Annotated in this window: 413 protein-coding genes, 4 tRNA genes, 1 rRNA gene and 1 pseudogene (1 of these 419 running past the window's edge); 264 read left to right on the top strand and 155 right to left on the bottom strand. The window is 66.2% G+C overall.

Annotation, left to right across the window (positions count from 1 at the left end):
• From rrf to ACFC0O_RS43845, 3 genes are all read left to right on the top strand, one after another.
• A 5S ribosomal RNA gene (gene rrf, locus ACFC0O_RS43855) occupies positions 1-86 on the top strand; the annotation flags it as partial.
• A gap of 82 nt (positions 87-168) precedes the next feature.
• The gene (locus ACFC0O_RS43850; RefSeq protein WP_375968225.1) at positions 169-729 is read left to right on the top strand and encodes a hypothetical protein; all 561 of its coding nucleotides are present in this window, start codon (positions 169-171) and stop codon (positions 727-729) included.
• 38 nt (positions 730-767) lie between these two features.
• Complete coding sequence (locus ACFC0O_RS43845) at positions 768-1,271, top strand: LmeA family phospholipid-binding protein (protein ID WP_375968224.1); 504 nt, start codon at positions 768-770, stop codon at positions 1,269-1,271.
• Positions 1,272-1,282: 11 nt separating this feature from the next.
• Here ACFC0O_RS43845 and ACFC0O_RS43840 read toward each other — a convergent pair whose 3' ends face one another.
• From ACFC0O_RS43840 to ACFC0O_RS43830, 3 genes are read right to left on the bottom strand one after another with little or no spacing between them, the layout of a single operon-like run.
• Positions 1,283-1,840, bottom strand: coding sequence for a DUF3558 family protein (locus tag ACFC0O_RS43840; RefSeq protein WP_375968223.1), 558 nt, complete (start codon positions 1,838-1,840; stop codon positions 1,283-1,285).
• A gap of 14 nt (positions 1,841-1,854) precedes the next feature.
• Positions 1,855-4,257, bottom strand: a complete 2,403-nt coding sequence (locus ACFC0O_RS43835; protein ID WP_375968222.1) for a hypothetical protein — start codon at positions 4,255-4,257, stop codon at positions 1,855-1,857.
• Complete coding sequence (locus tag ACFC0O_RS43830) at positions 4,257-4,571, bottom strand: hypothetical protein (RefSeq protein WP_375968221.1); 315 nt, start codon at positions 4,569-4,571, stop codon at positions 4,257-4,259. Before ACFC0O_RS43830 ends, ACFC0O_RS43835 begins: the two co-directional genes overlap by 1 nt.
• 335 nt (positions 4,572-4,906) lie before the next feature.
• Here ACFC0O_RS43830 and ACFC0O_RS43825 point away from each other — a divergent pair, with 335 nt between their 5' ends.
• The 4 genes from ACFC0O_RS43825 (at position 4,907) to ACFC0O_RS43810 (ending at position 11,964) form a co-directional block, all read left to right on the top strand.
• On the top strand, positions 4,907-6,910 hold the full coding sequence (locus ACFC0O_RS43825) for a hypothetical protein (protein WP_375968220.1): 2,004 nt from the start codon (positions 4,907-4,909) through the stop codon (positions 6,908-6,910).
• Positions 6,882-7,634, top strand: a complete 753-nt coding sequence (locus ACFC0O_RS43820; protein ID WP_375968219.1) for a hypothetical protein — start codon at positions 6,882-6,884, stop codon at positions 7,632-7,634. The genes ACFC0O_RS43825 and ACFC0O_RS43820 overlap by 29 nt, the downstream gene beginning before the upstream one ends.
• Positions 7,635-8,124: 490 nt before the next feature.
• Entirely contained in the window at positions 8,125-9,945 is a 1,821-nt protein-coding gene (locus ACFC0O_RS43815; protein WP_375968218.1) for a DNA/RNA helicase domain-containing protein, read from the top strand.
• 129 nt (positions 9,946-10,074) lie between these two features.
• A complete protein-coding gene (locus tag ACFC0O_RS43810) occupies positions 10,075-11,964 on the top strand; it encodes a DNA/RNA helicase domain-containing protein (protein ID WP_375968217.1) in 1,890 nt (629 codons plus the stop codon).
• A 27-nt stretch (positions 11,965-11,991) separates the two neighbouring features.
• Here the strand turns inward: ACFC0O_RS43810 and ACFC0O_RS43805 are convergent, their stop codons facing one another.
• From ACFC0O_RS43805 to ACFC0O_RS43780, 6 genes are all read right to left on the bottom strand, one after another.
• Positions 11,992-12,345 (bottom strand): nucleotide pyrophosphohydrolase, encoded by a 354-nt coding sequence (locus tag ACFC0O_RS43805; RefSeq protein ID WP_375968216.1) that lies wholly within the window; start codon positions 12,343-12,345, stop codon positions 11,992-11,994.
• Positions 12,346-12,532: 187 nt separating this feature from the next.
• Positions 12,533-13,465 carry an HNH endonuclease gene (locus tag ACFC0O_RS43800; RefSeq protein WP_375968215.1) on the bottom strand — a complete coding sequence of 311 codons (933 nt, stop codon included), beginning with the start codon at positions 13,463-13,465 and terminating at the stop codon, positions 12,533-12,535.
• 98 nt (positions 13,466-13,563) lie between these two features.
• Positions 13,564-14,208, bottom strand: coding sequence for a plasmid pRiA4b ORF-3 family protein (locus ACFC0O_RS43795; RefSeq protein WP_375968214.1), 645 nt, complete (start codon positions 14,206-14,208; stop codon positions 13,564-13,566).
• A 68-nt stretch (positions 14,209-14,276) separates the two neighbouring features.
• Positions 14,277-14,897, bottom strand: a complete 621-nt coding sequence (locus tag ACFC0O_RS43790) for an NERD domain-containing protein (protein ID WP_375968213.1) — start codon at positions 14,895-14,897, stop codon at positions 14,277-14,279.
• Positions 14,898-14,996: 99 nt separating this feature from the next.
• Complete coding sequence (locus ACFC0O_RS43785; protein ID WP_375968212.1) at positions 14,997-15,614, bottom strand: DUF4352 domain-containing protein; 618 nt, start codon at positions 15,612-15,614, stop codon at positions 14,997-14,999.
• Positions 15,615-15,690: 76 nt separating this feature from the next.
• Entirely contained in the window at positions 15,691-16,005 is a 315-nt protein-coding gene (locus ACFC0O_RS43780; RefSeq protein WP_375968211.1) for a hypothetical protein, read from the bottom strand.
• A gap of 165 nt (positions 16,006-16,170) precedes the next feature.
• Between ACFC0O_RS43780 and ACFC0O_RS43775 the strand changes: the two genes are divergently transcribed.
• The 7 genes from ACFC0O_RS43775 (at position 16,171) to ACFC0O_RS43745 (ending at position 24,676) form a co-directional block, all read left to right on the top strand.
• A complete protein-coding gene (locus ACFC0O_RS43775; protein ID WP_375968210.1) occupies positions 16,171-18,195 on the top strand; it encodes an N-6 DNA methylase in 2,025 nt (674 codons plus the stop codon).
• Complete coding sequence (locus ACFC0O_RS43770; protein ID WP_375968209.1) at positions 18,185-19,453, top strand: hypothetical protein; 1,269 nt, start codon at positions 18,185-18,187, stop codon at positions 19,451-19,453. The genes ACFC0O_RS43775 and ACFC0O_RS43770 overlap by 11 nt, the downstream gene beginning before the upstream one ends.
• Before the next feature lie 36 nt (positions 19,454-19,489).
• Positions 19,490-20,929 carry a protein kinase gene (locus tag ACFC0O_RS43765; protein ID WP_375968208.1) on the top strand — a complete coding sequence of 480 codons (1,440 nt, stop codon included), beginning with the start codon at positions 19,490-19,492 and terminating at the stop codon, positions 20,927-20,929.
• 250 nt (positions 20,930-21,179) lie between these two features.
• Complete coding sequence (locus tag ACFC0O_RS43760) at positions 21,180-21,971, top strand: hypothetical protein (RefSeq protein ID WP_375968207.1); 792 nt, start codon at positions 21,180-21,182, stop codon at positions 21,969-21,971.
• Complete coding sequence (locus tag ACFC0O_RS43755) at positions 21,971-23,041, top strand: helix-turn-helix domain-containing protein (protein WP_375968206.1); 1,071 nt, start codon at positions 21,971-21,973, stop codon at positions 23,039-23,041. The genes ACFC0O_RS43760 and ACFC0O_RS43755 overlap by 1 nt, the downstream gene beginning before the upstream one ends.
• Before the next feature lie 115 nt (positions 23,042-23,156).
• Positions 23,157-23,696: a hypothetical protein gene (locus tag ACFC0O_RS43750; RefSeq protein ID WP_375968205.1), complete on the top strand. Its 540-nt coding sequence runs from the start codon at positions 23,157-23,159 to the stop codon at positions 23,694-23,696.
• A gap of 2 nt (positions 23,697-23,698) precedes the next feature.
• On the top strand, positions 23,699-24,676 hold the full coding sequence (locus ACFC0O_RS43745) for an exonuclease domain-containing protein (RefSeq protein WP_375968204.1): 978 nt from the start codon (positions 23,699-23,701) through the stop codon (positions 24,674-24,676).
• A gap of 4 nt (positions 24,677-24,680) precedes the next feature.
• Here the strand turns inward: ACFC0O_RS43745 and ACFC0O_RS43740 are convergent, their stop codons facing one another.
• The 5 genes from ACFC0O_RS43740 to ACFC0O_RS43720 all read right to left on the bottom strand — a co-directional run bounded on the left by ACFC0O_RS43740 (position 24,681) and on the right by ACFC0O_RS43720 (position 27,591).
• Positions 24,681-24,983 carry a hypothetical protein gene (locus tag ACFC0O_RS43740; protein ID WP_375968203.1) on the bottom strand — a complete coding sequence of 101 codons (303 nt, stop codon included), beginning with the start codon at positions 24,981-24,983 and terminating at the stop codon, positions 24,681-24,683.
• Positions 24,984-25,290: 307 nt separating this feature from the next.
• Positions 25,291-25,617, bottom strand: a complete 327-nt coding sequence (locus ACFC0O_RS43735) for a hypothetical protein (RefSeq protein WP_375968202.1) — start codon at positions 25,615-25,617, stop codon at positions 25,291-25,293.
• 14 nt (positions 25,618-25,631) lie between these two features.
• Entirely contained in the window at positions 25,632-25,895 is a 264-nt protein-coding gene (locus ACFC0O_RS43730) for a hypothetical protein (RefSeq protein ID WP_375968201.1), read from the bottom strand.
• Positions 25,892-27,271, bottom strand: a complete 1,380-nt coding sequence (locus ACFC0O_RS43725; protein ID WP_375968200.1) for a hypothetical protein — start codon at positions 27,269-27,271, stop codon at positions 25,892-25,894. Before ACFC0O_RS43725 ends, ACFC0O_RS43730 begins: the two co-directional genes overlap by 4 nt.
• Entirely contained in the window at positions 27,271-27,591 is a 321-nt protein-coding gene (locus ACFC0O_RS43720) for a hypothetical protein (RefSeq protein WP_375968199.1), read from the bottom strand. Before ACFC0O_RS43720 ends, ACFC0O_RS43725 begins: the two co-directional genes overlap by 1 nt.
• A 114-nt stretch (positions 27,592-27,705) precedes the next feature.
• Here ACFC0O_RS43720 and gcvT point away from each other — a divergent pair, with 114 nt between their 5' ends.
• Positions 27,706-28,806: a glycine cleavage system aminomethyltransferase GcvT gene (gene gcvT, locus ACFC0O_RS43715; RefSeq protein ID WP_375968198.1), complete on the top strand. Its 1,101-nt coding sequence runs from the start codon at positions 27,706-27,708 to the stop codon at positions 28,804-28,806.
• A 204-nt stretch (positions 28,807-29,010) separates the two neighbouring features.
• Positions 29,011-30,111, top strand: a complete 1,101-nt coding sequence (locus ACFC0O_RS43710) for a branched-chain amino acid aminotransferase (RefSeq protein WP_375968197.1) — start codon at positions 29,011-29,013, stop codon at positions 30,109-30,111.
• A gap of 84 nt (positions 30,112-30,195) precedes the next feature.
• Here the strand turns inward: ACFC0O_RS43710 and ACFC0O_RS43705 are convergent, their stop codons facing one another.
• The 4 genes from ACFC0O_RS43705 to ACFC0O_RS43690 form a co-directional block, all read right to left on the bottom strand.
• Entirely contained in the window at positions 30,196-30,909 is a 714-nt protein-coding gene (locus ACFC0O_RS43705) for an MBL fold metallo-hydrolase (RefSeq protein ID WP_364644054.1), read from the bottom strand.
• Positions 30,910-31,009: 100 nt separating this feature from the next.
• The gene (locus tag ACFC0O_RS43700) at positions 31,010-32,086 is read right to left on the bottom strand and encodes a homoserine O-succinyltransferase (protein WP_375968196.1); all 1,077 of its coding nucleotides are present in this window, start codon (positions 32,084-32,086) and stop codon (positions 31,010-31,012) included.
• 124 nt (positions 32,087-32,210) lie between these two features.
• Positions 32,211-33,182, bottom strand: a complete 972-nt coding sequence (locus tag ACFC0O_RS43695) for a carbohydrate kinase family protein (RefSeq protein WP_375968195.1) — start codon at positions 33,180-33,182, stop codon at positions 32,211-32,213.
• 203 nt (positions 33,183-33,385) lie between these two features.
• Entirely contained in the window at positions 33,386-33,736 is a 351-nt protein-coding gene (locus ACFC0O_RS43690; RefSeq protein WP_067565240.1) for an iron-sulfur cluster assembly accessory protein, read from the bottom strand.
• A gap of 174 nt (positions 33,737-33,910) precedes the next feature.
• Here ACFC0O_RS43690 and ACFC0O_RS43685 point away from each other — a divergent pair, with 174 nt between their 5' ends.
• On the top strand, positions 33,911-34,588 hold the full coding sequence (locus ACFC0O_RS43685) for a DUF3043 domain-containing protein (RefSeq protein WP_375968194.1): 678 nt from the start codon (positions 33,911-33,913) through the stop codon (positions 34,586-34,588).
• A gap of 43 nt (positions 34,589-34,631) precedes the next feature.
• Here the strand turns inward: ACFC0O_RS43685 and ACFC0O_RS43680 are convergent, their stop codons facing one another.
• From ACFC0O_RS43680 to ACFC0O_RS43670, 3 genes are read right to left on the bottom strand one after another with little or no spacing between them, the layout of a single operon-like run.
• Complete coding sequence (locus ACFC0O_RS43680) at positions 34,632-34,775, bottom strand: hypothetical protein (RefSeq protein ID WP_375968193.1); 144 nt, start codon at positions 34,773-34,775, stop codon at positions 34,632-34,634.
• Entirely contained in the window at positions 34,775-35,011 is a 237-nt protein-coding gene (locus tag ACFC0O_RS43675) for a hypothetical protein (RefSeq protein ID WP_375968192.1), read from the bottom strand. Before ACFC0O_RS43675 ends, ACFC0O_RS43680 begins: the two co-directional genes overlap by 1 nt.
• A complete protein-coding gene (locus ACFC0O_RS43670) occupies positions 35,008-35,130 on the bottom strand; it encodes a hypothetical protein (protein ID WP_364644037.1) in 123 nt (40 codons plus the stop codon). Before ACFC0O_RS43670 ends, ACFC0O_RS43675 begins: the two co-directional genes overlap by 4 nt.
• Positions 35,131-35,216: 86 nt before the next feature.
• Here ACFC0O_RS43670 and ACFC0O_RS43665 point away from each other — a divergent pair, with 86 nt between their 5' ends.
• From ACFC0O_RS43665 to ACFC0O_RS43645, 5 genes are all read left to right on the top strand, one after another.
• On the top strand, positions 35,217-36,185 hold the full coding sequence (locus ACFC0O_RS43665) for a helix-turn-helix domain-containing protein (protein WP_375968191.1): 969 nt from the start codon (positions 35,217-35,219) through the stop codon (positions 36,183-36,185).
• A 105-nt stretch (positions 36,186-36,290) separates the two neighbouring features.
• A complete protein-coding gene (gene cobT, locus ACFC0O_RS43660) occupies positions 36,291-38,288 on the top strand; it encodes a nicotinate-nucleotide--dimethylbenzimidazole phosphoribosyltransferase (protein WP_375968190.1) in 1,998 nt (665 codons plus the stop codon).
• Positions 38,289-38,492: 204 nt separating this feature from the next.
• Positions 38,493-39,236, top strand: coding sequence for an adenosylcobinamide-GDP ribazoletransferase (locus ACFC0O_RS43655; protein WP_375968189.1), 744 nt, complete (start codon positions 38,493-38,495; stop codon positions 39,234-39,236).
• Between the two features lie 133 nt (positions 39,237-39,369).
• Entirely contained in the window at positions 39,370-40,161 is a 792-nt protein-coding gene (locus ACFC0O_RS43650; protein ID WP_375968188.1) for a DUF4239 domain-containing protein, read from the top strand.
• A gap of 13 nt (positions 40,162-40,174) precedes the next feature.
• On the top strand, positions 40,175-41,200 hold the full coding sequence (locus tag ACFC0O_RS43645; RefSeq protein WP_375968187.1) for a hypothetical protein: 1,026 nt from the start codon (positions 40,175-40,177) through the stop codon (positions 41,198-41,200).
• Here the strand turns inward: ACFC0O_RS43645 and ACFC0O_RS43640 are convergent, their stop codons facing one another.
• Positions 41,201-42,064, bottom strand: coding sequence for a MetQ/NlpA family ABC transporter substrate-binding protein (locus ACFC0O_RS43640; protein ID WP_375968186.1), 864 nt, complete (start codon positions 42,062-42,064; stop codon positions 41,201-41,203).
• Positions 42,065-42,194: 130 nt separating this feature from the next.
• On the opposite strand from ACFC0O_RS43640, the gene ACFC0O_RS43635 reads away from it, so the two are divergent.
• From ACFC0O_RS43635 to ACFC0O_RS43625, 3 genes are read left to right on the top strand one after another with little or no spacing between them, the layout of a single operon-like run.
• On the top strand, positions 42,195-43,076 hold the full coding sequence (locus tag ACFC0O_RS43635) for a MetQ/NlpA family ABC transporter substrate-binding protein (RefSeq protein WP_375968185.1): 882 nt from the start codon (positions 42,195-42,197) through the stop codon (positions 43,074-43,076).
• A complete protein-coding gene (locus tag ACFC0O_RS43630) occupies positions 43,073-44,173 on the top strand; it encodes a methionine ABC transporter ATP-binding protein (RefSeq protein WP_375968184.1) in 1,101 nt (366 codons plus the stop codon). The genes ACFC0O_RS43635 and ACFC0O_RS43630 overlap by 4 nt, the downstream gene beginning before the upstream one ends.
• Before the next feature lie 23 nt (positions 44,174-44,196).
• A complete protein-coding gene (locus ACFC0O_RS43625) occupies positions 44,197-44,874 on the top strand; it encodes a methionine ABC transporter permease (protein WP_375968251.1) in 678 nt (225 codons plus the stop codon).
• 49 nt (positions 44,875-44,923) lie between these two features.
• Here the strand turns inward: ACFC0O_RS43625 and ACFC0O_RS43620 are convergent, their stop codons facing one another.
• Together ACFC0O_RS43620 and ACFC0O_RS43615 are read right to left on the bottom strand one after the other, a co-directional pair.
• Positions 44,924-45,664 (bottom strand): hypothetical protein, encoded by a 741-nt coding sequence (locus ACFC0O_RS43620; protein ID WP_375968183.1) that lies wholly within the window; start codon positions 45,662-45,664, stop codon positions 44,924-44,926.
• A 159-nt stretch (positions 45,665-45,823) separates the two neighbouring features.
• Complete coding sequence (locus tag ACFC0O_RS43615; RefSeq protein ID WP_375968182.1) at positions 45,824-47,197, bottom strand: FAD-dependent oxidoreductase; 1,374 nt, start codon at positions 47,195-47,197, stop codon at positions 45,824-45,826.
• 63 nt (positions 47,198-47,260) lie between these two features.
• On the opposite strand from ACFC0O_RS43615, the gene ACFC0O_RS43610 reads away from it, so the two are divergent.
• Complete coding sequence (locus tag ACFC0O_RS43610) at positions 47,261-47,656, top strand: ankyrin repeat domain-containing protein (RefSeq protein ID WP_364644007.1); 396 nt, start codon at positions 47,261-47,263, stop codon at positions 47,654-47,656.
• Positions 47,657-47,704: 48 nt separating this feature from the next.
• On the opposite strand, the gene ACFC0O_RS43605 is transcribed toward ACFC0O_RS43610, so the two are convergent.
• Together ACFC0O_RS43605 and ACFC0O_RS43600 are read right to left on the bottom strand one after the other, a co-directional pair.
• A complete protein-coding gene (locus tag ACFC0O_RS43605) occupies positions 47,705-49,234 on the bottom strand; it encodes an APC family permease (RefSeq protein WP_375968181.1) in 1,530 nt (509 codons plus the stop codon).
• Positions 49,235-49,277: 43 nt separating this feature from the next.
• A complete protein-coding gene (locus tag ACFC0O_RS43600; RefSeq protein ID WP_375968180.1) occupies positions 49,278-50,789 on the bottom strand; it encodes an amidase in 1,512 nt (503 codons plus the stop codon).
• 301 nt (positions 50,790-51,090) lie between these two features.
• Here ACFC0O_RS43600 and ACFC0O_RS43595 point away from each other — a divergent pair, with 301 nt between their 5' ends.
• From ACFC0O_RS43595 to ACFC0O_RS43585, 3 genes are all read left to right on the top strand, one after another.
• The gene (locus ACFC0O_RS43595) at positions 51,091-52,560 is read left to right on the top strand and encodes an APC family permease (RefSeq protein WP_375968179.1); all 1,470 of its coding nucleotides are present in this window, start codon (positions 51,091-51,093) and stop codon (positions 52,558-52,560) included.
• 6 nt (positions 52,561-52,566) lie between these two features.
• Positions 52,567-53,295, top strand: coding sequence for an IclR family transcriptional regulator (locus tag ACFC0O_RS43590; protein ID WP_375968178.1), 729 nt, complete (start codon positions 52,567-52,569; stop codon positions 53,293-53,295).
• Between the two features lie 302 nt (positions 53,296-53,597).
• Positions 53,598-55,442 carry a sigma-54-dependent Fis family transcriptional regulator gene (locus tag ACFC0O_RS43585; RefSeq protein ID WP_375968177.1) on the top strand — a complete coding sequence of 615 codons (1,845 nt, stop codon included), beginning with the start codon at positions 53,598-53,600 and terminating at the stop codon, positions 55,440-55,442.
• Positions 55,443-55,459: 17 nt separating this feature from the next.
• Here the strand turns inward: ACFC0O_RS43585 and asnB are convergent, their stop codons facing one another.
• A complete protein-coding gene (gene asnB, locus ACFC0O_RS43580) occupies positions 55,460-57,421 on the bottom strand; it encodes an asparagine synthase (glutamine-hydrolyzing) (protein WP_364643987.1) in 1,962 nt (653 codons plus the stop codon).
• 419 nt (positions 57,422-57,840) lie between these two features.
• On the opposite strand from asnB, the gene ACFC0O_RS43575 reads away from it, so the two are divergent.
• The 5 genes from ACFC0O_RS43575 to ACFC0O_RS43555 all read left to right on the top strand — a co-directional run bounded on the left by ACFC0O_RS43575 (position 57,841) and on the right by ACFC0O_RS43555 (position 61,989).
• The gene (locus tag ACFC0O_RS43575; protein ID WP_375968176.1) at positions 57,841-58,839 is read left to right on the top strand and encodes a cytochrome c oxidase subunit II; all 999 of its coding nucleotides are present in this window, start codon (positions 57,841-57,843) and stop codon (positions 58,837-58,839) included.
• 13 nt (positions 58,840-58,852) lie between these two features.
• Positions 58,853-59,269 (top strand): cytochrome c oxidase subunit 4, encoded by a 417-nt coding sequence (locus ACFC0O_RS43570; RefSeq protein ID WP_364643981.1) that lies wholly within the window; start codon positions 58,853-58,855, stop codon positions 59,267-59,269.
• A 156-nt stretch (positions 59,270-59,425) separates the two neighbouring features.
• Entirely contained in the window at positions 59,426-60,211 is a 786-nt protein-coding gene (locus tag ACFC0O_RS43565) for a ParA family protein (RefSeq protein ID WP_375968175.1), read from the top strand.
• A gap of 106 nt (positions 60,212-60,317) precedes the next feature.
• Positions 60,318-61,520, top strand: a complete 1,203-nt coding sequence (locus ACFC0O_RS43560; RefSeq protein WP_375968174.1) for a hypothetical protein — start codon at positions 60,318-60,320, stop codon at positions 61,518-61,520.
• A 25-nt stretch (positions 61,521-61,545) separates the two neighbouring features.
• Positions 61,546-61,989, top strand: a complete 444-nt coding sequence (locus ACFC0O_RS43555; RefSeq protein WP_375968173.1) for a pyridoxamine 5'-phosphate oxidase — start codon at positions 61,546-61,548, stop codon at positions 61,987-61,989.
• A gap of 5 nt (positions 61,990-61,994) precedes the next feature.
• Here the strand turns inward: ACFC0O_RS43555 and ACFC0O_RS43550 are convergent, their stop codons facing one another.
• Together ACFC0O_RS43550 and ACFC0O_RS43545 are read right to left on the bottom strand one after the other, a co-directional pair.
• A complete protein-coding gene (locus ACFC0O_RS43550; RefSeq protein WP_375968172.1) occupies positions 61,995-62,840 on the bottom strand; it encodes a hypothetical protein in 846 nt (281 codons plus the stop codon).
• Positions 62,841-62,999: 159 nt separating this feature from the next.
• Complete coding sequence (locus ACFC0O_RS43545) at positions 63,000-63,773, bottom strand: 3-oxoacyl-ACP reductase family protein (RefSeq protein ID WP_375968171.1); 774 nt, start codon at positions 63,771-63,773, stop codon at positions 63,000-63,002.
• A 65-nt stretch (positions 63,774-63,838) separates the two neighbouring features.
• Here ACFC0O_RS43545 and ACFC0O_RS43540 point away from each other — a divergent pair, with 65 nt between their 5' ends.
• Entirely contained in the window at positions 63,839-64,225 is a 387-nt protein-coding gene (locus tag ACFC0O_RS43540) for a MerR family transcriptional regulator (RefSeq protein ID WP_375968170.1), read from the top strand.
• A gap of 56 nt (positions 64,226-64,281) precedes the next feature.
• Here the strand turns inward: ACFC0O_RS43540 and ACFC0O_RS43535 are convergent, their stop codons facing one another.
• The 3 genes from ACFC0O_RS43535 to ACFC0O_RS43525 all read right to left on the bottom strand — a co-directional run bounded on the left by ACFC0O_RS43535 (position 64,282) and on the right by ACFC0O_RS43525 (position 68,070).
• Positions 64,282-65,106 (bottom strand): SDR family NAD(P)-dependent oxidoreductase, encoded by an 825-nt coding sequence (locus ACFC0O_RS43535; protein ID WP_375968169.1) that lies wholly within the window; start codon positions 65,104-65,106, stop codon positions 64,282-64,284.
• A 99-nt stretch (positions 65,107-65,205) separates the two neighbouring features.
• Positions 65,206-66,465, bottom strand: a complete 1,260-nt coding sequence (locus tag ACFC0O_RS43530) for an FAD-dependent oxidoreductase (protein ID WP_375968168.1) — start codon at positions 66,463-66,465, stop codon at positions 65,206-65,208.
• 54 nt (positions 66,466-66,519) lie between these two features.
• Positions 66,520-68,070: an alkaline phosphatase D family protein gene (locus ACFC0O_RS43525; protein ID WP_375968167.1), complete on the bottom strand. Its 1,551-nt coding sequence runs from the start codon at positions 68,068-68,070 to the stop codon at positions 66,520-66,522.
• 137 nt (positions 68,071-68,207) lie between these two features.
• Between ACFC0O_RS43525 and ACFC0O_RS43520 the strand changes: the two genes are divergently transcribed.
• Positions 68,208-69,413, top strand: a complete 1,206-nt coding sequence (locus tag ACFC0O_RS43520; protein WP_375968166.1) for a hypothetical protein — start codon at positions 68,208-68,210, stop codon at positions 69,411-69,413.
• 165 nt (positions 69,414-69,578) lie between these two features.
• Positions 69,579-70,127: an NADAR family protein gene (locus tag ACFC0O_RS43515; RefSeq protein ID WP_375968165.1), complete on the top strand. Its 549-nt coding sequence runs from the start codon at positions 69,579-69,581 to the stop codon at positions 70,125-70,127.
• 36 nt (positions 70,128-70,163) lie between these two features.
• Here ACFC0O_RS43515 and ACFC0O_RS43510 read toward each other — a convergent pair whose 3' ends face one another.
• Entirely contained in the window at positions 70,164-71,330 is a 1,167-nt protein-coding gene (locus tag ACFC0O_RS43510; RefSeq protein WP_375968164.1) for an FAD-dependent oxidoreductase, read from the bottom strand.
• Positions 71,331-71,490: 160 nt separating this feature from the next.
• Between ACFC0O_RS43510 and ACFC0O_RS43505 the strand changes: the two genes are divergently transcribed.
• Complete coding sequence (locus ACFC0O_RS43505) at positions 71,491-72,063, top strand: TetR family transcriptional regulator (RefSeq protein ID WP_375968163.1); 573 nt, start codon at positions 71,491-71,493, stop codon at positions 72,061-72,063.
• A gap of 1 nt (position 72,064) precedes the next feature.
• Here the strand turns inward: ACFC0O_RS43505 and ACFC0O_RS43500 are convergent, their stop codons facing one another.
• Positions 72,065-72,898: a helix-turn-helix transcriptional regulator gene (locus ACFC0O_RS43500; protein ID WP_375968162.1), complete on the bottom strand. Its 834-nt coding sequence runs from the start codon at positions 72,896-72,898 to the stop codon at positions 72,065-72,067.
• A gap of 86 nt (positions 72,899-72,984) precedes the next feature.
• On the opposite strand from ACFC0O_RS43500, the gene ACFC0O_RS43495 reads away from it, so the two are divergent.
• Positions 72,985-73,731 (top strand): SDR family oxidoreductase, encoded by a 747-nt coding sequence (locus ACFC0O_RS43495; protein WP_375968161.1) that lies wholly within the window; start codon positions 72,985-72,987, stop codon positions 73,729-73,731.
• Between the two features lie 55 nt (positions 73,732-73,786).
• On the opposite strand, the gene ACFC0O_RS43490 is transcribed toward ACFC0O_RS43495, so the two are convergent.
• Positions 73,787-74,302 (bottom strand): L,D-transpeptidase, encoded by a 516-nt coding sequence (locus tag ACFC0O_RS43490; RefSeq protein WP_364643941.1) that lies wholly within the window; start codon positions 74,300-74,302, stop codon positions 73,787-73,789.
• A gap of 204 nt (positions 74,303-74,506) precedes the next feature.
• Between ACFC0O_RS43490 and ACFC0O_RS43485 the strand changes: the two genes are divergently transcribed.
• On the top strand, positions 74,507-74,929 hold the full coding sequence (locus ACFC0O_RS43485) for an SRPBCC family protein (RefSeq protein WP_375968160.1): 423 nt from the start codon (positions 74,507-74,509) through the stop codon (positions 74,927-74,929).
• Here the strand turns inward: ACFC0O_RS43485 and ACFC0O_RS43480 are convergent.
• Positions 74,904-75,461, bottom strand: coding sequence for an NUDIX domain-containing protein (locus ACFC0O_RS43480; RefSeq protein ID WP_375968159.1), 558 nt, complete (start codon positions 75,459-75,461; stop codon positions 74,904-74,906). The genes ACFC0O_RS43485 and ACFC0O_RS43480 overlap by 26 nt on opposite strands.
• A gap of 72 nt (positions 75,462-75,533) precedes the next feature.
• On the opposite strand from ACFC0O_RS43480, the gene ACFC0O_RS43475 reads away from it, so the two are divergent.
• Positions 75,534-75,908 (top strand): MerR family DNA-binding transcriptional regulator, encoded by a 375-nt coding sequence (locus ACFC0O_RS43475; protein ID WP_375968158.1) that lies wholly within the window; start codon positions 75,534-75,536, stop codon positions 75,906-75,908.
• Positions 75,909-75,924: 16 nt separating this feature from the next.
• Entirely contained in the window at positions 75,925-76,272 is a 348-nt protein-coding gene (gene trxA, locus ACFC0O_RS43470) for a thioredoxin (RefSeq protein ID WP_375968157.1), read from the top strand.
• Here the strand turns inward: trxA (ACFC0O_RS43470) and ACFC0O_RS43465 are convergent.
• Positions 76,269-77,177 carry an IclR family transcriptional regulator gene (locus tag ACFC0O_RS43465; protein ID WP_375968156.1) on the bottom strand — a complete coding sequence of 303 codons (909 nt, stop codon included), beginning with the start codon at positions 77,175-77,177 and terminating at the stop codon, positions 76,269-76,271. The genes trxA (ACFC0O_RS43470) and ACFC0O_RS43465 overlap by 4 nt on opposite strands.
• A gap of 285 nt (positions 77,178-77,462) precedes the next feature.
• On the opposite strand from ACFC0O_RS43465, the gene cysD reads away from it, so the two are divergent.
• The 6 genes from cysD (at position 77,463) to ACFC0O_RS43435 (ending at position 84,842) form a co-directional block, all read left to right on the top strand.
• On the top strand, positions 77,463-78,368 hold the full coding sequence (gene cysD, locus ACFC0O_RS43460) for a sulfate adenylyltransferase subunit CysD (protein WP_375968250.1): 906 nt from the start codon (positions 77,463-77,465) through the stop codon (positions 78,366-78,368).
• Positions 78,368-80,254 (top strand): adenylyl-sulfate kinase, encoded by a 1,887-nt coding sequence (gene cysC, locus ACFC0O_RS43455; RefSeq protein WP_375968155.1) that lies wholly within the window; start codon positions 78,368-78,370, stop codon positions 80,252-80,254. Before cysD ends, cysC begins: the two co-directional genes overlap by 1 nt.
• Positions 80,255-80,271: 17 nt before the next feature.
• Entirely contained in the window at positions 80,272-81,474 is a 1,203-nt protein-coding gene (locus tag ACFC0O_RS43450) for a hypothetical protein (RefSeq protein WP_375968154.1), read from the top strand.
• Complete coding sequence (locus ACFC0O_RS43445; RefSeq protein ID WP_375968153.1) at positions 81,471-82,265, top strand: SDR family oxidoreductase; 795 nt, start codon at positions 81,471-81,473, stop codon at positions 82,263-82,265. Before ACFC0O_RS43450 ends, ACFC0O_RS43445 begins: the two co-directional genes overlap by 4 nt.
• Positions 82,266-82,285: 20 nt before the next feature.
• A complete protein-coding gene (locus ACFC0O_RS43440) occupies positions 82,286-83,419 on the top strand; it encodes a sulfotransferase (RefSeq protein ID WP_375968152.1) in 1,134 nt (377 codons plus the stop codon).
• 103 nt (positions 83,420-83,522) lie between these two features.
• The gene (locus ACFC0O_RS43435) at positions 83,523-84,842 is read left to right on the top strand and encodes a TIGR03118 family protein (protein ID WP_375968151.1); all 1,320 of its coding nucleotides are present in this window, start codon (positions 83,523-83,525) and stop codon (positions 84,840-84,842) included.
• A 276-nt stretch (positions 84,843-85,118) separates the two neighbouring features.
• Here the strand turns inward: ACFC0O_RS43435 and ACFC0O_RS43430 are convergent, their stop codons facing one another.
• Positions 85,119-86,636 (bottom strand): DUF222 domain-containing protein, encoded by a 1,518-nt coding sequence (locus tag ACFC0O_RS43430; RefSeq protein WP_375968150.1) that lies wholly within the window; start codon positions 86,634-86,636, stop codon positions 85,119-85,121.
• 202 nt (positions 86,637-86,838) lie between these two features.
• Here ACFC0O_RS43430 and ACFC0O_RS43425 point away from each other — a divergent pair, with 202 nt between their 5' ends.
• Genes ACFC0O_RS43425 through ACFC0O_RS43415 form a run of 3 tightly spaced genes read left to right on the top strand, consistent with a single transcriptional unit; the run spans position 86,839 to position 88,870 of the window.
• Positions 86,839-87,321, top strand: coding sequence for a hypothetical protein (locus ACFC0O_RS43425; RefSeq protein WP_375968149.1), 483 nt, complete (start codon positions 86,839-86,841; stop codon positions 87,319-87,321).
• A 17-nt stretch (positions 87,322-87,338) separates the two neighbouring features.
• A complete protein-coding gene (locus tag ACFC0O_RS43420) occupies positions 87,339-88,082 on the top strand; it encodes an ABC transporter ATP-binding protein (RefSeq protein ID WP_375968148.1) in 744 nt (247 codons plus the stop codon).
• A 5-nt stretch (positions 88,083-88,087) separates the two neighbouring features.
• On the top strand, positions 88,088-88,870 hold the full coding sequence (locus tag ACFC0O_RS43415) for an ABC transporter permease (protein ID WP_375968249.1): 783 nt from the start codon (positions 88,088-88,090) through the stop codon (positions 88,868-88,870).
• 7 nt (positions 88,871-88,877) lie between these two features.
• On the opposite strand, the gene ACFC0O_RS43410 is transcribed toward ACFC0O_RS43415, so the two are convergent.
• Together ACFC0O_RS43410 and ACFC0O_RS43405 are read right to left on the bottom strand one after the other, a co-directional pair.
• A complete protein-coding gene (locus tag ACFC0O_RS43410; protein WP_375968147.1) occupies positions 88,878-89,918 on the bottom strand; it encodes an N-acetylmuramoyl-L-alanine amidase in 1,041 nt (346 codons plus the stop codon).
• A 40-nt stretch (positions 89,919-89,958) separates the two neighbouring features.
• The gene (locus tag ACFC0O_RS43405; RefSeq protein ID WP_364643904.1) at positions 89,959-90,591 is read right to left on the bottom strand and encodes a TetR/AcrR family transcriptional regulator C-terminal domain-containing protein; all 633 of its coding nucleotides are present in this window, start codon (positions 90,589-90,591) and stop codon (positions 89,959-89,961) included.
• A 96-nt stretch (positions 90,592-90,687) separates the two neighbouring features.
• On the opposite strand from ACFC0O_RS43405, the gene ACFC0O_RS43400 reads away from it, so the two are divergent.
• Genes ACFC0O_RS43400 through ACFC0O_RS43380 form a run of 5 tightly spaced genes read left to right on the top strand, consistent with a single transcriptional unit; the run spans position 90,688 to position 95,766 of the window.
• Positions 90,688-91,839, top strand: coding sequence for an acyl-CoA dehydrogenase family protein (locus ACFC0O_RS43400; RefSeq protein ID WP_375968146.1), 1,152 nt, complete (start codon positions 90,688-90,690; stop codon positions 91,837-91,839).
• Positions 91,840-91,870: 31 nt separating this feature from the next.
• Positions 91,871-92,623 (top strand): 3-oxoacyl-ACP reductase FabG, encoded by a 753-nt coding sequence (fabG, locus tag ACFC0O_RS43395; RefSeq protein WP_375968145.1) that lies wholly within the window; start codon positions 91,871-91,873, stop codon positions 92,621-92,623.
• Positions 92,624-92,646: 23 nt separating this feature from the next.
• Positions 92,647-93,804 (top strand): acyl-CoA dehydrogenase family protein, encoded by a 1,158-nt coding sequence (locus ACFC0O_RS43390; RefSeq protein WP_375968144.1) that lies wholly within the window; start codon positions 92,647-92,649, stop codon positions 93,802-93,804.
• A 22-nt stretch (positions 93,805-93,826) separates the two neighbouring features.
• The gene (locus ACFC0O_RS43385) at positions 93,827-95,311 is read left to right on the top strand and encodes a long-chain fatty acid--CoA ligase (RefSeq protein WP_375968143.1); all 1,485 of its coding nucleotides are present in this window, start codon (positions 93,827-93,829) and stop codon (positions 95,309-95,311) included.
• Positions 95,308-95,766, top strand: a complete 459-nt coding sequence (locus ACFC0O_RS43380) for a MaoC family dehydratase (RefSeq protein ID WP_375968142.1) — start codon at positions 95,308-95,310, stop codon at positions 95,764-95,766. The genes ACFC0O_RS43385 and ACFC0O_RS43380 overlap by 4 nt, the downstream gene beginning before the upstream one ends.
• A gap of 40 nt (positions 95,767-95,806) precedes the next feature.
• Here the strand turns inward: ACFC0O_RS43380 and ACFC0O_RS43375 are convergent, their stop codons facing one another.
• The gene (locus ACFC0O_RS43375) at positions 95,807-96,271 is read right to left on the bottom strand and encodes a VOC family protein (protein WP_375968141.1); all 465 of its coding nucleotides are present in this window, start codon (positions 96,269-96,271) and stop codon (positions 95,807-95,809) included.
• A gap of 63 nt (positions 96,272-96,334) precedes the next feature.
• Here ACFC0O_RS43375 and ACFC0O_RS43370 point away from each other — a divergent pair, with 63 nt between their 5' ends.
• The gene (locus ACFC0O_RS43370) at positions 96,335-96,979 is read left to right on the top strand and encodes a TetR/AcrR family transcriptional regulator (protein WP_375968140.1); all 645 of its coding nucleotides are present in this window, start codon (positions 96,335-96,337) and stop codon (positions 96,977-96,979) included.
• An 18-nt stretch (positions 96,980-96,997) separates the two neighbouring features.
• On the opposite strand, the gene ACFC0O_RS43365 is transcribed toward ACFC0O_RS43370, so the two are convergent.
• Positions 96,998-97,792 carry a YdcF family protein gene (locus tag ACFC0O_RS43365; protein ID WP_375968139.1) on the bottom strand — a complete coding sequence of 265 codons (795 nt, stop codon included), beginning with the start codon at positions 97,790-97,792 and terminating at the stop codon, positions 96,998-97,000.
• A 124-nt stretch (positions 97,793-97,916) separates the two neighbouring features.
• Positions 97,917-98,768 (bottom strand): SDR family oxidoreductase, encoded by an 852-nt coding sequence (locus ACFC0O_RS43360; RefSeq protein ID WP_375968138.1) that lies wholly within the window; start codon positions 98,766-98,768, stop codon positions 97,917-97,919.
• A gap of 90 nt (positions 98,769-98,858) precedes the next feature.
• Here ACFC0O_RS43360 and ACFC0O_RS43355 point away from each other — a divergent pair, with 90 nt between their 5' ends.
• Both ACFC0O_RS43355 and ACFC0O_RS43350 read left to right on the top strand, forming a co-directional pair.
• Positions 98,859-99,314: a MarR family winged helix-turn-helix transcriptional regulator gene (locus tag ACFC0O_RS43355; RefSeq protein WP_375968137.1), complete on the top strand. Its 456-nt coding sequence runs from the start codon at positions 98,859-98,861 to the stop codon at positions 99,312-99,314.
• A 44-nt stretch (positions 99,315-99,358) separates the two neighbouring features.
• Positions 99,359-99,634, top strand: coding sequence for an Lrp/AsnC ligand binding domain-containing protein (locus ACFC0O_RS43350; protein WP_364643874.1), 276 nt, complete (start codon positions 99,359-99,361; stop codon positions 99,632-99,634).
• Positions 99,635-99,715: 81 nt separating this feature from the next.
• On the opposite strand, the gene ACFC0O_RS43345 is transcribed toward ACFC0O_RS43350, so the two are convergent.
• The 3 genes from ACFC0O_RS43345 to ACFC0O_RS43335 all read right to left on the bottom strand — a co-directional run bounded on the left by ACFC0O_RS43345 (position 99,716) and on the right by ACFC0O_RS43335 (position 101,749).
• The gene (locus tag ACFC0O_RS43345) at positions 99,716-100,066 is read right to left on the bottom strand and encodes a hypothetical protein (protein ID WP_375968136.1); all 351 of its coding nucleotides are present in this window, start codon (positions 100,064-100,066) and stop codon (positions 99,716-99,718) included.
• Positions 100,067-100,205: 139 nt separating this feature from the next.
• Positions 100,206-101,261: an anthranilate phosphoribosyltransferase gene (trpD, locus tag ACFC0O_RS43340; protein WP_375968135.1), complete on the bottom strand. Its 1,056-nt coding sequence runs from the start codon at positions 101,259-101,261 to the stop codon at positions 100,206-100,208.
• A 77-nt stretch (positions 101,262-101,338) separates the two neighbouring features.
• Complete coding sequence (locus ACFC0O_RS43335) at positions 101,339-101,749, bottom strand: hypothetical protein (RefSeq protein ID WP_375968134.1); 411 nt, start codon at positions 101,747-101,749, stop codon at positions 101,339-101,341.
• 177 nt (positions 101,750-101,926) lie between these two features.
• On the opposite strand from ACFC0O_RS43335, the gene ACFC0O_RS43330 reads away from it, so the two are divergent.
• The 4 genes from ACFC0O_RS43330 to ACFC0O_RS43315 all read left to right on the top strand — a co-directional run bounded on the left by ACFC0O_RS43330 (position 101,927) and on the right by ACFC0O_RS43315 (position 106,239).
• Positions 101,927-102,538 carry a heme-copper oxidase subunit III gene (locus tag ACFC0O_RS43330; protein WP_364643862.1) on the top strand — a complete coding sequence of 204 codons (612 nt, stop codon included), beginning with the start codon at positions 101,927-101,929 and terminating at the stop codon, positions 102,536-102,538.
• An 85-nt stretch (positions 102,539-102,623) separates the two neighbouring features.
• Positions 102,624-103,487, top strand: a complete 864-nt coding sequence (locus ACFC0O_RS43325; protein ID WP_375968133.1) for a c-type cytochrome — start codon at positions 102,624-102,626, stop codon at positions 103,485-103,487.
• A complete protein-coding gene (locus tag ACFC0O_RS43320) occupies positions 103,484-104,638 on the top strand; it encodes a ubiquinol-cytochrome c reductase iron-sulfur subunit (protein ID WP_375968132.1) in 1,155 nt (384 codons plus the stop codon). The genes ACFC0O_RS43325 and ACFC0O_RS43320 overlap by 4 nt, the downstream gene beginning before the upstream one ends.
• A complete protein-coding gene (locus tag ACFC0O_RS43315) occupies positions 104,635-106,239 on the top strand; it encodes a cytochrome bc complex cytochrome b subunit (RefSeq protein WP_364643856.1) in 1,605 nt (534 codons plus the stop codon). The genes ACFC0O_RS43320 and ACFC0O_RS43315 overlap by 4 nt, the downstream gene beginning before the upstream one ends.
• A 90-nt stretch (positions 106,240-106,329) precedes the next feature.
• Here the strand turns inward: ACFC0O_RS43315 and ACFC0O_RS43310 are convergent, their stop codons facing one another.
• From ACFC0O_RS43310 to ACFC0O_RS43290, 5 genes are all read right to left on the bottom strand, one after another.
• Positions 106,330-106,929, bottom strand: a complete 600-nt coding sequence (locus ACFC0O_RS43310; protein WP_375968131.1) for a TetR/AcrR family transcriptional regulator — start codon at positions 106,927-106,929, stop codon at positions 106,330-106,332.
• Positions 106,926-107,405, bottom strand: coding sequence for a DUF1772 domain-containing protein (locus ACFC0O_RS43305; RefSeq protein ID WP_375968130.1), 480 nt, complete (start codon positions 107,403-107,405; stop codon positions 106,926-106,928). The genes ACFC0O_RS43310 and ACFC0O_RS43305 overlap by 4 nt, the downstream gene beginning before the upstream one ends.
• Positions 107,406-107,424: 19 nt before the next feature.
• Positions 107,425-107,823: a hypothetical protein gene (locus tag ACFC0O_RS43300; protein WP_364643847.1), complete on the bottom strand. Its 399-nt coding sequence runs from the start codon at positions 107,821-107,823 to the stop codon at positions 107,425-107,427.
• Positions 107,824-107,944: 121 nt separating this feature from the next.
• Entirely contained in the window at positions 107,945-108,715 is a 771-nt protein-coding gene (locus ACFC0O_RS43295) for a BTAD domain-containing putative transcriptional regulator (protein ID WP_375968129.1), read from the bottom strand.
• Positions 108,716-108,894: 179 nt separating this feature from the next.
• Positions 108,895-111,078: an MMPL family transporter gene (locus ACFC0O_RS43290; RefSeq protein ID WP_375968128.1), complete on the bottom strand. Its 2,184-nt coding sequence runs from the start codon at positions 111,076-111,078 to the stop codon at positions 108,895-108,897.
• Between the two features lie 149 nt (positions 111,079-111,227).
• On the opposite strand from ACFC0O_RS43290, the gene ACFC0O_RS43285 reads away from it, so the two are divergent.
• On the top strand, positions 111,228-111,869 hold the full coding sequence (locus tag ACFC0O_RS43285) for a TetR/AcrR family transcriptional regulator (protein ID WP_375968127.1): 642 nt from the start codon (positions 111,228-111,230) through the stop codon (positions 111,867-111,869).
• Positions 111,870-111,879: 10 nt separating this feature from the next.
• Here ACFC0O_RS43285 and ACFC0O_RS43280 read toward each other — a convergent pair whose 3' ends face one another.
• Entirely contained in the window at positions 111,880-112,359 is a 480-nt protein-coding gene (locus ACFC0O_RS43280) for a hypothetical protein (RefSeq protein WP_375968126.1), read from the bottom strand.
• Between the two features lie 135 nt (positions 112,360-112,494).
• Between ACFC0O_RS43280 and ACFC0O_RS43275 the strand changes: the two genes are divergently transcribed.
• From ACFC0O_RS43275 to ACFC0O_RS43265, 3 genes are read left to right on the top strand one after another with little or no spacing between them, the layout of a single operon-like run.
• Positions 112,495-112,956, top strand: coding sequence for an ester cyclase (locus tag ACFC0O_RS43275; RefSeq protein ID WP_375968125.1), 462 nt, complete (start codon positions 112,495-112,497; stop codon positions 112,954-112,956).
• A complete protein-coding gene (locus ACFC0O_RS43270; protein WP_375968124.1) occupies positions 112,953-113,468 on the top strand; it encodes a DUF2505 domain-containing protein in 516 nt (171 codons plus the stop codon). The genes ACFC0O_RS43275 and ACFC0O_RS43270 overlap by 4 nt, the downstream gene beginning before the upstream one ends.
• On the top strand, positions 113,465-114,373 hold the full coding sequence (locus ACFC0O_RS43265; protein ID WP_375968123.1) for an SDR family NAD(P)-dependent oxidoreductase: 909 nt from the start codon (positions 113,465-113,467) through the stop codon (positions 114,371-114,373). Before ACFC0O_RS43270 ends, ACFC0O_RS43265 begins: the two co-directional genes overlap by 4 nt.
• Positions 114,374-114,413: 40 nt before the next feature.
• Here ACFC0O_RS43265 and ubiG read toward each other — a convergent pair whose 3' ends face one another.
• Both ubiG and ACFC0O_RS43255 read right to left on the bottom strand, forming a co-directional pair.
• Complete coding sequence (gene ubiG / locus ACFC0O_RS43260) at positions 114,414-115,118, bottom strand: bifunctional 2-polyprenyl-6-hydroxyphenol methylase/3-demethylubiquinol 3-O-methyltransferase UbiG (protein WP_364643823.1); 705 nt, start codon at positions 115,116-115,118, stop codon at positions 114,414-114,416.
• A 35-nt stretch (positions 115,119-115,153) separates the two neighbouring features.
• The gene (locus ACFC0O_RS43255) at positions 115,154-116,344 is read right to left on the bottom strand and encodes an FAD-dependent monooxygenase (RefSeq protein ID WP_375968122.1); all 1,191 of its coding nucleotides are present in this window, start codon (positions 116,342-116,344) and stop codon (positions 115,154-115,156) included.
• A gap of 209 nt (positions 116,345-116,553) precedes the next feature.
• Here ACFC0O_RS43255 and fabD point away from each other — a divergent pair, with 209 nt between their 5' ends.
• From fabD to ACFC0O_RS43185, 14 genes are all read left to right on the top strand, one after another.
• Complete coding sequence (gene fabD / locus ACFC0O_RS43250) at positions 116,554-117,513, top strand: ACP S-malonyltransferase (protein ID WP_375968121.1); 960 nt, start codon at positions 116,554-116,556, stop codon at positions 117,511-117,513.
• A 48-nt stretch (positions 117,514-117,561) separates the two neighbouring features.
• Positions 117,562-117,963 (top strand): phosphopantetheine-binding protein, encoded by a 402-nt coding sequence (locus ACFC0O_RS43245; RefSeq protein WP_364643814.1) that lies wholly within the window; start codon positions 117,562-117,564, stop codon positions 117,961-117,963.
• Between the two features lies 1 nt (position 117,964).
• Complete coding sequence (gene fabG, locus ACFC0O_RS43240; protein WP_375968120.1) at positions 117,965-118,744, top strand: 3-oxoacyl-ACP reductase FabG; 780 nt, start codon at positions 117,965-117,967, stop codon at positions 118,742-118,744.
• A gap of 7 nt (positions 118,745-118,751) precedes the next feature.
• Positions 118,752-119,198, top strand: a complete 447-nt coding sequence (locus tag ACFC0O_RS43235; protein WP_375968119.1) for a hypothetical protein — start codon at positions 118,752-118,754, stop codon at positions 119,196-119,198.
• Positions 119,195-120,445: a beta-ketoacyl-[acyl-carrier-protein] synthase family protein gene (locus tag ACFC0O_RS43230; protein WP_375968118.1), complete on the top strand. Its 1,251-nt coding sequence runs from the start codon at positions 119,195-119,197 to the stop codon at positions 120,443-120,445. Before ACFC0O_RS43235 ends, ACFC0O_RS43230 begins: the two co-directional genes overlap by 4 nt.
• Positions 120,442-120,831, top strand: a complete 390-nt coding sequence (locus ACFC0O_RS43225) for a 3-hydroxyacyl-ACP dehydratase FabZ family protein (RefSeq protein WP_375968117.1) — start codon at positions 120,442-120,444, stop codon at positions 120,829-120,831. Before ACFC0O_RS43230 ends, ACFC0O_RS43225 begins: the two co-directional genes overlap by 4 nt.
• A complete protein-coding gene (locus ACFC0O_RS43220) occupies positions 120,828-122,105 on the top strand; it encodes a beta-ketoacyl-[acyl-carrier-protein] synthase family protein (RefSeq protein WP_375968116.1) in 1,278 nt (425 codons plus the stop codon). Before ACFC0O_RS43225 ends, ACFC0O_RS43220 begins: the two co-directional genes overlap by 4 nt.
• A gap of 14 nt (positions 122,106-122,119) precedes the next feature.
• Complete coding sequence (locus tag ACFC0O_RS43215) at positions 122,120-124,441, top strand: beta-ketoacyl synthase N-terminal-like domain-containing protein (RefSeq protein WP_375968115.1); 2,322 nt, start codon at positions 122,120-122,122, stop codon at positions 124,439-124,441.
• Positions 124,435-125,511, top strand: coding sequence for a 3-oxoacyl-ACP synthase III family protein (locus tag ACFC0O_RS43210; RefSeq protein WP_375968114.1), 1,077 nt, complete (start codon positions 124,435-124,437; stop codon positions 125,509-125,511). The genes ACFC0O_RS43215 and ACFC0O_RS43210 overlap by 7 nt, the downstream gene beginning before the upstream one ends.
• Entirely contained in the window at positions 125,508-127,058 is a 1,551-nt protein-coding gene (locus ACFC0O_RS43205) for a phytoene desaturase family protein (protein WP_375968113.1), read from the top strand. Before ACFC0O_RS43210 ends, ACFC0O_RS43205 begins: the two co-directional genes overlap by 4 nt.
• A gap of 12 nt (positions 127,059-127,070) precedes the next feature.
• The gene (locus ACFC0O_RS43200) at positions 127,071-128,615 is read left to right on the top strand and encodes an acyl-CoA carboxylase subunit beta (protein WP_375968112.1); all 1,545 of its coding nucleotides are present in this window, start codon (positions 127,071-127,073) and stop codon (positions 128,613-128,615) included.
• Positions 128,616-128,732: 117 nt separating this feature from the next.
• Positions 128,733-129,743 carry an acyl-CoA dehydrogenase gene (locus ACFC0O_RS43195; protein ID WP_375968111.1) on the top strand — a complete coding sequence of 337 codons (1,011 nt, stop codon included), beginning with the start codon at positions 128,733-128,735 and terminating at the stop codon, positions 129,741-129,743.
• A gap of 45 nt (positions 129,744-129,788) precedes the next feature.
• A complete protein-coding gene (locus tag ACFC0O_RS43190) occupies positions 129,789-130,913 on the top strand; it encodes a serine/threonine-protein kinase (protein WP_375968110.1) in 1,125 nt (374 codons plus the stop codon).
• Positions 130,914-131,038: 125 nt separating this feature from the next.
• Complete coding sequence (locus ACFC0O_RS43185; RefSeq protein WP_375968248.1) at positions 131,039-131,422, top strand: nuclear transport factor 2 family protein; 384 nt, start codon at positions 131,039-131,041, stop codon at positions 131,420-131,422.
• A 33-nt stretch (positions 131,423-131,455) separates the two neighbouring features.
• On the opposite strand, the gene ACFC0O_RS43180 is transcribed toward ACFC0O_RS43185, so the two are convergent.
• Entirely contained in the window at positions 131,456-133,186 is a 1,731-nt protein-coding gene (locus ACFC0O_RS43180; RefSeq protein ID WP_375968109.1) for a DEDD exonuclease domain-containing protein, read from the bottom strand.
• Between the two features lie 586 nt (positions 133,187-133,772).
• Here ACFC0O_RS43180 and ACFC0O_RS43175 point away from each other — a divergent pair.
• The 10 genes from ACFC0O_RS43175 (at position 133,773) to ACFC0O_RS43130 (ending at position 142,845) form a co-directional block, all read left to right on the top strand.
• On the top strand, positions 133,773-134,366 hold the full coding sequence (locus tag ACFC0O_RS43175; protein ID WP_364643776.1) for a C40 family peptidase: 594 nt from the start codon (positions 133,773-133,775) through the stop codon (positions 134,364-134,366).
• Positions 134,367-134,603: 237 nt separating this feature from the next.
• Positions 134,604-135,569, top strand: a complete 966-nt coding sequence (locus ACFC0O_RS43170; protein WP_375968108.1) for an NlpC/P60 family protein — start codon at positions 134,604-134,606, stop codon at positions 135,567-135,569.
• Positions 135,570-135,588: 19 nt separating this feature from the next.
• Complete coding sequence (locus ACFC0O_RS43165) at positions 135,589-136,593, top strand: hypothetical protein (protein WP_375968107.1); 1,005 nt, start codon at positions 135,589-135,591, stop codon at positions 136,591-136,593.
• 77 nt (positions 136,594-136,670) lie between these two features.
• Positions 136,671-137,834 carry a glycosyltransferase family 4 protein gene (locus ACFC0O_RS43160; protein ID WP_375968106.1) on the top strand — a complete coding sequence of 388 codons (1,164 nt, stop codon included), beginning with the start codon at positions 136,671-136,673 and terminating at the stop codon, positions 137,832-137,834.
• Positions 137,835-137,900: 66 nt separating this feature from the next.
• Positions 137,901-138,290: a polyketide cyclase / dehydrase and lipid transport gene (locus tag ACFC0O_RS43155; protein WP_364643764.1), complete on the top strand. Its 390-nt coding sequence runs from the start codon at positions 137,901-137,903 to the stop codon at positions 138,288-138,290.
• A gap of 44 nt (positions 138,291-138,334) precedes the next feature.
• A complete protein-coding gene (locus ACFC0O_RS43150) occupies positions 138,335-138,772 on the top strand; it encodes an SRPBCC family protein (protein ID WP_364643761.1) in 438 nt (145 codons plus the stop codon).
• 32 nt (positions 138,773-138,804) lie between these two features.
• Entirely contained in the window at positions 138,805-140,067 is a 1,263-nt protein-coding gene (locus tag ACFC0O_RS43145; protein ID WP_375968105.1) for an ArsA family ATPase, read from the top strand.
• On the top strand, positions 140,064-140,954 hold the full coding sequence (locus ACFC0O_RS43140) for a hypothetical protein (RefSeq protein WP_375968104.1): 891 nt from the start codon (positions 140,064-140,066) through the stop codon (positions 140,952-140,954). The genes ACFC0O_RS43145 and ACFC0O_RS43140 overlap by 4 nt, the downstream gene beginning before the upstream one ends.
• Entirely contained in the window at positions 140,951-141,955 is a 1,005-nt protein-coding gene (locus ACFC0O_RS43135; RefSeq protein WP_364643752.1) for an ROK family protein, read from the top strand. Before ACFC0O_RS43140 ends, ACFC0O_RS43135 begins: the two co-directional genes overlap by 4 nt.
• Positions 141,956-142,119: 164 nt before the next feature.
• A complete protein-coding gene (locus tag ACFC0O_RS43130) occupies positions 142,120-142,845 on the top strand; it encodes a lysophospholipid acyltransferase family protein (RefSeq protein WP_364643749.1) in 726 nt (241 codons plus the stop codon).
• 69 nt (positions 142,846-142,914) lie between these two features.
• Here the strand turns inward: ACFC0O_RS43130 and ACFC0O_RS43125 are convergent, their stop codons facing one another.
• Together ACFC0O_RS43125 and ACFC0O_RS43120 are read right to left on the bottom strand one after the other, a co-directional pair.
• The gene (locus ACFC0O_RS43125; RefSeq protein ID WP_375968103.1) at positions 142,915-143,208 is read right to left on the bottom strand and encodes a hypothetical protein; all 294 of its coding nucleotides are present in this window, start codon (positions 143,206-143,208) and stop codon (positions 142,915-142,917) included.
• A gap of 117 nt (positions 143,209-143,325) precedes the next feature.
• Positions 143,326-143,694, bottom strand: a complete 369-nt coding sequence (locus ACFC0O_RS43120; RefSeq protein ID WP_364643746.1) for an Rv2175c family DNA-binding protein — start codon at positions 143,692-143,694, stop codon at positions 143,326-143,328.
• Between the two features lie 106 nt (positions 143,695-143,800).
• Between ACFC0O_RS43120 and pknB the strand changes: the two genes are divergently transcribed.
• Complete coding sequence (gene pknB, locus ACFC0O_RS43115; protein WP_375968102.1) at positions 143,801-145,810, top strand: Stk1 family PASTA domain-containing Ser/Thr kinase; 2,010 nt, start codon at positions 143,801-143,803, stop codon at positions 145,808-145,810.
• 102 nt (positions 145,811-145,912) lie between these two features.
• Here the strand turns inward: pknB and ACFC0O_RS43110 are convergent, their stop codons facing one another.
• Together ACFC0O_RS43110 and ACFC0O_RS43105 are read right to left on the bottom strand one after the other, a co-directional pair.
• Positions 145,913-147,301 (bottom strand): class II 3-deoxy-7-phosphoheptulonate synthase, encoded by a 1,389-nt coding sequence (locus tag ACFC0O_RS43110; protein WP_364643741.1) that lies wholly within the window; start codon positions 147,299-147,301, stop codon positions 145,913-145,915.
• Positions 147,302-147,545: 244 nt separating this feature from the next.
• On the bottom strand, positions 147,546-147,737 hold the full coding sequence (locus tag ACFC0O_RS43105) for an HNH endonuclease (protein WP_375968101.1): 192 nt from the start codon (positions 147,735-147,737) through the stop codon (positions 147,546-147,548).
• Positions 147,738-148,132: 395 nt separating this feature from the next.
• On the opposite strand from ACFC0O_RS43105, the gene ACFC0O_RS43100 reads away from it, so the two are divergent.
• From ACFC0O_RS43100 to ACFC0O_RS43090, 3 genes are all read left to right on the top strand, one after another.
• On the top strand, positions 148,133-148,645 hold the full coding sequence (locus ACFC0O_RS43100) for a polyadenylate-specific 3'-exoribonuclease AS (RefSeq protein WP_375968100.1): 513 nt from the start codon (positions 148,133-148,135) through the stop codon (positions 148,643-148,645).
• A 111-nt stretch (positions 148,646-148,756) separates the two neighbouring features.
• Complete coding sequence (locus tag ACFC0O_RS43095) at positions 148,757-149,014, top strand: hypothetical protein (RefSeq protein ID WP_375968099.1); 258 nt, start codon at positions 148,757-148,759, stop codon at positions 149,012-149,014.
• A gap of 164 nt (positions 149,015-149,178) precedes the next feature.
• Positions 149,179-149,460, top strand: a complete 282-nt coding sequence (locus ACFC0O_RS43090) for a hypothetical protein (protein WP_375968098.1) — start codon at positions 149,179-149,181, stop codon at positions 149,458-149,460.
• A 21-nt stretch (positions 149,461-149,481) separates the two neighbouring features.
• On the opposite strand, the gene ACFC0O_RS43085 is transcribed toward ACFC0O_RS43090, so the two are convergent.
• The 4 genes from ACFC0O_RS43085 to ACFC0O_RS43070 all read right to left on the bottom strand — a co-directional run bounded on the left by ACFC0O_RS43085 (position 149,482) and on the right by ACFC0O_RS43070 (position 154,837).
• Positions 149,482-150,396 (bottom strand): phytoene/squalene synthase family protein, encoded by a 915-nt coding sequence (locus ACFC0O_RS43085; protein WP_375968097.1) that lies wholly within the window; start codon positions 150,394-150,396, stop codon positions 149,482-149,484.
• A complete protein-coding gene (locus ACFC0O_RS43080) occupies positions 150,393-152,003 on the bottom strand; it encodes an alpha-(1->6)-mannopyranosyltransferase A (protein WP_375968096.1) in 1,611 nt (536 codons plus the stop codon). Before ACFC0O_RS43080 ends, ACFC0O_RS43085 begins: the two co-directional genes overlap by 4 nt.
• A 63-nt stretch (positions 152,004-152,066) precedes the next feature.
• Positions 152,067-153,680: a phytoene desaturase family protein gene (gene crtI / locus ACFC0O_RS43075; protein ID WP_375968095.1), complete on the bottom strand. Its 1,614-nt coding sequence runs from the start codon at positions 153,678-153,680 to the stop codon at positions 152,067-152,069.
• Positions 153,681-153,727: 47 nt separating this feature from the next.
• The gene (locus ACFC0O_RS43070; RefSeq protein WP_375968247.1) at positions 153,728-154,837 is read right to left on the bottom strand and encodes a polyprenyl synthetase family protein; all 1,110 of its coding nucleotides are present in this window, start codon (positions 154,835-154,837) and stop codon (positions 153,728-153,730) included.
• Between the two features lie 391 nt (positions 154,838-155,228).
• Between ACFC0O_RS43070 and ACFC0O_RS43065 the strand changes: the two genes are divergently transcribed.
• Both ACFC0O_RS43065 and ACFC0O_RS43060 read left to right on the top strand, forming a co-directional pair.
• Positions 155,229-156,227 (top strand): methylenetetrahydrofolate reductase, encoded by a 999-nt coding sequence (locus ACFC0O_RS43065; RefSeq protein WP_375968094.1) that lies wholly within the window; start codon positions 155,229-155,231, stop codon positions 156,225-156,227.
• A gap of 89 nt (positions 156,228-156,316) precedes the next feature.
• Positions 156,317-157,204, top strand: coding sequence for a hypothetical protein (locus ACFC0O_RS43060; RefSeq protein WP_375968093.1), 888 nt, complete (start codon positions 156,317-156,319; stop codon positions 157,202-157,204).
• A 23-nt stretch (positions 157,205-157,227) separates the two neighbouring features.
• On the opposite strand, the gene ACFC0O_RS43055 is transcribed toward ACFC0O_RS43060, so the two are convergent.
• From ACFC0O_RS43055 to ACFC0O_RS43035, 5 genes are all read right to left on the bottom strand, one after another.
• Positions 157,228-158,472, bottom strand: a complete 1,245-nt coding sequence (locus ACFC0O_RS43055; RefSeq protein WP_375968092.1) for a glycosyltransferase — start codon at positions 158,470-158,472, stop codon at positions 157,228-157,230.
• Positions 158,469-159,158 (bottom strand): LppM family (lipo)protein, encoded by a 690-nt coding sequence (locus ACFC0O_RS43050; RefSeq protein ID WP_375968246.1) that lies wholly within the window; start codon positions 159,156-159,158, stop codon positions 158,469-158,471. Before ACFC0O_RS43050 ends, ACFC0O_RS43055 begins: the two co-directional genes overlap by 4 nt.
• 87 nt (positions 159,159-159,245) lie before the next feature.
• Positions 159,246-160,145: a carotenoid biosynthesis protein gene (locus tag ACFC0O_RS43045; protein WP_375968091.1), complete on the bottom strand. Its 900-nt coding sequence runs from the start codon at positions 160,143-160,145 to the stop codon at positions 159,246-159,248.
• Between the two features lie 215 nt (positions 160,146-160,360).
• Entirely contained in the window at positions 160,361-161,929 is a 1,569-nt protein-coding gene (locus ACFC0O_RS43040) for a phytoene desaturase family protein (protein ID WP_375968090.1), read from the bottom strand.
• Positions 161,926-162,537, bottom strand: a complete 612-nt coding sequence (locus ACFC0O_RS43035) for a GNAT family N-acetyltransferase (RefSeq protein ID WP_375968089.1) — start codon at positions 162,535-162,537, stop codon at positions 161,926-161,928. The genes ACFC0O_RS43040 and ACFC0O_RS43035 overlap by 4 nt, the downstream gene beginning before the upstream one ends.
• 217 nt (positions 162,538-162,754) lie before the next feature.
• Between ACFC0O_RS43035 and ACFC0O_RS43030 the strand changes: the two genes are divergently transcribed.
• The 24 genes from ACFC0O_RS43030 (at position 162,755) to ACFC0O_RS42915 (ending at position 190,581) form a co-directional block, all read left to right on the top strand.
• Positions 162,755-163,195, top strand: coding sequence for an SAV_6107 family HEPN domain-containing protein (locus ACFC0O_RS43030; protein ID WP_364643709.1), 441 nt, complete (start codon positions 162,755-162,757; stop codon positions 163,193-163,195).
• A 125-nt stretch (positions 163,196-163,320) separates the two neighbouring features.
• Entirely contained in the window at positions 163,321-163,746 is a 426-nt protein-coding gene (locus ACFC0O_RS43025; protein WP_364643707.1) for a DUF3040 domain-containing protein, read from the top strand.
• Between the two features lie 438 nt (positions 163,747-164,184).
• Positions 164,185-164,616 (top strand): division/cell wall cluster transcriptional repressor MraZ, encoded by a 432-nt coding sequence (gene mraZ, locus ACFC0O_RS43020; RefSeq protein WP_364643704.1) that lies wholly within the window; start codon positions 164,185-164,187, stop codon positions 164,614-164,616.
• A gap of 162 nt (positions 164,617-164,778) precedes the next feature.
• Entirely contained in the window at positions 164,779-165,780 is a 1,002-nt protein-coding gene (gene rsmH / locus ACFC0O_RS43015; protein WP_364643701.1) for a 16S rRNA (cytosine(1402)-N(4))-methyltransferase RsmH, read from the top strand.
• Positions 165,781-165,895: 115 nt separating this feature from the next.
• Positions 165,896-166,561 carry a hypothetical protein gene (locus ACFC0O_RS43010; RefSeq protein ID WP_364643698.1) on the top strand — a complete coding sequence of 222 codons (666 nt, stop codon included), beginning with the start codon at positions 165,896-165,898 and terminating at the stop codon, positions 166,559-166,561.
• Positions 166,558-168,492, top strand: a complete 1,935-nt coding sequence (locus ACFC0O_RS43005; RefSeq protein ID WP_375968088.1) for a peptidoglycan D,D-transpeptidase FtsI family protein — start codon at positions 166,558-166,560, stop codon at positions 168,490-168,492. Before ACFC0O_RS43010 ends, ACFC0O_RS43005 begins: the two co-directional genes overlap by 4 nt.
• A gap of 152 nt (positions 168,493-168,644) precedes the next feature.
• Positions 168,645-170,279 (top strand): UDP-N-acetylmuramoyl-L-alanyl-D-glutamate--2,6-diaminopimelate ligase, encoded by a 1,635-nt coding sequence (locus tag ACFC0O_RS43000; RefSeq protein WP_375968087.1) that lies wholly within the window; start codon positions 168,645-168,647, stop codon positions 170,277-170,279.
• Complete coding sequence (gene murF / locus ACFC0O_RS42995) at positions 170,276-171,772, top strand: UDP-N-acetylmuramoyl-tripeptide--D-alanyl-D-alanine ligase (protein WP_375968086.1); 1,497 nt, start codon at positions 170,276-170,278, stop codon at positions 171,770-171,772. Before ACFC0O_RS43000 ends, murF begins: the two co-directional genes overlap by 4 nt.
• Complete coding sequence (gene mraY, locus ACFC0O_RS42990; protein WP_364643688.1) at positions 171,769-172,845, top strand: phospho-N-acetylmuramoyl-pentapeptide-transferase; 1,077 nt, start codon at positions 171,769-171,771, stop codon at positions 172,843-172,845. The genes murF and mraY overlap by 4 nt, the downstream gene beginning before the upstream one ends.
• Positions 172,846-172,894: 49 nt before the next feature.
• The gene (gene murD / locus ACFC0O_RS42985) at positions 172,895-174,337 is read left to right on the top strand and encodes a UDP-N-acetylmuramoyl-L-alanine--D-glutamate ligase (RefSeq protein WP_364643684.1); all 1,443 of its coding nucleotides are present in this window, start codon (positions 172,895-172,897) and stop codon (positions 174,335-174,337) included.
• A 26-nt stretch (positions 174,338-174,363) separates the two neighbouring features.
• Complete coding sequence (gene ftsW / locus ACFC0O_RS42980) at positions 174,364-175,905, top strand: putative lipid II flippase FtsW (protein WP_375968085.1); 1,542 nt, start codon at positions 174,364-174,366, stop codon at positions 175,903-175,905.
• Complete coding sequence (gene murG / locus ACFC0O_RS42975; RefSeq protein WP_375968084.1) at positions 175,902-177,083, top strand: undecaprenyldiphospho-muramoylpentapeptide beta-N-acetylglucosaminyltransferase; 1,182 nt, start codon at positions 175,902-175,904, stop codon at positions 177,081-177,083. Before ftsW ends, murG begins: the two co-directional genes overlap by 4 nt.
• A gap of 79 nt (positions 177,084-177,162) precedes the next feature.
• A complete protein-coding gene (murC, locus tag ACFC0O_RS42970) occupies positions 177,163-178,602 on the top strand; it encodes a UDP-N-acetylmuramate--L-alanine ligase (RefSeq protein WP_375968245.1) in 1,440 nt (479 codons plus the stop codon).
• 6 nt (positions 178,603-178,608) lie between these two features.
• The gene (locus ACFC0O_RS42965; RefSeq protein ID WP_375968083.1) at positions 178,609-179,457 is read left to right on the top strand and encodes a cell division protein FtsQ/DivIB; all 849 of its coding nucleotides are present in this window, start codon (positions 178,609-178,611) and stop codon (positions 179,455-179,457) included.
• 317 nt (positions 179,458-179,774) lie between these two features.
• Positions 179,775-181,046, top strand: coding sequence for a cell division protein FtsZ (ftsZ, locus tag ACFC0O_RS42960; RefSeq protein WP_375968082.1), 1,272 nt, complete (start codon positions 179,775-179,777; stop codon positions 181,044-181,046).
• 190 nt (positions 181,047-181,236) lie between these two features.
• Positions 181,237-181,977 carry a peptidoglycan editing factor PgeF gene (gene pgeF, locus ACFC0O_RS42955; protein WP_375968081.1) on the top strand — a complete coding sequence of 247 codons (741 nt, stop codon included), beginning with the start codon at positions 181,237-181,239 and terminating at the stop codon, positions 181,975-181,977.
• Complete coding sequence (locus ACFC0O_RS42950) at positions 181,974-182,756, top strand: YggS family pyridoxal phosphate-dependent enzyme (RefSeq protein WP_375968080.1); 783 nt, start codon at positions 181,974-181,976, stop codon at positions 182,754-182,756. Before pgeF ends, ACFC0O_RS42950 begins: the two co-directional genes overlap by 4 nt.
• A 104-nt stretch (positions 182,757-182,860) precedes the next feature.
• Complete coding sequence (locus ACFC0O_RS42945; RefSeq protein WP_364643663.1) at positions 182,861-183,655, top strand: cell division protein SepF; 795 nt, start codon at positions 182,861-182,863, stop codon at positions 183,653-183,655.
• 242 nt (positions 183,656-183,897) lie between these two features.
• A complete protein-coding gene (locus ACFC0O_RS42940) occupies positions 183,898-184,200 on the top strand; it encodes a YggT family protein (protein ID WP_364643659.1) in 303 nt (100 codons plus the stop codon).
• Positions 184,201-184,271: 71 nt separating this feature from the next.
• Positions 184,272-185,096, top strand: a complete 825-nt coding sequence (locus ACFC0O_RS42935) for a DivIVA domain-containing protein (RefSeq protein ID WP_375968079.1) — start codon at positions 184,272-184,274, stop codon at positions 185,094-185,096.
• Positions 185,097-185,187: 91 nt separating this feature from the next.
• Complete coding sequence (locus ACFC0O_RS42930) at positions 185,188-185,391, top strand: hypothetical protein (RefSeq protein WP_375968244.1); 204 nt, start codon at positions 185,188-185,190, stop codon at positions 185,389-185,391.
• 285 nt (positions 185,392-185,676) lie between these two features.
• The gene (gene ileS / locus ACFC0O_RS42925; RefSeq protein WP_375968078.1) at positions 185,677-188,832 is read left to right on the top strand and encodes an isoleucine--tRNA ligase; all 3,156 of its coding nucleotides are present in this window, start codon (positions 185,677-185,679) and stop codon (positions 188,830-188,832) included.
• Positions 188,833-189,005: 173 nt separating this feature from the next.
• Positions 189,006-189,812, top strand: coding sequence for a carboxymuconolactone decarboxylase family protein (locus ACFC0O_RS42920; protein ID WP_375968077.1), 807 nt, complete (start codon positions 189,006-189,008; stop codon positions 189,810-189,812).
• A gap of 229 nt (positions 189,813-190,041) precedes the next feature.
• Positions 190,042-190,581 (top strand): NlpC/P60 family protein, encoded by a 540-nt coding sequence (locus ACFC0O_RS42915; protein WP_364643647.1) that lies wholly within the window; start codon positions 190,042-190,044, stop codon positions 190,579-190,581.
• 6 nt (positions 190,582-190,587) lie between these two features.
• Here the strand turns inward: ACFC0O_RS42915 and ACFC0O_RS42910 are convergent, their stop codons facing one another.
• Complete coding sequence (locus ACFC0O_RS42910) at positions 190,588-191,001, bottom strand: organic hydroperoxide resistance protein (protein ID WP_375968076.1); 414 nt, start codon at positions 190,999-191,001, stop codon at positions 190,588-190,590.
• 75 nt (positions 191,002-191,076) lie between these two features.
• Here ACFC0O_RS42910 and ACFC0O_RS42905 point away from each other — a divergent pair, with 75 nt between their 5' ends.
• Positions 191,077-191,619: a TetR/AcrR family transcriptional regulator gene (locus tag ACFC0O_RS42905; protein ID WP_375968075.1), complete on the top strand. Its 543-nt coding sequence runs from the start codon at positions 191,077-191,079 to the stop codon at positions 191,617-191,619.
• A gap of 3 nt (positions 191,620-191,622) precedes the next feature.
• Here the strand turns inward: ACFC0O_RS42905 and ACFC0O_RS42900 are convergent, their stop codons facing one another.
• On the bottom strand, positions 191,623-192,669 hold the full coding sequence (locus ACFC0O_RS42900; protein WP_375968074.1) for a hypothetical protein: 1,047 nt from the start codon (positions 192,667-192,669) through the stop codon (positions 191,623-191,625).
• Between the two features lie 53 nt (positions 192,670-192,722).
• Between ACFC0O_RS42900 and ACFC0O_RS42895 the strand changes: the two genes are divergently transcribed.
• Positions 192,723-193,187, top strand: coding sequence for a MarR family winged helix-turn-helix transcriptional regulator (locus ACFC0O_RS42895; protein WP_375968073.1), 465 nt, complete (start codon positions 192,723-192,725; stop codon positions 193,185-193,187).
• A 148-nt stretch (positions 193,188-193,335) separates the two neighbouring features.
• Positions 193,336-194,298, top strand: a complete 963-nt coding sequence (locus ACFC0O_RS42890; protein WP_375968072.1) for an SMP-30/gluconolactonase/LRE family protein — start codon at positions 193,336-193,338, stop codon at positions 194,296-194,298.
• A 4-nt stretch (positions 194,299-194,302) separates the two neighbouring features.
• Here ACFC0O_RS42890 and ACFC0O_RS42885 read toward each other — a convergent pair whose 3' ends face one another.
• A complete protein-coding gene (locus ACFC0O_RS42885; RefSeq protein WP_375968071.1) occupies positions 194,303-195,355 on the bottom strand; it encodes an alpha/beta hydrolase in 1,053 nt (350 codons plus the stop codon).
• A gap of 131 nt (positions 195,356-195,486) precedes the next feature.
• Complete coding sequence (locus tag ACFC0O_RS42880; protein ID WP_364643625.1) at positions 195,487-196,365, bottom strand: UTP--glucose-1-phosphate uridylyltransferase; 879 nt, start codon at positions 196,363-196,365, stop codon at positions 195,487-195,489.
• A 231-nt stretch (positions 196,366-196,596) separates the two neighbouring features.
• On the opposite strand from ACFC0O_RS42880, the gene ACFC0O_RS42875 reads away from it, so the two are divergent.
• From ACFC0O_RS42875 to ACFC0O_RS42850, 6 genes are all read left to right on the top strand, one after another.
• Complete coding sequence (locus ACFC0O_RS42875) at positions 196,597-197,928, top strand: DNA polymerase IV (RefSeq protein ID WP_375968243.1); 1,332 nt, start codon at positions 196,597-196,599, stop codon at positions 197,926-197,928.
• Positions 197,929-198,131: 203 nt separating this feature from the next.
• The gene (locus tag ACFC0O_RS42870; RefSeq protein WP_375968070.1) at positions 198,132-198,632 is read left to right on the top strand and encodes a hypothetical protein; all 501 of its coding nucleotides are present in this window, start codon (positions 198,132-198,134) and stop codon (positions 198,630-198,632) included.
• A gap of 111 nt (positions 198,633-198,743) precedes the next feature.
• Complete coding sequence (locus ACFC0O_RS42865) at positions 198,744-199,700, top strand: NAD(P)H-dependent flavin oxidoreductase (RefSeq protein ID WP_375968069.1); 957 nt, start codon at positions 198,744-198,746, stop codon at positions 199,698-199,700.
• 130 nt (positions 199,701-199,830) lie between these two features.
• A complete protein-coding gene (locus ACFC0O_RS42860) occupies positions 199,831-200,151 on the top strand; it encodes a hypothetical protein (RefSeq protein ID WP_375968068.1) in 321 nt (106 codons plus the stop codon).
• 5 nt (positions 200,152-200,156) lie between these two features.
• Positions 200,157-202,007 carry a hypothetical protein gene (locus ACFC0O_RS42855; protein ID WP_375968067.1) on the top strand — a complete coding sequence of 617 codons (1,851 nt, stop codon included), beginning with the start codon at positions 200,157-200,159 and terminating at the stop codon, positions 202,005-202,007.
• A gap of 55 nt (positions 202,008-202,062) precedes the next feature.
• Positions 202,063-205,341 carry an arabinosyltransferase domain-containing protein gene (locus tag ACFC0O_RS42850; protein WP_375968242.1) on the top strand — a complete coding sequence of 1,093 codons (3,279 nt, stop codon included), beginning with the start codon at positions 202,063-202,065 and terminating at the stop codon, positions 205,339-205,341.
• Between the two features lie 47 nt (positions 205,342-205,388).
• Here ACFC0O_RS42850 and ACFC0O_RS42845 read toward each other — a convergent pair whose 3' ends face one another.
• Together ACFC0O_RS42845 and ACFC0O_RS42840 are read right to left on the bottom strand one after the other, a co-directional pair.
• Positions 205,389-206,114 carry a hypothetical protein gene (locus ACFC0O_RS42845; RefSeq protein ID WP_375968066.1) on the bottom strand — a complete coding sequence of 242 codons (726 nt, stop codon included), beginning with the start codon at positions 206,112-206,114 and terminating at the stop codon, positions 205,389-205,391.
• Between the two features lie 34 nt (positions 206,115-206,148).
• Complete coding sequence (locus tag ACFC0O_RS42840; protein WP_375968241.1) at positions 206,149-207,039, bottom strand: hypothetical protein; 891 nt, start codon at positions 207,037-207,039, stop codon at positions 206,149-206,151.
• 200 nt (positions 207,040-207,239) lie between these two features.
• On the opposite strand from ACFC0O_RS42840, the gene lspA reads away from it, so the two are divergent.
• The 7 genes from lspA to ACFC0O_RS42805 all read left to right on the top strand — a co-directional run bounded on the left by lspA (position 207,240) and on the right by ACFC0O_RS42805 (position 212,079).
• On the top strand, positions 207,240-207,962 hold the full coding sequence (gene lspA, locus ACFC0O_RS42835; protein WP_375968065.1) for a signal peptidase II: 723 nt from the start codon (positions 207,240-207,242) through the stop codon (positions 207,960-207,962).
• Positions 207,959-208,885 carry an RluA family pseudouridine synthase gene (locus ACFC0O_RS42830; RefSeq protein WP_364643601.1) on the top strand — a complete coding sequence of 309 codons (927 nt, stop codon included), beginning with the start codon at positions 207,959-207,961 and terminating at the stop codon, positions 208,883-208,885. The genes lspA and ACFC0O_RS42830 overlap by 4 nt, the downstream gene beginning before the upstream one ends.
• Positions 208,886-208,908: 23 nt before the next feature.
• Positions 208,909-209,601 carry a hypothetical protein gene (locus ACFC0O_RS42825; protein WP_375968064.1) on the top strand — a complete coding sequence of 231 codons (693 nt, stop codon included), beginning with the start codon at positions 208,909-208,911 and terminating at the stop codon, positions 209,599-209,601.
• Between the two features lie 324 nt (positions 209,602-209,925).
• On the top strand, positions 209,926-210,261 hold the full coding sequence (locus tag ACFC0O_RS42820; protein ID WP_375968063.1) for a hypothetical protein: 336 nt from the start codon (positions 209,926-209,928) through the stop codon (positions 210,259-210,261).
• Complete coding sequence (locus tag ACFC0O_RS42815; protein WP_375968062.1) at positions 210,251-211,138, top strand: hypothetical protein; 888 nt, start codon at positions 210,251-210,253, stop codon at positions 211,136-211,138. The genes ACFC0O_RS42820 and ACFC0O_RS42815 overlap by 11 nt, the downstream gene beginning before the upstream one ends.
• Before the next feature lie 120 nt (positions 211,139-211,258).
• Entirely contained in the window at positions 211,259-211,696 is a 438-nt protein-coding gene (locus ACFC0O_RS42810) for a roadblock/LC7 domain-containing protein (RefSeq protein ID WP_364643589.1), read from the top strand.
• Between the two features lie 11 nt (positions 211,697-211,707).
• The gene (locus tag ACFC0O_RS42805) at positions 211,708-212,079 is read left to right on the top strand and encodes a hypothetical protein (protein ID WP_364643586.1); all 372 of its coding nucleotides are present in this window, start codon (positions 211,708-211,710) and stop codon (positions 212,077-212,079) included.
• 9 nt (positions 212,080-212,088) lie between these two features.
• Here ACFC0O_RS42805 and ACFC0O_RS42800 read toward each other — a convergent pair whose 3' ends face one another.
• On the bottom strand, positions 212,089-212,676 hold the full coding sequence (locus ACFC0O_RS42800; protein ID WP_375968061.1) for a hypothetical protein: 588 nt from the start codon (positions 212,674-212,676) through the stop codon (positions 212,089-212,091).
• Positions 212,677-212,988: 312 nt separating this feature from the next.
• Between ACFC0O_RS42800 and ACFC0O_RS42795 the strand changes: the two genes are divergently transcribed.
• Positions 212,989-213,900, top strand: a complete 912-nt coding sequence (locus tag ACFC0O_RS42795) for an ADP-ribosylglycohydrolase family protein (protein ID WP_375968060.1) — start codon at positions 212,989-212,991, stop codon at positions 213,898-213,900.
• A gap of 36 nt (positions 213,901-213,936) precedes the next feature.
• Here the strand turns inward: ACFC0O_RS42795 and ACFC0O_RS42790 are convergent, their stop codons facing one another.
• Complete coding sequence (locus tag ACFC0O_RS42790) at positions 213,937-214,764, bottom strand: PhzF family phenazine biosynthesis protein (RefSeq protein ID WP_364643577.1); 828 nt, start codon at positions 214,762-214,764, stop codon at positions 213,937-213,939.
• Between the two features lie 147 nt (positions 214,765-214,911).
• Entirely contained in the window at positions 214,912-217,368 is a 2,457-nt protein-coding gene (locus ACFC0O_RS42785; RefSeq protein WP_375968059.1) for an HAD-IC family P-type ATPase, read from the bottom strand.
• Between the two features lie 209 nt (positions 217,369-217,577).
• On the opposite strand from ACFC0O_RS42785, the gene rarD reads away from it, so the two are divergent.
• The gene (gene rarD / locus ACFC0O_RS42780) at positions 217,578-218,438 is read left to right on the top strand and encodes an EamA family transporter RarD (protein WP_375968240.1); all 861 of its coding nucleotides are present in this window, start codon (positions 217,578-217,580) and stop codon (positions 218,436-218,438) included.
• Here the strand turns inward: rarD and ACFC0O_RS42775 are convergent.
• A complete protein-coding gene (locus ACFC0O_RS42775; RefSeq protein WP_375968058.1) occupies positions 218,395-218,865 on the bottom strand; it encodes a GtrA family protein in 471 nt (156 codons plus the stop codon). The two genes, rarD and ACFC0O_RS42775, sit on opposite strands and share 44 nt — an antisense overlap.
• Before the next feature lie 96 nt (positions 218,866-218,961).
• On the opposite strand from ACFC0O_RS42775, the gene ACFC0O_RS42770 reads away from it, so the two are divergent.
• Together ACFC0O_RS42770 and ACFC0O_RS42765 are read left to right on the top strand one after the other, a co-directional pair.
• Positions 218,962-219,618, top strand: a complete 657-nt coding sequence (locus ACFC0O_RS42770; protein ID WP_375968057.1) for an SRPBCC family protein — start codon at positions 218,962-218,964, stop codon at positions 219,616-219,618.
• On the top strand, positions 219,618-220,022 hold the full coding sequence (locus ACFC0O_RS42765; RefSeq protein WP_375968056.1) for an ArsR/SmtB family transcription factor: 405 nt from the start codon (positions 219,618-219,620) through the stop codon (positions 220,020-220,022). The genes ACFC0O_RS42770 and ACFC0O_RS42765 overlap by 1 nt, the downstream gene beginning before the upstream one ends.
• A gap of 87 nt (positions 220,023-220,109) precedes the next feature.
• Here ACFC0O_RS42765 and ACFC0O_RS42760 read toward each other — a convergent pair whose 3' ends face one another.
• From ACFC0O_RS42760 to ACFC0O_RS42750, 3 genes are read right to left on the bottom strand one after another with little or no spacing between them, the layout of a single operon-like run.
• Positions 220,110-221,162, bottom strand: a complete 1,053-nt coding sequence (locus ACFC0O_RS42760; RefSeq protein WP_375968055.1) for an ABC transporter substrate-binding protein — start codon at positions 221,160-221,162, stop codon at positions 220,110-220,112.
• Between the two features lie 2 nt (positions 221,163-221,164).
• On the bottom strand, positions 221,165-222,049 hold the full coding sequence (locus tag ACFC0O_RS42755) for an ABC transporter permease (protein ID WP_364643558.1): 885 nt from the start codon (positions 222,047-222,049) through the stop codon (positions 221,165-221,167).
• A complete protein-coding gene (locus ACFC0O_RS42750) occupies positions 222,039-222,845 on the bottom strand; it encodes an ABC transporter ATP-binding protein (RefSeq protein ID WP_375968054.1) in 807 nt (268 codons plus the stop codon). Before ACFC0O_RS42750 ends, ACFC0O_RS42755 begins: the two co-directional genes overlap by 11 nt.
• Before the next feature lie 162 nt (positions 222,846-223,007).
• Between ACFC0O_RS42750 and ACFC0O_RS42745 the strand changes: the two genes are divergently transcribed.
• The 4 genes from ACFC0O_RS42745 (at position 223,008) to ACFC0O_RS42730 (ending at position 226,345) form a co-directional block, all read left to right on the top strand.
• Positions 223,008-224,843 (top strand): ATP-binding protein, encoded by a 1,836-nt coding sequence (locus tag ACFC0O_RS42745; RefSeq protein WP_375968053.1) that lies wholly within the window; start codon positions 223,008-223,010, stop codon positions 224,841-224,843.
• Positions 224,825-225,502, top strand: a complete 678-nt coding sequence (locus ACFC0O_RS42740; RefSeq protein ID WP_375968052.1) for a response regulator — start codon at positions 224,825-224,827, stop codon at positions 225,500-225,502. Before ACFC0O_RS42745 ends, ACFC0O_RS42740 begins: the two co-directional genes overlap by 19 nt.
• 30 nt (positions 225,503-225,532) lie before the next feature.
• On the top strand, positions 225,533-225,778 hold the full coding sequence (locus tag ACFC0O_RS42735) for a hypothetical protein (RefSeq protein ID WP_375968051.1): 246 nt from the start codon (positions 225,533-225,535) through the stop codon (positions 225,776-225,778).
• A 165-nt stretch (positions 225,779-225,943) separates the two neighbouring features.
• Positions 225,944-226,345 (top strand): VOC family protein, encoded by a 402-nt coding sequence (locus tag ACFC0O_RS42730; RefSeq protein WP_375968239.1) that lies wholly within the window; start codon positions 225,944-225,946, stop codon positions 226,343-226,345.
• Positions 226,346-226,370: 25 nt separating this feature from the next.
• On the opposite strand, the gene ACFC0O_RS42725 is transcribed toward ACFC0O_RS42730, so the two are convergent.
• Complete coding sequence (locus ACFC0O_RS42725; RefSeq protein ID WP_375968050.1) at positions 226,371-226,988, bottom strand: class I SAM-dependent methyltransferase; 618 nt, start codon at positions 226,986-226,988, stop codon at positions 226,371-226,373.
• Positions 226,989-227,028: 40 nt separating this feature from the next.
• Positions 227,029-228,423 carry an alpha/beta hydrolase family protein gene (locus tag ACFC0O_RS42720; protein WP_375968049.1) on the bottom strand — a complete coding sequence of 465 codons (1,395 nt, stop codon included), beginning with the start codon at positions 228,421-228,423 and terminating at the stop codon, positions 227,029-227,031.
• Between the two features lie 129 nt (positions 228,424-228,552).
• On the opposite strand from ACFC0O_RS42720, the gene ACFC0O_RS42715 reads away from it, so the two are divergent.
• Positions 228,553-229,803 carry a serine hydrolase domain-containing protein gene (locus ACFC0O_RS42715; protein ID WP_375968048.1) on the top strand — a complete coding sequence of 417 codons (1,251 nt, stop codon included), beginning with the start codon at positions 228,553-228,555 and terminating at the stop codon, positions 229,801-229,803.
• 23 nt (positions 229,804-229,826) lie between these two features.
• Here the strand turns inward: ACFC0O_RS42715 and ACFC0O_RS42710 are convergent, their stop codons facing one another.
• Positions 229,827-230,348 (bottom strand): STM3941 family protein, encoded by a 522-nt coding sequence (locus ACFC0O_RS42710; RefSeq protein WP_375968047.1) that lies wholly within the window; start codon positions 230,346-230,348, stop codon positions 229,827-229,829.
• A 96-nt stretch (positions 230,349-230,444) separates the two neighbouring features.
• Between ACFC0O_RS42710 and ACFC0O_RS42705 the strand changes: the two genes are divergently transcribed.
• The 3 genes from ACFC0O_RS42705 (at position 230,445) to ACFC0O_RS42695 (ending at position 236,228) form a co-directional block, all read left to right on the top strand.
• A complete protein-coding gene (locus tag ACFC0O_RS42705) occupies positions 230,445-231,326 on the top strand; it encodes a DMT family transporter (RefSeq protein WP_375968046.1) in 882 nt (293 codons plus the stop codon).
• Positions 231,327-231,427: 101 nt separating this feature from the next.
• Complete coding sequence (gene dnaE / locus ACFC0O_RS42700; protein ID WP_375968045.1) at positions 231,428-234,976, top strand: DNA polymerase III subunit alpha; 3,549 nt, start codon at positions 231,428-231,430, stop codon at positions 234,974-234,976.
• Positions 234,977-235,139: 163 nt separating this feature from the next.
• Positions 235,140-236,228: a beta-mannosidase gene (locus ACFC0O_RS42695; RefSeq protein WP_375968238.1), complete on the top strand. Its 1,089-nt coding sequence runs from the start codon at positions 235,140-235,142 to the stop codon at positions 236,226-236,228.
• On the opposite strand, the gene ACFC0O_RS42690 is transcribed toward ACFC0O_RS42695, so the two are convergent.
• From ACFC0O_RS42690 to ACFC0O_RS42665, 6 genes are all read right to left on the bottom strand, one after another.
• Positions 236,229-237,896, bottom strand: a complete 1,668-nt coding sequence (locus tag ACFC0O_RS42690; RefSeq protein WP_375968044.1) for an ArnT family glycosyltransferase — start codon at positions 237,894-237,896, stop codon at positions 236,229-236,231.
• Positions 237,893-239,365, bottom strand: coding sequence for a glycosyltransferase (locus ACFC0O_RS42685; protein WP_375968043.1), 1,473 nt, complete (start codon positions 239,363-239,365; stop codon positions 237,893-237,895). Before ACFC0O_RS42685 ends, ACFC0O_RS42690 begins: the two co-directional genes overlap by 4 nt.
• Positions 239,355-240,866, bottom strand: coding sequence for a hypothetical protein (locus ACFC0O_RS42680; protein ID WP_375968042.1), 1,512 nt, complete (start codon positions 240,864-240,866; stop codon positions 239,355-239,357). The genes ACFC0O_RS42685 and ACFC0O_RS42680 overlap by 11 nt, the downstream gene beginning before the upstream one ends.
• Positions 240,867-240,871: 5 nt before the next feature.
• Positions 240,872-242,806, bottom strand: coding sequence for a hypothetical protein (locus ACFC0O_RS42675; protein WP_375968041.1), 1,935 nt, complete (start codon positions 242,804-242,806; stop codon positions 240,872-240,874).
• Between the two features lie 36 nt (positions 242,807-242,842).
• Complete coding sequence (locus ACFC0O_RS42670) at positions 242,843-243,469, bottom strand: MspA family porin (RefSeq protein WP_364643512.1); 627 nt, start codon at positions 243,467-243,469, stop codon at positions 242,843-242,845.
• A gap of 61 nt (positions 243,470-243,530) precedes the next feature.
• On the bottom strand, positions 243,531-243,770 hold the full coding sequence (locus ACFC0O_RS42665; RefSeq protein WP_375968040.1) for a hypothetical protein: 240 nt from the start codon (positions 243,768-243,770) through the stop codon (positions 243,531-243,533).
• Between the two features lie 86 nt (positions 243,771-243,856).
• On the opposite strand from ACFC0O_RS42665, the gene ACFC0O_RS42660 reads away from it, so the two are divergent.
• Positions 243,857-244,294, top strand: a complete 438-nt coding sequence (locus ACFC0O_RS42660) for a nitroreductase family deazaflavin-dependent oxidoreductase (RefSeq protein ID WP_375968039.1) — start codon at positions 243,857-243,859, stop codon at positions 244,292-244,294.
• A gap of 75 nt (positions 244,295-244,369) precedes the next feature.
• Positions 244,370-245,734: a threonine ammonia-lyase IlvA gene (gene ilvA / locus ACFC0O_RS42655; protein ID WP_375968038.1), complete on the top strand. Its 1,365-nt coding sequence runs from the start codon at positions 244,370-244,372 to the stop codon at positions 245,732-245,734.
• An 84-nt stretch (positions 245,735-245,818) separates the two neighbouring features.
• On the opposite strand, the gene ACFC0O_RS42650 is transcribed toward ilvA, so the two are convergent.
• Positions 245,819-246,496 carry a response regulator transcription factor gene (locus tag ACFC0O_RS42650; protein ID WP_375968037.1) on the bottom strand — a complete coding sequence of 226 codons (678 nt, stop codon included), beginning with the start codon at positions 246,494-246,496 and terminating at the stop codon, positions 245,819-245,821.
• A gap of 147 nt (positions 246,497-246,643) precedes the next feature.
• On the opposite strand from ACFC0O_RS42650, the gene ACFC0O_RS42645 reads away from it, so the two are divergent.
• On the top strand, positions 246,644-247,819 hold the full coding sequence (locus ACFC0O_RS42645) for a DUF2235 domain-containing protein (protein ID WP_375968036.1): 1,176 nt from the start codon (positions 246,644-246,646) through the stop codon (positions 247,817-247,819).
• 97 nt (positions 247,820-247,916) lie between these two features.
• Positions 247,917-248,162, top strand: coding sequence for a hypothetical protein (locus ACFC0O_RS42640; protein WP_375968035.1), 246 nt, complete (start codon positions 247,917-247,919; stop codon positions 248,160-248,162).
• Between the two features lie 35 nt (positions 248,163-248,197).
• Here the strand turns inward: ACFC0O_RS42640 and treY are convergent, their stop codons facing one another.
• Genes treY through ACFC0O_RS42625 form a run of 3 tightly spaced genes read right to left on the bottom strand, consistent with a single transcriptional unit; the run spans position 248,198 to position 253,710 of the window.
• On the bottom strand, positions 248,198-250,606 hold the full coding sequence (gene treY, locus ACFC0O_RS42635) for a malto-oligosyltrehalose synthase (protein ID WP_364643492.1): 2,409 nt from the start codon (positions 250,604-250,606) through the stop codon (positions 248,198-248,200).
• Between the two features lie 11 nt (positions 250,607-250,617).
• Positions 250,618-252,735 (bottom strand): glycogen debranching protein GlgX, encoded by a 2,118-nt coding sequence (gene glgX, locus ACFC0O_RS42630; RefSeq protein ID WP_375968034.1) that lies wholly within the window; start codon positions 252,733-252,735, stop codon positions 250,618-250,620.
• Positions 252,736-252,744: 9 nt separating this feature from the next.
• Positions 252,745-253,710, bottom strand: coding sequence for a GNAT family N-acetyltransferase (locus tag ACFC0O_RS42625; RefSeq protein ID WP_375968033.1), 966 nt, complete (start codon positions 253,708-253,710; stop codon positions 252,745-252,747).
• 107 nt (positions 253,711-253,817) lie between these two features.
• Between ACFC0O_RS42625 and ACFC0O_RS42620 the strand changes: the two genes are divergently transcribed.
• Complete coding sequence (locus ACFC0O_RS42620) at positions 253,818-255,086, top strand: adenosylmethionine--8-amino-7-oxononanoate transaminase (protein ID WP_375968032.1); 1,269 nt, start codon at positions 253,818-253,820, stop codon at positions 255,084-255,086.
• Between the two features lie 4 nt (positions 255,087-255,090).
• Here ACFC0O_RS42620 and ACFC0O_RS42615 read toward each other — a convergent pair whose 3' ends face one another.
• Positions 255,091-255,402, bottom strand: a complete 312-nt coding sequence (locus ACFC0O_RS42615; RefSeq protein WP_364643481.1) for a hypothetical protein — start codon at positions 255,400-255,402, stop codon at positions 255,091-255,093.
• A gap of 75 nt (positions 255,403-255,477) precedes the next feature.
• Between ACFC0O_RS42615 and ACFC0O_RS42610 the strand changes: the two genes are divergently transcribed.
• From ACFC0O_RS42610 to ACFC0O_RS42560, 11 genes are all read left to right on the top strand, one after another.
• The gene (locus ACFC0O_RS42610; protein WP_375968031.1) at positions 255,478-256,632 is read left to right on the top strand and encodes an 8-amino-7-oxononanoate synthase; all 1,155 of its coding nucleotides are present in this window, start codon (positions 255,478-255,480) and stop codon (positions 256,630-256,632) included.
• Complete coding sequence (bioD, locus tag ACFC0O_RS42605) at positions 256,629-257,318, top strand: dethiobiotin synthase (protein WP_375968030.1); 690 nt, start codon at positions 256,629-256,631, stop codon at positions 257,316-257,318. Before ACFC0O_RS42610 ends, bioD begins: the two co-directional genes overlap by 4 nt.
• 82 nt (positions 257,319-257,400) lie before the next feature.
• On the top strand, positions 257,401-258,621 hold the full coding sequence (locus ACFC0O_RS42600) for a DUF1800 family protein (protein ID WP_375968029.1): 1,221 nt from the start codon (positions 257,401-257,403) through the stop codon (positions 258,619-258,621).
• A gap of 32 nt (positions 258,622-258,653) precedes the next feature.
• Complete coding sequence (locus ACFC0O_RS42595) at positions 258,654-259,907, top strand: DUF1501 domain-containing protein (protein WP_375968028.1); 1,254 nt, start codon at positions 258,654-258,656, stop codon at positions 259,905-259,907.
• Positions 259,908-260,034: 127 nt separating this feature from the next.
• Positions 260,035-260,700, top strand: coding sequence for a response regulator transcription factor (locus tag ACFC0O_RS42590; protein ID WP_364643466.1), 666 nt, complete (start codon positions 260,035-260,037; stop codon positions 260,698-260,700).
• Positions 260,697-262,016, top strand: coding sequence for a sensor histidine kinase (locus tag ACFC0O_RS42585; RefSeq protein WP_375968027.1), 1,320 nt, complete (start codon positions 260,697-260,699; stop codon positions 262,014-262,016). The genes ACFC0O_RS42590 and ACFC0O_RS42585 overlap by 4 nt, the downstream gene beginning before the upstream one ends.
• A 62-nt stretch (positions 262,017-262,078) precedes the next feature.
• Positions 262,079-262,558, top strand: coding sequence for an SRPBCC family protein (locus ACFC0O_RS42580; RefSeq protein ID WP_375968026.1), 480 nt, complete (start codon positions 262,079-262,081; stop codon positions 262,556-262,558).
• Positions 262,559-262,614: 56 nt separating this feature from the next.
• Positions 262,615-263,766, top strand: a complete 1,152-nt coding sequence (locus tag ACFC0O_RS42575; protein WP_375968025.1) for a lipase family alpha/beta hydrolase — start codon at positions 262,615-262,617, stop codon at positions 263,764-263,766.
• 60 nt (positions 263,767-263,826) lie between these two features.
• Positions 263,827-264,462: an ArsR/SmtB family transcription factor gene (locus ACFC0O_RS42570; RefSeq protein ID WP_375968024.1), complete on the top strand. Its 636-nt coding sequence runs from the start codon at positions 263,827-263,829 to the stop codon at positions 264,460-264,462.
• 3 nt (positions 264,463-264,465) lie between these two features.
• Positions 264,466-265,200, top strand: a complete 735-nt coding sequence (locus tag ACFC0O_RS42565) for an SRPBCC domain-containing protein (protein WP_375968023.1) — start codon at positions 264,466-264,468, stop codon at positions 265,198-265,200.
• A 36-nt stretch (positions 265,201-265,236) separates the two neighbouring features.
• Positions 265,237-265,809 (top strand): dihydrofolate reductase family protein, encoded by a 573-nt coding sequence (locus ACFC0O_RS42560; protein ID WP_364643449.1) that lies wholly within the window; start codon positions 265,237-265,239, stop codon positions 265,807-265,809.
• On the opposite strand, the gene ACFC0O_RS42555 is transcribed toward ACFC0O_RS42560, so the two are convergent.
• On the bottom strand, positions 265,799-266,515 hold the full coding sequence (locus ACFC0O_RS42555; RefSeq protein WP_375968022.1) for an HAD family hydrolase: 717 nt from the start codon (positions 266,513-266,515) through the stop codon (positions 265,799-265,801). The two genes, ACFC0O_RS42560 and ACFC0O_RS42555, sit on opposite strands and share 11 nt — an antisense overlap.
• 22 nt (positions 266,516-266,537) lie before the next feature.
• The gene (locus tag ACFC0O_RS42550; protein ID WP_375968021.1) at positions 266,538-267,122 is read right to left on the bottom strand and encodes a TetR/AcrR family transcriptional regulator C-terminal domain-containing protein; all 585 of its coding nucleotides are present in this window, start codon (positions 267,120-267,122) and stop codon (positions 266,538-266,540) included.
• 108 nt (positions 267,123-267,230) lie between these two features.
• On the opposite strand from ACFC0O_RS42550, the gene bioB reads away from it, so the two are divergent.
• The 4 genes from bioB to ACFC0O_RS42530 all read left to right on the top strand — a co-directional run bounded on the left by bioB (position 267,231) and on the right by ACFC0O_RS42530 (position 269,544).
• Positions 267,231-268,268: a biotin synthase BioB gene (bioB, locus tag ACFC0O_RS42545; RefSeq protein ID WP_375968020.1), complete on the top strand. Its 1,038-nt coding sequence runs from the start codon at positions 267,231-267,233 to the stop codon at positions 268,266-268,268.
• 76 nt (positions 268,269-268,344) lie between these two features.
• Positions 268,345-268,560, top strand: coding sequence for a hypothetical protein (locus tag ACFC0O_RS42540; RefSeq protein ID WP_364644195.1), 216 nt, complete (start codon positions 268,345-268,347; stop codon positions 268,558-268,560).
• Positions 268,561-268,595: 35 nt separating this feature from the next.
• Positions 268,596-269,276 (top strand): DUF2567 domain-containing protein, encoded by a 681-nt coding sequence (locus ACFC0O_RS42535; protein ID WP_375968019.1) that lies wholly within the window; start codon positions 268,596-268,598, stop codon positions 269,274-269,276.
• Positions 269,277-269,367: 91 nt separating this feature from the next.
• The gene (locus ACFC0O_RS42530; RefSeq protein WP_375968018.1) at positions 269,368-269,544 is read left to right on the top strand and encodes a hypothetical protein; all 177 of its coding nucleotides are present in this window, start codon (positions 269,368-269,370) and stop codon (positions 269,542-269,544) included.
• Between the two features lie 5 nt (positions 269,545-269,549).
• Here the strand turns inward: ACFC0O_RS42530 and ACFC0O_RS42525 are convergent, their stop codons facing one another.
• Positions 269,550-270,977 carry an FAD-dependent monooxygenase gene (locus ACFC0O_RS42525; RefSeq protein WP_375968017.1) on the bottom strand — a complete coding sequence of 476 codons (1,428 nt, stop codon included), beginning with the start codon at positions 270,975-270,977 and terminating at the stop codon, positions 269,550-269,552.
• A 67-nt stretch (positions 270,978-271,044) separates the two neighbouring features.
• On the opposite strand from ACFC0O_RS42525, the gene ACFC0O_RS42520 reads away from it, so the two are divergent.
• Positions 271,045-271,677, top strand: coding sequence for a TetR family transcriptional regulator (locus ACFC0O_RS42520; RefSeq protein ID WP_375968016.1), 633 nt, complete (start codon positions 271,045-271,047; stop codon positions 271,675-271,677).
• A 14-nt stretch (positions 271,678-271,691) separates the two neighbouring features.
• On the opposite strand, the gene acpM is transcribed toward ACFC0O_RS42520, so the two are convergent.
• The gene (gene acpM / locus ACFC0O_RS42515; protein ID WP_375968015.1) at positions 271,692-271,964 is read right to left on the bottom strand and encodes a meromycolate extension acyl carrier protein AcpM; all 273 of its coding nucleotides are present in this window, start codon (positions 271,962-271,964) and stop codon (positions 271,692-271,694) included.
• Positions 271,965-272,008: 44 nt separating this feature from the next.
• Between acpM and ACFC0O_RS42510 the strand changes: the two genes are divergently transcribed.
• The gene (locus tag ACFC0O_RS42510) at positions 272,009-272,941 is read left to right on the top strand and encodes a MerR family transcriptional regulator (RefSeq protein ID WP_375968014.1); all 933 of its coding nucleotides are present in this window, start codon (positions 272,009-272,011) and stop codon (positions 272,939-272,941) included.
• Here ACFC0O_RS42510 and ACFC0O_RS42505 read toward each other — a convergent pair.
• The gene (locus ACFC0O_RS42505; protein ID WP_364643405.1) at positions 272,938-273,687 is read right to left on the bottom strand and encodes an NUDIX domain-containing protein; all 750 of its coding nucleotides are present in this window, start codon (positions 273,685-273,687) and stop codon (positions 272,938-272,940) included. The genes ACFC0O_RS42510 and ACFC0O_RS42505 overlap by 4 nt on opposite strands.
• Before the next feature lie 77 nt (positions 273,688-273,764).
• Between ACFC0O_RS42505 and nadA the strand changes: the two genes are divergently transcribed.
• Genes nadA through nadC form a run of 3 tightly spaced genes read left to right on the top strand, consistent with a single transcriptional unit; the run spans position 273,765 to position 277,350 of the window.
• Positions 273,765-274,802, top strand: coding sequence for a quinolinate synthase NadA (gene nadA / locus ACFC0O_RS42500; protein ID WP_364643403.1), 1,038 nt, complete (start codon positions 273,765-273,767; stop codon positions 274,800-274,802).
• Positions 274,803-274,837: 35 nt separating this feature from the next.
• Positions 274,838-276,493 carry an L-aspartate oxidase gene (locus tag ACFC0O_RS42495; RefSeq protein ID WP_375968013.1) on the top strand — a complete coding sequence of 552 codons (1,656 nt, stop codon included), beginning with the start codon at positions 274,838-274,840 and terminating at the stop codon, positions 276,491-276,493.
• Positions 276,490-277,350 (top strand): carboxylating nicotinate-nucleotide diphosphorylase, encoded by an 861-nt coding sequence (gene nadC, locus ACFC0O_RS42490; RefSeq protein WP_375968012.1) that lies wholly within the window; start codon positions 276,490-276,492, stop codon positions 277,348-277,350. The genes ACFC0O_RS42495 and nadC overlap by 4 nt, the downstream gene beginning before the upstream one ends.
• A 59-nt stretch (positions 277,351-277,409) precedes the next feature.
• Here nadC and ACFC0O_RS42485 read toward each other — a convergent pair whose 3' ends face one another.
• From ACFC0O_RS42485 to ACFC0O_RS42475, 3 genes are all read right to left on the bottom strand, one after another.
• Positions 277,410-277,589 (bottom strand): hypothetical protein, encoded by a 180-nt coding sequence (locus ACFC0O_RS42485; RefSeq protein WP_364643394.1) that lies wholly within the window; start codon positions 277,587-277,589, stop codon positions 277,410-277,412.
• A gap of 83 nt (positions 277,590-277,672) precedes the next feature.
• Complete coding sequence (locus ACFC0O_RS42480; RefSeq protein ID WP_375968011.1) at positions 277,673-278,158, bottom strand: tellurite resistance TerB family protein; 486 nt, start codon at positions 278,156-278,158, stop codon at positions 277,673-277,675.
• A gap of 189 nt (positions 278,159-278,347) precedes the next feature.
• Entirely contained in the window at positions 278,348-279,526 is a 1,179-nt protein-coding gene (locus ACFC0O_RS42475) for a winged helix DNA-binding domain-containing protein (protein WP_375968010.1), read from the bottom strand.
• 109 nt (positions 279,527-279,635) lie between these two features.
• Here ACFC0O_RS42475 and ACFC0O_RS42470 point away from each other — a divergent pair, with 109 nt between their 5' ends.
• Complete coding sequence (locus tag ACFC0O_RS42470; protein ID WP_375968009.1) at positions 279,636-280,598, top strand: alpha/beta hydrolase family protein; 963 nt, start codon at positions 279,636-279,638, stop codon at positions 280,596-280,598.
• Between the two features lie 54 nt (positions 280,599-280,652).
• Here ACFC0O_RS42470 and ACFC0O_RS42465 read toward each other — a convergent pair whose 3' ends face one another.
• Positions 280,653-283,142, bottom strand: a complete 2,490-nt coding sequence (locus ACFC0O_RS42465; protein ID WP_375968008.1) for an ABC transporter permease — start codon at positions 283,140-283,142, stop codon at positions 280,653-280,655.
• 181 nt (positions 283,143-283,323) lie between these two features.
• On the opposite strand from ACFC0O_RS42465, the gene ACFC0O_RS42460 reads away from it, so the two are divergent.
• The 3 genes from ACFC0O_RS42460 to ACFC0O_RS42450 all read left to right on the top strand — a co-directional run bounded on the left by ACFC0O_RS42460 (position 283,324) and on the right by ACFC0O_RS42450 (position 286,875).
• Positions 283,324-284,220: an arylamine N-acetyltransferase gene (locus ACFC0O_RS42460; protein WP_375968007.1), complete on the top strand. Its 897-nt coding sequence runs from the start codon at positions 283,324-283,326 to the stop codon at positions 284,218-284,220.
• Positions 284,221-284,490: 270 nt separating this feature from the next.
• Complete coding sequence (locus ACFC0O_RS42455; protein WP_364643376.1) at positions 284,491-286,101, top strand: protein kinase; 1,611 nt, start codon at positions 284,491-284,493, stop codon at positions 286,099-286,101.
• A 174-nt stretch (positions 286,102-286,275) separates the two neighbouring features.
• A complete protein-coding gene (locus ACFC0O_RS42450) occupies positions 286,276-286,875 on the top strand; it encodes a maleylpyruvate isomerase family mycothiol-dependent enzyme (RefSeq protein WP_375968006.1) in 600 nt (199 codons plus the stop codon).
• Between the two features lie 17 nt (positions 286,876-286,892).
• Here the strand turns inward: ACFC0O_RS42450 and ACFC0O_RS42445 are convergent, their stop codons facing one another.
• Complete coding sequence (locus ACFC0O_RS42445; RefSeq protein WP_375968005.1) at positions 286,893-287,741, bottom strand: helix-turn-helix transcriptional regulator; 849 nt, start codon at positions 287,739-287,741, stop codon at positions 286,893-286,895.
• 120 nt (positions 287,742-287,861) lie between these two features.
• Entirely contained in the window at positions 287,862-289,331 is a 1,470-nt protein-coding gene (locus ACFC0O_RS42440) for an alpha/beta hydrolase (RefSeq protein WP_375968004.1), read from the bottom strand.
• Between the two features lie 183 nt (positions 289,332-289,514).
• Here ACFC0O_RS42440 and ACFC0O_RS42435 point away from each other — a divergent pair, with 183 nt between their 5' ends.
• The 4 genes from ACFC0O_RS42435 to yidC all read left to right on the top strand — a co-directional run bounded on the left by ACFC0O_RS42435 (position 289,515) and on the right by yidC (position 292,079).
• Positions 289,515-290,549 (top strand): aldo/keto reductase, encoded by a 1,035-nt coding sequence (locus ACFC0O_RS42435; protein WP_375968003.1) that lies wholly within the window; start codon positions 289,515-289,517, stop codon positions 290,547-290,549.
• Between the two features lie 28 nt (positions 290,550-290,577).
• A complete protein-coding gene (locus ACFC0O_RS42430) occupies positions 290,578-290,865 on the top strand; it encodes a putative quinol monooxygenase (RefSeq protein ID WP_375968002.1) in 288 nt (95 codons plus the stop codon).
• Between the two features lie 66 nt (positions 290,866-290,931).
• Positions 290,932-291,228, top strand: a complete 297-nt coding sequence (locus ACFC0O_RS42425) for a DUF6412 domain-containing protein (RefSeq protein ID WP_364643359.1) — start codon at positions 290,932-290,934, stop codon at positions 291,226-291,228.
• Between the two features lie 83 nt (positions 291,229-291,311).
• Complete coding sequence (yidC, locus tag ACFC0O_RS42420) at positions 291,312-292,079, top strand: membrane protein insertase YidC (protein WP_375968001.1); 768 nt, start codon at positions 291,312-291,314, stop codon at positions 292,077-292,079.
• Position 292,080: 1 nt separating this feature from the next.
• On the opposite strand, the gene ACFC0O_RS42415 is transcribed toward yidC, so the two are convergent.
• Positions 292,081-292,773: a hypothetical protein gene (locus ACFC0O_RS42415; RefSeq protein WP_375968000.1), complete on the bottom strand. Its 693-nt coding sequence runs from the start codon at positions 292,771-292,773 to the stop codon at positions 292,081-292,083.
• Positions 292,774-292,932: 159 nt separating this feature from the next.
• On the opposite strand from ACFC0O_RS42415, the gene hisD reads away from it, so the two are divergent.
• The 10 genes from hisD (at position 292,933) to hisI (ending at position 302,181) form a co-directional block, all read left to right on the top strand.
• Positions 292,933-294,270 carry a histidinol dehydrogenase gene (gene hisD / locus ACFC0O_RS42410; protein ID WP_375967999.1) on the top strand — a complete coding sequence of 446 codons (1,338 nt, stop codon included), beginning with the start codon at positions 292,933-292,935 and terminating at the stop codon, positions 294,268-294,270.
• The gene (locus ACFC0O_RS42405) at positions 294,267-295,397 is read left to right on the top strand and encodes a histidinol-phosphate transaminase (protein WP_375967998.1); all 1,131 of its coding nucleotides are present in this window, start codon (positions 294,267-294,269) and stop codon (positions 295,395-295,397) included. The genes hisD and ACFC0O_RS42405 overlap by 4 nt, the downstream gene beginning before the upstream one ends.
• On the top strand, positions 295,394-296,026 hold the full coding sequence (hisB, locus tag ACFC0O_RS42400; RefSeq protein ID WP_375967997.1) for an imidazoleglycerol-phosphate dehydratase HisB: 633 nt from the start codon (positions 295,394-295,396) through the stop codon (positions 296,024-296,026). Before ACFC0O_RS42405 ends, hisB begins: the two co-directional genes overlap by 4 nt.
• The gene (hisH, locus tag ACFC0O_RS42395) at positions 296,023-296,655 is read left to right on the top strand and encodes an imidazole glycerol phosphate synthase subunit HisH (RefSeq protein WP_375967996.1); all 633 of its coding nucleotides are present in this window, start codon (positions 296,023-296,025) and stop codon (positions 296,653-296,655) included. Before hisB ends, hisH begins: the two co-directional genes overlap by 4 nt.
• Before the next feature lie 120 nt (positions 296,656-296,775).
• Entirely contained in the window at positions 296,776-297,228 is a 453-nt protein-coding gene (locus tag ACFC0O_RS42390; RefSeq protein WP_375967995.1) for a MarR family winged helix-turn-helix transcriptional regulator, read from the top strand.
• 58 nt (positions 297,229-297,286) lie between these two features.
• A complete protein-coding gene (gene priA / locus ACFC0O_RS42385) occupies positions 297,287-298,018 on the top strand; it encodes a bifunctional 1-(5-phosphoribosyl)-5-((5-phosphoribosylamino)methylideneamino)imidazole-4-carboxamide isomerase/phosphoribosylanthranilate isomerase PriA (protein WP_364643338.1) in 732 nt (243 codons plus the stop codon).
• Between the two features lie 5 nt (positions 298,019-298,023).
• The gene (locus ACFC0O_RS42380; RefSeq protein ID WP_375967994.1) at positions 298,024-298,842 is read left to right on the top strand and encodes an inositol monophosphatase family protein; all 819 of its coding nucleotides are present in this window, start codon (positions 298,024-298,026) and stop codon (positions 298,840-298,842) included.
• Positions 298,843-298,846: 4 nt separating this feature from the next.
• Positions 298,847-299,620, top strand: coding sequence for an imidazole glycerol phosphate synthase subunit HisF (gene hisF, locus ACFC0O_RS42375; protein WP_375967993.1), 774 nt, complete (start codon positions 298,847-298,849; stop codon positions 299,618-299,620).
• A 293-nt stretch (positions 299,621-299,913) separates the two neighbouring features.
• The gene (locus ACFC0O_RS42370) at positions 299,914-301,773 is read left to right on the top strand and encodes a PQQ-binding-like beta-propeller repeat protein (protein ID WP_375967992.1); all 1,860 of its coding nucleotides are present in this window, start codon (positions 299,914-299,916) and stop codon (positions 301,771-301,773) included.
• A gap of 51 nt (positions 301,774-301,824) precedes the next feature.
• A complete protein-coding gene (gene hisI, locus ACFC0O_RS42365; RefSeq protein ID WP_364643326.1) occupies positions 301,825-302,181 on the top strand; it encodes a phosphoribosyl-AMP cyclohydrolase in 357 nt (118 codons plus the stop codon).
• On the opposite strand, the gene ACFC0O_RS42360 is transcribed toward hisI, so the two are convergent.
• From ACFC0O_RS42360 to ACFC0O_RS42345, 4 genes are all read right to left on the bottom strand, one after another.
• Positions 302,178-302,708: a MarR family transcriptional regulator gene (locus ACFC0O_RS42360; RefSeq protein ID WP_364643323.1), complete on the bottom strand. Its 531-nt coding sequence runs from the start codon at positions 302,706-302,708 to the stop codon at positions 302,178-302,180. The two genes, hisI and ACFC0O_RS42360, sit on opposite strands and share 4 nt — an antisense overlap.
• A gap of 136 nt (positions 302,709-302,844) precedes the next feature.
• Entirely contained in the window at positions 302,845-303,441 is a 597-nt protein-coding gene (locus tag ACFC0O_RS42355) for a permease (protein WP_364643321.1), read from the bottom strand.
• Positions 303,442-303,545: 104 nt separating this feature from the next.
• A complete protein-coding gene (locus ACFC0O_RS42350; RefSeq protein WP_364643319.1) occupies positions 303,546-304,004 on the bottom strand; it encodes a peroxiredoxin in 459 nt (152 codons plus the stop codon).
• 107 nt (positions 304,005-304,111) lie between these two features.
• The gene (locus tag ACFC0O_RS42345) at positions 304,112-304,339 is read right to left on the bottom strand and encodes a hypothetical protein (protein WP_375967991.1); all 228 of its coding nucleotides are present in this window, start codon (positions 304,337-304,339) and stop codon (positions 304,112-304,114) included.
• 290 nt (positions 304,340-304,629) lie between these two features.
• On the opposite strand from ACFC0O_RS42345, the gene ACFC0O_RS42340 reads away from it, so the two are divergent.
• The 11 genes from ACFC0O_RS42340 to ACFC0O_RS42290 all read left to right on the top strand — a co-directional run bounded on the left by ACFC0O_RS42340 (position 304,630) and on the right by ACFC0O_RS42290 (position 316,139).
• Entirely contained in the window at positions 304,630-306,177 is a 1,548-nt protein-coding gene (locus tag ACFC0O_RS42340) for an anthranilate synthase component I (protein WP_375967990.1), read from the top strand.
• Complete coding sequence (locus ACFC0O_RS42335; protein ID WP_375967989.1) at positions 306,170-307,069, top strand: TIGR02234 family membrane protein; 900 nt, start codon at positions 306,170-306,172, stop codon at positions 307,067-307,069. The genes ACFC0O_RS42340 and ACFC0O_RS42335 overlap by 8 nt, the downstream gene beginning before the upstream one ends.
• Positions 307,070-307,218: 149 nt before the next feature.
• Entirely contained in the window at positions 307,219-308,037 is an 819-nt protein-coding gene (gene trpC / locus ACFC0O_RS42330) for an indole-3-glycerol phosphate synthase TrpC (RefSeq protein WP_067570623.1), read from the top strand.
• Positions 308,038-308,045: 8 nt separating this feature from the next.
• Entirely contained in the window at positions 308,046-309,332 is a 1,287-nt protein-coding gene (gene trpB / locus ACFC0O_RS42325) for a tryptophan synthase subunit beta (protein WP_375967988.1), read from the top strand.
• Positions 309,329-310,129, top strand: a complete 801-nt coding sequence (gene trpA, locus ACFC0O_RS42320) for a tryptophan synthase subunit alpha (RefSeq protein WP_364643308.1) — start codon at positions 309,329-309,331, stop codon at positions 310,127-310,129. Before trpB ends, trpA begins: the two co-directional genes overlap by 4 nt.
• A 156-nt stretch (positions 310,130-310,285) precedes the next feature.
• Complete coding sequence (gene lgt, locus ACFC0O_RS42315; RefSeq protein WP_375967987.1) at positions 310,286-311,494, top strand: prolipoprotein diacylglyceryl transferase; 1,209 nt, start codon at positions 310,286-310,288, stop codon at positions 311,492-311,494.
• Positions 311,495-311,569: 75 nt separating this feature from the next.
• Positions 311,570-312,055 carry an NINE protein gene (locus ACFC0O_RS42310; RefSeq protein ID WP_375967986.1) on the top strand — a complete coding sequence of 162 codons (486 nt, stop codon included), beginning with the start codon at positions 311,570-311,572 and terminating at the stop codon, positions 312,053-312,055.
• Positions 312,056-312,254: 199 nt separating this feature from the next.
• A complete protein-coding gene (locus ACFC0O_RS42305; protein ID WP_375967985.1) occupies positions 312,255-313,013 on the top strand; it encodes a transporter substrate-binding domain-containing protein in 759 nt (252 codons plus the stop codon).
• 33 nt (positions 313,014-313,046) lie between these two features.
• Positions 313,047-313,715 (top strand): amino acid ABC transporter permease, encoded by a 669-nt coding sequence (locus tag ACFC0O_RS42300; protein ID WP_364643300.1) that lies wholly within the window; start codon positions 313,047-313,049, stop codon positions 313,713-313,715.
• A gap of 90 nt (positions 313,716-313,805) precedes the next feature.
• Complete coding sequence (gene pyk, locus ACFC0O_RS42295; RefSeq protein WP_375967984.1) at positions 313,806-315,227, top strand: pyruvate kinase; 1,422 nt, start codon at positions 313,806-313,808, stop codon at positions 315,225-315,227.
• Entirely contained in the window at positions 315,228-316,139 is a 912-nt protein-coding gene (locus ACFC0O_RS42290) for an acyl-CoA thioesterase (RefSeq protein WP_375967983.1), read from the top strand. It begins immediately after the preceding gene.
• 113 nt (positions 316,140-316,252) lie between these two features.
• On the opposite strand, the gene ACFC0O_RS42285 is transcribed toward ACFC0O_RS42290, so the two are convergent.
• From ACFC0O_RS42285 to bla, 4 genes are all read right to left on the bottom strand, one after another.
• Entirely contained in the window at positions 316,253-316,654 is a 402-nt protein-coding gene (locus tag ACFC0O_RS42285) for a hypothetical protein (RefSeq protein ID WP_364643294.1), read from the bottom strand.
• Between the two features lie 170 nt (positions 316,655-316,824).
• The gene (locus ACFC0O_RS42280; RefSeq protein WP_375967982.1) at positions 316,825-317,508 is read right to left on the bottom strand and encodes a low molecular weight phosphatase family protein; all 684 of its coding nucleotides are present in this window, start codon (positions 317,506-317,508) and stop codon (positions 316,825-316,827) included.
• Positions 317,509-317,559: 51 nt separating this feature from the next.
• Positions 317,560-318,120, bottom strand: a complete 561-nt coding sequence (locus ACFC0O_RS42275; protein ID WP_375967981.1) for a monooxygenase family protein — start codon at positions 318,118-318,120, stop codon at positions 317,560-317,562.
• Between the two features lie 162 nt (positions 318,121-318,282).
• Positions 318,283-319,203, bottom strand: a complete 921-nt coding sequence (bla, locus tag ACFC0O_RS42270; protein ID WP_375967980.1) for a class A beta-lactamase — start codon at positions 319,201-319,203, stop codon at positions 318,283-318,285.
• 174 nt (positions 319,204-319,377) lie between these two features.
• Between bla and ACFC0O_RS42265 the strand changes: the two genes are divergently transcribed.
• Entirely contained in the window at positions 319,378-319,929 is a 552-nt protein-coding gene (locus ACFC0O_RS42265) for a hypothetical protein (RefSeq protein WP_364643287.1), read from the top strand.
• Positions 319,930-320,090: 161 nt separating this feature from the next.
• Here the strand turns inward: ACFC0O_RS42265 and ACFC0O_RS42260 are convergent, their stop codons facing one another.
• Complete coding sequence (locus ACFC0O_RS42260; protein ID WP_375967979.1) at positions 320,091-321,191, bottom strand: FAD-dependent monooxygenase; 1,101 nt, start codon at positions 321,189-321,191, stop codon at positions 320,091-320,093.
• 123 nt (positions 321,192-321,314) lie between these two features.
• On the opposite strand from ACFC0O_RS42260, the gene ACFC0O_RS42255 reads away from it, so the two are divergent.
• The 5 genes from ACFC0O_RS42255 to ACFC0O_RS42235 all read left to right on the top strand — a co-directional run bounded on the left by ACFC0O_RS42255 (position 321,315) and on the right by ACFC0O_RS42235 (position 325,053).
• Positions 321,315-321,869 (top strand): TetR/AcrR family transcriptional regulator, encoded by a 555-nt coding sequence (locus ACFC0O_RS42255; protein ID WP_375967978.1) that lies wholly within the window; start codon positions 321,315-321,317, stop codon positions 321,867-321,869.
• 187 nt (positions 321,870-322,056) lie between these two features.
• Complete coding sequence (locus tag ACFC0O_RS42250) at positions 322,057-323,178, top strand: hypothetical protein (RefSeq protein ID WP_375967977.1); 1,122 nt, start codon at positions 322,057-322,059, stop codon at positions 323,176-323,178.
• Positions 323,179-323,281: 103 nt separating this feature from the next.
• Positions 323,282-323,605, top strand: a complete 324-nt coding sequence (locus ACFC0O_RS42245) for a hypothetical protein (protein WP_375967976.1) — start codon at positions 323,282-323,284, stop codon at positions 323,603-323,605.
• Positions 323,606-323,831: 226 nt separating this feature from the next.
• Positions 323,832-324,197, top strand: a complete 366-nt coding sequence (locus ACFC0O_RS42240) for a hemophore-related protein (protein ID WP_375967975.1) — start codon at positions 323,832-323,834, stop codon at positions 324,195-324,197.
• 229 nt (positions 324,198-324,426) lie between these two features.
• A complete protein-coding gene (locus ACFC0O_RS42235) occupies positions 324,427-325,053 on the top strand; it encodes a hypothetical protein (protein ID WP_375967974.1) in 627 nt (208 codons plus the stop codon).
• 38 nt (positions 325,054-325,091) lie between these two features.
• Here ACFC0O_RS42235 and ACFC0O_RS42230 read toward each other — a convergent pair whose 3' ends face one another.
• Both ACFC0O_RS42230 and ACFC0O_RS42225 read right to left on the bottom strand, forming a co-directional pair.
• Entirely contained in the window at positions 325,092-325,760 is a 669-nt protein-coding gene (locus tag ACFC0O_RS42230; protein ID WP_375967973.1) for a YdcF family protein, read from the bottom strand.
• A gap of 8 nt (positions 325,761-325,768) precedes the next feature.
• Positions 325,769-326,539, bottom strand: a complete 771-nt coding sequence (locus ACFC0O_RS42225; RefSeq protein ID WP_375967972.1) for a GntR family transcriptional regulator — start codon at positions 326,537-326,539, stop codon at positions 325,769-325,771.
• A 491-nt stretch (positions 326,540-327,030) separates the two neighbouring features.
• Here ACFC0O_RS42225 and ACFC0O_RS42220 point away from each other — a divergent pair, with 491 nt between their 5' ends.
• Complete coding sequence (locus ACFC0O_RS42220) at positions 327,031-327,591, top strand: hypothetical protein (RefSeq protein WP_375967971.1); 561 nt, start codon at positions 327,031-327,033, stop codon at positions 327,589-327,591.
• 469 nt (positions 327,592-328,060) lie between these two features.
• Here the strand turns inward: ACFC0O_RS42220 and ACFC0O_RS42215 are convergent, their stop codons facing one another.
• Together ACFC0O_RS42215 and ACFC0O_RS42210 are read right to left on the bottom strand one after the other, a co-directional pair.
• Positions 328,061-328,678, bottom strand: a complete 618-nt coding sequence (locus ACFC0O_RS42215; protein ID WP_375967970.1) for a DUF4145 domain-containing protein — start codon at positions 328,676-328,678, stop codon at positions 328,061-328,063.
• Between the two features lie 1,045 nt (positions 328,679-329,723).
• Positions 329,724-329,990, bottom strand: coding sequence for an NUDIX hydrolase (locus tag ACFC0O_RS42210; protein WP_375968237.1), 267 nt, complete (start codon positions 329,988-329,990; stop codon positions 329,724-329,726).
• Positions 329,991-330,172: 182 nt separating this feature from the next.
• On the opposite strand from ACFC0O_RS42210, the gene ACFC0O_RS42205 reads away from it, so the two are divergent.
• Positions 330,173-330,775: a tyrosine-type recombinase/integrase gene (locus ACFC0O_RS42205; RefSeq protein WP_375967969.1), complete on the top strand. Its 603-nt coding sequence runs from the start codon at positions 330,173-330,175 to the stop codon at positions 330,773-330,775.
• Between the two features lie 42 nt (positions 330,776-330,817).
• On the opposite strand, the gene ACFC0O_RS42200 is transcribed toward ACFC0O_RS42205, so the two are convergent.
• Positions 330,818-330,904: transfer RNA gene (locus tag ACFC0O_RS42200), tRNA-Leu, on the bottom strand.
• 232 nt (positions 330,905-331,136) lie between these two features.
• On the opposite strand from ACFC0O_RS42200, the gene ACFC0O_RS42195 reads away from it, so the two are divergent.
• The 7 genes from ACFC0O_RS42195 (at position 331,137) to ACFC0O_RS42165 (ending at position 338,161) form a co-directional block, all read left to right on the top strand.
• Positions 331,137-331,760, top strand: a complete 624-nt coding sequence (locus tag ACFC0O_RS42195; RefSeq protein WP_364643277.1) for an ANTAR domain-containing response regulator — start codon at positions 331,137-331,139, stop codon at positions 331,758-331,760.
• 249 nt (positions 331,761-332,009) lie between these two features.
• Positions 332,010-333,218 carry a branched-chain amino acid ABC transporter substrate-binding protein gene (locus ACFC0O_RS42190; RefSeq protein WP_364644189.1) on the top strand — a complete coding sequence of 403 codons (1,209 nt, stop codon included), beginning with the start codon at positions 332,010-332,012 and terminating at the stop codon, positions 333,216-333,218.
• An 89-nt stretch (positions 333,219-333,307) separates the two neighbouring features.
• Entirely contained in the window at positions 333,308-334,357 is a 1,050-nt protein-coding gene (locus ACFC0O_RS42185; protein ID WP_375967968.1) for a branched-chain amino acid ABC transporter permease, read from the top strand.
• Positions 334,354-335,625: a branched-chain amino acid ABC transporter permease gene (locus ACFC0O_RS42180; protein WP_375967967.1), complete on the top strand. Its 1,272-nt coding sequence runs from the start codon at positions 334,354-334,356 to the stop codon at positions 335,623-335,625. The genes ACFC0O_RS42185 and ACFC0O_RS42180 overlap by 4 nt, the downstream gene beginning before the upstream one ends.
• Complete coding sequence (locus ACFC0O_RS42175; protein WP_364643271.1) at positions 335,622-336,587, top strand: ABC transporter ATP-binding protein; 966 nt, start codon at positions 335,622-335,624, stop codon at positions 336,585-336,587. Before ACFC0O_RS42180 ends, ACFC0O_RS42175 begins: the two co-directional genes overlap by 4 nt.
• Positions 336,584-337,345, top strand: coding sequence for an ABC transporter ATP-binding protein (locus ACFC0O_RS42170; RefSeq protein WP_375967966.1), 762 nt, complete (start codon positions 336,584-336,586; stop codon positions 337,343-337,345). Before ACFC0O_RS42175 ends, ACFC0O_RS42170 begins: the two co-directional genes overlap by 4 nt.
• 36 nt (positions 337,346-337,381) lie before the next feature.
• Entirely contained in the window at positions 337,382-338,161 is a 780-nt protein-coding gene (locus ACFC0O_RS42165) for an SMP-30/gluconolactonase/LRE family protein (RefSeq protein WP_375967965.1), read from the top strand.
• A 107-nt stretch (positions 338,162-338,268) separates the two neighbouring features.
• Here the strand turns inward: ACFC0O_RS42165 and ACFC0O_RS42160 are convergent.
• Positions 338,269-338,341: transfer RNA gene (locus ACFC0O_RS42160), tRNA-Trp, on the bottom strand.
• Between the two features lie 169 nt (positions 338,342-338,510).
• On the opposite strand from ACFC0O_RS42160, the gene polA reads away from it, so the two are divergent.
• Positions 338,511-341,249 (top strand): DNA polymerase I, encoded by a 2,739-nt coding sequence (polA, locus tag ACFC0O_RS42155; protein ID WP_375967964.1) that lies wholly within the window; start codon positions 338,511-338,513, stop codon positions 341,247-341,249.
• Positions 341,250-341,474: 225 nt separating this feature from the next.
• On the opposite strand, the gene ACFC0O_RS42150 is transcribed toward polA, so the two are convergent.
• Complete coding sequence (locus ACFC0O_RS42150) at positions 341,475-341,807, bottom strand: four-helix bundle copper-binding protein (protein ID WP_375967963.1); 333 nt, start codon at positions 341,805-341,807, stop codon at positions 341,475-341,477.
• Between the two features lie 466 nt (positions 341,808-342,273).
• Between ACFC0O_RS42150 and ACFC0O_RS42145 the strand changes: the two genes are divergently transcribed.
• Positions 342,274-342,696: a 2-keto-3-deoxygluconate kinase gene (locus ACFC0O_RS42145; RefSeq protein ID WP_364643261.1), complete on the top strand. Its 423-nt coding sequence runs from the start codon at positions 342,274-342,276 to the stop codon at positions 342,694-342,696.
• A gap of 160 nt (positions 342,697-342,856) precedes the next feature.
• Here ACFC0O_RS42145 and trxA (ACFC0O_RS42140) read toward each other — a convergent pair whose 3' ends face one another.
• A complete protein-coding gene (gene trxA / locus ACFC0O_RS42140; RefSeq protein WP_375967962.1) occupies positions 342,857-343,240 on the bottom strand; it encodes a thioredoxin in 384 nt (127 codons plus the stop codon).
• Between the two features lie 130 nt (positions 343,241-343,370).
• On the opposite strand from trxA (ACFC0O_RS42140), the gene ACFC0O_RS42135 reads away from it, so the two are divergent.
• The 4 genes from ACFC0O_RS42135 to ACFC0O_RS42120 all read left to right on the top strand — a co-directional run bounded on the left by ACFC0O_RS42135 (position 343,371) and on the right by ACFC0O_RS42120 (position 347,255).
• Positions 343,371-344,456, top strand: coding sequence for an isocitrate/isopropylmalate dehydrogenase family protein (locus ACFC0O_RS42135; protein ID WP_375967961.1), 1,086 nt, complete (start codon positions 343,371-343,373; stop codon positions 344,454-344,456).
• Between the two features lie 152 nt (positions 344,457-344,608).
• A complete protein-coding gene (locus ACFC0O_RS42130) occupies positions 344,609-345,517 on the top strand; it encodes an ABC transporter substrate-binding protein (protein ID WP_375967960.1) in 909 nt (302 codons plus the stop codon).
• 11 nt (positions 345,518-345,528) lie between these two features.
• Positions 345,529-346,479, top strand: a complete 951-nt coding sequence (locus ACFC0O_RS42125) for an amino acid ABC transporter permease (protein WP_375967959.1) — start codon at positions 345,529-345,531, stop codon at positions 346,477-346,479.
• A gap of 23 nt (positions 346,480-346,502) precedes the next feature.
• A complete protein-coding gene (locus ACFC0O_RS42120) occupies positions 346,503-347,255 on the top strand; it encodes an amino acid ABC transporter ATP-binding protein (protein WP_375968236.1) in 753 nt (250 codons plus the stop codon).
• 114 nt (positions 347,256-347,369) lie between these two features.
• Here ACFC0O_RS42120 and ACFC0O_RS42115 read toward each other — a convergent pair whose 3' ends face one another.
• The 3 genes from ACFC0O_RS42115 to ACFC0O_RS42105 all read right to left on the bottom strand — a co-directional run bounded on the left by ACFC0O_RS42115 (position 347,370) and on the right by ACFC0O_RS42105 (position 349,704).
• The gene (locus ACFC0O_RS42115; RefSeq protein WP_375967958.1) at positions 347,370-348,269 is read right to left on the bottom strand and encodes an alpha/beta fold hydrolase; all 900 of its coding nucleotides are present in this window, start codon (positions 348,267-348,269) and stop codon (positions 347,370-347,372) included.
• On the bottom strand, positions 348,266-348,697 hold the full coding sequence (locus tag ACFC0O_RS42110; protein ID WP_364643247.1) for a helix-turn-helix domain-containing protein: 432 nt from the start codon (positions 348,695-348,697) through the stop codon (positions 348,266-348,268). Before ACFC0O_RS42110 ends, ACFC0O_RS42115 begins: the two co-directional genes overlap by 4 nt.
• A gap of 71 nt (positions 348,698-348,768) precedes the next feature.
• Positions 348,769-349,704, bottom strand: a complete 936-nt coding sequence (locus ACFC0O_RS42105) for a LysR family transcriptional regulator (RefSeq protein WP_375967957.1) — start codon at positions 349,702-349,704, stop codon at positions 348,769-348,771.
• Between the two features lie 71 nt (positions 349,705-349,775).
• On the opposite strand from ACFC0O_RS42105, the gene ACFC0O_RS42100 reads away from it, so the two are divergent.
• Positions 349,776-351,140, top strand: coding sequence for an FAD-binding oxidoreductase (locus tag ACFC0O_RS42100; protein WP_375967956.1), 1,365 nt, complete (start codon positions 349,776-349,778; stop codon positions 351,138-351,140).
• Between the two features lie 326 nt (positions 351,141-351,466).
• On the opposite strand, the gene ACFC0O_RS42095 is transcribed toward ACFC0O_RS42100, so the two are convergent.
• Both ACFC0O_RS42095 and ACFC0O_RS42090 read right to left on the bottom strand, forming a co-directional pair.
• A complete protein-coding gene (locus tag ACFC0O_RS42095; protein ID WP_375967955.1) occupies positions 351,467-353,230 on the bottom strand; it encodes an alpha/beta fold hydrolase in 1,764 nt (587 codons plus the stop codon).
• A 96-nt stretch (positions 353,231-353,326) separates the two neighbouring features.
• Complete coding sequence (locus ACFC0O_RS42090; RefSeq protein ID WP_375967954.1) at positions 353,327-353,893, bottom strand: TetR/AcrR family transcriptional regulator; 567 nt, start codon at positions 353,891-353,893, stop codon at positions 353,327-353,329.
• A 114-nt stretch (positions 353,894-354,007) separates the two neighbouring features.
• Here ACFC0O_RS42090 and ACFC0O_RS42085 point away from each other — a divergent pair, with 114 nt between their 5' ends.
• On the top strand, positions 354,008-354,892 hold the full coding sequence (locus ACFC0O_RS42085) for an SPFH domain-containing protein (RefSeq protein WP_375967953.1): 885 nt from the start codon (positions 354,008-354,010) through the stop codon (positions 354,890-354,892).
• Positions 354,892-355,062, top strand: coding sequence for a hypothetical protein (locus ACFC0O_RS42080; RefSeq protein ID WP_375967952.1), 171 nt, complete (start codon positions 354,892-354,894; stop codon positions 355,060-355,062). The genes ACFC0O_RS42085 and ACFC0O_RS42080 overlap by 1 nt, the downstream gene beginning before the upstream one ends.
• A 51-nt stretch (positions 355,063-355,113) precedes the next feature.
• Here the strand turns inward: ACFC0O_RS42080 and ACFC0O_RS42075 are convergent, their stop codons facing one another.
• Both ACFC0O_RS42075 and ACFC0O_RS42070 read right to left on the bottom strand, forming a co-directional pair.
• Entirely contained in the window at positions 355,114-356,676 is a 1,563-nt protein-coding gene (locus tag ACFC0O_RS42075; RefSeq protein WP_375967951.1) for a serine/threonine-protein kinase, read from the bottom strand.
• 38 nt (positions 356,677-356,714) lie between these two features.
• Complete coding sequence (locus ACFC0O_RS42070) at positions 356,715-357,587, bottom strand: class I SAM-dependent methyltransferase (RefSeq protein WP_375967950.1); 873 nt, start codon at positions 357,585-357,587, stop codon at positions 356,715-356,717.
• A gap of 295 nt (positions 357,588-357,882) precedes the next feature.
• Here ACFC0O_RS42070 and rpsA point away from each other — a divergent pair, with 295 nt between their 5' ends.
• Together rpsA and ACFC0O_RS42060 are read left to right on the top strand one after the other, a co-directional pair.
• Positions 357,883-359,364 carry a 30S ribosomal protein S1 gene (rpsA, locus tag ACFC0O_RS42065; RefSeq protein WP_375968235.1) on the top strand — a complete coding sequence of 494 codons (1,482 nt, stop codon included), beginning with the start codon at positions 357,883-357,885 and terminating at the stop codon, positions 359,362-359,364.
• A gap of 143 nt (positions 359,365-359,507) precedes the next feature.
• A complete protein-coding gene (locus ACFC0O_RS42060; protein WP_375967949.1) occupies positions 359,508-360,080 on the top strand; it encodes a TetR/AcrR family transcriptional regulator in 573 nt (190 codons plus the stop codon).
• On the opposite strand, the gene ACFC0O_RS42055 is transcribed toward ACFC0O_RS42060, so the two are convergent.
• Positions 360,026-362,266, bottom strand: a complete 2,241-nt coding sequence (locus tag ACFC0O_RS42055; protein WP_375967948.1) for an MMPL family transporter — start codon at positions 362,264-362,266, stop codon at positions 360,026-360,028. The genes ACFC0O_RS42060 and ACFC0O_RS42055 overlap by 55 nt on opposite strands.
• A gap of 194 nt (positions 362,267-362,460) precedes the next feature.
• Here ACFC0O_RS42055 and ACFC0O_RS42050 point away from each other — a divergent pair, with 194 nt between their 5' ends.
• On the top strand, positions 362,461-363,993 hold the full coding sequence (locus tag ACFC0O_RS42050; protein WP_375967947.1) for a phospholipase C: 1,533 nt from the start codon (positions 362,461-362,463) through the stop codon (positions 363,991-363,993).
• 98 nt (positions 363,994-364,091) lie between these two features.
• Here ACFC0O_RS42050 and ACFC0O_RS42045 read toward each other — a convergent pair whose 3' ends face one another.
• Positions 364,092-364,310 carry a hypothetical protein gene (locus ACFC0O_RS42045; protein WP_364644243.1) on the bottom strand — a complete coding sequence of 73 codons (219 nt, stop codon included), beginning with the start codon at positions 364,308-364,310 and terminating at the stop codon, positions 364,092-364,094.
• A 289-nt stretch (positions 364,311-364,599) separates the two neighbouring features.
• Here ACFC0O_RS42045 and coaE point away from each other — a divergent pair.
• Positions 364,600-365,547: pseudogene (coaE, locus tag ACFC0O_RS42040) on the top strand (dephospho-CoA kinase); the annotation flags it as partial.
• 38 nt (positions 365,548-365,585) lie between these two features.
• Here the strand turns inward: coaE and ACFC0O_RS42035 are convergent.
• Positions 365,586-366,110 carry a DUF402 domain-containing protein gene (locus ACFC0O_RS42035; RefSeq protein WP_375967946.1) on the bottom strand — a complete coding sequence of 175 codons (525 nt, stop codon included), beginning with the start codon at positions 366,108-366,110 and terminating at the stop codon, positions 365,586-365,588.
• Positions 366,111-366,262: 152 nt separating this feature from the next.
• Here ACFC0O_RS42035 and ACFC0O_RS42030 point away from each other — a divergent pair, with 152 nt between their 5' ends.
• Positions 366,263-366,694, top strand: a complete 432-nt coding sequence (locus ACFC0O_RS42030; protein ID WP_375967945.1) for a hypothetical protein — start codon at positions 366,263-366,265, stop codon at positions 366,692-366,694.
• Positions 366,695-366,794: 100 nt separating this feature from the next.
• Here ACFC0O_RS42030 and ACFC0O_RS42025 read toward each other — a convergent pair whose 3' ends face one another.
• Positions 366,795-367,379 carry a DUF402 domain-containing protein gene (locus tag ACFC0O_RS42025; protein WP_375967944.1) on the bottom strand — a complete coding sequence of 195 codons (585 nt, stop codon included), beginning with the start codon at positions 367,377-367,379 and terminating at the stop codon, positions 366,795-366,797.
• Positions 367,380-367,662: 283 nt separating this feature from the next.
• On the opposite strand from ACFC0O_RS42025, the gene uvrB reads away from it, so the two are divergent.
• Entirely contained in the window at positions 367,663-369,828 is a 2,166-nt protein-coding gene (uvrB, locus tag ACFC0O_RS42020) for an excinuclease ABC subunit UvrB (RefSeq protein ID WP_375967943.1), read from the top strand.
• A 5-nt stretch (positions 369,829-369,833) separates the two neighbouring features.
• On the opposite strand, the gene ACFC0O_RS42015 is transcribed toward uvrB, so the two are convergent.
• On the bottom strand, positions 369,834-370,304 hold the full coding sequence (locus ACFC0O_RS42015; protein ID WP_375967942.1) for a VOC family protein: 471 nt from the start codon (positions 370,302-370,304) through the stop codon (positions 369,834-369,836).
• Between the two features lie 55 nt (positions 370,305-370,359).
• Between ACFC0O_RS42015 and ACFC0O_RS42010 the strand changes: the two genes are divergently transcribed.
• The 3 genes from ACFC0O_RS42010 to ACFC0O_RS42000 all read left to right on the top strand — a co-directional run bounded on the left by ACFC0O_RS42010 (position 370,360) and on the right by ACFC0O_RS42000 (position 372,627).
• Entirely contained in the window at positions 370,360-371,223 is an 864-nt protein-coding gene (locus tag ACFC0O_RS42010; protein ID WP_375967941.1) for a DUF6597 domain-containing transcriptional factor, read from the top strand.
• A gap of 83 nt (positions 371,224-371,306) precedes the next feature.
• Entirely contained in the window at positions 371,307-371,723 is a 417-nt protein-coding gene (locus tag ACFC0O_RS42005; protein WP_364643213.1) for a DoxX family membrane protein, read from the top strand.
• 451 nt (positions 371,724-372,174) lie between these two features.
• Complete coding sequence (locus tag ACFC0O_RS42000; protein ID WP_375967940.1) at positions 372,175-372,627, top strand: universal stress protein; 453 nt, start codon at positions 372,175-372,177, stop codon at positions 372,625-372,627.
• Between the two features lie 63 nt (positions 372,628-372,690).
• Here ACFC0O_RS42000 and ACFC0O_RS41995 read toward each other — a convergent pair whose 3' ends face one another.
• Both ACFC0O_RS41995 and ACFC0O_RS41990 read right to left on the bottom strand, forming a co-directional pair.
• Complete coding sequence (locus tag ACFC0O_RS41995) at positions 372,691-375,057, bottom strand: HelD family protein (RefSeq protein WP_375967939.1); 2,367 nt, start codon at positions 375,055-375,057, stop codon at positions 372,691-372,693.
• A 179-nt stretch (positions 375,058-375,236) separates the two neighbouring features.
• Positions 375,237-376,571, bottom strand: coding sequence for a diguanylate cyclase domain-containing protein (locus ACFC0O_RS41990; RefSeq protein WP_375967938.1), 1,335 nt, complete (start codon positions 376,569-376,571; stop codon positions 375,237-375,239).
• 225 nt (positions 376,572-376,796) lie between these two features.
• Between ACFC0O_RS41990 and ACFC0O_RS41985 the strand changes: the two genes are divergently transcribed.
• Complete coding sequence (locus ACFC0O_RS41985; RefSeq protein ID WP_375967937.1) at positions 376,797-377,939, top strand: beta-ketoacyl synthase N-terminal-like domain-containing protein; 1,143 nt, start codon at positions 376,797-376,799, stop codon at positions 377,937-377,939.
• Between the two features lie 41 nt (positions 377,940-377,980).
• Here ACFC0O_RS41985 and ACFC0O_RS41980 read toward each other — a convergent pair whose 3' ends face one another.
• Positions 377,981-379,711 (bottom strand): GAF domain-containing protein, encoded by a 1,731-nt coding sequence (locus ACFC0O_RS41980; RefSeq protein WP_375967936.1) that lies wholly within the window; start codon positions 379,709-379,711, stop codon positions 377,981-377,983.
• Positions 379,712-379,888: 177 nt separating this feature from the next.
• Here ACFC0O_RS41980 and ACFC0O_RS41975 point away from each other — a divergent pair, with 177 nt between their 5' ends.
• Together ACFC0O_RS41975 and uvrA are read left to right on the top strand one after the other, a co-directional pair.
• Positions 379,889-380,719, top strand: coding sequence for a hypothetical protein (locus tag ACFC0O_RS41975; protein ID WP_375967935.1), 831 nt, complete (start codon positions 379,889-379,891; stop codon positions 380,717-380,719).
• 122 nt (positions 380,720-380,841) lie between these two features.
• A complete protein-coding gene (gene uvrA / locus ACFC0O_RS41970; RefSeq protein ID WP_375967934.1) occupies positions 380,842-383,865 on the top strand; it encodes an excinuclease ABC subunit UvrA in 3,024 nt (1,007 codons plus the stop codon).
• 141 nt (positions 383,866-384,006) lie between these two features.
• Here uvrA and ACFC0O_RS41965 read toward each other — a convergent pair whose 3' ends face one another.
• The 6 genes from ACFC0O_RS41965 to ACFC0O_RS41940 form a co-directional block, all read right to left on the bottom strand.
• Positions 384,007-384,798, bottom strand: a complete 792-nt coding sequence (locus ACFC0O_RS41965) for an SDR family NAD(P)-dependent oxidoreductase (protein ID WP_375967933.1) — start codon at positions 384,796-384,798, stop codon at positions 384,007-384,009.
• Between the two features lie 85 nt (positions 384,799-384,883).
• Positions 384,884-385,753 carry a helix-turn-helix transcriptional regulator gene (locus ACFC0O_RS41960; RefSeq protein WP_375967932.1) on the bottom strand — a complete coding sequence of 290 codons (870 nt, stop codon included), beginning with the start codon at positions 385,751-385,753 and terminating at the stop codon, positions 384,884-384,886.
• A gap of 44 nt (positions 385,754-385,797) precedes the next feature.
• Positions 385,798-387,768, bottom strand: coding sequence for an ATP-binding cassette domain-containing protein (locus ACFC0O_RS41955; protein WP_375967931.1), 1,971 nt, complete (start codon positions 387,766-387,768; stop codon positions 385,798-385,800).
• A 36-nt stretch (positions 387,769-387,804) separates the two neighbouring features.
• Positions 387,805-388,965: a 3-oxoacyl-[acyl-carrier-protein] synthase III C-terminal domain-containing protein gene (locus tag ACFC0O_RS41950; RefSeq protein ID WP_364644183.1), complete on the bottom strand. Its 1,161-nt coding sequence runs from the start codon at positions 388,963-388,965 to the stop codon at positions 387,805-387,807.
• A gap of 99 nt (positions 388,966-389,064) precedes the next feature.
• Positions 389,065-390,528 (bottom strand): fatty acid desaturase, encoded by a 1,464-nt coding sequence (locus tag ACFC0O_RS41945; protein WP_364643189.1) that lies wholly within the window; start codon positions 390,526-390,528, stop codon positions 389,065-389,067.
• A 268-nt stretch (positions 390,529-390,796) separates the two neighbouring features.
• Positions 390,797-391,621 carry an LppX_LprAFG lipoprotein gene (locus ACFC0O_RS41940; protein WP_375968234.1) on the bottom strand — a complete coding sequence of 275 codons (825 nt, stop codon included), beginning with the start codon at positions 391,619-391,621 and terminating at the stop codon, positions 390,797-390,799.
• Between the two features lie 392 nt (positions 391,622-392,013).
• On the opposite strand from ACFC0O_RS41940, the gene ACFC0O_RS41935 reads away from it, so the two are divergent.
• Positions 392,014-392,868, top strand: coding sequence for an SGNH/GDSL hydrolase family protein (locus ACFC0O_RS41935; RefSeq protein WP_375967930.1), 855 nt, complete (start codon positions 392,014-392,016; stop codon positions 392,866-392,868).
• 14 nt (positions 392,869-392,882) lie between these two features.
• Here the strand turns inward: ACFC0O_RS41935 and ACFC0O_RS41930 are convergent, their stop codons facing one another.
• Positions 392,883-393,251 carry a DUF1844 domain-containing protein gene (locus ACFC0O_RS41930; RefSeq protein WP_364643183.1) on the bottom strand — a complete coding sequence of 123 codons (369 nt, stop codon included), beginning with the start codon at positions 393,249-393,251 and terminating at the stop codon, positions 392,883-392,885.
• A gap of 341 nt (positions 393,252-393,592) precedes the next feature.
• On the opposite strand from ACFC0O_RS41930, the gene infC reads away from it, so the two are divergent.
• The 5 genes from infC (at position 393,593) to ACFC0O_RS41905 (ending at position 397,485) form a co-directional block, all read left to right on the top strand.
• On the top strand, positions 393,593-394,315 hold the full coding sequence (gene infC, locus ACFC0O_RS41925) for a translation initiation factor IF-3 (protein WP_364644180.1): 723 nt from the start codon (positions 393,593-393,595) through the stop codon (positions 394,313-394,315).
• A 64-nt stretch (positions 394,316-394,379) separates the two neighbouring features.
• Positions 394,380-394,574, top strand: a complete 195-nt coding sequence (rpmI, locus tag ACFC0O_RS41920) for a 50S ribosomal protein L35 (protein WP_330181812.1) — start codon at positions 394,380-394,382, stop codon at positions 394,572-394,574.
• Between the two features lie 91 nt (positions 394,575-394,665).
• On the top strand, positions 394,666-395,046 hold the full coding sequence (rplT, locus tag ACFC0O_RS41915; protein ID WP_043650578.1) for a 50S ribosomal protein L20: 381 nt from the start codon (positions 394,666-394,668) through the stop codon (positions 395,044-395,046).
• A gap of 37 nt (positions 395,047-395,083) precedes the next feature.
• Complete coding sequence (locus ACFC0O_RS41910) at positions 395,084-395,887, top strand: TrmH family RNA methyltransferase (protein ID WP_375967927.1); 804 nt, start codon at positions 395,084-395,086, stop codon at positions 395,885-395,887.
• An 80-nt stretch (positions 395,888-395,967) separates the two neighbouring features.
• The gene (locus tag ACFC0O_RS41905; RefSeq protein WP_375967925.1) at positions 395,968-397,485 is read left to right on the top strand and encodes an APC family permease; all 1,518 of its coding nucleotides are present in this window, start codon (positions 395,968-395,970) and stop codon (positions 397,483-397,485) included.
• A 9-nt stretch (positions 397,486-397,494) separates the two neighbouring features.
• Here the strand turns inward: ACFC0O_RS41905 and ACFC0O_RS41900 are convergent, their stop codons facing one another.
• Positions 397,495-398,064: a TetR/AcrR family transcriptional regulator gene (locus ACFC0O_RS41900; protein ID WP_375967923.1), complete on the bottom strand. Its 570-nt coding sequence runs from the start codon at positions 398,062-398,064 to the stop codon at positions 397,495-397,497.
• A 104-nt stretch (positions 398,065-398,168) separates the two neighbouring features.
• Here ACFC0O_RS41900 and ACFC0O_RS41895 point away from each other — a divergent pair, with 104 nt between their 5' ends.
• Both ACFC0O_RS41895 and ACFC0O_RS41890 read left to right on the top strand, forming a co-directional pair.
• The gene (locus ACFC0O_RS41895; protein ID WP_375967921.1) at positions 398,169-399,620 is read left to right on the top strand and encodes an MFS transporter; all 1,452 of its coding nucleotides are present in this window, start codon (positions 398,169-398,171) and stop codon (positions 399,618-399,620) included.
• Positions 399,621-399,746: 126 nt separating this feature from the next.
• Positions 399,747-400,316, top strand: coding sequence for a hypothetical protein (locus ACFC0O_RS41890; RefSeq protein WP_375967919.1), 570 nt, complete (start codon positions 399,747-399,749; stop codon positions 400,314-400,316).
• On the opposite strand, the gene ACFC0O_RS41885 is transcribed toward ACFC0O_RS41890, so the two are convergent.
• Positions 400,276-400,650, bottom strand: coding sequence for a winged helix-turn-helix transcriptional regulator (locus ACFC0O_RS41885; RefSeq protein ID WP_375968233.1), 375 nt, complete (start codon positions 400,648-400,650; stop codon positions 400,276-400,278). The two genes, ACFC0O_RS41890 and ACFC0O_RS41885, sit on opposite strands and share 41 nt — an antisense overlap.
• Before the next feature lie 75 nt (positions 400,651-400,725).
• Between ACFC0O_RS41885 and ACFC0O_RS41880 the strand changes: the two genes are divergently transcribed.
• The 4 genes from ACFC0O_RS41880 to ACFC0O_RS41865 all read left to right on the top strand — a co-directional run bounded on the left by ACFC0O_RS41880 (position 400,726) and on the right by ACFC0O_RS41865 (position 405,997).
• Entirely contained in the window at positions 400,726-401,370 is a 645-nt protein-coding gene (locus ACFC0O_RS41880) for a nitroreductase family protein (RefSeq protein WP_375967917.1), read from the top strand.
• 151 nt (positions 401,371-401,521) lie between these two features.
• Positions 401,522-402,586 carry a phenylalanine--tRNA ligase subunit alpha gene (gene pheS / locus ACFC0O_RS41875; protein ID WP_375968232.1) on the top strand — a complete coding sequence of 355 codons (1,065 nt, stop codon included), beginning with the start codon at positions 401,522-401,524 and terminating at the stop codon, positions 402,584-402,586.
• A gap of 34 nt (positions 402,587-402,620) precedes the next feature.
• Positions 402,621-405,122 (top strand): phenylalanine--tRNA ligase subunit beta, encoded by a 2,502-nt coding sequence (gene pheT, locus ACFC0O_RS41870; protein WP_375967915.1) that lies wholly within the window; start codon positions 402,621-402,623, stop codon positions 405,120-405,122.
• Between the two features lie 104 nt (positions 405,123-405,226).
• Positions 405,227-405,997 carry an alpha/beta hydrolase gene (locus tag ACFC0O_RS41865; protein ID WP_375967913.1) on the top strand — a complete coding sequence of 257 codons (771 nt, stop codon included), beginning with the start codon at positions 405,227-405,229 and terminating at the stop codon, positions 405,995-405,997.
• 3 nt (positions 405,998-406,000) lie between these two features.
• Here the strand turns inward: ACFC0O_RS41865 and rho are convergent, their stop codons facing one another.
• Both rho and ACFC0O_RS41855 read right to left on the bottom strand, forming a co-directional pair.
• Entirely contained in the window at positions 406,001-407,146 is a 1,146-nt protein-coding gene (rho, locus tag ACFC0O_RS41860) for a transcription termination factor Rho (RefSeq protein WP_375967911.1), read from the bottom strand.
• A 223-nt stretch (positions 407,147-407,369) separates the two neighbouring features.
• Positions 407,370-407,987, bottom strand: a complete 618-nt coding sequence (locus tag ACFC0O_RS41855) for a TetR/AcrR family transcriptional regulator (protein WP_375967909.1) — start codon at positions 407,985-407,987, stop codon at positions 407,370-407,372.
• 99 nt (positions 407,988-408,086) lie between these two features.
• On the opposite strand from ACFC0O_RS41855, the gene ACFC0O_RS41850 reads away from it, so the two are divergent.
• The 9 genes from ACFC0O_RS41850 to ACFC0O_RS41810 all read left to right on the top strand — a co-directional run bounded on the left by ACFC0O_RS41850 (position 408,087) and on the right by ACFC0O_RS41810 (position 415,102).
• Positions 408,087-408,980 carry a metal-dependent hydrolase gene (locus ACFC0O_RS41850; RefSeq protein WP_364643158.1) on the top strand — a complete coding sequence of 298 codons (894 nt, stop codon included), beginning with the start codon at positions 408,087-408,089 and terminating at the stop codon, positions 408,978-408,980.
• A 101-nt stretch (positions 408,981-409,081) separates the two neighbouring features.
• Positions 409,082-410,065, top strand: a complete 984-nt coding sequence (locus ACFC0O_RS41845; protein ID WP_375968231.1) for a PDR/VanB family oxidoreductase — start codon at positions 409,082-409,084, stop codon at positions 410,063-410,065.
• Between the two features lie 20 nt (positions 410,066-410,085).
• Positions 410,086-411,549: a flavin-containing monooxygenase gene (locus ACFC0O_RS41840; RefSeq protein ID WP_375967907.1), complete on the top strand. Its 1,464-nt coding sequence runs from the start codon at positions 410,086-410,088 to the stop codon at positions 411,547-411,549.
• Entirely contained in the window at positions 411,549-412,424 is an 876-nt protein-coding gene (locus ACFC0O_RS41835; RefSeq protein ID WP_375967905.1) for an SDR family oxidoreductase, read from the top strand. The genes ACFC0O_RS41840 and ACFC0O_RS41835 overlap by 1 nt, the downstream gene beginning before the upstream one ends.
• Before the next feature lie 101 nt (positions 412,425-412,525).
• Positions 412,526-413,035: a PspA/IM30 family protein gene (locus ACFC0O_RS41830; RefSeq protein ID WP_375967903.1), complete on the top strand. Its 510-nt coding sequence runs from the start codon at positions 412,526-412,528 to the stop codon at positions 413,033-413,035.
• A gap of 35 nt (positions 413,036-413,070) precedes the next feature.
• On the top strand, positions 413,071-414,114 hold the full coding sequence (locus ACFC0O_RS41825) for a hypothetical protein (RefSeq protein ID WP_375967901.1): 1,044 nt from the start codon (positions 413,071-413,073) through the stop codon (positions 414,112-414,114).
• 19 nt (positions 414,115-414,133) lie between these two features.
• A complete protein-coding gene (locus tag ACFC0O_RS41820; protein ID WP_364643148.1) occupies positions 414,134-414,502 on the top strand; it encodes a DUF6188 family protein in 369 nt (122 codons plus the stop codon).
• Positions 414,503-414,922: 420 nt separating this feature from the next.
• Positions 414,923-415,001 (top strand) — tRNA-OTHER (locus tag ACFC0O_RS41815).
• 25 nt (positions 415,002-415,026) lie between these two features.
• Positions 415,027-415,102, top strand: a tRNA-Glu gene (locus tag ACFC0O_RS41810).
• Between the two features lie 138 nt (positions 415,103-415,240).
• Here ACFC0O_RS41810 and ACFC0O_RS41805 read toward each other — a convergent pair.
• From ACFC0O_RS41805 to ACFC0O_RS41785, 5 genes are all read right to left on the bottom strand, one after another.
• Positions 415,241-415,741 (bottom strand): nitroreductase/quinone reductase family protein, encoded by a 501-nt coding sequence (locus tag ACFC0O_RS41805; protein ID WP_375967899.1) that lies wholly within the window; start codon positions 415,739-415,741, stop codon positions 415,241-415,243.
• A 77-nt stretch (positions 415,742-415,818) separates the two neighbouring features.
• Positions 415,819-417,306 (bottom strand): LCP family protein, encoded by a 1,488-nt coding sequence (locus tag ACFC0O_RS41800; RefSeq protein ID WP_375968230.1) that lies wholly within the window; start codon positions 417,304-417,306, stop codon positions 415,819-415,821.
• A gap of 214 nt (positions 417,307-417,520) precedes the next feature.
• On the bottom strand, positions 417,521-417,928 hold the full coding sequence (locus ACFC0O_RS41795) for a RidA family protein (RefSeq protein ID WP_375967897.1): 408 nt from the start codon (positions 417,926-417,928) through the stop codon (positions 417,521-417,523).
• A 10-nt stretch (positions 417,929-417,938) separates the two neighbouring features.
• The gene (locus tag ACFC0O_RS41790) at positions 417,939-418,694 is read right to left on the bottom strand and encodes an IclR family transcriptional regulator (RefSeq protein ID WP_375967895.1); all 756 of its coding nucleotides are present in this window, start codon (positions 418,692-418,694) and stop codon (positions 417,939-417,941) included.
• Complete coding sequence (locus ACFC0O_RS41785) at positions 418,691-419,725, bottom strand: sugar kinase (RefSeq protein ID WP_375967893.1); 1,035 nt, start codon at positions 419,723-419,725, stop codon at positions 418,691-418,693. Before ACFC0O_RS41785 ends, ACFC0O_RS41790 begins: the two co-directional genes overlap by 4 nt.
• A 139-nt stretch (positions 419,726-419,864) precedes the next feature.
• Between ACFC0O_RS41785 and ACFC0O_RS41780 the strand changes: the two genes are divergently transcribed.
• The 4 genes in view from ACFC0O_RS41780 to ACFC0O_RS41765 are tightly spaced (at most 10 nt apart) and all read left to right on the top strand, a layout consistent with a single transcriptional unit that may run on beyond the window.
• Entirely contained in the window at positions 419,865-421,184 is a 1,320-nt protein-coding gene (locus ACFC0O_RS41780; RefSeq protein WP_375967891.1) for an amino acid deaminase, read from the top strand.
• Positions 421,185-421,194: 10 nt separating this feature from the next.
• Entirely contained in the window at positions 421,195-422,811 is a 1,617-nt protein-coding gene (locus ACFC0O_RS41775) for an amidohydrolase family protein (RefSeq protein ID WP_375967889.1), read from the top strand.
• An 8-nt stretch (positions 422,812-422,819) separates the two neighbouring features.
• Complete coding sequence (locus ACFC0O_RS41770; protein WP_364644171.1) at positions 422,820-423,428, top strand: bifunctional 4-hydroxy-2-oxoglutarate aldolase/2-dehydro-3-deoxy-phosphogluconate aldolase; 609 nt, start codon at positions 422,820-422,822, stop codon at positions 423,426-423,428.
• A gap of 10 nt (positions 423,429-423,438) precedes the next feature.
• A protein-coding gene (locus ACFC0O_RS41765; RefSeq protein ID WP_375967887.1) for a GntP family permease crosses the window boundary here: on the top strand, positions 423,439-423,706 show its beginning. It continues 1,208 nt past the right edge of the window; the window shows 268 of its 1,476 coding nt (coding positions 1-268); its start codon is at positions 423,439-423,441; its stop codon lies beyond the right edge, outside the window.

Raw genomic sequence — 423,706 nt, 5'->3', positions numbered from 1 at the left:
GTCCCATTCCGAACCCGGAAGCTAAGGCCACCTGCGCCGATGGTACTGCACTCGACAGGGTGTGGGAGAGTAGGACACCGCCGGAACATCCTTCGAGAAGACCCCCAGCATTCGCTGGGGGTCTTTTTCGTTTCACCACCAATTCCCTTGCGGCTCCGAATATCAGCCGTGTCTCTCTACCTCTCATATGAAGAAGATCCGCACAGCGGCCGATGGACGGTAACCGGCGAAGACGGCCACCGAACCATCACCATCACCCACGAATCCAAAGAAGTGGCAGCCGACGAAGTCCAAAAGTCCTTCGGCCGCAAAGCTTCCCCGCGGCCGCCGGAACCACCGCCGGGCTACCACCGCTTCACCCTCATAGACAGCCTCATCAATTCGGAGGGTGCGACTCCCGACGACCCCGCCTACACCGCGATCAGGTCATCCCCACCCGAAGGCTGCGTCCCCGAACCCCTGACCCACTGCTTCAGCCTCGAATGCACCCGCCCCGGAACAGATCTCCTCGACGCCATCTCCACTACCTGCGCGCAGATCCACAAGGATCACGGCCTGCTCCTGACCGACATCGGCGTCGAAAAGGTAGACGAATGGGTCACCGACGGCAAAGACGGCTGGGGCGCAAGGATTCTGGCCCAACTACTCCTGATGTCCGTAGAACGCGCCCGCCTCCTCGGCTACACCCCCGACGACCTCACCCGCTTCATCCACCAAGTAACCAAATGACCCCCGGTGCGCACCAACAACCTTGGCATGATGTTGAGGTGCGCACCCTCCTCATCACCCTGATCATCATCGCGGGCTTGGCAGTAGCCGCCGACTTCGGCGCCGCGGCCTACGCCGAAAAAGCCGCAGCCGAATCCATGCGCAACACAGCCAACCTCGGCTCCAACCCCTCGGTAGACATCAAAGGCTTCCCCGTCCTACTCCAAACCGCCCGAGGCAAATACGACGAACTCGTAATCAAGGCAAACCACGTAGGCACCGAAAAATTCGGCTTCGTAGACGTAGAAGCCACCCTCCACGGCGTAGAACTCCCCTTGAGCGACCTGAAAAGCCGCGAACTCCACCGAGTCCCGGTAGACCGCCTCGAAGCCACAGCCCGCTTCAACGCCCTCCGCCCCATGGTCCTCCTCGACGTAGCCGGCCTCCTCCCCTTCGGCGTAGTCCCCACCTCAATCCACATGGACGGCACCACCGTCATAGTCACCGGCACCGGCAAAAACGTCCTGGTAGACATCGACCAACTGAAGGGCAAGAAGTCCTAGGCGATAGGTCCCTACCGCTGCGTGATGCTGACGTAGGGCACGAACGCCCGAGCCAATTCGACGGCACGCTTACAAGCGTCGCCGGCCGGGTCATCCGTGAAGGTTCCATCCATCTTGAACGTCCCCCCGGGAAGGTCTACGAGAACCATGCACACGGTGTCGCGGATCTGATACACGTCCGCACGCTTGCCGTCCAGTGGCTTCCCTTGAACAGATAGATCGGTCTTCACCAACCCCGAATACCCGCCGCGAACCTTGTCGAAATCTCGATTGGTGACCGTCAGCGTGAAGCTGCTTTTCGAGTTGAGTACCTGAACATCACACCCGTTCGACGACGAATCCGGAATCGTGGGGTCATTGTCCGGATACCAAATGCTGGGTTGAGGAGCCAGCCCCTGCTGTGCAAAGAGCTCGCCAGGCACCGAGTCACACGGATTGGCGAGGTTCATGCGGGTATACGGTGCTGTGGTCGAGGTCGGCGTGGATTTTGTTGTTTCCGTTGTGCTGCAAGCGCTTACGGCACCGCAAATCGCCAAGATAACCAGCACGGAGCGAGTCGTGTGATTCATTCTTGCCTTTCGGTCTACTTGGGTGCTCCGACGCCGCCGGTGAGCCAGTACTTTATCTGGTCGGTGTTGGTCAACAAGCTGCTTCCCACCGTGTCGTTGTAGGCGCCACCGTAGTTTCCGATATAGGCCCGCTCGTTTTCCCGGGTTATCGATTGGCCGTTGCGTTGGTTCGCATCTTCGAGGTAGCTCTTGAAGCCCTGATCCGCGATTGATCGGGAGTCGTACAGGTCCGGGTACTGAACACCTTTGAGATCGGGCTCGGGATTCCATGCTTCGATCACCTGGTCGAGGCCTGAATCACGTAGGTCGCCAACGATTCCGTGGACAATCGCCCCACCGGGAACCCGATCGATAGCGATATCGGTGCTCTGCCCGATGAGGTCCTTGACGAATTCGCCCGCCTGTTGTTTGGCTTCGTACTGGTCTTGAACGTGATGGTTGTGTTCGTCGGCTTTCAGTGAGTCCAGATAGATTTTCGCGTTCTGGGCTCCGACGTTCATATGTGCATCAACGTTGGCCAGGTACTTCGCTGTCTCGAGTGGATCAGGATCTCGCCCTTGAACGATTCCCTGGGTCACCTCGGCTTGGTTGAGTTGGCGCGCTGTTTCGAGATACAGGGAGCCGTCGTCGGAAAGGTTGGCCAGGAACAGCATTCGCCTGCCGTCATTGGAGCCGAAGGAAAGCTGTTCACCGTTGACACCGGTCGTGACGGGAGTGACACCTCCGTGTCCGTCGGTTACCGCGCCCGGCAGGTTGAACAGGTCGACGTTGGGGGCCAACGCTTTTGCCAGACCTGTTGCCAACTCCGGATTGTTGGCGAACGACTTGGAAATCTCGTTGAAGGTGGTGACACCGTCCTTCACGTTGTCGGTGATCGGTCGGCCGTCGTCCATCAGCAGTGTCCCGTTGTGATCATGCGGGGCAAAGTAATTCGGAAGGGTCGCGAGTACCTGCCGAGCCTGGTCACCGCTCGTGCCTTGGTCGTGGCTGTGCTCACCCGCCCAATCAAACAGTCCTGCTGCGGCTTTGCCTTGATCCGGCCAGTCGTGGCGGAAGACGGCGTCGGCGAATTCCTTCGGCTTGTAGGCGTCCGGTTTGAAGGTGTCGCCGAGTGCGCCGTGTGACAGGTCGGTGGTGACTCCATCGCCGGTCAGCAGGGCGTAGGCGGATTCGTGGTTGCGGTCCGCGGCGGTCAGGTACTGCTGCGCGGCACTATCCATCAGCGCCCGATCACTGTCCAGGAACGCGGAAGGCAGATTGCCGTTCATGTTCCTGTCGACCTGATTGAGATAGTTCGCGATGCTCGCGCCCTGGCGGCCGAGTTCGATTCCGAACTCCTTGCCCGGCGTGTAACCGGGGTTGGCCTGTCCGAGCAACTCGGCGAACCGGGCCTGTTGGGCGAATCGGTCGCGCACCTGCGCGGGGGAGCCGTAGGCGGCGACCCTGTCCTCGACGCGGCCGGACACCAGTTCGCGGATGTCAGCGGGCAGGTTGGCGTACCCGCCCTGGTTGAGGATCTTCCCGTCGGGTCCGCGACTGACGACCTTGTCATTGCCGACGAGCATGATGCCATTGGCGAGGTTGTCCCGCTGCGCTGCGGCGACGGTATTGCCGCCCTTCTCCTGGCCGGACAGATAGTCGTCCAGTGCCAGCACGCCGTCCTTACCGGCCGCACGATAGAACTCGCGGTAGTAGTCCTGCACGGCCGCGGGGACGGTCGACACTTCCTCGCCGTTCGCGAGGGCCCGCCGCTCCTGGTCATTGAGGACATAGCCGGGCATATTGTCGACGATGCCGGCGAACGCGCCGGTGTCATGATTCTGCGCGGCGAGAACGATCGCCCGGCCGTCTTGCCTGCCTAGTCGCCCACCCTGTGTAGCGGCCTCGTCGACATTGACAGAGGAGCCGAACAAGTCACCCGCGGCCCGAATGAGTTCAGCGTTGGCAGTCAATTTCTGCTTGTGCGTTGCGATTTCGTTCATCAGCTCCGTGAGCGCGCCGCGGACAGCGGCTTGATGATCATCGATGGTCTGCCGCTCGACCCCTTCTTTATCCGGGATCTGCCACGCATCATCGACCCACAGCCCGATTGCGGCCGCGTCGGCGATCTTGTCCAGCACCACCTGCTTGAACGACGACAGACTGCTCCCGGCCTGCTCCAGCATTCCCGGCACATCGTCGACGTCGTAGAAGACCTTCCGCGCCTGCGTGTAGTCCTCATCGACCCGCTCGTAAGCGGCATCATGAGTCACACCCGACCACCCCTGCCCGACATCACCGAAGTGATTGCGCGCCTTATCAATCTGCGTTTTGAATGTCGTATTCCCCGCCCGCACGACCGCCGCCCAATCATTGAGCGCGAAGAAGTTCCACTTCTCCACCTCGCGCGGAGTCGGCGCCCCTTTCGAATTGGGCATCAGCGACCCCCGGACGAGTGGAAGTCGAACTTATCGAGCTCCTTCTTGAAGTTCTCATCGGTCATCGCATAGGCAGCCGCACACTCACGAGCCTTCGCCGCAACCTGCCGCTCCCGCTCAGCCACCCGCAGGTACGCCCCTTCGATGAACTCCCCGCTCTGATCGCACACCTGCACGATGTCGCACGCGACGAGCGCCGCATGCACTGCGGAAAGAGCACTCCGGATATCGACAGCGTCGATGGCATTCCCGGCATTCTCCAACGTCACAGCCAGAGTATTCAGTTGATCGATGTCCGATTTGAACAAAGTCATAGCCCCCACCATCCCGGCTGTGCGAATTTAGACGATCGCATACTACCGACCGGTTTGAATGCATGTGCTGGGCGGGTTTGGGTATGTGGCGTCGATTGAAATGTAGGAATCGGTGTTGTATTCCGAGCGCTGACCATCCCGAAGTCGTCGGAATTCCAATTGGATTGGCACCCCTTTGAATTGGGAAGCCGAACGGGCCTTGGCCTGGCATCTGCCCGGTCGAAGAACGACCAACACGCGAGGCCGGCCGTGTCGCCCGTGTCACATTGATGCGATCGGGGTTGATCCCCACGCCGACGTTGGAAATGATAGCGGTTCACGCGAGACGAGATTTCTTGTCCCGCAAGGGGGTTTGTGTTCACGGGGGTGAATCGATGCAACCGGCATACGACTCGGAAAATCCGGAAGCCACGTCGCCGCCGCAAGCTCGTCCGATGGCGGTCGCGATCTGCCTGCTGCTCGTGCTCGCGAGCCTCACCACGTACGGGTCCATCCGACTGGCGATCAAGACGCTGTCCGACTCCTCCAGCGGAAGTCTCGCCGCGGCAGCCGATCTGCTCGCCGAAGCGCCCGCATTGAGCATGCGAGTGGTCTACTCCGATACCGACGGCCGCCAGGTCGCCGGTGACGTCGTCGTCACCCGGGACCGTGACACCGCAGGTGTCATCACCGATCCGATCGGCGGCCGGGCGGATCTCGTGGCCACTGCGGATCGAACCGCCGTGCGTGGTGACAGTGATTTCTGGGCCCGCCGAGCCCCCAAGAAGACCGGAAAACTACGCGATCAGTGGGTGCAACCCGACCGAGGCGCCGAATTCCCCGTCGACATCCCCAGCACACTCAATCCGACCGCGCTCGCCGCCTTCGTACGTTCGCTCTCGAACGCAGCCACCGCTGACGGCACGGTCGAAGTGATCGGTGGCAAGCGAGTCCGAACGCTGGTGTCGGGCGAGTGGACGGCCGCGATCTCCGTCGCGGACAGTTCGCTGCTCTGGCTGACCGGACCGGTGCGACCGGGCTGGGGTGTTCGCCCCGCAGGTATGCAGACCGACCTCGGCTCCGGCCCGAAACCTGCAGCCCCACACATCGTTCCGATCGACAACGACGCCGACGTGCCGCACATCTCGATCACACCCGCCCCGGCGGAGGCGGGTCCCACCAAAGACAAAGTCGACAAGGTTCTACCGCCCACGGCCTCCACCAGTCCGCAAGCACCGAGCGTCATTCCCAATCAGAACGAACCCGCGCCGTCCATCGACTTCAGCGTAAAAGGGAATACTCCCGACTGCTGGACCCCGACCTGCAGCTGGACGGTGACGGTCACCAATACCGGCAATACCGCTGGTGATGCCACGGTAGTCGCGTCAGCGACACCGGGAATGGCGACTCAGGAGATCTCCCTGGGAGTCATAGCCCCGGGAGCCTCGGCCACCACCCCGCCGATGACGTTCGCCAATCCGACGCCGAAACCCGCACCCGGGCAAACGAATACGATCCGAATCCAGTACTCGGCCGCGATCTTCTCCACCGCACGAGACGGCTCCGACGACGGCGCCTACCGCGACGCCCGCCAGCGCATCCTGGACAAGAACGGCGACCCGAAGCGCCTCCTGGTCGGTGACTCGACCCAAATGCCCGACATCTGGCGCTCCTTCCTCCAGATGACAAACCACGCGCCCACCGACACTGCCGTGCTGGAATCCGCGATCGAAGCAGTCGACACCGCAGCCACCGAACGGCTGCTCCCAGAACTGAAGTCACTCATCGACTCCGGCCGGCTGCAGAACCCGCAAGACCTCGCCAAACAGATCTCCGAGGCCGCGAAGGCAAACAACGACGGCCGGTTGAACGAAATCCAGCGTGCCGTCCGCCTCCTCAATGAAAACCCCACCGCCCGAATCGTTCTCGACGGCTACGTCGAAGCGATAGACCCCGCGACCGGCCGCCAGGAGAAGTTCGGCGCGGACATCCTGGACACGGTGAACAAGGCCGCATACCAACTGAAGCTCGTCACCGGCCCCAGAGTCCCGGCCAACATCAACTCCGCGATCGACCAACTCAACGGCGCGAACGCACGAAACGACCAAACCGGCATCTGGCAAAACGCCCCACCCGGCTACCAGAAGATCGTCGAAATCCTCGTCGACCCAGCCTCCGCCCGATTCAGCAACTCGGACAAGGCATGGATCGAAAACGCCCTCCGCCATGCCCAGAACCTCCAGCTATGCGGCCCGGATGGCGTTGCACGCATAGACCTCCTGGTCATCAAGAACTCCCGTGATACTTTCCAATGGCGGAAGGAGGAGTTCAGTGCCGTCTTCGGAAGCCCGTGTAAATAACTGGAACAGCTGCGAAGACGAGGTATTCGTCTGGCATGCCGACGTCCCCGCGAACAACGATGTGCTGTTGCGATGGCAGCACGCCATCCTCGAAGCGGGGGAGCGCACCGGAATCCTACGCGTACAAGAACTTTCACTGTCGAACGGCCGCTTCCTCTTCAACCGCGACGGCAACATCCTCGATTTCCTCGCCATTCACCCCGACCTGGCCCCGAACGTGGAGCCGGAGGAATCCCGATCCAAAGGCATCTTCACCAAATACCTGGACGCATCCTTCGGCGCAATCCCCGCAACCCGCCTCGAATATTATGGCCACGACGGACACGTGGTGGAGTCCTGGGTATCGGATATGAAATCGATCGCCATCGCCGCCGCCCGCCCGGATTCGTTCCAACAACCGCCGGTCGTCCTGGGCGCGATGGATTCCCTGCCAGGCGAGGAAACACTCACCTTCGAACTGGCAGTCACAACCGACATCTTCTTCCCCTGGAACCCCCCGATTGGGAGGCCAGGAACCCAAGCTCTCGACAACACCCACCTAGCCCAGCTCAACGGCTCCAGGCTGAATACCTTTCTGACAGAACTGAAAACGACCACCCTCGCAGCAGCCGGATCGTGGAACCCGGTCCCGAGCTACAGCCGCAACCGAAATCAAGTCGACGACAACGGCCTCATCATCCTGGATGCTCCGCAGATCTCCTGGCAGCTTCGCTCGCGAAGGTAGGAGGTCGCAGACCTACCGAGCCGCTCGCAGCTTCGAGTCGACAGACCCCGCATCGAACCGCGCGCCGAAGTTGGGGACCGTCAGCCCGGTGCTGATCTTTGATGGTTCAACGTGGGACCGATTCAATGACGCCGTGAAGTCCGGCCGGTTCGACCGTCCTTAAAGGACGTCCGCGCTGACCGAAACCGGTGCAGGCACATGACGTTCGATCAATCCTGCGGCCCGGTCGCATTCCGCCGTAACCGTATTCAGCTCACTGCCGTTTCGCGGGACTTTCACACGGAGCGGCTGAACAGCCGCTGGCGCTTGATGTCTCGCCTCCACTAATCTGATCCCTGCGGCCCGCCGGGCGCCGAAGCATCGCCTCGACGTCGCCCTTACCCGCTCGTCGATTTCGCGTGCGTCGGTGGGGGTGTAAGTGGCTCTGGTGCGGGGGTGTGCCGAGGACCTATGGACTGCTGCGGCCGATTCCGGCAGGTTAGCTAGGTTCATGTCCGAACAGGCTTTGCTGCAGTGGGAGCAGCGAGTCGGGATGAGTGAGCTGGTTTCTTGGCAGCACAGTTTGTTGCAATTCCTGAAGGACCTCGTTGATGGTGGACTCGGTGTAGTCGAGGTGCTTCTCGAGCACCAGCTCCCGAACAGCCCAAAGCGTATGGATGCTGTGCTGTGCGGTGTGCATCCGGGGACCGGAGCCCCCAGTTACGTTGTGGTGGAACTGAAGCAGTGGTCCAGGGTTGAGAACGCGACCGAGAAGCTGGTTCAGATCAGCGGGTATTCGGACGCGATCCTGCATCCGGTCGAGCAGGTCCGGTGGTACTGCCAGTACCTCGTCGATATGACGCCCGAGCTCGCAGAACTTCCGGGTGCCGTGCACGGCATCGCGTATCTCCATAACGCTCGATCCGCGGATGTCCAGGAGCTGAACAAGTTCAATCCGACCGATTTCGGGCGGCTGTTCACCAAAGACAGTCGGTCCGAGATGACTGAATTTTTACGTACCCTGCTCGATGCGGCGGGTAGTCGTGAGCGTTCGTATGAGGCCGCGAACCGACTTCTCACCTTCAAGCACGCACCGACGAAACCGCTGCTCCAGCTAGCTGCCGCGGAGATTCGGGGGCGTCAGCAGTTCATGCTGCTGGACGAGCAACGAGTGGCCTACGAACTGGTGATGAACGCGGTGGAGCGGGCACGCGAGGATAAGGCCAAGACAGTCGTGATCGTGCTGGGCGGTCCTGGTTCTGGGAAGAGTGTGATCGCGCTCAGTGTGCTCGGTGAATTGGCTGGTCGCGAATTGACGGTCAACCACGCCACCGGTTCTCGTGCATTCACCAAAACCATGCGGAAGGTCGCGGGTGCCGGTGATGCTCGCACAGAGTCGATCTTCAAATTCTTCTTCGACTACAAGAAATCCAAGCTGGGTGAGCTCGATGTGCTGATCTGTGACGAGGCGCATCGGATCCGCAATGACAGTGACCTATGGCGACCTGCGCCATCGATGCCTTGGCAATCGCGCCGTCAGATCGAGCAATTGATCGATGTGGCTTGGGTTCCGGTGTTCCTGCTCGACGAGAGGCAGCTCGTGCGCCCCGGGGAGATGGGTTCGCTTGCCGAGATCGAATCAGCCGCCCGAGGTGCGGGGTGCAGAGTGCGCACCGTCCGACTGGACGGCCAGTTCCGTTGTGGTGGTTCGGATCTGTACGAGGTCTGGGTCCAACGACTGCTCCAGCTCGATTCGAACCCTCCCGTGAGTTGGAGTCAGTTGGCCGCTGATCTCGAGGACAATTTCGTTGTCCGCAGCGCGAACACGCCATCCGCCTTGGAATCGTGGCTTGCTCATCAGCATCAGAATGAGTCCGGCACGGCGCGGATGACGGCCGGGTTCTGTTGGCAGTGGAGCGACCCAGTCGGCAAGGGGGACCAGAAGCGCCTTGTCGACGACGTGCGGATAGGAGAATGGAGCCGACCTTGGAATGTCAAGCCGGGCAAGAATGTACCAGGTTTGCCGGACTCCGACTATTGGGCGACCGATGTGCGGGGGTTCGGGCAGGTCGGGTGCATCTATAGCGCTCAGGGGTTCGAATACGACTGGGCCGGAGTAATTTTCGGACCAGATCTCGTTCGACGAGGTGACCGATGGGAGGCGAGACGAGAGCCCTCTTGGGATTCTGTGGTCAAATCCGCTTCCGATTCGGATTTCGGCGACCTGATCCGAAACACCTACAAAGTGTTGCTCACGCGTGGAATGAAGGGCGTATGCGTCTACTCCACGGACCCTGAGACGCAGGCGTTCCTCGAGCAGATGGCGCGGTAGCACTCCGGCCGGTCCAGTTGTCGGCGTCCTTCGCTAATCTGATCTGCGCGGCCCGCCAGGCACCGAAGGACACTTCGTCGCTGCCTCCACCCGCATGTCGATTTCGCGCGCCCAGGTGGGGAAGGCAACGTGGCTCTGATTCGTGGAAGTGCCCGCTATCTGCTGACAGAAGCGCAGGCCGGACGGCTGCATCAGTTGTTGAGCGAGCAGGCTCGGCATCAGTGGGAACATCAGGCGGGTGCCGGCGAAGTACGGTCCTGGATGCGCAGTCTGCCACCGCTATTGGTCGAGCTGGTCGACTCCGGACTCGGTGACGTCGAGGTGTTGATCGAACACAAACTTCCGCACAGTCCCAAGCGCGTGGACGTAATCCTATGCGGTGCACACCCCCGAACCGGCGAGGTCAGTTATGTGCTGGTCGAGCTGAAGCAGTGGTCGAAGGCCGAACTCCTTGCCGCCGATGTTGTTTCGATCGCCGCCTATTCGAATCCGGTACTCCATCCGGTCGCGCAGGTACGTGGCTACTGTCAATATCTCGTGGACTCGACGCCTGCGCTGGCGGATCTTCCGCACGCTGTGCACGGCATCGCATACTTGCACAACGCGACTTCCACCGAGATTCCGTCGCTCATGAAGTATCGACCCGACCGTTTCGGTCGCATGTTCACCGAGGATTTCAAGTCCGAGATGATCGAGCACCTGCGCTCGCTGCTCGATGTCGATGCCGGACGTGATCCGGCCCGCGAGTCCGCGGACCGGTTTCTCCGATTCGCGCATGGACCGAGCAAGCCGCTGTTGAAGTTGGCTGCCAAGGAGATTCAGGATCGCGAGCAGTTCATCCTGCTGGATGAGCAGCGGGTCGCTTATCAACTGGTGGAGCAGGCGGTTGCCACCGCCCGAGCGCAGCGGACCCAGACGGTTGTCGTTGTCATCGGCGGACCAGGCTCCGGCAAGAGCGTGATCGCGCTCAGCTTGCTCGGTGAACTGTCTCGCCAGGGGCGAAAAGTCCATCACGCCACCGGTTCCAGCGCCTTCACGAATACGATGCGCAAGATCGCGGGCAGCCGGAAGCCACGTGTCCAGACGATGTTCAAGTACTTCAACAGCTACATCGCTTCGGAGCCGCGGGAACTCGACGTACTGATCTGCGATGAGGCCCATCGCGTTCGCGAGAACAGCGTGAATCGCTGGACCGGAAAGGAACAGCGCGCACTGGCCCGTCGTCAGATCAACGAGCTGATCGACGTCGCCTGGGTCCCGGTCTTCCTGCTCGATGAGAATCAAATCGTGCGCCCGGGCGAGATGGGCTCGCTCGACGAGATCACCGCCGCGGCACTCGCCGCGGAGTGCAAGGTCGAGGTAGTCCATTTGGACGGCCAATTCCGTTGTGGCGGTTCGGATCTCTTCGACGAATGGGTTCGCCGCCTTCTAGGCTTGGATCCGCTGCCTCCGATCAGCTGGAATCGTTTGATCACCGGCACCGATGACGACTTCCGTGTCACCACCGCCGCGAATCCGACAGCGATGGAAGCCTGGCTGTTGAACGAGCGCGAACAGCACGGTGGCACAGCGCGATTGGCCGCCGGATACTGCTGGCGCTGGAGCGATCCCGTAGAGACGGTCGATGGGAAGCATCTCGTCGATGATGTGGAGATCGGGGACTGGAAGCGACCCTGGAACGCGAAGCCGGGCAAGCGGGTCCCCGAAGCTCCCGAGTCCTACTACTGGGCATCCGATGATCGAGGCTTCGGTCAGGTTGGCTGCATCTACACCGCACAGGGTTTCGAGTACGACTGGTCTGGAGTCATTTTCGGGCCGGACTTCGTGCGCCGAGACGATCGCTGGGTAGCGCGTCGTGAACACTCCCACGACCCGGCCGTCAAGAAGGCGGAGGAGGCGCACTTCGGTGCCCTGATCCGCAACACCTACAAGGTGCTCTTGACCCGCGGCATGGAAGGCACCTGCGTGTACTCGACCGACCCCGAAACCCAAGCGTTCCTGGAGAAAATGGTCGGTTAAGCACAGGCGGGTCGGGTGGCGCTTCGGCTACTTGAGCTCGGAGTACTTCGCCGCCCGCCCCCGCGCGAGCTCGACCGGATACCGCTCTTCGTTCACCAGCAACTTCGTCTGGACAGCAGAGGCGAGGTCAATATCCAACACGGCCGCAAGCCGCAACAGGTACATCATCACGTCCGCGACCTCATGCTCGACCTTGACCCTGCCCAGCTCATCGTCGCAAATCGCCTGACTCTGTTCAGGTGTCAGCCATTGAAAGATCTCGGCCAGCTCACCGACCTCCCCGGTTAGCGCCATCACCAGGTTCTTAGGAGTATGGAAGCGTTCCCAATCTCGCCGCTGGGAGAACAACGTCACCATGTCCCGCAGATCGTCGATGGTCATGGGCCCTGTCTACCAGGTCAGGTTCAGGGCAATCCTGCGGGATCCGCGACTGCAGGGCGCCCATCCAAAACCTCCGTGGCATGCCGACTTTCGTAACGACCCACGCGGATTGTGGCGAGCCTTTGGAGACAACGGATTTGGTGTCCGCTTCACCGCATTCGCACCCAACCCGCCATTGGGTCGTGACTTAGGTGCAGCGATTCTGGCCGTAGAACTGCAGGGCGCGGACTACATCGTGTCTCCCCGCTCGTAGCGGTCCGAGCGGGCACAATCTGACAGCACCAAGCGCTTGAATGTAGTGCGCTCCCATGCCCTCTTCACTGGTGGTGGGGTAGACCTCGGCATACCGGCTCCAGGCTACGACACCGAGGTTGCCATCCACTCGGGCCACATCGATCCGATCGATGAGATCCCATGGCATCCAGGCAGAGTTCTTCGGAAAGAACGTCTGCACGCCGACGGTGCCAACCTCCAGTCGAATGGGCCGCATCGCCAGAGTCCAAAATCCGATGATCAACGGGGTATCAATAGCGATGAAGCCGACGAATGCGATTCGCCATGCCCAGCTGCCTGCGATCGCTCCAGTCGTTGCGAAAACCGCCATGACCAGCAGGATCCCAACCAGTGCCCAGTAGATTCCTTGACGGCCTTCAAATGCCACGTACTGTCCGGTGGGATTGCCTCGCTGTGACTGTTGCGGATCCCAGTCAATCGTTTCCGCGCTCGTTCGGACGATTTCGACTGCTACTTCACCCTTGCTGTTGGATCCGTGTCGGTTGTTGCCGGTGTCAGGGACCTCGAACTTCTCTGCCGCCCATCGCTCATGCGCTGCTTTCAGATTTCGCAGATAATCAGCGTTGAAGAACATGGGCTGGTCATCTATCTGCTTGTGATGGACCTTGCACAATAGGATCAAATTGTCGTATTTATCCAGCTCTGCGGTGGGAATAAGCCCTGCTCGCGGGCCGCCACCCGATTGAGCGACGATGTGTGCCTCGTCGCCGACCACGGACTCGCGATCGGTCGGCGTCGCATCCAAGACCAGTTGTTGCCTGCAGATCGCGCACAAGTTATGGGAGCGCCCCCACAGGATCTTCCGATCCCGAGCTTCGATCGTCATATCTGAAGTCTCGCAGCGAGATCGGAACGGTGTGCGGGTTCTCCGGTCTGATCGCCCATCCGTGAGGGTCTGAATAACGAGATCAACGGGGCGAGCGCCTACTTCGCGTTCCTCCCATACCCGAACACGCTGTTCAGGTGCCAGTTGATCTCTTCGATGACGAAGGGGCTGGGTTCCGCTTCGTAGGAGTCGGAGGTGATGGCTTCCGGGGTGATGTGGTCGAAGGAATCGTCTTCGTCGTTCCAGATGGATCTGCGGGAAGAGTATTCGTATCGGGGGATGCCGCCGGAGGTGTCGGCGGGGCAGTCGCGCATGCCGCCTGTGCAGCGGGCTCGGGGTGTTTTGGCGGTGCGGGGGAGGAGTTCGGTGAGGACCAGGTGGTGGGGCCAGGGGTCTACGAAGTCGTAGAGGTAGTAGAGGGTGTCGCCGGGGGTGGTGAGGAGTTCGTCGAGGCGGACCTGGTTTTCGGGGGTGGCGGGGTCTCCGGCGGCTACCGCTTCGGGGGAGATGTAGCGGTCGGTGGGGGTGTCGATGGTTGGGCCGCAACGGAATTCGTGGTGAGCGCGGTCAACCCGGCCGAAGGATGCGCCGAGTACCTCGTGGAGGTCGTGCAGGAAGAGTTCGGAGGAGACGTCGAGCCAGCGGTAGAGGGGTGGGTCGGTGCCGGCGATTGTGGCGCGCAGGCGGAAGGTGACCGGCTTTTTGCGGCGCGGTCGGCGGTGGGACGGCTGTGTGTCGGCCACAGGGCGAGAGTAGTTGGTGAAGAGCCCGCGGCGGATTGCGACGATGAATGCTGCTGCGGCGTAAGGGGCTAGCTGCCGTCTGCGGGCTCGGTGAAGAGGCGGTTCACGAGGGAGTGCAGGTCGCCGCAGTTGGCGGTTGAGCTGGTGATGCCGGTCAGTTCGAGGGATTCCTCGAGCGCTGCCACGCGGTCCGCGGTCATTATGTCGCGGGCGTTGTGGGTGGGGCGGGACAGCATGCGGATCAGGTCTGGGACCTTGTGAGTGTGGCGGAGGTCGAGGCGGGGGAGGTTTACGCGTAGGGAGTCGTTGGTGAAGCAGATCGAGGGGCGGAAGTAGGGGGATTCGCCTGTAGTCAATAGAAGGTGGCGCAGGGCTGCGCCCTTGTGGATGGCCAGGGTCATCGGGTTGCCGTGCGGGATTCGGGAGCCGTCCTCGGTGTGCTGAACCCAGACGCCGTGCCATTCGTCTATGGCTCCGCGCCAGGATTTGAGTTCTATGAGGTGTACGCCGCTGGGGGCGGCCAGTAGCAGATCTACCTCGAACAATGTGCCGCTGCGGGTGGCGAAGGTGAAGTTGGACCAGGCGCGCCAGGGGGCGCGGTCGGGGAGCGATTCGCGGATTCGGTCCAGGCCGCGGCGTTCGTGTTCGAATGCGGATTCGGTTACTGCGGTCCAGCGGGTGTGATCCATTGGGCGACCTCATGGGGCGAAACGGCTTTCGGTGAACGTAGCTCGATGTACCGACAGAAACGTTGAAACCCCCAGGTGGGCTGGGGGTTTCGGAGTACGTCAGTGCAGTGACACCGTGGTGCCGCCGCTGAACATCGAGTCGTGCAGGACGATGTGGTCGGGGACCGAGTCGGCGGGGAGGTCGTAGACGACCTGGGCGGTGATTTTGTTGCCGGGGTTGACGCTGGCGTAGAGGCTGGTGTCGGACTGGAGGTTGATGGCGGCGGCGGTGTCGTTGCTGAATTTGCGGTTTTTGGCGTCGTAGACGTATTGGTCTGTGGGGGAGAAGGATTGGGGTTTGTCGGAGGTGTTGGTGATGGTTATGGAGATGATGGTGTAAGAGCCCTGGGCCGTCTTCTGGAGGAATTGGTTGTCGCCCACCGTCTTTACGCCGGACTGGACTTCGGTGACTACGAACTCGAATTTGCCGTCGCGGACCGGGGTGTTCAGGCCGGGGAGGGGCTTGCTGGGGTCGACTCCGGGGGTGGATGAGGAGGAGGACGAGGAGCCCTTGGTCATCAGCGCGCCGCCGATGCCGCAGACGGCCACGATCGCCGCGAGAACGATCAGAATCGTTCGGAGCGTGTGGGACTTCTTGGGCGGCGGGCCGGGCTGCTGGTACTGGGGGTAGCCCTGCGGGGGGAGTTGGCCGGGGTAGGGCTGATTCGGGTGGGACATGAGGTTCCTCTGGGCAGGTCTGGGAGGTCCCCGGTCGTTGACCGGGGACCGATTGCGTTGGGGTGGAAGCGGAGGGTTACTCGGCGACCCAGTTGCAGCCGCTGACGTCGACCACGTCGCCGGCGTTGAGCTTCACGAAGGAAGCCCCGGTGTACGACTGGATGTCGATCAGCTCGGAGGACTTCGCGCCCTTGTACGGCAGCCAGGTGATGAAGCAGGAGCCGTAGTCCTGGTCGCGGGGGCCGTCGGTGCGGTAGGTGCCGGGCTGAACGTCCTGGCCCACTACCTGCTGGCCCTCGTGGAGTTGGGTGGCGGCGGCGTTGGCGGTGCCACCCATGGCGAGGGTGGTGATGGCGGTGGCGGCGAGGAGGGCGATGGCGTTGCGGCGCATGGGTTTTCCTTCATTCAGGGGTTGGAGATCGGGTGGCCGGGTTCGGCTCTGTCCCGCTGATGCAAAACCGTAAGAGACGGTGAAAACATTGTCAACACGAAATCTGTGATTGATTTTTGCTCATGTGTCCAGCAGTCTGGGGGGAACGTTTACGAGAGGAGGGGTATGTCGAAGCCCGCTTCAGCGGTCAGTGCCGCGGAGATTTCGCGGTTGGCCGATGTCACGCGTGCCACGGTGAGCAACTGGCGTCGGCGGCATGACGACTTTCCCAAGCCGATTGCCGGGAGTAGTGAGGCTCGGCCGCAGTTCGACCTGCGGGAAGTGCAGGAATGGCTGGTCGAGCACGGGGTTGAGGTTTCCGAGTCGCCGGTTACCGAGTTGCGGACGTTGGTGCGGTCGCACACCACGCCGGATGCCCTCTCTCAGCTGATGGCGGGGCTTCGGGCCTCGAAAAGGACGTGGAGCGCCGACAAGCGAGCCGATGTACACAGTCGGATCGATGTACACGGCGAGACGGATGTAAACAGTGGAGACAGCGTCGCCGAGCTGCTGCTGTTGCTGGGGCGCGCGGCAGCTGCGGACGGTAATCGCGCCGCCCTGGACGTTCTCGCGGAGCGTGCGCTGGAGGACACCGCGGCGACGGGTGTGTACATCACGCCGGAACCGGTCGCGAAACTGATTGCGGCCCTGCTTGATTCGCCCTCCGTGCCGAAATTGCGGAGCGTGCTCGACCCGGCTTGCGGGAGTGGATCGCTCCTGTTGGCGGCGGCCGGTATCGGCGCGGTCGAGCTTTACGGTCAGGACGCGCTGTCCGTGCAGGTTGAGCGCACTCGCTTGCTACTGGAAGCCGAGACCGATCTCGAACCCGTTGTACGCGAAGGTGATTCACTCACCGCCGATGCGTTCGAGGATCTGCGCGTCGACGCTGTGGTCTGCAACCCTCCGTATGGACAACGCGATTGGGGCTCCGGTGAGCTCGCCTTCGACACTCGCTGGGATTACGGCACACCCCCGCGCGGTGAGCCGGAGCTGGCCTGGGTGCAGCACGCCATCGCGCACCTGCGACCCGGCGGCACCGCCCTGCTGCTACTCCCACCTGCGGTGGCGACCCGCCCCTCCGGCCGCAAGATTCGCGCGGGCCTGGTGCGAAAGGGCGCGCTACGCGCGGTCATAGGACTCGCGCCGGGTGCGGCGCAACCGTGGCATGTGGGTCTGCAGATCTGGGTACTGAGGCCGGTGCGGGCGGGTGAGACTGCCTCGGAAACAATGCTTTTCGTCGATACGACGGCACTTCCGGCGGCCACAGAAGGCATCGACTGGGAATCTGTCACAGAGTCGACGCTGAAAGCATGGCGAGCCTTCGACGGCGAGAACTCCAGCACCGCAACAGTTTCCGGTCTCGCCGCCACGGTGCGCCTGGTCGAGGTGCTGGACGATGAAGTCGATCTGACCCCGGCACGATACGTCCGCTCCTCACTGGACTCGGATACGGTCTCGGATCAGGTCGATGACGCGATTCGCCGACTCTCCAGCGTGGCAGCCGAACTGGCCGAGGTGACGGCCGCACTCGGCGGCTGGTCCGGCACCACAGCCAAGTCCTGGCGCTTCGTCTCCATCGCCGATCTGGTGAATTACGGCCAGCTGGAATGGATTCGAGCCTCACCGCCGAGCACCGGCAGGCAAGCGGATGACTCGCGCGCCATCCTCACCGCTCCCGATGTCGCCACCGGGAGCCCGGCCTCGGGTAGCTTCAGCAACTCCGCTCCGGAGACCGAAGTGGAAATCCGAACCGGAGATGTGCTGATCCCAGCGGTCAGAAGCGACCGAACCGGCGGCCGCAGTGCGCGTGTCGCCGGTCCTGAGGATGCGGGGTCGATCCGCGGTCCACACGTGCACCTGTTGCGAGCCGATCGGGATCGGCTCGACCCTTGGTTTCTCGCAGGCTTCCTCACCGGCGCGGAAAACGTCTCCGCCACCAGAACATCCACCATCAGATTCGATCCGAGCCGCCTGCGTGTTCCGGTACTCAGCCTCGCCGAGCAGCAGCGCTACGGCGAAACCTTCCGCCACCTGTTCCTACTGCGCGGCGCGGCCCGCCGAGCCACCTACGCCGCGGAGAGCGTCGCGGAATTGGTGACCACCGGGCTCACCGCCGGAGCGCTCGCACCGGATGAGAAGGATGAGAACTAATGCAGGGGCGTACATCCGCTACTCGCTGCCGAGCGCTGCTACGGTTGCCGATGACCGCAATGGGAGTGCGGGCAGTGAACGCGTGGGGAGGCAGGCCGTGACGGGGGATATCGCCGCTCATCCGGGCTATCGCTCGTTCGCGGAACACGAATTCGATGCCGTCGTCCACGATCCGGCGAACTTCGGGCGTGCGCGCTGGGCCACGGTCGAACGGGCGGCGGTGTGGCTGCGGGAGTGCCTCGGACATGCCGAGACGGGCGGGTTGGTCGCCGTGGCCATGCCGTCGAGTGCGGCGACCGGACCCGACTCGCGTGCGCTGCGAAACATGCTGCTGCGCAACGGAGTGCTGCGCGGCATTATCTCCGGATTGCCCGACGCACCGGATCTGTGGCTGCTTCGGCAGAGTGACACACATCCGAGCCATGTGCTGCTGATGGATGCGCTCGGTGAGCCCGGGCTCGCCTCGAATGCCTGGCGCGGTTTCGAATCGGACCCGGCGCACCCTGACGCCGTGCCCTATGCGGTGCGGGTGGTCGACCTGCTCGATGATCGAATCGATCTGGCTCCGCGCAATCTGATGGGTGATCCGTCGGCCGAGTATTCCGCGCTGCGCACCGCACTGGTGGGACAGCGGATTTGGGAGCTGCCGTCGCTGGAGTCGAATAGTGCTGAGCACAGCGCGATTTCGCTGGAGGAACTCGTCGACGCGGAGGCTGTGACCTGCTTCGAAGCGCCGCCGACCGTCGCCTCGGAATCCGGCGAGACGCCTTTGCTCTCGGCGAAGGATGTCCGCCTGGGCCGCCCTGCCTCACGCTGGGGGAACACGGATGCCAGCGGCGCGATCACCGTCCGCAAAGGCGATGTGGCCGTGGTGATCAGCACCGAACCCGCCGTCCGCGTCTGCGCCGACGACGGTGCGCTACTCGGCTCCGGCATCCAGTTGGTGCGCACCAATGCCAAAGCCGTCGATCCGAATTTCCTCGCCGGTGTCCTGCGCGCCGCCGTGGACGCGGCGGACGGCAATCACGTCGACCTCTACCAGGTCGCGGTGCCCAGAATCCCGCTCGCCGAACAGCGTCGCTACGGTGCCGCCTTCGAACAGCTGACCGAGCTGGAAACCGCCTGGCAGCAACAACGTTCGACCATGGAGCGCCTGGTCCGCACCGGATTCCGCGGCCTCGCGCAGGGCCTGCTGCGGCCACCGGATCAACAGCCGGCACCACCCGCACAGTCCCCACATGGCGGCGGTGGCGAGTAGCGTGTCGGATTTCCTGAATTCACGGAGGTAGGTGCGGTGCAACCGCAGGTCGTCGGCGGCCGGTACGAGCTGATCAGTGAGATCGGCGCGGGCGGCATGGGGCAGGTCTACGACGGCTTCGACCGCCACCTGCGGCGGCAGATCGCCGTGAAGTTCACGCATCCGAGTCTGGACAAGGATCCGGATTGGACCAAGCGCTTCTTCCGCGAGGCGGAGTTCATGGCGCAGATGCGGCATCCGGGGCTGCCGATGATCCATGACGCGGGGATCGAGCCGGGGACGCCCGAACGGCCTTACCTGGTAATGGAATTCGTGAAGGGCGTTACGTTCGATGACCTGCTCGATCGGCGGGGTCCTTTGCCCGTCGGGGTGGTCGCATCGCTGGGGTCGCAGGCGGCAGCGGTGCTCGCGGCCACGCATCGGAATCGCATCTACCACCGGGATTTGAAGCCGTCGAACCTCATGCTGTGCGATGACGGGACCGTGAAGGTGCTCGATTTCGGGCTCGCGGTGTCACTCGACGCGGACAAAACCCGGTACACCAGCACCGGACACACCTTGGGCACACCGGCTTTCATGGCACCGGAGCAGGTTGAAGGCGGAACCGTAGTGCCGCAGACGGATCTGTACGCGCTGGGCCTGGTGCTGCACGAATTGCTCACCGGCGACCGGGTTATGACGGGCAGCTCCCCATATGTGGTGTGGCAGAACCAGGTTCATCAGACTCCGCCCGATATCCGTTATGAGCGGCCGGAAGTCCCTGTCGAGTTGGCGCGGTTGATCATGGCCATGCTGGCCAAATCACCGGATCAGCGGCCCGATGACGCGGCGACGGTGCACTCGGTGCTGCTGCGCTACGCGACGGGAGTGGGGTCGCTGTCCGAGGTCAGTGACCCGCTCAGTCCGGCGCATATGTATGCCCGGGCAGTCGCTGCGGGCGGCTCATCGCGGACCGCTCAGACGGTCGTGTCTCCTACACGCGTATTGCGCAATTTGCCGGAGAAGCCGCGAACCGTCCCTCCCACACCGGTTCCCACCGATTTCAGCCGCGGCGATCTGCAACGCGCCATGCGCCGCGCGCGCGATTTCGCCGATGACTCGCGCTACGACCCCGCCGTGCACGAATTGCAAACCGTGGTGGACAAGGCCCTGCCCCGATTCGGCTCCCGCGACGCCGATGTCGTCGAAGCCCGCCTGCGCCTGGCGGACCTGCGCTTCGAAAGCGTCGACTATGCCGGTGCCGCAGACCTTTACCGCGAACTCATCGACGACCTGACCGCCGAACGTGGCCCCTACGACGACCACGTCATGTACTGCCAGCGCCGTCTCGCGGCCTGCCACGTCCATACCGGCGACGTCAAAGCCGCCCTCACCCGCTTGAAGCGACTGCACAGCCAGATGGCCGTCCGCTACGGCGAACAGGACAGGCGCGTCATCGAATTGGCCGCACAGATCGGTCATATCAAGGCCAACTGACCACAAAGGACCGACTAGTCGTTCTCCTGTGACTGTGAGCGTTTCACATTCCCGCCGGAATCTGTGTCATCGCAGCCGCTCTGCGACGCATACTTGACTGACAGCACGATCGCAGGGGGTGCGATGGGCGGCGTTGGCGAATCGATCTTCTGAGCGTTGCTGGTTGAGGGCAACGCGGCCCAGTTCATTCGACGATCAGGCAGTCGGCGGCCACGAGTTCGAGCGCCGACGAGCTCGGGTTGGAGCGGGGATGACCGAGAAGCAGGAGGTCGTGTCGGCCTTCGAGCGCGATGGCGTAACTGCGGGGATTCGATGGGCCTACCGGTCCGCTATCGCAGAGACGATGGAAATGTACGCGGCGCGCGCGGGTCTCGACGAAACCTGGGTGGGCACCACCAGATACACGTTGCTGCGTGATCGGCTGGACCGAGTTTTCAGCTGTGAGCGCTTCGGTGCCGGAGCGGGCAGCGCTGGGGTCGAGGAAACTCCCGACTCGGCTATCCGTGACCTCGGTGACATGCCCGAACTGGATATCGACCTGGTTGCTCGCGACGGTCTGAACGGAAGCCCCGGATGGGTCCATGGGAAGCGTCGATTCCTGTTGGCCTCCAGCAAGTTCGGGCAGATCAACCATATTCCATGGCCGCAGAAGAGCCGGACGAAACAGGGGGTGGCGCGACAATCCGATCCCGATTCCGGTCAACAGTCGCTCTTCGATCCCTTCGCTCCCGACGAGATCGACGGGTTGGCGGCGGTCTCCGCCGCATTGGCGGAGCGGGAGCTGGATCTGCCGACTTTCGTTGTCGCACACAGTCTTGATCGATTCACCGGCGAGCATGAACTGGTCATCGGCCGTCCGCAATTCAACCTCGGCGGCGGTGATGCCTGGGTGTGGCAGCACAATCTGCTCGATCCGCCGGACAGTGCCGTGGCCGGGCCGAGTGGTCCGCCGCCGATCGGCCCGGATCCCGTCCCCGATGCGCCGGTGCGTTTGCGCGGGCCGGTAGACGACCAGCGAACCGAGCGTGGTACTGCTGGATAGTGACCGTACGGACGCCGAACGTCGAAAGGGCAATGGAGGTTTCGGCCTTCTTCGACGGTGCCAGGTTGACATTGGCGCGGCATTTGTCGGGAATGCGCAAAAGCGAACTCGCGGAATCGCTCGCTCGGAGTGTGAGCGAGGTGTCCGCCTGGGAATCCGGGATGCGGCGTCCGCCGGCGTCCGCGGTGGCCGAGCTGGCGCTCGGCCTGGCGATTCCCGCGGAATTCCTGATGATGCGCCCGGACCCGATACTCAGTACGACACCGCATTTCAGATCGCTCCGGTCCACCACGCAGTTGGACCGTGATCAAGCGTTCGCGTACGGGCGACTCGCGGCCGAGGTGACTTCGACCCTGGAGAGCCGGGTGGAGTTCCCTCGGATCGAGGTTCCGCGAATAACGGTCGCCATCGACGATTTGGACAGTGCCGCGCCTGAACGTGCTGCTCGCTCTGTTCGCGAGGCGTGGGGTCTCGGTAGTGCGCCGATACGTCATGTTGTTCGCTTGGTCGAGAACCATGGTGTGCTCGTCATTTTCGGCTCGGCTCGAACGGCGGCGGTTGCCGCCTACTCTTTCGAGGGTGCGCACCGGCCGATTGTGGTGCTCGATCCGAATGTGGATGATCCGCACGGTCAGCGATTCGATGTCGCACACGAATTGGGGCATCTGGTTATGCATTGTGATGCTGAACCAGGTCATCGGGTGGCTGAACTCCAGGCGGACCGTTTCGCGGCGGAGTTTCTGTTGCCGAGTGCGCAGATCGGGGACTCATTCGCGACCGGCGGTGCTGGCGGCCGACCGGTTGATCGGGAGGTTGGCACGGCGGTTGCGCCTGTGATCGAGCAGCCGTCATTGCTGCCGCGTGCGCTGGAGCTACTGGACGAGATCGGTATCCATAGCCACCACTTGATCGAGGAGTGCCGGGTTTCGGACGCGGATTTTCGTACCGTGACCGCGCGCTATCCGGTTGCGCGGCATGTGAGAACGCCTTCGTTGCGTAATGACTCCAGCTATGCCGATCGGGTGGTCTCGATGGCGGATTGGTCGCACATGAAAAGCGAGTCGACCTGAACCCGCCGGTCGGAAGCTGTTGATCTCGAACACTTTTGAAATAGCCCTCGATGACCTGTCGGACCCATGCCCTATGGTGTCGGATGCAGAGCATCCGCAGCGACCTCGGAGCGTCATGACCAGTGCGACTCAGACCGTTTTGTCCCTTGTGGTGGTGCTCGACAAGGTGGGAGACCGGTTGGTTGTTTGGCATGTGAATGTTGGTCGGGCCATGGGGCTTTCGCGGCTATCGGGCGCTTGGGTTGTCGGGGACGATGAGGGCGCGGCGATCGCTACGCTCACCGGCGGATATGACGCCGTGTGGTGCGATGAGGTTGCCGACGGGGTTGCGACGGGCGGTGTGGTGGACCTCGATGCGACGGTGGCGGCTGCGCGTGCCGAGGTCGATGCGGTGGACGAGCTGTTCACCGAATATCAAGAGACGCAGGGGAATAAGTTGATCCGGCCGGAATGGCCGGAGTTGGTGCACCCGGTGCATGCGCGGCAGTTCTTGTACGGGATGGATGAAACCGTGAGGGAGGCACTGATTTTGGCGCGCGGAATCGCTGATTTGGCCGACTCGTGGGCGGATTTCGAATCATTGCGGGTGGCAAGAGCTTTCCTCGCCGAGCATGGCGGGCCTGCCGCGCGTCCGTTGCCACTCGTGGTGCGGTGACGATGCCGGGACTGTCGTTCGCGGCAATCGACGTCGAGACGGCGAATTCGTCGCGCGGCAGCATTTGCGCTGTAGGCGTGGCGATCGTTCGCGAAGGCGTGCGGCTGGCCACGCATTCCTGGCTGTGCCGTCCACCTCGGTCGGTGGATTTCTTCTCCCACCACAACATTCGCGTCCACGGCATCTCGGCCGGAATGGTCGCGGATCAACCGGTCTTCGCGGCGCGATTCCCCGAGGTGCTCCACGTGGTAGCCGACCTCCCGCTGGTCGCCCACAACGCGGGCTTCGACAGCGGAGCGATCCGCGAAGCCTGCCGCCACAGCGGAATCGACTCCCCGAGTTGGGATTTCAGCTGCAGCCTGGCAATGTCCAGGCGGCACCTCGACCTCGACAGCTACCGCCTCCCCGATGTCGCCGACGCACTGGACATCTCGCTACTGACCCACCACGACGCGGCAGCCGATGCCACAGCCGCCGCAGACATCGTCCTGGCCCTGGCCGCCCGCACCGGAATCAATTCCCTCGGCGATCTCGAACGTCTCGGAACCGATCGCCCCTACCGCCCCCGAGCCACAGCGCGCCGAGCGGAAGCCCGCCGCTCGGAGACTCTCCACACCGAAACCCCTCGCCCCCGCCGATCCTTCTTCGCCCGCGAGGAACTGGTGCTCCCGGAAATAACCGGCACCGACCCCGCCCACCCCCTGTACGGCCAAACCATCGTCTTCACAGGCGATCTCACCACCCTCACCCGCCAGGAAGCCTGGAACATCATCGCCGCCTGCGGCGCCACCCCCGCAAAGAACGTCACCAAACGCACCACATGCCTGGTCATCGGCGACGGCTTCACCGGCACCGACGCCTCCGCCTTCACCACCACCAAGGCCCACCGCGCGGCCTATCTCCGGGCACAGGGGCAGCCCCTCCAGATCTTGGATGAACAGCACTTTCTCGCAGCACTTCAGCCCGTGACGGCGCGCTGAGCAGTCAGAGCAAGTGCTCGCGGAACCAGACTGTGCCCAGCAGCAATCCGATGAACGCCAGCGCGCTGAGGAACGTGACCGCAAGACCCACGGCGACTTGGCGTGGCCTACCGCCGATCCCGTAGAGCACGGCGACAACCAGGAGTTCGACCAGAAAGAACAGCACCAGAAAGAAGTTCGCGAAGCCGAGAGTGAACAACGATGTCACGTTCAGGAAGCCGCCGATCGCCGCGCTGACGAAAGACGCTCTGCCGAATAGAGGCGCACGGGCCGGATGGATCGGCTGACGATCGTCGAACTCGGTCACCATACGATCCCGACTCCGCTGTACAGGAGAACTTCGAATGCCGTTGTGACAAACCATGTTCCGGTGGTCGCGGCTGCGGCCCATACGACGGGCCGTTGAATACCGGGTCCTCGCAGGAATAGCAGCACCGCAACGAATGCGCTGATACCGGTTGTGATTAGAAACGCGCGAAATGGGAGGTCGGGACCGTCCACGTCGATGAGCGCGACGCTCGTCGCGAAGATCGCTGATTGCACGACGAGAAGTATTGCGACACTCAATGTCGCGACTTTCCAGGTTCGCTCTTCCGAGGCTGCTCGCACCGACATCACACTGTGGACCTGCGGCGTACGGCCCACCAGATCGCGGCGACGACCAAAGCGAAGGGGCCGATGATCAGGACCAGGAGGATCGTCGCGTAGGAGCCGATCACCATGAGAACGGGCAGGCCGCCCACCAGTGCGCCCAGTCCGATCTGCCGACATCGGCCAGGGAAGAACAGGAGTCCCGCGCAGATCAGCAGGTAGGCGAGTGACCAGATGGCGTGATCGGTCATCGCGTCTCGGTAGTGGCGGTAGGAGAACAGGCCGATCGCGCAAATCGCCACGGCGGCGATGAAGCCGGCGGGGCCGAACCAGGTGCGTGAATTCGTCACTGCCGGTGCGGTATTCATGCTGCCGCCCAGAAACACACGATCGCGGCGATGATGCCGGGAGCGCAACCTCGGATGGTCGGCGTCGTCGAACGAGAGAACGCGAGGGCGGCACCGAACATGATGACGCTTGCCGCGATCGCCGCCATTGTCACTCGATCCAGGATCGCATCGATCGCGACTACGAGCGCGTACTGCACAACCAGTGCCACCGGCAGCGATAGCGTCGCCGATCGCCAATACCCGGGTCCGGCGGATATTGCGGCGCGCGTTGTGCTCATGCGACCCCCTTCGGAAGTGGAATCTGATGCACCATCGGTGGATTGGAGACCGGTCCGGCGGCGGTGCCCGGGTAGTCACGGGCCGGCGGTAAGTCGCCGCCGGACCACGGGTACTCCATGAACGGCCGGAAGGCGTTCGCACCGAACCCTACGTTGTGGTGGTCGGGCAGATTCGTAGCCGGGCCGAGCGCGTCACCGGTTTTCGCGTTCTCCAGCGCGACGGTGTGCGACGCGCCGTTGGGAGCGTCTTGGTAGACCTCCAGCCACGGATAGTTGGTGCGAATACCGTTCACCGAAACACCGTCCGAACCGGGGGAGAAGACCAGGTCACCGTTGACCGAGTGATCCCAGGGATCGAGGGCATCCGGTGCGGCGAAAGGGTTCTTGCAGCGGTATTGCACCCGCACCGAGCCGTCGCCGGCCTGCCAGACATCTGCCTGTGGCTCGGCCACTTTCGCCTCCGGATCGCCCAAATACGGGTTGGTCACGGAGGGGTTCTGGCGCATGACCACCACGCCGTTCTCGTAGTCGACGTATGTGGTCACACGGGCATGTTCCGGATCGAAATTCATATCGTTGGTGCGGCCGTCACCGCGATCCCAGGAGGGAAAGTTGAATACGTCGCCGCGCTCGATGTACTCGGCCGCCCGGACAACGCCCTGCCCTTGAACGGGGTTGATGCGCACGACTTTGATCTCGGGTCCGATGTTTTGGTATTTGGGGTCGTAGCTCTTCGGGTTCAGTACTTCCGCGGTCGCCCAGTCGGTCGGGCTCGTCGGCGGATGGCCGAACATCTGCTGGAAGGCCGCCGCCGAGGTGCGGATTCGCTCCGGGTCGGCGCGGGTGTCGTTCTTCTTGTCGGCCTGGATGACGGCGTTCGCCGCGGCCAAGGCGGTTGCCGGGGCCATGGCTTCGAGTTCGCCGTTGGCCGCGGCGATCTTCGCGCCCCATTCGGCATCAGCGGCGAAGAGGGTGGAGGCCAAGCCCGCCAAGCGGGAAAGTTGCACGCCCGCTTCGGAATTCCAGTCTTCTACGCCCTCGATGGACCAGTCGTCGCCGATGGAGACCGGTGGGTGGACGTAGTTGAGGATGATGGATTTGATGGTGGCGATGAGGTCGGCCATGGCGTTTGCCGCTCCGGCGCAAGCTGTTGCCAGGTCGTCGTATGCCGTAGCGATGGCGCGCATTTGGGTTTGTTCGGCGTCGGCTTTGGCCTCGGCGGATTGGCGGGCTGCGCCCTGCCAGAGGAGGTCGTGGATGGTGGCGTGCATGGTGCCGGAGGCTTTGACTATGGCGTCGGCGATTTGGGTGGCGTTGGTTGCCGTGGTGGCGTAGCCGGAGATGTCCCAGGTGAGGACTTGGAGTGGGGTGGGCATCAGCGGCCTGCGTGGGGGTCGCCCGAGTTGATGTCGGTGAGGGCGGCGATGCGGGTGGCGGCGTCGGTGTCGGTGCCTCGGTAGGTGTCGGCGGCTACGACGAGGGTGGCGGAGAACTCGTTGAAGCGGGCCTTCAGGAGGTCTTTGGCCTTGCGGCTGAGGTTGTCGGATTGCGACAGGGCGGCTCCTGCCGCTGAGCCTGGCATCTTTGCGGCAACCGGTTCGGCGCCCAGGTGGGGAGCGCGGTCTATATCGCCGGGGAGCAGGGCAAGCGCGCCCGCGGCGGCGCGGAGGCCGTCGGGGTTGACTTCGAATGGCATGGTGCTCCCTCAACTGCAAACTTCCGGCAGACTCTATCGCAGGTTGCTATGACCAGTCTGCCGGGAATTGCCCGGATCACAACCGACGGGTCAGCGGCGGATAAACTCCAGCGCGTGACCGACGAGAAGCTGTTGCAGGGGCCCATCCACAACGTCCACGTTGAGCTCGGGGCGACGTTCGCTCCGTTCGGGGGGTGGGAGATGCCGGTGTCGTATGCGGGGACCGTGGGGGAGCACACCTCGGTTCGGACCGCGGTCGGGCTTTTCGATGTCAGCCACCTCGGGAAGGCGACGGTCGCGGGTCCGGGGGCCGCGGCGTTCGTGAATTCGGCGTTGAGCAATGACCTGAATCGGATTCGGCCCGGAAAGGCGCAGTACACGCTGTGCTGCACGCCCGAGGGCGGCGTGATCGACGATCTGATCGCCTACTACGTCAGCGATGATGAGATCTTCCTCGTGCCGAACGCGGCGAATACCGCTGCGGTGGTTGCCGAATTGCGGAAGCAGGCGCCCGAGGGAATCACCGTCACCGATGAGCATCGTGGCTACGCGGTGTTCGCGGTGCAGGGGCCTAAGTCGGCGGAAGTGCTTGCGGCGCTTGGGTTGCCGACCGATATGGAATACATGGCGTACGCCGACGCCGAGTGGGAAGGCCGCCCGGTGCGCGTGTGCCGGACCGGGTACACCGGCGAGCACGGCTACGAGCTGCTCCCGAAATGGGATGACGCCGAAGCGGTTTTCCGCGCACTGGTCACTCAGGTCCAGGCCGCGGGCGGTCAGGCTGCCGGGCTCGGCGCGCGTGACACGCTGCGCACCGAGATGGGCTACCCGCTGCACGGACATGAACTCTCCGTTGACATTTCGCCGCTGCAGGCGCGCACCGGCTGGGCCGTGGGCTGGAAGAAGCCGGAGTTCTGGGGCAAGGCCGCGCTGGAGCAGGAGAAGGCCGACGGGCCGAAGCGAATCCTGCTGGGGCTCAAGGCACTCGACCGTGGCGTGCTGCGCCAGGGCCAGGCCGTGATGCGTGGTGACGAGCAGGTCGGCGAAACCACCTCCGGCACTTTCTCGCCCACCCTCAAGGTCGGCATCGCCCTCGCCCTGCTCGACACCGCCGCCAAGCTCGAGCCCGGCGATGAGGTCGAGGTCGACGTGCGCGGCCGCCGCCTCATGTGCGAGGTCATCCGCCCGCCCTTCGTCGAGCCGCACACGGCCTGATCGCATCGATCCCAGTGTGGCTCACCGCGCCGCACAGGGACGGATGACGTACCTGCGATTGGTTGGCTGACATCGGTGCTGCGGCTTTCGCCCGCCCTTGTCGGCCCACCTCACACCGGTCGGTTGCTCAGGTGCGACGCGCCCGGGTTAGCGGGTGGGTGGGCGGCGGCGCGTCCTTCTCGGCGGCGAATTAAACTCCCGAGCATGACAGTTGCCGCGCAGTTCACCCGCACCTCGCATCCCGCGCCCACCTCGGCGGAGCGTCGGCAGGAGATTCTCGCGGCGCCCGGGTTCGGGCGGTTCTTCACCGATCACATGGTGTCCATCGACTACATCGATGGGGAATGGGTGAATCCGCAGGTCGAGCCGTATGGGCCGCTGTCGATGGATCCGGCGACCATGGTGTTCCACTACGGGCAGGCGATCTTCGAGGGGCTCAAGGCGTATCGGCAGGCCGATGGCAGCATCGCGACCTTCCGGGTCGATGCCAATGCCGCGCGGTTCCGGCGGTCCGCGGCGCGGATGGCCATGGCGGAGTTGCCGGATGAGCTGTTCATCGAATCCGTGCGGCAGTTGCTCGAGATCGATTCCGAATGGGTGCCGCCCGCCGGGGGCGAGGAGTCGCTGTATCTGCGGCCGTTCATGTTCGCCACCGAGGCGGGGCTGGGCGTGAAGCCCGCGAGTGCCTACAAGTACCTGCTGCTCGGGTCGCCCGCCGGCGCGTATTTCCCGCGCGGTGTGAAGCCGGTGCGGGTGTGGCTGTCCACCGAATACGTGCGCGCGGCTCCCGGTGGCACCGGTGAGGCCAAGGTCGCGGGCAATTACGCGTCATCGCTGCTGGCGCAGCAGCAGGCTTCCGAGCAGGGGTGCGATCAGGTCGTGTGGCTCGATGCCATCGAGCGGGCGTACGTCGAGGAGATGGGCACCAACAACCTGTTCTTCGTGTTCGGCACCGGATCGCAGGCGCGGCTGGTAACGCCGGAACTGTCGGGTTCGCTGCTGCCGGGTATCACCCGTGATTCGCTGCTGACTCTCGCCGCTGATTCGGGGTATCCCGTTGAGGAGCGCAAGATTTCGGTGGAGGAGTGGCGCAAGGGCGCTGAATCCGGCGAGATCTCCGAGGTCTTCGCTTGCGGTACCGCGGCGGTTATTACACCGGTCGGCACGGTGAAGTCCGCCGAGGGCGAATTCACCATCGGCGGAGGCGAACCCGGCGAGGTCACCATGGCGCTGCGGGACACCCTGACCGGTATCCAGCGCGGTACCTTCGCTGACAGCCACGGCTGGATGCGTACCCTGGCCTGAGCCTCAGACGCTGAAAAGCGCCCGCCCCGAATGAGATTCGGGGCGGGCGCTGTGCGTTCGGGGTTGGACTTCGCCGACCAGAAGTCAGCTGGGCATGAAGATCTGCCACTCTTCGAGCGTCTTCGGGCGCATGACGTAGTTCTTCTCGACGATCTTGGTGAGCTCGGCGCTGGGCTCCTCGGAGTACCAGTGGCCCGGGTACACCGTCGGATTGCCTTGCAGCTCAGCGAGATACCGCAGACTGCGGAACATGTCGTCGGAGTTGCCGCCTGGGAAGTCGGTGCGGCCGCAGCCGTCGACGAACAGCGTGTCGCCCGCGATCAGCCGTCCGTCGAACAGGAAGCACTGGCTGCCCGGCGTATGCCCGGGCGTATGCAGCAGTTCGATCTCGAAGCCGCCGACGGCGACCTTGTCACCATGCGCGTGCCCGGTGAGCTCGCTCGGCGCGATGCCGGTGACATTCGCGACCCAAGGCAGCTCTTCGGCATTGACGTGCACCGCCACATCGACCTTCTCGAGCAGCTCCTTGACCCCGCTCAGCGTGAAGCCGAGCATGGTGCCGCCGACGTGATCGGGATGGTGATGGGTGGCCAGCACGCCGGATAGCCGCATACCGTCCGCCTCGGCGATCTCCACCAGATCCGCGGCGGCGTACGCCGGGTCGACGACCACGCAGTCACCGGTATCCCGATCACCGATCAGGTACGCGAAGTTCCGCATCTGGGTGGCGATCGGATCACCGACGGCCCAGTCGCGTCCAGCGAGCAGCTGACGAAAATACAAACGGTCGGAGCCCATGCCGAACACCCTATTGCCTCGGGCACGATCGAATGTGCGGTACCCCCATGGAAGTTGGACTGTCGCCCAGTCGAAATATGACGGACATGTCCGCGCGCGATTACGCGGACAGTGCTTCCGGATCGGAGGATGTCATGCCGAAGGCCGACTCCGTCGCGATCCCGCGCCGATCCCGCACGGCCGCCAGCCAATTGGCGAAGAACACGCGCGAGTACGTGGACCAGTCGTGCGCCACCCGGGTGTGATCCTCGGGGAGGACGAGATCGTCGAGCACCGCCGGATCGCGACTGATCCGGACGAGTTCGGTGAGCGCGACGATCTGCTCGTGCGCTTCGGCGGGGAAATAGTCGACCGGAATCTGCGGGAACGGCAGTGAAGGATCCGCGATCCACCGGCGTAGATCCCGCCGGTACTCACGCGCCATGGTGTCCGGCAGATACTCCGGATGCCCCTGGATGAACACCTGCCGCAACCCCGCGGGCCCGATGGCGAGCTGCCACTCCGCCTCTTCGGAATCGAGCAGCACGGTGAGCCCGGCGGCGCGCAGATCCGCCGAAGCCATGACATTCCACCGCGAATGCGGCACCCGCACCGGCGTGGCAAGCCCGTCGGTCAGCACCGCCTCGGGCCCGGAATACGCTGTGCCCGTACCCATCTCCAGATCGAGCAGCCCCGACGTATGCACGCGATGATCGAACACCCCGTGCTGCCGCCGCGCGAGCCGATGCCGCCGCACCCCATGCAGCAGATACAGCGCGGCATGCGCGGACTGGCAAGAGAACAGCAGCGAACTCCCCGCGCACTCACGCATCAGCCGATCGATGATCGCCAGACACGGCTCATCGGCGATATCCGAAGCGGTCGGCTCACTCCCACTGATGATCAGCCCATCCATCGCCGCGAGCGCCGCCCAATCAACCGCATCCGGCGACCCGAGCGGGTCGATCCCGAAACAGCTCAACTCGATCCCGCCGAGCGAATCATCTTGATTGACAGCGGTTTCCGCCCATTCCACGGGCGTAGGGTCGGCAAACGGCAAATCCGGTATCGCCCAGCCGAGTCGTCCGCTCGCTCCGCGTACCGCCTCGGCGAACACCCGCCGCGTCATGCTGTCCGGCCGTGACGAGATCAGATCCACAATTCCGATCTTCACCACAGTGCCGACCCGTACCACCATCATCAGGTCCTTCGAAAACTGTCCAACAACGAACAAGAGCCGACGACCGGGTCAGGCGTCAGCACAGAAGAAACCGCACGCCGATCGTGAGATCAGCGTGCGGTACAAACAAGTCCAGCAGGTGTCAGCGAAGAATCGCTTCGATTTCGGATGCGGCGTCGGGGCCGTAGGCCTCGCGGAGGCGCTTGAGGGCGACGTCCTTGTCGAGGGTCCATTCCTGGGTGCCGACGGTCTCGAGGATGAGAACGGCGATGAGGGAACCCAATTGGGCCGAGCGCTCCAGGGACAGGCCGGAAGAGTGGCCGGTGAGGAAGCCCGCGCGGAAGCCGTCGCCGACGCCGGTGGGGTCGACCTTGGCGTTGTCGGGGACCACGTCGACGTGGAGTTCGGTGCCGTCGCGGTCGACGATCTTGGCGCCCTTGGAACCGAGGGTGGTGACCCGGATGCCAACGCGCTCACCGATTTCGGCTTCGGTGAGGCCGGTCTTCTGCAGCAGCAGGCCCCACTCGTATTCATTGGTGAACAGGTAGGCCGCGCCGTCGATGAGGGACAGGGCCTGTTCGCCGTCGAGGCGGGCGAGCTGCTGCGACGGGTCGGCGGCGAACGGAATGCCCGCGGCGCGCGCCTGTTCGGTGTGCAGCACCATGGCGTCGGGATCGTTCGCGCCGACCAGGACCAGTTCCAGCTCGCGGCCCGAAGCCAGTTCGCCGATGGAGATTTGGCGGGCTTCGCTCATCGCGCCGGGATAGAAGGACGCGATCTGCGCCATGGTCTCATCGGTGGTGCAGACGAAACGCGCGGTGTGCGCCTCGGTGGAGATGCGCACGGCGGAGCAGTCCACACCGCTGGTCTCGAGCCACTGGCGGTAATCGGAGAAGTCCGGTCCGACCGCGCCGACCAGCAGCGGGGTGCGGCCGAGCAGGCCCATGGCGTAGGCGATATTGCCCGCCACGCCGCCGCGGCGGATGACCAGGTCGTCGACGAGGAAGCTCAGGGATACGTGCTGGAGTTGGTCGGCCAGCAGCGCATCGGAGAATTTCCCCGGAAAGCGCATGAGGTGGTCGGTCGCGATTGATGCGGACACGGCGATGGTCACGGGCGTCGATCCTTCGGTGACGTGCGCTGCGCACACCTATTCGAGACGAGGCAGACGCGGGGCCGGGGGGAGCGAACCGATGGGTCCGCACTTATGAAAATACCCTGTCCGAGACAGGAAACTCCAACTTGCGGGCGGGTTAACCCTGAGCACACAACAGCGCGGAACCTCCGGGAAGGGGGTTCCGCGCTGGTCGAGCTATATCAGTTGAAGCTGTCGCCGCAGGCGCAGGAGCCCGTGGCATTCGGGTTGTCGATGGTGAAGCCCTGCTTCTCGATGGTGTCGACGAAGTCGATCGAGGCGCCCTGGATGTAGGGGGCGCTCATGCGGTCGACGGCCAGCTTGACGCCGCCGAATTCGACGACCAGATCGCCGTCGAGGCTGCGATCGTCGAAGAAGAGCTGGTAGCGCAGGCCGGCACAGCCACCGGGCTGTACGGCGATGCGCAGCGCGAGGTCATCGCGGCCCTCCTGATCGAGCAGCGCCTTCGCCTTGGCGGCAGCGGCGTCCGTCAGAGTCGCACCATGAGTGGTGGTCTCGTTCTGCACAGTCATGAACTCTCCTAAAGGACCTGTTTTCAACCCGTGAGAAGGGGCACGGCTCAACGCCTGTCAACGCCACTTCGCGGGCGACTATTCCCAATCCTACGCGGCGGTCATTCTGCCAGCAGTTGCAGGGATTGAGCGGCCGCGCGCGCAAAACGGGCGGACCAGGTTTTTCCGGCGGGCATGCCATCGAATAGCCTGGTCGCCGTGAAGTTCCTGCGCCGTGGCGAATCCACTCCCACCTCCGACACCCCTGTCGTCGATGCCGGTGGTGCGGCGACGGTCGCGGAGCGCCCGTCCACCCCTGGTAAAGGGCGGCCCACCCCCAAGCGCCGCGAGGCCGAATCCCGGCGTCGCGGGCCGGTCGCGCCCGCGCCTGCCACCTCGAAGGAAGCGCGTGCGCGCCGCAAGGAGCTACGTGGTTCCCGTGCGGATCGCAAGGTCGCCTCGGCCGAGCGCAAGGCGTCGGTGCAGGATCGCCGGGCGCGCATGCTCGCCGGTGAGGAGCAGTACCTGCTGCCGCGCGACAAGGGTCCGGTGAAGGGTTACGTGCGCGACATCGTGGATGCGCGGCGCAATCTGCTCGGCTTGTTCATGCCCCTTGCACTCGTGCTGATCCTGAGCATGATCCTCTCGCCCGCACTGCAGGCGATCGTGACGCTGGCCATGCTGGTGATGATGGTCTTCATGATCATCGAGGGCATCATCCTCGGCCGCATCGTGAATCGCCGGGTGCGCGAGCGCTTCCCGGATGCCACCGAGTCGAGCTTCTCGCTGGGCTGGTACTCGTTCGTGCGCGCCTCGCAGATTCGCCGCATGCGTGCGCCGAAGCCGCGGGTCAGCGCGGGGGACAGCATCTAGATTCTCGCGAAACGACGAGGGCCGCCGAATGATTCGGCGGCCCTCAGTCATTGTCGGGGTCGGTGTCGTGATGACACGGTGGTTCGGGCGGCTGGTACGGGTGTTCGTCGCCGAAGTGCACGGCCGTGGCGTGCGTGCCCCACTGTCGCGGGGCCGGGCCGACGAGCGCCAGGGACAGCCAGCTCATCAGCCGTGCTCGCGCATGCTCGAGATGGCGTGCAGTTCGAGGGCGGCGCGATCGTGATCGCGGTCGATGACGCCGGTGGATCCGCTGTGGCCCCAATCGGATTCGCGATGGAACGGTACGGCGCGGCCGGCGGCGGCGAACAGGGTGAAGAGTCGGCTGAACATGGCCTTCGCCTTGGGTTCGGTCTCGGTCTCGGTGGCGGTGTGCAGGGCGTGGAAGTGGCTGATGGTGGTCATGCGCATGCCTCGTTCTCATCGGTGGATTCGGTGCTGTCCCAGGCCATGGCGGCGTAGGTCAGGTAGCCGAGGGCGCTCATCGCGGTTCCGGCTGCGGTGATTGCGGTAAGGGCTTGCATGGCAGTAAGTTTTCTCTAATGCAGTTACTGCCAACAGTGGCAGTTCTGACATAGTTCGCAAATATCCCGCCAGTTAGGATGGGAACATGCTCTCGAAGGTCGCCGTCGTACTCAACGAACGCCTCGCCATGTTCGAATTCGGCGTCGTCTGTGAGGTTTTCGGGCTGGACCGGACCTCGGACGGGCTGCCGCTGTTCGACTTCCGGGTCTGCGGCGTCGAACCCGGTAAGCCGCTCGGCTCCAGTTCGCCCGGTATCGCGGTGACGCCGCAGTACGGGCTGGAGGAATTGCGGGACGCGGATCTGGTGGCGATTCCGGCGTTCCCGTACTCGGCGGAACATGACATGGACCCGCGGGTGGTGGACGCGGTCCGGGACGCGTCCGAGCGCGGGGCCACCGTGCTGACCGTCTGCTCCGGGGCCTTCCTCGCGGGCGCGGCCGGACTGCTGGACGGGCGCAAATGCACCACGCACTGGCGGTATGTCGAACAACTCGCGCGGATGTATCCGCAGGCCACCGTCGATCCGGATGTGCTGTTCGTGGACGAGGGCAATCTGATCACCAGTGCGGGCACGGCCGCCGGGATCGACGCGTGCCTGCATCTGGTGCGGCGTGAGCTCGGCAGTTCGGTCGCCAATGCCATCGCCCGGCGCATGGTGGTGCCGCCGCAGCGCGACGGCGGGCAGCGGCAGTTCATCGAGCGGCCCGTGGTGGATTGCAGTTCGGACAGTCTCAGCGAGACGCTGCACTGGATGGGCGAGAACCTGGAGCTGCCGCATACGGTGGAATCGCTGTCCGCGCGGTCGAATACGTCCACGCGCACCTTCGCGCGCAAGTTCGCGGCCGAGACCGGGACCACGCCGGTGAAATGGCTGACCGGGCAGCGAATTCTGCTCGCCAAGCAACTGCTGGAAGACACCGACTTGGATTTGGAGAGTCTGGCGAATCGGTGCGGGTTCGGATCGGGGGCGCTGCTGCGGCATCACTTCCAGCGGCAGGTCGGGATCGCGCCCGCCGAATATCGCCGTCGCTTCGGAGGCGTGCGCACCGCTTGATCGTGCGCGGGTGTCCGGACCTGCCGCGTCATGCCACCGCATCGTTTCCGCGCTCGAGTCGTGCCTCATCGGCTGGGGAGCGCGGGGTGTTGATACCGTGCTGACGTGTCGCACAGTGCTCAGTCAACCGATCGACCGCTACGGACGCTGGTGCTCGGTGGAGCCCGGTCCGGTAAGTCGGCTTTCGCGGAACAGTTGGTCGTCTCCGAGGCGGTGCGGTACATCGCCACCGCGGTCCCGGATCCCGAGGATGCGGATTTCGCCGAACGGATTGCGGCACACCGGGTTCGGCGGCCCGGCAACTGGACCGTCGTGGAGGGCGATCCGGTCGACGCGTTGGCCCAGCCCGTCCCGTCGACGCTCATCGACGATCTCGGCACCTGGCTGACGGCCCGCATCGATGCGCGTGGCGCGTGGGAATCCCCGCGCGGGACCATTGCGCCCGATGTCGACGCGCTGGTGGCGGCGGTCGCCGAATACTCCGAACGACTCGTCATCGTGAGCCCCGAGGTGGGCCTGGGCGTCATCCCCGCCACCCACTCCGGCCGTCTCTTCCGCGATGAGCTCGGTGCGCTGAATCAGCGCCTGGCTCAGCTCTGCGATGAGATCTACCTCGTGGTGGCGGGTCAGCCGCTGCGCATCAAGCCCGATCGTGCCTTCGCCTCCGCCGCGGCGCTCACCGATGCGGCCGCGACCGCGGACGCCCAGGCGACCGCGACCGCCAACGCGCAGGTCGCCGCCGTGCTCGCGACCGCGGCGGGAACCGCGGGACAGCATGCCGCACAGCCGGACTCGGCCGCGACGGACCCCAGCGCCGGTGTCGCGAGTTCCGCCACCGGGTCAGCGGGCTCTGCCACCGGGACAGCCGTGGCTTCCGCCGCCGAGACCCACGCGACTTCGGCCGCCGAGACGGTTACGGTTTCCACCGCTGAGACCGTTGTGGTGTCGAGTGCCGTGGCAGCGGCCGCTGCCTCGGATCAGGCTGCCGCGCAGTCGGACCCGAGCGCCGATGGAGGGTTGAAACTCACCAAGCCCGTGCGGATTTCGTTCGGTCCGGTGCCCGGGCCGGATGGCGATTTCCTGGTCGCGGCGAAGGAGCGGCAGCTGGAGCTGACCAAACCGGCTGGGGCGCTGGGACGGTTGGAAGAGCTGGGGAACTGGGTCTCGGCTTGCCAGGGTGTGTGCCCGCCCAAGCAGTTCGAGCGTGCCCGGGTCGTAGTGTTCGCGGGCGATCACGGTGTTGCGGCGCATGGGGTTTCGGCTTACCCCAGTGAAGTGACCGCGCAGATGGTCGCCAATTTCCAGGCGGGCGGGGCGGCGGTCAATGTGCTCGCGCGCTTGGCCGATGCCACCGTGCGGGTGGAAGACATTGCGGTGCAGGGCGATACCGCGCCGGAGATTTCGCGGCACAAGGTACGCAAGTCCAGCGGCTCGATCGACCGCGAGGACGCGCTGACCGAGGCCGAGGTGCAGGCCGCGCTCGCCGCCGGCGCCGCCATCGCCGATGAGGAAATCGATTCCGGCGCAGACCTTCTCATCGCGGGCGATATGGGGATCGGCAACACCACCCCCGCCACCGTATTGATCGCCACCATCACCGACACCGAACCGGTCGTCGCTGTGGGCCGCGGTACCGGCGTCGACGACGCGGGCTGGATCCGCAAAACCGCCGCCATTCGCGATGCCATGTGGCGTGCCCGCCCGGTCGTCAAGGATCCGGTTGCCCTGCTGCGCACCGCGGGTGGCGCTGACCTCGCCGCCATGGCGGGCTTCCTCGCCCGCGCGGCCGCCCGCCGTACCCCGGTGATCCTCGACGGCGTGGTGGTGACCGCCGCCGCTCTCGTCGCCAACCAATTGGCACTCGGCGCGAAGGAATGGTGGGTGGCGGGCCACCGCTCCAGCGAGCCCTCGCACACCGTCGCCCTCGAGCGCCTCCAGCTCGAACCGCTGGTCGAAATGAATATGCGCCTCGGCGAAGGCTCGGGCGCGGTGACCGCCCTCCCGGTCCTGCGCGCCGCCGTGGCCACCCTCGCCGAAATGGCGACCTTCGCCCAGGCCGGGGTCAGCACCGCCGACGCCGCAACCGAATCCGCCGGTGCGTAAAGCCGCGACGATGAAACCCGCTCGGGCGCTTGCGAAAGTGTCCGCCGCGGGAACAACATTCGCTCCGCGACCACAGACGAAATCCACCCGCCCACGAGCGGGTGAGCTCATGCGGCGAGAATCAGCCGCATTCGGATGTGTCCGGCAGTGGCAGCTTGTCCTGGGTGGGCGGTCGCGTGCTGTTAGCGCCGAGGCCCGGCGCTCATGAATGGTGTGCGACTCGCGCTTTCGTGGTTGACGGTGTTGCCCGTGCGCGGACCGGATGACGTGGATCGAAGCGCGGCTGGTCGGGCCATTGGATGGGCACCCGTGGTGGGAACGCTGCTGGGCCTTGGCGCAGCTGGCCTGATGTGGGGGCTCGGCTCGGCAGGGGCGTCGTGGCTGCTGGCCGGATTCGTGGCGGTGGCGGGGCTGGCGCTGATTACGCGGGGGATGCATATCGACGGGCTCGCCGACACTATGGACGGGCTCGGGAGTTACGGGCCGCCGGAGCGTGCGCGCGAGATCATGAAGAGTGGTGGGGCGGGGCCGTTCGGGGTGGCCGCGCTGGTGTTTGTGATTGGGATCCAGGCCGTTTCGTTCGCCGCCTTGGCTGATGCCGGGCGATGGGCGGGGATCGTGGTGGCGGTCGCGGTGGGGCGGGTCGCCGTGGTGCTCGCTTGCCGACGGGGGATCGAGGCCGCACCGGGAGCGGGGTTCGGGGCGCTGGTCGCGGGGACTCAAGGAGCGCTTGTCAGCGCGCTCTGGGCCGCAATCGCGCTGGCGGCAGCGCTATTCGCGGGAAATCAGTGGTGGATCGGGCCGCTGGGGGTGATTGCCGCACTCGGGCTGGCGGTCCTGTTGGTGCGGCACTGCGTGCGCAGATTCGGCGGACTCAACGGCGATGTGCTCGGAGCCGCACTGGAATTCGCCGTCGCGATTGCCGCCGGGGTCTTCACCCTCGGCTGACCGATCCCGTGCTGACCGGGGGATCGTTACCTGCGGTCTTCTATAACGGATTGCTTGCGTCACAATCCGACCGCCCAGTGGCCTCGAATATCTCGTGTTCGATATTGCCCGTGCCTGGGAGGCGGAGCCGAGTATGGCATTGCAGTTGGGTGTGCTCGTCCTGTTCGCGGTGGTCGCCGTAGCCGTCTTCCTGGTCGGTGATCGATTGCGCCCGGATACTTGGCGGCACAGTGATGACGAAGCTTCCAGCACCATGGTGCTGGATCTGGTGAATATGTTCTTCGCGGCCATCGTGGCCTTCATCGTCGTGATTCTGTGGCAGCAGTACGACAATTCGCACGCGCATACCGTGTCCGAGGCGAAGGCGCTGGTCTCGGTGTACGAGGCGGCCAATGATCTGCCGATGCAGGATCGCACGCAGATTCAGGGTCTGGTGCGCGATTACACCGAGCAGGTGGTCGGGTCGGAGTGGTCGGTGATGAGCAAGGACGCCAAGCTCAGCCAGGACACTCAGAACACCCTCGATGAATTGCGGGCGGCGGTGTCCGGGCTGTCCACGGCGGATCCGAACGTCAAGGACATTCAGGACAAAGCGGATTCGGCGCTCGACGCGGTCTCCGACGCGCGCTACGACCGCGGTATGGACGCCGCCTACCGGCTGCCCACCTTCCTCTACGTGGCGCTGTGGTTCGGCACCGGGATGCTGCTGCTCGGCACGGTGTTCTCCGGTGTGGTCGTCACCCGGCGCAGCACCATCATGACCGGCCTGTTCGGCGTGGTGATCGGTGCGGTGATTCTCGCGGTCTACCAACTGGATCGGCCCTTCGCGGGCGGAAACATGGTGTCCAAGGACGCTTTCGAACTGGCGCTGTCCAGGTATGAGCACATCGTCTCCGGCGGCTCCTCGAGCATTCTGCCGCGCTGAAGAGTAGGTAGTCATGAATAAGGGAAAGCGCGGCGGCGCAGGCAGATTCGCGGCAGCTCCGATCGCGGCGGCGTTCCTGGCGGTACATCCCGCCGCGGCCGTCGCAGATCCGGGGCTGCCGTCGATCGGTGAGATCATCTCCGGCAGTGCGGGTTCCGGCGGCGGCGCGGCTCCCATCGACGGGCCCACCGGCAGTTCGCTCGGAGTGGGTTCGGGGAGCAGCGATTCCGGCAGCAATTCCGGTATCGGGCTGGGCGCGTCCGGCAGCAGCTCCGCGAACGGCGGTGCGGCCTCGGGGAGCAGCTCCGGTAGGGACGGCGCGAAATCCGGTAGTTCACTGGGGGTGAACCCGGTCGCGGGCGGTGGTTATCTGAGCACCGGCAGTTCGGCCACCGGCAGCGCGGGCAGCGGCAGCGCCGCCGATCCGGCCGCCGCGGCCATCGCGCTACCCGGGTCCGGTTCGGCCTCGGATGCGTTTCGCGGGCAGGTGGCCGCTCCGAGCACACTCGGTGAGACGCTGGGACTGGAGTCCGGCAGCGTGCTCACCGCCTGCGCCGGCAGCGCCGTATTCGGCAGTGCCGTACTGGGTCTCGGCCTGCTCACCGGCAGCGGATTCGGCTCCGGGTTGATCGGTCCGGGCTTCGTTCCCGGATCCAGTGGTCTGGTGGGACCGGGCTCCTCGGGTGCGGGCAGTGTCATGGTCGGCAGTGCGGCGCTCGGTAGCGCCGCACTCACCTGTCTGCTCCTGCTGCCGGTCGCGCCCGAGATTCCCGGCATCCCGCTGCTCATTCCCTCGGCGATCACACCGCCCGCCGTGGTCGAGCCCGTGGCGGCTCCGGTGGTACCGCCCGTCGAGATCGCGGCGGTGCCGCCCGCACCGCCGGTGATTCCGGTAGTCATACCTCCGCGTCCGGTGGTGCTGGCGGCCCCACCGGCCCCGGAGCCGGTGGACTGGAACACCTTGCAGATGATGACCGTCATGGTCATCACCATTCTCGCCGCCGCCCGGGCGAAGAACGCCCGCAGCCGTCGCGGCTGATCACTTCTTGAACTTGGCTTCGAGTTCGGTTGCCGCGGTCTGCAATTCGGCGGGCGGATTGTTCTTGAAGATGCCCTGATAGCCGGTTTCGGCCTTGATCGCGGCCTCCACCTCGGGATCGTGATAGAGCTTGGTCAGCTGGAGCAGCTTCGGGTTGTCCTTATCGGCGGCCCGGGCGGCGAAGATATTGATGTACTGGGTCAGATCGGGCCGATTGGGGTCGTCGGTGTAGATGACCTGCTGCTGGGTCAGCCCGGCGGGCTGGGCGAAGGTGTCGTCCACGAAGGCCGCGTCGACGCTCTCCAGCGATTGCGCGGTCAGCGTCGGATCGATGGTGGTGAGCCGCACCTTGGAGGCGGCCTTGTCGACGTCCTCGATCTTGGAATCCCAGCTCGCGCCGTTCTTCAGCACGATCAATCCGGCGGCGGCCAGGCTCAATAGCGGCCGCACCTGATTCGCGGGATTGTTGCTCAGGGTGATCTCGCCGCCCTGCGGGACCTCGGACACATTCCTGTGCTTCTTCGAGTACAGCGTCAGCGGGTAGATCTCGGTCGCGCCCAGCGGGATCAGGGTGTCGTTATTGCGGGCGTTGTAGTTGGCCAGATACCGGATGTGCTGGAACTTGTTGAGGTCGACCCGTCCCTGTGACAGTGCGGGATTGGGCTGGTTGTAATCGGAGAAGTTCACGAATTCGACGGTGATGCCCGCGGCGGACGCCTTCTTCTTGAACACGTCCCAGTGCGGCTGTGCGAGATCGTTCACACCGATGCGCACCACACTCTCGTCGTGTTCCCGGCCACAGGCCGCACTCAGGGCCAGGCTCAGCAACAGCGGAATCACCAGGAGACGGCGCAATTTTCGCATTTTGGACAAGCTAGGCGATCGCATCGCGGGTCCGGGAGTGTTTCGATCGCCCCGATCGCAATCATTGCTCGAGGGTTGCCGGAAAGGTTGGCTTACCAGGTTCGATTTTCGACGACATGTGGGAGCACGAGTGAAATTCCAACGGGTACTGGCGATCCCGGTCCTGGTTGCGGCAGTCGCGGGGCTGACCCTCACCGCGACGGCGTGCGGTAAGAACGATGACGCGGCGGGCAATGTGGTGCGCATCGGCACCACCGAGACCGATCCGCAGTGGGATGTGTTCGAAGAGCAGGCGAAGGCGCAGGGGATCACGCTCAAGATCACCCACTACTCCGACTATTCGCAGCCGAACGCCGCGTTGTCGCAGAAGCAGGTGGATGTGAATCTGTTCCAGCACCTGCAGTTCCTCGGGCAGTACAACGTCGCCAACAACGATGATCTGACGCCGATCGGCGCGACCCAGATCGTGCCGCTCGGCCTGTACTCCAAGAAGCACAAGAGCCTGGCCGATATCCCGCAGGGCGGTGAGATCGCCATTCCGAACGATCCGACCAATCAGGCGCGGGCGCTGTTCGTCTTGCAGGCCGCCGGACTGCTGAAGCTGTCCGGTGACGTCAAGCAGCCGACCCCGGCCGATGTCGACAAGGGTGCGTCCAAGGTGAAGGTGACCGCGGTCGACGCCACCCAGACCGCGCTGTCGCTGGCCTCGGTGGACGGTTCGGTCGTGAACAACACCTTCCTGGAGAAGTCCGGCATCGACCCGAATTCGGCGCTGTACAAGGATGATCCGAAGAATCCCGGCGCGGAGCCGTACATCAACGCGTTCGTCACGCGCAGTGCGGACAAGACCAATCCCACCTATCTGAAGCTGGTGGAGATCTGGCACGGGCCCGAGGTGCAGGCGGCGGTCGCCAAGACCTCCAAGGGGACCGCGGTCGAGGTCAAGCGCAGCGGGCCGGAGCTGGAGCAGATTCTGGCGCGGGTGCAGCAGACCATCCGCGAGAAGAAGTGAGCGGCAACGCAACCGAGAGCGCCGCTGTCGAATTCCGTTCGGTCACCAAGGTGTTCAAGGCTGGCAAGCAGTCGCACACCGCCTTGAGCGAGATCGATCTGCGCATCGAGCGCGGGGAGATCTTCGGGGTGATCGGCTACTCCGGTGCGGGCAAGAGCACGCTGGTGCGGCTCATCAACGCCCTGGAGCAGCCGAGTAGCGGGACCGTGCTCATCTCGGGGGATCCGATCACCGGGGTGCCCGAATCCCGGGTGCGGCAGTTGCGGCGCGATATCGGCATGGTGTTCCAGCAGTTCAATCTGTTCCGATCACGCACTGCCGCGGGCAATATCGAGTACCCCTTGAAGGTGGCGGGCTGGCCACGCGCGCGGCGCAAGGCGCGGGTGGCGGAGCTGCTGGAATTCGTGGGGCTCACCGATAAAGCACGCAGTTATCCCGATCAGCTCTCGGGCGGGCAGAAGCAGCGCGTCGGCATCGCCCGCGCACTGGCCACCTCGCCCGCACTACTGCTGGCCGATGAGGCGACTTCGGCGCTGGATCCGGAGACCACCGGTGAGGTGCTGCGCCTGTTGAAGAAGGTGAATCGCGAACTGGGCGTGACGATCGTGGTGATCACCCATGAAATGGATGTCATCCGCGCCGTCGCCGACCGGGTGGCGGTCCTGGCAGAGGGCCGAATCGTGGAGCTGGCGAACACTTTCGATGTTTTCGCCGCCCCGCAGGCCACGCCCACCCGGTCCTTCGTGGAGACGGTGCTGCACAATCGGCCCAATCCCGAAGAGCTGCAACGCCTCGGCGAGAAGCATCCGGGCCGATTGGTCACCGTCGACATCGCCGATGAACGCGGTATCGGCGCGGCCCTGGCCACCGCCGCCAAGGCGGGCGTCACCTTCGAGATCGTGTACGGCGGCGTGAGCACGTTGCAGGACAAGACCTTCGGCAGCCTCACGCTGGCACTGGATGGCACACCCGAGGCCGTGGACCAGGTGGCGCGCGAGCTGGAACGCGATACCGCCCACTCGGCCGGGCCGGGTGCGCGGATCACCGATAAGCCGGACGCGGCTGCGCTCGTGGCGGATGATCGGAGGTCGGCATGAGCTACGCGACCGTACACGCGGATATGAATTACGCTGCGGTGCACACCGATTGGGACAAGCTGCGGCCCGTGCTGACCGAGGCCATCGGCACCACGATCTACCTGGTGCTGCTCACCTTCGTGGTGGGCGGGCTGATCGGATTGGCGCTGGGGACGCTGCTGTACACCACGCGCAAGGGCGGTCTGCTGGCGAACGCGCCGATCAATCTGGTGCTGAATTTCCTGGTGAACGTGGTGCGGCCGATTCCGTTCATCATTCTGCTTGCGGCATTGGGCCCGGTGACGCTGGAGGTGGTCGGCACCACCATCGGCACCGATGCGGCGGCCTTCGTCATGATCGTGGCGGCCTCGTTCGGCATCGCGCGAATCGTCGAGCAGAATCTGGTGACCGTCGATCCCGGCGTGATCGAGGCGGCCCGCTCCATGGGGGCCGGTCCGCTGCGCATCATCACCACCCTGCTGATCCCGGAAGCGCTGGGCCCCTTGGTACTCGGCTATACCTTCGTGGTCATCGCGGTGGTCGATATGTCGGCCATGGCGGGCACCGTGGGTGGCGGCGGCCTGGGTGATTTCGCCCTGGTCTACGGCTATCAGCGCTTCGATTGGCAGGTCACCCTGGTGGCCACGCTGATCATCATCGCGGGGGTGCAAGGCATCCAGTTCTTCGGGAACTGGCTGGCCCGCAGGGTTCTGCGGCGTTGAGGGGGTGGACGGCCCGTCACCTCGTCGGCGGGCCGTCCGCACCGAATCGCTACCGCGACTGCCGGATTCGGCCGGTCCGGCTGCCGCCGAACCGTTCGGCGAGTTCATAGCGCCGGGCGGCCTCGCGCTGTTCGCCGCGCGATGCCGCCAGATCGCCAAGGCGGGAGAACCAGTCGGATCGGCTGGCGGGGCCCAGGGCGTACAGCACCTGCCACAGCGGTGTGGTCCCGCCGGTGAACTCGTATCGTTCGAAGTGCTTGTCCAGCAGGCCGGTCAGATGTTCCCGCGCCAGTTCTCGGAACTCGTCGGATACCTCCTGCACCCCGGCGCGCACCGAATTCGCCAGCCACGCACCGAGTTCGGCATTGTCTTGCAGTAATCCGTTGACCGCGAACCAGGTTCGGGCGAATTCCGCCGCGACCGGCCGCGCGGTCCACACCTCGATCACCTGACGCCCGGCGGCCGGATCGATACCGCAGCGATCGGCGACGTCGCAGAGCAGTCGCAGCGCGGTATCCGGTGCGGTGCGCGCGGCCTCGACCAGTCGTGTCTGCACGTTCGTCCGGTCGCGGGCCAGCTCGGCGTCGTCATCGCGTCCGAGTAGTTCCCGTACCGCCGTCAGTATCAGTCCGGTGCGCGCCTCGTACTCGGGTTCGGTCTCGGCTGCCCGTACGGCGAGTTCGAAAGCCGAAGGCCCCCTGGGTTTCACCGGTGTGCGTGGCGGCTCCGCCGCTTTGCCGGCGGGTTCCGCCGGTGGTTCCCCGCCGCCCTGTGCCCATCGCCATTTCACGCGCAAAACTCCTCCGGGGGGCTCGCCGACAGCTGTCGGAGATCGCTGCCCGGACCCCGCTCCCCTAACAATGCCCGACAATCTCCTTCGCCGAGCTATTCCCGGAAACACGGGTGCGTAACACCTCGCGCACGCGGCTGTGGCGGCCGCGGAATCGCCTCAGCGGTTGCGTTCCACGGTGATGGCGGCCTTGCGGGCGGCGACCAGGATGGGGTCCCAGACGGGGGAGAAGGGGGGTGCGTAGCCGAGGTCGAGGGCGATCATCTGGTCGACGGTCATGCGGGCGGTGAGGGCGACCGCGGCGATGTCGATGCGTTTGGCGGCGCCTTCGCGGCCGACGAGTTGGACGCCGAGCAGGCGGCCGGTGCGGCGTTCGGCGAGCATTTTGACGGTCATGGGGGCGGTGCCGGGGAAGTAGCCGGAGCGGCTGGTGGATTCGATGGTGACGGTCAGGAATTGCAGGCCCGCGGCGTGGGCGTCCTTCTCGCGCAGGCCCGTTCGGGCGACTTCGAGGTCGCAGACCTTGCTGACGGCGGTGCCGACGACGCCAGGGAAGGTGGCGTAGCCGCCGCCGATATTCGCGCCGATGATCTGGCCGTGCTTATTGGCGTGCGTGCCCAGGGCGATATGGCGTTCGGTGCCCGAGACCAGATCCAGCACCTCCACGCAGTCGCCGCCCGCCCAGATGTTCTCGTGGCCGCGCACCCGCATGGACAGATCGGTGAGCAGGCCGTCGTGCAGGCCGAGCGGAAGCCCTGCGGCACGGGCCAATTCGGTGGCCGGGCGCACGCCGATGCCGAGCACCACCACGTCGGCGGGGAATTCGGCATCGGCGGTGGTGACGGCGCGGACGCGGCCGTCGGCATCGAGCAGCACTTCGGTGAGTTCGGCATCGCAGAGCACGCGAATACCCATGTCGTCCATGGCTTTCCGGATGAGTGCGCCCATATCGGGATCCAGGGTGGCCATGGGCTGCTGACCACGATTGATCATGGTGACCTCGTAGCCGCGATTGATCAGGGCCTCGGCCATCTCCACGCCGATATAGCCCGCGCCGACCACCACGGCCCGGCGGCCCGCGGTGGATTCGAGGGTTTCGATGAGCGCCTGGCCGTCGTCCAGGGTCTGCACGCCGTGCACGCCGGGGGCGTCGATGCCCGGAATGGGCGGGCGGATGGGTGTGGCTCCGGTGGCGATGACGAGTTTGTCGTAGTCGACCCAGGTTTCGGTCCCGGCCTCGAGATCGCGCGCCCGCACCCGGCGGCCGGGGACATCGATCTCCAGGACTTCGACGCGCATGCGCAGATCGATCTCGCGGGCCCGATGCTCCTCGGGCGTGCGTGCGATGAGCTCATCGCGGTCGGTCACATCCCCGCCCACCCAGTACGGGATGCCACAGGCGGAGAAGGAGGTGAAATGGCCGCGCTCGAAGACGATGATCTCCAGCTCTTCCGCCGATTTCATGCGCCGCGCCTGCGAGGCCGCCGACATCCCGGCCGCGTCCCCGCCGATGATCACCAGACGTTCAGTCATACCGATGACGTTACGTCGCCGGTCCGCCAGCGGGTGCGACCGCATGGTGGTAGTACTGGACGAATGAGCGCGAACGACCCCGATGCCGACAAGGTCCTCGAGTTGGCCGGTCAGATCTTCGACTTCGCACGCCAGGGTGACGCCGAGAAATTGGGCGCGTACCTGGACGCCGGAGTTCCGGTCAACCTCACCAACGAGAATGGCGACAGCATTCTGATGCTGGCCGCGTACTACGGGAACGAAGCGGCGGTTCTCACGCTGCTCGAGCACGGCGCGGATCCCAATGTGACCAATGACGCGGGCCAAACACCTTTGGCCGGAGCGGTTTTCAAGGGTGAGAGCGGGATTCTGAAGGCGCTGATCGGAGCGGGTGCGGATCCCGATGCCGGAAGTCCCTCGGCGCGCGATACGGCGGCGATGTTCGATCGCACGGCGTTCCTGGAGAGCTTCCTGAACTAATACAAGATGGGCATCCGCCGGATAGCGGATGCCCATCGTGCTTCGTGGTCAGCGTTCGTGCGTCTCCTCCAGGACGGTGCGGCCCAGCAGGGCGTAGCGGTCCGGATCACGGCGCTTGAGGTACTGCGCCGCGCCGATGCCGCCCACCACGATGGCCCCGACGAGCCACGGTGTCGCTCGCAGCACCAGGGAGCCCGATTCGCTGCCCGCCGCGACACCCATATTCACGATCAGCAGGCCGACCACCGCGAGCATGGCCAGCCCGCCCGTCAGCGGGGCCACGAAGGTGCGGAACCAGTGCCGGGTCTCCGGATGGTTCTTACGGAAGTACCACAGCACCGCGAACGAACAGGTGGACTGCACCACCAGGATCGCCATGGTGCCCAGGATGGCCAGCAGCGTGTAGGTGCCCGAGTACGGATCCTTGCCCGCGAGCCCGAAGCCCAGCACCAGCAGCGCCGCGAACACCGTCTGCACCAGACCCGCGATATGCGGAGAGCCGTGACCTGGGTGGGTGCGGCCGATGGTGCGCTGTAGCGCCGGGATGACGCCTTCGCGGCCCAGGGCGTACAGGTAGCGGGCCGCGCAATTGTGGAAGGCCATACCGCAGGCCAGCGATCCGGTCATCATGAGCCACTGCATGGCGATGACGGCCCAGTGCCCGACATAGGCGGTGGTGGGGTTGAAGAACACATCCATCGGGCTGTCCGACCCGGCCAGCTTCGCCGATTCCTCGATACCGTTGCCGGACATGGCCATCCACGACACCAGCACGTAGAACACGCCCACGCCGAGCACCGCGATCATGGTGGCCTTGGGGATGATCTTCTTGGGGTTCTTGGATTCCTCGCCGTACATGGCGGTCGATTCGAATCCGACCCAGGACCAGAAGGCGAAGAACAGGCCGAGCCCCGCCGACGGACCGGCGAAGGCGTTCACCGGGTTCAGCGGTTCGAACGAGAAGCCGTCCGGACCGCCGCCGTGCACGGCCACCGCGATCGCCATGACCGCGAGCACCAGCACCTCGGTGCCGAGCAGGACCACCAGCAGCTTCTCCGCCACCGCGATGCCGAACCAGGTGCCGATGGCATTGACGCCGATCATGATGATCGCGAACACCCACCACGGCACGTGCACACCGAATTGCGCCCCAACGGTATTGGTGCAGAAGCTGGCGAAAATGCCGACCAGCGACGGTTCGAACACCATGTAGGCGAACGCCGCCAGCAGGCCCGACGCCAGGCCGACGGTGCGGCCCAGACCGTAGGAGATGAAGCCGTAGAACGCGCCGGTCGCGGTGATGTGCTTGGACATGGTGGTGAAGCCCACCGAGAAGATGGCCAGCACCACCATGGCGATCAGGAATCCGGCGGGTGTGCCGGTCCCGGTGCCGGAGGAGATCATGAACGGCACATTGCCGGTCATGGCGGTGATCGGGGCGGCGGTGGCGACGGCCATGAAGACCACGCCGAGCAATCCGACGGCATTCGGCTTGAGGCGATGCACACCCGAAGCGCCGCTCGCTGTTTCATCGGGTGCGACCGGGGTTACCGGCGCTGCCTGTATTTGCTGGGTCATGAACTCATCTCTCTACGAACCGGTTTCAGAGCTATTGGGGAATTCAGTGGATCGGGGGCCGCGTACCGGACCAAGGCCGGGCCTGTTCTATCTGCGCGGCCAGCGATATCAAGCGCAATTCACTGTTCGGCGGTCCGATCAATTGCGCCGATAGCGGCAGGCCGCCGCCGGAGAATCCGGTGGGAATGGCGGCGGCCGGATTACCGCACACATTCCAGATATTGGTCCAGCTCGCCGCCGGAAGGGATTTGAGTGCCGCACCGTGGAAATCCATTCCGGTGAGCTGCCCGACCGGCCAGGCCGGACCGGGCGTGGTCGGAGTGATCAGCACATCGGCGGTATGGAAGAACGGCATGACCGCGCCGATCACCGCATCGGTGGCGGCGCGCGCCGCGCCCAGCGCGACCGGATTGTCGAAAGCCATTGCGTAGAGCGCCAATTCCTTGGTGCGCAGCTCCAGCAGCTCCGGACGATCGGCCCGGCGGGATTCGGCGGCGGGGGAGACCAGCCACATCGGCTCGAAGGCCGCGGTGATATCCGGATAGGCGGGTTCACCGTGAAAGACGTGATGGCCCAGCGATTCCAGCAGTCGGCCGAGCGATTCCAGCGCGGCGGCGGTAGCGGGATCCACCGTCGCGGTGAGGCTGGCGGGTTTCGTGGAGATGGCGATGCGCAGCGGGCCGGGCGGGGTCGCGGCGGCCGCGCTGAATGTGCCGTCCAGCGCGCCCGCACTGTAGATGTCCACGCCCGGTGTCGAGCCCTGGGTGATGTCGTAGAACAGCGCCGAATCCCCGACCGATCGGGACAGGCAGCCGATGACGCCCAGGTTGTTCCACAGTTCCCGATTCGGCGCGGCGCTCACCCGCCCCAATTGCGGTTTGAGACCGAACAATCCGCACCATGAGGACGGCAGCCGGATCGAACCGCCGCCGTCACCGCCCACACCGAGCGGGGCCAGACCCGCTGCCACCGCGGCCGCCGTCCCACCGGAGGATCCGGCCGTGGAGCGGGATAGATCCCACGGATTGCGGGTGATGCCGTGCGCATCGGATTCGGTGAACGCCCAGATCCCGAATTCGGGCATGGTGGTCTTGCCCAGGATCACCGCACCGGCCGCGCGCAGGCGGGCCACGACCGCGCTGTCCCGGGCGGCCGGAACCGAGAACGCCCCGCCGCCGTAGGTGGTGACAATGCCTTCGACGTGGTCCTCGTCCTTCACCACGATCGGCACGCCGTGCAGCGGACCGAGTCGCTCACCGCGTGCCTGCCGGGTGTCGAGGTCGGCGGCCTGGGCCAGCGCCTGCTGCCGCATCACCGTGGTGAAGGCATTGAGCGCCGGATTCAGCCGATCGATTCGATCGAGGAACAGGGTGGCGAGTTCGGTCGCAGATATCTGCCCGGCCGCTACCAGGCGGGCCAATTCGGTGGCCGGGGTGAAGGCCAATTCGGCCTCGGCTGGCGCGGCGGTGGCGGGAATCGCACGGGCCACTCCACCGGCCGTCGCGATGGCCGCCGCCGTTTTCAGCGCCAATCCCATTGCGGTGCGCCGCTTCACCGGAAGTCCCCTTCCGTATCGCGATTGGAGCGGCTTTTCTCGGCCACAGCTGATTCCGCCTTCCTGATCCGTGACAGGCACCGGAGTGACATTCGATATTTCGATCTACTCGGTGTTGCTGCGGAACCGTAGTAGGCGGCTGTAACGAGGGCATCGTGTCGCGGTGACCGGGAACGAGAGAATTAGGGCGGGAATTCTCTCACCCCGCGATAAATGGCCGTAACCGGAATTAACCTGCCCGACATCGGGATCGAGCACGCTGTGGGACTTCACGTCACAGCAGTAGAGAGTTGGATACAGAATGCCCGCGCCGACGCCGAGTCCGCCACTGGTGGTGCGGCGCTCCTCGCTGCGCGGGCTCACTCGCCGCAAACTTCCGTTCCTGCCGGTGTTCGCGCAATCGGTGGCGGCCATCGCGCCGTCCGGAACCGCAGCTGTCACACCGCCTTTCGTGATCAGCGCGGTGGGCGGGGGCGCGAGTGTGCTGGCGTTCGTGGCGGCGGGTCTGCTGGCGACCTGTGTGGCGCTGCTGATCCGGCCGATGGCGCAGCGGCTCGCGGTCAGCGGCGGGCTCTATACGTATGTGGCGCAGGGACTCGGGCCCACCGTGGCGATTCCGGTCGGCTGGTCCGCGATCGTCGGATACGGCAGCGTGAGCGTGGCGGGATTGATCGCGGTCGGGACCTATGCGGGACAGTTCGCCGAGACCGCGGGGCTGAGCGGATTCGGTTCCACCGCGGCCATAGTCGCGGTGCTGCTGATCGCGGCGGCCGTGGCGGTGCTGCTCATGGTGCGCGGCATTCGCGTTTCGGCGGGGGCGACGCTGCTGGTCGAATGCGTTTCGGTGGCGGTGGTGCTGGCGCTCATGATCTATCTGCTCACCCGGGGCGGTGGCGGTGCGGGGCTGCCGCACGAGTACACCGAGCGTCCGGGCACCGGCAATCTCGCCATGAGCGCGGTGGTGGCGATCAGCGCGTTCGTCGGATTCGAGAGTGCGACCACGCTGTCCTCGGAGTCGTATCGGCCGTTCCGGTCGGTGCCGCGCACGCTGGTGTGGACGCCGGTCGCGGCGGCGGCCATCTACGTGGTGGCGGTGGTCGCGGAATCGATTGCGCTGGGCGGCGGTTCGGCGTTGAGTGCGGGCACCGAGACACCGGTGACGGATCTGCTGCTGCGGCAGGACGCCCGGGTGCTCGCGGCCGTGGTGGATCTGGGTATCGCCGCCTCGTTCTTCGCCTGCACCATCGCCTCCACCAATGCGCTGGTACGGGTGCTGTTCACCATGGGGCGCGAGCGCATCGCGCCCGCGGTGGTGGGGCGGGCGCACCGGCGGTTCCATACGCCCGCGCACGCCATCGTGCTGGCCATGGGTGTGATCACCGGCTGTGCGGTCGGTGCGCTGCTGGCGGGCACCGAACCGCAGGACGGCATCCGATCGTTCCTGACGCTCAGCGCGCTCGGTTATCTCGGCAGTTATCTGCCCGCCTGTCTGGCCGGGCCCGCGCTGCTCCGGCGGATCCATGAATCCAGCCGGGCGCTGAATGTGCTGGGCGCGGTGACGGCGGTGCTGCTGGCCTTGCTGGTGGGGGCGGCCGCGTTCTCGAATCAGAGCAACAATGCCGAACTGCTGACCGTCTATGCCGCCGTACTGGGCGCATCGCTGGTCTACACCGCCTGGTTGCGGGTGTTCGCGCCGGATCGATTGCGCGGCATCGGTATCTACGATGAGCCGCGGCGCACCGATCTGCTCCAGACCGCGACGTTCCGGTAGTACACGATGAAGGATTCGCGCCGCACGAACGCGGTCTCCAATTCCCTGGCCATTCTCGAGGTGGTCGCCGAATGCGGGGTCGGGGTAACCGCCAAGGAGATCGCGCATCGCCTCGATATGGCACCGGCGACGGCGTATCGGCTGATCAACGCGCTGGTCGCGGACGAATACCTGGTGCGCACAGCGGATTTGCGCGGCTTCGGGCTCGGTGTGCGATTGCGCGGGCTGGCGGGGGCGCTGAACACCCCCGTGGTGCCCGCCGCGGCGCGCGGATGTCTCGACGAGTTCCGCGCGACGACGCGATTCGCGGTGCACCTCATGCATTTCCGCACCGATTCGGTGCAGGTCGCCAATGAGGATCCGGATCATCCGGTGCCGGGGGAGCGCGAACTGGTCCGGCATCCGCATGCCTCGGCCGCCGGGAAACTGCTGCTCTCGACCCGGACCCAGTGGCGGGCAATGATTTCCGATCCGGCGCGGATCACCACGCACACCCATGTGGAGCATGCGGTGCTGGCGGAGGAGATGCGGGTCATTCGTGAGACCGGCTATGCGAGCGCGGTCAATGAACTGGTGCCGGGCATCGCCTGCCTGGCGTATCCGGTGTACAGCGAACACGGCACCGCCGAAGGCGCACTGTGTGTTTCGGGACCGAGCGGCCGGTATGCGGCACTGCTGGAACACGACGGATCGGCTCGTAAGTACGCGAAACTATTGGGCCCGCTGCTGTATTGACGAGTACGGCCGCTTGCCGTGCGTAGCGGGTTGACCTGCGCTGTCTTCAATCAGCGCCGCACCACCAGCCCCGACCCTGACGCGAACCTTGGGCGGTAGGTCACGGGTGACAACACTGGCACCGATGGCCGGGGCGGGCGGGCACTCCAACAGGTGCCACAGCCGAATGGGGCACGTATCCGTCAGCGGCTGTGGTCACAGTCGTTGGTGTCATCAGTTTCAGGTGGAATCACCCGGATACGATGTCCCACTTTGGGACACTTGAAGGTGGAAGGCAGCAAACTACGGCGAGAGGGGCACCCGTGAGTCTGGCCGGCCACAGCATCCCGGTCGTGCGTGCGCGCGAAAGCTTCCTCAGCTCGGGCGATCTCCCCGTGGACGGGGTGTCCGGTCTGGTGTCGGCATCCTGGCGGCGATCGGTCGAGGCGGGCGTCAGCGATCTGTCGAATGTGCTGGATCGTGGCTACGTGGGCGATCTCGATCTACAGAGCCGGTTCGTCCAGTGCGCACTGCCCGTAATCGACCGCCTCGAACTGGAATTGAGCGATCTACCGGTGAGTATCGCGCTCACCGACCGCAATTCGCGCGTGCTGCTGCGGCGCGACAATCAGCGACTGCTGGGCGGGCGGTTCGACACCGTGTTCTTCGCGCCCGGCTTCAATTACAGCGAGGGCGAGGTCGGCACCAATGGGGTCGGCACCGCGCTGGCCTCGGGTAAAGCCGTATTCATTACCGGCCATGAGCATTTCGCGGAGAACATCACCGTCTTCGCCTGCGCGGGCGCGCCGATCCGGGATCCGCTGACCGGGCTGGTGCAGGGCGTGCTCGATCTGAGCTGTCTGGCCACCGACGCCAGTCCGTTCATGCATTCGCTCGCCCAGCAGGCGGCGCGGAATATCGAAATCGAGCTGCGCGCCAGCGGATCCGTACATCAGCAGGCGGTGCTCGAACATTTCCTGCGGGTCAGCCGCACCGCGCGCGGGCCGGTGGTCTCCCTCGGCGGTGACGTGTTCATGAGCGATACCCGCGCCAATCAGCAACTACTGCCGCAGGAGAAGGCGTACATACGCGAAATCGCCTCCGGGCTCAGCGGATTGCGCGACAGCATGGTGCTCGACGTCGAGATGCCCTCGGGCCGTTCCGCCCGGGTGCGACCGGAAACCGTGACCGTCGGCGCGGATATCGCGGGCGTGGTGCTGCGGGTCGATCTCACCGCGCCGGAGCCGAGCGCCCGCCGTGCCCCGGTGAAATCGGTTGGCATGCCCGAGATCCCGGGTGATTCCGCCGCCTGGCGTCGCGTCACCGGCGAGGTGGTCGACGCGGCGCACACCGCCGCACCCGTGGTGCTCACCGGCGAATCCGGCAGCGGCAAACTGGCTTTGCTCACCGCCGCCCACCGCCGCGCCTTCCCCACCCGCCCCCTGGTCGTCATCGACTGCCGCACCGACCCGGTCGCCCAGGTCCTGAAGGGCCTCGAGGCCACCCGCCTGCCCACCCTGGTCCTGGCCCACCTCGACGAATTCCCCGGCGACTACGACGATCTCGATCGCATCCTCGACGAACGCGGTGAACACGGCTGGCTGGCCGCCACCATGGCGCACACGAACACCGAATGCGCGCACGCGGTTTCGGACAAGGTCGCCGAGGACTCAACCCCGTCATCCCGGCGTGCTTGTGGCCGGGATCCACACGCTCAATTGGATTCCGTCCTGCGACATTTCGACATCTCGGTCAGTGTCCCCCCGCTGCGACATCGCATCGATGATCTGCCGCAACTGGTTTCGCATCTGCTCGGCGTGCTCGCTCCGCGCCGGACGGTGGCGTGCACCCCCGCCACCTTGCGGGTGCTGCTCGGCCACGATTGGCCTGGAAATATCGCGGAACTGCGAGAAGCGTTGCGTACGGCGCTGACTCGGCGGCCGGTGGGGGATTTGCGGGCAGAGGATCTGCCCGAGACCTGTTTCGTTTCCGGCGGTCGCAGGCTCACGCCCATCGAGGCGGCCGAGCGCAGCGCCATCGTGCGGGCGCTCATGCAGACCGGCGGGAATCGGCGTGATGCCGCGGTGCTGGTCGGGATCGCCCGGTCCTCGCTCTATCGCAAGATCCAGGCGTACGGAATCCGGGTGGGGCAGAAGCTCACCGGGTGAGCGCCTGCCCCGTCGGCTCAGAGGCTGACCGGGTACACCGGCTCCTGGATCTCCGGCTTGATGCGGTCCTCGACGAAGATGCCGTGCCACACCATGAACACCAGCAGCGTCCACAGTCGCCGCGAATGGTCGATCGGCCCGGTGCGGTGCGCCTCCAGCATGGCCAGGATCGCGGGCTTGTTCAGCAGATGATCGGTGCCGGAGTCGGCGATCTGCTGACGCGCCCAGTCGAACAGTTCCGGACCGCGCAGCCAATGCCGCAGCGGCACCGGGAAACCCAGCTTCGCGCGGTGCAGCACATGCGGCGGGACGATGCCCTCCAGTGCCTGGCGCAGCGCGTATTTGGTGGTCTCCTTGGTGATCTTCTGTTCGAACGGGATCTGCTCGGCGACCTTGAAGACCTCGGAATCGAGGAAGGGGACCCGCAATTCGAGCGAATTGGCCATGGTCATCTTGTCGGCCTTGACCAGGATATCGCCGCGCAACCAGGTGAACAGGTCCAGATGCTGCATGCGCGCGACCGGATCCATGGCGCGGTCCTGCACACCGTAGATGGGGCCGGTGACATCCTGATGCGTCCACTCCGGGCGGAATTCCCGCAGTACCGAACGCAATTGGGCGTCATTGAAGCTGCGGGCATTGCCGTAGTAGCGGTCCTCCAGCTTGAGCGAGCCGCGATGCAGCAGGCTCTTACCGCGGGTGCCCTCCGGAATGCGGTCCGACAGCAGGCCAGCGAGCTTGCGCACGCTCTTGGGCAGATACTCGAACGGCTTGAGCGAGAGCGGTTCCCGGTAAATAGTGTACCCGCCGAACAGTTCGTCCGCGCCTTCGCCGGACAGCACCACCTTGACGTGCTTGCGGGCTTCCTTGGCGACGAAGTACAGCGGCACCAGCGCCGGATCGGCGACGGGTTCGTCCAGGTACCAGACGATCTCGGGGATGGCGTTGGCGAAATCCTCCGGCGTCACCATGCGAATGAAATGCTTCGCGCCGATCGCGGCGGCGGTCTCGGCGGCCACATCGGCCTCGGAGTACCCCTCGCGCTCGAACGCGGAGGTGAAGGTCAGCAGATTCGGGTTGTGCCGAATCGCCAGCGCCGCGATGGCGGTGGAGTCGATACCGCCGGACAGGAACGAGCCGACGGTCACATCGGCGCGCATATGCTTGGCGACCGAATCCTCCAGCGCCGCCGCGATCTCCTTGTACCGGGTGTTCGCGGCACCGAACGGCCGCACCCGGAACTGCGGATTGAAGTAGCGGGTGAAGCGCGGCTTCTGGCCCGGTTCGATCCAGGCGTAGCAACCGGATTCGAGGCGGCGGATGTTCTTGTGCAGCGTCTCGGGCTCGGGCACGTACTGCAGCACCGTGTAGTGCTCGAGCGCGCGCGGATCGAGGTCGTCGGAAAGCTCCAGCGCCGGAAGCAGTTCCAGCAGGCTCTTCTTCTCACTCGCGAACGCGGTGCCGCCCGGCCCGGTGGCCAGGAACAGCGGCTTGATGCCGAACGGGTCGCGCGCGATGAACAGTTTGCCGGTCTCGGTATCCCAGATGGCGAAGGCGAACATGCCGCGCAGGCGTTTGGCGGCCTCGGCTCCCCAGTAGTGGAAGGCCGCGACGATCGCCTCGGAGTCGCCCTCGGTCGCGAACATCGGCTCATCGCCGAATTCGGCCTGGTGCGCGGCCTTCAACTCCTCGCGCAGTTCGAGGTAGTTGTAGATCTCGCCGTTGAAGGTGAGCGCGTATCGCTCCCTGTTCTCCGGCGGGCCCCAGCGCAGCGGCTGATGCGAATGCTCGATATCGATGATGGACAGGCGATTGAAGCCGAAGATCATGCGATCGTCGTTCCAGGTGCCCTTCTCATCGGGGCCGCGATGCCGCTGGCAGTGCAGCGCCTCGTACACCTGCGCCGCCGTGGTCTCGACCGTCCGCCCATCCGGGGTGGTCGCCGTCTGAGCCGTCAGAAATCCGAGCAGTCCACACACTGCGGGCAGAACCTCGTTTCCGGAGTAAAGGAGAGTCACGCGTCGATACGCGAAACGTACTGTCCGAGTATGCCGCACGCGCGTTGATCGCGCCGCCAGAGGCCGTATCCACGGGTTATGAGGTTCTCGGAGTGTCGAAGCCGACCCCATCACAATGGTGTGCCCGGTTTGGTCTACGCTGCGTAGTACTCGGGAACTCCCGGGGCCGATCCTGCGTTGCGCGCGAACGGTCTCAGAGGTTCCCAGCGTGCTGTAGTTGTGTCGCCCGGCGGTAGGGAGCCCGGGCGATGCCAGTCGAATAGACGACCAGGAAGGCGTTGAGCGTGGCGCACAAGGCGAGCGAAGCGATAGGGGCACGACCCGCCCAGGGTCGGCGGGGCCGCATCCTTCGACGGGCCGGGCTGGCGGTGTCCTTGGGGATGACCGCGATGCTCGTCTCCGGATGCTCGATCGACAACCCGTGGCTTCGATTCGGTTGGCCCTCGGGCGTCACGCCGCAGGCCACCCGGATGCGCGAGCTGTGGACTTGGTCCGTCATCGCCGCTCTGGTGATGGGTGTGATCGTGTGGGGTCTGACCTTCTGGACGATCGCGTTCCACCGCAAGAAGGCGGACTCCCCGGAGTTCCCGCGGCAGACCGGTTACAACGTGCCGCTGGAGCTGAGCTACACGGCGGCTCCGTTCGTGATCATCGCGGTGCTGTTCTACTTCACCGTGGTGGTGCAGAACTACGTGCACGAGAAGGTCTCCGATCCGGATGTCGTGGTCGATGTGACCGCGTTCCAGTGGAATTGGAAGTTCGGCTACCAGAAGGTCGACCTCAAGGGCGGTGCTCCGGTGTACGACGGTGTCGATCACGTCCGTCAGGACATGAACCAGCAGATCAAGGACGAGTACGCGGAGCGCACCGAGGACGGTCACCCGCAACCCGGCCCGAACAACGGTCTGCCCGCGAATGACATCTCGTACCTGAACTACGACAAGATCGAGACCGTCGGCACCTCGAACGAGATCCCGGTCCTGGTCCTGCCGACCGGTAAGAACATCGAGTTCCAGCTGGCCGCGGCGGATGTCATCCACTCCTTCTGGGTGCCGGAGTTCCTGTTCAAGCGGGACGTCATGCCGAACCCGAAGCAGAACAACTCGGACAACATCTTCCAGATCACCAAGATCGAGAAGGAAGGCGCGTTCGTCGGCCGTTGCGCCGAGATGTGCGGCACCTTCCACTCCATGATGAACTTCGAGGTTCGCGCGGTTTCGCCGGAGAACTTCCAGAAGTACCTGGATGCGCGCAAGGATGGCAAGACCAACGCGGCGGCGCTGGAGTCCATCGGGCAGTCGCCGCTGGCGACGACCACCAAGCCGTTCAACACCAAGCGCGATGCGCGTGGCAACGAACTCGCCTCCGAAGTCAAGTGAGGGATGAACTGACATGAAGGTCGAAGCTCGCATCTTCGAACTGCTCGCGGTCTTTTTCGCGATCGTGGGCGTCGTCTACGCCTACTTCACCGCCCAGTCGCGCACCGGCGTCGAATGGGCCGGCACCACCGCGATCGTGCTGACGGCGGGTCTGGCGCTGATCGTCGGCACCTACTTCCGCTTCGTCGCCCGTCGACTGGACCTGCGTCCGGAAGACTACGAAGAGGCCGAAATCGTGGACGGCGCAGGCGACCTGGGCTTCTTCTCGCCCGGTTCGTTCTGGCCCATCCTGCTCGCGGGCGCGGGTTCCATCACCGCCCTGGGCTTCGCCTTCTTCCAGTACTGGCTGATCGGCGTCGGCGTGGTCTGCATCCTGGTCGCCGCGGGCGGTCTGGTGTTCGAGTACCACCTCGGCCCCGAAAAGCACTGATTCGGCGGTATCGAGTCGAACTACGAAGCGCCCCACCGGATTCCGGTGGGGCGCTTCGCGTTGTCCGCGTACTCGGCCGGTGCGGGCGGTATTTCGTGAGTAAACACTCACGCGTCGCAGCGCCGGGTCCGGAGCCTGCGGGGCTAGCCTGGCAACATGTTGGCAACCTCTGAAGCGCAGATCGTGGCCCTGTGCAACCAGAAGGGTGGGGTCGGGAAGACGACCTCGACCATCAATCTAGGAGCGGCGCTCGCCGAGACCGGACTGCGCGTGCTGCTGGTCGATCTCGATCCGCAGGGCGCGCTGTCGGCCGGGTTGGGCGTGTACGTCAACGACCTCGAGCTGACCATCTACGACCTGCTCAGCCGGAACGCGCCCTCGGTCGACGAGGTGCTGATGAAGACCGGCGTCGAGAACATGCACCTGCTCCCGAGCAATATCGACCTCTCCGCCGCGGAAATCCAGCTCGTCAACGAGGTCGGCCGCGAACAATGCCTGGCCCGCGTCCTGGACCCCATCCGCGACCGCTACGACTACATCCTCATCGACTGCCAGCCGTCGCTGAGCCTGCTCACCGTCAACGCCCTGGCCTGCGCCGACGGCGTCATCATCCCCATGGAACCGGAATACTTCGCCCTGCGCGGCCTGGCCCTGCTCACCGACACCATGGAAAAAGTCCGCGACCGCCTCAACCCCCGCCTACACCTATCCGGCATCGTCGTCACCATGTTCGACGGCCGCCTCCTGCACTCCCGCCAGGTCCTCACCCGAGTCAAAGAAGTCTTCGGCGACCGCGTCTACGACACCCAGATCTCCCGTACCGTCCGCTTCCCCGACGCCACCCTCGCCGGCGAACCGGTAACCACCTGGGCCCCCAAATCCCAAGGCGCCGAACAATACCGAGCCCTGGCCACTGAACTGATCTCCCGCACCGGGCGGTGAGGCGCAAGCGTCGATCAGACTGGCTTGTTTGGTTTGCCGGGGTTACGCGGCGGGCCGTATAGTCCTCGCGTCTACAGCGCGTGAGTGTGTGTTCGATGGGGTGGGGATGACGGCCGAGACTGCCGCGGCGGAGCCGGTGGGCGATACCACGATTGAGGTCGCGGCGGCCCCGCGCCGCGGGAAGCGCTGGATCCTGCTGATTGTGGCGCTACTTGGTGGTTCCGCGGTATTGGCGTTGGCGGTTTTCGCTCGTGTTCATGTGTCGCCCGAGGACGCCGCGCGTGCGGACTTACGGACGGCACAGCTGGATTTGATCAATGCGCCCGGCGCGCACTACACCGGGGTGCTGAACGGGCCCGGTGGTAAGAGCGCGGGTATAGATCTGCGTGTCACGAACGTCGGCGATATGTCGGGGACTGTGGAAATCGCGCCCGGCCGGAAGCTGAACTATCTGCGAATCGGCACAAAGACTTTCGTGCAGGGTAGTCGTGACGCATGGCTGACCTACGGATTCACCGAGGACGGCGCGACCATCGCGGACGGTCAGCAATTGGAGCAGCCGTCCATGTTCTACGGTATGGACCTGTCCGTGACTCTGACACCGGATTCGCTCGGCATGTTCCTGGGCTCAGCCGCGGAATACGGTCAGTCGGTACGGCCCGGCCGGGTGACCAGCATAGACGGGCACGATTCCACACCGATCACCAGCGGGACAGTAACGACCTACGTGCACGCGGGTCGGGTCGACCGAATTGTGGACGCGAGCTTCGACATTCGCGTCGCGGTAATGACGTCCGATGAGGTGTCGCGCTTCTACACCGACCTCCGGCCGACCGTGTCCGCCCTCGATGTCGCCTCTCAGAAGGATACGAAGGTTACCTCCGTGGGCAGTTGGGACATGTCCTGCGCGCCGACCTGCGCTGCGATCGCAACGCTTACCAGCTCCGCGCGTGGCTTGCTCGACGTCACCATCCCCGGGATCACCCCCCGCTCCACACCCCCGGTGGACAATATTTTTGTCTCCTATCAATTCGTTCTCACCATCAATGACTCAGTCATCCCTCGACCGGACTGCACGGGTGTCGTGGAGATGCCAGGGAATGGATCTACCACTCTCACCTGCTCTTTCATCCCCAACTCCGGTGGGCAGGTCGCGTCGAGACTCATCATCCGACCGATCCTCGGCCGAGCCCTGGCCGATGCGCTGGTCGTCAGCCTCACCGATGACGCAGCCCGCGCTCTCGCCAAATCCGCCTGCCGCGTAACTCGAATCGGGCGTTCGAGCACCACCGCCGAATCCGGCTGTTGAGGTCCGGAGTCCGTAGACTTCGGGAGTGACCGATCTCGCTGAATTCGCGCGGCTGATTGCCGGTGATCATGGGTTGTGTGTGGTTTCGACGTTGCGGGCGGATGGGACCATCCAGTCTTCGCTGATCAATGCGGGGGTGTTGGCGCATCCGGATAGTGGTGAGCCGGTGGTGGGGATGGTTTTGCGGGGTGGGACTCGGAAGTTGGCGAATTTGCGGGTGCGGCCGCGGATGTCGGTGGTGGTTCGGGTGGGGTGGGAGTGGCGCACGGTTGAGGGGAATGTGTGGATTGCGGGGCCGGATGATCCGGTGGTGGGGATCGATGGGGAGCGGTTGCGGGTGTTGCTGCGGGAGGTGTTCACCGCGGCCGGTGGGACACATGATGATTGGGATGAGTACGACCGGGTGATGGCCGAGGATCGGCGCGCGGTGGTGCTGGTGATTCCGGATCGGGTGTACGGGAACGGGTGAGGGGATCACCAGCCGCCGTCGAAGAAGGCGGTCAGGGCGGGTGGGGAGTCCGCGGCTGTGGCCGTGTTGACCACCGCGATGGTGATGGCGGCCAGTGATAACACGGTTGCGAGCGTGGCGAATACGGCCAGGGTGCGCCGGGTTCGTTTGTCGGACCCGGTTGTTCGGGCGAAAGCGCGCCAGCACAATGCGCTCGCCACGATTGCGATGACGCCCGTGGTCGCGGCGATCACGGCCATGGCGGCGTGATATCTGCCGAAGTCGTCGATCATCACGCGCAGGGCGGGAGTGATCTGGTCCTCGGCCAGGTCCTGCCGGATCTGATTCAGGGTGGGCGCGAGATCGCCGCCGGAGTCACCGACCGGCAGCATGGGCAGCAACGATGCGAAAGGCGCTGCCACGCCTTGGATATTCGCCATCACGGTCAGCAACGCGAAGAGCGCCAGCAGGGTCACGAACGTTCCGGCGGTGGCGAGCGCGGCATTGATTCCGGCGCCGAGCTCGGCGGCCCGCAGAAATGCCTTCCAAACCAGAACTGCCAGCGCGACAAGCACTATCAGCAGCAGCCCGGCGATCACGGCCTTGGCAATATGATACCGGAACCAATAGTCGACAGTATGTTGCAGGCTCGCCGGAAAATCCCCGGACCCGGACGCCCAGTACTCGGCAAACGCCTTCCGAAACGCATCCCGCAGGGCATTCTCATCGGAGAAATCCGCCGAGCCACTCGCCGCGAGCGTACGCGGCGCGATGACCAGCGCCAGGCTCAGCGCCACAGCCAGGGCCACGAGCGCGACCAGAAGATGACCGGAGACGCCCGCGGACCGCGACCGGATCACTGTGCTGGACAAGGAGATACCTCCGGCCGGTCGACTGAATGGACGGCGCGCGGATCTGCCGGGCAGGCGCGGCCGGGCACTTCCTTCGCGAGCCTACAGATTCTTCGCGAACCCGGAGATCGGCGGAACGTGCCCGGTCCCGCTGGTTGGCGCGGCCGGGCACGTCGTACCTCAGGCGGTGTAACCGCCGTCCACGGCGAGCGCGGTGCCGGTGATGTACCGGCCGCCGGGCCCCGCCAAATAGGCCACGGCCGAGGCGATGTCCTCGGCCTGCCCGTAATGCCCGAGTGCGGTGAGCGAGCGCTGGAAATCGGCGGTATCACCGTCCGCCGGATTCATATCGGTGTCGATCGGACCCGGATCCACGATGGTGGCGGTGATGCCGCGCGGACCGAGTTCGCGGGCAAGACCTTTGGTCAGCCCGATGAGCGCGGATTTCGCGGTGGCCTGCAGCACGAAGGCCGGACCGGGCACGCGCCCGTTGAAGCAGGACCCGATGCTGATGATCCGCCCGCCCGCGGACATCTGCCGTGCGGCGGCCTGGGCGGCCAGGAACACCGAGCGGATATCGACGGCCAGCACGCGATCCAGCTCCTCGGCCGACACCTCCGCCAGCGGTCCGTAGGTGAGGAAGCCCGCGTTGTTCACCAGAATGTCTATCCCACCCAGCTCCCGCACGGTCTGTTCCACCGCTCGCGCGGCGGCCTCGGGTTGAGTCAGGTCGGCCCGAATGGTCACCGCCCGGCCGCCGGTCGCCTCGATCCGCTTGGCGACCGCAGTGGCCTGATCGGCGGCCTCGACATAGGTGAGTGCGATGTACGCGCCGTCGGCGGCGAGCCGTTCGGCGATCGCCGCCCCGATGCCGCGGCTGCCCCCGGTCACCAGCGCTACTTTGCCGATCAGATCGTCGACGGGACGCTGCGCGATGTTCTCGTTGTTGCTCATACCGGCATCCTGAAACTCTGACACCGGTGTGAGAGTCAAGCCCTACGCGAATCGGAGTGGGACATATGCGAATCGGAGAACTGTCGCGGCGTACCGAAACACCGCCCCGTCTGCTGCGGTATTACGAGGAGCAGGGTTTGATCGCCTCGGATCGGTGCGCGAACGGTTATCGCAGCTATGACGAGGCGAATGTCGATCGCGTCGTGCAGATTCGGGGCTTGCTCGCGGCGGGGCTGCCGGTGCGGATCATCAAGCAGATCCTGCCGTGCTTGAAAGCGCCGCGCGATATCCATTTCGAGAATCCCACCCCGGAGATGCTGGCGACCCTGGAACAGGAGTACGACCGCATGACCGCGCGCATCGCAGCGCTGGAACACAGTCGCGCCGCCGTCGCCGAATATGTCGCGACGGTGCGCCGCAAGGAGTTCGAGCGGTCCCTGCGGGTGGGCTGAAAGGCGGGGTGCCGTACTGCCCGGCACCCCGTCTCCCCTCATCGAGTGGAGCTGGCTCAGATGCCGAGGGCGTGTTTCAACCGGGTGGTGCGGGGTGACATGCCCGCGAGGCCCAAAAGGGCGCGGGGGAAACGGGGTTGGAGCTGGGCGGGCCGGGTGCGGATGGCGGTTTCTATCCAGTGCGCCGCCTCGCTCGCGTCCAGCACCGGCTGTTCGGTGAAGTAGGTCGGCGCGGTGGCGTCGATGCGGAAGGCCGGATAGTGCACGGCGGTGACGTGAATCCCGCGCGGGGAGAGTTCGGCGTCGGCGCACTGCCCGAAGGTGGTCCAGGCCGCCTGCGAGCTGGCATAGGACGCGAAATTCGGTGCGGCGCCGGTGGTCAGGCTCCAGGGGCCGACATTCACCACATGACCGGAACCGCCCGCGAGCATGGCGGGCAGCAGGCCGAGGGTCAGCCGGAGCGGGCCGAAGTAGTTGGCGGCCATGGTGCGCTGGTAATCGCTGAAGCGATCCAGCGATTGCAGGACCGGGCGGCGGGATGGGCGGCCCGCGTTATTGATCAGCACATCGATGCTGTCGAAATCGGTGACCAGCCATTCGACCAGCTGATCCACATCACCGAGTGCTGACAGATCGCAGCGATTCCAGTGCGCGCGCCCACCGGCCTCGATGATATCGGCGCAGTCGGCGGCCAGTTGACTCCCGCGGCGCGCGACGAGGAGCACCTCTGCGCCGTGGGAGGCGAGTAATCGCGCTGTGGCCCGGCCTATTTCGGAGCAGGCGTCGGTGATCACGATGCGTTTGCCCGCGATCGAATCGACGGCGGGACGCGGACGGCGAGCAGTGCGGAATTCCATCATGGACAGGCAACCTTCAGTCATGAATGAGCCGAACCATGCACCGATACCCCGCCGACAGTACCGATACCGTCCGCACCACCCGGCTGCTAGCCGATTGCTGGCGGTGCGGCGGAACACATTCTAATCGGTCGGGTCATAACGCCGGGCGCGTTCGGCCAGGCAGATTTCATCGATCGAGGACACGATGTCCCGCAACAGTTCCGAGGGCAGCGCGGCCGGGCGCAACCGGCAGGTGAAGGTGATGAAGCCATGATCTTCGTTATCGAGTTCGCGCAGGTAGTGCGAGCGCACCCCGTAGGTGAGCGCGGAAATCACGGTGAAGCAACCGGTTTGCTCACGATGTCCGGAGAACAGATCGTGCAGCTTGTGGAAGACCCTGGGGTAGGTCGACATCGGCGCGAACACCGAGATGCGGTATGCCGAACCACGTTCGGAGGAACTGATGACCGTATCGGCCAGGTACTCCGCATCGCGCAGCGTCAGCACCTTCGGAGCGAACATGAGCGCACCCGCGGCGGCATTACGCACCGGCATACCGGCGCGCCCGCCCGCCGATGCGGCGATGGCGCCCAGCGACTTTCGAGCGCGCGAGCCGACCTCGCGCCGCGCGCGCAGCGACAGGTTCGGCGCGGTCGGATGCAGGCTCGACCACTGCCCGAAGCGCACCGTGCCGAGCTGTACGGTGCCGGTGCCGACCGGCCGCGCCACCTTCAGCGGTGCGGTATCCACCCAGCGCCCGACCTGGAGCATGGCCTCACCGGGTGACTGAATCTCCTTGTACGCCTGCTCCACGAAGGTGTCGAAGTCCAGGAAGCGATGCGCGTCCGTGGTGAGCCAGGTGCGGTCCTTGTCCACCTCGGTCACCCCGAGGGTGAGCGCGGTGATGATGCCGGTGCGCCCGCCGCCGCCCAGGATCCGATGGAAGCGCTCGGTGTGGTGATTGCGCCCGCAGGTGCCGAAACGCCCGTCCTGATCGACGTATTCGACCTCGACGACGTTATCGCTGAACATGCCGAAGCGATGCGAGGCGGCGCTGAGCCCGCCGACCGCCGCGAAACCGCCCGCGGTGATATCCCGGTGGTCGCCGACGATGGGCAGGCCCAAACCGTGTGCGCCCAGGGTGCGGTCGATATCGGACAGGCGCGCGCCCGCCTGCACCCGTACGGTGCGGGCGTCGGCGTCCACGACCTGGACCCGGTTCATCTTGCGCAGCGAGAGCACGGTGCCCTGTTCGGGCAGTGCGAGCTCTTCGTCCGGTCGCTCCCCACCGCGGATGATCAGCGGTTTCGTCGATTTGCGCGAATCCCGAACGGTACGAACCACATCCGCGGTGTCGCGCGGCAGGAACTCGGCCGGGAGGGTGGAGAAGGACGTGCTCATGGCGCTACAGCTAACCATAGTCGAGCCCGTCCTGCTCGTACTTGGACCGCCGTCTCAGTGTGCGGGCGTGAGACGCTGTGTGAACAGCACGTTTCCGGTCGCGTCGCACAGATTCACTGTGAGTTCGCGGGACTTGCCGTCAATGCTGACCTCGCCGAAATGCTGGTAGGCGCCGTCCAGCGGGGAGGCGTTCTGCACCGGGGGAGCGTGCACGAAAACGGCTTCCGGACCGAAGGTTCCGTCCAGGGGGTTCGGGCCGAACGCACCGGCGTTCAACGGCCCGGAGACGAATTCCCAGAATTCGTCGAAGTCCTGGAACGCGGCGCGCTCGGGCGAATAGTGGTGCGCGGCGGTGTAATGCACATCCGCGGTGAGCCAGACGACGCCGGAAACCTTGTTGGCCTTGATGGATGAGAGCACCTTGGCGATCTCGGTCTCACGCCCCGAGGGCGCGCCCGGATCATTGTTCGCCGGACCCTCGAAAGCGGTGCGATCGGGCTGTTCACCATCTTTCACGACCACTCCGAGCGGCAGGTCGTTGGCGACGATTTTCCAGGTCGCCTTGGAATCCTTCAAAGCGCCGATGAGCCATTGGGTTTGGGCCGCGCCGAAAATCTTGCCGTCGGGCGAGCGGTTCTCGTCATTGGTGTCCTTGTACGTGCGCATATCCAGTACGAAGACATCCAGCAGCGGTCCGTAGGAGATCTTGCGATACAGCCGCCCGTCCACGGCCTCCTTGGGCTCCACCGGCATCCACTCGTGAAATGCCTGCCAGGACCGGGTGGCGAGCACATCCATACTGCGTTCTGTGTACCCCTTGGTCGGGCCGACCTGTCCGCCCGGATACCAGTTGTTGACCGTCTCGTGGTCGTCCCACTGCACGATCTGCGCCACCGAGGAATTGAAGCGGCGATAGTTCTCGTCGGTGAAGTTGTAGGCGAAATTACCGCGGAACTGATCCAGGGTCTGCGCCACAGCGCTTTTCGCCTCGGAGACGGTATTGCGCCAGATCCGGCCGTCCGGCAGCGTCACCGATTCCTTGAGCGGGCCGTCCGCGTAGATGGAATCGCCGGAATGGATGAACAAATGCGGATCGCGCGCGGCCATGGCGGAGAAGATCTTCATTCCGCCGAGGTCGGGATTGATGCCGTAACCCTGGCCGACCACATCGCCGGACCACAGCAGTTTGATATCCGAGGCACCGGTCGGCACGGTGCGGAAAACGCCGGTGACGGGTTCGGAGGTGGCATCGCCCTCGAGGGTGACGCGATAGTGCACCTGCTGTCCGGCGGGCAGGCCGTTCACCCGCACCCGGCCGGTGCCGTCGGTATCGGGGGTCAGCATGGGGCCTTCGAAACGCTTTGCGTCCTTGAAGGATTCGGTGGCAGCGGTCTCCACGATGAGCTTGGCGGGCTGATCCGAGCGCGCCCAGATGAGTGCGCCGTCCGAGCGGGGGTCACCGACCGCCACCCCGTGCGTCAGCTTCGGTCGCTGCTTGACCAGGGCGGGACCATCATTCGACGAGCACGCCGCGAGCGCCGGAGCGACGATCAGTCCGGCGGCCGAGGTGCGCAGTAGGGTGCGCCGCGAGAGATGTATAGCCATGTGGCCGACCTTTCATCAGCTAGCTCAACATCAGCTGAACTGTGCCGGACCGGTCCGCGAATGCTCGGCTACGGAGCGGCGTGTCGCGGCGTCGCGAGCTGGACCGATTGTCGGTCCCGCTCCGTATAGTCCGGAACATGAGTTTTCTGGGAGGGGTGTTCGGGTCGGCGCGAAATCGGTTCGGGGAGAAGGTGCTTGCGCAAGTCCTCGGCTACGAGGGCATCGATTCCGCCGAGTTCGACGCCGCGGCTTTCGAAGTGCGTTTCCGCTTCCGTGAATCCGGGCACGGCAAGTTGATGCTGGATACGTTGTACAAACGCTGTCAGGGGCAGCCGGACGCCGAACGTCAACGCCGCGTCGACGATTTGATGGGGGAGTACCTCACCGAGAGCGCGCCCGACACCTGGGATGCGGTGGCGGGGCGCTTGCGCCCGGTACTGCGCGGGTCCGAGCGTTCCCGCATCGAATTGGAGGGGTTCGAGGGTCGGGACGTGATGGTGTGGCGGCCCGCGCTGCCGTATCTGATCGAGTTGGTCGTGATCGATATGCCCGCCACCATGCACTTCGTCAATACGCTCGATCTGGAGCGCTGGGGTGTTGACGCCGAACAGGTATTCCGCGCGGCGCATGTGAATATGGCCGGGCTGGCGATGAATACGCTCGCCGCGTTCGAACCCACCACCACTACCCGGGTACTGGAATTCGCCGATGACGACGGTGAGAGCTATGTCGGCTCGCTACCGCTGGTGGCGGGGTGGCTGGCCGGGGTCGCGACCCGCACCGGCACCCGGCCGATCGTGCTGATGCCCGGGCACCTCGGCATGTTCGTGGTGCTGGACCCCTCCGATGAGCAGCTCCCGGCCTTCCTGGAGATGGCCGCGAACAAATACGACGAGGCGCTACGCCCGCTCACCCCGCTGCCGTACACCGTGGACGCCGAGGGCGATCTGGTGCCGCTCCAGGTGCCGCAGGGGCATCCGGCGTGGTCTGCGCTGCGCAGCGCGGAAGCGCAGCTGGCCGCGCACGCGTATCGCATTCAAACCGAATACCTGCGCGCGGACCGCTATCGCGAGGAGGCCGTCAGCGAGGTCATGCATGTGCGCGCGCCCGACGGCACCGAACACACCATGACACCGTGGACCGACGGCGTCCCCACCCTGCTGCCGCACGCGCACTTCGTCTGCCTGGTCACCATGACCGGCGAGGTCTTCCGGGTCGCCTGGGAGGATGTCGCCGCCCACGTATCCCTCACTCCGGCCCCGGGTTTCGATCCGCCGCGCTACCGGGTGGAAGATCATCCGCCCGCCGCGGTCATGGATCGCCTACGCGCGCTGTCATATTGAGACGGTGTGGATCCCGGCCGAAAACGCGCCGGGATGACGGGCGTGGTGTCTGCGGTCCGGAGATGACGAGCGTGTTCGCGATGCGGCGCGGTATAGCGGCGGGTCGGGCGGTGTGGCGAATAATGCATCGGATTGTGTCGCGGGGGTCGGCTAGGGTCGGGTTTTGTGGACAGGGCGCAGCTGACAGCTGAGATGGCGGACGGGGCCATACCCGAGTTTCTCTACTTCTGGGGGCATACCCGCACCCCGGGGCACGAGATCGGCAAGTGGGTGCTCAGCCAGTGGTGGCCGGTGGAATTCACCGTCGACGGCCAGACCTACGGCAGCGCCGAACATTTCATGATGGGCGAGAAGGCCCGGCTGTTCGGTGATGAGGAGATCCGCGCCAAGGTGCTGAACAGCGCCACGCCCGCCGATGCCAAACGGCTGGGTCGCGAGGTACGCGGATTCGATCAGGACACCTGGGTGGCGCACCGCTTCGATATCGTCATGCGCGGCAGTATCGCCAAATTCGGGCAGCACGAGCCCCTGCGGGATTTCCTCATCGCCACCGGCGACAAGATTCTGGTGGAAGCCGCGCCGCGCGACACCATCTGGGGCATCGGCCTGGGTGCCGAAAACCCCGCCGCCGCACACCCTTCCACCTGGCGCGGGGAGAACCTGCTGGGCTTCGCGCTCATGGATGCTCGCGAAGCCCTGGTCTCGGTGGCCTGAATCCACGCGACGGTGCGTCCCGGGGAGGCGCATCGGTCAGCGGTTGTCGAGTTCGGCGATGCGGAAGGCCAGCGTGCGGCGTACCGCCGGGATGCGGGTCACCGTGCTGAGCAACAGGTTTCGCAGGTGCCGGGCGGGAGCCGGACGCAGGGTCGCCATGCGGGTCACCCGATCGGTGAAGGACACGACGCGCAGCGCCACGGGGCGGCGGGTCTGCTCGTAGGTGTCCAGCAGCTTCGGCTCGCCGTGCACGGTGCGGGCCAGCACATCACCGAGGAACGCGGCGTCCTGGATGCCGGTGTTCATGCCCTGACCGCCCGCCGGGCTGTGCACGTGCGCGGCATCACCCGCGAGGAAGACGCGATTGGCGCGGTACTGCTCGGCGACGCGGTGGTGCACGCGGAAGCGTGAGCTCCACAGCACCTCGTGCACCTGGACATTCGAGGCCGGGCGGCGGGCGGTCAGGATCGCCTGGATGTCTTGCAGATCCGGCTTCTCGGGTGCGTCGGCGAGGGTGGCGACGACGCGATAGCGATCGCCGGTCTCATCGGGCAGCGGTGCGATGACGGTGACGCCCTCGGGGGACAGGTGCAGCGCCACTTGGTCGCGGGCGTCCGGCCAGGTCATCCGAACATCGGCCAGTACGAACGATTCCGGATAGCTCGCCCCGGTGAAGGCGATGCCCACGGCGTCACGGACCTTACTGTGCATACCGTCCGCGCCGATCACGTAGTCCGCGTGCAGCGAGCCCGCGCCGTCCGGACCCGTGTAGGTCAGGGTCGCGCCGTTCTCGTCCTGGGTGAGGCCGGTGACCTCGTAGGGGCGATGCACGCTGCCGCCCGCTTTCTCCAAGCGCGCCAACAGGATTGCCTCGGTGGTCTCCTGCCCGAGCATGAGCGTGTACGGGTACGCCGAAGGCAGTTTGTCGAAGGAGATCTCGACAATGGCGCGCTCACCGTCGCGCATGACGAAGTGCGGCACCACGATTCCGCGTTCGCGCATCTCATCGGTGATGCCGAAGCGCTCCAGTACCTCGAGGGTGCGGGCGTGCACGACGGCCGCGCGGGAGGTGTTCGCGCCCTCGGCGAGCCGATCCAGCAGGACCACATCCACGCCCGCGTCGGCGAGTGCGATGCCCGCGGTGAGACCGGCCGGGCCGGCGCCGACGATGGCGACCGTGGTGGTGGCGGGAATGGTGTTCATATCGACTCCTCGATCTTGCCAACATTTGTTGGCCAACATCTGTTGACTAGAACGATATGCCCCGGTCGCGGGTACGTCAACACTTGTTGGCCAACAAATGTTGACCGCACCGACCGGTCCGATCGTGTGCGCCAACGACTGTTGGCCTACAGTTGTTGGCATGACCGCAGCACCCGCCCCGCGCCGCTCCGACGCCACCCGCGCCGCCATCCTGGACGCCGCGCGCCGCAGGTTCGCCGAGGACGGCGTCCGCAAGGCCACCATTCGCGCCATCGCCGCCGACGCGGGCATCGACCCGTCCATGGTCATGCGCTACTACGGCAGTAAGGAGGGCCTGTTCGCCGCCGCCGTGGACGTGCGCCTGGAACTCCCGGATCTCGCGGCGGTGCCCGAGGATTCGCTCGGAGAGCTGCTGGTGCGCCGGTTCCTGGAGATCTGGGAGGTGCCGCCGGGCAACGAGGTCATGCTCACCCTGCTGCGCTCGGCGGTCACCGATGACTCCGTCGCCGAACGGGTGCGGCAGATCTTCGCCGAACAGGTCATGCCCGCCGTACTGCGCCTCGGCGAGCCCGCCGACGCGCCCCGCCGGGCCGGGCTGATCGTCACCCAGATGCTGGGCATCGCCCTATGCCGCTACGTCCTGCGCATCCCTCCGGTGCTGGCGCTCACCCCCGACCAGCTCATCGCCGATATCGGCCCCACCATCCAGCGCTATCTGACCTCTACTCCCTGAGTCACTGACTGGGGCGGGATTCCGTTGCGAGAGCGCGGAATACGGCGGCGGTGCGGGTGCCGGGGGTGGCGCAGTAGACGATGATCCGCTGATCGGTATCGGAGACGTGCAGGACCTGGCATTCGAATTCGAGCAGCCCCAGGTCGGGGTGATCGATGCTCTTGTTGTGCCCGCGCCGCACCTCGACATCGTGTGAGTTCCACATATCGGCGAAACGCGGTGCGGTACCGAGCAATTCGGTGACCAGCCGGGCCAGCGCCGGATTGCCGGGATACCGCGCGTAGGCGGCGCGCAGATCCGCGACGGTGGAGCGGGCGAAGCGCCGGGTGGACTCGTCCGACCATTGCGGATGGTCCCCGGCCTGCAGGAACATCCAGCGCACCATATTGCGCTCATGATCGGGATGGTCGTCCAGATCGCCTATGAACGGTTTCGCGCAGCGATTCCAGGCCAGGATCTCGTAGGTGGCGTCGACCACGTACGCGGGGGAGCCGAGCGTATCGAGCAGGATCCGGACCGACTGCGGCACAGTGCGATTGGGGCCGCCGCTGATCGGCGGATGCTCCCCGGCCAGCCGGAACATGTACTCGCGCTCATCGACGGTCAGCATGAGCGCCCGCGCCAGCGCGGAGAGCACCTGCCGGGACGGTTTCGCCCCGCGCGCCTGCTCCATGCGGATGTAGTAGTCCACCGAGATCCCCGCCAATTGCGCGACCTCCTGGCGGCGCAGTCCGGCCGCGCGCCGGTTCAGGCCGTCGGGCAGGCCGACATCGCTGGGCCGCAGGCGATTCCGCCGCGTCCGCAGGAATTCGGCCAGTGCGCTTCGATCCGCCATAGTCCCGAGTGTCCTCCTTCGCGGGCCGCGCTGGGTGGTACAACTTGGTCCTCCCGCCGCCACCGTCGCGGCACGATGCTTGGTTCATGACCACAGCACTCATCACCGGAGCCAATAAGGGCATCGGATTCGAAACCGCCCGCCAGCTCGCAGCTCGCGGTATCACCGTTCTACTCGGGGCTCGCGATAAGGATCTCGGCCAAGCCGCCGCGGACGCGTTGAAAGCCGAAGGCGCACAAGCGCATTTCGTTCAGCTCGACGTCACCGACGAGGACTCCATCGCCCGCGCCGCCGAATGGATCGATTCCGAATTCGGCAGCCTGGACATCCTGATCAACAATGCCGGGATCACCGGCGGTATGGACCGGGACGGGAAACCGTCCTCCACCTCGCTCGCGAATCTGCGACGCGTCTACGACACCAATGTGTTCGGCGTCGTCGCGGTCATCAACGCGCTGCTCCCGCTGCTGCGCCGGGCCGAGGCCGCGCGCATCGTGAATGTCTCCAGCGAGGTCGGCTCGCTGGACATGATGCTGAATCCCGAGGGCCCGATGTGGCAGATGGCCTCCATTCCGTACCCGTCCTCCAAAACGGCGCTGAATATGGTCACCGCCATGTACGCCAAGGAACTGTGGGAGACCCCCATCAAGGTCAATGCCGCCAACCCGGGCTACTGCGCCACCGATCTGAACCACAACACCGGTTTCCGGTCCGCGGCACAGGGCGCGGAACCGTCTGTGTACCTGGCGACCCTCCCGGCGGATGGCCCGTCGGGCCAGCTCTGGGGCTTTCTGTGGGGTTCGGATGTCGAATACGGCCGACTGCCTTGGTAATCGAAAAAGGCACCCATGGCGGAACTGCCGCCATGGGTGCCCGGTAGAGCCGAAACTAGCGGACGACCTCGATGATGTCGCCATTGGAAACCCAGCGGTACAGGGTTTCCGCGCCCTCGGGAGTCATCCGGATGCATCCGTGCGACTTCTCTTCGATCGGGCCGATATGGGTGGCGATATCACCGTTGAAGAACACGGCCCACTTCATCTCGGCATTGTGCATGGTCGACCAGTGGTATTCCTTCTTGGACGCCACGTGGAAGACGCCGGGGGGAGTCTCGAATCCCGGGCGGCCGTGCGAAATGGGGGTCGGGCCGTAGATGACCTTGCCGTTCTCCATGAGCCAGGCCTCGTTCTCGGACAGGCTCATGCAGACGCGGGCGCCCGCGGTGGTGCAGGGCGCGACCACCGGCGCGGGGGCCGGCGGTTGAATAATGGCGGGGACGCCGGGGACATCGGGGCCGCCGGGCCATAGCGGTTCGGCCTGGGCGGTACCCGACAGGGCGAGACTCGCCGAGGCCAGACCGGTGAGGATCCCGGCCGTGCGATTACGGATTTGCTTGCCGCTCATGACGTTCCAACCTCGCTCATCCAGGGCGCAGCGCTGTACGCCGGTGGTTCGAGACCACCATTTTGGTCATGCACAGGAACTATCAGTGCATCTTATAAGCGCAAAGCGAGGATTCGTGCCGAATCGCCACGCTGGAGAATCGGCGTGTACACCGCAAAACGGATACTGTCCCGCTCGAAGCGGTTCCGAGCACGGGAGATCACCATGTGGGAGTACGAATTCAGCGCCGAGACCACGGTGGACGCGGCGGCGCTGTGGCGCAGCTGGTCGGACCCGAATCGGTGGCCGGAATGGAATCCGGGCATCGAAAGCTTCGAATTGGACGGGCCTTTCGCGGTCGGCACCACATTCCGGATGACCTCGCCGGAGGGTGACACCGTGGAGCTGCGGTTCGTCGAGATCATCGACGGCGAGCTCTGGTCCGACGTCTTCGTCGACGAGGATATCGAGGTCCGCACCGAACACCGGCTCACCGACCTCGGCGACGGCCGCACCCGCGTCACCTACCGCACCGAGATCACCGGCCCCGCCGCCGACACCGCGGGCCCCGAGATCGGCCCGCAGATCACCGCGGATTTCCCGGAGGTCGTCAACGGCCTGATCAAGCACGCGGGGGAGTCGGCGTAGCGTCCTTGCGCTCATGCAGTAAGAGCAGCAGATAGGCCGCCATGCAGTGCGAATCGACGATCACGTTCTCGGCGATCATCGATTCCAGCTCATCGCGGGTGAACCAGGCCGCGCGCATATCCTGTTCGGTCGCCTCGCGTTCGTGCTCGCCCTCGGTCAATCCGGTGGCGAGCACCACGTGGCCGTAGTGGTTGGCGGTCGCGGGCGCGGCCGCGAATCTGCCGAGGAATTCCAGCTTCTCGGCCCGCAATCCCGTCTCCTCGCGCAGTTCCTGGCGCGCCACCGCGATCGGATCGAAGCCGCTCGCATCGGGCACCGAACCGCCCGGAAACTCCCAGCAGCGCTGTCGCAGTGGATATCTGAACTGCTCCACCAGATGGAACCGCGCACCGTCGAACGGGATGATGAGCGCGAAATCGCCCTTGTCGATATGCGAGTAGATCCCCTGCTGCCCGTTGTCATGCCGAACGACGTCCTCGCGCAGCGTCATCCATCGATTCGAGTAGATCTCCCGTGAGCTGATTCCTTCCATGCCTCGATCTTGGCCCATCTCGCGCCGCCGGGGTTGACCTTGCCCCTAGGGGCAGCATTTACATTCGATGGCATGAGGATCGGCGAACTGGCCCGGCTGGCGGAAGTCAGCCCGAAGGCGATCAGGCGATACGAGGCCCTGGGCCTGGTGGCCCCGGCCCGCCAGGCCAACGGCTACCGCGAATACGACGAGGACACCGTCCGCGCCGTCGCCGAGATCCGCAGCCTGAACCTGCTCGGCATTCCGGTGGAGGAGACCCGGCCCTTCCTAGAATGCCTGGCCTCCGGCGGTGAACACGTCGACGACTGCCCGGCCTCGCTGGCCGAATACCGCCGCGCCATCGCGGACCTGACCGCGCAGATCGATGAATTGACCGCGCGCCGCGACGGTCTCGTCAGCCGGTTACAGGACGCCGCCCATCGCAATGCCGACCCCAGCCCGTTCTGAATCGAAGGAAAATCGTATGTCGCAGTCGCACACCGCAACCGGAATCATCGACGTCACCGATAAGACGTTCGAGCATGAGGTGCTCGCCCGGCCGGGGCTGGTACTGGTGGATTTCTGGGCCGAATGGTGCCCGCCGTGCCGGATGATCGCGCCGGTGCTGGACGTCATCGCGCGCGAGCGGGCGGACAGCCTCACGATCTGCAAGCTGAATCATGACGAAAACCTGGGCACCGTACGGGATTACCAGATCATGTCGCTGCCGACGCTGCTGCTGTTCCGGGATGGGGAACTGGTGCGGACCATGATCGGGGCGCAGTCGAAGACCAAATTGCTGGCCGCGATCGACGCCGCCGCCGGTAGTTAGTGGCGTAGGGCGGCTGTGACCGTGTCGGCCGAGGTGATCGCCGCCTCGGCCAAAGCGGTCAATTGCGCGGCGGGGAGTTGGGTGTCGGGGCAGACCACCAGGGAGGCGACCACGTCGCCGTCCGCGCCGAAGATCGGGGCGGCCACCGAGACCACGGCGTTCTGGTCGCCGAGTTCGTCGGGGAGGTAGTCGATGGTGATGAGTTCGGTGATCATATCGCTGAGGCGATGCCGCAGGGGGTCTGTCAGGGGGGAATTGCGCAGGGAGGCAAGGGCTTCCAGCATGGGGGCGGAATCGTCGGCGAGGCGTTCGACCGAATAGCCGCGGGCGCGGATGGCGTCCAGGACGAGTTTCAGGCGTGGCTGGTGGGCCGGTTCGGCGGCCGCCAGCCAGGTCGCGCGTGCGGGGGTGGGGGCCCAGGCGATGAATTCGCGGCAGACCGGCGGGGCGAAGGGGATATGGCGGCCGGCGCGCATCCACGGTACCGAGGGGGTGCCGATGACCTCGGTGATGACGATCGAATCACCTTCGCGCTCGGCCAGGAAGGCGGGCATGCGATGGGTGTCGGCCAGGCGGCGAATCGCTTCCGCCGCCAGTCGCCGCAGCGGGAAGGCCGCCTCCGCGCGGCGTGCCACCGTCATCAATCCCAGACCCAGGCAGTAGTTGCCGTCCGCATCGCGGATGGTCCAGCCATCGGCGGTGAGCTGGGTCAATACCGCGTGCGCGGTGGCCCGGGACATGCCGGTTCCGCGCACGATGCGGGCCAGCGAGAGGTGTTCGGCCGGATGCCGGGACAGTAACTCGATCGTCTGCACCACGCGCCGGGTCGGCGGCGAGGCGCTCACCTCATCGGTGCCGCGGGTACCGGCCTCGGATAGCGCTGTGGTGGAGGCGATTTCAGTCAAGTCGTCCTCGGTGGTCGTCGGGTCGGCCGGGCCGCGTGCAATGAGGCCAATCTATCGCGAGTAGTGCGCGGCGGCGGGGTGTGGATCCGGCCGAAAACATGCCGGGGTGACGGATGGGCCGCTAATCGGGCGCTGGGTATTGACCGGGACTGGTCGGGCGACCTATCGTCGGTGTCACATAATCGAACAATAGCGTCGAATATTCGACACCGCAAGTCTTTCGGGCAGACACGGCCTTCGGGAAGACGCGGTCGCGGAGATCGACGCGGCGAGTGAGTGAAGCGAATGCGCGCGGGATACGAGTTGTCGCACCTGGACGCCCTGGAGGCGGAGTCGGTGCACATCATCAGGGAGGTGGCCGCCACCTTCGAACGACCGGTGCTGCTGTTCTCCGGCGGTAAGGATTCGGCGGTCATGCTGGAGTTGGCGCGGCGGGCGTTCTGGCCCGCGCCGCTGCCGTTCCCGCTGATGCATATCGATACGGGCCGCAATTTCGACGAGGTGATCGACTTCCGCGATCGCACCGTCGAACGCCTGGGCGCACAGCTGCTGGTCGGCAGTGTGCAGGACGATATCGACGCGGGCCGGGTCACCGAGAAGGCGGGCGAATCCCGCAACCGGCTGCAGACCGCGACCCTGCTGCGCAGTATTCGGGAGCACCGTTTCGACGCCGTCTTCGGCGGCGCGCGGCGCGATGAGGAGAAGGCGCGTGCCAAGGAACGCGTCTTCAGCTTCCGCGATGAATACGGCGCATGGGATCCGCGGGCACAGCGGCCCGAAGTCTGGAGCCTCTACAACGGTCAGCACAGCAAGGGCGAGCACATTCGCGTGTTCCCGCTGTCGAATTGGACCGAACTCGATATCTGGGAGTACATCGAGCGCGCCGAGGTGGCGCTGCCGCCGCTGTACTACGCGCACCGCCGCCTGGTGCTCGAGCGCGACGGAATGCTGTTGGCGGACAACAGGTTCATCGCCCGCAAGCCCGAAGAGGAACTCTTCGAGACCAGCGTGCGCTTCCGCACCCTCGGCGATGCCGACTGCACCGGCTGCGTCGAATCCGATGCCGCCACCCCCGGCGCGGTGATCGCCGAAACCGCCGTCACCCGCCTCACCGAACGCGGCGCCACCCGCGCCGACGACCGCATCTCCGAATCCGGCATGGAAGATCGCAAGCGAGAGGGCTACTTCTGATGCGCCGCAACCTTTTACGGCTTGCCACCGCGGGCAGTGTCGACGACGGCAAATCGACCCTCATCGGCCGCCTGCTCTTCGACTCCAAATCGCTGTTCTCCGATCAGCTCGACGCCATCGAACGCGCCAGCCTGGCGCGCGGTAACGGCGGACCGGATCTGTCGCTGGTCACCGACGGTCTGCGCGCCGAACGCGAACAGGGCATCACCATCGATGTCGCGTACCGCTACTTCACCACGCCGCGAAGGAAATTCGTCATCGCGGACACCCCGGGGCATGTGCAGTACACCCGCAATATGGTGACCGGGGCATCCACCGCGGACCTGGCGCTCATCCTGGTGGACGCGCGCAAGGGCGTCTCCGAGCAGACCCGCCGCCACGCCTTCCTGTCCTCGCTGCTGGGTGTGGGCCACCTGGTGCTGTGCGTGAACAAGATGGATCTGGTCGACTGGTCCGAACAGCGATTCGAGGAAATCCGCGAGGAGTTCGCGGATTTCGCCACCAAACTCGATGTCGGCGATCTGAGCTTCCTGCCGCTGTCCGCGCTGCACGGTGACAATGTGGTCGATATGTCCACGCACACACCGTGGTACGCGGGACCGCCGCTGCTGCGTCATCTGGAGGAGGTGCACATCGCCTCCGACCGCAATCTCATTGACGCCAGATTGCCTGTGCAGTATGTGATTCGGCCGCACGGCGAATCCCAGCGCAGTTACGCGGGCACCATCGCGGGCGGCATCTTCAAGCCGGGTGACGAAGTGGTGGCGCTGCCGTCGGGGCGCACCAGTCACGTGACGGAGATCTGGGGTCCGGGCGGCAGCAAGATCGAAGAAGCCTTCGCGGGGATGGCGGTTTCGCTCACCCTCGATGACGAAATCGATATCGGCCGTGGGGATATGCTCGCCCGGCCCGGCAATCAGCCGCATCAGGATCGCGAGCTGGATGCCATGGTCTGCTGGTTCTCCGATACCGGCACGCTGCGCGCCGGGAACGACTACAGCATTCGCACCGCCACCCAGCACACCAAGGTGCGGGTCACCGAGCTGGATTACCGCCTCGATGTGAACACCCTGCATCGGCAGACCGAGGCGGAAGCGCTGGCGCTCAATGACATCGGGCGCGTCACGCTGCACACCCGGCAGCCGATCATGTTCGATCCATACCGGGACAATCGCGCCACGGGCAGTTTCATTCTCGTCGACGACAGCACCAATCAGACGGTCGCGGCGGGCATGATCACCGCCCGCACCCCGGGCATCGCCGAGGCGACCAGCGATCGCGGACACCGCGCCACCGGCCGCCGCCCGCGCGCGAATGTGGTGTGGCACAACTCGGCCGTGGATCGCGGACAGCGGTTGAGCCAGGGTATGACGCTGTGGCTGACCGGGCTGTCCGGCTCCGGAAAGTCCTCCATTGCGGTCGAATTGGAGCGGCAGTTGATCGCCGCCGGTCGCCCGGCCTATCTCCTGGACGGCGATAACCTGCGGCACGGCCTGAACAACAATCTCGGCTTCACCGACGAGGATCGGCGCGAGAATATTCGCCGCGTCGCGGAGGTCGCGTCACTGTTCGCCGATGCGGGCACCATTGCCATCGTCTCGCTGATCAGCCCGTTCCGGGAACAGCGCCGGGATGCGCGAAAGCTGCACGACGACAAGCGATTGCCGTTCAATGAGATCTTCGTTGACACGCCGATCGAGGAGTGCGAGCTTCGGGATCCGAAGGGTTTGTACAAGCGTGCCCGTTCGGGGGAGCTGCCCGAATTCACCGGCATCTCTTCACCTTACGAGCGCCCGGAGTACGCCGAACTCACCATTACTCCCGACCAGGGCAACCCAGCCGAGATAGCCCGTCTTATCCGCCGAGAACTAGGCATTCACTCTTGAAAGAAGGCAGACGCCTGATGGAAACACCCAATATCGAACAGGCCGAACTCCCGCTGACCGAGCCCTTCCTGGCCGCGGTCGCCGAGGCCGAGAAGCTCATCGCCGCAGCGGATTTCATCCGTGACGAGCACGACCTCGCCGAAGGCTACGACTATTTGCAGGGCAGTATCGCCGCGGTCCTGCAACTGTCCCGCGCGCACGGCACCTCGCACCCGTACTTCGTGACCTCCACCGGCCCGTACACCAAGATGGGCCTGGATAACCCGGACACGCTGTACTACCACGCGAATGTGGAGCCGACCGGTGAGTACCTGCTCACCGGCGTGCGCGGCAATACCGTCGACCTGAGTTTCCAGGTGCTCAAGGGCGATTACACCGCCACCGACGTCCCCAATGGCGATGACGCCTTCGACGATCGCCGCCTCGATATCGCCGAGGACGGCAGCTACCAGCTGCGATTCGGCCCGCCCAAGGAGAATCCGGAGCCGAACTACTTCGTGCTCGGCGAGGGCGCGTCCATGCTCGCGGTGCGAGAGGTGTACGGCGACTGGGATACCGAGCGCAAGGGCTCGATTCGCATCGAGCGCGTCGACACCATCGGCACCGCCCCGGCCGAACCCGATGTGGCGGGTCTGCGCAAGCGCTACCGCGCCGCCGGTCGCATGCTGCTGACCCGGGTCAACACCTGGTTCAACTTCCCCAAGTGGTTCTATCTGAACCTGCCGGTCAACACCCTGACCGAACCCCGGCTCACCCCGGGCGGTTTGAGCACCCAGTACTCCTCGGTGGGGCATTTCGATCTCGCCGACGATCAGGCGCTCATCATCACGGTGCCGAAATCCGATGCGCCGTACCAGGGTTTCCAGCTCGGCAGCCGCTGGTACATCTCGCTGGACTACAGCAATCACCAGACCAGCCTGAATCACGCTCAGGCACAGGTGGATCCGGACGGCATGATCCGCATGGTCGTCTCCGCACGCAACCCGGGTGTCACCAACTGGATCGAGACCACCGGCCGCCGCCTGGGCATTCTCCAGTTCCGCTGGCAGCGCGTGGCCCGCCCGATGACCGAGGCGGACGGCCCCGTCATCGAACTGGTGCCCTTCGACAAGGTGGCCGAACGGCTGCCGCACTACGCACACAATCAGATCGACGAGGCGGGCTGGCGCGAACGAATCGCCAACCGTCAGCGCGCTTTCGCGGGAAGGATGCTCGGATGACCCGGCTCAGGACAGGACTGCTCGACGGCAAGGTCGTGGTGATGAGCGGTGTGGGCCCCGGCCTCGGCCGCTCCATCTGCCTCGAGGCCGCGGCGGCCGGTGCCAAGGTCGTGCTCGCGGCGCGTACCGAGTCCCGTTTGAAGGAGGTCGCCGACGAGATCGAGGCCGAGGGCGGCGTAAGCCTCAGCGTGCCAACCGATATCACCGATGAGGAGCAGGTGCGGAACCTGCTGGCGCGCACGGTGGAGACGTTCGGCCAGGTTGACGTGCTGGTGAACAACGCGTTCTCGGTGCCGTCCATGAAACCGCTGGCGCGCACCGACTTTCAGCAGATTCGCGACAGCGTCGAACTCACCGTGCTGGGCGGGCTGCGCATGACGCAGACCTTCACCGACGCCCTCGCCGAAACCAAGGGCAATGTCGTCATGATCAATTCGGCGGTGCTGCGGCACTCCGAACCCCGCTACGGCAGCTACAAGGTCGCCAAATCCGCGCTGCTGGCCATGTCACAGACCCTGGCCACCGAACTCGGTGACAAGGGAATCCGCGTCAACACCGTTGCCCCCGGCTACATTTGGACCGATCAGCTGAAGTGGTACTTCGGCGAGATCGCCAAGAAGTACGGCATCACCGAGGAGCAGGTCTACCAGCAGACAGCGTCCAAAACCGATCTCAAGCGGCTGCCGCTGCCCGATGAGATCGCCCAGACCGTGGTGTTCCTGGCCTCGCCGTTCGCCAATGCCATCACCGGCCAGACCATCGACGTCAACTGCGGCGAATACCACGTTTGATGAGCAAGGAGTTACCACCCATGAGCGCACGCACCTCCGTCGGCACCGTCGAGGATCTGCACGCCTCGGCCACCCGGGTCTGCGGCCTCGAGGACTTCGGCGCGGACGACTACCTGGAGGGTTTGAGCACCCTGCTGGAGTCGTATCAGCGCGATGCCGGACTCACCGAGCTCGGCTCCAAGATGAGCCGGTTCTTCCTGCGCGGGGCGCTGGTCGCCCGCGCGCTCAGCGAAGCGTCCTGGAAGGCCAATCCGGCGTATGCCGAAACCCGGGTTACCAGGCCGATTTTCGTGACCGGACTGCCGCGCACCGGCACCACGGCGCTGCATCGGCTGCTGGCCGCGGATCCGGGGCATCAGGCCCTGGAGATGTGGCTGGCGGACTTCCCGCAGCCGCGCCCGCCGCGCGACAGCTGGGCTGATAATCCGATCTACCAGCGCATCGACGCCGGATTCGCACAGCATCGCATCGAGAATCCGGAATTCATGGGCGTGCACTATATGAGCGCCGCCGATGTGGAGGAGTGCTGGCAACTGCTGCGCCAGACGGCCAAGTCCATCTCGTACGAGTCGCTGGCCCATCTGCCGACCTACTCGCAGTGGTTGCGCAAGCAGGATTGGACCGACGCCTACACCCGGCATCGGAAGAACCTGCAGCTCATCGGGCTCGGCGATGAACGGCGCTGGGTTCTCAAGAATCCGAGCCACCTGTTCGCCCTGGACGCGCTCATGGCGGTGTACCCGGACGCGCTGATCATTCAGACCCATCGTGACCCGGTGACCATCGTCGGATCCTCGTGCAGCCTGTCCGATCAGGCGGCGCGCGGGTGGTCCACCACCTTCGTGGGGGAGACCATCGGCAAGTCGCAGTTGGAGCTGTGGTCGCGCGGGCTGCGCGAATTCAACAGCGCCCGTGCGCGATACAACCCGGAGCAGTTCCTCGATATCGAATTCGATGAATTGCGGGCCGATCCCATGGGCACCGTCGAAAAGATCTACGGCGCTTTCGACATCGATTTCTCGGACTCCGCGCGTACGGCCATGGGCTCCCTCGATGAGGAGAGTAAGAGCGGTGATCGTAAACCCGTTCACCGGTACTCCCTGGCCGATTACGGACTGACCGAAGCGCAGGTCAGGGCGGAGTTCGAAAGCTAGGCGCACCCCTCGTCCTTCCGGATATGGTTAGCATCACCTAAACCAGCTATGGTTAGCGTCGCCTAACCGTGGAAATGCGGTCTGGACTGGAAGGACGAGGGAATTGCGTAAGAATCTGATGCGGATCTCGGCGCTCGGCGCGGCCATACTGGTCGCCGCCGCGTGCTCGAAGTCGGAGCCCGCCGCCGACAACTATCCGGCTGCACTGGACGGTAACCACTACGCCCAGATCAACCTGGCCGCGGACAAGGACTCGTACAAGGCGCAGTTCACCTATCCGGACATGGTCAACGCCTGGGGCCTGGCCGATCGCCCCAAGGGCGCCGGCGGCCACTTCTGGGTCGGCGGCGGCGGATTCTCCTTCCAGTTCGTCGGTGACGTCACCAAATCCTCGGATCCCAAGTTCCAGAAGCTCTTTCAGGATCCGCTGAAGCTCGTCACCGTCCCCGGCGCGGACTCGGACACCTCCGATAAGAGCGTCGGCAAGACCACCGGCGTCATCTTCAACCCCGCGCCCATCACCTCGGACCTGTTCGTGGTGAAGGATCAGCCCGTCAGCTATGACGGCAAGGACGAAAAGCTCACCGGCTCCGCGCGTTTCATCTTCGCCACCGATTCCGGCAAGATCTCCGCCTGGACCGAACAGGGCGCGGGCGGCGCGATCGTGCGCCACGACGGCCCGGCCAACACCGTCTTCGACGGTAAGGACAAGGGGATGCAGTTCTTCGGCATCGCCCTCACCCCGTCCGGTGACAAGCTGCTGGCCGCCGACTTCGGTGAGAACCCGCAGATCCGCACCTTCGACAAGAACTGGCAGCTGATCGGCACCACCGGCTACGCCAACCCCTTCGCCACCGGCGACAACCTCGACCCCGCCGATCCGGCCAAGGGTAAGAAGGTCAAGCCCGGCGATCCGGCTCCGTGGAACGTCACCACCATCGGCCAGCGCGTGTTCGTCTCCTACGCCACCACCAAGCCCGATGAGGTCGACGCCACCAAAATCGATGTAGGCGAAGAGGATTCCCTCGACAAGGCCGCCGATAAGGCCGCCGCGGGCAAGCCCGGCAAGGGTAAGGTCGCCGAATTCGACGCCACCGGCAAACTGGTTCGCACCATCGACGGCGACGACCGCTTCAACGCCCCCTGGGGCGTCACCATCGCCCCCGATTCCTTCGGCCCCCTCGCCGGAAAGATCCTGGTCGGCAACTTCGGCGGCCTCGGCCACATCGTCGCCATCGACGACAAGACCGGCAAGCCCGTCGACTATCTCCGCAACACCTCCGGCGCGCCCATCGAAATCCCCGGCCTCTGGGCGCTGATGTTCGGCAACGGTGAAAGCCTCGGTGACTCCGACGCCCTCTACTTCACCGCGGGCCCCGAGGACGAGAAAGACGGCCTCTTCGGCAGCCTCCGGCTCCAGTAGCAGCCAGCAGTAATGCGAAGGCCCCGAGTCGATTTCGGCTCGGGGCCTTTCGCTTTGTATGAAAAAGATCAAGAACAAAAGAAAAAGACGCCCGGACAAGAAAAGAACAAGAACAAAGATAAAGACCAACAACAAGAACCAAAACACTTGAGCGGCTTGGCTCTTTGGTCTTGGAAGGTGACCACGGCCAGTCACCCCGTCGGGTGCGTGAGGTGCGGACATGCCTGTAGGACCGGCAGGAGGGTTCCTGACGGTTGGATACAGGTGGGGTGGAAACTATTGCCGGGCTGGGCAAGCCGGGCGAGGCAATACCCAGGGTCGCTGACGCATCCGCGTCGGCACACAGGCCCGAGAGGGGCGTGCGGGCAACGGTGGTGCCGCCGGGGCGGTGGCCATCAACTCGTCCGGGTGATGGAGGTGGTTCACCTTCGGTGTGCGAGTCGGGTCGATGTGCGCGGGCGCAATCCAGGCGGTGCGGCCTGCGAAGGCCGAATCCTTACCGAGCTTGATCGTGGTCCACCCCGTCGGGGTGTCGTTCACCAGAGCGTGGCAGTGATCGCAAGCCAGGGTGAGGTTCTCGATGTCGGTCGGGCCGCCCTTGATGTACTCGGTGACATGGTGGACCGCGGCCATGCTCGCGGGTGCGGTGCAGCCGGGTCGAGTGCAACCCCGTTCGGTGGCGATCAACGCCATCCGCTGTGCCGGGTTCGCAAGGCGGGCTTCACCGATGTGCAGGGGCATGTTGTTGCCGTCGGTGACGACCGAAAAGGTCTTGCTTTTGCGTGCAGCCATTTCCAACGCGACCGCGACCGGCACAGTCCCGCCGGTGGCGGTGGTCGCCACTCCGGCGGCGCGCTCTACATCGGCGATGGACATGGTCAGGATCGTGGTGACGGGCAGGCCACGGTGTGAGCCGAGGTGGGCGGGGTTGAAATCCGGGTGCAGGAGCGCGAACAGCGCATCATGCTGACGCTGCACCGTCGTGCGCGTATCCCGTGCGGCCGCAGCCTTCACGACCTCCGGATCGAGCTTGTCATCCACGACGAACGGGCTCTCCGGGTCGGCCGGGTTGCACAGGCCGGGCCGGGCGAGCTTGGCCAGCACTGCGTCCATGGCGGCGCGTGCTTCGGGGGTCAGCACCACGGTCATGGTGGACATCAGGTCGAAGCCCTGTGGGCTCAACCGCATGCTGCGCATGCGAGCGCGGTCGGTGTCGTCGGTGAGGGTGCCATCGGGATCGAGGTGTCCGAGGATGCGGTCGCCGATTTTGGGGAGCTGGTTCGGGTTCAACGCCCGCGCGTGCCGGGCCAGGTGTTCTTCGGCGAGTGCGCGGTCTTCGGCAGTGACTTGGTTGGGCAGGCGGTCCATGACCTGCCGGATCACGCGCACATGGTCAAGTCCGATCGCGCCTTCCTCTTGCGCCAGAGCAGTATTGGGCAGCACCGGGGCAGGGGTCGATACTTCGGCGCTGTCTCCTACGCGCGGCCAGATCGCAGCCTGCTCGGCGCAGTGCCAGCGGTTCAGCGCGTCCCCGTGCGAAATCCGCAGGGTGTCTTGCAGGAACAGTGCCACCGAGCCTGCGCCTGCGCGCTTGGGCAGTGACCGTGAACAGGTCTGCACGACAAGGTCGAGTTTGAGCGCGTCGAGTTTGCGGGTGGCGGTTTCGATCTGCTGCATCAATTCGACAATGTCGTTGTCCGACACCGGAATGAGCGGCTGGGAAACAAGGGAATCGATCGCAGCGGAGAGTGCGTGTGCACTCTCCGCGATTGCGATGTTCTCCCTTGAATTCATACCTCTATTCTACTCCCGAAAACCAAACCCCGAAAGCCGAATTCCATTGTGATACAACAATATTCAGATAAATTCGCATTTCATTTCTCGGCCCTTCTCTTGTTTCGCCCAGGCCCCATCGCCTCCAGGGCATAACTTAGGTTTGACTAACCTAACTTCGGGAAGTAGCGTCCTGAGCACTGACTATCGCGAAGGAAGTGTCATGAAGAAGATCGTGGGCGCGTTCGCCGCCTTGGTTTCTGCTGGGTTGGTCACGGTGGGGCTTGCTGCGCCTGCGGTTGCGGATCGGTCGGTGCGGGATGCGACGGTCGCGGATTTGTATGTGCGGGATGCGGATCCGTCGTTGGACGCGCTGGCGGGGCAGTTCGCGGCGCTGTGGAATCCGAGTTTGCCGATGAGTGCGAAGGCTGAGGTCAGTTATCACGGGGGCTCGGTTGCGCCCGCGTTGCAGGGGATTTTGTCGCAGGGTGGGGTGTATGACTTTCTGTCGATTCAGGAGCGGGCCACTTCCAAGAGCATTACCGGAAACACCATGACCGCAACGCTTTCCGGGGTGATGGCGGGGTTCCCCGCTTCCAGTGGGACGTACAGCTATATCCGTGAGGATGGGCTGTGGAAGGTTGATTGGAAGGCCACCTGTGCCGGTATGGGCGGCTGCTCCGGTAATCCGGACTTCGGGTACTGAGGCGCGCTCGATAGCTGATGATCTCGGTTTCCGGTATTTCCAAGCGCTTCGGTGACAAGGTCGCGGTCGGCGATGTCAGTTTCGAGGCGGCGAGTGGTTCGATCACGTATCTGCTCGGGCCCAATGGGGCGGGCAAATCCACCACCATGCGCATGATCGCGGGGTTGACCACACCCGACGCGGGCACCGTGCGGATCGACGGGCAGTCGCTGCGCGGGATCGCCGAGCCGATGCGCGCCGTCCGGTTCAATCTGAACACCTTCGCGCGCGATCCGCGGCATACCGCGAGGCAGCATTTGAAATGGCAAGCGCGCCTTGGCGGTATCCCGGTGACCGAGGTCGAGCGGGTGCTCGCCCGGGTGGGATTGGCGGAGGTGGCCAATCGGCTCGTGGGGCGGTTCTCGCTCGGTATGTTGCAGCGGCTCGGGATCGCGAGCGCACTGCTGGGTGATCCGCGCACCATCGTGCTCGACGAACCGGATAACGGCCTCGATGTGGACGGCATCCTGTGGCTGCGGGAATTGCTGACCGGGCTCGCTGCACAGGGCCGGACGCTGCTGGTGGCCTCGCACAATCTGACCGAGGTCGAGATCACCGCCGACCGCATAGTGATCATGGGCCGCGGCAAGGTGCTGTCCGATGCGAGCCGGGACGACACCGTGGCGCTCGGCTCCGGCCCGCGACCGCTGGAGGCCGCCTACCTCGCGGTCACCCGCGGCAGTGTCGAATACGACGGCGCGACCGAACAGGTGGAGTCGTGAATTCGATGGTGGCGCTGAACCATTCGGTGCGAAGCGAACTGGTGAAACTCTCCCGGCGCAGCCCACTGTGGTTCGCGATCGTGCCGCTCGCCGTACTGCTGCCGCTCGCCTTGAACGCGGGGCTGGTGATTGCCACGGGCATGAACAAGGTCAACGGCAGCGGTGGCATGGACACCAATAACGCCGGGTATTGGGTGATGATCTTCTCGACCGTCATCCTGATGTCCGCCGGTGTCGCCACGCTGAGCAATGAATTCAAGTACGCCACGGTGGAATTGGTGTACTCCGCACAACCCCGGCGCTGGCTGCTACCGGTCGCGAAGTTGATCGTACTCGGGCTGATCGCCGTGATCGCCACCCTTGTCGCCGTGGTCGTGCTGCTGGTGGCGTTTCCGGCCGTCTTCCCCGATGTGTGGGGCCGCGTCGACGCCACCTCCGCCGCCGGTCTCCGATTGCTGTGGGCCCTGCCGCTTTTCGCCTTCCTCGTCAGTGCCCTGGGCATCGGCATCGCCGGACTGATACCGCGCCCCGGTGTCGTGGTCGGCGCGGTACTGCTCTGGAAGTTCGGCATCGAAGCCTTCTCCGCCCTGCTCCCGGTGAAGATCGGAAACGTGGTGCAGCAGTGGATGCCGTTCAAGAACGGCGAACTGGGCGCGGGCCAGTATCCGACGATTCACCCGATCTTCGGCGGGGCCAACGGTTCTCTCGCCTACTTCGCGGTCATCGCGGCGGTGTTCTTCGCGCTCGGAACCGTGCGCCTGTCCCGGCGCGATCCCACCACCGACTGATTCGGATTCACAACTGCGACAGGGCCGTCAGCAGCGGCAGGATGGTGTGCAGGAAATCGCCGGGGCAGGTGGTCTCCCCGCACACCGATTGCCAATCGCCGTGACCGGCCACGGCGGGTTTGACGGCGGTGACGCCGTTGGCCGGGTTCACGTAGTTGATCTGGGCGAACGGGTTGATGCCGAGCCCGGAGCAGAGGCGGGTCAATACGATGTCGAGGCTGTGGAGTGCGGCTTTGCTGGGCAGGGTGCGGCTGAAATCGCCGATCAAGCAGATGCCGATATTTCCCGAATTCGCCCCGCGCACATGGCCCGCCGTGACCACTTCGGCCCCGGGCTTCAGGTCCGTGCCCGGTTTGAAGATGGGCGCGTCGTCGGTGCCGGGGTGGCGGCCGGAGTAGATGACCCCGTTCGGGTCGATCATCAGGTGATAGCCGAGATCGCCCCAGCCCTGACCGTCCGGATCGGGGAGGGCGTGGAAGCGGTAGACACCGCGAACCGTATCGCGGTAGTCGTCGTATTCCTGGCCGGTCGGGATCTGGGTGTGGTGCACCGTGATCACCTGCGCCGGTGCGTATTCCGGCTCACCCCAGGTCTGCAATGTCTCGTCCGCACCCCAACCGGAGCGGGTGACCGCCGGGAATCCCCAGGCGTAGGAGGTCGTCACCGGAGTTTTGAACGGCTGCGCGGTGACCGGGGCGAAAATGCCCGGGAGCGTGATGTTCTCGGCGATCACGTCGACCTTGTCCGCGCCGGCCGGAATCGGCACGATCTCGGACAGCTTGCCCGGCCGGTCATCGCGGCCGTGCGCGGTGCGGCGCACCGGAATCGGATCGGTCCACTTACCCGCCACCCGGAAGCGCACCGAGGCGGGCTTCGCGTTCGGCTCGGTATCGCGCAGTGCGGTGAAAGCCGCACCCGCGCAATCGGTCCCCTCGGCCGGTGTGGCCCCTGCGCTGCCGCGCGCCCCGAACAGTCCGGCCGCGGTCAGCGCCGCCGTCCCGGTCAACAGTGTGCGGCGATCGATCCGAATATGCTGTGTCACTACCACCCTCGCTCTTTCGCAGATGAATCGTACGAAAGGGCAACGATTATTCCGCGACCCGCGCCGGGAAGCGCGCGGCGAGCCCGTCGACGAACGCGTTCAACGCCAATTCGAAACTCTCCGAATCGATTTCGTCCGCACGTGCGCGCAGCAGATGCGCCTGCTCCAGATGCGGGTAGCGGTCCCGATAGACTTGCACGTCATCGACGAAACCCCGGGAGAACGAGCCGATGGTCGCGCCCATCACCAGGTAGCGGGTGGCGGCTCCGATCATGGTGGCCTCGCGGGGCGGCCAGCCCGCACCGACCAGCCCGCCGTGCACCGCGTCGGCGTGGCGCAGGTTCTCCTCGCGCTTGCCCGGACCCGCGGCCAGGTAGGGCACGAAGTTCGGGTGCGCCACCAGTTCGGCGCGATAGGACCGCGCCCAGGACATGAGCCCGTGCCGCCAATCACCGTGCTCGAATTCGGAGGTGTCGACGCGGCTCATGATGCCCGAGGCGATGTCATCGAGGACATCGTCCTTGGTGGGGTAGTGGCCGTACAGCGACGCGGCCTGCACACCCAGTTCGGCGGCGAGTTTGCGCATGGACAGATCGGCCAGGCCGTCGCGGTCGATCAGGGTCAGCGCGGCCTCGCGAATGCGTTCGCGGCTCAGGAGCGGCACCTTCGGTCTGGCCATAGTCGCAAGTTATCACCCGGGTCTTGAAAAACCGAACACCGTTAGGATAGCTTCGGGGTTATAAACCTAACAACGTTTGGTTAGGAGCTATCACAGATGGACTTCGAGCTCGGCGAGGCACAGCGCGAACTACGCGAGGTCGCCCGCGCCTGGGTGGACAAAGAGGTCGTGCCGTACGCCGCCGCATGGGATCGCGCCGAAGCGGTGGACACCGCCATCGTCGGCAAACTCGGCGATATGGGCTTCCTCGGCATCGAGATTCCCGAGGAGTACGGCGGATCCGGCGGCACCGCCCTGGACTACTGCCTGCTGCTGGAGGAACTCGGCCGCGGCGACAGTTCGGTGCGCGGAATCGTGTCGGTCTCACTGGGTTTGGTCGCCAAATCGATCAAGACCTACGGGAACGAGGAGCAGCGGCGGGAATGGTTGCCGCGCTTGACCTCCGGACAGGGGATCGGCTGCTTCGCGCTCACCGAGCCCGGCACCGGATCCGATGCGGGCAACCTCACCGCCAAAGCCGTTCGGGACGGCGATGATTGGCTCCTCTCCGGCACCAAGATCTTCATCACCAATGGCACCTGGGCCGATGTGGCGATCGTCTTCGCGCGCAGCGGCGGACCGGGCCCCAAGGGCGTGACCGCCTTCCTGGTGCCCACCGACACGCCCGGATTCACCCGCACCGAGATCAAGGGCAAACTCGGATTGCGCGGCCAGGCCACCGCCGAATTCGTGCTCGATCAGGTGCGCGTGCCCGATACCGCCCGACTCGGTGCCGAGGGTCAGGGCTTCAAGATCGCTATGGGTGCGCTCGACAAGGGCCGCATGGGTGTGGCCGCCGGATGTGTCGGCGTCGCGCGCGGCTGCCTGGAAGCCGCGGTGAAATACGCCGGGGAACGCGAACAATTCGGTAAGCCCATCGCCTCCTACCAGCTGGTTCAGGAACTGCTCGCCGATATCGCCGTCGATGTCGAGGCGGCGCGGCTACTCGCCTGGCGGGTCGCCGGCCTGGTGGAGCGCGGGAAGCCGTTCGGCACCGAAGCCTCGGTCGCGAAACTGTTCGCCAGCGAGGCCGCGGTGAAGGCGGCCAACAACGCCATTCAGGTGTTCGGCGGCTACGGCTATATCGACGAATACCCGGTCGCCAAATACCTTCGGGATGCTCGCGTGCTCACGCTGTACGAGGGCACCAGCCAGATTCAGAAGCTGCTCATCGGGCGCGCGCTCACCGGTGTCAACGCCTTCAACTGACCACTCACATTCGCTGACAAGGAGTTTCACCATGACTTCGAAGGTTGCATTCGTCACCGGCGCGGCGCGCGGTATCGGCGCGGCCACCGCGACTCGGCTCGCGGCCGACGGATTCACCGTCGTCATCGCCGATTTGGACGAGGCCGCCTGCAAGACCGCCGTCGACGCCATCGTCGCGGCCGGCGGTAAGGCCATCGCGGTGGCCTGCAATGTCGCCGATGAGGCCTCGGTAGACGCGGCGTTCGAACGCGTTGCGGCCGAACTGGGTTCGGTCGACGTACTGGTCAACAATGCCGGTGTGCTGCGCGACAATCTGCTGTTCAAGATGTCCGTGGAGGACTGGGACACCGTCATGTCGGTGCATCTGCGCGGTGCGTTCCTGTGCAGCCGGGCGGCGCAGCGGTACATGGTGAAGCAGAAGTCCGGGAAGATCGTGAACACCTCCAGCGTGTCCGCGCTCGGCAGCCGGGGGCAGGCCAATTACTCGGCCGCCAAGATGGGGATTCAGGGATTCACCCGGACGCTGGCCATCGAACTCGGCCCGTACGGGATCAATGTCAACGCCGTCGCGCCCGGATTCATCGTCACCGATATGACCGATGCCACCGCCGCGCGCGTGGGTGTCGATCCGGCCGAATTCCGTAAGGCCGCAGCCGATATCACCCCGCTGCGCCGCGTCGGGCAGCCGGAGGATATCGCCAACGTGGTGTCGTTCCTGGCCTCCGCGGATTCGTCCTTCGTGACCGGCCAGACCATCTACGTCGACGGCGGGCGCAAGCTCTAACGACTCTCGAGAGAGAAATCATTATGCAGAGAACAGTTTTCGGCGCCGACCACGAAGCCTTCCGTAAGACGGTGCGCGCCTTCATCGAAGCCGAGGTCGCGCCCGTCTACGACCAATGGTTCGAGGCGGGGATCGCACCGCGCGAGTTCTATTACAAGCTGGCCGAACTCGGCGTCTTCGGTATCGAGGTGCCGGAGGAATTCGGCGGCGCGGGTATCGAATCCTTCAAGTTTCAGAGCATTCTCATCGAAGAGGCCGCCCGCGCGGCGGTCTCCTTCGGCGGCTCCAGCGTGCACGTGGGGCTGTGCCTGCCGTATCTGAAGATGCTGGCCACCCAGGAACAGAAGGAACGGCTGCTACCCGGTTTCGTGAGCGGTGAGATCATGTTCGCCATCGCCATGACCGAACCCGGCACCGGCTCCGACCTCGCCGGAATGCGCACCACCGCAAAGCTTTCCGAAGACGGCACGCATTACGTGCTGAACGGGTCCAAGACCTTCATCACCGGCGGCGTACACGCCGACCGGGTGATCGTGTGCGCCCGCACCGACGCCCCGCGCGCCGATGATCGCCGCCACGGAATCTCACTGTTCCTGGTGGACACCAAGTCCGAGGGCTACACCGTCGGCCGCAAGCTCGACAAGCTGGGCCTGCGGGTGTCCGATACCGCCGAACTCAATTTCACCGATGTGCGGGTGCCGGTCGCGGACCTGCTCGGCGAGGAGAACAAGGGTTTCTCCTACCTCGGCCTGAACCTGCCGCAGGAACGCCTGTCCATCGCCGTCGGCGCGTACGCGCAGGCCAAGGCGGCGGTGCGGTTCGCCAAGGATTACACGCGGCAGCGCAATGTCTTCGGACAGCCGGTCGCCAGCTTCCAGAACACCAAATTCGAGCTCGCCGCCTGCCAGGCCGAAGTGGACGCCGCCGAAGCCGTGGTGGATCGCGGACTCGAGGCCCTGGACGCCGGAACGCTCACCGCCGCCGATGCCGCGTCGGCCAAGCTGTTCTGTACCGAGGTGGCGGCCCGCGTGATCGACCGCTGCCTCCAGCTGCACGGCGGCTACGGCTTCATCAACGAATACCCCATCGCCCGGCTCTACGCCGATAACCGGGTCAACCGGATCTACGGCGGCACCAGCGAAGTCATGAAGATGATCATCGCCAAGGACATGGGTCTGTAACTTCAATCTCTCCGAGGTCTCCATGAACGCGACGCTCTCCCTGGCCAGCATCCTCGCCGAACCCGCGCGGCGACGGCCCGATCACATCGCCCTCATCGAAGGGGCACAACGGATTACGTTCGCCGAGCTGTGGCGGCAGGCGCGGGAGCAGGCCGCCGCGCTCATCGAGCTCGGGGTACGGCCCGGGGATCGGGTCGCGCTCATGGGGCCGAACACCACCGATTTCCCGCGCGCCTACTACGCCATTCTGGCGGCGGGCGCGACCGTGGTGCCGGTACACCTGCTGCTCACCGCCGATGAAGCTCAATACGTACTGACCGACAGCGGGGCTTCGCTGCTCATCTGCCACGAGATGGTCGCACCGGTCGGACAGGTCGCGGCCGAGCGTGCGGGAATTCGGTGTGTCGATCCGAAAAAGCTTGTCGGCGAGCCGATTCAGACTTTCGTCTCGCGCGGCCCGCTCGACACCGCTGTGGTGTTCTACACCAGCGGCACCACCGGGCGGCCCAAGGGCGCGGAACTCAGCCACCTCAATATGGTCATGTGCGCGACGGTGAACGCCTTCGACGCCAACGACGTGCACCGCGATGACATCGCGCTCGGCGCGCTGCCGCTGTTCCACGTCTTCGGTCAGACGGTGTCGATGAACTCGCACTGGCGGGTCGGAGCCACCCTCGTGCTGCTGCCGAGATTCGATGCGGCGGAAGCGATCCGGCTCATGAACGCCGAGAACGTGAACACCTTCCACGGCGTGCCGACCATGTACATCGGCATGCTGGAAGCCGCGAAGGAATTCGAGACCCTGCCGCACCTGCGGCTGTGCATCAGCGGCGGCGCGGCGCTGCCGCCCTCGGTGCTCGAGGAATTCGAGCGTGTCTTCGGCTCGTACATCCTGGAGGGTTACGGACTGTCCGAGACCTCACCGACCGCCTCGGTCAATCAGCCCGAACTCGGTCCGGAGGCGGGCACCGTCGGCCATCCGGTCTGGGGCGTCGAGGTGGAGATCGCCGATCCGGACGTGCGCGACCGCATCGAATTGCTGCCCGCCGGGACCATCGGCGAGGTCGTGGTGCGCGGTCACAATGTGTTCAGCGGCTACACCGGGCGACCCGAGGCGACCGCGGAAGCCGTGGTGGACAACTGGTTCCGCACCGGCGACCTCGGAACCAAGGATGACAAGGGCTATCTGCGCATTGTCGACCGCATCAAGGAGATGATCATTCGCGGCGGGTTCAACGTGTACCCGACCGAGGTCGAGGCCGCCCTGCTGCGACATCCCAAGATCGCCCAGGTCGCCATTATCGGCGTTCCCGATGAGAACTACGGTGAGGAGATCCTGGCCGTGGTCGTGCCCGCCGAACCGGTCACCGCCGATGAGGTGATCGACTATGCCCGTGAGCATGTCGCGCGCTACAAGTATCCGCGCCGGGTCGAATTCCTGGACGCGCTACCGCTCGGCCCCACCCATAAGGTCCTCAAGCGAGAACTGAAGGAGCGCTTCGCATGAGCGTCACCGATTTCGCCGACTTCGATCAACTGCGCGCCGCCGCCGGCACCGAAATCGGTGTCAGCGACTGGTTTCTCATCGATCAGCAGCGCATCGACCGCTTCGCCGAGGCCACCGGCGACCACCAGTGGATTCACGTCGATCCGGAACGGGCGGCGGCCGGACCGTACGGCCGCACCATCGCGCACGGATTCCTGACGCTATCCCTGGTCGTGCCGATGACCGCGCAGGTGATGACCTTCAGTACCGCGCGCATGGCGATCAACTACGGGCTCAACAAGGTTCGCTTCATCACCCCGGTGCCGGTGGGCAGTCGCATTCGCGGCCGCTTCACCCTGAACACCGTCACCGATATCCCCGGCGGCGTGCAGGCCGAGCGCACGGTCACCGTCGAAATCGAGGGTGAGTCCAAACCGGCCTGCGTCGCGGAGAGTATCGCCCGCTACCTGTCCTGAGGTGTGAATCGGTGTGGGAACCCCTCGCTCCCACACCGATTCACCGTGCGGGCAGCCAGGTGTCCGGATCGTCGATCGGGGTGCCGTAGCCGGGGCGGTCGGCGGTATCGGCGGCGTGCTCGGCCCAGGTGTAGATATGCAGTTGCAGGCCGTCGGGATCGTTGAAGACCAGTAGCCAGCCGATACTGGCCTCGATGACGGGGGAGTGCTCGACGCCGTGCGTGTCCAGATGCGTGGCCCAGCGCTCGAGATCGGCGGGACCGCGTGCGCCCAGGCTCACCGGGTCGAAATCCTTGCAGCCCTGTGCGGCGAGGGCGTTCTCGCGCAGACCCAGCATCGACGCGCCGATACCGGGGAGTTCGCCGGCGGTTCCGCGCACCACCCCGTCGTCATCGGTGAACTGCACGGTCGGGCGGAAGCCGAGCACGTCCCGATACCAGCGCACCGAGCGCACCAGATCGGTCACCGGGATCTTGATGTGATGAATGCCTGCCAGTTCGGGCATCGAAGTCACCTTCTCGAATTTCGCCGCAGTGGCACTGCGGTAGATATTGATAGGATGCTCCTCATGAGCCAACCGGTCAAGAGGACCTACCGAGCGGCCAAACGCGCCGAGACCGCCACGGCCACGCGCGCCGCCATCCGGGCGGCGGCCACCGGACTGTTCGTCGAATCCGGCTATGCCGCCACCACCATGCGGGAGATCGCGCGGCGAGCCGGGGTGGGGGAGCGCACCCTCTACGACGCGTTCCCGAACAAGTTCGAGTTGTTCCGGCACACGATCGGGGTGGCGACCGTGGGCGACGAGGAACCCGTCGCGGTGCTCGATCGGCCCGAAGTGGTTGCCGCGCAGACCGATACCGATGCATCCGCTGCTATCGCACGCCTCATCGAGTACACGGCAGGACTTTTCGAGCGCGCGGGTGATCTCATCATGGTCGGCATCGAGGCGGGCGCGGCCGACGCGGCCATGCGCGCGGGCTCCGAGGCCGCCGAGGCGGACACATACCAGACCTGGCTCGGGTTGACCCGCAACCTCTTTCGCGCCGATGCGCTCCGGCCCGAACTCGATGCCGAAGCCGCAGCGGATATCTTCTTCGCGCTCGCCTCACCGCATGTGTTCCGGCTGCTGCGGCGGCAACGAGGCTGGAGTGCGGCGCGATACCGGGAATGGCTCACCGAGGCGGTCACCGCACAACTGCTGCGCGAGTGACCGCCTCGTCCGCCGGGACTACTTGTCCGGGCCGAAAGGCTGTGCGGACAAGGGTGATTCATCCGGGGTCATGGTCGCCACCACCGAGATCCCGGCCGAACGGAAATTGCTGAGCGCGCGGGCGATATGGTCCGCCGAGGTGATCAGGATGGCGGCGTGCGCGCCGATCACCTCCATCAGCCGGGCCGAGAACGCGGCGTTCTGCACCGTCGAATTCGCCTTGGTCTCGGTGTGAATGCGTTCGGGGGAGATGCCGCGCTGGGTCATCCAATCCGCCATGGCCTGCGCCTCGGTGACACCCGCCTGCGGATTGCCGCCGGTGAGGATCACCGGGGCCATCGGGGACAGCAGTGCCGAGACATAGCCCGCGTACAACCGGTTGATCAGCTCCGGGCGCATCTCGCCGTCCGGCATCAGGCCGTAGCCGAGCACCACGATGGCGGTGCTCGGGCTGAACATGGCGGGCAGTTCCAGCCCGGGCAGATCCAGGCCCGGCACCAGCGTGGTGACCGAATTGAGCGCGCTCACAACGTCTTCGGTGATCCCGGCGATCGGCACGGCGGGCATGGTGATGGGCTGAGTGTGCCCCGGGGCGACGGTCGCGCCCGGTGCGGTCACCGTATCGGGACGTGCGGCGGTCACCGCCTCGGACTGCGCCGGAACGGCGACCGCATCGGTATCGGCCTGCGCGGGTGCGGCCCCCGCCGCGACCACCACGACGGTGGCCCCCGCGAGCAGGGTGCGCACGGCGAGCCGCGCGGTATTTCGGGAGATATGACGGAGAACCGGAACGGCCGGTAGCAGATCGAACATCGAAAACCCCCAGGGTAGCCACACTAGTGACTACTAGTCGGTTCACATTTCGATCCATGATCACCCGAATCGGCTGGCCGGGATGGGTTTTCGGAAAATCAAGCCCCGAATTCCGGGTACCGTCTCAGTCAGTGGGACCGAACATTTCACGATGCGCCCGGCACCAGGTCGCGAAATCGCGCGGCGGCCGGCCGAGCAACTCCACGATCGTAGTCGTGCGCAGACCGGCCGTGTCCGAACGCATCTGCTCGAACGACTCCGCGATCGCCGCCGCCAGCGCGGGCGGCGCACCCCGCGGGAAGCGGGCGCGCACGGCTTCTTCGACGGTGGCGGTGGACCGAATCTCCAAGCGGCGCTCCAGGACTCGGGCCAGAATGCCGACCTGCTCGGCGCAGGTGAGGGATTCGTCGCCGGTCAGATCGTAGGCCGCGCCCTTATGACCGTCCTCGGTCAGTGCGAGTAGCGCGACGGCCGCGATATCGACCGGATCGACCGGTGCGAAGCGCCCCGGACCCGTGGGGTCCAGGATCGGCTCACCCGCGCGAATCGCGGGAACCCATTCCAGCGCATTGCTCATCAGCCCGCCCGGTCGCAGGATCGTCGACGCGATCCCGCTGTCCCGCACCAGCCGCTCACGTTCGTGATGCCAGCGACCCATGGCCGGAATCGGATCGCCTACGGCCCAGAACGAGGAGATGAGCACGATCTGCTCGACCCCCGCGGCGCCGGCGGCGGCCACCACATTGCGGGCATGGTCCATCCCGGTCCCGGGGACCAGCAGGAACAGCGCGGTGATCCCGTCGAAGGCGGGCGTGAGCGTGTCCGGATCGTCGAGATCGCCGCGGCACGCCTCGCCGCCGGGCAGGTGCGCGCGGGCCGGATCGCGCACCAATGCCCGGTAAGGCGTTGCGGCGGTGGCCAGTTGGCGGGTGAGTTCGCGGCCGATGTTTCCGGTGGCTCCGGTCAGAAGTATCATGAGAATCCCTAAGTCGTTAGCCGTCTAGTGAATAACGCTAGACGGCTAACGATCGGAGGGCAACGGTTGATTTCCACACCCGGAGGATGGATGCCCGAATTCCTGGACCTGCACGGCAACACGTCGAAGGCATTGCGCGCCTTGGCCGATCGCGATATGCGGCGACACGGATTGCACCTGGGGCAGAACCACGTGCTCGCGGTGCTGTGGGAACACGACGGGCGCACGCCGGGGGAGATGGCGACGGCGCTGCATGTCACCACGCCGACCGTGGTGAAGATGGCGACCCGAATGGCCGCCGCCGGTCTGCTGGTGCGCAAACGCGATGACCGGGACAACCGGCTGGTGCGGCTGTGGCTCACCGATCGGGGGCGCGACCTGCGGCGGCCCGTCGAAGCGGAGCGGAAGGCGCTGGAGGACAGTGTGACCGCGGCGCTCACCGCCACCGAGCGCGCCGACCTCATGAGCGCTCTGGCCAAGATTCACCGGGCCGCCACCGAACTCCTCGGCGGTCCCATTGAGGGGCCGGGTGCGCTGCCCGACTGACGCAACCGGCAACACCGTCCCGGTGATCACCTAGAGTTGGCCCCATGATTACCGCGATCGTGCTGATCCACGCCGAGTCCGACCGCATTCCTGAGACCGCGCAGGAATTGGCGGATATCGACGGTGTGGCCGAGGTGTACTCCTGCGCGGGCGACGTGGATCTGATCGCCGTCGTGCGCGTGCGCGAATACGAGCGCATCGCCGAGGTGGTGACCGGGCGGATCAACAAGACCGCCGGTGTGGTGCGCACCGCGACCCATATCGCCTTCAAGTCCTACAACCGCGCCGATGTCGAAGCGGGCTTCTCCATCGGCGAGTAGCGGATTCAACCCGCGAATCGCTCCGTACGGACCGGATACGTCCGAGCGGAGCGATGCGTCAGCGCTGCGGACCTCGGTACCTCAGCCGGTCTGGATGGATGCCCCGAGCGGGGTGGCGGACCGGCCGGGCTCGACCACGTTGGTGACCCCGCCCTTGCATCCGGGTAGCAGGTACACCCGGACCTCCTGGGCGGTGTGGTTCACCACCGCCAGGCGGCGCGGCACCTTGCGGACGGTGAGGCATCCGGCCGGATCGCCGTAGTCGTGCCCGTCCACGCTCAGCGTGCCGCTTGCGGTCTGCGTCAGAATCGGCGCGACCGGATGCGCCCCGCTCTCGGGCACCACCCCCAGCGCGGCCCCCGCCGCGAGCACCGCCCCGATCGTGAAAAAGCCCCGCCGCCAAGGTATTCCGTCGCGCCCGAACCGCACCATTGCCGCACATCCTCGACTAGGCCAGTATCGCGGTCAGCCGCACCCATCAGCGGGAAACCGCCTGCTCAACGCCAAAACTGTAGCGCCGTCACAAGCATCCCACCGGCAAACACGCCTCCCCGGCAGTGATAAGGGGCGTTCAGTCCGAACCGAGCTGATTGGTGACGGTGACCCAGCGGTCCAGCAGATCCGCGGCCGCGCCGGTGTCGATGGCGGCGGCGACGCGCTCGAGGGCCGCGGCCAATCGCGGGTGCAGATCGTCCGCCGATGTGTCCGGGGTCAGTTCGAAGGCGACCACCGCGGCCGCCGAATTCAGCAGCACCGCATCGCGTACGGGGCCGGGCTCACCGGCGAGCATATTGCGGGCGATCACCGCGTTCATGGCCGCGTCGCCGCCGCGCAGCGCCTCCGGGGCCACCCGGGGAATGCCGAGTTCGGTTGGGTCGATGGTGGTTTCGAAGCTGCGACCGCCCGCCACGACCCAGGCGTCGGTGGTGTCGGCGGTGGTGATCTCGTCCAGGCCGTCATTGCCGCGCACGACCAATGCCGACGCGCCGCGATCGGCGAACACGCCCGCGATGACCGGGAGCAGATCGGCGAAGGCGCAGCCGATCAGGCCCGCGGTCGGCTGGGCCGGATTGGTCAGCGGGCCGAGGATATTGAAGACCGTCGGGATGCCGATCTCACTGCGCGCCGGACCCGCGAAACGCAGGGACGGATGGAAGACGGGGGCGAAACAGAAACCGATGCCCACCTCGTTGACCGAGGTCGCCACCGATTCCGGGCCGAGCGCGATCTTCACCCCGAGCGCCTCGAGCACATCCGCGCCGCCGCTCTTGGACGATGCCGCGCGGTTGCCATGCTTCACCACGGGAATTCCGGTGGCGGCCACCACGATCGAGGACATGGTGGAAATATTCACCGTGCCGGAGCGGTCACCGCCGGTGCCGACGATATCGACCGCCGCACCCTTGTACGGCACCCGGCGCGCGTGCGAGAGCATGCCCTGGGCCAGGCCGCCGAGCTCCTCGGGGGTGGGGCCCTTCATCTTCAGGGCCACGCCGAAGGCGGCGATCTGCGCGGAGGTGGCGCTGTCGGTGAAGATCTCGTTCATGGCCCACGCGGCCTCATCGGTGGACAGATCATTGCCATCGGTGAGGATGCCGAGGATTTCTCGCCAGCTGCGCGCGCTCATTGCTCTTCCGTTCCCCCGGAAGTCCGGAGTGATGTCGGGGCCATCGGTGTTGTCGGAGCAAGCCTAGTGGGCGGGGGCTATTTCTTTTCCTTCGGCGGCACCGGCGACGGTTGCAGCGCATCCCAGCCCAGCGCCTCGCCGTCGTGGCGATGAGCCAGACTCGCCATCCGCGAGCGCTCCTGCGAACAGTGCAGGGCATCGAGCACCTGCACGCGCTGCAAGATCACATTCGACCCGTCCGCGGTATCACCGGGCGCGTAACCGCCCTGTGCGGCGATGGCGAAGATTTCCGCCCGCCGCTCTTCGGGAATCCGCAGGTGATGCCGCAGCAGCACCGGCTGGTCGGGAGTCCAGTTCTCCGCGCGCGCCAAGGCGGCCGAACATGCCTCCGCGTCATCGAAACTCGACGCCACCGAGATGAGATCGGCGCGCCCGGGATCCAGTTCCGTTGTCCCGCCGCGTCGCAGCAGTCGCCGCACCCACTCCATGGTTCGAAAACTCCTCCGAAATAGGGCTCAGGTTTCTCTTACCTGGGCAATCTAGGTTGGTCCGTGACACGCCGAGCGCCCATCGAGAGGCTTGCTCGCCCTGCGGTTTCCGACACGTACGACGAACTTTCGTACCCCGCTATGTCTGTCGTACTACGACAAGTCATACTTACCGGCGTGACGACCGCAGTAGGGACCCCAGGATCGGCCATTACCCAGCGAGTGCATTCGCTGAACCGGCCCAACATGGTCAGCGTCGGTACCATCATCTGGCTGTCGAGCGAGTTGATGTTCTTCGCCGGCCTGTTCGCCATGTACTTTGTCGCTCGCGCGCAGGCCCACGGTAAGTGGCCGATGGAGCCGACCGAGCTGAACCTCAAGCTCGCCGTGCCGGTGACCGCAGTCCTGGTGGCCTCGTCCTTCACCTGCCAGATGGGCGTCTTCGCCGCCGAGCGCGGTGACGTGTTCGGCCTGCGCCGCTGGTACACCATCACGCTGATCATGGGTGCGATGTTCGTGGCCGGTCAGGGCTACGAGTACACGAACCTGGTCAAAGAAGGCACCACGATCTCCAGCACCGTGTACGGCTCGGTGTTCTACATCACCACCGGCTTCCACGGTCTGCACGTCATCGGCGGTCTGATCGCGTTCGTGTTCCTGCTGGTCCGCACCTCGCTCAGCAAGTTCACCCCCGCGCAGGCGACCGCGGCGATCGTTGTCTCCTACTACTGGCACTTCGTCGACATCGTTTGGATCGGGCTCTTCGCCACGATCTACTTCATCCGCTAACCACGCGGATCCAGTACCACGGCACAGCCCGCCGTAGGCACGAAGCTTCTGACAAGTCGGTTCCGTCTACTCCAAAGGGACACAGATGAGTTCATCTCCCCCGTCAGCGCCAGATCCCAGCGAGGGGATCGGCGAGGCCACCAAGACCCGCAAGCAGCGGCGCATGCGCCGCAAGCTCGCCGGCGGTCTGGTTCTCCTGATGGGCCTCGTCGGAGCCGGCTTCGCGGCATCGGCCCTGACCCCGACGGCGCAGGTCGCCACGGCGCACGAGGACCAGTCCGCGCTCATCCGCGAGGGCAAGCAGATCTACGACACCTCGTGTGTCACCTGCCACGGCGCCAACCTGCAGGGTGTGCAGGATCGCGGCCCGAGCCTGATCGGCGTCGGCGAGGCAGCGGTGTACTTCCAGGTTTCCTCCGGTCGTATGCCCGCCGCCCGCAACGAGGCGCAGATCGTGCGCAAGCCCCCGAAGTTCGACGCCGGTCAGACCGACGCCCTGGGCGCCTACATTCAGGCGAACGGCGGCGGCCCGACCGTGCTGCGCGATCCGAACGGTGAGATCGCCCAGGAGTCCATCATCGCCGGAGCCGATCTCGGCCGCGGTGGCGAACTCTTCCGGATGAACTGCGCGTCCTGCCACAACTTCACCGGTAAGGGCGGCGCGCTGTCCTCCGGTAAGTTCGCCCCGCCCCTGGAAGAGGCGAGCGAACAGCAGATCTACCTGGCCATGCTCACCGGCCCGCAGAACATGCCCAAGTTCTCCGACCGGCAGCTGTCGCCGGAGGAGAAGAAGGACATCGTCGCGTACATCAAGGACCGCATGGAGACCAAGTCCGAGGGCGGCTACGGCCTCGGCGGCTTCGGTCCCGCGACCGAGGGTCTGGCGATCTGGATCGTCGGCATCGTGGTTCTGGTCGGATCGGCCATGTGGATCGGATCCCGGTCATGAGCGAACAGGAGCGAAAAGGCATGGGGGACAACCCCAGCGAGAAGGACTTCACCGATGAGCAGCTCGACGCCATGTCGCGCGATGAGCTCGTCGAACTCGGCACCAAGCTCGACGGTGTCGACGTCGCCTACCGCGCACCGCGCTGGCCGGTGCCCGGCACCCGCGCGGAGAAGCGCGCCGAGCGCCAGGTGGCGCTGTGGTTCGCCATCTCCGGCATCTTCGGCGCCGCGCTCGTCGGCATCTACCTGTTCTGGCCCTGGGAGTACAAGGGTCGCGGCGAGGACGGCAATACCGCCTACACGCTGACCACTCCGCTGTACGGCCTCACGCTCGGTATCGCGGTGCTCGCCGTCGGTATCGCCGTGGTGCTCATCCGCAAGAAGTTCATCCCGGCCGAGATCTCCATCCAGGACCGCCACGACGGCCGCTCCTCCGAGGTCAACCGCCGCACGCTGGGTGCACAGCTGCAGGACGCGGTGGAGACCTCCACCCTGGGCCGCCGCAAGCTGATCACCCGCACCGCGGGTGCCGGCGTCGGCGTGCTCGGCATCGGCGCACTGCTGGTGTTCGCGGGCGGCATGATCAAGAACCCGTGGGCCAAGCGCGACAAGTCGCCGCTGTGGGTCTCGGGCTGGACCCCGGATTACGCGGGCCAGACCATCTTCCTGCGTCGCGATACCGGCCGCCCCGAGGACATCGTCCTGGTGCGCCCGGAGGACCTCGACGCCGGCGCCATGGAAACCGTCTTCCCCTGGAAGGAAGAATGGCGTGGCGACGAGCACGAGACCCTGCAGTCGCTGCGTGGAATCCGCAACGCGGTCATGCTGATTCGCCTGCGCACCGCGGATGCCGAAAAGGCCATCAAGCGTAAGGGCCAGGAGAGCTTCAACTACGGCGACTACTTCGCGTACTCGAAGATCTGCACCCATCTCGGTTGCCCGACCTCGCTTTTCGAGCAGCAGACCAACCGGATTCTGTGCCCCTGCCATCAGTCGCAGTTCTCCGCGACCGAGTGGGGTAAGCCGGTCTTCGGTCCCGCCGCTCGCGCGCTGCCGCAGCTGCCGATCACCGTCAATGCCGAGGGCTATCTGGTCGCCGTACACGACTTCCTCGAGCCCCTCGGCCCGGCCTTCTGGGAGCGTCGTTCATGAGCCAGGTCAACGAACTCGACGAGCGGTACCACGCTGCCGCATTCGTGAAGCGGTCGATCAACAAGGTCTTCCCGACCCACTGGTCGTTCCTGCTCGGTGAGATCGCGCTGTACGCGTTCATCATCCTGCTGCTGTCGGGTATCTACCTGACGCTGTACTTCGACCCGTCCATGTCGGAGACCGTCTACAACGGCTCGTACCAGCCGTTGCGCGGTGTCACCATGTCGCGGGCCTACGAGACCGCGCTGAACATCTCGTTCGAGGTGCGCGGCGGTCTGTTCGTGCGCCAGGTGCACCACTGGGCGGCACTGCTTTTCGCGGCGTCGATCATCATCCACCTGTTCCGCATCTTCTTCACCGGCGCGTTCCGCAAGCCGCGTGAGGCCAACTGGGTGATCGGCTCGCTGCTGCTCATCCTGGCGATGTTCGAAGGCTTCTTCGGTTACTCGCTGCCGGACGACCTGCTCTCGGGTACCGGTCTGCGCGCGGCCTTCTCGGGCATCACCATCGGTGTTCCGGTCATCGGCACCTGGCTGCACTGGCTGATTTTCGCGGGCGACTTCCCGGGCGAGATCATCATCCCGCGTCTGTACATCGCGCACGTGCTGCTCATTCCGGGCATCCTGCTGGCCCTGATCGCCGCGCACGTCGCGCTGGTCTGGTACCAGAAGCACACCCAGTTCCCCGGACCGGGCCGCAAGGAAACCAATGTCGTCGGCGCGCGCATCGTGCCGGTGTTCGCCGCCGACCAGGGCGCGTTCTTCGCCTTCACCCTCGGCGTCGTCGCGATCATGGGTGGCGTGCTGCAGATCAACCCGATCTGGAACCTTGGTCCCTACAACCCGTCTCAGGTCTCCGCGGGTTCGCAGCCGGACTTCTACATGATGTGGACCGACGGTATGGCGCGTCTGATGCCGCCGTGGGAGCTCTACTTCTGGGGTCATACGGTTCCGGCCGCCTTCTGGGTCGCGCTGATCATGGGCCTGGTGTTCACCGTGCTGGTGATCTACCCCTGGATCGAGAAGCGCCTCACCGGCGACACCGCGCGGCACAACCTGCTGCAGCGTCCGCGCGATGTGCCGGTGCGTACCGCGATCGGCTCCATGGCCATCGCGTTCTACCTGGTGCTGACCCTGGCGTGTGTCAACGACATCATCTCGCTGAAGTTCGACATCTCGCTGAACGCCACCACCTGGTTCTTCCGCATCGCCCTGCTGACCGTGCCGCCGCTCGCGTACTTCGCGGCGTACCGGTTCTGCCTGGGTCTGCAGCGCAGCGACCGGGCGGTGCTCGAGCACGGTATCGAGACCGGTGTCATCAAGCGCCTGCCGCACGGTGAGTACATCGAGATCCACCAGCCGCTGGGCCCGGTCGACTCGCACGGTCACCCGATCCCGCTGGAGTACCAGGGCGCTCCGGTGCCCAAGAAGATGTCCAAGCTGGGCTCCGCCGGTAAGCCCGGCACCGGCTCCTTCCTGTTCGCCGACCCGGCCCAGCAGCAGCTGGAGAACGTCGAGAACGCGCACAAGGAAGAGCACGACATGCTGGCCGCCCTGGAAGCACACCAGGACACCGCGGACAGCGGTTCGCACGGCCACTGAGGCCGAGCCAAGCTGTAAAGGGAAGGCCCCGAGTCGAATTCGACTCGGGGCCTTCCCCGTTTCCGTGTACCCCCGCGGAGGTCAGCCGGTCTACACCGTGACCTCGGTATCGCGTTGTGGCCGTGCCGCTTCGGCGTTCAGCGTTTCGGTGATCTCCCGCGCCCAGTCGGCGGGCACCGCGCCGGGGCCGATGACCTGCATTGCCGCCATGACGGTGAGCAGCATGCCGGTTTCGAAGAAGCGGGTGACCAGATCCGGTGTGGCACCGGTCAATTGCTTGACCAGGGCGTAGATCTCGCCGTAGCGGGCGCGCACCGCGACGCCGATGGCGGGATGTGAACTCGCCGCCATACCGTGCAGCAGTACGACGACGAGTTCGCGCTCGTCCAGGATCTCGGCGTAGCCCGCGCTGAGCCCGGCGAGCAATTCCACCGGATCCGTTGTGGTGCCCCGGTTTTCGGTGATCGCCCGGAAGATCTCCTCGATGCGGTCGCAGACCCGGTGCACCGCGGCGAGGAAGAGCTGTTCCTTACTGCCGAAGAGGCGGATGACATAGGGCTGGGAGACCCCGGACCGGCGGGCTATGTCATCGGTGGTGGTTCCGGCGTAACCGGATTCGCAGAAGGCCGCCACGGCCGCGGTGAGCACCTGCTCACTGCGCTGGGCGGCGGTCATGCGAACTCTGCTCACGCGGCTTCCCGGATGGCCAGGCACAGGCTCAGCAGTGCGACGGTCTGGAGTCCGGCGCGGGCGTAGATGACGCTGTCCCAGCGCTGCTGGAGGGCGCGCGGGTCCAGGCCCGCGGGGGCGTCGCCCTGGGACGCGGCGGTGAGCTGCTTGTTGATCGGAGCGCTGACGCGGATGTAGATGGCCATCCAGATCGCCAGGAACGCGAAGGCCAGCGCGGCCAGCAGGGTGACCTTCCTATCGCCGTCGATGAGCGAGGTCACCGCCGCCAGCCCGGCGGCGATCCAGCCGATCGCGCCGGGAATCGGCATGCGCGCGTCCGCGATTCGGTGCACATTGCCGATGGTCTGCACCAGTACGTTGTCATCGACCGCCGCGAGGGCGGGGCGCAGCACGATCGCGCAGAATACGTCGGTTCCGTAGACGACGGCGCTGCCGAGCACCGAAACCGTCAGCAGTCCTTCGGTGATGTTTCGCACTGTTCTTCGCTCCAAATCTTCAGTCGTCGAGCAGGCCGGCGACCAGGAGGCCACCGAAAAGACCTGCGGCAGTGAGGAGTTCCCAGGTGTCGGGGGCACCGGAATTGCCGGTGATGCGACGCTTGTTGAGCGTGACCGAGGCGTCGATGAGCTCGAGTCCCACGCTCAGTACGAACCAGTGCCGCACCGGATGACCCCGGTACAGCGAGAACAGGGTGCCGGCGCCGAGCACCAGGTCCCGGGCCCCAAACGCCCGGGACGGCAACGAGGACATCTTCTCGTCGTACTCGCCCGACCACGATTTGACCGTCTCCGCGGGGTTGAGCAGCATGCCGCTGCCGATCGCCACGCGTGCGGCGCCTTGAGCCCAGGCGGTGCTGCGAACCACCTGACGCAAGACTGTTTTCCCGTTGGCCATCCATCCAGCCTTAATCTCGTGTGCGCTGTGGCACGCCGTCGAATATGCGCACCAAGACTGTCACCGATGACTGGCCGGAACACTTGACGGAATCTTGATTCCGATGGCCACGGTTCCGCCCTCAGGAAATTTCGCGCAGATCGAAACTATCCGAGGCCAGCAGGGTGCGATGAATTTCCCGGAGCCGCGGCCCGGGTTCCGCGCCCATCATTTCCACAATGCGACCGCGAGCTGTCCCATACAGTTCGAGCGCTTCCACCGTGCGCCCGGTTTGCATGAGGGCTTGCAAGAGTTTCTCTATCACGAGCTCGGAGTGTGGATTATTCGCCATCTCGCGGCGGAGTTCGGTGATCACCGCACTCGAGTTACCGATCATTATTTCCGTTTCGGCCCAATCGGTCATGGCATCGAGTCGTTCCCGGTCGAGCCATTCCCGGACCCGGGTCGCCCAGCTCCCGGAGATATTCGCGATAGGGCATCCCTGCCACAGATTCAGTGCTGATTTCTGCAGGAAAGCCCTGGTACGAGGGTTGTTCTCCTGCCGGGCCTCACTCATCAGCGCATAAAACCGGTGCAGGTCGATACAGTGCGGAGAGATATCCAGCAGATATCCGCCGTTCTGGCGGACGATTCTGACGTCATTCGCGGAATTACAGCCTTCGTTCGCTTTCTCAAGAATGCGCCGCAGTCGGGTGACATACGTATAGACGACATTGCGAACATCCGAAGGCGGTGATTCATCCCATACCCGTTCGACCAATGTGTCGAAGCCGATCGGTGTATTGGGCTCCAAAAGGAGTGGAAGGAGCACTGCTCGTTGTTTCGGTGGACCGAGGCTAATCGGAGCACGTCCCGCATATAGGTCCAGTGAACCGAGAAGTTGAAATTCCATACTGCCCCCAACATAACAAGCCAATATTGAAGATCCCCCCCAGCGCAGTCGAGTCGCCGCTGATCTCAACCGTTAGCGATCCTATCACTGATAGCCGATCGTGTCCGGTCGTGATCTTGTGCGCTGCGCCGGGAGGGAGCTCGAAATAGCTTGTCTACCTTGGGTTTCAGGTAAACCTGTTAACTTCCCGTCAGTGTTGCCGGGGCGGACGCCGACTCTTCGGGCTGTGCCGCGGGCAACTCGTCCGCATCCGATTCCCGGACGCCGATGCGCTGGTGAAGCCGCTTCAGCGGTCCCGGTGCGTACCAGGCCCGCTCACCCAGCAGCCGGAAGGTGACCGGAACCAGAATTCCGCGCATCACGGTGGCATCGAGCACCACCGCGAGCCCCGCGGCGATGCCGAAGAACTTCGCGAAACTCACCGGACTGAGCGCGAAGGCGAAGAAGCTGATCGCGATCAGCACCGCCGCCGCCGAGATGATGCGGCCGGTGCGCCCGAGTCCCTCGACCACCGCCTCGCGGGTGCTCGCCCCGGCGTCGTGCAGCTCCTTGATGCGGCTGATGAGGAATACCTCATAGTCCATCGAGAGCCCGAATGCTATGCACAGCAACAACACCGGCATCGACATGTCCAGCGGTCGCGGCGTGATGCCGAGCAGTCCGGCGCCGTGGCCCTGCTGGAAGATCAGGATCATCACACCGAAGGTGGCGGACAGTCCGAGCGCGTTCAGCAGCAGCGCCCGCAGTGGCTGAATCACGCTGCCGGTGAACAGGAACAGCACCACGAAGGTGGTCACGACCAGCAGCAGCAGTGCCCACGGCAACCGGGTGCTGATGGCGTGTTTGGTATCGACCAGGGTGGCGGTGGTGCCGCCGACCAGGAAGTGCGCGCCGTCCGGGGTGGAAGTGGCCCGGACAGTTCGCACCAGATCCTGTGCGGTGCCGGATTCGGGGTGGATATCGGCGTTCGGTGTCACGACCACCTGCTGTGCGGTAGGCGTGGCGAGCCGGCGCTGTGCCTGTCCCGCGGGTTGTCCGGAGACGAAAACCCCTGCGGGACTGTCGACTCGGGCCACGCCGGGCAGCAGTGAGAGTTTCCTGGCGTAGTCGTCGATCGCCACCACCGAGACCTGATCGGTGGTGACCGCGTCGATGGTCGCGGTGCTGTCGCCGCCGAACTGGGTGCGCAGCACATCGAGTGCGACGCGGCTGTCGGTGGTGGTGGGCAGTGAGCGATCGTCGACGGTGGCGAATTCGATGCGCAGCACCGGCGCGGCGGCCAGCAGCAGGATCGCCAGCACCGGAATGGCGGTGGCGACCGGACGGCGCATGACGGCCGCGGCCAGCCGGCCCCAGGTCCGCGATTCCTGCGCACTCGCGCTGTGCACGAAGGGAATTCGACCGGCGTCGATACGCGGTCCGAGTACCGCGAGCAGTGCGGGCAGCAGAATCGTGCCCGCCGCGGCCGCGATGACCGTGACCCCGATACCGGCCAGTGCCAGCGAACGCAGGAAGGTGGACTGGAAGACCAGCACCGCGGAGAGCGCGACCGCGACGGTGACCGCGCTGAAAACGATGGTGCGCCCGGCGGTTCGGACGGTATGGACCACCGCGTCCGGTGTGGACGTGCCGCGGGCGAGCTCTTCGCGGAAGCGGCTCACCGTCAGCAGCGCGTAATCGATGGCCAGACCGAGCGCCATGGCGGTGATGAGGTTGGTGGCGAAGATGCTCACCGGTGTCACCTCGGCGAGCAGGGACAGTTCGGCGAAGGTGCCCGCGATGGCCAGCAGTGCGATGAGCAGTGGCAGCACCGCCGACATGACACTGCCGAAGATGGCGAGCAATAGGATGAGAGTCAGTGGCAGCGCGATGGATTCGGCCAGCACCAGGCCCTTCATCACGGCGGTGTTGATGTCGTTGTTGACCGCGAGCGCACCGGCGGCCCGCACCGTCACCGCATCGCCCGCCTTGCCGAGGTCGTCCTTCACCACGGCGGCAACGGTTTTGGCGCTGGCGGTCTCGTCACCGCTGACGAAGGCGGAGATCAGTCCGTAGCGGCCGTCCTGTGATTTGAGCGCCGGAGTGCCGGTTGTCCAGTAGGACACTATGTTTCGCACTTCGGAGCGCTGCTTCAGCGCGGTCGTGACCCGGTCGGCGGCGGCCGCGACGGCGGGATCGTCGACCTTGCCGGATTTGGCCTCGATCAACAGCAGCAGGTTCGGATTGCCGTCCAGGTGCTGATCGATGAGCTGTTGGGCGTGCGTCGATTCCGCGTTGTCGGGGGCGAATCCGCCGGTCTCCAGTTTCGAGAACGCGGTGCTGGCCAGTGCCATTGCGGCCACGGCGATGATCCCGGAAAGCACCAGGACCAACCTCGTTCGCCGAACGATGAAGAGACCTAACCGAGTGAACATGGTGCGCTTCCTGTCGTTCGATCAGTAGTAGCTGAGCTATCGACTATTGAACATCTATCACTGATAGACAGTCAACCGTTGTCAGTATGCTGTTGTCAATGAAAGGAGGATCCGTGGAGCGAGAGGTCAAGGCCCCTGCGAGCAGCCCCAGCGGACGGCGACGCGAACGCGAGCGCGAGTACATGCGAAACCTGTTGCTCGACACGGCCCGCAGCATCGCGGCCGAGCAGGGTTGGCAGGCGGTCACCATCCGGCGCATCGCCGACCGCATCGAATACACCTCGCCGGTCATCTACCAGTACTTCTCCGGTAAGGACGCGCTGGTCTCGGAGGTGATGTGCGTCGGCTTCCGGGATATCGCGGACCGCATCGAGGCGACCATGAGCGAACCCGTCGAACGCCGCCTCACCGCGGTGGGCTCGGCGTTCTGGAATTTCGCGTTCGCCGCGCCCGAGCTGTATCAGGCCATGAACGGACAGGCCGGGGTCTCGTTCGACGGGGCGGAGATGCCGCCGGAGGTGGAGCGCGGGTTCACCGTGTTCCACGCGGTGCTGCAATCCATTGCCACCGATCAGGGCAAACGCCTGCGCGATCCGGCCGCGGCCGTGCACACCATGTGGGCGTATCTGCACGGTTTCGTCTCCTTGACGATGAGCGGCCGGGTGGCCGGCGGTGCGCGGCAGGGCGAGAAGTTCATGCTCGCCTCATTGGCGCCGCTGTTCGACGCGCAACTGTGCTGAGGTTCGGACCTCAGGACATGAAGGTGAAATCCGACGTCGCGGTGAATATCTGCGAGCGCGAATCCGCGCTCGGTTCGGACTTGGCCACCCAGTAGCGGGTGCCGAGCCGATTCCCGAACTCTCCGCCGGTGCCGTTCACGCCCAGCGTGATCGGCACACCCGCGTAGGCGGTGGTCATATTGATCACGCCGAAGGAGTGCAGCGTGCCGCCGTGGAAGCTCATGGTGTCATCGCAGTACGAGTACATCTCCTTGGTGCCCGGATCCTGGAAGAAGACGGTGCAGTATCCGGTGGTCTGCCCGATGACCGGTCCATCCGGGGTGTCGTGGATGGTGTAGGAGTACGTGCCGGTCATCCCGTTGATCTCCAACGAGGTCATCTTCTCGAAGACGTGGACCGTGCGGTCGGGCTCGGCCTGGGCGCTCGGCGCGAGCAGTGCCGGGGTCGCCAGCAGTGCGGCGGCGAGAACTGTGGTGGTGATGCTTCGCATGCGAAAACAATTGCCGCGGTTACTGGTGCGCCGCCTCGAGGTCCACTCGAGTCAAGGTGAGTTCAAGGTTTCGTCCAATGCCGCGGTGTGATCCTCGGGCGCAGGAAACCGATGAACCGCAGTCAGGAGATCTTGATGTCAGAGGCGGACAAGGCGCTGATACGCCGCGTATTCGACGAGATGGCCAGCCAGGGCAAACTCGATGTCGCGTATGAGATCTACTCCCCGAAATACGTTGACCACCAGGCGTTCCCGGGTGCGCCCGAACGCGGGCCGGAGGGTGCGCACGCCTCGATCGGCCTGATGCGGACGGTACTGCCCGATCTCACCGTGCAGACCCATGAGATGAGCGCGCATAATGGCCTCGTCGCGTGCCATAACACTTGGTCCGGAACACATTTGGGGGAGGTCCTCAATATTCCGGCGACCGGGCAGCAGGTCAGCTTCAACGCGCTGGTCGTGTTCCGGGTCGACGCCGGATTGATCACCGAGCGCTGGTCCATCGGCTTCGACGAGAATATGCGCCGCGCGCTCGGCCTGAAATTCAAATGGAGCTCGTCCAAGAGCTCGACTCCGCGGACAGGTGGAACGCTATGACACGCAAGGTGAGTCGCGTCGAGGAGTACGCGCAGTCGGCGGCCGAGGTGCATCGCGCGGTCACCACCCGGCAGTACTGGGTGGACCGGGTCGCCGAATTGGACGGCGCGGGAGCGGAATTGGTGTCCTTCGAGGTGACCGGCGACACCACCAAAATCGTGGTGTCCAAGCCCGCGCCGGTCGGGCGGATGCCCGCGCAGGTCGCCAAGCTGATTCCGGATTCGGTGCGGCTGGAGGTGACCGAGTCCTGGGGACCGCTCGCCGATGGCATCGCGCATGCGGAGATGGTGGCCGATATCGCCGGTATGCCCATCACGCTGGCCGCGAAATTCGTGCTCAAGGACGCCGGTGCGCGATCGACGCTGGATTTCGACGGCACGGTGGATGTGCGGGTTCCGGTGCTGGGCAAGGCGATCGAGGGCAATATCGCCACCGATGTGGGCAATGAGGTGACCCAGATCGCCGAGTACACCGAGACCTGGTTGACCCGCGAGCGGCAGGACAAGGCATGAGCGCGCCGATCGTCATCACCGGGGCGAGTTCGGGACTGGGTCTGGCGACCGCGACAATCCTTGCGGGCAAGGGGATCCCGGTCATTCTCGGCTGCCGGGACGAGGGTCGCGCGGCGGCGGCGAAGCAGCAGATCCTGACCGCCGTGCCCACGGCCGAGGTGGAGATCGTGATCATCGATCTGGCCTCGATCGACTCGGTGCGGCATGCGGCGCGGCAGCTGAAATCTCTGGCGGTGCCGCCCGCGGCGATCATCTGCAATGCCGGATTGCAGATCGTGGACGGAGTGCAGGAATCCGCCGACGGGTATGAGATGACGTTCGCGTCGAACCATCTCGGGCATTTCCAGCTCATCGACGAGGTGATCGGGACGCTGGCATCGGGCGCTCGCATCCTGGTGGTGTCCAGTGACGTGCATCAGGGTCCGGCGAAATCGGGCGGCTTCCCCGCGCCCGAGTGGACCACGCCCGGTGAGCTCGCCGACGTCGAGGTGCAGCGGCGGACCGCGTCGAATCGCGGTGGCCGGGTGCGCTATTCGACCTCCAAGCTGGCCAATGTCTACTTCACCTATGAGCTGGCGCGGCGGGTGGCGGATCGCGGTATCACCGCCAATGCCTTCGATCCGGGGTTGATGCCGGAAACCCGGCTGTCCCGGAACTATCCGATGCTGATGCGCCGGGGCTTCCAGCTGATGACCCCGATCATCCGGCTGATGATGCCGGTCGCCCGTCCGCTCTCGCAGTCCGCGGACGATCTGGCCTGGCTGGCCACCGCCCCCGAAATGGCGGAGGTCACCGGCAGCTACTTCACCGGGCGCGACAAGGTGCCCAGCGCACCCGAATCGCATGACACCGAGAAGGCCCGCGAACTGTGGGAGGTCTCGGAGTCGCTGGTACAGAAAGCCTGAAGTCGTGGGGACGTCCCGTACGGGACGTCCCCACGCGTTTCTACTTCTTGGCGACGTTCATATACGTCGAGGTGCTGTCCAGGCCCTGCCAGGTCATCAGGCTGCCGTCCTTGCGCTGGCCCAGAATGGTGAGCCCGCGCATCTTGTCCAGCTGGGTGAGGCCCGCGCCGGACAGGTAGCCGCGCATCTCGCTCGGCTTGATGAAGTCCTTGTACGCGTGCGCGCCCTTGGGGACGATCTTCATCACGTACTCCGGCATCACGATCATCATGAAGTACGAGACCGGCGTCCGATTGATGGTGTCGTACAAAAAGATTCCGCCGGGAGCCAGCACGCGCGCGATCTCGCGCACGGTCTGCGCCGGATCGGTCACATGCTCGAGCACATCCACGCAGGTGACGATGTCGAACGCCCCGTCCGCGTACGGTAGGTGCTCACCGACGCCGACCTGATAATCGATGGTCTTGCCGGTCTCCTCGGCGTGCGCCCGCGCGACGGCGATGAGATTGGGGGAGGGGTCGATCCCGCTCACCAGAGCGCCACGCGCACTGAGGAATTCGGTGGTGAACCCGCCCGCGCAGCCCACGTCCAGGACCTTCTTACCGGTCCAGCTGTCGACGAACTTGTCGAAGTACGCGAACCGCGGGCCCTGAAAAGAGGCCAGGTTCTTCATATTCGAGTCTTCGCTCCACCATTTGTCGGCGAAGGCGCCGAAGAAATAGGGATCGGTGGCCGGCTCGGTCATGGGGTTTCCTTCCGAATTCACAGGGTGGTTCGCGGTCACGGGGCGGTCGGCACGGTGGCCCACCGTGCGGCATAGGAGATCTGGTCGCGTTCGGCGGCGGTGAACGCGAATTTCGGCCAGGCCAGGCGCATGACGAGCTGGCGCAGTTGGATGAGGGCCGGATTCTCCACCGCGCCCATCTGCCCTATGAGCCAGGCGGTGCGCTGCATTGCGGCGGTGCGCGGGATGCGCTGCTGTTCGTAGAGCCGCAGGGCCGATGGCACATCGGGGGTGGCGGCGAGCTCATCGGCCAGGATCATGGCGTCCTCGAGGGCCTGGCACGCCCCCTGCCCGATATTGAAGGTGATCGGGTGCGCGGCATCGCCGAGCAGGGTCACCCGGTCCCGTCCCCAGCGCTTCTTACTGGGCCGCCGGTCGTAGACATCACTGCGAATGATGTCCGACTCCGGTGTGGCGGCGAGGATTTCGCTCACGGGGTCGACCCAGCCGCGATGGCGTTCGGCGAGCAGCGCCTTCATATCCGGTTCGTTCGCCCCGCCCGCCGGACCATTGGCCACGCTCATCCAGTGCATGACGCCGGGCGCGACGTCGTAGTAGGTGAAGCGGGTGCCTGGCCCGAAGAGCGCGTGGAAGGTGCCCGGGGGAATCAGGTCGTGGGTGAGCGCCGCTTTGCCGCGCCAGGCGATATAGCCGTTGTAGCGCGGCTTTTCGGCACCGTGCAGCCCGATGCGGACCGCGCTGTTGATGCCGTCCGCGCCGATGAGCACATCGCCGGTGTCGGTGCTGCCGTCCGCGAGGCGCACGGTCACGCCGGTATCGTTCTGCTCGAACGACACCACCTCCGCACCGGTTCGAACAACATTGCCGCTCAGCGCCTCTCGCAAGGCTCGGTGCAGGACCGATCGCTCCACGGCGATGGTCGGCCGCCCGTACTTCGCGGTGAACGATCCGACGTCCCAGGCCCCGAACACTTCGCCACGTGACGATGCGAATCGGCAGATCTCCTGTGCCGGAGCGATTTTCAGCACCTCGTCGGCGACGCCCAGCTGGTCGAGGATCAGGGTGCCATTGGTCCAGATATGCAATCCGGCCCCGCCGTCCCGCAGCGTTTCGGAGCGTTCGAACACGATCGGATCGAATCCCCTGTGCTGCAACGCCAGTGCGGCGGCCAGACCGCCGATCCCGCCCCCGGCGATCAGGACTCGGCGGGCCTGTGTCCCTACCATCTGCGCCTCCCGGCAATGTGTAGTGCGATGTCGGGTGCCAGCCTGGCCACCGCAGCTGGCCGGGCATCTCGAGGTTGTCTTGAATTCGGTCACGGTCAGTGGTCCGCCCAGTGAACTGCAAGTGGACCGCCCGGCACGCGATCCAGTGGGCGGCACAGTACTGCCCGGCATGCTCAGTTCCAGGCGCTCTGGAGAGGAGATCACGAGCGATGGGTATTGAGCTCGAGGGCCCGATTCTGGGCATGTTCCCAGGTCAGGGATCGCAGCGGCCGGGGATGGCGACGGCCCTGTGCGCGGATCATCATGAGGCGGCCGCCGTCTTCGCGACGGCGGATGCCGTACTGGGGCAGCCGATCTCGCAGCTGTGCAGTACCGGCAGCGAGGAGGAGTTGCAGCGCACCGATATCACCCAGCCCGCCGTGGTCGCCACCAGCCTGGCCATCTGGGATGTACTGCGCGCCAGGGGCTTCGAGCCCGCGGCGGTGGCCGGGCACAGCCTCGGCGAGTTCGCGGCGCTGGCCGCGGCGGGGGTGCTGACCTATGAGCAGGCACTACTGCTGGTCGCGCGCCGTGGCGAACTCATGGCGCAGGTCGGGGAGAGCGTGCCGGGAGCCATGCTGGCGATCATCGGGTTGTCGGCCGAGCGGGTCGAGGAACTGTGCGAACAGGCCCCGGGCGCGGAGGTCGCGAACTACAACGAGCCCGAACAGACCGTGATCTCCGGTACCGCGACCGCCATCGCCGAGGTCGAGACCGCCGCGCTGGCCGCCGGGGCCGAGAAATGTGTCCGGCTCAAAGTCGGTGCGCCCTTTCACTGTTCGCTGATGGACGCCATCGCCGCCGATTTCGGGGCCGAGCTGGATCGCCAACCCTTCGCCGATCCCCGTATGACGGTCATCAGTTCGGTCACCGCCGCACCGCTGCGCTCGGGCGCGGAGGCGCGAATCCTCTTGCGCCGCCAGCTCAGCGGCAGTGTGCAGTGGGTCGGCACGGTTCGCGCCGCGCTCAACGGCGGCAGCACCACGCTGGTGGAGATCGGCCCGGGCCGCGCGCTCACCGGTTTCGCCAAACGCATTGCGCCCGAAGCCCAAACGCTCGGCACCGGCAATCCCAAGAACCTCGCCGCGGTGCTCGCGGCGCTGGAGAACGCTCGCGCGATCGCCTCCTGAACCACCGCTTCACGAATAACAGTTTCACCACTTCACGAGGAGTCCCTCATGTCCGAAATCAATTCCACCGTTATCGAAGCCGTTGCCGCCGCCCTCGGGCTCGACGACAGCGAGGTAACCCTGGAGTCGACCCTCATCGATGAGCTCGGCGCCGAGTCCATCGACCTGCTCGACATTCTGTTCCGCGTCGAGCGCAAGAGTGGCATCAAGGTGCAGGCCTCCGATATCGGTGACGCCATCCAGGGCGGTATCCCGGATGAGGAATTCGGCGATGAGAACGAGATCGTCACCGCGGCCGGCCTGGCCCAACTGGCCAAGGTGATGCCGCAGATCGATGTCGAGGCGCTGGCCGGCAAGCTGCCCGCCGAGCGGATCATGTCGCTGCTGACCGTGCAGAACCTGGTCGACATTGTGATCGGCAAGGCCAAGGCCGCCGAGAATGCGGCCTGATATGGCTGCCGAACTCGACGGTCAGGTCGCGCTCGTCACCGGTGGGTCGCGGGGGATCGGGCGGGCGGTGGCATTGCGCCTGGCCGCCGCCGGTGCCCGGGTCGCGGTGAACTATCGCTCCGGGAGCGCCCAGGCCGAGGATGTGGTGCGCGAAATCGACGCGCGCGGTGGGAAAGCCATCGCCCTGGGCGCGGATGTCGCCGAGCCGGAGCAGGCGCAGACCCTGGTCGAGCGCACCGTCACCGAACTCGGCGGGCTCGACATTCTGGTGAACAATGCCGGAATCGCCAGGGACGGACTGATTTTCAATCTCGCGGAAGCGGATTGGGTCGAGGTCATGCGCACCAATTTCGGCGGCACCTTCAACTGCACCAAGGCCGCCATGGCGCATTTCATGGGTCAGCGCGCGGGCGCGATCGTGAATGTCTCCTCGGTGATGGGGGAGGCGGGCTGGATCGGCGAATCCAACTATGCCGCCTCCAAGGCCGCCATCAACGCGTTCACCCGGTGCAGCGCACTGGAACTCGCGCGGTTCGGCGTCCGGGTGAACGCGGCCCTGCCGGGTTTCACCCCGACCGAACTGGTCGGCGGGCTGCTGGCCAAGGACGGCGGGCGCTCGATCAAACAGCAGATTCCCGTGCGCGAGTTCGCGAGTCCGGAACAGGTGGCCGAGGTGGTTGCCTTCCTGGCCGGACCGGGTGCGGCGTATATGACCGGTTCGCTGGTGCGAGTCGACGGCGGCGCGGGCGCCGCGCTCGGCCTCGGCCGCCCCAAGCTGTGAGGACTGTATGCGATTCCACCTGGTAGACCGCATCGAATCCTGGACACCGCACACCGAGATCCGGGCGCGCAAACTCACCTCGGCGGCCGAGGAATTCTGGCGCGTGGGACCGGACGGCCCGGTCATGCCGAAACCCCTTGTGCTGGAGGCGCTCTGCCAGGCGGGGACCTGGCTGGTCATGCTCAGCAGCGATTACGCCCGGCGAGCGGCACTGCTGTCCATCGAACACGTCGAATTCGAATCCGAGGTGTACAGCGGCGATGTGCTCACCATCGACGGCACGGTGATCTCGAATTCCGATGAGGTCGCCGTGCTGGACGGCACCGTCACCGTCGGTGAGCGGCGGGTGCTGACCGCGACCGGGGTGATGTGCGTGCTCATCGACACCGGCAAACTCGATGACCCCGAACGGGTTCGCCTGCACGGGGAACAGCTGCTCGGGGGTGCGCTGTGAGGCGGGTCGCGATCACCGGTATCGGCGCGGTGACACCGCTGGGCAATACCGCCGTCGAGACCTGGGCGGGTCTGGCCGCCGGGCGCAGCGGCGTCGGCCCGCTCACCACCTTCGACGCGTCCACCTATCCGGCGCGAATCGGCGGACAGGTCAAGGACTTTCGCTGTACGGACCTGCGGGATCGGCGACTGCCCGACGCGGGACGGTACGGCATCGCCGCCACCCGCGAGGCCCTGGCGCAGGCCGGGATCGGCCCGGGCACCTATGCGCCCGAACGGATCGGCATAGCGGTGGGAGCCAGTGTCGGCCGCCCGGAATTGCAGACCGTCGTGGATGTCGCCTACCTGCGCGATCAGACCGGGGCCACCGAGATCTATCGGCACGCGCCGCGAGATGTGCTGTACCGCAATGCCAATATCACCCTGTCCGCGCTCGCGGTCGCGGCCGATGCGGCCGGGCCGATGATCAGCGTCAGCACCGCCTGCGCGGGATCGGGACACGCCATCGGTGAGGCGTTCCGGGCCATTCAGGACGGTGACGCCCTCGCCATGGTCGCGGGCGGCACCGACACGCTGACCAGCTGGATGGATGTGCTCGGCTTCGGATTGCTGGGCGCACTCACCGTCGACTACAACGATCGGCCCGAAAAAGCTTCCCGCCCTTTCGAAGCCGATCGCTCGGGATTCGTGATCGGTGAGGGCGCGGTCATGGTGGTGCTCGAGGAGTGGGAGGCCGCGCAGGATCGCGGCGCGACCATCCTGGCCGAATTGCGCGGCTACGCCTCGACCTTGAACGCGTACCGCATCACCGATTCGCCACCGGACGGCGGCGGTGCGATCAGCGCCATGACCGGCGCGCTCGACGATGCCGGAATCGCGCCCGCCGATATCGATTACGTGGTCGCGCACGGGACCGGGACACCCGGTAACGATCTCTCCGAAACCATCGCCATCAAATCCGTATTCGGGGACAGTGCCGCGCGGTTGGCGGTCAGTTCGCCGAAATCCATGACCGGGCACCTGACTTCGGCGGCGGCCTCGCTCAATGTGCTGGCCGCGGTCGGCGCGCTGCGCACCTCGATCGTGCCGCCGACCATCAACCTCGATCGGCCCGATCCCAAGCTCGATCTGGACTACGTGCCCAATATCGCCGCCCATCGCGAGGTCGGTGCGGTGCTGGTGAACGCCTTCGCATTCGGCGGCACCAACACCTGCCTGGTCGTCGCCAAGCCACAGGAGCACGAATGAACCCGGCATGGGAACCGATCCTGGACGGGGTGCTGCTCGTCGAACCCGGACAGCGCGCGGTGACGGTCCGCAATATCCCGGCCACCCTGGCCATTTTCGACAGCCACTTTCCGCGCTTCCCGGTGCTGCCGGGGGTGCTGCTGCTGGACAGCATGATCGAAACCGCGAAATACGTTGTCGGCGAACCCGGTCCGGCCTGGCAGGCGAGCGAGGCCGGGGTGGTGCGCTTCCGGCACTTCGTGCAGCCGGGCGATCGCGTCATCATCGAGGCGACGCTGACCGCCGCGCCCGGCACGTTCAAGGTGCAGGCCAAGGTCGGTGATCGGGTGGTCGCCACCTGCCGGTCACTGCGCCTGAGCCCGGTCGAGGCGGTGGTGCCGGTATGAACGGGGTAGTCGTCACCGGTATCGGACTGATCACCGCCCTGGGCGAGGGCCAGGAACCGACCTGGCAGGGACTCATCGAGGGCCGCACCGGGATCGGGCCGATCGCGACCTATGACCCCGCATCACTGCACACGCGCCAGGCCGCGCAGTTGCGGGACTTCGATGTTCGTACTTACCTGGAGCGCAAGGCTCGCCGCTTCATGGCGCCGGTCGATGAAATCGCCGCTGCGGCAGCGTTGCTCGCGCTACGAGACGCGGGACTCGAAGTGGCCGAGCTGGATCCGGCGCGCACCGGGGTTTTCGCGGGCGGCAACAAGGAACTGTGCCGCCCCGAAGGCGTGGTCGAGGGCGCGCTGGCGGTGCGCGGTGCGGACGGCCGGGCCGACTTCCGCAAACTCGGCGAGGTCGCCTCCTCGGTGTTCCCGCCGCTGTTCTACGTCGAGGGTTTGCAGCCCGCCGTGCTGTTCTTCCTGTCCCAGATGTTCGGGGTCCGTGGGCCGAACGCCTATTTCCACGGCACCGCGGAAGCGGGGGCCAATGCCGTCGCCCGGGCCGCGCGGGCACTGCGGCGCGGTGAGGCCGATATCGCGGTCGCGGGCGGATTCGATGATCCGACCTCGTGGTGGCCGATGTCGCATATGGACACCATCGGGGTGCTGTCGGATCGAAATGATCTCGGTCCCTCGGCTTTCCGGCCCTTCGACCGGGATCGTTCCGGTTCGGTGCTCGGCGACGGCGCGGCCTTCCTCATCCTGGAACGCCGGGACGCCGCACTCGCACGGGGGGCGCGCTGCTACGCCGAGATCGCGGGTTCGGGCCTGACCAACGACCGGCAGGCGCTCACCCCCGAACCGCACGGGCGAGCGCTGGCCGCGGCCATCACCCGGGCGCTCGACGATGCCGTCATGCCGGTCGATCAGGTCGGGTACATCGCCGCGCACGGCTGCGCCACCCGGCTCGGCGATGTCACCGAAACCCGGGGCATCCGAACGGCATTGGGGTCCACCGCCGACACCGTGCTGGCCAGCAGCGTGAAACCGCAGACCGGGCATCTGGTCGGCGCGGCCGGTGCGCTCAATATCGCCGTGGCCGCGCTCACCCTGCATCACGCGATCGTGCCGCCGACGCTGCACCTGGAAACCCCGGATCCGGACTGCGATCTGGACTGGGTGCCCAAATCCGCGCGCCCGGCCGCCACGCTCACCGGCGCGCTGGCGCTGGCCCGCGGGCTGGCCGGTCAGCAGGTGGCGCTCGCGCTGCGCCCCATCTCGTAGACCCGGAGGAACTCATGTCGAAAACCATCGACCGCATTGTCGTGAGCGGAATGGGGGCCGTCACCGCCTTCGGCATCGGCCTGCAACCGCTGTGGGAGGGTGCGCGGGCCGGTGCGGTCGCCATTCGCCCGGTGGCCGGACTGCCCATGGCCGGATACCGGACCAAGCTCGCGGGGGAGGTGCCCGAGGAGGTAAAGCCTTCGTACGCCGGGATTTCCGATGTCGTGCGGGAGCCGTCGCTGGATTTCGCGCTGGTCGCCGCCGAGGAGGCGCTGGCCGCCAGCGGACTCGCGAAGCTCGTGCCGCCGCAGCGCTGGGGCGTGGTGTTCGCGACCTGCAACGGTGGATTGGTCAGTGGGGAACAGGCATTGCGCGCCGAGGCGAGCGGGCAGCCCGCACCGTTCGAACAGCTGCTGCTGGTATCACCGCAGACCATCGCCGAGGTGATCGGCGCGGCCTTCGGCTTCGGCGGGCCGGTGCTGTCGGTGAACACCGCCTGCGCCTCCGGTGCGCACGCCATCGCGCACGCGGTGGAACTGCTGCGCGACGGGCACGCCGACGCGCTGCTGGTGGGCGGCAGCGATTCGCTGTCGGGGGTGACGTTCGCGGGATTCAACAGCCTGGAATCGCTGTCGCCCAATCCGGCCGCACCGTACTCGAAAGGGCGCGATGGGCTTTCGCTCGGCGAGGGCAGCGGCATGCTGGTGCTCACCCGGGCGGAGATCGCGGCGGCGCACGATGCGCCGGTACTCGCCGAGGTGCTCGGCTACGGGCTGTCGGCGGACGGATATCACGCCACCGCACCGCATCCCGAAGGCGCGGGGGCGGCGCGCGCCATTGTCGCGGCACTCGCCTCGGGCGGTGTGCGGTCCGAACACGTCGGCTATGTGAACGGGCACGGCACCGGAACGCCCAAGAATGATCCGGCCGAAGTCGCCGCGGTCCGAACGGCTTTCGGCGACGACACCTCGAAAACCCTGTTGAGCAGCACCAAATCGATGATCGGGCATCTGCTCGGCGCGGCGGGCGCGGTCGAGAGCATCGTGACCGTACAGGCCCTGCGCGAGCAAACCGCGCCGCCCACGGCCGGATTCCTGGAGGCCGATCCGCACTGCGCCATCGATGTGGTGCCCGGCGGCTCGCGGCCCCTCGACACCGCGGCCGCGCTGTCCAACAATTTCGCGTTCGCCGGGGCCAACGCCAGCATCCTGTTCGGACTGCCCGGCCGGATCGATATTCCGGCACCGGCCGACGAACCGATCGTCATCACCGGACTGGCCGCGCTCGGCCCGGACTGGAACACCATCGCAGGACTGCACACCGCCTACCGCGACTACTCGGCCGCCGACCGCAGGCCCGAACGGTTCGCGGCACTGCTCGGCAACCCCGAATGGGAACTGCCGCCGCGGGAACGGCGTCGCGTCGACCGGCTCGGCAGGTACGCCATCATGGCCTCCGCCATGGCGCTCGCCGATGCCGGACTGGCCGGGGCGGAGCGACCCGCACCGCGCATCGGCGTGGTGCTCGGCACCGGGCTCGGACCGCTCGCCAGCATCGAGGAATTCGTGGTGCCGCTGGTCGACTCCGGGCCGGAGAGCGCCAATCCGGCGGTGTTCCCGAACACCGTCTACAACGCCGCCGCCGGACAGGTCGCCATGAAACTCGGGCTCACCGGGGTGACCTCCACGCTCACCGCCGCGCACGCCGCGGGTGCGGCCGCGCTGTGCGTGGCGCGCGATCTGCTGCGCCGGGGCACCGCCGACGCCATCGTGGTGCCCGCCGTCGATACCTTCTGCGCCGCGGCGCAAACCGCGTACGGGCGCCTGCCCGCGTTCGCGCGGTCACCCGAATACATTCCCACCGAGGGCGGATACGGCATTGTGCTGGAACCGCTTTCGAAGGCGCTGGCGCGCGGTGCGGTGCCGCGCGCGGAATTCACCGGATTCGGTATGGCCTCCGACGGTCGCGGCATCGGCGAATTCGATACGGACGGCGGCGGTTTCGAACGCGCCATGCGGGCCGCGCTGACACATGCCGGGTTGACCGCGGCGCAGGTCACGCGCATCCAATCCAACGCGGCCGGGATCGAAGCCTTCGACACCGCCGAATTCGCCGCCATCGGACGGGTTTTCGACAGCACCGAGCCGTTCGTCGAGACACCGAAGCGGTGGCTGGGCGAACCGGTCGGCGCGGGCGCGCACCTGGCCATCGCGCTCGCGGCCGAACAGCCGCTCGACAAGCCGGTGCTGATCAACAGTTCCTCGCCGGGCGGCACCCATATCAGCGTGGTGCTGACCCCGGTGCGCACCGCCGACGACAGGAGTACATCGTGGTGACGATCGCCAGCACTGGCGCGTATCTGCCCGGCGCACCGCTCACGAACGACGATATGGCGGGGCTGTGCGGAACCCTGCCGCCCGAGGTACTCGAGGGTTTGCAGGTGCAGCGCAGGCACTGGGCCATCGATCCGATCTCCGGCCGCCATCTGGTCAGCAATGGGGAGATGGCGGAGGCGGCCGCGCGGCAGGCGCTCGACCGCGCCGGGATCGAACCCGGGGAGGTCGAGCTGCTGGTCATGTCGACCTCCAGCCCGGAATACCATCTGCCCGCGCAGGTCACATTCGTGCAGGCGCGGCTCGGGCTGACGCGCTGCGCGGTGGTCGAGGTGCGCTCGGGCTGCGCGGGCGCGGTGCAGGCGCTCGATATCGCCTGGCGCATGCTGGAATCCGGGCGGTACGCCAATGCGGTGGTGATCGGCAGCGAGATCATCTCGCCGCTGCTGTTCCCGTATCTGCGCAGCGGCGATCCCGAGGCGGTGCGGTTGCGGGATCGAATCTCGTTCTACAACTTCGGCGATGGCGCGGGCGCGGTCGTGCTGACATCCGGCGACGGCCCGGATCGATTGCACGGCAGCGTGAATGCCTGCATCGGCGGTGATCGCCAGCCCGGTATGCACATCATCGGCGGCGGTACCCACGCGCCGATCGCCGAACAGCTGGCCGCACGGCAGATGGTGCGATTGAATCTCGATGTCGTGCAGTCCGAGAAATTCGGGCCGACGGTCTTCGTGGAAGCCCTCGACGCCCTGCTGCGGGCGAGCGATCTGACCCTCGACGAGATCACCGGATGCGTACTGCCCGAAGGGAACGCGCCCTACTTCACCGCCGAACTCGAATCCGCGGGCATGTCCGCCGAACAGTGGAAGACCGTGCAATCCAAGATCATGGAGAACCTCTCCGATGTGGGCGCGACCGGATCGGCGGCGGTGCCCATCGCACTCGACGACGCCTGGCAGCACGGGCGCATTCGACCGGGTGACAAGGTGCTGCTGCTCGGAATCGAAACCAGCCGTTGGATTTACGCCGGAATGGCGTTGACCTGGACGGCAGAGAAGAGCCCGCGATGACGATTCTGGTGGATGCCGCACGGGACAGCTATGACGTCGTGGTCATCGGCAGCGGGCTGGGCGGCCTGACCGCCGCGGCGCTGCTCGCGCAGACCGGGCGCAGCGTGCTGGTGGTGGAACGGCACAACCGGCTCGGCGGCTATGCGCACTCGTTCACGCACAAACGGCAGATCTTCGATTCGGCGGTGCATCTGATCGCCGGTGCCGAACACGCCGAGAGCGGATTTCCGAGCATGCTGCCGCTGCTGCTGGACTACCTCGGGGTCGCCGATCGATGCGAGTTTCGGCAGCTGGATTCGCTGTACCGGGCCATGTTTCCCGGCACCAGCGTCGACATCCCCACCGGGCCCGAGTTTCTCGACGTCCACACCCGGCTCTTTCCGGAGGAGAAGCTGGGACTGCGCCGCCTGCAACGGCTTTCGACACAGCTGGCCCGCGAGGTGATGCGGACGCCACCGGATCTGCCGTCCGAGGATCTGCTCGCGGCCGGACTGCCGCTGCTGCACGAATACCGGCATCGGACCGTCGGAGAGGTCTTCGATCAGCATTTGCGCGATCCGAAATTGAAGGCGCTGCTGGGCACGCTGTGGCCGTATCTCGGTGTGCCGCCCAGCTCGGCGGCCTTCGACACCTGGGCTCCGATGCTGATGAACTATGTGGATCTGGGCGTCTACTACTGCGTCGGCAGCTTCCAGAATCTGGTCGACGCCATCGCCTCGAGCCTGACCACCGCCGGTGGTGAGACGCTGCTGAAGACCTCGGTGCGGCGCATCACCGTCGAGAACGAACGCGTCACCGGGGTCGTCCTCGACAATGGGCAGCGCATTCGCGCGCAGACCGTCATCTCCAATGCCGATCCGCTCCAGACCTGCGATGAGCTGATCGGTGAAGCCGTTGTGGGACAGGAATATACGAAGCGACTGCGGGATATGCGCCCGTCGCTCTCGGCGGCGGTGGTGTTCCTGGCCACCGATCTGCCGCTCGAGGAGATGGACGTCGCGCACGAGACCTTCCTGTACGACCACTGGGATCACGACATCGTCTACGACCGCATGAATGCCGGTGAGGTGCCCGCGCTCGCGGTAACCGTTCCGACACTGAGTGATTCATCGCTGCTGCGCGGGCGGGCCAAACACCTGGTGACGCTGTCCACGCTCATCGCCTATGACGCGGTGGACTCGTGGCGGGCGCACAAGCCGCGCTATGAGCAGCTCATGCTGGAGAAACTGGAGCAGGTGATACCCGGGATCGGCGGGCATATCGACTTCGCCGAAGCCGGAACACCGCGAACCATGGAGCGCTACACGCTCAATCAGCAGGGCGCGATCTACGGCTGGGCGCACACCCCGGACCAGAGCTCCACCGATCGGATGCCGCATCGCGGGCCCGTCGACGGGCTCTTCTTCTCCGGGCATTGGACCCAGCCCGGCGGCGGGGTGCTCACCGTGGTCAGCTCCGGCATCCAGACCGCCGAATTGGTCGCGGGCGCACCGGTTTTCGTACCGGCCTTCGATCGCATCGATCGCTTTCAGGCATCCACCAGATAAAAGGGGTATCGAATGCGCAGAGCCACAGCGGAACTGGCCGATATCAAACGACGCGTGCTGGATTGGCCGGATACGGCCGCCACCGCGGCCCAGCACGCCAAAGGTAAGCTCACCGCCCGCGAGCGCATCTCGATCCTGTTGGACGAGGGGTCATTTCACGAGGTCGACGCATTGCGCAAACATCGCGTCACCGGCTTCGGACTGGAGAACCGCAAACCGCATACCGATGGCGTGGTCACCGGCTGGGGCACCGTCTTCGGCCGCACCGTCTTCGTCTACGCGCAGGACTTCCGGATCATGGGCGGGGCGGTCGGCGAGGCGCACGCGCAGAAAATCCACAAGATCATGGATTTGGCGCTGGCCGCCGGTGCGCCCCTGGTCGGACTGAATGACGGTGCGGGAGCACGCATTCAGGAGGGTGTCACCGCGCTCGCCGGATTCGGCGGGATCTTCCAGCGCAATGTCGCGGCCTCCGGGGTGATCCCGCAGATCAGCGTGATCCTGGGGCCGTGCGCGGGCGGCGCGGCCTACAGCCCCGCGCTCACCGATTTCATCTTCATGGTGCGCGAGACCTCGCAGATGTTCATCACCGGACCGGATGTCATCGCCGCCGTCACCGGGGAACAGGTCACCATGAACGGGCTCGGCGGGGCGGATGTGCACGCCGACACCTCCGGGGTCGCGCATTTCGCCTACGACGACGAAGCCGGATGCCTGCACGATGTGCGATACCTGCTGGCCATCCTGCCCGCCAACAATCGCGATCCGGCACCCGTCGCCGACACCCCGGACCAGCCGGATCGGCGCTGCGAACGCGTCTACGACATCGTGCCCGCCGACGGCAACCGGCCCTACGATATGCGCACCGTGGTCGAGGAGATCGTCGACGACGGAGACTTCTTCGAGGTGCACGAGAACTGGGCCGCCAATATCCTGTGCATCTTCGCGCACCTGGACGGGCAGCTCGTGGGGATCGTCGCGAACCAGCCGATCGTGCTGGCGGGCGTGCTCGATATCGCCGCCTCGGAGAAGGCCGCGCGCTTCGTGCAGATGTGCGACGCGTTCAATATCCCGATCGTCACCCTGCTCGATGTGCCCGGATTCCTGCCCGGGGTCGATCAGGAACACCACGGCATCATCCGGCACGGCGCGAAACTGCTGTACGCGTACTGCAATGCGACGGTGCCGCGGATTTCGGTGGTGATGCGCAAGGCGTACGGCGGGGCGTACATCGTCATGGATTCCCGATCCATCGGCTCCGATCTGGCATTGGCGTGGCCGACCAATGAGATCGCGGTGATGGGTGCCGAGGCCACCGCCAATGTGATCTTCCGCCGCGAGATCGCCGCCGCCGACGATCCGGAAGCCCTGCGGCAGCAGCGCGTCAAGGAATATCGCACCGAACTCATGCACCCGTACTACGCCGCTGAACGCGGACTCGTCGACGATGTCATCGATCCCGCCGACACCAGAATCGCCCTCATTCGCGGACTGGCGATGCTGCGGCGCAAGCAAGTCGGACTGCCGATCCGCAAGCATGGGAACCCACCGCAGTAGCTCCGCGCGAGCCGAATCACCCGAAATCGCCCATATCGGCACTGGTAGTCTCCCTGTGCCCGAGGTCGCCATGTCGAATTCACGGTGGGCCTCGATCGGGATCTGGGAGGGAACCGAATGAGTGTGGACTGGGTACGCGCGGCCGAAACACTCGTGCGTGAAGTGCTCGACGATCAGGCCGCGGACGTCGATCGCACCGGCAAGATCCCCGCCGCGCATTTCGACGCTCTCGCCGAACGCGGGTTCTACGGATTCCCGCTCTCCGAGGGCATGTCACCGGACATCCTCATCGACACCGCGGCGACGATCATCAGCGGTTGTCTCGCAACGGGTTTCGTCTGGGCACAACACCTGGGAGCCCTGCGCGCCGTCGCCTTCAGCCCCGACGCAGCGCTGCGCGAGCGCTTCCTGCCCAGCATGCTCGCGGGCACCTACCGCTGTGGTGTCTCCTGGGCGGCGGCCCGCGCCAATCCCACTCTGTTCGCCGAACCCGTCGAGGACGGCTTCCTTCTCACCGGCACCGCCCCCTTCGTCACCGGCTGGGACTACATCGACGCCGTCGCCACCGCCGTCCGCGTCCACGCCAGCGGCACCGAATCCGTTGCCACCCTGCTCATCCCGATCCACGACACCGCCGCCCTCACCGCCACCCGCCTACCTCTGACCGCCGCCGACGCGAGCGCCACCGTAGCCCTCCGCTTCACCGAATCCTTCGTCCCCGACTCCACCCTGATATCCATCAAACCGGTCGACGAATCCGCCCCCAACCCCCTCAGCGACTGGATCAACGGCGCCCTCTCCCTCGGCATCCTCATCCGCATCAACCGCTATCTGGCAACTCAACCGATCGACGCCACCCCCTACGCGGCCCAACTCGCCTCTCTCCGAACCAAATACGCCACCGCCCTCGGCAACCCCGCCCTGACCCACTCCCTCCGAGCCGAAATATCCCAAGCCGCCCTCACCGCAGCCGCAGCCGCCGTGGTAACCACCGGCAGCCGCTCCACCCTCACCCACACCCCCGCCGAACAACTCATGCGCGAAGCAACCTTCGCCCTCGTCTGCACCACCCGCACCCCCATCAAATCCACCCTCCTACAAGCCTTCACACCCACCCCCGAATCCTGACGTAGGGTTCACCGAGGTATCGAGTTGTGGAAGGTGTTGTCAGGGGTGGCATTCGAGCCTGGGACGGTGTTCGCCGGTTACACCATCAGAAAATTGGTCGGCTCCGGCGGAATGGGGCAGGTGTATCTGGCGCAGCATCCGCGGCTGCAGCGGCAGGTGGCGCTCAAGGTCGTCAATTCGGCACTGAGCGCGGATCCGAAGGCGCGGGCGCGTTTCGAGCGTGAAGTCGAAGTGGTGACGCGGCTCGAACACCCCAATATCGTTGCCATACATGACCGCAGCGGTCCCGGAGATCCGGTGCTGTGGCTGGCCATGCGCTACGTATCGGGCGGGGACACCGCCGAATTGATCGCACGCGCTGACGGCCGACTGCCCGCCGATCGCGCGCTGCACCTGATCACGGGAGCCGCACGCGGGCTTGGCTTCGCGCATCGCCAAGGGGTGCTACATCGGGATGTGAAACCGGCCAACCTGCTCATCGAACAGATCGATGATCTCGAGCAGGTGCTGGTCGCCGATTTCGGAATCGCCCGCAGCCTGGACGACACCGCGACACGGTCGACGGTCATGGCCAGCCTCGCCTACGCCGCACCGGAACGATTCGAAGGCGTCCCCGTCGACCTTCGTGCCGACGTCTACTCGCTCGGTGCGACCTTCTACGAAATGCTCACCGGGCAAACACCATTCCCGCGATCGGATCAAGCCGCGGTATTCGCGGCCCACCTCACCGCACCACCGCCACGCCCGACCGCGCTTCGCCCGGACCTGCCCGGCGGCCTGGACGAAGTGATCGCCACCGCGATGGCGAAATCACCCGGCCACCGATTCTCCGACTGCATGGAATTCGCAACCGAGACCGAGCGAGCGCTCACTTCGGCGGATCGCGCCACCATGATCAACCCTCGGCATCTCGTGCCGAAACCGCCGGCTTCAGCGCCGCCGAAGTCCCCGGCGGCCGAACCAGCCGAATCAGGTAGCCCCGTACGAGCGATCGTATTCATCGCGGTATCGCTCCTGATCCTGCTGGCTCTCGTCATCGCTCTGATTCGCGGCGTATCCAGCGCGGGCCACCGGCAGTCGATGGAACCGACCACCGCTGCGGGGGCAGCAATCGCAATGCCGATCAAAATCGCTCCCGTTCAAGGCTTCACGTCCACGGTCGACTTCTGACGAGCGCCGCGGCGGATTACCGCCGGAACCGTGCGACGGGTGCGGCGAGGATCGAGGGATGACCGTCGACTCGCTTGCCGTTTTGCAGAAGTTCTATGACGCCGAGGCTGCCTATGTTCGTGGGGATGCGGGGGTTGAGGGGGATGGTTGCTTATTTGGCGGCTGATGTTGTGATGTCTCAGGCCGGGGTGCTGCCGTATGGAGGGGAGTGGCGGGGGGCTGAGGGGTTCGCTGAGTTCTTGGAGGCTTTCGGGAAGGCTTGGAGTGCGTTGGAATTCCTCGAGCAGCGGTTTGTCGTGGAGGGGGATGTGGTGGTTGTGCACAGTCGGGGGCGATTGACGGCTCGTGCTACGGGGCGGGGGCTGGAGACGGAGTTGGTTCAGTGGATCACTTTTCGGGATGGGCTTATTGCCGGGTTTCGGCCGTTCTATCGGGATACCGCCGCGGTGCTGGACGTTCTCGGGGTGGGTTATGAAGGGGGCGGGGCGGAGTCGGTGAGTTCCTGCTAGGTTTCGGGCCCGCATCGGGGCCTTGCAGGTTCGCTATGACGGCTGTGCGTCGTCGAGTTTGCGTGCGTTTTCCGCGCGCTCCAGCCACTCCAGCCAGAGGCCCGCGCCGAGGCGGGGTTCGGCGTAGCCGTCGGTGGTTCGGACTATTCGGGTGCCGGGTTGTTCGAGCCAGCGGACCAGGAGGCCGACTTCTTCCGGCAGTGCGCCGTGCAGTGGGGGATGGACGGGTGGGTCGGCGGGGGAGTTGAGGCGGGGTGGGATGACGGTTTCGGCGGCGGCCGCGAGCCGGTCGACGGTGAGCATGGGGGAGATGCCGCGGGGCGCGTTGCCCGCCGAGGCGAGGCGGCCGTGGCGGATGATCGCGAACTGCCAGCCACCGGCTCCGTCGGGGTGGGCGGCTATCAGTTCGGGGATGCGGGTGAGGGCGGCGAGGCGCTGGGTGCGGCGCAGGGCCCGGATAACAGTGACCGTGCGGTCCCGCAGACGGGCTGCGGCCTCGAAATGTTCTGCGGTTGAAAGGAATTCGATCTTTTCCTGGATCGCGATCAGGATGGCGTCGCTATCGCCGGAGAAGAGGGCGCGGACCGCTTCCGGGGCGTGCGCGTACTCCTTTATATATAGGGGTCTGTTTTGGGCGCTCGCCGGGCAACCGCCGACCACGGCGGGCGGGCAATCGTGCGCGCCGTCGCGGGGGATGCGGGTGGTGCAGGTGCGCAGGGCGGAATTCTCGGCGATCGTGGTCGCCACCTCCATGGCATCGGCACGGGAGGTGAAGGGGCCGAGGGAGTCTCGGACGGGGGTGCGGGACACCGCGAACCGGGGGAACGATTCGTCGGTGAGATTGAGCCACCACGCGCGCTGCGGAAACTTGGAGCGCCGGTTGTACGGCGGAGTGTGCGCGAGCAACAGCCGGAGTTCGCGCACACCCGCCTCGAGCCCGTGCGCACACTCGACATGATCGACTCGTGTCGCCAGCTGCACCATCTCGCGCATGCGCGGACGGGTGTCCGAACCGGTGAAATAGTTGCGGACACGGCGGCGAAGATTCACCGCGGTTCCTATATATAGGACTTCATCCGACGGACCCCGGAAGAGATAGACCCCGGGGGTGGCCGGAAGGTCCGCCGCGAGAGTCCGTTTCGCGCGCTGGCGGCGCGTCACCTCCGGCAGATAGTCCAGCAGCTCGGTGAGGCTGTGCACGCCCTGATTGCCCACCCGGGCGATGAGCGCGTGCAGCACGTCCACGGTGGCGCGCGCGTCATCGAGCGCGCGGTGCGTGGGACGGGTCTGCGCGCCGAGCAGTTCCGCTATGAAGGACAGCTTCACCGAGGGGGCCTCATCGCGCCCGAGCACCCGCCGCGCCAGCCGCACCGTGCACAGCACTTGGAAAGCGGGCCAGGGCAGTTCGCAGCGCGCGGCCGCGGCGCGCAGGAAGCCGGTGTCGAAAGGCGCGTTGTGTGCGACCAGTACGGCCCCGGCCGCGAACTCCAGAAAACCGGGCAGCACCTGTTCGATGCGCGGCGCGTCGATGACCATCGCGGTGGTGATCCCGGTGATCTGCACGATCTGCGGTGGAATCGCGTACCCGGGGTTTATCAGGGTCGCGAACTCGCCGAGCACCTCACCGCCGCGCACCTTCACCGCGCCGATCTCGGTGATGGCATCGCCTTCGGGACTGGTTCCGGTGGTCTCCAGGTCCACGACCACGAACGTTGTGTCATAGAGCGGTGTTTCGAGCTCATCGAAGGCCAGCTGTTCGGACACGACCCGCAAGCGTAGGCCGGGGGTCCGACAGGTTCGAAGCCGTTACCCCCGGTAACGGCCCGATTTCATCGACCAGGGGAAATGTCGGAATTCGCAATCGAGATTTGCGGGGTGAAATCCCCGATTTGAGCAAATATGCAGAAATGTGGTCAGGGTCACATTGATTCATAATGTGGATCAATCCGAGCGGGTGTGACGCACTGTCCGGGTCAGTGTCCGGCGCGTGCTGGCGCGGTGAGGATCGCCTCAGCACGGTTTGCAAGTCCGCCGGTCAGAGCCTGGTCGGGCAAGGCATCTCCGACCTGCTGTTATTCGGAATCTGTCCTGCAAGGAGGGGTCATCACGACCCCTTCCCTACTGACTGGTAGCTCAGCGGAAGCTCCCGCCGAATTGGTCGCTGTTATCGTTTCGTGATTGCTGTGACTTTTGTCGCACCGAAATGTTGGCTTGTAACTATTTCGAGCCATCGTCCGTTGGGCGCAGCTTTACAAACCACCGTTATCGGCTCGTAATCTTCCTGAGACCTCGCGGAGTCCGACCCACCAAACCGGTGCGGCGTCGCGGGGCAGATTGGAAGTACCTCACCATGGCGACCAAGACCGTCAAGCGGGCCCTCTCGGCCGGTGCCGTCGGCGCTGCCACGCTGAGTGCGCTGCTGCTGCCCGCCACTCCTGCCTCGGCGCAGCCGGTGACCATCCCCGGCGTCGGAACCTTCGACGTCCCGGATCAGATCCAGCTCCCCGCCGGCATCCCCGGTGTCCCGGAATCGCTTCCGGTGCAGTTGCCCGCCATCCCGGGCGTCGAGATCCCGGCCGCCCCGGCCCCCGCTCCCCAGGTGAGCCCGCGCCAGCAGGTCGTGGACGCCGCTATGAGCCGACTGGGCGATCCGTACGTGTACGGCGCCGCGGGCCCGAACGCCTTCGACTGCTCCGGTCTGGTGCAGTGGTCGTACGCGCAGGCCGGAATCAGCCTGCCGCGCACCAGCTATGACCAGCTCAACGCCGGCTACGCCATCTCCGAGGACTCGCTCGAGCCCGGCGATGTGGTGTCGTTCTACGGCGGCAGCCACTCCGGCATCTACGTGGGCGACGGTAATGTCGTGCACGCCTCGACCTCCGGTCAGCCGGTCAAGGTCGCCCCGATCTCGTCCATGCCGTTCGCCGGCGCGCGACGAATCTGAATCGAAGATCCGCAGGTCGGATGACCTGTGAGCGAACGGCGACCGTAATGATTTCGTGTCCTGCTGGACACAAGCGGTCGCCGTTTCGTAATCTATTCGAGACCTTCTTTTCCAGCTCGGGGTAAGAGAACGGGACACGGCACCACGGTGGTAGCGCAACATCGCACGAAGAAACTCGTAGGTGGAGCCCTCACAGCAGGGGTACTCCTGGTCGGAGCCAATGGCATCGGACCCGCGATGGCCGATCCGGTCGCCGCACCGGCATCGGCCGGGGAAGCGGTGCAGCGCCTGATCGATCTGTCACGGCAATCCGAACAGCTCAACCAGCAGGCCCTGAACGCCCAGTCCGATCTCGACACCAAGGTCGCCGCCGCCAAGGACGCCGATTCCAAGGCCGCGGACGCCGCCACCGCATTGGATGCGGCGCGCTCCGAGATTCGCAGATATCAGCCGGTGATCGATCGCGCGGCCAGCTCGGCCCTGCTCGGTTCCCGTACCAACCGGCTCACCTCGCTGCTGGTGAGCTCCTCACCGCAGCAACTGCTCGATCAGATGTCCATCGTGGATTTCGTCGGTGCGCGCACCAATGATCAACTGAGCCAATATCAGAAGGTCAGCGCCACCGCGTCCGCGGCCGAGGCCGTTGCCCGCACCGCCGCCGATGCGGCGCGTGCGGCCAGCGCCCAGGCCGATGCCGTGCGCGTCGATCTGGAGAACAAGCGCTCCTCACTACAGGGCTCCATGGCCGGGGTCATCGCGGCATGGGGTCAGCTCTCCGCGAGTGATCGCTCCGCCCTTGCCGGTTCGATGTTCCCGCCCGGCTTCGACCGGGATTCGCTACTGCGCGGGCTGGTTCCGGGCAGCGGCACCAGCGCATTGGCCGCCGGGCTCACCCGCATCGGCGCGCCGTATGTCTGGGGCGCGGTCGGCCCGGAACAATTCGACTGCTCCGGTCTGGTGCAGTGGGCGTTCCATCAGGTCGGCAAGAATGTGCCGCGCACCAGTCAGCAGCAGGCCTCCTACGGCACACCGGTCGATGAGAAGGATCTGCGGCCCGGCGATGTCGTCTTCTTCTATTCCGATATCTCGCATGTCGGCATCTACGCGGGCAATGGTTTGATGTTGCACGCCTCCACATTCGGAGTGCCCGTCCAGGTGGCACCGATGGGATCGACACCTTTCCACTCGGCGCGACGATTCTGACCAACACCACGAGGTGGCAATGAGCGCACTGCGGCAGGTACGCGGCTGGTTGTCGGCGAAACGACGGTTCCAGTTCTGCCTGACCCTGGTCATGGTGACCGGGTTGACCGCCGCCTGCGGTGCCCTGCTCATGCTGCCCAATTCGGTACTGCCCAAGATTCGCGCGGTGGTGCCCGGCGGCGATGCGCTGGTCGCCACCGATCCGCAGGTATCGGCGCTGCACCGGCTGATGGACTCCTACGGCAAGGTGATTTCCGAACCGGTGGGCACCGGGGCGGGCAAAGTCGGTGTGGTGCTTGGACATCCGGCCCGCAGCGGCGATATGGATGTGCTCGCCGCGGAGTTGAGCGCGGCCACCACGGCGGTCAGCGCGGTCTGGGGTTCGGACTGGTCGCAGGCTCCGGTGGTGGTGGTCGCTTCCAGCCCAGCCGAATTCGCGGCGCTCACCAATGAGACCGGTGCGGTACCCGCCGAAGTCGCCGCGGCCACGGTCGCCGATCCCTTTCATCCGGGTGCGCAACCGACGGGTCAGCGGGTCGTCTTCGGATCCGAAGCCGGGCGGCGGCTCGGCCCGGACGGACTGCGCTCGGTGCTGCGTCATGAGCTCACCCATGTCGCGACGCGTGCGGTGACCGTCGACCGTTCACCGCAGTGGATGCTCGAGGGCTTCGCCGAATATGTCGCGCATCGCGGTATGCGCCAGCCCATCGAAGAGGTCGCTCCCACCCTCACCACGCGGGCGCGGGCGGGTACTCTCCCCGCCGATCTGCCTGCCGACGCGGCCTTCGAACCCGCCAGCGGTGAGGCGGCCGCGGTCTACGAACAGGCCTGGTCCGCCTGCGCTTTTATCGCCGATCAATTCGGCGAGGCCCAATTGGTCTCGCTCTACCGGCAATTGGCGACCGGCCCCAAGGACAACGCGGCCGTGGCGGCGATCGTGCAGAACACCCTGGCCATCGGGTATCCGGACCTGCTGGCGCGCTGGCATTCCTGGATCACCGCCCGCACCACCCCCGGCGCCTGACGCGACACGCCACTCTGCGGGTGCGCGAGGTTTCAGGCCGGGGCGAGTCGCGGCCGCCGGTGCAGTAGGTTGATCGCATGGGGCGAACGCTGCTGGTTACCAATGATTTCCCGCCACGACCGGGAGGTATCCAGTCCTACGTGCACGCGCTGGCCATGCAGCTACCGCCCGATGAACTCGTGGTCTACGCGCCCCGCTGGAAGGGCGACAGCCACTGGAAGTTCGACGCGGAGCAGCCCTTCGAAGTGGTCCGGCATCCCACCACGCTGATGCTGCCCACACCGCTGGTGGCACGCCGCGCGGCGAAATTGCTGCGCGATGAACAGTGCGATCGGGTCTGGTTCGGTGCGGCCGCACCACTGGCCCTGATGTCACCGCTGCTGCGCCGCGCGGGAGCCGAACGCATTCTGGCCTCCACGCACGGGCATGAGGTCGGCTGGTCCATGCTGCCCGGCGCGCGCCAGGCCCTGCGCGCCATCGGCGACAACACCGATGTCATCACCTACGTCAGCAAATACACGCGCCGCCGCTTCTCCGCCGCCTTCGGCGCACAGGCCGCCCTCGAATATCTGCCGCCCGCCGTGGATTCCGAGGTCTTCAAACCCGATCCGGCCGCCCGCGCCGAATTGCGCGAGCGCTACGGCCTGGGCGATCGTCCCACCATCCTGTGCCTGTCCCGGCTGGTCCCGCGCAAGGGCCAGGACGCGTTGATCGTCGCCATGCAGGACATTCGCAAGCAGATCGACGGCGCGGTCCTGGTCATCGCGGGCGGCGGTCCGTACGAACAGAAACTGCACACCCTCGCCGAAACCCTCGGTGTGGCAGACGATGTCGTCTTCACCGGCCGCGTCCCCGCTGCCGAACTGGCAGCTCATCACACCCTCGCCGACGTCTTCGCCATGCCCTGCCGCACCCGCGGCTTCGGCCTCGATGTCGAGGGCCTCGGCATAGTCTTCCTCGAAGCCTCCGCCTCCGGCGTGCCCGTGGTGGCGGGCAACTCGGGCGGCGCTCCCGAAACGGTCCGCGAAGGTGAGACAGGCTACGTCGTCAACGGCCGCTCCACCGCCGCCATCACCAAGGCCATCGTGGATGTCCTCTCCGATCGCGACGCCGCCGCCCGCATGGGCGACGCCGGGCGCGCCTGGGTCCAACAGCAGTGGCGCTGGGATCGCATGGGCGAACGCCTACGCGATCTACTCGACCCGCCGGTGCGCTCGACTCCGGGCATCACCTTGAACTGACCTCGGCCGAGCGGTGTGAGGCGGAGGCGAATCGAGCGTGGGCGGACTCTGGGTTAGGCTCACCGCGTGAGCAGTATCCAGGTTGCCGACCAGACCTTTATCGCCGCGCCCGGCACCGTCGTCGGCGAGATGCTGGCCGATCGCGGCCGGTGGCGGCAGTGGTGGCCGGATCTGCAGTTGCAGGTGCGGGAAGACCGGGCCGACAAGGGGATTCGCTGGACCATCAGCGGGGCGGCCACCGGCACCATGGAGGTGTGGCTGGAACCCATGCTGGACGGGGTGATCCTGCACTACTTCATGCACGCGGAACCGCAGCGCCTCGAAGGTTTGTCGCCGCGGGATCTGCTGGCGCTCAATCGCACCCATCGGGTTGCCGGAAAGAAGATGTCCTTCGAGGTCAAGGCCCGGCTCGAGGCCGGTCGCAAGGCCGGGGTCGCCCCCGCGGCCGCGCAGTAGACCACTCGTAGTTCCGCCCCCTCCGAAAGGAAGCGTTGCCACCCATGGCCGATCGCACTCAACGGTCGATCGTGATCGACGCCCCCACTGATCGGGTGCTGGCCGTCATCGCGGACCTGGAGTCGTATCCGGAATGGGTCGCCGCGGCCCGCTCGGTCGAGGTGCTCGACAAATTCCCGGACGGCCGCGCGCGCACCGCGCGTTTCGTACTGGACGCGGGCGTCGTGAAGGACACCTACACGCTGTCCTACAACTGGCGTCCCGACGGTAAGGCCGTCAGCTGGACCCTGGTCAGCGGTGATCTGCAGAAGGCGCAGGACGGCAGCTACGAGCTGATCACCCTGCCCGAGGGCGGCACCCAGGTGGTGTACGAACTCACCGTGGACCTGAACATTCCGATGATCGGCATGTTCAAACGCAAGGCCGAGAAGGTCATTACCGATACGGCGTTGAAGGAACTCAAGAAACGGGTCGAAGGCTGACCGCGAGCAGGCCCGAGCGACCTGCCACCCGTGTGGAACTGTTCGTCGGCAAGGGTGGGGTGGGAAAGACGACGCTGGCGTGCGCGACCGCACTCGCCTACGCGCGCGCCGGACAGCGAGTGCTGCTGGCCTCCCTCGATCAGGCCCATTCCCTCGGTGACGCACTGGGATTCCGGTTCGCGCACCAGCCGGGCAGTGTGCCCGGGGTGGCGGCCGTGCAGCCGGGCCTGGATGTGATCGAAGTGGATTCCCTTGCGCTGCTGGAGGATCGCTTCCGCACCGTGGTGCTCATGCTGTCCGGATCCGGGCACGATCACGGAATCGATGTCGGCGCACTGGATCCCGCCGAGCTCACCGGCCTGCCCGGCGTGCAGGAACTGCTGGCACTGCTGGAGATCACCGAATTCAGCAAGACCCGGCAGTGGGATGTGATCATCCTGGATTGCCCGCCCTCGGCGGATATGCTGCGCATTCTCACCGCCCCCGACACCCTGCTCGGCTATCTCGAACGGGTCTGGCCAGCGCATTCGCGCACGCTCACCGCGGTCGGCGGGGATCTGCGGCGCGCGGTGCTCGCGGTCACGGTGGAGCAGATCGTGGCGTCGGTGACCGCGGCCCGCGATCTCATCGCCGATCCGGCCCGCACCAATGCCCGCCTGGTCACCGCGCCCGAACAGGTCGCCGTCGCCGAATCCGCGCGGGTGCGCTCGGCCGCCGCCCTGCTCGGCCTGCGCCTGATCGCCGTCCTGGTCAACAAAGTCCTCCCGGAGACCGCCGCGCCCGACTACGGCGCGAATATTCATCCCGCCGTGCAGTGGTATTTCAACCGTCGCGGGGAACAACTGGATGTGATCGCCGATCTACGCAAACGCATGGGTGGCATTCCCGTGCAGGTGGTAACCCACGCCGGATCCGAACCCGTGGGCCTGAGCTCGTTAACGGCACTGTCCTATGCGGTCGATCCGAGTGGTAACTGGGTGGGACCGGGTCCGGTCCCTATGCTTGGCTCAGATGTGGACGGGATGCCGTTCGTTTCGGCCGGGCCGGTAGTGCGGCTGGAAGCGGGAACGGGTGTGCATTCGGTGTTCGCCATGCGCATGCATCTACCCGTGGTCGATCCGTCGACCCTGCAGCTGGGACGAGTGGAGGACGATTTGATCGTGGGAGCGGACGGGGTCAGGCGCCGGCTGCGGCTGGCGCCGGTATTGCGGCGGTGCACGGTCGAGGCCGCCGAACTCGACGGCGATCAACTGGTGATCCGTTTCCGTCCCGACCCCGAGGTCTGGCCGAAATGACCGCGACGCAGGGCCATCCGCGATCCGGCCACCCCGACGACAATTTCAGCGAATTCGCCGAGGAACTCCGGTTGCTCGCCGAGGCCGTCCTCGAACGCGTCGAACCGGTGTTGCGCCGCACCGCCGCCGACGGCCGCACCCAATGGTCCAGCTGCGCCTGGTGCCCGGTCTGCGCGGCGGCGGCCGTGGTGCGCGGGGAACACCATGACGTGGTGGCGGCCATCGCCGATCACGGCACCGCCATCGTGACGGTGCTGCGCGAGGCGCTCGCCGGTGTCCCCGTGGAACCCGTGCTGCCACCGGATCTGGATCCCGAATCACCGGAATACCAAGCCTGGCTACATCATTCCTTCGGTCACGGCGCGGCCCCGGCCGATTCCGGTGCGCGGACCGGCGATGAGGCCGACGGATTCGACCATGCCGCAGGCCATTCCGCCACCGATGAAGCGCCGGATACGGCCGCGGCTCGCGGCCGCGCCGCCGGAACGCATACCGGGGCGAGCGCGGCGCTGGCCGGGCTCATCGCCCGCTTCGCCGCCGGCGCACAGGGGATTCGGTCCGAACACGCACGCGCGCAGGCCGAAAGCGATCGAACGGCGGATCCCGCCGCGGGTCGCGCGGGCGCGGAAGGCGGCCCCGAGAGCGGAGCCCCCGCACCGGGCGCGCCGGACACCGCCGCCCGCCGAGCGGGCGGTGACGCCTCCGGCACGGACGCGCAGAGCGGGGTGAGCGCGGGTCGTCGCGAGCGTGAGACCGCGAGCGGCAGCCGATCTTTCGGACGCGGGCCGGATGCGGCCGGGCGACCGGGGGATGCGAGCGAGCCGGGTCGCGGGCGGGGGGCGACGCGGGCAGGGTATGTCCCCATCGACGTGACCATCAAGGCATGAGGGGCGGTGGACAGGTGCCGCTGACTGTCGGAATCGATGTGGGCGGCACCAATATTCGTGCGTCGGTCGTGGACGGGGCCGGTGAGGTGCTCGATACCGTGACCGCCTCCACACCGCAGTCCGCGCGGGCCCTGGAGGACGGGCTGGCGCGAGTGGTGCGCGAACTGTGCGGCCGCCACGCCATCGGCGCGGTCGGCCTGGCCGTCGCCGGATTCGTCGACGAGGACCGTGCGACAGTGCGTTTCGCACCCCATCTGCCCTGGGAGGACGCCCCGGTCGCGCGGCGGCTCACCGATCGGCTCGGGCTGCCCGTAGTGCTCGAACACGACGCCAATGCCGCGCTGTGGGCCGAATACCGGTTCGGCGCGGCGGCGGGCGGGCGCAATGTGGTGCTGGTGGCCATCGGCACCGGTATAGGAGCCGCGCTGCTCATCGATGGGCGGCTGTATCGCGGAAGCTATGGCGTCGCACCCGAACTCGGGCATCTGCAGGTGGTGCCGAACGGTCGCGCCTGCGCCTGCGGGAAACGCGGCTGCTGGGAAAGGTATTGCAGCGGAACGGCTCTGGTGGACACCGCGCTGGAGATGCTGGCCACCGATCCGGTCCGCTCCACCATGCTGGCGCGCGACGCGGGCCGCGATCCCGGTTCGCTCACCGGTCGCCGGGTGGCGGGCGCGGCACAGGACGGCGATCCGCTGGCCTTGGACGTCATGGCCGATTTCGCGCGCTGGCTGGGCTTGGGGCTGGCGTTCGTGAGTGACATCTTCGATCCGGATCTGATCGTGGTCGCCGGTGGCGTGAGCTCCTCGGCCCCGCTGTTCCTGGACGATGCGCGGGATCATTACGCGGCGTCGATCACCGGTGCCAGGCATCGCCGCCTGGCGCGCATCCGGACCGCGCAACTCGGTGAGGCGGCGGGCATGATCGGTGCGGCCGAACTCGCGCGGGCCGCGCTCGAGGCGCAGCGTGATGCGGTGCCCGCGGGTCCCTCGGGTCGGTGACACTCCCGGGCGAATCGCCGTCCTTGACGTAAATACTCGGTGAACCGGACACATCGGGCAGTGGGCGGTTGGTCACCGGCTTGTCTCGGCGGTAGAGTCGCCAAAGAGAGTGTGGTGCCCGCAACGAGGCCGGTCCCGGGTATCGAAACAGGGGAAAGGACGCAATGTTCTACTGGCTGCTGAAGTTCGTCTTGGTGGGACCATTCATCTCGCTCATCAATCGACCCAAGGTCGAGGGCGTGGAGAATATCCCCCCGGATGGCGCCGCGATTCTGGCCGGTAACCACCTGTCGTTCACCGACTGGCTGTTCACCCCCCTCGCGAGCCCGCGCCGCATCACCTACTTGGCCAAGGCCGAGTACTTCACCACCCCCGGTCTCAAGGGTCGCCTGCAGAAGTTCTTCTTCTCCGGCACCGGGCAGTACCCGATCGACCGCTCCGGCGCCGATGCCGCCGAGTCCGCCCTCAACACCGCGCGCAAGCTGCTCGACGAGGGCCGCCTGGTCGGCCTGTACCCCGAGGGCACCCGCTCCCCGGACGGTCGCCTCTACAAGGGCAAGACCGGTGTCGCGCGCCTCGCCCTGGAAACCGGCGTCCCGGTGATCCCGGTGGCCCTCATCGGCACCGACGAGGTCTGCCCGCCCGGACCGTTCCGCTGGCGTCCCCGCAAGGTCACCGTGAAATTCGGTAAGCCCATCGACTTCTCGCGCTACGAGGGCATGGGCGGCAACCGCTTCGTCGAGCGCGCCGTCACCGACGAGATCATGTACGAACTGATGCGCATGGGCGACCAGGAATACGTGGACGTCTACGCCGCCAGCTTGAAGAAGAACGTCCCCTCGGGCACCCGCCCCGACGCGGACCGCATCCCCCAGACCATGGCGGGCTGAGTCACCTCAGCCAGACACGGGCCCCGAGAGCAACTCTCGGGGCCCGAGCCATATCCGGGGTGCGGACTTCTAACTACCGCTGGTCGGCGGGCGCATCGCGCACGAGTCCGCGAACACGAGCGGGCAGGGCTTCTGCAGGCTGCCCGTGGGCAGATTGAAGAACATGGTCAGCAGGTCGAGCACCGCGCTGCCCGTATCGCTCGTGTACACGAACTGGGCATCAGCCGGACCGGCTGCGACGAGCTGGGCGCTGTCGGCCGGATCGGGTGCGGTCGCGGTGGCGATCGCGGTGCCGCTCGCCACCGCCCCGGCGAGGGCCGTCATGACGACGGCGGTTCTGAAAGCGGGAAGCAGAGCACGCATGAAGCGGGTCCTTTGATCGGGCTGCGATTTCACCCGCGACCTTTTCAGACCCCGATCCCGCTGTGACAGACCGCGTTTCCCCTGCCCCCGACGCCGGGGGCGGGTACTACAGCCGACTCAGAACGGGTCGGCGGCCGCGCGGCGAATGACCTCGCGGGCCAGATCGCCGTGCAGGGCGTCGATGGGACGGCCCGGCAGTGAGGGGTCCTCGGTGTAGATCCACTCGAGGATTTCCTCATTGGTGTATTTGCCGTCGCGCATGACGGTGATCAACCCGGTGAGATGCTTGGCGATTGCTCCGTGGGAGTCGAAGAACTCCTCGGGGACGGCGATAACGCCGTCGCGGCGAACCGCGATCAGCTGATGTTCGCGCAGCATCTGGTGTACGCGGGTGACCGACTCGCCGAGCAGCTCCGCCACGTCAGGGAGGGGGAGCACGGTGACCGATTCCGGCAGGACATCATTGCTGTAGGGGATGGCACTCACGGGGATTACGGTAGTCGGTCGCGCCGCGTCCGCCGCATCACACCCCGACCCGACTACCATCGGGTCACAGTCGCACCGGGCGGCACGGAAGTCGGAAGGGTTGCAGTTGATCGGCCAGATGCTGGAAGGGCGCTACCGCATCGACGCGCCGATCGCGCGCGGCGGTATGTCCATGGTGTTCCGGGGGGTGGACACCCGGCTGGACCGACCGGTCGCCATCAAGGTGATGGACCCCAAGTTCGCCGCCGACCCACAATTCCTCACCCGCTTCGAATTGGAGGCCCGCGCGGTCGCCAAACTCAAGCATCCGGGCCTGGTCGCGGTCTACGACCAGGGTGTGGACGGTGATCATCCGTTCCTGATCATGGAACTCGTCGAGGGCGGCACACTGCGCGAGTTGCTGCGCGAGCGCGGGCCGATGCCCCCGCACGCGGTGCGCGCGGTTGCCGAACCGGTGCTCGCGGCGATCGGCGTCGCGCACGCGGCGGGTTTGGTGCATCGCGATATCAAGCCGGAGAACGTGCTCATCTCCGATTCCGGGGAAGTCAAGATCGCCGACTTCGGTCTGGTGCGCGCGGTCGCGGCCGCGAATATCACCTCCGACAGCGTGATTCTCGGCACGGCGGCGTACCTGTCGCCCGAACAGGTCACCAGCGGCAGCGCCGATTCGCGCAGTGATGTGTACTCCGCGGGCATTCTCATCTTCGAAATGCTCACCGGGCGTACGCCGTTCACCGGCGACACCTCCATTTCGGTTGCGCTGCAACGGGTCGAGAAGGATGTGCCGAGCCCGAGCCGCCTGATCGGCGGGGTGCCACCGGAATTCGACGAACTGGTCGCGCACGCCACCGCGCGCGAACCCGCGCACCGGTTCAGCGATGCCACCGAGATGGCGCGCGAGCTACGCCGGATCGCCCGCGAATTGCAGCTACCGGATTACCGGGTGCCCTCGCCGACCGAATCGGCCGAACACCTCAGCGCGCGATACAAGGTCGCCACCCCGGCGGCGCCCGCGCGGCAGCCGCACACCCCCGTGCCCGCCCGCAACGCACCGTACGGGGCCGCCGATCTCACCACGCGCATCCCGGCCGATCCGCCGACGCAGCACATTCCGCCGCCGCATCAGCAGACCCGGGTCATGACGGCCGCGCGTGAGATTCCACCGGACTACGCGCCGCCGACCACCCAGTACGACACGCGCGAACCCGAGCGCGCCAGACGCTCGGACCTGATCGAGGACCGCGGCAGATCCCGGCGCACCGTGATCATCTGGCTCAGCATCGTGGTCGCCCTGGCCCTGCTCCTCGGTATCGGCGGCTGGTGGGTGGGGGTGGGCAGATACTCGGCGGTGCCGTCGATCGCCGGGCTCGACACCCAGCGGGCGATCACCACGCTCACCGATGCGGGCTTCAAGACCGAGACCAGACAGAAGGCGTCGGACATCATTCCGACGGGCAATGTGGTCGGCACCGATCCGGCCGCCGGAACCAAGGTCACCAAGGGTTCGACGGTCGCGGTGCTGGTCTCCAGCGGTAAACCGAAGGTTCCGGACGTCAAGGCCGGACAGGATGTGAACAGCGTCAAACAGGCGATCAAGGATGCGGGGCTGACACCGGTCGATTCCGGTGAGATCGGCAGTACGGCCCCGAAAGGCTCACTCGCCAAGGTGGATCCGGCCCCCGGGACCGTACTCCCGGCGGGCGCGAACGTGAAGGTCTATCGCAGTAAGGGTTCCGCGCCGATCAAACTGCCCGATGTGAGTGGCAAGACCGAGGATGAGGCCCGGGATGTGCTCACCAAGGCCGGAATCACGGTGCGGGACACCAGATCCGAGTTCAACACCAAGGTCAAGGGCGGTCAGGTGATCGGCACCGATCCCGCCGCCGGGGCCACCGTCGACGCCGGGGACGGGGTCACCCTGATCATCAACAGCGCCGTGGATGTTCCCAGCGTGTTGGGCTCCAATGTCGCCGCCGCCCGGGTCAAACTCGAGGGACTCGGGTTGAAGGTGACGGTGCGGCAGCTGGCTTCCAATGAGAGTTCGATCGTCATCTCGCAGAGCAGTCTGGGCAATGTGGAGGCGGGCTCCACGATCACCCTCGTCGCAATCCCTTAGGCAGATAACGCTGAAAGCGGTCAACCCCTGACGGACGAAAACGCGGTCCGGTCCCTATGGACCGGGCCGCGTTCTATTTCGTCGTGATCCTGAGCGATTCGCTCAGCGCAGCATCTCCGCGACCAGGAAGGCCAGTTCGAGGGACTGCTGGGTGTTCAGGCGCGGATCGCACGCGGTCTCATAGCGATCCACCAGATCCAGATCCGAGATGTCCTGCGCGCCGCCGAGGCATTCGGTGACGTTCTCACCGGTGAGCTCGATGTGCAGGCCGCCCGGATGGGTGCCGAGCGCATGGTGCACCTCGAAGAAGCCCTGCACCTCGTCGACGATGCGGTCGAAGTGGCGGGTCTTGTAACCGTTCGAGGTCTCATGGGTGTTGCCGTGCATGGGATCGCACTGCCAGATCACCTGGTGGCCGGTGGCCTGCACCTTCTCGATGATCGCGGGCAGCACCTCGCGCACCTTCTGATTGCCCATGCGGGCGACCAGGGTCAGGCGGCCGGGCTCATTGTTGGGATCGAGACGCTCGACGTATTCCACGGCCATTTCGGGCGTGGTGGTCGGGCCGATCTTGAGGCCGATCGGGTTGGCGAGCAGTTCGGCGAAGGCGATATGCGCGCCGTCGAGCTGACGGGTGCGCTCACCGATCCACAGGAAGTGCGCGGACAGGTCGTAGAGGGTCGGCTCACCGGTGGTGGGGTGCGCGCTCAGGCGCAGCATGGCGCGCTCGTAATCGAGCACCAGCGCCTCGTGCGAGGCGTACAGGCGGGCCGAGGACAGGTTCGGGTCGTTGACGCGACAGGCCTTCATGAAGGCGAGCGCGCGATCGATTTCGGCGGCGAGGGCTTCGTAGCGGGCGCCGGCCGGGGACTGGGCGACGAATTCGCGGTTCCAGTCGTGCACCTTGTGCAGGTCGGCCATACCGGCGGAGGTGAGGGCGCGCACCAGGTTCATGGCGGCGGAGGCATTGGCGTACGCGCGCACCAGGCGGGACGGATCATGTACGCGCACAGCGGGATCGGCGACCAGGGAGTTCACCATATCGCCGCGGTAGGAGGTCAGGCCGAGGGAATCGGTATCGGAGGAGCGCGGCTTGGCGTACTGGCCCGCGATACGCGCGACCTTCACGACCGGCAGGCTCGCGCCGTAGGTGAGCACCACTGCCATCTGCAGCAGGGTGCGGATATTGCCGCGGATATGCGGTTCGGTGTTGTCCGCGAAGGTCTCCGCGCAGTCACCGCCCTGCATGAGGAAGGCCTCACCGCGCGCCACCTCGGCCAGGCGCGCCTTGAGTTCCTCCACCTCGGCGGGCACGCAGATGGGCGGCACCGACTCCAGCACGGTGCGCATCTTGGCGGCCTGCTCGGGATCCCAGGACGGCTGCTGCAATGCGGTGCGAGCCAGCGCGTCATCGAGTCGCCGGCGTAGCTCGGCGGGCAGCGGCGGAAGTTCCGGCAGGCGATCGATCGGTACGTCGACGGTCCAGTTCACGAGTTCAGAATACGGACCGCGACAAACCGCTCGGACTACACCCAGGGCTGGATTACCCAACACCACGTGAACCGATCTTGACTTGCCTCGGCGCCGGGCCCTGACCCGCCCAGGCGAGCTGGCATCCGGGGAACATAGGCTGACTTGCTGGACGATCCAGTGAAACCGACCGTTAGGCAACCAGTTGATTCGCGCTCACCTCCGGCTCCGGCTCCGGCATCTACTGCCGGAGCCGGTGTTGAGGTCAGCTGGATTCATGAGGGGCATATCGCGCGATAATTTCTCGTGCCCACGCGAGCAGATCGTCAACGCGCTGACCGATCGGCTGTCTGGTCACCCACAATTCCAAATTTTCCGGACGATTGTCGCGTTTGTCACCGTTGAGGTGATGAATGTTCTCGCCCGGAAGGAGTTTCCTACCGAGAACGTCTTCCATGATCCAACGATGTTCCAATACCCAGCCGCCCTCCGGCGGGCGGATCATCCAATATCCGGAAGACGAAAGTCTGCGACCGTCCGCTCTGCTTGTTCTGCGTCGCCCGGGCGAGCCTCTCCCCGGTGCGGCGGCCACCGATCCCCATCGCCGAATCTGCGTCTGATGTGGACGACACACGCCCTTGATCGGCGTGCCTGCACGTGTGCAACCGGTGACAGTGCACGGCGGATATCCGCGCTTGAGTTTTTCGAGGTAATGCCTGTTGCACAATTCTCCGGCAGAGCGCGGGCGGACAGGTTTGAAACATCCTTCCATGGTGCATTCACGTCCCATGCAATACCCCCACAATCGGTCTTATGGACGGATCCAATTCTACTTGAAAGGACACGGATCGCTTGAGGTATTTTTATGATTGCGAATTCATTGAGGACGGGGTCGTTATCGATCTTGTCTCCATTGGAGTCGTGAGCGAGGACGGCCGCGAGTTCTATGCGGTGTCAACCGAATTTGATGCCGAAAAAGCCGGTCCGTTTGTTCGACGGAATGTATTGCCGAAATTGCCGCCACCGTCGTCACCGTTGTGGCGCAGCAGAGAGAAGCTTCGCGAGGACCTCTACCGCTTCCTGATCCCCCGTCCCGGCATCGAGCCGGAGATGTGGGCATGGGTCGGCGCGTATGACCATGTGGCGCTGTGTCAGTTGTGGGGCTCGATGGTTGATCTTCCGAACGCACTCCCTCGATACACGAATGAACTGCGCCAGCACTGGGTGCAGCATGGGCAACCGACACTTCCACCCATCCCGAAGGATGCGCACGACGCACTCGCGGATGCTCGGCACAACCTGGCGAAATTCGAGGCCATCGAGGCGCACCGCAGGCAGACGTCGGACACTCGGCGCGTGCACTGAGGAACTGCCCGTCCCCCGCTTCGGGGGCAAGGTAATCAAGGGCTGCGACGACAGGCTGAAAGCTGAAAACGTCTCGAGGTGAATTGCTTTCCGAGTAGAGGACACACCTTGATGCGTGCACTTGTTCCCGCCCTGCGTTCCGCCGTCGTGCTGACGGCCCTTGTCGGAGCGGTGGCGGGCGGTTCCGCTATCGCCGCCGCCGATGCTCCGGCAGGGGGCGCCGCGCCGGTCGCCAATCCGTACGGCCCCAACACCGGTAGCGCGGCGCTGGATTGGGGGACGATCTTCCTCGGCTTGCCCACCGGAAGCCTGCAACGGCCCTGCGTCCCGACCGGAAAGCCGTTCGGGAATTGCCAGCTGCTGGGCTGACACCGAACTCGGCGGCCTGTCGATCTGCGCCGGGCGGGCCTCCGGCATTCGGCGGTAGTGCCCGCCCCCGGCGTCGGGGGCAGGGGAAACGCGGTCTGTCACAGCGGGATACGGGTCTGAGAACGTCACGGGTGAATTTGCAGCCCGATCAAAGGACCCGCTTCATGCGTGCACTGCTTCCTGCCCTTCGTACCGCCGTCGTGCTGACGGCCCTTACCGGGGCGGTGGCGGGCAGTTCCGCGATCGCCGCCGCGGCTCCCGTCGTCGGCTCTCCCACCGAGGTCGCGGCACCGGCCACGTCGATGCCCGTCGACAATCCATTCCCCGATACGGGTAGCGCGGCGCTCGATTGGGGGACCATCTTCCTCGGCCTGCCCACCGGGAGCCTGCAGAAGCCCTGCGTCCCGACGAGCAAGCCGTTCGGAAATTGCTCACCATTGGGCTGAGCTGAGTGGTGCGCTGGGCTTTCACCGAGTCTCGGCGAACGCGAATTCCCTTGCGGCGACGCGTAGTCGGCGGTGCTGGGGGACCGTGGCGCGGCGGGTGAAGACGGCGTAGTCGGAGCGTTCGATTTCGTCGAGGATCGCGCCGTAGAGGGTGGCGGCGGTGCGGATGGCGGGGCGTACGCGCGGGGTGAGCAGGTCGATTCCGGGGACGGCGCGGCGGTAGATGCCACGGTTCACGGCGATGAGGTGGGCGAGGGCCCGGCGGACTCGGGGGTCGGTGCGGCCGGTGTCGTTGCAGTGCTTCAGCAGTTCTTCGTCCACGCCGAAGGCCGCCAGTTCGTCGGCGGGCAGGTAGATGCGGCCGCGGTCCAGGTCCTCGGCGATATCGCGCAGGAAATTGGTGAGCTGGAAGGCTTCGCCGAGCGCGGCCGCGGCCGGTTCGGCCTCGGCGACGGGAACCACGGTGCCCAGCACGGGGAGCAGTTGCAGGCCGATCGCGGCGGCGGAGCCGCGCATGTACTCGCGCAGGGCGTCCATGGTGGGGTAGCGGTCGCGGTATTGCGGTCCGCCCGGAATATCCATGCGCATGGAGTCCAGGAACACCCAGAAGTGTTCGGGCGCAATGTCATACCGCGCGATGGTGTCGGAGACCGCGAGCAGGATGCGGTCCGCGCCACCGGCTCCCGGTGCGTGCGCGAGTCGTCCGCGTAGCTCGTGCTCGATCCGATCCAGTTGTGCCGCAGAGTGTTCCGCGCGCGTCGCCGCGGTGCCGTCGTCGACGATATCGTCCACCATGCGCGCGAACGCGTACAGCGCGTGCACGGCCGGTCTTCGTTCCGGCTCCAGCAGCCGGGTCGCGAGGAAATAGGTGCGGCCGTGTTCGGCCGCGATGCGGCGGCAATCCCGGTATGCGAGTTGGAGTTCGGCCGAGCTCATGCCGCGCTGGGCGGCGCGCTCACGCTCGCCGGGGGATGGACGTGCGAATTCGCGCTGAGCTTGAGCGGGTCGATGGTGCGCAGCGATACCGCCGCCACCACGGCCGCGAAGGTGGCCAGTGCGACATGCCAGAAGCTGTACAGCCCGATGGAACCGTCCGGCTGGAATACCAGCATCAGCCACGTACACAATCCGACCAGCACCTGAAGTGTGGTGGTGGACAGCGCGAATCCGGCGGCCAGCGCCAGCGGCCACGAGTAGTACCAGGGCAGCGCCGCGGGGGACAGGATCACGATGGCCACGAACGCCACGGTGATGCCGAAGACCGCTTCCCGCTCGGTATGCCGGAACCGCCACCACGCCCACACCAGAATCACGACAAGCGCTATCGCGCACAGGAATCGGGTCACCGACAGCACCGATTCCATCCGCAGCGGCGTCACCCAGGTGGTCATATGCGCCATGATGGTCGGCAGCGACAGCCAGTTGATGATCTTCTTCGAACCGGACAGCGCGGTCAGCCAGCCGATACCGACATCGGCCAGCGCCGACGCGGCGGCGAAGACGAGCCCGAAGACCGCCACACCCAATCCAGCGATCTTGGCGAACATCAGCGCGGGATGCGGCAACTCGCCCTCACCCTGCGCGGCACGCCGCTCACGTTCGTGGATCATCCATATCCACACCAGGAATGGCAGTGCGATACCGGCCGTGGCCTTCACGCCCACACCGACCGCGACGACAACGATTCCGGCCACGTGATGGTGTTCGAGCACCAGCGCGATACCCGCCGCCATCAATCCGACCATGAGCATTTCGTTGTGCACGCCGCCGATGAGATGAATCAGCACCAGCGGATTGAGCACCGCCAGCCACAGCGCGGTGGTCGGCCTGCCGCCGAGATGTTTGGTGAGATGCGGTACCGCCCACATCATCAGCGCCAGCCCGGGCAGCATGACCAGGCGCAGCGCGATCGTCCCCGCCACCACGTTATCGCCGGTGATGGAGGTGATGCCGCGTGCCAGCAGCAGGAAGATCGGCCCGTAGGGGGCGGTGGTGGTGGTCCAGACCGGGCTCACATTGTCCAGCAGCACACCGGGATTCACCACCGGGCCGACCTGGTACGGATTGAAGCCGTCGCGCAGCAGCGCGCCCTGCGCCAGATACGAGTAGGCGTCGCGGGAGAACATGGGCACCGCGAACAGCAGCGGGAAGATCCAGATGCCGACGATGGCGCGCAATTCGTTCAGCGTCACCTTGGCATTGGGGATCGTGCCGAGCGTCGCGCGACCCAGCCGCACCCACGCGGTGATCATGGCCAGCACACCGATCCAGACGAACACCGTCGACAGCGCGTACCCGTGCCCGAAGCGCAGCCACGACAGGTGCGCGGCCTCGAGCAGCGGATCGTTGCGGCGCACACTGCCCGCCCCGAAACCGCCGAAGGTGATCATGACCGCGCCGAAGAAGCCGAGCAGTGCGGCTTTACCTTCGGGACTGCGCACGAAGTCGGCCCAGTTGCGCACCCAGCGATGCTCGGTGTTCGCGATGACGGCGGGTTGCGGGTCGAGAGTGGTAATGGTGACGTCCATATCGGGGGTCGGCATCGGTGGTCGTTCCCCCCGGAAAGGTCAGCGGCGCCCGCCGCAGTGGTTCAGGACGCGGTCAGTCTAGTGCTTGTGCGGCGGTGCCACCGCCCCGGCGGGGGAGGTTCCGGCCCGGGCATGTCGTAGATCACCTGTGATGCGGGTCGCGGCGAGTTTTCCGGACAGCAGCACGGTCGGCACGCCGACGCCGGGAACGGTGCCCGAACCCGCCAGAACGACATTGTCGCGACCCGGAACCAGGTTCCGGGTCCGGAAGGGACCGGTCTGGCGGAACAGGTGCGCGGCGGAGAACGGCGTGCCCGCGAGCATGCCCCTGTTCTTCCAGGTCTGCGGGGTGTCCACGATATCGATGCGGAAGTGCCGCGAAATGCCTTGATAACCGCGCGCTTCCAGGGTTTGCAGCAGTTCGCGCAGGTAATAGGGGGCCAGCTGATCCCAATTCAAGGGTGCGGCATCGAGATTGGGGCAGGGTGCCAGTAGCGACAGCGGCTCGTACCGGGTGGTGTCGGACAGGTGCCCGGCCTGGTCGATATGCGGTTCGACCCGGTCGATGTACAGCGCCGGATCGGTGAGGGCGGGGCGGGTGAGCAGCAGCGAGGGGTCCGTCATCAGCTTGCCCCGGCCCGGGCGGGCGGCGATCTCGGTGAAGGTGCGATCCCATTCCCGGCCGAAATCGATGGTGTGATGCGCCTGAATCGGCCAGGCGGCGGCGATATCGGCGGGAATGGTGCCGTGCGCGACCACGGCGGAGGGGGAGGCGCGCAGACCGCGGCGGCGGCGCAGGCCGAAAGCGGGTAGCGAGCCGATATCCGCGGTGAGTACCACCGCGTCGCACGGGATGGTGCGGCCGTCGGCGATTCGGACGGCTGTCGCGCGTCGGCCTCGATAGTCGATACCGGCGGCCTCGGTATTCAATTCGAGCGTGCCGCCCGCATCGGTGAAGGCTCGTGCGAGTGCGTCGGCGATGGCGCGCATTCCGCCTTCGGGATACGACACGCCCAGGCAGGTGTCCATATAGGGAATCGCGCCGTACACCGCGAGCGCCTGATTCGGTGCGGTGCCCGCGAACAATGCCTGAAAGCTGAACAGTCGCGACAACTGCTCATCACCCATGAGCTTGCGTACGCGCGGCCCGAGCCGTCCGAAAGCGCCCAGCCGCAGCAGCTTCAACAGCGCGCCGCGCTTATCCGGGTACCGCACCATATCGAGCGGTGAATCGAAGTTGGTGTCCATGAAATGCCCGAACTCGGATTCGTACACCCGCCGCAACCAGTCGCGCAGCCGCCGATACCGTTGTCCCGCAGCGGCATCGCGCACCCGGGTGACCTCGGCGGTCATCTCGTCCGGATCCGAATACACCCCGACGCTCGTCCCGTCGGCGAACCGCGCCCGATATGCCGGTGCGAGATCGATGATCCGCAGCCCGACCGACTCGCGGGTCCGGCCGACCGCCGCCAACGCCTCGTCGACCAGTCCGGGTACGGTCAAAATGGTTGCCCCGGAGTCGATCTCATAATCGGGACCGCGATACAACCCGACCCGCCCGCCCGGATGATCGGCCCGCTCCAGCACCGTCACCTGCCGCCCCGCACCCACCAGATGCAGCGCCGCCGCCAGCCCGGAGAGCCCCGCGCCCACCACGACGATCCGATCGGTAGGTCCCGCAACAGTTTTCATATCGGTACTGCTTCCTCGTCGGTATCTCATCCGCGCCAGGGGCAGGATCAGTAAGCCCGGGCCGTCGCCGCCAATGCCATGGATCGCAATTGCCGTTTGGCATCGGCCGTCGCGGTGCTCGCGTCCAGGGCCTCGAGCGCCCGGTCGGTGAGATCGGTGATGCGCGCCTCGACCGCGTCCACCGCGCCGAGATCGGTGAGTATGCCGCGCAATTCGGCGACCTGCTCGGGGGTGACATCGGTGCCGAGGCTGCTGCGCAGCAGTGCGGCGGCAGCGGGTGCGGTGACATCGGCGCGGCTCAGCGCCTCCGCGATGAGGACGGTGCGCTTACCTTCGCGCAGATCGTCGCCGGACGGTTTACCGGTAACGGCCGGATCGCCGAAGACGCCGAGCAGATCATCGCGCAGCTGGAAGGCGATGCCGATATCGGTGCCGAATTCCCGGTACGCGGCGATCAATTCATCGTTCGCGCCCGCGAGCGCCGCACCCAGGTGCAGCGGTCGTTCGATGGTGTACGCGGCGGTCTTGAATCGGTTGATCAGCAGTGCGGCCTCGACGGATTCATCCCCGCCCGCCTCACCGTGGATATCGAGGATCTGCCCGCTGAGCACCTCGGTGCGCATGGCCGACCACACCGGTGCGAACCGATGCTCGGCGTCCGCGTCCAATCCGGCGCTGCGGGTCATGTCATCGGCCCAGGCCAGCGCCAGATCGCCGATGAGCACCGCGATGCTCGCACCGTAGTGCGCGGAATCGCCCGCCCACGCGCCACTCAGATGCCGGGTCTCGTAATCCACGTGCACGGTGGGGAATCCGCGCCGGGTGCGCGAGGAATCGATGATGTCATCGTGAATGAGCGCCGCGGCCTGCACCAATTCCAGTGCGGCACAGGCGGTCAGCACCGCGTCGGCCTGCGGGTCGGTGGCATCGCGCCCCGCGCCCAGCCATCCGGTCCACGCGAACGCGGGCCGGGTGCGCTTCCCGCCGCGCAGTACGAAATCCTCCAGCGCTCGCGCCGTGTCGGCCACCACCGGCCCGAGCGGTGCGATGATCTCCTGCCGGGTGACGAAGAAATGCGCGAGTCGTTCCTCCACGGCGGCGACGAGCGATCCCGCGCCGACCGGCTGACGTGTCGGGGTACCGGGTCCGGCGGACAGAGGATCCTCCTGTGGTGGGGCCGCACCCTCGGCGCGACGCGTGCACGTCCCCGCCCGGGGTTCGGCGACGATTTCCGAGGCGAGCGCGAACGCTCGAACTCAGCTGAGAAGTCGCCGACCACCGACGCCGCGAGACCAACAGTGGCCCGCTCGGGGGTTCGCCCCGACTCTACCGAGCCACCCGGTACGCCGACCCAACCGGTCAGGCGGTCCGAACCGTCCGGGCCGGGGTGTCGCCAACCGCGGCGATGTGGTGCGGGTCGCTTCGGTGCCGGGGCGAGGGCTTTGCGCTGGTCGTATTGTCCGCTTCGGTGCGGGGAATAGGTGTCGTCGCAGCGTGTGAGGCCGGGTCTCGGCAGGCCATCGGCTCGAATGCCCTTAAACTGGGGCCGTGAGTTTCGACAATGTACGGGGATATTCGACCCCTGGCCGAGTTTCCCGCACACCGCAAGGGTCCGGAACTCGCTCGATCATCCAGCAGCTCGGGCCGCGCCCGGACGGGTCGGTGCCGTTCTCCGTCGAATTCAATCCGCCGCGCGACGCGGCCGGTGAGGCGCGGTTGTGGCGGGCGGCACGGGAGTTCGAACGCCTGCACCCGGCCTTCGTGTCCATGACCTACGGTGCGGGCGGATCGACCCGCGATCGCACCATTCGGGTCACCGGTCAGCTGGCGCGCGAGACCACGCTGCTGACCGTCGCGCATCTGACCGCCGTGGATCACAGTGTCGGCGAACTGCGGTCGATCGTCGGGGCGTACGCGGATTCGGGCATTCGGAATCTGCTGGTGCTGCGCGGCGATCCGCCGGGTGATCCGCTGGGGGAGTGGGTCAAGCATCCCGAGGGCGTGGAGTACGCCGAGGAACTGGTGCGCATGGTGCGCGATCTCGGTGACTTCCACGTGGGCGTCGCCTCGTTCCCGCAGGGGCATCCGCGTTCCACCGACCTGGAACAGGACACCGGGCATCTGATCGCGAAACTCCGTGCGGGCGCGGAATATTCGATCACCCAGATGTTCTTCGATCCGGAGCACTACTTCCGGCTGCGCGAACGCGTCGCCAAACTGGATCCGGCCGAGGGCGATAAGCCGATCATTCCCGAGCTCATGCCGATCACCTCGCTGCGCACGGTGGAGCGCGCGGTCGAACTCTCCGGCCGTGAACTTCCCGCCGGGGTTCTCGAGCGCCTCCGCAAGGCCGCAGGTGACGGTCCGGAGGAGAATCGGGCGGCCGTTCGCGCCGCGGGTATCGAGATCGCCACCGAAATGGCCCAGCGGTTGATCGACGAGGGCGCGCCCTGCCTGCACTTCATCACCCTGAACTTCGCCAAAGCCACCAGCGAAGTGCTGGCGAACCTCGGCTACACGGTCACTGCCGCTCCCGTGCACGCCTGATTGTCGCCCGGCATGCCGGGCGAAATGTCGGAATTGCACTGGTCAGACGAGTAGCGTCCACCCTCGACCGCGATGTTGAGGAGCCCGCTATGCCCGTGTCACGCAATCTCGTCCGCATAGCAGGCGCGCTATCTGCCTGTGCACTGCTCGCCGCAGCCGGACCGGCAAACGCTGAGCCACCCCACCCCGTGCACCCACCGGCCACGGCCGACGGCGGTGCGACATCGAACAGCGGTGCGGTCACGGCGAACGGGCAGAGCGGGGTGTCGGCGAGCGGGACCGCCGATCCCAGCGGTGAGGGGCTCGGTGCCGCGCTCGCGCGGGGTGCGGCCGCTGCCATGGCGCACGGACTGAGTCCGCGGGACACCGCCGCGGCGGTGAGCACCATCGCGCGCGCAACCCGGATCGCCGGGCCCTCCGACTGGTTCGCCGCCTACGGCGAAACCCTGGACGGGCTACAGCAATTGGGGGTGCAGCCGTTCCTCTACCCGACCGCGGCCCCCTTCTGTCTCGGCGGGACCGCGCTCGGTATGGCCCCCGCCGTCGCGGGCGCGATCCCCGGCCCGTGGCCCAAATACGCCGTTTCGATTCCCGGTCTTGATCTTTCGGCCGTGAAGGCGGGTCAGACCATGTTCGCCTTCGTCCCCTATGGTCTGAGCCCGGACGGTGCGGACACCTCCGGTATGCAGGTCGTCTGGTTCAATCTCACCTCGGGTAAAAGCGGTTTCGCCCCCATGGGCTCGCTCTCCCATGTCCTCAACGGCATGCTCCCGCCGCAGATCCCGAATGAACTGCGCCCCATGGTGGAACAGGCCGTCCACGACTTCTTCCTCAGCGCCCTTCCGGCGGGCGGCGTCCGCGCCGTCCCCGTCGACACCGGCTCCGGCACCGTCCTGGCCACCATGTTCGGCGTCGTCAACAACGCGGGCCGCTCCTGCTTCTTCCTCCCCACCATCGGCATCACCCCGGTCCCGTAACCCGGGCCGAATACCGCCGTCCGTCAACGGTTGTCGTCGAGCCCCCGGCCCTTCCACACGAGCGCACCGGTCCGGTGTGCCCGATGCGATCGCACCGACAGGACCGCGTAGGCCGCTATCGACAACGGATGTGCCACCGCCGAAACAACATTCGCACCGGTGAGCCGCCCGCCTTCCTCGCCGGAACGGGCCAGCAGCCTTCCGGCGACGGCGGCGGCGTACCCGAGGAGACCTATTCGGCGAACCCGTCCTCGCCCCGTCAACGCGGCCAGGGGAGGTAGCCAGTAGGTGAGAGCGGCGTAGCCGCCGACGGCGATGCTGCCCGCGACTCCGCCGTAGGCCGTCCACAGCCAGCGGCGGTAGCCCTCATCGAGTTCGCTTGCGCCCCGGTACATCCGGGTCGAGGCGATATGGCCGCCCGCCACCAGTGCGGTGCGATGACCGGTGCGGCAGAGTTCGCGTGCGATGGCGAGGTCCTCGGTGATCCGATCGGCCACCGCCGCATGGCCGTCGATCGCACGGTAGGCGGCGGCGTCGAACACCAGGAACTGGCCGCACGCCACCGCCATCGAGGGAAACAGCGTCGCATTGCCCAGTGCGACAGGCAGTGTCGATGCCCAGGACCAGGCCAGCAGGGGCTGCACCAGTCGTTCGGCCGCCGTTTCGGCCTGCTGTGCGGGCCACGGGCAAACCAGACTCGCCCCGGTTCGGCGCAATTCGTGAACGCCCGCAGCGAGTGCGCCGGGGCTCAGCCGCACGTCCGCGTCGAGGAAGATCAGGACTCCGGAATCGGTGCTGTCGTGCCCATTTTCGAGCGGTCGGGGGGTGTACCCGCCCACGGGGCCAGGACCGATCGGGTCGACGACCCCGTCGAGATCGTCCGCGTTGGAAGCCAATAGCGCGCACGCGGCGTTCTTGCCGGTCCAGCCGGGCGGGGGTGGAATATCGTTGCGCAGCAGCGTGAATCGGTGGTCCCCGCCGATGGCGTCGAGCGCCGCACGGTAGGTGTCATCACCGGAATCGTCGTCCAGTATCAGCACCCTGAGCCGTGGAACCCCCTGCTGCGCACGCAGATCCGCGATCAGATCGGGCAGGCGATCGGCCTCGTCGCGGGCGGGGACGCATACCGTGACCGGTTCGGTCACCTCGGCATCCCCATCCCGCAACTGCCGCAGCGTGATTCGGTTCACCAGTGCGGTGCCCGCGCCCAGGACGGCGAGCACCGTCCCGGCCCGCACCGCGAATTCACAGGTGCGGTGGGTGTTCACACCCGCGTATCGCGCTTGGTGCGCAGCCAGCGCGCGGCGCGCACGTACTTCGGCGGATCCGGATTCCGGGTCATGTACGCCAGGACCGCGACGACCGCCGCCACCGCGAGGGTGATACCGCCGACGATTCCGGCCCAACCGGCGAACGAGCGCGTATTCGGGTCGGAATAGCCGACTTCGGCGCGCAGCGTGGACACATCGCCCGCGGGCAGTTTCCACGTCACCACCGAATCACCCTCGCGGGTGCCGTTGGTGGTGGCCACGCGCGCCGGGAACGCCACGGTGAACTGCACATCCGAACCGTGCGGCGGCAGGCTCTTCAAATCCACGCGCCCGGTGAGGGTGACCAGATCGCCGACCCGGTTGAACTGCAGCGTGAACATGCCCTGCGTCTGATCGGACAGCGAGCCCAGCTGCTGCACCTCACCGAAGGTCAGATCGTCGAAATACACCTGGCTGCCGACATACCCGTCCTGCGAGTAGCTGTCGACGCGCACCTTGCTGGACAGTGCGTCGGGCGCTTTGAGCTGCGGCCCTTTGTCCTTGTCGTTCTGCGGTACCGCGGCGGCCACGATGCGCCCGGATACGCGGTCATTAGAGGAGACGCCCATCGACACCTGTACGCGCAGGCATCCGGTCAGCATGACCGCGAGCGCCGCGAACAGCATGACGGCTGATATCCGCATCCATCGGCGCGGTCGCCGAGTCTCCGGTTCCGGCGTCGCGGATTCGAGCGGGTCGTCTGCTGTGGAGGTGATCGGACTCGGCACGGCTCACATCGTGCCATGGCCCAGGGGCCACAGTGTGATTCGACGGGCCATCAGCCCCCGAACCAGCGGAATCCCGAGCACCCCCAGCCCCGCGAACCCGTAAATCGCCGATATCGGCAGTCCCAGGAACACCGCGTGCGCCAGCGTCGACCCGAGCCAGGTCCACAGGAATACCGCCACCGGCACCACCCGCGCCGCACCGGTGTCGATCGCGGTGCGATCCCACACCTCCAGCAGCATCGCCATCAAAGCGGCCACCGCCAGCCAACCCAGATAGTTCGTCAGCGGAATCTGCGCAAGCCCCGGTAACCCGGCCGCCCCGGACTTCCACTCCCACTGCCCATCCGCCACCATCTGCGGATCCAGAAACAGATCCCAACCCACCGCCCCGAGCATCGTGAGCCAAACCCGCGGCATCGGCAGCCGAACTCGTGGCGCCGTGCGCGAAACCCGCTCGCCCACAGCCGAACTCAGCAACCCCGCCACAATCCACACCGGATAGATCCCCCCGGTCCACGCCAGCGGCACCACCAGTGGCACCCCCGCGACCTCCGGTCCCAACCGCCCCACCGCGTACTCGTACGCCCCGAACGGCACCCCCGTAGCCGTCCCCACGATCTCCGCCGCCAGCCCGATCCCCGACACGATCACCAAAAATCCGGCAGCCCACCGCACCCCGCGCGTCAACCCCGCATGCACGAGCGCTGTCAGCGCCGACAACCCGACCACCGCGACGGTCACCCGATCCCGAGCCACCCCGTCCGTCAGCGGATAACTGATCTGCACCAGCACCAGCAGCACGGCGGGCACCGCCGCCACCACGACCGTGCGACTCACCCGTCCGTGCGCGAGCAACTGCCCGTATCGCGCCCCCGCACGTACCGCCTCCCACGGTCGACGCATCCGGTTCCCCGAGCTTCGCCGCGTCGTTCCAGGTTCGGTACCCACGGCGATTCGCCGATCCCGCTCCGCTCCAACCGCTTCGACGTCCGACATCATCATCGAGTAACCGCCGGGCTGGGCAGCCGAGGGGGATCGCCCGTCCGGGACGCCTTCAATTCCCTCGGCATCGGTGGTGGTCCGACTCGATTCCGCGCGTGCCGGGGATAGGTCGCCACTCATCGGCGGGGCAGGCGCAGTCGAGTGGGCCGCAGGTCGCGCTGGATCACGCGGGCGACGCTGCGGCCGCTCGCGCCGGAGACGCCGCCGCCCGGGTGGGTGGACGCGCCGGTGAGATAGAGGCCGGGTGCGCCCGGGACTCTGTGGTGCGAGAGTTCGGGGAGGGGTCGCCACATGAACATCTGGTCGAGGGACATCTCGACGTGCATGACATTGCCGCCGAGCAGGCCCATTTCACGTTCCAGGTCGGCGGGGGTCTGCACGAAGCGGTCGCGGACGGTGGCGGCGAAACCCGGTGCGTGCGCGTCGACTTCGGCGATGATGCGGTCGCCTTCGCGGTCGGCGTGGTCGCTCCAGGAGCTGCCGTCGGCCAAGGCGTAGGGATGCCATTGCGCCCAGAGCGACAGTTGATGTTCCCCGGGTGGGGCGATACTCGGGTCGAGGGCGCTGAAGCTCATGGCGAGCACGACCGGGCGCGGTGGCAGATCACCGGCGAGCGCGGCACCGTGGGCGCGGCGCAGGTGGCGGCGATCGGTCACGAGAAGTTGCAGGCCGTGGGCGGATTCGCCGGTTTTCGCGCCCGGGTACTCGGGTAGTGCGGTGGTGGCGGCACGCACCACCATGCCGATGCCCGGGCCCACCCGGATGCGGCGTCGCCAGTCGTCGAGGGTGTCCGCGTCGAAACCGCCCTGCTCCAACAGTTTCAGCGTGGTGAGAATGTGCGATCCCGCGATCACGGTGTCCGCGTACAGGTTTCGCCCGCTCGCGGTCTCGACCCGCCAGCCTTTCCCGGACCGTGCCAGCGACACCGCGGCATCCCCGGGACTGATCACCCCGCCATCGGCCCGCAATCGCGCCGCGAGCGCGGTCGTCAAGGCCCCACTACCGCCGACCGCCCGTCCGGGCGGCAGCGTATGCATGAGCGCCGCGAATCCGACCATGGGCGCGGAGCCGGGCTCGGACATGGGCGGCCCGGATTGCGCGCCCCACCATGCCAGCGCCGCTTTGAGCCGCTCATCGTCGAAATAACTGTCCAGCAGCGCGTCTCCGCTCTGCAGGAACTCCCGCGACAGCGCGCTCCCGCCGCCTTTCGCGTCCAGCCCCCAGAACGACTTCAATAGTCGCCCCGGAGTGGGCGCACCGGAAAAACTCCGCATGACCCGCGCGGTCCGCGGTCCCCACACCCGGACGAATTCTCGATAGGCGGCGGCATCGCGCGCCCCGCACGCGGCGGCGATGGAGGCGCAGGTCGCCTCCACATCGCGATGGAACACGATCGGCGGCACGTCGACCCCGGGCGGCGCGGGCGCGAAAGCCCAAGGATCACAGTCGATATACCGCAGCCCGAACTTCGCGAGTTCGAGTTCCTCGATGATCCCGGTATGCCGGATCATGATGTGCGCCGACGACCCGCGATCCACCTGATGCCCCGGAAACCGCTCCACCGTCGACACGGCCCCGCCGAGCACGGTATCGCGTTCGAGCACCTCCACCCGATGCCCGTCCCGCGCCAGATAACAGGCCGCGACCAGTGCGTTGTGCCCCGACCCGATGATCAGCACACTCACAGCGGCAGCCGCCGCCCGAGCACCGCGAACTTGCGCGTGTCGCCCGAGAAGATGAAATGCCTGACAACGTCCCCGAATCCCTGCCGGCGATACAGCTTCCACGCCCGGTTCGCCTCGGCGTCGACCTCCGGGGTGGACAGCAGCACCATGCGCTCGGGCCGGTTCTGCAGCAGCCGGGTGAGCAATATCTCCCCGATGCCGCGCCCCTGCGCGGCCGGGTGCACATGCAGTTCGGTCAATTCGAAGTAGTTCGAAAGCAGTTCGCGCGCAGCGTGTTCCGGCCATCCGGTGCGCCGCATACCGCTGTACACCTGCTGATGCCACCACTGGTGCGCGGCACCGTGATACCCGTAGGCGATGGCGACGATCGGCGCGGTGCGCAGGTCCAGGCGCCCGTCGTCATCGGGTAGCACCGCCGCCACGGCCTGCCAGCCGGGCCGGGTGGTGTGCTCGGTCCACATGGGCGCGCGCTGATGTTCGGTACCGCGCGGATAGTCCATCGCCGCGACGTATACCGAGAGGGCGTCATGCAGCCGGACGCGCATGGTCGCCGCCGACAGATCGACGACGACGGGTGCGGGCGTGGTGTTGGGGGTGACGGCGGTCATCGGGCAGGCGCAGCTCTCGTTGGCGCGGACGGATGGTCCGACGATAGCGCCGTTCTCGCCTGGCGTTGCCGCGTGGTCGAGCGCCGGAACTTGTCGGTGGGTGTCTTTAGAGTCAGACTCAATTGAAACCTTCGAATACCTGTTCGATCTTTCTGGAGGCTCTTCTCGCCCTGAGGGGGTCCCGTGGAGTCGGGGTATGCGAGTGGGGAGGTACCCGATGTCCGGTAGAAACCAACGTCCGGCCCATCCCGGGCGCGCCGGTGAACTGCTACGGCGTGCGGACGGCCTGTTGATGCAGGCCGCGGGGGAACAGGATCCGGCCGAGCGCTTCCGAACGGCCTATCTGGCGGCATTGCGCGGGGCGGGCGCGGTGCTGGCGCTCACGGGCGCGGATCGCGCGCCCCGGGCGCGTTCCCGCAATGCCTGGGTCATGATGCAGGCCGCCGCACCGGAATTCGTCATGTGGGCCGACTACTTCAGCGCGCAGTCCGAAACGCGGGCCGCTTTGGAGGCCGGATTGCCCCGTCCGGTCGATGATCGGCGCGCCGACGAGTTCTCTTCGCGGGTAGGCGCATTCCTGCACGATGTGGAAGATCTGCTGGCCCAGGCATCACGATTGGGTCCCGGTACGGGCTGGGTTGCCGGAATGCTGGCATGACTATCGGCGAGTAGGTGGTAGGTACCTGATCGAACTCGTATTATTGGTGGCAGACAGCCGCCAACGCCGGCTATCTGTCGCTTACCCGGAGGCGACCGCCACCACCTAGTGCCGGGGGAGGTACCGTGCCACTCTCCGAGCACGAGCAGCGCATGCTCGAACAAATCGAGAGCGCGCTCTATGCTGAGGACCCCAAGTTCGCCTCGACGGTTCGGGGCGGACGCTTACGATCCGCCACCGGCCGGCGCAGACTTCAGTCGGCGGCTTTGTTCGTCCTTGGTCTGTTCCTGCTCGTGGCAGGCATCGCCGCGCCCATCAAGCTGGGCGACTTCCCGATCATCAGTTTGATCGGATTCATCGTCATGTTCGGCGCGGGTGTGCTGTTGCTGACCGGTGGCCCTGGGATGAAGTCCCAGGGTGGCCGCGGCAGTGATGGTCATCCGTCGTCGGGCAACGGTCCTGGCGGCGGCCAGGGCCGGCCGAAGAAGTCGGGCGGGTTCTCATCTCGTATGGAAGACCGGTTCCGCCGCCGGTTCGAGCAGGACAACTGATCGGTCCGCTCCTTACTACTAGGGGCGGCTGTTCGGCTAACTGAAACAAGAGCGACACGCCGTGGCGCCACACCGATTTGAGGTGTGGCGCCACGGCGTTTCTTGTGGAAGTTGAACGGCGTGTCGATGCCCTCCCGGCCTTCCCCACCTCCCCCCACGGGTTTCCCCCACGCTCACCCACACTCGCCGGAAATGCGCGCTATCTGCGGGTTTGCTGACTGTTGTCGGGTCCTGCCCGCCGCGTGCCGCGCGTGTCGGGGGAACTGCGGGGAAAGTTCCCCACCCGCGTGATAGCTGGTGTGACCTGCGAAGTTCGCCAAGCGGGGACTGAGATCACCCCCGCTTTCGATTGAAAGTGGGGGAAAGTGGGGTAATGTGGAGCGCGCACTACAGGAGGCCGAACAGTCGAGAGGGTGATCCGGTAGGAGGTGCTGGGACTTGTTCCTCGGTACCTATACCCCTCGACTGGACGACAAAGGGCGACTCACGTTGCCTGCGAAGTTCCGGGACGATTTGGCGGGAGGGTTGATGGTCACGAAGGGTCAAGACCACAGCCTTGCCGTGTATCCGAAGGAAGAGTTCACCGCGCTCGCGCGGCGAGCCGCCGCCGCGTCCCGAAGCAATCCGCAGGCCCGCGCGTTCGTCCGGAACCTGGCCGCCTCCTCGGATGAACAGCGTCCGGACGCACAGGGACGCATCATGTTGTCGGCTGAGCATCGTCGCTACGCGAACCTCTCGAAGGATTGCGTGGTGATCGGCTCGGTCGACTTCCTCGAAATTTGGGACAAGACGGCGTGGGAGAGCTACCTCGCCGAGCATGAGGAGGATTACTCGCAGGCCAGAGACGAGTCGCTGGGCGGAATTTTCTAGCCCACAGCGAGGCGAGTGCCCTGCGGCCTCTGCCCGACGCGGACCCTGACGTACTTCCCCAACGCCAGGTGCCGCGCTTCGGTCAGAGACCCTGGGGCATTGGCCATCGATTCAGTGCTTAGTCCGAATCGCAAGCGACCCGTCAGCGGCCGTGCGACGAATGTGAGGTCCGGGAGGTCGAAGGTGCACCCAGGCAATGACGGCCCCCGCCATGTCCCGGTTCTCCTCGATCGCGCCGACGAAATCCTCGGTCCCGCTTTGGGTCTCGACGGAGCCGTCTATGTGGACTGCACGCTGGGCCTCGGTGGTCATGCCGAACACTTCCTGCGCACCTACCCCAATATCCGCCTGGTCGGACTCGACAGAGATACCGAGGCGCTGAAACTGGCGGGGGAGCGACTAAGCCCGTTCCAGGACCGAATCACGCTGGTGCACACCAGGTATGACGGTATCGCCGACGCCCTCGAAGAGGCCGGGCTGCCGCCTACCGGTTCCGTGCGCGCGATTCTCATGGACCTCGGCGTGTCCTCCATGCAATTGGACGAGGCCGATCGCGGTTTCGCCTATTCGATCGACGCCCCGCTGGATATGCGGATGGATTCCAGCACCGGCCCCACCGCGGCCGATGTGCTCAATACCTACAGCCACGGCGATCTGGCCCGGGTGCTGAAGGTCTACGGTGAGGAACGCTTCGCGGGCAAGATCGCCTCGGAAGTGTTGCGCCGCAGGCAGAAAACACCGTTCACCACCAGCGCCCAGCTGGTGGAGGTGCTGTACGCCACCATTCCGGCCGCGGCCCGCCGCACCGGCGGTCATCCCGCCAAGCGCACGTTCCAGGCGTTGCGCGTCGAGGTGAATCGTGAGCTGGAATCCCTCGAAGCCGCGGTGCCCGCCGCGCTGGACGCGCTCGCGCCCGGCGGCCGGATCGTGTTCATGAGCTACCAGTCCCTGGAGGATCGGGTGGTCAAGGCGGAGCTGGCCAAGCGCACGGCTTCGCGCACCCCCATTGACCTGCCGGTCGAATTGCCCGGAATGGGACCGGAATTCAAGCTGCTGACCCGGGGCGCGGAAAAAGCCACCGAGCAGGAGATCGAAGACAATCCGCGGGCCGCTCCGGTGCGCATGCGGGCGGCGGAGCGTATCGCAGGGGAGGTTGCGCAATGAGCGGGCAAGTGCGGAATCGGCGAGCGGACACGGCCGGGGAGTGGCGGGCAACGCCCGTCCGGGAATACCGGACTCGGAGGTGGCACGCACGCCCGTCGTGGAACGGGGCCGCCCTATGACCATCAAGACGCAGAGCACCGGCCGGGGGGCGCGCCGGGCACAGGCCGCCGAACACGTGAAATCGGGTGCGGCACAACGCGCCTATGCCCGCCGTAAGAGCCGGGAGCGCGCGGAATTGCCGCCGGTGCTGCGGCGGATGGGCGGTGCGGACGCACCGCGCGGCCGCATGTCGTTCGTGGCCACCATTATCGCGCTGCTGGGCTGCGGGCTGGCGCTGACGCTGCTGCTCACCACCCGCGCCACCGAGGACAGCTATCAGCTGGGCGCGGCCCGGCGCGGCAATGAGCAACTCTCCGATGAGAAGGCGGCCTTGCAGCGCGAGGTGGAAGCGGCCGATTCGGCCCCCGAATTGGCCCAGCGCGCAGCCGAACTCGGCATGATCCCGGCCAAGGATCCGGCCCGCCTGGTGGTGGGGCCCGATGGTCAGGTCATCGTGATCGGTGAGCCCAAGCCCGCACAGGGCGGTCCGGTGCCGCCGTTGAACACCACGCCCTCGGCCCCGCCCCCGACCGCGCCGCGTGCGGTGCAGACCCAGGGTGAGCGTCCGGTGCCGGTGACCACGACACCGCCGACCACCGCGCCCAATCCGGCTACCGCGCCGCAGAATCCGGCGTCGCAGTCCCCGGCGCTGCAGGCCGCGCCGAATGGAACGCCTCGATGAGTTCTTCCCGCGCGGTGCGCGGCGGTCGTGATTCCGGCCGGGGACGGGCGGCCGCCGCGCGCAGCCGATCCGGCTCCGGCCGTGCGGGTTCCGGACCGGGGCGCAGCGCCAGACCGCGCACCGCCGCGGGTATGGACGGCTCCACGCGGTTCCGGTTCGGGGTGGGCCGGGTGCTCATGCTGCTGGCCCTGCTGGTGACCGCGGGCCAATTGCTCTGGATCCAAAGCTTTTCCGCGCCCATGCTCTCGGCGCAGGCGGCCAGTCAGCGCACCGTGAAGTTGCCGGATCCGGCCAAGCGCGGTCCGATCACCGATCGCTACGGCAATTCGCTCGCCTTCACCATCGCCGCGAAGGCGCTGACCTTCCAGCCGGTGAAGGTGCGCAAGGATCTGGCCGAGGCGCACGACAAGGATCCGAAGAAGCCGGAACCGGATGATCGCCTGCAGGCCATCGCGAAATACATTCACGACAAGCTCGGCAACGCGGCTACGGAGAAGGATCTGCTGACCAAGCTGCGCAGTGATGAGCCGTTCGCGTATCTGGTGCGCAATGTGGATCCGCGCATCGCGGCCGATATCAATCTCCAGTTCCCGGAGGTCGGCACCGAGCGCCAGGATATGCGTGAGTATCCCGGTGGTTCGCTGGCCGCCAATATGATCGGCGCGACCGGCTGGGACGGGCACGGGCAGATCGGCCTGGAATCGGCGATGGACGCGATCCTCGCCGGTTCGGACGGTTCCATGACCTACGACCGCGGTTCGGACGGCGCGGTCATTCCGGGCAGTTGGCGTGATCAGGTGCCCGCGGTGAACGGTTACGGCGTCGAGCTCACCCTGGATCAGGATCTGCAGTACTACGTGCAGCAGCAGGTGCAGCAGGCGAAGGATATGTCGGGCGCGCAGGCGGCGTCGGCGGTGGTGCTGGACGCGCATACCGGTCAGGTGCTGGCGATGGCCAATGACAACACCTTCAATCCCGCGATGGGCCCGCAGTCCTGGGCGCAATCGGATCTGGGCAATCCCTCGGTGGCCGAGGTGTACGAGCCCGGTTCGGTGAACAAGATCGTCACCGCGGCCGCCGCCATCGAATACGGACTCACCAATCCCGATGAGGTGCACGAGGTTCCGGGCGCGATCAGCCTGGGCGGTGTCACCGTGCACGATGCCTGGGAGCACGGGGTGGCCCCGTATACGACGACCGGCATCTTCGGTAAGTCCTCCAATGTGGGCACGCTCATGCTGGCGCAGCGCGTGGGCGAGGACCGCTATTTCGACATGCTCAAGAAGTTCGGCCTCGGTCAGCGCACCGGTGTCGGCCTGCCCGGTGAGAGCGCCGGCGTACTGCCGCCGCGTGATCAGTGGTCCGGTTCGACCTTCGCGAATCTTCCCATCGGCCAGGGTCTTTCGATGACGACGCTGCAGATGACGGCCATGTACCAGGCCATCGCCAATGACGGCGTGCGGATTCCGCCGCGCATCGTCAAGGCCAAGATCGCCCCGGACGGCCGTCGCACCGAGGAGGAGCAACCGGACGGGGTCAAGGTGGTGAGCCCGCAGACCGCGCAGACGCTGCGGCAGATGTTCCAGGCCGTGGTGCAGAAGGATCCGCGCGGAATCCAGTCGGGTACCGGCAGTCCGGCGGCCATCGAGGGCTATCAGGTGGCGGGTAAGACCGGTACCGCGCAGCAGATCGATCAGAAGTGCCGGTGCTATTCCACCGACCGCTACTGGATCACGTTCGCCGGTATGGCCCCCGCCGACAATCCGCGCTATGTGATCGGCATGATGCTCGACGCACCCGTGCGCAGCTCCGACGGCAGCGGTGGCGGATCGGCCGCGCCGCTGTTCCACGCCATCGCGTCCTGGGCTCTGCAGCGCGATCGGGTGCCGCCGTCACCACCGGCCAAACAGCTGATTCTGCAGGCGAGTTAGAGCGGATAGGCGATGGACGTGACGTACACCGCGCCCGGCTCGCGCCGGGGCGGGTGACCGAACTCCGGCGTGCCGATCGCACGGTGACCGAACACAGGTAACCTGACACGTCGATCCGAGTCCGAGTACCGGATTCGCACCTATGACCTTCGATGAACACCGTCCCGGAGAGGAGCTTCGTGCCCGCGCAAGACAGTCCGCAGGTACTTCGGCCCGCCGCACCGCCGGTGACCGCCCTGCGCACGGTCGCCGAGCTCACGAACGCCCGTCCGGCCGGTGCGGCCGGAATTCCGGCGGATGTGCAGATCACCGGTATCGAGCAGCGTTCGAACGCGGTCCGGCCGGGTGATCTGTTCACCGGTCTGGCCGGTGCGCAGGCGCACGGCGCGCGTTTCGCGCACGATGCGGTCGAGCGTGGTGCGGTCGCCGTGTTCACCGATCCGGCGGGCGCGGAACTGATCGGCGAGATCGGCGTGCCGGTGCTGGTGCACGATGCCCCGCGCTCGGTGCTCGGCGAATTGTCCTCGGCCCTTTACGGTGATCCGTCTCGCACGCTGCGCATCATCGGCATCACCGGCACCTCGGGTAAGACCACCACCTCGTATCTGGTGGAGGCGGGACTGGCCGCGGCCGGATTCCGCACCGCGCTGATCGGCACCATCGAAACGCGTATCGGCGGGCAGCGGGTGCCCTCGGCGCTGACCACCCCCGAGGCCCCGCAATTGCACGCCATGTTCGCCGTCATGGTGGAGCAGGGTGTGCAGGCGGTCGTCATGGAGGTCTCCAGTCACGCGCTGGCGCTGGGCCGGGTGGACGGGGTGGCCTTCGCGGTCGGCGCGTTCACCAATCTCTCCCAGGATCACCTCGACTTCCACGCCGATTTCGAGGATTACTTCGCCGCCAAGCGCCGCCTGTTCGTTCCCGGTGATTCGGCCGTCGTACCCGCCGCGACAGCGGTGCTGTGCATCGATGACGAATGGGGCGTCCGGCTGGCCGGTGACGTGACCGTGGCCGCGCTCGCGGACGGCCGCCCGGAACTGGTGACGGTGACGACAACCCCTGGCGTACAAGCGGATTGGGTGGCCGGTGCGGCCGTCCCGGGTGCGGCGAGCCAGCGGTTCGAGGCATCCGGGCCGGGCGTGAAAACCGATGTGAGCCTGCGGCTTCCGGGTGCGTACAACATCGCCAACGGGCTGCTCGCACTCGCCGTCTGCGCCGCCGCCGGAGCCGAAGTCGGCACCGCCGCAGCGGCTTTGGGTGAAGTCGATGTGCCCGGCCGGATGCAGCGGGTGGAGCGCGGACAGGATTTCCTGGCCGTGGTCGACTACGCGCACAAGCCCGCGGCCATCGAATCGGTGGTGGCGACCCTGCGTGCGCTGCTGGCCGAACAGGGGCACGGACGCCTGGCCGTGGTGGTCGGCGCGGGTGGTGATCGCGATGCCGGTAAACGCCCCCTCATGGGTGCGGCCGGAGCGCGCGGCGCCGATCTGCTCATCATCACCGATGACAATCCACGCAGTGAGGAGCCTGCGGCCATCCGCGCCGCGGTCCGTGCCGGAGCCGATGCGGTTGCGCCGGATGAACGCGGAGAGGTCCGGGAGGTCGGGGACCGGGCGCAGGCCATTGCCGCCGCCGTCGACTGGGCGCAACCCGGCGATGTGCTGCTGGTCGCGGGCAAGGGACATGAAACAGGGCAGGAGATTTCGGGAGTGAAGTATCCGTTCGACGACCGCGAGGTGCTCGCGGCGGCCTTGTCGCGAAGGACGAGGGACCTGACACATTCATGATCGAGATGACTTTGCGGGAGATCGCGGACATTGTCGGCGGCACGCTGCACGACGTCCCCGACCCCGATGCGACGGTCACCGGAGCGGTCGAATTCGATTCGCGCCGAATCACTTCCGGTGACCTGTTCCTGGCGCTGCCGGGTGAGAAGGCCGACGGTCACGATTTCGCCGAACGCGCGGTGGCGGCCGGAGCGGTGGCCGTGCTGGCCGCGCGCCCGGTCGGTGTCCCCGCCATCGTGGTGACGCCGCAACCGCATGCCAGCCGCGCCATCGCGCTGGCGTACGACACCGACGGTTCCGGTGCGGCGGTGCTCGGCGCGCTGGCCAAGCTGGCGCGCGCCAGCGTCGATCGGCTCGCGGCGGCGGGCACGCTCACCGTGGTGGGCGTGACCGGTTCGGCGGGCAAGACCTCCACCAAGGATCTGCTGGCGGCCGTGCTGGCCCCGCTCGGCGAGGTCGTCGCCCCGCCCGGATCGTTCAACAATGAGCTCGGCCACCCGTGGACCGCGCTGCGCGCCGACGCGAACACCCGCTATCTGGTGCTGGAGCTCTCCGCGCGCGGACCCGGACATATCAAGGCGCTCACCGAGATCGCGCCGCCCGCGGTCGGCGCGGTGCTCAATGTCGGCACCGCGCACCTGGGCGAATTCGGCAGTCAGGAAGTCATCGCCCAGACCAAAGGCGAACTGGTCGAAGCCCTTCCGGCCGACGGCCTCGCCGTGCTGAACCTCGACGACCACCTCGTCGCCAAGATGGCCGCACGCACACAGGCCCGCGTGGTCACCGTGGGTATGGCCGCGAACGCCGATGTGCGCGCCACCGACGTGCACATGGACGAGCAGGCGCGGGCGCGATTCACGCTGCACCACAACGGCGAATCCATCGAGATCCAACTCGCCGTGCACGGTGAACACCAGGTCGGCAATGCGCTGACCGCCGCCGCGGTGGCCCTGAACCAGGGCGCGTCGCTGGAGACGGTGGCGCAGGCGCTCTCCGGTGCCAGCGCCGCCTCGGCCCGCCGCATGGATGTGCGCACCCGCGCCGACGGTGTGACCGTCATCAACGACTCCTACAACGCCAATCCGGATTCGGTGCGCGCCGCGCTCAAGGCGCTGGTCACCATGTCCCGCGCGGCCGGTGCGGACGGGCAGGGCCGCGAGATCGGCCGCCGCCGCAGCTGGGCCGTCCTCGGCGAAATGGGTGAGCTGGGCGACGATTCGGTGATCGAACACGATCGCATCGGCCGTCTCGTCGTGCGCTTGGACGTGGACCGGCTCATAGTGGTCGGGACCGGGCGGCCCTCGCACGGTATGCATCAGGGGGCGGTGATGGAGGGTTCCTGGGGTGAAGAGTCGATACTGGTGCCCGACCTGCGAGCCGCGATCGAGATTCTCGACGCCGAACTGGAACCGGGTGATGTGGTGCTGGTGAAGGCGTCGAAGTCGGTGGGGCTCTGGACCGTTGCCGAGCATCTGCTGGAGGCCGCGCGATGACTCAGATTCTCTTGTCGGCGGCCATCGCGCTCGCCGTCTCGATTCTGCTCACCCCCGCGGTGATCAGCTGGTTCGCCAAACAGGGCTTCGGCCAGGAGATTCGGGTCGACGGCCCGGAGAGTCACAAGGCCAAGCGCGGCACCCCCACCATGGGCGGCGTGGCGATCCTGGCCGGTATGTGGGCGGGTTACCTTGGCTCACACCTGATTTCGATGAGCTACGGTGAGCCCGGCCCGTCGGCGTCCGGTCTGCTGGTGATGGGCCTGGCCACCGCGCTGGGCGCGGTCGGCTTCCTGGACGACATGATCAAACTGCGCAAGCAGCGCAATCTCGGGCTCACCGCGGCGGGCAAGTACATCGGACAGTTGGCCTCGGCGGTCATCTTCGGTGTGCTGGCACTGCAATTCAAGGGCGCGAACGGGTTGACCCCGGCCAGCAGGCATCTGTCGTACACCCGCGATATCGCCACCGTGTCGATGAGCGTGGTGGTCTTCCTGCTGTTCGTCAGCCTGGTGGTGGTGGCCTGGTCCAACGCGGTCAACCTGACCGACGGCCTGGACGGTCTCGCGGCCGGTTCCATCTCGCTGGTGCTGGGCGCGTACATGATCATCACCTTCTGGCAGTGGCGCAATGCCTGCACCACGCATCCCGAGGCGGGCTGCTACAACGTGCGCGATCCGCTGGATCTGGCGCTGGTCTGCGCCGCGGGCGGTGCCGCGTGCATCGGCTTCCTCTGGTGGAATGCCGCGCCCGCCAAGATCTTCATGGGTGATACCGGTTCGCTCGCGCTGGGCGGTCTGCTCGCGGGCCTATCGGTGACCACCCGCACCGAACTATTGATGATCGTGATCGGCGCGCTCTTCGTCGCCGAGGCCGCCTCGGTGATTCTCCAGGTGGCGGTATTCCGCACCACGCGGAACCGATTGTTCAAGATGGCGCCGTTCCACCACCACTTCGAATTATCAGGGTGGGCGGAAACCACGGTGATCATCCGGTTCTGGTTGCTGGCCGGCATGGCGTCGGCGATCGGTCTGGGCCTGTTCTACAGCGATTACCTCTCCGCGGTCGGGTGAACATCTGATGGTCGAACATTCTCCGAGGGTCCTGCGTTCGCCAGGCCCCATGCTCGAATTCCTGCGCGGTCGTGACGTGCTCGTCGCCGGTTGGGGGGTGTCCGGGCGCTCCCTGGTGGAGCCGCTGCAGGACATCGGCGCCCGCCCGGTGGTGACCGACGGCGGCGGTAAGGCCCTGGCCGAGGCCGCCGAACTGGGCTTGCAGACCGCGACCACCGCGGATCTGCTGGAACCCGATGCGCTGCAACGGTTCGCGCTGGTCATCACCAGCCCGGGCTGGCGGCCCGATTCCCCGATACTGGTCTCGGCTGTCACCGAGGGCATTCCGGTCTGGGGCGATGTCGAATTCGCCTGGTGGGTCGATCAGGCGCGCATCTACGGTCCGGTGCGCAAATGGCTGGTCATCACCGGCACCAACGGCAAGACCACCACCACGCAGATGACGCATTCGATTCTGCGGGCCGCCGGGATTCCCAGCGTGGCCTGCGGCAATATCGGACTGCCGATTCTCGACGCGCTGCGCCGCAATCCGGGACCGCAGGTGCTGGCGGTGGAGCTGTCCTCGTTCCAATTGCATTGGGCCCCTTCGGTGCGACCCGAAGCCGGTGTGGTGCTGAACGTCGCCGAGGATCACCTGGACTGGCACGGCGGGCTCGACGCCTACGCCGCCGCCAAGGCGCGTGCGCTCACCGGCCGCGTCGGTGTGGTCGGCCTGGACGATCAGGTCGCGGCCGCGCTGGCGCGAAAGTCCAAGGCGCGCCGCACCGTCGGCTTCCGCATCGGCGTGCCCGCCGACGGTGAACTCGGTGTGGTGGACGGCAAACTGCTCGATCGCGCCTTCACCAAGGCCGCGATTCTGGCCGAGACGAGCGATATCAGCCCGCAGGGTCCGGCCGGTGTCGCCGATGCGCTCGCCGCCGCCGCGCTCACCCGATCCATCGATGTGGCACCGCAATTCGTGAAAGAGGGATTGCAGGAGCACAAGGTCGGCCCGCATCGCGCCGCGCACGTGCGGGAATTGTGCGGCGTCGATTTCGTGGACGATTCCAAGGCCACCAATCCGCATGCCGCGCGCTCCTCGATCCTGGCGCACCAGTCGGTGATCTGGGTGGCCGGTGGTCAGCTCAAGGGCGCGAGCGTGGAGGATCTGGTCGAAGAGGTCCGCGAACACCTCGTGGCGGCCGTGCTCTTCGGCGTCGACGCCCCGGTGATCGCCGCCGCACTGGCGCGACACGCGCCGGATGTCCCCGTGGTGGAGCTGAATTCGGGGGACGATGCAGGGATGGGTGACCCCTTCACCGAAATCGAACCCGAAGCGGTGATGGCCCGCGCGGTCCGCGTGGCCGCGGGCTATGCCACCCGAGGCGACACCGTGCTGCTGGCTCCGGCCGCGGCATCCCTGGACATGTTCGCCGACTACACCCACCGGGGGCGGAGTTTCGCCACCGCGGTGCAGGCCCTGGACGAGAAGGACATCGGGAGATCGGAATGACGGGGCCGCGCCGCGCCGGAGACAGGATGCCGTCCCGAACGGCGCAGACCCCGGCGCGTGCGGCCACCGATTCCGGTCGCACCGCCAAGGATTCGGCGGCGACCGCGCGGTTCCGCAACACCTGGTTCGCGGCCTGGCTGGCACGGCCGCTGGCCTCGTTCCATCTCGTGGTCGCCATCGCGGTGCTGCTCACCGTGCTCGGCCTGGTGATGGTGCTGTCCGCGTCCAGCGTGGAATCGTATGCCGTTGGCAAATCGGCGTATTCGCTGTTCATCCAGCAGGCCATGATGGCGTTGTTCGGTGCGGTGCTGTTCTATATCGCGCTGCGGATTCCCATGCGCGTGATGCGGCAGCTGTCGTTCCCGGTGTTCGCGCTCTCGGTGGTGCTGCTGGTGCTGGTGCTGATTCCGGGCATCGGCCTGGAGGTGCAGGGTTCGCGGCGCTGGTTCGACCTCGGCTTCGTCTCGGTGCAGCCGTCCGAGATCGCCAAGGTGACCCTGGTGGTGTGGGGCGCGCACCTGCTGGCCTCGCGGCAGACCGAAAGGGCCGGGTACAAGGACATTCTGATGCCGCTGGTGCCCGCCGGGCTGCTGGTGTGCTTCCTGGTCGTGCTCGAACCGAACCTGTCCACCACCATCGCGCTGGGCATCGTGCTGTCCGCGCTGCTGTGGTTCGGCGGGCTGCCGCTGCGCATGTTCGTCACCATCGCGGTATCGGGTGCGGTGGCGGCGGGCATCCTGGCGCTGTCGGCCGGATATCGCTCGGACCGCATGCGCGCGTTCTTCAGCCCCGGCGATGATCCGCAGGGCATCGGCTATCAGGCCCGCCAGGCACTGTATTCGCTTGCGGACGGCGGGATCTGGGGTCGGGGGCTCGGACAGTCCCGGGCCAAGTGGAGCTATCTGCCCAACGCGCACAACGACTTCATCTTCGCCATCATCGGCGAGGAGCTCGGCTTCCTCGGATGTGCTTTGGTGCTGGGGCTTTTCGCGCTGTTCGTGTACACCGGCCTGCGCATCGCCACCCGATCGGTGGATCCGTTCATCCGGCTGCTGACCGCCGCGGCGACCACCTGGATCACCGGGCAGGCGCTCATCAACGTCGGTTACGTGGTGGGACTGCTGCCGGTGACCGGTCTCCAGTTGCCGCTGGTGTCGGCGGGTGGTTCCTCGCTCGCCATCACCCTGCTCATGTTCGGCATCATCGCCAATGCCGCCCGGCACGAACCCGAGGCGGTGGCGGCGCTGCACGCCGGACAGGACGGGCGCTTCAGCCGCCTGCTGCGCCTGCCGGTGCCCGAAATGTATTCGCCCGCACGGGCACAGGCCGCCCGCGCGCGCAGCACCGCCAAAGCCAAGCCCAAGCCGAAATCCGGTGTGAAACCCGCACCGCAGCGCCGCGCGTTACCGCCGTCGGGCCGGGGCCGCTCCGAACCGCCGCGCCGCCGGTCCGTAGATTCCGATACCGCCCGGCGCACCAGCCGCTCCACCGAATCGTGGCGCAGCACCCGGGCCTGGGAACCCAGCTATCCGACGAAACACGATAGGGACAGGGGACATTCGAGGTGACAGTGGAGCGGCCGCTCTCGGTGATCGTGGCGGGCGGTGGCACCGCGGGACATATCGAACCCGCCCTGGCGGTCGCCGACGCGCTGCGCCGCCACGACCCGGCCATCCGGATCACCGCACTGGGCACCCAGCGCGGCCTGGAAACCAAGCTGGTGCCCGAACGCGGATACACCCTCGAGTTGATTCCCCCGGTGCCCCTACCTCGTAAGCCCACCGCGGACCTGCTCCGCCTGCCGGGCCGAGTGCTGGCCTCGATGCGCCGCACCCGCGAAATCATCGACGCGGTCGAGGCCGACGTGATCATCGGCTTCGGCGGCTATGTCGCCCTGCCCGCCTATCTGGCTGCCGGACGCGGACTTTCGCCGTTGGCGTACCTGCCGGGGCGCGGTCGCGCATCGGGCAGTCGAGCACGCGGGCGGCGTCAGGTACCCGTGATCGTGCACGAGGCCAATGCCATGGCCGGTATCTCCAATAAGATCGGCGCGCGCGTGGCCGCCAGAGTGCTGGCCGCGGCGGCGAATTCGGGCGTGCACGCGCGCGGTCGGGGCGATGCGGAGGTTGTCGGTATCCCGGTGCGGTCGGCGATCACCACACTGAACCGTCCCGCGCTGCGGGCGCGGGCGCGCGAGCACTTCGGCCTGCCCGCCGAGGGGCCGGTGCTGCTGGTGTTCGGCGGGTCGCAGGGGGCGCGCAGTCTCAATGAGGCCGTATCGGCCGCAGCGCCGCAGTTGACCGCGGCCGGGATCTCGGTGCTGCACGCACACGGGCCGAAGAACAGCCTCGTCCTGGACGGGCTGCACGAGCCCGCGAAATACATTGCGGTGCCGTATCTATCGCAGATGGCGCTGGCCTATGCCGCCGCCGACGCGGTGGTGTGCCGCTCGGGTGCGATGACCGTCGCCGAGGTGTCGGCGGTGGGACTGCCCGCGTTCTATGTTCCGCTACCGCATGGCAATGGGGAGCAGGAGCTCAACGCGCGGCCCGTTGTCGCCGCCGGCGGTGGCAGAATCGTGGCGGACGCGGAGCTGACTCCGAAATACGTGATCGACGAGGTGATACCGCTGCTCAGGGATATGGATCGGCTGACAGCCATGGGTCGCGCGGCGGCGGACGCCGGACATCGCGACGCCGCGGACGAGGTAGCGCGAATTGTGCTGGAGGTGGCAGGTCGTGACTGAAGCAGCCGATACCCAACAGGCCGTGAATACGCCCGTCGAGCAGCAGACGGACCTACCGGAGCTGCTGCGCCGGGTGCATATGATCGGCATCGGCGGGGCCGGAATGTCGGGTATCGCCCGAATCCTGCTGTCCCGCGGCGGCATGGTGTCCGGCTCCGACGCCAAGGAGAGCCGCGGTGTGCTGGCACTGCGGGCCCGCGGCGCACAGGTGCGCATCGGCCATGACGCGAGCGCCCTGGACCTGCTGCCCGGCGGCCCCACCGCCGTGGTGACCACCTTCGCCGCCATCCCCAAGACCAATCCCGAACTGGTGGAGGCACATCGGCGCGGCCTGCCCGTCCTGCTGCGTCCCGCGGTACTGGCCGAACTCATGCAGGGCCATAAGACATTGCTGGTCTCGGGCACGCACGGTAAGACCTCCACCACCTCCATGCTGGTGGTGGCGCTGCAGCACTGCGGCGCGGATCCGTCCTTCGCGGTCGGCGGTGAGCTCAACGAATCGGGCACCAATGCCCATCACGGCACCGGCGGCATCTTCGTGGCCGAGGCCGATGAGAGCGATGCCTCGCTGCTGCAGTACGCGCCGGATGTGGCCGTGGTGACCAATATCGAATCCGATCACCTGGACTTCTTCGGCACCGATGAGGCGTACACCAAGGTCTTCGACGATTTCGTCGATCGCCTGCAACCCGGCGGCCGCCTGGTGGTGTGCCTGGACGATCCCGGCTCGCTCGGCCTGGCCGAACGCTCGGTGGCCCGGCTCGCCGACGATCCGCGCGGTATCGAGGTAATCGGTTACGGTTCCGGCGATTTCGCGGGTGTGCCGATCGGCGCGCACCTGCTGTCCTGGGAACCCCGCGATGTCGGCGGTGTCGCGATCTTCCAGCTGTCGGAGGAGCCCGCGCCGCGCACCCTGCGGCTCTCGGTGCCCGGCCGCCATATGGCCTTGAACGCGCTCGGCGCACTGCTGGCCGCCCGCGCCGCCGGAGCCGATATGGGCGAAATCATCCAGGGCCTGGAGGGTTTCGGCGGTGTGCACCGCCGCTTCCAGCTCACCGGCCGGGAGAACGGCGTGCGCGTCTTCGACGATTACGCGCACCATCCGACCGAGGTGCGTGCGGTGCTCAGCGCCGCCGCCGAACTGGTGGCGCAGGAGGCCCGCGATGGCGCGCGCTCGCGCCCGGGCCGGGTGATCGTGGTCTTCCAGCCGCATTTGTACAGTCGCACCGCCACTTTCGCGACCGAGTTCGGCACCGCCCTCTCGCTCGCCGACGAGGTCGTGGTGCTGGATGTGTACGGTGCGCGTGAGGAACCGCTGCCCGGGGTGAACGGTGCGCTGGTGGCCAATTCGGTCACCAAACCCGTGCACTATCAGCCGGATATGTCCCGGGTGGGCCGTCAGGTGGCCGCGCTCGCGCGTCCCGGCGATGTGGTGATCACCATGGGCGCGGGCGATGTCACCATGCTGGGCAGCCAGATTCTGGACGGTCTGCGCGCGCGACCCTCGCACGGGCGGTGAGCGGAGATGAGCCCGGGTGGGGGAGCGAAGGACGCGGCTGACGGCTCCGGCCGCAAGCGGGGTGCGGCGGACGCGGCGCACGACGCGGACGACCGGGCGGACGAGCCTGCCGCCGAAGAAGATTCGGCGGTGCGCGCGGCCCGGCGCGCCCGGCTGCGCCGCGGCCGGTCCCGGGAGGATTCGACGCTGCTGAACTCGTGGCGCTCACCGCGAGTGCGAATCGGCGCGGCGATCGGCCTGGTGCTGATCCTGGCGCTCGGGATCGCGGCCTGGTTCACGCCGGTGCTGTCGGTGCGCACCGTGCGCGTCGACGGACTGTCCGTGGTGCCGGAAGAGCAAGTGCTGGACGCACTCCAGGTGCCGGACGGGTTGTCCATGATCCGCCTGGACACCACCGCCATGGCCGAACGGGTGGCGCAGTTACCCAAGGTCCGCAGCGTGCGGGTGCGGCGCGAATTCCCGTCCACCGTGCAGGTGACCGTGGTCGAGCGCACCCCCGTGCTCTACTACGACGCCCCGGACGGCCCGCATCTGCTCGATTGCGACAGCGTGGAATTCGCGATCGAACAGCCCCCGGGCACCGCGCCCAAACTCGTCACCGACCATCCCGGCGGCAATGATCCGGCCACCCGCGCGGCCGTCGCGGTGATGGCGCTGGTGCCGCCGAGCCTGGGCGTGGGAGAGGTTGTGGCCAGATCGGTTTCGGATATTGCTCTCGAGTTGCGAGATGGGCGTACCGTGCTGTGGGGTGGGACCGGTGATTCACAGAAGAAGGCGGCGGTGGTGGGACCTCTACTCACCCAGCCCGGCAAGGTGTTCGACGTTTCGAGTCCGAATCTCGTCACGGTAAAGTGAGCGATACCCATTGGGCCACCGAAAGTTTCGGTGGCCTGCAGGAACGCTCCAGCGCCGTCCCGGCACCGGAGGGCAACCGTCCACGATACGATGCCAGGTGGACCGGACGAGGTGGATCACACAAGATTCTGATTCTCGTCTCGGCGCGCCTGCGCCCGTAACGCGGTGGCTGCGAATACCGTTCCGCACCAGTCGGATACTTGACATAAGGCTAAACCTATGGTTGAGGGTTCATCGAACCGAGACCATCCGGAACTGGCATACGGCGAGCATCCGTTAGACGACAAGCTTTTTGGATCTAAGGAAGGCGAGAGCCCATGACGCCCCCGCACAACTACCTTGCTGTGATCAAGGTCGTCGGCATCGGCGGCGGCGGCGTGAATGCCGTCAACCGGATGATCGAACAGGGACTCAAGGGAGTCGAGTTCATCGCGGTCAACACCGACGCGCAGGCGCTGCTGATGAGTGATGCGGACGTCAAGCTCGATGTCGGTCGTGAATTGACCCGCGGCCTCGGCGCCGGCGCCGATCCGGAAGTCGGCCGCAAGGCCGCCGAGGACCACAAGGACGAGATCGAAGAGGTGCTCAAGGGCGCCGATATGGTCTTCGTGACCGCGGGCGAGGGTGGTGGCACCGGCACCGGTGGCGCCCCGGTCGTGGCCAGCATCGCGCGCAAGCTCGGCGCGCTCACCATCGGCGTTGTGACGCGGCCGTTCTCGTTCGAGGGCAAGCGCCGCAGCAATCAGGCCGAGGCGGGCATCCAGGCGCTGCGCGAATCCTGCGACACCCTCATCGTCATCCCGAACGACCGCCTGCTGCAGCTCGGCGACGCGGCCGTGAGCCTGATGGACGCGTTCCGCTCCGCGGATGAGGTGCTGCTCAACGGTGTTCAGGGCATTACCGATCTGATCACCACCCCGGGTCTGATCAACGTCGACTTCGCGGACGTCAAGTCCGTCATGTCCGGCGCGGGCAGCGCCCTCATGGGCATCGGCTCGGCCCGCGGTGAGGGCCGCTCGGTGAAAGCCGCCGAGTCCGCCATCAATTCACCACTGCTGGAAGCGTCCATGGACGGCGCGCACGGGGTACTGCTCTCGATCGCGGGCGGTTCGGATCTCGGCCTCTTCGAGATCAACGAGGCAGCCTCGCTGGTGCAGGAAGCAGCCCATATCGAAGCGAACATCATCTTCGGTACCGTCATCGACGATTCCCTCGGCGATGAGGTCCGAGTGACGGTGATCGCGGCGGGTTTTGACGGAAGCGGCCCCGCCCGACGCATCGAGCCCGCCGTAGGCCGCACGGGCGCCACCACCACCTCCAGCTTCAATACCGCCCGCGCCGGTGAGGTGGCCCGCACCCCGGACTACACCACCGCCCGCACGCCCGAACCGGCCCCGGTCCGGCAGGAACCCGCCCCGGCCCCGGTGGCGCAGAACCCGCCGCCGTCCTCGGGTCGCGGCCCGGCCCCCTCCTACGAATCCCCGCGCCCGGCAATGGAACCCACCGTGGCGAACAATTCCCGCAGCCATATCCAGCCCCCGGATGCCGACGACGATGACGTCGACGTCCCCTCCTTCATGCGCCGCTGACCCGAGCGCCGCAAGGCGATAACCGCGCCCGCCCCCACTCGGAGGCGGGCGCGTTCGTTTGCCCGGGTGGGCCTGCTCGGTGGCCGAGTACCGGTCTCGGCCGCTCAGATGAGCCGCGGGGCCGCGCGGGTGGTGATGACCACGCCGTCTCCGGATGGGTTGCGGGGAATTGGCCACTACTCTCGGAGGTATGACTTCTGCGGGCACGACGTATCGGACAAGACGAGTTGTCACGGCTCGGGCGGGCGGCTTCTCCCAGGCCCCCTATGACTCGTTCAATCTGGGCGACCACGTCGGGGATGATCCGGAAGCCGTGCGCCGCAATCGGGTTCGGCTCGCCGAGAGCATCGGGCTCGCGCCGGAGCGGCTGGTGTGGATGGAACAGATCCACAGCCGCAATGTGACGGTGGTCGACGGCCCGCGGGCCGAGGCGGTTCCCGCCACCGATGCGCTGGTGACCACTCGGCGCGATCTGGCGCTGGTCACGCTGAGCGCGGACTGTGTGCCGGTGCTGCTCTCCGATGACGAGGCCGGTGTGATCGCGGCCGTGCACGCGGGCCGGATCGGCGCGCGGATCGGGATCGTGCCCAAGGCGATCGAGGCCATGGTCGAGCTCGGCGCGCGGGTGGAGCGGATCGGCGCGTTCCTGGGACCGGCGGCCAGCGGCCGCCAGTACGAGGTGCCCGCCGCCATGCGCGCCGATGTCGAGAAACATCTGCCGGGCAGTGCGACCACCACCGTGCGGGGTACCCCGGGTCTGGATCTGCGCGCGGGCATCCGGCGGCAGCTGGAAACCGCCGGCGTGAGCGCCGTGGCCGTGGACCCGCGCTGCACGATCGAGGACAAAGCGCTCTTCAGTCACCGCCGCGGCGCGCCGACCGGCAGACTCGCCGGTGTGATTTGGATGGCATCGGAGGGAATTGCAGAATGACCGAGAATCCCGCCGCCGCAACCGGTTCCGCAGTGGCGCAGGAGTCGAAGCTCACTTCCGCGCCCGGTCGTGTCGCGCAGTTGTCGGCGGCGCTCGAGGGCCTGACCGAGCGCATCGCCGCAGCGTGCCGGGCCGCGGGCCGTGCATCGGACAGTGTGCGACTACTGCCGGTGACCAAGTTCCACCCGGCCTCGGATATCGAGATCCTCTATGGCCTCGGCCTGCGTGAGTTCGGTGAATCACGCGAGCAGGAGGCATCGGACAAAGTGGCGCAACTGCGCCACCTGTCGCAAATACGCTGGGAATTCATCGGCAGATTGCAGCGCAACAAGGCGAAACATGTTGCACGCTGGGCGGATACCGTCTACTCGGTGGACAGTGACCGGTTGGCGAGCGCCCTGGATTCGGGGGTCCACACGGCCCTGGAAGCGGGGGAGCGGACGACCCCCTTGCGCGTCCTGCTGCAAGTGAGTCTCGATGCCGATCCGGCGCGCGGAGGTGTCTCGGACAATGCCATGCTCACCCTCGCGAATCAGGTCGCCCAATCGGCATCGTTGCAGCTCGCGGGCCTGATGGCGATCCCGCCGCTGGACGCCGACCCAGACGCCGCATTCGAGCGACTCGCCCATATGCACGACTCACTTTTGGCGGAACATCCCCAGGCCAGAGAGCTGTCCGCGGGCATGTCAAGTGATTTGGAGGCCGCGATACGCCACGGATCCACCTGCGTGCGTGTCGGTACCGCTTTGATGGGCGCTCGACCGATAACCTCGGCGTAGCAAAGAAACCTCATCAGTCACATATGAAACATATGCTTGGTGGCAGACGAGGACTGAGCAGGACAACACCCCAGGCCAACCGGGGCCGAAGGAAGGTCGACCAGATGAGCACGCTGCACAAGTTCAAGGCGTACTTCGGCATGGTTCCGCTCGAGGACTACGAAGACGACTATGTCGAGGACCGCGGCCCCCGTCCGGCCGTCGACGAACGTGCCCCGCGCCGGTCCCGGGCCTACACCGAGCGTGACTACGACCGGTATGAGCACGAGCGCTACGACGACGAGCCCGGTTACGCCGAGCCGCCGCCCTACAAGGCGCCCTACAAGCCCGCGTACGGCACTTCGCGCCGCGACGAGTACGCGGACGAATACGCGGATGACCGTGAGCGCGAACGTGATCGCTACGACGCGCCGCGTCGCCCCACCCGTATCGACACCGCCCCGTCCAGCCGTACTCGTTCCATGGGTTCCGGCGGCGCCTCGATGGTGCGCGGCACCACGCGCGGCGCGCTCGCGGTGGACCCGGAGGCCGAGCGGCGCATGGAAGAGTTGCGGATGGAGGAGCGCCGGCTGGAACAGCAGCCGCCGCGCCGTTCCGCGATCTTCGAGGACGGAGGCCCCTTGTCCAAGATCACGACGCTACGCCCGCGCACCTATGCCGAAGCCGCCATCATCGGCGAGCGTTTCCGGGACGGCACCCCGGTGATCATGGATCTGGTCGAGATGAGCAACAGCGATGCCCGCCGCCTGGTGGATTTCGCCGCCGGTCTGGCGTTCGCGCTGCGTGGTTCATTCGACAAGGTCGCCACGAAGGTGTTTCTGCTCTCGCCCGCCGATGTGGATGTCTCCGCCGAGGAGCGCCGCAAGCTGGCCGAGAACGGTTACTACAACCAGAAGTAAGCTGTCGCACCGGCTTTGTGATGATCAGCGCCGGTGTGACAGTCGTTAACGGGGGTTGCGAAGCGGTCGCCAGAGCCCGCCCAGTCCATTCACGGCCTATCCGCGGCCGGTCGGTGACGGGTGTGAGCGTGCGGCCGCGCGCGGGGGAAGATCCGGCGGAACTACGCCGAAAACCACACTGTGACCGGCGCGATCGGTGATCCTATTTTGCGCGGCACTGTTTCTGAGGCAGAGTGAACACTGTGGCCTTGTTCCAGGTGTTGAACCTCCTGCTGTTCCTCTTCTGGCTGCTGCTCATCAGCCGAGTCATCGTCGAGTTCATTCGCAGCTTCGCGCGCGACTGGCGGCCCACCGGGTTCGTCGTGATCATCCTCGAGGCGATCTTCACCATCACGGACCCGCCCGTGAAACTCCTGAGGCGTTTGATACCCCCAGTGAATCTTGGGGGAATTAGGCTGGATCTGTCGATAATGGTCCTGCTTTTCATCGTGTTCATCCTCATGACGATCACGGGCCAGCAGGGGCAGCCGTTAGCTCATGTGTGACAGAATGAGCGGAAAGAATGCTTACCCAGATCTACCGCTAGATCTCCAACGAAGCGTGAAGGGATCGTTCCATGCCGCTGACCCCTGCCGATGTGCACAACGTCGCGTTCAGCAAACCACCGATCGGGAAGCGCGGCTACAACGAGGATGAAGTCGACGCCTTCCTCGACCTGGTCGAGCAGGAGCTCTCACGCCTCATCGAAGAAAACGCAGATCTTCGCCAGCGCGTTGCCGAATTGGACGCGGAACTGGCTGATGCCAAGAAGAATCGCGGTCCTGTCCAGGCTGTGAAGCAGCCGCCCGCGCCGGAGCCCGTCAAGGCCGCTCCGATTCCGCCGCCGGCGCCCATGCCCGTCGCCGCGCCGGTCCCGGTCAAGGCCGAGGCCCCCAGCGCGGACGCGAATCTACAGGCCGCCAAGGTGCTTTCGCTGGCCCAGGAGATGGCCGATCGCCTCACCTCCGATGCCAAGACCGAGGCCGAGCAGCTGCTCGCCAATGCCAGAGCGAACTCCGAGCGACTGGTGGGCGATGCCCGCACCCGTTCCGAGGCGATGATCGCCGATGCCCGTCAGAAGGCCGAGGCCATGCTGTCGGACGCGCAGACCCGCAGCGATTCCCAGCTCCGCCAGGCCAAGGAGAAGGCCGACGCCCTGCAGGCCGATGCCGAGCGCAAGCACACCGAGATCATGGCCACCATCACCCAGCAGCGCAGCGTGCTGGAGAGCCGGATCGAGCAGCTCAAGACCTTCGAGCGTGAGTACCGGGTACGCCTGAAGTCCTACCTGGAATCGCAGCTGGAAGAGCTGGAGAACCGCGGTTCCGCGGTCCCGGTCGACGGCGGCGAGTTCGGCGAGGGCGCCTCGGGCAACGGCGCACTCCTCAAGGGCGGCAAGTAGAGTCGTAATCACGGCCATTGGTGCCGCGCTCCCCGTTCGGTGAAACGGGAGGTGCGGCGCCGCCACCGTTTCCATAAGAGGGGTGGTGACCATGCTCGTGATGACGCTGGCTCTGGCAGCGGTGGGTTTCGGCCTGCTGGTGACAGCCCTGACCACCGGTTCGGTGATCTGGGCCTGGGGCTGCATCATTGTGTGCGTGTTAGGCGCGGTGTTACTGCTGGTCAGTGCGCTGTCGCTACGTGAACCGGAGGAAGATTCGCAGTCGCGCCCAGGCGGGCGGCACGCGAAGCATTAGACGGGCCGGAAATATCCACTGGACCTGCCCGGTTAGAATCGACACAGTATTGCGGCGTTGATCCGGCCATCACCGGGGAGTCTTCGGAAGAACAGCGTGAGCAGCCGTTTCGGGTGCGCGCGCCCAGTAGAACCGAACGGGTGAGCCCGTCACAGCTCATAACGAGAGGTCCGGTCCGCAGCCGGACAAGCGGGGTGGTACCGCGGTATCGGCGCACCGGCGCCGTCATCGTCCCCGTGCCCACCGGGTCCCCGAGACCCACTGGCACGAGGAGCTGACGCCGAGATGTCCGGCGAGACCCCGACCCCCAACGCCTACCCTCGCGTCGAGCTCAGCTCCGTGACCGGGCAGGTATCGTTCCCCGAGCTCGAGCAGCGCGTGCTGGACTACTGGGCCGCCGATGACACCTTCCGCGCCAGCATCGAGAACCGTTCCGATGCAGAGGAATTCGTCTTCTACGACGGTCCGCCCTTCGCCAATGGGTTGCCGCATTACGGTCATCTGCTGACCGGATATGTCAAGGATTTGATCCCACGATTTCAGACGATGCGCGGTAAGAAGGTCGAGCGGCGCTTCGGTTGGGACACTCATGGACTGCCCGCGGAAATCGAAGCGGAGAAGCAGCTCGGTATCACGGACAAATCACAGATCGATGCCATGGGTCTCGCGGAATTCAATGCCGCGTGCAAATCCTCGGTTCTTCGCTACACGAACGAGTGGCGAAACTATGTGACGCGACAGGCACGTTGGGTCGACTTCGACAACGACTACAAAACCCTCGACCTCGACTTCATGGAATCGGTCATGTGGGCGTTCAAGTCGCTCCATGACAAGGGTTTGATCTATCAGGGTTTCCGGGTGCTGCCGTACAGCTGGTACGAGCAGACGCCGCTGTCGAATCAGGAGGCGCGCCTCGATGATTCGTACCGCATGCGCCAGGACCCGGCGGTCACCGTCGATATGGTGCTGTCGGTTCCGGCCGAGCATCCGCTCGCGCAGCTGGACGGCGCGAACGCGCTGATCTGGACCACCACGCCGTGGACCCTGCCCTCCAACCTCGCCATCGCGGTGCATCCCGATGTCACCTACGTGCATGTGCGCGCGCAGGACGGTAAGCGATACCTGCTTGCCGCCGAACGTGTTTCGCACTACACCCGGGAGTTCGGCGAGGAGCCCGAGGTGCTGTCCGAGCACTCCGGCGCGGCGCTGGCCGATCTGCGGTACCAGCCGCCGTTCGACTTCTTCCTCGGTCACCCGAACGCGCATCGCGTGCTCAACGCCGACTACGTGACCACCGACTCCGGTACCGGCATCGTGCATCTCGCGCCCGCCTTCGGTGAGGAGGATATGGATGTCTCCACCGCCAATGGAATCGAGATCGTGCAGCCCCTGGACGCGGGCGGCAAGTTCACCTCGATGGTGCCGCCGTATCAGGGTCTGATGGTGTTCGACGCCAACCCGGTCATCATCAAGGACCTCAAGGCCGCCGGAAAGCTGTTGCGGCACGAGACGATCGAGCACTCGTACCCGCACAGCTGGCGTTCGGGTCAGCCGCTGATCTACATGGCGGTGCCGTCCTGGTTCGTGGCGGTCACCAAGTTCCGCGATCGTGCGCTGGAGTTGAACCAGCAGATCAACTGGACCCCGGAACATCTGCGGGACGGCCAGTTCGGCAAGTGGCTGGAGAACGCGCGCGACTGGAACATCAGCCGTAATCGCTTCTGGGGCGCGCCGATCCCGGTGTGGGTGTCCGACGATCCGCAGTACCCGCGCGTGGATGTCTACGGTTCGCTCGACGCGCTGGAGCAGGACTTCGGCGTGCGCCCGGCCGATCTGCACCGGCCCGGCATCGATGATCTGGTGCGCCCGAATCCCGATGACCCGACCGGCAAGTCGATGATGCGGCGCGTGCCCGAGGTGCTGGACTGCTGGTTCGAATCGGGTTCCATGCCGTACGCGCAGGTGCACTACCCGTTCGAGAACAAGGAGTGGTTCGAGGGCTCCGGCGACCAGGCCGCGCACAGCCCTGGCGATTTCATCGTCGAGTACAACGGCCAGACCAAGGGCTGGTTCTACAACCTGCATGTGCTGTCCACCGCGCTGTTCGATCGCCCGGCGTTCAAATCGGTTGTGGCGCACGGCATCGTACTGGGCGATGACGGCCTCAAGATGTCCAAGTCCAAGGGCAACTACCCGGATGTCTTCGAGGTCTTCGACCGCGACGGCGCCGATGCCATGCGCTGGTTCCTGATGGCCTCGCCCATCCTGCGCGGCGGCAACCTCATCGTCACCGAGCGCGGTATCCGCGAAGGCGTCAGCCACGCGCTGCGCCCGCTGTGGAACGCGTGGACCTTCCTGAACCTGTACGCCTCGACACCCGGTGTGTGGCGCACGGATTCGCAGAACGTGCTGGATCGCTACATCCTGGCCAAGCTGGCCGCGACCCGCGATGTGATGACCGATGCCCTGGAAGGGCTCGATATCGCCACCGCGGCAGAGGAATTGCGGTCCTTCGCCGACGCGCTCACCAATTGGTATGTGCGCCGGTCGCGTTCGCGGTTCTGGGAAGAGGATCGCGATGCCATCGACACCCTGCACACCGTGCTGGAGGTCATCACCCGGCTGGCCGCGCCACTGCTGCCGTTGATCACCGAGGTGATCTGGCGGGGGCTCACCGGCGGTCGCTCGGTGCACCTGACCGATTGGCCGAGCGCGTCCGAGCTGCCCGGCGATCCGGAACTGGTCGCGGCCATGGATGAGGTGCGCGTGGTCTGCTCCACGGTGCTGGGTCAGCGCAAGGCGCAGAATCTGCGTGTGCGCCTGCCGCTTTCGGAGCTCACCGTGGCGGCCGAGGATGCCGAGCGGCTGCGCCCGTTCGCCGATCTCATCGCCGATGAGGTGAACGTCAAGAAGGTCGATCTCACCACCGATGTGGCCTCGCACGGCCGTTTCGAACTGGTGGTGAACGCCCGTGCCGCCGGACCGCGCCTGGGCAAGCAGGTGCAGACGGTGATCAAGGCGGTCAAGGCCGGGGAGTGGAGCGAGGCCGCGGACGGCACCGTCACCGCAGCCGGTATCGCGCTGCTGCCCGAGGAGTACACCCAGCGCCTGGTGGCCGCCGAACCCGAATCCACCGCCGCGCTGCCCGGCAATGCCGGTCTGGTGGTGCTGAATTCGGTTGTCACCGAGGAACTCGAGGCCGAGGGCTGGGCCCGCGACCTCATCCGCGACCTCCAGGAGACCCGCAAGTCCCAGGGCCTGGACGTCTCGGACCGGATCACCGTGATCCTCGAGGTTCCCGCCGACCGCAAGGGCTGGGCCGAAACCCACCGCGACCTCATTGCCGGTGAAATCCTCGCCACCACGCTGACTTTCGGGGACGCGGGCGCGGATGCCGCCGAGATCGTCGGCGGCGTCAAGGTTTCCGTCACCAAGGCCTGACGGCCGGATAGATCGCAAGGGGCGCAGCCATCGCGGCTGCGCCCCTTCGCCATCTCGGGACAGGCCGGAATGTCCCGCGCGGGATGGAGGTTGCGGAGTTGAGGATGGGTTGGGCCGTCGCCCGGCCCCGCGGCGTCAACTCAGGTATGTCACCTCAGGGAAGGAAGTCCCGCATGAGCTCCAGCCCCACCGCCGATGATCGTTTCCAGCGTGGTTTGGAGGTGCTCGACCAGATCGGTGGCCCGAACGGTCGGGCCGTGGTGAACAGCCTGGCCGATATCGCGCCCGACCTGGGCAGGTTCGTGGTCGAGTTCGGGTACGGGGATATCTATTCGCGGCCCGGGCTGACGCTGAAGCAGCGGCAGATCATCACCATCGCGGCGCTCACCGCGCTCGGGCATGCCGCACCGCAGTTGCGCTGGCATATCGACGGCGGGCTCACGGTGGGACTGACTCCGGCCGAGGTGGTCGAGACGATCATCCAGGTCGGGGTGTACGCGGGTTTCCCGGCGGCGCTCAATGCCATCACGGTGGCGCGGGCCGCCTTCGCGGATCGGCCCGAGGCCGGAAATCCGGTGTCGGAGTCCGATATTCGGCCCGAGGAGACCGGGGAGGAGCGCTACCAGCGCGGTCTGGCCAAGCTCGATGAGGTGGATGGCGATGCGGCCGAGCACATTTTCGCCGCGCTCGCGGACACCGCACCCGACCTGGCGCGCTACATAGTCGAATTCGCCTTCGGCGACGTGTATTCGCGCACCGGCCTGGACCTGAAGACGCGGGAGCTGGCGACCGTCGCCGCGTGCACCGCGCTCGGCACCGCCGGTCCGCAGCTGCGCGTGCACCTGCACGGCCTGCTCAATGTCGGCGGCACGCGCGAGGAGGCCATCGAGGCGATCATCCAGCTGGGCGGCTACGCGGGTTTCCCGGCGGCACTCAATGCCATCACCGCCGCTCGGGAGGTGTTCGCCGCCCGCGAGTGAGGTGACTCTCGAGACTCGCCCGCCGGATACCCCTTGTGAAGCATGTGACTGATGAGATAGAACAGCAACTGTAGAGCTAACGTTTAGCTTTATGGTGTTTTCGAGATGTATCGCTAGTTCCAGTCGTAAGCGCTGAATCTCACGTCACACCGGGCAGCGTGGCCCGTTTGCAGGTTGATTGCTTGCTGAGTGTCGTGCCTTCGGCGTGGTTGAGCTGAAGGGCGAGTGCATGACACGAAGACTGCTGTGCCGAACCGCATCGTTTCTGACGACTGCCGCGGCCTTGACTCTCACCGGCGCGCTCTGGGCGGGCGCGGCGCACGCCGATACCGGATCCGCCGCCTCGGGTTCCTCCTCCGGCAGCGGTAGCGGTTCCGCCTCCGGAAGTGCCAGTGGCTCGGCACAATTGCCGATCACCAGCCCGCGCGCCATGATCGCGCTGGGACTGGCGCAGACCCAGACCGGTAAGCCCTACCGCTGGGGTGGGGTGGGCCCGGACGCCTGGGATTGCTCCGGTCTGGTGCAGTGGGCGTTCCGCAGCGTCGGCATCGATATGCCGCGCACCACCTGGCAGCAGGCCGAGGTGGGCCTGGAAGTCCCGGTCGGGGCCGTGCAGCCAGGTGACGTGGTGATTCTGAACGGCGATGCCTCACACGTGGGCATCTATGCCGGCGGCGGGAATGTGCTCAATGCCTATGACTGGGGTGTCCCGGTCGGGTTGAGCCCGCTCTCGCAGTTCGAGATCTACGATATCCGCCGCTTCTACTGAGAGTCGTTACTCCACAACCAGTTCCACCGGAATATTGCCCCGGGTGGCATTGGAGTACGGGCAGACCTGATGGGTGGCCTCGATGAGCGCCTGGCCCTGCTCGTTGTGCAGGTGTTCGGGCAGTTCCACGCGCAGTACGACGGACAGGCCGAAAGCGCCGCCCTCGAGGGCGTTGAGGCCGACCTCGGCGGTGACCGAGGCGTCCTCGGCATCGAGCTTCATGCGCTTGGAGACCAGCTGCAGCGCGCTGGCGAAGCACGCGGAGTAACCGGCCGCGAAGAGCTGCTCGGGATTGGTCCCCGCGCCGTCGCCGCCCATTTCCTTGGGGCGGGCCAGGGTGAGATCGAGAATGCCGTCATCGGTGTACGAGCGGCCGTCGCGACCGACCGAGGTGGCGACTGCGGTGTAGAGGGGTGCCATGACTGCCTCCTAGACAGACTAGTCTGTTCACGTGCTCCTTCAGAGTAGACAGGTCTGTCTGCTATCGTCAAGGGTATGAGTGCAGCCCGCGAGAGATTGTTGGAGACCGCCACCCGGCTCTTCTATGCCGAGGGCATCCACACCGTGGGCATCGACCGCATCATCGCCGAGGCGGGCATTGCCAAGGCCACCTTCTACCGTCACTTCCGGACCAAGGACGACCTGGTCGTGGCCTATCTGGTGCGCGAATACGACCGGCAGCGCGAGGTTTTGGAGTCGGTGCCCGGTGACGGCGCGGACAGTATCGTCACCATTTTCGAGAAGCTCGGCGAACTCAGCTGCGGTCCGGGTTTCCGGGGCTGCCCGTTTCTCAACGCCGCCGTGGAGTTCCCGAATCCGGAGCATGCGGTGCGCGAGGTGGTGCGGGACTATCGCGGCTGGTTCCGCGAACTCATGGCCGAACGGCTGCGCGCCGCCGGTCACCATGAGGTGGACCAGGCGGCGCGCGCATTGCTGTTGACTCGGGACGGCGTGGCCGTCAGCGGGGGAGTGGGCGATACCGAGACCGTGCAGGCCGGGGTGCGAACGGCCTTGGCGCAGCTCGATATTCGCCGCTGAACCTCACACTCCGACGGTTTCCTCCATCTCCTCCTCGGCCTCCTCGGCTTCGGCCGCCGGTTCGGCCACCGCAGCATGCTTGGGAGCCGTTGCCGCCTGGCGCTTTTCGGCATAGGCGGCCGCGATCATCAGCACCAGCCCCGCGCCGAACCAGGCGAACAGGCTCAGCAGTCGCGAGTCGAAACCCGCGCTGTCGAAGTACAGCAGGCTGCGCGCGCCCTCCACGAAACCCGCACCGTTCCAGAAGGAGTGGAGCGCTCCGAAGAAGTCGTTCTGCAACCACGGGGTGTAGACGCCGCCCGAGGTGGTGAAGTTGAGCATCACGAACACCACCATCATGGCGAGTGTGGTCCAGCGCTTCAGGAAGGTGTGCGCACCGATGCCCACGGCGAGAATGCCCGCGGAGTAGAGCCAGGACATGGCCCAGATGGCGGCGCTGTCGTGATCGACCACGTGGAAGACCGGTCCCGCGAGCGCCAGTCCGATCAGGCTCACCAGCAGTGAGGTCACCAGTCCGATAAGACCTTTGATCCACATGGACAGTCCCGCGCCCGCCGCGCCGATGGCCGCGACGCTGCCGTACGAGCCGATGCTCAATGCCACCAGCAGGAAGAAGATGCCCTGGCCGGTGGGATCACCGGAGGCGGCGGTGGTGACATCGGTAATAGTCAGCGGCACACCCTGTTTCGCGGTGACCTGACCGAAGACCGCTTCTGCGGCCATGGCGGTGGTATCGGATCCGGCCTTGGCGACCAGCACTTCGGGATGCTGTGCGTCGGGCACGAACGCGCCGGCCAGATCGCGATTGCGCAGCTGCGCCACCGCATCGTCGCGGCTGGGCACGGTGATGACGTCGAGCGCGCTGCCGCCGGTGTCCTTCAGCGTCTGCGCGAGCACCTTGACCTGTGCGCTGTCGCCGACCACGGCCACGGCGAGGTGATTGGGTTCGGGCTGGTGGAACGCGCCCAGATACGCGAGTCCCATGCCCAGGCACATGAGCAGCGGGGTGAGCAGATGGGTGGCGACGTGCCGGATCTGATGCGTGGCCATGGAATCTCCGAACGGTTGGTAAATGCAACTATATGAGGTTGTACTATACAACTATGCAGACCGAGCCGGAATTCCCGGGTGCCGCGACCGCCGATACCGCCCGTGCGGACGCCATCGAGGTGATCCAGCGCGAACTCACCGCCTTCGCCCGCCGCGCCCGCGGTCGCGCCGCCGAATTGCATCCGGAGCTCTCGCTGGTGGCGTCGAGCATTCTGGATCTGGTGATCGAACGGGACGGCTGCCTGGCCAGTGAGCTGGCCGGACATTTCCATCTCGACAAATCCACCATGAGCCGTCAGGTCGCGACCCTGGAGCGGCTCGGCTATCTGGAGCGGGAGGTGGATCCGGCCAATCGGCGCAACCACATCCTGCACGCGACCCCCGAGGGCCGCCGGGTGGCGACTGCGGCGGCGCGTACCCGCGCTGCGGCATTCGAGGAACGCCTCCGGGATTGGGATGATGCCGACATAGCTCGCATGGCGGACTATCTGGTCCGCTACAACGCCACCGACGAGTAGTTGATGAGTAAACGAAACCGATTGGAGTTCAATTGATTTCGGCTCTCTCGCGGACCCGCGCTGGCTAGACTGACCCCCGTCTCGCCGGTCGGGGCGAGATCTTCCGTCGGAGGGTGGGCTCATGTCCCATGGGTCGAACGGTCTCGCGATGACGAGCGGTCGCAGGGTGGTGACCACCTGCGCCGGGGTACTGCTGCTCATCGCCGCCACCGGCTGCGGCGCATCCGATGACACGGCGGCGGCGCGCACCACCGGCGCGCACACCGCATCCGGTACCGTCGCCAAACCCGGTTCCCTGGAAGGCTTCTCGACGCCCGAGAGCGTGCTGTTCGCCGGGGACCGCTGGTTCATCTCCAATGTCGGAGCGAAGGCGGATGCCACCGGCAAGGACGGCGACGGCTATCTGACCGAACTGAATTCGGCCGGTACCGTGACCGCGCGGCGGGCCATGCCGCGACCCGGCGATCCGCCGCTGAACGCGCCGAAAGGCATGGCGCGCACGGATAATCGGGTATTCGTCGCCGATATCGATCGGGTCGTCGGCTACGACGTCGATACGCACGGGCAGGTGTTCGAGGCCGCGCTCGGCGGCGGGGAACCGGCGCTGCTCAATGATCTGGCGCTGCTGGATTCCCGGACGCTGCTGGTCACCGATACCGTGCGCGGCAGCGTGTTCCGGCTCGACCTGGAGACGAAGCGGTTCGATCCGATCGCCACCGGGCTGCCCGGGGCCAATGGCATCGCCCTCGACGCGACCGGCAAGGCGGCCTATGTGGCCGGTGTCGGCGCGGATTTCGGCGGCGGTGACGTATGGCGTCTGGATCTCGCGCAGAACCCGGTGCTACCGCAGCGCATCGGCGCGATTCACGGGGTGCTGGACGGGCTCGCCGTACTGTCCGACGGCACCCTGGTCGTCTCCGATTGGGTGGTGAGCGGGGGCGATCAGCCCGGCCGGATCACCACCTACCATCCGGACGGCGTCGAGGCCGCCGCGGTGCGACTGCCCGAGAACCTGCACGGCCCAGCCGATTTCACCGTCGACGCGGCGGGCCGGAATCTGTGGGTGCCCGCCATGCCGGACAATCGCGTGGTGATAGTTCCACTGCCGTAGGGATTTACAGCTCCAGGCCCTTGGCCAGCACCGGCCAGGAGGCGCGCAACGCGTCCTCCCAGTAGCCCCACGAGTGCGTGCCCGCCTGGCTGATCTCGAAGGTCGCCGGGATATCCAGTTCATCGAGTTTGACCTGCAGGTTCCGGGCGCACCAGTCGCTGGCCGCCTCCAGAATGCCGCCGACCAGCAGCTGCTGCATGATGCCGCCGTCGGCCGGGCCGAGGCTGCGCACATCGGACAGGTTGTCGTGCCGTCCGGGCAGGCCGCTGCCATTGGAGATGTAGAGCTCGAGTCCGCGCAGATCCTCGGCGTGCACGTACGGATCGTTCTCCGCCCATTCCGGATCGGTATCGGGCCCATACATATTGGCGGGATTGCCGCCGCCGATGGACACCACCAGCTCGGCGAATTTACGCCCGATGGGATCGCTGATCTGCGCGCATCCGCTGTACGCCGCGACCGCGCGATACAGGCCGGGCTTGGCGATCGGCAATTGCAGCACCGAGGTGCCGGACATGGACATGCCGACGATGGCGCGTAAACCGTTGGTGCCCAGGGCCCCGTCGATGAGCGGCGGCAGCTCCTCGGTGAGGAAGGTCTTCCACATATTCACGCCGAGCTTGGGATCGGTTGCGCGCCAGTCGGTGTAGTAGCTGAACGCGCCGCCGATCGGCATCACCACGTTCACGTTCTTATCGGCGAAGAACTGGGTGGAGTCGGTATTGCGCTTCCAATTGGCCGTATCCTGGCCGCCCCCAGCGCCATTGAGCAGGTACAGCACCGGGCGCGGCACCGAGGCGTCGGCGGGACGCTGCACCTCCACCGTGTACTCGGCGTTCATGGCCTCCGAGTACACGTGCAGGGTGAGGTTGTGCGCGTCCCGGATCTCGAAGCGGGTGATGCGCGAGCCGTCCTCGGAAACCGGTGTGGCAGCGAGGGTCGCGTGGCTCGTGATCGGATCCGGTGGGGCCGCGTCAGCCGTTCCCGCGCTGAGCGCGGTGCTGATGACACAGGTCACGGCGGCCAGCGCCGCCATCCGGATACCTGTTCCGAACATGAGCGTACTGCCGCAACGCAAAACCGAACTCCCACACTAGCCCAGCAAGATCCAGTGGGGATGATCGTGGTTTGTTGCCCCTATGTTTCACGTTTTGACCAATTGGACGCTGGCGTGTTTGTGACGCGCGCCTACTCCTTGACGAGCTGACGCAACAGCGGACCGTACTCGGGATGCGCCAGCGCGGAGGCGAATTGGGCCACCAGATAGTCGGCCGGATTGCCGGTGTCATACCAGGTACCGCGAATGACTTGGCCGTACACCGGATTCGAGGCCGCGAAGATATTGATGGCGTCGGTGAGGTAGACCTCGCCGGTGCGGTGCGTGTACCAGTTGTCCACCTGGCGGCGCAGTTCCGCGATGATGCCGGGCGTCACCACGTAACCGCCGATGGCGGCGAAGCCGGATGGTGCGTCCGCGGGCTTGGGCTTCTCGATCAGGCCGCTGATTCGCATGAGCCCGTCGGCCTGGGTCTCCTCCACCACCGGGACGCCGTAGCGTTGTGATTCGGCGGGGTCCATCGGCACCAGCGCCAGTACGGGCGCGCCGGTCTTCTCGTAGGCGTCGATGAGCTGCTGGGCGCGCGGCACCCCGGCGACGAAGACGTCATCGGGCCACAGCACCAGCATGGGTTCATCGCCGAGGGTGCGGGCGGCGTTCAGGACGGGCGTGCCATTGCCGTACGGGCCGTGCTGATCGAGGTAGGTGATGTGGCCCTGGCGGCTCAGCTCGCCGACCTCCTCCACCGCATCGGCGTAGGCGGCCTTTCCGTCGGCGCGCAGCTGTGCCACCAATTGCGGGTTGGGCCGGAAGTGGTCCTGGATCAATGACTTTCCGCTGCTCACCACGATGGTGATATCGGTGATGCCGGAGTCCACCAGCTCACGCACCGTATGTTCGATGACCGGCTTATCGCCGACCGCGAGCATTTCCTTGGGGATCGCCTTGGTCAGGGGCAGCAGGCGGGAGCCGATGCCCGCCGCGGGAATCACGGCCTTGCGAATCGTCATGACATCCATCCTCACACACCGCCTTGGCCGTACCTGTCGGTAGTGGCGCGTAGATTCCCGAGCGTGAACACCTCTGCCCATCCCGCGCCCGAGCGCATCGTGCCTGGTCGTGGCGCGCTCGCCGGTGCGGGCGGGGTCGGCGTACCCGGTGCGGGCGGCCGGGCGGATTCGCAGCAACCCGGGAGCGGCCGCACAGCGAACGATCAGCGCGGGCGGCGCTGGGTGCTGCATATGGATATGGACGCCTTCTTCGCCTCGGTCGAACAGCTGACCAGGCCGACGCTGCGCGGGCGGCCGGTGCTGGTCGGCGGTATGGGCGGGCGCGGTGTGGTGGCGGGCGCGAGCTATGAGGCGCGGGTGTTCGGGGCGCGCTCGGCCATGCCCATGCATCAGGCGCGGCGGCTGGTGGGTGCGAACGCGGTGGTGGTGCCGCCGCGCGGGGCGGTGTACGGGGAGCTCAGCGGGCAGGTGTTCGAAACCATGCGGTCGCGGATTCCGGTGCTGGAGACGCTGTCCTTCGATGAGGCGTTCGGCGAGCCCGCCGAATTGGCCGGGGCCACCGCGGGTGAGGTGCTCGAATTCTGTGAGGAGTTGCGCGCGCTGGTGCGCGAGCGCACCGGTCTGGTGGCGTCGGTGGGCGCGGGCAGCGGTAAGCAGCTGGCCAAGATCGCCTCCGATATGGCCAAACCCGATGGGGTGCGGGTCATTTCGCCGGGGGAGCAGCAGCGCTTCCTGGCCGCGCTGCCGGTGCGCCGACTATGGGGCATCGGTCCGGTCGCCGAAAGTCGTTTGCGCACTTTGGGAATCGAGACCGTGGGCGCGCTGGCGGCGCTGCCGGAGACCGAGGCGTCCTCGATTCTGGGCGGCGCCATGGGAATCGCGCTGCATCGGCTGGCGCGCGGTATCGACGATCGCCCGGTGGCCGAGCGCGCCGAGGCCAAGCAGATCAGCGCAGAGACCACCTATGAGACCGATATCGTCACGCTGCCGCAGCTGCGCCCGGCCATCGACGCCATGGCGGTGTCCGCGCATCGGCGGCTCACCGCGGACGGGCGGGCCGCGCGCACGGTGGTGCTCAAACTCAAGCGCCGGGATATGAGCATTGTGACCCGGTCCTTCACACTGCCGTACGCCACCGAGGATTTGGCCACGCTCACCGCGGCGGCGCAGCGCTCGGCCATCGATCCGGTGGAGTTGGGGCCGATTCGCCTGGTGGGAGTGGGTTTCGCCGGGCTGTCCGAGATTCGGCAGGAATCGCTGTTCCCGGAATTGGATCAGGCCGTGGACAGCGGTGAATCGGTCTCGGAGGAGCCGACTTTGGGCATTGCCGCGGGGCCGGTGCCGGAGGTGCCGCCCGCGACGCGCTCGTACGCCAAGGAGAGCTGGTATCCGGGTTTGGATGTGGCACATCCGGACTTCGGGCACGGCTGGGTGCAGGGTGCGGGCCACGGGGTGGTGACGGTGCGCTTCGAGACCCGGTCCACCGGTCCCGGCGCGGCGCGCACCTTTTCGGCCGAGGACCCGGCGCTGACGCGGGCCGACCCGCTGCGCAGCCTGGAGTGAACGACACTTCCGCTGGTGGGCCGTGTTTAAGGGACGAATGCGCCAATTATGAGGATTCGGACTGAAAGTGCGTCGCAGCGTGTTCGGAGGCCGATTCTCACGGATCGCGTTGGTAGCCTCTGTGTCGTCGTGCAGCGTCGCCGATGGGGTTGCCACGCTGTCACGTAGTCGAACGGACCTACTCGAACGCAAAGGACGAGCAGTTGAAGTTTCAGAAGACTGGACGTATCGCGGTCGCCACCTTGGCTGTCGTGACGGTACTCGGGCTGTCGGCGTGTGGCGACGGTGACAAGAAGGAGTCCACCAAGCCCACCAAGACCTCCACCTCGCAGACCACCGCCGCCCAGAATTACCCGCCCGCTCCCACGGCCGCGGACCTGAACGCCCAGCTGCAGAAGGCCCTGGACCCGGCGATTCCGGATGCCGAGAAGCTGGACATGATGCAGGGCGTGCAGGCCGATCCGAGCCTGCCCTCGCGCATGATCGAGGCGTACAAGCAGAACCAGGCCACCATCACCGTCACCGGTGTGACCGATCTGGGCAATGGCACGCTGACCGCCGACGCGCAGGTCGCCGTCGCCGGTGGTGCGCCGCAGAACGCCGTGGTGCCCTTCGTCGCCGAGGACGGCAAGTGGAAGGTCCAGAAGGAATGGATCTGCAACATGCTGTCGCTGGCCAACCAGACCTCCCCGGCCTGCACGTAGTTCTTCCCGAAGCGAGCCCGTCGTCCCGTCCGGACGGCGGGCTCGTTCGCTGTGCGGGACAGGCGATTCGCGCACTGTTCGCGCCCGGTGCGGGGATGGTAGGACGGACGTATGGTTTCGACATCGCGATTCACCAACCGGGTCACCGAGTTGCTCGGCGTGGATATTCCGATCGTGCAGGCGCCGATGGGCTGGATCGCGCGGTCGCGGCTGGCCAGTGCGGTGAGCAATGCCGGGGCGCTGGGGATCATCGAAACCTCTTCGGGGGAGCTCGATGTCATCCGGCAGGAGATCCTGGCCATGCGGGAGCTCACCGACAAGCCGTTCGGGGTGAATATCGCGCAGGCGTTCGTGCGGGATCCGGGGATCGTGGATTTCGTTGCCGAACAAGGGGTTTCATTCGTCACGACGTCGGCGGGCAGTCCGACGAAATACACGGCGTCGTTGAAGGCCAACGGGCTCACCGTATTTCATGTGGTGCCCAATCTGGAAGGTGCGCTGCGCGCGGTCGACGCCGGGGTGGACGGGCTGGTGGTCGAGGGCGGTGAAGGCGGGGGATTCAAGAGTCCGCAGCCGGTGTCCAGCATGGTGCTGCTGCCGTTGATCGCCTCCAAGGTGGATGTACCCATCATCGCCGCGGGCGGTTTCGTGGACGGCGCGTCCATGGCGGCCGCGTTCGCGCTCGGCGCGGAAGGGGTGCAGATGGGCACCCGCATGGTGTCGGCGGCGGAGAGCCCGATTCACGACAACTGGAAGCAGGCGGTGCTCGCGGCTCGCGAAACCGATACGGTTTTCCTGAATCGTCATGCCAAACCGGCACTTCGGGCGCTGCGCACCGGTCGCACCACCGCGCTGGAGTTCGATACCGATACCAATGCCATGGCGCTGTTCGGCAATGCCATGGAGCTGTACTTCGGCGGCGATATGGAGGCGGCCATCGCCTTGAGCGGGCAGGTCGCGGGCCGCATCGATACCGTCGAACCGGTGGCGGAGATCATCGAGCGGTGTGCGCGTGAATGCCTGGACATCATTGCCGCGCTGGCGCAGCGGTATCCGGGGCGTCAATAACGCGTCAACGCGGGATGCGTTGGGCCGCACAGGATGTCAGGGCGGCGTTAATTCCGGCTCGGATGTCTTTTCGGCCCCGTTCATCTCATGCGATCGTCCTACTCCGGTCGAATGCGGTGGAGGAGAAGCGGTGGCAGCCAAGGTTGGGGCGAGTGCGAGCCGATTGCGCGGGGCCGCGGGGCAGATGGATGAACTGAACCTGCGCGTCACCGGAATCCTGAACAAACTCGAGAACTCGTTGTCCGCCAAGGGTTCCGCGTGGGGGAACGACGGCTACGGTGCCACCTTCGCCGAGGGGGATCAGGGCTACAACGCCGCGCACGCGAACCTGAAATCCGGATTCGCCCAGCTGGCAGGCACATTCAAGTCCTATGCCGACGGACAGCGGGACGCCGCCACCCTGCTGGAGAAGAACGATCATCGCGGTGCCCGCGGTCTCGGCGGGGCGTAGCGGCCTTGGGCTTCGACCTCCCCGATGTACTGGGCTGGGTCGCCGGATCGGACTGGCCCGAAGGCGATGAAGACCGGATGTGGGCCATCGGCTCCGATTGGCGAACCGCCGCAGCGGAAATCCGCGATCTGCTCGATGCGGTGACAACGGCCAAGTACGCCACCCTCGCCGCCTACCCCTGGGGTGAAGGCATCGAGGCGATCGCCAAATCCCTCGACCAGCTCGAACACGGTCCCCGGTCACTCGAGGAATTCGCCGGGATCCTCGACACGGTCGCCGACGGGGCCGATGCCCTCGGCACCGAGATCGAGTACACCAAGATCCTGGTCATCAGCTCCCTGGCCATGCTCGCCATCGAAATCGCCGCCGCGTGGGTGTTCCCGCCCACCGCCCCCGCCGTTGAAGCGGTCGCCATCGCCACCACCCGCGTGGCCATCCGCCGGCTGGCAGGGCGCGCGATCAACGAAATCGCCCGCGAGACACTGAAATTGGCCGTCGCCGCCCTCACCAAATTCACCATGAAACACATAGCGATCAGCACGGCCCTCGGCGCGGGCCAAGACCTGGCGATCCAACTCGGCCAAATGGCCGCCGGTCACCGCAAAGACGTCGACTGGACCCGAGTCGGCGACACCGCCCTCACCGCCGCGGCCGCGGGTGCCATCGGCGGCCCCGCGGGCGACCTGCTCGGCAAGGGCGCAAAACACCTCCCTCTCCCAGACACCCGAATCCCCAATATGTTCCGAGGCGCAGCCGTCGGAGCAGGCGCGGGCATGATCGGCGCGGTAGGCGCCTGGGGCGTAGGCGGCGCCCTCAACGGTTTCACCTGGGATCCCCGCCTCCTCACCAACGGCGCGGCCTTCGGCGCCCTCACCGGCGGCACCAAGGGTTTCCGCCACCCCGCCGCCGGAGCCCATCCGCTCGGCGCTCCCCGGTTCGCGGCCCCGGACACCGCCAATCTCGGCGGCCCCGACGGCTCCACACCCCACCCGGCCCCCGATATCCGCACTCCGCCAGCGGAACACCAATCCCGGCCGGAATCAGCAAAGGAAACCGAACCCGTCCCGAAACCCATCGAACCGGTGAGGGAGCCCGAGCCTGAACGGCTCGGTCTCGATGTCGACGACTCCCATCGATCACCATCACCCGCACCTGTCTCGGCGGCGACGCCCGTTGCTCCGCAATCGGCCGCCGGTGCCTCGCCGCACACTCCGCTCGGGCCGTCCGGTGAATCCCGGCATCAGCCGACTACGCCGAAACCGGTCGAACCGTTGAATTCGCCGCGCTCATCGACTGCCGAAGGGGGATCCCCGCCTCGGCGGTCGCGGGCGGGTATGCCCGATATCCGGTTCGCGCCGAACGGGCATGAGTACGACACGACGTCGAAGATCCCTTATACCCCAAGGTATTTCGGTCTGTCGCCGATCGCGGACTACGCGGCCCCCGATGCTCCCGACCGCAGCTTTTGGGTACCGGGTCCGGGTGCCGAGTCGCCGCCCGAGCCCGTCCCGGTGCCGGACCCCGAGCCCGCTCCGGTCCCCGCACCCCGGCCGGATCCCGGGTTGTCTCGGCTGTGGGATGGGCTCGGGTTCGGTTCGTTGATCGGTGAGCTGGGTGGTGTGGCGGCGGAGGTGTGCCGGGATGGGGAGGGGTTGGTGCTGCGGGTGGGGGATGCGGTGATCGGGTTGGGGGAGGAGGCGGTGGTGGAGTGGGCGCGGGATGGTGGGTTTGTGCGGTTTGCGGTGGTTGTGGCGGGTGTGACTGCGTTCGAGGTGCGGTATCCGGGAGGTGGGGACGGGGTGGATATGGGGTTGTTCGTGCAGGATGTGGTGCGGGTCGCGCGGGGTGCACGGTGACTGTGGAGCGGGTTATCAGGAACGCCCCTTAATATCTGCGATCGTGACCGACGTGATGGAGAAGGCGGGGCAGGATTCCGCCGGTAGTGCTGGACCCGATTCCGATCGACGAAGATACGGGGGTTGGGAACGGCCGGTCGCTCTGATCGCGGGGTTGATCGCCGTGCTGGCCGCCATCGCGGTGCCGGTATTGCCGGTCAAGGTGGATGCCGCGACACTGTCCTGGCCGCAGGGGGATTCGGCCAAGAGTGTGGAAGCGCCGCTCATCTCCTACGCACCCTTGACCTTCGACGCGACCATCCCGTGTTCGGCTGCGGCGCAACTCGGTTCGCAGGGCGGGACCCTGCTCGCCACGGGGCCGAACGGCGCGCCGAATCGCGATCGATACGGGTTCGCGGCGCATGTGACCGCCGCCACCACCGATGCCGAAGGCGTCGTCACACCCGGCAAATTCGAAGCGGTACTGCAGGATCAGACCCTGGTGAGCGTCCCGATGGACCAGCTCCCGGCCAACTGCGTACTGACCGTGCACACCGAAATGACCCGGGCCACCGCGGTTCTCGCGGGCTCGAATGTGTCTCCCGTCACACTCGACGGCGACTATCGCCCGCAGCTGGTCGGCTTCTTCACCGAGTTGCCCGCCCCGGACGGCGTCACCGCCACCGCGAAACTCGACAGCCGCTTCTCCGCGCATCCGACGCTGATCAAGCGCATCGCCCTGTGGACCGCCGTACTGGCGACCCTGCTGGCCCTGTTCGCGCTGCACCGCCTGGATCGCCTGGACGGTCGTCGCGCCCGCCGTTTCCTGCCGCAGCGCTGGTGGTCGTTCTCCGCCGTGGACGCGTTCGTGCTTGGCACGCTGCTGCTGTGGCATTTCATCGGTTCGACGACCTCCGATGACGGCTACCAGTTCGGCATGGGCCGCACCTCGATTCACGCGGGCTATATGGCCAATTACTTCGCGTACTTCGGCGTCCCCGAAAACCCGGTCGGCACACCGTATTACGACCTGATCGGCCGGCTCGCCGAGATCAGCGTGGCGAGCCCGTTCGTGCGCCTGCCCGCGCTGCTGGCCGGTTTCATCTGCTGGCTGGTGATCAGCCGCGAGGTGATTCCGCGCCTGGGCGCGCGGATTCGCCGCAATCGGGTCGCGGTGTGGACCGGTGCGCTGGGTTTCCTGACCATCTGGCTGCCGTACAACAACGGCCTGCGCCCGGAGGCCATGGTGGCGATGGGCGTACTGCTCACCTGGGTGTCGGTGGAGCGCGCCATCGCCACCCGCCGCTTGCTGCCGTACGGCATCGCGATCGCCATCGGCGCGTTCAGCTGTACGGTCGGCCCGTCGGGTGTCATCTGCTTCGCTCCGCTGCTGGCCGGTATCCGCCCGATGTGGCGGGTGCTGGATAACCGCGCCCGGGCGTTGAGCAAGCCGGTTCCGGAGGGTGCGAGCGCGCTGCGGGTCCTGCGCACTCGTTTCGTCGCCTATCTCACCCTGGCGACCCCGCTGGTGGCCGCCGGAACCGTGGTGCTGGTGGCCATGTTCGGCGTGGAAACCCTCGCCGCCATGTTCGAGATGAAGCGCGTGCACAATATCGTCGGCCCGAATGTGAAGTGGCCGGACGAATATCTGCGCTACCAGTACCTTTTCATGGTCTCCATCGACGGTTCGGTGGCGCGCAGGTTCGGCATGTTCATGCTGTGGCTGGGCATGGCCGCGTGCGCGTTCGTGCTGTTGCGCAAGGGCGGCCGGATTCCCACGGTGGCGTCCGGTCCGGCGCGGCGCGTGCTGGGCAGCACCGTCGGCGTGATTCTGCTGATGATGACGACCCCCACCAAGTGGACGCACCACAATGGCGTCTACGCCGGTCTGGCGGGCGTGATCGGGGTGCTCGCGGCGGTTGCGCTGGGCCCCAAGGTAATGCGTTCACCGCGCAACCGGGCACTGTTCGCCTCGGTGGTGGCTTTCGCGCTGGCGCTGACGTTCTCCAGCATGAACGGCTGGTGGTACGTCTCGAATTTCGGCATCCCGTTCAATGACAAGCCGCCGCTGATCGCCGGTATCGGGGTGAACAAGCTGTTCCTGGTGCTCGCGCTGCTGTTCCTGGTGCTGGCCGGATGGTGGCATGTGCGGGCTCCGGAACCCGCTGCCCCGCATCGTATTTCCCCGCGCGCGTGGCGGCTGGCGGCATTGTCGCCGCTGACCATCGCCGCGGCGCTCATGGTGCTGGTCGAGGTGGGCTCGTTCGCGAAGGCGGCGTACTCGCAGTATCCGGCGTTCTCGCTGGCGCGCTCGAATACCGCCGCGGTACTGGGTCAGCCGTGCGGTATGGCGCGAGATGTGCTGGTGGAGACCGATCCCAATGACGGCATGCTGACGCCGGTGAACGGTGACGTCTTCGGCACCTTCACCGCGGATGCCAAGGGCTTCTCACCGTCCGGTGTGGCCTCGGATATGCGCGCCGACGATGAGGTCGACACCAGCGCCATCACCACCACGCTGACCAACAAGTCCAGTGACAGCGAATCCGGAACCACCACCACCGCACTGCCTTTCGGTTTGAATCCGGCCAAGGTGCCGGTGCTGGGCAGCAATGGCACCAGTGAGTCGGTCGCCGAGCTCACCACCGGCTGGTACCGGTTGCCCGCCGCGGCCGATCGCAAGGGCATTGTCGCGATCACGGCGGCCGGGCGAATTCGATCGGTGGATCAGTACGGGGTGGTCACCCCCGGCCAGTCAGTCGAAATCGAGTACGGCACAGCCGATCTGGAGCCGCAGGGCCGGATCACGCCGATCGATATCGGTCCCACGCCGACCTGGCGCAATCTGCGGGTCCCGTTCACCGAGATCCCGTCCGATGCCACGGTGATCCGCATTGTCGCCACCGATCGCGATCGGGACGGCAAGCAGTGGGTCGCGCTCACCCCGCCGCGTGTCCCGCAGACCCGCATCCTGCAGGATCTCATCGGCTCACAGCAGCCCGTACTGCTGGATTGGGCTGTGGGCCTGCAATTCCCGTGCCAGCGCCCGTTCGATCATCACGTCGGCATCGCCGAGGTGCCGGGCTATCGCATCCTGCCCGACCGCGGCGGTGCGCATGACACGAACCTGTGGGAGAACCACGACGGCGGCGGCCCACTGGGCTGGAGCACCATGCTGTTGCGCCCGCACACCCTGGCCACCTACCTGAACCAGGATTGGCGACGCGATTGGGGTGAGCTGCAACAGTTCTCCCGCATCGACGACACCGCGATCACGGGCCGCCCGGTCATCACCCCCGAAACCCATTCGGGACTCTGGACTCCGGGTCCGATCAATGTGAACGGCTGGAAGTAGAACAGTCCGCCCCCGCTGAATCAGCGGGGGCGGAACCGGTTTCGGGGTCAGGGCGCGGGCTGGCCGCGCAGTTTGTTCACCTGGGCCGTGGTCAGCGCGGTGAGCTGTTGCGGGTCCGGCTCTTTCGCACCGGACATGGAGAACTGCACGACGGTCGCGCCGACCAGTGACACGGTCACCGCGGAGTACAGCGTCAGGCCCTGGCTGGTGGTGTGCACCCGGAATGCGAAGGAGGCGTCGCCGGAGGTCGGCTGATCCAGTCCGCCGACCTGGTATTCGACCTTGGTGCCGTCCGGATCGGTGCTGGAGTAGCTGGAGCAGGCCCGCAACAGCGCCTGGACCGAGGAGAATGCCTGCGCCGCTCCGCCGTTCGCGTAGGCCGCGGCGTCGATATCGATGCTCTCGAAATCCGGCCCGCCGTACTGCGCGGCGGCCCGGGTGGCGGCATTGGTGGCCTGTTCGGCGATGGGCGCGAGCACTTTCGCGCACTGCACCGGATTGGTGCCCGCTCCGGCCCCGGTGCTACTGCCGGTCGGCGGATCCCCGAGTGAGGTGTATCCGGACGGCAGCTGCGTGGCGTCCAGCAGCCCGTTGCGCAGTCCCGTCACATCCGGCACCGGTGCGTTGCTGGGCACGGTCGGCTGTACCACCGGGCCGAGCGTGGGCAGTGCGGGCGCGGAATCATGTGAGCCGCAGGCGGACAGCGCCACGGCGCTCACGCCGAGCAGCGCTACCATCGCGGTGCGCCCGCGCGGCCGATTACGGAGGTTCACGCCGCCATCATGCCCGGCCGCCGGCCCGGGCGTGTCAGGCGCCCCACTGCACCTGGGTGCGCAGTGTCTGGCGGAGCGTGACCGAGCTGTGCGGGTCGCGGTAGGCCTGGTTGCCGCCGACTTCGACCGAGCCCGAAACCGGCAGCGGCATACCGAGATCCACGGTGATCACGCCGGTGCCGCGCATGAGGTAGTCGATGATCTCGAGTTGTCCGGCCTCATTGGGCAGATGCCAGACCGTAGATTTCGGCGTCTGCGTCACATCGAGGTGGATGGTGAGCAGACTGCCCTCGCGGTGCGTGAGCGTCGCGGTGGTGACCTGTTCCAGCGGTACACTGCCGGAAACCTGTTGCCGCACCGTCCATACCGCGCCTTCGCCGACGGCATCGTCCGGGAACGCGATGGATTGGTAGACGGCCTGATAGAACGCCTGCTCGAGCGCGGCGCGCGCGGCATCGGAGGTGGCGGCCTTGGGTGCGAGGCGCAGCGCGGTGATCGCGCCGAGTTCGCTCATATCGAGTCCGGCGCGCGAACCGTCAGCGGGCAGTAGCGCTTTGGCGAGCGCGGGATCGGGCGAGGTGACCGTGCCGAGGGTGAGCTCCACCCCGTCGGTCCCGGCCTCGGCGGTGAGCGGAATGGTCACCGCGGGCGGGGAGAAATCGCGCACGGCCTGCGTATCGATCTGCTGTTCGATGTGATGGTCGGTGCGCAGCGTGACCTGCTGGGTGGTGCCCGGCGGCAGCGTGGGCCGCAGCGCCGAGCGCGGTTCGGCGCCGGGATCGAGCACCGTGGTGGTCACCGCCGCGATGGGCATGGTGACCTCCTTACCGATGCCGAGCGGTTCCGCGCTGTCGGATTCGGTGGTGGTCTCGGAGCGGTCGCTGCAGCCGACCCCGAAGGCCGACAGGGTGACCGCGAGCACGATGAGAAGGACGCCGGATCGGGTGGCGCGCTGTCCCGGCCGGGCGCGGCCGGGGGTACGGGTACAGCGTGCGGTGGCGTTCGCCGAACCGGGGGATGAAGACAACACCGTCACGTCGAACAGGTTACGGCCACTTCCTGATAATCAGCTTGGGATGCGGGCGCGCCGTCCGGCCATCGGGCACGGAATGGCCATAGGGAATGATGTCAAGGGTGAGTACCGACCGGCCGCGCGAATCCGGCGCAGACGAACCAGACGAGTCGCCAGCAGATAGCGCACCCCTCGGCACCCCGGCAACGCCGAATCCGGACGCCGTCGCGAAGCCCGCGGCCCCCGAGCCCGCGAGTCCCGCTGCCTCCGAGTCCGCGACTCCCGCTGCCGCCGAGTCCGACACGGCTGCGGCTCAGCCGTTGCGCTTGCGCACGCTGTTGATCGTGGCCGCGGTACTGCTCGGCCTGGACCTGCTGACCAAATGCCTCGTGGTCGCCAAGATGACCCCGGGCCGCCCGATCCACATCGTCGACGATGTGGTGCGCCTGACCCTGGTGCGCAATCCGGGCGCGGCGTTCTCGATGGCGACCGGTATGACCTGGCTGCTGACCCTGGTCGCCGCGGCCGTGGTGATCGGTGTGGTGCGGATCGGCCGCACCATGCGCTCGCTGCCGTGGGCGATCGGCCTTGGCATGGTGCTCGGTGGCGCACTGGGCAATCTGATCGATCGCCTGTTCCGCGCGCCCGGCCCACTGCAGGGTCACGTGGTGGATTTCGTGGCGGTCGGCTGGTGGCCGGTGTTCAATGTCGCCGATTCGGCGATTGTCTGCGGCGCCGCACTACTGGTGGCGTTGACGGTGTTCGGTTTCGAACCCGATGGCACGCGTGCGCATCGGCACGAGGAGGACGAGAGCGCGGAGGAGAAGACCGTATGAGGGAAACCCGCAGTATGCCGGTGCCGGATGGTTTGGACGGCATGCGTGTCGATGCCGGACTGTCCCGTTTGCTGGGCCTGTCGCGCACGGCGGTCGCCAGCATGGCCGAAGAGGGTTCGGTGCAGCTGGACGGTGTGGCGGCGGGCAAGTCCGACCGGTTGAACGCGGGCTCCTGGCTGGAGGTCGAATTTCCGGAGCCCAAGCGCGAACTCGTCGTCGAGGCCACCCCCGTCGACGGTATGAAGATCCTCTACGCCGATGACGATATCGTCGCCGTCGACAAACCGGTCGGCGTCGCCGCGCACACCGGTGTCGGCTGGTCCGGCCCGACGGTGGTCGGCGGTCTGGCCGCGATGGGCTACCGCATCTCCACCTCCGGCGCGCATGAGCGCCAGGGCATCGTGCACCGCCTGGACGTCGGCACCTCCGGTGTCATGGTGGTCGCTCAGTCCGAGCACGCGTACACCGTGCTCAAGCGCGCGTTCAAACAGCGCACCGTGGACAAGCGCTATCACGCTCTGGTGCAGGGTCATCCGGATCCGAGCAGCGGCACCATCGACGCCCCGATCGGCCGCGCGCGCGGTAACGACTGGAAGTTCGCGGTCACCGCGGACGGCCGTCCCAGTGTCACGCACTACGACACGGTCGAGGCCTTCCAGTCGGCGAGTCTGCTCGATATCCATCTGGAAACCGGTCGCACACACCAGATTCGCGTGCATTTCTCCGCCGTCCGGCATCCCTGCTGCGGTGATCTCACCTACGGCGCGGATCCCCGCCTGGCCGAACGCCTGGGCCTGGAACGCCAGTGGCTGCACGCCCGTCAGCTCGGGTTCAACCATCCGGCGGACGGCCGCTGGATCGAGATCACCAGCGAATACCCCGCCGATCTGGAGCACGCTCTGGAAGTCTTGCGCACGCACTGAGTCACGAGCACAAGGAGTTACGCGTGCAGATCGGCCGGGCGGTCAGCGCCCTCACCGATGATGTCCGGGCGCGGCGGATCGCGGGCTGGTCGGCGGCGGTGCTGCTGGTGATCTTGATCGTGCTGCTGGGCTGGGCGATTCCGCCGCGCAAGGGCATTGTCGCCACCGATCGCCTGGGACCGGAGAACAGCGAACCGGTCGACGGGTATCTGGCCCGGGCCCGGGACACCTTGAGCGGCGGCGATACCGCCGAGCATTGGGCGCTGATCTCCTTCACCGAGGGCATTTCGGCCGATCACATTCCCGAATACAGTGGCGGCCTGCGCATTTCGGACGCGATCTACCATGTGGCGATCGACCGGGTGGCGACCCCGGTGCTGGATATTCCGCTGCCCGCGGGTGAAGCCGCCGCGCTGGGGTCCCAGCGTTCGGCCGCGGCCACGGTGGCTGTGGCGCAGGCTTACAACGACCGCGACGTCCGCACCAATGCCGTGGTCGCGGCCCGCCTGCGTGCCAATTGCCCCTGCCTGGTGAGCCTGGTCGTGCACGGCAACCTCGAACAGCTCCGAAACCTGGCTGCCCGCCCCGGAATTCGCGCGGTGGAGGCGCTGCCCGCCGATGCCTCCGCGGCCGTTTTCGCCATCGCCCCGCTGCTTCCCGAACAGCGGGACCTCGCCGATGCGGGTCCCAATGACGGCCCGGTCCCCGATAACTGAGATCGCCCCTGCCGGTCGGTAGGTGAGTGCGGTTAATGATCAGCATAGGGTTTGCTGGACCGGGGATTCCAGCAAACAATTCGAGTGAATATTTCATTTCGAATCTTGTTGGTACTGCTAGGTATTGAGTACCGAGGGGTATTCTTCAGAGGTTTACTGGGGGAATGCTTTGGGTACGCGTAATTCTCGCGCAAACCGGGTACAGGCCGTCGCGGGCGTGTGTAGCGTCTGGAACTCGAAAAGGCTTATCTGACAAAGCGGTGACGCGTGATCGGTATAGACGGCTGCCTGCAGCGCATCATGGATATTCCAGGTGCGCGCAGTGTGACGCTGGTAGATGGTGCGAGCGGGCTCGCGGTAGCGGGGGCGGGCCGACAGGACCCCCTCGATCAGCACGAGGATGCCGCTGCTAGCACCGATGTGGTGCGCGCGGTGCTCGGCTGCCCGGCGCTGGCGAGTGGCTCGGACGGTGATGACATCTCGGAGATCATCGTCTGCGGCACTCGCGGGTACCACCTGTTGAATCTGATCAAGGGGGACTTCGACGGACGACTGTTCGTCCATGTGCTCTTCGATGACGAAACGGGAAATCTCGGTATGGCCCGTTTCCGCCTGCGCGGAATTCTGGCCGAATTCACCGAGGGTGGTCATGAGCGCTGAACTCGCAAGTGAATTGCGGAGATTGGCTGCGGAAGGCTCGACGGGAGTACTGCACGCGGGGGATGGCGCATTCCATCTGGCCGAGGGTACGATCGCCTGCGCCGATTGCCGCCGGACTACTGGGCTCGATCGCCTGGTGGTCGAAGCGGGTGTGGCGACCCCCGAGGAGTGGCGGCGGGCCGAGACCGGAGATCTCGGTCCGCTGCTGCATCGGCCGCAACTCGAAACCCTGGCGCTGCTCTCGGTTTTCGATGCCGCCTACTTTCTGCTGGCCGCTCCCGCACCCGCGGAATTCCAGCCCGCGCCCGCGCATTGGCTGGCTCCGGTCTGCAAGGTGGCACCGCCCGCCCTCGTCGAGGAGTGCTCCCGCCGTGGCGATCCCGAGGCCGGGCCGTGGCCGGTGACGCTGGTCGATCGCGCCCCCGTGGTCCCGGCCCGCCGCATTCCGAAACGCCGCGTCATGCTCACCGGCGGTCAGGCTGAAATGCTCGCCGCCGCCGACGCGCGCCGCAGCATCACCACCCTGGCCGAGTATCTGGGCCGCACCACCTACGGCTGTCTCACCGCCGTCCGCGAACTCACCGAGGCCGGGCTGATCGAACCGCCCGTGCGCCTCACCGCCCCGCGCCACGCCGCCGACGCACAGGTCGCGCCGTTGATCGCGCTGAACGCGCGCCGGGCGGCGGCGGATCGCCTGCCGCCGCTGGCACTCGGCGGACCCGGATCGGATCCGGAACCGGCGGCCTCGCAGCCGCCCGCACAGCTTCCCCGCCGCCGTGCGCGTTCCGGGGCAACGACTCCCGCTCCGGAACGCTGGAAACCCATCGACCGTGAAGTGCTCGTCCGCGTCCGGGCGGCGCTGGAGGAGCTGGCATGACCGCACAGCGGCTGCGTTCGATCAAACGGATCAGGCCCGGCGGACGGAATGGGAGGCGGCCTTGGAGGAGCTGGTGTGACCGCGCGCAGGAGGCGGCTCGGCGAAATGATGGGAAGAAGGATGACAAAGGTGGCGATCTCGCGACCCGAACCGAATACGGTGCTGCTGGCACAGCTGAAGTTGTTGCGCGACAGCGTACCTCGGCTGACCGGCACCCTGGTGGCCTCCACCGACGGGCTGCTCATCGCACACGATCTGCCGCCGCATATCGAACCCACCGGCATGGCCGCGCTCACCGCCTCCCAGCTGTCGCTCTCGCACCGGCTGGCCACCACCGCGCACGGCGGTGGCTTTCACGAGGTCGTGGTGCACGGCTCCGGCGGATACGTGGTCATCTATGCGGCCGGTTGGACGGCCTCACTGACGGTTTTGGCGGGTCCGGAGGTGAATGTGGGCCGCCTGCATCTGGAATCGCGTCCGGTGGCCCGCGCCATCGCCGATCAGCTGACCGAATTGGCGAACAACGTCAAGAAAACCCCGAAGAGAAACACCGATTGAAAGGAACTGCCATGTCCAACATGGATATCGCACTGAAGGACATGATGGTGATCGACGGTGCCGTCGGCGCCTGCGTGGTCGATTACAACAGCGGGATGGCGCTCGGCATGCTCGGTAGCTCCAAAGCCCTGGATCTGCAGGTCGCCGCCGCCGGCAATACCGAGGTGGTGCGCGCCAAGATGCGCACCATCGATCAACTCGGCATCAATGAGGATATCGAGGACATTCTGATCACCCTCGGCGCGCAGTATCACATCATCCGACCCATGACCGGACGAAAGTCCAAGGGCCTGTTCCTGTATCTCGCCCTGGACCGGGGCCGCGCCAATCTCGCGATGGCGCGGCACCGCCTGCGGGGCATCGAGGAGGAGCTGGAGGTCTAGCGCCGCCCGCTATTTCGCCGCGCTCGTGGTCGCCGGTTCGGTGGCGGCGGGTGCACTGGTCGCCGGTGCCGTGGTGGCCGGCGCGGGGCTCACGGTGGTCGTAACCGCCGGGGGCGCAACGGTTGTCGTCGCCGCGACAGTGGACGGCGCGGCCGAGGGGGCGGACGTTATCGGGGCGGGGCAATCACCGCCGTGTCGTTCACCCTCGAGATTGATCTCGGCATTGGAGCGCGGGTCACCCGCGTAATTGATCTTGTCCGTACATTTCACGTAATGGTCGGTGCCGAGCGGGGTGCCCGGGCCCGGATCGGGCGCGGGGCCCGGCTCGTCGATCGGCGCGCCGCCCGGCTGCTGCTGCGCCTGCGGTCCCGCGCCGCCCGGCTGTCCGCCGCCCGGTTGCGCCGCACCCGGATTCGCGCCGGTGGTGGTGCTGGTGGCCGCGGCCGCGCTCGTGGTGGTGAGCGCCGGTGAACCCTTGACCGTGATCGGCCCCGAGGTCGGATCACTCGAACATCCCACGATGAGGCCGAGCGCCGCGGTGGTCGCGAGCAGCGTGACCGTCCGGCGAATCGTGCGCGGGCGGCTGGTGTGCGTCATGGGGTGGTCCTCTTCTTCCGCCGCACACGCCACTCCGCCCGACCGGAAGTGCGCGGCAACATCTTTCGCTGATTCCGGCATGGGGGCGGGCACGGACAGACCCGGCGGTACACCCCCGGACTCGACACTATGGGCGGCCGCATCCGGGCACCATCGGACATCTGCCCTAATCCTTGACGGGCACGCACCCGTCAAGGAAGCGCAACCATTCCCGGCCGCGGCACGAGCGCTGTCGCGTGAGAGCTACCGTGGCAGCAGAGCTGTCCGTGCGAGAGTGAGGGCAGCGAGCTCATCGAGAGGGGCTGGGAACTGATGGAACTGACCGCGGAGCAGGCGGACCGGGCGGCCGGGGTGCTGCTGGGTACGGCGGCGGGTGATGCGCTGGGCGCGGGTTACGAGTTCACCCATCCCGGGCCCGAGGTGGTCATCGAGATGAAGGGCGGCGGCAGTTTCAACTGGGCGCCGGGCGAGTGGACCGATGACACCTCGATGGCGATCGCCATCGCCCGGGCGGCGGCGCGCGTACCGAATCTGCACGAGGAGGCCGGACTCGACGCGGTCGCGGCCGAATTCCTGATCTGGTGGGATTCCAAGCCCGCCGATATCGGCATGCAGACCAGGCAGGTCCTGCAGTGGCGCAGCCCGACCGGGCGCGAGATGCAGGTGCGCGCGCACGATCTGGAGGGTTTGAAGGCGGGCAACGGTTCGCTCATGCGCACCGCGCCGGTGGCGCTGGCCTACCTCGACGACGAGGAGCACTGCGCCAAGGGCGCGGCCGTGGTCAGCTCGCTCACGCACTATGACATGCAGGCCATGCAGGCGTGCAAACTGTGGACCTGCGCCATTCGGCACGCGGTGCTGTACGGCACCTATGACGGTGTGCGCGAATCACTTTCGAAGGTGGACGCGGGTTTCTGGGGGCCGCTGCTTGACAAGGCCGAATGCGGTGCGCCCGCGGACTTCCCCAAGAACGGCTGGGTGGTGCACGCCCTGCAGACCGCGTGGTGGGCCATCACCCACGCCGACACCCTGCCCGCCGCACTGGAACTCGCGGTGCGCGCGGGCGGCGATACCGATACCACCGCCGCCATCGCGGGTGGGCTGCTGGGCGCGCGCTGGGGCGCGTCGGCGATTCCGGCGCAGTGGCGCGCCATGCTGCACGGGTACCCGGGCTACCGGGAAGCCGATCTACTGGCTCTCACCGACGCCATCGTCAATCGATAACACGGCGGTGCAGAGGAGCTCGGCGGGCTGAATCCCTCAGTCCGCCAGGCGAACTACGCCGTCCAGGTAGCGGCGGCAGCGGCCTGCCAGGCGGACTCTGTCGCCGCTGAGGGTGCAGCGCAGCGCGCCGCCGCGGGCGGAGAGCTGGCGCGCGGACAGGGTGGTGCGGCCGAGTTCGCGACTCCAGAGCGGGGTGAGTTGCGCGTGCGCGGAGCCGGTGACCGGATCCTCCGGGATGCCCTGTCCGGGTGCGAAGAAGCGGGAGACGAAATCGGATTCGGCCCCGGCGGCGGTGATGATCGCCCCGCGCGGCATCTTCGGAAACGCCGCGAAGTCCGGATGTGCCTGGCGCACTTCCTCTTCCGAGGTGACCAGCAGCACCACATCGGTGCCGTCGTAGGCGCGCAACGGCTTGACCCCCAAGGCCGCGGCGAGCGCGCGCGGAATGTCTTCGCGCACATCGATCTCCACCGAGGACACCGTCGGCAGATCCAGCACCAGATCATCGCGATCGCGGTCGACGCGGAGCCAGCCGCTGCGGGTGTAGAAGTGCACGCGATCCGCGCCGGGATGCATATCGTCCAGAATCTGCGCCGCGGCGGCGAGCGTGGCGTGCCCGCACAGGTCGACCTCGGTGGCGGGGGTGAACCAGCGCAGATGGAAGGCGGGCGAGTTGTCCGGTGCCGCACCGGCCTCCGCGGGTAGCGCCGAAGTGTAGAAGGCGGTCTCGGCGAGATTGTTCTCCTCGGCGAGATGTTGCAGCAGTTCATCGGGCAGCCAGCACAGCAGCGGCATGACCGCGGCGGGATTGCCCGAGAACGGTGCGTCGGCGAACGCGTCGATCTGATGCAGCAGGACCTCCATGGGGCACAAGGTACCCCGCTGGTCAAAAAAGGTCCGGGACAAGGCAGTTCACCGGCGAGCCAAACCATGCGACCAGTTTGGATGTTTAGCAGAACGGCGGCGCACCGTATCGGTGCGCCGCCGCTCTGACTCGGAATGCGGTGAAGATCAGTCGTTTTCGCCGGGGGAGCCGGGCAGCAGATGCGGTGTCTCGCCCTGCAATTTGGCGCTCACCCACCACGCCACCTCCACCAGCACGATGCCGATCGCACCGCAGATGATCGCCGAAGTGGTGAGCGCGATATTGCTCGGATCCAGTTTGAAGAAGTGCCGGGTGAACGGCACCGCGAACAGAATCAGGTATCCGGCAACGGAACCCGCGATGAGCAGCATCTTCCACCCGTTCCACGGCCGTGCCACGATGGCCAGCACCCATACCGCGATGATCAGCAGCGTGATGAGCGCGGTGGTGCCCGCCTGCACCTTCGCGGTCTCGCCCGCATCGGGTCCCTGGTACGCGATCAGGTACGCGATGAAGGTCATCACGCCGATCACCAGACCGGACGGAATCGCCAATCGCATGACGCGCCCGACGAATCCGGTGCGCGCGCGTTCGTTGTTCGGCGCGAGCGAGAGGATGAACGCCGGAATGCCGATGGTGAACCAGGCCGCGATCGTCACGTGCCGGGGCAGGAACGGATACCTGATCGCCTTGTAGTGGAAGATCTGCGAACCGATGCCCGCGATGCCGACCAGGAAGGCCAGCACCACCGAGTAGACGGTCTTGGTGAGGAACAGATTCGAGACGCGCTCGATATTGCCGATCACCCGGCGGCCCTCGCCGACCACGTACGGCAGCGTCGCGAACCTGTTGTCCAGCAACACGATCTGCGCCACCGAACGGGTGGCCGGGCTGCCCGAACCCATGGCGACGCCGATATCGGCGTCCTTGAGTGCGAGTACGTCGTTCACGCCGTCACCGGTCATGGCGACGGTATGCCCGCGCGATTGCAGCGCGGAAACCATGGCGCGCTTCTGATCCGGGCGCACCCGGCCGAAGACGGTCTTGTGATCGAGTACGTCGGCGAGTTCGTTCTGATCGGTCGGCAGCTTGCGCGCGTCGACCGGATCGTCACCGCCCGCCAGGCCGAGCGAGGCCGCGACCGCGCCGACGGAGACGGCATTGTCACCGGAGATGACCTTGGTCGCCACATGCTGCGATTCGAAGTACTCCAGGGTTTCCTTGGCATCGGGCCGCACCCGCTGCTCCAGCACCACCAGCGCGGCGGGCGTCACGTGACCGGGCGCGTCGGCCGCGTCCACCGGCCGGTCGCTGCTGGCCAGCAGCAGTACGCGCAACCCCTTGGCCCCGATTTCCTGTGCGACGGCGGCGGTTTCGGAATCGGAGTCCAACAGCACATCCGGCGCGCCGAGCAGCCAGTTGCCGTGCTCCCCGTAGGAGAACCCGCTCCATTTCTTGGCCGAGGAGAACGGCGCGATTCCGGTCGGCTTCCATCCGGGCTTATCCGGGAGCGCCTCGGCGATGGCCGCCACGCTCGCGTTCGGGCGCGGATCGTCACCGGCCATGGCGGCGAGCACCTGACGCAATTCCTCGGAGGCGGTGGATGATTCGCCCTCGGGCGCGGATCCGTCCGCGGCGATGGCCCGAATCTCGCTGAGCCGCATACCGTTCTCGGTGAGCGTGCCGGTCTTGTCCGCGCACACCACGTCCACCCGCGCCAGACCCTCGATGGCGGGCAGTTCCTGCACCAGGCACTGCCGCCGCCCGAGCCGGACCACGCCGACCGCGAAGGCGATGGAGGTCATCAGCACCAGGCCCTCGGGCACCATCGGCACCAGTGCCGCGACCATGCCGTTGACGGCGGGCCGCCAGGATTCCTTACTGGAGACCAGCTGGTTGTAGATGGACAGCAGGCCCGCCGGGATCAGCAGGTAGGTGATGACCTTGAGGATGGTGTCGATGCCATTGCGCAGTTCGGATTTGACCAGGGTGAATTTGCTGGCCTCATCGGCGAGTTTGGCGGCGTAGGCGTCCTTGCCGACCTTGGTGGCCCGGTACGCGCCGCTGCCCGAGACCACGAAGCTGCCCGACATGACCGGGGCCGCAACGGTTTTGTCGATCGGATCGGCTTCACCGGTGAGCAGTGATTCGTCGACCTCGAGCAGTTCGGATTCGATGACCTCGCCGTCGACCACGATTTGATCGCCGGGTCCGAGCTCGATGATGTCGTCGAGCACGATCTCCTGCGGTGCGACCGCGGTGGCCTTGCCCTCGCGCCGCACCATCGGTTGCGCCTGGCCGACGATGGCCAGTTCGTCCAGGGTCTTCTTGGCGCGCAGCTCCTGGATGATGCCGACCGCGCTGTTCGCGACGATGAGCAGTCCGAACATGCCGTCGATGATCGATCCGGTCGCGATCACCAGGACGAAAAGCACGCTGAGGATGGCGTTGATGCGTGTGAAGATATTGGCCTTGACGATATCTCGCACCGAGCGGGAGGCCCGCTCGGGAACATCATTGGTGAGCCCGTCGCGCCGTCTTTGCTCCACCTCCGCTGAGGTGAGCCCGGTCGCGGGCGTCGCTGCCTGTGCGGTGATCGACATGATTCACAGCCTAGAGGTTTGCGTGCGGTTAGCCGGGTTTGCCCAGGTAAGCCGGAAGCGCGTCGGCAAGCGGGACTTATAAGGCGAATATCCGATAGTCGCCTGGTCGTTGCACAGGCTAACGTTGATGGGTGCCAGACAGACCCGCCGCCGCCGAGGCGGATGCCGCGCGATCCAGCCGTGTCAGCACCGGGCGTTCGGCGGGTCAGGTGGGCGTCGCCTTCGGATTCGGCGCGTACTTCATGTGGGGCCTGTTTCCGGCGTTCTTCGGCCTGCTGAAATTCGCGAGCCCCGTCGAGGTGCTGGCCGAGCGAATTCTGTGGACCCTGGGCGTGGCGCTGCTGCTCCTGCTGATCTCCGGCCGGCTGCGCGAGTTACGCGGTATCGATGCCCGCACCTGGTGGCTGGCGGCGGCGGCTTCGCTTGCGCTGTCCATCAATTGGGGCGTGTACGTCTACGGCGTCATGTCCGAACAGGTCGTGCAGTGCGCGCTCGGCTATTTCATCAATCCGCTGGTGACGGTTGCGTTCGGCGTCATCATCTTTCGGGAGCGGCTGCGCCGGGTGCAGTGGCTCGCACTGGCTCTGGGCGCGACCGCGGTGATCGTGCTGACCATCGACTACGGCCGCCCGCCGTGGATCGCGTTGATCCTGGCCTGTTCCTTCGCCACCTACGGGCTGATCAAGAAGGTGATCCGGCTCGATGCGCTGCCCGGCCTTGCCGCGGAAGGCATTTCGGCCGCGCCGTTCGCCGTGATCGCCGTGGTGGTGCTCGCCGTCACCGGTAACGCCACCTTCGGTTCCAGCGTCTCGCATTCGGCGCTGCTGATGATCTCCGGCCCGGTCACCCTGATACCGCTGCTGTGCTTCGCACTGGCCGCACCGCGAGTCCCCTTGTCCACCATGGGAATTCTGCAGTACCTGACCCCGGCGCTACAGCTGACCTGGGGTGTGGCGATCGGTCACGAGGATATGCCCGCCTCGCGCTGGGCCGGTTTCGCGCTCATCTGGCTGGCCCTGGCCATTTTCACGGTCGATGCATTGCGCCGCGGAAGACGAGCCAGCGCATAGCCGCGTACATATAGATGCCCTCGCCGATGCCGCCCGCCACCCGGGCGAGCTGATATTCGACGCCGATGGTGGCCAATCCGCTGGTGACGCCCAGGATGAAGACCAGGTAGTTCACCACGACCACGACGACATAGATGGTGAGCTGCGGTCCGACCGCGGCGTGCGAGGAGAAGTTCAGCGTGCGGTTCAGCACGTAGCTCAAGCCGAACGCGGTGATGTAGCCCGTGGTGACCGCGACCGGCAGCGGTGTGCCGAGGGTGCCGTGCAAGAGGGTGAGCACGATCATGTCGGCCGTGAAGCACACCGCGCTGATCAGCAGATAGCCCACGACGGTCGGTGGCGCGAAGCGTTCGAGCCCGAACGGCAGGCGGTCGGAGATGCCCGCGCACAGGCGGTGGAACCGGGTATCGGGCAGAACCTTGTGCACGAGATCAAGATGCCATCGCGAGATGGCGGCCAGGTTAGCGGCGAGCCAACTCGACGCCGGGTAGTATAAGTTCACACTTATATAAAGGAGGATGATATGGCCCTGCTCGAAGACCCGATCGCCGTCGCCGGACTGGTCGTGCGCGAGGTGCGGACCGGTGCGCGGGATGGTAAGCCGACCCGCACCGCCGTCGCCCGCCGCGTCTACGCCACCGATCAGGCCGATCTCTGGGACGCGCTCACCAACCCGGAACGGCTGCCGCGCTGGTTCCTGCCGGTGACCGGTGAGCTGAAGCCCGGCGGCCGCTATCAGACCCAGGGCAATGCGGGCGGGCTCATCGAGGAGTGCGAGGCTCCGGAGCGCTTCGCGGTGACCTGGGAAATGGGTCCCGTCACGTCGTGGCTGACCATCGGCCTCACCCCCGACGGCGATGGCACCGCATTGGAACTGGTGCACGAGGCTCCGGTCGACCCCGAATTCTGGACGCAGTACGGCCCGGGCGCGGTCGGCGTCGGCTGGGATCTGTCGCTGATGGCCCTGGGCCTGCATATCGACTCCGGCGCATCGGTGGATCCGGCTGCGGGACTGGCCTTTCCGACCACCCCGCCCGGCATCGAATTCGTGAGCGCGGCCGCCGAGGGCTGGGCCGCGGCCGCCATCGCCGACGGTGACGATCCCGTCGTAGCCCGTGCGGCGCGGGACAATACGATCACCTTCTACACGGTCGAGCCGGAGGGCAGCGCGGAATCCTGATGGCCACCTCCCCGGCGAGAATCTTCGACGCCCTCGGCGATCCGGTGCGCCGCTTCATCCTGGAACTGGTGGGTGCGGGCGAACTCCCCGCCGGGGCGATTGTCGCCGCGGCGCAACGGTTCACCTCGATTTCGCAGCCCGGGGTCTCCCAGCATCTCAAGGTATTGCGCGAGGCCGGACTGCTCACCGTGCGCGCCGAAGGCACCCGCCGGATCTACGCCATCGATCCCGAGGCCACCCGGGCGGCCCGCGAGTGGCTCGCGGCGCTGACCGTGCAGCCATTCGCGCAACCGCTCGACGCGCTCGCCACCGAGATCGCGCGCGGGCAGCGCGAGCGCCGGAATGTGCATCCGGGCAAGAGTATTCGCGATGAACCTCCCGGCCGGGACGCCCGCTACGGCTGACCGCCGTCCGAATATCGAAGTGCCCCGTGCGGATCCCGCATCCCCCTCATCGGATGCGCGGTCGCACGGGGCTTTTCGGATCGGGCGCTACTGCGCGGCGGGCCGCAGCGCCTGTTCCACGAACCGATTGGTGTAGGTGGCATCGAGATCGATGCGATCCCGCACCGGCTTCACATTGCGCGAGTACTGCCCCAGAATCCGCAGCACGTTCTCCGCGCCTTCGCGTTTCATCAGCCCGTCACCGTTGAACATGCTGATCGAATCGCCGACCGACTTCACATACAGCGCGGGATCGCCGCCCGCGTACTGCGATGGCATCTTCGCCGCGATCTCCTGCGGTGAATGCGCCTTGATCCACTGCAGGGTCTGCACGAACGAGGTGACCAGCTTCTGCACGATCTCCGGATGGCTGTCCACGGTCTCACAGCGCATGTACAGCGAGGCGGCCGGATACAGTCCGCCCAGCGCGGCCCGGGTGCCCTGTTCATTGCGCATATCGATGAGCACCTGGGCATCACCGGAGCTGACCATCTTGGCGACGGTCGGATCGGTGGTCATGCCCGCGTCGATGCCATTGTGGTTCATACCCGCGATGAAGGTCTGTCCCGCACCGACTTTCACCCGCGTGTAGTCCGAGGTGCTCAGGCCCTCCTGCCCGGCCAGCGCCTGGGTGAGGAAGTCGGTGGAGGATCCCAGCGAGGTGACACCGAGGTTGCGACCCGCGAAGTCCTTGGGGGAGCGGATGGTTCCCGCGTCCGCGGTGGACACCAGCTCCACTTCGCCCGGCACATCGGCGAATTGGACCACGGTGCGTAAGCATTGATCCTTGGCCTGCAGATCGATGGTGTGATCGTAGAATCCGACCACGGCCTGCACATCGCCGGTGAGCAGCGCGGTTTCGGCGGTCGCGCCGGACTGTTCGCCGAGCAGTGTCACATCGATGTCATTGCGTTCGAAATTGCCGAGCTGCTGGGTCAGCATGGCGGGCAGGTAGATCACCTTCTCCAGACCGCCGACCATGATGGTGAGCTGCGGTCGCCCGTTCGCGGTCGGAATGGTGCGCGAATCACGACAGCCGGTCGCCAGCAGCAGCGAGGAGACGGCGAGCAGAATGAGCGCCAGGCTCTTGCGGTAGCGCATGCTCACATCCCGCCGTGGCCCGCGGCCGCCTGCGACGGACGCCATTTCAGCAGGCGTCCCTCGGCCAGGCCGATGATCCACTCCGCGACCAGCGCCACCACGGTGATGACGATCATGCCCGCGTAGATGCCCGCCGCGTCGAAGGTGCCCTGCGCGTTCGAGATGAGCAGGCCCAAACCCTTACTGGCACCGGCATATTCACCGACGACAGCGCCGATGAGCGCGAAACCGAAGGCGGTGTGCAGGCTGGACAGAATCCAGGTGGTGGCGCTCGGCAGCACGATCGAGGTGAGCACCTGGCGCTTGGACGCGCCCAGGATGCGGGCATTGTTGATCACATTGCCGTCCACCTCGCGAGCGCCGGTGAAGGCGTTGAAGAACACCGCGAAGAACACCAGCACCACGACGGTCGCCACCTTGGAGCTCAGGCCCAGGCCGAACCAGATGATGAACAGCGATGCCAGCACGATGCGCGGAACGGCGTTGAGCGCCTTGATGAATGGCGCGAGCACATCGGCCCAGTACCGGCTACGGCCCAGCAGCACACCCAGCACCACACCGGCTACGGTGCCGATGACGAAGCCCAGCACCGCTTCCTGCACCGTGGTGTAGAGCTGCAACCAGATGGATCCGAATTGCGTGCCCTCGGTGAACCATTCGACGAGCCGGTCCCAGATGAGCGAGGGCTTGGAGTAGAAGAACGGATCGATCCACAGCGAGGCGGTCAGCTCCCAGGACCCCAGCCACAGCACGACCAGCAGGGCGCGCAGGCTCCACGTGCGAATCTTGTTCTTGCGCGCCTGATTACGCACCCGGGTGAGGATCTGCTCCTCGGATTCGAAAACCGGTGTGGCGGCGACATTCTGCGGCAGGACATCAAGCGACACGGGAGGCTCCCTTACTACGTGCCGCCTCGACCTGATCGCGCAGCGTTTCCCAGATTTCCTTGTAGAGATCGCGGAACTCCTCGGTGAGCCGCACCTCCTCGACATCGCGCGGCCGCTCCAGGCTCACTGTGAAATCACCGCATACCGTTGCGGGAGAAGCGGTCATGACGACGACCCGATCGGCGAGGGCGATGGCCTCCTCCAGATCGTGCGTCACGAAGATGACCGCCGCGTTGGTGCCGGACCACACCCGCAGCAGTTCGTCCTGCATGAGCTGACGGGTCTGTACGTCCAGCGCGCTGAACGGCTCATCCATGAGAATGATCTCGGGATCGTTCACCAGGGTCTGCGCCAGCGACACCCGCTTGCGCATACCGCCGGAGAGCTGATGCGGGTAGTAGCCTTCGAATCCTGCGAGGCCGACCGTGCGCACCCAGGCGGCGGCGCGTTCGCGGGCGGCCTTCTTGGGTACGCCCCGGAAGGCCGGGCCCAGGGCCACGTTGTCCAGCACCGTCTTCCACGGCAGCACCGCGTCCTGCTGGAACATGTAGCCGACGCCGTCCGGGATGCCGCGCACATCCGCGCCGCGCACCAGAGTCCTTCCGGCCGAGGCGGGTTCGAGTCCGGAGACCAGCGACAGCGTGGTGGACTTGCCGCAGCCGGTCGGGCCGACCACGGCGACGAACTCGCCGGGCGCGACGGTGAAGTTCAGGTCGCGCACCGCGGTGTGAATGCCACCGTTCGTCCCGGGGAAGCGCTTGGTCGCGCCCCTGAGCTCAATCAGCGGATCTGTCATTGCCACTCCTGTATTCCTGCCGCGTCCCTGCGGCGTTGGACAGAAGTTACGTGTCCCGGGTCACACCGGACCCGGTTGTGCGCGCTACCCGCACAAGCAGCGATTCGGACGTTTCGCGCATTCTGCTCATGCGTTTGCCGGGGGTTCTCTACACTGTCGCCCGTGTTCTCGCTCGGCCCCCGCTCGGTTCGTCTCCGAACCCAGATCGTGCTGTTGCAGGTCGCGGTGGTCGGATTGACGCTGGGCCTGGCATTCGGCGTATTCGCGTACGTCAGCGGACAGCGGCTGTCGGGGGAGTACGGCGAAAGGGCGCTTGCCATCGCGCGCACGGTCGCCTCGGATCCGGTGGTGCGGACCGAGGTCGCGCGCTATAGCAATTCCGCATTGCCGACCGGACCGCAACTCGAAGATGAGCTCGCCGACGGCGAACTTGCGCATATCGCCGATGACGCGCGGCTGCGCACCGGAGCGTTATTCGTGGTCATCACCGATGACGCGGGCCTGCGGCTGGCGCATCCGGACCGCACCCGGCTCGGCGAGATGGTCAGCACCGACCCGTCCAAGGCACTCGCCGGCGGTGAGGTGGTGATTCGCGAACACGGGACGCTCGGTGAATCCGTGCGCGCGAAAGTGCCTGTGCTCGAACGCGGTACCGGTCGCGTGGTCGGTGAGGTGAGCGTGGGCATCTCCACCACGGCCGTGCGCGAACAGTTGCTGCGCGATCTGCGCCGGGCCGGACTGCTGATCGGCGGCGCACTGCTGGCCGGTATCGCCGGATCGGTATTGCTGGCTCGTCGCTGGCACGGGCTGACCCTGGGCCTGGAACCGTCGGAACTCGCCGAACTGGTCCGCGAACAGGACGCCGTGCTGCACGGCATCGGTGAAGGCGTGGTCGCCGCCGATGCCGCCTGGCGCGTCACCGTCATCAATGACGAGGCCCGCCGCCTGCTCGGCATCACCGCCGCACCCGGCGCGGATATCGACGCCATCGGCCTGACTCCCCGTGTGCTGCAAGCCTTCCGGTCCGCCGACGGCCAACCCGTGCAGGCCGCGGTGGGGGAGCGCATCGTCGTCGTCACCGCTCGCGCGGTCACCCGCGACGGCCGCCCGCTCGGTGCGGTCCTGAGCGTGCGCGACCGCACCGATGTGGAATCCCTTACCCGCCAACTGGATGCGGTCCGCTCCATGAGCACCGTGCTGCGCGCCCAGCGCCACGAATTCGCCAACCGCCTGCACCTGCTCAGTGGTCTACTGCACACCGGCCGCTCCGGTGAGGCAGCGAACTACCTCGACGAACTCCTCGGCTCCGGTCCCCTCGGTGCGGCCCTGCCCGGCATCGACGCCGTCGCCGACCCCTACCTGCAAGCCTTCCTCTCCGCCAAAGCCGCCCACGCCCGCGAGAAGGGCGTCCACCTCCGCCTCGGCCCCAATACCTGGGTCACCGCGAATCTCGCTGCGCCGGTGGATGTCACGACGGTGCTGGGGAACCTTCTCGACAACGCCATCGACGCGGCGGCCGAGCGGCTCGTCGCTGATGGGGGTGCGCAATCCGCCGCTGTCGGTGGTCCGGTGCGAGCGAGCGTCGATGCGGTGATCACCGAGCGCGGTCACGAACCGGGGGATGATCCGGACATATCGCCGGTCGTCGAAGTGGAGTTGGTGCAGGAGGGCGACACGCTGCACATCGCTGTCGCGGACAGCGGTGCCGGGGTGACCGCGGAATTGGTGGATTCGATTTTCGTGGAAGGGGTTTCGACGCGTTCCGGCGGGGATGTACCCGGTGGGCGCGGGGTGGGGCTGGCGCTGTCCCGTCAGGTGGCGCGGGCGCGCGGGGGCGAGGTTCGGCTCGCGCATCCGGGTGGCGTCGCCGCGAGTACCGGGGAATCCGGTGCGGGGGAGTCGGCGGAATCGGAAAGACCGCTGCGGGGAGCGGAGTTCATTGCCCGGTTGCCGGGTGTGCTGATCGAGGGAGAACCGGCGTGGGCCGCGGAGAACTGAAGGTCCTGGTGGTCGATGATGACTTCCGGGTGGCGAATATGCATGCCGGAATCGTCTCGGCGCTACCGGGATTCGTCGTCGGGGCGGTCGCCAACACCTTGGCCGCCGCGCGGGCCGAGATCGAGCGGGCCGCGTTCGATCTGGCGCTGGTCGATGTCTATCTGCCCGATGGTTCCGGGGTGGAGCTGGTGCGCGAGATTCGGTTCGACGCCATGATGCTCACGGCCGCAACCGAATCCGAGACGGTGCGCGGGGCGCTGGCGGCGGGTGCGCTGGGCTATCTGGTGAAACCGTTCGATCATGCCGCGCTGGCTGCCCGGCTGGCGGGTTACGCCCGCTATCGCCGCATACTGTCGGCCCCGGAGATCGGGGCGGCCGAGGTCGATGCCGCGCTGCTGGCGCTGCGGCCCAGTGCGCTGCCGAGCAGTGCCGCGTCCCAGGCGGCGGCGGTCGCCTCGCCGACGAAAGACCTTGTCCTGCAAGCCGTCCAGCGGGCCACCGCGCCCATGTCCGCCGCGCAGGTGTCGGCCGCGATCGGAATTTCGCGCGCCACCGCGCAGCGGTATCTCGCTACGCTGGTGGCCACGGGGGGTCTGCGCATGCAGTTGCGCTACGGCAGCACCGGGCGTCCCGAACAGGAGTATTCCGCCCCTGTCTGAAATGTCCATATATCACTATCCTGCAAACGGATGGTGTACCCCGTCACCGTCCTGGAAGGAAATATCCTCATGCGCAATCGTTTCCGTGCCGGAGTCCTCGCGAGCGCCCTGCTGCTCGCGCCGCTGGCCGCCGTCGCCACCGCCTCCGCGGTTCCGCTGGAACCGGCTCCCGCGCAGAATGCCGATGTCGCGGGGCAGGTCTGCATCCAGCAGTTCCCGCAGAGCGTGATCTGCCTGCTCAGCACGTTCTCGGCCTCGGCCTCCGCGCAGAAATAAGGGCGTCCCGAAGTTAGCCGATCCGCCGATTATCCTGTGATGCCTGTCACAGGAAGGTTGGCGGATCGTGCTTTTCGCGGCTAACTTCGGGGGTGTGGCGGTGCTCCTGTCGGCCGACTTGCACCGGTCCAGGGTCGGGATCGCCACGGACACAGGAGAATTCCGATAACTATTCAGTTCAACCACACCATTGTCGCGAGCAAGGACAATAGGGAGACCGCCGAATTCTGGGCGGATATCCTCGGGTTGGAAGTCGGTGAGGAGTGGGGTCCATTCATCGCGCTGCCCGTACACAACGGCGTCACCTTCGATTTCGCCGTCAGTCCGCCTGATATCCCGGGCGGCCTGCACCCTGCGCACTACGCCTTCCTGGTCTCGGAGGACGAATTCGATTCGGCCTTCGAGAAGATCCAGGAGCGCGGTCTCACCTACTATGCGGATCCGCGCATGCAGGGCGTGAACGAGATCAACCACAATGACGGTGGCCGCGGTATCTATTTCCTGGATCCCAACGGCCACTACATGGAGTTGATCACCGTTCCGTACGGCGGCTGGCCCCAGACGTAGTACCGGGCGCGGGGCGTCGGCGATCTCACGCCGAGATCGCCACGCCCCGTGACAGCGCGCCCATGAATTTCGGGGCCATCTTCTCGTAGAAGCGATCCACTTCGCGAATCTCGAAACCCGAATCCTCGATCATCGCGCGAATATCGCGATTCAGATTGCAGCCGCCGAACAGCGTCTGCTGCACCGGATTCAGCCGATGCTGCCATTTCTGGACACCGGCATCGGGTGCGAGTCCGTGTTCGACGAAATGCAATGTCCCGCCGGGCACCAGCACTCGCCGCAATTCGGCCAGCGCGGCCTGTGCGTCGGGAATGGTGCACAGCGTCCAGGTGGACAGCGCCGAATCGAAACTATTGTCCGCGAACGGCAGTGACTGTCCATCCAGTCCGGCCCGCTCGACGGGGACGTTCGCGGCGGCGACCCGCTTGCTCGCCATGTGCCAGCCGCGATCCACCGGCTCCACCGCGGTCACCGAATCCACCGCGCCCGGATAGAACGGCACATTGCGTCCCGATCCGAACCCGATCTCGACCACCCGCCCGTGCAGGCCCTCGCAGGTCTGCTCGCGCACCGGATCGAGCATCGCCGATCCGCACGACAGATCGATGATCCGGGGGAGAACCTGGTTCTCGTAGATGCCCATACGCTCACTCTTCCAAGGAAATATCCGGTGCGCCAGGGCGTTAGCGCTTGGGCGGGAAGCGCTGGGTCAGCCAGGCGGTGTACATATCCAGCACCGCCGGATCGATGGTCGTCTCGATGGTCCCGTACTCGGAGACCAAACCGGTCTTGGTCGGCTGCATCAAATGGTTGAGGCCGTCGAAGACGTGCACGGTGGCATCGGGATCCGCGGCCAGCGCGGTGCGCGCCGGACCTTCGTTCTGGGCCGATGGCACCTGGAGATCCTTGCCGCCGTACACCGCGAGCACCGGGATCCGCAGCGCCGAAAGCGCCGGGGCGGGATCGTAATTCACCAGTGCCAGCATGCTCGGTGTGATGGTGCTGTCCAGCACGTCATCCTTGCTGCGCTGATCGGCGGGCAGTGAATCATTGTGCGCGTGCGCGTATTTCCGCGCGGCCTCCACATCGCCGCCGCGCATCACCTCGGTGAGTCCGGTGATGTAGGCGACCTGCGCGTCGACCTGTTCCTGGGTCGCACCGCCCGCGGCCAGGATGAGGCGGTTCTGTTCGATCAGCACCTCGGAGCCGCGCACCGACGGGCCAGCCATGAGAATCGCGAAGGCGATACCGCTGTCCGGCTTGGCCGCGGCCAGTGGTGCGAGGTAGCCGCCCTCGCTGTGGCCCAGCAAACCGATGCGTTTGCCGTCGATCTCCGAACGGCCGCGCAGGAAGCTCACTCCGGCGGCCACGTCATCGGCGAGCTGATCGTAATTCGCCTGATCGATCTTGCCCCCGGTACCGCCGACACCCCGATCGTCGGTGCGCAGCACGGCATATCCCGCGCGCGTCAAAGTGTCCGCGATCAGCAGGAACGGTTTGTGCCCGGCGATTTCCTCATTGCGATCCTGCGGTCCGCTGCCGGTGATCAGCACGACGGCGGGATGCGGTCCGGCGCTTCGCGGTTCGGTGAGCGTGCCCGCGATGGTGATATCGCCGCTGCGATAGCTGACATCCTCGGAGTTGTACGGGAACGGCGGTTTCGGCTCCTGCGGGCGATTCAATCCGGCGATCTTGCCGCGCGTCATATTCAGCGGGAACGTAGCGCCGGACTGGCTGAACTCGCCCTTGATGGTGTCCGACCCCTTGTCGAACTTGCCCTTGAACGATGGCGTGCCCGGGAATCCGGTGATGGTCCACGCCACCTGATCCGGATCGGTCTTCACCTCACCCAATTCCTGCGCCGTCACTCCCTGCAGCGGAATGTCGATGGTGGCCTTGCCATCCGCGGTGAAGGTGACCCCGACCGGCAATGGCTGATCCGGGATCTCGATATTTCCGTGCCAGTCCCCGGGGACCCCGGCGGGCGTCGCGGGCGCGTCGTTCTTCGACGCGCAGCCCGCCACCGCCACGGCGACCACGACCAGCACACTCAGTGAAAGAGACCGCAGGGCTCGCATGCCGCCCAGCGTACGCGGGGGTCACACCCGCATTACCGATTCGACACCCCGCATAACCACTGGGCATTCGCGGGTAACTCTCGCTGTCATCCCATTGCCCGGCGCGCCGCGCGCTTCTACCGTGGATCGATGAGCAACGTCGCCATCGCCCACGATCTCGCGGATCTACCCACCGGCGTGGGCGGTTACGCGACCCCCGAATTCGGTCCGCTGGTACGGACTTTCGCCCGTTTTATGGGCGGGGTGCCCGGTGCGGGCGGTGCGCTCACCGTGCAGCTGCGCGGTGTCCCGCTGGTGGACATCCAGATCGGCGAATCCGCGCCCGGCACCGCCTGGGACGCCGATACCGGCGCGATCGTGTTCTCCGCCACCAAAGGCATTGCGGCGACGGTCATCCACCGCCTCGCCGATCGCGGCCTCATCGACTACGACACCCCGGTCGCCTACTACTGGCCCGAATTCGCCGCCAATGGCAAAGAGCGAATCACCGTGCGCCAGCTGCTCTCCCATCGCGCGGGGCTGTCCGGCCTGCCGGATATCGCCGCCGGGCTGGACGACATCCTCGATCACCGGCTGATGGAACGGCGCCTGGCCGCCGCCGAGCCCGATCATCTGCGGGGCACCCCCACCTACCACGCCCTCACCTACGGCTGGCTGCTCGCCGGTCTGGCCCGCGCCGTCACCGGCCGCGGTATGGCCGAACTCTTCCGCACCGAGGTCGCGGAACCCCTGGGCACCACCGGCATCCACCTCGGCAGGCCACCGGCGGGTTCGGCCACCACCGCCGCCACCATGCACGGCGGCCGCCTGGCGTTCGTCGGCACCACCTATATCTCGCTGGTCCTGGGCCGCGCCTATTCGTTCCCGGGCGCACTCGGCGCTGCCTCCCGCGCACTCTTCCTCCCCGGCCTGGAGGACTTCCTCGAGGGCGACGCCCCGCCCATCCTCGACACCGAACTCCCCGCCGGAAACGGCGTCTGCACCGCCACCGGCCTGGCGACCCTGTACGGCGCACTCGCCAACGGCGGCATGCACAACGGCCGCCGCTTCCTGTCACCGCAAACGATCAAAACCATGCGCCACATCGAGACCTACTCCCTCGATCACGCCCTGTTCTACATCCCCATGCTCTGGCATATGGGCTACCACTCCCTGCCCATCCCCGGAGCCCGAGCCGGTTTCGGCCACATCGGCCTCGGCGGCTCCTTCGGCTGGGCCGACCCCAACACCGGTCTCTCGGTCGGCTTCACCCACAACCGCCTCTCCCTGACCGCCCTCTACACGGACCAACTGGCCTCGGCATGGGTGCTGCCGCTGGCGGTGCGGGGCGCTCGATCAACGCGCCGCACCGCCCAGACCCCGGCCCGCCGAGCCGCCTGAGAGCCCTTGCCGAACAAGGGAGTTCAGCCGCGGAGATCCTCGATCCGCAGCGTCGGGCAGTAGCGGCGGATGGTGAGGGCGATATCGTCGACCGAGACCGACAGGGTCTGCGCGGTGATGGTGAGCGGGCTGTAGCCCAGCGCGGTATTGCTCTGGGCGAGGAGCCGGCCCGCCGGGGAGAGCCCGGCGCTGTGGTTCTCGATGTGGTGCGGCAGCACCTCCAGGGCGTGCTGACGGCCCGTGTGGCGCAGTCGGATTCGTTCGATCTCATGCCAGCCGAGGCTGCGATTGCGGAAGGCCAGCCCCTGGAAGGAGATCGTCAACTGCGGGCTGCGGCGCACGAATTGCACTCCGAGCAGCACGGCGCAGAACCCGAAGAACAGCACCGCGAGCGCACCCCAGATGACCGCCTTCACCCCGCCGAACGCCACCATCGAGATCCCGGTGATCACCAGCGCCACCGCGCACAGCAGCGGAACCAGCAGGCGCGATTGCGAGATGTAGTAGACGGTCGAACCGTCCGTGCTGCGGTCGGACGGCGACATACGAATTCCCTTTGCTCGAACGAGTTCAGTGCGTGATCATCCGCCACCGAGCGCGCCGGTTCAAACGGGGAAAGCCGGGCGCGGCAGACTGGGGGCGTGCAGCTTCCTGTCGGTGCGGTGATTTGCGCGTTTATCGCGGCCCTGTTGTTCGCGGTGTCGGCGGTGGCGCAGCAGAGCGCCGCCGCCGAGGTGCCCGAGGGTGAAGGGCTGATGCGGGCGCTGGTCCGGAATCCGCGATGGTGGGCCGGGATGATCGGGGACGGTGGGGGATTCGCGTTCCAGGTGGCGGCGCTGGCGCTGGGTTCGGTGCTCATCGTGCAGCCGATTCTGGTCAGTGCGCTGGTGTTCGCGTTGCCGATGGCGGCGCGATACAGCGGGCGCAAGACCACGGCGAGCATGTGGGCCAACGCTCTCGCGCTGTCGGTGGCGCTGGCGGTGTTCCTGATCGTCGGCGATCCGACCGAGGGGCTGGACAACGCGCCCTGGCATCGCTGGCTGTGGCCGCTGGGACTGGTGTTCGCGGTGGTGGCGGCGGGAGTCATCGGCGCGCGAGTGGTGAAAACGCCTGCGCTGCGGGCGCTTCTGCTCGGCGGTGCGGGCGGCACGCTGGTGGGTGTGTCGGCGGCCTTGACCGCCAATGTGACCCGGTTGTTCGGGGAGTCGATCAGCACGGCGCTGACCAGCTGGGAGATCTACGTACTGGTGCTCACCGGAGTCGGGGGTGTGTACCTGCAGCAGCGCGGATATCAGGCCGGATCGCTCGCCGCCTGCCTTCCGGCCTTCACGATCGCCGAACCGCTGGTCGCCGCGTTCGTCGGGATCACTGTGCTGGACGAGCGGTTGCGCAGCGGTCCGGTCGGCACCGCGTTCGTGATCGTGGCCGTCCTCGTCATGTGCGTCGCGACCGTCGCGCTCTCGCGGGCGCAGGCGGGCGAACCGCTCGAAGTGTCCGATTCCGCACCGGTTTCGCAGCCCTGAGAGTGACCTTGAACACGACACGCGCAAGGCGAAACGCCGTACGCGCAAGTCACGTCCGCGTGCCTTCGAAACCAGTCGGTGGGGGCGCTTAGGATGTCTGCGTGTCAGCCTCGTCGGGATCATTCGTCCATCTCCACAACCACACCGAGTACTCGATGCTCGACGGCGCGGCGAAGATCACGCCTCTGTTCAAGGAGGCCAAACGGCTGGGCATGACCGCCGTCGGCATGTCCGACCACGGAAACATGTACGGCGCCTCGGAGTTCTACAACTCCGCCAAGGCGCAGGGCGTCAAGCCGATCATCGGCATCGAGGCGTACATCGCGCCCGAATCCCGCTTCAACACCAAGCGCGTGCAGTGGGGCGATCCGTCGCAGAAGAGCGATGACGTCTCCGGTTCGGGCGCGTACACCCATATGACCATGGTCGCGGAGAACGCGCAGGGGCTGCGGAACCTGTTCAAGCTCTCCAGCCTCGCCTCCATCGAGGGTCAGCTCGGCAAATGGGCGCGTATGGACGCCGACATCATCGCCGAGCACGCCGCGGGCATCATCGCCACCACCGGCTGCCCCTCCGGCGAGGTGCAGACCCGACTGCGCCTGGGCCAGGAGCGCGAAGCCCTCGAGGCCGCCGCCAAATGGCAGGAGATCTTCGGTCCGGAGAACTTCTTCCTGGAGATCATGGACCACGGCCTGTCCATCGAACGCCGCGTGCGCGAGGGCCTGCTCATGGTCGGTCGCGAGCTGGGCATCCCGCCGCTGGCCACCAATGACTGCCACTACGTGCACGAGACCGATGCGGGCAATCACGAAGCGCTGCTGTGCATTCAGACCGGCAAGACGCTCTCGGACCCCACCCGCTTCAAGTTCGACGGCTCCGGCTACTACCTCAAGTCCGCCGAGGAAATGCGTGCCATCTGGGATGACGAGGTCCCCGGCGCCTGCGATAACACCGTCCTCATCGGCGAGCGCGTGCAGTCCTACGACGAGGTGTGGGCCCCGCGCGATCGCATGCCGATCTTCCCGGTGCCCGAGGGCGAGACCCAGGGCAGCTGGCTGCGGCACGAGGTCATGACCGGTCTGCATCGCCGCTTCCCCAACGGCATTCCGCCGGAATACCTGCCGCGCGCGGACTTCGAACTCGACGTCATCATCGAAATGGGCTTCCCGGCCTACTTCCTCATCGTCGCCGACCTCATCACCTACGCGCGCTCGGTCGGCATCCACGTCGGCCCGGGTCGTGGTTCGGCCGCCGGTTCGCTGGTCGCCTGGTCGATGGGCATCACCAATATCGATCCGATCCCGCACGGGCTGCTCTTCGAGCGCTTCCTCAATCCCGAGCGCGTATCCATGCCCGATATCGATATCGACTTCGACGATCGCCGCCGCGGTGAAATGGTCCGCTACGCCACCGAGAAGTGGGGCAGTGACCGCGTCGCACAGGTGATCACCTTCGGTACCATTAAAACCAAAGCGGCGCTGAAGGATTCGGCCCGCGTCCAGTTCGGCCAGCCCGGTTTCGCCATCGCCGACCAGATCACCAAGGCGCTGCCGCCGCCCATCATGGCCAAGGACATCTCGGTCTCGGGCATCATGGATCCCGAGCACGAGCGGTACAAAGAGGCCGCCGAGGTCCGCGAACTCATCAACAACAATCCGGACGTCGCCAAGATCTACGAGACCGCGCGCGGCCTCGAGGGCCTGATCCGCAATGCCGGTGTGCACGCCTGCGCGGTCATCATGTCGTCCGAACCGCTCACCGACGCCATCCCGGTGTGGAAGCGCGCCCAGGACGGCGCGATCATCACCGGCTGGGATTACCCGTCGTGCGAGGCCATCGGCCTGTTGAAGATGGACTTCCTGGGTCTGCGCAACCTGACCGTCATCGGCGACGCGCTGGTGAACATGAAGGCCAACCGCGGTATCGACCTGGACCTGGACACGCTGCCGCTGGAAGACGCCCCCACCTACGAATTGCTCGCTCGCGGTGACACTCTCGGCGTCTTCCAGCTCGACGGCGGCGCCATGCGCGATCTGCTGCGACGCATGCAGCCGACCGGCTTCGAGGACATCGTCGCCGTGCTCGCGCTGTACCGCCCCGGCCCCATGGGCATGAACGCCCACAATGACTACGCCGACCGCAAGAACGGGCGGCAAGAGGTCAAACCGATTCACCCGGAGCTCGAAGAGCCCCTGAAGGACATTCTGCGTGATACCTACGGCCTGATCGTGTATCAGGAGCAGATCATGCAGATCGCGCAGAAGGTCGCCGGATACTCCCTCGGCCGAGCCGATATCCTGCGCCGCGCCATGGGTAAGAAGAAGGCCTCGGTCCTGGAAGCCGAGTTCGAGGGCTTCGAAGCGGGCATGGTCGAGAACGGCTTCTCCAAACCGGCCGTGAAAGCCCTGTGGGACACCATTCTTCCGTTCGCCGGATACGCGTTCAACAAATCGCACGCCGCGGGCTACGGCCTGGTGTCGTTCTGGACCGCGTACCTCAAGGCCAACTATCCCGCCGAATACATGGCCGGTCTGCTCACCTCCGTCGGTGACGACAAGGACAAGGCCGCGGTCTATCTGGCCGACTGCCGTCGCCTGGGCATTCAGGTGCTGCCGCCGGACGTCAATGAATCCGAGATCGAATTCGCTTCCGTCGGCGGCGATATCCGCTTCGGTATGGGCGCGGTTCGCAATGTGGGCGCGAACGTGGTGTCCTCGATCATCGCCGCGCGCAAGGAGAAGTCGAAGTTCACCGACTTCTCCGACTATCTGAACAAGGTCGACGCCGCCGCCTGCTCCAAGAAGGTCATCGAATCCCTCATCAAGGCGGGCGCTTTCGATTCACTCGGACATCCGCGCAAGGGTCTGCTGCTGGTGCACTCCGATGCCATCGACGCGGTCATGTCGACCAAGAAGGCCGAGGCCATCGGCCAGTTCGACCTGTTCGGCGGGCTGGACGACGATGATTCGATGGCGAGCGTGTTCAATGTGAAGGTCCCCGACGAGGAGTGGGAGACCAAGCACAAACTCGCCCTGGAGCGGGAAATGCTGGGCCTGTACGTGTCCGGGCATCCGCTCAATGGCGTCGAACATGTGCTCGCGGCCCAGTCCGACACCCAGATCCCGACCATTCTCGACGGTGACGTCAAGGACGGTCAGCAGGTCACCATCGGCGGCATCTTCGCCAGCGTCACCCGCCGCGTCAACAAGAACGGCCTGGCCTGGGCGTCGGCGCAATTGGAAGACCTCAGCGGTGGTATCGAGGTGCTGTTCTTCCCGCAGTCCTACTCGGTCTACGGTATGGATGTCACCGAGGACGCCATCGTACTGGTGAAGGCGCGCGTCTCGGCCCGCGACGATCGCATTTCGCTGATCGCCAATGACCTTGTGGTGCCGGATCTTTCGTCCATCGGCGTGGATAAGCCGATGTCGGTGGTGATCCCGACCCGGCTGTGCACCCCGGATAAGATCAGCGCCCTCAAGCGGGTGCTCAGCAGCCATCCCGGCACCGCGGACGTGCATATCCGGCACGTCGGCTCGCGCGAGCGCACCACCGTGCTGAAAGTCGCTGACAACCTGCGGGTTTCACCGTCCTCGGCGCTCATGGGCGATCTCAAGGCACTGCTCGGCCCCGGCTGCCTGGCGGGCTGAGCCTCCCCGGTTTTACCTGATCACGGCAGTAGGGTGCCGGTAGGCACAGCCGTGATCAGGACCGGAGAGGATGTCCGAGGTGGCTTTTCCGCGCGCTCGACTACTGGCCGCGCTCGCGGCCACCGGCCTGCTCGTCGCCTGCGGGCACAGCGGCCCGCATTCGGTGGTGACCACCTCGCAACCCCGTGCGGCCCGCAGCATTCCGCAACCGCAGGGCGCGCCGTCCGCACCCAATGCCGTCACCGCCACCCCGGACGGTCTGCGCTTGCGCGGCCAGCCGTGGTGGCCCAGCGGATTCAACGGCCCGCAGCTGGCCACCGATTACGCCGTCAATTTCGGCTGCGGGGCCGAGGTCGATCTGGACGCCTTCTTCCGCGCCCTGCCGCCCCACAGCCTCACCCGATTCGCGCTCTTCCAGGCGTTCGTGGTGAACAAGGACTCCGGCGAACTCAATTTCAAACCCGCCGACGTGGTGTTCTCGGCGGCCGAGAAGTACGGGCAGATGGTGCTTCCCGTGCTGGCCGCGCAGACCGGCGATTGCGGTGACGAGGTCTACAAACAGCGTCAGTGGTACGTGGACGGCTGGACCAAACTCATCGAGGTGCCCGGACGTTCTGTCATGAGCTATCGGGATTGGGTCAATACCGCCGTGGCCCGCTGGCGCGGCTCACCGGTGCTGGCGGGCTGGGAACTGGTCGGCGAACCCGAACCGAGCAATTGCGACCACAACCGCTGCGATCTGCGGCATCGCACCTGCCCCGCGGACGCCGCGCAGGTACTGCGCAAGTTCATGGACGACGCCGGGGATATCGTGCGCACCCTGGATCCCCAGCGACTGCTCTTCGCCGGATACGTCGGCGGCAGCCAATGCGGTATCGCCGGAGACGCGTTCAGCGTGGCCAGCGGATCGCGCAATGTGGACGTGACCGAATTCCACGACTACACCGAGGACGGCAACCCGCTCCCCGGTGACGCGGCCAATGGTCTGGCCCGTCGCATCGCGCAATCCCGGGAACTCGGAAAACCCTTGCTGGTGGGGGAGATCGGCGAATACGCCGGTTCCTGCGACACCCTCGAGAAGCGTGCCGAGATCATGGTGCGGCGCATGGACGGTCAGCGCCGGGCCGGTACCGCGGGCGCGCTCATCTGGGCTTTCGTCCCCGATCCGCGGCATGACGAGTGCACCTACGATGTCGGTCCCGATGATCCGCTCTGGCCGGTGGTCGCCCAGCACACCACCCTCGGCCAGTAATCAGCTGCCGATCACCCGGTACAGCCGCCAATCCGGCTGTCCCGCGCCGTCATTGGGGATCTCCAACTCCAAAGTGGCGATCTGCGCGCCGTTCTCGTACATGCTGGGATAGCGCCGGTTCACCGCATCGGAGGTGCCGCGACCGGAATTCGGCACCGCCAGAATGTATTTCACCCCGCGATCCAGCGGCCGGTTCAGCACCCGCACGAAATCGCGATCCGAGGGGATGACGAACCGATCCGGCTTCTCCGAGGCGACCAGCACCGCGAACCCGTACACGGTATCCATCACCACCGCACCGCGCGGCAGGTCCAGTGCGTCGAGGTATTCGGCCAGCCGCCGCTCGGTGCGGAAGGTCGCGGCGATCCGCACCTCATCGTTGTATTTGGCGGACACATTGTCCGGGTTCGGGAACAGCACCGCCTCGAGCGAATACTCCTGCACCGCCATCAGCTGATTGTTCATGCCCAGCACCGTGACCGGCAGCGCCGCGATCAACAGCACCGCCGCCAGCGCCGCGCCCGCCAGTGGTCGCCAGGCGCGGGAGGCGATCAGCGGTGCGGCAGGCTCGCGGTCCTCGTACTGCCCGGCCCGCTTGGTCGGCGGGAAACCGTGCGCGGGCGCGATGAGCAGGGCCAGAATCGCCGCCAGCGGAATCGCCGCGATATAGAACCGCAGGAACGCGAAGGTGGAACCCATTGCGTAACTGAGCATCTGAAACGCCAGCACCGACCCGAACAGCAGCATCGGCACCGCCACCTGCCAATCCCGCCGCCGAATGCCCAGCGCACCCGTGATCGGAATCAGCAGCGGCAGCAGCGGAGCCAGAATCAGCATGGCCCCGAGCGAATACTGCATCGCCGCGATCGGATTACCGGGCCCGCCCGCCCCCGACTGCGTCAGAATCGCGGAATTGCCGTACTGCGAGGTGAATTGCTGAAACGCCTGTCCGGTGATCAGCCAGCTGGTCCCCGCCCACACCACGAACGCCAGCACCACCGGGGCCGTCACCAGCACCAGATCCATTGCCGCCCCGGCGAATCGATGGTCGGCCGCGCGCCGCCGGTAATAGCTGAGCCCGAACACCAGCACCGCCGCGCCCATCGCCGGGGCGAGTGCGTCGTATCGGGTCAGATATCCCAGCCCCAGCGCGATACCGGTGGCCACCAGATCGTGCACCCCATCGGTGCGCACCCAGCGCATCAGCCGTCGCGCCGCCCAGCACAGGCAGAACAGGAACAGTGCCTCGCTCATCCCATTGCCGCCGTAGAACACCACCATCGGATTGAGCGCGAACACCAGCGTGATGACGATGCGAAGCCACTGCGGCGCACCGCGATCCCCGCCGATACCCCACACCATCACCACCGCGCCCGCCATGAACAGCGAGGTCATCAGCACCCCGGACAGACCCCACCGGGTGATCCCCGCCGACCACTGCGCGAACGCCACGAACGGCAATTGCGCCAGCGAGGTGAGCGGGGTGAATACGAATCCGATGGCCGACAGATGTGGATCCCGGCTCAGAATCGCGGCCTGGGTCGCCGCCACCCGGCTCAGCGCGTCACCGCCCAGATAACCCCGCCCCGCGGTGAGCAGTACACCCACGCACAGATACAGCACCGCCGATACCGCGAAGATCACCCGGGGTGTGCGCACCGCGGTCATTCGGCCGTCTCCTTCGCGGTGCCCAAACCGTGAAAAGTCTTCTCCCAGTACGACGGATTGCGCACCAGCTGCCAGCACCCCTTGGTCGCGGCCACCGCCATGAGCACCCAGTAGGCCGGGGACAGCAGGCACGCCCAGAGCAGATCCGGCCGGCCGTTCTCCCGGCATGCGATCAGATTCATGTACACCGTCGCCGCGTTCCCGAGCACCAGTGCGATCAGCGCCGGGAAGTACACCGCCGCCGGGAACAGCTTCTCGATGAGCCAGGGCTGCCCGAAAATCCAGGTGAGCGTGACGAACCAGAACAGCAGATTCAGGCAGGCGATGATCGGCGTCCCCGCCAGGATCAGGGTGAACCGCAGGAAGCTGACCGGGCCGATCTTGCGCCACAGCTGGACCGGCCGCCGCGCGTGCACCAGCCAGCTCTGCAGGTAGCCCTTGTACCAGCGCGAGCGCTGCCGAATCCAGTTGATCGGATCCGGATTCGCCTCCTCCAGGGTGGTGGAATCGATGACGGCCGTGGAGTAGCCGCGCGCCGCGATCCGCACCCCGAGATCCGCGTCCTCGGTGACGTTGTACGGATCCCACGCCCCGATATCGATGAGCACATTGCGCCGGAAGTGATTCGAGGTGCCGCCCAGCGGAATCGGCGCGGCACTGCGCATCAGCCCGGGCAGCAGGAAGCCGAACCACAACCCGTAATCCATGGTGAACCAGGCGGTCAGTAGATTCTGCCGGGCATTGTGGAACGCCAGCTTGGCCTGAACGCACACCACCGAACGCGGCAGACCCCGGAACGCCGCCACCACCCGCCGCAATTGCAGCGGATCGGGAATGTCCTCGGCGTCGTAGATGGTGACGATATCGCCGGTGGCGGCGTGCAATCCGTAGTTGCACGCCTTCGGCTTGGTGCGCGGATCGGCGGCGGGCACCAGCACGATGGTGATGTGTTCGCTTCCGGCCGTGCCGATTCCGGCCGCGCGGGCGGCATCGATGGTCGGCGCGTCATCCTCTTCGAGCAGTAGCAGCGCCTGCATCCGATCGCGCGGATAGTTCAGCCCGTTCAGCGCGGCGATGAGATCACCGACCACCTCGGGTTCGCCGTAGGCGGGCACCAGGATCGTGTACGGCGGCAGCTGATCATCCGAAAGTGCCAGCGCCTCTTCATCACTCACGGTCAGAATGGCATCGCGCGCCATACCGCGAGTGAAGATCAGCACCCTGTCCACGATCACCGCGATATACCCCAGCGTGCACACCGCCACCAGCACGGTCAGCGTCGTCAGCGGTGCGAAGACCGCGCACACCAGCACGATCAACACCGCGGCGATGACCGTATTGCGTTGCCACGGCAGGAAAGCCACCGAGGCCGAGGCCATCGGATCGTTCTCGCGCAAACCCTGCACGGCGGTGCGCAGCGCGTGCTCGCGCTCCTGCGCGGTGGCCAGACCCGGTAGCTCAGCGCTCATTCGCCGCCCCCAATCGCACCATCTCCCGGCCCACCGAGATCAGCATCTCGCCGTCCTTGAGCTCGAGATCGACATCGTCGAGATCGGAATCCGGATCGACATTGACCGCATTGCCGCGCAGGAACTGGTGCAGCAGATTGTTCAGATTGCTGACCGCCCACGGCTCGGGCTGCGGGAAGGCGGCCTCGGGCAGGTGATTATCGGCCGCGATCAGACTGACCCGCTCCGCTCCGCCCGTACCCTGCCAGTTCCAGCTCAGAAAGCTCCAGCTGAGCAGCCGCTGATCATCGAGGACGGTATTGAGCCGCGCGGTCACCCCGTACCCCAGATCGACCTGCCTGCCCGCGGTGACGCGCGGCTGGATCAGCTCGTACATGGTGAACTGCGGATACCGGTCCACATTGTGCGGGCTGTCCGAGCGCAGGATATCGACCATGATGCGGCGTCGCCGGGATTCCTTGTCCCACTCCGGATTACCGCGCTCGGCCCGAATCCGCTGCCGCACCCAGGTGGTGTTCGGGCCGTAATACCTGGAGGCCCACGGGTATTGGCGCTCACCCAGCAGGGTCCAGCCGCCCGGTATGGCGGGCGCGTGCGCGATCACCAATCCCGGAATGACCGGACTCGGAACCTTGTACTCCTGCGGCACCGGAATCATCGCGAACAGGGCCGCCGCCACGATCGCGGTCACCGCCGCACTGCGCGACTGCGCCGCCGTGAGTGGGCGCACCGGCCGATTCAACGGCCGCACATGCGACCAGCCGCGCTGATCCAGATACATGATCGCCGAGACCGCGAACACCGCCGTCACCGGCGGAACCAGTTGGTACACAAGCTGATGCGCGTGCGGGAACACGATGGCCAGCAGCGCCAGCACCAGCGTGCCGACCCCGATCGCCCCGGCCGCCGCCGCCAAGGCCCGCTGCCAGGTGCGCCCCGCCGCGATGGCGGCGGCGATGGTCGCGAACACCAGCGCCGCCATGCCCTCGGCCAGTTTGGTCGCGCCGAACAGCACCACCATGCCCCGGTAGAACCACGGGAATCCGGCCAGGAACAGCAGCCAGGCGGGCCAGAACCGGAATACCGGCCGCAGCCCGAACATCAGAATGCTCACACTCATCAGGAACAGCGGCGCGGCAATGAGATCCAGGTGCAGCACCTCGTACTCGTACCGGTACCGCAGCACCAGCAGCCCCTGCAGCGCCGCGGTCAGCGCCAGCCCGAGCATGCCGACGATAATGTCGGATTGCCGGTCGTAGATGGGCAATTCATCCTGATGCCGCAGTGCGATGCCGATCGCGGCGAACAATGCCAGCACCGGCAGCGCGAAGACGAAACCGATATCCGAACCCTGCCGCACATCCTCGATGAGCTCGGCCCACAGATTCCAGAACGCCCCCACCGTGCAGGCCAGCACCAGCGCGAACCGCGCCACCGTGCGCCACGGTATGGCCCGCCACCAGTGCGCGGACCGCGGGGGAGCCTCCAGGGTGGCCGTCATCGGAGTCAGCGGGTGCGGCGACGGCGCAGCAGAATGACGATCCCGGCGAGGACGCCGACGCCCAGCAGCGCGCCACCGGTGATGGCGAGCGTGCGCGCCAGCGGAATTCCGGAATCGTCGCTCGCAGCGGCGGCGGCCTCGGCCTGCATCGAGGCGGCGGGATCGAAGAACTCCGGATCCCGATCACCCGCCTGCAACAGCACCGGCCCGGCCATGCGGAAGGACCGTTCCGGATCGGCCACCAGCCAGTTCAACAGCCGATCCAGATGCTGGGGAGCCTGCGTCGAGGTCGCGATCACCACCGTGCGGTTTCCGCTCCAGGTGGCCTGTAGCGAACCGAATTCGATCGGCGGCGACAGATCGATCCGCGACCGCAGATACGCGTCATCGCCGTACACCGTGAGCGTCTCGCCGTGCCGATCCAGCGGCAGCGTAATCGATTCCGGCACAGCGCCGTTCGCCGCGATCAGCACCACCGGCAACTTGCTGCGCACCGCATCGTCGAAGGACACCAGCTCCGGCCGCAACGGCACCGAGGTCAACCGCTGCGCGGCGATCAGCACCTGCGCGGCCCGCACGGTATCGGCGAAACCGGGGGTCTGCAATCCCACCTGCACCCGGGGCAGCAGCGACTGCGGCACCGAGCCCAGCCCGCCCGGCACCGGCGGCTGCGCGAGCTCACCGCGCACCTCGCCGTCCGGATCGATGGTCAGGGTCACCGGCTGCTCCAGCCCGCAACCGTGCGTGAGTCCGGCCTGCTGCAGGGTCACCGACACCGTGGTGAACCGCGCCAGCAGCTCATCGGGAATGGTGATCCACTGGTTGAACGCCCCCGAGGGCTCCACCGGCCACGCCGCGATCTGACGGTTGCCGATGGTCACCGCGAGCTGTCCGTTCAAGGTGTCCGGCAGCGGAGTGTGGTTGCCGTGCAGGTGAACTCGCACACCCTTGGACGGACGGCCGAGCCGCGTCTGATCGATCGCGAAATCCACCCGCACATATCCGATGGCGGTGGCGCTCAACGCGCCCTGCCCGAGTTCCTGCAAGGTCGTGGTGTCCGGGGCCAGCTGCGGTGCGGCGGGCAATCCCACGGCCGTGGCGGCCGATGCCATCGCCGCTTTCGCCAAATCACTGGTGAGCAAACGGATCTGGATCGGCAGCGACTTCTCGTCACCCGACACCGTCAGCACCGGCGCGGGGCCACCGCTCAACCGCACACCCGCGTCCGAACCCTCCCGCACCACGATCTGCCGTTCCAGGAAGGCGGGCGGATGATCGGGAAGCGCTGTGCCGGAATCGATTCGGCGGATATCCACCGCCACCGGCTGCCGGGTGTACCGCGCGGTCACCGCCGTACTCAGCGCCAGCACCGCGGCGCTCTCGGTGGTGCTCGGATTCGCGGGCACGTACAGGGTCAGTCGTTGCAGCGCGGGCGGCAGGAACTCCGCCACCGTGGTGGGCTGTGCCTCCTCGCCGAAGTAGACCACCGACGCATCGGACATTGTCGCGGGCCTGCCCATCCAATCGTCGACGCAGATGCCGGGCTCCGGTACCAGCGACGAGGTCAGCGTCACGGTCACCGCGTTGTTCTCCACCTCGGCCCCGAGCAGCGAAATACGCACCGGCGCACGGGGATCCGGCGGCAACGTGACCCGATCCAGGAATTTGTCACCGGACCGCGCGTCCAGGGTCGCCCGCGCCACATTCGGCGGCAACTGCACCGTTCCGGTGATCGCGGTCGGCGCGAGACCCGGTAGCAGCGGCAGGGTCAGCGTGACCTCGTGCTCTCGGCCGGGGAACTCCAGCGATTTGCCCATACCGAGGCCGGGCAGTGCGATCGGACGGTCCGCCGGTTCGGCGTGGACCACCGCCGGCGCCGCCGTCACCGCGAAAACCGCTGTCAGCAAGGCGAACGCAGCGCTCGCCGCACGCAAACTCATGAAATGGTCTCCTGTGTGGGTGCGCGCGCGGCGCGCTTACAGCCAGGTCGGATCGCCGAAAACGCCGCCGCTGTCATCGACTTCGGCGGATTTGGCGTAGAGATAGGTGTACTGCCGGATCGACACCGGTCCGGTGCACTGATTGACCGCGATATGGAAATCGCGAATCACGATCTGCACCTCTTTGCCCGGCAGCAGATCCTTGTCCGCGACCGGAATATCCTTCACCTCGCCTGGGCTCAGGTTGACGCTCATCGGGACCTGGATATTGGGTCCGATCACCGCGAGCCCGAGGCCCGGATCCGGCACGATGGGGATATTCGCGGTGGGCGCGTAGACCTGCGGAATCGCGCCGAGGTTGCCATTGAGCAGGTTCACCGAACAGCCCACGTGATACCCGGTCTTGAGCTGTCCGCCCGCGACCCCGTCGACCCGTCCGTACGCCACATTGCTGACCAGGGCCTCACGCGTGGTGCCGACCTGATTCAGCGGTGCGATCCGATTGACCGATTCGGTGCGATTGCCGACGGTGAAGCTGCCGAAGGGTGAGGGATAGGTCCGCTCATGCGCGGGCATGGTGATGACATCGGCCTGGGCGGTAGGCGAGGAGCACAGCGCGATCCCGCTGGCGAGTAAAAACATCCCGAACGGTTTCGACCGCATGGGAAATTACGGTAATAGATGAAACGCATGACAGACCCGTAAGACACGGGCAACCGACCGCTCAGTTCGTGTCGGGTAGACCGTTCCGCACGATCGCGACAACCCAGCGAATCGCCATCACGGTCGCACCGGCCAGTACCGCGGTCTGCGCGGAACCGGTGACGAGCAGCAGAATCAGGGCGATGACCAGCCCGGCCGCGAGGGCCTCGAGCTTGAAGAGCGGCCAGGCCGTGCCCGCGATATTCACGGTCGCGACGCGCACGGGGGTGCGGTGCATCTGCGTTGGGTGAACCACTGCCATGTTCAAAGGCTACCCGCAGACTTAAAGTTCGGGCAAACGAACTTTCTGTCGGGAACATAACAACATCGGGAGGTGTTACCTGCGTCATGCCACTCACTGGAGAATACGAACCCAGCACCTCGGATTGGGCCCGCGAGCAGGCCGATCTCTACGAAGGCTCGAACGGGGCCGAAGGCGGCACCCTGCAGGGCAAGCCGATCATCCTGCTCACCACACGCGGCGCCAAGAGCGGCAAGCTGCGCAAGACCGCTCTCATGCGTGTCGAACACGAAGGGGAGTACGCGGTCGTCGCCTCGCTCGGCGGCGCGCCCAAGCACCCCGTCTGGTACTGGAACATCAAGGCCGATCCGCACGTCGACCTGCGTGACGGCGCGGTGGTCAAGGACTACACCGCCCGCGAGGTCACCGGCGAGGAACGCGATCTGTGGTGGAAGCGCGCGGCGGAGGTGTGGCCCGACTACGACAACTACACCAAGAAGACCGACCGCGTGATCCCCGTCTTCGTGCTCACCGAGCGCGACTGAGTTTCCTCCCATTCACCCGATACGCCGACCGGCATCCCCCGGTCGGCGTATTGCCGTCCGGCCCGCGTCAGTAACATGTGCCGGGTGTCGGATCCGCTTGTAGTCGCAGAGAAAGTATCCAGTCACGTGCCCGAGTTGAGCGCGGACGAAATCGATGCTGCCGCGAAGCGAATTTCCGAGATTATCGAGCCGACCCCGCTGCAGCGAATCGCGCGGCTGTCGGCGGACAAGGATGCCGAGGTCTACCTCAAGCGTGAGGACCTCACCGCCGTGCGCTCCTACAAGCTGCGCGGGGCCTACAACCTGATCGTCCAGCTCAATGCCGCCGAACGCGCCGCCGGCGTGGTCGCGGCCAGTGCCGGAAACCACGCCCAGGGTGTGGCTTTCGCGTGCAAGGCGATGGGCATCCACGGCCGCATCTATGTCCCCACCACCACCCCCAAACAGAAGCGCGATCGAATCCGCGTGCACGGCGGTGAATTCGTGCAGCTCATCGCCATCGGCGATACCTACGATGCGGCCGCCGCGGCCGCCGTCGACGATGTGGCGCGCACCGGCGCGACCATGGTCCCGCCCTTCGACGATCCGCGCACCGCGGCCGGACAGGGCACCATCGCCGCGGAGATCCTGGAACAGCTCGACCGCGCACCCGATCTGGTGGTGGTCCCGGTGGGCGGCGGCGGCTGCCTGGCCGGAATCAGCACCTATATGCGGGAACGCGCACCGCACACCGCGATTCTGGGTGTGGAACCGGCGGGCGCGGCCTCCATGACCGCCGCCCTGGTGGCCGGCGGCCCGGTCACGCTCCCTGAAATCGATCCGTTCGTGGATGGTGCGGCCGTGCGCCGCATCGGCGGCGTGCCCTACACCGCGGTGTCCCGGCTGGGCGGGGGAGTGCGCTCGCACGCCTCGCTGCCTTTACTGACCACGACTGAAACCCGTGGCGGCACAAGCGCTTTCCGCATGATGACGGTCGACGAGGGCGCCATCTGCACCGCCATGCTCGAGCTCTACCAGAACGAGGGCATCGTCGCCGAACCCGCGGGCGCGCTCGCCACGGCGGCCCTGCGCGAAATCGATCTCGCACCGGGCTCGACCGTGGTGTGCCTGCTGTCCGGCGGCAATAACGATGTCTCGCGCTACGGTGAGGTCATCGAGCGGTCGCTGGTGCATCGGGGCCTGAAACACTATTTCCTGGTGGACTTTCCGCAGGAGCCGGGCGCGCTGCGGCGCTTCCTGGACGAGGTGCTCGGCCCGGACGATGACATCACCCTGTTCGAATACGTCAAGCGCAATAACCGGGAGACCGGTGCGGCGCTGGTCGGCATCGAACTGGGTTCGCCGGACGGACTCGAATCGCTGCAGAAGCGCATGGACGAATCCCCGATTCGCGGCGAACGCCTGGAACCGGGCTCGTCCGCGTACCGCTATCTGACCTGATCGACGCGATCCCGGGCAGAGCGGGGAAGAGCCCTGCCCGGGACGGTCGTGCGCGATCCACCCCACGGGATCGCGAGTCCGGAATCAGATGTGCATCAGATAGCCGGTACCGGACGCGTGAATGAGCTGCGGCTCACCCAGCTTCCGGGCCAGCTGTCGAACGACATCCTCGACATTCGCCGATGCCGCTGTGCCACAGCAGTATTCGGCGATCTCACGAACGCTGACCGGGGTGCCCGCGCGTGCGGTCAGCAGTTCGAGGGCATTGAACTCGCGCGAGGTCACGGTCAGCAGCACGCCACCGCGCCGCACCCGGCGGCGCAGTCGATCCACCACCAGATCGCCCACCGCCAGCACCTGCGCGGGGGAGCGCTGCCGCGATCCGCACAGTGTCCGCACCCGCGTGGCCAGCTCGCTGAGCGAGAACGGTTTGGCCAGATAGTCGTCCGCGCCACTGGCGTACCCCTCAGCGCGCTCACGCGGACCGTCCCGGGCGGTAATGACCAGGGCGGGCGTGCGCCGCCCCGATTCCCGTTGTCCCCGAATCAAATCCAGCCCGTCGCCATCAGGCAGGCCCCGATCGACGATCAGGCAGTCATAGCTGCGCGTACCGCAGCTCTGCCCGGCCTCGGAGAGATTCCGGGTCAGATCGACGGTGTACCCGGCCCCACGCAGCCCGCTCGCGACCCGTTCGCCCAACTCGTCGTCGTCCTCGCACACCAGGATCCACAGGTCGCGGGGCGTCATCCGATCGTCGGGCATGCGGTCAACGGTGCCAGGTCGATCATGAACGAATCATGATCGGATGGATTTGCGAAGTCGGGGTTAACGCGCAGCCGCGGTATCTACGATGAACCCGAGTAGTCGACTACGCGTGAATATCGAATGCCTGGGCGGGAGCATCAATTCATGAAGAGACTTGTGGTGTGTTGTGACGGCACCTGGAAGGCCGAGTCTTCCACCACGGTGTCGAACATTGTGAAAATCGCACAAACGGTATGTCATGCCGGTGCGGATCGGGAAGGCCATCCCATCGGCCAGCGCGTCTATTACATTTCCGGCCCGGGGGCTCGCGGCTTCACCACCGATCGCCTGCTCGGCGGGGCATTCGGCCTGGGCCTGGAGGCCAATCTGTCGGCCGCCTACTGGCAGCTCGCCTTGAACTGGGAACCGGGCGACGAAATCTTCATCTTCGGTTTCAGTCGCGGCGCGTACACCGCGCGCAGCCTGGCCGGAATGATCAATCGCCTGGGCATCTTGACCTATAAATCCATGATCGACGGAAAATATCCGGACGCGCTGAAGATCTACCACACCAGAAAGGTCAATCCGGACGATCCGGACCCGCCCGAATGGGCCGAATTCCGCCGCGCCAATTGCTATCCCGATCCGGTGGTAATCAACTTCCTCGGTGTCTTCGACACCGTGGGCGCGATGGGCATCCCCGGTATCACCGCCTGGCGGCACCGCTTCCACGATGTCCGCCTCTCCCGCACGGTCCGCTGCGCCCGCCAAGCCCTGGCCCTCAACGAACGCCGCCGCGCCTTCGAGCCCTGCCTCTGGGAAGTCCCCGTCGAAATCGACGAGAAATACCGCCGCACCGACCGCGTCAAACAGGTCTGGTTCGAGGGCGTGCACAGCGATATCGGCGGCGGTTACCCCGAATGCGCCCTCTCCGACATCACCCTGCACTGGATGATTCGCGAAGCCGAAGCCGAGGGCCTGGTCTTCGACCACGACCGGCTCACCGTCCTGCGCGAACACTGCCCGCACCCGCCGAAAAAGCATCTCCTCCTGCACAATTCCCTCGGCACCGGCTTCAAGATCCTCAATTTCCTGCGCTTCCTGCGCCACCCCCGCAGCCCGCGTTTCTACTGGGATTCCTGGCGTCGCATCCTCACCCCGACGGACCAGGCGGGCTATCTCGCGTCATCCGTCCAGCACGCCCACCAATACCTGCCCGCCAATCTCGTGCGCTGGCGCGAAACCCTCGACGGCTCAATGCCATCGAGTCTGATCGAATCCACCGAACTCGGCCCCCTGGACGCCCCGGAACCGGAATCCGAATCGGCGTCCGCCGCCTGAGGCCGGTGGATATTCACGCGCGCCCTATACCCACTCAACCCGCCGATCAACCCCGGATACACCGAATTGCCTTGCCACGCCGGTATCGTCGCCATACATGACGGAAAAGAAGCTCATCGGCCTGCTCGTCGGTGCGTTTGTTTGCGCCTCGATATTCACCATGAATCCGTCCGCGGCCTGGGCGTCCGGTGATACCGGCCCCGCCGGAGTGGCTCCCGCGGGTCCCGGCCCCGGCGACAAGTCCCTCCCCGCGGGTGCGGCTCCCGAACGCGTCGTTCCCGCCCCGGAACGCATCATCCCCGCGCCGCCGCCGGGCGCCGGTGCCTGGTGCCCGACGCTCTGACCTGCGGAATCTCCCAGACCTGACAGTCCTCTAACCTATCGAACCAAAAGTGCCACGGGTAGCCGGGCGAACAGCTTCTCCAATCGCGATCGCCCGGAGAATGTATGGCCGGTCAAACGATCGGTCCAATGGCCCTGGGGGAGATCCAGAACGGTATCTCCCCAGCCACCGGCTTCATCGAGTCGAATACTGTGCCGGGTGACCGCGACAATGACCTCCGGTGTTTCACCATTGCGCCCGCGGGCGTAGGACACCAGATGTTTGGCATGGTCACCGGATGCGAACAGCGGCGTATATGTTCCGCCGACAAAGCATTCGGGGCGCTCCCGGCGCAGCCAGAGCGCATATGCCACGATCCACATTTTCACCGCACCGGTGGGCTCCAGATCCGGTGTCCCGGTGAGTGATTGCAAGAGCAGCGAGCGGTGGGTGAAGTCGACGGGCCGGCGATTGTCCGGGTCGACGAGCGAGTCCTCCCAGAGTTCGCAGCCCTGATAGATATCCGGGATTCCCGGGCCGCACAGTTGCAGCAGTTTCTGCGCCAGCGCGTCGGTCCAGGCGTGCGCCGCGAGATCGGTGACGAATTCCCCCAATTCGACGCCGACGGGTCCGTCGACAATGGCGTCGATCCAGCGGTGCACCGCATTCTCGAATTCGAGATCCGGTTCCTCCCAGGAGGATTGGGTCCCCGCCTCGCGAACGGCCTTCTCCGCGAACTGATGTATGCGTTCCCGGAATCCGGGCACGGCCGCGGCGGCGCGGCCGTCGGCGGGCCATACGCCATACATGTTCTGCAGCAGGAACAGTGCCGTCGCCCCGTCCGGACCGGGTGCGATCTCATTCCACGCGCTCACCGATCGCGCCCACACATCGGGCACCTGCGACAGCATGCCGATGCGCGCCCGGGTGTCCTCGCCGCGTTTGGTGTCATGGGTGGACAGCGTGGTCATGGTGGCGGGCCAGCGGGCCGCCCGTTCGGCATTGGACAGATGGAATTCGATCACCGACGCCCCGAAGCGGGCCGGGTCCGCGCCCATCTCCTGCAGCGAGACCAGCCGGGCGGCGCGGTAGAACATGGTGTCCTCCACGGCTTTCGCCGTGACGGCCCCGCACACCTGATGGAATCGGGTGGCGGCCTCACCGCGAATGGACAGCGCGGTCACCAGCACCTGCAGCGGCGCGGTGAGTTCGCTGTTGCGCCCCGCCACTTCGGCGACCACCCTGCCGATGGTGCCGGACAGCGGCGCGTAATCACCGCGCGCGACCGGCATATACGACAGCACCTCGATGGTGGCGTTGGTCAGCGCCATGGTGTCGAAGGCGTCGGCGCGCGCATCGCGCTTGATCGCCGCGACCAGCCGCCGCACCTCCGGCACCAGCATGGTCTCGGCGACCGCGCGCTTGATCCGATGTTCGTGCTCGGTGAACCAGGCGCGATCACTGCCGTGTCCGGTGAACTGCCGGGACAGTTCGGTGAGCGTCTTCTCGCCGTCCGGATCGATGAGCACCCCGCCGATATCGGCGAGCGCGTCATAGCCGGTGGTGCCGTCGATCGGCAGTCCGGAGTCGAGCGTCTCACCGTGCGCGAGCACCTTCTCCACCAGCAGCAGGCGCTGCGGTCCGATGAGTTTGCGCAGGCGCGTGAGGTATTCGCCGGGATCGGACAGCCCGTCCGGATGATCGACCCGCACCCCGTCGATCAGATCGTGCTCACACCACGCCGCGAGTTCGCGATGGGTGGCGTCGAAGACGACCGGATCCTCCTGCCGCAGCGCCGCCAAACCGCCGACGGTGAAGTAGCGCCGGTATCCGCACAGTCCGGACTTCCAGTTCACCAGCCGATAGTGCTGCTTATCGTGAATGCGCAGCGCGTTCTCGCCGTCGGTGCCGGGCGCGATGGGGAAGCGCATATCGCGCAGCGCCAGCATGGGTTCCAGCCCGCCGCGATCCACCGACAGTGCGGCGGGATCGTTCTCATTGGCCAGCACCGGCAGCGCGAGCCGCCCGCCCGCACCATTGGCCGGACTCCAGTCGATATCGAAGTAGTGCGCGTACTTCGACTCCTTGCCGTGCGTGAGCACATCCCACCACCACGGGTTCTGCCGTGGATCGGCGACGCCGACGTGGTTGGGCACCAGATCCACGATCAGGCCCATACCGCGCCCGCGCACCTCGTCCGAGAGCGCTTTGAGCCCGGTGGGCCCGCCCAGCGCCGAGGACACGGTGGTCGGATCGGTGATGTCGTAGCCGTGCGTGGAGCCGCGGGTCGCGGTCAGTACGGGGGACAGGTACAGATGCGAAATACCGAGCTGCTGCAGGTATTCGGCGATCGTGCGGGCATCGGCGAAGGTCAGTGCGTCCGGGCGCAATTGCAACCGATAGGTGCTGCGCACGGGCGTCTGCCGCGTGATGGGGCCGGTGTGATGTTCGGGCGTGCTGGTCATGGCCTTCTGAATCATGCCGTACGGCGCAGTACGAGTAGGCAGCGTGCGGGCACTGCCATGGTGGACGAGGCGTTATGGGGTTGATCGTCGGCGGCGGCACCGGTGGGTGTCGAACAGTCCAGCTCCACCTTCCAGACCGCACCGTGTTCGGCGGGCGGGAGGGTGAAATCGATTCCGGCGTCATGGGCATTGAAGCAGAGCAGGAACGAATCGTCGGAAATGCGCTCGCCACGGGGCCCGGGTTCGCGGATGCCGTCACCGTTGAGGAACACGGTCAGGGTGCGGCCGAAGCCGGTTTCCCAATCGGCATCGGTCATTTCGGTGCCCGCGGGGGTGAACCAGGCGATGTCGTCCGGATGGTCATGGGTGGTCGCGGGCCGTCCGTCGAAGAATCGCCGCCGCCGGAACACCGGGTGCGCGGTGCGGATCGCCACCGCGCGCCGGGTGAAGTCGAGCAGATCGGTATTGGTGTGCATGAGGGACCAGTCCATCCACGACAGCGGTGAGTCCTGACAGTAGACATTGTTGTTGCCGTGCTGGGTGCGGCCCAATTCGTCACCGTGCAGCAGCATCGGGGTGCCCTGGGACAGCAGCAGGGTGGCGAGCAGATTGCGAGATTGCCTGGCGCGCAGGGCGATTATCTCCGGATCATCGCTGGGACCCTCGACGCCGCAGTTCCAGGAGCGGTTGTAGTTCTCGCCGTCGTTATTGCCCTCGCCATTGGCGTCATTGTGTTTGTCGTTGTAGGACACCAGATCCGCGAGCGTGAAGCCGTCGTGCGCGGTGACGAAATTGATGCTGGCGCTGGGTCTGCGCCCGGTCGCCTCGTACAGATCCGACGAACCGGTGAGCCGGGATGCGAACTCGCCCAGCGTCGCTGGTTGTCCGCGCCAGTAATCCCGCACGGTGTCACGGTATTTCCCGTTCCATTCGGTCCAGGCGACCGGGAAATTGCCGACCTGATAGCCGCCCTCGCCGACATCCCACGGCTCGGCGATGAGTTTCACCTGGCTCACCACCGGATCCTGGTGCACCAGATCGAAGAAGGTGGCCAGCCGGTCCACATCGTGCAGTTCCCGCGCGAGGGTCGCGGCCAGATCGAAGCGGAATCCGTCCACGTGCATATCGAGCACCCAGTAGCGCAGCGAATCCATGATCAGCTGCAGGGTGTGCGGATGCCGCACGTTCAGGCTGTTGCCGGTGCCGGTGTAATCCATGTAGTGCTGCGGATCATCGTCCACCAGACGGTAATACGCGGCATTGTCGATCCCCCGGAACGACAGCGTCGGCCCGAATTCATTGCCCTCGGCGGTGTGGTTGTAGACCACATCCAGGATCACCTCGATGCCCGCCGCGTGCAGCGCCCGCACCATGGCCTTGAATTCGGTGACGGCCGCGCCGGGCGTCTTGCTCGACGCGTACTCCAGGTGCGGAGCGAAGTAGCCGAAACTGTTGTAGCCCCAGTAGTTTCGCAGTCCGCGATCCAGCAGCAGCCGATCGTGCAGGAACTGGTGCACCGGCATGAGTTCCACCGCGGTGATGCCCAGGCTCAGCAGATGCGCCACGATCGCCGGATGCGCCATGCCCGCGTAGGTGCCGCGCAATTCCGGCGGTACGTCCGGATGGGTGATGGTCATACCCTTCACGTGGGTCTCGTAGATGACCGTCTCGTGGTACGGGCGTTTGGGCGCGCGATCATCGGCCCAGTCGAAGAACGGGTTGATCACGACCCCGGTCATGGTGTGCCCGAGGGTGTTCTGCCCGTGGTTGTAGGGCGCGGCATCGGCCCCGAAATCGCCCTCGAACGCCTTGCCGTACGGGTCCAGCAGCAGTTTGCTGGGATCGCAGCGCAGTCCGCGCGCGGGATCGAACGGGCCGTGCACCCGGAATCCGTAGCGCTGACCGGGGGCGATACCGGGCAGATAGGCGTGCCAGACGTACCCGTCGACTTCGTCCAGGGGTACGCGCGTCTCGCGATTGTCGTCGCCGAGCAGGCATAACTCGACGCGCTTGGCGGCCTCGGAGAACACCGAGAAATTGGTGCCTGCTCCGTCGTAGGTGGCGCCCAGCGGGTAGGCGGTTCCCGGCCAGACACCCGGGGGTGCCGTGTCGGTAGTCGCGGGAGCCATGCCCAGACCCTATCGGTCCGGATCGACCCCCGAATCAAGTGCCCTCCGCCAGGTCTGGCCGATCAGATCGGCGCCGAAGCTGTGATGCGGATTCGATTCCACCAGTTCGAATCCGGCGCGCTGGTAGATGTGCCGCGCGGAGGTGAGTACGTCATTGGTCCACAGCACCAGTTCGCGGTAGCCGGCGGCGGTGGCGAAGCGCAGGCATTCGTCGACCAGTGCGCTGCCGACGCCGAGGCCGCGGGCGGTCGGTTCCACCAGTAGCAGCCGCAGCCGGGCGGTGTCGTCGTCCTCGCGCATGCAGTAGACGCAGCCGACCGGATTACCCTGGTATTCGGCGATCCAGGCCCGTTCCCGTTGCGGGTCATGGGAATTCAGGAAGTCGGCGACGATCCGCGCGACCAGCGCTTCGTAGTCGCCGTTCCAGCCGTACTCGCGGCTGTAGAGCACGGCATTGCGTTCGATCACCCAGCCGTGGTCGCCGGGGCGGGGTGCGCGCACCAGCACGGCGGCGGGATCGGGCTCGGAGTCGGCGTCCAGAATCTGCTCGATGGTGTGCATCGCGCCGATCAGCCGCCCGCGCGTGCCGGGGGAGTGCGATTCCAGCAGTTCGCCGATCTGCCGCTGGGTCAGGCCGTCGAGTTCGGCGAAGGCCGCGTGGCCTTTATCGGTCAGCTCGACCACCTGTTTGCGGCCGTCGCTGTCCGAGCGGCGGCGCGCGATCAATCCCTTGTCCTGGAAGCGGGTCAGGATGCGGCTCAGATAGCCCGCGTCCAGATCCAGGGCGCGGCGCAGATCCACCACTTCGGCCGCACCGAAATTGGCCAGTTCGAACAGGATTCGCGCTTCGGTGAGCGAATGTTCGGTGCCGAGCAGGCCGCCCTGCAGCACCCCGATGACGCGGGTGTAGCGCCGGTTGAAGGACCGGACGGCGGTGATGTGGTCGGCGGTCACGGAGCGTTCGGCGGTCGTCATGCTGTCCCCAATCCTTTGACTCTGTCAAAGAATATGCCGCCGCTGCTAGTCACGGGCCGGTTCTGGTAACTTGAACGGTGTTCAAGCCGCCTCGTGAAGGATTCCCTGTGGCACTGACACCCGACGAGATCACCGCGATCGACAGCGCGCACGTCTGGCATCCGTACGGCGGATTCCCGGCGACCACCGAACCGCTGATCGTCGCCTCCGCGTCCGGTACCCGGCTCACCCTGGCCGACGGCCGCGAACTCGTCGACGGGATGAGTTCGTGGTGGGCGGCGGTGCACGGGTATCAGCATCCGGTGCTGGACGCGGCACTGCTCGCGCAATCGCGGCGGATGAGTCACGTGATGTTCGGCGGGCTGACCCATGAGCCCGCGGCGCGGTTGACCCAGCTGCTGGTCGAGCTCACGCCCGAGGGACTGGACAAGGTCTTCCTGTGCGACTCCGGCTCGGTATCTGTCGAGGTCGCGGTGAAGATGTGCCTGCAATATCAGCGCGCGCTCGGGCATCCGGAGAAGTCCCGGCTGCTCACCTGGCGCGGCGGGTATCACGGCGACACCTTCACACCCATGAGCGTGTGTGATCCCGAGGGCGGTATGCACGCGCTCTGGACCGATGTGCTCGCCCAGCAGATCTTCGCGCCCGCACCGCCGAGCGACTATGTCCCGGAATACGTTTCGGAACTGGAACGGCTGATCCGCACGCACGCAGCCGAATTGGCCGCGGTGATCGTGGAACCCGTGGTGCAGGGCGCGGGCGGTATGCGCTTCCACGATCCGCGCTATCTCGCCGATCTGCGCAGGCTCTGTGACGCGCACGGCGTGCTGCTGGTCTTCGATGAGATCGCCACCGGATTCGGCCGCACCGGAACGCTTTTCGCCGCCGAGGCGGCCGGGGTGCGGCCCGATGTGATGTGCGTGGGCAAGGCGCTCACCGGCGGGTACATGACACTCGCGGCGGCACTGTGCACCTCGGAGATCGCCGAGACCATCAGCCGATCGCACGGCGGGCTCATGCACGGGCCGACCTTCATGGGCAATCCGCTGGCGTGCGCGGTCGCGGTGGCCTCCATCGAACTGCTGCTGTCCCGCGATTGGCGGGGCGAGGTGCGCGCGATCGAGGCCGGACTGAGATCGGGTTTGACTCCCGCCCTTGACATCTCGGGGGTCGCCGACGTTCGCGTGCACGGCGCGATCGGCGTCGTCGAACTCGACCATGACGTGGACATGCGAAAAGCCACGCATGCCGCGGTCGAATGCGGCGTGTGGTTGCGGCCGTTCCGCAACCTGATCTACACCATGCCGCCCTTCATCAGTTCGACTCGGGACGTGGAGCGCATCACCACCGCGGTGCTCGCCGCCGCGGCGGTGTGAGCGCTCAGCGACTGGCGCGTTTCTCCCGGACTCGTTCGGGATTCTCGGTGTCCGACAGCACTTCCCAGACGCGGAAGACGCAGTGGTAGTCGTCGGACCAACCGCGTGCGATCAACATGAAGGTGTCGCCGTCGCGCAGGATCGTGCGGCGGCTGATCAATTTCGGATGATCGGGAATGAATTTCTGTACTAGATCGGGCAGCTTGGCGAGAGCTTGCTCGCGGGTGCCGACCACTTCGGTGATGACCTTCGGCGACCAGTTCTTACTGTCTCCGAAGCCGGTCGTCTGCTCGACCACTATTGCCCATCGTGGCATCGCGCAGCCTCCTTATAGCATCCAGCATAGCCCGGCGGATGCCTCCTGAACGGTGTTCAAGTATGCTGCGGAGCTGTGAGTGCCGATCCCTTGAGCTGGCTGGACGAACGCGCCGCCGAGCGCGTGGACGCCGGACTGCGCCGCGAGCTACGCCCCCGCGCACCCGAGACCGCGAGCATCGACCTGGCCTCCAACGACTACCTCGGACTGGTCCGGCATCCCGAGGTGATCGACGGAGCCGTCGACGCGGTGTGCAAATGGGGCGCGGGCTCGACCGGATCCCGTCTGGTCACCGGGACCACCGCCGAACACGAACTGCTGGAGACCGAACTCGCCGAATTCGTCGGGGCCGAAGCGGGATTGGTCTTCGCCTCCGGATACGCGGCGAATCTGGGCGCGGTCACGGCACTGGCCGGGCGCGGATCGCTGGTGGTGTCCGATGCGGGCAGTCACGCCTCACTGGTGGACGCCTGCCGGTTGTCGCGGGCGCGCGTGGAGGTTGCCGCGCACCGGGATCCGGGCGCGGTGGACCGGTTGCTGGCCGAGCGCACCGAGGAGCGGGCGCTGGTGCTCACCGATTCGGTCTTCAGCGCGGACGGTGATCTCGCGCCGCTGGCCGAACTGCATCGGGTGACCCGGGCCAATGGCGCGGTGCTGATCGTGGACGAGGCGCACGGCATCGGCGTGCGCGGCGACGGCGGGCGCGGACTGGTGCACGAGGTCGGCCTGGCCGGGGAACCCGATCTGGTGATTACCGCGACGCTGTCCAAAGCCCTTGCGGCACAGGGTGGTGCGGTGCTGGCCAGTGCCCGGGTGCGGGCGCACCTCATCGATTCGGCGCGGACGTTCATCTTCGATACCGGACTGGCTCCGGCCGCGGTCGGTGCGGCGCGCGCCGCGCTGCGGGTGTTGCGCCGCGATCCAGGTATGGCCGCGCGCGTATTGGAGCGGGCCGCCGATCTGGCGCGCATCGCCGGTGTGCCGCAACCTGATTCGGCCGTGGTCTCGGTGGTGCTCGGTGAGGCGCAGGTCGCCTACGACGCCGCCCAGGCGTGTCTGGCCCGCGGGCTCAGCGTCGGCTGCTTCCGGCCGCCCTCGGTGCCCGAGGGCACGTCGCGACTGCGGCTGACCGCGCGCGCGAACCTCACCGACAATGACATCGCCACCATCGCAACGATTCTCGGCGAAGTGCTGGCGCAAGCACGCGAACGGACGGCTGTCGCCTCATGAGTCTGCTCTTCATCACCGGCACCTCGACCGATGTCGGCAAAACCATCGTCACCGCCGCCCTGGCGGCCACCGCCGCCGCGGCGGGCGCACGGGTGGCCGTGGTCAAACCGGCCCAAACCGGTATCGCCCCGGGCGAACCCGGCGATCTCGCCGAGATCACCCGGCTCAGCGGTATCACCCGCACGGTGGAACTGGCCCGCTATCCCGAACCCCTGGCCCCCGATACCGCGGCCCGCCGCTGCGGTCAGCCGCTGCTTACCCTGGCCGAAACGGTGGCCGGTATCGAATCCTGTGCCGACGCCGACCTCACCCTGGTCGAAGGCGCGGGCGGACTGCTCGTCCGCATGGGCGAATTCACCCTCCTGGACCTGGCCCAAAAACTCGACGCCCCCGTCCTGGTGGTCGCCGCCGCCGGACTCGGCACCCTCAACCACACCGAGTTGACCACCCGCACCCTGCACTCCGCGGGCGTCCACTGCGCGGGCCTGGTCATCGGCTCCTGGCCCGAAACCCCCGACCTCGCCGCCGACTGCAACCGCACCGACCTCCCCGCCGTCACCGGCGTCGACATCATCGGCACCCTCCCCGCCGGCGCGGGCTCCTGGTCCACCGACCGCTTCACCACCACCGCCCCCACCTGGTTCGACCCCGCCTGGACCGCCCGCCACCTGCACCCGGCCAACTAACTCCCCCCCCCCCCCGCGTCATCCCGGCAGCCATTCTCCCGGCCTCACGATTTCCTAATGAGCCCACTGCGACCGTGAGTGCATGGACGAGTTCGCCGCTGTGGCGCATGTATTGCGGCGTACCACCTTCGGCCCGTTTCCCGGGATGACCGAGGCGTTCGCGGCGCGCGGGGTCGGGGGCACCCTCGACGCGGTGCTGGACGCGCGGCCGCTGATACCCGCCGCGCCGGTGTTCGACGAACTCGCCGAAGCCGGGGCGGATGGACCGGCGGTGCGCTGGCTGCGGCTCATGGCCGATCCGGCGGCGGGCCTACACGAGAAACTGGTGTGGTTCTGGCACGGGCATTTCACCTCCAGCCACGACAAGGTCGACACCTGGGATCTCATGTGGCGGCAGCATTTACTGCTGCGCGAGCACGCACTGGGGAATTTCCGGGCGCTGGCGCAGGCGATCACCGTCGACGCGGCCATGTTGCAGTGGCTGGACGGGGCGGGCTCGGTGGCCTCCGCACCGAATGAGAACCACGGGCGAGAACTCATGGAGCTGTTCACCATTGGGCGTGGGAGCTATTCGCAGGCCGATGTGAAGGCCGCGGCGGCGGCGCTGTCCGGGTGGAGCGTGGATGACGACGGTAAGGCCGTATTCGATCGCGAATCCGGGAATCAGACTGCGGTGCAGCTGCTTTCGCGCCCGGTGACCAATGTGCACGACGCCGTGGACGTGCTGTGCGATCAGCCGGAGACCGCCCGGCTCATCGCCGCGAAACTGCATGCCTTCCTGCTGGGGGAGTGGCCCGGCGACCAGCGGCTCGGGGAGCTGGCCGAGGTATTCACGCGGGCGCGCTTGGAGATTCGGCCGCTGGTGGAGGCCATCGTGCGGCATGAATCGTTTCGCACCGCCGTGCGCACCCGCCCCCGCTACCCGGTCGAATGGGTCACCGCGGCCTTCGCGGTGTGCGGAATCGATGATCCGGCAGCGGCTTTCGAGCATATGACCGCGCTCGGCCAGTCCCCGTTCTATCCGCCCAATGTCGCGGGCTGGCCGCTCGGCGGCACGCTGCTGGGTCCGGGCAGCGCGGTCGCGCGCGCCGCGCTCGCGGTGGACGCGCCGGTGATTCCCGAATTGGCCACGGCGGCGGATCCTGTCGCGGCGGTATTCGCGCGTGCCGGAATCCACGATGTGACACCGGAAACCGCCGTCGCCGCACGCGATCTCGCGTTCGCACTGCGCCGCGATCCCGAACAGGCCGCGACCGGATTGCTCGCGCTCACCCTCACCTCACCCGAATTCGCACTGGCCTGAACGGCCGGTGCGCCCGCACAGTAGGGAAACTCATGGTCTCGTTGACTCGGCGCACGGCATTGCGGGCCGGTGTCGGCCTGGGCGTGGCCGCCACCACGGCGGGCATCGCGGCCGTGCGCACGCTGTCCTGGCAACCCCCGGATCTCTGGCAGCCGTCCCCGCCCGTGCGCGCGGCCGCACCCGAGCTGCGGCGGTTGCTGGTGATCGAAATGGCCGGTGGCAGTGACGGTTTGTCCATGGCCGTGCCCTATACCGATTCCCGCTACCGGGATCTGCGCCCCGCCACCGCCATTCGAGCCGACGCGGTGCACGCGATCGACAATGCGATCGGGCTGCACCCCGAACTCTCGAAATTGGCGGCAGGAGGCGTCTCGGTGATTCCGGGTGTCGGTGTCGCCCAACCCGATCTCTCGCATTTCGAAATGCTGCACCGCTGGCAGACCGGTGATCCGACCGGCAGCACCCGCCCGGCCACCGGATTCCTCGGCAGGCTCTGCGATCACCTCGGTGATCCGAGCGTCCCGGCGGTCGGTGTCTCCCTCGGTGTCGGCGCGACCCAGGCGTTGGCCTGCGAACACGTCACCACGCTGTCGGTGGATGCCGGAAACGACGGTCTCTTCCCGGTTTTCGAGGATGAGAATCTGCGCTCGGCGTGGCTCGCGGCCCAGCGCGCCATGTCGCATCCGGACCGCGCGGACACCCCGCTGCTGGCCACCGCTCGCGCGGGCACCGCATCGGCCCTGCGCTTCTCGGATGTCGCCGCCACCCTCTCACCCGCCGCCGCGGGCTATCCGGACACCGACCTCGGTATCCAATTGCGCCTGGCCGCACGACTTCTCGCCGACGACCAGCACGGCCTGCGCATAGTCCACGTCCCGGTGGGCGCGGATTTCGACACCCACACATCGCATCCCGCGCGCTACGCCCTGCTCATGCGCGACCTCGACGCCGCGCTTGCCGCCCTGCGCACGGACCTGGCCGCGCGCGGTATCGCCGACCGTGTCCTCATCGCCGCCTACAGCGAATTCGGCCGCCGCGTCCCCGATAACGGCTCCGACGGCCTCGACCACGGCGCGGCGGGCACCGCCCTGCTCCTGGGCCCCACCAATACCGGCGTCTTCGGCGCGCTGCCCTCCCTGCGCACCCTCGACCCCGACGACAACCTGCGCGCCACCGTCCACATGACCGAGTACTACGCCACCCTCGCCGAATCCTGGTTCGGCATCCCCGCCTCCGACGTTCTCCCCGGCTTCCCCCGCCCCATCCCCGGCGTGATCGCCGCATGAGCCCGGCGTCCCGCCTCGAGACGTGGTCGGCTGCTGCGTGCGCTGACCTGGACGTGTGCCTGATTGTTGGATGGCACACCGTGCGTGTGCTGGCCGGGGCGTCGGGGGTGATGCTCTAATGGCGAAAGTGCGGGTGTTGGTGTGTGAGGACGATCGGCGGCTGGGCGACGAAGTGGCCGCCGGGCTGCGCGCGGCCGGGTTCGCGGTGGATCTGGCCCGCGATTACGCCGACGCGGATCTGAAGATCGCGGTCAATGCCTATGACTGCCTGGTCGTGGATCGCGGGCTGCCCGATGGGGACGGGCTGGATCTGGTGAAGGCGCATCGGGAGTCCGGACAGCGGACGCCGGTGGTAATGCTCACCGCGCGGGACGCGCTGGCGGATCGGCTGGACGGGTTCGCGCAGGGGGCCGATGACTACGTGGTGAAACCGTTCGCCATGGATGAGCTCACCGCGCGGGTGGGCGCGCTGTGCCGCCGCCGGGAACCGCCCGCGCCGACCCGGACCACGCTCGGCGATCTCACCGTCGATCGCCCGCGCCGCAAGGTGCATCGCGCGGGCGTGCTACTCACCTTGACGCCCAAGGAGTTCGGGGTGCTGGAGTTGCTGGCCGCACGCGCGGGCACGGTGGTCTCGCGCACCGAACTCATCGAATCCTGTTGGGACGAAATGGCGGAACCCGCCTCCAATGTCGTGGACGTGGTGGTCGCGCAGCTGCGCCGCAAACTCGGTGATCCGCCGCTCATCGATACGGTGCGCGGCGTCGGCTTCACGATCGCCGAATCCCCGTGAGCGCGTGGCTGCTTCGGCTGCGCGCCCGGGTGGCGGCGCTGTTCCGATCGCGCGGCGACAAGGCCGCGGCCGGTCCACGCCGCAATCCGACGACGCCGGGGCGGTTGCGGCGGATGCGATGGTTGCTCACAGCGCTTTTCACCGCGCTCACGGCCGCCTGCCTACTGGTACTGGCCACCGTGGCCGCGTCGATCGACAGTCATTCGCGGGACCGGGAGCTCGATGACAGCGTGAATCGGGTGGTCACCGGGTTGGCGCGGGTGGTGTATTGGAATGAGGAGGGCGCGCTCGATCTGGAGGCGCTGCGGGATGACGATCTGGCGCAGGGCGATGCGGCGGTCGTGGTGCTATCGCTGGAACAGGACGGGAAATGGCATGAGAAATACGGGCATCTGCGCTCGGAGCTGCCGCAGGATCTGAGTGCGGCGGCGGCGCAGACGGCGCTCGCTGAGGACACCGTGCTCAGCACCATGACCGATCGATCGGGTAATCGGATTCGGGTGGCGGCGGCTCCGGCCTATGACGCCGACTATGCCGTCGGCGCGGTGGTTTTCGCGGGCGCGGACCCGGAACCAACCATGCGCGATCACCGAAAGCTGGTGCTGGCCTTGGAATTCGGCGGTCTGGGCCTGATCGCCCTCGCGGCCCTGATCGGTCACGTGCTGTCCGGGGTGAGCACTCGCCCGGCGGTGCGCATGCTCGCCGAACAGGAGCGTTTCCTCGCCGACGCCTCCCATGAACTGCGCACGCCGCTGGCCACGCTGCGGCTGTATCTCGATGCGGCACTGCGGGATCCGGATGACACCCGGCGCGCGGTCACCGAGGCGCGCGAGCTCACCGACCGGATGGGCCGCCTGGTCACGGGCCTGCTGGCGCGCACCCGCACCGAGACCGGGATAGGCGAACTAGAGGTGGAGCGGCTGCGCCTGGACCAGTTGGTGGAGGGCGTGGTCGCCGAATCCGGGGTGGCGGATATCGAGGTGCGATCGGAACCGACCGTGGTGCGGGCGGATCCGGATCTGCTGGCGCTCGCGGTGCGCAATCTCATCGATAACGCGCTGGTGCACGGCGGCCTGCCGATCGAGATCACCGTCGCCGATTACGCGGTCACCGTGCGTGATCACGGTCCGGGCTTGGATCCGGAGCTGGCCGATCCCTTCGAGCACGGTGCGACAGGTCCGAGCGGTCGGTACGGTATCGGGCTATCCCTGGTGCAGTGGGTGGCCCGCGCGCATTCGGGTTCGGTGGCAATCGGTTCCGCCCCCGATGGCGGCACATTAGCCACGCTCACCCTGCCCGCCCCACCCCAGCTCTGACCTGCGCGCTGTCCACTCGAACCGGCCTCGGAAACCAATGGACCGGGCGTATGGTGACGCCCGTGAACTCCACCCGCGTCGAGTGGTTCGTGAGTGCTCCCCGCCCGAATGTCTTCCGGGCACTGCTCGATGCGCGATCGGTACGAACGTGGATGGTCCCCGACGGTATGACGAGTCGCATCCACGAATTCGACCCGCGCGTCGGCGGCCGCTTCCGAATCTCGCTCACCTATGACGTCCCCACCATGGCAGGCAAGACCTCCGCGCACACCGACACCTTCCACGGCCACTTCGTGCGTCTGGTGCCGGATGCGGAGGTGGTGCAGAGCGTCGAATTCGAAACCGAGAACCCGGACTTATCCGGCGAAATGACCATTACCTATTCGCTATCCTCCGAGCGCGGCGGCACCCGGGTGATCGCCAAGCATGAGAATCTGCCGCCCGGACTGTCCCCGGACGACAATGAACTCGGCTTCCGCATGTCCCTCGCCAAGCTCGCCGACCTGGCAGAACACGCCGAATCGGACACGCCGACCGACTGAATCGGGCGTAACGGACGGCTGCGCGATCCCGGGTTCGGTGCCTATGGTGGATTGGTATGGCGCTGCCGGGCTATCCACGTCCGTCCACTGCCGTTGAGTATGACGATCGACGGCGGCAGGCCCGCCTGCGCGAAACCCGCCTCGGCCACGACTGGATCGATTGGCGGCGCACCCGGCTGATCCTGCTGCGCGGCAGCCTGATTCCGCTCGTGCTGATCGGCCTCTTCGCCCAGTATCTGGCCTGGGATGTCATGCCCGAACGCGCCCGGCTGGCGCGCACCGAACCGGCGGTCATGCCGATCGCCGGACCCTCGGATCCGCGCGCGTCCGATACCGCGGTCTTCGATCTCGTCGGGCTCGGCGTGCTCGATGCCACCGATACCGCACAGGCGCTGCCGTCCCTGAGCAAACTCGGTTCGGTGTGGGCGGTGCGCTACGACAACACCGGTATCGACACCAAGGTCATCGCCGATCTGATCGTGAAGGTCACCGCGGCGGCCCGCGCGCCGAATGTGGTCCTGGTGGGCCACAGCATGGGCGGGGTCATCGCGCTCGAGATCGCCAATCATCTGCATACCGAGAGTGATCGCCGGGTGCTCGCGGTCATGCTGGACTGCACCCCGGTCGATCTGCACGCCGTGCGCCCGGAAAGCCGTGATCAGGGTGAGGAAATGCTGCGCTGGACGGGCTGGATTCCCGGCGCGCGGGAAAGCCGCCTGCTGCGCTTCACCGTCGAAATGTACGCCCGCCATGAGCGATTCATGGGCGGCGGCCGCTACGGCTTCCGCCCGGAACGATTCCGCGAGGCGGTGTTGCAGGTGCTGCACGACAAGATCTTCAACAGCGATATCGCCAGTAACGGGCTCATCGAGGCGCAGTTCAAGGCGATAGTGGCGGGCGGCGCGATCGACGATCTGCGCGCCCTGGCCAAACCCGCCGCCGGAAAACCGCGGCCCGCAATCGTTTTCATCCGCCCGCATGACGGCTATCGCGATCCGATCGTCGATGTCGACTACTCGCATCGTGTGCTCATCGATCAGGTCGGCGGTGTCAACGGCACGCTGCTGGTCATCACGACGCGGAATACCGCGCACGCCAATCCGATTCAGCGCCCGCGCGAGTACAACGCGGTCATCGAACAGCAGGCGGTGCCGTTCATCCGGCTGCTGCGGCAGCAGCCGGTATCGGTCGCGGCCCCGCCCAGATGACTCATCACCGACAACTATCTTTGTCTTGACAAAAATATTTGTCGGTAGCAGACTGGGCGCATGCTCGACGTAGCCGTGATCGAAGAACCCGCCGTGGCGGAGGCATCCCTGGACCCGATTCGATCCCGGATCCTGGCCGCGCTGGCCGAACCCGGTTCGGCGGCCATGCTGGCGGGGCGGCTCGGATTGCCCCGGCAGAAGATCAACTACCACCTCAAGGAGCTGGAGAAGCACGGTCTGGTCGAGCTGGAACAGGAACGGCGCAAGGGCAATGTCACCGAACGGGTCTATCGCGCCATCGCCGCGTCCTATGTGATCTCGCCGAGTGCGCTGGGCGCGATCAGTCCCGATCCGGACCGCTCACCCGATCAGCTGTCGGCCCGTTGGTTGCTGGCGCTCGGCTCACGCCTGGTGCAGGAGGTGGGTGCGCTGCTCACCGGAGCCGCGCGGGCCCAGCGCCGGGTCGCCTCGTTCGGCATCGACGCGGAGGTGCGATTCGCTTCCGCCGCCGACCGCGCCGCCTTCGCCGATGAACTGGCGCAGACCGTGGCCGGGCTGGTGAGCCGCTATCACGATGAATCGGCCGCGGGCGGGCGTCGCCACCGGGTGATCGTCGGACTGCATCAGATACCCGACGCGCTACCGGTGCCCGCACCGAAGCCGGAGACCGAAACCGAAGCAGGACAGGAGAACTGACCAATGCCGCATCCGTTCGAAATCGAACTGGAGACGACTCTCGCCGCGAGCCCGGAACAGGTGTGGGAGGCGATCGCCACCGGTCCGGGCATCGACTCCTGGTTCATGGGAGCCAATGAGGTCGAACCGCGCGTGGGCGGTCTCGCCGCCATGGACACCGGCGGGCACCGCGAGGAATCGACCGTCACCGCCTATGACCCGGGCAAGCGCCTGGCCACCCGCACCGAACCCGATGCCGACGGCAAATTCATGGCCTTCGAATATCTGCTCGAGGGTCGCGACGGCGGCAGCACCGTCCTGCGGGTCGTGCACAGCGGCATGCTCGGTGACAACTGGCAGGACGAGTACGACGCGCTGCGCAGCGGGTGGCCGTTCCACCTGCACACGCTGAGCGAATACCTGACGCACTTCCCGGGCCGCATCGGCGTGCCGGTCTTCGCTGTCGCGAATGGTGAGTCGGCACAACAGGTTCGGGCCGCGCTCACCGCGGCGCTGGCCCTGCCGACGCCGATCACCAACGGCGCGCGGGCGCGCGCCGAGATCCCCGGACTCCCGCCGCTGGACGGCGACGTGGTGTGGGCGGATGACCAGCGTTTCGAGGTCCGCACCGCCGACGGCCTCTACAGCTTCCACCAGGGCCCCACCGGCCTGACCCTGATGTTCCACCACCTCTTCGGCCCGAAAACCGATGGGGCACAAGCCGCTTGGCAGCAGTGGCTCAGCACCCTGCTGGGCTGAATCGACCGACGATCCGAAACACAGAAGGACAACCACATGCGCACCCTGATCAGCACCGCGTTCATCTCCCTCGACGGCGTCGTGGAAGGCCCGGGCGGCGAGCCCGGCTACCGCAATTCCGGCTGGACCTTCAAGGACATCGACTTCGTGCCCGATGCCTTCGAGATCAAGGGCCGCGAACAGACCGAGGCCGCCGCCATGCTGCTGGGCCGAGTCAGCTACCAGGCCTTCAGCCCGGTCTGGCCGGATATGGAAGAGTTCGGCGACTACAAGAAGATGCCCAAGTACGTCGTCTCCACCACCCTGAAAGACGAAGACCTGGTCACCAATTGGGGCGACACCACCATCCTGCGCTCACTCGACGACGTCGCGAAGCTCAAGGAAACCGAGGGCGGCCCCATCATCGTGCACGGCAGCGCCTCCCTCAACCAATCCCTCTCCGACGCCAACCTCATCGACCGCTACCACCTCCTGGTCTTCCCCCTCCTCCTCGGCGCCGGCAAGCGCCTGTTCTCCACCACCGACAAGGACACCCAGAAACTGAAGCTGGTCGAAAGCGAGTCCTACTCGAACGGCCTCCAGAAGAACGTCTTCGACGTCATCCACTGATCGCGTCGGCATGCCGGTTGCGACCGGCATCGATGGCAGCTTCGACGACGTGGAGTTGGCGAATCGCGGGGTCGGTCAATGGCGGCACGAGCAGGGTCGGCATGCCGACTTCCCTGGCCGCGCCGTCACGGGAGGGCCGGTCTCCGACCATCAGGGTGACGGCGGCATCGGTGCCGAGTTCGGCGAGCATCAGCCGGAAGATTCTCGGATCCGGCTTCTGCACGCCGACCTCGTTGGACAGGATGAACGCGTCGATCGATTCCAGCAGTCCGGCGGCGTCGAAGAAGGGGCGGATGTCGAAGTGGATGTTGCTGAGAACGCCTATCCGGCAATCATTCTCGATGACCGCCTGGATAGTGGCGGCGGCGTCCGCGGCGACGTGGTTGTATTCGGTGCTCGAGTCGATGTCCCACAGTGCGTCCGCCACATCCCCGTCGAGTCCGGCATCGGCGAAAACGCCGTAGTAGGTCTCACGGTGACGTTGGGCGCTGGTGTTGCCCTCCGGTGACTGCAGTCTGCGAAGCAATTCGGGTGCGTGAATCGCCCGCAGCACCGTGTCGACGGCGTGATCGTCGTGATCGCGATCGGTGAGGCGTAACGCCTCGCGGATCCAGCCGCGGGTGTCGAGTTCGGAGACGAGCGTGCCTCGCCAATCGAAGACAACCGCTCGGATGCGCTGGGGGAGTGGATCATTCAGTGTCGGCATGATCGCGGCGGGGGCGGCTGATTCAGCGCACTCGGGTGCCGAGGAGGTGGCGGACGCCGCTGATGAATAGTTGCAGGCCGAAGTCGAAGCGGGAGGTGGCGTCGGGGCTGTCGTAGAGGGGGGAGCTTTCCTCGGGGAGGGCTCCGGCGGAATCCATTTGGATGCGGGACTGTTCGTCGACCGTCTGGCCCAGCACGTAGTAGAGGAGGGTGTAGGCCGCCAGTTCGGCTTCCTCGCGGGTCATGCCGGCGCGGATTGCCGCGCCTGCCAGGCGTTCCCGGCCCTTGCTGGTGGTGAGGCGGGAAGCGTATGTGGCCGAGACCAATTCGGCGCCGTCGCGGTAGGCGAGTAGGCAGGAGCGCAGGCGGTGCGCCAATTCGGTGATCTGGCCGGACCATTCGGTGGTTTCGAGCGGTTCGTCCATGGGGGCCAGGATGCGGTCCGCGACCGCGCCGAGCAGGGCCTGCTTATTGGGGAAGTGCCAGTAGAGCGCGCCGGGCTGTACGTGCAGGGAACCCGCGAGGCGGCGCATGGTCAGATCGGCGAGGCCGTACTGGTCGAGAATGGCGATGGCCCCGTCGACCACGTCCGTGCGGTGCAGTTGCACTGAAATTCGACCCCTTCGTGTTCCGGCTCACTCTCCGGACTGCTAGCCTACCCTGAACACCGTTCAAGTTGCTCGGCCACACCCGGCCGGACGAAGGGATTCGCGCGCATGACCCAGGCAGCCGTCCGCACCGAAGCCGACAGCACGGCAGGTGAGGACATTCTGACCATCGCCCGCGAGCAGGTGCTCGAGCGCGGCATCGGTCTCACCCAGGAGCAGACCGTCGAGGTGCTGCGGCTCGGTGACGACCGACTCGAGGAAACCCTCGCCCTCGCGCACGAGGTGCGCATGAAGTGGTGCGGTCCCGAGGTCGAGGTCGAGGGCATCATCTCGCTCAAGACCGGCGGCTGCCCCGAGGACTGCCACTTCTGTTCGCAGTCCGGGCTTTTCCAGTCGCCCGTGCGCGCCGCCTGGCTCGATATCCCCAGCCTGGTCGAGGCCGCCAAGCAGACCGCCAAGACCGGCGCGACCGAATTCTGCATCGTGGCGGCGGTCCGCGGCCCGGACGCCCGCCTCATGGCGCAGGTCGCCGCGGGCGTCGAGGCCATCCGCAACGAGGTCGACATCCAGGTCGCCTGCTCGCTCGGCATGCTGAACCAGGAGCAGGTCGATCAGCTCGCCGCCATGGGCGTGCACCGCTACAACCACAATCTCGAGACCGCCAAATCGCACTTCCCGAACGTGGTGACCACGCACTCCTACGAGGAGCGCTACGACACCCTGCGCATGGTGCGCGAGGCCGGTATGGAGGTGTGCTCCGGCGGCATCCTCGGTATGGGTGAAACCCTGGAGCAGCGTGCCGAATTCGCTTCGCAGCTGGCCGAATTGCAGCCGGACGAGGTGCCGCTGAACTTCCTCAACCCGCGCCCGGGCACCCCCTTCGGTGACCTCGAGGTGCTGCCCGCCGCCGACGCGCTGCGCGCCGTCGCCGCGTTCCGCCTCGCACTGCCGCGCACCATCCTGCGTTTCGCGGGCGGTCGCGAGATCACCCTCGGCGACCTCGGCGCCAAGCAGGGCATCCTGGGCGGCATCAACGCCGTCATCGTCGGCAACTACCTGACCACGCTGGGCCGACCCGCCGAAGCCGATATCGATCTGCTCGGCGAGCTCTCCATGCCGATCAAGGCGCTCAACGAAACCCTCTGAGATAAACGGGTTATGGGAAACCGGTACCGTGAGCGGTACCGGAACTTCACTGAGGCTGAGGTGCACTGAGGTGGTCGTGGATATAGAGGAGCGCTACAACCCGTTCACGGGCAAGCGAGTGGTGCCGGGTCTGGACGATCCGGTGCCGACCGCCGCCGCCATGGGCCTGGAACCGCCGCGGTTCTGTGAATCCTGCGGCCGCCGCATGATCGTGCAGGTGAGTCCGGACGGCTGGTGGGCCAAATGCTCCCGGCACGGCGTACTCGATTCCAGCACCCTGGAAAACCGCTAGTGGCAACCACATTCACCGCTGCCGAGCAGCCGTCGATGCGTATCGAGACCCTGATGCGCGAGGCGCGCGCGGCAGCGGTGGTGTTCGCCGCCATCGCCGCGGTGAGCGCACTCGGCGGGGTGCTGTGGGGTTTCCTCGCACCCGCCGAACAACTCCTGGTGGTCGATCCGGACCGGGGCGCGGCGCTGACGGGGGAGAGCACGCACCGTTTCGACGCTGTCGCCATATTCGTGCTCTTCGGTGTCGTCGTCGCGGTATTGAGCACCGCCGCCGCCTGGCGCTGGCGGCGCGCTCGCGGCCCGGTCATGCTGCTGGGCCTGCTGGCCGGTTCGGCACTGGGCTCCTCGCTCATGCGCTGGGTGGGTGAGGCCGTCGCCGAGCAACGCCACACCCGGCCCGCACATCCGGCGGTGCACTCCATCGTCGAATTCGCCCCGACCGTCGAGGGCTGGCCCGCACTGCTCATGCAACCGCTGATCGCGGTGCTGGTCGTACTCATCCTCACGGCGCTGAGCACTTCCGATGACCTCGGCAGCGGCCAATTCCTGCCGTTCGGCGGTAAGCCGCGCGATCCGGCGGTCTTCGCGCCCGCCCAGTACGGTTCCGCCATCAGCTACGGCCCGTACGGCGGTCCGGGCGGCAATGGCGGTCCGAGTTACGGACCCCGCGATCCGGTCGTGCCCTTCGATCCATCCGATACCGATCGCGCGCACTGAGGTCGGATCGCGCGCACTGAAATTCGCTGGAGCATCCGGCCGAATCCCCCTACCCTGAGGTCGAACTCACGACATCGCAGGGGGATCGGCCATGACAGCCGCACCGCACGCCGATCGTGCGCCGCAGGCTACCGAGGCCCCGGCGGAACGACCGGACCTCACCGCCTGGCGGCAGCGCCACGCCATCCGGCAATCCAATGCCGCACAACCGATTCCGAGTGGGCGCAAGTACAAGCGCACCGCCAAGCATCGCGATCGCGCGTGGTGATCGGCTCAGCCGAACCATTGGGCCAGAGCTGATTCGAGGGGTCGCTCATCGTTCGCGGTCCAGGCGATATGACCGTCGGGACGAATCAGCACGGTGGTCGCGTCCTGATCGGCCTCGGCGACAACCTGATCCACGTGAGCGGACCAGCGGTCGATGGATCGGGGCGCGTCATCGAAATTGAGCAGCAGCCCACGGCCCGAATGTAGTAGCCGGCTCATCCGGGTCGGTCCGTCGGCGGTGGTCAGATCGAGATCGAGCATGCGCGGCCCGACCCCCGGATAGTCGATGTCCAGGCCCGACATCATGCCCGAGACGAAGTAATTGGTATCCGGCAGCCGCAGCAGATCGGTGAAGAGATCGCGGACGGTGGCCAGATCCGCGTCCCGGCTCGGATTCATGATCATGCTCTGGGCGCGGGTGGTGCGCAGTACGCGCGCGGCGACCGGATGGCGTTCGGTGTGATAGCTGTCGAGCAATCCCTCCGGTGCCCAACCCCGCACTGCCGCAGCGAGTTTCCAGCCGAGGTTGACCGCGTCCTGGATGCCGAGGTTCACGCCCTGGCCGCCGATCGGCAGGTGAATATGCGCCGCGTCCCCGGCGAACAGCACCCGGCCCTCGCGATAGTTCTCGACCTGCCGGGTGGCATCGCTGAATCGGGATGCGGCAAGCAATTCGCCCAGGGTCGTCTCGGGTCCGTACACGGCGGTCAGTGCCTCCTGGACCTCCTCGGGCGTGATGGGCAGCTCGCGATCCGGTCGCTCGGCGGCGAATCTGCCGAAGATCAACCGGTACCGCTCGCCCTCGATCGGATGCAGGACGGTGAAGAATCCGTTGGCGGACTTGGGATATCGACTGAAATGTTCGGACACGCGCGGGACGGTCTCGGACCGGGACGCCAGGGTGAGGTCCGCGACCACCGATGCCATGCGTCCCGGGATGCCGGGAAAAGGGACGCCCAGCAGTTTGCGCACCGCGCTGTGCCCGCCATCGCAGGCGACGAGATAGCCGCCGCGAATTTCCCCGGCCGTCACGCCGTCCGCATCCTGTTCGATCGCGGAGACCTCGTGTCCGCGCAGCACCGGCACCCCGCGCTCGACGAGCCGCTGTTCGAGGAACGCTTCCAATCGCCCCTGCGGGATGGCGACGGGGTACGGATGCCGGGTGTGCCAAGGCCGACAATCCAATTCGACCGGCAGCCCGGCGAAGTGCCCGCCGAACTTACCGCGATCCAGTGCCTGCTCGAGTAACGGATCGAGGAATCCGCGCAGGTCGAGCACCTCCGCGGTGCGCGGTTGCAGCCCACCCGCGCGCGATTGTGAACTGCGCGTGCGCTGCTGCTCCAGCACCACGACCTGAACCCCGGCCAGATTCAGTTCATTGGCCAGCATCAATCCGGTCGGCCCGGCGCCGACGACGATCACTTCGGTCTGCACGTTGATCTCCAAAAGTAGACTTGGTGCAAGAATACACTCAGTCTACTTTTGACGGTATGGTCATCGCATGACCGAATCGATGGGCATCCGCGAACGCAAGAAACTGCGCCTGCGCGAGACGATCGCCGCCACGGCGATCCGCATGTTCCTGGAATCGGGCTTCGATCACGTCTCCATCACCGATATCGCGCAGGCGGCGGAGGTCTCCCGGCGCACGCTCTTCGCGTACTTTCCCACCAAGGAAGACCTTGTCCTGCAACGGTTCGCCGATCATGAGGACGAGGCGGCCAGGCAGATCCGGGCCCGGCCCGGCCATCCTCCGCTGGATACCCTGCGGGAGGCGCGATTGGAGGCGCTGAGCCGTCGCGATCCGAACAGCGGATTGAATGACACCCCGGAGATCATGGCCTTTCTCCAATTGATCAGGGGCACGGAGTCTTTGGCGGCCCGGCTGACGAGCTACCTGGCCCGTGCGGTGGACACCCTCGCGGAAGCCCTGCGCGAGAACGGTTTCGATCCGCTCACCGCTCGCCTGGTCGCGGCCCAGGTGACCGTGATCCATACCGAACTCGCCTTCATGAATCACGATCACCTGGTCGACGGCGAGTCCGCCGACCACCGCTATCCGGCCGCGGTGCACGCGACGAACGTGGCGTTCGATCTGCTGCGCGACGGTCTGGCCGCGCAGCGCGTGCACTGATCATCCGGGTTACCTCAATTAGCCTGGCTCTCCTGCATTTTCGACTCCATCCGCTGCACATAGTCGACCGCATCGCCCAGGGTGCGCAGGCTCGCCAGATCCTCATCGGGGATTTTGACGTCGTACTTGTCCTCGAGCTGGACCGCGATCTCCACCAGGGACAGCGAATCGATCTCGAGATCCTCCGAGAAGGATTTCTCGATGGTCACCTCGGATGCTTCGATCCCGGTCACCTCCTCGATGATTTCCGCGATACCGGCGACGATTTCCGCTTGCGTGATAGCCATGCGATTACGCTAGGAGCTCCAGTGGGGTGGAGGTTCAAGCGGTTGTGACTGATGACACACGGGACGGCGCACCCGTCAGCATCGGAGAGTTGGCGCGCGCCACCGGGATTGCCGTGCGGACGATCCGGTTCTATTGCGATGAGGGCATTCTGGAGTCGCGGCGCAGCGCGGGCGGGCACCGGATGTTCGACGCCGAGACCGCTGTCGAACGATTGCTGCTGGTGCGGCGACTGCGTGCGCTCGGGCTCGGACTGGAGTCGATTACCGATGTGCTGCACGGGAAATGGTCGATCAATGAGGCCGTCGCGGCCGAAACCGCGCGGCTGGACGCTGAATTCAGAGCCCTCGCCTGGCGCCGGGCGGCATTGCGGGCGCTCGACTCGGACGGCCCGGTGCGGCGCGATGAGCGGCTCACATTGCTGGCCGCGGTCTCGGATGCCGATGCGGCACATGAGGGTCTGGTGCGATTCTGGCGCGGTGTCCTCGCGCCGATACCCCGGGCCGAGGTCGATGTCTTCATCGGCTGGAATGTCCCGGAGCCGCCCGCCGATCCGACCGTGGACGAAATCGTCGCCTATGCCGAGCTGGCCGCGCTGATCACCGACTCCGGACTGCACGGCGCTGTGCGACAACAACTCTGGCGGACGCGCCCGGAAACGGTCCGCGATGGGCCGGAGCTGTATGCCGCGGTGGGCGCGGTGATGACCGATGTGGTGCCGCTGATTTCGAGCGGGGTGGCACCGCGCGGCGGCCGTGAGCTGGACCGATTCGTCGGTGCGCACGCCACCGCGCGCGGTGAGCGGGATTCCCCGCGTTTCCGCGCGCGGCTGCTGATCGATGGCCCCGATACCGATCGGCGCATCGATCGCTACTGGGCGCTGACCGAACGGCTGCTCGGACCGCGCATCACCGTCGGGCGAGCGCATCGGTGGGTGTATGACGCGCTCGCGTATTCGGCCGATAGTGCGGTGAATTAGCTCGGCGGGCGGAAGGCCGCGAATTCGTCGGTGACCCGGATTTCGGAGTCGGCGAAACGGTAGAGCGCCGCCGGGCGGCCGCCCGCGCGGCCGGGGGAGGCGGTCGCGCCGGTGGGAGTGATGACGCCGCGGCGGGTCAGCACCCGTTGCAGGTTGGTGGTGTCCACGTCATATCCGAGTGCGGCGCAATAGATTTCGCGCAGAGTCGACATGGTGAAGCGTTCGGGCGCGAGGGCGAAGGCGATATTGGTGTAGGAGAGTTTCGCCGCCAGCCGAGTGCGGGCGTGCTCCACCACGATGCCGTGGTCGAAGGACATATCCGGCAGATTCGACACCGGATGCCAGCGGGTGTCCGGGGGTAGCTGCGGATCCGCGGTCAGCGGGACCAGGCCGAGATAGGCCGAGGCGATACGGCGATCGCCGGGCACCCGATCCGGATCGCTGAAGACCGAAAGCTGTTCCAGATGCGTCAATTCGCGCACATCCACTTTCTCGGCGAGCTGGCGCGCGGCCGAGGTGTTCAGATCCTCGCCATCGCGTAGCCGTCCGCCGGGGGTTGACCAGGTGCCGATCGCCGGGTCCAGGGCGCGTTCCCACAGCAGGACCGCGAGTTCGGTGTGCTGTCCGGGCGGGCAACGGTCTCCGACGGGGGTGGAATTGCTCTCACCTGCGGTGTTGGTGTCCGGGAAGCGACGAACCTGGAACACCGCGGTGAGCGTTTCGTGGATGGTGCTACGATGGGGCACGTTTTCGATTCTAAGTCGAAAACCGGTTGTATGCGAATCGGCGATGTGGCCGGCCGCATGAGAGAAGGAGCCAGGAGATGGCTGCACTAGGTGCGACGTTGGCGCTCACCGAGCGCATTGTGGATGGGCCCGCGGGATTCACCGGCGTCAACGCCACCCCGGAGTGGGCGTCGGAGATCAAGCGGCTGGCGCGCGAGCGCAATGCGACGATCCTGGCGCACAACTATCAGCTGCCCGAGATCCAGGACATCGCCGATCATGTGGGCGATTCGCTCGCGCTCTCCCGGATCGCCGCCGAGGCGCCCGAGGACACCATCGTGTTCTGCGGTGTGCACTTCATGGCCGAGACCGCCAAGATCCTCAGCCCGACCAAGACCGTGCTGATCCCGGATCAGCGGGCCGGATGTTCGCTCGCGGACTCCATCACCGCCGATGATCTGCGCGAATGGAAGGCCGAGCACCCCGACGCCGTTGTGGTCTCGTACGTGAACACCACGGCCGCGGTGAAGGCGCTCACCGATATCTGCTGCACCTCCTCCAATGCCGTCGACGTGGTCGCCTCCATCGACCCGGACCGCGAGGTGCTCTTCCTGCCGGACCAGTTCCTGGGCGCGCACGTCAAGCGCATCACCGGCCGCGAGAACATGCACATCTGGATGGGCGAATGCCACGTGCACGCCGGCATCAACGGCGATGAGCTCAACGCACAGGCCAAGAGCCACCCGGACGCGGAACTGTTCGTGCACCCCGAATGCGGTTGCGCCACTTCGGCTCTCTACCTGGCTGGCGCGGGCGAGTTCCCGGCCGACCGGGTGCACATCCTGTCCACCGGCGGCATGATCGACGCCGCCAAGGCGGCCAAGTCGAATCAGGTGCTGGTGGCCACCGAGGTCGGCATGCTGCATCAGCTGCGAAAGGCCGCACCCGGCATCGACTTCCAGCCGGTCAACGATCGCGCGTCCTGCCAGTACATGAAGATGATCACCCCGGCCGCGCTGCTGCGCTGCCTGGTGGAGAACCGCGACGAGGTGCACGTGGACCTGGAAACCGCTGCCCTGGCGCGGAATTCGGTGCAGCGCATGATCGAGATCGGCAATCCGGGCGGCGGGGAATAGCACGGGCTCGGTCGTTCGCCGGAAAGGGTGAAGCCGTGAGTATTTCCCTCACGTGGGAGGCCGAAGCGGATCTGATCGTGGTGGGTGGTGGCGTCGCGGGTTTGACCGCGGCGCGCACCGCCTCACTGCGCGGACTGCGCGTCCTCACGCTCAGCAAGGGCGGGGCCACCGACACCTCCACGCAGTACGCCCAGGGCGGTATCGCCGTGGTCGCGCCGCACGGGGATTCGGTCGCCTCGCATGTACACGACACCGTGGTGGCCGGGGCCGGACTGTGCGATCCCGAGGCGGTGCGCTCGATCGTCGAGGGCGGCGTCGAAGCGGTCGCCGCGCTCACCGACCTCGGAGCCGTTTTCGATCACGGCCGCGATGGCGAGGTCGCGCGCACCCGCGAAGGCGGGCACAGCACGCGTCGCATCATTCACGCCGGCGGTGACGCCACCGGGGCCGAGGTGCAGCGGGCGCTGAACGCGGCCGGACTGCCGGTGCTGTTCGGTGCGGCCGTCGTCGAGATCGTGACCGGACCCGATGGGGTGCGCGGTGTGATCGCGGTGTCGGACAAGGGTTTCGGCATCGTGCACGCACCCGCCGTACTGCTGGCCACCGGCGGATTGGGGCAGCTCTACGCGTGCAGCACCAATCCGCCCGGGGCGACCGCGGACGGTATCGCGCTGGCCTTGCGTGCCGGGGCGGCGGTGGCGGATCTGGAGTTCCTGCAATTCCATCCCACCGTGCTGTTCACCCCGGGCGGGGTGGGGCGGCGGCCGCTGATCAGCGAGGCGGTACGCGGCGAAGGCGCGATTCTGGTGGATTCCCAAGGGAATTCGGTGACCGCGGGGGTGCATCCGCGCGGTGATCTCGCACCGCGCGATGTGGTGTCGCGGGCCATCGCCGCGCGTATGCGCGAACTCGGCACCGATCACGTCTTCCTCGACGCGCGCGCCATCGAGGGATTCCCGGAACGGTTCCCGACCATCACCGCGTCCTGTGCCGCGGCCGGGATCGATCCGCGGGTCGATCTCATTCCGGTGGCACCGGCCGCGCACTACCAGTGCGGTGGCGTGGTGACCGATACCCACGGGCGCACAGCGGTTCCCGGGTTGTACGCGGCCGGTGAGGTCGCACGCACCGGACTGCACGGCGCGAATCGCCTGGCCTCCAACAGCCTGCTCGAGGGTTTGGTGGTCGGCGGGCGCGTCGGCGTCGCGGCGGCGGAACGACTCGGCCGGGCCGAGCTCATTCCCGCCGAACAGCGGTTCGCCGGGGTGGCCGCGCTCCCGCGTGCGGATCGCAAACTGTTGCAGGAGTTGATGACCGAGCACGCCGGGGTCGTCCGCGACGGTGACGGCCTGCGCGGTGCGGTGCTGCGGCTGGTCGGGCTGATCACCGGTGGTGAAGCCGATGAGAGCGATGACGTGCGCGCCGATGATCCGGCCGCGGTGATTCGCGATCTGGAGGACTCCGCACTCACCCTGACCGCCCGCGCGTTCTTGCTGACCGCCTCCGCGCGCACCGAAAGCCGTGGCTGCCATACCCGTTCGGACTATCCGGAACCGCGCGAGGAGCTGCACCGCAGTACCGCGGTGCGACTCGGCTCCGACGGCCGCCCGCAGTTGATCACCGATGGCTCGGAAATGGTGCCGACCTGGCATCACGACGCTTCACGCACTGAAGAAGGAGTGCCGCAATGACTCTCGACGCCGGACTGGATCGCGATGAGGTGATCGCGCTCATTCGCCGGGCGCTGGAGGAGGACCTGCGCTACGGCCCCGATATCACCACGGCCGCAACGGTTCCCGCCGACGCGGTGGCCAAGGCGACCATGGCCTCGCGTCAGCCCGGCACCATCGCCGGACTCGATGTCGGGCTGCTGGTGCTGGACGAGGTGATCGGCGCGGGCGAGTACGAGGTCACCGCCCGCGTCGCCGACGGCACCCGGGTGCCGCCCGGTGACGCCGTGCTGAGCGTGGTCGCGCCGACGCGCGGCCTGCTTACCGCCGAGCGCACCATGCTGAATCTGGTGTGCCATCTGTCCGGAATCGCCACCGCGACGTCGGCGTGGGTGGACGCGGTCGCGGGCACCGACTGCCGAATCCGGGACAGCCGCAAGACTTTGCCGGGTTTGCGAGCCCTGCAGAAGTACGCGGTGCGCACCGGCGGCGGCGTGAATCACCGCATGGGTCTGGGCGATGCCGCGCTCATCAAGGACAATCACGTGGTGGCGGCCGGTTCGGTGGTCGCGGCACTGCGCGCGGTGCGCGAGGTGAACCCGGACATCGAGTGCGAGATCGAGGTGGACAGCCTCGACCAGCTCGATGCCATCCTCGACGAAGACGTCCAGCTGGTGCTGCTGGACAACTTCCCGCTCTGGGCTACCCAGGCCGCGGTACAACGCCGCAACAACCGCTCGCCGGGGACCAAGCTGGAATCCTCGGGCGGCCTGTCCCTGGATGTCGCGGCGGAATACGCGGGCACCGGTGTCGATTATCTATCGGTCGGCGCATTGACCCACTCGGTCCGAGTTTTGGACCTGGGTTTGGATATGTAATTCCGCTTTTCCCGAAAAGTCCGAAATTCCGGAATTTAACTGGGAATTTCGCTGCGGGTTCAGCGGCGGTATTGCGGCGCGTCGGCTAGCCAGCCGGTTCCGCCGCATACCGAACACCACTGCACCGAGTCGTTGACCAGGCCGTAATCGCCCTTGCCCTCGCACATCATGCAGTACCGCCAGCCCCTATTGGGGTGAACGGTATCGAAGAAAATATTCAGAAAACCTTGGATCGCCATGCAGCGTGCACTCCTCGCTCGGAATCCAAACTCACCAAGGGTGCGATATTTACCGAGCGATGTAAAGGCGTATCCAGCAGTCTTTACACCCCGAATTCGAGTGTTTCCAGGTGCAGTACCTGACAAGCCTCCCGGACAGCGGCAACCTCGTGGGCATCGAGCCCGCGATCGGCGGCGGCGATCATGATGCCCAACCGGACCACGGCGCGCGCCTGTTCCGGATCGCCGGTGCATTCGGCGATCTGCGCCAGTACGCTGGCGCGGCCGAACGCCGGATCCATACTCATGCGGGAGCAGTTGTCCTCGAAGAGATTTCGCAGCTCATCGGCCGGAAAATGCCGGAGCGCGGGATCCGCGCCGAGCAGGTGCGCCACCCGCGCGCGATGTTCGGGATCGATACCGCCATCGGCCGCGGTGATCAGGGCGCAGACCGCCACGATCGCGTCCCGGAAAGGGCCGCCGCGCAACTCGTTTCGCTGTGCGAGCAGCTGCTCCCGCCACTGTGCGGTGTGCTCCGGCAACCGGGGAATCGAGATCGGCTGGGCATCGACGCGATGCAGGAAAGTCATGACACACTCCGAAATGATCTCCCCGGACTCGCGGACCCCCGTGTCGATGCCCGGACTGTGCGGATGTACGAACAGACCCTAACAGTCGGCGACCTGGTGAAGTCTAGGAAATTCCTGTGCGAACGCCCAGCATCCGCTGATTGCCGGGGAGTGAGAACGATTCCGGCCGTACGCGATTCGACGGGCCCCTCAGGAGGTGAGTTCGCGTTCCACAGGTGTGCGGAAGCGGGGGATGGGGCGGACTTCGCCGTACCAGGTGGTCATGCGGGCGGCTTCGGCTTCGATGCGGGCCTCGGCCTCGGTGCCGATGTCTTCCAGTAGGCGCCAGACTATTTCGCCGTCGGGGCGCTGTGCCCAGCCGCCGACGATGCGGCCATCGGACCAGATGGTCGGGCCGACATTGCCATTGCGGTCGAACAGGGCCGGGCCGTGCGAGCCCAGGTACCAGTCGCGGGCCTGCCAGCCCATCGGGGTGGGGTCGAGGGCGGGCAGCAGGGCCACCCAGGGGTCCGGGGCGGGCACCGGGTCCACATCGTCGGCCAGCACCAGTCCGGTCACGCCGTCCAGATCGACCTCGACCGTATCGATGTGCGCGAGGGTCTTGCGGACCTCGCCCAGCGTCCAGCCCGTCCACCATTTGATATCGCTCACCGGGGCGGGGCCGAAGGCGTACAGCCACTTTCGCACCAGCTCGACGCGGGCCTGCTCGGCGGAGAGTTCCGGTATGCCCGCGGGCAGCCAGGATTCGATGGGGGCCCAGGTGTACTGGCTGCTGCTCCAACTGCCATTGGGCCGTCCGCGCACGATGCGGCCCTCCGCGCCGAGCACCACCAGAATCCAGGTGGTGATGCTGGTCGGCTTGGAATACGACTTACCCGGGGCCGCGTCGATCTGGGTGCGCAGGCGCGGCACCAGCTTGCTCAATTGCGCGCCGGTGGCGGCACCGGCGGTGAGCAGCGCCTGATGGGTTTCGGCTTCCACCTCGGCGAGCCAGGAGGAGATATCGCCCTCGATCACCCCGGCCTGATCGATGAGCCGCCCGTAGGTCTTGCGCTGCTTGTGCGCGAGCGCGTCCGCGCACGAACCCTGGAGCGCGGGAACCAGTTCGAGCGGTGCGACGAACATGGTGCGCCGCATGGCCAGCATGCGCAGCAGCGTCCGATCCTCGTACAGCGCCTTCTCCACATGCCCGGGCTCTAGCACTCGGCTGCGCGCGGCGATCGAGAGGAACACCGTGGCCGGATCGGTGGCGTGCAGCACCACCAGCGATCGCACGATCTCGTTCACATCGTCGGCCCGCTCGGCCGTGGCCAGCCGATGCCGCACCCCGACTCGAGCCCGCCGCTCCGCAACACTCATCGAACGCATGGGCGAATCCTAGCCGCCGGGTGCGACATTCGAGTTATCTCGGCCCCGGTGTCCGGACACCGGGGCCGGGCTGCCCGGTTCGGCGGCCGTGACGTGCGATGATTCCGCGATGGGTGGTCGGAATCGGCGGTGGCTGGTCGGCGGTGTGGTGCTCGCGATGCTGGGCGCGATGGTGGCCGGATTACCGGAGGCCGCCGCGGAAACCTCGGTGCGGGTGCGCGATGTGACGCTCACCGTGGAGGGCGAACCGGCCACCGGGCGGGTCTACGAACCAGACGGTGAGATCCGGGATCTGATCGTCGCGGTGCACGGGCACGCGGGCAGCGCCGCCGACTTCCCCGAGTACATGGCCTCGATCGCACAGCACACCGGAGCCGCGCTGCTGACCATGGATCAGCGCTCGGCGGATGGCCGCTGGCGCACCGGGGAATGGAATGTGTGGGCGGGCTGGCAGGACATCGTCGCCGCCACCCAGTGGTATCGGGGTGAGCATCCGGGCATCGGCCGCACCGTGCTGTGGGGGTGGAGCCAGGGCGGATTGACCAGCGGCCTCGCCGCCGCGTACGCGCCGCCGGGCACCTATGACTACTGGGTCGACACCTTCGGCCAGGCAAGCGATTTCATCTCCTGGTACGAGGCCCCGCTCGCGGGTCCGGCGCTGCGACCGGAGATCGAACGCGATGCGGGCGGCTGCGGACCGCTGACCTGTCCGGCCGCGTACGCCGCGCGCTCACCGTCCCTGCTGGCCGGGCGGATCGGGGTGCGCCGGGCAATCCTGTTGCACGGCACCGCGGATCCACTGGTGCCGTACAGCTCCGGACTGGAGATGCGGGCCGCGCTCCTGGCCGCCGGGAAGCCGGTATCGATGTACACCGTGCTCAGCGGCCGCGATCTGGGCGGTGCGGTGGTGCCGGGCGAGCACGGTCTCGGCCCGGTCTTCTTCGAATCCGGTTGTGTGGTCGAACGATTGCTCGCGAACTCCGAGCCGTGGGGCAGCGACTACATCGTCGATATCGCCAACGGTGTCAACACCGCCCCGCCCGCCCCGCCGAATGCCAAGTGCGCCGCCTGAATTCGCGCGCTGATCGGTACCGCACGATATGGGCGTGCGCTACCCGCTTCGGTATCAGTCGGCGCTGACGGCGTCGACGATATTGAGCCGGGCCGCGCGGACGGCGGGCGGAATGGAGCCGAGGAGGCTCAAAGCCAATGCGGCGACGGTGAATACGAGCAGCGGCGGCCCGGGCCGGAAGTGCACGTCCAGACCCATGATGTCGGTGGCCAGCAGCGAATACAGGTACTGGTTGGCCAAACCGAACAGCACGCCCAGCGCCGCGCCGATCAGTCCGATGCCCGCGGCCTCGGCCAGCACCATGCGCAACGCGAACCGCCTGCTCGACCCGACCGCGCGCAGAATCCCCAATTCGCGGCGGCGCTCCAGCAGCGCCAGCGTGAGGGTGTTGAGCAGCGCCATCGCGGCGATGAACGCCACGATGACCAGCATGATCCGGGACAGCACGAGACCCTGCTCCATGGCCCGGCTGACACCGTCCAGCGCCGCCGCGCCGGTGTAGACGTGTAGTTCGGGCGGCACGACCTGCCTTATGGCCGTGAGCAATCGCGCCTTGTTCACGCCCGGCGCGGCATCGATCTGCAGGGTGGTCGCGCCCGGGCGATCGAACCACTCCCGCATCAGCGTCAGACTCATCGACGCCGTACCGCTCAGCGCCGAGAAGTACGACACCGACGCCAGCACCCGCGTGCGCCGCTCCCCGCTGGGCGTCTGCACCGTCAACTCGTCACCGGCCGAAACCCCCAGTGCGCGAGCCAGATCCCGGGACAGCACGACTCCCTCGCCGGTGAGCAGTCGCTGCCGGGTCGGAGTGTCGAGTGCGCGCGCCATGGCGAAATTGCTGTCCGGATCGACCCCGTAGACCAGCGCCTTGGTCCCGCCGAAGGATGCGAAGGCCAACTGCCCCTGGGTGACTCGTCCGACCCCGGGTACGGCGGCGACCTTGTCGGCCAGTCCGTCCGGCAGCAGCGGTGTGGGCACCATATCCTCGGCGGTCACGCTCACCCACACATCGTTATCGGCGATGGAGGCGAAGGTATCGCGCGCCGAGCGCACCGCGTCCGCGTTCGATCCGGTGATCGTGATGGTCATGGCCACCGCGATGGTGACCGTCATGAGCGTGGCCCACACCCGGCGCGGCGCGCGATCGATATTCACCCCGGCCAGCACGCCCGCGGACCCCAGCCGCCGCGCCGTCGCACCGGTCAGCCATACGATCGGACCGGTGCAGGCGAACGCCAGCGCGATCTCCGCGCCCAGCGCGGAACCCAGTGCGGCAGCGGCGAAAAGACCGAGGTGCGCGCGCACGACCAGTACCGTCACCACCGCCAATCCGGCCGCCAGCGCACCCGCGAGCAGCCGCACCCGCAGCGGCACCGCATCGGCCTGCGACACCCCCACCGGGGCCAGCGCTTCCACCGGCGACACCCGGTACACCTGCCGGGCCGCGACCGCGGTCGCCGCCAGATTGGTGAGCACGGCCGCCAGCACCGCGGCCGGAATCGCGTACCAGGGCAACAGGTATTCCAGCCGCGCCTCCATCATCTGACTGAATGCGCCCGGCAGCAGGCCGATGGCATAGCGCCCCATGAGGACTCCGAGACCCGCGCCGAGCAGCCCGCCCACCAGGCCGAGCACCGCGGCCTCGGCCAGCACATCGCGCACGATGGTCTGTTTGCGGCCGCCGATGGCCCGCAGCATGGAGATCACCGGCCGCCGCCCGGCCAGCGCCATGCTGATGGTGTTGTAGATCAGGAACGCCGACACCACGAACGCGATGGCCGCGCCCATGGCCGCGATGAAACGCAGCATGACGACACCGCTGCTGGTCTGCGCGGCGCGCAGGCTGGGCGTGCCCACCAGCGCGCGCCCCGCGACGGCGTTGGTGACCGCCGAATTCACCTGTGCGGCATCGGCGTCCGGTGCGGTGACGATCAGGATGGAATCCAGCTGTCCGGGGCGGCCGGTGACGCGCTGGGCCAGGGGGAGCGGTGCGATCAGATAGTGGCCGCCATTGAGCCGGGACTGCTCCTTACCGGACAGGACGGCCGCGACGGTCACCGTGCCCGAACGCAGGGTGATCACATCGCCTTTGGTGAATCCGGCACCGGGTCCGGCCAGGACGCCATTGGGCACGCTCAGTAGCGCTGCCGTCTGCGCACTTCCGACCGAATCCTTCAGTTCGCTGTCCAGCGCGGCGGTGGAGGCGTCCACGCCGAGCAGCAGGAGCCGGTCGTCGTCCGGTCCCACACTCGCGCGCAGCATCGGCACCGCCGCGGTGACGCCCGGGACCGCCGCGACATCCGCGCGCACCTGCTGCGGGAATCCGGCATCGGTGACGCCCGAGATCTCCAGCGCCGCATTGCCCGCCACACCCGATGACAGTTGCGCGATGGATCCGGTGAGCGAACCGGAGATACCGATCACCGCCACCAGGAACGCCGAGGACACCGCCATGACGACGACCGAGGCCACCGTCCGGCCCCAGTGGGTGGCGAACTCACGAATGGTGAGCAGCCGCAACCGATCCAGCAGCGCGATCATGGACCGAGGCTATGACCGCCGGTCCGTGCTGTCCATGAAATCCGGACAACCGTCCCAGACGAACCCGATACGGACCACCCCAGTTTCCGCCCCGCAAACCCGCCGGAAATGCTCGATTCCGGAACATCTTCGTGATGTGCGGGGTTGCTGCGGAAGAACGTGAATCGAAACGGAGGCAGTGATGACGAAACCGGTGGATCCGTCCTATTTGTGGAGCGGTGGCGAATTGGATCTCGACGCGTACCTCAACCGCATCGGATACACCGGTGAGCGCACCCCGACGCTGGCGACGCTGCGCGGTCTGGTCCGCGCGCACACCACCACCATCCCGTTCGAGAATCTGGAGAGCATTCTCGGCCGCGGTGTACCGCTGGATCTGGAATCGTTGCAGGACAAGCTGATCCGGCAACGCCGCGGCGGTTACTGCTATGAGAACGTACTGCTGTTCGCCGCCGCGCTCGAACGCCTCGGCTTCGAATTCACCGGCATCTCCGGCCGAGTCACCATGGGCGCCAGTGGATTGCGGCCCGCCACGCATGCACTGCTGCGGGTGCGCCCGGTCGATGACGAGCGCGCCTGGCTCTGCGATGTGGGTTTCGGCTCGGGTCCGCTGGAACCGTTCGAGCTGACCCCCGATCGCGGCGAATTCTCGCTCGGCGCTTGGCGTTACCGGCTCGAGCTCGGTGCGGACGCGCTCGGCGGTGAGCTCTGGACGCTGTATCAGTTCGGCCGGGACGGCTGGCTGGATCGCTATACGTTCAGCCCGAATCCGCAGTATCGAACAGACTTCACGGTCGGTAATCACTTCGTCGCGACCTCACCGCGCTCGCCGTTCACCATGCGGCCGTTCATTCAGCGCTTCACCGATGCGGTGCATCACCAAATCGACGGTACGACCTGGACGACTGACTATCCGGACGGAACGGGCGAAGTTCGCGAATTTGACGCGACCGAACTGCCCAAGGTGCTCGCCGAGGTGTTCGATATCGAACTCGGCGCGGCCGATGCGACGCGGCTCACCCGCGCCGAATGGCCCGCCGCGCACCGCGAGACGGAGGGCGCGACACGCAACGAGTGAAATCCCGTCCCACGCGGTGGGATCCGCTCTTGTGCGGCAGAATTCGCTGTCATGTCATCGAACTGCTCTGAGCAGCACTTTAACGTGGCCCGTCATATAAACGTCACCCGAGTGCGGCGTACATCTCACCGAGATCTCGCTCATATCTCACGCTGACGTCGGCGTGCTGCCCATCGCCCGCTACACTCATGCGGGGAAACACGCGGGCAACCGCGTCGTCACAGTCACCATCGCGCAGAATTTCGGAGTAGTGCCATCGAAACCGGCCAAGTGATCGCAGGGCATTACCGCCTGGTCGAACGGATTGGTAGCGGCGGCACAGGCGTCGTCTGGCGAGCCGTCGACGAGCGGCTGGAGCGTTCGGTGGCGATCAAACAGATCATCACCCAGCCGAGCCTGTCCGCGGCCGACAAGGACATCGTGCGTCAGCGCGCTGCCCGCGAGGCCCGCAATGCCGCTCGCTTCCAGCATCCCAACGCCATTGTGGTGTTCGACATCACCGAGCACGAGGGCGATCCATGCCTCGTGATGGAGTATCTGCCGTCGCAGAGCCTGGCGGTGGTGCTGTCCTCGCAGGGGACACTGCCGCTGCCCCAGGTCGCGCGCATCGGTGAACAGGTCGCGTCGGCGTTGATCGCCGCGCACCGGGTCGGCATCGTGCATCGCGATGTCAAGCCCGGCAACATCCTGCTCGGCGACAACGGGGCGGTGAAGATCACCGACTTCGGCATCTCCAAGGCCAAGGGTGATGTCACCCTCACCGCCACCGGACTCATCTCCGGCACCGCCGCCTACCTCGCACCCGAGGTCGCGCGCGGCGCCGAACCGAGCCCGGCCGCCGACGTATTCGCCCTGGGCGCAACGCTTTTCCACGCGCTCGAAGGCGAACCGCCCTACGGCACCAACCCGAATCCGCTCGCCCTGCTGTACGCGGCCGCCAACGGCCAGATCAGCACGCCGCGCAATGCCGGACCGCTCAGCGATCTGCTGCTGGCCCTGCTCAGCTTCGAGCCGGAGGACCGGCCGAGCATGACCGAGGTCCGCGACATCATGGCGGAGTTCGCGGAAATCGGGCCCGATGCCGAGGCCACCCGCGTCATGGCGGCACGCCGCCAGGGCGGCACCCTGACCCCGCCCGCCAAACCGGCGGGCGCGCGGCCCGCACCGCAGCGGGGCAATACCCGGCAGATGGACCGGCGCGGATCCGCCAACGCGGATATCCCGACCGGCGCCATGAGCCAGGCCCAGCTGCTCGAGACCCCGCCGCCGCGACCCTCGGTCAACGGCGGTCCGCCCACCCGTTCCACCTTCGCCCCGCATCTGGACGATGACGAGCCCGAACAGCCGCGCCGCACCAAACTGGTGATCGCGGCCCTGGTCGCCGCCGTCGTCGTGGCGGGCGCGGTGGTTTTCGGCCTGATGAGCTCGGGCGGATCGGACAGCCCGGGCACCACCGGTGGCGATACCAGCGCCACCAAGGCGTCCGCGCAGACCACCACCGGCAAGGGCACCGCCGGCGCACTCGGCCAGACCAAGAGCGCCGGACAGGTCACCGTGCAGGACGGTGTCGACGCGGTACAGAAGTTCTACGACGGCCTCGTCTACCTGAACTTCGCCGACGCCTGGAACCGCCTCACCCCCGCCGCACAGCAGGTGTACGGCAGCCAGTCCGCGTTCCAGTCCTACTGGACCGATAACCGAATCACCCGGTACTCCACCATCAATGGCGCGCGCGGCTGGTCCGACAGCGTGAATGCCGATGGCTCGGCGGATATTTCGGTGGCCACCGTCTCCACCTCCAGCTCCACCAAATCGGTGACGCTCCGCGTGATCGATATGGGTGGCGGCAATGTGAAGATCGACAGCGACACCAAGATGTAGTCGCTACCCGCGATACCACTGTGCCGCGCCGGAATCCCGGTGCGGCGCAGTGCGTTTACGGCGAAGGGTGGGGCGTATCGCCGCGTCGCCCCATGTTCGCCGCGGGTACGAAGAGTCGCGATGCGGCGCGTCGGGGGCTGTCCGAATGTGCCCGGGGTGATTAGCCTTTCGGTTATGAACGTGCGCCAGCTGCTCATCGATGAGCGCGGGGAACTGGTCGAGCTATTGCGGTCGCTGACCCCGGAGGAGTGGGAGACGCCGTCGCTGTGCGCGGGGTGGCGGGTGCGAGATGTGGTGAGCCACTTGCAGACCGATACCGTTTCGCTGCCGAGCTATGCGCTGCTGGGGCTGCGCAATCCCTCCACCGATCGGCTCAATCAGGCGCTGGTCGAACAATTCAATGGGCGGCCCACCGGGGAACTGGTGGATCGACTGGTCGAACCGCGCGGCTGGTTCTCGCGGTATATGCCGAAAACGGCGCTGTCGGACAGCTTCGTGCATCAGCAGGACATTCGCCGTCCGCTCGGTCGCGCGCGGGAGGTCCCGGCCGAACGACTGATCGCGGTTCTCGACAACCCGGATATGTTCGCCGGTCCGGGCCGCTATCTGAAGGGTCTGCGCTGGGAGGCGACGGACGTCGACTGGTCGAAGGGCTCCGGGCCGTTGGTCCGCGGCCCCGGCGAGGCGCTCGCCCTGGCCATGGTCGGGCGGACCGTCGCATTCGATGACCTCGAAGGTGATGGGGTGAACGAACTTCGGTCCCGCCGCGCCTGAATCACGGTGTGCCCGAATCAGACCGACTGGGTTTCGGCGGTCAGACTCGCGAGCAGGCGCAGCGCGTTGGCGCTGGGGGAGTCCTCCTCCACGGTGTGCGCGATCAGGCCCTGATCCGGATCATCTGGCAGGCGCAGGGTTTCGAAGCCCAGGTCGATGCGGCCGACAACCGGGTGCAGATAGACGTAGCGGCCGTGGGTCTTGTCCTTGAGTTCGTGCCGGTCCCAGAGCTCGCGGAACTCCGCACTGGATGCGGACAGGTCGCCGATCAAGTCGGCGATGCCGGAATCGCCGGGATTGCGGGCGGCGTCCAGCCGCAGATAGGCGACCACATCGGCGGCCTTGGCCTCCCAGTCCGCATAGAGCTCGCGCATGCCCTCGTCCAGGAAAACCAGGCGGGCCAGGTTCCGCTCGCGCGGCGGCAGTGCGGCGAAATCGGTGATCAGGGCCGCCGCCAAGCGATTCCAGGCCAGCACATTGGTGCCGCGCCCGACGATGTAGGCGGGCACATCGGCGGCGGATTCGAGCAGTCGCCGCAGGCCGGGGCGCACCTGCTGTTCGGCGGGCGGCTCCTCACCCGACCACGGCCGCGCCAGCCGGTAGAAGTGTTCACGCTCCACCGGATTCAACCGCAGCGCCCGCGCCACCGCGTCCAGCACCGATTCGGAGAAGTGCAGGGTGCGGCCCTGTTCGAGCCGCACATAGTGATCGACACTGACCCCGGCCAGCAGCGCGAGCTCCTCGCGCCGCAGCCCCGGCACGCGCCGCCGCGCCCCATGATCGATCAGCCCTACCTCCTGCGGGCTCAGCCGAGCCCGGCGTGAGCGCAGGAATTCACCGAGTTCGGCACGACGGTCCAGGGTCATGCGTCCAGTATCGCGGGCCGGGCGGTTCGGTTCCTGGTCACCTCGTGCCCAGGCTCGCGATGCGGTATCGACGTGCTCGAATCGGACCCGGCGTACGGTGCCGGGAGCGACTGCCATGGGTCACCGGCAGGTGAGGTCCTGATCGGGGCGGGTGCCGTCGCGCAGGAAGCGTTCGACGGCCGCGTTGGCGCAGGCGTTCGGCGAGGGGTAGGCGCCGTGGCCGCCTGCGTCGACGGTGATCATGCGGGCGCGGGCGCCGTACGCGTTGCGTAGATTGAGCGCGCCGCTGTAGGGCGTGGCCACATCCCGCAGATTCTGGACGAGCAGCACATTGGCGGGACCGTTCGAGTCGACGACTGTCTTCGCGGCCGGCGGGTAGGGCCAGAACGCGCACGGGGAGACATTCTGCGGCAGTCCGGCCGTGAGCGGATCCTCGGCGCGACTGCGCATGACCGCGTCGGCGTAGTCGGAAAGCTTTGTGGGCCAGGCGGAATCATTGCAGATGGTGCCCACCGCGACGGCGGTGCGCTGCTGGAGCAGGGCTTCGGGCGGTGCGGGCTGCGGATCGGGCAGGGTGGCCGTGGTTCGCGCGGCGCGGATCACCCGCGCCAGCGCGGGGAAGGCCGCATCGCGATAGAGCGCGTCCAATAATGCTTGTCGCAGCCCGTTGCCGGTCAACCGTCCCGTCTCCGATCCCGGCCAGGGCAGCGGATCGCGATCGAGTCGCGCTGCCAGGCCGAGGAATTCGCCGAGCATGGCCTCCGGTGTATCGACCAGGCGATCGGGATTGCCCGCATCGGCCGCCCAGCGCGCGAAATCCGGGAATCGATCCCGCACGCCCACCGCGTAATTCGCGTTCCACGTCCGCTCCACCCGCTCCGGATCGGGATCGTCATTGCTGTCCAACAGGATTCGATCGGTGCGCCCGCCGAACAGCGTGGCATAGACCGAGGTCGCGTAGGTGCCGTAGGACTCACCCCATGCGGAGATGCGGTCCTCGCCCAGCGCCGCGCGAATGCGATCCATATCGCGGGCCTCGGTGCGGGTGCCCATGGTGCGCACCAGGGTGCCGCCGTTATCCGCGCAGGCTTTCGCGATGCGCTGCGAGACAGCGATATTCGCCGAGATGTCACCGTCCGGGCTCGGCCAGCCCCGGAACCGCTCCAGCGCCAGATCGGCGCGGTCGATTCGGCAATCGGCGGTGGTGCTCGCGCCGACTCCGCGCGGATCGAAACTGACCAGATCATAGGTATCACGCAGTGCGGCAGGGAGTTTCGCTCCCCAGGTGGTCGGCAAATCCAGTCCCGTTCCGCCGGGGCCGCCGGGGACGAGCAGCAGTACACCATGCCGCGACTCCGGATGCGCGCTGCGAATCCTGGAGACGGCCAGCGTGATCTGCTCACCCTCGGGATGGTCGTAATCCAGGGGTACCGAGAGGGTTCCGCACTCCTGCCTCGGATCCATGCCACCACCCTCACAGGTATGCCACTGCGGTGCGGTCGCGGCGGGCGCGGTGCGACAGGCCGCGATCGTCGAGACGGACAGAATCGCAAGCGCCGCAAGCGCTCCGAGACGATGACTGCTCTTCATATCGCCGACGCTAGGAGCCCCGCGAACTCGGCCGCATCACCCTGTGGAGCCGTTCCCGCCTGGCTCTGCGGTCGCATCCTGGTCATCGCGTGCCCAGGCTCGCGCGGCACTGTTTACCCCGGTTGCGACGGACAAAAGTAGTGCTCACAGCCGGAACCGATCCGGCAGCGTCAGGAGATTCGAATGAGCGACACCCGTCCCTTCGGCGACACCGGTATGAACCTCACCCCGCTCGGCTTCGGCACCTGGGTGATCGCGGGATCCGGCTGGCAGTACTCGTGGGGAGCCACCGATGACGCCGAATCCATCGCCGCCATCCGGCACGCCGTGGACAGCGGACTGAACTGGCTCGATACCGCGCCCGCCTACGGTCTCGGCCACGCCGAAACCCTGGTCGGCCGCGCCCTCGCCGAACTGCCCGAGGCCGATCGCCCGTACCTGTTCACCAAGACCGGCCTGATCTGGGAGGAAGGCGACGACCGCTCCGGGCCGCCGCGCCGCATCATGCGCCCGGAAACCATTCGCGCCGAACTGGAATCGTCACTGCGGCGACTGCGCGTCGACCACATCGATCTCTACCAGGTGCACTGGCCCGATACCGGCGCGGTCTTCGTCTACGGCGGCGAGGGTGAGAGCCTGGCCCAGCCCACCCCGCTGGAGGAGTACTGGCAGATCATGGCCGACCTCAAGAAAGAGGGCAAGGTCCGCGCCATCGGACTGTCCAATCACGATGTGGCCGAACTGGATCGAGCCGAGGCCATCGCCCACGTGGACGCCATCCAACCGCCCTTCTCCGCCGTCAACCGCGGCTCCGCTCCCGAAATCGCCTGGGCGCAGGCGCATTCCACCGGTGTGATCGCGTACTCCCCACTCCAATCCGGCCTGCTGACCGGTGCCTTCACCGCCGACCGCAAGCTCACCGCCGACGATTGGCGTTCCGGCAGCCCGGATTTCACCACCGGCCTGCCCGCCAACCTCGCCCTGGTCGACGCCCTCCGACCGATCGCCGCCCGGCACGGCGTCACCGTCGCCGAGGTCGCCCTGGCCTGGGTCACCTCCTGGCCCGGAATCACCGGTGCCATCGTCGGAGCCCGCAGCACCACCCAGATCGACGGCTGGACCGGTGCCCTCACCCTCGCCCTGACCCGAGCGGACCTCGACGAGATCGCCATCGCCATCAGCACCACCGGCGCGGGCACCGGCCCCGCCCGTCCCTGATCACCACACCTCACGAACGGAACACCTCATGTCCCTGCACGTCGTCGCCGAGCTCCGCGCCCTTCCCGAGCATCAGGATCGCCTCCGCACCGCACTGGAAGCCATGATCGAACCCTCCCTCGCCGAACGCGATTGCCTGAGCTATCAGCCCTTCGCCGATCCCAACGATCCGACACACATGGTCGTGGTCGAGGAGTGGACCGGTGCCGAAGCCCTGGAAGAGCACTTCACCACCCCGCATTTCCGCCATATCGCGGGCGTGCTCGACGGCATCCTCGCCGAGCCCATGATCATCCGCCGCCTCATCGCCGAATAACCCCGCCGAGGTTTTCCGCCTCACATGCGGGCGCGTCCGGCCCGATCTATGGGTAGGGTCGACGGCATGGTCACGCGGATGAAGACGGCGGTGGTGCTGGTGTGCACCCTGATCGTCGCCGCGTGGGCCGTGCTCTTCCTGGCCGCGGCCGAACCGAATTCGCTCTTCGTACTCGGTGCGGCCGCGCTGGTCGCCCTCACCGCCGCGCTCATCGCGGCGCGCGGCCCGGTACTGCGGACCGCCGTCCACGCCGGACCACCCGAATCGGCGGCCGGACGGCGGCGGGGAGCCTTTCTGCGACAGAGCAATCCGGATGCGGCGGGACGACCGCGGCCGCGAGCGCCCGGGGTGTGCCCGGCCTGATCGTGCGCGCACGATCGGGTCCACCGCTGCCCTGAATCGCTCCGCCCGCGCCCGTGCGCGGGTGCCTCGCAGTGAGGTCCCCCATGCTCAACTTCGTCTATTACCCGGTATCGGCCGTGCTCTGGTTGTGGCACACCGCTTTCGCGGCGGTGCTCGGCGCATCGAGCGGCCTGGCCTGGGTGCTGGCCATCATCTTCCTGGTGTTGACCCTGCGCGCCCTGCTCATCAAACCGTTCCTGTCCCAGCTGCGCTTCTCCAAGGGCCTGGCCGAAATGCAGCCGCATATCGCGGAGATCAAGCGCAAACATCCCGGCGATCTGCAGAAGCAGAGCGAGGAGATGCGCAAACTCCAGGAGGAGAAGGGCGTCAACATGCTCCTGGGCTGCCTCCCGATAGTCGGCCAAACCCTGGTCTTCATCGGCCTGTACCACGTACTCCGCTCATTCCAGAACCCGAATATCGCGAACTACGTCTTCTCCCCGGAGCAGGTGCAATCGTTCCTTCAGGCCAAACTCTTCAGCGCCCCCTTGGCCTCGACCCTGATGAACGCGGGTGATTCGTTCACTTCCGTTGCGGCCGTGGCCATCCCGCTCATGATCATCGCCGCCGTGGCCACCCATTTCACCGCCCGCTTCACCGTGGAACGCCAGCGCCGCATCGGCACCGAGGTGACCCCGCAGGTGCGGTTGATCAACAACCTCTCCCTGTATGTCTTCCCCCTCGGCGCGATCGCCGCCGGCGCCGTCATGCCGGTCGCGATCCTGCTCTACTTCGTCACCCAGAACGCCTGGACCTTCGCCCAGCAGCACCTGGTCTATCGGCGCTTCGACGCGGAAGTGCCGGTGCCGTAGGTCAACTCAACATGTCGGCCAGGCGCTCGGAGTTCAGCTCCGCACGCTCATCCGGGTGGGCGACCATGTACTCCATGGTCGCCGCCAGCGCCTCCGGCCGCACCGGCAGACCCCGGAACAGGATCTTGTAGGGCCGCGGCACGCTCGCATCATTGCTGAACACCGATTCGTGGGGACCGCGATGATTGATCACCGCCGAAGCACGACAGTGGAATTCGATCTGCGGCCGCTCGGTGTTCCCGGCCCCGGTGGCCACCCGCACCAGCCGGACATCCGATATTGCCGCCCAAGGGAATTCGCGATCGCGATGCGGCAGTCCGAGGCGTACGCCCGTGCGCCCCACCTCCAGGGTGGTGCGCCCCTGCTGGACGATGGCGTTCACCAACATCACCGAGATCGAGAACCCCGCCACCCCGGCGATAACCGCCACCCACGCCCCGGCCACGACGCTCACCAGTGACCACAGCGCCGCGCACGCCGCCCAGCACACGAAGCAGTAGAAGAATCCGTTGGCCCGCCAATCCCGGTGAATGATCACGCTGTCCCGGGTGCGGGTGTACGAGGATTGATCGAGCGCGATGGCGATGGTCAGCGCCGCCATGCTCGCGATCACCAGCGACAGTGCCAGGGCGAGACCGAACATGCCGTAGATGTCGAACTCCCCGGAAGCCACCGCCCGCTGCTCCGTGATCACGGCCGTACTTTAGCCGTGATCACGGCCGCAAACCCGAGCCCGGCCGGTCCTGCGGATAAGTGGTGGCGCGCACCCGATAGTCTGGTAGCTGGTCGCGGGCAGTTTCGGGTGTTCGCCGAACCCTTTGATGATCAGCACAGACAAGGACTTGACAGCGCTATGACAAGCCGCATCGAGCTCGCCCGCGTGGATCTGCGCGGACGTACTCCCACTGCTGCCGAACTGCGCGCGGCTCTGCCGCGTGGGGGCGTCGACGTGGACTCGGTGCTGCATCATGTGCGACCGGTCGTGGAGGCCATTCGCGATCGGGGTGTCGAGGCGGCGATCGAGTTCAGCGAGAAGTTCGACGGGGTGCGGCCGGTCTCGGTGCGGGTGCCCGCCGCCGAACTCGAGAAGGCCCTGGCCGAACTGGATCCGGCCGTGCGGACCGCACTCGAGGTCGCCATCGAGCGCACCCGCAAGGTGCACGGCGATCAGCGGCGCAGCGATAAGACCACCGAGGTGGTGCCCGGCGGCACCGTGACCGAGCGGTGGGTTCCGGTCGAGCGGGTCGGGCTGTACGTGCCGGGCGGCAATGCCGTCTACCCGTCGAGCGTGGTCATGAATGTGGTTCCCGCGCAGACCGCGGGCGTGGATTCACTCGTGGTGGCCTCACCGCCGCAGGCGCAGTTCGGCGGACTGCCGCACCCGACGATTCTGGCGGCCGCACAGCTGCTCGGGGTCGAAGAGGTATGGGCGGTCGGCGGCGCGCAGGCGGTCGCACTGCTGTCGTACGGCGGTATCGATACCGATGGCGCGCAACTGGAACCGGTCGACATGATCACCGGGCCGGGCAATATCTATGTGACCGCGGCGAAGCGGCTCTGCCGCGGACTGGTCGGCATCGATGCCGAGGCCGGGCCCACCGAGATCGCGATCCTGGCCGATGCCACCGCCGATCCGGCACACGTGGCCGCCGATCTGATCTCGCAGGCCGAACACGATGTGCTGGCCGCGAGCGTGCTCGTCACCGACAGCGTGGAATTGGCCGATGCCGTGGACAGGGCGCTCACCGCGCAGATGGCCGTGGTCAAGCACCACGATCGGGTCACCGAGGCGCTGACCGGTAAGCAGTCCGGCACCGTGCTCGTCGATGACATCGCGCAGGGCCTGCGCGTGGTGAACGCCTATGCGGCCGAACACCTGGAGATCCAGACCGCCGACGCCTCCGCCGTCGCCGCCCGGGTGCGCAGTGCCGGAGCGGTTTTCGTCGGCGCGTGGTCCCCGGTCAGCCTCGGCGACTACTGCGCGGGTTCCAATCACGTGCTGCCCACCGCCGGATGTGCCCGGCACTCTTCGGGTTTGAGCGTGCAGACCTTCCTGCGCGGCATCCACGTCGTGGACTACTCCGAAGCGGCGTTGAAAGACGTTGCCGGACACGTGGTCGCGCTGGCCAATGCCGAGGATCTGCCCGCACACGGCCAGGCCGTACAGGTGCGATTCGGAGAACTGTCGTGAACGCCGTGACCGTCCCCGGATCCGCTGTCTCGCTGGACGATCTGCCGCTGCGCGAGAACCTGCGCGGTAAGAGTCCCTACGGCGCACCGCAATTGACGGTGCCGGTACAGCTCAATACCAATGAGAACCCGCACCCGCCGAGTAAGGCGCTCGTCGACGATGTGGCCGAATCCGTTCGTGCCGCCGCCGCCGATCTGCACCGCTACCCGGATCGCGATGCCGTCGGTCTGCGCACCGATCTCGCCGCCTACCTGACCCGGCAGACCGGCGTCGCGGTGGACGTGTCGAATGTGTGGGCCGCCAATGGATCCAATGAGATCCTGCAGCAGCTGCTCCAGGCGTTCGGCGGACCCGGGCGCAGCGCACTGGGTTTCGTGCCCTCGTATTCGATGCACCCGATCATCTCCGAGGGCATCGACACCGAGTGGATCGAAGCCAAGCGCAATGGCGACTTCTCCCTCGATATCGACTACGCCGTCATGGCGATCGCCGATCGCCGCCCCGACGTGGTGTTCGTGACCAGCCCCAATAATCCGACGGGCCACAGCATTCCGGTCGCGGACCTGGAGCGCATCCTCGATGCCGCACCCGGCATCGTGGTGGTGGACGAGGCGTACGGGGAGTTCTCCAGCGCGCCCAGCGCCATCTCGCTGATCGACCGGTTCCCGGCGAAACTCGTTGTCAGCCGGACCATGTCGAAGGCGTTCGCCTTCGCGGGCGGACGGCTCGGCTATCTGGTCGCCGCACCCGCGGTCATCGACGCCATGCTGCTGGTGCGCCTGCCGTACCACCTGTCCGTGGTCACCCAGGCCGCGGCGCGGGCGGCCCTGCGGCATGCCGACGAAACCCTGGGCAGCGTCGCGGAATTGGCGGCGCAGCGTGATCGGGTGATGGCGGCGCTCACCGGCCTGGGTTACGACGTCATCCCCTCCGATGCCAACTTCGTACTCTTCGGCCGCTTCGCCGACGCCCCGCGCGCCTGGCAGCACTACCTCGACGAGGGCGTGCTCATTCGCGATGTCGGCATTCCGGGGTACCTGCGCACCACCATCGGCCTGGCCGCCGAGAACGACGAATTCCTGCGCGTGAGCGCGAAACTTGTTGCGACCGAGGTGGTTGCCCGATGACGACGGAAGCGAGCATGGACCGAATCGCCCGGGTGGAACGCACCACCCGTGAATCGAGCATCGTGGTCGAATTGAACCTCGACGGCTCCGGTAAGACCGATATCTCCACCGGCGTCCCGTTCTACGATCACATGCTCACCGCGTTCGGCCAGCACGGCAGCTTCGATCTGACCGTGCAGGCCAAGGGTGATATCGAGATCGAGGCGCACCACACGGTCGAGGACACCGCCATCGTGCTCGGCCAGGCGCTGGCGCAGGCGCTCGGCGATAAGAAGGGCATTCGCCGCTTCGGTGATTCCTTCATCCCCATGGACGAAACCCTCGCGCAGGCCATCGTCGACGTCTCGGGTCGTCCGTACTGCGTGCACACCGGCGAGCCGGAACACATGCTGCACACCGTGATTCCGTCCGTCGGGGCCGGTGCCTCGTACTCCACGGTCATCAATCGCCATGTCTTCGAATCGATCGCGCTCAACGCGCGCATCGCACTGCACGTGCGAGTGCTCTACGGCCGCGATCAGCATCACATCACCGAGGCCGAATTCAAGGCTGTGGCAAGGGCTTTGCGCGCCGCCGTGGAATACGACCCGCGCGTGACCGGCATCCCGTCCACCAAGGGGACGCTATGAGCACGAAACTCGCACTGCTGGACTACGGTTCGGGCAACTTGCACTCCGCCGAGCGTGCGCTGGTGCGCGCCGGGGCCGAGGTCACCGTCACCGCCGATCCCGAGATCGCCTTGAACGCGGACGGTCTCGTGGTGCCGGGCGTCGGCGCGTACGCGGCCTGCATGTCGGGGCTGCTGGGGGTGCGCGGTGATCGCATCATCGGTAAGCGGCTCGCCGGTGGCCGTCCGGTGCTGGGCATCTGCGTCGGTATGCAGATCCTGTTCGAGCGCGGTGTCGAATTCGGTGTCGAAACCGACGGCTGTGGTGAATGGCCCGGTGTCGTAGAGCGTTTGGACGCGCCTGTCCTCCCGCATATGGGCTGGAACACCGTCAAGGCTCCGGCCGACAGCGTGCTGTTCGCGGGCATGGACGCGGATACCCGCTTCTACTTCGTGCACTCCTACGCCGCCCAGAACTGGGAACTCACCGATGACGGTCCGCTCGCCCCGGCCAAACTGACCTGGGCCGAGCACGGCGTTCCGTTCCTGGCGGCGGTGGAGAACGGTCCGCTGAGCGCCACCCAGTTCCATCCGGAGAAGTCCGGCGATGCCGGTGCTCAGTTGCTGCGCAACTGGGTCACCTCGCTCTGACGCGCGTATCGGCATCCGAAACCCCCGCTGTCGGCGGGGGTTTCGTGTGTCAGCGGGACGACTGCGATCGGCGCGTGACTGGAACGTTGGCCCCACCAACAAGAGGGGTACATTGCCCGCATGGACATCGCGCCCGCAGGGGCCTCCGGCCGCCTCCGCGCCCTGCCGACCCGCCTGGTCGGCCAGGTCGCGATCCTGGCCAGCCGCGCCACCGAACGTGCCCTCGAACCCACCGGTTCGCGGCGCTACCACTACGCCCTGCTCGCCACCCTCGATGAGACCGGTCCGCTGAGCCAGGCCGAGGTGGGTCGCCGCACCGGCATCGATCGCAGCGATATCGTCGCGGCGGTCAACGACCTCTCCGACCGCGGTTACCTCACCCGCACCCCCGACCCCGCCGACCGCCGCCGCAATACCCTCACCCTCACCGCCGCCGGACGCGCCCACCTGCACGACCTCGACACCCGTCTCGAAGCCGCGCAGACCGAACTGCTGCCCGGCTTCACCGCCGCCGAACGCGCCAACTTCGTCCTCACCCTGACCCGCATCCTGGAACTACACGCCCGCAACTGAATCGGCGGCAGTACGGGCCGACGCCGAGGCGGTGACCGGTAACTACTAGGATGCTTGCGTGAGTCTTGTGCTGCTACCTGCCGTCGATGTCGCCAATGGTGAGGCCGTGCGCCTGGTTCAGGGGGAGGCGGGCAGCGAAACCAGTTATGGTTCGCCGCGCGACGCCGCCCTGGCCTGGCAGAACGACGGCGCCGAATGGGTGCATCTGGTGGATCTGGATGCCGCGTTCGGCAAGGGATCCAATCGGGAACTGCTGGCGGATGTCATCGGTGAGCTCGATGTGAAGGTGGAGCTTTCCGGCGGTATCCGCGATGACGAATCGCTGAAGGCCGCGCTCGCCACCGGGTGCGCGCGGGTCAACCTGGGGACCGCCGCGCTGGAGAATCCGGAATGGTGCCGGCGCGCCATCGGTGAGTACGGCGACAAGATCGCGGTCGGTATGGATGTGAAGCTCATCGACGGTGAATACCGGCTGCGCGGGCGCGGCTGGGTCAGCGACGGCGGCGATCTGTGGGAGGTGCTCGAGCGCCTCGAACGCGATGGCTGCTCGCGCTACGTGGTCACCGACGTCAGCAAGGACGGCACGCTGACCGGGCCGAATCTGGTGCTGCTGCGCGATGTCGCCAATGCCACCGACTCGCCGGTCGTCGCCTCGGGCGGCGTCTCCACCATCGACGATCTGCTCGCCATCGCCACCCTCACCGAGGACGGCGTCGAAGGCTCCATCATCGGCAAGGCCCTGTACGCGGGCCGGTTCACCCTGCCCGAAGCCCTCGCCGCGGTGCGCTGAACCAGATGGCCGCCGAACTCGCCGAGCTGCTCACCATCGCCCGTGATGTACTCGACGCCGCCGCACCGCGTTTCGTGGAAGGCGTCGGCGCGCCCAGCGCGGTCGAGAAGGGGCGCAACGATTTCGCGACCGAACTCGATCTGGAGCTGGAACGCACCATCTCCGAGCAGCTGACCGAGCGCACCGGATTCCCGGTGCACGGTGAGGAATTCGGCGGCCCCCAGCTCACCAGCGGTACCGCGTGGGTGCTGGACCCCATTGACGGCACGTTCAATTACTCTGCGGGACATCCGCTTTCGGGGATGCTGCTGGCGCTGGTGCGGGACGGCGAACCGGTCATCGGCTTGACCTGGCTGCCCGGGCTCAATCAGCGCTACGCCGCCACCGTGGAAGGGCCGGTTCTGCTGAACGGGCAGCCGCTGCCGAAACTGGCGCACGGCAAGCTCTCCAGCGCCATGATCGGCTTCGGGGCCTTCAATATCGATGGGGCGGGCCGTATTCCGGGGATCTTCCGCTTCAACCTGCTGGGTGCGCTGAGCCGGTTGTCGGGGCGCGTCCGCATGCACGGTTCGACGGGAATCGACTTGGCATACACCGCATCCGGCGTGTTGGGTGGAGCGGTCGTCTTCGGACACCATCCCTGGGACAACGCCGCGGGCGTGGCCCTGGTGCGGGCCGCGGGCGGCGTGGTCACCGATCTGCTGGGCCGCGACTGGACCATCGAATCCAAGTCGGTGCTGGCCGCCGCGCCCGGCGTGCACGAGGAACTACTGGACATGATCGGCGAAACCGTCAGGGCCGCCGACATATCCGACGAAAGGTAGAGCAATGACGTTGGCAGTGCGCGTAATCCCGTGCCTGGACGTGGACGCCGGCCGCGTGGTCAAGGGCGTCAACTTCGAAAACCTGCGTGACGCGGGCGATCCCGTCGAACTCGCCGCCACCTACGACGCCCAGGGCGCGGACGAACTCACCTTCCTCGACGTCACCGCCTCCACCGGCGACCGCGGCACCATGATCGACGTGGTTACCCGCACCGCCGAACAGATCTTCATCCCCCTCACCGTCGGCGGCGGCGTCCGCACCGTTGCCGATGTGGACCGCCTGCTGCGCGCGGGCGCGGACAAGGTCTCGGTCAACACCGCCGCCATCGCCAATCCCGATGTGCTGCGCGAAATGTCGGAACGCTTCGGCTCCCAGTGCATCGTCCTCTCGGTCGACGCCCGCACGGTGCCCGCAGGCCAGCCCGCCACCCCCTCCGGCTGGGAAGTCACCACCCACGGCGGCAAACGCGGCACCGGCATCGACGCCGTCGAATGGGCAATCCGCGGAGCCGAACTCGGCGTAGGCGAAATCCTGCTCAACTCCATGGACGCCGACGGCACCAAAGCAGGCTTCGACCTCACCATGATCCGCGCCGTCCGAGCCGCCGTCTCCGTCCCCGTCATCGCCTCCGGCGGCGCGGGCAAGGTCGAAGACTTCGCCCCCGCCGTCCACTCCGGCGCCGACGCCGTCCTCGCCGCCAGCGTCTTCCACTTCGGCGACCTCACCATCGGCCAGGTCAAAGACGCCATGCGCACCGAAGGCATCACCGTCCGCTGACCCGCATCACCCCGAGCGTGTCCTCCCAAGGACCGCACCCCCTTTCGGAATGATTGCACCGGCACCACGCCGCCGCATACCGCCGAGGGGGAGCTATGCCCGACCACGATCCATCACCGAATCCATCGGACCCGCGCACTGTGGACGGTACTCAATCCGACATCGTCCCGCCTCCCGGTGAGAAGCCCGAATCACTAACCGATGCCGTGTCCGAGCGAGGGGCGACGAAGCCGCTCGATACGACAACCGGTGCCGCGCCCGGATCGGTTGCCGCGTCTACGGATTCGAACGACGTGGTAGATGTGCCCGTGGCACCGGCCGCGGACCACACCGAATCGACGGCGATGCCGAACCGGGGAGCAAGGTGGGCGCGGATTGTCACTGCCGTCGGAGGACTCGGGGCGGGGCTGGTCGGCGGTGGGGTGCTGCTGGCGCTGTACAGCCGGTTCGGTGCGAGCAGTCGGACCCTTGACGATCGATATGTCGATGGGCGAGATGTGTTCGGCGGCTTTCGGCTACCGCTCGGGGACGTGCCCGGCCACTGGATCACCGCCGCGCTGATCGCGGGGGTGATCATGCTGATAGTGGTCGGCGATCTACTGCGCCGGAGCCGCGACCCGGAGGGGGGTGTCAGCGTCTGGTGGCTGCTGATGGTGGTCGTGCTGTTCGGACTCGGCTGGTACAGCGTTACCAGGCATATTCCCGGCGTGCTCGACGAGGTGCGGTTCCAGTACCCGTTCTTCCCCCAACTGCCCACTGCCGCAGCGGCTATCGGATTGGTTCTGCTCGGTACGATCGGGGTTTTCGGCCTCGTGCGCACGACCGTCGTGCACACGGCGGGTCGGAAAGCGCTGCTGCTCGGGCTCACTGTCGGAGTTGTGATGAGTGCCGTGACTGCCGCCGTTGCCGTTCACGCCGGTGATGACAATGCCCGGATCGACCATGCCACCGCGACACCGGTTCCGGTACCGGCGATTCCGGCCCATCTGGGGAGCGAGCGGTATCGGGTCACGCCGGTCAACCCAGCGGGTGACCGGGACTATCCCGACATAGTCGCTGCCGGAGCCGGTTTCGTCGTCGCCACGATTACCGGGCTGATCGCCTACGACGGAGTGACCGGCGCGGAGCGGTGGCATTTTCAACGTTCGGATGTGCTGCGCGACAGGCGCGAAGGGGTCGGCTACATCATCGGATCATTGCGAGCACTGGACGAGGGAACGGTCGTGCTGGCGCAATGGAAGAATGGCGATGCCACCGCATTCGACGCGGTCACCGGTGCGCTGCTGTGGACACGATCCGAGTTCACCGATGTCGCGTTCAGCGGCGCGCAGTGGCGGATGGCCCGGGAATCGGAGTGGACCGGCGCGACCCCACTGCTCGCCGAGAATGGTTCCCGGCTCGATCGGTTCGATGCGCGCACCGGAAACCGGTTGTGGTCCAAGGACTTCGACTGTCCTATGGGTTTCGATCGAACCATCAGCACCACTGCCGCAATCTACGTCACCTCCACCTGTCCGGGCACGGATGAAGCCGGTCGACGGCTGGTCGTGACAGCTCTGAGTCCGGCGACCGGAGCGGTGATCGCCGAACGTGAGGTCGCCCGGCTCCCGGCTCACGGTGTGATCCCGCCGCACTACACACATCTCGGTGGTGCGCTGATCATCGGATTCACCCAGAACGATTCCGAGGATGATCACTGGATCCTGATCGATCGCCCCGAAAATCTGTCGACGGCCCGGATCCGCCCCGGCTACCCGTGGAATGTATTCGCCGCGGACGCGACCGGAGCCGAACTTCTCGTGCAGCTCTCGAAGCCCCCGGGCGCACCCGATACCGTGGAAGTTCGCCGCTCCGCCGACGACTCCGTCGCCTACCGCATCGAAATCCCCGGCCGGGGAACCCCGCTCAGCAAACAGGTAGACCTCTTCCTCGCCGATGAATTGGTGGAGGCCACCTATTACAGCAACGACACCGCTGTGCACCCCAGGACGGCCCACGCCTGGAGCCGAATCGACGGAACACCCATCACCGCTACCCCGATCAGTCGCGGTGATGAGGAATGCGATCCGGTGCACGTGCTGTCCGGCCCGGGCTCCACCCTGGTGCTGTGCTACGCGGCTACCGGAACGGACATCATCGGATTCGCCCCGTGATACCGGCTACCCGCTGGTAGCGCACGTGGTTCGCCCTGTTATAACCGAGGGATGAGTCTCGATCCCGCTATTGCTGCCCGTCTCAAGCGCAATGAGGATGGGTTGTTCGCGGCTGTCGCGCAGGAGCGCGGTACCGGGGATGTGCTGATGATGGCCTGGATGGATGATGAGGCGCTGGCTCGGACGCTGGAGACGCGTAAGGGGACGTACTATTCGCGGTCGCGGCAGCAGTACTGGGTGAAGGGGGAGACCTCGGGGCATACGCAGTATGTGCATGAGGTCCGGTTGGATTGCGATGGGGATACCGTGCTGCTGATCGTGGATCAGGAAGGTGCGGCGTGCCATACGGGGACGCACACCTGCTTCGATACCGATGTGCTGCTCGCCCGGGGCGATCAGCTGCTCTAATCCAGGTGGCTGTTGGGGCGGCCGGAGCGGCCTACGCCGCGGGCCATGCCTTTGTCGAGTTGCTGGAGAAGTGCCTCGCCGAGTTCGAGCAACTCTTTGGTCTGGTCTTTGTCGAGTCCGTCGAAGACCAGTCCGCGTACGCATTCCAGGTATCCGGGGGCGGCCTCGGTGACCTTCTGGAAGCCCGCGTCGGTGAGTACGGCCTGTGCGCCGCGTCGTCCGGAGATGGAGACGCGTTCGGCCCAGCCCAAACGCTCGAGCTTGGAAATCACATGGGAGAGACGCGATAGCGATGCGTTTGCCTTTTGCGCAAGCTCACTCAGTTGCAACCGGTGGCCTGGTTCTTCGGAGAGCAGAGTCATCACGAAGTATTCGAAATGGGTAATCCCGGACTCACGTTGAAGCTGGGTATCCAGTGCAGCGGGGAGTCGGGTGGTCAGCGCGATGACGGTTCGCCACGCTCGCTGTTCCATGGGATTCAACCACTTTGTCACCGTGCCAGCCCTCTCGTAGCAGCCAAGTGACATGTTGTGCTGGCCAGTCCGGCGGTTGGTGGAGCATCAACAGCGAGTCACCCGCAAAGCAAAGTTTGCCACGATTTCGCTCGTCAGTCACGGTGTTCATGAATGACGTGACATCCATCACGCGTGTCGCACGGTGAAATCAGTACGCGCCGGGTTCCGCGGGATTTGGCGGAGTATCGGCGGACACGCGCGGCTTTTCCGGAACCGGCTGTTGCTTCGCGGCGCGATTCTTCCGGATTCGCCTGCGCACCAAGAGAAATGCCACACCGAGGAACACCACCGCGGCCGCGATCGCACCCGCCAGCGCGGCCCCGCGAAATGCGGGCGCGTCGACATCCATAATCCGCTGACCGGCGTGTGCGGCATTGGAACTGCCGAGTACGACGGTCAGCGTCATCAAATTCGGGATGGCGGCAATGAGGGCGAGAACGGCCGAAGCGCCCGCAATAAACGGACCGCTCCGTTTCCGCCAGGTCATTCCCGCGATCAACAGCAGAAAAAGCGGCAGAAAGGTACAAACCGCACCCATCGACAAACCGGTCCAGATGCCCTTGGAGAAACTGCCGTGCACCATTTCCGCGATCCGCTGCGCCCACCAGCGCGGAATGAACGCCGCCAGAATGAGATACGACAACCACAGCACCACCGCCGCGATAACCAGCGCGATGATGCGATTGCGCCACGTGACGAACGAGGATCGCTTGCGCTCCGGCACGGTCTCGCTGGGCGTAGTCATAGCCCAAGCGTATGCCGCGCCGCGCGACGCGGCAGTGAGCGCCACTCCGGACCAACCGGACGCGACGGACGAATCGAAGCGTCGCGGTGGGTGCGGGGCTCGAATCAGCTACGCGCGCGCAGGAACTCCAGCGCCTCATCCGCGTGCACATTGGCGCGCAGCTCGCTGTTGATCACCTTGGCGATGCTGCCGTCGGGATCGATGATGAAGGTGGTGCGCTTGACCGGCATGAGCGGGCCGAGCAGTCCACGCTTCACACCGAACTCGGCCGCCACCTTCGCGCCCTTGTCCGAGAGCAGCGGATAGCCGAGCCCCTGCTTCTGCGCGAACCCGGACTGCACCTCGACATCATCGGCGCTGATCCCGACGCAGGACGCGCCCAGGGCCTTGAATTCGCCTGCCAGATCCCGGAAGTGGCACGCCTCGGCGGTGCACACCGGGGTGTTGGCGGCGGGGTAGAAGAAGAGCACCACGGGACCATCCGCGAGCAGCGACTCGAGGGAACGCACGGTGCCGGACTGATCCGGAAGCTCGAACTTCGGGGCGAGCTGACCTGGCTTCATACGCAGCAGATTACGTGATTACCTTCGCGCACGAATCAGCCCGTGGACGGACCTGTCTGTACGGTCCGGCCGCGGGCCGTTTTCGGAACTTCGGGAACACCCTTGGGTCAGACACCGATGAGCGCGGCGACCTCAGGGTTCTTGATATCCATGACATCGAGAATGCCGTGTGCCCGCAGGAACGGCTTGAGCTCACGAAGACGCTCGGTGTGCTCGGCGTACTCGTCCGGGAAGCTGCGCGGATCGAGCGCCTCCAGGGCCTTCACATAGGTGACGAACGAGGCGATGGCGCTGTACTTACCGCCGACCTGCTGACCACCCTGCTGGTGATTCATATTCATCATCCGCGGCGGTTGACCGGGCATACCCTGGCCGACCTGCGGAGCAGCGTGCCGTGGACCCTCCGGAGCTACCGGTTGCGAGGGGTACATCTGTGTTGAACTCCTCTCGATTGGGATACCGCGTGCGACCTCTCCATCTGCTGGAGGAGCAGATTGATCTGCTGGAAGCGCAGATTGCCGCGAGCGTAGTGATGACCGCACCGAGTATTCGCCGCCGGAGGGGTCCTGGCTGGGCGGGGATGGCCAATTCAATTTCCCGTTGTGTCGCCTGGAATGATGGGGCAATGCCCAGCGCGTCGAACCCCTCCACCACCTCCCGCGAACAGTTCCGGTTGCTCGCGGCCGATCATCGGGTTGTGCCGGTGATTCGAAAGGTGTTGGCGGACTCGGAGACTCCACTCTCGGCCTACCGCAAACTGGCCGCCGACCGGGCCGGGACCTTCCTGCTCGAATCCGCCGAAAACGGGCGCTCCTGGTCGCGATGGTCGTTCATCGGCGCCGGAAGTCCGACCGCATTGAGCGTGGTCGACGGTGAGGCGGCCTGGCTCGGGCAGAGTCCGGCCGACGCGCCCGCCGGTGGCGACCCGCTGGTCGCGCTGCGTGAAACCCTGGAATTGCTGCGCACCGAACGCCTGCCCGGTCTGCCGCCTTTGACCGGTGGCATGGTCGGCTACCTCGGCTATGACGCCGTGCGCCGGATGGAACGCCTGCCCGCGCTCGCCGCCGATGATCTGGAACTGCCGGAGATGGTGCTGCTGCTGGCCACCGATCTGGCCGCCTTCGACCATCACGAGGGCGCGATCACCCTGATCGCCAATGCCGTCAATTGGAACGGCACCGATGACCGCGTCGACGAGGCGTACGACGACGCCGTGGCCCGGCTCGATCGCATGACCGAAGCCCTTGCCGCCCCGGCCGAATCCACCGTCTCGGTATTCGATCGTCCTGAACCGAACTTCCGCCGCCAGCGCACCTCCGAGGAATTCGGCGCTGGCGTGCGCCGCCTGGTCAAGGAGATCGAGGCGGGCGAGGCGTTCCAGGTGGTGCTGTCGCAGCGCTTCGAGATCGAATACGGCGGTACGCCGATCGACCTGTATCGCATGCTGCGCGCGTCGAATCCGAGCCCGTACATGTACCTCATGCACATTCCGGACGGTTCCGGCGGCACCGCGTTCTCCATCGTCGGCTCCAGCCCGGAATCGCTGGTGACGGTCAAGGACGGCATCGCGACCACGCATCCCATCGCGGGCACGCGCTGGCGCGGGACCACCGAGGAGGACGATCTGCTCCTCGAGAAGGATCTGCTCGCCGATGAGAAGGAGAACGCCGAGCACCTCATGCTCGTCGATCTCGGCCGCAATGACATCGGCCGCGTCTGCGAACCGGGCACCGTGCGCGTCACCGAATACCGGCATATCGAGCGCTACAGCCATGTGATGCACCTGGTTTCGACGGTGTCGGGTCGCCTGGCCGCAGGCAAGGTGGCCTTCGACGCGGTGCAGGCGTGCTTCCCCGCGGGCACCCTCTCGGGCGCGCCCAAGGTGCGGGCCATGGAACTCATCGAGGAACTCGAGCCCACCCGCCGCGGTATCTACGGCGGTGTGGTCGGCTATCTCGATTTCGCCGGTGACGCCGATACCGCCATCTGTATCCGCACCGCGCTGCTCAAGAACGGCACGGCATACGTACAGGCGGGCGCGGGCGTCGTCGCGGACTCCGATCCGGACTACGAGGACGTCGAATCGCGCAACAAGGCGATGGCCGTCCTCAAGGCCGTGGCCGCCGCCGAAACCCTGCGCGCCTACCGCCCGAACGGCAGCGCCGATGAGTGATCCGGACCCCGACCCGGAAAAGGCCGTACCGCAGCGGGATTCGGATGACCTGACCGCCGCGTCGGCCGATGCGCAAGCCGCACAGGCGGATGCGCAAGCGGCGCGGGCGGATGCGGTGCACGCCGAAGCCGACGCCGCCGAGGCGAAAGCCGATGCGCGCCAAGCCGAGACGGATGGGGCCAAGTCGAAGCCCAGGCCCGTGGGCGCGGCGGCCCTGCTCGCCGTGGCCGCGGCACTGCTGTGGGCCGCGTCGCGGATGACCTGGGTGAGCGTCGAAGTCATCAGCGAACTCGGTCCCGGCCGCACCGACAAACTCGACGGCGGGACCTGGTTCGGCGCGCTGACGCCGCTGGCCCTGGTGCTGCTCGCCACCATCGCGGCGGTTTTCGCCACCAGCGGCTGGCCGCGCCGCATCATCGGCGTGGTCGTGGCGGTCCTCGCCGCCGTGGCCGCCGTACCCGCGTACGCCCTGCTCAAGGGCGCCGGGAAAACCGCGGAGCGGGCCGGTCGGCTGGCGGAATTACACGACTGGGAACATGTAGGGCAGGCGCAGACCTCGACGCTGCCCGCGGTGCTGACCCTCATCGGCGCGGTGGCGGCGTTCGGAGCCGGTGTGCTGCTGACGCGCATGCCGTCGGCCTCCGCGCCCATGTCCGGAAAATACGACAACCCGGTTTTCCGGAAGTCCGAGGCGGCCGAACAGGTTGCCGAACATCACGCGGTGACGCGCGCCGCGGAATCCGGGTCACAGTCGACCCCGGCGGAGCCGCTGTCGGGCCGTGTCCTGTGGGATGCCCTCGACGCCGGTGCGGATCCGACCGACGATGAAACCAATACCCCTGCCGCACACGATGATCCAGGTAGCGGGAAAACGGGCCAGAAGCCCGTGTGAGCAGCGGGCCGGAGCAGAGTCGCTCCCGGTTCCGCCCCCGCCGACAGTGACGGGAACATAGCCATTTACTCTTTATCAGCATCGGTGAGACAGCGCCTGGGGGGATTCTCAGGCAGCAAGTCCGTCTCCCCAGAAAGGATTCGAGCCAGATGACGGTACTCGACTCGATTCTCGACGGGGTCCGCGCGGATGTGGCCGCTCGGGAAGCCCTCCTGGATTTTCAGGCAGTGAAGAAGGCCGCCGCCGCGGCGAAATCTCCACGTGACGCGAAGGCTGCGCTGCACGAAGAGGGTATCGGCGTTATCGCCGAGGTGAAGCGGTCTTCTCCTTCCAAGGGCGCCCTGGCCGACATTCCGGACCCGGCCGTGCTGGCCCGTGCGTACGAGGACGGCGGCGCGCGCATCATCAGCGTGCTGACCGAACAGCGCCGCTTCGGCGGTTCGCTCGCGGATCTCGACGCGGTGCGTGCCGCGGTCGACATTCCGATCCTGCGCAAGGACTTCATCGTCGGCCCGTACCAGATTCACGAGGCCCGCGCCCACGGCGCGGACGTGATTCTGCTGATCGTGGCCGCGCTGCCGCAGGATGTGCTGTCCTCGCTCATCGACCGCACCGAATCGCTCGGCATGACCGCGCTGGTCGAGGTGCACACCGAGGAAGAGGCGGATCGCGCCCTCGAGGCCGGCGCCACCGTGATCGGTGTGAACGCCCGCAACCTCAAGACCCTCGAGGTCGATCGGGATGTGTTCGCGCGCATCGCCCCCGGCCTGCCCAGCGATGTCATTCGCATCGCCGAATCCGGTATCCGCGGCACCGCGGACCTGCTGGCCTACGCCGGAGCGGGCGCGGACGCCGTGCTCGTCGGCGAGGGCCTGGTGACGAGCGGCGACCCGCGCGCCGCGGTGGCCGAGCTGGTGACCGCCGGCACCCATCCGTCCTGCCCGAAGCCGGTTCGCCGGGGCCGGTGAAAGAGCCGATGACACAGATCAACGACCTGGGTAAGAACACGCTCGGCCTGCCGCAGGCCAGCGCGGGCGTCTCGCATCGCAGTGCGCATGAGCCGGATCTCGGCGGGCACTTCGGCGTATACGGCGGCCGCCATGTGCCCGAGGCGCTCATGGCCGTGATCGAAGAGGTCACCGCCGAATACGACAAGGTGCGCGTCGACCCCAACTTCCTCAATGAGCTGGATCGGTTGCAGCGCGACTACACCGGGCGTCCGTCGCCGGTGTTCGAGTGCAAGAACCTCGCCAAGCATGCGGGCGGGGCGCGGCTGGTGCTCAAGCGAGAAGACCTGAACCACACCGGTTCTCACAAAATCAACAATGTGCTCGGGCAGGCGCTGCTCGCCAAGCGCATGGGTAAGACCCGCGTCATCGCGGAGACGGGCGCGGGCCAGCACGGCGTCGCCACCGCCACCGCGTGCGCGCTGCTCGGCCTGGAATGCGTCATTTACATGGGTGCGGTCGATACCGCGCGGCAGGCGCTGAACGTGGCCCGCATGCGGTTGCTCGGGGCCGAAGTCGTCAGTGTGACAACGGGTTCGCAGACGCTCAAGGACGCCATCAACGAGGCGCTGCGGGACTGGGTCACCAATGCCGACGCGACCTACTACTGCTTCGGCACCGCCGCCGGACCGCATCCGTTCCCGCTCATGGTGCGCGACTTCCAGCGCATCGTCGGTATGGAGGCGCGCCAGCAGATCCAGGCGCTGACCGGTCGGCTCCCCGATGCGGTAACCGCCTGTGTCGGTGGCGGTTCCAATGCCATCGGCATCTTCCACCCGTTCATCGACGATGAAGGCGTGCGCCTGATCGGCTACGAGGCGGCGGGCGACGGTGTCGAAACCGGCCGTCACGCAGCCACTTTCGCCGGTGGGCGGCCCGGTGCGTTCCAGGGCGCGTACTCGTACCTGCTGCAGGACGAGGACGGCCAGACCATCGAATCGCATTCGATCTCAGCCGGTTTGGACTATCCGGGCGTCGGCCCGGAGCACGCGCACCTCAAGGACATCGGCCGCGCCGAATACCGGCCCATCACCGATGCCGAGGCCATGGACGCGCTCATGCTGTTGAGCCGCACCGAGGGCATCATCCCGGCCATCGAATCCGCGCACGCCGTCGCCGGTGCGCTGAAGCTGGGCCAGGAGTTGGGCGAGGGCGCGATCATTCTGGTCAATCTGTCCGGTCGCGGCGATAAGGATATGGACACCGCCGCCCGCTGGTTCGGGCTCTTCGACAAGACCGAGGAGAACGACAAGTGAGCCAGCAGTCCCGCCTTGCGAACACTTTTGCAGCCTGCCGTGAGGAGAATCGCGCGGCGCTCATCGGTTATCTGCCCGCCGGATACCCGGATTTGCAGGGCAGTATCGACGTCTGCCGCACCATGGTCGAATCCGGTTGCGACGTCATCGAAGTCGGCGTCGCGTACTCCGATCCGGTGATGGACGGACCGACCATCCAGGCCGCCGCCGAACAGGCGCTGCGCGGTGGCATCCGCGTCCGCGACGTGTTCAAGGTCGTCGAGGCGATCAGCCAGGCCGGTGGTAAGGCCGTGGTCATGACCTACTGGAATCCGGTGCTGCAGTACGGCGTCGACACCTTCTCCCGCGATCTCGCGGCGGCGGGCGGCCTCGGCCTGATCACGCCGAACCTGATTCCGGAAGAGGCCGACGACTGGTTCGTCGCCTCCTCCACCTACAACCTGGATCGCATCTTCCTGGTGGCGCCGTCCTCCACCGAAGAGCGCCTGGTCAAGACGCTGGAAGCCTCGCGCGGATTCGTCTATGCGGCCTCCACCATGGGCGTCACCGGCGCTCGTGACGCGGTCTCGGATATGGCTCCGGCCCTGTGCGCCCGCGTCCGCGCGCATTCGGATATTCCGATCGGCGTCGGCCTGGGTGTGCGCAATGGCGCGCAGGCGGCCGAAATCGCTTCCTACGCAGACGGAGTCATCGTCGGCTCGGCGCTGGTGAGCGCCGCCGCCCAGGGCCTGGGCGCGGTCCGCACCCTCACCGAGGAACTCGCCCTCGGTGTCCGCTCGGCCGCCGTGGCTTCCTGACATAGGCAATAGCGAAGGGCGCGCGTCGAATTCGACGCGCGCCCTTCGTGTTCCCGGACCACGCTCGTCCGGTGGTGCGCGCGTTGTTCGCCGAGGTGTCGGCGGCGCGCCACCCGGGCCACATGCCTTCCCAGCTGATTCCGCTACGGTGGGCGCGTGACCATACGAGCCCTGGCCGACCGAGTTCCGGCCTCCGACGTGCTGGCCTACATTCCCAGTCCGCCTCGCGGCGTATGGGATATCGGACCGTTCCCGCTGCGGGCCTACGCCATCTGCATCATCCTCGGCATCGTCGCGGCCATCTGGCTGGGGGAGAAGCGGTGGCAGCAGCGCGGCGGACAGCAGGGCATGGTGCTGGACGTGGCCATGTTCGCGGTGCCGCTGGGTCTGATCGGCGGCCGGCTCTATCACGTGGCCACCGACTGGTCGACGTACTTCGGTCCCGGCGGTAAGGCGGGGGACTGGTGGAAGATCTGGCAGGGCGGCCTCGGCATCTGGGGTGCGGTGCTGCTGGGCGCGCTCGGCGCGTGGATCGGCTGCCGCATCTACAAGATCCCGCTGCCCGCGTTCGGTGACGCCATCGCGCCGGGCATTCTGCTCGCGCAGGGCATCGGGCGGCTCGGCAACTACTTCAATCAGGAGTTGTTCGGCCGCACCACCACCATGCCGTGGGGGCTGGAGATCTACGACCGCTTCAACACCCACGGTGATCCGGATCTGATGAACGGCATCGCCTCGGGTCCGCCGGTCAAGATCGTGCAGCCGACCTTCCTGTACGAGCTGATCTGGAATCTGCTCGGCGTGGCGATCCTGCTGTACGTGGATCGCAAGTTCAAGATCGGGCACGGGCGGCTGTTCGCGCTGTACGTGGCGATCTACTGCTTCGGGCGCTTCTTCGTGGAGTTGCTGCGTGATGATCACGCCACCCATATCGCCGGGATCCGGATCAACTCGTTCACCGCGGCGATCGTATTCCTGTGCGCCATAGCGTATTTCGTCTTCGCGACCAAGGGGCGCGAGACGCCGGACCAGGTGCGCGCCGGTGTGCTGCGGCCGTGGCCGTGGCAGTTCTCCGCCCTGCGCAAGTACGGTGCGGGCACCGGGGTCGCGGCGGCCGAGTTCACCACCGCCGATGCCGCCGCGGCCGACACCGCCGCCGACGATGCGGCGATCGATCTCGAGAAGTCCGATTCGCCCGATCTCGAGAAGGCTGGGTCATCCGGGGACCCCGCCACCTCCGAATCCGCTTCGGAAGGCAACGAATCCGCAAAGGTTCGCGATAACTCTTCCGAATCCGGTGAATCCGAACCGGCGGTCACGCTCGACGAGACGAAAACGGTCGACTCGGGAAAGAATGGCTCCTGACCGCCGCGTATCGAGGCTCGCACGGCGGGTTCAGCACACAGGGGGCCGTGCGGCCCGCGATCCAGGAGGACTCGAGTGACGGATCCATTCGCCAAACAGCCGGAGCAGGGCCCGCAGTACGGCGCGCCCGGCACCGGCCCGCAGTACGGTCAGCCGCAGCCGGGTTACGGCCAGCCCCAGCCCGGTTACGGTGAGCCGCAGCCGGGTTACGGTCAGCCCCAGCCCGGATACGGCCAGCAGCCCGCGTACGGCGCACCGCAGCCCGCGTACGGCCAGCCCGGCCCCTACGGTCAGCCGATGCCCTACGGTGCGGACGCAGAGGCCCCGTTCGGCCGCGATCCGTACGGCGTCCCCTACTCGGACAAGTCCAAGCTCACCGCGGGCCTGTTGCAGATTCTGATCGGCACCCTGGGTATCGGCCGTTTCTACCTCGGTTACACCACCATCGGTGTGCTGCAACTGATCACATGCGGCGGCTTCGGTATCTGGTCGCTGATCGACGGCATTCTCATCCTCACCGGCAAGGTGCCGGACCCGCAGGGGCGTCCGCTCAAGGACTGATCGCGCGGTAGCGACACACCGACTTCGGCGGGCACCACTGGGCAGGGCGGTGCCCGTCCGCCGTTTATCATCACCATGCGTGATCGCACAAGGTTTTCGCGCGATCAGATGGTTGACGTGCCACCCGGTTGGTTTACGGCGTACCCTTTGTCGGTTGTCCGTCGCGTGGGTCGACCACGCTCGAGGAGAGGTAGTCCCCGTGCGCCGTAAGTTGTTGGCCGCCGTATTCGCCGTAGTCGCCGCTACCGCGGCGCTCACCGCATGCAGCAGCGGCAATGACGACCCCAATGTGCTCAAGATCGGCACCGAGGGCACCTACGCTCCGTTCAGCTACCAGGACAACGGCAGCATCACCGGCTACGACGTCGAGGTCGCCAAGGCCGTCGGCGAAAAGCTCGGCCGCAAGGTCGAATTCGTGCAGACCCCCTGGGATGCCATCTTCGCGGGCCTGGAGTCCAAGCGCTTCGATCTGGTCGCCAATCAGGTGACCGTGAATCCCGAACGCGCGCAGAAGTATTCGCTCTCGCAGCCGTACACCACCTCCGAGGGCGTCATCGTCACCAAGGCCGATAACACCGGCATCCACGCGCTCACCGATCTGAGCGGTAAGACCTGCGCGCAGTCGGTAACCAGCAACTGGAACAAGGTCGCGGCGGGCGCGGGCTGCAAGGTCGAGGGCGTCGAGGGCTTCGTACAGGCGATCCAGCTGCTCAAGAACGGTCGCGTCGACGCGACCGTCAACGACACCCTGGCCGTGGGCGAATACGCCAAGAAGACCAACGATTCCAGCGTGCACGTCGCGGGCAAGACCGGTGAGACCAGCAAGCAGGCCTTCGCGGGGCGCAAGGATTCGCAGGCGCTGATCGATCAGGTCAACACCGCCCTGGACCAGCTGCGCGCGGACGGCACCCTGGCCAAGATCTCCGACAAGTACTTCGGCACCGACGTCAGCAAGTAAGCGGCACAGGACGATTGGACGACTGGCGACCGAATGGACGACGCCACCTGGGAACTGATCCGGGCGAATCTGTGGCCGATGTTGAAGGCCACCGTCGAGATGACGCTGCCGCTCACCGCCATCAGCTTCGCCATCGGATTGGTGCTGGCGCTGTTCGTGGCGCTGGCCCGGATGTCGAAGCTGTGGCCGGTATCGGCGGCGGCCCGGTTCTACATCTCGATCATTCGCGGTACGCCGCTGCTGGTGCAGCTGTTCATCGTGTTCTACGCGCTGCCGCAGTTCCACATAGTGATCGATCCGTTCCCGGCGGCGGTGATCGCGTTCAGTCTCAATGTCGGCGGATATGCGGCCGAAGTCATTCGCGGCGCTATTCTTTCGGTCGCCGAGGGGCAGTGGGAAGCGTCCTACGCGGTCGGTATGAGCTATGCGCAGGCACTGCGTTTGATCATCCTGCCGCAGGCCGCGCGGATCGCGGTGCCGTCGCTGTCCAACACCCTGATCTCGTTGGTGAAGGACACCTCGCTGGCGTCCACCATCCTCGTCACCGAGTTGTTGCGGACGGCTCAGCTGGCGGCCGCGCCGACGTTCGACTTCTTCGCGCTGTATGGCGTAGCGGCACTCTACTACTGGGTAATATGCCTGGTCCTGGGCTTCGGGCAAACCCGGTTGGAGACCCGCCTCGGACGGCACGTCGCGCGCTGACCGGCGGTTAGCTGAACGGCATGTGTATATCTTTCGCAGGAGCGTGTGCCCGTTCAGCGGGACACCAACGGCAGGTCTAGGGTTGATGCCGTGATGCGACGAACGAAGATTGTGTGCACACTCGGACCGGCTGTGTCGTCCGAGGACCGTATTCGTGAACTCGTTGAGAGTGGAATGGACGTGGCGCGGCTGAATTTCAGCCATGGCGAACACTCCGACCATGCCGACAACTATAAAAAGGTGCGTCAGGCCAGCGATCTGCTCGGCCGCGCGGTGGGAATTCTCGCCGATCTCCAGGGACCGAAGATCCGACTTGGCCGGTTCATCGAGGGTAAGACCGTCTGGGCGACGGGTGAAGAAATCCGCATCACGGTAGACGACATCGAAGGCACTCACGACCGAGTTTCGACCACCTACAAGCAGCTCGCGAAGGACGCCAAGGCCGGGGATCGGCTGCTCGTCGACGACGGCAAGCTGGGACTGACCGTCGAGCGCGTCGACGGCAATGACGTGATCTGCCGGGTCACCGAGGGCGGCCCCGTCTCCAACAACAAGGGCGTCTCACTGCCGGGTATGGATATTTCCGTTCCGGCCTTGTCCGAGAAGGACATCGAGGATCTCGAGTTCGCGCTGAAGCTCGGCGTGGACTTCATCGCGCTGTCCTTCGTGCGCTCCCCGTCCGATGTGGAGCTGGTGCACGAGATCATGGATCGCGTGGGCCGCCGGGTGCCGATCATCGGCAAGCTCGAAAAGCCCGAAGCCATCGACAATTTGGAGGCCATCGTGCTGGCCTTCGACGCCATCATGGTGGCGCGCGGTGACCTCGGCGTGGAGCTTCCGCTGGAGCAGGTGCCGCTGGTGCAGAAGCGTGCCATCCAGATGGCGCGTGAGAACGCCAAGCCGGTCATCGTGGCCACCCAGATGCTGGAATCGATGATCACCAACTCGCGGCCCACCCGCGCCGAGGCGTCCGATGTGGCGAACGCGGTGCTCGATGGCGCTGACGCGGTGATGCTTTCGGGTGAGACCTCGGTCGGCGACTACCCGATCGAGACCGTGCGCACCATGGCCCGCATCGTGCACGCGGTGGAGTCCGAATCCTCCACCCGGGTGCCGCCGCTGACCCATGTGCCGCGCACCAAGCGCGGCGTCATCTCCTACGCGGCGCGCGATATCGGCGAGCGGCTCAATGCCAAAGCGCTGGTTGCCTTTACGCAGTCCGGTGATACGGTGCGCCGCCTGGCCCGCCTGCACACCCCGCTGCCGCTGCTGGCATTCACCCCGAATCCGGCGATTCGCAGTCAGCTGGCCTTGACATGGGGCACTGAAACATTCATCGTGCCCACCGTCGATAGCACTGACGAGATGATTCATCAGGTCGACACCGCGCTGCTGTCCATCGGCCGGTATCGCAAGGGCGATCTCGTGGTGATCGTGGCGGGCTCCCCGCCGGGTACCGTGGGGTCGACCAATCTGATCCACGTGCACCGCATCGGCGAGGAGGACCACTAGGTGAGTGCGTCGCTTGACGAAACCTTGACTGGGGCTGAGAAATCGGCCCCGGCCGATGATCTACGGGTGCTCCTCGAGCTGCTCGATCTCGAGGAGCACGGACCGGACATCTTCATCGGACAGCACCCGGAGAAGGTGTGGAGTCGCACCTTCGGCGGGCAGCTGGTTTCGCAGGCGATCATCGCCGCCGGGCGCACGGTCGGCCCCGGCCGGCCGGTGCACGCGGTCAACGCGCATTTCGTGCGCGGCGGCGACGTCAAGAAGCCGATCGAATATCGCGTCGATCGGCATCGCGACGGGCGCGCGTTCGCCAATCGCACGGTGACGGCCTATCAGGACGATCAGGAATTGTTCGTCATGCTGGCCGCCTTCCAGGACTGGGGTAAGGGCCTCGAGCACGGTTCGCCGCTGCCCGAGGTCGCCGATCCGGAAAACCTTCCGCGCGTGGAGGAATCCTTCATCGGCATGGAAGACAAGCTCGAAATGTTCGTCAAGGCACCGCATCCCATCGATATGCGGTACACGAACGATCCGGCCTGGATCCTCAAGGGCACGGGCGAGAAGCTCAACCACAATCGGGTGTGGATGCGCACCGATGGCGCGCTGCCCGATGATCCGCTGATTCACGTTGCGGCGCTGGCGTATTCGTCAGACACCACGGTGCTGGACTCGATCATCACCACGCACGGGCTGTCCTGGGGGCATGACCGAATTCTCGCGGCCACGGTGAACCATTCCATCTGGTTCCACCGGCCGTTCCGGTTCGACGACTGGGCGCTGTACGCCACCGAATCACCCGTCGCCGCGGGCTCGCGCGGACTGGCGCGCGGTCACTTCTACTCGCGCGCAGGCGAACTCCTGGCCACCACGGTGCAGGAAGGCGTCATCCGGCACTTCCCGGCCCGCGCCTGACCCGAGACAGCAGATCTGGGCCGTACCCGTCGCGTGGGTGCGGCCCGTTCGTCATTCCGGCACGGTCTGGGCCGGAATCCACCCGCTCGCAATGGATGCCGAGGGGTAGCGGCTCAGATGAGTTCGCGGTTCTCTTCGAGGTCGAAGTTCTCCCGCTGCAGCGCGTGCACGATGTAGGGGATGGGTTCGTCCGCGGATAGCTCGAGCACCAGCCGCTGTTCCAGCCGGGCGATGCCCGCCTTGGTGAGCTGGCGCGCCTCGCCGACCAGGCTCAGCGCTATCTCGTAGGTGCGGCGCTCACCCGGATCGGCGTCGGGATGATCCAGGCGCCACTGGGTTTCGAGGACCGTATGGGTGGGATCGTCGCACTCCACCGGAAGGGTGAAGCGCCACGCGAAGATGTCGCGATCGTCCACGTAGTCATCCACGACGCGGCACACCGTTTCGGTGACGCGGTGGAGGGTTTGCGGTGTGACGAAAACATGGAGCGAAACATCCGAAATGCGCTTCGGCATGTCTGAGTCCTGTTCCTGTGTCGAACCACCGGCGGTGGTGTTCCGCGCGGAAGTGTAATCCCTTACCGGACTTAGCGGGCAGACAGGTGTATTGACACGCAGGGGCCAGCGTAATCCTGGTTACGCCACAAGGGAAGTAGGAGCGGGTCTCGAATGCCCGAATTCCGGTCCTACCCGGCGGTTCCCACCGAATGCCGCACGGGTTCGGCTGACCGCCGGGACAATTCGGGCAGCGGACCGGTATCGGCGCGCCCGCCCGGCAGGACCAGCAGCGCGGGGCGCTGCGCACCGGCATCACCGGCGGTGCCACGAGGGTGGATGGTGGCCTGCGGATGCTGATGCGCGTGCAGGGCGAGCAGCAGCGGCACCAGCGCCTCGGCGATCCGATCGCCGACCTCGCAGAACTGCTGGGCCTTCAAACCCACCGGGTCCGAGATGTTCTCGCGCCCCACATAGGCCAGATCGTCGCGGGCGGCATGCAGTCCGACCACCGAGCGCGCACCGCTCACCTTGGCGATGCGGTACGCCTCCAGCAGCGTGAAGGTGCGGGGCAGCGCCTCGGGCACCAGTTCGCGCACCTGATCCCGGATCTTGTCGGTCATGGTGAGCACCAGATCGGCGCGCAGCACCATCTCCGGTTTCAGCCGGCGCGCCTTGAATCCGCTCGGGTCGCCGCCGAGTCCGATGATCGTTTGCGCCGCAAGCGGTTCCGCCGGGAAGCCGACCAGCGCCCGCACGCCCGCACTTTCGGCGGATAGCTCCTGTAGCCCGTGTTCGGCGGCCACCGCCAGCGTGAGGCGCTCGGCGATGACGGACCTGCAAACGTTGCCGCTGCACACGAAGAGCACATGCATGCGCTCAACGTATGCCCATGGCGCGGTCGCGAAAACGCCTGGAAGACCGAATCACACGTTTCGTCCGGGAAGTTCATCTCGCGGCCGAATGTCAGTCGCCTGGAGTTCGCTCCCGGCGTAGTACTCGGTCTCGTCGACCACCGATTCGACCAATGGTGCCGCACCCCGCACGCGCTGCCGCGTGGAGAACATGCGGCCGCGCGCGGGCACCATCGGTGCGAATCGGGTGAGGCCGGAAACCGGGGACATATCGTCGTACACCGAATCGATCCCGCCGCGCGCGAAATACGCCTCATGCCAGAAGCCGGTGCCGCCGGAATCCTTCAGGAAATCGCGCCACCAGATCTTGTGCGGTTCGGATCGGGTCCAGCGCTCCAGACTCTCCAGATCGCGCCAGTACTGCCGCGCGCCCCAGTGCGGCGGGAACAGCGACCAGATCACGTCCTCGTGCGAGAGCAGGCCGTCCGGGCGGTCGTGATGGGATCTGTAGAGCTTGGGGCCCACGCCCAGCAGCCGCAGGATGCCGCGCGGGCGGTGCACCCGCATACCGAGCAGGATGACCACCAGGTCCGGGTATTCGGACAGATCCGCCGTAACCCTGTGCACCCGCATGAGGAGACCTCCACTTCGAACCGAGGCCGTCGTCAGGTCGGTCTGTGCGGATGTACGAAATACCCGCCACGACGGTTCGGACCCTCTTCACTTCGCGTCCCCTTGGGTCCAGCATGCTCTCTCAGGCCCGCGGATGCCATCCAGCCGTCCAGTCCGTTACCGCTATTCGTGCACGTTGAGCGTATTCACCACCAGTCGCGTGGCGTCCGCGAGCAATGCGTTATCGGTGGTGGTGTCGGGCTCGGTCTTGGTGGCCAGCATCGAGATCACGATCGGGCCGCCGAGTTCGGTCCAGGCGATCGCCACATCGTTGTTGCCGCCGTAGGCCGGGGTACCGGTCTTGTCGCCGACCGTCCAGCCCGGCGGCAGACCCGCTCGAATCCGCTGCGCGCCAGTGGTATTGGCGACCAGCCAGGCTTTGAGCTGATCGCGTTCGGGCTGTCCGAGCACATCGCCGAGCACGAGGGTGCGATAGTCGGCGGCCAGCGCGGCCGGGGTGGTGGTGTCGCGCTCATCGCCCGGAATATTGGTGTTGAGATCGGTTTCCCAACGGTCCAGGCGGCTCACCTGATCGCCGATGCTCCGCATGAACGCGGTGACCGCCTCCGGTCCGCCGAGCTGCTTCAGCAGTTGGTTGGCGGCGGTGTTGTCGCTGGCCGTAATGGCGGCATGACAGAGTTCCGAGATCGTCATACCACTCTCGACTCGCTGCGAGCTGATCGGCGAGGCGGCCACCACCTCCTCCTGGCCGAAATGCGCCACGGTGTCCCAGTAGCCGGTGTGCAGCGGATGCTGCTTCAGCAGCGCCCCGCACGCGATCCCCTTGAAAGTGGATGCCAGCGCGAACTTCTCGTCCTTGCGATACGAGACCTCGTGCCCGCTGTCGGTATCCACCGCGAAGACGCCCAGGCGTGCACCGTATCTGGTTTCCAGATCGCGCATCGCGCCGGTGACATCGACGGTTTCGGCGGCGCTGCCTGTGGTTTCCCTCGCGTCGGGGCCGGAATCGTCACCACCGCCGCATCCCGCGATCGCGATGAGGGCCGCCGCCCCCAAAACCGTGCCACGCCACCCGAACCGCATACACATCCCTTCGTCGCCGCTATTCCATTACCGACCCTAATAAACTCGGGCGGTCAGCTGCCATCGGGCAAATGCCGCATCCCGCGCAGCGGTCGCGCCACGCCGGTTCTCATCCGAACTGTGAGTCGTTCTAATGCCGTGCGGGACCAGCACCGGCCCGGATACTGTCCGGTGGTGAGCTCCGAAACCGTCGCCGCCCCGCGCACCTACCACCTACGCGATCTGGCCGAAATCTATGTACTGGCACAGGCGAACTGGTCCGATCCGATCGGTGGCTACATCCAGGAGAACACCGCCTACAACGCGGCCCTGCGCAAGTACCGCGAACGATTACTGAGCGGCCTGGAAGACCTCTACAGCCTCACCCTGGAAATGGGTCAGATGGTCGAAATCCCGCGCGGCACAGTCCTGTTCATGCACTTCAAACGTACCGTGAACTCGCTGCTCGCCCAGCGCACCCCCACCTCCGGACAGCAGGAGGCGGGCCTGCTGCTGCGCTCCCTCGAAGCGGCGGGCGATCAGGGTCGCCAGGTGCTGGCAACCTCGGCTCGCATCGACAAACTCATGCACTCCTCGCGAGAAGCCCACCTGGACATGCTCGAAGCGCTGCTCGGCATTCTCGCGGGCAGCCGCGCGAGCCTCACCTTCACCTCGGCGGATCTGCAAACCCGCGGCATCGACGATGTGCCGCCGGCGGTCGAGGATTTCGCCGAGGGCAGCGCCTGAGACGTTCGGCGGCGACTCCGATCGGGTCGAGCCCGCGAGATCTTCGCGTACTCCGCCGATGTCGTGTAAGGGAGTTCAGCGTTCGTTGTAGCCCTGCGGGGCGCGGGCCGGACGGGTCTCGGTGCGGCATATCGGTCATCGCGTGCGCGCCGTCGGCTGTGTCAGGATTCCCAGTCGAGTACCGGTGCGAGGGCCTTGGACTGTGCCGATGAGGGGATCAGGCGCAGGACGGCGTTTCGGATGAATACCGCCGGGGCCGAGGCGAGTTGGGCGACCGCGCCGATCCTGCCGGAGCGTGCGGCGATCATCTGAGTCCGGGGTCGGCGTTCGGCGTCGTAGCGGGTGAGGTCGTTGTCCGCCGCGGCGACGCGGGCGAGCACGACCGCGTCCTCCAGGGCCTGGCATGCGCCCTGGCCCAGATTCGGGGTCATGGCGTGGGCGGCGTCGCCGATCAGGGTGATGCGGCCCGCCACATAGGTTGTCAGCGCGGGGAGTTCGTAGATGTCGTTGTGCAGGACGGCTGTGTCGTCGGCGGCGGCGAGCAGGCTCGGGATCGGATCGTGCCAGGTGCCGAAGCGGTGGCGCAGTTCGGCGAGGCCGTCGCTCGGGGTGCCCGCGGGCGCGTTGGCGGTCGCGAAGCAGTAGACGCGGCCGTCGGCCAGTCCGGCATAGCCGAATCGCTCACCGCGGCCCCAGCTTTCGCCCAGATCGCCGACGGGTGCGGTGGGGGAGACCACAACTCGCCACGCGGTGTAACCGCTGTAGCGGGGTTCGACCACGCCGCAGACCGCGCGCCGCACGATGCTGTGGATGCCGTCGGCTCCGACGATCACATCGCCGGTGGAGGTGCCCCGCGAATGGGTGACGGTGCCGTCGTGGCGCACCTCGGTCACCGTGATGCCGGTGCGCAGCGTGTTATGCGGCAGTGCCGCGCGCAGCATGTCCAGCAGGTCGGCGCGGTGGATCATGATCGGGTTGCCATAGCGTGTCCGCATCGTTTCGGTATCGGCGCGGGACAGCCACGCGCCCCTGCTGTCCCGGATTCCGGCCGAGCCCTCCTCGATGGCCCGCGCCCGCACCCGCTCGCCCAGCCCGAGCGCGTCGAGTGCGCGAATGGCATTGGGCCACAGGGACAATCCCGCGCCGACCTCCTTGATCGCGGCGGCCTTCTCCAGCACCTCGACCTCCCAGCCCTGTCGATCGAACGCGATGGCCGTGGCCAGTCCGCCGATTCCGCCGCCGATGATGAGCGCCTTGGGCATGTCGTTTCCCTTCGATCCGAATCGGCTCTCCCGAGCCGTTCGCTGCACGCCGTGAACGGTACTACTCCTGTAGTGAAAAAACTACTTATGTAGTGCCAATCACTACCGATGTAGTATCCGTGCATGCCCACCAAACGCGAGCTGATCCTCGATGGCGCGATCGAACTTCTGGGTACGCGCGGCCTGCGCGCCCTCACCCACCGCGCGGTCGACGAGCTCGCGGATATGCCACCGGGCTCCGCCTCCAACTACTTCCGCACCCGCGACGCCCTGCTCACCGGCATCGCCGAACGCCTCGAAGAACGCGACTACGCCGACTGGCAAGCCGTCACCCGCATCGCCGCCCCCAGTACGCTGCCGCAATTCATCGACGGCCTCGCCGCCCTGCTCGCTCACGCCGTCACCACCGACCGCACCCGCACCCTCGCCCGCTACGCCCTATTCCTCGAATCCCAAACGGCCCCCGGCCTTCAGGAGGTCCTACTCCGCGGCCACACCCGCCTGACCGAATGGATCGCGACCATGCTCCGAGCGGTGGTCCCGGATGCGCCATCCGAGGTGACCCCGCTCGTGGCCAAATACATCGACGGCGCGGCGCTGCATCAATTGACCTATCCAGCAACATATTTCGACGCGCGCCCGGGTGTGGATCGCATTGTTCGAGCCTTGCTCGCCTGAGCGCTCCCGCTGTGTACCGTGTGGTATGGATTTGGGTGGGGATACAGAGCGCCCGGTTCGGCCGCAAGCGGCGTCGAGTCGGGGCGAGCGGGCCACGGGGCGGCCGGATGGATTCGAACCGGCACCGGCGGATGGATTCGAACCCGATCGGCCGACCGCGCGACCGGACAGGTTGCGGCGGCCGATCGTGCTGGTGCTCGGGCTTGTTGTCGCGGCACTGGTCGCGGTGGCGGTGCCGAACTGGTGGTGCGGGCGGGAAGCCGATGCCTGGTTCCGGGGAGACGCGGCGCGCGTGCGCGGACTCGCCGAGGAAATGGTGGCGTTCGAAGCCGAGGACGATCAACTCCGCGCCAGCGGTAAAGGCGGCGAGCTCACCGATATGTGGGGGCTGCTCACCCATCAGATGACCGCGCAGGGCTTGGCGCAGATCTGCCTCGCGCATCCCGAATGGCGAGATCGCTACGCCCCCATCGCGACCCGCGCCGCCGCGAAAACCCTCCTGCCCGAAATGCGCTCCACCTTCACCGCCGCCTGGCACGGGCAGGACGGTATGTCCGTCCTCGACGGCCCGAATGGTCATGCGTACCTGTCCTATCCGGCCCTGGCGCTCGGCATGGCGCGGCTGGTCGATCCGGCATTCCCCGCCGACCTCGCGGCGAAGCAGGACGCGCTGGTCGCCTCCTATGAGCGTCGCCTGCTCGCCTCGCCGACCGCCCTGCTGGACACGCTCCCCGGCGAGGCGTACCCCACCGATATCGCGGCGGTCGCCGCCGCCATCGCGGTGCACGGCCGCGCGACCGGCGTCGACCACTCGGCGGTCCTGGCTCATTGGGCGCAGCAGGTCCGCGCCGTCCAAATCGACCGTGGCACAGGCTTGGTCGTGCAACGCATGGGTGTGGACGCCAAATCCCACGATGCCCCACGCTCCTCCGGCACCGGCCTGGCCGCCTACTTCGCGGGCTTCGCCGACCGCTCCCTGGCGAAGGAGCTGGCCGACGGAATGTTCCGCCAGGAACGAACCCTCTTCGGCTTCAGCGCGATTCACGAATACGGCAGCGGCTACACCGGACCAGGCGACATAGACAGCGGCCCGGTAATCCTCGGAATCTCGGTCTCCGCCACCAGCTTCGCCCTGGCCCCCGCCCACGCCTTCGCCAACCACGACGTCTTCACCCGAGTCTTCCGCACCGCCGACCTCCTCGGCCTCCCCCTCCACACCGGCCCCCGCCTCCGCTTCACCACCGCAGGCGCCACCGGCAACGCCCTCCTCCTCGCCTTCCTCACCTCCGGCCCGGAGCTCGCCCGATGAGCCTCCGCGTCTACGGCCCGGAACTGGCCCGATGAGGCTCCGCGTTTCCAGCTGGGGAGTTGGCCCGATGAAACTTCGTACCTCTGGCTGGGGAGCCACTCTGATGAATTTCCGTATCCCGCTGCGCCTGCGTCCGGCGTGGCGACTCCTTCGCCTGCCCATTCTCGCGCTCGCGCTGTACCTGGTCCTGCACCCAGCCCTGGCCGCCCTCTCGGCAACTCACGGCTTCGGTTCCCCCGACGGTATGAGCCTGCCCTACTTGGCAATTGCCGCTCTGGAGGTAGTCCTGCGCATAGCGCTGCTCACCGTCATTCCCGCGGTCCTGGTCTACCGTGTCATCACGCGCCTGTTGCTCGGCGAAAAGCCCTCCGCCGCAGTGTCTTCGCGCGCGAACGCGCGCACCGATAGTGCATCGCCCACCCCGTAGCCTGCCGGATTCCGGTTGCGTCGGGGCGCAAGTTGTCCCGCGCTCCGACAATGTCGCCGGAGTCCGCCGAAATCGCCCATATGGGACCGGTTTGCGGTATCTCCCGGAAACTTCCCGAGTCGACCAAGCCATCGCCGGATCGGCTCCGATACCCCTTGTGGCCGACCCCATCCCGAGGGGTCGGTTTGTCCATGTCGATCCAGCTACTTCGAAAGGCCGGTCCTACATGAGGTTGTTCAGTGCGCGGTTTGCGGTCGCGATCGCGACCACCGGTTTCGCCGCGATCGCGCTGGCGGGTCCCGCCGCCGCCGACCCGATGAGCGATATCGAGCCGCTCCTGACCTCGAGCTGCTCCTTCGCCCAGATCGACTCCGCCCTGCACAAGGTCTCCCCGGAAACCGCGGCCCAGCTCGACGCCGCCCCCGCCCAGAAATCCGCCATCAAGAACGCCTACGACCAACCGGTCGACCAGCGTCGCACCGCATTCCAGAACCTCATCGCCCAGCAGCAGCAAATGGGCGTGAGCGCCGACACCAACGCCGAATTCGGCAACAAGCTCTCCCAGGTCGTCGACACCTGCAGCCAGTACTGACCCAAACGGAGCGGTACGGCAGGGCCGGTTGTCACCGGCCCTGCCTGTTCTGTCCAATACGTGTCTGCCTGTCCACCGAGCTGCTCCGCATGTCACTCATTCGGGGAGCGGTCGGCGGTCGAATCCGGTGACTACCGGGGGCAGCTCCATGCCGCCCACTCGGCTCACGGCGATTCAGGTGATTTGCCAAAAGTTGTCTGTCTGAAGAAGACTCGTTCAGAGGCAAACAGTGTCCGGCATCGTCAGTGGTGTCGTCACAATGATCGAAGTGTGTGGGGCGGGTATGGCTGGCAAGGATGCGAGTACCGAGACGTCGGTTGAGGGGAACGTCGGAACGGTCTTGTTACTGATTGCAATTGTGCTGGGCATTTGCGCGATCTGGGGTGGGCCTGCCTTCGGTGTCCCGCCGCTCTTGATCTTCTTTCCCGGAATCGTCCTGTTCGGTACATCGCCGGAGTACAAGGCTCACGGGCAACGTTCGGCAGAAGCCAAAGCGCTTCAGACGCAGCGGGAAGCCGATCCCGGTATCAGGATTTCACGAGGCATGGTGAGTGCTCCGGGACAGGAGCCGATCTCGGCAGCTGGCGCGCGAGCTTCCGTCGAATCCTCCGGTGCGCTGGTCAAGCGTGCGACCGTGACACGAATTGCCGCCGGTGGATTGCTCTTCGGCCCGGTCGGTGCGATCGCGGCGGGCCTCGGTGCGAAGAAGACCGTCGAAGATCGCCGCCTGTTCGTACTTGTGGAGAATGCGGTGGGTGAGCAGTTGATCGTGGAGGTCCACGCGAAGCATGAGGCCGAAGTGCGCCGTTGGGCTGTCCGGTTCAACACCAAGCGAGCTCGTAAGGAAGCCTCCTGACGATGCCCGTTCGGATGCGCGATATCGACAAAGTCATCTCACTCGGGCAGTAGCCGCGCGCTGAATCCAGCGGTTACCAAGCAGGCGAAGGCTTTTCGTACGGCAGCGGGTATCGGCTGCTCGATTGCCCAGCCATTGGCCGGGTAGACCCAGAGGCGCTGGGTGTCGCCAACCAGCATGTTGATCACCCGATTGGCGTCGCCGATTCGAGCGATGTACTCATCGAGGGGGAGTGGGCGCGCGGCACACGTCACTTCGACTCCGGGCCAACGCTTTCGGCATATCGCATAGCTCCGGCGCTGCTGGTAAGGGCGGGAGATCAGCAGGATAGTGCGAATTGGTCCCAGGGCCGTGTGCTCTTCGATGAGTGCACGTGTGAAATCGATGTTCTCGCCGGTGTTGGTCGCCTCGGGTTCGACGAGGATCGCGCTGTCCGGCACGCCGAGTTCGAGAGCGCGTTCGCGGAAGTGGACAGCCTCGCCTCGTGGAAACGCCTCGACCGTGCCGGGTGCGTTGGCTCCGGTGAACACAATCGTCGGAAAGAGTCCACGGTGGTACAACTCCGCCGTGTAGACCGGCACATCTGGATCATGGCTTCCGAGACCGATCCCGAGATCCACCGGCTTCGGCTCGTGGTGCATTTGGCTGTAGTCCCAAAGGGTTTCGACATCGCTACGGAGATCGTCCGGGATGGTCGTTGTAGGCACGGCTCTCCTTACTCGGGAAGCTTGAAGTCGTAGGTCCATGCGAATCGGGAAGCGGCGTGGACACCTCTGGCGAACTCGATAAGAACGTCGTTCGCGGTATAGGTTCGCCGCTCCAGAATCATCACCGGCTCACCAGCGGGGAGTTCGAGAACCTTGGACTCTTCAGGGGTTGGCATACGCCCGCAGACGGTTTCGGATATGTGGTCGGGTTCGTAGCCCTGCAGCGTGAGTACAGCGAACCCGCCGCCGGGACCGGCCGGGCCGGGCGTCGGATCCACGAGCGGCGTGCCTTCCACGTGCTCGGGAACGTAATAGCTTGTGAGCGTGTGTGTCGGTTGACCAGAGTCGCGGACCGTCCGGGCGCGTTCGAATACGTGCGCGCCTGGTTCGAGGCCGAACGCCTCGGCGACCTCCGCGTCCGCCTCAACGAGCGCCACGGTCTGCGTCTGGTCGGTGCGATTCCACGGCCGATCTGATGCCTCGCGGTCGGCTATGAACGCAACCGTGTCTCCGTACTTCCACTTCTGCTTCGAATAACGTTCGACACCAAGGCGTTTCATCGGTGGCCGTTCGCGGACCACCGTCCCTCGGCGCCTGATCGCGGTGACCAGGCCCTCTGCTTCGAGTAGTCCAACTGCTTGGCGAACAGTCTTGATGTTGACGCCGAACTGTTCCGCCAGCTCCTGCTGCTTCGGCAGGTTCGCGCCGGGGAGGTACTCGCCCCGCTGGATGGAGTCCCGTAGGCGCGCCGCCAGTTCGCGGTATCCGGTCGTGCTCATCGGGGAGCCCTCTCGTCATTTGTCCTGAGGTAGCCGCTGTTAAGGGTAGCTGTAACCATGGAATCTACGCGCTTTGCCATATAGAGCCAGCTCTATTGACTCAACGATGTGATTCTTTTCCAATAGAGCTGGCTCTATTGGAGGGCTGTTCTTGAATCGCAACAGGCGCAAGGGGGTTGAGTGATGGAAGGTGAGCGCACTCCTCAATCGGGTGGGCGGTGGGATGCGGCGGACTTCTCGGTCGGCGGAGCGCGGGTCCGCGTGACGAACTGGGTTCGCGACGACTGTGAGCGGGGCTACGTGTACGCGATCAATCCCGAGCGTGCCCGTGGCATCTTGAAGATCCATGCTTCATGTGAGCCGCCGTGTCCGCGCAAGCGAACCGCGGCGGCGTATCTAGGCGATGCCCGTTCATCATTGGACTGAAAGAAACTGCATCACAAGAGGTTCGGCGCATAGGCTGGCGTCAGGTTCGGCTTCTGGGGGAGCGCATGGTCAGTCAGTTGGTCACTATCGGTGCGGTGTTGCTGGGTGCGACGGCAACGTATTTCGCCACCTATCTGCTTACGCGACAACGTAATCAGTACGAGCTCGCCACTCGGTGGGATGGCAAGAAGCTCGATGCCTACGAGAACTATGTCGACAAGGTCCGCGCGAGCGTTTCGGCGGCATTGGTTCTGTACGAGGGATATCGGAGGCAGGAGCTGCGCGCCGAGGCGCTACCGGAGCAGGAGTTGCGTGCGGCACTGTCGGAAGCTGTCAGGGTGCGAAGTCGAGCGTTCGAACGAGTCATGCTGCTTGGTGGTGAGGATGTCGTGGAGACCGCTCACGATCTGAACGCCACTGCCGAGGGCCTGATTTGGCGGGCGCGGGGCGAGGTCGCGGGGTCTCACGACGACTGGTTGACAGACTTTCGAGCTGTCTTCCAGTCGATCAACGCCTTCCATGACGCGGCGAGGAAGGATCTCGGCGTTCGTGGGAGCGTCACCGGCGGCGGGCGACCGGAAAGGGACGTGTTGCTGCCTCCACCACCGCAGCCTGAACTTTCCTGACCACTGTGCATATGCCTTATGAGGCGAATGAGTAGAGGGCCGTTTCGGGTGTGTTCGGAACGGCCCTCTATTTTGGTGCCGAGTGTGGGAATCGAACCCACACGTCCTTTCGGACAACGGTTTTTGAGGTGGTTGCTCTCGACGTTTGCGAGTGCTGGGTAGGCTTGGCGCGCAACGAGATAGAGCCTCTGACCGGGGGATTGCGCCGTTGGCACCGTTGGTGTGATTGGGCTGAGAACGGAGGCTCTGCGGACGATTTGCGGACTCCGGCCCAGCCTCAACCTCTTCGTCCCGAAGAAACGGGCATTGATCTCAGGCGGTCGTAGCTGCGATCGTTCGGCCTGCTCGTGACCGAGCAGCATGTCTCGGCTGTATCGTTCTGTCCAGGGCGTTTGGGGCTGTCTCGCGGTGTTCGGTGACCAAATTGGTGACCATCCTGTCCGCAGGCGATGGCGTGTTGCGACGTACTTTAGGGGCTGGCCTGCTTGGTCTGTCGGGCCTTGAAGGCATCGAAACGTGCACGCAGTACATAGAGGTGGTCGAGCAAGGCTTCCGCGAAGTCCAGGGCATCTTGTGCGTCTTGTGCGGAGACCTTTTCGCCTGTGAAATGTGCTCCTTTGTTGCCGACTACGCGAAGGAGGTCGGCCCACTGGGCCAACAACCCATCGATCTTCCCCTGCGCCTGGAGTTCTCTGAGATTCTCAGCGAGTATCCGCTTCGTTGCGCCCTGGTCGGCGCAGGTTCCCTCCAAGGTTCGCCTGACCATGACTAGGGTCGCTCGGTACGCCTTGGCTTCAAAGCATTTCTGAGCCTCTTCGAACTCGTCGCACAGAGCCGCGGGGATGGCGGCGTTGAGTTGCCGCTTCGACGGAAGGTAGATCACTGGCTTGTCGTCTTCGAAGCCGTCGCCCCAGTCCTCGCGAACCTGGACGATTGGTTCCTGGCACTCGTTGTTAGAGCACAGCAGGAGTGAAAACTCCGCCGGTGGGAAGATTTCGGGGTCGTTCTGGATTGCGATGCCGTGTACTGCGCTTTTGGACGGTTCGCCACATTCAGGGCAAAGGAAGGCCCGTACCTCATCGGTCACGGTGGGCAGTATTTCACCGAATCGGGCTGCGCCGTACATGATTTCCGACCAGAGGGTCGGCGAAGAAGCTCAGCCGACTGATCTTCTCCCTGCTTCCTCATAAAGGCCATCCTCAGCGGAGCTCAGTCGTGTCAAGGGCGCTCTTTCCCTTGACTCGGCTGAGTGGAGCGAGACAATCGGGCCGATGAGGAGGCGGGGAGCTACTTTACGGAAGAGCGCCTTTGCTTCGCCACCGCGTGATCGGCTAGTCGATCAGTTCAGAGCGAAGACCGACGAACAGGGCTTGTCTGCGACTACTGTCTCCTGACGACTGTCGATCGCGAGTTGGGGTACGGACCTTGGGCGGACAGGTATCGGTGTGGGTGCCGATTGTGGTCGGGGTTATCGGTGTGCTCGGCACCGTGGTTGGCACGATCGGAGGGCAGTGGTTAACGGCGCGTATGACTCGACTACGCGAACACGATCACTATTGGCGGCAGGGACGTGTCAGTAGCTACACCGATTTTCTGACAGCTTTGGATCGTTGGGTCGTAGCAATTCGAGAGATCTGCCGTTGCCATGCAGCCGGTAGAAGGCCATCGGATCAGCTAGAGGACGAGGCTGACGATGCGCACATGGCAGCGTCTCGATCGCTTGCAAGGCTCGGACTTGTGGGTTCACCGATTGCGAGGGCGACGTGCCAAGATGGCTACTTGCTTTGTTGGGACGTTTGGCGGCAGGTGACTCGAAAGTGGGGTGAACCAGTGGGTCCCTTGGATGAGGAGAAGCTTCGGGCACTGCTTCGTATGATCGCGCCTGTCCATGACACGGCGACTAATCGAATGCGCTTGTCTCTGGGGCTTCGGGAGTGGTCGCAAGAGGACTCCACAGCGGTAGGTCGCTAGACCTGGCTTCGAATGGTGTGGTGGGCAGACATGACCACAGGGCCGACAGGGCAGACATTGACCCTGGATGAGCTGCTGGCTGATATCAGGGTGCGGTATCCGGAGGGCACGCTTGTTCGGACGGCAATCGACCGATCCGAACCGTTGTTGCGCGGAGCGGTTCAGCGGGCCTCGGGGTTGATGTAGGTCTCTGCCTTGGTGAGCGCCCAATCGATGCGTTTGCGCTGACTCGGATCCATCGTGAGGTTCGAAATCCGTTCTACCGGAACCCATTCGACGGACGTGCTTTCGTCACTTGTCGTCGGCGCGCCACCGATTGGTTCGGCGCGATAGATGATCGTGAACTCCTGACGGACTTCATCGTTGCTGGTGTAGTGAATGACGTGCGTTGGGTCGGTGAAGATGCCGACGACGCCGGTGAGCCTGATGTCGACGCCGGTCTCTTCTTGTGTCTCGCGGATCGCGGTGCGGCTGAGCCGGTTCGAGGGGCGGGGTCTGTCGGCATCGCGTCGCGGTGCAGGCGTATCAGGTGCTCGGTTAAGTACTGCGGTTCGCGATCAAGTCCAAGCGGCTGGCCGCCAATCCCGCCGAAGACGTGGAATTGCCCACGGTGATCAGCGCTCAGCGCCGATATCTGACGCATCTGGAAGTCATGAAGCTGGCCATGGCCGCTGGCCGATTCCGGCCGTTGGTCCTGACTCTCGCCTACACGGGCATCCGATTCGGTGAAGCGGTCGCGTTGCGAGCTACTGCGGTCGATCTGGACACGCGGCGGATCACCATATTTCGTTCGGCAACTGGGGTCACCGGCAAAGGGGTGGTGGAGACCAGCACTAAGAATCACACGACTCGGGCGGTACCGATTCCGCGGACGCTGGTGGCGGAGCTCCAGGTGCTGCTGGAGGACCGCGGCCCGGAAGCGCTCGTATTCGCCAGTCACAAGGGTGGCTACCTGACCTCGACCGAGTTCCGCTGGGTGTTCAACCAGGCGGTGTTGGAGGCTGGTTTGAAAGGTGTTGTACCGCACGGGCTTCGGCATACGGCGATCAGTGCCGGGGCGAACATCAAAGTCGTGCAACGGATGCTCGGGCACAAAACGGCCACGTTGACGCTGGATCTCTACGGGCATCTGTTCCCGGACGATCTCGACGCCGTGGCCGATGGAATGGACGTGGGCGCGCGGAATGCTGCGGACCAACTGCGGACTGGATAGAAAACGGGCTGTCTCGGTGATCACCGAAACAGCCCGTTACCTTGGTGCCGAGTGTGGGAATCGAACCCACACGTCCTTTCGGACAACGGTTTTTGAGACCGTCGCGTCTGCCTATTCCGCCAACTCGGCGCACCGCGTTGGAACTATAGCGGGTGGTGGGGCGGATGACCTAACCGGGGCTCGGGAGGGTGGGGGTGAGAATGACACGGTTGTGATACTGGTCGGTTTGCGCTGGGTACGTGGGTTGTGGCGGGGGACGGACGGTACTCTTTGGGTACTCGGGTACGTGCCGATCCGTCGAGGGTGGCTTCGGACCGATGTACGTCGGGTGTTGGTATATCGGAGCGACAGGGGTTCATCTATGGGAACGACAGCAGGGGGCGGTTCGAAGAAGGATGCTGCGGCATCGGCCCCCAAGCGGGTGGTGGTTGCCGAGGACGAGGCGCTCATCCGGATGGACCTGGTGGAGATGCTCTCGGAAGAGGGTTATCACGTGGTGGGTGAGGCGGGCGACGGTCAGCAGGCCGTGGAGCTCGCCGAGGAGTTGCGTCCTGATCTGGTGATCATGGATGTGAAGATGCCGCGCCGCGACGGAATAGACGCCGCCGCCGAGATCGCGTCGAAACGTCTTGCGCCGGTGGTCATTCTGACCGCCTTCAGCCAGCGCGATCTGGTCGAGCGGGCACGCGACGCGGGCGCGATGGCCTATCTGGTGAAGCCGTTCACGAAGTCCGATCTGGTGCCCGCCATCGAATTGGCCGCCAGCCGCTTCCACGAGATCGCCGCGCTGGAAAGCGAAGTCGCGAATCTGTCGGATCGTTTGGAGACCCGCAAGCTCGTCGAGCGTGCCAAAGGTGTGCTCATGCAGACCCAGGGCCTCTCGGAACCGCAGGCATTCAAGTGGATTCAGCGCACCGCAATGGACCGTCGCACCACGATGAAGGCGGTCGCGGAGGTCGTACTGGAGAATCTCGCGCCGAAGTAGGCCGCGATTGCCCGAACATTGCCCCTCTGTTGCCGGAAATGCGCCAGCGCAATTAACCCACCGGTAACACGAGGGGCTCTTTCGTTTGTTGCGATGTCACATGAATGATCCGAATGTGATGCGGACCTAACGTGGCGGGGATATGTTCTGTCCGGGCCGATCGATGGGGCGGCCCTCCTCGGCGAGCCGGGGGAGCACAGAACATAGAGGTGAATCGTGCTTGGTTCAGTGACAAAACCGCGCAGCCGCATGGCGCGCGCGGTGGTCATCGGAGCTGCGGCAGTACTCGCGCTCAGCGCTGCCGGCTGCGGCAGCAAGTCCACTGATAATGCCGGTACCAGTGGAGACAACAACAGCAGCCTGACCATTGCCCCCCTTGTCCAGATCGACAAGGACGGTAAGGAAGTGGCCAGCGCCGACAACTCGGCCGCCGCCAATCCCGCCAGCGACGGCAACGATAAGTGCGCGCCGCAGACGATTGCCATGTCCGGACCGCTCACCGGCCCGAACGCCAATCTCGGCCTGAATATCGTGCGCGGTGTGAAGCTCGCGCTGGACCAGCACAACAAGGCGAATCCGAACTGCCAGGTGGCGGTCAAGGAATTCGACACCGAAGGTGACCCGCAGAAGGCCACCCAGGTCATTCCGACGATCATCAACGATTCGTCCATCGCCGCCATGATCGGCCCGACCTTCTCGGGTGAGACCAAGGCGACCGGCCAGGTCATCAGCGATGCGGGTCTGCTGTCGCTGACCCCGTCCGCCACCAACGTCACCCTCACCACCAACGGCTGGAAGACCTTCTTCCGCGGCCTCGGCAATGACGGTGTGCAGGGTCCGGCGGTCGCCAAGTACCTCGCCGGCACCGGCAAGTACAAGAAGATCTGCGTCGTACAGGACAACTCGGATTACGGTACGGGCCTTGCCAAGACGCTCACCGAGGGTCTCGGCTCGATCGCCGATTCCAGCTGTGCCACCCAGGTGAAGGCCGGTGACAAGGACTTCTCCGCCGCGGTCTCCAAGATGGCATCCGCTAAGCCGGATGCCATTTTCTATGCGGGCTACTACGCCGAGGCGTCCCCGTTCGTGCGCGCGCTGCGCACCGGCGGCGTGACCGCCACCTTCATCTCCGATGACGGCACCAAGGACGTCGAGTTCACCAAGCAGGCGGGCGACGCCTCCAAGGGTTCGCTGCTGTCCTGCCCCTGTGGTCCCGCGCCCGATAAGTTCGCCACGGATTACAAGGCGTTCAACGGTTTCGACGCCGGCACCTACTCCACCGAGGGCTACGACCTGACCACGATCGTGCTCAAGGGCATCGCCGCCGGTAAGACCAGCCGCGCCGATCTGGTCTCGTACGTCAAGACCTACCAGGGCCAGGGCCTGGCCCGCGAATACAAGTGGGGCGATACGGGCGAGCTGTCGAACGCCCTGATCTGGATGTACGAAGTCAAGTAGTCACCGACTCTGGAGCGGCGCGTGCCGGTAATACGGCGGGTCACAAACCCGTTCGGCACGCGCCGCTTCCTCTACGGCGAGAGTATTGAATGTCTTTATCCGTTTTGGCCGATGCGGCTCTGCTAGCCAACGGGTCCATCGAATTCAACGTCTCCGGCGTGGCCGACCAATTCTGGCGGCTCACGGTGGACGGCTTGGCCTATGGCTCGATCTACGCGCTGGTCGCGGTCGGGTACACGCTGGTTTACGGTGTGCTCCGGCTGATCAATTTCGCGCACTCCTCAATCTTCATGCTGGGCATGTTCGGCCAATACATCGGGCTCATGCTGCTCGGATTCGCGCCCAGCGGAAACGTCTATCACGAGGGCGTCGTTCTCACCGTCGTATATCTGTCCGCCGCCATGCTGTTCGGCATGCTGGTGTCCGGTGGCGCGGCGGTCGGATTGGAACGCGTCGCCTATCGGCCGCTGCGTAAACGCGGTGCGAAACCGCTGATCTTCCTGATCACCGCGATCGGCATGTCATTCGTGATCGAGCAGTCCGTGCAATACGTGCTGCCGAAACTCACGCAGGGCATGTCGACTCCGCTCGGCGGCAGTACCGCGCAGCAGCCGATCACGCTGGTACGTGATTCCACCCAGTTCACGATTTTCGGCGCCGCGGTCAGCAATGTGACGCTGGTGATCATCATCTCTGCGGTGGTGCTTGCGGCCGTCACCGAAATCCTCATCAACAGAACGAAATTCGGCCGCGGTATTCGCGCGGTCGCGCAGGATCCCGATACCGCGACGCTGATGGGCGTTTCGCGGGAGCGGATCATCATGCTGACGTTCCTGCTCGGCGGTCTGCTCGCCGGTGCGGCGGCGCTGCTGTACACGTTGAAGATTCCCGGCGGCATCATCTCCTCGGGCGGATTCATCCTGGGCATCAAGGCATTCAGCGCCGCGGTGCTCGGCGGTATCGGCAATCTGCGCGGTGCGCTGCTGGGTGGTCTGCTGCTCGGGCTCGCGGAAAATTACGGTCAGATCCTGTTCGGCAATCAGTGGCGCGATGTCGTCGCGTTCGTGGTGCTGGTGGCCGTACTCATGTTCCGCCCCACCGGCATTCTCGGTGAGAGCCTGGGGAGGGCGCGGGTATGACGGATATGGCAAGGACGCCCCGCCCGCATAAGGGCGGCCTGTATGCGACCTCGGCGTGGAAACAGGATTTCGGCCCCGAAGGTCCGGTGAAACACGGTGTGGGCGATAAGGTTCGCACCTGGTGGGCCGGACTGTCCCGTCCCGCGCAATGGGGTGTAGGCGTTCCGGCGATCATTCTGCTGGCCCTGCTCCCGCTTTTCCCGCCGCCGCTCATCGATACCCCGGGCACCAGTTTCTCCGGCGTCATGGCGCAGTTCGCCATGACGGCGCTGATCGCGGTCGGCCTGAATGTCGTTGTCGGCCAAGCGGGTCTGCTCGATCTCGGCTATGTCGGCTTCTACGCGGTCGGCGCGTATACGGTCGGCCTGCTCACCAGCCCGAACAGCCCGTGGAATCAAACCGACGGCTGGTTGAAACCCGGTTGGGCGTGGGTGATCTGCGTTCCGCTGGCGATCGCGGTCACCGCGGTCTCCGGTCTGATCCTGGGCACCCCGACGCTGCGCCTGCGCGGTGACTATCTCGCCATCGTGACGCTCGGTTTCGGTGAGATCGTGCGTCTGCTGGCCGAGAATCTGGGCGATATCACCAATGGCAGTCTCGGACTCTCCCGTATCGCCTATCCGCATATCGGCGGCACCGAGGCCAATCCCGGCGGGCATTTCTCCTCCGGTAATCTCGGTGACAAGAACAGCGGAAACCTGTTGGACCGCGCCAATTCCGGAGCCTGGTGGTTCTGGATGGGCATGGCGTTCGTGATCGTCATTCTGCTCATCGTCGGCAATTTGGAGCGCAGCCGGGTCGGCCGCGCCTTCGTCGCCATTCGCGAGGATGAGGACGTCGCCGAGATGATGGGCGTGCCCACCTTCAAATTCAAACTGTGGGCGTTCATGATCGGCGCGGGCATCGGCGGTATGTCCGGTGCGCTGTACGCGGGTCAGGTGCAGTTCATCAATCCGACCGGATTCAACATCATCAATTCGATGCTGTTCCTGTGCGCGGTGGTGATCGGCGGTCAGGGCAATAAACTGGGTGTCATCGTCGGCGCGTTCCTGATCGTGTATCTGCCGAACCGTTTCATGTCGGTGAATGTCGGCGGGCAATCGCTCGGCGAGTACAAATATCTCTTCTACGGTGTCGCACTGGTGGTCGTCATGATCTTCCGCCCGCAGGGCTTGTTCCCGGTGCGGCAGAAACTGCTCGCCTACGGGCGCACGGTTTATCGCGCGGTGCATCGCACGCCCGGGGAGACAACTGGAGGGGTGCGATGACCGGGCCGGGTGGCGGCGCGCTATTCGACAATGACGATATGGCCGCCGGATACACCTCCGCCGAGGCCGAACCGAGCGCGGGCACCCTCGATGTCACCGAGGTGCTGCCCGTTTTCAAGGATCCCGAAGTGGTCGCGGATGTGGTTGCGCCGCACCGCGATATCGAAACCGAGGTGGGTGCGCCGCTGCTGCGCGCCGAGGGCCTGACCGTCAAGTTCGGCGGCCTCACCGCATTGGACAATGTCACCTTCGACATTCGGCGCGGTGAGATCCTCGGCATGATCGGACCCAATGGCGCGGGCAAGACCACCTGCTTCAATGCCATCACCGGCGTGTACCGGCCCACCTCGGGCACGGTGAGTTTCGACGGCCGTCCGCTCACCAAATCCAAACGCAATGAGATCACCCGGCTCGGCATCGCCCGCACCTTCCAGAACATTCGATTGTTCGCGGAGATGACGGCTCTGGAGAACGTGGTGGTGGGCACCGACGCACGGCATCACACCTCGGTGCCGGGCGCGGTCTTCCGCACCGCCCGGCATCGCCGCGAGGAGAAGGACGCCGTCGAACGCGGTATGGCGCTGCTGGAATTCGTCGGCATCGCACCGCGTGCGGTGGAGAAGGCGCGCAACCTCTCCTACGGTGATCAGCGCCGTCTGGAGATCGCCCGCGCGCTGGCGACCGAGCCGAAACTGCTGTGCCTGGATGAGCCCGCCGCGGGCTTCAATCCGAGCGAGAAGGCCGCGCTCATGGATCTGATCCGCAAGATCCGCGACGACGGTTTCACCGTGCTGCTGATCGAGCACGATATGCGCCTGGTCATGGGTGTGACCGACCGCATCGTGGTGCTGGAATTCGGCCGGAAGATCGCCGACGGATTGCCGACGCAGATTCGGGAGGACCCCAAGGTGATTGCCGCCTACCTCGGCGTGCCCGATGAGGAAGTGGGTGACCTCGGATGACCGCGCCGAACCCGGCACCGCCGAATCCGTCCCAACCCGAGGCGCTGCTCCAGGTCGACGACATGGTCGTCAACTACGGCAGAATCCAAGCGCTGCACGGCATTTCGCTCACGGTCGCACAGGGTGAGCTGGTGACCCTGCTCGGTGCGAACGGTGCGGGCAAGACCACCACCATGCGCGCGCTGTCCGGTCTGCTGCCGCTCTCGCGCGGCCGAATCCTGTTCGAGGGCAAGGACATCACCCGGGTCAAGGCGCACGATCGCGTCGGTCTGGGCTTGATCCAAGCGCCCGAGGGTCGCGGTGTCTTCCCTGGTATGACGGTCCAGGAGAATCTCGATATGGGCTGCTACTCACGCCCTTTCAAGAACAAGGCCGATTACAACCAGACCCTGGAGTGGATTTTCACGCTGTTCCCGCGCGTCAAGGAACGGCAGAAGCAGACCGGCGGCACGCTGTCCGGTGGTGAACAGCAGATGGTCGCGATCGCCCGCTCGCTCATGGCCCGCCCCAAACTGCTGCTGCTCGATGAACCGTCGATGGGCTTGGCGCCCATGGTGATTCAGCAGATCTTCCGCATCATCGCCGATATCAACGCACAGGGCACCACGGTGCTGCTGGTCGAGCAGAACGCCCAGCAGGCGCTGACCCGCAGCGACCGCGCGTACATCCTGGAGACCGGTGAGGTCACCAAGATGGGCACCGGCCGCGATCTGCTGCACGATCCGGCGGTGAAGTCCGCGTACCTCGGCGTGGGCTGACTACCGCACCGGCGCGCGGTGCGGTAGGAACGGCCTATGTTGCGGGTGATACATGAGATGGACGGGCTGCTCGAAGCGCCGCGCTCGGCGTCCGACGGCTCGATCCTGTTCGTCAATGTCGGTGCCGGAGGTGTTTTCGAGCTCCGCGACGGCGCGGTCGGCACGGTGCTGCCCGCCCGTCGCGGTATCGGCGGTCTCGCCCACCACGCCGACGGCGGTCTGCTGATAACCGGCCGCGATGTCATCGCCTACGACGGGAAGTCCGACCCGGTGACGGTGCTGTCCGTCCCCGGCTCGACCGGATACAACGATGTCACCGTCGATCAGGACGGTGCGCTGCTGGTCGGGGTCCTGCGCCACCGCCCGTCGCGCGGCGAGCCCGCGGTACCCAGCGAGGTGCTGCGGCTCGACGCTTCCGGCGAGATCACCACGATCGCATCCGATCTGTTGTGGCCCAATGGAATCGGCCACTCACCCGACGGGCGCACCATTTACATCTCCGAGTACGCCGCCGGTCGCATCCGGGCGGTCCGCGACGGCCGCTCCGATGTCTTCGCGACCGCTCCGCGCGGCGAATGCGACGGCTTGGCGGTGGACGTCGAGGGCGGCGTCTGGGTGGCACTGGGCAGCGGCGGCGGTATAGCCCGCTTCCACCCCGACGGCACCCTCGACGAGATCATCGACATCCCGGACGTCTTCGTCTCCTCGGTGGCGTTCGCCGATACGACGATGGTCGTCACCACGGCGGGCGCTCTGCTGTCCGGCACCGCAGGTATCGCGGGCCTGCCGATTCCCGCGGCCCGCGTCCCGTACTAGGTCCTATCCCGGGGGAGTGCGCCGGAATCCCGCCCTATCGGGCCGTAACACCCTGTCCGACAATGCATTCGGGCCGGTCATCCACTGGATGACCGGCCCGATTCCTGCAGGGGCGACAGGACTTGAACCTGCAACCTGCGGTTTTGGAGACCGCTGCTCTGCCAATTGAGCTACGCCCCTTTGTCGTGCGCGGCAAGATTATCAGCCGGGGTGCCCGTCCCGGAAATCGATTTGCGTCAGCGCCGCTGCCTGCGGAGATTCGGCCCTCGCGGCGGCGATTCGACAGCCGTGACGCGGCGATCACGCCCGGTTCCCGCACGTGTCGGTGCACGTCCCTAGACTCTGTGCCGTGACCCCTGCCTCTACCGATCAACGGCCGAGCGCCGTGTCCGCACCTGCCGCGTCCACCGAGCAGCCCACGTTGCTGCTGCTGGATGGGCATTCGCTGGCGTATCGCGCCTTCTTCGCCTTGCCCGCGGAGAATTTCAAGACGGCGAGTGGGCAGACCACCAATGCGGTGTACGGGTTCACCGCCATGCTGATCAACCTGCTGCGGGATGAGAAGCCCACGCATGTGGCGGCGGCGTTCGATGTGAGCCGCAAGACCTTCCGCACCGAGGCGTATCCGGAGTACAAGGCGAATCGGTCGGCGACGCCGGACGAGTTCCGGGGGCAGGTGGAGACCACCCAGGAAGTGCTGGGGGCGCTGGGCATTCCGGTGATGGCCATCGACGGGTACGAGGCCGATGATGTGATCGCCACGCTGGTCACGCAGGCGGTGCCGCAGGGATTCCGGGTGCTCGTCGTCACCGGTGACCGCGATTCGCTGCAGCTGGTCAATGACAACGTCACCGTGCTCTACCCGAAGAAGGGCGTCTCCGAGCTGACCAGGTTCACCCCGGCGGCCGTCGAGGAGAAGTACGGGCTCACCCCGGCGCAGTATCCGGACTTCGCGGCGCTGCGCGGCGACCCGAGTGACAATCTGCCGGGCATTCCGGGCGTGGGGGAGAAGACCGCCACCAAGTGGATTCGCGAATACGGCAATCTGACCGAACTCGTGGACAAGGTCGACACCGTCAAGGGCAAGGTCGGAGATGCCTTGCGCGCCAACCTGTCCAGCGTGCTGCTGAACCGCCAGCTCACCGAGATGGTCCGCGAGGTGCCGCTGCCGTACACCCCGGATCAGCTGGCCATGCAGCCGTGGGATCGGGACAAGATCCACCGCCTGTTCGACGAGCTGGAATTCCGGGTGCTGCGCGATCGGCTGTTCGACACCCTCGCACCCGTGGAGCCCGAGGCCGAAGCGGGCTTCGAGATCAGCGGTGCGGCACTGACTCCCGGCGCGGTCGCGGACTGGCTCGCCGAACACGCCAAGGCCGGTGTCCGGCACGGTGTTTCGGTGGTCGGCGTGGGCAGCCCGGTACACGGTGATGTGAAGGCGATCGCGATCGCCGCCGCCGACGGTGAGGGCGCGTACCTGGACGTGCACATCCTCACCCCGGAAGACGAAGCGGCGCTGGGGGCCTGGCTCGCCGATCCGGAGACTTTCAAGGCCGTACACGAGGCCAAGTCCGCCATGCACGCGCTACGCGGCCGTGGCTGGGTCCTGGGCGGTCTCAGCAGCGATACCGCGCTCGCCGCGTACCTGGTGCGGCCCGGGCAGCGCACGTTCAATCTGGACGACCTGTCGCTGCGCTACCTGAGCCGTGAACTCCGCGTCGAGGATGCGGGGGACACGCAGTTGTCCCTGCTGGACGATGAGGATCAGGCTGATGAGGAGATCGCCAAGGCCGAAATGCTGCGCGCGCGTGCGGTGTACGACCTCGCCGACGCCTTCGACACCGAACTCGAGAACATCGAATCCACCGCGCTGCTCGGCGATATGGAACTGCCGCTGCTGAGCGTGCTCGCCGATCTGGAAGCGGCGGGCATCGCCGTCGACTCGACCCAGTTGGAAGAGCTGCAGCGCGAATTCGCCGACCGCGTGGCCGAGGCCGCCAATAACGCGTACGGCGTGATCGGTAAGCAGATCAATCTGGGCTCGCCCAAACAGCTCCAGGTGGTGCTGTTCGACGAACTCGATATGCCCAAGACCAAGCGCACCAAAACCGGTTACACCACCGATGCCGATGCGCTGGAAGGGCTTTACGAGAAGACCCAGCACCCGTTCCTGCAACACCTGCTCGAACACCGCGACGCGACCCGCCTGAAGGTGACGGTCGACGGCCTGCTCAAGTCGATCGCCGATGACGGCCGCATCCACACCACCTTCAATCAGACCGTCGCCGCCACGGGCCGCCTGTCCTCGACCGAGCCGAATCTGCAGAACATTCCGATCCGCACCGATATGGGCCGCCGCATTCGCGACACCTTCGTCGTCGGCCCGGGTTTCGAATCGCTGATGACCGCGGACTACAGCCAGATCGAAATGCGCATCATGGCGCACCTGTCCAAGGACGAGGGCCTGATCGAAGCCTTCAACTCCGGCGAGGATCTGCACAATTTCGTCGCCTCCAAGGCGTTCGACATTCCGATCACCGAGGTCGATCCGGAAATGCGCCGCCGCATCAAGGCCATGTCCTACGGCCTGGCGTACGGCCTGTCGGCATACGGGCTGTCGCAGCAGCTCAAGATCAGCGCCGAAGAGGCCAAGGCGCAGATGGACGTCTACTTCGAACGCTTCGGCGCGATTCGCGAATACCTGCGCGAGGCAGTCGAATTGGCCCGCAAGACCGGCTACACCGAAACGCTCTTCGGCCGCCGCCGCTACCTGCCGGATCTGGATTCGTCCAACCGGCAGCGTCGCGAGGCCGCCGAGCGCATGGCATTGAACGCCCCCATCCAGGGCACCGCGGCCGACATCATCAAGGTCGCCATGATCGACACCCAGCGCGCCATCCGCGCCGCCGGACTCAAGTCCCGCATGCTGCTCCAGGTCCACGACGAACTCATCTTCGAAGTGGTTCCGGGTGAACGCGAACAACTCGAAGCCCTTGCCCGCGAACACATGTCGAACGCCATCGAACTCTCGGTCCCGCTCGAGGTCTCGGTCGGCGTCGGCCGCAGCTGGGACTCCGCCGCGCACTAGAGGAAGGGCGACCAGAGTCGTCACGCGCCGTGGCAGGCGAGCATTCGCCTGCCACGGGGAGCCCTCCCCGTCATCCGGCGGGCCATCTCCGTCATCCCGGCATGCTTTTGGCCGGGATCCACACCGAGCAGTACTGCGCCGATCGTGTGGATCCCGGCCAATAACGCGCCGGGATGACGGGGGCTGGTGCCGAATATCGCGGATGCGGGAGTTTGCCCGAGCGGCTCAGTTCGCGAGCTGAGCCGCGAGAATCGTTAGTACGTCGGCGGTTTCGCGGCAGGTGCGCGCGCAGATCTTCTCGTCGAGCTGTTCGCAGCTTTCGGCCGTCGCCGTGCACACCTTGGCGGTGAGTTCGCACAGTTCCAGCGCCCAGGGTGAGCGCCGATCCAGAATGTCGGCGGTGAGGCGGCAGATCGCCGCGCAATCCATCAACTGCGCGATATGCGCACGCGCGGCGTGATCGCCGCCCGAGTCCAGCGACTCGCCGGTCTGCCGGACGCAGGTGCGGTGACAACCGAATAGATGGTTGATGGTGCTCATGATTTTCGGATCGGTCATCGGTGCTTCTCCCGAGTGTGTTCACGAAGGGTTGGAACGCGCGTCCGGCAAGGTTTGCCCATTGTGACATCCGTGGTTGCCCACGGCCGGGAGCATGGTTGCTGTGCTCCAAGACACCGGTTGCTGTGCTTACCGGCGCTAGCCGGTATGGCCCGCGCCACACACCCGATGACCTGCGACAAAGTTACCCGTGGGTCGAATGCGAATATGGTTGCCATTGCGTGGGTCTGCCCCTATGCTCGGTGCCGTGCCGAATCCCGCCAACAGCCGCAACGCAGCGCTCGCTATCCGCGACCGCGCCGCGATTGTTCCGCTCACCGCGACGGTGGCTGTTGACCGCGTACTCGTAGTACCGCGCCGTAGCGGGGTCTGATTCGGACCGGCCCCCTCGCTGCGGCCGTTGAACTTTTTTTTGAGCTGGTCACCTCTGCCAATTTCTGGGAAGAAGTCGGGAAGACCTAGTCCAATGACAATCACACTTGATACTCACGCGTTCATCACCGCTGCCCCCGCGAGCCTGCGGGCCGAGAGCGCCGGTTTGAGCCCCGCCGAATTCCATGATCGCTACTGCCGCGATACCGGTGCGATCAAACTCGGCGAATGGACTCATATCCAAGCCGCGGATTTCACCGCGACCTTGGAATTCGCCGGTCACCTGCGCACCGTCTCCACCTCCGGGAGCCCGGTCGCGGCGCTCACCTCGGCCCTGTACGACGAGGGCTACCCGGTGGAGATCCTGCAATTCCATCAGCGCCGCACCGAACACGGCATCGCCACCTTCGTGCAGTGCGAATTCAACGGCCGTCGCGGCTGGGGCGCGGCCCTCGCCGATGACAGCGCGGAATCCACCGTCCGCGCCATGATCGCCGGTATCAACACCTTCGCCTGAGAGTGCACGGCCTGCGGCTCATGAACGGCCGCAGGCGCTTTCGGCGTCCGGCGTAGCCATACCGGCCTTGACGCACGCAAAACGAATGCGCCGCAACCCTTTTCGGGTCTGCGGCGCATTCGATGCGTGAATTACCGGCGGTACCGGCCTCTTTCGCGAATCAGGCCTTGGTTTCCTGCTGGGTCTCCTGCTGCTCGGCGAGCTGCTTGCGGACCTCGTCCATATCGAGCTCCTTGACCTGCCCGATGAGATCCTCCAGCGCGGCGGGCGGGAGCGCACCGGGCTGTGCGAACACCAGCACACCCTCGCGGAAAGCCATGATGGTCGGAATCGACCGGATATTCGCGGCGGCGGCCAGGCCCTGCTCGGCTTCGGTGTCGACCTTTCCGTGCACCACATCGGGGTGCTTGTCCGAGGAAGCCTCGAAGGTCGGGGCGAACGACCGGCACGGACCGCACCACGCAGCCCAGAAATCTACGAGAACCACATCGCTCTTGGTGACGATGTCATCGAAGTTCTGCTCGGTCAGTGTCTGGGTGGCCATGGCGTCCTCTCATGTCGAGTTTCCCGGTCCAACACCGGGCCGTGCGGTTCTCTTCCCTTTACCCACTACGGTAGCGGCCAACCGCGTGCCGCCGTCCGGCCGCCGCCGCGATTGCGCGAGGATGACTGTCATGAGCGACAGCGTGACTCGGCTCCGGCTGGGCCTGATGGAGGGCGACGGCATCGGCCCGGAGATCGTCCGGGCGACCAGGACCGTGGTCGACGATGCCTTCGAGGTGGTGGGTCTGCCCGCGGTGGAGTGGGTGCCGGTCCCGATCGGTCACGCCGCGATCGAGGAATTCGGCGATCCGATGCCCGCGTCGACGCTGAAGGCCCTGGAGGGTTTGCGGGGCTGGATCATGGGTCCGCACGACAGTGCTTCGTACGCGCCCGAGCATCGCGCCGGACTGCCGCCCGCGGGCGCGGTCCGCAAGCATTTCGGGCTGTACGGCAATGTGCGTCCGTCGCGGACCATGGAGGGCGTGCGCGCGGTGGCGGGCGAGATGGATCTGATCATCGTGCGGGAGAACAGCGAAGGGCTGTACGCCGATCGCAATATGTTCACCGGCTCCGGTGAATTCCGCCCGACCGCCGATATGGCAATGGCCATCGGCGTGTTCACGCGTACCGCCATTGAGCGTGTCGCGCGGCTGGCATTCGATGGTGCGGGCAATCGGGGCAAGAAGGTCACCATCGTGCACAAGGCGAATGTGCTTCCGGTGACCATGGGCATGTTCCGCGATGTGTGCTATGAGGTCGCCAAGGACTATCCGGAGATCGAGGTGAACGATGAGCACGTCGATGCCGCCGCGGCGCATCTGGTGCGCGCGCCGCAGGACTACGACGTCATCGTCACCGAAAACCTTTTCGGCGACATCCTTTCCGATCTCGCCGGGGAGTTGAGCGGTTCCCTCGGTCTCGCGCCCTCGCTGAACTGTTCTGACACGCAGGCGATGGCGCAGGCGGTGCACGGCGCGGCACCGACTCTCACCGGGCACAATCGTGCGAATCCGGTGGCGCTCATGCTCTCCGCCGCGCTGCTGTTGCGCTGGATCGCGACCCGCTATTCGCACAGTGCGCTGCGCCGGGTGGCCGAGCGGATCGAACACGGGGTAGCCGAGACGTTGCGGGCCGGAATCGCCACATCCGATTTGGGTGGGTTAGCATCTACCACCGAATTCACCGAGCAGGTGCGCGCACGGCTGCACCGCTGGTGAGCGCGCTTCCGTAACCGGGCGTGTATCGGCCCGCTCCGGCGTGTCGCCGATTAATGTTCGGTTACCGACCGGCATGGAATGTACGACTCGCCTACATTTCAAAACGGCGGGCGACGTCCGGATGTCGCGTGACCGAACTGTGGAGGACTGCTGTGTCTGTTCGTAACTCTCTCCGCGGGCGTGCCCTGCGGGCCGCCTGCGTTATCGCCGGCGGCGCCCTGGTGCTGACCGCGTGTACCAGCAACTCGGATTCCGACGCGCCCGCGGTGGCCAAGGTCGACATCTCGAAGGTCGACACCATCGCGGCCAAGGTGCCGGCCGATATCAAGAGCTCGGGCAAGCTCATCGTCGGCGTGAACACCCCGTACTCGCCGAACGAGTACAAGGATCCGGGTTCGGGCAAGATCGTCGGCTATGACGTGGACCTGATGGACGCGGTCGCCAAGGTGCTCGGCCTCAGCGCCGATTACAAGGAAGCCGACTTCGAGAAGATCATCCCGGGTATCGAGGCCGGTACCTACAACCTCGGCATGTCCTCGTTCACCGATAACAAGGAACGCGAGAAGACCGCCGACTTCGTCACCTACTTCAGCGCGGGCAGCCTATGGGCCCAGCCCAAGGGTAAGACGGTCGATCCGACCAATGCCTGCGGTAAGCGAGTCGCGGTGCAGCGCACCACGATTCAGGACACCGACGAGATCCCGGCCAAGAGCGCGGCCTGCGTCGCCGCCGGTAAGCCGGAGATCACCAAGGTCGCCTACGACGAGCAGAGCGCCGCGGCCACCGCACTGGTCAACGGTCAGGTCGACGCCATGTCCGCCGATTCCCCGGTGACCGCGTACGCCATCAAGCAGAACCAGGGCACCATCGAGGCCGCGGGCGCCATCTTCGATTCCGCGCCGTACGGCTGGCCGATCAAGAAGGGTTCCGCGCTGGGACCCGTTCTGCAGGAAGCCGTTCAGTACCTGATGGACAACGGCCAGTACAAGAAGATCGCCGAGAACTGGGGCGTGCAGGACGGCGCGATCAGCAAATCGGTCATCAACGGAGCACAGGGCTGAGATAACCCACCATGTCGCAGGACGAGACCAACTCCGCAGCCTCGGCTGCGACGCTCGCGAAATCCACCGACCCCGCGCCGATCAAAGCGATTCCGCTGCGTCGGCCGGGGCGGTGGATCGCCGCGGCCGTGCTACTGATCCTGGTGGCACTGTTCCTCTGGGGCGCCAAGACCAATCCGGCGTATCACTGGGACACCTACTGGAAGTACTTGCGGGACAGCAAGATCGCCTCCGGCGCCATGGTGACCCTGGAGCTCACCGTGCTCGCCATGTTCATCGGCGTGGTGCTCGGTGTGCTGCTGGCGGTCATGCGGCTCTCGCCGAATCCGGTGCTGCGCTCGGTGGCGTGGGTGTACCTGTGGATCTTCCGCGGCACCCCCGTCTATGTGCAGCTGGTGTTCTGGGGACTGTTCCCCTCGCTGTACAAGACCATCACCCTCGGCGTGCCGTTCGGGCCGTCGTTCGCGAATTTCGATGTGCAGCATCTGTCCGCCCCGTTCCTGTTCGCCATGATCGGCCTGGGTTTGAACGAGGCCGCGTATATGGCCGAAATCGTCCGCGCCGGAATCAATTCCGTGGACGAGGGCCAGCGTGAGGCGTCGACGGCGCTGGGCATGTCGTGGTCGCAGACCATGACCCGCACGGTGCTGCCGCAGGCCATGCGGGTGATCATCCCGCCGACCGGCAATGAGCTCATCTCCATGCTCAAGACCACCTCGCTGGTCACCGCGATCCCGCTCACCACCGACCTGTACGGCCGGGCGCGCGATATCTACGGCGTGAACTTCCAGCCGATTCCGCTGCTGCTGGTCGCGGCCACCTGGTACCTGGCCATCACCAGCGTGCTCATGGTCGGCCAGTTCTACCTGGAGCGGTACTACTCGCGCGGATCCTCGCGCAAGCTGACCGGTAAGCAGTTGAAGGCCCTGGCGCAGATGCAGCGGGCGGGGGGAGTGCAGTGACTTCGGTCGATCCGTCGACGCCGATGGTGCGCGCCGACAAGGTGTGCAAGAACTTCGGCGCACTACAGGTTCTGAAGGGCATCTCGCTCGAGGTCAAGCGCGGTGAGGTGCTCTGCCTGATCGGGCCGTCCGGCTCGGGCAAGTCCACGTTCCTGCGCTGCATCAATCACCTCGAGCAGGTGAACGCGGGCCGGTTGTACGTGGACGGCGAACTGGTCGGCTACCGCGAAAAGGGTGACAAGCTCTACGAGCTGCATCCGCGCGATGCCGCGCGGCAGCGTCGCGATATCGGCATGGTGTTCCAGCACTTCAATCTCTTCCCGCACCGGACGGTCCTCGAGAATGTCATCGAGGCGCCGACCCAGGTGAAGAAGATCAAGAAGTCCGAGGCGCTGACCCGCGCCCGCACCCTGCTGGATCGAGTCGGCTTGGCGGATAAGGCCGATTCGTATCCGGCGCAGCTCTCCGGCGGTCAGCAGCAGCGCGTCGCCATCGCGCGGGCGCTGGCCATGGACCCCAAGCTGATGCTGTTCGACGAGCCCACCTCGGCGCTCGATCCGGAACTGGTCGGCGAAGTCCTCGGCGTCATGCGGGAATTGGCGGCCGACGGTATGACCATGGTCGTGGTGACCCACGAAATGGGTTTCGCGCGTGAGGTCGCCGATCAGCTGGTGTTCATGGACGGCGGCGTGGTCGTCGAGGCGGGTGATCCGCGCGAGGTGCTCGCCAATCCGCAGCACGATCGGACCAAGGCATTCCTGTCCCGCATTCTGTAGCGGCACAGCGTATTCCGTCATCAGCCCCGCCCTCGGTCATCGAATGGCGGGGCTGACGTTCGGTTGTGGCAGCCCCGGTTGGGTCGGAGGTCTCCGGCGTGACTCGCGGGCGGTCTACTTCCGATCCGCGTGCGCGGTAAGGAAATTCAGCACCGGCTCGGTCTGGCCGAGGATGGCGTGGCCGACACCGGGCAGCACCCGCACGGTCGCGTCCGGCACCGAAGCGGTGATGCGCCGGGCGGTTTCGGCCGAGTCGAGCATGGCGTCCCGATCGCCGACGATCGCCAGCACCGGCATGGGCAGGCCGCGCAATTGCTCGTCGGTGAAGCGCGGCAGCCGTTCGGTGCGCGGATTGAAATGGGTGAACGTCAGCTCGATGTCATCGAGGATGGGTTCCAATTCCGCGCCGTACAGACCGGTGGTGGCCTGTGCGGAACCGCGCAGATCCCGGCGGCCGAGCAGGCGCGGGACGATGGCCTTGAGCAGCCAGCCGTAACGCTGCTTGCCGATCCCGCCCGGGCACAGCAGTGCCAGTGCCGTAACGCGTTCCGGCCTGCGGATGGCGTAATCCAGTGCGTGCCAGCCGCCCAGCGACATGCCGACCACGGCCGTCTCCGAAAGTCCCAGCCCCGCAAGCACATCGTCGAGCCAGAGCGCGATGGCCGCGGTGCCCAGCTTCGGCCGCGACGGTGCGCTGCCGCCCGGTTCACCGACGAGATCGACGGCGTACACGCGGAAATGCTGTGCCCAGGAGGGGATATCGCCGCGCCAGGTGCCGGAATTGGCTCCGGAACCGTGCAGCAGCACCACCGGCGGCGCGGCCTCCGGTCCGGACACGAGTACGAAGGTGTCGCCCTCGCGCGTCGGAATGGTCCGCTGCTCGGCGGGAACCGGCCAGTCGCGCAACACTTCCCGGTAGCGCTCCCGGATGGCCGCCTGTCCGGCGGCGGATTTGTAGATGGGAGGCACCGTGTCAGCGGCGGTGCTGCTCCCGGAGCGGTTCGCGGTGCTCATGGCGTGAGTACTCCGTCCAGATATTCGAGCAGCTGAGCCGTTTCGCTCAGACTGCCCACGATGATGATCTTGAGCCGAGCCCGTTCGGCGTCGTACATGGTGTGGAACCGGATCGGCGCGTCACCGGCCTGCCGATTCCCCGTCGCGCCGGTGAGCAGGGCGGACACCCGATCCACCGTGGCGCGGTCCACCGCGTCCGCCTCGACGATGCTGGAGACCTCGGCATGTCGCTGCCGGGACACGCTCTCGCGCAACGCATCCGGCACCGGGCGGCCGGTGAAGGCTTCCAGATCCGCGTGCGCGATGCGGTACTGCTTGCCGATGCGCACGGCCGGGAGCTTGCCGTCGCGCACATAGCCGCGGACGGTGCGCACGTGCAGGCCGAGACGTTCGGCGACGTCTTCCACGGAGTACAGGCGTTCGGTCACGGAAACTACTCTAAACTGCCCTATCGAACATCTCAATAGGGAAGTTTAGGGAAATATGCGTCAGTAGACGGCTATACCTGGTTCTCGCGTTCGACGAAGATCGTGTCCCCGCCCTTCCAGCCGCCCATGGCGATGCGGACCTGGCCGAGCAGCACCTTCGCGGCCGGGCTCAATGGCCGTTCCCGATTCCAGGCGAGGGCGAGACGGCCCGTGATGGCCGGATCGATATCGAGCATGCGCACCCCGATCGCCGCCGCATCGGGCTCGCGCAGTGGCGGCACCACCGCCACGCCCAGACCGTGCCCGGCCAGTCGCAGCAGTAGCGGCGGTGCTGCCCCTTCGAATGCCACGTTCGGGGTCAAACCAGCTGCCGCGCAAGCTTTCTCCAGTACACCCCGAATACCGGTGCCGCGTGGCAGGCAGATCAACTGGTGTTCGCACAGCTCCGCCAGCGTGATGCGGTCACCGAATCCGGGGGCGTCGGCCGCGACCGCCGCGACGATGGCGGTATCGAAGACGGTCTCCAGCGCAACGGCGGGATCATCCTCGGAGCCGGTCAACCCGAGCAGGGCGATATCCAGTTCGCAATGCCGCAGCGCGGCGTACATGGCCTCGGAGGTGTCCTCGGTGAGCGAGATGGCGATCTGCGGATGATCGCGGTGATAGTCCGCCAGCACCCGGGCCATATCGACCTCGTCATTGGCCGCGCCGGAGATCAAGCCGACCCGGACGTGCCCGCGCAGCAGGCCGGTGAACTCGTCCACGGTATGCGTAATCTGTTGTGCCGCAGCCAATGCCGCCTTGGCATGGTCCAGGACGGCCGCGCCCACCGGGGTGAGGGTCACCGAGCGGGTGGAGCGGTCCAGCAGCTGCTGGCCGAGTTCGCGCTCCAGCTGGCGGATCTGCGCGCTCAACCCGGGTTGCGCGAGATGCAGGCGGGCGGCCGCGCGGGTGAAATTCGCTTCCTCCGCGACGGTGACGAAGTAGCGCAGCTGGCGAAGTTCCATAACTGACGATTCTAGTAGCAAGAAAAACTATGTGTTGGAGTTCTAGATCGACGCGGCGCAGAGTTGGAGACATGACGAAGACAGCGCACCACCGGAACGAACTCCCCGCCACCACCGGCGCGGTCCTGCTGCCCGAGGACGGCGACTACCGCGCCGAAATCGACGGGTTCCAAACCGCGTACACCCATCGCCCCGCCGTCGTCGTCGCGGCCGTGCACGCCGAGGATGTCCGCGCCGCCGTGGAATACGCCGCGCGGCACGGACTTCCGATCGCGGTGCAGGCCACCGGGCACGGTCTGGCCGCACCTGCCGACGGGGGAGTGCTCATCAATACCCGTCGTATGAAGGATATTCGGATCGATGCCGCCGCCCGCACCGCTCGCGTCGCGGCCGGTGTGCAGGCCGGAGAACTGATCGCGGCCGCTGCGGCGCACGGGCTGGCACCGTTGAACGGCTCGTCCAATTCGGTCGGCGTGGTCGGGTACACCCTGGGCGGCGGCCTGGGGCTGCTGGCCCGCGAATTCGGTTATGCCGCAGACCATGTGCGGGTCATCGAGATCGTCACCGCGGACGGCCGCCTGCGCCGCCTGAGCCCCGGCGATGAACTCTTCGGCGCGGTGCTGGGCACCGGCGGCAACTTCGGTGTGGTCACCGCGCTGGAACTCGAATTGGTGCCGGTGACAACGGTGTACGGCGGACAGCTGCAATTCGACGCGCCGCTGGTGCCGCAGGCGCTGGAAGCCTGGCGGCTCTGGACCGCCGATCTGCCGGATCAGCTCACCTCCGCCTTCGGCATGATGACCATGCCCGATATCCCGCAGTTTCCCGCACACCTGCGCGGCCGCTACCTGGCCACCGTCAATATCGCCTACACCGGCTCCGAGGCCGACGGTGAGCGCCTGGTCGCCCCGCTGCGCGCCATCGGCGAACGCTTCACCGACAACCTGAAAGTGCTGCCCTACACCGACTCCCACACCATCCACAGCGATCCGCCGCAGCCGCACCCCTACACCGCCACCAACGCCCTGCTCGCCGAACTCCCCGCCGATGCCACCGACGCCTTCCTGGAGGCCACCGGACCGGGCTCGGACCTGCCGGTCGTCGCCGGATTCCGCCACCTGGGTGGTGCGCTGAGCCGCCCCGCCGCCTACGAATCCGCCATCGACCACCGCGACGCCCAATACGTGGCCCGCGCGATCGCAATGCCCGGCCCCGACGCCGACGCCATCACCGCGGGCCTGGCCCGCATCCGAAAGACCGTGGAGCCCTGGGCCATCGGCACCAACCTCAACTTCCTCTACGGCGGCGGCGACCGCGGCGAAACCGAAACCCGCGCCGCCTACACCGCCCCCACCTACGACCGCCTCGCCGCCCTGAAGGCGAAATACGACGCCGACAACCTGTTCCGCTTCAACCGCAATATCCAGCCCCGCTGATCGGGTCGAACCTCCGTGCCCGCGATCGGATTCGATCGCGGGCGCGGGGTCGGTGGATTGCCCGGTCGATACTCCGGCGTGGGGTTGGTTGGAATCCGCGAAACCAGTTGTTGTGCAGCGGGTGTGGATCCCGGCCAAAAGCATGCCGGGATGACGGAGCAGGGGTTGCGGCTATCGGAGCGGCGTGCTCGGTGGTTGGAGTGGAGTACCCGGTGGTTGGTGCATGGTGAATGGCGGTCGGGGCTGCGTGGCGGTATGGGGTGTGATCGAGCGAGTGTGTCGTGCCGATCGGGATCCGGTGCGGGGATGGCGGGGCGTGGGCTGCTTCAGGTTCGGGGAGCGGTGGGGGATTCGCTCGCCGTGGCGAGCTGCCTCGCGATAGCGGTGGGGTGTGTCAGCTGGGGGTAGTGCCCGGCTCCGCTGATCTCGATCACCGGGAGGTCGGTGGGCGTGACGAGGGGGTCGGCTGCGCCCACGATGATCGTGACTCGCGGGTGCGACTCATTCATGACCGGTCGCTGATCGGCGCGCGTCGGATTCGGCCCGGTCCGTGCCGTGCCTGCCTCACCGAGCTGGTTCAGCAGGGTGTGCGACCGTGCGCGTTGCCCGGCGTCGGTGCGCAAGGCCGCAAGTGTTCGGCGCGCTACGCCGGGTCGGTGCAGATCTGCTGCGGCGCTTCGGATCTCATCGCCTTCGGGGAGATTCAGCGTCTTTGCCAGCCGCTCCGCGGAGATGCGGCGCAGCAGCGGGGCGGACACGCTGGATCGGGCCAGGCGACCGGCGGGTTTCTGGAGGAATGCGGGGGAGATGAGGACGAGTTCGCCGATGCGGTCGGGGTGGTCGGCAGCGAAGCGAAGTGCGGGTGCACAGGCCGCTGAATGGGCGATCAGGACGGGACGGGTGCGGACCGGGCGGAACAGCTCGGCCAGCCAGGTGTCAGTGGATTCGGCTGCGGCGGAACGGCCTTGGCCGGGGAGGTCGGGGGCGAGGATCGAGCCGGGCAGCTGTGCGGCGAGTGGGGCCCACAGGTCCGCGTTCATCGGCAGGCCGTGCAGCAGTACATAGTCGGGGCGTTCGCGGTCGCCTACCAGCCAGGTGCGGCTGCCTGCCACGTCGTGGAATCCGTGTGGGCGCTGCCAGGGTTCGGCGGCGCCGAAGCGGGCGGCCACCAGTTCATCGGCCCAGTCGCGTAAAGCGGCTGTGGCGGAGGGCATTTGCAAGCCCGCGTGTGCTGCGAGCGCTCGGGCGGAGGCGGTCGGGTAGCGGTCGGTCGACAGGAATGTCAGGGTTTCGGGGTCCGCTCCGGTCAAGGTGCGCGGTAGTCGTCGCAATAGGTTGACCGGGATGCTGTGGCGAGGTGCTCGCACGCCGAGGTGATTCGCGATCGTGCCGATCAGTTCGGGCAGTGCGGGAGTGGTGTCGTCGAGAATCCAATGGTGTTCGCCCGCAGGGTATTCGGGGATCTCGGCGAGGAATTTCGCCACGTAGTCAACCGTGACGATCGGTACGAAGGTGTCCGGGCCGCCTGGTAGTGCGGGCAGCTGTCCGTTCCAGAGCTGCTCGACCAGACTCGCCGGGCCGATGTACTGCCCGGGACCGATGACCGCGCTGGGATTGGCGATGGTCAGCGGCACCGCCAGCTCGCGGGCCCGGGTGCGCACCGCGAGATCGCCCTCGAATTTCGATGCCTCGTACGCGCCGAGTTCGTCGTAGTCGGGTGTCCCGTCGGCCGTGCTCACCCGGTATCCGCTGACATGCACCAGTCTTCGGAGCTCGGGAAGCGTTGCGGCCCATTCGAGTACGTTGACCGCGCCGATCACATTGGTCGCCCGCGCCTCGTCCACGCCGAGGCCGAAGGCATAGCGCCCGGCGGCGTTGTAGACATCGCGTGCGATCGGCAGTCCCGCCAGTGGTCGGGTGATATCGGCCGTGACGAGCTCCAGCCGGGCGATGTCGACGCCCTGGGCGATCAGCCGCGGTGTGAGCGTGTCCTTGCGCACGGCCGCGACCACCCGCTGTCCGCGTACGAGCAGTTCGGCCACCAGGGCACGGCCGAGAAAACCGGTCGCACCGAAGACGATTGCGTCCATGAAGAGTCCTTAATAGATCGGTCTACATATTTTGCGGTCCGAAAAATGGCCCGCCGTGCCGGGCGGGCCGGGTTGTTCGGGAGAGCTGAGAAGGGCTCAGGAGGGCGCTGACAAGAGCGCGTTGATCTGCCGTCCCACCCGGGTCAGCGGGTCTCGGCTGCGGTGCGCCCGGGCGAGTACCAGCGCACCCTCCACCAGCGCCAGGATGGTGATCGCGAGATCATCCGCATCGGGCCGGTCCGCGACCTGGATGCGCAGTGCCGCCTCCCATGCGCGGTAGACCTCCGAACATGCCTGTTGCAGTGGATCATTGGTGGCCGCGGTCTCCAATGCCACGGTCGCCACCGGACAGCCCTTGCGCCAGCCCGACTGCTCCAGCTGATCGCCGAGGAAGCCCAGCATCGCGTCCGCGAGCGCTGTCACCGATTCGCTCGATTCCGCCAGGCTCGTCAGCGCGTCGCCGATCGTCTGCCCCGCGCGCCGCACCGACGCCCCGACCATCTCGTCCTTACCGCCGGGGAAGTGGAAGTACAGCGATCCGCGCGGCGCACCGCTGAGCGCGACCACCTGATTGAGTCCGGCGCCGAAGTATCCCGAGGTCTCCATCAATTCCTGGGTCGCGTCCAGCAGTCGGTCCCGCGTTTCCGCGCCCTTCTGTCCCATGTCTGAAAACTAGACCGGTCTACATATTTCCGCAACCCCGGCTTCGGAAATCACTTGGCACCGGCCCGGTCAAGCGCTATCGTCGTGATATCACTTCGATACTAGGAGAGTGTCATGGAGATGCGTCGGGCGTTCCGCGTGAACGGGTTTCTGATGCTGGGGGTTTTTCTGATTTTCGGTGCGCTGGCCGTCGCGGGTATCGCGGTGCTCGGCAATTCCGCCAACAATCACAACGGCGCGTCACCGGCCGGAGCGGTGCTGCTGACCGTGGCCATGATCGCGGCCGTCGTGGTGCTCACCGGCTTCGTGGTGGTGAATCCCAACCAGGCCAAGGTCGTTCAGTTCTTCGGCCGGTACATCGGCTCGGTCAGCGAGGCCGGATTCCACTGGGTCACACCGTTCAGCAGCCGGCGCGGAATCTCGTTGCGGGTCAGGAACTTCGAGACCCAGAAGCTGAAGGTCAATGAGGCGGACGGCAATCCGGTCGAGATCGCCGCGGTGGTCGTCTACCGCGTGGTCGACAGCTACAAGGCCGCCTTCGCCGTCGACGATTACGAGCAGTACGTGGAGACCCAGTCCGAGGCGGCGGTCCGCCATCTGGCCACCATCCACCCCTACGACGCCCATGACGACGCCACCCGCACCAGCCTGCGCGATGGCAGCACGGTCGCCGAGGAACTCACCGCCGAACTGCGCGAACGCACCGATCTGGCCGGTATCGAGGTCATCGAGGCCCGCATCACGCACCTGGCGTACGCCCCCGAGATCGCCCAGTCCATGCTGGTGCGCCAGCAGGCCTCGCAGATCGTCGCGGCCCGCACCCGTATCGTGGAGGGCGCGGTCGGCATGGTCGGCCTGGCCCTGGAGCGGCTCGCCGCCGAGGGCATGGTCGAACTCGATGAGGAGCGCAAGGCCGCAATGGTTTCCAACCTCCTGGTGGTCCTGTGTGGTGACCGCGCCGCCCAGCCCGTCGTGAACACCGGCACCCTCTACAGCTGATGCCGGCGCCCAAACGCGAGCCCAAAAAGGTTCTGCTCCGCCTGGATCCCGGCGTCCACGACGCCATCGCCAAATGGGCCGCCGACGACCTCCGCAGCATCAACGCCCAAATCGAATACGCCCTCCGGGTGGCGTTGAAAAACGCCGGGCGAGAACCGAAGACACCCTGAACCGAACTCCTCCCGCAGCGTGCGGGAGGAGTTCGGCGCATCCGGACCGGGTCAGGAGATGAGTTCGGCGCTGTCGATCAGGAAGGTGTCACCGCTGCGGATCAATTGGGCGCGGCGTTGTTCGGCGGCGATGGGTTTGCCGTTGTTGTAGCGGAAGGACAGGCGGTAGGTCACCGTCAGGGTGCTGCCGTCGGCGGCGACATCCCAGGCGGTGACGGCATCGACCGTGGTCCAGAAGGATTGGTAGGCGGTATAGCCGCCGATGCGGTTCTGGTAGGCGGGTGTCAGGCGCGCCCAGGCGGCCGCCGGATTGCTCGGCAGCAAGGCGTAGTGCTCACGGAGGAAGTTCGCCGCGCGAGTGGCGGAATCGGCTGGGGCGGTGGTGGTTTCGCTATCGCCGGTGGTGGTCGGCGGGGGAGTGGCGCGGGTGCCCGGGGGTGTGAGGGCCAGGGTATTGGTGGACTGCGGGGCGGGGGAGCCCGCGGACTCGGACGAGGTACCGCTCTGGCGGATCAGCGGGACCGCGATGATCCCGATCGCGATGAGCACCGCCATCGCCGAGGCCGCCCACATCAGGGCGCGCAGCGAACGCCGCGCCGGATCCGGCGCGGCGGGGCGGATGAGCTGGGTGTCGGCGGTCGAGGCGGATGAGATCCAGTGGTCGGGTTGCGGCGGGGACAGCGGACTCGCCTGTGTCGCAACGGTATCCGCGTCCGTCATGCCCGGTCCCGGGAGCGTGTGCGGTCCGGCGGCCGGACCCGGCGGTACGGGTTCGGGGCCGGAATCCGGCAGACGCAGCTGCCCGCGCGCCGCTGCCCGCGCAGCGTCGATCAACGCTCCGGCGGTCCGATAGCGATCCGCCGGATTCTTGGCCATCCCCCGTGCGATGACCGCGTCGAACGCGGTCGCCACGCCCGCCACCTGAACCGACGGCCGCGGTGGCGGCGCGGACAGATGCGCGGCGATCTGCCGCTCGACGCTGGTGCCCGGGAACGGTTTCGAGCCCGCCAGGCTCTCGTAGAGCACACAGGCCAGCGAGTACACATCGGCCCGGCCGTCATAGCTGTCATTGGCCAGGCGTTCGGGGGCCATGTAGGCGAAGGTACCGATGGCCGCGCCCATGGTGGTCAGATCGGAATCGTTCTCACCGCGCGCGATGCCGAAGTCGATGAGATACGCGAAATCGTTTGCGGTGGTGAGGATGTTGGACGGTTTCACATCCCGGTGCACCAGTCCGGCGTGATGCGCGGCATCGAGCGCTGCGGCTATCTGCGCCAGCAATTCGACCGCGCGCAGCGGCGCGAGCCGTCCCGAGGCGTTCAGCACGGTCGCCAGATCGGTGCCCTCGACCAGCCGCATATCCAGGAACAGCCGTCCGTCGATCTCCCCGTACCCGTGGATCGGAATGATGTGCGGTTCGGTCAGCCGCGCCGCCGCCTGCGCCTCGCGCCGGAACCGTTCCCGGTACACCGGGTCATGCGCGAATTGCGGCGGCAGCACCTTGAGCGCCACGACCCGCTCGGTCTCGGTATCGAAGGCGCGATAGACCCGCCCCATGCCCCCTTCGCCGAGCAGTCCGAGGAGTCGATAGCGGCCGAACGGACTTTCCTCCACCCGTCACGCCTACCACACCCGAGGTGACGGCGGCCAGATCAGAGCGGCTTCTCGGTGACGAAAATGGCTGTGCCCGGGAATATTTCGCCTCGCAAAGGACTCCACTGGCCCCATTCGCGCTCGAGCCACTCCGGCCATTCGGGTTCGATGAGGTCGACCAGGGTCAGCCCGGCGGCCACGATCTCGCGCACCCGATCGCCGACGGTCCGATGGTGTTCGACATAGGTGGGCTCACCGTTCCCGTCCAGCTCCACATACGGCGTGCGATCGAAATACGGGATGGCCGCGCGCAAGCCCTCCGGTCCCGGATCGTCCGGGAAGATCCAGCGCATGGGGTGGTTGACGGAGAACACCCAGCGCCCGCCCGGCCGCAGCACCCGCGCCACCTCGCGCATCACCTGACCCGAATCCGCCACGAACGGCACCCCGCCGAACGCCGAACAGGCCAGATCGAAACTCGCGTCCGCGAACGGCAGCGCCTCCGCACCCGCCTGCACCAGCGGTACCCGCGGCCCGCTCGCGGTCATGGCGTGCATCCCTCGCTCCAGCATCTGCCGGGAGATATCGAGTCCCACCGGATGCGCGCCGTGTGCCGCGAGCCAGCGCGAGCACGGCGCGGAACCGCAGCCGATCTCCAATATGTGCTTGTCCACAATGTCGCCGAGCAGCCGCCAGTCACCCTCGTGCAGGCCCTCCGGGCACCAGATGAACTCCCCGGCAATCGAATCCACGCCCAGGAAATCGGCGTGCGTCTCGTGATAGGCCGCGGCGTCCGCATCCCACCATTTGCGGCTGGCGCGCTCGCTCGCGGTGGAGTCAATCTTGGTTCGGGCCACCCCCACCGTCCCGAGCAGGGAATTCGCCTCGGCGTGCCGGGTATCGTCGGGGAGAGCGGGGTGATCTTCGGCCATTGCGCAACCCTATCGACTCGCGCCGAGGTACCCGTGTTTGCTTGGTACAACAGACCTCGCGTACGCTGTTTCCCGCGAGTGTCTTCTGTACTCGAATCTCTGGGGAAACTCACTGGGTCGAGCAGAGCAGACAATCGTGCTGTGAGTCCGCATGCTTTTCAGGGCAGCGTTGTGCTCCGCCACAGCGATGTGCTGTCGCATGACCAACGTTAGTTCCATCAGCTGTGTGTTCGCAGCAATACCGAAAGCCCACATGTCCACTTCCGACCACAATCCGTCCGGAGCAACCTCACACATGCCCACTACTGTGACCTCGCCGCAGGTAGCCGTTAATGACATCGGCACTGCCGAGGACTTCCTCGCCGCTATCGACAAGACGATCAAGTACTTCAACGACGGCGATATCGTCGAAGGCACCATTGTCAAGGTCGACCGTGACGAGGTCCTTCTCGACATCGGTTACAAGACCGAAGGCGTCATCCCCTCTCGCGAACTCTCCATCAAGCACGATGTCGACCCGAATGAGGTCGTTTCCGTGGGTGATGAGGTCGAGGCCCTCGTTCTCACCAAGGAGGACAAGGAAGGCCGCCTGATCCTGTCGAAGAAGCGCGCGCAGTACGAGCGGGCTTGGGGCACGATCGAGGAGCTCAAGGAGCGTGACGAGGCCGTCAAGGGCACCGTCATCGAGGTTGTCAAGGGCGGCCTGATCCTGGACATCGGCCTCCGCGGCTTCCTCCCGGCCTCGCTCGTCGAGATGCGTCGCGTTCGCGATCTCCAGCCGTACGTCGGCAAGGAGATCGAGGCCAAGATCATCGAGCTCGACAAGAACCGCAACAACGTGGTCCTGTCGCGTCGCGCTTGGCTGGAGCAGACCCAGTCCGAGGTGCGCTCCGAGTTCCTGCACCAGCTGCAGAAGGGCCAGGTCCGCAAGGGCGTCGTGTCCTCCATCGTCAACTTCGGTGCCTTCGTGGACCTGGGTGGCGTCGACGGCCTGGTGCACGTCTCCGAGCTGTCCTGGAAGCACATCGATCACCCGTCCGAGGTTGTCGAGGTCGGCAACGAGGTCACCGTCGAGGTCCTCGACGTCGACCTGGACCGCGAGCGTGTCTCCCTGTCGCTCAAGGCGACTCAGGAAGACCCGTGGCGTCAGTTCGCCCGGACCCACGCGATCGGTCAGATCGTCCCGGGCAAGGTCACCAAGCTCGTTCCCTTCGGCGCCTTCGTGCGCGTCGAAGAGGGCATCGAGGGCCTGGTGCACATCTCCGAGCTGGCCGAGCGCCACGTCGAGGTCCCGGACCAGGTTGTCGCCGTCGGCGACGACGCGATGGTCAAGGTCATCGACATCGACCTCGAGCGTCGTCGTATCTCGCTGTCGCTGAAGCAGGCGAACGAGGACTACAACGCCGAGTTCGATCCGTCCAAGTACGGCATGGCGGACAGCTACGACGACCAGGGCAACTACATCTTCCCCGAGGGCTTCGATCCCGAGACCAACGAATGGCTCGAGGGTTCGGACAAGGTCCGCGAGGAGTGGGAAGGCCGGTACGCCGAGGCCGAGCGTCGCCACAAGATGCACACCACTCAGATGGAGAAGATGGCGGCTGACGCCGCTGCCGAGGCCGCCAACGGTGGCCCGCAGAACTACTCCTCCGAGAGCGGTTCGCAGGCGGCCACGTCCTCCTCGTCGTCTTCGTCCTCCGCCGAGCCCGCCGGTGGCTCGCTGGCGAGCGATGCGCAGCTGGCCGCGCTCCGTGAGAAGCTGTCGGGCAACGCCTGATTCGCTACTGACGCGATAACGCGATAGTTCGAAAGTCCCCGAGTCCCTATGGGCTCGGGGACTTTCGCTATTCTCGATGCAATATGTTCCACTCCGCCGTCGAGTCTCCCGGATCGCTCTGGGAGCGCCGCAAAGTCGAAGCCATGAGCCGTATCCAGCGAATCGCGCTGGATCTGTTCGAGCGGCACGGGTACCGCGAGGTGACGGTGGAACGGGTCGCGACCGCGGCGGGGGTGTCGCCGAGCTCGATCTACCGGTACTTCGGGACCAAGGAAATGCTGGTCCTCTACGACGAGGCCGATCCGCAGATCCTCGAGGTGCTGCGCACCGCCGGTGACGGCGGTATCGCCACACCGGCCGAACTGCTGGCCCTGACGCGTACGCTCGCGCCGATCCTCATCGATACGCTCATCACCCCGGAGCTCGAACGCCGCACCCGCATGCGCATGCAGCACGCGCTGACCTATCCGGAAGTGCGGGACCGGCAGGTGCGGCAGATGCGCGATCTGGAGGCGCAATTCCTGGCGCTGCTGGCCGAGCGGTCCGGGCGCGACGCCAATGATCTGCAACTGCGCATCGCCGTCGCCACCGCCATCTGGGGGTGCATGGCCTCGCTGGACCATTGGGCCGGAACGGATTTCGCGGTGCCCATGCGGCAGGTCTACACCGAGGCGCTGGATTCGATTCTGTCCGCGCTTGACGCCGTGATCGGCTGAGTCCGGCGCAGCGTCGGCAGCCACCAGTTCCAGCGGCCGAACAGCTGCATGAAGGCGGGCACCAGAATCAGGCGCACGATCACCGCGTCGATGGTCACCGCGACGGCCAGTGCGAAGCCGATCTGCTTGAGCTCCAAGACATCCGCGGTCACGAAGCTGGCGAAGACCGCGACCATGATGGCCGCAGCGGCCGTGATCGGCCGGGCGGTGTGCTGCAATCCCTCCGCCACGGCGGCGGCGTTATCGGGATTGCGCTCCCATGCCTCCTTCATGCGGCGCACCAGGAAGACCTCGTAATCCATGGACAGCCCGAACAGCACCGCGAACACCAGCATGGGCAGATACACCTGGAGGAATCCGGCGCTGTGGAACCCGAGCAGCGATTCGCCGATACCGCGCTGGAAGACCGCGACCGTAATGCCCAGTGCCGCACCGGTGGCCAGCAGATTCAGCGCGATGGCCTTGACGGCCAGCACGATACTGCGGAACGCGAAGACCAGGAACGCCATCGAGACCGTCAGCACCAGCACGATCACCCACGGGAAGCGCGAGGTGATGAGCTCGGAGACATCGGCGAAGGTGGCCGATACACCGCCGACCGAGATCGTCGCGGAGTCCACAGTGCTTGCGCGGGAACGGATATCGGTGGTGAGGTCGGCGACGGCGGTGGAATCGAAGGAATCCTTCGGCACCACCATGGCGAGCATGCGGCCGTCGGCGGTCTGCGGCAGCACCGAGGCGATGCGCGGATCGCGATTGAGTTCGGCCACAAAGCGATTGGCGTCCACGAAACCACTGCCGGACAGGGCGGTATCGTCCGGTCCGGTCAGCACCACCTGAATGGGGGAGAGCAGACCCGGGCCGAATTCGCTCCGAATCAGTTGGGTGGCCTGTCCGGCGGGGCGATCGCCGAGCGAGCCCAGCGCCATATCGATGCCGTACTTCATACCGGCCAGTGGTGCGGCGGCAATGGCGAGCACCGCCACCCCGGCCACGCCGAACAGCACCGGGCGGCCCATGACCAGATGCGCCCAGCGGGTCCACGCGGTCGAGGTGACGGCGGCGCGGGTCTCGGCGGGGCGCAGGCGCGCGGGCAGCGCACCCCGGTTGATCGCCGGGCCGAGCAGCGAGAGCACCGCGGGCAGCAGGGTGCAGGCCGCGGCCAGGGTGGCGAGCACCGCGGTCACCACGCCGATGGCGACACCGTTGAGCATCGGCAGCCCGACCACGGTCAGGGCGCAGAGCGAGATCATCACGATGAGCCCCGAGGCCAGGATGGTGCGCCCGGTGGTATCCAGGGCCGCGCCGACGGCGGCGTCGATCCGCGTGCGCGCCTTGCGATCACGGACTCCGCGTTTGGTGAGCTCCTCGTTGAATCGGCTCACGATGAACATGGCGTAGTCGATGGCGGTGCCGGTGCCGATCATGGTGGCGACCGAGAGCACCAGTGAATCGAAGGTCAGGAAGCTGGTGAGCCCGAACAGCACGCCCACCGCCACCGCGATGCCCGCGCCGGTCACCGTGATCGGGATGGTGGCGGCCACGATCGCGCCGAGGGCGAGCACCAGCACCAGGGCCGCGACCGGCAGGCCGATGCTCTCCCCGCGCTGCATATCCGCGGTTTCCATACGCATCAATTCGCCCTGGACGGGGGAGTATCCGGTGACCGCGACCTGAATGTTGTTGGCGCCGACCGGGTCCAGGGCGGTCTGCAAGCGGCCGGCGAGATCCACGCGCTCGGTCATCTCGCCGTTGAGGCCGACGATGCCGAACGCGGTATGCCGATCGGCCGAGATCTGCAGTGCCGCATTGCCTTCGAAGGGGCCGACCGCACCGGCGATACCGGGGATCGCCCGGGCGGCGGTGAGCGCGCTGTCGATGACGGTGCGGAATTCGGGGCTGTCGGCGGTATGGCTCGCCGAATGGAACACGATCAGATCCTGTTCCGCGCCCAGCTGTGAGAAATGCTGCGCCGCAAGCTGTTCCACCCGTTTGGATTCCGAGCCGGGAACGCTGTAGTCGGGTGCGCCGAGGCGGCTGTGCAATGCCGGATAGGCGGCCGCGCATCCGATGACCAGCAGCAGCCAGACTCCCAGGACCGTGCGGCGATGCCGGGCCATGAACATGCCCACCCTGCCGACCATGCCGAATTGTTCGGACGCTGCGGGCTTTGCGGGCTCTGCCATGGTTCCCCTCCGGACGCGATACCTGAAAGTCACTCTCAGGTATGTCGCTCAGCCTAGGCCGGTGCCGAGGATGCCTGCAAGTCACTCTCAGGAATTTTGTGATCATGCGGTACCGTGACCGGCGTCATGGTCGGAAACCCGGTCGGAAACCGGGGATTCGCAGTCCCGACACCAATCGAAGGTTGGATGCAGGCATGGGCGTGTTCGACGGCATCAACAGGCGTGACTTCATGGCGAAGGCGATGGTCGCGGGCGGCGCGGGCATGGTCGCCTCGTGGGCCAATCCCATTATCGAGCGCGCCTACGCCGCCGATCCGGCTGGAATGGGCGGACTCGGGGATATCGAGCACTTCGTGCTGTTGATGCAGGAGAACCGCTCCTTCGACCACTACTTCGGAACCCTGTCCGGCGTAAGAGGATTCGACGATCCGTCACCGGCGTGGAACCAGTACGGGTACGCGCCCGGCGTCGGCCCGACCGCCGACGGATTCATCAATCCGTTCCGCCTGGACACCGAGCGCGGGCCGTCGCTGGACGGTGAATGCATCAACGATCCCGACCACACCTGGGCGGGCATGCACAAGGCGTGGAACAACGGCCGCAATGACGGCTGGATGCCGATGTCCATCGCGTCGGTCGGCGCGGCCAACGGCCCGGCGGCTATGGGCTACTACACCCGCGCCGATATCCCGGTGCACCACGATCTCGCGGACGCGTTCACCATCTGCGACAACTACCACTGCTCGGTGCTCGGGCCGACCGATCCCAATCGGCTGTACTGGGTGTCGGCCACCATCGATCCGGATGGTCTCGCGGGTGGCCCGCTGCTGGAGACGCCGACCATGATTCCGCAGAACGCGTACAGCTGGCGGACCATGCCGGAGAACCTGTCCGATGCCGGGGTGAGCTGGAAGATCTACAACAATCGCGATGTCGGCCCGCTGTCCTCGGTGATCCTGGACGGCATGATGGGCTGTTTCAAACAGGCCGCCGATCCGGCCTCGGAGCTGGCGCGCCGGGGTAAGGCTCCGGTGTACCCGAGTGATTTCGCCGCCGATGTGGCCGCGGATCAGCTGCCCAATGTGTCCTGGGTGATTCCGTCCCTGCTCAATTGCGAACATCCGGCGCTGCCACCGGCTCTGGGTGCGGTCGGCATCATGCAGGTGCTCGATATCCTCACCTCGAATCCGAAGGTGTGGGAGAAGACCGCGCTGATCGTCAGCTATGACGAGAACGGCGGTTTCTTCGATCACGTGACGCCACCGACTCCGCCGCCCGGAACCGCCGGTGAATACCTGACCGTGCCCCTGGATCGCGCACACAAATCGGAAGGCATCGCCGGACCGATCGGTCTGGGCTACCGCGTGCCGTGCTTCGTCATCTCGCCGTACAGCCGCGGCGGGCTGGTCTCCTCGCAGACCTTCGACCACACCTCGCAGCTGCGCCTGCTGGAGCGCCGCTTCGGCGTCGACGTGCCGAACCTGACCGCGTGGCGGCGCGGCGTCACCGGCGATATGACCTCCAGCTTCGACTTCGGCTCGACCCCGGACACGGCGAAACCGGCCTTCGGCCCGGCGGACCGAAAGCTGAATGCCGCACTGGCGCAATGTGGTCCGAATGTCGCCCTGGGTACGGCGAATGTCGGCACCCCGTATCCGGTGCCGCCCAATGCCATGCCGACGCAGGAGCCCGGCACTCGCCGCAGGCCCAGCGGCCTCACGGTGTGATGCCTGGCGGCCCGGCCGTTCGCGGTCGGGCCGCCACCCGCGCACGCGAAATTATGGCCCAGTCCCGGAAGGGGCTGGGCCACAGTCGCGTTCGCGTATCAGGCGGTAGCGGGCACCCACTGTTGGACGGCAGGACGTTCGGCGCGTTTTCGCGTGGCGGCGGCGCTGTGCCGAGCGGGGGTGAGGTTGAGCAAAGCGGTGAACCAGCCGCGCCGATGTACGGCGAGCGCTGCCGCGACCGCGGGAATCTCGATGCAGTGCATCATGCCCGGCAGTCCCAGACGGTGCCGACCCGTCTGGATGTTTCTGGTGCCCAATGAAGTTCCTTCTCCTACGTGTTACCGGCCCTGGATCGCCTGCGGCGAACCTTAGCCGAACAAAAGTGTGCGACGCCGTATTTTGCGCGACATTCACCCCGGCGTGTCGGAATGTTGCCGACAAACGGTCCGTATTGAACGAAAAAGTTGCGAATTGGTCTCATCAATATCACGGAATGAGCAAACTCCACGGCCGAAAGTGAATTCACCGGTCCGACTGGGTAATCCGTACTTTCGCCAGGTGAGGGGTGGTGTACGCGACCGCCGCGACAGATGTCAGACTGGGCGAATGTTGCGAATCGGTCTCACCGGAGGCATGGGAGCGGGCAAATCCACCGTGGCCCGCATTCTCGTCGAACACGGCGCGTTGCTGGTGGACAGCGACGTTATCGCGCGCGAAGTAGTCGCGCCCGGTACCGAGGGATTGGCCGCACTCGTGGCCGCCTTCGGAAACGATATTCTCGCCGCCGACGGCAGCCTGGATCGACCGGCATTGGCCGCCAAGGCTTTCGCCAGCGATGAGGCGCGCGCCACCCTCAACGGCATCACCCATCCGCTGGTCGGCAAGCGCACCAATGAACTGGTCGCCTCCGCACCCGCGGACGGCATTGTGGTGCAGGACATTCCGCTGCTGGTGGAGAACGGGCTAGCGCCCTTCATGAATCTGGTGGTCATCGTCGACGTGGCCGAGGAGACCCGGCTGCGCCGCCTGGTGGAATTCCGCGGCGTGGACGAGGCGGACGCGCGCGCACGGATCGCCGCCCAGGCCACCGATGCCCAGCGGCACGCGGTGGCCGATGTACTGCTGGACAATAATGGCGCGGACGGCGCGATCGCCGCGGCCGTCGACGCGCTCTGGACCGAGCGGCTCATTCCGTTCGAACGCAATCTGCGCACCCGCACTCCGGCTGCCCGGCCCGCCGAACTGCCCGTGGTGTCCGCGAATCCGGAATGGCCGGTGCAGGCCAAGCGCCTCATCGCCCGCCTCGCTCTGGCGTGCGCGGCCGATGCGCGGCGCATCGAACACGTCGGGCCGACCGCGGTGGCGGATAAGCCCGCCGAGGATGTGCTGGACATCCGCATCACCGTCGCCGATGCGACCGTGGCCGAGGGGCTGCGGGATCGATTGGCGGATGCGGGTTTCCCGCGTGCCACGGACGATCAGCCGGTCGCGGGGGAGTGGGCGCATGCGAGCGCCGATCCCGGCCGTCTCGCGAATGTGGTTGTGGCTGTCGAGAACTGACGATTGCGTCGCCGCGGCATCGCCCGGCGGCGCTACATCCAGGTCAGGGTGATGTCCCGGGCTTGCAGCCAGGCTTCGAAACTGTGCCCGTGCGCGGCGATTCCGTCGATGACGGTGGTCGCGGTTTCGATGGCCTGCTGCGCCTGACCTAGATCCAGGTATCCGGCGGCGTGCGCGGCGAGGAGCTCGTCGACATCGAGGAGTTCGACCTCGCGGTTGCTGCGCACCACCAGATCCAGGTAGTGGTCGACCGACTTCCACTTCTTCGCACCGACCTGCGCGTACTCGCCGATATCGATGTAGTAGTCCTGATCGCGCAGGTGGGCGGGGGTGAAGTGGAAGACCGTCGCGCGAATGGACATGCTTGGCAGCAGCCAGGATTCGATGTAGTGGAACTCGGGATGGTCCGAGGTGCGCGCCATGTACAGCCCCCACGGTTCGACGTGGTAGCGCTCGACCTGCCGAACGAAGCCCTTGGGATCGATATTGGTGAGTTCATCGACGTTGAAGTACTCAACCTTGGGTCGGTGTAGGTCAACCGCGGAAGCCTGAGTCATGCCCGTAAGCATCGCCTGTCCGGCGGGCGTCGTCCAGGGGAGTGTGGCCGATTCGGCCGAGTTTCGCCGAAACGCAAATGTGAAACGTTGCCTTCCGTTATGTTGCGGCTACCCATTACTTGACGTGGGTAGTTCGAATAAGGGAAGCAAAGATGAAGGTACAGAGCGTTCGCGCTCGCCGGGCCGGGATGGGAGTCACCGCCTTCGGCGCGCTGGCCGCCACCATGGTCATGGCCGCACCCCAGGCCGGCGCGTGGGTCGGTAATCTCCAGGTCGACGGGGGCACCGAGCATAAGACCGGTTGCAGCTACACCGTCACCGCCTCGGTCGAGGTGGACCGGCTCTCGACGGTGAAGTTCACCGATAACGGCGTCGACATCCCGGGCAGCCCGGTGTCGCCCTCGCTGCTGAGCAATAAGGTCACCATCAAGTGGACGCCCACCACCGTGGGCAATCACAAGCTCGAGGCGCGCCAGATCCTGATCAGCGATTCGATCAACGTTCAGGTCACCGCGGGTAGCAATACCGGCAGCCTGGGCTGCGGCGGCGGGCTCGGCGGGCTCATCCCGACCGGCTCCAGCTAGCGCCGAAAAGTACGACGGGACAAGGCCACCCGGGCCGGGTACAAGACGGACCGGGTGGCCTTCTCCATATCTCGCGCAGCCGAAGCGAGATCTCGCGCGGCTAGAGCCAGCTCAGCGCGACGCCCTTGGTGGCGAGCCAGCGGTCCACATCGTGACCGCAGCCCGCGATACCGTCCACCACCGCCGCGGCCCGCTCGATGGCCTTGTGCGTGCGCGCGGTATCGAAATGCCCGGCCGCGTGCGCGGTCAGCAGGTCATCGATGCCGAGCAGTTCGGGCACCTGTCCGGGCCGCGCGACCACGTGCAGGTAGTGACCCTCGCCACGCCACTTCTTCGGCTCGATCTGGCTGTACTCGCCGATATCGAGGTAGTAGGTCTGACCGCGATCGTGGCCCGGCCGCAGGTGATAGACCGTGACCCGGAGGAAAAGCTCTGGGAGCAACCAGGATTCGATGTAGTGGAAACGCGGATTGTCCACAATCCGCTCGATATAAAGGCCCCAGGGTTCGGCGTGTAGCCGCTCCACGGAGTGCACGTACCCGTGATAATCCGTCCAGCACAGGTCCGCCAGATTGAAGAACTCCAGCCTGGGGCGATGCGCGGACGCCGCGGGAGCCGGCCGCTCGACCCTTTGTGGATCTGCGCCGTTGGTGGAATTGCGCTGTGGCATATGCAGACCGACCATGGCCTTGCCTCTTTCCGACTCGTCCCGAACCGCCAGCCCAGGTTACACCTGGATGCTGGGAATGGGACCTCCGTTGTGTGGGAAGGAAATTCGAGGTTCGTCACATGGGAATTCTTTGAACTTTCTTGGGAGAAACAATAATTCGGACAATTGACCCATTGGAAAGAGGAATGCTCCAGCATCAAACCGTGCGGTCGGAAGGGTGGGTCCCGGCGGGGGGCGGCTCGCCCGCCGCGATCACGGTCCGCGTGAACCTGTCGGTGGGTCGTTCTAGGCTGTGAGCATGGCTTTCGCATCCGAGATCCCCGAAGACCGGCCGCTGGCGCATTCGGAGCATCGGCCCATCGGTGATATCGAGCGGACCGAGGGGCAGTTCCAGGTGGTCAGCGAGCATGTGCCCGCCGGTGACCAGCCCGCGGCCATCGCCGAACTGGAGAAGCGCATCAACAGCGGTGAGCGCGATGTGGTGCTGCTCGGCGCCACCGGTACCGGTAAATCGGCCACCACCGCCTGGCTCATCGAGAAGTTGCAGCGGCCCACGCTGGTCATGGCCCCGAACAAGACCCTCGCCGCGCAGTTGGCCAATGAGCTGCGCGAGATGCTGCCGCACAACGCGGTCGAGTACTTCGTCTCGTACTACGACTACTACCAGCCCGAGGCGTACATCGCGCAGACCGATACCTATATCGAGAAGGACAGCTCGATCAACGACGATGTCGAGCGCCTGCGGCATTCGGCCACGTCGAGCCTGCTGTCCCGGCGCGATGTCGTGGTGGTGGCGTCGGTGTCCTGCATCTACGGTCTCGGTACCCCGCAGTCCTATCTCGACCGCTCGATCGAGCTCGAGGTCGGTCATGAGGTGGACCGCGACAAACTGCTGCGGCTGCTGGTCGATGTGCAGTACACCCGCAATGACATGTCGTTCACGCGCGGCAGTTTCCGGGTGCGCGGCGATACCGTCGAAATCATTCCCAGCTATGAGGAATTGGCGATCCGCATCGAATTCTTCGGTGACGAGATCGAGGCGCTCTACTATCTGCATCCGCTCACCGGTGATGTGGTGCGGCAGGTCGATATGGTCCGCATTTTCCCGGCCACCCATTACGTCGCGGGTCCGGAACGTATGGAACGCGCGGTGAAGGATATCGAGGCCGAACTCGAAACGCGCCTGGCCGAATTGGAGAAGCAGGGCAAATTGCTGGAGGCGCAGCGGCTGCGCATGCGCACGCAATACGACCTGGAAATGATTCGGCAGGTCGGCTTCTGCTCGGGCATCGAGAATTACTCGCGCCATATCGACGGCCGTGGCGCGGGCACCGCGCCCGCCACCCTGATCGATTACTTCCCGGATGATTTCCTGCTCGTCATCGATGAATCGCATGTGACCGTGCCGCAGATCGGCAGCATGTACGAGGGCGATATGTCGCGTAAGCGGAATCTGGTGGAGTTCGGTTTCCGGCTGCCGTCCGCGGTCGACAATCGGCCGCTCACCTGGGAGGAGTTCGCGGACCGCATCGGGCAGACGGTGTATCTGTCCGCGACCCCGGGCAAGTACGAATTGGGCCAGTCCGGCGGTGAATTCGTCGAACAGGTGATTCGCCCGACCGGTCTGGTCGACCCGCACGTGGTGGTGAAGCCGACCAAGGGCCAGATCGACGATCTGGTGAACGAGATCCGGTTGCGCACCGAGCGCGATGAGCGCGTGCTGGTCACCACGCTCACCAAGAAGATGTCCGAGGATCTCACCGATTATCTGCTCGGCCTGGGCATTCGGGTGCGCTATCTGCATTCGGAGATCGACACCCTGCGCCGCGTGGAGTTGTTGCGCCAGTTGCGACTCGGCGAATACGACGTGCTGGTCGGCATCAACCTGTTGCGTGAGGGCCTGGACCTGCCCGAGGTTTCGCTGGTCGCGATTCTGGACGCCGATAAGGAGGGCTTCCTGCGCAGCGGCACCAGTCTCATCCAGACCATCGGCCGCGCGGCGCGCAATGTCTCCGGTGAGGTCCACATGTACGCGGACAAGATCACCGACTCCATGGCGCACGCCATCAGCGAGACCGAACGCCGTCGCGCCAAGCAGGTCGCCTATAACGAAGAGCGCGGTATCGATCCGAAACCGTTGCGCAAGAAGATCAATGACATTCTCGACACCGTCTATCGCGAGGCCGAGGAGACCGAGGTCGAGGTGGGCGGTTCCGGCCGCAACTCCAGCCGCGGCCGTCGCGCCCAGGGCGAACCCGGGCGCGCGGTGTCGGCGGGCGTCTTCGAGGGCCGCGACGTCAAATCCATGCCCCGCGCCGAACTCGCGGACCTGGTCAAGGATATGACCGCGCAAATGATGAACGCCGCCCGCGAACTGCAATTCGAGCTCGCGGGCCGCCTGCGCGATGAGATCGCCGACCTGAAGAAGGAGCTCCGCGGTATGGACGCCGCCGGATTGCAATGAGCGATTCAGCCCTGCTGGGCCATCCATTCGTTGACGCGGCGCTCGGCCTCTTCGCGGGGGACGTCCTCGACGCGGGTCATGCAGACCCAGCGGTAGCCGAAGGGGTCGTAGAGGACGGCGTAGCGGTCACCGGTGACGAAGGTGGCCGGTTCGTCCGCGATGCGCGCCCCCGCGTCGCGGCCGCGTTCGATGACGCCGTCCACATCCGGGCAGTAGTGCACGATGCTGGTGTTCAGGGTCTCGCCATTCGGGGCGATGAGACCGCTCTCCGGAATCGGCATGCCGACCTGGATGGTGGAGTCGCCGATCAGCAGTTCGGCGTGCGCGGGCTGGCCGTCGGGAAGATCGTTGCGGCTCACCACCTTCGCGCCGAACACGGTCGTATAGAAGTCCAGGGCCCTATTGCCGTCGGGGACGGTCAGGTAGCAGGTGATGGAGTGGTAGTTCTCCGGGATCGGATGCACTGCGTTGCTCATGGCGATCACTCTGCTCGTCCTGCCGCCGCGGATCTTGTAAGAAAGCGACAGCCTCATGACCAGCGCTGATACGCCGCCGCCGGGCCGCCGCCCGGTGCCGCCGCCGGAGACCGCCAAGGGCATCCTGCGCCCGCGTGAACAGATCGCGGCCAGCAATCACGCCCGTTTGCCGGCGGGGGAGCAGGTCGCGCGCTACGTCGAGTTCTACTGGTCGGTGCACTGGGATCGCACCGGCCTGCCGCCGTATACGGCCGAGGTGCTGGGCTTTCCGGTGGTGAACCTGACCTTCGAGAACGCGCACGATCGGCGCGGTGGTTTCGTCACCGGCGTCTGGACCACCAAGTATGTGCGCGAATTGTCCGGTGTTGGTGACACTTTCGGTGTGAAGTTCCGTTCCGGCGGGTTCGGCGCGTTCACCGGAATGGATGTGGGGGCGCTGCGCGATACCGCGCTCCCGGTCACCGAGGTGCTGCCCGATGCGGCGGGCCTGTCCGAACGCGTGCTGGGCGCCACCGAGCTGGAACAGCGCCGAAAGCTGGTGGAGGACTTCCTCATCGAGGCCATCGACCGCCGCGCCGTCGCCGACGACACCTCCTACCACCTGGTGCTGAGCATTATCGACGCGATGGAATCCGATCGCGATCTCACCCGCGTCGACCAGGTCACCGAACTCTTCGACATTCCGATCCGCACCCTGCAACGCCTGTTCCGCCGGTACGTCGGCGTCAGCCCGAAATGGGTGCTGCGCCGCTTCCGCCTCCAGGACGGCGCGCATCTGCTCGCGCAGGGCCGCAGCTCGGATCTGGCCGCGCTGGCACTGGACCTCGGCTACTTCGATCAGGCGCACTTCTCCCGCGAGTTCGCGACCGAGATCGGAATGCCTCCGCTGGAATACGCCAAGACCTCGCTACCCTCCTGAACAGCAAGATCGGGAATGTGCACGCCCCTGATGTGGTTGGTTGCCGTATCACCCTATGGCAGGAATCGACTAAGGAGCGGGCCATGGATGTGCTGGTATTGATCGGACGGATCCTGTTCGTTCTACTGTTCCTCTCCTCGGCGGTCGGGCATCTGACCCAGTCCGAGGCCATGGCGCAGTACGCGCAATTCAAAGGGGTTCCGGCAGCCCGATTGTCGGTGCTGGGCTCCGGGGTACTGCTGCTGCTCGGCGGGCTGAGCGTGCTGCTCGGCGTCTGGGCGGATCTGGGCGCCCTGCTGCTGGTCATCTTCCTGGTCCCGACCGCGTTCATCATGCACGCGTTCTGGAAGGAAACCGATCCGCAGGCCAAGCAGACCGAGATGATCTCGTTCAATAAGGATCTGTCGCTGGCGGGCGCGGCGCTCATGCTCTTCGCCTTCTTCGCCTATGTCGGCCACGATCTCGGATTGACGCTGACCGGACCGCTTTTCAGCCTCTGATGCCCGGCCCGGCGCGTTAGTATTGCGCGTCAATGATCGGCCGTAGCGACAGGAGCGAGGATGACCATCCTCAGCGTGATTCTCGGCTGGTTCTGGGCCGACTATCACGAGCTGTGAGGTAGCGGTTTCACGGCCCATCCGGTGCGCGCCTCGCACCGGATGGGCCGCGCCGTATCCGGGCGAATTTCGCCGTTGTGATGAAAGTCCCAGGCGCGCAATGCGGTTGGCGATTTCTGGGAGGTCTCACAAACGCCCGCCGAATTCGCTGGTAGTGCGGGCCCTATCGGCCGACGTCACAGAATGTGCGTTGTATCCGGCACGGCACGCGAGTGTGATGTGGGGCGATATCGAAAATTTCCGCCGGTTATGCCGCTATTGTCAGGCGCAGTTGTCGAGGCGGTAACCACGAAGGTGGACGCCACGACCCCGACCCTTGTACTTGGAGGAGAGAATGACCGCCTACCGGACGATTGTCGTCGGTACCGATGGCTCGGACTCGTCGTACGTCGCCGTCGAGCGGGCCGCGGCTCTGGCCGGCGACGAGGGTGCGACGCTGTACATCGCCTGCGCGTACTACCCGACGGATGACCGTGATGTCGCCGCCGCCGCCGACGTGCTCAAGGACGAGGCCTACCAGGTGCGCGGCTCCGCGCCGACGAGCGAGATCCTGCGCGTCGCACGCGATAAGGCCGCCGCCGCCGGCGCCGCCAACGTGGTCGAGAAGGCCGTCGTCGGTGAGCCCGTGGAATCCCTGCTCGCCCTGCTCAAGGAAGTCGACGCCGACCTGCTCGTCGTCGGTAACCGCGGCCTCAACACCCTCGCGGGTCGCCTGCTCGGCTCCGTCCCCTCGGACGTGGCCCGCAAATCCCGCAGCGACGTACTGATCGTGCACACCGTGCGCTGACGTTGAACGACGAAGCGGCCGTGACCAGTTGGTCACGGCCGCTTCGCTTTGTCCGGGGTCTCGTCAGGCCAGGCGATTCAGTACCGGGGGTAGATCCTCGGTGTGCACCACGGCCAGGCGCTGGGTGGCGCGGGTCAGGGCCACGTAGAGGTCGTTCATGCCGCGGGGGGATTCGTCCAGGATTTGCCGGGGTTCGACGAGGATGACCGCGTCGAATTCGAGGCCCTTCACATCGTGGACGGTGAGCACGCGGGCCGAATCCGTCGCCAGGTGAGCGAGTTTCGCGGCCAGTTCGTGCGGCACGATGACCGCGGTGGTGCCGGGGTGCTCGGCCTCGGCGGTGACCAGGCGGCCCACCTCATCGGCGAGTTGCCCGGCGGTGACTCGATGCGCGGCGGGTTCGAAGCCCGAATCGCGGACCGATCGCGGAATGGCCGCACCGGGATCGATCTCGGCGAGCACATCCGCCGCTACCGCCATGATCTCCGCCGGGGTGCGGTAGTTGACGGTCAACTCGGTGAGCTTCCAGCGTTTGGCCACATAGGGTTCCAGCACCTGCTGCCACGACGACGCGCCCGCCGGATCACCGGTCTGGGCCACATCGCCGACGGCGGTGATCCAGCGATTCGGAATGCGCCGCATCACCATTCGCCACGCCATCTCCGAAAGCTCCTGCGCCTCATCGACGATGACATGCCCGTAGGTCCAGGTGCGGTCGCCCGCGGCGCGTTCGGCGGTGGTCTGGCTGGTGCGCACCTGCTGGCGTTCGGCGAGCTGACTGGCGTCGATGAGGTCGTACGCCATGAGCAGTTCGGGATCGAGCTCATCCTCGAGATCCTGCGGTGCGGAGCCGGTGAGGATATCGAGGGCGTCCTGCGCCTCGGCGAGCTGGGCGCGCCAGCGGCGGCGGGAGCGCTCACGCTCCTCACTGTCGTCGATGCCGAGCAGTTCGGCGAGCTCGTCCAGCAGCGGCGCGTCGGCGGCGCTGAATTCACCGTTATCGCTGCGCGCCAGTTCGGCCCGATCCTCCGGGCTCAACTGCGAGGCGGCGTTGGCGAGTCGTTTGGCATCGGCCCACAGCCCGCCCAGTACGTCCTGCGGGGTGAGCAGCGGCCACAGTCCGGCGATGGCGCGCTGGATATCGGCATCGGCCCGCATCTCATCGCGGATCTCGGTGAGATCGGTCTGGCTCAACAGGTTTCGCCCGCCCAGCGGATCCGCGCCGATGATCTGCGCCAGCTGATCGGTGAGCGCGTCCACCACGCCCGCCGCGAAGATCGGTCGCGCCAGATTGTGCGGTCGCCGCGAGGACCGCGCCCGCCCGCGCGCCTTGGTGACGATGCGCCGATCCAGGGTGAGTTCGCGCCCGTCGAAGTGCAGCCGGATCGGATCCTTGGGAATCTCCTGCCAATCCCGCACGGCCTTCTTGAGCACCTCGAGCATGTCCAGGGAACCCTTGAGTTCCCCGGCGCGCAGCGAATCCTCCAGCGTGGCGCGCACTCCCGGATACAGATCGCCGATGGTGGACAGCAGCACCCCGGTCTCACCCAGCGAGGGCAGCACCTGCCCGATGTAATCCAGGAAGGTCGAGTTCGGCCCGATGATCAGCACACCAGCCTTGTCCAGCTGCTGCCGGTAGGTGTACAGCAGGTATGCCGCACGATGCAGCGCCACGGCGGTTTTGCCGGTGCCCGGCCCGCCCTGCACCACCAGCACGCTCTTGTGCTCGGAGCGGATGATGGCGTCCTGCTCGTGCTGAATGGTCTCGACGATGTCGTTCATATGCCCGGTGCGGGCGGCATTGAGCGCGGCCAGCAGCGCGCTCTCACTGCCCACGCCGCCGTCATCGTTGATGACGCCGTCGCGGCGGGCGGTCTCCAGATCGAGGTATTCGTCGTTGACCGAGGTGACCTTGCGATTGCGGGTGCGGATATGCCGCCGCCTGGTCACCCCGTCCGGTGCGGCGGTGGTGGCCAGGTAGAACGGCCGCGACATGGGCGCGCGCCAATCCAGCAGCAGCGTCTCGTAATCGGCGGCCTCGTCGAGAATGCCGATGCGCCCGATGTACCGGCGCTCGCTCTCGGGCGCGGCGTCCCCGTTCGCCGAACTCCCATTACCGGAGCTCCCGTTGCCCGAAGGGCCGTCCCCGTCTCCGGAGCCGTCCGCGCTCTCGGGCGCGAGATCGATGCGGCCGAAGCACAATCCGTGCTCGGCCGCGTCGTACTTGGATAGATCCTCCGAATACAGCTGGGTGAACGATTCCCGTTCACTGCGGGCCTGCGGTGTGCCGCCGGTTTCCAGCAGCACCGTGCGCAGTCGTCGCTGCGCGTATTCGCGCATTCCGTCGAGCCGCTCGTAGAGCAGGGTCAGGTGCTGCTGTTCGCGTTCCAGTTCCGCCGCGGTCTTGGCATCGGAACTGGACGCGGACACAGAACGCTCCTCGGTGAGGTCGGGCAAAACGGAACTCCTTGTCACCACGCGGTGCTATACGCGCACAGCGCGCGAACCATCGAGAACAGAGTTATCGAGTCTAGTTCCCGTTTGCCCGACGCGCCGTACCGGCAGGTCAACCGTGACGTGTGGCGCGGAAACCGGGTCGGCGCATCGGTTCAGGAGGCATGCGTGGAATCACTGCGACGGCTCAGCGTGGTGTCCCGGTGCCCGGGCGGTTTGGCCCGGTACATGGCCAGATCGGCATCGTGCAGCACGGCTTCGGGGGTGCGCCCGTCACCGGGATGCAGCGGTGTGATCCCGATCGAGGCGTTCACCTGGATGCGATGCCCGCGCGCGATGATCGGCTCAGCCATGGTCTGCCGCAATCTGGTGACCAGCGCCTCCAAATCCTCGCCGAGGGTGCGCCCGGACAGCAGCACCAGGAATTCGTCTCCGCCGATGCGCCCCACGATGTCGTCCGAGCGCAGCCCGCGCTGCAGCCGCTGCGCCACGATCTGCAGCACGGTATCGCCGATGGCATGCCCGAGCGTGTCGTTGATGGTCTTGAAACCGTCCAGATCGATGAACAGCACCGTGGATACCGGCAGCGCCTCGCTGGTGCCCAGCGCCCCCGCCAGCCGGGACAGCACCAGCGCCCGATTGGCCAGCCCGGTGAGCGGATCGTGCGTGGCCTGATACTCCAATTGCCTTCGGCTGGCCCGGAATTCGGTGATGTCGTTGAACGATGACACCGCGGGTGAATTCGGGTCCTCGGGATTGAGCAACCGGCTGCTCGCGGACAGCCAGCGCCGCTGCCCGTCGGGCCGGTCCACCCCGAATACGAAGCGCGTCACCGTTTCTCCGGTCGCCAGCGTGCGGATCACCGGATACCAGGACGGCGGCATGGGCTGGGCGTTGGCGTCGAGCAGGCACAGCGGTATGTCGTTGAGATGCGTGCCCACGAGATCGTCGGCGTCATAACCGAATATGCGGCGCGCGGCCGGATTCGCGGATTCGATGCGCCCGTCCCGGTCGATGACCACCACGCCCTCCTCCAATTGCGAGACCACGGTGGTGAAGAACTGTTCGGCGCGTGCCTGCGCGGCCTCGGCGCGTCGTTGCGGGGTGAGGTCGTGCACCACCACCTGATAGGCGAGTCGTTCATGCCAGGCGGTGAGCACCGAGACGGTTTCGGCTTCGACGGTGCTGCCGTCGATCTTCACGAGCACCAATTCGGCGGGCTCGGAAGCGGTTCCGGCGATGGTGAGTCTGCGAATGCGTTCCAGCATGGCGGGCACATCGCGCGCCATCACGAAATTGGTGACCGGCTGTCCGACTACTTCGTCGATCTCCGTGGCCCCCAGCAGCCGCACCATGGCCGGATTGGCGTAGACGATCGTGCCGCGTTCGTGGACCACAACCCCGTCCGGGCTGTGTTCCACCAGCGTGCGGTACCGCTGGGCCAGCTGTTCGGCATCGGTCGGGGAGTTTGCCCGATCGTTACCAACCACCTCAAGCACCCCCTGGTCGTCGTTGAAACGCTTCGCTGGAGCACGGCACTATGGTGTGAGCGGCGGGGTTTGCTGGAAACCGCGCCGAACGTATTGGATCAATCACAGTTCCGCACAGCATCGGCCTGTTGGTGGTGATCATTACAGGCACCGGCTCTGGGAAGGATCGATGCAATGCCTGGCACCAACCCCGCTCCGAACACTGCGATACAGCACCAAGATCATATGACCATTGCCGGAATCGGTGCCGTCACCGGGTACGGCTGGGGTCGAGAAGCCCTCTGGGAGGGTTTGCTGAGCGGTAAGCCCGCAGCCCGGTTGCATCCAGGGTACGGCCCCGAACGCGATCGGCACGGATGGGTTGCCCGCGTGCCGGACGGCGGTGATCCGGAAATCGGCCCCAGCCGCTATGTGCGCGCGGTGCAGGAATCGGTGCGCGAGGCCGTCGCCGACGCCACCGCGCGCGGCTGGCGGCCCGGTCGCACCGTGGGTCTGCTGCACGCCATCGTGCTCGGCAATGTGTACGAGTGGCGGGATTTCTATGTCGAGGATCACGGGCATCGGCGCGCCCGCGACTATCTGCGATTACTGCCCTCGACCCCGAATGCGAACCTGATGCGGGAGTTCGGTTTCCACGGCCCCGCCATGAATGTGACCGCGGCGTGCTCCTCGGCCAACGCGGCGTTGATCACCGCGCAGCTGTGGCTGGCGCAGGGCATCGCCGACGATGTGGTGGTGGTCGCGTCGGATCTGTCCGCGACCCCGGACATGGTGGAGCACTTCGAATCCCTCGGCGCGGCCGTCACCGATGTGGAACCGCTCGTCGCCTGCCGCCCGTTCCAGGAGGGCAGTCGCGGTTTCAGCTGGGGTGAGGCGTCCACCGCGTTCGTGGTGACCCGCGAGGCGGACCGGCCCTATGCGGCGGTGCTGGGCGGGGCCATGACCAATGACGGCTATCACGTGATCTCCGTGGAGCCTTCGCACGAGCACATCTTCGAATGCGTGCGCCGCGCCCTGGCCAACGCCGCGGTGCGACCGGACGAGGTGGCGTATCTGAACGCGCACGGTTCGGGCACCCAGCAGTGCGATGACGCCGAAACCGCGCTGCTGGCCGAACTTTTCGAGAACAAGCCGCTGGTCTGCGCGACCAAACCGCTGACCGGGCACTGCCAGGCGGCCTCGGCGGGCGTCGAAGTAGCCGCCGTCGCAATGGGATACGACCGCGGTGTGGTGGTGTCGGCGCCGATCGTCGCGCCCGCGCACGCCCGCCTGGTCGACGGCGTGATCTCCGGCGGTGACGGCGTCACCCTGAAAACCGCGCTCGGTATGGGCGGTAACAACTCCGCGCTGGTGCTGGGCCCGGTCTGAGCCCGATTCGGGGACAACCGGATCCGCGTCGACGGGCTCGTTCAGTGCAGCGGGACCGACCAATTCAATTTCGTGCCGGTCTGCTCGCCCGCGGTATCGCGTTGCGGGTAGACCGCGAGCCGCCCGCCGGACTGTTCGGCGCGATGCGCGAGATTGGTCAGCCCGCTGGGTGTGATGCCGTCCGGAATACCGCAGCCGTTATCGGCGACCACGATGGTGAGATCGTCCGCCACCCCGATATCGATGGTGATGGTGTCGCCGCCCGAATGCCGCACCGCATTGCTGACCGCCTCGCGCACAACGGCTTCGGCGTGATCGGCGAGCGCGGGTTCGACCACCGACAGCGGTCCGGTCACATGCATGAGCGCGCGGATCCCGGTGGCCGTGGTCTGCTGTTTGATCGCCCGCTCGAGGCGCTGGCGCAGCCGGGTGCTGTGCCCGTTGCCGCCGTGCAGATCGAAGATGGAGGTGCGGATCTCCTCCACCACATCCTGCAGATCGTTGATGGTGTCGGTAAGCCGTTGCGCCACTTCGGGAACGCGGGCGCGCGGCACCGTGCCCTGGAGTGAGAGCCCGATGGCGAAGAGCCTTTGGATGACGTGATCGTGCAGATCCCGGGCGATCCGATCGCGATCGGTGAGAATGTCGAGTTCACGCATGCGCCGCTGCGCCACCGCCAATTGCATTGCCAGCGCGGCCTGATCGGTGAACGCCGCGATGAGCTCCACCAATTCGTCCGGGTACGGACTGGATTCGGCGGCGCGCAGGATGATCAGCACGCCCAGCGTGGAATCGGGGGTGTGCAGCGGCAGCACCAGCGCCGGTCCGATCCCCGGAATGGTCTTGCCCAGATCCACCTGCCGGGCATCGTCGAAGCGCAGCGGGGTGCGGGTGGTCAGCGCGTGCCCGACCGCGGTGCCGATGGTGCGCACGGTCTTACCGTCCGCACCGCCGCCCGGTCCGGACCACTGCGCGATCACCAGTTCGGTGACATCCTCGGGCGGTGTCTCGGGATCGGCGACCACCGCGAGCAGCGCGCGCTGGGAGGCGGTGAGTTCGCGGGCGTGTTCCACCACGTGCGCGAGCACTTTGGTGGGATCGGTATCGGCGAGGAATTCGGTGGCGATATCGCGGGTCGCCTCGATCCAGGCCTGCCGGGTGCGCGCGGATTCGTAGAGCCGGGCATTGTCGACGGCGATACCGGCGGCCGCGGCCAGCGCCTGCATCAGCACCTCGTCGTCCTCGGTGAAGGGGTGCCCGCCGGATTTCTCGGCCAGGTACAGATTGCCGAACATCTCACCGCGAATGCGCACCGGCACACCCAGGAAGGTGCGCATGGGCGGATGGTGTTCGGGAAATCCGACGAAGGCCGGATGCCGCGTAAGGTCGTCCAGCCGAATGGGTTTGGATTGTTCGGCGACCAGTCCGAGCACCCCGTTGCCCTCCGGCAGCGCGCCGATGAGCATCCGCGTCGGTTCATCGATGCCGTGATAGATGAACTGGGTCAGCTGCTGATCGTGCCCGCGTACGCCGAGCGCGCCGTAGCGGGCGTCGACCAGGCTGGTGGCCGCGCGCACGATGGTGCGCAGGGTTTGATCGAGGTCGAGTCCGGAGGTGACCGCGAGCATCGCCTCGACCAGTCCGTCGATGCGATCGCGGGCGTCGATGATCTGCTCGACGCGGTCCTTGACCTCGGTCAGCAATTCCCGTAACCGCAGTTGGGACAGTGTGTCGCGTACGGAGTAGGGGCCCGTGCGGTGCGTCTCGTGCATGCTCGTCCTGCCTTGTCCGGCAACCGATTCCACCCCATGCAACCATCCGCCAACTTTTTAGCGGAAGAATTTCCAAAAAATAGCCCGGATTGGGACCTTCGCCCCTGTCGGCCACGTACGCGAGCGTGTTGTCATAGGAGCGGGTTGCCGGGTCGGAATCGGGAAAGTGGGTCGGCTATGGGCGGATTCGATGTGTGGTCCAGTGGAAGTGACGAGGATTTCGTGGTGACCACGCGCGGGCCCGTACCGGCCGCCGAAGTGACCCGCGTGGTGCGCGGACTGGGCAGAATCCTGCGGCGCCACGGGGTGGAAGGGCCGGTGCGGGCACGCCTGCACTGGCCCGACTCCGATGATGAGCAAACGTTGACCCAAATATCGATCCGGACGCTGGGGAAGGCGTTCCGGGTACAGGTCGCCGGGCCGGGACGCTTCGCGACCACCTTCGCTTTGGAGCGCCTGGACCTGCGGCTGGGCTGCCCACCGGAGGAAGCGTCCCGGCCCTGGCCCGATCCGGCGCGGCCCGCGCTGGCCCTGGTCACCGATCCGCGCCCGATCGTGCGGCGCAAGGATTGCCGACTACAGGTGTCCACCGCCGGCGCGGCCGCCCGGATCCTGGACGCGATGGATTTCGACGCGCACCTCTATATCGACGCCGAGACCGGCGCGGACGCGGTGGTGTGCTGGAACGGCGCCGAAGGTGTGCGGCCGGTGCGCCGCCATCGCGACAGCGTGCCCGCACTGCACGAGGACGAGGCCGCCGCACGACTGTGCCTGGGCGGATCGCCGTACCTGTTCTACACCGATCCGGACACCCATCGGGGTCGGCTGCTGTACCGCCGATTCGACGGTGACCTGGCCCTGGTCACCGCGGCGGGCTCGGAGGAGCGCCCGCGCGATCGCGGTTTACAGCCGCGCGCGATCGTGGTGCCGTGTGTGCGCCGGAACATCCCGGAACAATCCGGGTCCGAACAGTCGTTGTGGTTCACGGACCGACTCGTCCCGGAGTGACCTCGCGCGCAATTTCCTTCATCTGACCAGCGTTTCCGCGTGCGTAACCGAACTTGTCGGTGGGCACGCCTAGCATGGCGTCGGGGGTATGTCTTGATGCCGAAACGTTGGAAGGATGGCCGGTGGCGGATCGCCTGACGGTGCGTGGAGCGCGGGAGCACAACCTGAAAGGGGTCGATCTCGACCTACCCCGCGACAGTCTTATCGTGTTCACCGGGTTGTCCGGGTCCGGTAAGTCCTCGCTGGCGTTCGACACCATCTTCGCCGAGGGTCAGCGCCGCTATGTGGAATCGCTGTCGGCGTACGCCCGGCAATTCCTCGGGCAGATGGATAAGCCCGATGTGGATTTCATCGAGGGCCTCTCGCCCGCGGTGTCCATCGATCAGAAGTCGACCAACCGCAATCCGCGGTCCACGGTCGGCACGATCACCGAGGTCTACGACTATCTGCGCCTGCTGTTCGCGCGCGCGGGCACCCCGCACTGCCCGACCTGCGGTCATCTCATCGAGAAGCAGTCGCCGCAGCAGATCGTGGATCAGGTGCTCGCAATGGAGGAGGGCATCAAGTTCCAGGTGCTCGCGCCCGTGGTGCGCACCCGCAAGGGCGAATTCGTGGATCTCTTCGAATCGCTGAACGGGCAGGGCTATTCGCGTGTGCGGGTCGACGGCGTGGTGTACCCGCTGACCGATCCGCCCAAGCTGAAGAAGCAGGAGAAACACGATGTCGAGGTGGTCATCGATCGTCTCGCCGTGAAGCCGACATCCAAACAGCGCCTGACCGATTCGATCGAGACGGCGCTGCGGCTGGCCGACGGTGTCGTGGTGCTCGATTTCGTGGATCGCGATGAGCACGCGCACGATCGCGAGCGTCGCTTCTCCGAGCGGCTGGCCTGCCCGAACGGGCATCCGCTCGATATCGAGGATCTCGAGCCGCGCTCGTTCTCCTTCAACTCGCCGTACGGTGCCTGCCCCGATTGCACCGGTCTGGGTATTCGCAAAGAGGTCGATCCGGATCTCGTTGTGCCCGATGCGGAATTGAGCCTGGGCGAGGGCGCGATCGCGCCGTGGTCGCGCGGGCAGACCGCCGAATACTTCACCCGTCTGCTGTCCGGCCTGGCCGAGGCGATGGGCTTCTCCATGGACACCGCCTGGCAGGATCTGCCGCCCAAGGCCCGAAAGGCCGTGCTGGAGGGCAGTTCCGAACAGGTGCACGTCTCGTACACCAACCGGTACGGCCGTAAGCGTTCGTACTACGCCGATTTCGAAGGTGTGATGCCGTTCCTGCAGCGGCGCATGGACAACACCGAATCCGAATCGGCCAAGGAGTACTACGACGGGTACATGCGCGATATCCCGTGCCCGGTCTGCAATGGCGCGCGCCTGCGCCCGGAGATCCTGGCCGTCACGCTGCGCGCGGGGGAGCAGGACCGCTCCATCGCCGATATCTCGGACCTGTCCATCGGTGATGCCGCGGACTTCCTGAACTCGCTGACCTTGGACGACCGGCAGGCCGCGATCGCCGCGCAGGTGATCAAGGAGATTCAGGCGCGGCTGGGCTTCCTGCTCGATGTCGGCCTGCAATATCTGTCGCTGTCCCGTGCCGCCGCAACGCTTTCCGGTGGTGAGGCGCAACGCATCCGGCTCGCCACCCAGATCGGTTCCGGACTGGTCGGCGTGCTGTACGTCCTCGACGAGCCGTCCATCGGCCTGCATCAGCGCGATAATCGCCGGTTGATCGAAACCCTCACCAGGCTCAAGACTCTCGGCAATACGCTGATCGTGGTCGAACACGATGAGGACACCATTCACGCCTCGGACTGGGTGGTCGATATCGGCCCGCTCGCCGGTGAACACGGTGGTGAGGTGGTGTACTCCGGTCCGTATCCGGGTCTGCTGACCGATCCCAAATCCCTCACCGGCGCATACCTTTCCGGCCGCGAGAGCATCGAGGTGCCGCTGATTCGGCGGCCGATGGACAAGAAGAAGCAGCTCACCGTGGTGGGCGCGGTCGAACACAATCTGCGGAATATCGATGTGAATTTCCCGCTGGGCATTCTCACCTCGATCACGGGTGTGTCCGGGTCGGGTAAGTCCACGCTGGTCAACGATATTCTCGCGACCGTGCTCGCCAATAAACTGAATGGTGCGCGCCAGGTTCCGGGTCGTCACACCCGCGTGAACGGTCTCGATCATCTGGACAAGCTGGTGCAGGTCGATCAGTCGCCGATCGGCCGCACCCCGCGCTCGAACGCCGCCACCTACACCGGCGTGTTCGACAAGATCCGCACCCTGTTCGCCGCCACCACCGAGGCCAAGGTGCGCGGCTATCAGCCCGGCCGGTTCTCCTTCAATGTCAAGGGCGGCCGCTGCGAAGCCTGCTCGGGCGACGGCACTTTGAAGATCGAGATGAACTTCCTGCCCGACGTCTACGTCCCGTGCGAGGTCTGCCACGGCGCGCGCTACAACCGCGAAACCCTCGAGGTGCACTACAAGGGCAAGACCATCGCCGAGGTCCTGGATATGCCGATCGAGGAGGCCGCCGAATTCTTCGAACCGGTCACCTCCATCCACCGCTACCTGGCGACGCTGGTGGACGTCGGCCTCGGCTACGTCCGCCTCGGCCAGCCCGCGCCGACCCTGTCCGGCGGTGAGGCGCAGCGCGTCAAGCTCGCGGCCGAACTCCAGAAGCGCTCCACCGGCCGCACCATCTACATCCTCGACGAGCCCACCACCGGCCTGCACTTCGAGGACATCCGCAAGCTGCTCAAGGTCATCAACGGCCTTGTCGACAAGGGCAATTCGGTGATCGTCATCGAACACAACCTCGATGTCATCAAGACCTCCGACTGGGTCATCGATATGGGCCCCGAAGGCGGTTCCGGCGGCGGCCAGGTCATCGCCGAAGGCACCCCGGAAGACATTGCCGCCGTGGCGGACAGCTACACCGGCCAATTCCTGAAGACGGTCCTGGAAGCCCAGCCCGCCCCGAAGGCCGCAACCGCCCCGGCGAAGAAGGCCCCGGCCAAGAAGGCGGCCGCCAAGGCCAGCAGCACGGCCAAGAAAACCACGACCGCGGAAAAGAAGCCCGCCGACGCGGCAGCGAAAAAGGCCGCAGCAGCCCGCCGCAAGGCCGCCGCCCTGCGCTGACGCCAGCCGCCTCCGTCATCCCGGCGCGCTTCTTGGCCGGGATCCACACCACGGTTGCATCACCCGCCGATGTGGATCCCGGCCAAAAGCATGCCGGGATGACGGGGGAAGATCCTTCATGCCGTGCCAGCGGGCAGGCTCTCAGAGCATGCCGCCGGGGATGGCCGCGACCAGACCACCGTCGATGATGAGGTCTTGGCCGTTGATGTACGACGCCTCATGTGATGCGAGGAAGGCGACGGCCGAGGCCACATCCTCGGCGGTGCCGAGGCGTGCTGCCGCGACGGCCGAGATGACCTCGGCGTGGGCGTCCACCGACACGGCCTCATGGAACATCGGGGTTTCGATATAGCCCGGGCTGACCGAGTTGACGCGGATCCGGCGCGGCGCGAGATCTGCCGCGAGGGTGTGGCCGAGATTGTGCACGGCGGCCTTGGTCGCGGAGTAGACGGTTGCGCCCTGGAGTCCGCGATGCAGGGTCCAGGAGGCGTTGATCACGATCGCCGATCCGTCCACCAGCAGTGGAAGCGCCTGCTGGATGGTGAAGTACACGCCCTTGAAGTTGACCCCGATCACCCGATCGAATTCCTCTTCGGTCACCTCTCCGACCGGTCCGAACGACCCGATGCCCGCATTGGCGAACAGCACGTCCAGCCGTCCGAACCGCTGCCGGATGGTGTCGACCAGCGTGGTCAGATCCACGCGATCGCCCACATCGCCCACGACCGCCAGCACCCGTTCCGCCACAGCGCCTTCCGGCAGTCCCCGTTCGAGTTCGGCGACGGCGGCATCGAGTCGCTTCTTACTCCGCCCGGTAATGATCACGTTCGCGCCCTCGGCCAGCAGCCGGTGCGCGGTCGCCAACCCCATACCGCTGGTACCGCCGGTAATGAGTGCGATCTTGTCCTGAAATCGAGAAGTGCTGTGCGTCATGGCATTCAGCCTGCCGAGCACGGCCACCAGCAAACAGTGCGCAGTCAACCTGGGTCCGCCACCACCAGGATGATGCGCACCGTCGTCATCCCGGCGTGCTTGTGGCCGGGATCCACACCGGTTCGGCGAGCAGTCCGTCCACCCGCTCCAGCGTCCCTGTTCCGGCCTTGGGGTTGTACAGCTCCAAATACCACCCCGGGTGGTCGATGACGGCGAGTGTGGTTGTGTCGAAATACAGTTCACCCGCGCTGGGGTGGGTGATGGCCTTGACCTCCTGGGTGGGTGCGGCCACATCGTGCTGTGCCCACAATTCGGCGAATTCGGGGCTGAGCGCGGTCAATTCGGTGATCACCCGGCGCAGTTCCGGATCATCGGGCAGGTGCGCGGTCTCGGCGCGGAAGGCGGCCACGATGGTCGGGGCGACTCGCTCCCAATGTGCGTGGATGCCGCGGTAGCGGGCGTTGGTGAAGAAGGTGATCAGGCAGTTCTGATCGCTGTCGTCGTAGCCGAAGACGGCGCGGGTGGCGTCGTTGATGGCCAGGATGTTCCAGTACCGGTCGCGCAGGATGGCGGGTCGCGGTGTCCAGGCGTCGATCAGCTGCTGGAGTTCGGCACTCACTCGCGACTCCGGAACACGCTGTGCGGGTGGCGGATTCAGGCCCGCGAGCACGAACAGGTGGGCCCGTTCGGGCTGGCTCAACTGGAGCGCCCGCCCCACCGCCTCGAGTACCTCGGCGGAGGGGTTGATATCGCGTCCCTGTTCGAGCCAGGTGTACCAGGAAACGCCGACGCCGGCGAGCAGGGCGACTTCCTCCCGGCGGAGTCCGGGGGTGCGTCGCGTGCCCGCCGGCGGTAGGCCGACGTCGCCGGGTGTCAGGCGCGCCCGGCGGGTGCGCAGGAAATCGCGGAGCTGTTCCCGTCGCCGCTGCTTCGTTGCCGATGATTCGCTGACCATGCTTCGGGCAACAACGACGGGTCCGGTCTTACTCCGCGCCCGCCCTATTCCGTGCCGGGTGCGAGTCCGGCGGTGGCCTCGGCCTCGGTGAGTTTGCCGAAGTCGAGTTTGACCAGCTGATCGGCGAGGTGGAAGTAGCGGTCGTCGTGGGTGATGACGATGACCGTCTTACCGCGCGCCTTCAACTCGGCCAGGATCTCGGTGTAGAACACATCGCGGAACTTGGGTTCCTGATCGGCGGCCCATTCGTCGAACAGGTAGATCGCGCGATCCTCCAGCAGTGCGGTCAAGAGCGCCAGCCGCTTTCGCTGTCCCTGGGACAGGTCGATGGTGGAGAGCTTGCCGTCCTTGACGGTCACCTTGTGCGCGATCTGCAATTCCTTGAGATAGTGCCGCACTTCGTCATCGATGCCGGGGCGATCGAAGCCGAGGTAGTCGTCGAAGAGATGGAAATCGGTGAAGATGGCCGAGGTGTTCTGCCGGAACCACTCGATATTCTCGTGGTCGATGCGTTCGCCATTGAGGCTGACCGTGCCCGAACGCGGCACGTACAGTCCGGTGATCAGCTTGGCGAGCGTGGATTTGCCGCTGCCGTTACCGCCGACGATGAAGGTGATCTGACCGGGTTCGAAGGTGAGATCGATTGGACCCAAACGGAATCCGTCGCCTTCACCCGCCTCCGGCAACGCCATGACGGGCACCGGCCGCGGATCGCGCTTACCGTGATCGACCCAGCGATGACCGTTCACATCGGGTCCGGTGGGATGCGCTCCGCGGCGCGGCGGCGGAGGCCCGCCGGGACGATGCGCCCCCGCGCCCCCGGGGTGACCACCCGGATGCGGCGGATGTCCGCCGGGCGGACCGCCCGGACGTCCGCCGGGTTCCCCACCCGGAAGAGTCGGCGCGCCTTCGGGATTCGCCGCCTCCGGCCGTCCACCGGGATGCGGTCCGGTGCCCGGCGGCGGTCCACCCGGCCCCTCGTCCATCGGCGAACGCGCCTCGTACCGGTAGTTGTAGCTGACATTGGTCAGCTCCAACCGAGCCTCGGTGGCCGCGGGCCGATCGCTGTACGGCAGCAGCGATTCATTGTGCGCGGTCTCCATCGACAGGTTCATGCCGCGAATCTTGGCCAGCGCCACATCACCTCGCAGCAGATCCGGAATCCGGTGCATGAAGTTCTGCATCGGCATCGCCAGGAAGGTGGTGACCAGCACGTAGCCGACCATGACATCCTGGTGCACGCCAAGGGATTTGGCGACGACGAACAGGATCAGCGCCATGGTGGCGAGCTGCAAGCCCTGTCCCAGCCCCTGTCCGATGGAGAACCGCGATCCGGCCTCCACATTCTGATCCCGCAGTGCCCGAGCCGATCCCAGCAGATGCCGGTCCATGAAGTCCCTGCGCCGCCCGCGATGCAGCTTGAGTTCCTTGATGCCCAGCGTCACCGCCTGGAAGGAGCGCAGCAGTGCGTCATCGTTCTCGCGCGCCTCGCGGTACAGCACCCGCACCCGCTTGAGAAACAGTTCCACGGAGGAGATTCCGATAATGGTGCCGACCAGCGTGATGGCGAAGATCGGTCCCGAGAGCACCACCAGGAAGATGAAGCAGCCGATGATGGTCGCCACATCGACGGCGATGCTGGGAATCGCGGTGACCGCCTGCGACAGCGATCGAACGTCCTCGGTCAGCGTGGCCATGAGCCGGTGCATGCCGAGTCGTTCCAGATGCTCCAGCGGAGCCGAGACGATGCCCGAGCTCAGCTCCGCGCGGAGCCGGTAGATGGCGTCCTGTGCCAGCCGCACCAGCAGCACCTGGGAGAGCACGCCACTCACCAGGATCACCAGACCGGTGGCCGCGAAGGCCCATACGGTCACCTGCGGATGCGGTTCGGGTGATACGACCCCGCGGATCAGCGTCACCAGGTAGGTGTTGGCTGCGCCGCAGATCAGGCCGGCGGTGATGACGGCCGCGATCCGCATCCAGGAGATCGAGATGAGGAATCTGATGAGTTGCATGGCTTGCTCTCTGAAAGGTGCTGTGCGCGAGGATGATCAGCGGACGATGTCGAACAGGATGCCTTCGAGCGTCACGCCCGGCGCGAAGGAGAACGCGACGCCGGTGGAGAGCGGCTTGGGCGAATCCGCCTGGCGCGCCATCTCTTCCAGCACGAAGATCAGCGAGACGCTGAGCATATTGCCGTACCGCGCCAGCACGTCCCAGCTCACCGCGGCCTGCTCGACCGGGATGCCGAGCGAGGCGGCGGACTGCTCGATGATCTTGGGTCCACCCGGGTGGATGGCCCACAGGTCGATATCGGACTTGTCGAGTCCATTGCGCCCCAGCACTTCCGAGACCACCGGATCGACCCCGCGCAGAATGTACTGCGGCAGGCTCTCGGCGAGTTCGCAGGTGATGCCGTTGTCATTGACGCCCAGCACGATGCCGTCCTCGGCGTCGTCGAACAGGTAGCTGAAGCTGTCCCGGATGACGATCTTGCCGGGGGCGAGCTGCTGATGCGGCTGACCCGCGCCGATCACCACCGCCCCGCAGCCGTCGCCGAACAGGCTGTGCGTGATGACGTCATTGATGTCATCGTCGAAAACCGCGTTCACCGAACTGATTTCGATGCAGATGACCATGGCCTTCTTATCCGGATGGGCCCGGACGTAGTCCACGGCGGTGCGCATACCGTTCATGGCGGCGGCGCAGCCCATGAAGTTCACCACCACGCGGCCGACGGCGGGGGACAGCCCCAGCTGCTTGACCACGGCGACATCGACTCCGGGAGCGATGAATCCGGTGCTGGTGACGAAGACCAGCAGCCCGATCTGCGCGGCCGGATCGTCCAGCCCGGCGACCGCGCGCCGTGCCACATCGACCGCCAGCGGTGCGGCGTGCTCGTAGAACAGATTCATTCGCTCGCGAATGGTGGCGGGCTTGGAGCTGAACGGCAGGAACTCCTCGTCCAGCGGATCGATGGCCAGGCGGCGGGTGTCGATCCGGGTCTTCTGGTAGATCCGCGGAATGCGGGCCTGCTGCGCCGGATCGCTGAACCGCTCGGCGACCCGCTGGGCCGCTTCGCCCTGATCGATCACCGGCAGCGGGGAACCCGTTGCGATGCTTTCGATTACGCCGACGGTGGTCGGCGGGGCGGGCGGCAGTGCGGTGTCGATCCGGCCGTACCCGTGCTCGCCACCCGAAAGCCGGGCGATCGATACGGGCGCGGTGCCCCCCTCGTTGAATGTGATAGTCACGAAATTACTCCCCTTCTTTCAGTGAAAATGTGGCGCACGACGGTCAACGGAATCGGTTCAGACCGTGCCGATTCCGGTGAAGCCCTGGACGGTGTAGACCGCGCAGGTCTTCAGTGCCGACGGCGCGAAGTGTTCGCGGAAGAAACCCCAGTTGCGTTCCTTGGCGTCGTCCGAGCGAGAAAACAGATAGATCGCGACCTGCTTCGGGAAACGATCGGTGAAGAAGCTCTTGGCGGGCAGCCATTCGACCCCGAATTTGGCTGCCTCCTCGCGCAATACGTCCTCGGTGGCGATATTGGCGAAACCGCTGCGCTGATAAGGCAATACGTGATGCACCCGGTGCGAGCTGAGCCCGGCGGACAGGAAGCAGTCGATATAGCGGTTGCCGATCACCTTGAGGTCGTAGGCCTGTTCGATCTGGTTGACGCCCCAGTCCTCGGTATTGGTCTCGATCTCCTCGACCTCTTCCTCGAAGTCGTGGCTGGCCACCACCAGGAAGGTGCTGATCCACAGTGAGATCACGAATTGCAGTGCCCAGGCCCAGAAGTCGCCCATCACGGTGAACAGGATGAGTTCGCCGAGCAGCAGGAAGCGCACGCCGAACGAGCCGATGAAGTGCGGCAGCGCCCCGCCCCAGGTGCCGTACATATCCTTGATGCCGACCTTGCGGGTCAGGCGGCATACGTCCAGCAGGCGGATGGTCATACCGGTGACGGTGTGCCCGAACTTGTGGATGGTGTGGATCGGCATCCGGTAGAGCCGGGGGATCCGAGTCATCATGGTGAAGACGTTCTTCTTGATGTCGACTTCACTCTGGGTGTGCGGGTGGTGCAGTAGTGCGTGCCCGTCCGCGGTGACGAAAGCCAGTGCGACGTAATTGAAGTCGAAGGCATTCGTATAGATCTTGTTCATGCCCTTCTGGGCGCGATGGATGGCGTAGTGCCCGAAACCGGCCAGCGAGCTGCGCAGCAGCACCATGGCGATGACGAACACCGGCAGCGGCATCCAGCTGCGCTCGAACAGGCGCAGGCCCTGGACGGCGAAGTACGAAATGGCAAGTACCGCAACGACAATGTTGAACAGGGTGTCCATCCGCTTGATGCGGGCGGCCAGTTCCGGCTCCTTGAGCCGCTTCTTGACCTGATGCAGCAGGTCGTCCTTGTTGTCGAAGGCGTACTTGGGGGTGTCCCGCCAGCTGTCGAAGCCCTCGGTGAACAGGAAGTCCGGCGCGTTGGCCTTGGGATGGATATCCTCCGGCAGCGCAACACGATTGAGCGCGTACCGCTCGATCAGCTTGCCGATGCCTTCCGGATTCTTGTGGTACGAACCGATAATCGAGGTGATATCCCGGTTTTTCGTTCGCCCGATGAAGAACTCACCGCCCGGATGCTTGGAAATCCAGTCGCTGAGGTCGTAGGCTTTACCGTTATAAACCCATACGTTCGATACCGGAGGGGGGCCATCGGGCGGAGGTTGACGGAGTTCCCGCTCCTCGATTTCTGGGCGGTCGTCGGTCGTCATCTCATTCCTCCATGTCTGATCGGCTGTCGGTTCGGCCGATCAGGTTCATCGCTGCCCCCGGAAAGCCATACGCACACACAGCGTTTGAGCGTTGTGTAGGTATCGTCTGTGCGGAGCCTTGCATTTCACTGAAAAACTTCTTAAGCGGTGTTTTCGTGGCGAAGCTTGCGTCGAGACGCGTCCGGTCCGGGACCGCGGACGGCAGTCATTGCCGCCGTTCCGCTTTCCCGGACCGGGTGGTGAGACTCGGTGGCCGAGTCGATGCCGGCTAGCTGCCCGGCTTGACGACGGTGACCGGCTTGCCCCAGTTGGACAGGGTCAGGCTGACATTGCCGCCGTCCTTGGTGACGATGGCGCGAACCAGGTTCGGGCCGGTGCCGGGCGATGCGGCGCTGGACGGCAGCGGGGTGGCCGAGGCGGTCGGCGGCGCGACGTCCGCGATCCACAGCGTGATGGGCAGGACGCCGGCGGCCTGGCCGATGCGCGGCACGACCGGGTCGATGACCGCGGTGTCGATGGTGCCGGAGACCTTGACGGTGTTGACGCCGTTGATGGTTTCGCGGGATTCGACCTTCGGGTTCTTCACCTCGGCGATGACGTGCGCGAGGCCCTTGTCCTTGTCCAAGATGACGCCCGGATCGTAGATCTTCTCGGCGGGACCGACCGGTGCGTACTTGGTGCCGTCACCGGCGTACAGGGTCTTGTCCACGACCAGGAACTTGGTCTCGGTCCAGTTGGCGTCGCCCTCCTTGACCTTCACCTTGGCCTCGCCGACCGCCTGGCCGCTGCCCTGCGGCTGATTGGTGATATCGGCCTTGACGTAATCGACCGGCAGGTTCTCCAGGCCGGTGGCCTTGAGGTCCAGGTGCACGGACTGCAGCGTCTGGGTGGTGCGCGAGGATTCGGCGATGAGCTGACCGCCGTCGGGCAGCGGGCCGGTGGCGGGCGCGGCGGCCGAGGTGGTGGAGGAGCCGGAATCGGAAGAGGAGCAACCGGTTACGAGGGCGCCGAACAGGGCAGCCGCGGCGACCATGGCCGGAACAACCGCTCGTCGCCGCCGCGACCCGGAGATTTCTTGGGTAATCGAGTCAATCATGTACAACCCCCGAAGGTTCGTGACGGACAGCTGCCGCTGCCCGCGTCAGTATGCAGGACTTGATATGCGCAGCGCTCGATCGGGCGCTACATCCGGCATCCAACCAGCACCGCGTCCCGAGCGCCAAGGTTTTCCGTCCCGTAATCGGGAAACTGCTTCCGCGCGAAAAGGTTTGAGAGTGTTAACAGTAAATCCGCAAATTGTGCGCAAATTTTTCCGGACCGGTTTCATGTACCGATTCTGGGAGTTTCCTGGGACTCCAGGGTGTGTGCGCAACCCGGGGGTTACTGCCCCCGGCCGCATGCTTGCGGAGTGTATGCCCAGAGAGTAACCTGCGTCACAATCGAATTGAGACCGAAGCGTATCACTTTCATCGCATAGGGGATTCAGTGAAGCCGACAACCCCGCGAAACCATTGGGGCACAGGGCTGCTCGCGGCCGCACTGCTGGCGCTCGCCGCCTCCGCCACGCCCGCACCCGCGACCGCGGCACCGGCCGACGGTGGCGCAACGTATGTGGCACTGGGGGATTCGGGCGCGGCGACCACCGGGGTGCAGGACTTCGACACGAGCGCACCACTGCAATGCGCGCGATCCACCGCGAACACTCCGAAACTGGTCGCCCTGGAGTTGGGGCTGAAACTGGACGATCGCACCTGTAGTTCCGCGAAGATCCCGCATCTGACGACCTCGCAGGGCCCGGGCATCGCACCGCAGTTCGACGGCCTGGGGCCGAATACGACACTGGTGACCGTTCATATCGGCGCGAACGACGCCCAGATGACCAAGTACATCCTGACCTGTCATCTGGCCGGGCTGAAGCCGTGCGCCGATCCGGCCTGGGATGCCGATATCGACGGTATCGCGAACGCGTATTCGACCGCGCTGCACCAGATTTCGGTCCTCGCGCCGAATGCGAAGATCTACGTCGACGGCTGGCCCACCTATGTCCGCCCCGGCGGCTGCGCGGACCTGATCGGCCTGCGGCCCGAGGACGCGGTTCATATCCAAGCCGCGTTCGACCGTCTCAACGCCGTCGTTTCTCGTGCGGCCGTCGCGGCCGGTGCCGTCTATATAGACACCCGGCCCGAGTCGATCGGCCACGATATGTGCGCCCCCGCCGGGGTGCGCTGGTTCGAGCCGCTGCTCGCGACCCAGACCCTGGTGCCTTATCACCCCACGCTGGAGGGAATGCGCGGCGTCGCCGACATCATCGTGCGCGCGGTACGTGCCAACCAGGGTTGACGCGGATCAGCGGATCAGTAGACCGGGCCGGTGTACTTCTCGCCCGGGCCCGCGCCCGGTGCGTCCGGATGCGCCGACGCCTCGCGGAACGCGCGCTGCAACGACTGCAGGCCATCGCGAATCGGTCCGGCGTGCGGGCCGAGGTATTCCACCGACGCGGTGACCAGACCGGCGAGTGCGGTGATGACCCGCCGCGCCTCGTCCAGATCCAGGTGCGGGCTGGTCGAGGGATCGGCCTCGCCCAGGCCGAGCTTCTCGGCGGCCGAACTCATCAGCATGACGGCGGCGCGGCTGATGACCTCCACCGCCGGGATATCGGCCAGCTCGCGCACGACCTCACCGTCGATGAGGGCCGACTCCTGTTCGTGTAGTGCCTCGCTCATGCCCTAGATCTTGGCATCGACCGGGTTGCCGCTGGTCCAGGGGGCGGCCGATTCGGAGCTACGGCGATGGGCTGTTAGACTCTTCTGCGACGACCGCCCCGGTGCGTCGCATGCTGTCAATCTTCATGTAACTACCCGGGGCATCAAGTGGAGCCCGACTCCCACCGTCCGCCGATCTTCGAATCAGGCTAGCGGTTCCGGTCGCCCATCCTTTTCCGGATGGGTATCTGTATGGGTTCGCCCTGTACAGGTGCGATGCGAGTTGTTTGCGTCGTGGATCGGTCGACTCGGGCCCCGTGTTGGAGAAATACCAACCCGGGGCTTTCGTGTTGAAATTGGGGTTGCAGTTATTGCTTGCGGTCGTTGACGAACCGCTTGACCTAGGAGGCCCCATCAGCACTGAGACTCGCATCAACGATCGCATCCGCGTACCCGAGGTCCGCCTCATCGGACCGGGTGGTGAGCAGGTCGGGATCGTGCGTGTTGAAGATGCACTACGCGTCGCCATGGAGGCTGACCTCGACCTGGTCGAGGTCGCACCGGACGCGCGTCCGCCGGTATGCAAGATCATGGACTACGGCAAGTTCAAGTACGAGACCGCGCAGAAGGCGCGTGAATCTCGGAAGAACCAGGTCCAGACCGTGATCAAGGAGCAGAAGCTCCGCCCGAAGATCGACGACCACGACTACGAGACCAAGAAGCGCAACGTCGTTCGCTTCCTCGAAGCCGGCTCGAAGGTCAAAGTCACGATCATGTTCCGCGGTCGTGAGCAGTCGCGCCCCGAACTCGGGTTCCGGCTGTTGCAGCGATTGGCCTCCGACGTCGCCGATCTCGGTTTCGTCGAAACTTCGGCCAAGCAGGACGGCCGAAACATGACCATGGTCCTCGCACCCCACAAGGGCGCGAAGACGCGGGTGAAGGCGCAGAACGAAGCCAGCTCGGCGCCGCAGCGCAGCAGTGCGCCCGCGGCCGCGGCTCCGGCTGAGGCTCCGGCCACCGAGGTTGCGGCGGCTCCGGCCGAAGCGCCGGGTGCCGAGGCTTCGGCGGCCACCCCGCAGCAGTAATAACGATCAGGCTCCGGCGGCGCGCTTCGGCGCGCCCTCGGGACGAGACAGATTAGAGGAATCCATGCCGAAGATGAAGAAGCACAGCGGTGCCTCGAAGCGATTCAAGGTGACCGGCAGTGGCAAGCTCCGTCGTGAGCAGGCCAACCGCCGCCACCTGCTCGAGCACAAGTCCTCTCGCCGGACCCGCCGTCTGGAAGGCACGGAGGCCGTCGCCACGGTTGACGTTCCCCGCATCAAGAAGCTGCTCGGTCTCTAAGACCCGCACAGCAACTCGCGTTCTCGAACGCCGACCCCGACCCACTCCGGGCGCGACCGCAGCGCCCGCCGAATCGATCAAGGACTGACAAGTGGCACGCGTCAAAAGGGCCGTAAACGCTCAGAAGAAGCGCCGTTCCGTACTCGAGGCCTCCAAGGGCTACCGCGGCCAGCGCTCGCGGCTGTACCGCAAGGCCAAGGAGCAGCAGCTCCACTCGCTGACCTACGCGTACCGCGACCGCCGCGCGCGCAAGGGTGACTTCCGCAAGCTGTGGATCGCTCGTATCAACGCCGCCGCGCGTCTGAACGACATCACCTACAACCGCTTCATCCAGGGCCTCAAGGCCGCGGGTGTCGAGGTGGACCGCAAGATCCTGGCCGAGCTGGCCGTCTCCGACGCCGAGGCCTTCGCCGGTCTCGTGGCCGTCGCCAAGGCTGCCCTGCCTGCCGACGTCAACGCCCCGGCTGCCTAAGCCCTGCGTGACGACACAGCAGAATTCGGAACGACCCGTGGAAGCGCTCTCCGAGCGCAACCCGCGGGTCGTTTCGGCCGTTAAGCTGCACCGCGCGCCGGTGCGCCGCAAATCCGGGCTCTTCCTCGCCGAGGGCGCGAATTCGGTTGAGGCGGCCCTGGATACGGATCGGGTGGAAGAGCTCTTCTATTCGCTCAAGGCCGCCAGCCGCGAAACCGAATTGGTCGCCGGTGCCGCCGCGAACGGCGTGCGCACCACACTGGTCAGCGATCGCGCCGCGGAAGCGCTGGGGGAGACCGTGACTCCGCCCGGACTGGTCGCGGTCTGCCGCCAGGTCGATGTGCCGGTGACCGAGGTGCTGCGTGCCGCGCCGAGCCTGCTCGCCGTGCCCGTCGGCATGGCCGATCCCGGCAATGCGGGCACCCTCATTCGAGTCGCCGATGCGGTGGGCGCGAATGGCGTTGTGCTGGCCGGCGATTCGGTGGATCCGCACAATGGCAAATGCGTGCGCGCCGGAGCGGGCAGCCTGTTCCATCTGCCGATCGCGCGGCAGCGCGATACCGAGAAGGTGCTGTCCGCCCTGGAAGCCGCGGGCATCACCATCCTGGCCACCACCGCCAAGGGTGAGGTCGACCTCGATGAGGCCGATGACATCCTGCGCGGCCCGGTCGCCTGGCTCTTCGGCAATGAGGCACACGGACTGGACCGGGAGATCGCCGAGCGCGCGACCCATCGCGTCCGCATTCCCATCCACGGCCGCGCCGAAAGCCTGAATCTGGCTGCCGCGGCGTCGATTTGCCTCTACGCCAGCGCGCGCGTGCAGCACGCCGCTCGGCGCTGATCGATTTCTCCGCGCGGGTCCGTCCGGTTCGGGCGGTCCCGCGATTCGGTGTGCTGGGTGATAGCCCTTAATGTTGTCCGGTGACTTCGCCCAGTACTCTGCGCTCCGGTGCGCTTTCCCTGGCATCCAGTGTGGTGATCGGGGTGGCCTCGGCCGGACCCGCGTACAGCATTACCGCCACGCTCGGCCTCGTGGTCGCGGCCGTCGGTCTGCAATCGCCGATCATCGTGGTGCTGGCGTTCATTCCCATGCTGCTGGTGGCCATCGGGTACCGGGATCTCAATGCGGTGGAACCGGATCCGGGGACCACCTTCGTGTGGGCCACGCGCGCGTTCGGGCCGTTCACCGGATGGATGTCCGGGTGGGCGATCGTGGTGTCGGATCTGCTGGTGATGGCGAGCCTGGCGCAGATCAGTTCGCAGTACACCTTCCATCTGTTCGGGGCGCACGGCATCGGCGCGGACGCCACCAATCCCTGGGTGCTGTTGCTGGGAATTGTCTATCTCGTGGTCATGACCGCGATCGCGGTATACGGGATCGATGTGTCGGCTCGGCTGCAATCCTGGCTGCTGACGGTCGAATTCGGGATGCTGGTCGTGTTCTCGGTGGTGGCGCTGGTGCGCGTCGGGATCGGCAATGCCCCGGAAGGGGCGCATATGCCGGAGTGGTCCTGGTTCAACCCGTTCGAGATCGGGTCGTTCTCGGACTTCGTCACCGCCATGCTGCTGATGGTCTTCATCTACTGGGGCTGGGATTCGGCGGTCGCGGTGAATCAGGAGACCGTCGATCCGCGGCATACTCCGGGCCGGGCGGCGGTGCTGTCGACCGTCACGCTGGTCGCGCTGTATCTGCTGGTGACCGTTGCCGGGCAGGCGTTCGTCGGTGCGGGCACCGAGGGGCTCGGACTCGCCAATCCCGATCACGTCGACGATGTGCTCGGCGCGCTGGGCAATGCGGTGTTCGGCGCGGGACCGGTGGGTTCGGTGCTGGTGCATCTGCTGTTCCTGATGGTGCTCACCTCGGCGGCGGCGTCCACGCAGACCACGATTCTGCCGACCGCGCGCGCCACCTATTCGATGGCGCTGCATCACGCGCTGCCCGCCGCATTCGGGCGGATTCATCCGCGCTTCCGGACGCCGGTGTTCTCCACCATCGTGTTCGGCGCGGTATCGGTGGTGCTGTACGTGGGCCTGAATTTCGCCTCGGGCGGGCGGCTCATCGCGGAGGCGGTGACGGCGATCGGTATTTCGATCGGGCTGTACTACGGGCTCACCGGGCTGAGTTGCGCTTGGCTGTATCGCGACCGGTTCGCCTCCAGCCCAAGGGATTTCGTCATGAAGGGCGTGCTGCCCGCGCTGGGCGGCTTCGCCCTGCTGTTCGCGGCCGGATGGACGGCGGTGACCTCGTGGTTCAGCGCGATCTTCGTACTGGGCGTGGGCACGCTGCTGCTCGGCATTCCCATCTACCTGGTGCTGGCGCGCATGATGCCGCCGTTCTTCCGGGGTGAGGTGCTGGCGCGGCAACTGCCCGAGCCGACCGAGCAGATCATCGAGGCTGACGCTCCCGCCGCCGAGGCGGAATCGCCCACGCACAGCTGAGGTGGACCGCTACAGTTCCTCGGCCTCGAAACAGGTGAGAATCTCGGTGGCCCAGGGGGTTTCGATCGCCTCCGGGCCGACCACCTGCATGGCCGCCATATCGGTGAGCAGCATGCCGGTGGCGATGAATCCGCCGGCCTCGCTCGCCGACGCGCCGGTCAGATCGCGGACCAGCTGGTAGATCTCGCCGAACCGTTCGCGCATGACCGGGCCGATCGCCGGATCATTGCTCGCGGAGAAGCCGTGCAGCATGACGCGCGGTAGATCGCGCTCGGTGAGCAGGACCTTGTAGGCGTCGCCGAGATTCTCCAGCGCTTCCCGGGTGGTCGCCTCGGGTGGGGTCTGTTCGGCCGCGGCCCGGAACAGTTCCTCGATGCGATCGCAGACCTGGCGCAGCGCGGCCAGGAAGAGCTGCTGTTTGGTGCCGAAGAGCCGGATGACATAGGGCTGCGATACCCCGGCGCGGCGCGCGATCTCATCGGTTTTGGTTGCGGCATAACCGGATTCGGCGAAGGCGGTGACGGCGGCCGCGAGTACCTGCTCGCCGCGTTCGCTGGCGGTCATGCGTGTTCTCGCCATGGCTGTGAGCCTCCTCGTCAGTGGCGGGCCGGATGCACCATTGACATGTTATCAGTCGATGCATACTCTCTAGTTATCAGTCGATTACAACTAGGGAACCGGATATGACTGAAGTACTCGAAACACCCGCTGCGCAGCCGGTTTCCGGTGTGCGCACGCCGCCGCTGGCGGCGGTGCTGGCTGCGGTCGGCATCCCGATGTTCATGGTGGTGCTGGACAATCTGGTCGTGACCAACGCGCTGCCGGTCATTCGCACCGAACTCAACGCCTCGCTGAGTGATCTGCAGTGGTTCATCAACGCCTACACACTGTCGTTCGCCTCGCTCCTGCTCACCGCATCCGCGCTCGGTGATCGGCTCGGCCGTCGGCGGCTCTTCCTGATCGGCATCGCTCTGTTCACCGCCGCGTCGGCGGCGTGCGCGATGGCCACCGAGCCGTGGATGTTGATCCTGTTCCGCGCGATTCAGGGCTTCGGCGGGGCCGCCGTCATGCCGCTGTCGCTGACACTGCTCTCCGCGCATGTACCGGAGAAGATGCGCAGTGCCGCCATCGGCATCTGGGGTGGTATCACCGGTCTCGGTGTGGCGCTGGGCCCGGTGGTCGGTGGCGCGGTCGTGGACGGCCTGAGCTGGCAGTGGATCTTCTGGTTGAACGTGCCCATCGGCATTCTCGCGCTGCCGTTCGTTGCCCGGGTGCTGAGCGAATCCTTCGGCAGCGCAAGGCGTTTGGATGTGGTCGGGCTGCTGCTGTCGGCCGGTGGCGTGCTGGCGGTGGTGTGGGGCGTCATTCACGGTGCGGATGACGGCTGGACCTCCACCCCGGTGCTGGGCGGTCTGCTCGGCGGTGCGGCGCTGCTGGCGGCGTTCGTGGTGTGGGAGTTGCGGGTCGCCGAGCCGATGCTGCCGCTGCGCCTGTTCCGCTCCCGCGGTTTCAGCGCCATCAACACCGTCAATTTCGCCTTCTCGCTCGGCGTCTTCGGCTCGATCTTCCTGCTGTCGCAGTACTTCCAGGTCGTACAGGGCTATACGCCGCTGGAATCCGGTATCCGCACCATGCCGTGGACCATGGCTCCGATGGTGGTGGCTCCGATCGCGGGCCTGTTGGTCGACAAGGTCGGGCCGCGAGTGCTGGTCGTGGTCGGCCAGGTCTTCCTCGCCGCAGCCCTCGGCTGGATGGCGCTGATCGCCGAGGTCGACGTCTCCTACAGCTCATTCGTGCTGCCGTTCATCCTCGGCGGCGTCGGCATGGGCTTGACCTTCGCACCGGCGTCCACGGTCGTCATGGCCAGCGCATCCGAGGAGGATCGCGGTATGGCATCGGGCACCAGCTCGACCGTGCGTGAGGTCGGCGTCGCCATGGGTGTCGCGGTACTCGCCTCGGTCTTCGCCTCCCGGGGCGGCTACGGCACCCCGCAAACCTACGTCGACGGTCTGGCCCCCGCCGTGGCGGTTGGCGCGGCCATCGTCGCGGTCGGCGCGCTCATCGCCACCCTGATCCCCGGCCGCAAGGCCATCGCCGCCGAACTCGGTGACGGCGCAACCGAACTCGTGCACTGATCCGGTAGCCGGCCGAGCTCGCGGTAGCCGTTCCCATATCGCGATTCACCCCTTCCGATCCGTTATCGGAAGGGGTGAACTCATGTCCGGTCCGTCCCGTAACCAGGGTGAAGGATTGGAGCGCTCATGAATCAGGCTGCCGCGGCACGGCTTTACCTCAGAATCTTCCTGCTCACCGGCATCCCGTTCGGTGTGCTGATCGGCCTGTACGACTCGATCAGCTTCGCCCGCAACACCTCCGCCGTGCTGGGCGGCCTGATCGCCGGTGTGGTCTTCGGTGCGCTGATCGCCGCCTTCGCCGGCACCCGCCAACTACGCGCCGCCCGCGGGGCCGTATACACCGACGCCGCGAACCCGGGCCTGCCCCAGCACGCCCGCATCCACCTGCCGCGCCCACCCCAGCAGTCCTACGCCCTGGCCCAACAGGTCCTGCGCACCCTTCCGGCGCGCATCGCCACCGAGGACGCCACCACCGGCCGAATCACCGCCCAAACCCCCATGTCCTGGCAGACCTTCGGCGAAACCCTCACCATCACAGTCGAATCCGACACCCCGGACACCTCGTCGGTCCTGATCGAGAGCCGTCCACGCGTCCGCTTCACCGCCGTCGACTACGGCACCGGCCGCGCCCACGTCGAACGCATCGCCGCCACCCTCACCGATCTCGCCGCGCGCGGGCGCGCTCGACCTCGTTGATGTGTTGTTCGGTCCAGTTGCGTAGGGCTGCAATGGGTTCGGCGAGGCTGCGGCCGAGGTCGGTGAGTTCGTAGTCGACTCGGGGTGGGATGGTGGGTTCGACCGTGCGGGTGAGGAATCCGTCGGTTTCCAGGCTGCGCAGGGTTTGGGTGAGCATTTTCTGGGAGACGCCGCCGATGCGGCGGGAGAGTTCGGTGTAGCGCATGGGGCCCTGCTCATGCAGGGCGTCGATGATCAGGATGGTCCATTTGCCCGCGATGTGGTCCAGGACCTGGCGGGTGGGGCATTTGGCGGAGTAGACGTCGGCGGGCAGGCCGGAGGATTCCACGAGCATCGTCACCTGTAGGAGAGTAGCGCACTAATTAGTGCCTACTTCCCAGAAGATTGTCACTCTCCGATAGTTAGTGGCATGAACACGATCTCAGTCGCTCAAGCCATTCGCACCCGCCGCACCGTCCGGCATTACCGGCCCGATCCGGTCGCTCCCGCCGATCTGGACACCCTGCTCGAACTCGCCATGGAAGCGCCGACCAGCTGGAATCTGCAGGATCGGTCCATCGTGGTGATCACCGACACCGCCGGACGCGAGGGCCTGACCTGGGCCACCGGTGGTCAGCCACAGCCGCAGGAAGCTCCGGTACTGCTCGTCTTCGTTGCGGAAACCCAAGCGTGGCAAGAGGATCGGGCCGACGTCTATGAACTGGCGCGCCGCAACGGCGCGTGGAGCGAGGAATTCATCACCGGATTCGCCGCCGCCTCGCAGGAGTTCCAGCAGGGTTTGGCCGAGCGCGGTCTGCTGCGCGAGTACGCGGTGAAGGACGCCATGATCGCCGCGAGCTTCGTCATGCTGGCCGCCACCGAGCTGGGTCTGGCCACCTCGCCCATGAACGGCTGGGATGAGGACAGGGTGAAGAAGGTCATCGGCATCGAGGATCGGCCGGACCTGTCGATCGCCCTGTTGATGTCCGTCGGCTATGCCGCCGAGGATCGGATTCACCCGGGTCGCCGGAGCGTGAGCCATACGGTTTTCCGCGAAACCTACCCGGCCGCGTGAGGCCCGATGGTGGCGCGCACCACGCCGACGCGGTGCGCGCTGCCTGCGGGAAAACCGGGTGAACCGGGCTGAGTACAAGGCTTACGATTCGACCAGCAAGAATAGGGGAGAAGATCCGCCCTACCCAGACCAGCCAGGGGAGAGACGAAGCATCGTGGCCGACGATATCGACCGTGCCGAGCAGACCGCGGCGCTGACCGAGGAATCCCTCGGCGCCGCTGCCGAAGCCGCCGAAAAGGCCTTCGCCGCTGCCGCCGATCTGGAAGCCCTGGCGAGCGCGAAAACCGAGTTCATGGGCGGTAAATCGCCGATCTCGCTGGCGCAGCGCTCCCTCGGCACCCTGCCCAAGGAGGAGAAGGCCGAGGCCGGTAAGCGCGTGAACGTGGCGCGCCAGCGGGTCACCGCCGCCTTTGAAGCCCGCAACGCCCAGCTGCTCGCCGAGCGCGATGCCGCGGTGCTGGTGGCCGAGGCCATCGATGTCACCGTGACCGCGCGTCGGGCCGCGGTCGGCGCGCGGCATCCCATCAACGCGCTGTCCGAGCGCGTCGGCGATGTGTTCGTCGCCATGGGCTGGGAGATCGCCGAGGGTCCCGAGGTCGAGACCGAGCATTTCAATTTCGATGCCCTGAACTTCCTGCCGGATCATCCGGCGCGCACCATGCAGGACACCTTCCATATCGCGCCGGAGGGTTCGCGGCAGGTGCTGCGCACGCACACCTCGCCGGTTCAGGTGCGCTCCATGCTTTCTCGTGAGCTGCCGATCTATGTGGTGTGCCCGGGTCGCACGTTCCGCACCGATGAGCTCGATGCCACGCACACCCCGGTGTTCTCGCAGGTGGAGGGTCTGGCCATCGATAAGGGCCTGACCATGGCGCATCTGAAGGGCACGCTGGATCATTTCGCGAAGGCGCTGTTCGGCCCGAACACCACCACGCGCATGCGGCCGAGCTTCTTCCCCTTCACCGAACCGTCGGCCGAGGTCGATGTGTGGTTCGAGGACAAGAAGGGCGGGCCGGGCTGGGTCGAGTGGGGCGGCTGCGGCATGGTCAATCCGAAGGTGCTGATCGCCAGCGGTATCGACCCCGAGGTGTACAGCGGTTTCGCCTTCGGCATGGGTCTGGAGCGGACCTTGCAGTTCCGCAATGGCCTGCCCGATATGCGCGACATCGTGGAGGGTGACGTGCGTTTCACGCTGCCCTTCGGCATCCAAGCCTGACCCCGACCCTCTTAACAAGGAAGCGAAACGTCAAGTGCGAGTAGCGCAGTCCTGGCTGACGGAAATCCTGCAGCGCACCACCCCCGGGTGGTCGGTGACGCCGGAGGAGCTCGACGCCGGATTCGTCCGGGTCGGCCTGGAGGTCGAGGAGGTCGATCGGCTGCAGCGGGTGGGCGGTGAGATCGAGCATCCGCTGGTGGTCGGGCGGGTCGCCGAGATCACCGAGCTGACCGAATTCAAGAAGCCGATCCGCTTCTGCAAGGTCGAGATCGGTCAGCCCGAGTTGCAGGAGATCGTCTGCGGCGCACGCAATTTCGCCGTCGGTGATCTGGTGGTCGTGGTGCTGCCGGGCGGTGAGCTGCCCGGCGGTTTCAAGATCGCCTCGCGCAAGACGTACGGGCACACCTCGAACGGCATGATCTGCTCGGTCGCCGAACTCGCGATCGGCAAGGACCACAACGGGATTCTGGTGCTCGAGCCCGGCACCGCCGAACCCGGTGCGGACGCCAATGAGCTGCTCGGACTCGATGACACCGTCATCGAACTCGCCATCACCCCGGACCGCGGTTACGCGTTCTCCGCGCGCGGTCTGGCGCGTGAGCTGGCCTGCGGTTTCGATCTGGAATTCCAGGATCCGGCCGTGCGGCTGCTGCCCGACTCCGATGCCGAGGCGTGGCCGGTGCGCATCGATTCGGAATCGCAGTGCACGCGTTTCGCGGTGCGCCGCGTGACCGGTGTCGATCCGACGGCGGTGAGCCCGTGGTGGTTGCAGCGTCGGCTGCTGCTCTCGGGCGTGCGCCCGATCTCCCCGGCGGTGGACGTCACCAACTATGTCATGCTCGAACTGGGTCAGCCGCTGCACGCGTTCGACGCCGCCAAGGTGTCGGGCGGACTCGTGGTGCGGCGCGCCAACAAGGGCGAGACGCTGCGCACCCTCGACGAGGTCGAGCGCACCCTCGATGCCGAAGACGTTGTGATCGCCGATGATTCGGGTGTCATCTCGCTCGCGGGCATCATGGGCGGTGCGAGCACCGAGGTCGGCGACGAGTCGACGGATATCATTCTCGAGGCCGCCACCTGGAATCCGATCGCCGTGGCGCGCACCGCGCGCCGCCATAAGCTCGGCTCCGAGGCCAGCCGCCGGTTCGAGCGGGTCGTCGATCCCGAGGTGAATCTGGCCGCGCTGGACCGTGCTGCCACACTGCTTGCCGAAATCGCCGGTGGCACGGTCGAATCCGTGCTGACCGATGTGCGCGTGCCGGTTCCGGCCGCTGCGCCCATCACGATGGATATCGACCTGGCCGATCGCATCGCCGGTGTGCAGTACGCGCCGGGTACCTCCACCCGCCGCCTGCAGCAGGTCGGCTGTGTGGTCGAGGTGGGCGTCAGCGATGCCGGGCACGGTCAGCTCATCGTCACCCCGCCGACCTGGCGGCCCGATCTCACCCAGCCCGCCGATCTGGTGGAGGAGGTGTTGCGCCTGGAGGGTCTGGACAAGATCCCGTCGGTGCTGCCGTCCGCGCCCGCCGGTCGCGGTCTGACCGCCGAGCAGAAGCGCCGCCGCGCGATCAGCAAGGCGCTCGCGTTCGAGGGTTGCGTCGAGGTGCCGACACCGGTGTTCATGGCCCGCGACGTCTTCGACGTCTGGGGTCTGGACGCCGACGATCCGCGCCGCGACACCATGCGCGTGCTCAACCCGCTCGACGCGGACCGCCCGGAGCTGGCTTCCACGCTGCTGCCCGGTCTGCTGGAAGTGGCCGCGCGCAATATCTCTCGCGGTGAACGCGATCTCGCCATCTACGGCATCGCCCAGGTGGTGCGCCGCACCCCGGACACCGGCCCGGTCGGCCCGCTGCCTGTGGATCGCCGCCCCACCGAGGACGAGATCAACGTCCTGCTGCGCTCGCTGCCGTCGCAGCCGGTGCACGTGGCCGCCGTGCTGACCGGTAAGCGCGAACCGCGTGGCCCGCACGGTGCGGGCCGCCCGGTCGAGGCCGCCGACGCCTTCGCCCTGGTCGACGTGGTCGCCGAAACCACCGGTCTGGTCATTGAACGCCGCGCCACGGCCTACCTGCCCTGGCATCCGGGCCGCTGCGCCGAACTCCTGGTGGACGGCACCGTCGTCGGCCACGCGGGCGAACTGCACCCCGCGGTCCTGGAACGTTCCGGCCTCCCCCCGCGCACCTGCGCCGTGGTCATCAACCTGGACGCCCTCCCGCTCCGCGAAAACCGCCCCGCCCCAGTGGTTTCCGCGTTCCCCGCGGTCCTCCAGGACGTCTCGGTAAGCGTCGACAAGGCCGTCCCGGCGGCCTCGGTCGAGTCGGCCCTCCGCTCCGGCGCAGGCGCCCTCCTCGAAAAGATCTCCCTCTTCGACGTCTACGAAGGCACCCAAGCAGGCGAGGGCCGCAAATCCCTCACCTACGCCCTCCGCTTCCGCGCCCCCGACCGCACCCTCACCGAAGATGAGGCCAGCGCGGCCCGCGACTCGGCAGTCGCGGCCGCGGCCGACGCGGTAGGAGCGGTACTGCGCGGCTGACGTTCCAGTCTGATCAGGCACGAAACCCCGGCAACTGCGACAGCGCGTTGCCGGGGTTTCGTGCCTGACGGAGCGATTTGGATCAGGTGCGGTAGGAAGGGTGTATGCGGCATCCGGCGGAGACGATTCTCAATGTGCTGACCTATGTTCCGGGGGATCGGCGGATCTATGCGACGCCCGAGCAATTCGGGGTGGGGTTCGAGGATCTGTCGCTGCGGACTGCGGATGGGGAGACGGTTAACGCGTGGTTTGTGCGGGCGGTGGGGGAACCGTTGGGGCACATACTCTTCGCGCATGGGAATGGCGGGAATATCGGGGATCGGTCGCCGGTGCTGGCATTGCTGGCGGCGGCCGGATTCGATGTGCTGGTGTTCGATTATCGGGGGTACGGGCGCAGTACCGGGCGGCCTTCCGAGCGGGGGACGTATCTGGATGCGCGGGCCGCTCGGGAGGCCTTGCTTGCCCAGGATGGTGTCGATCCGGAAAGGGTTGTGTACCTGGGGAAGTCGCTCGGTGGGGGAGTGATGATGGAATTGGTGACCGCGTATCCGCCCGCCGCGCTGATCCTCATGTCGACGTTCACGGGATTGCGGGATGCGGCGGGAGCGGTGTATCCGTATCTGCCGAAGGTGTTCGTGCCCAACGCTTATCCGAGCCTGAAGCGGATTCGGGGGCTGACGTGTCCGGTGCTGATCATGCACGGGGATCACGATGAATTACTGCCGGTGCGGATGGGGCGCGAACTGTTCGCGGCGGCTCCGGAGCCCAAGGAATTGGTGATCTATCCGGGCGGTGCGCACAATGACATCGTATTGAAACCGGGGTGGGCGAACACCGTGGCGGAATGGGTGGCGAAAGTCCTGCCGACCCGATAACGCTTACTTGCGAGTGATATTGAGCAGGAATTCGGCATTGCTGCCGGTGCGCCGCAGACCGTCGAGCATGAGGTCCAGGGCTTTCTGATCGTCGAGTTCGGCCAGGGTGCGGCGGAGTTTGCTCACCGCCGTGTGCTCGGCGGGCGTGTGCAGCAGATCATCGCGCCGGGTGCTGGACTTGGCGATATCGACGGCCGGGAACACATGCCGGCTCGCGAGGGTGCGATCCAGTTTGAGTTCGGCATTGCCGGTGCCCTTGTACTCCTCGAAGATCACGGTGTCGGCCAGCGAACCGGTCTCCACCAGCGCGGTGGCGATAATCGTGAGCGAACCGCCGTGTTCGATATTGCGCGCCGAGCCGAGGAATTTCTTGGGCGGCAGCAATGCGGTGGAATCCACACCGCCGGAAAGGATTCGGCCCGATGCGGGTCCGGAGGTGTTGTACGCCCGAGCCAATCGGGTGAGCGAATCCAGCAGCACCACCACATCGCGCCCCTGCTCCACCAGCCGCTGGGCGCGTTCGATGGCGAGTTCCGCGAGCGCGGTCTGTTCGGCGGGGGAGTGATCGAAGGTGGCGGCAATGACCTCACCGGGCACGCCCCGGGTGAATTCGGTGACCTCCTCGGGTCGTTCGCCGATCAGCACCAGCATGAGGTGCGCCTCCGGGTGATTGGCGGCGATGCCGTGCGCAATCGCTTGCAGCACAGAGGTTTTGCCCGCCTTGGGCGGTGCGACGATGAGCGCGCGCTGTCCTTTGCCGATCGGCATGATCAGATCGGTGACCCGGGTGGTGAGCTTGTTCGGCTCGGTTTCCAGGCGCAGTCGCTCATCGGGATGGATGGGGGTCAGGTCCGCGAAACGCGGCCGGGCCTTGGCCTCGCCGGTAGGCCGGTCATTGACCGCGTCGACTCGGACGAGCGGGGCGAGCTTGCCGCCCTTGCCATTCGGCTGCGCCAGACCGGTGATGGCATCACCGCGGCGCAGTCCATGTTCGCGAATCAGGTGATTCGGCACATGGATATCACCCGGGCCGGGCAGATATCCGCGGTGGCGCAGTACCGCCGTATGTCCGCTGATATCGAGGATTCCCGTTGCGGGAGAGAGTGTTTCGATGACCTCGAGACCGAGGTCGGGATTGATGGTAGTCATGATGGTTCTCCTGAAGAAGGTGTGGTGAACCGAGTTCGGGTAAACGTCAGCGCTCGAAGAAAATTCGGAGCTCAAGCTGGATTCGAACTCGGGAGGGAAGAAATCTCGGGGGAGGGAATGCTATCGACCTGCATCCTCGAGATTGCGACGCCACCACCGTACGCCCGGTTCCGATTCGGCGCAAGGGCCGGACTCGGAACAGGCTCGCCACCGGGGCGAATGCTCAGGCAGTGTGCCCGGTAATGATCGGCAGCAGATAGCCGCGCGCGAAATCCTCGAGCTGCGAATCGGTTTCGAGGTCGAGCGCCGCGTGCGGCAGCAGGATGAGCGAATGCACCACCCGGCAGGCGACTTCCGCGCGTGCGGTGAGATCACTTGCGGGAGCAAGCATTTCACGTTCGACGGCGCGTTCGAGAGCGGCCGCGGTGGTGGCCACCGCCATGGTGAAGATATCCGCGCCGTGCACGCTGAGCTTCATGACAACCCGTTCGGGTTCGAGCGTCAGCATGCTTTGGGCCACCGGATGCGCGCGCCACAGTTTCAGCACCGTCATGAACATATCGGTAATCAGGTCGCCGATATTCCCGTGCCGTTCGGGGATGAGCGCGAGCTCGGCCAGTACGAGGGCGACTTCGCGGCTGAAGACCGCGGTCACCAGATCATCGCGGGAGCCGATCCGGCGGTAGACGGTGACCCGATCCACCCCGGCCTCGCGCGCCACGTCCTCGATGGTCGTCTTCTTGACCCCGACGCGCTGGAACTGGAGCAGGGCCGCATCGAGAATCCTGGTGTTGTCATCGGCCGTGACCCGGCCGGCCTGGGGTTTCGATGCGGTTGGCACGTCCACCACGCTAGCAAAGCGCACTTCCATTGCAACATTCGCCCGGATTTTGTTGCGTGCAACATTGCAAAGCAATTTGTTGCACTGTACTTTCGGATCATGGTTGCACAGGACGGCGCAAAGACGCGCCAGTACCTCGCCGAAGCACACGCCATCGCCGCGCGCGATGTCCGGTTCGACTTCGAATCCGTTCCGCTGCACTACATTCCGGGTGAGGTGCTGGCCACGCACATCGTCAATGTGATGCATCTGGTGCTCCCCGAGGGGGAGCGCGCCATGGCCGCAACGCTCGCCGAGGCCCTGCCGTACATCGATGACGAGCGCCTGCGCGAGGAGGTGACGGGTTTCGTCGGGCAGGAGGCCATGCACGCCAGCAGTCATGAGGGCGCGCGCAACCATCTGCGCGCCATCGGGCTCGACGTCGACTCGTATGTGCGCGCAATCAGCTGGCTGGTGGATCGCATCCTCGGTGATCACGGACTCACCGGCCGGGCGCGCGAGGAATGGCTCAAGGAACGGCTCGGCCTGTTCGCGGGCATGGAGCACTACACCGCCGTACTCGGCGAATGGCTGCTAGAGGCCGATGTGCTGGAGACCAAGGGCATGCATCCGGCCATGCTGGATCTGGTGCGCTGGCACGGTGCCGAGGAGGTGGAGCATCGCAGCGTCGTCTACGACGCCTACATGCACGTGGACGGCGGCTACGCCCGCAAGGCCCGCACCGCCCTGCTCGCCAGCGCCACCCTGCTTCCGCTGTTCATCATCTCCACCGGCTACCTCTACCGCCAGGATCCGAGCCCGGACAAGGGCCGCTTCTGGGGCCTGCAATTCATCAACGCCACCCGCCGCGGCGTAATCCCCAGCTGGACAGTCTTTTTCAAGGAGATCCCGCGCTACCTCCGCCCCGGCTTCCACCCCTCCCAACTGGGCCCCATGGACACCGCCCTGCGCTACCTCGCCCATTCCCCCGCCGCCCGGGCGGCCAACGGATGACCGCGCCGGTGATATCGGGCAGCAACGTCCCCTCGTCATCCCGGCATGCTTTTGGCCGGGATCCACACGGTCCGGCGGCGCTGCGCTTGCTCGGCAATGTCATGGACGCGTACCTGAAGGTCTTCGTCAGCGGCCCGGCCGCACCGCTGCTGTCGCGGCCGAATCCACTGCGGCGCAGCGGTTTCGATATCGATGTGGTGGTCGGCGCACGCACCCGCGAGGCCGATGACGTCGTGAGCCTGACCCTGCGCCGCCCAGGTGGCGGTGCGCTGCCCGCATGGCGTCCGGGCGCGCATGTGGATGTGTTCCTGCCCTCGGGTCGCCAGCGGCAGTATTCGCTATGCGGGGATCCGGCGGATCGCGACCGGTATCGAATCGCTGTCCGGAGGATTCCGGATGGCAGCGCCTCGGCGGAGGTGCACGATGAGCTGTGGGTCGGTGATCGGCTCCGAATTCGCGGTCCACGCAATGCTTTCACCCTGGTGGACGCACCCTCCTACCTGTTCCTCGCCGGTGGCATCGGCATCACCCCGATCCTGCCCATGGCGCGGGCGGCGGGTGCGCGCGGGCAGTTGATCTACACCGGTCGATCGCGTGCGACCATGCCGTTCCTGACGGAAATCGGCTCGGCGCGAATACTTCCCGATGACGAGTGCGGTGTGCCCGACGTGGCGGAAATCCTCGCCACCGCCGAACCCGGTGCGGCCGTGTACGTATGCGGCCCGCCGCTGATGCTGGCCGCCGCACAACGCTGTCTGTTCGAGCTGAATCCCACGGGTTCGCTGCATACCGAACGCTTCTCGGCGCAACCGGTGGTGGACGGCCGGGAGTTCGGCATCACCCTGGCCCGCACCGGAACCACGCTGCGGGTGGGTGCGCAGGAGACCGCCTTGGCCGCCGTGCGTCGCACCCTGCCCGATATCGCCTACTCGTGCCAGCAGGGCTTCTGCGGTTCCTGCGAGGTGGGCGTACTGGCCGGGGCGGTCGACCATCGTGACCGGCTGCTCACCGAATCCGCACGGGCGCAACGCATGCTGCTCTGTGTCTCGCGCGCGGCGGGCGATCAGCTCGTGCTCGACCTGTGATCTGGAAGGGAAGTCGGTACATGACCACAGCGGTCGAACACACGCCCATCGCCATTGTTGGCGCGGGCTTCGGCGGGATCGGTTTGGCGATCAAGTTGCAGGAGGCCGGATTCGAGGATCTGGTCATCCTGGAGCGCGCGGACGATCTGGGCGGCACCTGGCAGGCCAATACCTATCCCGGCTGCGCCTGCGATGTCCCTTCGCACCTGTACAGCTATTCGTTCGCGCCGAATCCCAACTGGTCCAGGATGTATGGGCGGCAGAGCGAGATTCTCGAGTACCTGCGCGCAGTGGCGGTCGAACATGACGTGCTCCGGCATATGCGTTTCGGTGTCGAACTCCTCGACGCCCGCTGGGACGACGCGGAATCGCGGTGGCGGATCGAGACGAGCGCGGGCCCACTCACCGCGGATTTCCTGATCTCGGCGACCGGCGTCTTCGCCGAAGCCAAGTATCCGGAACTGCCCGGCCTGGATACGTTCGAGGGCAAGGCATTTCACTCCCTGCACTGGGATCACGACCATGATCTGACCGGTCAGCGGGTCGCGGTCATCGGTACCGGGGCGTCGGCCGTGCAGTTCGTTCCGGAGATTCAGCCGCTGGTGGAGAAACTGCTGCTGTTCCAGCGTTCGGCCCCGTGGATCGTGCCGCGCATGGACCGTGTCACCTCGGGTGTGGAACGCTATCTCCTGGATCGAATCCCGCTCGCGCAGCGCCTCATTCGCGGCGGCTTCTATTCGGCCATCGAGGCTTTCGGACTCATCTCACTGGTAGACAAGCGATTCCGGCATCCGTACGAGGCGCTGGCCCGCTGGCAACTCCAGCGCCAGGTCCGCGATCCGGAGTTGCGCGCGAAACTGCTGCCCGACTATGTGATCGGCTGTAAGCGCGCCATATTCTCCGACGCCTACCTGCCCGCCCTCGATCAGCCCAATACCGAGGTGGTGACCGAGGCCATCGCCGAGGTGCGCCCGCATTCGATCGTGCTGCGCGACGGCACCGAGCACGCCGTTGACACCATCGTGTTCGGCACCGGATTCACTTCCATTCCAACGGCTTACGATCGCTATATCGGCGTCGACGGCCGCAGTATGGCCCAGCTCTACGACAAGGAGCCGCAGAGCTATCTCGGCGTCGCGGTATCGGGATTCCCGAATTTCTTCTGCACGCTCGGCCCGTTCGGCGCGGCGGGGAATCAGTCCGCGATCTTCATGATCGAATCCCAGATCACCTACATCGTGGACGCCCTGATCACCATGCGCGACAGGGGAGCTCGCCGGGTGCAGGTGCGCCCGCGCGCACAGCAGGCCTTCCTGGCCGAAATGGCCTACCGCAGTACCGGCACCGTCTGGCTCACCGGCGGATGCCAGAGTTACTACACCACCGCGGACGGACGCAATGCCGGGCTCTATCCCAACTGGAGCTTCGAATACCGCCGTCGCACCGCGAAATTCGACAGCGCGAACTATGAGGTGACTCGATGATGCCACTGCTCAGCCTGCTCTCGCCGAAGCGGCCGGGTCATCGGGTCGCCGGGCAGACCGTGCTCATCACCGGTGCCGGACAGGGTATCGGCCATGAACTCGCGGTGCTGTTGCACGAGCGTGGTGCCCGGGTGGTGCTGGTCGATATCGACGGTCATGCCGTTGCGGCCATCGCGCATCGGCTGGGTGATCGCGCTCTGGCCGTCACCGCCGATGTCGCCGATCGAGAAGCCATGCGCCAGGCCGTGATTCGCACCGTCGAACATTTCGGCGGCGTGGATGTGGTGGTGGCCAACGCGGGCGTGGTGCCGCGCCCGGCGACGCTGCGCATCATGGACGGCGCGGATTTCGATCGCGTCATCGGCATCAATCTGACCGGTGTGTTCAATACCGTGCGCCCGGCGCTGGACGAGATCGTCAGTGCCCGTGGGCATGTGGTGGTGGTGTCCTCGTGCGCGGCGTTCGCGCCGGGGATGGCGGGTGCGCCGTACATGATCAGCAAGGCGGGCGTTGAGCAGTTCGGCCGCGCGCTGCGGGTGGAGCTCGCCCCGTTCGGGGCCACCGCCGGGATCGCGTATTTCGGCATCGTGGACACCGATATGACGCGGGCCACGCTGGATCGCGATGAGCTCGGCCGTGATCTGGACGATCTGCTGCCGTGGCCGCTCAATGTGCGGATCAGCGCCGCCCGGGCCGCGGAGGTGATCGCGGACGGTATCGAGAAGCGGGCGGCCCGCACCATCGCGCCGTACGGCTGGGAGCCGTACGCGCTGCTGCGCGGCCTGGTGAATGTGGTGCTGGACCGAGCTTTGGCGGCCGATCCGCGCGTCCATGATCTGGTGCGCCGGGCGGAACAGCGCCGGGTGCGCCTGTAGATACGGTTCCGGGCATATTAGGAATCCGGACTCACCGGACGAACCCGCAGGCAAGCCGCATTTCGGGCATGTCGCCCGCGGCCGTGCGTAGCCTGGTCATCATGAGCGATGCCCAGGATTTCGGATCGGAATTGGCGGGGCTGTCGGACGCCGAATTGGCGGCCGTGGTGGAACGGGCCACCGAAGGCCGGGCCGGATTGGCCGCCCTGCACGCGGTGGCCGCGTCGGTGGCGGCAACCGTCGGTCATGCACCCGCGGTCATCGATGTGACTCCGGACACGGAGGATGAATCCGAGCTGCCGCCGATACCGCTTCCGGATACATTCGAGCAGGTGGAGGGCGGTCCGGTGGTCACCGGAGTGCCGGTACCTCCGGCGGGTATCCCGGTGGCCCCGGGCATCGGCGGATATACGAACACCGGCGTCCCTACTTTCGAGTCAGTTCGCGATAAGGTCGAGCAGCGCTACGGCACCGCACAGGGGATGGGCGAGCTCGATCGGCAGACACCAGTGGGTCGTAGCGTCGAGGAACAGTGGGACGCGCGGGAGAAAGCCGCGCGGGAACGCCTGGAACAGATTCGAAAATCGGTGCACGGCAACGATTCCGACTGAACTCGGCGGTCCCTTCTTGACGATGGGTGGAATCTGTGACCGAGCCGCGCGAAATCGCCGAACGGCTGCTCGACCTGCAAGTGGACTTCCTGCTCGCCGAGGTGAGCGGTGACCGCTTCACCGAGGTGATCGGCCGCGATGTGGAAGCGGTGATCGGCGTCGCCGACACCATCATCTTCCGCGATGTGGTGGAGATCGATCAGGCCAAGCAGACCGTGGCCAATATCATCAATCTGATCGGCGGCAGCCCGGTGCTGGGGGAGATGGTCGGCACGCTGGCCAATTCGCTCTACACCGATATCGCAAGCAATAACGACTACACCCTCGGTGATGTGGTCGAGCGCGAGCCGGTGGAACAGCTGCTGGAGAAGATCTTCGGCATGCACCAGGCGCAGGAGCGCATTCTGGAGCGCCTCACCGAGAGCCCGCTGGTCGCGACCGTGGCCTCCAAGTTCGTCGACAAGCTGATCGACGATTTCATGGAGAGCAATCGCCAGATGGCGAACAAGATCCCGGGCGTGGGCTCGCTGGTCTCGTTCGGCACCTCCGCCGCCAAGCAGGCCCGCAAGGCCGCCGAGAAGGCCACCGGTGACGGCACCTTCCTCGGCGAAATGGCGGGCAAGGGTGCCCAATTCGCGCTCAAGCGCACCAATAACGCCATTCGCGAGATGCTGCGCGATGCCCCCGTGCACGACGCCGCCATGGAGTTCTGGGATCTGCACGCGGGCGAACCGGTCAGCGGATTGCGCGACTACCTTTCGCAAAAGGATCTGCACGAGCTCGCGCTGATCATCTACCGCATCGCGCTCACCACCCGCGAGAAGGAGTACTTCGGAGTCCTGGTCGATCAGGGCGTCGAGGTCTTCTTCGAGAAGTACGGCGATCACACCCTCGCGGCGCTGCTGCCCGAACTGGGTCTGTCCGGTGAGGACATCGCCGGCGAGATCCTGCGCTACGGCCCGGCCGTGGTCGAGGCCGCCAAGCGAAATGGCGTGCTGGCCAAGCTGGTTCGCGAACGCCTGGAACCATTCTTCCTCTCCGATGAGGTCATCGCCGTGCTGGCGGAGGCCACCAAGTAACGAGAACGCTGGAGGCGCAATGAAACTACCGATCACCGGTGAGCGCCTCACAGTCATGTCACCCGGCCCCTACGTCATCGTGCTGGCCGCCGGTGTCTACGAGATCCACATCGAGGGTGAGTTGGTGGTGCATCGCGCCGTCGGCTCACCCTCGCACAGTCTGGCGGGAGAGGCCCGCCCGGAAGATCTGGCCACCGTGGTGGAGGGCGAAATCGTCGCCGCCGCTGTCGAATCCACCGGTGAACTCCGCATCGACCTCGACACCGGCCACCGCATAGTCGTCGAACCCGACCGCTACTTCGAGGCCTGGCACGTCACCGACCCGGGCCGCTACCTCGTCGCCTGCATGCCCGGCGGCGAACTGGCCATCTGGTCCCAGGACGCCTGAAACCCATGCACGACGGCCGGTGCCGATCCGGCCCGTCGTGCCGAATTCCCGTGCGGCACGTGGCGTGGGCTCATCGTCGGCAGCGATGGGTCCGCGGTCATGCCGTCCCCTCCGGGTATTCGTGGCGCCGAACAGCGTTGGACGGCTCTGAGAGCATCGCGGGTGAGCGGGGGGAAGATCAAGCAATCGCCCTGTCCCAAATTGTCCCACCCTGCTGATTTGCATGGATTCGCGGCGGCGTATGGACCCGGTGCGCGCCGGCTGATAATTCGCTATCCTCCTGCGGCGCAGCCTGTTAGCGTTGTTCTCACCAACGACGAAAGGAATGGCGATGAACGGCTGCACGACTTCCGAACGCTATTCCTATGAGTCGTCCGAGCGCTGAACAGCGCTCCGGCTCGGTCGTAATCACACTATTTCGGGGGCGAGGAGCCTGGTGGCTCAGCCTGTCTGTAAAACAGGTGCGCGAGCATGGCAGGTTCGATCCCTGCCGCCCCCACCGCATTTCGCTCCGGCGAGATCGCGGCGCAGTTGCTCTGCTGGTAACGGGCACCCTGACTTTCACTCAGGACTTCGTCGGTTCGATTCCGATCTGCGTCACGGCGACAATCAGGGAAAGCAATGCGGACCGGCGTCCGCCACCGCCTTGAAAGCGGCAGGTCCTCCGGGAGGGGGATGGGGTTCGACACCTCTGCTTTCCGCAATCCCCTTGTGCACCAGTCTTGTTCGCGCTGGATATCAGCTTTCGGCGCGGCGGGTCAGGACGGCGATGGGGAAGCGGCGGGTGCTCAGGGCGGCGTAGGTGTGGAAGTCTGGGTATCCGGCTTTCAGTGTGCGCCAGTGCTTTTCGTATTCGGCGTCATCGGTGACGATGTGCACGTCCACCGGCCAGGTGTCGGGGCCGACCTGAACGCGAGCGGTGGGCTGGGCGGCGAGATTGTGCCACCAGTTCGGGGTGCCGGGATGGCCGCCGTTGGAGCCGCAGACCAGCAGGTCGTCGCCGTCGCGAATGAGCATGAGCATGACGGGGCGGGGCTCGCCGGATTTGCGGCCGGTGACGATGAGCTGGAAGACCGGTTTGCCCTGCAACATATTGCCGCGGGTACCGCCGGAGCGGGTGTAGGTGCGGCTGTTCAGGCGTGCGAAGGCGCGCGCGGCGAAGCCCAGGTAGATGCTGGAGTAGTGGTTGAAGCGGCCGCTCAGGGTGAGGTTGCCGGTTTCGGAGCTGTTGCCTGCCATCTGTTTTCCCATGATCGGCCCGTTGTATCGCGGCTCACTGTACATGCTGTCCAGTGAGTGGGCGGGGGTGCGGGCGTTCAGTTCACGCAGGGGATGCTGCCGCCGATGGTGGTGGTCACCGGCTTGCCGTTATTGGGGGTGTCCGCGGTGGTGGTGGCGACGGCCGATTTCGAGGTGGTCGCCGTGGTGGTGGTGGTGCTCGCGGCCGCCGGATCGAGCGTCTCCGGAATCTCGAAATCGGTGCCGAGCACCAGCTTTATATGCCCGGCGCTGACATTCGAGGACGCGGCCGGGGTGACATTGCCGCCGAGCATATCGGCGAGCGCCTGTGCGTCGGTGTCCGCGCCGGTGCCGAAGTAGAGCATGGTGGAGGTGCCGTCGGCATAGGTGGCGTTGCTGACATCGCCGACCGGAAATCCCTTGCCGCCCAAGGACTTCGACACCTTGGCCGCCATGCCGGAAGTGCCGGTCGCATTGACCACATCCAGGGTCGAGGTGGGCGTGATCTTCGGGGCGGCGGCCACGGTCGGTTGTTCGATGCCGAACGCGGCGCGCACTTCCTTCTTGATGGCGGCCGGATCGATGATGTTCACATCCTGGCCGTCGACATTGTCATAACGCAGCACCGGCAGCGTCCGGAATTCCACCGCGGGGGATTTCGCGCGCCCCAGGGTGGTGATGAAGTCGCTCAGATCCCAGCCGTCCGAGAGCACCACATCGCGGTGCGCCGCGTCCATCAGCGCCCGGAGCTTGCTGATATTGGTGAGCGTGCCGGAATCCTTGATCTGTTTGGCCACCGAGGTCAGGAACGCCTGCTGGCGATGCGTGCGATCGAGGTCGCCGTTCTCCAGCCCGTGCCGCTGCCGCACGAAGGACAGGGCGTTGGCGGCGTCGAGATGCTGTGGCCCGGCGGGGAATACGGCTCCGGAGTAGTAGCTGTCGTCGACCGCGTGATTGAGGCATACGTCGACGCCGCCGAGCGCGTCGGCCAGATCGTAGAACCCGACGAGCGATATCTCGGCGAAGCGGTTGATCGGCACCCCGGTGAGCGTCTTCACCGCCTGCACGATCGACGCGCGCCCGGCTTCGCGGCCCTGGCGCTCGATATCGACCTTATCGGTGACGCCCTGTGCCTTGAGCTTCTCCTCGGCGTAGAACTTCTTGAGCCCGTACGCCTCTTTGATCTTGATGTGGTCGTAGCCGGGAATTCCGACCGCCTGCACATAGTCGTCACGCGGGATGGAGAATGCGACGATCTTCTTGAGATCCTTCGGAATATGCACCAGGATAAGCGAATTGGCGTTGTATCCGCCCTCGGTGCCGTCACCGGCGTGCAGCTGATCGAGGATGTTCTTGGGGAGATCGTTGCCGTTCAGATCCTTACGGGTATCGAGTCCGATGAGCAGCATATTGATATCGCCGTCGAGGGACTGATCCTCCTTCGGAATGACCTGGCTGTGCTCGAAGCCGTTATTGAGGCTGGTCTCGCCGTACCAGCCGATCCCGGTGACACCGACGACGCCGACGGCGAACAGCGACATGAGCCCGCGCCCGGCGTACCGCATGCGATGCGACTCCGTCGGTGCGGAGCGGCGATGCGAGGTCGGCCCGGCACGCCGGGCACGGCGCGGCTCGGGCGTGGGCGTCTGCGCGGCTCCGTGCGTCCCGCCGGAGCGGTAGACGGGCAGCTGCTCGGTGTCGTCGTCGTACATGGCTATGTCGAGTCTGCCGGAGCCCTACCGACTTGTCACAATGAAGGGCCCCGGCCTCAGCCTGGTCTCAGCTTTCGACGATGGCGATGCCGTCGATCTCGACCAGCATCTCCGCACGCGGCAGGCCGGTGAAGACGGTGGTTCGGCTCGGCAGCACCCCGCCCGAGGTGTGCTTGGTAACGAATTCGCCATAGGCGTCGTTCATGATCGGGAAGTCTTCGCGCTTGGTCAGATACACGCGCAGCATGACCACATCGTCGAAGCTCGCACCGCTCGCCTCGACGATCGCCTTGACGTTCTCGAGGGTGCGGGTGGTCTGCGCGGCCACATCCCCCGGGTACAGGTATTCGTTGGTGACGGGATCCACCGGACCCTGTCCGGAGACCTGGACGAACGGACCCTTGCGGACACCCTGGGAGAAGGTGTGCGCGGGGGCGGGGGCCTTATCGGTGCGGACGGCGATCTTCTCGGTCATCTGCGGCCTTTCATTTCTCGGGGGTGGGACTCCAGCCCAATTCGGTGGAGACGGCATCGGCGGCGGCGCGCACCTGCGGCAGCATGGCGAGCACCTGATCGTGATCGAGCAGCATGTCCGGCACCGACATGGACAGCGCGGCGACGACCGCGCCGGTGCCATTGCGAATCGGTACGGCCACGCAGTTGATGAAGCTCTCGTGTTCCTCGTGGTCCTCGGCATAACCCTGGGACGCAACGAGTTCCAATTCGGCGAGGTACTGCTCCGGCGTGCGGATGGTGCGGTCGGTGAACGCCTTGTATTCCAGGCCATCGGCGATACCGCGCCATTGTTCGTGCGGCAAAGCGGAAACCAGCACCTTGCCGACCGCGGTGCAGTGCAGCGCGGCGGGACGCCCGATGCGCGAATACATTCGGACGCTGTGCGTGGCATCGAGTTTGTCGATGTAGACGGCCTCACCTGATTCATAGGTGGCCAGGTGCACGGTCTGCCCGGTGGCGGCATTGAGCGCGCTCAGATGCGGTCGCGCGGCGGTGCGCACATCGCGCCCCTCCAGCGAGCGGTTGGCGAGTTCGAAGAGCTTGGAGCCCAGCCGATATCGATGCTCCGCGTCGTGGGTGACGAAGCGTTCGCCCTCCATGGTCTGCAGTAGCCGCAGCACCGTGGATTTGTGCACCCCGAGCCGAGTGGCCAACTGGTCCAGCGATTTCGGCTCCTCGCCGAGTTCGCCGAGGATGGTGAGGGCACGCAGCAGACTCTGGCTCATGAGCCCACATTCTCGGGGATGGGCTGTGCCGGGCTGTAATTCAATTCCGCCCATTCGGAAGCGCTGACGGCCGACTGCGATTCGAGGGTGTGCGGCGGCGGCAGTTCGGCGACATCGCCGGTGCCGGTGAGCGCGGCCGCCGCGCACAGGTGCCCGAAGCGCAGCAGCTGCTCGTGCGGGCGGCCCTGGAGCAGTGCGGCGAGATAGCCGCCCGCGAAGGCGTCGCCCGCGCCGATGCGCTCGGTGACGCGCAGGCGCAGGGCGGGCACTTCCAGGCGCTCGTCGCCGATGTATCCGGTCACCGAATGTTTATCGTTCTTGACGATCAGATGCCGCGGTTCGGGGAAGAGCTTGCGCAGCCGATCGGCCTCGCCCATGCCGAATACCTCGAGCGCTTCGTCCGCGCCCAGGAAGACCACATCGCTGCCGCGAATATGCCGGGCCAGAATGTCGGCGGCGGATTCCTCGCGCCGTTCCCACAGGGCCGGGCGGAAATTGAGATCGAAGCTGATCAGGCGCGATCCGCGCGGCTGCGCGAGCAGGGCTGCGGTGCAGGCGGTGGCCGAGGGCGACAGTGCCGGGGTGATGCCCGTGAAATGCACCAGTTCGGCGTCGTTGAGCAGTCGCGCGGCGACGGTCAGATCGTGTGGTGCGAGCGCGCTGGCGGCGGAACCGGTGCGGTAGTACAGCATTCGGCTCGACCCGGCGGGCAGATCGTCCTGTCGTGCGGAGCCGCTGCCGCGTTCCTTCACGTACAGGCCGGTGGGCCGGGCCGGATCGATGGTGACGGCGGAGGTGTCCACACCGCGTTCGCTCAGGTGCCGCAGCAGATAGCGGCCGAAACCGTCATCGCCGACCCGGGAGATCCAGGCGGTCGGCACGCCGAGCTGTGCGAGCACCGTGGCGGCATTGGCCTCCGCGCCGCCCGCGCCGCGCGCGAAGGTGTGCGAATCCTCCAGCGGTCCGGGTTGCGCGATGAGCACGGCGAGTCCCTCACCGATGGTGACCGCGCGGGGGGTCGCCTGGATCACACCAATCTCCTTCGAATGGTTGCGGCTTTCGGCCTTCGTGTGCAGAATAACCACGGAGAACACAATACGCAACAAGCGTTGCAGAATATGCAATAGCTTTCGGCTATGATCTGGCCGAAGGGAAATCGGAAGGAGCGTCGTGGCTCTCGACAACGATGTCGTCGCAGCACTGCATGACCGCGAGCTGAGCGCGCAGCACAAATCGCTGCCGCCCGCCGCGTGGGGACTGACGGTGCGCGAATATCTGGCCACGGCACCGTATTTGGACCAATTGCAGACCCCGGTGCTCACCGTGGATCGTTCCGCGGTCGACTCCAATCTCGCCGTCATGGCGGAATGGGCCGCGGCCGCGGGGGTTCGGCTCGCACCGCACGGTAAGACCACCATGTCGCCGCAGCTGTGGGGCGAACAGCTCGGGATCGGATCCTGGGGCATCACGCTGGCCACCGGCTGGCAGTCGCAGGTTGGTCGTTCCTTCGGGCTGGACCGCATCCTGCTCGCGAATGCCCTGGTCGATCCGGTCGGATTGCAGTGGGTGGCAGGCGAATTGGCGCGCGATCCAGAATTCGAGTTCTACAGCTGGGCCGATGGCGTAGATACCGTCCGGGCGATGGAGCGGGGTCTGGAATCCGCTCCCGCCGGTGTGCGGCTCTCGGTGCTGGTCGAACTCGGTGGGCCGCACGGCCGTACGGGTGCCCGCACGCTGACCGAGGCGCACGAGGTGGCCGAGGCCATTCACGCTTCCGACCGCCTGATCCTGGCCGGTGTCGGCGGCTACGAGGGCGCGCTGGCGCACGACCGCACCCCCGAAGGTCTTGCGGCCGTTCGGCATTACCTCGATGAGCTGGGCGTCCTGCACAAGGAGCTGGCGGCGCAGGGGTATTACGAGGACCGCGCCCTCATCACCGCCGGTGGCAGCGCCTATCCGGACCTGGTGGTGGAACGTCTCGCCGGTCTCGCGGATGAACAAGGCGCGCACGGTATTCCGACCACCGTGGTACTGCGCTCGGGCGCGTACGTCATCCACGATGACGGCTTCTACTCCGGCATTTCGCCTTTGACCGCGGGCGGTGCGTCGCTGACCGGCGATGCCCGTCCACTGCGTTCGGCCATGCACGGCTGGGCGCGCAGCGTCTCCCGTCCGGAACCGGGACTGGCGCTGCTCGACGCGGGCAAGCGCGATCTGCCGTTCGATGAGGGGCTGCCGGTCCCGCAGCTGATTGCGGGACCGGCAGGCAAACCGCTGCCGGAGGGCGCGACGGTGAGCGCGCTCAACGATCAGCACACCTTCCTGCGACTGCCCGGCGACGATGCCGAGGCGGTTCCGGTGGGTGCGGTGGTGCGGCTGGGCCTTTCGCACCCGTGCACGGCCTTCGACAAATGGCGGCTCATCCCGGTGATCGATGACGCCGAGGCCGAACGCCCGCGCGTCGTCGACTTCCTGCACACCTTCTTCTGAGCGGAACGTCATGGCCGAGTTATTGATTCGCGATATCGAGATCCTCGACGGCACCGGAGCCGACCGGTATCGGGGCGATGTGCTCGTGGAGGGCGGCCGGATCGCCGCGATCGCCCCGCCCGGCACGCTGACCGAGGCCGACCGGATCATCAACGAGGGTGAGAACCTCGCGCTGGCACCGGGTTTCATCGATATGCACGCGCATTCGGATCTGCATCTGCTGACCGAGCCCGGACATTTCCCGAAGCTCAGCCAGGGCATCACCACCGAGGTGATCGGGCAGGACGGACTGTCCTACGCGCCGATCGACGATGCCGCGCTGGCCATCGTGCGCCGTCAGATCGCGGGCTGGAACGGCAATCCCGCCGATCTCGACTTCTCCTGGCGCACCGTCGCCGAATACCTGGACCGGCTGGATTCCTCGGGCATCACACCCAATGCCGCGTACCTGGTGCCGCAGGGCACGCTGCGCCTGATGGTCGTCGGCAGTGAGAAGCGCGATGCCACTCCCGCGGAGATCGAGCGGATGCGCGCGCTGCTCGCCCAGGCCCTCGACGAGGGCGCGGTCGGCATGTCCAGCGGGCTCACCTATACGCCCGGAATGTACGCCGACACTTCGGAACTCGCGGCGCTGTGCGAGGTGGTGGCCGCGGCCGGTGGCTTCTACGCACCGCACACCCGCTCCTACGGCGCGGGCGCGCTGGAGGCGTACGCGGAGATGATCGAACTGTCCCGCCGCACCGGCTGCGCCCTGCATCTGACCCACGCCACCATGAACTTCGGCGTGAATCGCGGGCGCGCACCGGAATTCCTCGCCATGGTGGACGCGGCGCTGGCGGACGGCTGCGATATCAGCCTGGACACCTACCCGTATCTGCCCGGCTCCACCACGCTTTCGGCGCTACTGCCCAGCTGGGCCATGTCCGGCGGACCCGATTCCGCGCTGGAGCGGATCGCCGATCTGCCGACCCGGTTGCGAATCGTGGCCGATGTCAATGTGAACGGCTCGGACGGCTGTCACGGCGTCACCGTGGAATGGGAGACCATTCAGATCAGCGGCGTCGCCAATCGTGAGCTGGACCGCTATGTCGGGCGCACCGTCAGCGAGATCGCCGCCGAGCGCGATATGCCGCCGGTCGAGGTGTTCTTCGATCTGCTGACCCGGGATCAGCTGGCCACCACCATTCTTCAGCACGTCGGGCACGAGGAGAATGTGCGCGCCATCATGCGGCATCCCCGGCATATGGGCGGCAGTGACGCCCTGCTGGTGGGGGAGCGGCCGCATCCGCGCGCCTGGGGCACCTTCCCGCGCTACCTGGGCCACTATGCGCGCGAACTCGGCGTGCTCGGGCTCGAGGATTGCGTACACCATCTGACCGGCCGTCCCGCACAACGACTTCGGCTGCCGGACCGCGGGCTGATCCGCGAGGGCTATGCCGCCGATCTCGTGCTCTTCGATCCCGCGACCGTGGCCGACACCGCCACCTTCGAGAACCCCAAACAGCAGGCGCGCGGCATCCCGTACGTGCTCGTCAACGGCGAATTCGCCTTGGACGCGGGCAAACCCACCGGTGTACGGGCCGGTCGCGCCCTGCGCATGAATTCCGTTCGGAAGGAGACCCGTTGACCTCCGCCATGGATGTCATTCGCGCCGATCGCGTGCTCACCGTGGTGCGCGCACCCGAGATTCCCGATCCGGCCGCACTGGCCCAGGCCCTGGCCGGATCCGGAATCCGGGCCGTGGAACTGACTTTCACCACCCCCGGGGTGCTGGACGCGCTGCGCAAGGCGGCCGAGTCCGGCCACGGGGTGATGGGCGCGGGCACGGTCATGACCGGTGATCAGGCCGCGGCCGCCATCGACAGCGGTGCGCGCTTCCTGGTCACGCCCGGAATCCGGGAAGAGGTCGCCGAAGTCGCCACCCGACGTGGAATCCCGGTCGTCATGGGCGCTTTGACGCCCACCGAGGTGATGCGCGCCATGGATCTGGGCGCGGCCGCGGTGAAGATCTTCCCCGCCAAGGCTTTCGGGCCGGGCTATTTCAAGGACCTGCGGGGCCCGTTCCCCGAGGCGCAGCTGATCCCCTCCGGCGGGGTCAATGCGGGTAATGCGGCCGACTTCCTCGCCCAGGGCGCGGTAGCGGTCACCGCCGGAACCGATGTCGTCGCACCCGCGGATGTCGCGGCCGGCCACTGGGCCGAAATCGCCGCGCGCGCGGCATCGTTCGTTCGATCTCTGACCTGAGAGGTACACCATGGGCGCCACAGTCGACTGGCTGCGCACCACCACACCAGGACTGCTGGTGCTCTGCGGACTCGCCATCGCGGTCCTGCTGTTCGCGATCATTCGCGTCAAACTGGAGCCGTTCATCGCGCTGCTGCTCGTGAGCCTGGGCCTGGCCCTGGCGGCGGGTCTGCCGGTGGCCAAGCTGGTGGGTTCACCGCTCAAAGCCGGTGACTCACTGCTGGAAACGGGCTTCGGCGGGATTCTCGGCCATATCGCGGTCATCATCGGCCTCGGTA

The organism is Nocardia sp. NPDC056100 (genome assembly GCF_042266325.1).
Classification (GTDB): Bacteria; Actinomycetota; Actinomycetes; order Mycobacteriales; family Mycobacteriaceae; genus Nocardia.
Note: the sequence above shows the minus strand (reverse complement) of the source record. Positions and strands in the feature narration are given on the sequence as shown.

Coding starts and splice junctions, on each gene's coding strand:
- ACFC0O_RS42060 (WP_375967949.1), top strand. CDS start 359,508: ATGAGCCGTATCCAGCGAATCGCGCTGGATCTGTTCGAGCGGCACGGG.
- ACFC0O_RS43760 (WP_375968207.1), top strand. CDS start 21,180: ATGACCGAGAAGCAGGAGGTCGTGTCGGCCTTCGAGCGCGATGGCGTA.
- ACFC0O_RS42080 (WP_375967952.1), top strand. CDS start 354,892: ATGCCGGCGCCCAAACGCGAGCCCAAAAAGGTTCTGCTCCGCCTGGAT.
- ACFC0O_RS43685 (WP_375968194.1), top strand. CDS start 33,911: ATGCCATCGAATAGCCTGGTCGCCGTGAAGTTCCTGCGCCGTGGCGAA.
- ACFC0O_RS42645 (WP_375968036.1), top strand. CDS start 246,644: ATGAAGAGACTTGTGGTGTGTTGTGACGGCACCTGGAAGGCCGAGTCT.
- ACFC0O_RS42025 (WP_375967944.1), bottom strand. CDS start 367,379: ATGGTCGGTCTGCATATGCCACAGCGCAATTCCACCAACGGCGCAGAT.
- ACFC0O_RS42055 (WP_375967948.1), bottom strand. CDS start 362,266: ATGGCAGAGCCCGCAAAGCCCGCAGCGTCCGAACAATTCGGCATGGTC.
- ACFC0O_RS42485 (WP_364643394.1), bottom strand. CDS start 277,589: ATGGCGATCCAAGGTTTTCTGAATATTTTCTTCGATACCGTTCACCCC.
- ACFC0O_RS42435 (WP_375968003.1), top strand. CDS start 289,515: ATGAGCGACACCCGTCCCTTCGGCGACACCGGTATGAACCTCACCCCG.
- fabD (WP_375968121.1), top strand. CDS start 116,554: ATGGGTATTGAGCTCGAGGGCCCGATTCTGGGCATGTTCCCAGGTCAG.
- ACFC0O_RS43335 (WP_375968134.1), bottom strand. CDS start 101,749: ATGGAGTGGGTGCGGCGACTGCTGCGACGCGGCGGGACAACGGAACTG.
- ACFC0O_RS42255 (WP_375967978.1), top strand. CDS start 321,315: ATGCCCACCAAACGCGAGCTGATCCTCGATGGCGCGATCGAACTTCTG.
- ACFC0O_RS42300 (WP_364643300.1), top strand. CDS start 313,047: ATGGACGACGCCACCTGGGAACTGATCCGGGCGAATCTGTGGCCGATG.
- trxA (WP_375968157.1), top strand. CDS start 75,925: ATGTCGCAGTCGCACACCGCAACCGGAATCATCGACGTCACCGATAAG.
- ACFC0O_RS42560 (WP_364643449.1), top strand. CDS start 265,237: ATGCGCACCCTGATCAGCACCGCGTTCATCTCCCTCGACGGCGTCGTG.
- ACFC0O_RS43485 (WP_375968160.1), top strand. CDS start 74,507: ATGTGGGAGTACGAATTCAGCGCCGAGACCACGGTGGACGCGGCGGCG.
- ACFC0O_RS42555 (WP_375968022.1), bottom strand. CDS start 266,515: ATGCCGACACTGAATGATCCACTCCCCCAGCGCATCCGAGCGGTTGTC.
- ACFC0O_RS43420 (WP_375968148.1), top strand. CDS start 87,339: ATGATCTCGGTTTCCGGTATTTCCAAGCGCTTCGGTGACAAGGTCGCG.
- ACFC0O_RS43565 (WP_375968175.1), top strand. CDS start 59,426: ATGTTGGCAACCTCTGAAGCGCAGATCGTGGCCCTGTGCAACCAGAAG.
- ACFC0O_RS42070 (WP_375967950.1), bottom strand. CDS start 357,587: ATGGCCGAAGATCACCCCGCTCTCCCCGACGATACCCGGCACGCCGAG.
- ACFC0O_RS43215 (WP_375968115.1), top strand. CDS start 122,120: ATGTCGAAAACCATCGACCGCATTGTCGTGAGCGGAATGGGGGCCGTC.
- ACFC0O_RS42035 (WP_375967946.1), bottom strand. CDS start 366,110: ATGACTCAGGCTTCCGCGGTTGACCTACACCGACCCAAGGTTGAGTAC.
- ACFC0O_RS42830 (WP_364643601.1), top strand. CDS start 207,959: ATGAGGGAAACCCGCAGTATGCCGGTGCCGGATGGTTTGGACGGCATG.
- ACFC0O_RS42530 (WP_375968018.1), top strand. CDS start 269,368: ATGACAGCCGCACCGCACGCCGATCGTGCGCCGCAGGCTACCGAGGCC.
- ACFC0O_RS43425 (WP_375968149.1), top strand. CDS start 86,839: ATGAAGAAGATCGTGGGCGCGTTCGCCGCCTTGGTTTCTGCTGGGTTG.
- ACFC0O_RS43370 (WP_375968140.1), top strand. CDS start 96,335: ATGAGCCAACCGGTCAAGAGGACCTACCGAGCGGCCAAACGCGCCGAG.
- ACFC0O_RS41830 (WP_375967903.1), top strand. CDS start 412,526: ATGAGCGATGCCCAGGATTTCGGATCGGAATTGGCGGGGCTGTCGGAC.
- ACFC0O_RS43140 (WP_375968104.1), top strand. CDS start 140,064: ATGACCGCGACGCAGGGCCATCCGCGATCCGGCCACCCCGACGACAAT.
- ACFC0O_RS43300 (WP_364643847.1), bottom strand. CDS start 107,823: ATGGCCAACGGGAAAACAGTCTTGCGTCAGGTGGTTCGCAGCACCGCC.
- ACFC0O_RS43285 (WP_375968127.1), top strand. CDS start 111,228: ATGAAAGGAGGATCCGTGGAGCGAGAGGTCAAGGCCCCTGCGAGCAGC.
- ACFC0O_RS41865 (WP_375967913.1), top strand. CDS start 405,227: ATGCGGCATCCGGCGGAGACGATTCTCAATGTGCTGACCTATGTTCCG.
- ACFC0O_RS43205 (WP_375968113.1), top strand. CDS start 125,508: ATGACGATTCTGGTGGATGCCGCACGGGACAGCTATGACGTCGTGGTC.
- ACFC0O_RS43030 (WP_364643709.1), top strand. CDS start 162,755: ATGTCCGGTAGAAACCAACGTCCGGCCCATCCCGGGCGCGCCGGTGAA.
- ACFC0O_RS43480 (WP_375968159.1), bottom strand. CDS start 75,461: ATGGAAGGAATCAGCTCACGGGAGATCTACTCGAATCGATGGATGACG.
- ACFC0O_RS41790 (WP_375967895.1), bottom strand. CDS start 418,694: ATGAGCCAGAGTCTGCTGCGTGCCCTCACCATCCTCGGCGAACTCGGC.
- ACFC0O_RS42805 (WP_364643586.1), top strand. CDS start 211,708: ATGTCCAACATGGATATCGCACTGAAGGACATGATGGTGATCGACGGT.
- ACFC0O_RS42965 (WP_375968083.1), top strand. CDS start 178,609: ATGAGCCCGGGTGGGGGAGCGAAGGACGCGGCTGACGGCTCCGGCCGC.
- ACFC0O_RS43320 (WP_375968132.1), top strand. CDS start 103,484: ATGAGCGAACAGGAGCGAAAAGGCATGGGGGACAACCCCAGCGAGAAG.
- lspA (WP_375968065.1), top strand. CDS start 207,240: ATGTCAAGGGTGAGTACCGACCGGCCGCGCGAATCCGGCGCAGACGAA.
- ilvA (WP_375968038.1), top strand. CDS start 244,370: ATGTGCCGGGTGTCGGATCCGCTTGTAGTCGCAGAGAAAGTATCCAGT.
- ACFC0O_RS43700 (WP_375968196.1), bottom strand. CDS start 32,086: ATGGTGGTACGGGTCGGCACTGTGGTGAAGATCGGAATTGTGGATCTG.
- ACFC0O_RS43440 (WP_375968152.1), top strand. CDS start 82,286: ATGAGCGCACGCACCTCCGTCGGCACCGTCGAGGATCTGCACGCCTCG.
- ACFC0O_RS41820 (WP_364643148.1), top strand. CDS start 414,134: ATGAAACTACCGATCACCGGTGAGCGCCTCACAGTCATGTCACCCGGC.
- ubiG (WP_364643823.1), bottom strand. CDS start 115,118: ATGACCGAGCCGGCCACCGATCCCTATTTCTTCGGCGCCTTCGCCGAC.
- ACFC0O_RS42470 (WP_375968009.1), top strand. CDS start 279,636: ATGGGTGGTCGGAATCGGCGGTGGCTGGTCGGCGGTGTGGTGCTCGCG.
- ACFC0O_RS43575 (WP_375968176.1), top strand. CDS start 57,841: ATGACCGCGATGCTCGTCTCCGGATGCTCGATCGACAACCCGTGGCTT.
- ACFC0O_RS42145 (WP_364643261.1), top strand. CDS start 342,274: ATGACAATCACACTTGATACTCACGCGTTCATCACCGCTGCCCCCGCG.
- ACFC0O_RS43245 (WP_364643814.1), top strand. CDS start 117,562: ATGTCCGAAATCAATTCCACCGTTATCGAAGCCGTTGCCGCCGCCCTC.
- ACFC0O_RS43590 (WP_375968178.1), top strand. CDS start 52,567: ATGAAGGATTCGCGCCGCACGAACGCGGTCTCCAATTCCCTGGCCATT.
- ACFC0O_RS42165 (WP_375967965.1), top strand. CDS start 337,382: ATGTTGCGGGTGATACATGAGATGGACGGGCTGCTCGAAGCGCCGCGC.
- ACFC0O_RS43665 (WP_375968191.1), top strand. CDS start 35,217: ATGCTCTCGAAGGTCGCCGTCGTACTCAACGAACGCCTCGCCATGTTC.
- murD (WP_364643684.1), top strand. CDS start 172,895: ATGCTCGAATTCCTGCGCGGTCGTGACGTGCTCGTCGCCGGTTGGGGG.
- ACFC0O_RS43105 (WP_375968101.1), bottom strand. CDS start 147,737: ATGGAAGACGTTCTCGGTAGGAAACTCCTTCCGGGCGAGAACATTCAT.
- ftsW (WP_375968085.1), top strand. CDS start 174,364: ATGCCGTCCCGAACGGCGCAGACCCCGGCGCGTGCGGCCACCGATTCC.
- ACFC0O_RS42910 (WP_375968076.1), bottom strand. CDS start 191,001: ATGGCACCCCTCTACACCGCAGTCGCCACCTCGGTCGGTCGCGACGGC.
- ACFC0O_RS43670 (WP_364644037.1), bottom strand. CDS start 35,130: ATGCAAGCCCTTACCGCAATCACCGCAGCCGGAACCGCGATGAGCGCC.
- ACFC0O_RS42100 (WP_375967956.1), top strand. CDS start 349,776: ATGACGAAGACAGCGCACCACCGGAACGAACTCCCCGCCACCACCGGC.
- ACFC0O_RS42475 (WP_375968010.1), bottom strand. CDS start 279,526: ATGCGTTCGATGAGTGTTGCGGAGCGGCGGGCTCGAGTCGGGGTGCGG.
- ACFC0O_RS42945 (WP_364643663.1), top strand. CDS start 182,861: ATGAGCACGCTGCACAAGTTCAAGGCGTACTTCGGCATGGTTCCGCTC.
- ACFC0O_RS42440 (WP_375968004.1), bottom strand. CDS start 289,331: ATGAAGAGCAGTCATCGTCTCGGAGCGCTTGCGGCGCTTGCGATTCTG.
- ACFC0O_RS42750 (WP_375968054.1), bottom strand. CDS start 222,845: ATGACAGATCCGCTGATTGAGCTCAGGGGCGCGACCAAGCGCTTCCCC.
- ACFC0O_RS41805 (WP_375967899.1), bottom strand. CDS start 415,741: ATGGCAGGCAACAGCTCCGAAACCGGCAACCTCACCCTGAGCGGCCGC.
- ACFC0O_RS42010 (WP_375967941.1), top strand. CDS start 370,360: ATGACCAGCGCTGATACGCCGCCGCCGGGCCGCCGCCCGGTGCCGCCG.
- ACFC0O_RS41930 (WP_364643183.1), bottom strand. CDS start 393,251: ATGAGCGAGGCACTACACGAACAGGAGTCGGCCCTCATCGACGGTGAG.
- hisI (WP_364643326.1), top strand. CDS start 301,825: ATGAGTCTCGATCCCGCTATTGCTGCCCGTCTCAAGCGCAATGAGGAT.
- ACFC0O_RS41835 (WP_375967905.1), top strand. CDS start 411,549: ATGCCACTGCTCAGCCTGCTCTCGCCGAAGCGGCCGGGTCATCGGGTC.
- ACFC0O_RS43150 (WP_364643761.1), top strand. CDS start 138,335: ATGGCCGATCGCACTCAACGGTCGATCGTGATCGACGCCCCCACTGAT.
- ACFC0O_RS43800 (WP_375968215.1), bottom strand. CDS start 13,465: ATGACGATCGAAGCTCGGGATCGGAAGATCCTGTGGGGGCGCTCCCAT.
- ACFC0O_RS42640 (WP_375968035.1), top strand. CDS start 247,917: ATGACGGAAAAGAAGCTCATCGGCCTGCTCGTCGGTGCGTTTGTTTGC.
- ACFC0O_RS43535 (WP_375968169.1), bottom strand. CDS start 65,106: ATGACTGAAGGTTGCCTGTCCATGATGGAATTCCGCACTGCTCGCCGT.
- ACFC0O_RS41775 (WP_375967889.1), top strand. CDS start 421,195: ATGGCCGAGTTATTGATTCGCGATATCGAGATCCTCGACGGCACCGGA.
- rho (WP_375967911.1), bottom strand. CDS start 407,146: ATGACTACCATCAATCCCGACCTCGGTCTCGAGGTCATCGAAACACTC.
- ACFC0O_RS42865 (WP_375968069.1), top strand. CDS start 198,744: ATGGTTTCGACATCGCGATTCACCAACCGGGTCACCGAGTTGCTCGGC.
- trpD (WP_375968135.1), bottom strand. CDS start 101,261: ATGAGCGCGCGCAGCTGGCGAGAAATCCTCGGCATCCTCACCGATGGC.
- ACFC0O_RS43225 (WP_375968117.1), top strand. CDS start 120,442: ATGAACCCGGCATGGGAACCGATCCTGGACGGGGTGCTGCTCGTCGAA.
- ACFC0O_RS43805 (WP_375968216.1), bottom strand. CDS start 12,345: ATGACCATCGACGATCTGCGGGACATGGTGACGTTGTTCTCCCAGCGG.
- ACFC0O_RS43720 (WP_375968199.1), bottom strand. CDS start 27,591: ATGCCATTCGAAGTCAACCCCGACGGCCTCCGCGCCGCCGCGGGCGCG.
- ACFC0O_RS42715 (WP_375968048.1), top strand. CDS start 228,553: ATGAGCAACGTCGCCATCGCCCACGATCTCGCGGATCTACCCACCGGC.
- ACFC0O_RS42600 (WP_375968029.1), top strand. CDS start 257,401: ATGGACGAGTTCGCCGCTGTGGCGCATGTATTGCGGCGTACCACCTTC.
- ACFC0O_RS42850 (WP_375968242.1), top strand. CDS start 202,063: ATGGAGAAGGCGGGGCAGGATTCCGCCGGTAGTGCTGGACCCGATTCC.
- ACFC0O_RS43785 (WP_375968212.1), bottom strand. CDS start 15,614: ATGTCCCACCCGAATCAGCCCTACCCCGGCCAACTCCCCCCGCAGGGC.
- hisD (WP_375967999.1), top strand. CDS start 292,933: ATGACAAGCCGCATCGAGCTCGCCCGCGTGGATCTGCGCGGACGTACT.
- nadA (WP_364643403.1), top strand. CDS start 273,765: ATGGCTGCACTAGGTGCGACGTTGGCGCTCACCGAGCGCATTGTGGAT.
- ACFC0O_RS43280 (WP_375968126.1), bottom strand. CDS start 112,359: ATGCGAAGCATCACCACCACAGTTCTCGCCGCCGCACTGCTGGCGACC.
- ACFC0O_RS42425 (WP_364643359.1), top strand. CDS start 290,932: ATGGTCACGCGGATGAAGACGGCGGTGGTGCTGGTGTGCACCCTGATC.
- ACFC0O_RS42260 (WP_375967979.1), bottom strand. CDS start 321,191: ATGCCCAAGGCGCTCATCATCGGCGGCGGAATCGGCGGACTGGCCACG.
- ACFC0O_RS43540 (WP_375968170.1), top strand. CDS start 63,839: ATGCGAATCGGAGAACTGTCGCGGCGTACCGAAACACCGCCCCGTCTG.
- ACFC0O_RS42875 (WP_375968243.1), top strand. CDS start 196,597: ATGGATATGGACGCCTTCTTCGCCTCGGTCGAACAGCTGACCAGGCCG.
- hisF (WP_375967993.1), top strand. CDS start 298,847: ATGACGTTGGCAGTGCGCGTAATCCCGTGCCTGGACGTGGACGCCGGC.
- ACFC0O_RS43400 (WP_375968146.1), top strand. CDS start 90,688: ATGGACTTCGAGCTCGGCGAGGCACAGCGCGAACTACGCGAGGTCGCC.
- ACFC0O_RS42890 (WP_375968072.1), top strand. CDS start 193,336: ATGACGAGCGGTCGCAGGGTGGTGACCACCTGCGCCGGGGTACTGCTG.
- ACFC0O_RS42030 (WP_375967945.1), top strand. CDS start 366,263: ATGAAGGTACAGAGCGTTCGCGCTCGCCGGGCCGGGATGGGAGTCACC.
- ACFC0O_RS43560 (WP_375968174.1), top strand. CDS start 60,318: ATGACGGCCGAGACTGCCGCGGCGGAGCCGGTGGGCGATACCACGATT.
- ACFC0O_RS43790 (WP_375968213.1), bottom strand. CDS start 14,897: ATGGATCACACCCGCTGGACCGCAGTAACCGAATCCGCATTCGAACAC.
- ACFC0O_RS41895 (WP_375967921.1), top strand. CDS start 398,169: ATGACTGAAGTACTCGAAACACCCGCTGCGCAGCCGGTTTCCGGTGTG.
- ACFC0O_RS41845 (WP_375968231.1), top strand. CDS start 409,082: ATGGACGCGTACCTGAAGGTCTTCGTCAGCGGCCCGGCCGCACCGCTG.
- ACFC0O_RS43840 (WP_375968223.1), bottom strand. CDS start 1,840: ATGAATCACACGACTCGCTCCGTGCTGGTTATCTTGGCGATTTGCGGT.
- ACFC0O_RS43135 (WP_364643752.1), top strand. CDS start 140,951: ATGAGGGGCGGTGGACAGGTGCCGCTGACTGTCGGAATCGATGTGGGC.
- ACFC0O_RS42595 (WP_375968028.1), top strand. CDS start 258,654: ATGGTCTCGTTGACTCGGCGCACGGCATTGCGGGCCGGTGTCGGCCTG.
- ACFC0O_RS42185 (WP_375967968.1), top strand. CDS start 333,308: ATGTCTTTATCCGTTTTGGCCGATGCGGCTCTGCTAGCCAACGGGTCC.
- ACFC0O_RS42085 (WP_375967953.1), top strand. CDS start 354,008: ATGGAGATGCGTCGGGCGTTCCGCGTGAACGGGTTTCTGATGCTGGGG.
- ACFC0O_RS43195 (WP_375968111.1), top strand. CDS start 128,733: ATGAGTGTGGACTGGGTACGCGCGGCCGAAACACTCGTGCGTGAAGTG.
- ftsZ (WP_375968082.1), top strand. CDS start 179,775: ATGACGCCCCCGCACAACTACCTTGCTGTGATCAAGGTCGTCGGCATC.
- ACFC0O_RS43775 (WP_375968210.1), top strand. CDS start 16,171: ATGTCGAAGCCCGCTTCAGCGGTCAGTGCCGCGGAGATTTCGCGGTTG.
- ACFC0O_RS42125 (WP_375967959.1), top strand. CDS start 345,529: ATGTCGCAGGACGAGACCAACTCCGCAGCCTCGGCTGCGACGCTCGCG.
- ACFC0O_RS41840 (WP_375967907.1), top strand. CDS start 410,086: ATGACCACAGCGGTCGAACACACGCCCATCGCCATTGTTGGCGCGGGC.
- ACFC0O_RS43270 (WP_375968124.1), top strand. CDS start 112,953: ATGACACGCAAGGTGAGTCGCGTCGAGGAGTACGCGCAGTCGGCGGCC.
- ACFC0O_RS43545 (WP_375968171.1), bottom strand. CDS start 63,773: ATGAGCAACAACGAGAACATCGCGCAGCGTCCCGTCGACGATCTGATC.
- cysD (WP_375968250.1), top strand. CDS start 77,463: ATGCGCGCGGGATACGAGTTGTCGCACCTGGACGCCCTGGAGGCGGAG.
- ACFC0O_RS42050 (WP_375967947.1), top strand. CDS start 362,461: ATGGGCGTGTTCGACGGCATCAACAGGCGTGACTTCATGGCGAAGGCG.
- pgeF (WP_375968081.1), top strand. CDS start 181,237: ATGACTTCTGCGGGCACGACGTATCGGACAAGACGAGTTGTCACGGCT.
- ACFC0O_RS43275 (WP_375968125.1), top strand. CDS start 112,495: ATGTCAGAGGCGGACAAGGCGCTGATACGCCGCGTATTCGACGAGATG.
- rpmI (WP_330181812.1), top strand. CDS start 394,380: ATGCCGAAGATGAAGAAGCACAGCGGTGCCTCGAAGCGATTCAAGGTG.
- ACFC0O_RS42900 (WP_375968074.1), bottom strand. CDS start 192,669: ATGGCCACGCATCAGATCCGGCACGTCGCCACCCATCTGCTCACCCCG.
- ACFC0O_RS41880 (WP_375967917.1), top strand. CDS start 400,726: ATGAACACGATCTCAGTCGCTCAAGCCATTCGCACCCGCCGCACCGTC.
- ACFC0O_RS42880 (WP_364643625.1), bottom strand. CDS start 196,365: ATGACGATTCGCAAGGCCGTGATTCCCGCGGCGGGCATCGGCTCCCGC.
- ACFC0O_RS41885 (WP_375968233.1), bottom strand. CDS start 400,650: ATGCTCGTGGAATCCTCCGGCCTGCCCGCCGACGTCTACTCCGCCAAA.
- ACFC0O_RS43690 (WP_067565240.1), bottom strand. CDS start 33,736: ATGACTGTGCAGAACGAGACCACCACTCATGGTGCGACTCTGACGGAC.
- ACFC0O_RS43510 (WP_375968164.1), bottom strand. CDS start 71,330: ATGAACACCATTCCCGCCACCACCACGGTCGCCATCGTCGGCGCCGGC.
- ACFC0O_RS42480 (WP_375968011.1), bottom strand. CDS start 278,158: ATGACTTTCCTGCATCGCGTCGATGCCCAGCCGATCTCGATTCCCCGG.
- ACFC0O_RS43160 (WP_375968106.1), top strand. CDS start 136,671: ATGGGGCGAACGCTGCTGGTTACCAATGATTTCCCGCCACGACCGGGA.
- ACFC0O_RS43350 (WP_364643874.1), top strand. CDS start 99,359: ATGATTACCGCGATCGTGCTGATCCACGCCGAGTCCGACCGCATTCCT.
- ACFC0O_RS42950 (WP_375968080.1), top strand. CDS start 181,974: ATGACCGAGAATCCCGCCGCCGCAACCGGTTCCGCAGTGGCGCAGGAG.
- ACFC0O_RS43490 (WP_364643941.1), bottom strand. CDS start 74,302: ATGAGCGGCAAGCAAATCCGTAATCGCACGGCCGGGATCCTCACCGGT.
- ACFC0O_RS41955 (WP_375967931.1), bottom strand. CDS start 387,768: ATGCAACTCATCAGATTCCTCATCTCGATCTCCTGGATGCGGATCGCG.
- ACFC0O_RS43745 (WP_375968204.1), top strand. CDS start 23,699: ATGCCGGGACTGTCGTTCGCGGCAATCGACGTCGAGACGGCGAATTCG.
- ACFC0O_RS41850 (WP_364643158.1), top strand. CDS start 408,087: ATGGTTGCACAGGACGGCGCAAAGACGCGCCAGTACCTCGCCGAAGCA.
- ACFC0O_RS42570 (WP_375968024.1), top strand. CDS start 263,827: ATGCTCGACGTAGCCGTGATCGAAGAACCCGCCGTGGCGGAGGCATCC.
- glgX (WP_375968034.1), bottom strand. CDS start 252,735: ATGGCTCCCGCGACTACCGACACGGCACCCCCGGGTGTCTGGCCGGGA.
- ACFC0O_RS43680 (WP_375968193.1), bottom strand. CDS start 34,775: ATGAGCTGGCTGTCCCTGGCGCTCGTCGGCCCGGCCCCGCGACAGTGG.
- ACFC0O_RS42355 (WP_364643321.1), bottom strand. CDS start 303,441: ATGACTACGCCCAGCGAGACCGTGCCGGAGCGCAAGCGATCCTCGTTC.
- ACFC0O_RS43750 (WP_375968205.1), top strand. CDS start 23,157: ATGACCAGTGCGACTCAGACCGTTTTGTCCCTTGTGGTGGTGCTCGAC.
- ACFC0O_RS42390 (WP_375967995.1), top strand. CDS start 296,776: ATGGACATCGCGCCCGCAGGGGCCTCCGGCCGCCTCCGCGCCCTGCCG.
- ACFC0O_RS43610 (WP_364644007.1), top strand. CDS start 47,261: ATGAGCGCGAACGACCCCGATGCCGACAAGGTCCTCGAGTTGGCCGGT.
- ACFC0O_RS43530 (WP_375968168.1), bottom strand. CDS start 66,465: ATGAGCACGTCCTTCTCCACCCTCCCGGCCGAGTTCCTGCCGCGCGAC.
- ACFC0O_RS41960 (WP_375967932.1), bottom strand. CDS start 385,753: ATGGTCAGCGAATCATCGGCAACGAAGCAGCGGCGACGGGAACAGCTC.
- ACFC0O_RS42660 (WP_375968039.1), top strand. CDS start 243,857: ATGCCACTCACTGGAGAATACGAACCCAGCACCTCGGATTGGGCCCGC.
- ACFC0O_RS43175 (WP_364643776.1), top strand. CDS start 133,773: ATGGCGACCAAGACCGTCAAGCGGGCCCTCTCGGCCGGTGCCGTCGGC.
- ACFC0O_RS43430 (WP_375968150.1), bottom strand. CDS start 86,636: ATGAATTCAAGGGAGAACATCGCAATCGCGGAGAGTGCACACGCACTC.
- ACFC0O_RS41890 (WP_375967919.1), top strand. CDS start 399,747: ATGAATCAGGCTGCCGCGGCACGGCTTTACCTCAGAATCTTCCTGCTC.
- hisB (WP_375967997.1), top strand. CDS start 295,394: ATGACGACGGAAGCGAGCATGGACCGAATCGCCCGGGTGGAACGCACC.
- ACFC0O_RS42895 (WP_375968073.1), top strand. CDS start 192,723: ATGCAGACCGAGCCGGAATTCCCGGGTGCCGCGACCGCCGATACCGCC.
- ACFC0O_RS43830 (WP_375968221.1), bottom strand. CDS start 4,571: ATGACTTTGTTCAAATCGGACATCGATCAACTGAATACTCTGGCTGTG.
- bioB (WP_375968020.1), top strand. CDS start 267,231: ATGACCCAGGCAGCCGTCCGCACCGAAGCCGACAGCACGGCAGGTGAG.
- mraY (WP_364643688.1), top strand. CDS start 171,769: ATGACTCAGATTCTCTTGTCGGCGGCCATCGCGCTCGCCGTCTCGATT.
- ACFC0O_RS42915 (WP_364643647.1), top strand. CDS start 190,042: ATGACACGAAGACTGCTGTGCCGAACCGCATCGTTTCTGACGACTGCC.
- ACFC0O_RS43390 (WP_375968144.1), top strand. CDS start 92,647: ATGCAGAGAACAGTTTTCGGCGCCGACCACGAAGCCTTCCGTAAGACG.
- rpsA (WP_375968235.1), top strand. CDS start 357,883: ATGCCCACTACTGTGACCTCGCCGCAGGTAGCCGTTAATGACATCGGC.
- ACFC0O_RS43615 (WP_375968182.1), bottom strand. CDS start 47,197: ATGACTGAACGTCTGGTGATCATCGGCGGGGACGCGGCCGGGATGTCG.
- ACFC0O_RS43000 (WP_375968087.1), top strand. CDS start 168,645: ATGAACACCGTCCCGGAGAGGAGCTTCGTGCCCGCGCAAGACAGTCCG.
- ACFC0O_RS41980 (WP_375967936.1), bottom strand. CDS start 379,711: ATGCACGAGACGCACCGCACGGGCCCCTACTCCGTACGCGACACACTG.
- ACFC0O_RS42905 (WP_375968075.1), top strand. CDS start 191,077: ATGAGTGCAGCCCGCGAGAGATTGTTGGAGACCGCCACCCGGCTCTTC.
- ACFC0O_RS42785 (WP_375968059.1), bottom strand. CDS start 217,368: ATGTCGATCACCGCACAGGCAGCGACGCCCGCGACCGGGCTCACCTCA.
- ACFC0O_RS42380 (WP_375967994.1), top strand. CDS start 298,024: ATGGCCGCCGAACTCGCCGAGCTGCTCACCATCGCCCGTGATGTACTC.
- ACFC0O_RS43475 (WP_375968158.1), top strand. CDS start 75,534: ATGAGGATCGGCGAACTGGCCCGGCTGGCGGAAGTCAGCCCGAAGGCG.
- ACFC0O_RS43500 (WP_375968162.1), bottom strand. CDS start 72,898: ATGGCGGATCGAAGCGCACTGGCCGAATTCCTGCGGACGCGGCGGAAT.
- ACFC0O_RS42175 (WP_364643271.1), top strand. CDS start 335,622: ATGACCGGGCCGGGTGGCGGCGCGCTATTCGACAATGACGATATGGCC.
- ACFC0O_RS42105 (WP_375967957.1), bottom strand. CDS start 349,704: ATGGAACTTCGCCAGCTGCGCTACTTCGTCACCGTCGCGGAGGAAGCG.
- ACFC0O_RS42465 (WP_375968008.1), bottom strand. CDS start 283,142: ATGATCGCGCTGCTGGATCGGTTGCGGCTGCTCACCATTCGTGAGTTC.
- ACFC0O_RS43385 (WP_375968143.1), top strand. CDS start 93,827: ATGAACGCGACGCTCTCCCTGGCCAGCATCCTCGCCGAACCCGCGCGG.
- ACFC0O_RS42090 (WP_375967954.1), bottom strand. CDS start 353,893: ATGGGACAGAAGGGCGCGGAAACGCGGGACCGACTGCTGGACGCGACC.
- ACFC0O_RS42180 (WP_375967967.1), top strand. CDS start 334,354: ATGACGGATATGGCAAGGACGCCCCGCCCGCATAAGGGCGGCCTGTAT.
- ACFC0O_RS43045 (WP_375968091.1), bottom strand. CDS start 160,145: ATGCGTCGACCGTGGGAGGCGGTACGTGCGGGGGCGCGATACGGGCAG.
- ACFC0O_RS43445 (WP_375968153.1), top strand. CDS start 81,471: ATGACCCGGCTCAGGACAGGACTGCTCGACGGCAAGGTCGTGGTGATG.
- ACFC0O_RS43815 (WP_375968218.1), top strand. CDS start 8,125: ATGTCCGAACAGGCTTTGCTGCAGTGGGAGCAGCGAGTCGGGATGAGT.
- ACFC0O_RS42005 (WP_364643213.1), top strand. CDS start 371,307: ATGGATGTGCTGGTATTGATCGGACGGATCCTGTTCGTTCTACTGTTC.
- ACFC0O_RS43185 (WP_375968248.1), top strand. CDS start 131,039: ATGCGGGGGTTGAGGGGGATGGTTGCTTATTTGGCGGCTGATGTTGTG.
- ACFC0O_RS43265 (WP_375968123.1), top strand. CDS start 113,465: ATGAGCGCGCCGATCGTCATCACCGGGGCGAGTTCGGGACTGGGTCTG.
- ACFC0O_RS43520 (WP_375968166.1), top strand. CDS start 68,208: ATGAGTTTTCTGGGAGGGGTGTTCGGGTCGGCGCGAAATCGGTTCGGG.
- ACFC0O_RS42670 (WP_364643512.1), bottom strand. CDS start 243,469: ATGCGGTCGAAACCGTTCGGGATGTTTTTACTCGCCAGCGGGATCGCG.
- ACFC0O_RS43365 (WP_375968139.1), bottom strand. CDS start 97,792: ATGTTCGATCTGCTACCGGCCGTTCCGGTTCTCCGTCATATCTCCCGA.
- ACFC0O_RS43255 (WP_375968122.1), bottom strand. CDS start 116,344: ATGGTAGGGACACAGGCCCGCCGAGTCCTGATCGCCGGGGGCGGGATC.
- ACFC0O_RS43200 (WP_375968112.1), top strand. CDS start 127,071: ATGCGCAGAGCCACAGCGGAACTGGCCGATATCAAACGACGCGTGCTG.
- ACFC0O_RS43405 (WP_364643904.1), bottom strand. CDS start 90,591: ATGGCCAGACCGAAGGTGCCGCTCCTGAGCCGCGAACGCATTCGCGAG.
- ACFC0O_RS43675 (WP_375968192.1), bottom strand. CDS start 35,011: ATGACCACCATCAGCCACTTCCACGCCCTGCACACCGCCACCGAGACC.
- yidC (WP_375968001.1), top strand. CDS start 291,312: ATGCTCAACTTCGTCTATTACCCGGTATCGGCCGTGCTCTGGTTGTGG.
- ACFC0O_RS42225 (WP_375967972.1), bottom strand. CDS start 326,539: ATGAGCACGACCGGATACCGCGAACTGGCGGCGCGCCTACGGGACTCC.
- ACFC0O_RS41985 (WP_375967937.1), top strand. CDS start 376,797: ATGACCATTGCCGGAATCGGTGCCGTCACCGGGTACGGCTGGGGTCGA.
- ACFC0O_RS43355 (WP_375968137.1), top strand. CDS start 98,859: ATGCCCGAATTCCTGGACCTGCACGGCAACACGTCGAAGGCATTGCGC.
- ACFC0O_RS43380 (WP_375968142.1), top strand. CDS start 95,308: ATGAGCGTCACCGATTTCGCCGACTTCGATCAACTGCGCGCCGCCGCC.
- ACFC0O_RS42520 (WP_375968016.1), top strand. CDS start 271,045: ATGACCGAATCGATGGGCATCCGCGAACGCAAGAAACTGCGCCTGCGC.
- ACFC0O_RS42275 (WP_375967981.1), bottom strand. CDS start 318,120: ATGCGGGTGCACAGGGTTACGGCGGATCTGTCCGAATACCCGGACCTG.
- ACFC0O_RS43625 (WP_375968251.1), top strand. CDS start 44,197: ATGAATTACGCTGCGGTGCACACCGATTGGGACAAGCTGCGGCCCGTG.
- bla (WP_375967980.1), bottom strand. CDS start 319,203: ATGCGGTTCGGGTGGCGTGGCACGGTTTTGGGGGCGGCGGCCCTCATC.
- ACFC0O_RS42735 (WP_375968051.1), top strand. CDS start 225,533: ATGGTGTACCCCGTCACCGTCCTGGAAGGAAATATCCTCATGCGCAAT.
- acpM (WP_375968015.1), bottom strand. CDS start 271,964: ATGGCTATCACGCAAGCGGAAATCGTCGCCGGTATCGCGGAAATCATC.
- ACFC0O_RS42170 (WP_375967966.1), top strand. CDS start 336,584: ATGACCGCGCCGAACCCGGCACCGCCGAATCCGTCCCAACCCGAGGCG.
- ACFC0O_RS43605 (WP_375968181.1), bottom strand. CDS start 49,234: ATGACCCAGCAAATACAGGCAGCGCCGGTAACCCCGGTCGCACCCGAT.
- ACFC0O_RS43315 (WP_364643856.1), top strand. CDS start 104,635: ATGAGCCAGGTCAACGAACTCGACGAGCGGTACCACGCTGCCGCATTC.
- ACFC0O_RS43165 (WP_375968107.1), top strand. CDS start 135,589: ATGAGCGCACTGCGGCAGGTACGCGGCTGGTTGTCGGCGAAACGACGG.
- ACFC0O_RS43655 (WP_375968189.1), top strand. CDS start 38,493: ATGAATGGTGTGCGACTCGCGCTTTCGTGGTTGACGGTGTTGCCCGTG.
- ACFC0O_RS42725 (WP_375968050.1), bottom strand. CDS start 226,988: ATGGGCATCTACGAGAACCAGGTTCTCCCCCGGATCATCGATCTGTCG.
- ACFC0O_RS42350 (WP_364643319.1), bottom strand. CDS start 304,004: ATGAAGCCAGGTCAGCTCGCCCCGAAGTTCGAGCTTCCGGATCAGTCC.
- ACFC0O_RS43360 (WP_375968138.1), bottom strand. CDS start 98,768: ATGATACTTCTGACCGGAGCCACCGGAAACATCGGCCGCGAACTCACC.
- ACFC0O_RS43035 (WP_375968089.1), bottom strand. CDS start 162,537: ATGACCGCCGTCACCCCCAACACCACGCCCGCACCCGTCGTCGTCGAT.
- treY (WP_364643492.1), bottom strand. CDS start 250,606: ATGACCAGCACGCCCGAACATCACACCGGCCCCATCACGCGGCAGACG.
- ACFC0O_RS42935 (WP_375968079.1), top strand. CDS start 184,272: ATGCCGCTGACCCCTGCCGATGTGCACAACGTCGCGTTCAGCAAACCA.
- ACFC0O_RS42815 (WP_375968062.1), top strand. CDS start 210,251: ATGAGCGCTGAACTCGCAAGTGAATTGCGGAGATTGGCTGCGGAAGGC.
- ACFC0O_RS43125 (WP_375968103.1), bottom strand. CDS start 143,208: ATGCGTGCTCTGCTTCCCGCTTTCAGAACCGCCGTCGTCATGACGGCC.
- ACFC0O_RS42885 (WP_375968071.1), bottom strand. CDS start 195,355: ATGTTCGGAACAGGTATCCGGATGGCGGCGCTGGCCGCCGTGACCTGT.
- ACFC0O_RS43415 (WP_375968249.1), top strand. CDS start 88,088: ATGGTGGCGCTGAACCATTCGGTGCGAAGCGAACTGGTGAAACTCTCC.
- ACFC0O_RS42340 (WP_375967990.1), top strand. CDS start 304,630: ATGCCCAGCGCGTCGAACCCCTCCACCACCTCCCGCGAACAGTTCCGG.
- ACFC0O_RS42135 (WP_375967961.1), top strand. CDS start 343,371: ATGAGCGACAGCGTGACTCGGCTCCGGCTGGGCCTGATGGAGGGCGAC.
- ACFC0O_RS42120 (WP_375968236.1), top strand. CDS start 346,503: ATGGTGCGCGCCGACAAGGTGTGCAAGAACTTCGGCGCACTACAGGTT.
- ACFC0O_RS42795 (WP_375968060.1), top strand. CDS start 212,989: ATGGAACTGACCGCGGAGCAGGCGGACCGGGCGGCCGGGGTGCTGCTG.
- hisH (WP_375967996.1), top strand. CDS start 296,023: ATGAGCACGAAACTCGCACTGCTGGACTACGGTTCGGGCAACTTGCAC.
- ACFC0O_RS42710 (WP_375968047.1), bottom strand. CDS start 230,348: ATGTCGCCGTCCGACCGCAGCACGGACGGTTCGACCGTCTACTACATC.
- ACFC0O_RS42190 (WP_364644189.1), top strand. CDS start 332,010: ATGGCGCGCGCGGTGGTCATCGGAGCTGCGGCAGTACTCGCGCTCAGC.
- ACFC0O_RS43725 (WP_375968200.1), bottom strand. CDS start 27,271: ATGCCCACCCCACTCCAAGTCCTCACCTGGGACATCTCCGGCTACGCC.
- ACFC0O_RS42240 (WP_375967975.1), top strand. CDS start 323,832: ATGAGGTTGTTCAGTGCGCGGTTTGCGGTCGCGATCGCGACCACCGGT.
- ACFC0O_RS41795 (WP_375967897.1), bottom strand. CDS start 417,928: ATGACCGAGAAGATCGCCGTCCGCACCGATAAGGCCCCCGCCCCCGCG.
- ACFC0O_RS43835 (WP_375968222.1), bottom strand. CDS start 4,257: ATGCCCAATTCGAAAGGGGCGCCGACTCCGCGCGAGGTGGAGAAGTGG.
- ACFC0O_RS43220 (WP_375968116.1), top strand. CDS start 120,828: ATGAACGGGGTAGTCGTCACCGGTATCGGACTGATCACCGCCCTGGGC.
- ACFC0O_RS43080 (WP_375968096.1), bottom strand. CDS start 152,003: ATGCCGACCCCCGATATGGACGTCACCATTACCACTCTCGACCCGCAA.
- ACFC0O_RS42680 (WP_375968042.1), bottom strand. CDS start 240,866: ATGACGGCCACCCTGGAGGCTCCCCCGCGGTCCGCGCACTGGTGGCGG.
- ACFC0O_RS42245 (WP_375967976.1), top strand. CDS start 323,282: ATGAATTTCCGTATCCCGCTGCGCCTGCGTCCGGCGTGGCGACTCCTT.
- ACFC0O_RS42115 (WP_375967958.1), bottom strand. CDS start 348,269: ATGAGCACCGCGAACCGCTCCGGGAGCAGCACCGCCGCTGACACGGTG.
- ACFC0O_RS42360 (WP_364643323.1), bottom strand. CDS start 302,708: ATGTCACTTGGCTGCTACGAGAGGGCTGGCACGGTGACAAAGTGGTTG.
- ACFC0O_RS43005 (WP_375968088.1), top strand. CDS start 166,558: ATGAGTTCTTCCCGCGCGGTGCGCGGCGGTCGTGATTCCGGCCGGGGA.
- trpB (WP_375967988.1), top strand. CDS start 308,046: ATGACACAGATCAACGACCTGGGTAAGAACACGCTCGGCCTGCCGCAG.
- ACFC0O_RS42095 (WP_375967955.1), bottom strand. CDS start 353,230: ATGGACGCAATCGTCTTCGGTGCGACCGGTTTTCTCGGCCGTGCCCTG.
- ACFC0O_RS42430 (WP_375968002.1), top strand. CDS start 290,578: ATGTCCCTGCACGTCGTCGCCGAGCTCCGCGCCCTTCCCGAGCATCAG.
- ACFC0O_RS43770 (WP_375968209.1), top strand. CDS start 18,185: ATGAGAACTAATGCAGGGGCGTACATCCGCTACTCGCTGCCGAGCGCT.
- fabG (WP_375968145.1), top strand. CDS start 91,871: ATGACTTCGAAGGTTGCATTCGTCACCGGCGCGGCGCGCGGTATCGGC.
- fabG (WP_375968120.1), top strand. CDS start 117,965: ATGGCTGCCGAACTCGACGGTCAGGTCGCGCTCGTCACCGGTGGGTCG.
- ACFC0O_RS42460 (WP_375968007.1), top strand. CDS start 283,324: ATGACGAAACCGGTGGATCCGTCCTATTTGTGGAGCGGTGGCGAATTG.
- ACFC0O_RS42535 (WP_375968019.1), top strand. CDS start 268,596: ATGCGTATCGAGACCCTGATGCGCGAGGCGCGCGCGGCAGCGGTGGTG.
- ACFC0O_RS41800 (WP_375968230.1), bottom strand. CDS start 417,306: ATGCGGTACGCCGGGCGCGGGCTCATGTCGCTGTTCGCCGTCGGCGTC.
- ACFC0O_RS42565 (WP_375968023.1), top strand. CDS start 264,466: ATGCCGCATCCGTTCGAAATCGAACTGGAGACGACTCTCGCCGCGAGC.
- ACFC0O_RS42285 (WP_364643294.1), bottom strand. CDS start 316,654: ATGCCGAAGCGCATTTCGGATGTTTCGCTCCATGTTTTCGTCACACCG.
- ACFC0O_RS43650 (WP_375968188.1), top strand. CDS start 39,370: ATGGCATTGCAGTTGGGTGTGCTCGTCCTGTTCGCGGTGGTCGCCGTA.
- ACFC0O_RS43570 (WP_364643981.1), top strand. CDS start 58,853: ATGAAGGTCGAAGCTCGCATCTTCGAACTGCTCGCGGTCTTTTTCGCG.
- ACFC0O_RS43050 (WP_375968246.1), bottom strand. CDS start 159,158: ATGCGGATATCAGCCGTCATGCTGTTCGCGGCGCTCGCGGTCATGCTG.
- ACFC0O_RS43085 (WP_375968097.1), bottom strand. CDS start 150,396: ATGAGCTCGGCCGAACTCCAACTCGCATACCGGGATTGCCGCCGCATC.
- ACFC0O_RS43525 (WP_375968167.1), bottom strand. CDS start 68,070: ATGGCTATACATCTCTCGCGGCGCACCCTACTGCGCACCTCGGCCGCC.
- ACFC0O_RS43505 (WP_375968163.1), top strand. CDS start 71,491: ATGACCGCAGCACCCGCCCCGCGCCGCTCCGACGCCACCCGCGCCGCC.
- ACFC0O_RS43375 (WP_375968141.1), bottom strand. CDS start 96,271: ATGCCCGAACTGGCAGGCATTCATCACATCAAGATCCCGGTGACCGAT.
- trxA (WP_375967962.1), bottom strand. CDS start 343,240: ATGGCCACCCAGACACTGACCGAGCAGAACTTCGATGACATCGTCACC.
- ACFC0O_RS42150 (WP_375967963.1), bottom strand. CDS start 341,807: ATGACCGATCCGAAAATCATGAGCACCATCAACCATCTATTCGGTTGT.
- ACFC0O_RS43780 (WP_375968211.1), bottom strand. CDS start 16,005: ATGCGCCGCAACGCCATCGCCCTCCTCGCCGCCACCGCCATCACCACC.
- ACFC0O_RS42675 (WP_375968041.1), bottom strand. CDS start 242,806: ATGAGTTTGCGTGCGGCGAGCGCTGCGTTCGCCTTGCTGACAGCGGTT.
- ACFC0O_RS43640 (WP_375968186.1), bottom strand. CDS start 42,064: ATGCGAAAATTGCGCCGTCTCCTGGTGATTCCGCTGTTGCTGAGCCTG.
- ACFC0O_RS43090 (WP_375968098.1), top strand. CDS start 149,179: ATGCGTGCACTGCTTCCTGCCCTTCGTACCGCCGTCGTGCTGACGGCC.
- ACFC0O_RS42650 (WP_375968037.1), bottom strand. CDS start 246,496: ATGCCCGACGATCGGATGACGCCCCGCGACCTGTGGATCCTGGTGTGC.
- ACFC0O_RS43325 (WP_375968133.1), top strand. CDS start 102,624: ATGAGTTCATCTCCCCCGTCAGCGCCAGATCCCAGCGAGGGGATCGGC.
- ACFC0O_RS42685 (WP_375968043.1), bottom strand. CDS start 239,365: ATGAGCGCTGAGCTACCGGGTCTGGCCACCGCGCAGGAGCGCGAGCAC.
- ACFC0O_RS41965 (WP_375967933.1), bottom strand. CDS start 384,798: ATGACGCACAGCACTTCTCGATTTCAGGACAAGATCGCACTCATTACC.
- ACFC0O_RS43595 (WP_375968179.1), top strand. CDS start 51,091: ATGCCCGCGCCGACGCCGAGTCCGCCACTGGTGGTGCGGCGCTCCTCG.
- ACFC0O_RS42665 (WP_375968040.1), bottom strand. CDS start 243,770: ATGGCAGTGGTTCACCCAACGCAGATGCACCGCACCCCCGTGCGCGTC.
- ACFC0O_RS42345 (WP_375967991.1), bottom strand. CDS start 304,339: ATGAATCACCAGCAGGGTGGTCAGCAGGTCGGCGGTAAGTACAGCGCC.
- trpC (WP_067570623.1), top strand. CDS start 307,219: ATGACGGTACTCGACTCGATTCTCGACGGGGTCCGCGCGGATGTGGCC.
- ACFC0O_RS42450 (WP_375968006.1), top strand. CDS start 286,276: ATGAACGTGCGCCAGCTGCTCATCGATGAGCGCGGGGAACTGGTCGAG.
- ACFC0O_RS42625 (WP_375968033.1), bottom strand. CDS start 253,710: ATGACGACCGCCGAACGCTCCGTGACCGCCGACCACATCACCGCCGTC.
- ACFC0O_RS43095 (WP_375968099.1), top strand. CDS start 148,757: ATGCGTGCACTTGTTCCCGCCCTGCGTTCCGCCGTCGTGCTGACGGCC.
- ACFC0O_RS42445 (WP_375968005.1), bottom strand. CDS start 287,741: ATGACCCTGGACCGTCGTGCCGAACTCGGTGAATTCCTGCGCTCACGC.
- ACFC0O_RS42615 (WP_364643481.1), bottom strand. CDS start 255,402: ATGCCACGATGGGCAATAGTGGTCGAGCAGACGACCGGCTTCGGAGAC.
- nadC (WP_375968012.1), top strand. CDS start 276,490: ATGACTCTCGACGCCGGACTGGATCGCGATGAGGTGATCGCGCTCATT.
- ACFC0O_RS41900 (WP_375967923.1), bottom strand. CDS start 398,064: ATGGCGAGAACACGCATGACCGCCAGCGAACGCGGCGAGCAGGTACTC.
- ACFC0O_RS42800 (WP_375968061.1), bottom strand. CDS start 212,676: ATGACGCACACCAGCCGCCCGCGCACGATTCGCCGGACGGTCACGCTG.
- ACFC0O_RS42335 (WP_375967989.1), top strand. CDS start 306,170: ATGAGTGATCCGGACCCCGACCCGGAAAAGGCCGTACCGCAGCGGGAT.
- ACFC0O_RS43495 (WP_375968161.1), top strand. CDS start 72,985: ATGACCACAGCACTCATCACCGGAGCCAATAAGGGCATCGGATTCGAA.
- murF (WP_375968086.1), top strand. CDS start 170,276: ATGATCGAGATGACTTTGCGGGAGATCGCGGACATTGTCGGCGGCACG.
- murC (WP_375968245.1), top strand. CDS start 177,163: ATGATCGGCATCGGCGGGGCCGGAATGTCGGGTATCGCCCGAATCCTG.
- ACFC0O_RS43710 (WP_375968197.1), top strand. CDS start 29,011: ATGACAGTTGCCGCGCAGTTCACCCGCACCTCGCATCCCGCGCCCACC.
- ACFC0O_RS43130 (WP_364643749.1), top strand. CDS start 142,120: ATGTTCTACTGGCTGCTGAAGTTCGTCTTGGTGGGACCATTCATCTCG.
- ACFC0O_RS41770 (WP_364644171.1), top strand. CDS start 422,820: ATGGATGTCATTCGCGCCGATCGCGTGCTCACCGTGGTGCGCGCACCC.
- ACFC0O_RS41945 (WP_364643189.1), bottom strand. CDS start 390,528: ATGACGACCGACGACCGCCCAGAAATCGAGGAGCGGGAACTCCGTCAA.
- ACFC0O_RS43010 (WP_364643698.1), top strand. CDS start 165,896: ATGACCATCAAGACGCAGAGCACCGGCCGGGGGGCGCGCCGGGCACAG.
- ACFC0O_RS42195 (WP_364643277.1), top strand. CDS start 331,137: ATGGGAACGACAGCAGGGGGCGGTTCGAAGAAGGATGCTGCGGCATCG.
- ACFC0O_RS42790 (WP_364643577.1), bottom strand. CDS start 214,764: ATGGAGGTCCTGCTGCATCAGATCGACGCGTTCGCCGACGCACCGTTC.
- ACFC0O_RS43730 (WP_375968201.1), bottom strand. CDS start 25,895: ATGAGCACAACGCGCGCCGCAATATCCGCCGGACCCGGGTATTGGCGA.
- uvrB (WP_375967943.1), top strand. CDS start 367,663: ATGGCTTTCGCATCCGAGATCCCCGAAGACCGGCCGCTGGCGCATTCG.
- ACFC0O_RS42015 (WP_375967942.1), bottom strand. CDS start 370,304: ATGAGCAACGCAGTGCATCCGATCCCGGAGAACTACCACTCCATCACC.
- ACFC0O_RS42720 (WP_375968049.1), bottom strand. CDS start 228,423: ATGCGAGCCCTGCGGTCTCTTTCACTGAGTGTGCTGGTCGTGGTCGCC.
- ACFC0O_RS42920 (WP_375968077.1), top strand. CDS start 189,006: ATGAGCTCCAGCCCCACCGCCGATGATCGTTTCCAGCGTGGTTTGGAG.
- ACFC0O_RS42280 (WP_375967982.1), bottom strand. CDS start 317,508: ATGCATGTGCTCTTCGTGTGCAGCGGCAACGTTTGCAGGTCCGTCATC.
- bioD (WP_375968030.1), top strand. CDS start 256,629: ATGAGTCTGCTCTTCATCACCGGCACCTCGACCGATGTCGGCAAAACC.
- cysC (WP_375968155.1), top strand. CDS start 78,368: ATGCGCCGCAACCTTTTACGGCTTGCCACCGCGGGCAGTGTCGACGAC.
- ACFC0O_RS42575 (WP_375968025.1), top strand. CDS start 262,615: ATGGCGCTGCCGGGCTATCCACGTCCGTCCACTGCCGTTGAGTATGAC.
- ACFC0O_RS43295 (WP_375968129.1), bottom strand. CDS start 108,715: ATGGAATTTCAACTTCTCGGTTCACTGGACCTATATGCGGGACGTGCT.
- ACFC0O_RS43645 (WP_375968187.1), top strand. CDS start 40,175: ATGAATAAGGGAAAGCGCGGCGGCGCAGGCAGATTCGCGGCAGCTCCG.
- ACFC0O_RS43060 (WP_375968093.1), top strand. CDS start 156,317: ATGCCCGTGTCACGCAATCTCGTCCGCATAGCAGGCGCGCTATCTGCC.
- ACFC0O_RS42930 (WP_375968244.1), top strand. CDS start 185,188: ATGCTCGTGATGACGCTGGCTCTGGCAGCGGTGGGTTTCGGCCTGCTG.
- ACFC0O_RS42765 (WP_375968056.1), top strand. CDS start 219,618: ATGGCCACCTCCCCGGCGAGAATCTTCGACGCCCTCGGCGATCCGGTG.
- ACFC0O_RS42690 (WP_375968044.1), bottom strand. CDS start 237,896: ATGACCGCGGTGCGCACACCCCGGGTGATCTTCGCGGTATCGGCGGTG.
- crtI (WP_375968095.1), bottom strand. CDS start 153,680: ATGAAAACTGTTGCGGGACCTACCGATCGGATCGTCGTGGTGGGCGCG.
- ileS (WP_375968078.1), top strand. CDS start 185,677: ATGTCCGGCGAGACCCCGACCCCCAACGCCTACCCTCGCGTCGAGCTC.
- ACFC0O_RS42220 (WP_375967971.1), top strand. CDS start 327,031: ATGGTCAGTCAGTTGGTCACTATCGGTGCGGTGTTGCTGGGTGCGACG.
- ACFC0O_RS42770 (WP_375968057.1), top strand. CDS start 218,962: ATGGCCCTGCTCGAAGACCCGATCGCCGTCGCCGGACTGGTCGTGCGC.
- ACFC0O_RS41975 (WP_375967935.1), top strand. CDS start 379,889: ATGGGCGGATTCGATGTGTGGTCCAGTGGAAGTGACGAGGATTTCGTG.
- ACFC0O_RS43170 (WP_375968108.1), top strand. CDS start 134,604: ATGGCCGATCCGGTCGCCGCACCGGCATCGGCCGGGGAAGCGGTGCAG.
- ACFC0O_RS42810 (WP_364643589.1), top strand. CDS start 211,259: ATGACAAAGGTGGCGATCTCGCGACCCGAACCGAATACGGTGCTGCTG.
- ACFC0O_RS43450 (WP_375968154.1), top strand. CDS start 80,272: ATGGAAACACCCAATATCGAACAGGCCGAACTCCCGCTGACCGAGCCC.
- ACFC0O_RS43345 (WP_375968136.1), bottom strand. CDS start 100,066: ATGGTGCGGTTCGGGCGCGACGGAATACCTTGGCGGCGGGGCTTTTTC.
- ACFC0O_RS42760 (WP_375968055.1), bottom strand. CDS start 221,162: ATGCGCTACCGCAAGAGCCTGGCGCTCATTCTGCTCGCCGTCTCCTCG.
- ACFC0O_RS42000 (WP_375967940.1), top strand. CDS start 372,175: ATGACCGCCTACCGGACGATTGTCGTCGGTACCGATGGCTCGGACTCG.
- ACFC0O_RS43705 (WP_364644054.1), bottom strand. CDS start 30,909: ATGGGCTCCGACCGTTTGTATTTTCGTCAGCTGCTCGCTGGACGCGAC.
- ACFC0O_RS43235 (WP_375968119.1), top strand. CDS start 118,752: ATGCGATTCCACCTGGTAGACCGCATCGAATCCTGGACACCGCACACC.